The sequence below is a fragment of the Microbacterium sp. JC 701 genome (assembly GCF_021026215.1).
Lineage (GTDB): Bacteria > Actinomycetota > Actinomycetes > Actinomycetales > Microbacteriaceae > Microbacterium > Microbacterium algihabitans.
The window spans coordinates 230,393-588,809 of record NZ_JAJNCV010000002.1 but is presented as its reverse complement, the minus strand read 5'-3'; the positions used below and the strand labels follow the sequence as shown (position 1 = coordinate 588,809).

337 protein-coding genes, 16 tRNA genes, 2 other RNA genes and 2 pseudogenes (1 of these 357 only partly in view) are annotated in these 358,417 nt (G+C 70.4%); 233 read left to right on the top strand and 124 right to left on the bottom strand.

From position 1 onward, the window contains the following. Window positions 1–206 precede the first annotated feature (206 nt). Window positions 207–1,064, top strand: coding sequence for a Ku protein (locus LPW41_RS10785; protein WP_230704788.1), 858 nt, complete (start codon window positions 207–209; stop codon window positions 1,062–1,064). Here LPW41_RS10785 and LPW41_RS10780 read toward each other — a convergent pair. Together LPW41_RS10780 and LPW41_RS10775 are read right to left on the bottom strand one after the other, a co-directional pair. Next, window positions 1,061–1,810, bottom strand: a complete 750-nt coding sequence (locus LPW41_RS10780; protein WP_144834768.1) for a DedA family protein — start codon at window positions 1,808–1,810, stop codon at window positions 1,061–1,063. The genes LPW41_RS10785 and LPW41_RS10780 overlap by 4 nt on opposite strands. Window positions 1,811–1,855: 45 nt before the next feature. Then, window positions 1,856–1,937: transfer RNA gene (locus tag LPW41_RS10775), tRNA-Leu, on the bottom strand. A 127-nt stretch (window positions 1,938–2,064) separates the two neighbouring features. Between LPW41_RS10775 and LPW41_RS10770 the strand changes: the two genes are divergently transcribed. After that, a complete protein-coding gene (locus tag LPW41_RS10770) occupies window positions 2,065–3,084 on the top strand; it encodes an NADPH:quinone reductase (protein ID WP_230704939.1) in 1,020 nt (339 codons plus the stop codon). Window positions 3,085–3,145: 61 nt separating this feature from the next. On the opposite strand, the gene LPW41_RS10765 is transcribed toward LPW41_RS10770, so the two are convergent. Both LPW41_RS10765 and LPW41_RS10760 read right to left on the bottom strand, forming a co-directional pair. Further along, a complete protein-coding gene (locus LPW41_RS10765; RefSeq protein WP_230704787.1) occupies window positions 3,146–4,951 on the bottom strand; it encodes a M20/M25/M40 family metallo-hydrolase in 1,806 nt (601 codons plus the stop codon). Between the two features lie 263 nt (window positions 4,952–5,214). Next, complete coding sequence (locus tag LPW41_RS10760) at window positions 5,215–6,453, bottom strand: MFS transporter (protein WP_187358417.1); 1,239 nt, start codon at window positions 6,451–6,453, stop codon at window positions 5,215–5,217. Window positions 6,454–6,524: 71 nt separating this feature from the next. Between LPW41_RS10760 and prfB the strand changes: the two genes are divergently transcribed. The 4 genes from prfB to smpB all read left to right on the top strand — a co-directional run bounded on the left by prfB (window position 6,525) and on the right by smpB (window position 10,309). Then, window positions 6,525–7,637: a peptide chain release factor 2 gene (gene prfB / locus LPW41_RS10755; protein ID WP_144834772.1), complete on the top strand. Its 1,113-nt coding sequence runs from the start codon at window positions 6,525–6,527 to the stop codon at window positions 7,635–7,637. A gap of 128 nt (window positions 7,638–7,765) precedes the next feature. After that, window positions 7,766–8,842 carry a cell division ATP-binding protein FtsE gene (gene ftsE / locus LPW41_RS10750; protein WP_230704786.1) on the top strand — a complete coding sequence of 359 codons (1,077 nt, stop codon included), beginning with the start codon at window positions 7,766–7,768 and terminating at the stop codon, window positions 8,840–8,842. Continuing rightward, a complete protein-coding gene (gene ftsX / locus LPW41_RS10745) occupies window positions 8,839–9,756 on the top strand; it encodes a permease-like cell division protein FtsX (RefSeq protein WP_154096439.1) in 918 nt (305 codons plus the stop codon). The genes ftsE and ftsX overlap by 4 nt, the downstream gene beginning before the upstream one ends. 76 nt (window positions 9,757–9,832) lie before the next feature. Then, complete coding sequence (smpB, locus tag LPW41_RS10740) at window positions 9,833–10,309, top strand: SsrA-binding protein SmpB (protein ID WP_144834778.1); 477 nt, start codon at window positions 9,833–9,835, stop codon at window positions 10,307–10,309. Between the two features lie 19 nt (window positions 10,310–10,328). Here smpB and LPW41_RS10735 read toward each other — a convergent pair whose 3' ends face one another. Then, complete coding sequence (locus LPW41_RS10735) at window positions 10,329–10,985, bottom strand: SIMPL domain-containing protein (RefSeq protein ID WP_230704785.1); 657 nt, start codon at window positions 10,983–10,985, stop codon at window positions 10,329–10,331. A 513-nt stretch (window positions 10,986–11,498) separates the two neighbouring features. Between LPW41_RS10735 and ssrA the strand changes: the two genes are divergently transcribed. After that, window positions 11,499–11,868: a transfer-messenger RNA gene (gene ssrA, locus LPW41_RS10730) on the top strand. Window positions 11,869–11,938: 70 nt separating this feature from the next. Here the strand turns inward: ssrA and LPW41_RS10725 are convergent. Continuing rightward, window positions 11,939–12,478: a YaeQ family protein gene (locus LPW41_RS10725; RefSeq protein WP_230704784.1), complete on the bottom strand. Its 540-nt coding sequence runs from the start codon at window positions 12,476–12,478 to the stop codon at window positions 11,939–11,941. A gap of 63 nt (window positions 12,479–12,541) precedes the next feature. Between LPW41_RS10725 and LPW41_RS10720 the strand changes: the two genes are divergently transcribed. Beyond that, window positions 12,542–12,808: a hypothetical protein gene (locus LPW41_RS10720; RefSeq protein WP_144834784.1), complete on the top strand. Its 267-nt coding sequence runs from the start codon at window positions 12,542–12,544 to the stop codon at window positions 12,806–12,808. Window positions 12,809–12,872: 64 nt separating this feature from the next. On the opposite strand, the gene LPW41_RS10715 is transcribed toward LPW41_RS10720, so the two are convergent. Continuing rightward, complete coding sequence (locus LPW41_RS10715; RefSeq protein WP_230704783.1) at window positions 12,873–13,463, bottom strand: hypothetical protein; 591 nt, start codon at window positions 13,461–13,463, stop codon at window positions 12,873–12,875. Next, window positions 13,460–14,227, bottom strand: a complete 768-nt coding sequence (locus tag LPW41_RS10710; RefSeq protein ID WP_230704938.1) for an inositol monophosphatase family protein — start codon at window positions 14,225–14,227, stop codon at window positions 13,460–13,462. The genes LPW41_RS10715 and LPW41_RS10710 overlap by 4 nt, the downstream gene beginning before the upstream one ends. Before the next feature lie 178 nt (window positions 14,228–14,405). Between LPW41_RS10710 and LPW41_RS10705 the strand changes: the two genes are divergently transcribed. After that, window positions 14,406–14,481 (top strand) — tRNA-Lys (locus LPW41_RS10705). 788 nt (window positions 14,482–15,269) lie between these two features. On the opposite strand, the gene LPW41_RS10700 is transcribed toward LPW41_RS10705, so the two are convergent. After that, window positions 15,270–15,704: a hypothetical protein gene (locus LPW41_RS10700; protein WP_230704782.1), complete on the bottom strand. Its 435-nt coding sequence runs from the start codon at window positions 15,702–15,704 to the stop codon at window positions 15,270–15,272. Between the two features lie 113 nt (window positions 15,705–15,817). Here LPW41_RS10700 and LPW41_RS10695 point away from each other — a divergent pair, with 113 nt between their 5' ends. Together LPW41_RS10695 and LPW41_RS10690 are read left to right on the top strand one after the other, a co-directional pair. Continuing rightward, window positions 15,818–16,120, top strand: a complete 303-nt coding sequence (locus LPW41_RS10695; RefSeq protein ID WP_144834792.1) for a hypothetical protein — start codon at window positions 15,818–15,820, stop codon at window positions 16,118–16,120. A 229-nt stretch (window positions 16,121–16,349) separates the two neighbouring features. After that, window positions 16,350–16,760: an Lrp/AsnC family transcriptional regulator gene (locus LPW41_RS10690; protein WP_186325576.1), complete on the top strand. Its 411-nt coding sequence runs from the start codon at window positions 16,350–16,352 to the stop codon at window positions 16,758–16,760. A gap of 54 nt (window positions 16,761–16,814) precedes the next feature. Here the strand turns inward: LPW41_RS10690 and LPW41_RS10685 are convergent, their stop codons facing one another. Then, entirely contained in the window at window positions 16,815–17,006 is a 192-nt protein-coding gene (locus tag LPW41_RS10685; RefSeq protein ID WP_186325577.1) for an LPXTG cell wall anchor domain-containing protein, read from the bottom strand. On the opposite strand from LPW41_RS10685, the gene LPW41_RS10680 reads away from it, so the two are divergent. Both LPW41_RS10680 and LPW41_RS10675 read left to right on the top strand, forming a co-directional pair. Further along, entirely contained in the window at window positions 17,005–17,541 is a 537-nt protein-coding gene (locus LPW41_RS10680) for an NUDIX domain-containing protein (protein WP_230704781.1), read from the top strand. The two genes, LPW41_RS10685 and LPW41_RS10680, sit on opposite strands and share 2 nt — an antisense overlap. Before the next feature lie 52 nt (window positions 17,542–17,593). After that, entirely contained in the window at window positions 17,594–18,484 is an 891-nt protein-coding gene (locus LPW41_RS10675; RefSeq protein WP_230704780.1) for an alpha/beta fold hydrolase, read from the top strand. Between the two features lie 5 nt (window positions 18,485–18,489). Here the strand turns inward: LPW41_RS10675 and LPW41_RS10670 are convergent, their stop codons facing one another. The 3 genes from LPW41_RS10670 to LPW41_RS10660 all read right to left on the bottom strand — a co-directional run bounded on the left by LPW41_RS10670 (window position 18,490) and on the right by LPW41_RS10660 (window position 21,140). Then, entirely contained in the window at window positions 18,490–19,737 is a 1,248-nt protein-coding gene (locus LPW41_RS10670) for an MFS transporter (RefSeq protein WP_230704779.1), read from the bottom strand. Further along, entirely contained in the window at window positions 19,734–20,252 is a 519-nt protein-coding gene (locus LPW41_RS10665; protein ID WP_144834804.1) for a MarR family winged helix-turn-helix transcriptional regulator, read from the bottom strand. The genes LPW41_RS10670 and LPW41_RS10665 overlap by 4 nt, the downstream gene beginning before the upstream one ends. An 81-nt stretch (window positions 20,253–20,333) precedes the next feature. Then, a complete protein-coding gene (locus LPW41_RS10660; RefSeq protein ID WP_230704937.1) occupies window positions 20,334–21,140 on the bottom strand; it encodes an IclR family transcriptional regulator in 807 nt (268 codons plus the stop codon). Window positions 21,141–21,285: 145 nt separating this feature from the next. On the opposite strand from LPW41_RS10660, the gene LPW41_RS10655 reads away from it, so the two are divergent. From LPW41_RS10655 to LPW41_RS10645, 3 genes are all read left to right on the top strand, one after another. Then, window positions 21,286–22,059 carry a CoA transferase subunit A gene (locus LPW41_RS10655; protein WP_230704778.1) on the top strand — a complete coding sequence of 258 codons (774 nt, stop codon included), beginning with the start codon at window positions 21,286–21,288 and terminating at the stop codon, window positions 22,057–22,059. Window positions 22,060–22,245: 186 nt separating this feature from the next. Continuing rightward, window positions 22,246–22,899, top strand: a complete 654-nt coding sequence (locus LPW41_RS10650) for a CoA transferase subunit B (protein WP_187358391.1) — start codon at window positions 22,246–22,248, stop codon at window positions 22,897–22,899. Then, window positions 22,896–24,101, top strand: coding sequence for an acetyl-CoA C-acetyltransferase (locus LPW41_RS10645; protein WP_230704777.1), 1,206 nt, complete (start codon window positions 22,896–22,898; stop codon window positions 24,099–24,101). Before LPW41_RS10650 ends, LPW41_RS10645 begins: the two co-directional genes overlap by 4 nt. A gap of 70 nt (window positions 24,102–24,171) precedes the next feature. On the opposite strand, the gene LPW41_RS10640 is transcribed toward LPW41_RS10645, so the two are convergent. Further along, window positions 24,172–24,426 (bottom strand): protein BatD, encoded by a 255-nt coding sequence (locus LPW41_RS10640; RefSeq protein ID WP_144834812.1) that lies wholly within the window; start codon window positions 24,424–24,426, stop codon window positions 24,172–24,174. Between the two features lie 147 nt (window positions 24,427–24,573). Between LPW41_RS10640 and otsA the strand changes: the two genes are divergently transcribed. The 9 genes from otsA to serA all read left to right on the top strand — a co-directional run bounded on the left by otsA (window position 24,574) and on the right by serA (window position 35,357). Continuing rightward, window positions 24,574–26,061: an alpha,alpha-trehalose-phosphate synthase (UDP-forming) gene (gene otsA / locus LPW41_RS10635; protein ID WP_230704776.1), complete on the top strand. Its 1,488-nt coding sequence runs from the start codon at window positions 24,574–24,576 to the stop codon at window positions 26,059–26,061. Between the two features lie 49 nt (window positions 26,062–26,110). Further along, complete coding sequence (otsB, locus tag LPW41_RS10630; protein WP_230704775.1) at window positions 26,111–26,890, top strand: trehalose-phosphatase; 780 nt, start codon at window positions 26,111–26,113, stop codon at window positions 26,888–26,890. A gap of 93 nt (window positions 26,891–26,983) precedes the next feature. Next, window positions 26,984–28,702 (top strand): dihydroxy-acid dehydratase, encoded by a 1,719-nt coding sequence (gene ilvD / locus LPW41_RS10625; protein WP_144834816.1) that lies wholly within the window; start codon window positions 26,984–26,986, stop codon window positions 28,700–28,702. 46 nt (window positions 28,703–28,748) lie between these two features. Further along, window positions 28,749–30,557: an acetolactate synthase large subunit gene (locus tag LPW41_RS10620; protein WP_154096454.1), complete on the top strand. Its 1,809-nt coding sequence runs from the start codon at window positions 28,749–28,751 to the stop codon at window positions 30,555–30,557. A 1-nt stretch (window position 30,558) separates the two neighbouring features. Beyond that, complete coding sequence (ilvN, locus tag LPW41_RS10615) at window positions 30,559–31,068, top strand: acetolactate synthase small subunit (RefSeq protein ID WP_144834820.1); 510 nt, start codon at window positions 30,559–30,561, stop codon at window positions 31,066–31,068. Window positions 31,069–31,307: 239 nt separating this feature from the next. Beyond that, complete coding sequence (gene ilvC, locus LPW41_RS10610) at window positions 31,308–32,333, top strand: ketol-acid reductoisomerase (protein WP_144834822.1); 1,026 nt, start codon at window positions 31,308–31,310, stop codon at window positions 32,331–32,333. 143 nt (window positions 32,334–32,476) lie between these two features. After that, window positions 32,477–33,064 (top strand): DNA polymerase III subunit gamma/tau, encoded by a 588-nt coding sequence (locus LPW41_RS10605; protein ID WP_187358392.1) that lies wholly within the window; start codon window positions 32,477–32,479, stop codon window positions 33,062–33,064. Beyond that, window positions 33,061–33,399 (top strand): bacitracin resistance protein, encoded by a 339-nt coding sequence (locus tag LPW41_RS10600; protein ID WP_154096456.1) that lies wholly within the window; start codon window positions 33,061–33,063, stop codon window positions 33,397–33,399. Before LPW41_RS10605 ends, LPW41_RS10600 begins: the two co-directional genes overlap by 4 nt. Window positions 33,400–33,752: 353 nt before the next feature. Continuing rightward, window positions 33,753–35,357, top strand: a complete 1,605-nt coding sequence (serA, locus tag LPW41_RS10595; protein ID WP_144834828.1) for a phosphoglycerate dehydrogenase — start codon at window positions 33,753–33,755, stop codon at window positions 35,355–35,357. Between the two features lie 119 nt (window positions 35,358–35,476). Here the strand turns inward: serA and LPW41_RS10590 are convergent, their stop codons facing one another. Next, window positions 35,477–36,019 carry a TetR/AcrR family transcriptional regulator gene (locus LPW41_RS10590; RefSeq protein ID WP_144834830.1) on the bottom strand — a complete coding sequence of 181 codons (543 nt, stop codon included), beginning with the start codon at window positions 36,017–36,019 and terminating at the stop codon, window positions 35,477–35,479. Between the two features lie 81 nt (window positions 36,020–36,100). Between LPW41_RS10590 and LPW41_RS10585 the strand changes: the two genes are divergently transcribed. The 5 genes from LPW41_RS10585 (at window position 36,101) to LPW41_RS10565 (ending at window position 42,174) form a co-directional block, all read left to right on the top strand. Beyond that, on the top strand, window positions 36,101–37,639 hold the full coding sequence (locus LPW41_RS10585; RefSeq protein WP_144834833.1) for an MFS transporter: 1,539 nt from the start codon (window positions 36,101–36,103) through the stop codon (window positions 37,637–37,639). Window positions 37,640–37,663: 24 nt separating this feature from the next. Next, window positions 37,664–38,713 carry a 3-isopropylmalate dehydrogenase gene (locus LPW41_RS10580; protein ID WP_230704774.1) on the top strand — a complete coding sequence of 350 codons (1,050 nt, stop codon included), beginning with the start codon at window positions 37,664–37,666 and terminating at the stop codon, window positions 38,711–38,713. Window positions 38,714–38,767: 54 nt separating this feature from the next. Further along, window positions 38,768–39,874 carry a branched-chain amino acid aminotransferase gene (locus LPW41_RS10575; protein ID WP_230704773.1) on the top strand — a complete coding sequence of 369 codons (1,107 nt, stop codon included), beginning with the start codon at window positions 38,768–38,770 and terminating at the stop codon, window positions 39,872–39,874. 283 nt (window positions 39,875–40,157) lie between these two features. Then, window positions 40,158–40,925 carry a fumarylacetoacetate hydrolase family protein gene (locus LPW41_RS10570; RefSeq protein WP_230704772.1) on the top strand — a complete coding sequence of 256 codons (768 nt, stop codon included), beginning with the start codon at window positions 40,158–40,160 and terminating at the stop codon, window positions 40,923–40,925. Beyond that, window positions 40,918–42,174: an MFS transporter gene (locus LPW41_RS10565; RefSeq protein WP_230704771.1), complete on the top strand. Its 1,257-nt coding sequence runs from the start codon at window positions 40,918–40,920 to the stop codon at window positions 42,172–42,174. Before LPW41_RS10570 ends, LPW41_RS10565 begins: the two co-directional genes overlap by 8 nt. Before the next feature lie 20 nt (window positions 42,175–42,194). On the opposite strand, the gene LPW41_RS10560 is transcribed toward LPW41_RS10565, so the two are convergent. Continuing rightward, window positions 42,195–43,283, bottom strand: a complete 1,089-nt coding sequence (locus tag LPW41_RS10560) for an aminotransferase class V-fold PLP-dependent enzyme (RefSeq protein ID WP_144834843.1) — start codon at window positions 43,281–43,283, stop codon at window positions 42,195–42,197. A gap of 80 nt (window positions 43,284–43,363) precedes the next feature. On the opposite strand from LPW41_RS10560, the gene LPW41_RS10555 reads away from it, so the two are divergent. The 5 genes from LPW41_RS10555 (at window position 43,364) to LPW41_RS10535 (ending at window position 46,911) form a co-directional block, all read left to right on the top strand. Beyond that, window positions 43,364–44,326 (top strand): LysR family transcriptional regulator, encoded by a 963-nt coding sequence (locus LPW41_RS10555; protein WP_230704770.1) that lies wholly within the window; start codon window positions 43,364–43,366, stop codon window positions 44,324–44,326. 10 nt (window positions 44,327–44,336) lie between these two features. Beyond that, window positions 44,337–45,851 carry a glutamate--tRNA ligase gene (gltX, locus tag LPW41_RS10550; protein WP_230704769.1) on the top strand — a complete coding sequence of 505 codons (1,515 nt, stop codon included), beginning with the start codon at window positions 44,337–44,339 and terminating at the stop codon, window positions 45,849–45,851. 238 nt (window positions 45,852–46,089) lie between these two features. Continuing rightward, window positions 46,090–46,161: transfer RNA gene (locus LPW41_RS10545), tRNA-Gln, on the top strand. A gap of 133 nt (window positions 46,162–46,294) precedes the next feature. After that, window positions 46,295–46,489 (top strand): hypothetical protein, encoded by a 195-nt coding sequence (locus tag LPW41_RS10540; protein WP_186325579.1) that lies wholly within the window; start codon window positions 46,295–46,297, stop codon window positions 46,487–46,489. After that, a complete protein-coding gene (locus LPW41_RS10535) occupies window positions 46,486–46,911 on the top strand; it encodes a hypothetical protein (protein WP_144834851.1) in 426 nt (141 codons plus the stop codon). Before LPW41_RS10540 ends, LPW41_RS10535 begins: the two co-directional genes overlap by 4 nt. 13 nt (window positions 46,912–46,924) lie before the next feature. Here LPW41_RS10535 and LPW41_RS10530 read toward each other — a convergent pair whose 3' ends face one another. Then, on the bottom strand, window positions 46,925–47,626 hold the full coding sequence (locus LPW41_RS10530) for a GntR family transcriptional regulator (protein ID WP_230704768.1): 702 nt from the start codon (window positions 47,624–47,626) through the stop codon (window positions 46,925–46,927). Window positions 47,627–47,756: 130 nt separating this feature from the next. Between LPW41_RS10530 and LPW41_RS10525 the strand changes: the two genes are divergently transcribed. The 7 genes from LPW41_RS10525 (at window position 47,757) to LPW41_RS10495 (ending at window position 54,955) form a co-directional block, all read left to right on the top strand. Then, complete coding sequence (locus LPW41_RS10525) at window positions 47,757–48,845, top strand: DUF1989 domain-containing protein (protein ID WP_230704767.1); 1,089 nt, start codon at window positions 47,757–47,759, stop codon at window positions 48,843–48,845. Beyond that, on the top strand, window positions 48,838–49,485 hold the full coding sequence (locus LPW41_RS10520) for a flavin reductase family protein (RefSeq protein ID WP_144834857.1): 648 nt from the start codon (window positions 48,838–48,840) through the stop codon (window positions 49,483–49,485). The genes LPW41_RS10525 and LPW41_RS10520 overlap by 8 nt, the downstream gene beginning before the upstream one ends. Before the next feature lie 28 nt (window positions 49,486–49,513). Continuing rightward, window positions 49,514–50,689: an ABC transporter substrate-binding protein gene (locus tag LPW41_RS10515; protein ID WP_230704766.1), complete on the top strand. Its 1,176-nt coding sequence runs from the start codon at window positions 49,514–49,516 to the stop codon at window positions 50,687–50,689. A 126-nt stretch (window positions 50,690–50,815) separates the two neighbouring features. After that, entirely contained in the window at window positions 50,816–51,601 is a 786-nt protein-coding gene (locus tag LPW41_RS10510; RefSeq protein ID WP_186325580.1) for a DeoR/GlpR family DNA-binding transcription regulator, read from the top strand. After that, complete coding sequence (locus LPW41_RS10505; protein ID WP_154096488.1) at window positions 51,598–52,563, top strand: 1-phosphofructokinase family hexose kinase; 966 nt, start codon at window positions 51,598–51,600, stop codon at window positions 52,561–52,563. The genes LPW41_RS10510 and LPW41_RS10505 overlap by 4 nt, the downstream gene beginning before the upstream one ends. A gap of 17 nt (window positions 52,564–52,580) precedes the next feature. Further along, a complete protein-coding gene (locus LPW41_RS10500) occupies window positions 52,581–54,656 on the top strand; it encodes a fructose-specific PTS transporter subunit EIIC (protein ID WP_154096489.1) in 2,076 nt (691 codons plus the stop codon). A 29-nt stretch (window positions 54,657–54,685) separates the two neighbouring features. Beyond that, a complete protein-coding gene (locus tag LPW41_RS10495; protein WP_144834863.1) occupies window positions 54,686–54,955 on the top strand; it encodes an HPr family phosphocarrier protein in 270 nt (89 codons plus the stop codon). Window positions 54,956–55,037: 82 nt separating this feature from the next. On the opposite strand, the gene LPW41_RS10490 is transcribed toward LPW41_RS10495, so the two are convergent. After that, window positions 55,038–55,676: an MBL fold metallo-hydrolase gene (locus LPW41_RS10490; protein ID WP_230704765.1), complete on the bottom strand. Its 639-nt coding sequence runs from the start codon at window positions 55,674–55,676 to the stop codon at window positions 55,038–55,040. A gap of 186 nt (window positions 55,677–55,862) precedes the next feature. Here LPW41_RS10490 and LPW41_RS10485 point away from each other — a divergent pair. Then, a tRNA-Glu gene (locus LPW41_RS10485) sits at window positions 55,863–55,938 on the top strand. A gap of 111 nt (window positions 55,939–56,049) precedes the next feature. On the opposite strand, the gene LPW41_RS10480 is transcribed toward LPW41_RS10485, so the two are convergent. Together LPW41_RS10480 and LPW41_RS10475 are read right to left on the bottom strand one after the other, a co-directional pair. Beyond that, window positions 56,050–57,141: a DUF4349 domain-containing protein gene (locus tag LPW41_RS10480; RefSeq protein WP_230704764.1), complete on the bottom strand. Its 1,092-nt coding sequence runs from the start codon at window positions 57,139–57,141 to the stop codon at window positions 56,050–56,052. Continuing rightward, window positions 57,138–57,692: an RNA polymerase sigma factor gene (locus LPW41_RS10475; protein ID WP_230704763.1), complete on the bottom strand. Its 555-nt coding sequence runs from the start codon at window positions 57,690–57,692 to the stop codon at window positions 57,138–57,140. The genes LPW41_RS10480 and LPW41_RS10475 overlap by 4 nt, the downstream gene beginning before the upstream one ends. A gap of 178 nt (window positions 57,693–57,870) precedes the next feature. Between LPW41_RS10475 and LPW41_RS10470 the strand changes: the two genes are divergently transcribed. Then, complete coding sequence (locus LPW41_RS10470) at window positions 57,871–58,935, top strand: TerC family protein (RefSeq protein ID WP_144834871.1); 1,065 nt, start codon at window positions 57,871–57,873, stop codon at window positions 58,933–58,935. Window positions 58,936–59,139: 204 nt separating this feature from the next. Here LPW41_RS10470 and LPW41_RS10465 read toward each other — a convergent pair whose 3' ends face one another. Next, window positions 59,140–60,453 (bottom strand): LLM class flavin-dependent oxidoreductase, encoded by a 1,314-nt coding sequence (locus tag LPW41_RS10465; protein ID WP_230704762.1) that lies wholly within the window; start codon window positions 60,451–60,453, stop codon window positions 59,140–59,142. Beyond that, on the bottom strand, window positions 60,450–61,760 hold the full coding sequence (locus tag LPW41_RS10460; protein ID WP_230704761.1) for an O-acetylhomoserine aminocarboxypropyltransferase/cysteine synthase family protein: 1,311 nt from the start codon (window positions 61,758–61,760) through the stop codon (window positions 60,450–60,452). The genes LPW41_RS10465 and LPW41_RS10460 overlap by 4 nt, the downstream gene beginning before the upstream one ends. Before the next feature lie 260 nt (window positions 61,761–62,020). Between LPW41_RS10460 and leuC the strand changes: the two genes are divergently transcribed. The 6 genes from leuC (at window position 62,021) to LPW41_RS10430 (ending at window position 68,376) form a co-directional block, all read left to right on the top strand. After that, on the top strand, window positions 62,021–63,481 hold the full coding sequence (gene leuC, locus LPW41_RS10455) for a 3-isopropylmalate dehydratase large subunit (RefSeq protein ID WP_230704760.1): 1,461 nt from the start codon (window positions 62,021–62,023) through the stop codon (window positions 63,479–63,481). Window position 63,482: 1 nt separating this feature from the next. Continuing rightward, window positions 63,483–64,079, top strand: a complete 597-nt coding sequence (gene leuD / locus LPW41_RS10450) for a 3-isopropylmalate dehydratase small subunit (protein ID WP_230704759.1) — start codon at window positions 63,483–63,485, stop codon at window positions 64,077–64,079. Between the two features lie 62 nt (window positions 64,080–64,141). Continuing rightward, window positions 64,142–65,515, top strand: coding sequence for a UDP-N-acetylglucosamine 1-carboxyvinyltransferase (gene murA, locus LPW41_RS10445; RefSeq protein ID WP_144834880.1), 1,374 nt, complete (start codon window positions 64,142–64,144; stop codon window positions 65,513–65,515). A gap of 3 nt (window positions 65,516–65,518) precedes the next feature. Continuing rightward, window positions 65,519–66,259 (top strand): 1-acyl-sn-glycerol-3-phosphate acyltransferase, encoded by a 741-nt coding sequence (locus LPW41_RS10440; protein ID WP_230704758.1) that lies wholly within the window; start codon window positions 65,519–65,521, stop codon window positions 66,257–66,259. Further along, on the top strand, window positions 66,249–67,391 hold the full coding sequence (locus LPW41_RS10435) for an NAD(P)H-dependent glycerol-3-phosphate dehydrogenase (protein ID WP_144834884.1): 1,143 nt from the start codon (window positions 66,249–66,251) through the stop codon (window positions 67,389–67,391). Before LPW41_RS10440 ends, LPW41_RS10435 begins: the two co-directional genes overlap by 11 nt. Then, the gene (locus LPW41_RS10430) at window positions 67,291–68,376 is read left to right on the top strand and encodes a D-alanine--D-alanine ligase family protein (RefSeq protein WP_230704757.1); all 1,086 of its coding nucleotides are present in this window, start codon (window positions 67,291–67,293) and stop codon (window positions 68,374–68,376) included. Before LPW41_RS10435 ends, LPW41_RS10430 begins: the two co-directional genes overlap by 101 nt. 9 nt (window positions 68,377–68,385) lie before the next feature. Here LPW41_RS10430 and LPW41_RS10425 read toward each other — a convergent pair whose 3' ends face one another. After that, the gene (locus LPW41_RS10425) at window positions 68,386–68,889 is read right to left on the bottom strand and encodes a DUF3515 family protein (RefSeq protein WP_144834888.1); all 504 of its coding nucleotides are present in this window, start codon (window positions 68,887–68,889) and stop codon (window positions 68,386–68,388) included. 52 nt (window positions 68,890–68,941) lie between these two features. Between LPW41_RS10425 and thiL the strand changes: the two genes are divergently transcribed. Further along, window positions 68,942–69,910, top strand: coding sequence for a thiamine-phosphate kinase (gene thiL, locus LPW41_RS10420; protein ID WP_230704936.1), 969 nt, complete (start codon window positions 68,942–68,944; stop codon window positions 69,908–69,910). 1 nt (window position 69,911) lies between these two features. Here thiL and rsmD read toward each other — a convergent pair whose 3' ends face one another. Further along, on the bottom strand, window positions 69,912–70,472 hold the full coding sequence (rsmD, locus tag LPW41_RS10415; RefSeq protein ID WP_230704756.1) for a 16S rRNA (guanine(966)-N(2))-methyltransferase RsmD: 561 nt from the start codon (window positions 70,470–70,472) through the stop codon (window positions 69,912–69,914). 77 nt (window positions 70,473–70,549) lie between these two features. On the opposite strand from rsmD, the gene LPW41_RS10410 reads away from it, so the two are divergent. From LPW41_RS10410 to LPW41_RS10375, 8 genes are all read left to right on the top strand, one after another. Beyond that, entirely contained in the window at window positions 70,550–72,733 is a 2,184-nt protein-coding gene (locus LPW41_RS10410) for an ATP-dependent DNA helicase RecG (protein ID WP_154096498.1), read from the top strand. Window positions 72,734–72,774: 41 nt separating this feature from the next. After that, a complete protein-coding gene (coaD, locus tag LPW41_RS10405; RefSeq protein ID WP_144834894.1) occupies window positions 72,775–73,272 on the top strand; it encodes a pantetheine-phosphate adenylyltransferase in 498 nt (165 codons plus the stop codon). Window positions 73,273–73,429: 157 nt separating this feature from the next. Then, window positions 73,430–73,924 (top strand): DUF177 domain-containing protein, encoded by a 495-nt coding sequence (locus LPW41_RS10400; RefSeq protein WP_144835045.1) that lies wholly within the window; start codon window positions 73,430–73,432, stop codon window positions 73,922–73,924. Window positions 73,925–73,926: 2 nt separating this feature from the next. After that, entirely contained in the window at window positions 73,927–74,136 is a 210-nt protein-coding gene (gene rpmF, locus LPW41_RS10395) for a 50S ribosomal protein L32 (RefSeq protein ID WP_013586329.1), read from the top strand. Window positions 74,137–74,146: 10 nt separating this feature from the next. Further along, on the top strand, window positions 74,147–74,839 hold the full coding sequence (rnc, locus tag LPW41_RS10390) for a ribonuclease III (RefSeq protein WP_230704755.1): 693 nt from the start codon (window positions 74,147–74,149) through the stop codon (window positions 74,837–74,839). Beyond that, entirely contained in the window at window positions 74,832–75,722 is an 891-nt protein-coding gene (mutM, locus tag LPW41_RS10385; protein WP_230704754.1) for a bifunctional DNA-formamidopyrimidine glycosylase/DNA-(apurinic or apyrimidinic site) lyase, read from the top strand. The genes rnc and mutM overlap by 8 nt, the downstream gene beginning before the upstream one ends. Before the next feature lie 44 nt (window positions 75,723–75,766). Then, window positions 75,767–76,210: a MerR family transcriptional regulator gene (locus LPW41_RS10380; RefSeq protein ID WP_230704753.1), complete on the top strand. Its 444-nt coding sequence runs from the start codon at window positions 75,767–75,769 to the stop codon at window positions 76,208–76,210. 33 nt (window positions 76,211–76,243) lie between these two features. After that, window positions 76,244–77,239 carry an NAD-dependent epimerase/dehydratase family protein gene (locus LPW41_RS10375; protein ID WP_230704752.1) on the top strand — a complete coding sequence of 332 codons (996 nt, stop codon included), beginning with the start codon at window positions 76,244–76,246 and terminating at the stop codon, window positions 77,237–77,239. Between the two features lie 48 nt (window positions 77,240–77,287). Here LPW41_RS10375 and LPW41_RS10370 read toward each other — a convergent pair whose 3' ends face one another. Together LPW41_RS10370 and LPW41_RS10365 are read right to left on the bottom strand one after the other, a co-directional pair. Further along, window positions 77,288–78,181, bottom strand: a complete 894-nt coding sequence (locus LPW41_RS10370; protein WP_367575757.1) for a GNAT family N-acetyltransferase — start codon at window positions 78,179–78,181, stop codon at window positions 77,288–77,290. A gap of 257 nt (window positions 78,182–78,438) precedes the next feature. Further along, window positions 78,439–78,726 carry a hypothetical protein gene (locus LPW41_RS10365; protein WP_144834906.1) on the bottom strand — a complete coding sequence of 96 codons (288 nt, stop codon included), beginning with the start codon at window positions 78,724–78,726 and terminating at the stop codon, window positions 78,439–78,441. A 432-nt stretch (window positions 78,727–79,158) separates the two neighbouring features. Between LPW41_RS10365 and smc the strand changes: the two genes are divergently transcribed. From smc to LPW41_RS10345, 4 genes are all read left to right on the top strand, one after another. Beyond that, a complete protein-coding gene (smc, locus tag LPW41_RS10360; protein WP_230704751.1) occupies window positions 79,159–82,665 on the top strand; it encodes a chromosome segregation protein SMC in 3,507 nt (1,168 codons plus the stop codon). A gap of 4 nt (window positions 82,666–82,669) precedes the next feature. Further along, a complete protein-coding gene (gene ftsY / locus LPW41_RS10355) occupies window positions 82,670–83,542 on the top strand; it encodes a signal recognition particle-docking protein FtsY (protein ID WP_154096502.1) in 873 nt (290 codons plus the stop codon). 84 nt (window positions 83,543–83,626) lie between these two features. Further along, entirely contained in the window at window positions 83,627–84,127 is a 501-nt protein-coding gene (locus LPW41_RS10350; RefSeq protein WP_144834913.1) for a DUF2004 domain-containing protein, read from the top strand. Window positions 84,128–84,131: 4 nt separating this feature from the next. Beyond that, on the top strand, window positions 84,132–84,560 hold the full coding sequence (locus tag LPW41_RS10345) for an MSMEG_6728 family protein (RefSeq protein WP_144834915.1): 429 nt from the start codon (window positions 84,132–84,134) through the stop codon (window positions 84,558–84,560). 7 nt (window positions 84,561–84,567) lie between these two features. Here LPW41_RS10345 and lipA read toward each other — a convergent pair whose 3' ends face one another. Together lipA and lipB are read right to left on the bottom strand one after the other, a co-directional pair. Next, entirely contained in the window at window positions 84,568–85,602 is a 1,035-nt protein-coding gene (gene lipA, locus LPW41_RS10340) for a lipoyl synthase (protein WP_230704750.1), read from the bottom strand. Then, on the bottom strand, window positions 85,599–86,279 hold the full coding sequence (gene lipB, locus LPW41_RS10335; RefSeq protein WP_269074278.1) for a lipoyl(octanoyl) transferase LipB: 681 nt from the start codon (window positions 86,277–86,279) through the stop codon (window positions 85,599–85,601). The genes lipA and lipB overlap by 4 nt, the downstream gene beginning before the upstream one ends. A gap of 25 nt (window positions 86,280–86,304) precedes the next feature. Between lipB and LPW41_RS10330 the strand changes: the two genes are divergently transcribed. Both LPW41_RS10330 and ffh read left to right on the top strand, forming a co-directional pair. Further along, the gene (locus LPW41_RS10330; protein WP_230704748.1) at window positions 86,305–86,853 is read left to right on the top strand and encodes a TetR/AcrR family transcriptional regulator; all 549 of its coding nucleotides are present in this window, start codon (window positions 86,305–86,307) and stop codon (window positions 86,851–86,853) included. A gap of 50 nt (window positions 86,854–86,903) precedes the next feature. Continuing rightward, window positions 86,904–88,448, top strand: coding sequence for a signal recognition particle protein (ffh, locus tag LPW41_RS10325; protein WP_230704747.1), 1,545 nt, complete (start codon window positions 86,904–86,906; stop codon window positions 88,446–88,448). Between the two features lie 12 nt (window positions 88,449–88,460). On the opposite strand, the gene LPW41_RS10320 is transcribed toward ffh, so the two are convergent. Next, window positions 88,461–89,192 carry an SGNH/GDSL hydrolase family protein gene (locus tag LPW41_RS10320; protein ID WP_144834923.1) on the bottom strand — a complete coding sequence of 244 codons (732 nt, stop codon included), beginning with the start codon at window positions 89,190–89,192 and terminating at the stop codon, window positions 88,461–88,463. A 48-nt stretch (window positions 89,193–89,240) separates the two neighbouring features. Then, entirely contained in the window at window positions 89,241–90,404 is a 1,164-nt protein-coding gene (locus LPW41_RS10315) for a glutamate--cysteine ligase (protein WP_230704746.1), read from the bottom strand. A gap of 233 nt (window positions 90,405–90,637) precedes the next feature. Between LPW41_RS10315 and rpsP the strand changes: the two genes are divergently transcribed. From rpsP to trmD, 4 genes are read left to right on the top strand one after another with little or no spacing between them, the layout of a single operon-like run. Next, window positions 90,638–91,051 carry a 30S ribosomal protein S16 gene (rpsP, locus tag LPW41_RS10310; protein ID WP_144834926.1) on the top strand — a complete coding sequence of 138 codons (414 nt, stop codon included), beginning with the start codon at window positions 90,638–90,640 and terminating at the stop codon, window positions 91,049–91,051. A 5-nt stretch (window positions 91,052–91,056) separates the two neighbouring features. Continuing rightward, window positions 91,057–91,287, top strand: a complete 231-nt coding sequence (locus tag LPW41_RS10305) for an RNA-binding protein (protein ID WP_144834927.1) — start codon at window positions 91,057–91,059, stop codon at window positions 91,285–91,287. Beyond that, the gene (rimM, locus tag LPW41_RS10300; RefSeq protein WP_144834929.1) at window positions 91,287–91,931 is read left to right on the top strand and encodes a ribosome maturation factor RimM; all 645 of its coding nucleotides are present in this window, start codon (window positions 91,287–91,289) and stop codon (window positions 91,929–91,931) included. Before LPW41_RS10305 ends, rimM begins: the two co-directional genes overlap by 1 nt. A gap of 1 nt (window position 91,932) precedes the next feature. Continuing rightward, window positions 91,933–92,622, top strand: a complete 690-nt coding sequence (trmD, locus tag LPW41_RS10295) for a tRNA (guanosine(37)-N1)-methyltransferase TrmD (RefSeq protein WP_144834931.1) — start codon at window positions 91,933–91,935, stop codon at window positions 92,620–92,622. A gap of 173 nt (window positions 92,623–92,795) precedes the next feature. Here the strand turns inward: trmD and map are convergent, their stop codons facing one another. After that, entirely contained in the window at window positions 92,796–93,578 is a 783-nt protein-coding gene (map, locus tag LPW41_RS10290) for a type I methionyl aminopeptidase (protein ID WP_144834933.1), read from the bottom strand. A 112-nt stretch (window positions 93,579–93,690) separates the two neighbouring features. On the opposite strand from map, the gene LPW41_RS10285 reads away from it, so the two are divergent. From LPW41_RS10285 to LPW41_RS10240, 10 genes are all read left to right on the top strand, one after another. After that, window positions 93,691–94,182, top strand: a complete 492-nt coding sequence (locus LPW41_RS10285; RefSeq protein ID WP_230704745.1) for an MFS transporter permease — start codon at window positions 93,691–93,693, stop codon at window positions 94,180–94,182. 161 nt (window positions 94,183–94,343) lie between these two features. Next, window positions 94,344–94,691: a 50S ribosomal protein L19 gene (rplS, locus tag LPW41_RS10280; protein ID WP_144835051.1), complete on the top strand. Its 348-nt coding sequence runs from the start codon at window positions 94,344–94,346 to the stop codon at window positions 94,689–94,691. Between the two features lie 142 nt (window positions 94,692–94,833). Then, window positions 94,834–95,583, top strand: coding sequence for a signal peptidase I (lepB, locus tag LPW41_RS10275; protein ID WP_144834935.1), 750 nt, complete (start codon window positions 94,834–94,836; stop codon window positions 95,581–95,583). After that, window positions 95,580–96,233, top strand: a complete 654-nt coding sequence (locus LPW41_RS10270) for a ribonuclease HII (protein WP_154096506.1) — start codon at window positions 95,580–95,582, stop codon at window positions 96,231–96,233. Before lepB ends, LPW41_RS10270 begins: the two co-directional genes overlap by 4 nt. Before the next feature lie 89 nt (window positions 96,234–96,322). Continuing rightward, a complete protein-coding gene (locus tag LPW41_RS10265) occupies window positions 96,323–96,646 on the top strand; it encodes a DUF2469 family protein (RefSeq protein ID WP_055836674.1) in 324 nt (107 codons plus the stop codon). Window positions 96,647–96,739: 93 nt separating this feature from the next. Beyond that, window positions 96,740–97,102 carry a YraN family protein gene (locus LPW41_RS10260; RefSeq protein ID WP_230704744.1) on the top strand — a complete coding sequence of 121 codons (363 nt, stop codon included), beginning with the start codon at window positions 96,740–96,742 and terminating at the stop codon, window positions 97,100–97,102. Continuing rightward, window positions 97,099–98,622 carry a YifB family Mg chelatase-like AAA ATPase gene (locus LPW41_RS10255; RefSeq protein ID WP_154096507.1) on the top strand — a complete coding sequence of 508 codons (1,524 nt, stop codon included), beginning with the start codon at window positions 97,099–97,101 and terminating at the stop codon, window positions 98,620–98,622. Before LPW41_RS10260 ends, LPW41_RS10255 begins: the two co-directional genes overlap by 4 nt. Next, the gene (dprA, locus tag LPW41_RS10250; protein WP_230704743.1) at window positions 98,619–99,776 is read left to right on the top strand and encodes a DNA-processing protein DprA; all 1,158 of its coding nucleotides are present in this window, start codon (window positions 98,619–98,621) and stop codon (window positions 99,774–99,776) included. The genes LPW41_RS10255 and dprA overlap by 4 nt, the downstream gene beginning before the upstream one ends. 75 nt (window positions 99,777–99,851) lie before the next feature. Continuing rightward, the gene (locus LPW41_RS10245; protein ID WP_230704742.1) at window positions 99,852–100,808 is read left to right on the top strand and encodes a tyrosine recombinase XerC; all 957 of its coding nucleotides are present in this window, start codon (window positions 99,852–99,854) and stop codon (window positions 100,806–100,808) included. 55 nt (window positions 100,809–100,863) lie between these two features. Next, a complete protein-coding gene (locus LPW41_RS10240; RefSeq protein WP_230704741.1) occupies window positions 100,864–101,493 on the top strand; it encodes a hypothetical protein in 630 nt (209 codons plus the stop codon). 23 nt (window positions 101,494–101,516) lie between these two features. Here the strand turns inward: LPW41_RS10240 and LPW41_RS10235 are convergent, their stop codons facing one another. Beyond that, a complete protein-coding gene (locus LPW41_RS10235) occupies window positions 101,517–102,014 on the bottom strand; it encodes a murein hydrolase activator EnvC (protein ID WP_230704740.1) in 498 nt (165 codons plus the stop codon). A gap of 314 nt (window positions 102,015–102,328) precedes the next feature. Between LPW41_RS10235 and rpsB the strand changes: the two genes are divergently transcribed. From rpsB to LPW41_RS10190, 9 genes are all read left to right on the top strand, one after another. Then, a complete protein-coding gene (rpsB, locus tag LPW41_RS10230) occupies window positions 102,329–103,219 on the top strand; it encodes a 30S ribosomal protein S2 (RefSeq protein WP_230704739.1) in 891 nt (296 codons plus the stop codon). A 153-nt stretch (window positions 103,220–103,372) separates the two neighbouring features. After that, the gene (gene tsf / locus LPW41_RS10225; RefSeq protein ID WP_144834952.1) at window positions 103,373–104,200 is read left to right on the top strand and encodes a translation elongation factor Ts; all 828 of its coding nucleotides are present in this window, start codon (window positions 103,373–103,375) and stop codon (window positions 104,198–104,200) included. Window positions 104,201–104,348: 148 nt separating this feature from the next. Then, a complete protein-coding gene (gene pyrH / locus LPW41_RS10220; RefSeq protein WP_186325582.1) occupies window positions 104,349–105,065 on the top strand; it encodes a UMP kinase in 717 nt (238 codons plus the stop codon). 77 nt (window positions 105,066–105,142) lie between these two features. After that, complete coding sequence (gene frr / locus LPW41_RS10215; protein WP_144834956.1) at window positions 105,143–105,697, top strand: ribosome recycling factor; 555 nt, start codon at window positions 105,143–105,145, stop codon at window positions 105,695–105,697. A 5-nt stretch (window positions 105,698–105,702) separates the two neighbouring features. Beyond that, on the top strand, window positions 105,703–106,752 hold the full coding sequence (locus LPW41_RS10210; RefSeq protein ID WP_144834958.1) for a phosphatidate cytidylyltransferase: 1,050 nt from the start codon (window positions 105,703–105,705) through the stop codon (window positions 106,750–106,752). Then, window positions 106,749–107,324: a DivIVA domain-containing protein gene (locus tag LPW41_RS10205; protein ID WP_144834960.1), complete on the top strand. Its 576-nt coding sequence runs from the start codon at window positions 106,749–106,751 to the stop codon at window positions 107,322–107,324. The genes LPW41_RS10210 and LPW41_RS10205 overlap by 4 nt, the downstream gene beginning before the upstream one ends. 49 nt (window positions 107,325–107,373) lie before the next feature. Continuing rightward, window positions 107,374–108,090, top strand: coding sequence for a transglycosylase SLT domain-containing protein (locus tag LPW41_RS10200; protein ID WP_308071713.1), 717 nt, complete (start codon window positions 107,374–107,376; stop codon window positions 108,088–108,090). Between the two features lie 9 nt (window positions 108,091–108,099). Continuing rightward, a complete protein-coding gene (locus LPW41_RS10195; protein WP_230704738.1) occupies window positions 108,100–108,387 on the top strand; it encodes a hypothetical protein in 288 nt (95 codons plus the stop codon). After that, a complete protein-coding gene (locus tag LPW41_RS10190; protein ID WP_230704737.1) occupies window positions 108,387–109,109 on the top strand; it encodes an alpha/beta hydrolase in 723 nt (240 codons plus the stop codon). The genes LPW41_RS10195 and LPW41_RS10190 overlap by 1 nt, the downstream gene beginning before the upstream one ends. Before the next feature lie 9 nt (window positions 109,110–109,118). Here the strand turns inward: LPW41_RS10190 and LPW41_RS10185 are convergent, their stop codons facing one another. Next, entirely contained in the window at window positions 109,119–110,192 is a 1,074-nt protein-coding gene (locus LPW41_RS10185) for an AI-2E family transporter (protein ID WP_144834966.1), read from the bottom strand. 171 nt (window positions 110,193–110,363) lie between these two features. Between LPW41_RS10185 and LPW41_RS10180 the strand changes: the two genes are divergently transcribed. Further along, window positions 110,364–112,142 (top strand): glycosyl transferase, encoded by a 1,779-nt coding sequence (locus LPW41_RS10180; protein ID WP_230704736.1) that lies wholly within the window; start codon window positions 110,364–110,366, stop codon window positions 112,140–112,142. Further along, window positions 112,139–113,086 carry a tetratricopeptide repeat protein gene (locus tag LPW41_RS10175; protein WP_154096524.1) on the top strand — a complete coding sequence of 316 codons (948 nt, stop codon included), beginning with the start codon at window positions 112,139–112,141 and terminating at the stop codon, window positions 113,084–113,086. The genes LPW41_RS10180 and LPW41_RS10175 overlap by 4 nt, the downstream gene beginning before the upstream one ends. A 121-nt stretch (window positions 113,087–113,207) precedes the next feature. On the opposite strand, the gene glgB is transcribed toward LPW41_RS10175, so the two are convergent. From glgB to glgX, 3 genes are all read right to left on the bottom strand, one after another. After that, a complete protein-coding gene (gene glgB / locus LPW41_RS10170) occupies window positions 113,208–115,346 on the bottom strand; it encodes a 1,4-alpha-glucan branching protein GlgB (RefSeq protein ID WP_230704735.1) in 2,139 nt (712 codons plus the stop codon). Continuing rightward, window positions 115,343–117,310: an alpha-1,4-glucan--maltose-1-phosphate maltosyltransferase gene (locus LPW41_RS10165; protein WP_230704934.1), complete on the bottom strand. Its 1,968-nt coding sequence runs from the start codon at window positions 117,308–117,310 to the stop codon at window positions 115,343–115,345. The genes glgB and LPW41_RS10165 overlap by 4 nt, the downstream gene beginning before the upstream one ends. A gap of 185 nt (window positions 117,311–117,495) precedes the next feature. Next, window positions 117,496–119,586: a glycogen debranching protein GlgX gene (glgX, locus tag LPW41_RS10160; RefSeq protein ID WP_230704734.1), complete on the bottom strand. Its 2,091-nt coding sequence runs from the start codon at window positions 119,584–119,586 to the stop codon at window positions 117,496–117,498. A gap of 46 nt (window positions 119,587–119,632) precedes the next feature. On the opposite strand from glgX, the gene LPW41_RS10155 reads away from it, so the two are divergent. The 3 genes from LPW41_RS10155 (at window position 119,633) to ligA (ending at window position 124,563) form a co-directional block, all read left to right on the top strand. Then, window positions 119,633–120,829, top strand: a complete 1,197-nt coding sequence (locus LPW41_RS10155; RefSeq protein WP_154096527.1) for a cysteine desulfurase family protein — start codon at window positions 119,633–119,635, stop codon at window positions 120,827–120,829. A gap of 9 nt (window positions 120,830–120,838) precedes the next feature. Next, the gene (gene mnmA / locus LPW41_RS10150) at window positions 120,839–121,936 is read left to right on the top strand and encodes a tRNA 2-thiouridine(34) synthase MnmA (RefSeq protein WP_230704733.1); all 1,098 of its coding nucleotides are present in this window, start codon (window positions 120,839–120,841) and stop codon (window positions 121,934–121,936) included. Window positions 121,937–122,106: 170 nt separating this feature from the next. After that, complete coding sequence (gene ligA, locus LPW41_RS10145; protein ID WP_230704732.1) at window positions 122,107–124,563, top strand: NAD-dependent DNA ligase LigA; 2,457 nt, start codon at window positions 122,107–122,109, stop codon at window positions 124,561–124,563. Window positions 124,564–124,681: 118 nt separating this feature from the next. On the opposite strand, the gene LPW41_RS10140 is transcribed toward ligA, so the two are convergent. Further along, window positions 124,682–125,179, bottom strand: a complete 498-nt coding sequence (locus LPW41_RS10140) for a hypothetical protein (protein ID WP_230704731.1) — start codon at window positions 125,177–125,179, stop codon at window positions 124,682–124,684. Between the two features lie 131 nt (window positions 125,180–125,310). Beyond that, complete coding sequence (locus LPW41_RS10135; protein ID WP_230704730.1) at window positions 125,311–126,990, bottom strand: long-chain-fatty-acid--CoA ligase; 1,680 nt, start codon at window positions 126,988–126,990, stop codon at window positions 125,311–125,313. A gap of 83 nt (window positions 126,991–127,073) precedes the next feature. Here LPW41_RS10135 and gatC point away from each other — a divergent pair, with 83 nt between their 5' ends. The 6 genes from gatC to LPW41_RS10105 all read left to right on the top strand — a co-directional run bounded on the left by gatC (window position 127,074) and on the right by LPW41_RS10105 (window position 132,824). Beyond that, the gene (gene gatC / locus LPW41_RS10130) at window positions 127,074–127,373 is read left to right on the top strand and encodes an Asp-tRNA(Asn)/Glu-tRNA(Gln) amidotransferase subunit GatC (RefSeq protein ID WP_058231460.1); all 300 of its coding nucleotides are present in this window, start codon (window positions 127,074–127,076) and stop codon (window positions 127,371–127,373) included. After that, on the top strand, window positions 127,370–128,902 hold the full coding sequence (gene gatA / locus LPW41_RS10125) for an Asp-tRNA(Asn)/Glu-tRNA(Gln) amidotransferase subunit GatA (RefSeq protein WP_144834982.1): 1,533 nt from the start codon (window positions 127,370–127,372) through the stop codon (window positions 128,900–128,902). Before gatC ends, gatA begins: the two co-directional genes overlap by 4 nt. Then, the gene (gene gatB, locus LPW41_RS10120) at window positions 128,902–130,419 is read left to right on the top strand and encodes an Asp-tRNA(Asn)/Glu-tRNA(Gln) amidotransferase subunit GatB (protein ID WP_154096532.1); all 1,518 of its coding nucleotides are present in this window, start codon (window positions 128,902–128,904) and stop codon (window positions 130,417–130,419) included. Before gatA ends, gatB begins: the two co-directional genes overlap by 1 nt. A 196-nt stretch (window positions 130,420–130,615) precedes the next feature. After that, window positions 130,616–131,872 carry a DNA polymerase IV gene (locus tag LPW41_RS10115; RefSeq protein ID WP_144834986.1) on the top strand — a complete coding sequence of 419 codons (1,257 nt, stop codon included), beginning with the start codon at window positions 130,616–130,618 and terminating at the stop codon, window positions 131,870–131,872. 63 nt (window positions 131,873–131,935) lie between these two features. Then, the gene (locus LPW41_RS10110) at window positions 131,936–132,256 is read left to right on the top strand and encodes a hypothetical protein (RefSeq protein ID WP_076675934.1); all 321 of its coding nucleotides are present in this window, start codon (window positions 131,936–131,938) and stop codon (window positions 132,254–132,256) included. Continuing rightward, on the top strand, window positions 132,231–132,824 hold the full coding sequence (locus tag LPW41_RS10105) for a hypothetical protein (RefSeq protein WP_230704729.1): 594 nt from the start codon (window positions 132,231–132,233) through the stop codon (window positions 132,822–132,824). The genes LPW41_RS10110 and LPW41_RS10105 overlap by 26 nt, the downstream gene beginning before the upstream one ends. Window positions 132,825–132,843: 19 nt before the next feature. Here LPW41_RS10105 and LPW41_RS10100 read toward each other — a convergent pair whose 3' ends face one another. From LPW41_RS10100 to LPW41_RS10090, 3 genes are read right to left on the bottom strand one after another with little or no spacing between them, the layout of a single operon-like run. Then, window positions 132,844–133,326, bottom strand: a complete 483-nt coding sequence (locus LPW41_RS10100; RefSeq protein ID WP_230704728.1) for a DUF2017 family protein — start codon at window positions 133,324–133,326, stop codon at window positions 132,844–132,846. Continuing rightward, entirely contained in the window at window positions 133,323–133,631 is a 309-nt protein-coding gene (clpS, locus tag LPW41_RS10095) for an ATP-dependent Clp protease adapter ClpS (RefSeq protein WP_230704727.1), read from the bottom strand. Before clpS ends, LPW41_RS10100 begins: the two co-directional genes overlap by 4 nt. Next, window positions 133,622–133,969: a metallopeptidase family protein gene (locus LPW41_RS10090; protein ID WP_154096764.1), complete on the bottom strand. Its 348-nt coding sequence runs from the start codon at window positions 133,967–133,969 to the stop codon at window positions 133,622–133,624. Before LPW41_RS10090 ends, clpS begins: the two co-directional genes overlap by 10 nt. A 197-nt stretch (window positions 133,970–134,166) precedes the next feature. Between LPW41_RS10090 and LPW41_RS10085 the strand changes: the two genes are divergently transcribed. Continuing rightward, entirely contained in the window at window positions 134,167–134,613 is a 447-nt protein-coding gene (locus LPW41_RS10085) for a helix-turn-helix domain-containing protein (protein ID WP_144834994.1), read from the top strand. Here the strand turns inward: LPW41_RS10085 and LPW41_RS10080 are convergent. The 3 genes from LPW41_RS10080 to orn all read right to left on the bottom strand — a co-directional run bounded on the left by LPW41_RS10080 (window position 134,594) and on the right by orn (window position 136,216). Then, window positions 134,594–135,283 (bottom strand): SDR family oxidoreductase, encoded by a 690-nt coding sequence (locus LPW41_RS10080; RefSeq protein ID WP_154096536.1) that lies wholly within the window; start codon window positions 135,281–135,283, stop codon window positions 134,594–134,596. The genes LPW41_RS10085 and LPW41_RS10080 overlap by 20 nt on opposite strands. A gap of 194 nt (window positions 135,284–135,477) precedes the next feature. Next, window positions 135,478–135,553 (bottom strand) — tRNA-His (locus LPW41_RS10075). Between the two features lie 36 nt (window positions 135,554–135,589). Next, window positions 135,590–136,216: an oligoribonuclease gene (orn, locus tag LPW41_RS10070; protein WP_144834997.1), complete on the bottom strand. Its 627-nt coding sequence runs from the start codon at window positions 136,214–136,216 to the stop codon at window positions 135,590–135,592. A gap of 61 nt (window positions 136,217–136,277) precedes the next feature. On the opposite strand from orn, the gene LPW41_RS10065 reads away from it, so the two are divergent. Next, entirely contained in the window at window positions 136,278–136,541 is a 264-nt protein-coding gene (locus tag LPW41_RS10065; protein WP_230704726.1) for a hypothetical protein, read from the top strand. A 335-nt stretch (window positions 136,542–136,876) separates the two neighbouring features. Here LPW41_RS10065 and LPW41_RS10060 read toward each other — a convergent pair whose 3' ends face one another. Next, complete coding sequence (locus tag LPW41_RS10060; RefSeq protein ID WP_230704725.1) at window positions 136,877–137,092, bottom strand: hypothetical protein; 216 nt, start codon at window positions 137,090–137,092, stop codon at window positions 136,877–136,879. Window positions 137,093–137,128: 36 nt separating this feature from the next. Beyond that, window positions 137,129–137,201, bottom strand: a tRNA-Arg gene (locus tag LPW41_RS10055). Window positions 137,202–137,305: 104 nt separating this feature from the next. On the opposite strand from LPW41_RS10055, the gene LPW41_RS10050 reads away from it, so the two are divergent. After that, window positions 137,306–137,515 (top strand): methyltransferase, encoded by a 210-nt coding sequence (locus LPW41_RS10050; protein WP_144835001.1) that lies wholly within the window; start codon window positions 137,306–137,308, stop codon window positions 137,513–137,515. A 120-nt stretch (window positions 137,516–137,635) separates the two neighbouring features. Here LPW41_RS10050 and LPW41_RS10045 read toward each other — a convergent pair whose 3' ends face one another. Next, window positions 137,636–138,244, bottom strand: coding sequence for a YitT family protein (locus tag LPW41_RS10045; protein ID WP_144835003.1), 609 nt, complete (start codon window positions 138,242–138,244; stop codon window positions 137,636–137,638). Window positions 138,245–138,305: 61 nt separating this feature from the next. Between LPW41_RS10045 and LPW41_RS10040 the strand changes: the two genes are divergently transcribed. Next, window positions 138,306–139,724, top strand: a complete 1,419-nt coding sequence (locus LPW41_RS10040; RefSeq protein ID WP_230704724.1) for a PLP-dependent aminotransferase family protein — start codon at window positions 138,306–138,308, stop codon at window positions 139,722–139,724. Window positions 139,725–139,729: 5 nt separating this feature from the next. Here LPW41_RS10040 and LPW41_RS10035 read toward each other — a convergent pair whose 3' ends face one another. Further along, window positions 139,730–139,987: a hypothetical protein gene (locus LPW41_RS10035; RefSeq protein ID WP_186325583.1), complete on the bottom strand. Its 258-nt coding sequence runs from the start codon at window positions 139,985–139,987 to the stop codon at window positions 139,730–139,732. Between the two features lie 205 nt (window positions 139,988–140,192). Between LPW41_RS10035 and LPW41_RS10030 the strand changes: the two genes are divergently transcribed. The 4 genes from LPW41_RS10030 to LPW41_RS10015 all read left to right on the top strand — a co-directional run bounded on the left by LPW41_RS10030 (window position 140,193) and on the right by LPW41_RS10015 (window position 143,577). Further along, on the top strand, window positions 140,193–140,711 hold the full coding sequence (locus LPW41_RS10030) for a single-stranded DNA-binding protein (RefSeq protein WP_186325584.1): 519 nt from the start codon (window positions 140,193–140,195) through the stop codon (window positions 140,709–140,711). 91 nt (window positions 140,712–140,802) lie between these two features. Further along, window positions 140,803–141,309: a hypothetical protein gene (locus tag LPW41_RS10025; protein ID WP_230704723.1), complete on the top strand. Its 507-nt coding sequence runs from the start codon at window positions 140,803–140,805 to the stop codon at window positions 141,307–141,309. A 59-nt stretch (window positions 141,310–141,368) separates the two neighbouring features. Beyond that, complete coding sequence (ettA, locus tag LPW41_RS10020) at window positions 141,369–143,048, top strand: energy-dependent translational throttle protein EttA (protein WP_144835008.1); 1,680 nt, start codon at window positions 141,369–141,371, stop codon at window positions 143,046–143,048. Continuing rightward, complete coding sequence (locus LPW41_RS10015) at window positions 143,041–143,577, top strand: thioesterase family protein (RefSeq protein ID WP_144835010.1); 537 nt, start codon at window positions 143,041–143,043, stop codon at window positions 143,575–143,577. The genes ettA and LPW41_RS10015 overlap by 8 nt, the downstream gene beginning before the upstream one ends. 117 nt (window positions 143,578–143,694) lie before the next feature. Here the strand turns inward: LPW41_RS10015 and LPW41_RS10010 are convergent, their stop codons facing one another. Then, window positions 143,695–144,564, bottom strand: coding sequence for an acyl-CoA thioesterase II (locus LPW41_RS10010; RefSeq protein ID WP_230704722.1), 870 nt, complete (start codon window positions 144,562–144,564; stop codon window positions 143,695–143,697). Between the two features lie 54 nt (window positions 144,565–144,618). On the opposite strand from LPW41_RS10010, the gene LPW41_RS10005 reads away from it, so the two are divergent. Continuing rightward, a complete protein-coding gene (locus tag LPW41_RS10005; protein WP_144835013.1) occupies window positions 144,619–145,287 on the top strand; it encodes a hypothetical protein in 669 nt (222 codons plus the stop codon). 191 nt (window positions 145,288–145,478) lie between these two features. Beyond that, entirely contained in the window at window positions 145,479–146,306 is an 828-nt protein-coding gene (locus tag LPW41_RS10000; RefSeq protein WP_230704721.1) for a DUF3106 domain-containing protein, read from the top strand. Here LPW41_RS10000 and LPW41_RS09995 read toward each other — a convergent pair whose 3' ends face one another. The 5 genes from LPW41_RS09995 to pepN all read right to left on the bottom strand — a co-directional run bounded on the left by LPW41_RS09995 (window position 146,307) and on the right by pepN (window position 152,462). Continuing rightward, complete coding sequence (locus LPW41_RS09995) at window positions 146,307–146,756, bottom strand: globin (RefSeq protein ID WP_144835017.1); 450 nt, start codon at window positions 146,754–146,756, stop codon at window positions 146,307–146,309. It abuts the gene before it with no gap. Further along, complete coding sequence (locus LPW41_RS09990) at window positions 146,753–147,994, bottom strand: mechanosensitive ion channel family protein (RefSeq protein WP_144835019.1); 1,242 nt, start codon at window positions 147,992–147,994, stop codon at window positions 146,753–146,755. The genes LPW41_RS09995 and LPW41_RS09990 overlap by 4 nt, the downstream gene beginning before the upstream one ends. A gap of 63 nt (window positions 147,995–148,057) precedes the next feature. Continuing rightward, window positions 148,058–148,855 carry an ABC transporter permease subunit gene (locus LPW41_RS09985; protein ID WP_144835021.1) on the bottom strand — a complete coding sequence of 266 codons (798 nt, stop codon included), beginning with the start codon at window positions 148,853–148,855 and terminating at the stop codon, window positions 148,058–148,060. Beyond that, window positions 148,852–149,763, bottom strand: a complete 912-nt coding sequence (locus tag LPW41_RS09980; protein ID WP_144835023.1) for an ABC transporter ATP-binding protein — start codon at window positions 149,761–149,763, stop codon at window positions 148,852–148,854. Before LPW41_RS09980 ends, LPW41_RS09985 begins: the two co-directional genes overlap by 4 nt. Window positions 149,764–149,894: 131 nt before the next feature. After that, window positions 149,895–152,462: an aminopeptidase N gene (pepN, locus tag LPW41_RS09975; protein WP_230704720.1), complete on the bottom strand. Its 2,568-nt coding sequence runs from the start codon at window positions 152,460–152,462 to the stop codon at window positions 149,895–149,897. A gap of 147 nt (window positions 152,463–152,609) precedes the next feature. On the opposite strand from pepN, the gene LPW41_RS09970 reads away from it, so the two are divergent. The 5 genes from LPW41_RS09970 to LPW41_RS09950 all read left to right on the top strand — a co-directional run bounded on the left by LPW41_RS09970 (window position 152,610) and on the right by LPW41_RS09950 (window position 158,547). After that, complete coding sequence (locus LPW41_RS09970; protein WP_144835027.1) at window positions 152,610–153,797, top strand: ferrochelatase; 1,188 nt, start codon at window positions 152,610–152,612, stop codon at window positions 153,795–153,797. A gap of 89 nt (window positions 153,798–153,886) precedes the next feature. Continuing rightward, entirely contained in the window at window positions 153,887–154,429 is a 543-nt protein-coding gene (locus LPW41_RS09965) for a ribose-5-phosphate isomerase (RefSeq protein ID WP_144835029.1), read from the top strand. Further along, window positions 154,429–155,421 (top strand): Fpg/Nei family DNA glycosylase, encoded by a 993-nt coding sequence (locus LPW41_RS09960; RefSeq protein WP_144835031.1) that lies wholly within the window; start codon window positions 154,429–154,431, stop codon window positions 155,419–155,421. The genes LPW41_RS09965 and LPW41_RS09960 overlap by 1 nt, the downstream gene beginning before the upstream one ends. A gap of 1,000 nt (window positions 155,422–156,421) precedes the next feature. Further along, complete coding sequence (locus LPW41_RS09955; protein WP_187358403.1) at window positions 156,422–157,054, top strand: FMN-binding negative transcriptional regulator; 633 nt, start codon at window positions 156,422–156,424, stop codon at window positions 157,052–157,054. Beyond that, complete coding sequence (locus tag LPW41_RS09950; RefSeq protein WP_230704719.1) at window positions 157,051–158,547, top strand: amidohydrolase; 1,497 nt, start codon at window positions 157,051–157,053, stop codon at window positions 158,545–158,547. Before LPW41_RS09955 ends, LPW41_RS09950 begins: the two co-directional genes overlap by 4 nt. Before the next feature lie 96 nt (window positions 158,548–158,643). Here the strand turns inward: LPW41_RS09950 and LPW41_RS09945 are convergent, their stop codons facing one another. Continuing rightward, window positions 158,644–159,456, bottom strand: a complete 813-nt coding sequence (locus LPW41_RS09945) for a helix-turn-helix transcriptional regulator (protein ID WP_230704718.1) — start codon at window positions 159,454–159,456, stop codon at window positions 158,644–158,646. Between the two features lie 183 nt (window positions 159,457–159,639). Between LPW41_RS09945 and LPW41_RS09940 the strand changes: the two genes are divergently transcribed. After that, window positions 159,640–161,307, top strand: coding sequence for a hypothetical protein (locus tag LPW41_RS09940; RefSeq protein WP_230704717.1), 1,668 nt, complete (start codon window positions 159,640–159,642; stop codon window positions 161,305–161,307). Between the two features lie 141 nt (window positions 161,308–161,448). On the opposite strand, the gene LPW41_RS09935 is transcribed toward LPW41_RS09940, so the two are convergent. The 5 genes from LPW41_RS09935 to LPW41_RS09915 form a co-directional block, all read right to left on the bottom strand. Beyond that, entirely contained in the window at window positions 161,449–161,934 is a 486-nt protein-coding gene (locus LPW41_RS09935) for a Dps family protein (protein ID WP_154096551.1), read from the bottom strand. Between the two features lie 109 nt (window positions 161,935–162,043). Further along, window positions 162,044–163,252, bottom strand: a complete 1,209-nt coding sequence (locus LPW41_RS09930; protein WP_230704716.1) for a signal peptidase I — start codon at window positions 163,250–163,252, stop codon at window positions 162,044–162,046. After that, on the bottom strand, window positions 163,249–163,758 hold the full coding sequence (locus LPW41_RS09925) for a hypothetical protein (protein WP_186325605.1): 510 nt from the start codon (window positions 163,756–163,758) through the stop codon (window positions 163,249–163,251). The genes LPW41_RS09930 and LPW41_RS09925 overlap by 4 nt, the downstream gene beginning before the upstream one ends. After that, on the bottom strand, window positions 163,755–164,267 hold the full coding sequence (locus tag LPW41_RS09920) for a hypothetical protein (RefSeq protein ID WP_144835377.1): 513 nt from the start codon (window positions 164,265–164,267) through the stop codon (window positions 163,755–163,757). The genes LPW41_RS09925 and LPW41_RS09920 overlap by 4 nt, the downstream gene beginning before the upstream one ends. Before the next feature lie 12 nt (window positions 164,268–164,279). Further along, on the bottom strand, window positions 164,280–164,876 hold the full coding sequence (locus LPW41_RS09915) for an alternate-type signal peptide domain-containing protein (protein ID WP_144835375.1): 597 nt from the start codon (window positions 164,874–164,876) through the stop codon (window positions 164,280–164,282). Window positions 164,877–165,042: 166 nt separating this feature from the next. On the opposite strand from LPW41_RS09915, the gene LPW41_RS09910 reads away from it, so the two are divergent. Together LPW41_RS09910 and LPW41_RS09905 are read left to right on the top strand one after the other, a co-directional pair. Continuing rightward, window positions 165,043–165,621 carry a gamma carbonic anhydrase family protein gene (locus LPW41_RS09910; protein ID WP_144835373.1) on the top strand — a complete coding sequence of 193 codons (579 nt, stop codon included), beginning with the start codon at window positions 165,043–165,045 and terminating at the stop codon, window positions 165,619–165,621. A 10-nt stretch (window positions 165,622–165,631) separates the two neighbouring features. Then, complete coding sequence (locus tag LPW41_RS09905) at window positions 165,632–166,000, top strand: hypothetical protein (protein WP_144835371.1); 369 nt, start codon at window positions 165,632–165,634, stop codon at window positions 165,998–166,000. Between the two features lie 7 nt (window positions 166,001–166,007). On the opposite strand, the gene LPW41_RS09900 is transcribed toward LPW41_RS09905, so the two are convergent. Continuing rightward, a tRNA-Gly gene (locus tag LPW41_RS09900) sits at window positions 166,008–166,081 on the bottom strand. A 194-nt stretch (window positions 166,082–166,275) separates the two neighbouring features. Here LPW41_RS09900 and LPW41_RS09895 point away from each other — a divergent pair. From LPW41_RS09895 to LPW41_RS09860, 8 genes are all read left to right on the top strand, one after another. Beyond that, window positions 166,276–166,349, top strand: a tRNA-Pro gene (locus LPW41_RS09895). Between the two features lie 72 nt (window positions 166,350–166,421). After that, window positions 166,422–167,948, top strand: a complete 1,527-nt coding sequence (tig, locus tag LPW41_RS09890) for a trigger factor (RefSeq protein WP_144835369.1) — start codon at window positions 166,422–166,424, stop codon at window positions 167,946–167,948. Window positions 167,949–168,175: 227 nt separating this feature from the next. Next, window positions 168,176–168,664 (top strand): tetratricopeptide repeat protein, encoded by a 489-nt coding sequence (locus LPW41_RS09885; RefSeq protein WP_144835367.1) that lies wholly within the window; start codon window positions 168,176–168,178, stop codon window positions 168,662–168,664. Window positions 168,665–168,741: 77 nt separating this feature from the next. Further along, entirely contained in the window at window positions 168,742–169,329 is a 588-nt protein-coding gene (locus LPW41_RS09880; protein ID WP_174799692.1) for an ATP-dependent Clp protease proteolytic subunit, read from the top strand. A 23-nt stretch (window positions 169,330–169,352) separates the two neighbouring features. Next, window positions 169,353–170,015, top strand: a complete 663-nt coding sequence (locus LPW41_RS09875) for an ATP-dependent Clp protease proteolytic subunit (RefSeq protein WP_056231073.1) — start codon at window positions 169,353–169,355, stop codon at window positions 170,013–170,015. 505 nt (window positions 170,016–170,520) lie between these two features. Further along, window positions 170,521–171,789 (top strand): ATP-dependent Clp protease ATP-binding subunit ClpX, encoded by a 1,269-nt coding sequence (clpX, locus tag LPW41_RS09870; protein ID WP_144835365.1) that lies wholly within the window; start codon window positions 170,521–170,523, stop codon window positions 171,787–171,789. Between the two features lie 41 nt (window positions 171,790–171,830). After that, entirely contained in the window at window positions 171,831–172,364 is a 534-nt protein-coding gene (locus LPW41_RS09865) for a hypothetical protein (RefSeq protein ID WP_230704715.1), read from the top strand. A gap of 79 nt (window positions 172,365–172,443) precedes the next feature. Next, window positions 172,444–172,956 (top strand): GNAT family N-acetyltransferase, encoded by a 513-nt coding sequence (locus tag LPW41_RS09860; RefSeq protein ID WP_230704714.1) that lies wholly within the window; start codon window positions 172,444–172,446, stop codon window positions 172,954–172,956. Window positions 172,957–173,007: 51 nt separating this feature from the next. Here the strand turns inward: LPW41_RS09860 and LPW41_RS09855 are convergent, their stop codons facing one another. Further along, window positions 173,008–175,080: a M3 family metallopeptidase gene (locus LPW41_RS09855; RefSeq protein ID WP_230704713.1), complete on the bottom strand. Its 2,073-nt coding sequence runs from the start codon at window positions 175,078–175,080 to the stop codon at window positions 173,008–173,010. Between the two features lie 80 nt (window positions 175,081–175,160). Between LPW41_RS09855 and LPW41_RS09850 the strand changes: the two genes are divergently transcribed. Both LPW41_RS09850 and LPW41_RS09845 read left to right on the top strand, forming a co-directional pair. Continuing rightward, the gene (locus LPW41_RS09850; RefSeq protein WP_144785255.1) at window positions 175,161–175,757 is read left to right on the top strand and encodes a helix-turn-helix domain-containing protein; all 597 of its coding nucleotides are present in this window, start codon (window positions 175,161–175,163) and stop codon (window positions 175,755–175,757) included. After that, window positions 175,754–175,966, top strand: a complete 213-nt coding sequence (locus LPW41_RS09845) for a hypothetical protein (RefSeq protein ID WP_144835359.1) — start codon at window positions 175,754–175,756, stop codon at window positions 175,964–175,966. Before LPW41_RS09850 ends, LPW41_RS09845 begins: the two co-directional genes overlap by 4 nt. Window positions 175,967–176,587: 621 nt before the next feature. On the opposite strand, the gene LPW41_RS09840 is transcribed toward LPW41_RS09845, so the two are convergent. Together LPW41_RS09840 and valS are read right to left on the bottom strand one after the other, a co-directional pair. Continuing rightward, on the bottom strand, window positions 176,588–176,836 hold the full coding sequence (locus LPW41_RS09840) for a hypothetical protein (protein WP_056231099.1): 249 nt from the start codon (window positions 176,834–176,836) through the stop codon (window positions 176,588–176,590). Continuing rightward, entirely contained in the window at window positions 176,836–179,403 is a 2,568-nt protein-coding gene (valS, locus tag LPW41_RS09835) for a valine--tRNA ligase (RefSeq protein WP_230704712.1), read from the bottom strand. Before valS ends, LPW41_RS09840 begins: the two co-directional genes overlap by 1 nt. 805 nt (window positions 179,404–180,208) lie before the next feature. Here valS and LPW41_RS09830 point away from each other — a divergent pair. From LPW41_RS09830 to ndk, 9 genes are all read left to right on the top strand, one after another. Then, complete coding sequence (locus tag LPW41_RS09830; RefSeq protein ID WP_230704711.1) at window positions 180,209–180,727, top strand: endonuclease domain-containing protein; 519 nt, start codon at window positions 180,209–180,211, stop codon at window positions 180,725–180,727. A 533-nt stretch (window positions 180,728–181,260) separates the two neighbouring features. Beyond that, window positions 181,261–182,874, top strand: a complete 1,614-nt coding sequence (locus LPW41_RS09825; RefSeq protein WP_230704710.1) for an ABC transporter substrate-binding protein — start codon at window positions 181,261–181,263, stop codon at window positions 182,872–182,874. A gap of 28 nt (window positions 182,875–182,902) precedes the next feature. Continuing rightward, window positions 182,903–183,880 (top strand): ABC transporter permease, encoded by a 978-nt coding sequence (locus tag LPW41_RS09820; protein WP_154096560.1) that lies wholly within the window; start codon window positions 182,903–182,905, stop codon window positions 183,878–183,880. After that, window positions 183,877–184,719, top strand: a complete 843-nt coding sequence (locus tag LPW41_RS09815) for an ABC transporter permease (RefSeq protein WP_230704709.1) — start codon at window positions 183,877–183,879, stop codon at window positions 184,717–184,719. The genes LPW41_RS09820 and LPW41_RS09815 overlap by 4 nt, the downstream gene beginning before the upstream one ends. Further along, window positions 184,716–186,263, top strand: a complete 1,548-nt coding sequence (locus LPW41_RS09810) for an ABC transporter ATP-binding protein (protein WP_144835397.1) — start codon at window positions 184,716–184,718, stop codon at window positions 186,261–186,263. Before LPW41_RS09815 ends, LPW41_RS09810 begins: the two co-directional genes overlap by 4 nt. A gap of 360 nt (window positions 186,264–186,623) precedes the next feature. Continuing rightward, window positions 186,624–190,082 carry an isoleucine--tRNA ligase gene (ileS, locus tag LPW41_RS09805; RefSeq protein ID WP_230704708.1) on the top strand — a complete coding sequence of 1,153 codons (3,459 nt, stop codon included), beginning with the start codon at window positions 186,624–186,626 and terminating at the stop codon, window positions 190,080–190,082. Beyond that, complete coding sequence (locus LPW41_RS09800) at window positions 190,079–191,431, top strand: folylpolyglutamate synthase/dihydrofolate synthase family protein (RefSeq protein WP_230704707.1); 1,353 nt, start codon at window positions 190,079–190,081, stop codon at window positions 191,429–191,431. Before ileS ends, LPW41_RS09800 begins: the two co-directional genes overlap by 4 nt. Then, on the top strand, window positions 191,419–191,841 hold the full coding sequence (locus LPW41_RS09795; protein WP_144835403.1) for a DUF4233 domain-containing protein: 423 nt from the start codon (window positions 191,419–191,421) through the stop codon (window positions 191,839–191,841). The genes LPW41_RS09800 and LPW41_RS09795 overlap by 13 nt, the downstream gene beginning before the upstream one ends. Before the next feature lie 3 nt (window positions 191,842–191,844). Continuing rightward, window positions 191,845–192,261, top strand: coding sequence for a nucleoside-diphosphate kinase (gene ndk / locus LPW41_RS09790; protein ID WP_144785245.1), 417 nt, complete (start codon window positions 191,845–191,847; stop codon window positions 192,259–192,261). Window positions 192,262–192,848: 587 nt separating this feature from the next. Here the strand turns inward: ndk and LPW41_RS09785 are convergent. Continuing rightward, window positions 192,849–193,445: a vitamin K epoxide reductase family protein gene (locus LPW41_RS09785; RefSeq protein ID WP_230704706.1), complete on the bottom strand. Its 597-nt coding sequence runs from the start codon at window positions 193,443–193,445 to the stop codon at window positions 192,849–192,851. A gap of 307 nt (window positions 193,446–193,752) precedes the next feature. Here LPW41_RS09785 and LPW41_RS09780 point away from each other — a divergent pair, with 307 nt between their 5' ends. Then, window positions 193,753–196,407, top strand: a complete 2,655-nt coding sequence (locus tag LPW41_RS09780) for an Rne/Rng family ribonuclease (protein ID WP_230704705.1) — start codon at window positions 193,753–193,755, stop codon at window positions 196,405–196,407. A gap of 136 nt (window positions 196,408–196,543) precedes the next feature. Here LPW41_RS09780 and LPW41_RS09775 read toward each other — a convergent pair whose 3' ends face one another. Next, window positions 196,544–196,819, bottom strand: coding sequence for a DUF4031 domain-containing protein (locus LPW41_RS09775; RefSeq protein ID WP_144833747.1), 276 nt, complete (start codon window positions 196,817–196,819; stop codon window positions 196,544–196,546). A gap of 212 nt (window positions 196,820–197,031) precedes the next feature. On the opposite strand from LPW41_RS09775, the gene rplU reads away from it, so the two are divergent. The 9 genes from rplU (at window position 197,032) to rsfS (ending at window position 203,827) form a co-directional block, all read left to right on the top strand. Then, window positions 197,032–197,340, top strand: coding sequence for a 50S ribosomal protein L21 (gene rplU / locus LPW41_RS09770; protein WP_138172328.1), 309 nt, complete (start codon window positions 197,032–197,034; stop codon window positions 197,338–197,340). Between the two features lie 18 nt (window positions 197,341–197,358). Next, window positions 197,359–197,619 carry a 50S ribosomal protein L27 gene (gene rpmA / locus LPW41_RS09765; RefSeq protein WP_055836932.1) on the top strand — a complete coding sequence of 87 codons (261 nt, stop codon included), beginning with the start codon at window positions 197,359–197,361 and terminating at the stop codon, window positions 197,617–197,619. A gap of 99 nt (window positions 197,620–197,718) precedes the next feature. Next, the gene (obgE, locus tag LPW41_RS09760) at window positions 197,719–199,278 is read left to right on the top strand and encodes a GTPase ObgE (RefSeq protein ID WP_230704704.1); all 1,560 of its coding nucleotides are present in this window, start codon (window positions 197,719–197,721) and stop codon (window positions 199,276–199,278) included. Next, complete coding sequence (gene proB, locus LPW41_RS09755) at window positions 199,275–200,111, top strand: glutamate 5-kinase (protein ID WP_144833743.1); 837 nt, start codon at window positions 199,275–199,277, stop codon at window positions 200,109–200,111. The genes obgE and proB overlap by 4 nt, the downstream gene beginning before the upstream one ends. A 4-nt stretch (window positions 200,112–200,115) precedes the next feature. Further along, window positions 200,116–201,375 carry a glutamate-5-semialdehyde dehydrogenase gene (locus LPW41_RS09750; RefSeq protein WP_230704703.1) on the top strand — a complete coding sequence of 420 codons (1,260 nt, stop codon included), beginning with the start codon at window positions 200,116–200,118 and terminating at the stop codon, window positions 201,373–201,375. A gap of 50 nt (window positions 201,376–201,425) precedes the next feature. Beyond that, window positions 201,426–201,653 (top strand): hypothetical protein, encoded by a 228-nt coding sequence (locus tag LPW41_RS09745; RefSeq protein ID WP_144833739.1) that lies wholly within the window; start codon window positions 201,426–201,428, stop codon window positions 201,651–201,653. A 10-nt stretch (window positions 201,654–201,663) separates the two neighbouring features. Further along, window positions 201,664–202,260 (top strand): nicotinate-nucleotide adenylyltransferase, encoded by a 597-nt coding sequence (gene nadD / locus LPW41_RS09740; protein WP_144833737.1) that lies wholly within the window; start codon window positions 201,664–201,666, stop codon window positions 202,258–202,260. Continuing rightward, entirely contained in the window at window positions 202,257–203,450 is a 1,194-nt protein-coding gene (locus LPW41_RS09735; protein WP_230704702.1) for a hypothetical protein, read from the top strand. The genes nadD and LPW41_RS09735 overlap by 4 nt, the downstream gene beginning before the upstream one ends. After that, the gene (gene rsfS / locus LPW41_RS09730; protein ID WP_144833735.1) at window positions 203,447–203,827 is read left to right on the top strand and encodes a ribosome silencing factor; all 381 of its coding nucleotides are present in this window, start codon (window positions 203,447–203,449) and stop codon (window positions 203,825–203,827) included. Before LPW41_RS09735 ends, rsfS begins: the two co-directional genes overlap by 4 nt. Window positions 203,828–203,888: 61 nt before the next feature. Here the strand turns inward: rsfS and LPW41_RS09725 are convergent, their stop codons facing one another. Genes LPW41_RS09725 through LPW41_RS09715 form a run of 3 tightly spaced genes read right to left on the bottom strand, consistent with a single transcriptional unit; the run spans window position 203,889 to window position 206,865 of the window. Beyond that, window positions 203,889–204,827, bottom strand: a complete 939-nt coding sequence (locus LPW41_RS09725) for a TAXI family TRAP transporter solute-binding subunit (RefSeq protein WP_230704701.1) — start codon at window positions 204,825–204,827, stop codon at window positions 203,889–203,891. Then, complete coding sequence (locus LPW41_RS17070) at window positions 204,824–206,212, bottom strand: HAMP domain-containing sensor histidine kinase (protein ID WP_230704700.1); 1,389 nt, start codon at window positions 206,210–206,212, stop codon at window positions 204,824–204,826. Before LPW41_RS17070 ends, LPW41_RS09725 begins: the two co-directional genes overlap by 4 nt. Beyond that, window positions 206,209–206,865 carry a response regulator transcription factor gene (locus LPW41_RS09715; RefSeq protein ID WP_144833729.1) on the bottom strand — a complete coding sequence of 219 codons (657 nt, stop codon included), beginning with the start codon at window positions 206,863–206,865 and terminating at the stop codon, window positions 206,209–206,211. Before LPW41_RS09715 ends, LPW41_RS17070 begins: the two co-directional genes overlap by 4 nt. Window positions 206,866–207,052: 187 nt before the next feature. Here LPW41_RS09715 and LPW41_RS09710 point away from each other — a divergent pair, with 187 nt between their 5' ends. Continuing rightward, window positions 207,053–208,417: an MFS transporter gene (locus LPW41_RS09710; protein ID WP_230704699.1), complete on the top strand. Its 1,365-nt coding sequence runs from the start codon at window positions 207,053–207,055 to the stop codon at window positions 208,415–208,417. Window positions 208,418–208,923: 506 nt separating this feature from the next. On the opposite strand, the gene LPW41_RS09705 is transcribed toward LPW41_RS09710, so the two are convergent. The 5 genes from LPW41_RS09705 to LPW41_RS09685 all read right to left on the bottom strand — a co-directional run bounded on the left by LPW41_RS09705 (window position 208,924) and on the right by LPW41_RS09685 (window position 212,767). Then, window positions 208,924–208,996, bottom strand: a tRNA-Ala gene (locus tag LPW41_RS09705). 42 nt (window positions 208,997–209,038) lie between these two features. Then, window positions 209,039–209,947, bottom strand: coding sequence for a 3-methyladenine DNA glycosylase (locus tag LPW41_RS09700; protein WP_230704698.1), 909 nt, complete (start codon window positions 209,945–209,947; stop codon window positions 209,039–209,041). Further along, window positions 209,944–210,654 carry an SOS response-associated peptidase gene (locus tag LPW41_RS09695; protein ID WP_144833725.1) on the bottom strand — a complete coding sequence of 237 codons (711 nt, stop codon included), beginning with the start codon at window positions 210,652–210,654 and terminating at the stop codon, window positions 209,944–209,946. Before LPW41_RS09695 ends, LPW41_RS09700 begins: the two co-directional genes overlap by 4 nt. A 395-nt stretch (window positions 210,655–211,049) precedes the next feature. Continuing rightward, entirely contained in the window at window positions 211,050–212,081 is a 1,032-nt protein-coding gene (locus tag LPW41_RS09690; protein ID WP_230704697.1) for an App1 family protein, read from the bottom strand. A 5-nt stretch (window positions 212,082–212,086) separates the two neighbouring features. Further along, complete coding sequence (locus LPW41_RS09685) at window positions 212,087–212,767, bottom strand: DedA family protein (RefSeq protein ID WP_144833721.1); 681 nt, start codon at window positions 212,765–212,767, stop codon at window positions 212,087–212,089. Window positions 212,768–212,809: 42 nt separating this feature from the next. Between LPW41_RS09685 and LPW41_RS09680 the strand changes: the two genes are divergently transcribed. From LPW41_RS09680 to holA, 5 genes and pseudogenes are all read left to right on the top strand, one after another. After that, on the top strand, window positions 212,810–214,048 hold the full coding sequence (locus tag LPW41_RS09680) for an anthranilate synthase component I family protein (RefSeq protein WP_230704696.1): 1,239 nt from the start codon (window positions 212,810–212,812) through the stop codon (window positions 214,046–214,048). Between the two features lie 66 nt (window positions 214,049–214,114). Next, complete coding sequence (gene leuS / locus LPW41_RS09675; RefSeq protein WP_144833719.1) at window positions 214,115–216,688, top strand: leucine--tRNA ligase; 2,574 nt, start codon at window positions 214,115–214,117, stop codon at window positions 216,686–216,688. 167 nt (window positions 216,689–216,855) lie between these two features. Next, a complete protein-coding gene (locus tag LPW41_RS09670) occupies window positions 216,856–217,473 on the top strand; it encodes a helix-hairpin-helix domain-containing protein (protein ID WP_230704695.1) in 618 nt (205 codons plus the stop codon). Next, window positions 217,470–219,290, top strand: a pseudogene (locus tag LPW41_RS09665) (ComEC/Rec2 family competence protein); the annotation flags it as partial. The gene LPW41_RS09670 and the pseudogene LPW41_RS09665, both read left to right, overlap by 4 nt. A gap of 601 nt (window positions 219,291–219,891) precedes the next feature. Then, entirely contained in the window at window positions 219,892–220,929 is a 1,038-nt protein-coding gene (gene holA / locus LPW41_RS09660) for a DNA polymerase III subunit delta (RefSeq protein WP_144833717.1), read from the top strand. 167 nt (window positions 220,930–221,096) lie between these two features. Here the strand turns inward: holA and rpsT are convergent, their stop codons facing one another. Both rpsT and LPW41_RS09650 read right to left on the bottom strand, forming a co-directional pair. Continuing rightward, on the bottom strand, window positions 221,097–221,357 hold the full coding sequence (gene rpsT, locus LPW41_RS09655; protein WP_144833715.1) for a 30S ribosomal protein S20: 261 nt from the start codon (window positions 221,355–221,357) through the stop codon (window positions 221,097–221,099). A 115-nt stretch (window positions 221,358–221,472) separates the two neighbouring features. Then, window positions 221,473–222,198 (bottom strand): alpha/beta fold hydrolase, encoded by a 726-nt coding sequence (locus LPW41_RS09650; RefSeq protein WP_230704694.1) that lies wholly within the window; start codon window positions 222,196–222,198, stop codon window positions 221,473–221,475. Between the two features lie 87 nt (window positions 222,199–222,285). Here LPW41_RS09650 and lepA point away from each other — a divergent pair, with 87 nt between their 5' ends. The 16 genes and pseudogenes from lepA to LPW41_RS09570 all read left to right on the top strand — a co-directional run bounded on the left by lepA (window position 222,286) and on the right by LPW41_RS09570 (window position 238,644). Further along, window positions 222,286–224,163, top strand: coding sequence for a translation elongation factor 4 (gene lepA / locus LPW41_RS09645; protein ID WP_154096574.1), 1,878 nt, complete (start codon window positions 222,286–222,288; stop codon window positions 224,161–224,163). Window positions 224,164–224,188: 25 nt separating this feature from the next. Then, entirely contained in the window at window positions 224,189–224,833 is a 645-nt protein-coding gene (locus tag LPW41_RS09640) for a DUF1990 family protein (protein ID WP_144833709.1), read from the top strand. Continuing rightward, window positions 224,833–226,050, top strand: coding sequence for a radical SAM family heme chaperone HemW (gene hemW, locus LPW41_RS09635; RefSeq protein ID WP_230704693.1), 1,218 nt, complete (start codon window positions 224,833–224,835; stop codon window positions 226,048–226,050). The genes LPW41_RS09640 and hemW overlap by 1 nt, the downstream gene beginning before the upstream one ends. A 114-nt stretch (window positions 226,051–226,164) precedes the next feature. Continuing rightward, window positions 226,165–227,205 (top strand): heat-inducible transcriptional repressor HrcA, encoded by a 1,041-nt coding sequence (hrcA, locus tag LPW41_RS09630; protein ID WP_230704692.1) that lies wholly within the window; start codon window positions 226,165–226,167, stop codon window positions 227,203–227,205. Between the two features lie 61 nt (window positions 227,206–227,266). Beyond that, window positions 227,267–228,391 (top strand): molecular chaperone DnaJ, encoded by a 1,125-nt coding sequence (gene dnaJ, locus LPW41_RS09625; protein ID WP_144833702.1) that lies wholly within the window; start codon window positions 227,267–227,269, stop codon window positions 228,389–228,391. Between the two features lie 2 nt (window positions 228,392–228,393). Further along, window positions 228,394–229,128, top strand: coding sequence for a 16S rRNA (uracil(1498)-N(3))-methyltransferase (locus LPW41_RS09620; protein WP_230704691.1), 735 nt, complete (start codon window positions 228,394–228,396; stop codon window positions 229,126–229,128). Between the two features lie 292 nt (window positions 229,129–229,420). Further along, a complete protein-coding gene (locus tag LPW41_RS09615; RefSeq protein WP_230704690.1) occupies window positions 229,421–229,768 on the top strand; it encodes an HIT domain-containing protein in 348 nt (115 codons plus the stop codon). A 49-nt stretch (window positions 229,769–229,817) separates the two neighbouring features. Further along, window positions 229,818–230,843 (top strand): PhoH family protein, encoded by a 1,026-nt coding sequence (locus LPW41_RS09610; protein ID WP_230704932.1) that lies wholly within the window; start codon window positions 229,818–229,820, stop codon window positions 230,841–230,843. Beyond that, window positions 230,840–231,307, top strand: a complete 468-nt coding sequence (gene ybeY, locus LPW41_RS09605; protein WP_144833696.1) for an rRNA maturation RNase YbeY — start codon at window positions 230,840–230,842, stop codon at window positions 231,305–231,307. The genes LPW41_RS09610 and ybeY overlap by 4 nt, the downstream gene beginning before the upstream one ends. Continuing rightward, complete coding sequence (locus tag LPW41_RS09600; protein WP_144833694.1) at window positions 231,304–232,614, top strand: hemolysin family protein; 1,311 nt, start codon at window positions 231,304–231,306, stop codon at window positions 232,612–232,614. The genes ybeY and LPW41_RS09600 overlap by 4 nt, the downstream gene beginning before the upstream one ends. A 2-nt stretch (window positions 232,615–232,616) precedes the next feature. After that, window positions 232,617–233,504 (top strand): annotated as a pseudogene (gene era, locus LPW41_RS09595) (GTPase Era); the annotation flags it as partial. A 70-nt stretch (window positions 233,505–233,574) separates the two neighbouring features. Continuing rightward, the gene (locus LPW41_RS09590; RefSeq protein ID WP_230704689.1) at window positions 233,575–234,522 is read left to right on the top strand and encodes an NADP-dependent oxidoreductase; all 948 of its coding nucleotides are present in this window, start codon (window positions 233,575–233,577) and stop codon (window positions 234,520–234,522) included. Beyond that, complete coding sequence (locus tag LPW41_RS09585; protein WP_222121701.1) at window positions 234,519–235,118, top strand: GNAT family N-acetyltransferase; 600 nt, start codon at window positions 234,519–234,521, stop codon at window positions 235,116–235,118. Before LPW41_RS09590 ends, LPW41_RS09585 begins: the two co-directional genes overlap by 4 nt. Before the next feature lie 138 nt (window positions 235,119–235,256). Next, window positions 235,257–237,017, top strand: coding sequence for a 2-isopropylmalate synthase (leuA, locus tag LPW41_RS09580; protein WP_154096583.1), 1,761 nt, complete (start codon window positions 235,257–235,259; stop codon window positions 237,015–237,017). A gap of 23 nt (window positions 237,018–237,040) precedes the next feature. Continuing rightward, complete coding sequence (locus tag LPW41_RS09575; protein WP_154096584.1) at window positions 237,041–237,829, top strand: methyltransferase domain-containing protein; 789 nt, start codon at window positions 237,041–237,043, stop codon at window positions 237,827–237,829. Between the two features lie 32 nt (window positions 237,830–237,861). Next, window positions 237,862–238,644, top strand: coding sequence for an MOSC domain-containing protein (locus LPW41_RS09570; protein WP_154096585.1), 783 nt, complete (start codon window positions 237,862–237,864; stop codon window positions 238,642–238,644). Window positions 238,645–238,668: 24 nt separating this feature from the next. Here LPW41_RS09570 and LPW41_RS09565 read toward each other — a convergent pair whose 3' ends face one another. Then, window positions 238,669–239,367: a trimeric intracellular cation channel family protein gene (locus tag LPW41_RS09565; RefSeq protein WP_144833682.1), complete on the bottom strand. Its 699-nt coding sequence runs from the start codon at window positions 239,365–239,367 to the stop codon at window positions 238,669–238,671. 244 nt (window positions 239,368–239,611) lie between these two features. Between LPW41_RS09565 and LPW41_RS09560 the strand changes: the two genes are divergently transcribed. From LPW41_RS09560 to LPW41_RS09550, 3 genes are all read left to right on the top strand, one after another. Next, on the top strand, window positions 239,612–240,187 hold the full coding sequence (locus tag LPW41_RS09560) for a hypothetical protein (RefSeq protein WP_154096586.1): 576 nt from the start codon (window positions 239,612–239,614) through the stop codon (window positions 240,185–240,187). Between the two features lie 62 nt (window positions 240,188–240,249). Next, complete coding sequence (gene recO / locus LPW41_RS09555; RefSeq protein ID WP_144833678.1) at window positions 240,250–240,978, top strand: DNA repair protein RecO; 729 nt, start codon at window positions 240,250–240,252, stop codon at window positions 240,976–240,978. Continuing rightward, window positions 240,975–241,778, top strand: a complete 804-nt coding sequence (locus LPW41_RS09550) for an isoprenyl transferase (RefSeq protein ID WP_144785182.1) — start codon at window positions 240,975–240,977, stop codon at window positions 241,776–241,778. Before recO ends, LPW41_RS09550 begins: the two co-directional genes overlap by 4 nt. A gap of 4 nt (window positions 241,779–241,782) precedes the next feature. On the opposite strand, the gene LPW41_RS09545 is transcribed toward LPW41_RS09550, so the two are convergent. From LPW41_RS09545 to LPW41_RS09535, 3 genes are read right to left on the bottom strand one after another with little or no spacing between them, the layout of a single operon-like run. Next, a complete protein-coding gene (locus tag LPW41_RS09545; protein WP_222123933.1) occupies window positions 241,783–242,706 on the bottom strand; it encodes a hydroxyacid dehydrogenase in 924 nt (307 codons plus the stop codon). Further along, on the bottom strand, window positions 242,699–243,298 hold the full coding sequence (locus LPW41_RS09540; protein ID WP_144833677.1) for an RraA family protein: 600 nt from the start codon (window positions 243,296–243,298) through the stop codon (window positions 242,699–242,701). Before LPW41_RS09540 ends, LPW41_RS09545 begins: the two co-directional genes overlap by 8 nt. Window positions 243,299–243,327: 29 nt before the next feature. Beyond that, complete coding sequence (locus LPW41_RS09535; protein WP_222123932.1) at window positions 243,328–244,125, bottom strand: IclR family transcriptional regulator; 798 nt, start codon at window positions 244,123–244,125, stop codon at window positions 243,328–243,330. Window positions 244,126–244,246: 121 nt separating this feature from the next. On the opposite strand from LPW41_RS09535, the gene LPW41_RS09530 reads away from it, so the two are divergent. From LPW41_RS09530 to dnaG, 9 genes are all read left to right on the top strand, one after another. Then, a complete protein-coding gene (locus tag LPW41_RS09530; RefSeq protein ID WP_230704688.1) occupies window positions 244,247–245,233 on the top strand; it encodes a tripartite tricarboxylate transporter substrate binding protein in 987 nt (328 codons plus the stop codon). Then, entirely contained in the window at window positions 245,230–245,841 is a 612-nt protein-coding gene (locus LPW41_RS09525) for a tripartite tricarboxylate transporter TctB family protein (protein WP_230704687.1), read from the top strand. Before LPW41_RS09530 ends, LPW41_RS09525 begins: the two co-directional genes overlap by 4 nt. Beyond that, window positions 245,841–247,352, top strand: a complete 1,512-nt coding sequence (locus LPW41_RS09520; protein WP_144833671.1) for a tripartite tricarboxylate transporter permease — start codon at window positions 245,841–245,843, stop codon at window positions 247,350–247,352. The genes LPW41_RS09525 and LPW41_RS09520 overlap by 1 nt, the downstream gene beginning before the upstream one ends. Beyond that, window positions 247,349–248,566 carry a CaiB/BaiF CoA-transferase family protein gene (locus LPW41_RS09515; protein ID WP_230704686.1) on the top strand — a complete coding sequence of 406 codons (1,218 nt, stop codon included), beginning with the start codon at window positions 247,349–247,351 and terminating at the stop codon, window positions 248,564–248,566. The genes LPW41_RS09520 and LPW41_RS09515 overlap by 4 nt, the downstream gene beginning before the upstream one ends. Next, window positions 248,563–249,363 (top strand): citryl-CoA lyase, encoded by an 801-nt coding sequence (locus LPW41_RS09510; RefSeq protein WP_144833667.1) that lies wholly within the window; start codon window positions 248,563–248,565, stop codon window positions 249,361–249,363. Before LPW41_RS09515 ends, LPW41_RS09510 begins: the two co-directional genes overlap by 4 nt. A 90-nt stretch (window positions 249,364–249,453) precedes the next feature. Beyond that, window positions 249,454–250,137, top strand: coding sequence for a DsbA family protein (locus LPW41_RS09505; protein WP_230704685.1), 684 nt, complete (start codon window positions 249,454–249,456; stop codon window positions 250,135–250,137). Window positions 250,138–250,219: 82 nt separating this feature from the next. Continuing rightward, complete coding sequence (gene dusB, locus LPW41_RS09500) at window positions 250,220–251,386, top strand: tRNA dihydrouridine synthase DusB (RefSeq protein ID WP_144833663.1); 1,167 nt, start codon at window positions 250,220–250,222, stop codon at window positions 251,384–251,386. Next, window positions 251,376–252,710, top strand: coding sequence for a deoxyguanosinetriphosphate triphosphohydrolase (locus tag LPW41_RS09495; RefSeq protein WP_144833661.1), 1,335 nt, complete (start codon window positions 251,376–251,378; stop codon window positions 252,708–252,710). The genes dusB and LPW41_RS09495 overlap by 11 nt, the downstream gene beginning before the upstream one ends. Beyond that, window positions 252,710–254,551, top strand: a complete 1,842-nt coding sequence (gene dnaG / locus LPW41_RS09490; RefSeq protein ID WP_230704684.1) for a DNA primase — start codon at window positions 252,710–252,712, stop codon at window positions 254,549–254,551. Before LPW41_RS09495 ends, dnaG begins: the two co-directional genes overlap by 1 nt. A gap of 67 nt (window positions 254,552–254,618) precedes the next feature. On the opposite strand, the gene LPW41_RS09485 is transcribed toward dnaG, so the two are convergent. Then, the gene (locus LPW41_RS09485) at window positions 254,619–255,212 is read right to left on the bottom strand and encodes a hypothetical protein (RefSeq protein ID WP_230704683.1); all 594 of its coding nucleotides are present in this window, start codon (window positions 255,210–255,212) and stop codon (window positions 254,619–254,621) included. Between the two features lie 218 nt (window positions 255,213–255,430). On the opposite strand from LPW41_RS09485, the gene LPW41_RS09480 reads away from it, so the two are divergent. Both LPW41_RS09480 and LPW41_RS09475 read left to right on the top strand, forming a co-directional pair. Beyond that, complete coding sequence (locus LPW41_RS09480) at window positions 255,431–256,204, top strand: ATP-binding cassette domain-containing protein (RefSeq protein WP_230704682.1); 774 nt, start codon at window positions 255,431–255,433, stop codon at window positions 256,202–256,204. Between the two features lie 62 nt (window positions 256,205–256,266). After that, window positions 256,267–256,342: transfer RNA gene (locus LPW41_RS09475), tRNA-Asn, on the top strand. A gap of 66 nt (window positions 256,343–256,408) precedes the next feature. Here LPW41_RS09475 and LPW41_RS09470 read toward each other — a convergent pair. From LPW41_RS09470 to LPW41_RS09455, 4 genes are all read right to left on the bottom strand, one after another. Further along, window positions 256,409–256,582: a hypothetical protein gene (locus tag LPW41_RS09470; RefSeq protein WP_187358405.1), complete on the bottom strand. Its 174-nt coding sequence runs from the start codon at window positions 256,580–256,582 to the stop codon at window positions 256,409–256,411. A 99-nt stretch (window positions 256,583–256,681) separates the two neighbouring features. Then, window positions 256,682–257,731 carry a hypothetical protein gene (locus LPW41_RS09465; protein ID WP_230704681.1) on the bottom strand — a complete coding sequence of 350 codons (1,050 nt, stop codon included), beginning with the start codon at window positions 257,729–257,731 and terminating at the stop codon, window positions 256,682–256,684. 10 nt (window positions 257,732–257,741) lie between these two features. Beyond that, entirely contained in the window at window positions 257,742–259,403 is a 1,662-nt protein-coding gene (locus tag LPW41_RS09460) for a serine/threonine-protein kinase (protein ID WP_230704680.1), read from the bottom strand. A 161-nt stretch (window positions 259,404–259,564) separates the two neighbouring features. Further along, window positions 259,565–260,062: a DUF2231 domain-containing protein gene (locus LPW41_RS09455; protein WP_230704679.1), complete on the bottom strand. Its 498-nt coding sequence runs from the start codon at window positions 260,060–260,062 to the stop codon at window positions 259,565–259,567. A 140-nt stretch (window positions 260,063–260,202) separates the two neighbouring features. Between LPW41_RS09455 and LPW41_RS09450 the strand changes: the two genes are divergently transcribed. The 4 genes from LPW41_RS09450 to LPW41_RS09435 all read left to right on the top strand — a co-directional run bounded on the left by LPW41_RS09450 (window position 260,203) and on the right by LPW41_RS09435 (window position 265,361). Beyond that, a complete protein-coding gene (locus tag LPW41_RS09450) occupies window positions 260,203–262,602 on the top strand; it encodes an acyltransferase (RefSeq protein ID WP_230704678.1) in 2,400 nt (799 codons plus the stop codon). Between the two features lie 44 nt (window positions 262,603–262,646). Then, window positions 262,647–263,576 (top strand): glutaminase A, encoded by a 930-nt coding sequence (gene glsA, locus LPW41_RS09445; protein WP_230704677.1) that lies wholly within the window; start codon window positions 262,647–262,649, stop codon window positions 263,574–263,576. Window positions 263,577–263,682: 106 nt separating this feature from the next. Beyond that, the gene (locus LPW41_RS09440; RefSeq protein WP_144833646.1) at window positions 263,683–264,057 is read left to right on the top strand and encodes a tRNA-dihydrouridine synthase; all 375 of its coding nucleotides are present in this window, start codon (window positions 263,683–263,685) and stop codon (window positions 264,055–264,057) included. Next, window positions 264,057–265,361, top strand: coding sequence for a glutathionylspermidine synthase family protein (locus LPW41_RS09435; RefSeq protein WP_230704676.1), 1,305 nt, complete (start codon window positions 264,057–264,059; stop codon window positions 265,359–265,361). The genes LPW41_RS09440 and LPW41_RS09435 overlap by 1 nt, the downstream gene beginning before the upstream one ends. Before the next feature lie 50 nt (window positions 265,362–265,411). On the opposite strand, the gene def is transcribed toward LPW41_RS09435, so the two are convergent. Then, entirely contained in the window at window positions 265,412–265,978 is a 567-nt protein-coding gene (gene def / locus LPW41_RS09430; RefSeq protein WP_154096596.1) for a peptide deformylase, read from the bottom strand. Between the two features lie 41 nt (window positions 265,979–266,019). Here def and LPW41_RS09425 point away from each other — a divergent pair, with 41 nt between their 5' ends. The 4 genes from LPW41_RS09425 (at window position 266,020) to LPW41_RS09410 (ending at window position 269,037) form a co-directional block, all read left to right on the top strand. Beyond that, the gene (locus LPW41_RS09425) at window positions 266,020–266,985 is read left to right on the top strand and encodes a DMT family transporter (protein WP_230704675.1); all 966 of its coding nucleotides are present in this window, start codon (window positions 266,020–266,022) and stop codon (window positions 266,983–266,985) included. Window positions 266,986–266,996: 11 nt separating this feature from the next. Further along, window positions 266,997–267,932, top strand: coding sequence for an isoprenylcysteine carboxylmethyltransferase family protein (locus LPW41_RS09420; protein ID WP_230704674.1), 936 nt, complete (start codon window positions 266,997–266,999; stop codon window positions 267,930–267,932). Window positions 267,933–267,987: 55 nt separating this feature from the next. Next, a tRNA-Ile gene (locus LPW41_RS09415) sits at window positions 267,988–268,061 on the top strand. Between the two features lie 109 nt (window positions 268,062–268,170). After that, window positions 268,171–269,037 carry a zinc-ribbon domain-containing protein gene (locus LPW41_RS09410; protein ID WP_230704673.1) on the top strand — a complete coding sequence of 289 codons (867 nt, stop codon included), beginning with the start codon at window positions 268,171–268,173 and terminating at the stop codon, window positions 269,035–269,037. Here the strand turns inward: LPW41_RS09410 and LPW41_RS09405 are convergent. Together LPW41_RS09405 and LPW41_RS09400 are read right to left on the bottom strand one after the other, a co-directional pair. Further along, window positions 269,008–269,223 (bottom strand): hypothetical protein, encoded by a 216-nt coding sequence (locus tag LPW41_RS09405; RefSeq protein ID WP_154096598.1) that lies wholly within the window; start codon window positions 269,221–269,223, stop codon window positions 269,008–269,010. The two genes, LPW41_RS09410 and LPW41_RS09405, sit on opposite strands and share 30 nt — an antisense overlap. 302 nt (window positions 269,224–269,525) lie before the next feature. Next, entirely contained in the window at window positions 269,526–270,614 is a 1,089-nt protein-coding gene (locus LPW41_RS09400) for a substrate-binding domain-containing protein (RefSeq protein ID WP_230704672.1), read from the bottom strand. A gap of 222 nt (window positions 270,615–270,836) precedes the next feature. Here LPW41_RS09400 and LPW41_RS09395 point away from each other — a divergent pair, with 222 nt between their 5' ends. After that, window positions 270,837–276,227 (top strand): fibronectin type III domain-containing protein, encoded by a 5,391-nt coding sequence (locus LPW41_RS09395; protein ID WP_230704671.1) that lies wholly within the window; start codon window positions 270,837–270,839, stop codon window positions 276,225–276,227. Window positions 276,228–276,321: 94 nt separating this feature from the next. Here the strand turns inward: LPW41_RS09395 and LPW41_RS09390 are convergent, their stop codons facing one another. The 3 genes from LPW41_RS09390 to LPW41_RS09380 form a co-directional block, all read right to left on the bottom strand. After that, window positions 276,322–277,140 (bottom strand): SDR family oxidoreductase, encoded by an 819-nt coding sequence (locus LPW41_RS09390; protein ID WP_230704670.1) that lies wholly within the window; start codon window positions 277,138–277,140, stop codon window positions 276,322–276,324. 186 nt (window positions 277,141–277,326) lie between these two features. Beyond that, window positions 277,327–278,352 (bottom strand): CNNM domain-containing protein, encoded by a 1,026-nt coding sequence (locus LPW41_RS09385; protein WP_230704669.1) that lies wholly within the window; start codon window positions 278,350–278,352, stop codon window positions 277,327–277,329. Then, window positions 278,349–279,743 (bottom strand): hemolysin family protein, encoded by a 1,395-nt coding sequence (locus LPW41_RS09380; protein WP_230704668.1) that lies wholly within the window; start codon window positions 279,741–279,743, stop codon window positions 278,349–278,351. The genes LPW41_RS09385 and LPW41_RS09380 overlap by 4 nt, the downstream gene beginning before the upstream one ends. A gap of 290 nt (window positions 279,744–280,033) precedes the next feature. Between LPW41_RS09380 and LPW41_RS09375 the strand changes: the two genes are divergently transcribed. Continuing rightward, window positions 280,034–280,372: an ATP-dependent DNA ligase gene (locus tag LPW41_RS09375; protein WP_144833625.1), complete on the top strand. Its 339-nt coding sequence runs from the start codon at window positions 280,034–280,036 to the stop codon at window positions 280,370–280,372. 3 nt (window positions 280,373–280,375) lie between these two features. Here LPW41_RS09375 and LPW41_RS09370 read toward each other — a convergent pair whose 3' ends face one another. Together LPW41_RS09370 and LPW41_RS09365 are read right to left on the bottom strand one after the other, a co-directional pair. Continuing rightward, the gene (locus LPW41_RS09370) at window positions 280,376–281,815 is read right to left on the bottom strand and encodes a HAMP domain-containing sensor histidine kinase (protein WP_230704667.1); all 1,440 of its coding nucleotides are present in this window, start codon (window positions 281,813–281,815) and stop codon (window positions 280,376–280,378) included. Then, a complete protein-coding gene (locus tag LPW41_RS09365; protein WP_144833623.1) occupies window positions 281,812–282,483 on the bottom strand; it encodes a response regulator transcription factor in 672 nt (223 codons plus the stop codon). The genes LPW41_RS09370 and LPW41_RS09365 overlap by 4 nt, the downstream gene beginning before the upstream one ends. A 146-nt stretch (window positions 282,484–282,629) precedes the next feature. Between LPW41_RS09365 and LPW41_RS09360 the strand changes: the two genes are divergently transcribed. The 3 genes from LPW41_RS09360 (at window position 282,630) to LPW41_RS09350 (ending at window position 285,251) form a co-directional block, all read left to right on the top strand. After that, complete coding sequence (locus tag LPW41_RS09360) at window positions 282,630–283,217, top strand: hypothetical protein (RefSeq protein WP_144833622.1); 588 nt, start codon at window positions 282,630–282,632, stop codon at window positions 283,215–283,217. Window positions 283,218–283,291: 74 nt separating this feature from the next. Further along, window positions 283,292–284,206, top strand: a complete 915-nt coding sequence (locus LPW41_RS09355) for a hypothetical protein (protein WP_230704666.1) — start codon at window positions 283,292–283,294, stop codon at window positions 284,204–284,206. Window positions 284,207–284,747: 541 nt separating this feature from the next. After that, entirely contained in the window at window positions 284,748–285,251 is a 504-nt protein-coding gene (locus LPW41_RS09350) for a DUF3145 domain-containing protein (protein WP_144833619.1), read from the top strand. A 156-nt stretch (window positions 285,252–285,407) separates the two neighbouring features. On the opposite strand, the gene LPW41_RS09345 is transcribed toward LPW41_RS09350, so the two are convergent. From LPW41_RS09345 to aceE, 6 genes are all read right to left on the bottom strand, one after another. Continuing rightward, a complete protein-coding gene (locus tag LPW41_RS09345) occupies window positions 285,408–286,646 on the bottom strand; it encodes a beta-ketoacyl synthase (protein WP_144833617.1) in 1,239 nt (412 codons plus the stop codon). Between the two features lie 68 nt (window positions 286,647–286,714). Then, window positions 286,715–286,963: an acyl carrier protein gene (locus LPW41_RS09340; protein ID WP_022880558.1), complete on the bottom strand. Its 249-nt coding sequence runs from the start codon at window positions 286,961–286,963 to the stop codon at window positions 286,715–286,717. Window positions 286,964–287,030: 67 nt separating this feature from the next. Further along, window positions 287,031–288,035: a beta-ketoacyl-ACP synthase III gene (locus LPW41_RS09335; protein WP_230704665.1), complete on the bottom strand. Its 1,005-nt coding sequence runs from the start codon at window positions 288,033–288,035 to the stop codon at window positions 287,031–287,033. Further along, window positions 288,032–288,952, bottom strand: a complete 921-nt coding sequence (locus tag LPW41_RS09330; protein ID WP_154096609.1) for an ACP S-malonyltransferase — start codon at window positions 288,950–288,952, stop codon at window positions 288,032–288,034. Before LPW41_RS09330 ends, LPW41_RS09335 begins: the two co-directional genes overlap by 4 nt. 174 nt (window positions 288,953–289,126) lie before the next feature. After that, a complete protein-coding gene (locus LPW41_RS09325; RefSeq protein WP_230704931.1) occupies window positions 289,127–290,350 on the bottom strand; it encodes a CdaR family transcriptional regulator in 1,224 nt (407 codons plus the stop codon). Between the two features lie 76 nt (window positions 290,351–290,426). Continuing rightward, the gene (aceE, locus tag LPW41_RS09320) at window positions 290,427–293,153 is read right to left on the bottom strand and encodes a pyruvate dehydrogenase (acetyl-transferring), homodimeric type (protein ID WP_144785112.1); all 2,727 of its coding nucleotides are present in this window, start codon (window positions 293,151–293,153) and stop codon (window positions 290,427–290,429) included. A 264-nt stretch (window positions 293,154–293,417) separates the two neighbouring features. Here aceE and LPW41_RS09315 point away from each other — a divergent pair, with 264 nt between their 5' ends. Next, on the top strand, window positions 293,418–294,107 hold the full coding sequence (locus LPW41_RS09315) for a DUF1345 domain-containing protein (RefSeq protein ID WP_230704664.1): 690 nt from the start codon (window positions 293,418–293,420) through the stop codon (window positions 294,105–294,107). On the opposite strand, the gene catA is transcribed toward LPW41_RS09315, so the two are convergent. After that, entirely contained in the window at window positions 294,104–294,766 is a 663-nt protein-coding gene (gene catA / locus LPW41_RS09310) for a type A chloramphenicol O-acetyltransferase (protein ID WP_230704663.1), read from the bottom strand. The genes LPW41_RS09315 and catA overlap by 4 nt on opposite strands. A 46-nt stretch (window positions 294,767–294,812) precedes the next feature. After that, window positions 294,813–294,885: transfer RNA gene (locus LPW41_RS09305), tRNA-Val, on the bottom strand. A gap of 146 nt (window positions 294,886–295,031) precedes the next feature. Here LPW41_RS09305 and LPW41_RS09300 point away from each other — a divergent pair. From LPW41_RS09300 to rnpB, 3 genes are all read left to right on the top strand, one after another. Next, complete coding sequence (locus tag LPW41_RS09300; RefSeq protein ID WP_230704662.1) at window positions 295,032–295,760, top strand: zinc ribbon domain-containing protein; 729 nt, start codon at window positions 295,032–295,034, stop codon at window positions 295,758–295,760. A gap of 12 nt (window positions 295,761–295,772) precedes the next feature. Further along, on the top strand, window positions 295,773–297,473 hold the full coding sequence (locus LPW41_RS09295) for a bifunctional 3'-5' exonuclease/DNA polymerase (RefSeq protein ID WP_230704661.1): 1,701 nt from the start codon (window positions 295,773–295,775) through the stop codon (window positions 297,471–297,473). Window positions 297,474–297,504: 31 nt separating this feature from the next. Further along, window positions 297,505–297,900, top strand: an RNA gene (rnpB, locus tag LPW41_RS09290) — RNase P RNA component class A. A gap of 68 nt (window positions 297,901–297,968) precedes the next feature. Here rnpB and LPW41_RS09285 read toward each other — a convergent pair. Continuing rightward, complete coding sequence (locus LPW41_RS09285) at window positions 297,969–298,202, bottom strand: hypothetical protein (RefSeq protein ID WP_144833603.1); 234 nt, start codon at window positions 298,200–298,202, stop codon at window positions 297,969–297,971. A 181-nt stretch (window positions 298,203–298,383) separates the two neighbouring features. Here LPW41_RS09285 and LPW41_RS09280 point away from each other — a divergent pair, with 181 nt between their 5' ends. Then, window positions 298,384–298,674, top strand: a complete 291-nt coding sequence (locus tag LPW41_RS09280) for a hypothetical protein (RefSeq protein ID WP_144785099.1) — start codon at window positions 298,384–298,386, stop codon at window positions 298,672–298,674. 23 nt (window positions 298,675–298,697) lie between these two features. On the opposite strand, the gene ppgK is transcribed toward LPW41_RS09280, so the two are convergent. After that, window positions 298,698–299,501 (bottom strand): polyphosphate--glucose phosphotransferase, encoded by an 804-nt coding sequence (ppgK, locus tag LPW41_RS09275; protein ID WP_144785097.1) that lies wholly within the window; start codon window positions 299,499–299,501, stop codon window positions 298,698–298,700. A 96-nt stretch (window positions 299,502–299,597) separates the two neighbouring features. On the opposite strand from ppgK, the gene LPW41_RS09270 reads away from it, so the two are divergent. From LPW41_RS09270 to LPW41_RS09260, 3 genes are read left to right on the top strand one after another with little or no spacing between them, the layout of a single operon-like run. Then, window positions 299,598–299,801, top strand: coding sequence for an SPOR domain-containing protein (locus LPW41_RS09270; protein ID WP_186325528.1), 204 nt, complete (start codon window positions 299,598–299,600; stop codon window positions 299,799–299,801). 25 nt (window positions 299,802–299,826) lie between these two features. Next, a complete protein-coding gene (gene glnA / locus LPW41_RS09265; RefSeq protein ID WP_144833792.1) occupies window positions 299,827–301,167 on the top strand; it encodes a type I glutamate--ammonia ligase in 1,341 nt (446 codons plus the stop codon). 10 nt (window positions 301,168–301,177) lie between these two features. Beyond that, entirely contained in the window at window positions 301,178–304,168 is a 2,991-nt protein-coding gene (locus LPW41_RS09260; RefSeq protein ID WP_230704660.1) for a bifunctional [glutamine synthetase] adenylyltransferase/[glutamine synthetase]-adenylyl-L-tyrosine phosphorylase, read from the top strand. A gap of 42 nt (window positions 304,169–304,210) precedes the next feature. Here LPW41_RS09260 and LPW41_RS09255 read toward each other — a convergent pair whose 3' ends face one another. After that, complete coding sequence (locus tag LPW41_RS09255; RefSeq protein WP_154096618.1) at window positions 304,211–305,905, bottom strand: long-chain-fatty-acid--CoA ligase; 1,695 nt, start codon at window positions 305,903–305,905, stop codon at window positions 304,211–304,213. Window positions 305,906–306,034: 129 nt separating this feature from the next. Here LPW41_RS09255 and LPW41_RS09250 point away from each other — a divergent pair, with 129 nt between their 5' ends. Continuing rightward, complete coding sequence (locus tag LPW41_RS09250; RefSeq protein WP_144833593.1) at window positions 306,035–306,346, top strand: DUF2277 domain-containing protein; 312 nt, start codon at window positions 306,035–306,037, stop codon at window positions 306,344–306,346. A gap of 68 nt (window positions 306,347–306,414) precedes the next feature. Here the strand turns inward: LPW41_RS09250 and phoA are convergent, their stop codons facing one another. Then, complete coding sequence (gene phoA, locus LPW41_RS09245; RefSeq protein ID WP_222123931.1) at window positions 306,415–308,340, bottom strand: alkaline phosphatase; 1,926 nt, start codon at window positions 308,338–308,340, stop codon at window positions 306,415–306,417. Between the two features lie 161 nt (window positions 308,341–308,501). Here phoA and LPW41_RS09240 point away from each other — a divergent pair, with 161 nt between their 5' ends. After that, window positions 308,502–308,897: a hypothetical protein gene (locus tag LPW41_RS09240; RefSeq protein ID WP_144833591.1), complete on the top strand. Its 396-nt coding sequence runs from the start codon at window positions 308,502–308,504 to the stop codon at window positions 308,895–308,897. 83 nt (window positions 308,898–308,980) lie between these two features. Continuing rightward, window positions 308,981–309,946: a hypothetical protein gene (locus tag LPW41_RS09235; protein WP_230704659.1), complete on the top strand. Its 966-nt coding sequence runs from the start codon at window positions 308,981–308,983 to the stop codon at window positions 309,944–309,946. Window positions 309,947–310,130: 184 nt separating this feature from the next. On the opposite strand, the gene glnA (LPW41_RS09230) is transcribed toward LPW41_RS09235, so the two are convergent. Further along, entirely contained in the window at window positions 310,131–311,555 is a 1,425-nt protein-coding gene (gene glnA, locus LPW41_RS09230; protein ID WP_144833586.1) for a type I glutamate--ammonia ligase, read from the bottom strand. A gap of 133 nt (window positions 311,556–311,688) precedes the next feature. On the opposite strand from glnA (LPW41_RS09230), the gene LPW41_RS09225 reads away from it, so the two are divergent. After that, window positions 311,689–312,117, top strand: a complete 429-nt coding sequence (locus LPW41_RS09225) for an RDD family protein (RefSeq protein WP_230704658.1) — start codon at window positions 311,689–311,691, stop codon at window positions 312,115–312,117. A gap of 45 nt (window positions 312,118–312,162) precedes the next feature. On the opposite strand, the gene LPW41_RS09220 is transcribed toward LPW41_RS09225, so the two are convergent. After that, window positions 312,163–312,873 carry a DUF4191 domain-containing protein gene (locus tag LPW41_RS09220; protein ID WP_230704657.1) on the bottom strand — a complete coding sequence of 237 codons (711 nt, stop codon included), beginning with the start codon at window positions 312,871–312,873 and terminating at the stop codon, window positions 312,163–312,165. Window positions 312,874–312,991: 118 nt separating this feature from the next. On the opposite strand from LPW41_RS09220, the gene LPW41_RS09215 reads away from it, so the two are divergent. Next, complete coding sequence (locus LPW41_RS09215) at window positions 312,992–314,011, top strand: hypothetical protein (protein WP_230704656.1); 1,020 nt, start codon at window positions 312,992–312,994, stop codon at window positions 314,009–314,011. A gap of 17 nt (window positions 314,012–314,028) precedes the next feature. On the opposite strand, the gene sucB is transcribed toward LPW41_RS09215, so the two are convergent. From sucB to LPW41_RS09200, 3 genes are read right to left on the bottom strand one after another with little or no spacing between them, the layout of a single operon-like run. Then, window positions 314,029–315,777 carry a 2-oxoglutarate dehydrogenase, E2 component, dihydrolipoamide succinyltransferase gene (sucB, locus tag LPW41_RS09210; RefSeq protein ID WP_230704655.1) on the bottom strand — a complete coding sequence of 583 codons (1,749 nt, stop codon included), beginning with the start codon at window positions 315,775–315,777 and terminating at the stop codon, window positions 314,029–314,031. A 54-nt stretch (window positions 315,778–315,831) separates the two neighbouring features. Continuing rightward, the gene (gene lpdA / locus LPW41_RS09205; RefSeq protein WP_230704654.1) at window positions 315,832–317,205 is read right to left on the bottom strand and encodes a dihydrolipoyl dehydrogenase; all 1,374 of its coding nucleotides are present in this window, start codon (window positions 317,203–317,205) and stop codon (window positions 315,832–315,834) included. Further along, window positions 317,202–318,668: a leucyl aminopeptidase gene (locus LPW41_RS09200; protein ID WP_230704653.1), complete on the bottom strand. Its 1,467-nt coding sequence runs from the start codon at window positions 318,666–318,668 to the stop codon at window positions 317,202–317,204. The genes lpdA and LPW41_RS09200 overlap by 4 nt, the downstream gene beginning before the upstream one ends. Before the next feature lie 85 nt (window positions 318,669–318,753). Here LPW41_RS09200 and LPW41_RS09195 point away from each other — a divergent pair, with 85 nt between their 5' ends. The 3 genes from LPW41_RS09195 to LPW41_RS09185 all read left to right on the top strand — a co-directional run bounded on the left by LPW41_RS09195 (window position 318,754) and on the right by LPW41_RS09185 (window position 322,011). After that, window positions 318,754–319,680: a proteasome assembly chaperone family protein gene (locus LPW41_RS09195; RefSeq protein ID WP_144833574.1), complete on the top strand. Its 927-nt coding sequence runs from the start codon at window positions 318,754–318,756 to the stop codon at window positions 319,678–319,680. A gap of 307 nt (window positions 319,681–319,987) precedes the next feature. Then, window positions 319,988–321,316 (top strand): RNA polymerase sigma factor, encoded by a 1,329-nt coding sequence (locus LPW41_RS09190; protein WP_230704652.1) that lies wholly within the window; start codon window positions 319,988–319,990, stop codon window positions 321,314–321,316. Then, window positions 321,313–322,011: a coenzyme F420-0:L-glutamate ligase gene (locus LPW41_RS09185; protein WP_144833570.1), complete on the top strand. Its 699-nt coding sequence runs from the start codon at window positions 321,313–321,315 to the stop codon at window positions 322,009–322,011. Before LPW41_RS09190 ends, LPW41_RS09185 begins: the two co-directional genes overlap by 4 nt. A 789-nt stretch (window positions 322,012–322,800) precedes the next feature. On the opposite strand, the gene LPW41_RS09180 is transcribed toward LPW41_RS09185, so the two are convergent. Continuing rightward, complete coding sequence (locus LPW41_RS09180; protein WP_154096624.1) at window positions 322,801–323,823, bottom strand: sugar-transfer associated ATP-grasp domain-containing protein; 1,023 nt, start codon at window positions 323,821–323,823, stop codon at window positions 322,801–322,803. A 44-nt stretch (window positions 323,824–323,867) separates the two neighbouring features. Here LPW41_RS09180 and LPW41_RS09175 point away from each other — a divergent pair, with 44 nt between their 5' ends. Both LPW41_RS09175 and LPW41_RS09170 read left to right on the top strand, forming a co-directional pair. Then, the gene (locus LPW41_RS09175) at window positions 323,868–324,518 is read left to right on the top strand and encodes an alanine racemase C-terminal domain-containing protein (RefSeq protein ID WP_230704651.1); all 651 of its coding nucleotides are present in this window, start codon (window positions 323,868–323,870) and stop codon (window positions 324,516–324,518) included. Further along, window positions 324,515–325,558, top strand: coding sequence for an alanine racemase (locus LPW41_RS09170; RefSeq protein WP_154096626.1), 1,044 nt, complete (start codon window positions 324,515–324,517; stop codon window positions 325,556–325,558). The genes LPW41_RS09175 and LPW41_RS09170 overlap by 4 nt, the downstream gene beginning before the upstream one ends. 62 nt (window positions 325,559–325,620) lie before the next feature. On the opposite strand, the gene LPW41_RS09165 is transcribed toward LPW41_RS09170, so the two are convergent. Next, window positions 325,621–325,842, bottom strand: coding sequence for a hypothetical protein (locus LPW41_RS09165; protein WP_144833563.1), 222 nt, complete (start codon window positions 325,840–325,842; stop codon window positions 325,621–325,623). A gap of 162 nt (window positions 325,843–326,004) precedes the next feature. Between LPW41_RS09165 and LPW41_RS09160 the strand changes: the two genes are divergently transcribed. Continuing rightward, window positions 326,005–328,077, top strand: a complete 2,073-nt coding sequence (locus LPW41_RS09160) for a type IIA DNA topoisomerase subunit B (RefSeq protein ID WP_230704930.1) — start codon at window positions 326,005–326,007, stop codon at window positions 328,075–328,077. Window positions 328,078–328,445: 368 nt separating this feature from the next. On the opposite strand, the gene LPW41_RS09155 is transcribed toward LPW41_RS09160, so the two are convergent. Further along, complete coding sequence (locus LPW41_RS09155; RefSeq protein WP_230704650.1) at window positions 328,446–330,914, bottom strand: DNA topoisomerase (ATP-hydrolyzing) subunit A; 2,469 nt, start codon at window positions 330,912–330,914, stop codon at window positions 328,446–328,448. Window positions 330,915–330,985: 71 nt separating this feature from the next. On the opposite strand from LPW41_RS09155, the gene LPW41_RS09150 reads away from it, so the two are divergent. After that, on the top strand, window positions 330,986–332,113 hold the full coding sequence (locus LPW41_RS09150) for an alkaline phosphatase family protein (RefSeq protein ID WP_230704649.1): 1,128 nt from the start codon (window positions 330,986–330,988) through the stop codon (window positions 332,111–332,113). A gap of 116 nt (window positions 332,114–332,229) precedes the next feature. Here LPW41_RS09150 and sepH read toward each other — a convergent pair whose 3' ends face one another. Then, entirely contained in the window at window positions 332,230–333,255 is a 1,026-nt protein-coding gene (sepH, locus tag LPW41_RS09145) for a septation protein SepH (protein WP_154096629.1), read from the bottom strand. Window positions 333,256–333,477: 222 nt separating this feature from the next. Here sepH and LPW41_RS09140 point away from each other — a divergent pair, with 222 nt between their 5' ends. Continuing rightward, on the top strand, window positions 333,478–333,771 hold the full coding sequence (locus tag LPW41_RS09140; protein WP_056231545.1) for a DUF4193 domain-containing protein: 294 nt from the start codon (window positions 333,478–333,480) through the stop codon (window positions 333,769–333,771). Here the strand turns inward: LPW41_RS09140 and LPW41_RS09135 are convergent. Further along, the gene (locus LPW41_RS09135; protein WP_230704648.1) at window positions 333,746–334,237 is read right to left on the bottom strand and encodes a DUF3093 domain-containing protein; all 492 of its coding nucleotides are present in this window, start codon (window positions 334,235–334,237) and stop codon (window positions 333,746–333,748) included. The genes LPW41_RS09140 and LPW41_RS09135 overlap by 26 nt on opposite strands. 12 nt (window positions 334,238–334,249) lie before the next feature. On the opposite strand from LPW41_RS09135, the gene dut reads away from it, so the two are divergent. The 5 genes from dut (at window position 334,250) to dxs (ending at window position 341,195) form a co-directional block, all read left to right on the top strand. Further along, window positions 334,250–334,705 (top strand): dUTP diphosphatase, encoded by a 456-nt coding sequence (dut, locus tag LPW41_RS09130; RefSeq protein WP_186325527.1) that lies wholly within the window; start codon window positions 334,250–334,252, stop codon window positions 334,703–334,705. Beyond that, complete coding sequence (locus LPW41_RS09125; RefSeq protein ID WP_144833555.1) at window positions 334,702–335,334, top strand: DUF3710 domain-containing protein; 633 nt, start codon at window positions 334,702–334,704, stop codon at window positions 335,332–335,334. The genes dut and LPW41_RS09125 overlap by 4 nt, the downstream gene beginning before the upstream one ends. Continuing rightward, the gene (locus LPW41_RS09120; protein WP_230704647.1) at window positions 335,331–336,086 is read left to right on the top strand and encodes a DUF3159 domain-containing protein; all 756 of its coding nucleotides are present in this window, start codon (window positions 335,331–335,333) and stop codon (window positions 336,084–336,086) included. Before LPW41_RS09125 ends, LPW41_RS09120 begins: the two co-directional genes overlap by 4 nt. Window positions 336,087–336,220: 134 nt before the next feature. Beyond that, window positions 336,221–339,079, top strand: coding sequence for an aconitate hydratase AcnA (gene acnA / locus LPW41_RS09115; protein WP_308071712.1), 2,859 nt, complete (start codon window positions 336,221–336,223; stop codon window positions 339,077–339,079). A 166-nt stretch (window positions 339,080–339,245) separates the two neighbouring features. Beyond that, the gene (dxs, locus tag LPW41_RS09110) at window positions 339,246–341,195 is read left to right on the top strand and encodes a 1-deoxy-D-xylulose-5-phosphate synthase (protein WP_230704646.1); all 1,950 of its coding nucleotides are present in this window, start codon (window positions 339,246–339,248) and stop codon (window positions 341,193–341,195) included. A 226-nt stretch (window positions 341,196–341,421) separates the two neighbouring features. On the opposite strand, the gene LPW41_RS09105 is transcribed toward dxs, so the two are convergent. The 4 genes from LPW41_RS09105 to LPW41_RS09090 form a co-directional block, all read right to left on the bottom strand. Beyond that, entirely contained in the window at window positions 341,422–343,560 is a 2,139-nt protein-coding gene (locus LPW41_RS09105) for a 3-hydroxyacyl-CoA dehydrogenase NAD-binding domain-containing protein (RefSeq protein WP_230704645.1), read from the bottom strand. Next, window positions 343,557–344,765 (bottom strand): thiolase family protein, encoded by a 1,209-nt coding sequence (locus tag LPW41_RS09100; protein ID WP_230704644.1) that lies wholly within the window; start codon window positions 344,763–344,765, stop codon window positions 343,557–343,559. Before LPW41_RS09100 ends, LPW41_RS09105 begins: the two co-directional genes overlap by 4 nt. A 71-nt stretch (window positions 344,766–344,836) precedes the next feature. Then, window positions 344,837–346,033: a ribonuclease D gene (locus LPW41_RS09095; protein ID WP_230704643.1), complete on the bottom strand. Its 1,197-nt coding sequence runs from the start codon at window positions 346,031–346,033 to the stop codon at window positions 344,837–344,839. Continuing rightward, complete coding sequence (locus tag LPW41_RS09090; RefSeq protein WP_230704642.1) at window positions 346,026–346,616, bottom strand: DUF3000 domain-containing protein; 591 nt, start codon at window positions 346,614–346,616, stop codon at window positions 346,026–346,028. The genes LPW41_RS09095 and LPW41_RS09090 overlap by 8 nt, the downstream gene beginning before the upstream one ends. 25 nt (window positions 346,617–346,641) lie before the next feature. Between LPW41_RS09090 and LPW41_RS09085 the strand changes: the two genes are divergently transcribed. Continuing rightward, on the top strand, window positions 346,642–347,847 hold the full coding sequence (locus LPW41_RS09085) for a S9 family peptidase (protein ID WP_230704641.1): 1,206 nt from the start codon (window positions 346,642–346,644) through the stop codon (window positions 347,845–347,847). A gap of 24 nt (window positions 347,848–347,871) precedes the next feature. On the opposite strand, the gene LPW41_RS09080 is transcribed toward LPW41_RS09085, so the two are convergent. Both LPW41_RS09080 and LPW41_RS09075 read right to left on the bottom strand, forming a co-directional pair. After that, the gene (locus LPW41_RS09080) at window positions 347,872–348,312 is read right to left on the bottom strand and encodes a SufE family protein (RefSeq protein WP_186325526.1); all 441 of its coding nucleotides are present in this window, start codon (window positions 348,310–348,312) and stop codon (window positions 347,872–347,874) included. A gap of 34 nt (window positions 348,313–348,346) precedes the next feature. After that, window positions 348,347–349,249 carry a sulfurtransferase gene (locus tag LPW41_RS09075; RefSeq protein WP_230704640.1) on the bottom strand — a complete coding sequence of 301 codons (903 nt, stop codon included), beginning with the start codon at window positions 349,247–349,249 and terminating at the stop codon, window positions 348,347–348,349. A 119-nt stretch (window positions 349,250–349,368) separates the two neighbouring features. Here LPW41_RS09075 and zapE point away from each other — a divergent pair, with 119 nt between their 5' ends. From zapE to LPW41_RS09055, 4 genes are all read left to right on the top strand, one after another. Then, window positions 349,369–350,406 carry a cell division protein ZapE gene (gene zapE / locus LPW41_RS09070; RefSeq protein ID WP_230704639.1) on the top strand — a complete coding sequence of 346 codons (1,038 nt, stop codon included), beginning with the start codon at window positions 349,369–349,371 and terminating at the stop codon, window positions 350,404–350,406. A gap of 166 nt (window positions 350,407–350,572) precedes the next feature. Continuing rightward, window positions 350,573–351,847, top strand: a complete 1,275-nt coding sequence (locus LPW41_RS09065; protein ID WP_144833536.1) for an ammonium transporter — start codon at window positions 350,573–350,575, stop codon at window positions 351,845–351,847. A gap of 74 nt (window positions 351,848–351,921) precedes the next feature. After that, a complete protein-coding gene (locus LPW41_RS09060) occupies window positions 351,922–352,458 on the top strand; it encodes a type II toxin-antitoxin system PemK/MazF family toxin (protein ID WP_230704638.1) in 537 nt (178 codons plus the stop codon). Window positions 352,459–352,517: 59 nt separating this feature from the next. Continuing rightward, window positions 352,518–353,486 carry a hypothetical protein gene (locus tag LPW41_RS09055; protein ID WP_230704637.1) on the top strand — a complete coding sequence of 323 codons (969 nt, stop codon included), beginning with the start codon at window positions 352,518–352,520 and terminating at the stop codon, window positions 353,484–353,486. A 55-nt stretch (window positions 353,487–353,541) separates the two neighbouring features. Here LPW41_RS09055 and LPW41_RS09050 read toward each other — a convergent pair. Then, window positions 353,542–353,614 (bottom strand) — tRNA-Val (locus LPW41_RS09050). A 163-nt stretch (window positions 353,615–353,777) separates the two neighbouring features. Here LPW41_RS09050 and LPW41_RS09045 point away from each other — a divergent pair. From LPW41_RS09045 to LPW41_RS09035, 3 genes are all read left to right on the top strand, one after another. Then, window positions 353,778–353,850, top strand: a tRNA-Gly gene (locus LPW41_RS09045). 66 nt (window positions 353,851–353,916) lie between these two features. Then, window positions 353,917–353,987, top strand: a tRNA-Cys gene (locus LPW41_RS09040). A gap of 27 nt (window positions 353,988–354,014) precedes the next feature. After that, window positions 354,015–354,089: transfer RNA gene (locus LPW41_RS09035), tRNA-Val, on the top strand. Window positions 354,090–354,683: 594 nt separating this feature from the next. Here LPW41_RS09035 and LPW41_RS09030 read toward each other — a convergent pair. Beyond that, window positions 354,684–354,866 (bottom strand): hypothetical protein, encoded by a 183-nt coding sequence (locus tag LPW41_RS09030; protein ID WP_154096638.1) that lies wholly within the window; start codon window positions 354,864–354,866, stop codon window positions 354,684–354,686. A gap of 139 nt (window positions 354,867–355,005) precedes the next feature. Here LPW41_RS09030 and LPW41_RS09025 point away from each other — a divergent pair, with 139 nt between their 5' ends. The 3 genes from LPW41_RS09025 (at window position 355,006) to LPW41_RS09015 (ending at window position 356,392) form a co-directional block, all read left to right on the top strand. Next, a complete protein-coding gene (locus LPW41_RS09025; RefSeq protein ID WP_230704636.1) occupies window positions 355,006–355,419 on the top strand; it encodes a PPOX class F420-dependent oxidoreductase in 414 nt (137 codons plus the stop codon). 158 nt (window positions 355,420–355,577) lie between these two features. Beyond that, a complete protein-coding gene (locus LPW41_RS09020) occupies window positions 355,578–355,961 on the top strand; it encodes an ATP-dependent DNA ligase (protein ID WP_144833526.1) in 384 nt (127 codons plus the stop codon). 38 nt (window positions 355,962–355,999) lie between these two features. Then, window positions 356,000–356,392 carry a TIGR03618 family F420-dependent PPOX class oxidoreductase gene (locus LPW41_RS09015; RefSeq protein WP_154096640.1) on the top strand — a complete coding sequence of 131 codons (393 nt, stop codon included), beginning with the start codon at window positions 356,000–356,002 and terminating at the stop codon, window positions 356,390–356,392. 3 nt (window positions 356,393–356,395) lie between these two features. On the opposite strand, the gene LPW41_RS09010 is transcribed toward LPW41_RS09015, so the two are convergent. Next, window positions 356,396–357,547 (bottom strand): SLC13 family permease, encoded by a 1,152-nt coding sequence (locus LPW41_RS09010; RefSeq protein WP_144833522.1) that lies wholly within the window; start codon window positions 357,545–357,547, stop codon window positions 356,396–356,398. A gap of 82 nt (window positions 357,548–357,629) precedes the next feature. Between LPW41_RS09010 and thrS the strand changes: the two genes are divergently transcribed. After that, window positions 357,630–358,417: the beginning of a threonine--tRNA ligase gene (gene thrS, locus LPW41_RS09005; RefSeq protein WP_144833520.1), read on the top strand. It continues 1,198 nt past the right edge of the window; 788 of the gene's 1,986 nt are visible here — the first part of the coding sequence; the start codon lies at window positions 357,630–357,632; its stop codon lies off the right edge, out of view.

The window sequence follows — 358,417 nt, the reverse complement described above, 5'->3', positions numbered from 1 at the left end:
CCACCTCGGTTGGGGGTTCGCGGGGGTCCGGTGGCTTCGACAGGCTCAGCCACCTCGGTTGGGGGTTCGCGGGGGTCCGGTGGCTTCGACAGGCTCAGCCACCTCGGTTGGGGGTTCGCGGGGGTCCGGTGGCTTCGACAGGCTCAGCCACCTGGCGGGGCGCAAGGGGCTCGGCATCCGGAACCTTTTCGGTGTTCACTGGGGGCATGCGATCGATCTGGAAAGGCGCCCTGACCTTCGGCCTCGTCAACGTGCCCGTCAAGGTGTACTCCGCGACCGAAGACCACGACGTCTCTCTGCACCAGGTGCACAACAAAGACGGCGGGCGCATCCGGTACCAGCGCATCTGCGAGATCGACGGTGAGGTCGTTCCCTACCAGGACATCGACAAGGCCTACGACGACGGCGAGCAGACGGTCGTGCTCACCAAAGACGACCTCTCGTCGCTGCCGAGCGAGCGCAGCCGCGAGATCGAGGTCGTCGAGTTCGTGCCCAGCGACCAGGTCGACCTGCTGACGCTCGACAAGGCGTACTACCTCGAGCCCGACTCGTCGTCGCCCAAGGCCTACGTGCTGCTGCGCAAGACGCTCGAGCAGACCGAACGCACCGCGATCGTGCGCTTCTCGCTGCGGCAGAAGACACGGCTCGCGGCTCTGCGCGTGCGCGGCGACGTGCTCGTGCTGCAGACGCTGCTGTGGGCCGACGAGGTGCGTGAAGCGGCATTCCCGGCGCTGGATGAGAGCGTGCGGATCTCGGCGAAGGAGCTCGAGATGTCGGCCTCGCTCGTCGACAGCTTCTCGAAGGACTTCGACGCCGAGGAGTTCACCGACGAGTACCAGGCCGAGCTGCGCACTCTCATCGACGCGAAGCTCGAGCAGGGCGACGCCCTCGACACCGACGCGACCTTCGGCAAGCAGGAGGAAGAGGACGGCGGCGAGGTCATCGACCTGATGGAGGCGCTGCGCGCGAGCGTCGAGCGCAGCCGGGCCGCGCGCGGCGAGAAGACCGAGGACGCGCCGAAGAAGAAGGCCCCCGCGAAGAAGAAGACGTCGAAGGCGTCTTAGCGCGCGGGCTGATCTCCGTCTTCGAGCGTCTTCGGGTCGAGCGTCAGCGACTCGGCCTCAGCGTGCGAGACGGCACCCTCGCGCTTGGCGGCGGCGCGCTCGCGGAAGTAGTGGATCGCGATGAAGATCGCGGTGCCGGCGACCGCGGCGAGCAGGATCACGTCGATGTACTCGGTGACGATGTCGCGGATGAACGGGATGTACCCGACCGCGTACCCGAGCATCGTGAGGCCGATGCCCCAGAGGATCGCGCCGATGAGGTTGTAGAGCGAGTACTTCTTCCACGGCATGTGGCCGACGCCCGCCGCGATCGGGGCGAAGGTGCGGACGACCGGCACGAAGCGCGCGAGAATCACGGTCAGGCCGCCGAAGCGCTCGAAGAACGCGTTCGTGCGCTCGACGTTCTTCTTGCTGAAGATGCCCGACTCTTTGCGCTCGAAAATCGAGGGACCGGCCTTGTGGCCGATGAAATACCCGACCTCACCGCCGATGAACGCCGCGACGCCGATGGCCAGGGCGACCCACCACGCGTTGAGGCCGAAGACGCCGTTGGGGGCGGCCGGGGTGGAGTGCGACAGCAGCCCCGCCATGATCAGCAGCGTGTCACCGGGGAGCAGGAAGCCGATCAGCAGGCCCGTCTCGGCGAAGATGATGAAGCACACCACGAGCAGGGCCCAGGGCTGCGAGTTGGTGATGATGGCCGCAGGGTCGAGCCACGGGAGCAGCGCGCTGGTGGTGTGGATCACATCGGTCCCGTCGGGTCGAGAAGGCAGTGCGGAAAGGGCGAAACGTGCGGAAGGGGGGACTTGAACCCCCACGCCCGAAGGCACAGGAACCTAAATCCTGCGTGTCTACCGATTTCACCACTCCCGCGAGTGTGCTCATTCTAAGCAGGCGGGGCGCTCTCACGATGTGAAGGAGCCGTCAAGCCCACGCCCGTTTCCCCGCCGCGACACGCCGCGGGGGAATGCTGGACGCCATGGCATCCGTTCACTCCTCCATGAAGGCGATCACGTACTCCCAGCCCGGTGACTCCTCCGTCCTCTCGCTGGCCGAGAAGCCCCTGCCCGAACCCGGACCCGGCGAGGTGCGCGTTCGCGTCGTCGTGTCGGGCGTGAACCCGACCGACTGGAAGGCGCGCGCGACGACCGGCCGCCCCCTGCCGTTCGACGAGGTGACGCCCAACCAGGACGGTTCGGGAGTGGTGGATGCCGTCGGCGACGGCGTGACCGATCTGACGGTGGGCCAGCGGGTGTGGATCTACCTCGCGGCGCACCAGCGTCCGTTCGGCACGGCGGCCGAGTACACGATCCTGCCCGCCGCGCGTGCCGTGCCGCTGGCCGACGACGCCTCGTTCGAGCTCGGCGCGAGCCTCGGCGTGCCCGCGATGACCGCGCATCGCGCGCTCACCGTGCACGAGGACGGCCCCTCGCGCCTGGCCCCCGGCGCCCTCGCCGGACGCACGGTGCTCGTGCAGGGTGGTGCGGGTGCGGTGGGTCACGCCGCCATCCAGCTCGCGGTCTGGGCCGGCGCGACGGTCATCGCCACGGTCAGCAGCGACGAGAAGGAAGCCCTCGCGCGCTCGGCCGGCGCCCACCACGTGCTGCAGTATCCGAGCGATTCGCTGGCAGACGGCATCCGCGAACTCGCCCCGAACGGCGTCGAGCACATCGTCGAGGTCGCGATCGCCGACAACGCCGCCCTCGACGTCGAGGTGATCGCCAACCACGGCACCGTCGGCTACTACGCCGACAACGGGGGAGACGACTTCACCGCCCCCGTGCGCGTGAGCTTCGCGAAGAACGTGCGCTGGCAGGGCCTGCTGCTCTACACGGTGGGGGAGCGCGCTCTTCTCGCCGCCGCCGAAGACGTTGCGGCGGCTGTCGCCGACGGTGCGCTGCCGGTGGGCGAGGGCGCAGGCCTGCCGCTGAGCTTCTTCGACTTGGGCGACACCGCCGCTGCGCACGACGCCGTCGAGCAGGGAGCGACCGGCAAGGTGCTCATCCGCGTCAGCGAGTAAGCCGAAACGACGACAGCGCCGGGGTCTCCGAAGACCCCGGCGCTGTCGCGTTTCTACGACGTCACTCGTGTGCGCGTCGACGCACGATTGCGGTACCGGCGGCGACGATCACGCCGATCGCCAGCATGCCGAGGCCGATCGCGGGGAGCGGGGATCCTTCGACGTCGGATCCCGTGGCGGCCAGATCACCGCGATCGGGTCCGTTCGCGCCGGGACCGGTCGTGACCGAGGGCGACGGGCTCGGAACCGCGGCCGGCTCCTCGGACGGAACCGGCGACGGCTCGCTCGTCGGCTCGGTGGTGGGCTCGGGCGAGGGCTCGCCGGGCGTGGGCTCGGGCGAGGGCTCCACCGGCGGCTCTTCGACGGCGGCCCACGCGAGGTCGGCCGCGGCGTGACCGATCGCGGGGGCGAAGATGTCGATCGCGTCGGTGTTCACGTTCGCCAGGGTGTCGTTGACCGTGTGATAGTTGCGGTCCATGAAGACGCCCGCGGTGCCGCCGAACTGCTGCACCTGCTCCGCGGTCTTCGTGTCGTCGGCGCCCGAGAACAGGCCACCGGCGGGCACGCCGTTGTCGATGAACGCCTGGTAGTCGCTGCGACCGGAGTACTCGGTGTCGATCCACGGCTGCTCGATCGCATCGAAGTAGTCGGTGTACACCTGCTCGATCGCGGCGGACCCCTCGGGGATCGTGACGCCCTCGGCGGGGTAGGTCGACCGGTTCGCGTCGTACACGCCGACCGTGAAGTTCTCGGAGCCGATCATGTCGTAGTTGAGGTACGCCGAGATGCGCTCCCACTCGGCCGGGTCGTTCTCGACCAGGTCGGCGACGTAGGCGGTCGAACCCAGCAGACCGACTTCTTCGGCACTCCACAGGGCGAGGCGGATGCGCTTGTCGTTGGGGACGTCGGATGCCGCGATCTTCTCGGCCAGCGCCAGCACGGCGGCCGAGCCCGAGGCGTTGTCGTTCACGCCCGGTCCCTCGGCCACACCGTCGAGGTGCGCGCCGATGACGACGGTGTCGTCGGGGTCGCCCGCGATGGAGTCGGCGATGACGTTGAAGGTCTTCGTGGTGAGGAATTGCTTCTCGATCACCGCGGTGCCCTCGACGGGGGCGTCGGCCGGAGCCGCCTCGATCAGCGCGGCGAGGGTGTCGCCGCTCGACTGCGGAAGGGTGGCGGCGGGGGAGTCGTCGGGGTTGCGCGCACCCGAGGTGACGTTGGTCAGCTGGTCGTCGGGAGAGGCTTCTTCCTCGGGCGGACGCTCGTTGTTGTAGATGAAGACGGCCCCGGCGTCAGCGGCGGTGGCGTTGTCGATCTTCTGCTCGAACGAGCAGACACCGCGCTGCACGAGCACGATCGCCCCGGCCGCGATGTCGGCGAAGTCGGTCGGCTCGCACCCGAGGCGGCCGCCGTCTGCGGAGAGGGGAAGGGCGAGGGCGCCCGTGTAGGGGGCGTCGATGCCCTCGCTGTTGTCGAAGTGCGAGCCCTCGTAGGTGGTGCCGTCGACGGTGAGCGAGGCTTCACCGAACTCGGGGGTGTCGACCTCGAACACCTGCCGCGAGACCGTGAAGGCGCCGGTGTCTTCGAGCACCTTCTCGGCGTACTGCGCGGCGGCCTCGTAGCCGGGGCCGTTCCAGACGCGGTAGCCGTCGTCGGCGAACGACTCGCTGATGCGCGCCAGCTCGGTCAGGTGGGTCATGACGTCGGCGCCGGTGAGGCCGAGGTCTTCGGGGGAGTCGCCCGGTGCGGCGGCAGCGAACGCGGCCGGCGCCGACAGCAGGGCGCCGCCGACGAGGGCACCCGCGGCGAGCACCGCGGAGGCGCGACGAGCGCGAGAGGGAGGGGAATGCAGGGTGTATCGGGGCACGTCAAAGGCACCTCTCTGCGGGCGTCGACGCCCGCATCATCCAGGGGGAATGACACGCTGCTTCAGAGGGAAGCGAACGTTCGACGATTCTCATAGGGAATCGACAGATCCGGCAAGAGTCGCCGGAATGTTTACGGCGACGTAACACGGGCGGGGCTCCGCGAAGGGTCGTCCGGGGCGCGCGTGAGGGGTCACTTTTCGTCGCCTGAACGGGTCCGGAAGCGACCGAAAGGGACCCCTCTCGCGATCAGAGGGAAGGCGGGTCAGCGGGTGCGCGGGACGTAGCGCGGGACCCAGCGGATGAAGCCCGCCGCGCCGAGCACGGCGATGACACCCATCGCGCCCACGCCCACCGACAGCGAGACCGCGGCCGTCAGGGCCGACACGATCAGCGGGGCGATGGCGCCGCCGGCATCCGTCAACGTGCGCCACGAGCCGAGGAACGCGGCGGGCTCGGTGGGCGGCGCGATGTCGGCGCCGAGGGTGAGCAGAATGCCGCTCGACAGGCCGTTGCCGACCCCCAGCACCGCCGCGAACATGGCGTACCACATGGCCGCCGAGCCCAGCTCGTGCGTGAACGACAAGGCGAGGAAGCCCGCACCCATCAGCACCATCGCGGGCAGGGCCGCCCACAGGCGCCCGAAGCGGTCCATTACCTGGCCGCTGGCGTAGAACAGGGCGAAGTCGATCGCGCCCGAGACGCCGACGACTACGGCGATCGTGCCGGCGTCGAGTCCGAGCGACACGCCCCACAGCGGCAGCACCACCTGGCGGGCCGAGCGCACGGCCGACAGAGACGCCGCCGCGAGGCCCAGCCGCGCGAGCACGCCGCGAAAACGCCACATCGTGCGGAACACCCCCTCGCGCTCGACGGTCGGGATCGCGCCGGTGACGGGTTCGCCGGTGTCTTCGGCGTCGCGGGAGTCGCCGGTGCCGCGGCGGGTGGGGGAGCCCGCGCCCACCGGCACGGCCTTCTCGGGATCGGGGCCGAAGAACACCAGCAGGATCGTGGCGACCTGGCAGACGGCGAAGAAGACGATGGATGCCGTCTCGTCGCCGAAGATCGCCAGCAGGCCTGCCGAGATGAACGGGCCGACGAACATGCCGAGGCGGAACGTGCCGCCCAGCAACGACAGCGCACGGGCGCGGAAGGTCAGCGGCACGCGCGTGGTCATGAACGAGTGACGGGCCAGGGCGAACGACGCCGCGCAGAAGCCGATGAGGAACACCGCCGCGGTGAAGAACGCCAGCGACTGCGCGAATACGATGCCGGTCAGGCCGGCCAACACGACGATGCCGGCCACGCCCATCGTGATGCGCTCGCCGAAGCGGGCGACCGCCCACCCGGCGGGGATGTTGCCGCAGAGCTGGCCGACGACCAGGGCTGCGGCCACGAGGGCGGCGAGGGCGACGTCGGCGCCGAGGCGGTTCGCGATCACCGGGATGAGCGGGATCACCGCGCCCTCGCCGAGGGCGAACAGCAGGGTGGGGCCGTAGATCATCGGTGCGAAGCGCACCAGCACATTCCGGGGAGAGTCGGCTGTCACCGTCTCCACGATAGGCTTGATGTCAAATGCTCGAACTCGATTTGACCGCCGACATCCAGGCGCTGCGCTCGACCTTCGCCGATATCCAGGCCGTGGTCGACGTCGACGCACTCAAAGCCGACATCGATCGCCTCAGTGAAGAGGCCGGTGCCCCCGACCTCTGGGACGACGTCGACAAGGCCCAGAAAGTCACCAGCAGCCTGAGCCACAAGCAGGCCGAGCTCAAGCGCGTCTCGGAGATCGAGCAGCGCCTCGACGACCTCGAGGTGCTCGTCGAGCTCGCCATCGAGATGGAAGACGACGAGTCGGCCGACGAAGCGCGCCGTGAGCTCGCCTCGCTGAAAGACGTGATCGGCCAGCTCGAGGTGCAGACCCTCCTCGACGGCGAGTACGACCCGCGCTCCGCGGTCGTCACGATCCGCTCCGGCGCGGGAGGCGACGACGCCACCGACTTCGCCGAGATGCTGTTGCGCATGTACCTGCGCTGGGCCGAGCGTCACAAGTACCCCGTCAAGGTCATGGACACCTCCTACGCCGAAGGCGCCGGCATCAAGTCGGCCACCTTCGAGGTCGACGTGCCCTATGCCTACGGCACGCTGTCGGTCGAGGCCGGCACGCACCGCCTCGCGCGCATCAGCCCCTTCGGCGGCGCCGACAAGCGACAGACGAGCTTCGCCGCCGTCGAGGTCATCCCCGTGATGGAAGAGGCCGTCGAGGTCGAGGTGCCCGAGGGCGACATCCGCGTCGACGTGTTCCGCTCGTCGGGCCCCGGTGGGCAGTCGGTCAACACGACCGACTCCGCCGTGCGCATCACGCACCTTCCGACGGGCCTGGTCGTCTCGATGCAGAACGAGAAGTCGCAGATCCAGAACCGCGCGGCCGCCATGCGTGTGCTGCAGACCCGCCTTCTGCTGCTCAAGCGCGAAGAAGAAGCGGCCAAGAAGAAGGAGCTCGCCGGCACGATCACCGCGAGCTGGGGCGACCAGATGCGTTCGTACTTCCTGTACGGCCAGCAGCTGGTGAAAGACCTCCGCACCGGGTACGAAGTCGGTAACCCGGCGGTCGTGTTCGACGGCGACCTCGACGGTCTGATCGCGGCCGGCATCCGGTGGCGCAAGCGCAAAGACGACGACGACTGAGCCGTCTTTCCGCCCGAGCCTGAGCCCTGCGGATGCCGATCACCTCGGCATCCATAGGGCTCTCTCGGTTTCACGACACGGCGCGTCCTGACGGCCTGCTCGAAGCCCGCGCTTAGGCTCGTCGAGCCATGATCCGGTTCGAGAACGTCACAAAGCGGTATCGCGGCACCGCGAAGCCCGCCCTCAACGCCGTCGACTTCGAGGTGCAGCGCGGGGAATTCGTCTTCCTCGTCGGAGCCTCGGGCTCGGGCAAGTCGTCGTGCCTGCAGCTCATCCTGCGCGCCGAGACCCCCAGCGAGGGGCGCGTCGTCGTGCTCGGTCGCGACCTGCGCCGCCTGTCGAACCGCAAGGTGCCGTACTTCCGGCGCCACATCGGTTCGGTCTTCCAGGACTTCCGTCTGCTGCCGAACAAGACCGTGCACCAGAACGTCGCCTTCACGCTGCAGGTGACCGGCGCCTCGCGCGGGTTCATCCAGCAGGCCGTGCCCGAGGTGCTGGCGCTCGTCGGCCTCGACGGCAAAGAGAAGCGTCTGCCGCACGAGCTTTCGGGTGGTGAGCAGCAGCGCGTGGCGATCGCTCGCGCGCTCGTCAACCGTCCGCAGGTGCTGCTGGCCGACGAGCCGACCGGAAACCTCGACCCCGGCACCTCGATCGACATCATGCGCCTGCTCGCGCGCATCAACGCCGGCGGCACGACCGTCGTCATGGCCACGCACGAGGCCGGCTTCGTCGACCAGATGCAGCGTCGCGTGATCGAGCTGCGTGGCGGCGAGATGGTGCGCGACGAGCGTCACGGCGGCTACGGCGACACGTCGAGCCTCCCGCGCCTCGCACCCGAGGTCGAGCGCGGAGCGGCGGCCGTCGCCGCCCTCACCGCGGTGCTCGAGGTGCAGCGCGAGGTGACCGGCCTCACCGGTCCGGTCGAGCCGCTTCGCGTTCCGGATGCCGAGCGGCCCGCCGCAGCGCAGGCTCCGGCCACCGCTGCGCCGACGTCGGCGGCACGCGAGAACGCCGAGCCGCGCGAAGAGGCCGCGTCCGCGGCATCCGCCCCCGCCGTCACGCAGCAGAACGCCGAGCGCGAGCCGGGCACCAATACACGTTCCATTCCGGTCACGCGCCCCGATGTCGACGCCCTCGGTCTCGCCGACCGGCTCGGACTCGGAGGATCGAAAGACCGCCACGACGAAGTAGGACCCACGTCATGAGGTTCGGTCTCATCCTCTCCGAGGCCTTCACGGGCCTGCGGCGCAACGCGTCGATGGTCATCTCGGTCATCCTCGTGACCTTCGTGTCGCTGACCTTTGTCGGCGCCGCGATGCTCATGCAGATGCAGATCGGCAAGATGCAGTCGTACTGGGCCGACCGCGCCCAGGTGGCGGTGTTCATGTGCGCGTCGGTGTCGGACGTGCCGACCTGCACCACCGGCCAGGCCGCCACGCAAGACCAGATCGACGCCGTCAAGGCGACGCTCGACGGCGAGGCGCTCGCGCCCCTCATCCGCGACTACACCTTCTCGACCAGCGAGGAGGTGTTCGACAGCGCCAAGAGCCAGCTGCCCGACAGCATCCTCGGCGTGGTGTCGGCCGACTCGTTCAACGCGACGTTCAACATCAACCTCGTCGACTCCAGCCAGTCCGACGTGATCTCCGAGGCGTTCAGCGGCCAGGCGGGCGTCGAGGAGGTGACCGATCAGATGCAGTACCTCGAGCCGCTGTTCCAGGCGTTGACGGTCGCGACCTACGTCGCCGTCGGCATCGCCGGTCTCATGCTCATCGCGGCGGTGCTGCTGATCGCGACGACCATCCGCCTCTCGGCGTTTGCGCGACGGCGGGAGCTCGGCATCATGCGCCTGGTCGGTGCCTCGAACCGCTTCATTCAGACGCCGTTCATCGTCGAGGGCGTGCTCGCCGCGCTCATCGGCTCGGCGCTCGCGAGCGTCGCGGTGTGGGCGATCGTCGGCGTCGGGGTCAACCAGTACCTGCGCGATCGGATCAGCTTCATCACCTCGTGGGTCACCCTGGGCGATGTCGCCTTCGTGATCCCGGCGATCGTGGTGATCGGCGTTCTGCTCGCCGCGTTGAGCGCGAGCTTCGCGATCCGCCGCTGGCTGCGCGCGTAGCACGCAGCCGTCTCGGCGTCTGCCGTGCGATAGACTGTAGGGCTCTGTGTGCCCTTGATCATGAGGAGGTGGCACCATGCCTCGTGAGCAAGGTGAAAAGCTCATCGCGTCGAACAAGAAGGCGCGTCACGACTACGCCATCGAGAAGACGTACGAAGCCGGTCTCGTGCTGACCGGCACCGAGGTGAAGTCGCTGCGCCAGGGGCGCGCGAACCTCACCGACGGGTACGCCTACATCGACGGTGGTCAGGCGTTCCTCGACGCCGTGCACATCCCCGAGTACTCGCAGGGTCACTGGACCAACCACTCGGCCAAGCGCACGCGCAAGCTTTTGCTGCACAAGGAAGAGATCGTGAAGCTCTCGCACGCCGTCTCGGCCGGCGGATACACGCTGGTGCCGCTGCGGCTGTACTTCCTCGACGGCAAGGCCAAGGTCGAGATCGCGGTCGCCAAGGGCAAGCGCGAGTTCGAGAAGCGCCAGACGATCCGCGAGCGCGAAGACAAGCGCGAGGCCGAGCGCGCGATGCGCACGAAGAACCGCCTGGGCGACTGAGCTCGATCGCGGCTCGCCGTCACTCCGCGCGGAAGCGCCCCTCGACGACCGAGGTCACGACGATCTCCGACGGCTGCAGGCTGAATGAAGGTCCGCCGGCGTGGTCGGCCGACATCATGCGCGCCGCCAGCGGGTGCTGTACCTCGGGCCGGGTCGCCAGCAATCCGGCATCCGCCACTTCCACCGGAGACACGGATGCCAAGCCCAGAGCGTCCGCGTACGCACTGGCGCGCTCGACGGCGACGCCGACCGCGGCCGCGGCCACCTCGCGTTCGACACGGGCGCGCGTGGTGGGGGAGAGGCGCCACTCGACAGCGGTGACCTGCACGTCGTCGGACTCGGCGACATCGCCGAGCCACCACGACAGGGCGCCCGCGTCGATGAAGGTCGCGGACAGCTCCACGCTGGCGTGATGCACGAGGGGGAGCTGCGCGCCGTCGTGGTTCCACGGACGGTCGGACCACACCGACACGCGCGCGCTCGACCACTCCGACACCTCGCCCGAACGCAGGTGCGCGACCAGGCCGTCTTGCACGACGGCGGCGCGTTCCTGCGCCCGCTCGACGACCGGCCCGCGGGCGGGGCCGTCGGTGGTGACGGTGACGCGGACGGCGGCCTCTTCGGCGCGCACGCGCGCCTCGCTCTCGCCTCGGACGGTGATGACGACGGCAGTCATGGCGCGAGCATACGGGACCGGCCCAGGTCGCTGAGCGTGTCGAAGGTCCCTGAGTTTGTCGAAGGGCCCGGTACCCGCGATGTCGCGGTGGCTTCGACAGGCTCAGCCACCTCCCCGAGGTACCCGCGGTGTTCCGGTGGCTTCGACAGGCTCAGCCACCTCCCGCCCCAGGTCCCTGAGCTTGTCGAAGGGACCGGTACCCGCGATGTCGCGGTGGCTTCGACAGGCTCAGCCACCTTTCCGAGGTACCCGCGACGTCCAGGTGGCTTCGACAGGCTCAGCCACCTTTCCGAGGTACCTGCGACGTCCCGGTGGCTTCGACAGGCTCAGCCACCTTTCGGAGGTACCCGCGGCGTCGCGGTGGCTTCGACGGGCTCAGCCACCTCCCCGAGGTACAGGGCCTACGGGAATCACGGGGCCGCGGGATCCGTTATAGACTGGGACGCTCGGGTGCTTCGGCCCTGAGGTGGTAACTCAACAGCGTGACGATGGTCGCTCCTTCACGGAGTTCCCGGGGCTGATCGGTTTCGACAGCGCCTGCGAACCCGCGAGAAGCGGGCCGAGGATGTGGGGTTATCTCGTAAACGCTCCCTGCAAAACAATAAGTGCCAATGCTAAGCGCACTGACTTCGCCCTCGCTGCGTAAGCGAGCCCGATAGTCCGTCAGGCCGTGTGCGACCCCGCCACGGAATCTGGCGTCATTTAGGGGTCTTGCTGTGTGACGGCGTCTGGACGTCACGCGGGACTTTTCCCAGGCTGGGCTTGTCGACTTAGGTGTCTGTGACAAAGGTCGGAGCCGAGTAGAACGTCTGCACAGACTGCGCCCGGAGAAAACGCGGAGACCCAGCGTTGGACGGGGGTTCGATTCCCCCCAGCTCCACGAACCACCGTCACGTGAGAAAGCCCCCATCTTCGCCCGTTTCGGCGAGGGTGGGGGCTTTCTTGGTTTGTGATCAGGCCGCGGACCGCGTGAAGACGTCGGTCTCGCCCGAGACGCCGTTGAGCTCGAGGTAGATACGCTCCTCGGTGCGGGTGAGGGTGGCGGTGTTACGGCGATCGATGGCATCCGCGAGTTTCTCGACGAACCCGGGCTCGAAGCTGTGCAGCAGCACCTCGTCGGCGCGGTGGATGCGCTTGCCCGCCCACGGGGCGGCGACCTTCTCGGGATCGCGGTGCGTGTAGATCGCGACGCGATCGGCTTTCATGCTGCCGGTGTGCAGGCGCGCGGCATCCGGAGCCCCGACCTCGACCCACGCCACCAGGGCGCCGGTCAGGTCGCGCACCATCACGGCGGGCTCGTCGGTCGCGGCAACGCCCTCACTGAAGCCGATGCCCTCCTCGTATTCGAGGCAGTACGCGAGCACGCGCGTGAGCATGTACGGAGCGGTCTCGGACGGATGCCGAGCCACGCGCAGCTGCAGTTCGTCGTAGACACCGCGGTCGACGTCGGAGAGGTGCACCGTGAAGGTGTGAATGGTCGAGCCGATAGCCACGATCCTCGAGCCTACGCGAGCGGGTCGTGGCGCGACGCCGCGCGGTGCGTCTAGCGTCGAGGGATGCCTGATCCTCGCGCGCTGCGCATCGACGTCGGTCCGTTCCACCTGCTGCCGACGCCGGATGCCGAGACGTGGACGGCGACGGCACGGAGCGCCTCCGACGCGGAGCCGCCCGAGATCACCGCGCAGTGGACCGCTTGGGTCGCCTTCGCGCAGCGCGTGCTGCAGGCCGACGCGCTCTGGCGCGACGTCGAGGCGCGCGGCGACGCGTGGGACGAGGGATTCGCGGCAGCGCGCGACGCCGGGGCGACGAACCCGTACCGCTGAGGCCGGAGCCTCGCGTGACGTGAGGTCTCGGCATCCGGGATCTTCGTCTCCGGATGCCGGCGGCTCAGGACGCGCGCGGGCTGTCGACCAGCAGAAGGCTCTGGCGGGTGTCGGCGAATTTCACGAAGCCGTCGCCGAAGAGGTAGGTGAGGCCGTAGCCGTCGACGCCGCGTCCGTTCAGCCAGTCGGGGTTCTCGGTGACGTACGTGCCGTCGGAGTCCTTCTCGACCTTCCAGCCCGCCGCGGTGAGGTCGCTCACGGCCTGGGCGGCGGTCGAATCGTCGATGGGTGCCCAGCCGAAGATCTGCACGCGGTCGGACGCAATACTCTGGTCGCCCCACTTGCACTGGATGCCGCCGTCGAGCGGCGTCGCGCCGACGCGGAACTGATCCTCCTGCGATGTCCACCCGACGCTCGTGAAGTTGTCGACCAGGGTCTTGGGGATGATGTTCTCGCACGTCGGGGCGATCGAGGGTTCGTCTTCGGGCTCCGGCGAGTCGGTGGGCGCGCTGCCGTCGACCGCCGGTCCGCTCGCGGTCGCGGCGACGCTGGGCGCGGTTTCGGGGGCGCCGGATGCCGAGCACCCCGCCAGAGCGAGGGCGGTGACGACGGCCAGGGCGGTGATCGCCGCGGCGTGCGGTGCGCGGCGGGTCATCGGGCGTCGTCCTCGTGCAGCAGGTCGAGGAAGGCGTCGTGCAGCACACCGTTGGTCGCCAGCGACGACTCGGCGTCGAGGCGGTCGGACCCGTCGAACGCGCTGAAGCTCCCGCCGGCCTCGCGCACGATCGGGGCGATCGCGGCGATGTCGTACTCCTTGACGCCGAACTCCGCGACGAGCTCGAGACGCCCCTCGGCGAGCCACATGTAGGGGAGGGCGTCGCCGTACCCGCGATCACGCCACACCGCGCGCGAGAGCTTCTCGAGGGTGGGGAGGAGGTCGACGTCGTCCCACTGCTCGATGCTCTGGAAGCTGATGCTCGAGGCCGAGACGTCGTCGATCGCCGAGACGTGGATGCGGCGGGTCTCGCCGGTCGGGGTCGTGGTCCAGGCGCCGTGACCGGTGGCGGCCCACCAGCGTCGGCCGAGCGCCGGCTGGCTGACGACGCCGACCTGCGGCACACCGTCGACCGTGAGGGCGATGAGGGTCGCCCAGACGGGGATTCCGCGCATGTAGTTGTGCGTGCCGTCGATCGGGTCGATCACCCAGCGGCGCGCGGTATCGCCCGAGGTGCCGTACTCCTCGCCGAGGACGGAGTCGGCGGGGCGCTCGCTGTCGAGGATCTGGCGGATCGCGCGCTCGGTCGCGAGGTCGGCCTCGGTCACGTGCGTGCGGTCGGGCTTGGTGTCGATGCGCAGGTCGGACGCGTCGAATCGCTGCATCGCCACCGCATCGGCGGCGTCGGCGAGGCGGAGGGCCAGGGCGAGGTCGTCGGCGAAAGCTTCGGTGGGGGTGCTGTCGGGGGAGGACGCGGCGGGCTGATCAGAGCGGGACACGGCCCCAGGATAACCGGCGATGCTGAGCCGATTTGGTGTGCTCGCGTCACGCCTGGTAACGTCATTCCTCGGCGCGGGGAGCGAAACTCCGGCCGAAAGATACGCACCTCTAGCTCAATCGGCAGAGCAACTGACTCTTAATCAGTGGGTTCTGGGTTCAAGTCCCAGGGGGTGCACCACCTGGATCCCCGGTTTCTCCGAGCACTCGGAGGGCCGGGGATCTTCTCGTTTCACGGCGTGGGTGGGCACGACAGCGCAACCCCTCCCACCTCGCCTTCTGCGCTGGTAGCTTCGGCGACCGGGGGGGCAGAGAAGAGGCACGTTGTGCACGAATCCGAGCCCATTAGCTGGAGCAGCATCTCAGGACTGACGGACCGCGAGCGACAGCTCGGCCGGTTCATGTTCGGCGATGTCGACCTGCGCGGCATCGCGTTGGTCGGTGTCACGGTCAATGGGGAGCACCTCCCCGACATCGTTCATGGCCAGGTCCGGCGGTCTGAGCGCCGCGCCAGCTAGCACGTCGAACGCCCCCGGCGTCCCTTCCCCAGGGGCGCCGGGGTCGTTTCGTCTTTCCAGGGCGGTAAATGGCCTCCTCTCAGCACAATGGCTCGCGGGGCCTTTCTCGCCTCGAATGGCGAGGGTGCAAGGGGGGCCACATGTGGGGAATGCCGAAACCGCCACCTCAGGCGACGTGGAAGAAAGTCGAAGACGACTTCGTCCTCGGCGCGTGCACCTATCGATTGTTCGGTTTCATGTCGCGCGGGGCGGACGGTATTTGGACCGCCTGACGACGATCCGAACCCCTCGGATCGTTCGCCGATCAGCGTGACGGAATGGCCGTGCTCTGGGCTCACCACGAACCCGTGCATCTCGCAGCGTGTGCCGCGGTCAGAGCGCCGAACTGGCGAGCGCCGCAGCTGAGAAAGCGCGCCGGCGAAGTGCTCCCCACGAACGCCCCGCTCGAGTCCTAGCCCATCGCCGGCTTCCGCGTCGTGGCGTGGTTGGTCCGCGAACCGCCCTCGGTCGCCCGGCGCTGACCACTCCGACGATCCCAATCGAGGGACTTGTACTGGAGGAAGGTGCATAGGTTGCTCGCGATGACGAGCTCCGCGGCCAGGCTCGCGATGTCGTGTACGGACAGCGTGAGATCGGTCGGCTGCTCGGTGACCGTCAGCTCCCAGGTCGGATCGTCGTACCCCCGCGGCCTCATGTAGATGGACGGTGACGCGTTTCGCAGGTTCAGGATGACCAGACCGGTGTCGTCTACGCCGTTGTCCTCTTGCGGTGGGATGGTGATCTTCCCGGCGATGCAGTGTTCCTGCTCCTCGAACTCACGGACCCACGCTTCGAGCTGAGCTCGCGAGCGTCGTGGCGGGGACTCTTCGATAGATGCATCGGTCACGCTGCGAGCATACGGCTGACCGGTTCGTCGGCGTCGGCCACGTAGTGTCCCTCGTGCGGTGTCCCCGAACAACCCCGGCCCCATCCGCAGCGTCGCCCCCTAGCGTTCATGGCATGGCGCACTCTATACAGCGAGTACACGTCACCGTCGACGGGGTGACGCACGCGCTTGCGCCGCTCGAGAACGCTGACGATCTGCGACGCCAGATCCTCTCGGCGGTTCACGCGCAGGGTGGGTTCCTCACCGTCACCGCAGATGACGGACGGAAGATGAGCATCCTCGTCACCCCCGCGACGTCGGCGACGATCGCGGTGGAGACCGTGCATCTGAGCTCCGCCTCTGCGGAGCCGCAACGCGTCGACCGGCCGACGCCGCGGACGCACGACGAAGACGACATGCCCTTCGACCTGATCTGAGGATGAACCCTCGTCGAGGACCGGCCACCGTCGTGATCGGGTGACTCCGTCGACGGACCGCCTGCGTCGTCCTCGACCGTGCGGTCGCGGGTTTTCACCCGCTCTCCCGGGGCCGTCGCACGGACGGGCCCACGTGCCTGAGCGTGGTCGAATGTCGCGCATCGCCGCGGCGGCTCGGACGAATCGTTCACCGCGCCGCGGCATCCGGATATCCGTGGAGAGGACCACCGTGGACGATCTCATCCTCGCGGCGTTGCGCGACAACTCCCGGGCGAGCGCCGCCGCCATCGCCCGACAGCTCGGCCTCGCCCCCTCGACCGTCAAGCGTCGCATCGAGGCGCTGAACTCCGAGGGGACGATCACGCGATTCACGATCGAGACCGCCACGCGGCCTCTCGACGCGCGGGCGATCGTGGAGGTGTATTGCCGGGGGAATGCGAGCGTCTCCGAACTGAGGGAGATCGTCGCCGAGCTCCCGCACGTCTCCCTCGCCGTCACCGTGGCGGGGGCCGCCGACGCGGTGATCGTGGTCGAAGGGGCGACGAGCGCGCAGGTCTCGTCGACGATCGAGACGCTCCGCATGTCACCCCGCATCGAGCGCACGCGCACCTCGATGGTGTTCCAAGACCTGCTGACATGACGAGGAGGCGATGCGCCCGGGGACCAGTACCCGGACGCACCGCCTCCGCTCACCTCACGCGCGCTGTCGCGCCCGTCGGCGGACCAGCAGCATCAGACCGCCGCCGACCAGGACGGCGACCGCGGCCCCGACGACCGCGGCGATCGGCGTCACCTGAGCGCCCGTGTGCGCCAGGCTCTGACCGCTGCCCGTTGCGCCCGGCGTGGCCGGTGCGCTCGCGGCGTGCGCGCGGAAGGATGGGGCCATGGCCGACGACGAGATGTGGGACGTGACCGACATTCAGGGCACGCCCACGGGCACCCTCCACCGACGCGGTGACGGCCCGGTGCCGGCCGGGTCGTTCCACATCGTGGCATCCGTCTGCCTGGTGTCGTCCACCGGCCGGGTGCTGATGAGTCGACGGGCCGAGAGCAAGGACTACCCGCTCGCGTGGGAGTTCCCGGCCGGGAGCGCCCTGCGCGGAGAGACGAGCCGGACCGGCGCGGTGCGCGAGCTCGCCGAAGAGACCGGGATGCAGGTCGCCCGCGACGACCTCGTGCTGGTCGGGCGGGTGATCGAGGAGCGGGCGCTTTTCGACCTGTGGGTCGCGCGCGTCGACGGGGAGCCCGTGCCGGTGCCGGATCCGGAAGAAGTGCTGGAGTCGGAGTGGGTCACTCTCGACGTCGTGCGGCATCGGTGGGAGAACGGCGGGTTCGCGACACCGTGGAACGCGCGCTTCGAACAGCTCTGGGAGACGCTGCAGGAGCGGGTGGCCGACATGGGCAAACGCACCGCCCGCTGAACCGAGAGCACGGGCGGAGCCCGATTCCGGACCCCCGTGCCACCATGTCGCCATGCCGATCGAGAGCGCCTCGCCCGCCACGTACGTCACCCATGACCTCGCGGTCGAAGAGGGGGCCCTGCGCGTCGGGGAATGGCATCCGGATGCCGAGGGCACCCCGTGGCTGCTCGTGCACGGCGTCACCGCGTCGCACCTGGCGTGGGCATGGGTCGCGCAACAGACCTCGGCACGGTTGATCGCCCCCGATCTGCGCGGGCGGGGCCGCAGCGCAGCCTCGACGCGACGGACCGGGCTGGCGCAGCACGCCGACGACCTGGCCGCGGTGCTCGACGCCCTCGGGGTCGAGAAGGTGGTCGTCGTGGGGCACTCGATGGGGGCATTCATCTCGGCGGTGTTCGGCGACCGACACCCCGACCGGGTGGAGCGGATCGTGCTCGTCGACGGCGGCCTGCCTCTGGCGTTGCCGCCCGGAATGGACCCGCGCGCGGCCGTGCGCCACGTGCTCGGCCCGACGGCGGCGCGGCTCGACATGCGGTTCGACAGCGTGGGCGCGTACCGCGACTTCTGGCGCGCGCACCCGGCGTTCGTCGGGCGCGAAGACCCGCTGCTCGACGCCTACTTCGCCTACGACCTGGTCGGGGAGCCACCCGCGCTCCGCCCGGCGACGACGTTCGCCACGGTCGAAGCCGACTCCATCGATCAGAACGCCGGCGAGGCGATCGCCGGAGCCCTTGAACGACTGCGCCGCCCGACCCGGCTGATCGCGGCCGAGCGGGGACTGTCCGGCGAGGTGCCCCCGCTGTATCCCGACCCCGACGGCATCCGCGCGCGATTCCCGCAACTCGCAGCGACGCGCCGAGTGCCGGATGTCGATCACTACTCGATCGTCATGTCGGCACCCGGCGCGCGGGCCGTGGTGCGAGAGGTGCTCGCGGGGGAGTGATGTCGTTACGCGGCGTCTCCGACCAGCACGGCGGCACCCTCGTCGGCGGCGTCGGGGTGCGAGCCGTCGACGTGGGCCAGCAGGCGGCGGCCGAACAGGATGCAGGCGGCGGCGATGAACACCGATGCCGCGGCCATGAAGTACGGCACGTCGGCGCCGTACGCGTGCCACAGCCACGCCGCGAGCGGCGGAGCGACGGCGCCGCCGAGGAAGCGGACGGCGGAGTAGGCCGACGACGCGACCGAGCGCGGCAGGTCGGTGGCCTCCATGACGGCCTCGGTGAGGGCGGTGTTGACCACACCCAGCACCAGACCACCCACGATGATGCAGACGACGAGAGCCGTCGCGGAGGCCACCGTGAACGCGGCGACCACGAGGTCGATCGCGAGCAGGGGGAGGGCGATCAGCAGCACGGTGGTCAGCCGCAGCCGACGCAGCAGCAGGGGCGCCACCCACACGCTCGTGATCGCCAGGCCCACACCCCAGCCGAAGAAGGTGAGGCCGATGCCCATGGCTCCGAAACCGAGGGGGAACGGCGAGAACGCCAGCAGGGTGAAGAAGCCGATGTTGTAGAACAGCGCGGTCGCCGCGAGGATCGCGAGGGCCGGACGACCCAGCGCACGGAAGGGGGCGCTGAAGGGCAGGGGCGTGCGCTCGGGCTTGGGTCCGCGCAGCAGCACCGCCACCGCGATGAACGCGATCGCCATGAGCACGACGACGCCGAAGAACGGCCCGCGCCAGCTGACCTCACCGAGAACGCCGCCGAGCAGCGGACCCACGGCGATGCCGAGGCCCAGCGCGGCCTCGTACAGGATGATGGCCGACGACGTGCCGCCCGAGGCTGCTCCGACGATGGTCGCGAGAGCCGTCGAGATGAACAGGGCGTTGCCCAGACCCCACCCGGCGCGGAAGCCGATGACGGCGTCGACGCTGCCGCTCAGCGCGCAGAACAGCGCGAAGACGACGATCAGGCCGAGGCCGACCAGCAGGGTGGCCTTCGCGCCGATGCGGCTCGAGATCCAGCTGGTGATGAGCATCGCGAGGCCGGTCACGACGAGGTAACTCGTGAAGAGCAGTTCGGTCTGCACCGGGCTCGCCTGCAGCGAGTCAGCGATCGCGGGGAGGATCGGATCGACGAGCCCGATGCCCATGAACGCCACGACCGACGCGAAGGCGACCGCCCAGACTTGTGCGGGCTGTTTCCAGACGCTGGGGGCCTTCTCGGCCGGGTTAGCTGCGGTACCGGCGCTCACCGGACCACCTCCCTTTCTTCTTCGGAACGACGTGCGGCGCCGCGCGAGGCGGGCGCATCGTCGTTCGGGTTCTCGGTGAAATCGTTCGACCCGACGGGCACCATTCCGACCTGGCGCGACAGGGCCGAGGCCGACGTGCGCACGGCCTCCCACTCCGCGTCGGACAGGTCGGCCACGTGCGGCGCGAGAGCGGAACGGAAGAGCTCGTACCACCGCTCGAGGGCGTCGAGACCGTCCTCCGTCGCCGCCACCACGCTGACGCGGGAGTCGGCCGGATGACTGCGGCGCGAGACGAGCCCCGCGGCATCCATCTGCCGGATCAATCGGGTCATGCCCGGCTGCGTGACACGGCTGAGCGTCGCGAGGTCGCCCAGGCGCTGCGGGCCGTGGTCGCGCAGCAGGGTCAGCGTGCGCCACTGCGCCGCCGGCGCATCGGAGTTCGTGTCGAGAGCGGCCACACGCGTGAGCGCGTGCACCGCGAGCAGCAGGCGCTGGAGGTCGTCGTCACGGGTCATATCCAGAAGTATACCCCCGTTATATACCGTGGGTATCTAAATGGGGGATGCCGCGTGCGGCGGCGGTCTCGCGCGCCGCGGCTACCGCGCGGCGATCCGCGTCGACAGCTGGTGGGCGTGCGCCAGAAGGATCCGCCCGAGTTCGGCGAGTCGCTCACCGCCGAAGCGGAACTCGACCCCGGTCAGGCTCAGTGCCCACTGCGGGTCGCCGGTGCGCGTGAAGACGGCGGCGCCCACGCCCCAGCTGCCCTCGACGATCAGGCCGGGGTTCACCGCGTAGCCCCGGGCCTGCGTGTCGGCGATGCGCGTGCGCAGTCGAGCGGGGGAGTGGGAGGCTCCCCACCGCTCGACGAGTTCCGGGTGGCGCTCGAGGTAGGCATCCACATCCTGAGGTGGGAGGAACGCGAGGATCGCCAGCCCCGCCGATGCGACGCCGAGGGGGAACCTCACGCCCTCAGAAAGCACGAACGAGCGAATGGGGAAGCTGCCGTCCTCGCGCACGAGGCAGACGGTCTCGTCGCCGCGCCGCACCGAGAGGAAGGCGCTCTCCTCGGTGCGCACGGCGAGCGAGCGCACGATGTCGCGCGCGGTCGCCGTGATGTCGAAGCGGGATGCCGCGACGCTGCCCATCAGGTAGAGCTCGGGCCCCGGGAGCCAGTGCCCGGTCGCATCGTCGCGGTCGACGAGACCTTCGACGCGGAGGGCGCTGAGCAGGCGATGAGCGGTCGGGCGGGTCAGGTCGGCGTCGTGGGCGAGGTCTGCGACCGAGGCGCCGGTGTCACCGGCCGCCGTCACCAGGCGCAGCAGGTGCGCCGCGCGCGCGATGGCCTGCGCTCCGGGAACGGGGGTCCCCGCCCTCCGCGCAGATCCGTGCGCGGCGTGGGGGATGCCCGTCGCGCTGACGTCGACTTCTTGCCTCGGTGTGTCCACGATGTGGACGCTACGCCTCGCGGCATCCACATGACAAGAAGCGACTCGCGACCGCATCCGGTCGCACCGCAAGGTGGAGGGACGCCGCTACGAAGGAGTTCGCGTGATCGACAAGACCGTCGCCTCAGCCGCCGAGGCCGTCGCCGACATCCCCGACGGGGCGTCTCTCGCCGTCGGCGGGTTCGGCCTCTCGGGCAACCCCATCGCCTTGATCGAGGCGCTGCTCGCCCAGGGGACCCGCGACCTCTCGGTCGTGTCGAACAACTGCGGCGTCGACGACTGGGGGCTCGGCATTCTGCTCGGGGCCGGTCGCATCCGCAAGATGACCTCGTCGTACGTCGGCGAGAACAAGGAGTTCGAGCGGCAGTTCCTCTCCGGCGAACTCGAACTCGAGCTCACCCCTCAGGGCACCCTCGCCGAGAAGCTGCGGGCCGGCGGGTCGGGCATCGCAGCCTTCTACACGCAGACCGGTGTGGGCACGCAGGTCGCCGAGGGCGGCCTGCCGCGTCGCTACGACGGCGCCGGCGGCATCGCCGTGGCATCCCCGGTCAAAGACGTGCGCACCTTCGACGTGAACGGCGAGCAACGCGAGTTCGTGCTCGAAGAAGCCATCACCACCGACTTCTCGCTCGTGCACGCCTACACGGGCGACCGCCACGGCAACCTCGTCTTCCGCAAGGCCGCGCGCGCCTTCAACCCCCTCGCCGCGATGGCCGGACGCACCTGCATCGTGCAGGTGGAGCACCTCGTCGAACCCGGAGAGCTCGACCCGGATGCCGTGCACCTGCCCGGCGTCTACGTGCACCGCATCGTCGAGGTCGGGCCCGACATCCCGAAGCGCATCGAGAAGCGCACTGTTCGGGAGGGGGAGCAGTGATCACGCGGAGCTGCGGGCCCCGGTCCCTTCGACAGGCTCAGGGACCTCGCTCGCGTGGCGCCCGGTCCCTTCGACAGGCTCAGGGACCTCGCTCGCGTGGCGCCCGGTCCCTTCGACAGGCTCAGGGACCTCGCGATCAGGGACCCGGCATCGCACCGCGCACGACCGTCACGGAGGAGAACTGACATGCCCCTGTCCCGCACCGAGATGGCCGCCCGCGCCGCTCGCGAGCTCGCCGACGGCGCCTACGTCAACCTCGGCATCGGCCTGCCCACCCTCGTGCCGAACTACGTTCCCGACGGGGTGACGGTCGTGCTGCAGTCCGAGAACGGCATCCTCGGCGTCGGTCCCTATCCGACCGAAGACGCGGTGGATGCCGACCTCATCAACGCCGGCAAAGAGACCGTGACCACCCTCCCGGGGTCGGCGTTCTTCGACTCGGCCCTGAGCTTCGGGATGATCCGCGGTGGCAAGATCGACGCTGCCATCCTCGGGGCGATGCAGGTGTCGGCATCCGGAGACCTGGCCAACTGGATGATCCCCGGAAAGATGGTGAAGGGCCCCGGCGGGGCGATGGATCTCGTCCACGGCGCCGCCCGCGTGATCGTGCTGATGGAGCACGTCGCCCGAGACGGCTCGCCGAAGATCGTCGACGAGTGCTCGCTGCCGCTCACCGGCCGCGGCGTCGTCGACCGCATCATCACCGACCTCGCCGTCATCGATGTGACGGAGGATGGCCTTGTGCTCGTCGAGCTCGCCCCCGGGGTGAGCGTCGATGAGGTGCGGGCCGCAACCGAACCCGCCTTGACCGTCCGACTCGCTGAGGAGCAGCACGCATGAGCGCACAGAACGACGTCGTCATCGTCGCCGCCGCCCGCACCCCGCAGGGCCGCCTGAAGGGGCAGCTCGCCCCGCTCTCCGCCGTGCAGCTGGGCGCTGCCGCCATCCGCGGGGCGCTCGAGCGCGGCGGTATTCCGGCCGATGCCGTCGACGCCGTGCTCGTGGGGCAGGTGCTGCAGGCCGGAGCGGGGCAGAACGCCGCGCGCCAGGCCGCGATCGAAGCGGGCATCGGCTGGGACGTGCACAGCGCCACCATCAACAAGGTCTGCCTGTCGGGCCTCACCGCGATCATCGACGCCGCGCGCATGCTGCGCCTCGGCGATGCGACGGTGGTCGTCGCCGCGGGCATGGAGTCGATGACCCGCGCCCCGCACCTGTTGATGAACTCGCGCGACGGCTACGCCTACGGTTCCGTCGAGGTGCTCGACCACATGGCGTACGACGGCCTCACCGACGCCTACGACCGCGAGAGCATGGGCGCCTCGACCGAGCGCGCGAACGCTCGATACGAGGTCACCCGCGAAGCCCAGGACACCGTGGCCGCACGCTCCCACCAGCGTGCCGCCGCAGCGCAAGCCGAGGGCGTCTTCGACGCCGAGATCGTGCCGGTGTCGATCCCGCAGCGAAAGGGCGCCCTTCGACAGGCTCAGGGACCGGTCGTCGTCACCGCCGATGAGGGCATCCGCGCCGACACGACGGTCGAGACGCTCGCCAAGCTGCGTCCCGCCTTCGCGGAGGGCGGCTCGATCACCGCGGGCAACGCCTCGCAGATCTCCGACGGCGCCTCGGCGGTGGTCGTCACCACCCGTGCGATCGCCGACGAGCGCGGCTGGGACGTGCTCGCCGTGGTCGGAGCGTCCGGTCAGGTCGCCGGCCCCGACAACTCCCTGCACGCCCAGCCCGCCCGCGCGATCGCGAAGGCGCTCGAGAAGCAGGGCATCGCGGCGTCCGACCTCGACCTCATCGAGATCAACGAGGCCTTCGGGGCCGTGGTCGCGCGGTCGCAGGCCGAGCTCGGCGTCTCCGACGAGGTCGTCAACCCGCACGGTGGCGGCATCGCGATCGGTCACCCCATCGGCGCCTCGGGCAACCGGCTCGTCGTCCACGCGGTGCACGAGCTGGTGCGTCGCGGCGGCGGCACGGCCGCGGTGGCGCTGTGTGGAGGCGGCGGTCAGGGCGACGCGCTGATCCTCACCCGCTAGGGCCAGGCCGAAACGAACGGATGCCGCGACCTCGAGGCCGCGGCATCCGGAAACCGATGGTGGTGAGCGCTCAGCGCGCGAGGCGCTTCTTCAGCAGCTTGGCCTGCTTCTTCTGGACGGGGGAGTCGCCGGCGATCGTGCGGCCACGGCGTGCGCGACGGGTGTCGACCACCGCGCCGACGGCGAGGGCGAGGGTGATTCCCCAGCTGAGCCACGCCAGCGCAGTGCGCCACGTGAACGGCTCGTCGTTCTTGAGGCCGCGCAAGAGCGTGACGCCGCCGGTGATGGCGCTGAGGAGACCGGTTCCGAAGATGTACTGCCGCATGCGCCCAACCTATCGAGCAGGTCGATCCGCTGCCGCACCTTGACAGGACGAGCATCGGCCGATGGAACGGACATATCGCATCCCGTCCACCCCCGTGCGCGGATCGGGCCCGCTGTTAGCCTGAGGACGATCCCCCGAGGAGGACCTGTGACCCAGGCCGATTTCGTCGTCGTCGCCAACCGTCTGCCCGTCGATCGCACCCCCGACGGCGAGGGGTGGAGACGCTCACCGGGCGGTCTCGTCACCGCTCTCGAACCCGTCATGCGCAGCGCCGAGGGCGCGTGGGTGGGGTGGGCCGGGCAGGCCGACGTCACCGTCGAGCCCTTCGACTTCGACGGCACCCATCTCGTTCCGGTGACCCTGTCGGCCTCCGACGTGCAGTTGTACTACGAGGGCTTCTCGAACGACACGATCTGGCCGCTGTACCACGACGTGATCGCCGAGCCCACGTACAAGCGCGCCTGGTGGGACGCCTACGTCAAGGTCAACCAGCGCTTCGCCCAGGCCGCCGCCGACGTGACCGCCGACAGCGGCATCGTGTGGGTGCAGGACTACCAGCTGCAGCTGGTGCCGAAGATGCTCCGCGAGATGCGCCCCGACCTCACGATCGGCTACTTCCACCACATCCCGTTCCCCGCGTACGGGCTGTACGCGCAGCTCCCGTGGCGCAAGCAGGTGCTCGAGGGGCTGCTCGGCGCCGACGTGATCGGTTTCCAGCGGGTGGCGGATGCCGGCAACTTCGCCCGCGCGGTGCGCCGCCAGCTGCGCTACGAGACCAAGGCCAGCGGCATCCTCGTTCCGGATGCCGAGGGCGGCACCCGCGTCGCGCTGGCGAAGGCGTTCCCGATCTCGATCGACGCCGAGTCGTACATCGAGCTCGCGCAGAAGCCCGAGATCCAGCAGCGCGCGAAGGAGATCCGCGAGGGACTCGGAAACCCGCGCAAGATCCTGCTCGGCGTCGACCGCCTCGACTACACCAAGGGCATCCGCCACCGCCTGAAGGCCTGGGGCGAGCTGCTCGAGGACGGACGAGCGAGCGTCGAAGACGCGACCCTCGTGCAGGTCGCCAGCCCCAGCCGCGAACGCGTCGAAGCGTACGTGCAGCTGCGCGACGAGATCGAGATGACCGTCGGTCGCATCAACGGCGACTACGACACGACCACGCACACCGCGATTCGCTACCTGCACCAGTCGTATCCGCGCGAAGAGATGGTCGCCCTCTTCCTCGCCGCCGACGTCATGCTGGTCACCGCCCTGCGCGACGGCATGAACCTCGTGGCGAAGGAGTACGTGGCCAGTCGCATCGACAACCGCGGCGTGCTCGTGCTGAGCGAGTTCGCCGGTGCCGCCGACGAGATGGGCAGTGCGCTGCTCATCAACCCGCACGACATCGACGGTCTGAAAGACCAGATCATGCGGGCGATCGACATGCCCGCCGCCGAGCAGGGGCGTCGCATGCGGGCGCTGCGCAAGCGCGTGCGCGACCACGATGTCGAGGACTGGTCGCAGGACTTCCTCGAGGCGCTCTCGGTGTTCCACGAGAAGTCGTCGCGCGCCGCCGCCGAACAGATCACCCGCGACGACGACGGGTCGACGCCCGAGCGCGAGCCCATCGACGAGACGGACGCCGGATGACCGCCGCACTCGCGAGCGCCCCGAGTGCAAGCAGGGGGGTGGATGCCGCGTGACCGCCGCCGACGCCACGATCGAGGCGGTCGCCACGACCGACACCCTGCTGATCGCGCTCGACTTCGACGGCACCCTCTCGCCGCTGGTCGACGAGCCGATGTCGGCGCGGATGACTCCGGGTGCCCGTGCGGCGCTCGATTCCCTGGCCGCCCTGCCGCGCACCACTGTCGCGCTCGTGTCGGGCCGCACGCTCGCCGACCTGCGCGAGATCGCCGAGCACGACGACTCGTCGCCGTGGTGGCTCATGGGATCGCACGGCGCGGAGTCGTGGGAGCCCGGCACGGGCGCGGGGGAGTCGAGCGACGACTCCGACGATCTCGCCCTGCGCGACAGGCTGACCGCCGAGATCCGTGACGCCGTCGCCGACCTGGCGGGGGTGCGCGTGGAGCCGAAGCAGTTCGGTCTCGGCATCCACACCCGCACCGCGGATGCCGCGGCCTCGACCGCCGCGCAGCAGCGGGCCGACGAGCTGCTCGCCGCCGAGGCGCCCTCGTGGCGGCGTCGCACCGGGCACGACATCCTCGAGTTCTCGTTCCGCCACGAGGGCAAGGACTCCGCCGTCGCGCACCTGCGCGAACGCGTCGCCGCGACCTCGGTGCTCTTCGCGGGCGACGACGTCACCGACGAAGACGCCCTCGGCTCGCTCGGCCCGGGCGACCTCGGCGTGCGCATCGGCGGGGGAGAGACCGCCGCGACACTGCGGGTGCCCGACATCGACGCGTTCGTCGAGGTGCTCGAGAACGTGGCACGCCTGCGCCGAGCCCACATCTCGTAGACCGATGGTCCGCGCACCCGCGGACGCCGATTAATCGAGCGTTCACGGGTCTGCGGAGCATCGGGTGTCGTACCCGCGCAATAGACTTCGAGAATGCCCGCACCGCAGAATCCGAACACCGGCGAATTCGACATCAAGCCCCGCAGTCGCGTCGTCACCGATGGCATCGAAGCCACCACGTCGCGCGGAATGCTCCGCGCCGTCGGCATGGGTGACGAGGACTGGGACAAGCCCCAGATCGGCATCGCGTCGAGCTGGAACGAGATCACCCCCTGCAACCTCAGCCTCGACCGCCTCGCGCAGGGCGCGAAAGAGGGCGTGCACGCCGGCGGCGGCTACCCGCTGCAGTTCGGCACCATCTCCGTCTCCGACGGCATCTCGATGGGCCACGAGGGCATGCACTTCTCGCTCGTGTCGCGCGAGGTCATCGCCGACAGCGTCGAGACCGTCATGATGGCCGAGCGCCTCGACGGCTCCGTGCTGCTCGCGGGCTGCGACAAGTCGATCCCCGGCATGCTCATGGCATCCGCCCGCCTCGATCTCTCGAGCGTCTTCCTCTACGCCGGCTCCATCGCCCCGGGCTGGGTCAAGCTCAGCGACGGCACCGAGAAAGACGTCACGATCATCGACTCGTTCGAGGCCGTGGGCGCGTGCCTCGCGGGCAAGATGAGCGAGGCCGACCTCAAGCGCATCGAGTGCGCGATCGCCCCCGGTGAGGGCGCGTGCGGTGGTATGTACACCGCCAACACCATGGCATCCGTCGCCGAGGCCCTCGGCCTCAGCCTCCCCGGCTCCGCCGCCCCGCCCTCGGCCGACCGCCGCCGCGACTACTTCGCGCACCGCTCGGGCGAGGCCGTGGTCAACCTGCTGCGTCAGGGCATCACCACGCGCGACATCCTCACCAAAGAGGCGTTCGAGAACGCCATCGCCCTCGCCATGGCGCTCGGCGGCTCGACCAACGTCGTGCTGCACCTGCTCGCCATCGCGAACGAGGCCGAGGTCGAGCTGAACCTGCACGACTTCAACCGCATCGGCGACAAGACGCCGCACGTGGCCGACATGAAGCCCTTCGGCCAGTACGTGATGAACGACGTCGACCGCCACGGCGGCATCCCGGTGATCATGAAGGCCATGCTCGACGAGGGCCTGCTGCACGGTGACGCGCTCACCGTCACGGGCAAGACCCTCGCCGAGAACCTCGCCGACCTGAACCCCGACCCGGTCGACGGCAAGGTCATCCACTCGTTCAACGACCCGATCCACGCCACGGGCGGCATCACGATCCTGCACGGATCGATGGCCCCCGAGGGGGCCGTCGTCAAGTCGGCCGGCTTCGACGGAAACGTCTTCGAGGGTCCGGCCCGCGTGTTCGAGCGCGAGCGCGGGGCGATGGACGCCCTCGAGGCGGGCGAGATCGCTGCCGGCGACGTCGTGGTCATCCGCTACGAGGGCCCCAAGGGCGGCCCCGGCATGCGCGAGATGCTCGCGATCACCGCGGCCATCAAGGGCGCGGGCCTCGGAAAAGATGTACTACTGTTGACGGACGGACGATTCTCAGGCGGCACAACCGGCCTGTGCATCGGCCACATAGCTCCCGAAGCGGTGGACGCAGGTCCCATCGCCTTCGTGCGCGATGGTGATCTGATACGGGTCGATATCGCCGCTCGCACTCTCGACTTGATCGTCGATGACGCCGAGCTGAGTTCCCGCCGTGAAGGCTGGGAACCGCTTCCCCCGCGCTATACCCGTGGCGTTCTGGCCAAGTACTCCAAGCTCGTGCACTCCGCCGCCGAGGGCGCTGTCACGGGCTGACGGCCGTCCCCCTTCTCACCTTTCTCCCGGTTCTCGAGGTACTCCCATGTCCATCGATTCCTCCACGGCAGCCATTCCCCGGCCGCCCGCCCGCGCCGCTGCCGCGCCCGTGATGACGGGTGCGCAGGCGGTCGTCCGCTCGCTCGACCTGCTCGGCGTCACCGACGTGTTCGGTCTGCCGGGCGGGGCGATCATGCCCGTCTACGACCCGCTCATGGACGACGAGCACGTGCGCCACATCCTCGTGCGTCACGAGCAGGGCGCCGGCCACGCGGCCGAGGGCTACGCCGCCGCCTCGGGCAAGGTCGGCGTCGCCATCGCGACGTCGGGCCCCGGTGCGACCAACCTCGTCACCGCGATCGCCGACGCCTACATGGACTCGGTGCCGCTGGTCTGCATCACCGGCCAGGTGTTCTCCACCCTCATGGGAACGGACGCCTTCCAGGAGGCCGACATCGTCGGCATCACCATGCCGATCACCAAGCACTCGTTCCTGGTGAAGTCGGCCGACGAGATCCCCGGCGCGATCGCGGCGGCCTTCGAGATCGCCTCGACCGGGCGCCCCGGCCCCGTGCTCGTCGACATCACGAAGGACGCCCAGCAGGCCGAAGCGCCGTTCGTGTGGCCGCCCAAGATCGAGCTGCCCGGCTACCGGCCGGTCACCAAGGCGCACGGCAAGCAGATCCAGGCCGCGGCCCAGCTGCTCGCCACCGCGAAGAAGCCCGTGCTGTACGTGGGCGGCGGCACGATCCGCGCCAACGCCGCGGCCGAGCTGAAGGTGCTGGCCGAGGCGACCGGTGCCCCGGTGGTCACGACGCTCATGGCGCGCGGGGCGTTCCCCGACTCGCACGAGCAGCACCTCGGCATGCCGGGCATGCACGGCACCGTGCCTGCGGTGCTCGCCCTGCAGGAGAGCGACCTGCTCGTCTCGCTCGGTGCCCGTTTCGACGACCGCGTGACCGGCAAGGCGGCGCTGTTCGCCCCGAACGCGCAGGTGGTGCACGTCGACATCGACCCCGCCGAGATCTCGAAGATCCGCACGGCCGACGTGCCGATCGTGGGCGACCTGAAGGACGTGCTCGTCGACCTCGACGCCGCCTTCCGCGCCGCCGACGCCGAGAACCCGCACGACTACACCGAGTGGTGGACCTACCTGAACGGCCTCCGCGAGGAGTTCCCGCTCGGGTACACGCCGACCACCGACGGGCTGCTCTCGCCGCAGTACGTGATCCAGCGCATCGGCGAAATGACCGGTCCCGAGGGCGTCTACGCCTCGGGCGTGGGTCAGCACCAGATGTGGGCGGCGCAGTTCATCAAGTACGAGCGCCCGAACGCGTGGCTCAACTCCGGCGGCGCCGGCACCATGGGCTACGCCGTTCCGGCGGCCATGGGCGCCAAGGTGGCCCAGCCCGAGCGCGCCGTCTGGGCGATTGACGGCGACGGCTGCTTCCAGATGACCAATCAGGAGCTCGCGACCTGCGTCATCAACGACATCCCGATCAAGGTCGCGATCATCAACAACTCCTCGCTGGGCATGGTGCGCCAGTGGCAGACGCTGTTCTTCGACGGCCGCCACTCCAACACCGACCTGAACACGGGACACGGCACGCGTCGCATCCCCGACTTCGTGAAGCTCGCCGAGGCCTACGGATGCCTGGCGATCCGCGTCGAGAAGGAAGACGAAATCGACGCGGCGATTCAGCTCGCCCTCGACACGAACGATCGCCCGGTCGTGATCGACTTCGTCGTGAGCGCCGACGCGATGGTGTGGCCGATGGTGCCGCAGGGCGTCAGCAATAGCTACGTCCAGTACGCGCGCGACCACTCGCCCGCCTTCAACGAGCAGGAGGACTGAGATGTCTCGTCACGTTCTGAGCCTCCTCGTCGAGGACAAGCCGGGTCTGCTGACCCGCGTCGCGGGCCTGTTCGCCCGTCGCGGCTTCAACATCGAGTCGCTCGCCGTGGGCGTCACCGAGGTGCCGGGCCTGTCGCGCATCACGGTCGTCGTCGACGTCGAAGGTCTGCCGCTCGAGCAGGTGACCAAGCAGCTGAACAAGCTCATCAACGTCATCAAGATCGTCGAGCTCGACGCCGCCAGCTCCGTGCAGCGCGAGCACGTGCTCGTGAAGGTGCGCGCCGACAACGCGAGCCGCTCCAACGTGCTCGAGGTCGTCAACCTCTTCCGCGCGTCGGTCGTCGACTACGCCCCCGACGCCATCGTGATCGAGATCACCGGCGACTCGGGCAAGGTCGCCGCCTTCCTGAAGGCGATCGAGCCGTTCGGCGTGAAGGAGCTCGCGCAGTCGGGCCTGCTCGCCGTCGGCCGCGGCGGCAAGAGCATCACCGAGCGCGTCCTGCGCGGCTGAACCCGTCGGTCCCTGAGCCTGTCGAAGGGCCCGACACCCCGAACGCGTCGGTCCCTGAGCCTGTCGAAGGGCCCGACACCCCGAACCCGTCGGTCCCTGAGCCTGTCGAAGGGCCCGACACCCCGAACCCGTCGGTCCCTGAGCCTGTCGAAGGGCCCGACACCCCGAACTTCACACGTCCCACAAACCCCCGGTCCCTTCGACAAGCTCGGGGACCTCACACAAGGAGAAACATCCTCATGGCAGAGATCTTCTACGACGACGACGCCGACCTCTCGATCATCCAGGGCAAGAAGGTCGCGATCGTCGGCTACGGCTCGCAGGGTCACGCCCACGCGCAGAACCTGCGCGACTCGGGTGTCCAGGTCGTCATCGCGCTCAAGGACGGCTCCAAGTCGGCCGCCAAGGCGCAGGAAGACGGCTTCGAGGTCAAGAACGTCGCGGATGCCGCGGAGTGGGCCGACCTCATCATGATCCTGGCGCCCGACCAGCACCAGCGCTCGATCTTCGCCGACTCGATCAAGGACAAGCTCACCGAGGGCAAGACGCTCGCCTTCGCGCACGGCTTCAACATCCGCTTCGGCTACATCGACGCCCCCGAGGGTGTCGACGTGATCCTCGTCGCCCCCAAGGCCCCCGGTCACACCGTGCGTCGCGAGTACGTCGCGGGACGCGGCATCCCCGACATCATCGCCGTCGAGAGCGACGCCTCGGGCTCGGCCTGGGACACCGCTCTCTCGTACGCGAAGGCCATCGGCGGCACCCGCGCCGGTGTCATCAAGACGACCTTCACCGAAGAGACCGAGACCGACCTGTTCGGCGAGCAGGCCGTGCTCTGCGGTGGCATGAGCCACCTCGTGCAGGCCGGCTTCGAGACCCTCGTCGAGGCGGGCTACCAGCCGCAGATCGCCTACTTCGAGGTGCTGCACGAGCTCAAGCTCATCGTCGACCTCATGTGGGAGGGCGGCATCGCCAAGCAGCGCTGGTCGATCTCCGACACGGCCGAGTACGGCGACTACGTCTCGGGCCCGCGCGTGATCTCGTCCGACGTCAAGGCCAGCATGAAGGCCGTGCTCAGCGACATCCAGTCGGGTGCCTTCGCCGAGCGCTTCATCGCCGATCAGGACAAGGGCGCCCCCGAGTTCCTCGAGCTCCGCGAGAAGGAGCAGGGTCACCCCATCGAGGCGACCGGCAAGGAGCTGCGCGGCCTCTTCGCGTGGAAGCAGCAGGACACCGACTACGTCGAGGGCTCCGCAGCGCGCTGAGTCTCGTCGTCTCGAATGCCCCGGGTGCCTCTGGCCCCGGGGCATTCGGCGTCTCCGCGGCGTCTCGAGGTTCCGGATGCCGCGCCCTCCGGCGACCGGCGGGGCGCGACGAAGCGGCGGGGGAGCCGCGCTAGCGTGGTCGCGTGAGCACTCCGCGCGATGACGACGCCCTCTCGTGGGGCGGTGACGACGACCCGACTCTCGACGTCGGCGAGAAGCACATGCCCGGCCGGGGGAGCGCAGCCCGTCCCGCAGCGTCCGGAGACTCAGCGCCTGAGGCGCTGCAGCCCGAGCCGCTCGAGCCCGAGCCGCTGCAGCCCGACCCCGAGCCCGAGCCGCTGCAACCGGCAGCCGCGCAGACCACGCCGGCCGTTCGGCATCCGGAAAGCCTCGTCGAACCCGCACCCGACGCCGAAGAGGCGCACGCGGGGCCCTCGGCTCCCCTCGGCAACGTCGGTCTCGTGGGCATCGGCATGATCGCGATGGCCTTCATCCTGTTCGCCGTGGGTTGGCTGCTCGCCGGGTTCCGCCTCGTCGACCTCGGACTCCCTGTTCCCCAGGTCACGATCGTCGCGCTGACCATCGGCGCCGGTCTCGCCCCTCTCGTGTGGTTCGTCACGGTCCTCGTGCTGACGCGCAGCTGGCGCACGTGGCAGCGGTTCCTGCTGCTGCTGCTCGGCATCATCCTGCTCATCCCGTGGCCGTTCCTGTCGTTGGGAGCCTTCCTGTGAGCACCGCCGCCCGCACCCGTGTCCTTCCGTCGTGGCTGCTCGTCACGATCGCCGGCTTCTTCGGCCTGTTCTACGCCTACGTGGTGTGGAGCTCGGTCGCGCTGCTGATCCAGCAGGTGAACGGTCCGCTCGGACTCAACGGTCTCGGGTGGTTCGTCTACATCCTCCCGATCGTCTTCCCCCTCGCCGCCTTCGGCGTCTCGTTCGCGATCGGGCAACGACGCAAGGCCGGAGAGCTCGCGATCGTGCTGCTCGCAGGTCTGACGCTGTCGGCCGCGTTCTGGCTTGCGATCGTCGGGTACGGTACGACCTCGTACGGCCTCTACGGCGGCTGAACTCCGGGGGTCCCGGCATCCGGGATCGCGTTCTTCTCGCGCGGAGGTTTTCGTCACGCGAGACCGCATCTCGCTGACATCTGCGTGTCAGGCTGACGCGGGTTCGTCAGCGAGATGCAGTCTCGCGGTGTTGGCACGCCCGGCGGATGTCGGCGCGAGGTCTGCGCGGCTCCGCGCTGATCGGGCGACTCGCGGTGAGCGCCCGACCACCGTCGTGCGGCGTCACACGGTCAGGGCGCCACACGGCTCCGCGCTAGGCTGACAGACGGCCCGCACGGGTCGCGCGCCCGGTTCGCGCCGGCGGTGTGCGACGGTGCGCGTCAGTCCCCAGCACCGTTTCGAAGGACGTATCCGTGACGAAGCCCGTCGTGCTCATCGCCGAAGAACTCTCTCCCGCCACGATCGACGCGCTCGGCCCCGACTTCGACGTGCGCAACGTCGACGGGACCGATCGCCCCGCGCTGCTGTCGGCCCTCGCCGACGCCCACGCGGTGCTCGTGCGCTCGGCCACCCAGATCGACGCCGAGGCCCTCGCCGCGGCGCCGTCGCTCAAGGTCGTCGCCCGCGCCGGTGTCGGCCTCGACAACGTCGACATCAAGGCGGCCACCTCGGCCGGCGTCATGGTCGTCAACGCCCCGACCTCGAACATCATCTCGGCCGCCGAGCTCACCGTCGGTCACGTGCTGAGCCTGGCGCGCCGCATCCCCGCCGCGCACGCCTCGCTCGCGCAGGGCCTGTGGAAGCGCAGCTCGTTCACCGGTACCGAGCTGTTCGAGAAGACGATCGGCATCATCGGCCTCGGACGCATCGGCGCCCTCATCGCCGCGCGCCTGCAGGGCTTCGACATGCGCGTGATCGCGTACGACCCCTACGTCACCGCCGCCCGCGCGCAGCAGCTCGGCGTGCAGCTGGTGTCGCTCGACGAGCTGCTCGAGCAGAGCGACTTCGTCACGATCCACATGCCGAAGACGCCCGAGACCACCGGCATGATCGGCGCCGAGCAGCTGCGCCGCATGAAGAAGACCGCCTACGTCATCAACGTCGCCCGCGGCGGTCTCATCGACGAGGATGCGCTGTTCGACGCCCTCACCACCGGTGAGATCGCCGGCGCCGGCCTCGACGTGTTCTCGACCGAGCCCCCCGCCGAGGGCGGCCCCGCCCGCAAGCTCCTCGACCTGCCGAACGTCGTCGTCACCCCGCACCTCGGCGCCAGCACCGAAGAGGCGCAGGAGAAGGCGGGCGTCTCGGTCGCGCGCAGCGTCAAGCTCGCCCTCGAGGGCGATCTCGTTCCGGATGCCGTGAACGTCGCCGGCGGTGCGATCGACCCGTTCGTGCGCCCCGGTATCGCGCTGGTCGAGATGCTCGGTCAGTTCTTCAGCGGCCTCGCCGACAGCGCCCTGACCAGCCTCGAGATCGAGGTGCGCGGCGAGCTCGCGCAGTACGACGTCAGCGTCTACCGCCTCGCAGCGCTCAAGGGATACTTCAGCCGCATCGTCAGCGAGAGCGTCTCGTACGTCAACGCCCCGCTCTTCGCCGAGCAGCGCGGCGTCGAGGCCCGCCTGGTCGTCGAGGCCGAGAGCCCCCTCTACCGCAACATCACGATCCTGCGCGGCACGCTGGCCGACGGCTCGACCCTCGAGGTCGCGGGCACGCTCGCCGGCACGCGCATGGTGCCCAAGGTCGTCTCGATCAACGGCTACGAGATCGAGGTGCCCATCGAGCAGCACCACGTCGTCATGCGGTATGCCGACCGTCCCGGCATCGTGGCGATCTACGGCCAGAAGCTGGGTGAAGCCGGCATCAACATCGCGGGTCTGCAGGTGGCGGCTCCGGATGCCACCGGCCGTGCCCTCTCGGTGCTCACGGTCGACTCGCCCGTGCCCGACGAGATCCTCGTCGCCATGCGCGAGGCCGTCGGCGCCGACCTGTTCCGCCAGATCGACATCGTCGAGGGCTGATGCCCTGAGCTGTACCGGGGGAGGGGGTCGCGAGAGCGGCCCCCTTCGTCGTTCGTTGGGCGGGTTCTGGCTCTGCGCGGCCGGAATCGGCAGGATCGCGGTTGTGGCCCGCGGCGGTCTCAGGTGGTGGCGGCGACCACGGCGTCGATGAGCTTGTCGAGGTCGGCGCCCTCGATCGTCGGGCCGGGCACGGCGTTGAGGTCGAGCACCGCGTTGAAGTAGAGCCCGTCGCTGACCAGCAGCACCATCTGCAGCGCCGTCTCGTCGCGGGTGTGCGCGCGGAGGCTCTCCTCCCACAGCTCGCGCACGCGGCGCAGGCACGCGGATGCCGCGTCGCTGCCGTTCTGCGCGAGGCGAGAGACCGCGAGGATCGTGACGTCGAGCGGCGAGCCGGTGTTCTGCGACGACCTCAGGTGCGCGGCGACCACGCCCTCGTCGGAGTTCTCGATCTCGGCGACGTCGTCGCGGGCGAGCTGCTCGAGGCGGGCGACGAGGGCCTCTTCGAGGGCGCTCTTCGAACCGAAGTGGTAGAGCAGTCCGCCCTTCGACACGCCCGCGGCGCGGGCCGTGGCGTCCATCGTCGCCGCCCGTTCGCCCTCGTCGACGAGGATGCGGGTGAACGCGTCGAGGACGGCGTCGCGGGCGAGAGGGGGACGACTCATGGTTCCTCGATCGTACTGGCGGGCATCGGTTCTCCTCTGATACTATACCGGCTAGACGGTTTAGAAACGGAACTCGGAATCATGCTCACCTCGTCGTTGCCCACCCATGAGATCACCGTGACCCGCGCCGGGTGGCGCGGATGGTTCGCGCTGGCCGTGCTCATGCTGCCCGTGCTGCTCGTCTCCGTCGACAACACGGTGCTCAGCTTCGCGCTGCCCGAGATCTCGCTGGCGCTGCAGCCCTCGAGCATCGAGCAACTGTGGATCATCGACGTCTACCCCCTCGTGCTCGCCGGTCTCCTCGTGACGATGGGTGTTCTGGGCGACCGCTTCGGGCGCCGTCGCATGCTGCTCATCGGCGCCACCGGGTTCGCCGTGGTGTCGGCGCTGTCCGCCTTCGCACCGACGGCGGCTCTGCTCATCACCGGTCGCGCCCTCATGGGCGTGTTCGGCGCGATGCTCATGCCGTCGACGCTGTCGCTCCTGCGCAGCATCTTCCGCGACCGTGACCAGCGCCGGTTCGCGATCGCGGTGTGGGCCTCGGGCTTCTCCGCCGGTGCGGCCCTCGGTCCGATCGTCGGCGGATTCCTGCTCGAGCACTTCTCGTGGGGCTCGGTCTTCCTCATGGCGGTGCCGGTGCTCGTGCCGCTGCTGATCCTCGCGCCGTTCTTCGTGCCCGAAAGCCGCGACCCCGCGCCGGGTCGCTTCGACCCGACCAGTGTGGTGCTCTCGCTCGCGACGATGGTCCCGATCGTCTACGGCATCAAGAAGCTCGCGGTCGATGGTCCGATGTCGCTGGCTCCGGTGCTGTTCGTCGTGGGCATCGTGTTCGGCTGGCTGTTCGTCCGCCGCCAGCGCGCCCTCACCTCGCCGATGCTCGACATGTCGCTGTTCCGGCGCGGCACCTTCTCGGGTGCGATCCTGGTCAACCTGTTGAGCGTGGTCGGGCTCGTGGGGTTCCTGTACTTCGTCGCCCAGCACCTGCAGTTGGTGGTCGGCCTGTCGCCGATGGTCGCCGGTCTCGCGCTGCTGCCCGGGCTCGTGCTCATGATCATCGCCGGTCTCGCCGTCGTCCCCGTTGCCAAGCGCTTCGCTCCGCGGGTCGTCGTGCCCACGGCGCTGGCGTTCTCGGTCGTCGCCTACGTGATGGTGGCGTTCTCGACCGCCGACCTCGTCCTGCTGATCGTGGCGTTCGGGCTGCTCGGCATCGGCATCGGCGCGGCCGAGACGGTGTCGAACGAGTTGATCCTCTCGAGCGCGCCGTCGGCGAAGGCCGGGGCCGCGAGCGCCGTGTCCGAGACCGCCTACGAGGTGGGCGCCGTGCTCGGAACGGCGGTGCTCGGCGGCATCCTGGCCGCGTTCTACCGGGCGCAGCTGGTGCTGCCCGCCGGCCTGCCGGATGCCGCGGCCCAGGCCGCGCGCGAGACCCTCGCGGGCGCCGTCGCCGTGTCGAACACGCTCGACGATCCGACGCTGGCCGAGGCCCTCCGCACCGCCGCCGCGCACGCCTTTGACTCCGGTGTGGTCGTCACCGCCCTCATCGGTGCCGGGCTCATCGTCGTGGCCGGCGTGATCGCTGCCACTACCCTGGGAGGATCCCGCAGCACGTCGAAGCAATGACGTGCCCGAGCTCTGAGGAGAGCGATGTCGCGTGTCGTGAAACTGGCCGTCATCCCCGGTGACGGAATCGGTCCCGAGGTCGTTGCAGAGGCCGTCAAGGTACTCGATGCGGTCACCGCCGCGTCCGACGTCACGTTCGAGAAGACGCCCTTCTCGCTCGGTGCCGGTCGCTACCTCGAGACCGGCGACACGCTCACCGACGACGACCTCTCAGCGATCGCCGGCCACGACGCGATCCTGCTGGGCGCCGTCGGCGGAGTGCCCGGCGACCCGCGCCTGAAAGACGCGAACATCGAACGCGGCCTGCTGCTCAAGCTCCGCTTCGAGCTCGACCACTACGTCAACCTGCGCCCCTCCAAGCTGTACCCCGGCGCCGCGGGGCCGTTGGCAGAGCCCGGCGACATCGACTTCGTCGTCGTGCGCGAAGGCACCGAAGGCCCGTACGTCGGCAACGGCGGTTCGATCCGCCGCGGCACCGCGCACGAGGTCGCCAACGAGACCTCGGTCAACACCGCCTACGGCGTCGAGCGCGTCGTCCGCTACGCCTTCGCCCTCGCGGAGCGCCGTCGCCACAAGCTGACGCTCGTGCACAAGACGAACGTGCTCGTCCACGCGGGCGGCATGTGGAAGCGCATCGTCGATGCCGTGGCCCAGGAGTTCCCCGGGGTCGACGTAGACTACCTGCACGTCGACGCGGCAACCATCTTCCTGGTCACGAACCCGAGCCGCTTCGACGTGATCGTCACCGACAACCTCTTCGGCGACATCCTGACCGACCTGGCCGGCGCCGTCACCGGAGGCATCGGCCTCGCCGCATCGGGCAGCATCAACCCCGACGGCGCTTTCCCCTCGATGTTCGAGCCCGTGCACGGATCGGCGCCCGACATCGCGGGAACCCAGAAGGCCGACCCCGCGGCCGCGATCCTCTCCGTCGCCCTCCTGCTCGACCACCTCGGGCTGACCGACGAATCCGCCCGCGTCACCCGCGCGGTCGAAGACGACATCGCGAGCCGCGACGGGGTCCGCACCACCGCTCAGATCGGCGACGCCATCGCCGAACGCGTCCAGGCGTAACCTGGACCGATCGGCGAGCATCGCCTCCGGCACTCGAGAAGCTTTGGAAAACGAATGACCACCATCGACACCGATCCCGACACCGGACTCGACCCGCTCGAGTTCTCCGTCACGCGCAACCTCGCGGCCAAGAGCACGACCGACCGCGACGCGATCCTCGCCAACCCCGGCTTCGGGCAGAGCTTCACCGACCACATGGTCGACATCTGCTGGTCGGTGCGCGGCGGCTGGCACCGCCCGCGCGTCTCGCCCTACGGCCCCATCTCGCTCGACCCGGCGGCAGCGGTGCTGCACTACGGCCAGGAGATCTTCGAGGGCATCAAGGCCTACCGTCACGCCGACCGCTCGGTCCACACCTTCCGCCCCGACCAGAACGGCCGCCGCCTTCAGCGCTCCGCCCGTCGCCTGGCGCTCCCGGAGCTGCCGGTTCCGTACTTCCTGCAGTCGCTGCGCGAGCTCATCGCGGTCGACGGCGCGTGGGTGCCGTCGGGTGACGACCAGAGCCTGTACCTGCGCCCGTTCATGTTCGCGAAAGAGGCGTTCCTCGGCGTCCGCCCCGCGCACAAGGTCGCCTACTACCTGATCGCCAGCCCCGCCGGCGCCTACTTCAAGGGCGGCGTGCAGCCGGTGTCGATCTGGCTCAGCGAGGACTACTCCCGCGCCGGCAAGGGCGGTACGGGTGCGGCCAAGACCGGCGGCAACTACGCCGCGAGCCTGCTGCCGCAGTCCGAGGCGTACGAGAACGAGTGCGACCAGGTCGTCTTCCTCGACCAGGACCGCAACGTCGAAGAGCTCGGCGGCATGAACGTCGTGTTCGTCTACAAAGACGGCACGATCGTCACCCCGCAGTCCGACTCGATCCTCGAGGGCATCACCCGCGACTCGCTCCTGCAGCTCGCCCGCGACCGTGGCCACCACGTCGAAGGACGCAACGTCTCGCTCGACGAGTGGCGCCAGGGCGTGGCATCCGGAGATATCGTCGAGGTGTTCGCGTGCGGCACCGCCGCGGTCGTCACCCCGATCGGCGTGCTCAAAGGCCGCGACTTCATCGACGAGCAGCCCTCGGGCACCCTCGCCCTCGAACTGCGCGAAGAGCTCACGAACATCCAGTACGGTCGCGCCGAAGACAAGCACGGCTGGCTGTACCGACTCGACGCCTGACGCGCGTCGTCTCACGGAGGGGTTCCCGGATGCCGGGGGCCCCTCCGTCGTTCGTGCGGGGGCTTCGACGGGCTCAGCCACCCCTACCGCCGCGGGGCCGGGGGAAGGCGAGGTCCCCGAGCCTGTCGAAGGGGGTCCCTGAGCCTGTCGAAGGGGTCCCTGAGCCTGTCGGAGGGGTCCCTGAGCCCGTCGAAGGGGGTCCTGAGCCTGTCGAAGGGGGTCCCTGAGCCTGTCGAAGGGCCGGACCCTCACTGGTGTCGGAGGCCGCGGATAGGCTGGTTCCGTGAAGATCGCTCGTTTCAGCCACCAGGACGCCCTCCGCTACGGCATCGTCGACGACGACCACCTCGTCGTGCTCGAAGGCGACCCCATGTTCGCCGGCTTCGGCACCACGGGGGAGCGCATCCCCCTGTCCGAGGTCGCCCTGCTCGCGCCGGTCATCCCGCGCTCGAAGGTCGTCTGCATCGGCAAGAACTACCACGACCACGCCGCCGAGATGGGCGGAAAGGCTCCCGCCGAGCCGCTGATGTTCCTCAAGCCCAACACCTCGGTCATCGGTCCGAACGACCAGATCGTGCGCCCGACGAAGCTCAGCTCGCGCACCGACTACGAGGGCGAGCTGGCCGTCGTCATCGGTCGCATCGCCAAGAACGTCCCCGCCGAGCGCGCGGGTGAGTACATCTTCGGTTACACCGTCGCCAACGACGTCACCGCTCGCGACCTGCAGGCCACCGACGGCCAGTGGTCGCGTGCGAAGGGCTTCGACACGTTCTGCCCCGTCGGCCCGGTGATCGAGACCGACCTCGATCTGAAGACCGCGTCCATCACGACGCGCGTCAACGGCGAGGTGCGTCAGCAGGGTCCCGTGTCCGACATGATCCACGACATCCCGGCGCTCATCGAGTACGCCAGCGCCGTGTTCACCCTCCTCCCGGGCGATCTGATCCTCACCGGAACGCCGGCGGGCATCGGCTCGTTCGACGCCGGCGACGTCGTCGAGGTCGAGATCGACGGCATCGGGGTGCTGCGCAACACCGCGCGCGATGCCTGACACCGCCGCACCCGCGGGCATCGACCTCGCCGCCGCCCAGCGCCGCACGGTGCGGGTGCTCGCGGCGGGGCAGGTACTCACGGGTGTCGCGTTCGGGGCGACACTGTCGCTCGGAGCCCTGCTCGCGGCCGACCTGTCGGGGCAGGAGGCGCTCTCGGGCTTCGCCACGGCATCCGTCACCCTCGGCGCGGCGCTCACCGCGATCCCGCTCGCGCGACTTGCGGGCCGTCGCGGACGCCGCCTGGCGCTGACGACGGGCAACGTCGCGGCTCTCATCGGCATCACCGTGGTGATCGCCGCGGCAGCGCTGCGCCTCTTCCCGTTGCTGCTCGTGGGCATCGCCCTCATCGGCGCGGGCAACGCGGCGACCCTGCAGTCGCGGTTCGCCGCCACCGATCTGTCCACGAGCACGCGCCGCGGGCGCGATCTGGCGACCGTGGTCTGGGCCACGACCGTGGGCGGGGTGGTCGGGCCGCTGCTGCTGGCTCCCGGCGAGCTCATCGGCGCAAGCGTCGGCATGCCGCCGCTCACCGGGGCGTACCTGTTCTCGTTCGCCGCGCAGGTCTGCGCGTTCGCGCTGTACGTGCTCGTGCTGCGCCCCGACCCGCTCCTGCTCGCCCAACGCCTCGACCGCGAGCGGACGGCATCCGCCCTCGCTCCCACCCCCGAAATCGATCGCCCGCGCACCGCGCGCTTCGCGATGCTCGCGGTGGCTGCCTCGCACGTGACGATGGCCTCGGTGATGGCGATGACTCCGGTGCACCTCTCGCACATCGTCGCCCCGGATGCCGTGACCCTCGCTGTCGGCGTCACCATCGCCCTGCACGTGTTCGGCATGTACGGTCTGTCCCCGGTCTTCGGCGTGCTCGCCGACCGGTGGGGACGCATCGCCGTGATCGTGCTGGGACAGGTGCTGCTGGCCGCCTCCCTCGCCGTCGCATCGGCCTTCTCCGAGAGTCAGGCGGGCGTGCTCGTCGCTCTCGCGCTGCTCGGGCTGGGGTGGAGCGCCGCGACAGTAGCGGGTTCCGCGCTGCTGACCGAGGCGACGCCGCTCGCCCTGCGTCCTCGACGTCAGGGGCGCAGCGACACCCTCATGACCGCCTGCGCGGCGGTCGGCTCGGTGGTGGCCGGAGTCATCCTCGGCCTCGTCGGGTACGGCGGGCTCGCGCTGTGGGCGTTCGTGCCCGTCGCGCTCGTGTGCGTCGGTGCCGTGGTCGTCGGAGCCCGGCGGTCCTCACCCGCCACGTGAGTCGCTACGAAACGCGCGGCTCAGATCGCGTAGACCAGGCCGTCGAAGGCCGACAGGTCTGAGGCCCCGCGCACGCCGAGGGCGTGCAGGGCGCGGTCGACGTCGAGCTCGTCGTTGAAGACGTGGAACGCCACGCGAGCACGGCCCGCGCGCCCCGACGCCGTGATGCCGTGCGCCGTCAGCTGCGCGAGCGCCTCGCCGGTGGCATCCGGCCACGTGACGATCGCCGACGGGCGCTCGGGCTGCGCGAGCCCCAGGCCGTCACGGAAGCGCGCCGCCAGACCCGTCGTGTGCACGTACGCGGCAGTGATGTCGGCATCGGCGAACAGCGCCAGCGCGGGCGCCGCGCCCACGAACGCCTGCCACGCGGGCGAGACGTCGAAGCGGCGGGCATCGGGAGCCAGCACGTCCCCCGTTCCGTAGCACGACGACCACGGGTCGTCGCCGGAGTACCAGCCGGCCTGCACGGGGCGGATCTCGCTCGCGAACGCGGGGGAGAGGGTGAGGAACGCCACTCCGCGCGGGCAGCACAACCACTTGTAGGCGTGGCAGACGGTCGCGTCGAACATGGTCGCGTCGACGGGGAGCCAGCCGGCCGCCTGCGTGAGGTCGCAGAGGGTGCGCGCGCCGGCACGGGCGGCAGCGGCGGCGATGCCCGCGGCATCTGCAACCTCTCCCGTCGCCGACTGCACGAGCGAGAACGCCACGAGCCACGTGTCGGGCGAGACGGCGTCGGCCAGTCGGTCGAGGGGAGCCGTGCGCAGACGCACTCCGCGGCCCGCGTGGGCGAAGGGCGCGACGAGCGAGGCGAAGTCGCCCTCGGCGCACAGCACCTCGGCGCCGTCGGGCACCGAGGCGGCGATCAGCGAGACCAGCACCGAAGTCTGCGAGCCGATCGCGACGTCTCGCACGGGGGTGCAGACCAGGCGGGCGTACGCGGCCCGGGCGTCTTCGACGGCGAGCGAGGCACCGACGACGTCGGGGCGACCGGATGCCGCGGACTCGAGGTCGGCGCGCACGGCCGACACCGTGGCGCGCGTCGGCAGACCGAGGGTGCAGGCTGCGAGGTAGTCGCGGCCGCCAGCGAAGTGCGAGGCGAGGCTGCTCATGGATCCAGGATCCCGTCGCGCCTGACATTGCACTAGAGCAGGTGTTGCATGGGACCCATGCAGTCTGCTTATGTATCCGCATGGCCGACATCGACGACCCGCTCGACGCCCACGGACTGAGGGTCGTCAAGGCGATCGCCGACACCGGCTCGATCACGGCCGCCGCGCGCGCCCTCGGGTACAGCCAACCCGCCGTCAGCCAGCAGCTGCGCCGTCTCGAGCGCCGCGCCGGTCTGCCCATCGTCGAGCGCGTGGGCCGGGGCGTTCGTCTCACGGAGGCCGGCCAGGTGCTCGCCCGACACGCGGCGACGGTCACCACCGCCCTCGACGCCGCCGCCGGCGACCTCGCCGAACTACGGGGACTGCGCGCGGGACGCGTGCGCATCGCCGCGTTCCCTTCCGCGTCGTCGATCGTCGTGCCCCGCGTGATCGCGGCGGTCACCGCGCGTCGCCCGGGTGTCTCGATCAGCTTCGTCGAGGCGGAGCCGCCCGAGGCGATCGCCGCCGTGCGCGAAGACCGCGCCGACATCGCCCTCACCTACAGCTACCCCGGGGATCGACGCGAACACCTCGAGTCCGCGGCATCCGGTCTCTCGTCCCGGGTCATCGGCGACGACGACACGGTCGTGGTCGTCCCCACGGGGCACCCCGCGGCCGCTCACGACCCGATCGATCTGTCGCAGCTGGCGGGGGAGCGGTGGATCGCCGGGTGTCCCCAGTGCCGCGGGCACCTGCTCGAGGCGTGCGGTCGTGCCGGATTCACGCCCGACATCGCGTTCGAGACCGACAACTTCATCGCCGTGGAGAACCTCGTCGCACAGGGGGTGGGCATGGCGATCCTTCCGCGCATGGCCGTCGTCTCGCTGCCGATGCTCTCGGGCATCGCGGCGCCGCGCCTGCCGAGTGCGGAGGCCCGAACGCTCCACGTCGTCACTGCTCGCGGCGCTGAGCACGTGCCCGCGGTGGGGGCGGCTCTCGAGGTCGTCGGCGAGGTGCTGGCCCGCCATCTCGACTCCACGGGCATGGGTACCGCCCGCCGGTAGGATCGAGGGGATGTCTGCCACGCCCGATCCCCGCACCACGACCGCCACCGGCGCCGACGTTCGCGTTCGGTTCTGCCCCTCACCCACGGGGCTGCCGCACGTCGGTCTCATCCGCACCGTCCTGTTCAACTGGGCCTACGCCCGGCACAACGGCGGCAAGCTCGTCTTCCGCATCGAAGACACCGACGCCGCGCGCGACAGCGAGGAGAGCTACCAGCAGCTCCTCGAGGCGCTGCGGTGGATGAACATCGACTGGGACGAGGGTGTCGAGGTCGGAGGCCCGCACGCCCCCTACCGCCAGTCGCAGCGCCACGAGATCTACCGCGAGGTGCTCGACAAGCTCATCGCCGCGGGTGCCGTGTACGAGAGCTACTCGACCGCCGAAGAGATCGACGCGCGCAACGAGGCGAACGGCCGGGCGAAGCAGCTCGGCTACGACAACTTCGACCGCGACCTCACCGACGAGCAGAAGGCCGCCTTCCGCGCCGAGGGGCGCGAGCCCGCGTGGCGCGTGCGCGTGCCCGACGAAGACCTCACCTTCGTCGACCTCATCCGCGGCGAGGTCACTTTCCCGGCCGGGTCGTTCCCCGACTTCGTGATCGTTCGTGCCGGCGGCATCCCGCTGTACACCTTCGTGAACCCCGTCGACGACGCGCTCATGGGCATTACCCACGTCATCCGCGGCGAAGACCTCATGCCCTCCACCGCTCGTCAGCTCGCGCTGTACCGGGCGCTGCTCGACGCCGGGGTCACCGACTTCCTGCCGCGCTTCGGCCACATGCCGCTCGTGCTGGGCGAGACCGGCAACAAGAAGCTCTCCAAGCGCGACCCGCAGGCCGACCTCTTCTTGCAGCGCGAGAAGGGCTTCATCCACGAGGGTCTGCTCAACTACCTCTCGCTGCTCGGCTGGTCGCTCGCGAGCGACCGCGACGTGTTCTCGCTCGACGAGATGATCGCCGCCTTCGACATCGCCGATGTGAACCCCAACCCGGCGCGCTTCGACCAGAAGAAGGCCGAGGCCATCAACGGCGACCACATCCGCATGCTGATTGCCGATGACTTCGCCGCCCGCATCGTGCCCTACCTCGCGGGGGCGGGCTTCATCGCGGAGCAGCCCAGCGAGGAGCACCGCGCGATCATCGCTCAGGCGGCGCCGCTCGTGCAGGAGCGCGTGCAGCTGCTGGGCGAGGTCCCCGGCATGCTCGGGTTCCTCTTCGTGTCGGAGGTCGACTACGCCGACGACGCGATGAAGGGGCTCCCCGCCAACGCGGGTGAGGTGCTCGTGGCATCCGTCGGCGCTCTCGAGCTCGTGCCCGACGGCGAGTTCACCGCTGCAGCCGTGCAGGAGGCCCTGTCGAAAGCCCTCGTGGAGGAGCTCGGCCTGAAGCCCCGCGTCGCGTACGGTCCGCCGCGCGTCGCCCTGACCGGTCGCCGCATCTCGCCGCCGCTGTTCGAGTCGATGGAACTGCTCGGCAAGACCGAGACGCTCCGCCGCCTCGGCGCCCTCGTGACGCACCTGGGCTGAGACGCTCCGACGATCCCCGCGACTCTCCGGTCGCGGGGATCGCGCGTTCCGGCGCAGGGGAGCGGAACGCGGGAATTGCGACGCGAATCGGGGATCCGCGCGCGATTCTGCGATAGTGGCGTCCGGGCGACGCGCCGCCCAGGACGCGCCCGGGACGCGCGGGGCGGGGCCCCGGTTTGGTGCATCGCTCCGCGTCACGTAAGCTTGATCCTCGGCACGAGTTACGGCTCGAAGCCATTGGGGTATGGTGTAATTGGCAACACGGCGGTTTCTGGTTCCGTTGTTCTTGGTTCGAGTCCAGGTACCCCAGCTTCACGAAAAGGCCCGGTGATCGCAGAGATCCCGGGCCTTTCGCGTATCCGCCGACGGCGCTCAGCCGTGAACCCGCTATGACGCTGCCGGTCGGTCATGGTCGTCGACGGAGACAGGGGCACAATGTCGGCATGGGACTGTTCGTACAGCGACCGGAAGAACCCGGCGAGTGGGCCGGCCTGCCCGGCGAGCCCGCCCGCCCGAAGACGCGAGCCGAGATGTTGCCCGACGACGAGCAGCCCGAGGCGTCGCCCGGCGGTCTGCTGGGCCTGGTCGACGCTCCCGTGACCTCGATCGAGATCCCGCTCGGCGGCGATCCGTCGTGATCCGTCGCACCGTCACGCACGCGAGCCTGATCCTGGTGTCCGCGGCCGTCGTGGCTCTCCTCGCGGGGTGCACGCAGGAGACTCCGGATGCCGTGACCCCGACCGCCGTGGTGCCGAGCCCCGCGGCATCCGCTGATCAGGCCCTGGCCCCTTCGGTGGTCACTCCCGGCGATCTCGACGGTACGGACGTCTCCGTCGTCATCGCGACCTCTCTCGTGCTGGCCGTGCCCGACGGCACGGAGGCGGAGTGGACGGGGACCACCGACGACGTCTCGATTGCCGAGTTCTCGGGCGGAGGCCCCTCGGAAGGAGCGGTCTTCCGTCCCGGCTTCACCGCCCGCGCCCTCGGGACCACGGCCGCGACCCTCACCGGACCCGACGGGAAGACGGAGTCGTTCCGCATCTCGGTCGTCGCGCCGTAGCGCGGGGGCGGGCTCAGTAGCGGGAGAGCACCGCGAGCAGCTCCTCGCCGGAGTCCGTCTCTCGCCCGAGGCTCTTGCGCTGTACGTCGGCGAGGTGATGCTCGACCAGGGCGCACGCGGCGTCGGCGTCGCCCGCCTCCAGCATCTCGAGCAGCTGCTCGTGCTCGGCGATCGAGACCTCTTGGTCGATGTCGCGTCCGTAGATCGACAGGATCAGGGCCGTCCGCGACACGACTTCCGACATGTAGCGCACGAGCAGGGTGTTCTCGCTCTCGCGCGCGATCAGCAGGTGGAACTCGCCGCCGAGCCGCGCCGACACGGTCGGGCGCCGGGACTCCCAGGCCTCGCGCTCCGCCCGCACGTGAGTGCGCAGCCGTGCGAGGGCGGCCGGGTCTCGGCGTTCGGCGACCAGGCGCACGCCCTCGCGCTCGAGGGCGGCCCGCACGGTGAACGCGTCGCGCGCCTCGTCGATGGTCGGTCGGGCGACGGCGGCCGATCGACCCGGAGGTGAGTCGACCACGCCGTCTCCGACGAGGCGTTGCAGGACCGTCCGCACGAGCGTGCGGCTCACGCCGTAGTGCGCGGCGAGGGCTTCTTCGCCGAGCTTCGTGCCGGGCGTGAGCGCTCCCTCGATGATCGCGGCACGCAGAGCCTCGTACGCGCGTTCCGCGCGCTCCGACGGGCGGGGGTCGTCTGCGGGCGTCGATCGTGGCATGGCTCGACTGTATACGGAGAGAGACCCTCTCTCACGGTTCCAGAGGGCCGAAACCTGTTGGACGCATGGGTGAAACCCGCGCAGTCTGTATACGAGATAGGAATGCACCTGTATACAGAAAGGACGCCACGTGTACGTCACCCTCACCGCTCAGCAGCGCGAACTCTTCGACCGCTCCCTCTCCGCCGGCGAAGCACTCGATCTCGACGACCTCGCACGCACGGCTCTCACCGAAACGGCATCCGGGATCCGTCGCCGCCCCCTCCCGGGCGTGCAGCCCACGGAGTGGACGTGGCGCGACGACGTCGCCTTCACACCGTCGACCCAGCGCGTCGTGCGGGAAGAACACCGCCTCGAGCCCGGCACCGGTAAGGCGTTCGAGGTGCGGGCCGGCCAGATTCTGCGGGTGTCGCAGGTGTCGGGCGACCAGTGCGCCGACCTGAACGTCTTCAACCTGCACGACTACCGCGAGGCGATGCACGTCGGCCGCACGCGCACCCTGCACGGCATCCATCCGGACCAGGGATCGTTCCTGTGGTCGGCCCCGCCGCGCGAGCGGGCGATGATGTACCTGCTCACCGACGACGCCGGGCTCAACGACACCCTGTTCCCGCGGTGCAGCGCCGCGATGTACGAGTCGATGTTCGGCTTCGACGAGCACACGAACTGCGCCGACATGCAGGCAGAGGCGCAGCGCGAATACGGGCTGACCCCCGACGACGTGCACGACTCGTTCAACCTGTTCATGGGAACGCGGGTGAACCCCGACGGCTCCTGTGAGGTCGTGCACCAGCACACCCCGGCCGACGCGTTCGTCGAGCTGATCGCGCTCATGGACGTGCTGGCCGTGCCGAACGTCTGCGGCAACGACATCTTCCGCACGAGCAACTACGCGCTGCGCCCACTCGATGTCACGGTGATGGATGCCGCGGAGGCCGACCTCGCCGCGGTCCCGGGGTTGCGCGCGCACCGCTCCCAGCGCACGCCCGCCGCGTTCACGCAGCCCCTCATCCGTACCGAGCGATCGCTGCGACGCGACCCCGAGTACTCGCCGACGTTCGCGCGCACGCCCGTCACCACCGAGCGGGTCGAAGTATCGCTCGACGAGACGGGGGCAGCGCTCCTCGATGCACACGCGCGCCGTGACCTGTACGGCGACGACGACGAGGCGGCCCTGCGCGACCTGCTGATCAGCTGGTGGGTGGCCAGCCATGCCTGAGCCCACCACCCCGCACGAGGTCGACGACTTCGACACCCTGCCGCCCTATGAGCGCTACAAACTGCTCGCCGGTCTCATCGTCCCGCGTCCCATCGCGTGGATCACGACGGTCGACGCCGACGGGGTGGTCAACGCCGCGCCCTTCTCGATGTTCGCGATGGTGGGGGAGGACCCGCCCCTGCTGATGGTGAGCATCGACCGCCCCGCCGACGGTGGTCGCAAGGACACGGCGGCCAACATCGACGCGACGGGGGAGTTCGTCGTGCACCTGGTCGACCGTCCGCTCGCTGAGCAGATGGATGCCACGAGCACTCGGCATCCGTCCCACGTCGACGAACTCGCCCTCGTCGGCGTCGACACGGTGCCCGCGCAGACGGTGCGCCCGCCGGTCATCGCCGCCGCCCCCGTCGCCCTGGAGTGCGAACTCTGGCAGCGGCTCGAGATCCCCAGCCGCGAGATCTTCTTCGGCCGGATCCGGCGACTGCGCACGCGGTCCGGGCTCATCGACCGCGAGCTCATGCGCGTGCGCCTCGCCGACTACGCCCCGATCGGGCGGTTCGGCGCGAGCTTCTACACGACGACGATCGACCGTTTCACCCTCGCCGGCCAGCCGGCATCCACCTCCCTCGACACCCTCTGAGCACCACCCGAACCCGCAAGGAGCACCCATGTCCCCGTATCGCCGCGGCCCCGCCGCCGTCGCCACCCTCGCCGTCGCCGCCTTCGCCCTCAGCGCCTGTGCGGGCGCGGGAAGCGCGGCCGGCCCCGCTGCCCCGCCGTCGTCGGGCGCCGAGATCGGCTCCGTCGACCTCTCGAGCGTCTGCCCCTCGACGGTCGTCATCCAGACCGACTGGAACCCCCAGGCCGAACAGGGCGGGCTCTTCAACCTGCTCGGAGCGGATGCCGAGATCGACGCCTCACGCAAGAGCGTGTCGGGCCCGCTGATGTCGAAGGGCGAGTGGACCGGCGTGAACGTCGAGATCCGCGCCGGCGGCCCCGCGATCGGATTCCAGGGTGTGCCCTCGCAGATGTACACCGACCCCGACATCCTGCTCGGGTGGGTCAACACCGACGACGCGATCTCCGCCTCGGACGCCCTGCCGACGACGGCCGTCATGTCGACGTTCGAGAAGGCGCCGTGGGCGATCATGTGGGACCCGCAGACCTACCCCGACGTGCGCACGATCGCCGACATCGGCCGCACCTCGACGACCGTCCGCTACTTCGACGGCACGACGTACATGGACTACCTGGTCGGGTCGGGACAGCTCCGCGCCGACCAGCTCGACGGCTCGTACGACGGCACGCCCGCCGGCTTCGTCGCGGCCGACGGAAAGGATGCGCAGCAGGGCTTCGCGACCGTCGAGCCGTGGGTGTACGAGAACGCGATCGCCGAGTGGGGTCGCCCCCTGTCGTACCAGCTGGTCGCCGACACGGGGTACCCGATCTACGCGGTGGCGCTGTCGGTGCGGACGGAGGACGTGACGGCGAAGAAAGACTGTCTCGAGAAGCTCGTGCCCGTCGTGCAGCAGGCGAGCGTGGACTACTTCGCGGATCCCGCCGCGGCCAACGATCTGCTCGTGCGCGCGGTCGAGGCCTACGACAACGGGTGGGTGTACCCCGCGGCCGAGGCCGAGAACTCCACCACACAGCAGCGGGAGCTCGACCTGGTCGCGAACGGGGCCGACGGCGTCTTCGGGTCGTTCGACGCAGACCGGGTGGCGAAGGTGCAGCAGATCGTCTCGCCGATCCTCGCCGAAAGGGGCGTCGAGGTGGAGCAGGGTCTGACGCCCGAAGACCTGGCGACGAACGAGTTCCTGGATGCCGGGATCTCGCTGCCCTGACGAGCGCAACGACTGCGGGGCCGGGGCGCATGACGCCGCGGCCCCGCCGTCGTCTGCGGATTCGCTTTTCTGTTGCTCTGTGTTGTTTCGTGTTGTATCGTGTGGGAATCCTCGAAGGAGAACCCCGTGTACGCAATGGAGCGCCAGCAGCTCATCGAGCGCGAACTGCGCGACGTCGGACGTGTCAGCGTCGTCGACCTCGCCCGTCGCTTCGACGTCACGACCGAGACCGTGCGTCGTGATCTCGACCGTCTCGAGGGTCTCGGAACCCTCCGCCGCGTGCACGGCGGCGCCGTCGACGTCGCACGGGGGAGCACCGCGGAATCGCCCCTGACCGAGCGCCGCGAGCGTCACCGCGACGCCAAGCGCGCGATCGCGGCCGCCGCCGCCTCGCTGCTCACCCCCGACTTCCGCGGCTCGATCTTCATCGACGCCGGAACCACCCCCGCCGCCGTCGCCGGCCTGCTGCCGGAGGCCCTCGGGGCGGGAATCGACGACGTCGAGATCGTTACGCACTCGCTCGAGGCCGCGCACCTGCTCGCCGGGGAGGAGCGCCTGTCGCTCACCACCATCGGCGGGCGCGTTCGCGGGGTCACCGGCGCCGCCGTCGGCGCGCACACCGTTCGCGCGATCGGCGAGCTGCGCCCCGACATCGCGTTCGTGGGGACCAACGGACTGAGCGCCGGGTTCGGCCTCAGCACGCCCGACCCCGAAGAGGCCGCGGTCAAGGCCGCCATCATCCAGTCGGCGCGACGCATCGTGCTCGTGGCCGACGCCGCCAAGTTCGGCGAGGAGCTGCTCGTGCGCTTCGCGCGCCTCGACGAGCTCGACGTGCTCGTCACCGACGCGGCCCCGCCCGCTCCGCTCGCCGAGGCCCTCGCCGACGCCGACATCGAGGTGCGCATCGCATGATCGTCACACTGACCGCCAACCCCTCGGCCGACCGCGCCGTCGTGCTCTCCGACGCCCTCGCGCCCGGTGAGGTGCAGCGCGCGCTGTCGTCGCGCGAAGACGCCGGCGGCAAGGGCGTCAACGTGGCGCGCGTCGTCGCCGCCGCCGGCGCCCCCGCCCGCGCCGTCGTCCCCGTGGGCGCGCACGATCCCTACCGGGTGCTGCTCGAAGACACCGGCATCGCCCTCGACCTCGTCGACGTCGCCGGTCGCGCCCGGGCCAACCTCACCATCACCGACCCGGCGGGCGAGACCACCAAGCTGAACCTGCCGGGCGCCGAGCTCTCGCCGGCCGAGGCGCAGGCCGTGACCGACGGTGTCGTGGCCGCGGCCGAGGGCGCGACCTGGCTCGTGCTCGCGGGGTCGCTCCCGCCGGGTGTCCCGGCGTCGTTCTACGCCGACCTCGTCGCGGCCGTCCGCGAACGCTGGGCAGCCGACGCCCCCCGCATCGCCGTCGACGCCTCCGGCGCAGCCCTCGCCGAAGTCGTCGCCACCGCGCGGCCCGACCTCATCAAGCCCAACCACGAGGAGCTCGCCGAACTGGTCGGCGAAGACGCCGCGGGGGACCTCGACGTGATCGCCGAAGCGACCCGCCGCGCGCACCAGCTCGTGCCCGAGCACGTGGCATCCGCCCTCGTCACCCTCGGCGCCGACGGAGCGCTGCTCTTCACGGCCGAGGGAGCCTGGCGCGGATACGCCCCCAAGATCCAGGTCGCGAGCACGGTCGGCGCGGGCGACAGCTCGCTGGCCGGCTACCTGCTCGCCGACCTCGAGGGGGCCTCCGCCCCCGACCGCCTCGCCCGCAGCATCGCCTACGGCGCCGCCGCTGCGACCCTGCCGGGCACGCAGCCCCCGACCCCGGCCGATCTGCCCGCGGGCCCGATCGCCGTTTCCGTTTTCTCCACCCCCACCGCCACATCCTGACCACGGAGGTCACGACAATGTCCGACATCATCACTCCGGAGCTCGTCAGCCTCGACGCGCCCCTGGGCGCCGACAAGCAGTCGGTGATCCGTGCCCTCGCCGAGCGCGTCGTCGCGCAGGGCCGCGCGACCAGCGCGCAAGAGCTCTTCGACGACGCGTGGGCCCGCGAGCAGAAAGACGAGACGGGCCTGCCCGGCGGCATCGGCATCCCGCACGCGCGCAGCGCCTCGGTCACCGAGCCCACCCTCGCCTTCGCCCGCCTGACGCCCGGCGTCGACTTCGGCGCCCCCGACGGCCCGGCCGACATCGTGTTCCTCATCGCCGCGCCCGCCGGTGCCGACGAGGCGCACCTCTCTGTGCTGTCGCAGCTCGCCCGCAGCCTGATGAACAACGACTTCATGTCGGGCCTGCGCGCGGCGCAGACGCCCACCGACGCCGTGAAGATCATCACGGATGCCATCACCCCGGCCGCCGCGCCCGCCGCAGCCGCCGCGCCCGCAGCCGCACCCGCACCCGCCGCGACCCGCGCCGAGTCGCGCGGCGCCACGACCACCACGACGAAGAAGATCGTCGCGGTCACCGCGTGCGCCACCGGCATCGCCCACACCTTCATGGCCGCCGACGCGCTCACCGCCGCCGGCGCCGAGGCGGAGGGCGTCGAGCTGATCGTCGAACCGCAGGGCTCCAGCGGCTACAAGGCCCTTCCGCAGAGCGTGATCGACGACGCCGACGCCGTGATCTTCGCGGTCGACGTCGACGTGCGCGAGCCGCAGCGCTTCGCGGGCAAGCCCGTCGTCCGCGCGGGCGTCAAGCGCGGCATCGAGCAGCCGAAGCAGCTCATCGCCGAGGCCCTCGCCGCCAGCGAGAACCCGAACGCCGCTCGCGTGCCGGGCGCCGGCGCCGCGGCATCCGCCTCGGAGGTCCCCGTCGCGCAGCAGTCGGTGGGTCGCCGCATCCAGCGCTGGCTGCTCACCGGTGTCAGCTACATGATCCCGTTCGTCGCCGGTGGCGGTCTGCTGATCGCCCTCGGCTTCCTGCTCGGCGGCTACAAGGTCACCGAGAACGCGGCCAACATCATCATCCAGAACTCGCTGTGGGACCTGCCCACCGAGAACCTGACCTCGTCGTTCGGCCCGCTGGGGCAGTACCTCGGCTCCGTCGCGTTCATGATCGGCGCCACCTCCATGGGCTTCCTGGTCGCCGTGCTCGCCGGGTTCATCGCCTATGCGATCGCCGACCGCCCGGGCATCGCGCCCGGCTTCGTCGCCGGTGCCGTGGCCGTGCTCATGAACGCCGGCTTCATCGGCGGCATCATCGGCGGTCTGCTGGCCGGTTTCATCGCCTGGTGGCTCGGACGCTTCGACGCGCCGCGGTGGCTGCGCGGCCTGATGCCCGTCGTGATCGTGCCGTTCCTCGGGTCGATCTTCGCGTCGGGTCTGATGATCCTCTTCCTCGGTCGTCCGATCGCCGCCCTCATGACGGCGCTGACCGACGGCCTCACCTCGCTCGCCGCGAGCGGTGCCGGCGCCATCCTGCTGGGCGTGATCCTCGGCCTGATGATGTGCTTCGACCTCGGCGGACCGGTCAACAAGGTCGCCTACGTCTTCGCCACGACCGGCCTCGCCGCGGCCACGCAGACCAACACCGCGCCGTACCTCATCATGGCCGCGGTCATGGCCGCCGGCATGGTGCCCCCGCTCGCGATGGCGCTGGCCTCGACGATCCTCGCCCGGGGCAAGTTCACCCCCGTCGAGCGCGAGAACGGCGCGGCCGCGTGGCTGCTCGGCGCCTCGTTCATCTCCGAGGGCGCGATCCCGTTCGCCGCGGCCGACCCGCTGCGCGTCATCCCCGCGTCGATGGTCGGCGGTGCGATCACCGGTGGTCTGAGCATGCTCATCGGTGTGCAGTCGTACGCCCCGCACGGCGGCTTCTTCGTGCTCTTCGCGATCAACCCCGTGTGGGGTTTCCCGCTGGCGATCATCGCGGGTACCGTCGTGACGGCGCTCATCGTCGTCGCTCTCAAGGGCATCGGCCGCAGCACCAAGGACGCCGCCGTCACCGAGGCTGCGCCCGCAGCCACGGTCGCCGCGTAAACACCCCCGTCGAATCGGAAGGATTCACCATGGCAGAACGTCAGGCAACCATCGCCAGCAGCTCCGGACTCCACGCCCGCCCCGCGAAGCTCTTCGTGCAGGCCGTGCAGGAGAAGAAGGTGCCCGTCACCATCTCGGCCGACGGCGGAGCCGACCTCAACGCCGGCAGCATCCTCTCGCTCATGGGTCTGGGCGCCGGTCACGGCACGGTCGTGACGCTCAAGGCCGAGGGCGAGGGTGCCGAGCAGGCGCTCGACGAGCTCGTCGCTCTGCTCGAAACGGATCTCGACGCGCAGTAAGCACCTCGCATCAGAACACCGGATGCCGCGGGCCCCAGGGCTCGCGGCATCCGGTGTTCTCGTGTGTCGGGACGGAGGCCCGTCAGATCTCCGTCGAGTCGCCCGGCTTGAGGTCGACGAACGACCCGCCGTGCTGCTCGACGGCCCAGGTGAGGCGTGCATCGCCCATCTGCTTGCCCGCGACCGACAGAGTCATGTCGTGCGTGGCGAACACGCGCTCGGGCTTGACGTCGAGCACGTAGTCGATGGCGTCTCCGATCTTCAGCCACGGGGCTCCGACGGGGGCTGCGAGCAGCGCGACCTTCTTGTGCTTGGGAACGGCGTACGAGTCACCGGGGTAGTAGAGGGACTCGTTGACGAGGACGCCGACGTTGTCGACCACCGGGATCGACGAGTGGATGACCTCGTGCTTCCCGCCGAAGAACTCCAAGTGGAACGGACCCAGGTCCAGCGTGTCGCCGGGGTTCACCACCGACACGTCGAAGCCGGCGGCGGCCTCGCGCACGCCCTCCGGACCGAAGACCGGCACGCCGGGGTGGGCCTTCTGCAGACGTGTGAGGTGCTCAGGGGTCCAGTGGTCGGCGTGCTCGTGCGTGATGACGATGCCGACGAGCCCGTCGAGGTCGTCGAGCGGCGAGGTGAAGCTGCCCGGATCGATGACCAGGCTGTGTCCGGCTTCAGAGACGACGAGAGCGGCGTGTTCGTGCTTGGTGAGACGCATGAGTCGAGTCAACTCCCGGCGGCGGGGGCACGGCAAGCGCTGGCGCAGCGGGTGAACAGCGTCTAATGCCTCTTCCGTCGCGCGTGCTGGCGCGGTACGGTGGCCGGACACGCCCGGGAATTCGGTGGCTCGGCCCCGATTTTGCGTGCGCGTCAATCGTGATGCATACTTGAACGGTTGCGACGCGGCCCCATCGTATAGCGGCCTAGTACGCCGCCCTCTCACGGCGGTAACGCGGGTTCGAATCCCGCTGGGGTCACCAACACGACGAAGAGCCTCGACCGGATGGTCGGGGCTCTTCGTCGTTGTCGGCGACGGTGGCCGGACGAGGAGCCGCGTGCGCGGATTGGGCCCCACCGCCGTCGCCCGCCGCTCAGCCCTCGCGCGCCGCGCGGCGACGCCGGATCGCGCGCCGCACGCCCCACACGATCGCCCAGGCCGCGCCGGCGACGACGATCCAGGGCAGGAGGAATCCGAGGCCGATCACGAGTCCGTTGAGGGTCGCGACGAGGCCGTTCCACCCGGCGACCAGGCCGTCGCCGAAGCCCGCGGGATCCGCGGTGACCGTGGCCGTGCGCGCGTTCAGCTGAACGCTGAGCGACGACAGGGCGACCTGCGACTCGATGCTCTGCAGCACCTGGCGGTCGCTGTCGAGCTGCGCCTGCCGATCGGCGAGCGCGGACTCGGCGGTGACGAGGTCGGACACCGACGCGGCCTGAGCGAGCAGTTCGGTGAGACGGGCGACCGAGGCTTCGCCGGCGGCGACGCGGGCGCGCAGGTCGACGCTCTGCTCGGTCACGTCGGAGCGTGTCACGCTCGTCGCCGTGACGTCGCCGACGGAGCCGAGGCCCTCCATCACCTGCGTCAGGGTGTCGGCGGGCACGCGCACGGTGATCCAGCCCGAGTCCGTGGTCGGCGTCGTCGACGCGGCGCCGTCGATGGGTACGAGCACCTGCCCACCGCCGACCTGCGACGACTCGACGTAGCCTCCGACTCCGGTCGCCGTCGCGCTGATGGCGGCGATCGCCGCGGCGACGTCGTCGACCTCGACGGTGCTCGATCCGGTGGCCACGATGTCGCGCCCCGCGGTGGCGGTTCCGGATGCCGCGGACCCCTGTTCCGTCGAGCTCGCACCGGCAGAACCCGAGGTGCCGGCATCCGGACCCGGGGCGACCGGCGCGGTGTCGGCGACCGAACCGCCCGCGGACTGATCGCGCGATCCGGACTCCGGGGCGCTTCCGGCCTCGATCGCGGTGCTTGAAGCGCCGGTGCCCTGCGTGACGCCGAGCGAGGGCCCGACGATCGCGGCGACCACGACGACGGCCGCGGCCGCGGCGACACCGGTCCAGACGCCGCGGCGTCGCCGACGCCGCCGGTCGCGCTCATCGGCGATGCGACCGAACACGGCGGCTTCGATGGCCTCCACGCGGTCGTGGGACAGAGGGGGAAGGGTCGGGGTGGTCATGGGGTCTCGGTCTCCATCGCGGTGGCGCGCACCCGGGAACGGATGCGGGAGAGGCGATTGCGCACCGTGCCGTGCGAGACGCCGAGCGACGCGGCGGCCGCCTCGTAGCCGTAACCCTCGGCGGCGCACAGGCGGAAGATCTCGCGATCCAGCTCGCTCAGACGGTCCACGGCGGCGAGGATCGCGGCGACCGTCTGCGCCTGCACGACCTGCGCCTCGACGTCGACGGCCGAGGGGATCTCGTCGTCGAGCGCCGCGTGCGAACCGTGGCGGCGTCGAGCCCGCAGCTTGTTCTGCGCCTGCAGCCGGCACACCGTCACGAGCCACGGCAGGAGCGAGGCGCCCTCGAGACGCAGCGACGGGATCTTCCGCCACGCGACGACGAAGGTCTCCTGCGCGACGTCCTCGGCATCGGCCGTCACGCCGAGCAGCCCGAACGCGACCCAGTACACCGGCCGCACGTACGCGCGGTACAGCGTGCGGAAGGCCGCCTCGGAGCCGGCCGCGGCGCGCGCGACGAGCGCCCCGTCGTCGATCACGTCGTCGGTCATCGGCATCCACTTCCCGATCGGGCCGAGGCTCTGCGAGCACTCTCTCACTACAGAAGTGTCCGGTCCGAGCGGATCGTCTCACGGATGTACGCACGTTATGAGCACTACTTGCATAAGGCGGTGGCCGACGTGGAGCACCGGATAAACTCGAGCGTTTCCCCCGACGAAAGGCCCCGCGATGGAGCTGCAGCTCGACCCGCTCTTCCAGACGATCACGCTGGTGGTGCTGGTCGTCATCCTCATCGCCGACCTGCTCATCATCCTCAAGCGCCCGCACATCCCGGCGCCGAAGGAGTCGACGCTGTGGGTCGTCTTCTACGTCACGCTCGCGCTGATCTTCGCCGGGGTGCTGTGGATCGTCGCCGGGGGAGAGGTCGCGGGTCAGTTCGTCGCGGGCTGGCTCACCGAGTACAGCCTGTCGATCGACAACCTGTTCGTTTTCGTGCTGATCATGGGCCAGTTCTCGGTGCCGCGCCGGTACCAGCAGGAGGTGCTGATGGTCGGCATCATCATCGCGCTCATCCTGCGTGGCGCGTTCATCCTGGTCGGCGCGACGATCATTGAGAACTTCAGCCCGATCTTCTACCTCTTCGGCGCCTTCCTCATCTACACCGCGATCCGCCAGGCGTTCCCCGGCGACGACCACGACGACGACTCGCAGAAAGAGAACCTCATCGTGCGGACGCTGCGTCGCGTGCTGCCGATGAGCGACGAGTACGACGGCAAGAAGGTCATCACGCGCATCAAGGGCAAGAAGGTCTTCACGCCCATGATCATCGTGTTCGTCGCGATCGGCGTGACCGATCTGCTGTTCGCGATCGACTCGATCCCCGCGATCTTCGGCATCACGCAGAGCCCGTTCATCGTCTTCACCGCGAACCTCTTCGCGCTGATGGGTCTGCGCCAGCTGTACTTCCTGCTGGGCGACCTGCTCGACCGCCTGAAGTACCTGCACTACGGCATCGCGTTCATCCTCGCGTTCATCGGCGTGAAGCTGATCCTGCACGCGATGCACGTCAACGAGCTGTCGTTCCTCAACGGCGGGGAGCCCATCGAGTGGGCGCCCGAGATCTCGACGTGGGTCTCGCTCGCGGTGATCGTGCTGTCGATGGCGGTCGCGACCCTCGCGAGCCTCGCATCGTCGCGCAAGGAGTCGTCGGCGAACGACCGTCACGAGGCAGCGGCGGAGGTCGCAGACGAGAAGGGCACCCCCGCGACCGTGGAGCAGCCCGAGCGCGACTGAGCGCCTGAGGGCTGGTCGTCGAGGACCCTGAGCTTGTCGAAGGGTCCGGGCCCAGCAGGGTCCGGTGGCTTCGACAGGCTCAGCCACCGGGGTGAGGGCCCGCGGGGTCCGGTGGCTTCGACGGGCTCAGCCACCTGGGGCGGGGCCGGCGGGTTCCGGTGGCTTCGACAGGCTCAGCCACCTGGGGTCACGGCATCCGACCCGCTAGAACGCGCGCAGATTCGCCTGCAGGCCGCCGTCGACGTACTCCTCGCGGAGGATGCCGCGCCGGCGCAGGATCGGCACGAGGTCGTCGAGCACACGGTGCACGGTGACCGGGTGCAGGTCGCCCCACAGCAGCACGCCGTCGTTGCCCCAGTCGCCGAGCTCCTCGATGCGGTCGGCGAACTCGTCGGCGGTCCCCACGAAGCCGGAGCCGTCGTTCAACCGGCCCAGGCGCGCGTGCGCGGCGAGGATCGTGCGCAGGGGAGCGTCGTCGTCGTGTTTTCCGACGAGGCGGCGGATGCTGCCCTCCGACACGTGCTCGCCGAAGATCGAGCGGTCGAGCGGCTTGTCGAGGTCGAGCCCGGTGAGATCGGTCTCGAGATCGCTGGACTGCTTGCGCGCGATGGCGACCAGCGCCTCGTCGGTCGGATCGGCGGATGCCGCGACCAGACGATCGGCTTCCTCCGGCGACGAGACGAGCACGGGCTGGATCGCGAAGAGGATCTTGATGTCGGACGCCGTGCGCCCCGCTGCTTCGGCGGCCGCGTGGATGCGACCGCGATACGCGCGGATGCTCTGCTCGTCGAGGGGCGCGAGCGCGAGCTGCACGTCGGAGTTGTGCCCCGCGAACGACAGGCCACGGCCCGATCCGCCGGGGGAGACGATCGCCGGCGCGCCGTCGGTGAAGGGGACGGCGTTGAGCGGCCCGTCGAAGCCGAAGTGCTCGCCTCGGTGCTGCACCGCCTCGAGCTTCGTGCCGTCGGCGTAGACACCCGTCTCCTCATCGGCGACCAGAGCGCCCTCACCCCAGCTGTTCCAGAGCTTCCGGATGCCGTCGAGCCACTCTTCGGCACGGTCGTAGGCCGCGTCGTGCCCGAGCTGCGGCGCGGGGGAGAAGTGTCGCGCGCTGCCGGTGTCGGTGACCACGTTCAGGCCGAGACGGTGGCCGCTCAGGTGCTGGAGCGTCGCGAACTGCCGGGCGGCGGTGTACGGCAGGTACGCGGCCGGATTGACCGTCGGCACCACGCCCAGGTGCCGCGTCGCCGCGAACAGATAGGGCGCGAGCAGCAGCGGGTCGTGCTTGGGCCCGCCGAAGGCGTGCCGCACGCGCAGGTCGATCGTGTCGGCGCTGCCGAGAGAGGGCGCGTCTTCGATGATCAGCAGGTCGAAACCGGCCTGCTCGAGCGTGCGGGCGGAGTCCTGGTAGAGGCCGGGCTCGGTCCAGCGGTGGTTCCAGCGCAGGGAGGGGTGGCCCCACCCGTGCGGGCCGAAGCCGCGCGCGAGAAACCAGCCGAAGTGCTGCAGCCGGCTCACAGCACGACCGTCTCGCGCTCGAGGACGGGGACGCCGACGAGCGCCTGGTCGAGGTCGGCGAGCAGATCGTCGATGTCTTCGATGCCGATCGACAGGCGGATCGTGCCGGGGAAGACCCCCGCGCGCTCGCGCTCCTCGACGGTGCGGGCGGCGTGCGAGGTGCTCTGCGGGTGCAGCACGAGCGAGCGCACGTCGCCGAGGTGGGTCATGTGCGTGATGACCTCGACCGACTGCACGACGTGTCGCGCGGCCTCGAGCCCGCCGCGCAGGGTAACGGTGAAGACCGAGCCGAAGCCGCGCGTGAGATACCGCTCACCGAGGTCGTGGTGGGGGTGCGAGTCGAGACCGATGTAGTCGACGCGCTCCACCTCGGGGCGCTGTCCGAGCCAGCGGGCGACGGCGAGGGCGTTCTGCGACTGCCGTTCGACGCGCAGGCTCAGCGTCTCGATGCCCTGGCCGATGAGGAAGGCGTTCAGCGGCGAGGGCGAGGGCCCGAACCGCGGTGCCACGCTCTCGCGGATGTACTGTCCGCGCGCGCGGGCGCCGTACTTCTCGGCGTAGCTGGCGCCGCCCAGGCGGTCGGTCTGCACGAGGTGGGGGAAGCGGTGACCGGATGCCGCGGCGTCGAAGCGACCGTCGTCGACGATGACCCCGCCGAGCACGGCGCCTTGACCGGCGAGGAACTTGCTCGCCGAGTGCACGACGACGGCGGCCCCGTGCTCGATCGGGCGGAGCAGGTACGGAGTGGTGAACGTGCTGTCGACGACGAGCGGGATGCCGTGCTCGGCGCCGATCGCGGCCACCGCGGCCACGTCGAGCACGTCGTTGCGGGCGTTCGAGAGCGTCTCGGCGAAGAGGGCCCGCGTGCGGGGCGTGATCGCGGCGCGCCAGGCATCGAGGTCATCGGTGTCGACGAAGGTCGTCTCGACCCCCAGGCGCGCGAGGTTGTCGAGCAGGAGACCGCGGGTGCCCTCGTAGATGTGCTCCGACACGACGACGTGGTCGCCGGCTCCCGCGAGGGCGAGGAGCGCGACGGTGACCGCCGCCTGACCGCTCGACACGAGCACGGCCTGGTCGCCGCCCTCGAGCGAGGCGAGGCGCTCCTCGACGGCGTGCACGGTGGGGTTGCCGGTGCGGCTGTATCCGAAGCCCGTGCCCTCGCCGAAGTGCGCGGCCGACTCGTCGAGGTCGCTGAACGTGAAACCCGCCGTGAGGTAGATCGGCGTCGCGCGCGGGCTCGCCTGCGCGGTCGCCGATCCTGCGTGGACCTGGCGAGTGGAGAAACCGGTGTCGGCGCCTGCGGCCATGGCGCACTCCTTCCTTCGGGTCGGCCCAGATTCGCACGCGCGGGCGCCGGGCGACGAAACGTGCGTCGCTCTGTGACACCGCCGGCGCGGCATCCGGTGCCTCTTCGTGACGGCAGGGGTGTCGGATGCCGGTGGTATCGTGACGACGTGCGGATCGCTCGCCTCCTCCTTAGCGGCCGCGACGAGACCTTGTCCTAGGCCTCTCTCGTCGCGGAGTTCGTCGCGGGCCTCACACCCCCTTCCGAGGAGAAACGCAAGACATGAGCACGATTCCCGAGAACCCTCGCACCCTGGCCGAGAAGGTCTGGGACGACCACCTCGTCGTCAAGGGCGAGAACGGTCAGCCCGACCTCATCTACATCGACCTGCACCTCGTGCACGAGGTCACCAGCCCCCAGGCCTTCGACGGCCTGCGCGCCGAGGGGCGCCCCGTGCGGCGGCTCGATCTGACGATCGCGACCGAAGACCACAACACCCCGACGCTCGACATCGACAAGCCGATCGTCGACCTCACCAGCCGCACGCAGATCGACACGCTGCGCCGCAACGCCGACGAGTTCGGCGTCCGCATCCACTCGCTGGGCGACAAGGAGCAGGGCATCGTCCACGTGGTCGGCCCGCAGCTCGGCCTCACCATGCCGGGCATCACCGTCGTGTGCGGCGACTCGCACACCTCGACCCACGGTGCGTTCGGCGCGATGGCGTTCGGCATCGGCACGAGCGAGGTCGAGCACGTGCTCGCCACGCAGACGCTGCCGCTCAAGCCCTTCAAGACGATGGCGATCACCGTCGAGGGCGAGCTGAAGCCCGGCGTCACCGCGAAAGACATCATCCTCGCGATCATCGCCAAGATCGGCGCCAACGGCGGGCAGGGCTACGTGCTCGAGTTCCGCGGCAGCGCGATCCGCTTCCTCTCGATGGAGGGGCGCATGACGATGTGCAACATGTCGATCGAGGCCGGCGCCCGCGCGGGCATGATCGCCCCCGACGAGACGACCTTCGCCTACGTCAAGGACAAGCCCCACGCGCCGCAGGGCCAGGACTGGGACGACGCGGTCGCCTACTGGCGCACACTGCCAAGCGATGAGGGCGCGGTCTACGACGCCGAGGTGTTCCTCGACGCCGCCGAGCTCGAACCCTTCGTCACCTGGGGCACGAACCCCGGTCAGGGCGTCTCGCTGAGCGACGTCGTCCCCACCCCGGCCGACATCGCCGACGCCAACGAGCGCGCCGCGGCCGAGCGGGCGCTCGAGTACATGGACCTGCAGGCCGGCACCCCCATGAAGGACATCCCGGTGGATGCCGTGTTCATGGGCTCCTGCACGAACAGCCGCATCGAAGACCTGCGCGCCTTCGCCTCGGTCATCGAGGGGCGCACCAAGGCGGAGAACGTCCGCGTCATGGTCGTGCCGGGATCGGCGCGCGTGCGCCTCGAAGCCGAGGCCGAGGGCCTCGACAAGGTCTTCACCGACTTCGGCGCCGAGTGGCGCTTCGCCGGGTGCTCGATGTGCCTGGGCATGAACCCCGACCAGCTGGCCCCGGGGGAGCGCTGCGCGTCGACCTCGAACCGCAACTTCGAAGGACGCCAGGGCAAGGGCGGCCGCACGCACCTCGTGTCGCCGCTCGTCGCCGCGGCGACGGCCGTGCGCGGAACGCTGTCGAGCCCAGCCGATCTGGACCCCGTTCCCACCGAGACCGTTTCGACCGGGGCGGAGGCCTGACATGGAGAAGTTCACCACGCACACCGGAATCGCGGCCCCGCTGAAGCGGTCGGCCGTCGACACCGACCAGATCATCCCCGCCGTGTTCCTCAAGCGCGTCACCAAGACGGGCTTCGAAGACGCCCTGTTCTCGAACTGGCGCCAAGACCCCGGGTTCGTTCTCAATCAGGACGCCTACCGCTCGGCATCCGTTCTCGTCGCCGGCCCCGACTTCGGAACGGGATCCAGCCGCGAGCACGCCGTGTGGGCGCTGCGCGACTACGGGTTCCGCGTCGTGCTGAGTCCGAAGTTCGCCGACATCTTCCGCGGCAACTCGGGCAAGCAAGGCCTGGTCACGGGGGTGATCACCGAAGACGAGGTCGAGCAGATCTGGGCCGTCCTCGAGGCGCACCCCGGCATCGAGATGACCGTCGACCTGCAGGCGAAGACCGCCACGGTCGGCCGCCTCACGGTCCCTTTCGAGATCGACGATTACACTAGGTGGCGGCTTCTCGAAGGGCTCGACGACATCGGGCTCACGCTGCGTGACGAAGACAAGATCACGCAGTTCGAGGCGCGCCGCGAGGCATGGCGGCCGCAGACCCTTCCGGTCCGCTGAGCCCGATCGACCCGATCGGGTCGATCTGCCGCCCCTCGTCCACGAAGTGAGGTCCACCCCCCATGAGCACACTCGTCACCGATTCCGGAGACCAGAACCCCGGACAGCCCGACTGGGAGGCGGCCGAGACCCTCGCGATCCGCGGCGGCCGGCCCCTGCGCGGAACCGTCGAGGTCAAGGGCGCGAAGAACCTGGTGACGAAGGCCATGGTGGCCGCGCTCCTGGGCGAGACCACGAGCACGCTGCGCGACGTGCCGATGATCAGCGACGTCAAGGTCGTCCGCTCGCTCCTCGAGGTGCACGGCGTCACGGTGACCGAGGGTGACGAGGAGGGCACGCTCCACCTCGACCCCTCGGGCGCCGTCGCCGCGCACTTCGAAGAGATCGACGCCCACGCGGGCGCGTCGCGCATCCCGATCCTCTTCTGCGGCCCGCTGCTGCACCTCCTGGGTGAGGCGCTCATCCCCGACCTCGGCGGATGCCGCATCGGCGATCGCCCCATCAACTTCCACATGGACGCCCTGCGCGCCTTCGGCGCCGTCGTCGACAAGAGCTACGAGGGCATCCGCATCACGGCGCCCAACGGTCTGCACGGCGCCTCGATCGAGCTGCCGTACCCCAGCGTGGGCGCGACCGAGCAGGTGCTGCTCACCGCCGTCCGTGCGAAGGGCGTGACGGAGCTGCGCAACGCCGCGATCGAGCCCGAGATCATGGATCTCATCGCCGTGCTGCAGAAGATGGGCGCGATCATCTCGTACGAGCCCAACCGCGTCATCTTCATCGAAGGCGTCGACAAGCTCGTCGGCTACGACCACCGCGCGATCTTCGACCGCAACGAGGCCGCGTCGTGGGCCTGCGCCGCGCTCGCGACCGACGGCGAGATCTTCGCCAAGGGTGCGCGCCAGCAGGACATGCTGACCTTCCTCAACGTCTTCCGCAAGGCCGGCGGATGGTTCGACGTGCGCGAAGACGGCATCCTCTTCCGCCGCGGCGACGCCCTCAAGCCCGTCATGGTCGAGACCGATGTGCACCCCGGCTTCATGACCGACTGGCAGCAGCCGCTCATCGTGGCCCTCACGCAGGCGTCCGGCACCTCGACGGTGCACGAGACGGTGTACGAGAACCGTCTCGGCTTCACCGAGGCCCTCAACAAAATGGGCGCCGACATCACCGTGCACCCGAAGGGCATCTCGAGCCCCGACCGCCGCGTTCCGCGTCGTTCGCTCGAGCAGGCCGCCGTCATCAACGGCCCGACGCCCCTGCATGGCGCCGACGTCGAGGTACCAGACCTGCGCGGCGGCTACAGCTACGTCATCGCGGCCCTGGCCGCCGAGGGCGAGTCGACGGTGCGCAACATCGGCATCATCCGCCGTGGCTACGAGAAGTTCCTCGAGAAGCTGACCGCTCTCGACGCCGACTTCGACGTCGTGGGCTGACCCGTGGCCGCCTCGCCCGAGAAGACGAAGCCGAGCGCCTTCTGGCCGCTCGCGGCGATCATCGTGCCCATCACGGGCCTGTTCGCCCGCATCGAGATCCGCGGGGCCGAGAACCTCCCGCGGGAGGGCGCGTACGTCATCGCTCCGAACCACAACTCGGAGTTCGATCCGGTGATCGTCGCCGTCGCGGTGTGGCGTCTCGGGCGCGCACCGCGGTTCATGGCGAAAGAGAGCCTGTTCAAGGTCCCCGTTCTCGGGGCCGCCCTGAAGGCGACCGGAATGGTGCCCGTGCCGCGCACCTCGACGAGCGCGAACCAGTCGATGAAGGCCGCGCAGCAGATCGCGAGCGACGGCCGCGGCGTCATCGTCTACGCCGAGGGAACCCTCACGCGCGATCCCGAGCTGTGGCCCATGCGCGGCAAGACCGGCGCGGTGCGCCTCGCCCTCGCCGCCGACCTGCCGCTGATCCCGATGGCGCAGTGGGGCGTGCAGCAGATCCTCCCGCGCTACGGCAAGCTGAAGTTCCCGCGTCGCTCGCACGTGATCGTCGAGATCGGACCCGCGATGGACCTCAGCGAGTACACCGCGACCGCGACTCAGCCCGCCACGCTCGCCAAGGCCACCGACGCGATGATGAACCGCATCACCGAGATGCTCGCCGGCATCCGGGGCCTTCCCGCTCCGACCGAGCGCTGGAACCCGTCGCAGCACGGGCAGAACGAGACGGGCCGCCTTGACGCGTAAGGCGGTCGTGCCCACCACCGGGCCCAAGGTCGCCGTCGTCGGCGCGGGCAGCTGGGGCACGACGTTCGGCAAGATCCTCGCCGACGGCGGGGCCTCGGTCGTCATGTGGGCGCGCCGCCCCGAACTGGCCGCCGAGATCACCGAGTCCAAGCGCAACAGTCGTTACCTCTCGGGCATCAACCTGCCGCGGACCATGACCGCGACGACCGATCTGGCCGAGGCGCTGAACGGCGCCGAGCAGATCTTCCTGTCGGTGCCGAGCCAGTCACTGCGCGAGAACCTCGCGGCCATCCGTCCGCTCGTCGAACACACCGACGTACCGCTCGTCTCGCTCATGAAGGGCGTCGAGAAGTCGACCGGCCTGCGCATGAGCCAGGTCATCGAACAGGTGCTCGAGTGCGACCCGGCGCGCATCGCCGTGGCATCCGGTCCCAACCTCGCCCTCGAGATCGCCCGCGAGCAGCCGACTGCGGCGGTCATCAGCTCGTTGAGCCCCGAGACCGCCGAGGCCGTGGCCCGTCGCGCGCGCAACAGGTACTTCCGCTCGTTCGTGAACACCGACGTGATCGGCACGGAGTTCGGCGGCGTGCTGAAGAACCTCATCGCCGTCGCGATCGGCATCGTCGACGGCGTCGGCTACGGCGAGAACACGAAGGCCTCGATCATCACGCGCGGTCTGGTCGAGATGACCGACTTCGCCGTCGCGCAAGGCGCCCAGCCCGAGACGCTGCAGGGCCTCGCCGGCCTCGGCGACCTCATCGCGACGTGCCAGTCGCCGCTCAGCCGCAACAACACCGCCGGGCGCCTGCTCGGCCAGGGCTACGGCTACAAAGAGGTCGTGGCCCAGATGCAGCAGACCGCGGAGGGCCTGGCATCCGTCGCCCCCGTCCTGCAGCTCGCGAAGCAGGTCGGCGTCGACATGCCCATCGTGCAGCAGGTCAAGATGGTGCTCGACGGGACCATGGACCCGCGCGACATCGCACCGCACCTGACGACAGACGACGACCAGCCGCAGGGCGAGAGGACGCAGAATGACCAAACCGGTGGTGGTGGTGCTCTTCGGCGGGCGCTCCAGCGAGCATTCGATCAGTTCCGCCACGGCGGGCGGGGTGCTGCGGGCGATCGACCGTGACCGCTTCCGGGTCATCCCGGTCGGCATCACGCGCGACGGCGCCTTCGTGCTCGAAGACGACGATCCCGACAAGTTCGCGCTGATCCCCGACGCGCTGCCCGAGGTGCGCGACAACGGCACGCGCGTGCGCCTGCCCGACTCGACGCTCTCGCGCGAGTGGACGGTGACGGATGCCGCGGGCACCCGCTCCCTCGGAGACGTCGACGTCGTGCTGCCGATCCTGCACGGCCGCTTCGGTGAGGACGGCACCGTGCAGGGGCTGCTCGAGCTGCTCGGCATCCCGTACGCCGGCGGGGGAGTGCTCATGTCGGCGATCGGCATGAACAAGCACGTCACCAAGCAGGTGCTTCGCGCGGCGAACGTGCCCGTCGTGCCGTGGGTCGCGGTGACCCGCGCCGACCTCGCCCGAGACCGCGCTCTGTGGGAGCGCCGCATCCGCGCGCTCGACCTGCCGGTGTTCGTGAAGCCGAACGAGGCCGGCTCGAGCGTCGGCGTGACGAAGGTGTCGCAGTGGGACGACCTCGACGCCGCGCTCGACACCGCCTTCGCCGAAGACGGCCTGGTGCTGATCGAGAAGGCGATCGTCGGCCGCGAGGTGGAGTGCGGCGTGCTCCCCGGACGTGACGGCGGACCGGTGCGCGTCAGCGTCGCCGGCGAGATCGTCGTGACCGGTCGGGAGTTCTACGACTTCGAGGCGAAGTACCTCGGGGCGGCGGGCGTCGAGCTCGTGTGCCCCGCCGACCTGCGCGACGGTGAGCTCGCCGAGATGCAGCGGATCGCCGCCCAGGCGTTCGAGGCGATCGGTGGCCAGGGTCTCGCGCGCGTCGACTTCTTCTACACCGGCACCGAGTTCTACGTGAACGAGGTCAACACCATGCCCGGGTTCACGCCGATCTCGATGTTCCCGACCTGCTGGATCGCCTCGGGCCTGTCGTACCCCGACCTCATCAGCGACCTGCTCGACGCGGCTCTCGCGAAGGCCTGACGCGCGGGATCAGGGGGTCGGCGTCGGAGACGGGGTCGTGTCGGAGGCCGAGGTGCATACGGCACCCGTCGACGGCAGGTACTGACTGATCAGTGGGCCGAGGGCCTGGGCCACGTCGGCGCTGCTCGCCTCTTCGTAGTCAAGGTAGACCTGGATCGCGGGACTGCGCCCGAAGGTCGTGAGCGTGTAGCGGTTCTGGTCGGCCTGCGACTCGTCGACGAGCCAGTCGACTCCGTCGAACGGACGGCACGGAAGCGTCGACGGACCGGGGGTCTCGAGGCCGCACGTCATGAGGATCGCGGCGGGGTCGCCCCACGCGCCGGTCGACTGCGCGTCGGTCCACCGGCGCTGCTGGCCCGAGATCTGGTCGGGCAGGCGCGAGATGACGTCGGCGCAGGCGGGGTCGTTCGCCTGCTTCGCCGGTTCCATCGCGACCGTCGTGCTGCACGCCGCGAGTCCCGGGAGAAGGACGAGGGCGGCGACGAGCGCGAGGGAGCGGGAGGAGCGGGGCACCCCTCCAGGCTAATAGCGTGGGGAGGTGACCGACGCCGAGACCACCCGTGCAATGACTGTGGGGGAGCTGTCCGAGGGGCAGATCCTGCGCGGCATCCTCGACCGCCTTCCTCCCTCGACCGCGCCGGTGGGGCCGGGCGACGATGCCGCGGTGCTGGCGGTGCCCGACGGGCGGGTGGTCGCAACCACCGACACGCTCGTGCACGGACCCGATTTCCGCCTGGCGTGGTCGCAGCCCTTCGACCTCGGGTTCAAGGCGGCGGCGGTGAACCTCTCCGACGTCGCGGCGATGGGGGCGCGACCGATCGCCCTGCTCGTGGCCCTCGCGATGCCGGATGCCACCCCCGTGTCGTTCGTGCGCAGTTTCGCCGACGGCCTCGCCGCCGCCTGCGCGGAGCTTGCTCCCGGCTGCGCGGTCGAGGGCGGCGACCTCACCGTGTCGGACACCCTCACGATCGCGGTCACGGCGCTCGGCAGCCTCGACGGCCGCGAACCGGTGCGCCGCTCGGGCGCGCGCGCCGGCGACGGCGTCTACGTGATCGGCGAGCTGGGTGAGGCCGCGCGCGGGCTCGAGGTGCTGTTCCGACGATTCACGGATGCCGAGGGGGCCCCGGTCCCGGTCGATCCGGCGCTGCTCGACTCGGCCGAGGCCCGCGCTCTGTCGCGCCAGCTCCGGCCGCGCCCACCCATCGCCGAGGCGCTGGAGGCCGCGGCATCCGGAGCCACCGCCATGATGGACGTCTCCGACGGCCTCGTGCTCGACGCGACGCGCCTGGCCGATGCCTCCGACGTCACGATCGCGTTCGACAGCGCGACGCTGGGAGACGACCCGGGCCTCGCGCTCGACGGAGGAGAGGACCACGGCTTCCTCGTGACCTTCCCCGCAGACGCCGTCCCTCTCGGTCGCCGCGTCGGCACGGTCGAACCGCGCGGTGCGGAGGCGGTCACGGTCGACGGGCGCGCCTGGACCGGTCGCGGCGGCTGGGACCCCTACCGCGATTGGGACGCCGGGCGCGGCTGAGTCAGGCGGGGCGCCCCCACCACATCGTCGTGTCGCCGTAGGCGCGGTCGCGGTCGGCTTCGAGGTCGGCGGCGGCCCAGTCGGGCGTGGGGGAACGCTTCGCACGTTCGACGATCACCGTGGCATCCGGACTCAACCGCGGAGCGAGGGCGACCAGGGCGCGCGTGAGCTCGTCGTCGCCGACGTCGTAGGGCGGGTCGAGGAACACGAGGTCGAATTCGGCGACGGATGCCGAGAGCCAGGTCGTGACGTTCGCCCGGTGCACGCGCGCGGGGGCGTTCACGCCCGCGGTGCGCAGACGGTCGGCGTTCTTGCGGATGAGCGTCGCGGCGGGGGCCGACAGCTCGACGAGGTCGGCGGACGCCGCGCCGCGGCTCAGGCTCTCGAGCCCCAGGGCCCCGGATCCGGCGTACAGGTCGGCCACGCGCGCGTCGTCGAGGAGCCCGGCCGATTCGAGCGCGCCGAACAGCGACTCGCGGACGCGGTCGCTGGTGGGCCGCGTGCCCTTCGGGGGGACGTCGAGAACGGTGCCGCCGGCGCGGCCGGAGATGATGCGCGTCACCGTCCCAGCCTAGGGTCCGGGCGTGGTCGCCGCCGGGCGGGCCGTCGGTGTCGGAGGCCCTGCCTAGACTCGGAGGCATGCCCGGATTCTCGCTCGCGTCGCGCCTCGACGGCGCCATCGGCGGCAAGACGGCGACGGCGTTCGACAAGGCGTTCGGCGTGAAGACCGTGGGTGAGCTGCTCGAGCACTATCCGCGGCGGTACGCGCGACGCGGCGAGCTCACGCCCATCGCCTCTCTGCCGCTGGGCGAACCCGTCACGATCGTGGCCGAGGTGGTCAGCGCGAGCGAGCGCCGCATGCAGAACCGGCGCGGATCCCTGCTCGAGGTCGTCATCAGCGACGGCGACGGGCGCATGTCGCTGACGTACTTCAACCAGCCGTGGCGGCTGAAAGACCTCACTCCCGGGCGACGGGGCATCTTCTCGGGCAAGGTCGGCGAGTACCGCCGCCAGACGCAGCTGACCAACCCCGACTACGAGCTGTTCGACGACCTCGCCGAAGCCCGCGCCGAGGCCGAGGTCACGGCGAAGCGGCCGATCCCGATCTATCCGGCGACGAGCTCGGTGCCCAGCACCCTCGTGCAGAAGACCATCTCGCTCGTGCTCGACGGGCTCGACGACATCGACGACCCGCTGCCCGAGAGTCTCCGCGCCCGGCGTGGACTGCTCCCGGCGCGGGCGGCGCTCGAGAGCATCCACCGCCCGCAGCACGACGACGACATCCCTCCCGCGGTGCAGACGCTGCGCATGCAAGAGGCGTTCGTGCTGCAGACCGCCCTGCTGCAGCAGCGGCAGTTCGTGCGCGCGCTGTCGGCGACCAAGAGACCGGCCGCCGCGGGCGGACTCCTCGATCGGTTCGACGCGATCCTGCCGTTCGAGCTGACGCCCGACCAGCAGACCGTCGGTGCGCAACTGCAGGCCGACCTCGTGGCCGATTGGCCGATGAACCGTCTGGTGCAGGGCGAGGTCGGTTCGGGCAAGACGCTGGTGGCGCTGCGCGCGATGCTGCAGGTCGCCGAGTCGGGCGGGCAGTCCGCGCTCATCGCGCCTACCGAGGTGTTGGCGGGTCAGCACCTGCGGTCGATCGCGCGGATGCTGGGTCCCGAGCTCGCGCCCGAGCTCATGCCGACGCTGCTGACGGGGCAGATGCCCGCGGCCGAGCGCCGCAAGGCGGCTCTGCGCGTCGCGTCGGGTCAGGCGCGCATCGTCGTCGGGACCCACGCCCTGCTGAGCGCGACGACGACCTTCGCCGATCTCGGTTTCGTGGTGGTCGACGAGCAGCACCGCTTCGGCGTCGATCAGCGCGAGGCCCTGCGCTCCAAGGGCGACTCCCCGCACACGCTGGTGCTGACCGCGACGCCCATTCCGCGCACGGTGGCCATGACGGTGTTCGGCGACCTCGACGTCTCGACCATCCGCACCATGCCGGCCGGTCGCGCGGGCATCCAGTCGTTCGTCGCCCCTCTTGCCGAGAAGCCCGGCTGGTTCGCCCGGGTGTGGGATCGCGTGACCGAGGAGGTCGCGCTCGGCCGACAGGCGTTCGTGGTCTGCCCCGCCATCGACGCCGATCAGGTGGCCGACGGAAAGAGCGACGAACCCGCCGATGCGCCCGATGCACCCGCTCCGACCGCCGCCGAGGGAGCGCGCACGCGCTGGGGCGTGGTGCAGGTCGAAGCCCTGCTGTCGCAGCTGCCCGCGTTCCGCGGCATCCACACCCAGATCCTGCACGGCAAGATGTCGGCCGACGAGAAGGACGCCGTCATGCAGGCCTTCGCCCGCGGCGACATCGACGTGCTCGTCGCCACGACCGTCATCGAAGTCGGCGTCGACGTGCCCAACGCCTCCACGATGGTGATCCTCGAGGCCGACCGCTTCGGCGTGTCGCAGCTGCACCAGTTGCGCGGCCGCGTCGGGCGAGGAGGCCTGCCGGGGCTCTGCCTGCTCGTGACCGAGGCCGCGCCCGGAACCTCGGCGCGCTCGCGGGTCGAAGCGGTCGCCGCGACCCTCGATGGCTTCGCGCTGGCCGAGGTCGACCTCGAACTGCGCGGAGAGGGCGATGTGCTCGGTGGTGCCCAGTCGGGGGCACGCTCCTCGCTCAAGCTGCTGCGCGTCATCACCGACTCCGAGCTCATCGTCGAGGCACGCGCCGAGGGCGAGAGGCTTCTCGCCGACGACCCGGCTCTGCAGCGGCATCCGGCCCTCGCCGCCGCCCTCGAACGCCGAGTCGGGGTGGAGGAGCGCGCCGCGCTGGCGAAGTCCTGAGCACCCGCCGCCTCGGCCGGAGCGGTCGGTAGGCTGGCCGCATGGATCCCCGGATCGCCGTCGTGCCCGGCTCGTTCGACCCGCCCACGCTCGGTCACCTCGACGTCATCCGTCGCGCCGCCGGTCTGTTCGACCAGCTGCACGTGCTCGTCGTGCACAACCCCGGCAAAGAGGCGATGCTGCCCATCGCCCAGCGTCAGCAGCTGCTCGAGCAGTCGATCTCGGAGGCAGGCGTCGAGGGCGACGTGATTGTCGCCGCGTGGAGCATGGGGCTGCTCGTCGACTACGCCACCGAAGTGGGCGCGAAGGTGCTCGTGAAGGGCATCCGCTCGCAGGTCGACGTCGCCTACGAGACGCCCATGGCGATCGTCAACCGCGACCTCGCGCACGTCGAGACGGTGTTCCTGCTGCCCGACCCCGCCCACGCCCTCGTCTCGAGCTCGCTCGTGCGCCAGGTCGCGGGACTCGGCGGAGACGTGTCGCCCTACGTGCCGCCGGCCGTCGCCCGCTTCCTCGACACCGGCGCCCGCGGCATCTGAGGCGCCGCTACGGGCCGAGCAAACCGCCCGGCGTTCGCCCCCGCGTGCCGCCCGGCCCCCGTTCAGGCGCCCGCCGGTAGCATTGACGACCGTGAGAACCCACCGACCCGGACCTTTCCAGCTCCCCGTGCGCGACATCGAGCGCCACCCGGGCGAGATGCGCGAGCACAGCCTCGACCTCGCCACCCCCGAGAAGTGGGGCGAGGGGCTGCTCTCCATCCCGGAGGGCGAAACGCTCGAACTCGACGTGCGTCTCGAGTCGGTGCACGAGGGCATCCTCGTCTCGGGCACCGTCGACACCACCGCCACGGGCGTGTGCGGACGCTGCCTGATCGACATCACCGAGCCTGTCGAAGTCGAGTTCCAGGAACTTTTCGCGTATCCTGGGGATGAAGCGAGCGACTATGACGTTCAAGACGACCACGTGGATCTTGAAAATCTGGTCCGGGATGCCATTGTCCTGTCGCTTCCGTTCCAGCCGGTGTGTCAGCCGGACTGCCCCGGGCTCGACCCGAACACGGGCGAGAGGCTGACGGAAAGCCCCGGCAACACGGAGCAGACGCCTGCCGATCCCCGGTGGGCAGCGCTCCAGCAGTACACCCCAGACGACGGCGATGCGCTCCGCGCCGCCCCCAAGACAGAGAAGAGCTAGTCATGGCAGGTAACCCCCCGAAGCGGAAGGTCTCCCGCTCCAACACCCGCTCGCGTCGTGCGCAGTGGAAGGCTGAAGCCCCCGCGCTGGTCAAGACCATCGAGAACGGCAAGGTCGTCTACAGCCGCCCCCACCAGGCGAAGGTCGTCACCGACTCGCAGGGCACCGAGCTCTTCCTCGAGTACAAGGGCCGCAAGGTCGCCGACGTCTGATCGGCGATTCGTGACGCGTAACAACGTCGAGCGCGCAGCGCTCACCGAGAAGCTCGGGGTCGACATCGACCCCGAGCTTCTTTCACTCGCTCTGACGCATCGCTCGTTCGCCTACGAGAACGGCGGCGTCCCGCACAACGAGCGCCTCGAATTCCTCGGCGACTCCGTTCTGGGCCAAGCCGTCACGGTGCGCCTGTTCACCCGGCATCCGGATCTCGATGAAGGAAGCCTGGCCAAGAGGCGCGCGAGCGTCGTGTCGACGGTCGCCCTCGCCGAGATCGCGCGGACGATCGACCTCGGCGCGCACATCCGGCTCGGCCGCGGTGAGATCCTCACCGGCGGTCGCGACAAGGATTCGATCCTCGCCGACACCATGGAAGCGCTGATCGGCGCGACCTTCCTGTCGGCGGGTCCGGATGCCGCGTCCGCCATGGTCCTGCGTCTGGTCGAGCCCCTCATGGCCGACCCCGAACGCTATGGCGCGGCGATGGACCCGAAGACGAGCCTGCAGGAGATCGCCGCACGGCTCGGTCTGTCTGCGCCCGTCTACGGCGTCGAGGCGACGGGTCCCGACCACGACCGCCGCTTCACGGCGACCGTCACGGTGGGCGACGTCTCGACCACCGGCGAGGGGTCGAGCAAGAAGCAGGCCGAGATGGCCGCCGCCCTCACGGCGTGGCGCGAGCTCGACGCGCGTGCCTGAGCTTCCCGAGGTCGAGGTGGTGCGCGCGGGTCTCGAACCCGCCGTCACCGGCGCCCTCATCTCGTCGGTCGACGTGCGCGACGAGCGCGCCCTGACTCGGCACACCGGGGGAGCGGCCCACTTCGAGGCCGAGCTGACCGGCCGGCGCATCGCATCCGCCGTGCGGCGCGGCAAGTTCTTGTGGATGCCGGTCGGCGACGACGAGGCGATCGTCACGCACCTCGGCATGAGCGGGCAGATGCTGCTGCGCCTGCCCGGGGCACCCGAGGAACGGCACGAGCGCATCCGCATCGAGCTCGAACACCCGGAGCACGGCGCACTCTCGGTCGTCTTCGCCGATCAGCGCACCTTCGGCTCGCTCGCGATCGACCGTCTCGTCGACACCCCCGACGGGGCGGCGGGCGGCCGGGGATCCGCGCTCGCGCGGGTTCCCACGCAAGTCGCGCACATCGGTCGCGACCCCCTCGATCCCGCATTCAGCGCGACGCGCTTCCGCGCGCGTCTCGCACGCACGGCATCCGGCATCAAACGGGTGCTGCTGGATCAGACGGCGGCCAGCGGAATCGGCAACATCTACGCCGACGAGTCGCTGTGGGCGGCGCGCATCCACCCCGAGACCTCGGCGCGCGATCTGCCGACCCGGGCGGTCAACCGCCTTCTCGGCGAGGTGCAGGCGGTGCTCGAGAAGGCCCTCGCCGAGGGCGGCACGAGTTTCGACGCGCAGTACGTCAACGTCAACGGTCAGGCGGGCTACTTCGCGCACTCCCTCAACGCCTACGGCCGCACGGGTCAGCCGTGTCCGCGATGCGGGCGGCCGATCGTGCGGGTGTCGTTCATGAACCGCTCGAGTCACTTCTGCCCGCACTGCCAGAAGCTGCGCTGATGCGACGTTGACCTCAAGCGCTTGAGGTGTGCTGTGCTGGTGGCATGTCGATGGTCACCATCCAGCAGGCCGCGCGACGTTCGGGGCTGAGCGAACCCACCCTCCGGTACTACGAGGAGGTCGGGCTCATCGGTCCGATCTCGCGCGATCCGAGCAGCGGACACCGACGGTATCGAGAGCGCGACCTCGACGACCTCCAGGTGCTCGGGTGCTTGCGCGCGATGGGGGTCGGCATCGAGGACATGCGCACCTATCAGGCGAATCGGGCGCGGGGGCACGAGGCGGCGGGGGAGCAGCGGGATCTGTTGCTGCGCCATGCCGAGCGGGTCGAGCTCGAGATCGCGGCCCTCCACGTGCACCGCGACTACCTGGAGCGCAAAGCCGCGCTGTGGGATGCCCGCGAGCGCGGCGACGTCGCCGCCGAGTCCGAGGCGCAGGCGCGCGTGGCGGAGATCACCCCGCGGCTCGAAGCGATGATCCACGCTTGACTTCACGCGCTTGAGGTCTGTTCGACTCTGACCATGAACACTTCTCACCGCACCATCCTCGTCACGGGAGCCACGGGATACCTCGGCTCTCGCCTCGTCGCCGACCTTCTCCAGCGCGGCACTTCCGTGCGCGCGACCCTCCGCTCCCTCGAGGCCGAGCCCGCGCTCCGGGCGGCGGTCCGCCGCGCGGGTGCCGATGACGCCGACCTCGAGGTCGCCGTCGCCTCGCTGACCGAAGACGCCGGGTGGGATGCCGCGGTGGCCGGGGTCGCCGGCGTGCACCACGTCGCCTCTCCGATGACGCACGCCACCGAAGACGCCGATCTTGTCGTCACTCCCGCGCGCGACGGTGCGTTGCGCGCACTGCGCGCGGCCCGTGATGCCGGGGTGAAGCGGGTCGTGCTGACCTCGTCGTTCGCCGCGGTCGGGTACTCCGCCAAGCCGCTGAACGCGCAGGGCGTGCGCGAGTTCGACGAGGGGGACTGGACCGACCCCGGCACCGCGGGACTGCCGGCGTACCCGCGGTCGAAGGCCGTCGCCGAGCGCGCTGCCTGGGACTTCGTCGAGCGCGAGGGCGCCGCCCTCGAACTCGTCGTGCTCAACCCGACCTGGATCGCGGGGCCGTCGCTGACGGCAGACCCCCGGTCATCGTTGCAGGCGTTCCTCGCCATCCTCGGCGGGCAGATGGCGCTCGCCCCGCGTCAGCGTTTCGGCGTGGTGGACGTTCGCGATGTCGCCACGGCGCATCTCGCGGCGATGGATGCTCCGGATGCCGCGGGCAGGAGGTATCTGCTGCTCGCCGACGGACCGACGACGTCGTGGCTCGGTGTCGCCTCGGTGCTGAGGGAGCACCTCGGCGAACTGGCATCGAAGGCACCCGTCGAGGAGGTGCCCGGCGACGACCTCCCGCCGCTGGTGATCCACAATGAGCGGGCGAAGGCCGAGCTCGGTTTCGCGCCCCGCCCGGCCGAGACCACGCTCATCGACACCGTCGACGACCTCCGCGCGCGCGGACTGATCGGCGCCTGAGACCGCGCGGAACGGGGGCGTCGGTGATGCAGCCGACGCCCCCGCCCGTCAGTCGAGGACCTTCTTCCATACGCCCTCGTACGAGATGGCACGGAAGCCGATCTCCTCGTTGATCGAGAGCATCGGCCGGTTCTCCTCGGCGTTGTAGGTGATCACGCGGGGCGAGCTCGGCGCCACCTCGTGCCAGGCGAGCAGCCCCGCGCACTTCACGAGCATGCCGAGGCGGTGGCCGCGGTGGCTCGCGACGACCAGGGTGTCTTCCTGGTGCGTGGCGGCCGCGCGGTCTTTGCCGATGACGAGCTCGTTGAAGGCGGCGAGCTCGCCCGTGTCGACGTGCTGCGCCGCGGTGACGAGAAGGTGCCGACCGGCGTCGAGGTAGTCGCGCTCGTAGCGACGCAGGCGCGCGGCATCCCACACCTCTTCGTCGAACTCGAGTCCGGCCGAGGGGGCGTCGGTGACCATGCGCGACTTCATCCATGCGAACGCGTCGACGAACTCGTCGGGTGTGGGCAGCGTCCACTGGACCACGCGGTACCCGGTCGCGGCCGCCTCGGCCGCAGCGAGAAGGTTCTCGAGGTGCGGTCGGGAGCCCTCGAGGTCGAGGGCGCTCACCCGCACGATCTGCTCGAGGGTGTTTCCGGATGCCAGGAAGAAGCGGGCCGCGTGATCCTCGGGGATCGCGCCGAACCCCGTCGGCGCCGCGACCTGCGGTCCCTCGGCGGCGGGGTGCTCCGCCCACGACTGCAGGACCGTGCGTCCCTCGTCGCGGGCGACGCTCTCGATGAGGGCGAACGCGGTGCGGCCGATGCCGTGGCCCCACGCGGAACGCCGGAGGTCGATGTGCCAGAAGCCGGTGCGGGCGCCCTCCTCCTGCGGGAACTCGAGGCCGACGCGGCCGACGACCTCCCCGTGGAACACGACGATCCACGCATAGCGCTTCATGTCGGGCTTGGGCTGGTACATCGGCAGCAGTTCGTCGGCGGGCATCGACCCGTCGTCGTGGCCGGAGATCTCGGCGTAGATGAGGTTGCGCAGGCGCACCATGTCGCGGAAGTCCGCGGCATCCGGTGCATCGATCGAGGTGGGGACGTGCAGGGGGCGCAGCTCGAGGCCGGCCGTGAGGGTGGTCATGTCGTGACTTCCGTGTCGCAGGAGGAGAGGGAGGGGTGGGGTCGACGGAGTGGTCGACCCCACCGGGATCAGAACGGCGGGCGGCTGAACGCGGCGGCGCTCTGCCAGGCGCGTTCGCGGCGGTCGCGCTCGGCGGCCGCGTCGCGCGCCCGCAGGGCTTCGACGGCCCGGTGGTCGAGGGCCCGTGCGCGGTCGGCGTGCCGCGTCAGCAGCCAGAGGCCGAGACGCAACGAGAGCCGATCGAACAGGCCCAGCGGCCGGTAGGCCGTGGTGTCGAAGGTGATCGTGGACGGGGTGGGAGTGGTGGTGGGCGCGGCCGTCGTGTGCTGCGGCGCGCGCGTGAACAAGGCGTTCATGCGGAGGCTCCGTGAAGAAGAGGACGAGTGGAAAGGCGCGCGAGGCGCGGGCGGGATCGTGAAGATCCAGCGGGAGCAGCGTCGGAAGACGGCTCACGGGAAGCGGAGACGCGGGGCGTCTCGACGCGACGGGTCAACCCAGACGAGAGGGCATGCCGACGGCGGTGGTCACTCCGGTGACGGGTGCGGAGAGCACGGGGACGGCGATGAAGCCGGTGGCGGTGAAGCCGGTGTTGGTGCGAATCATGGGAGGACCTCCTTTCGACGTCGGTTGCGACCCCCGACGCTAGCGAAGGCTCTCAGCCGATGTCAAGCTCTCGTCCAGAAATGGCTAGTCCCCGGGCGCGTCGCCAGGCACTGACCGGCCCGGCGCCGCGGAATTCCGCGCCTTTCGGTTAGCGTGAGACGCCGGGTCGATCGAGGGAGGGTGACGTGCATCTGAAGAGCCTGACCCTCCGCGGCTTCAAGTCGTTCGCCCAGTCGACGACCTTCGCCCTCGAACCCGGGGTCACGTGCATCGTCGGTCCCAACGGCTCGGGCAAGTCCAACGTGGTCGACGCGCTCGCGTGGGTGATGGGCGAGCAGGGGGCGAAGACCCTGCGCGGCGGCAAGATGGAAGACGTCATCTTCGCCGGCACCTCGACCCGCGGCCCCCTCGGCCGGGCCGAGGTGCAGCTCACGATCGACAACGCCGACGGCGCCCTGCCGATCGACTACAGCGAAGTCACCATCAGCCGCACGCTCTTCCGCACCGGCGCGAGCGAGTACGCGATCAACGGTCAGACGTGCCGCCTGCTCGACGTGCAGGAGCTGCTCAGCGATTCCGGCCTCGGCCGCGAGATGCACGTCATCATCGGGCAGGGCCGTCTCGACACGGTGCTGCAGGCGACGGCCGAGGACCGACGGGGGTTCATCGAAGAGGCCGCCGGCATCCTGAAGCATCGCCGCCGCAAAGAGAAGACCGTGCGCAAGCTCGAGGCGATGGAGACGAACCTCACCCGTCTCAGCGATCTCGCCGGAGAGCTGCGGCGCCAGCTCAAGCCCCTCGGCAAGCAGGCCGAGATCGCGCGCGAGGCGGCGACCATCGCCGCCGTCGTGCGTGACGCGAAGGCGCGACTCTACGCCGACGAGCTCGTGCTGCTGCGCACCCAGCTCGCCGACGCGGCGCGGGCCGAGAGCGAGCGGCACACCGAGCGACTCGGCCTGCAGGAGCAGGCCGAAGGGCTCCGCGGCCGGGTGGAGCGCCTCGAGAACGACCAGCGTTCCGAGGCCGTCGACCGTGCCCGCAGCGTGGCCTTCGCCCTCGAGCAGGTGCAGGAGCGCGTGCGCGGGCTGTACACGCTCGCCGGTCAGCGTCTCGCGCTGCTCACCGACGACGGTGACGGCGGAGGAGGGTTCGCGCCCACCGTCACGCAGTCGATGATCGACGACGTCCGGGCCGAGATCGACGACATCGCCGCGGGCCTGGGCGATGCTCAGGATGCCGCGTCGCAGGCCGCCCGCGGAGTCGCGCGAGCGCGCGCCGAGCTCGACGCGCTCGACGTCGACATCGCCGCCCAGAGCGCCCTCGTGTCGGAGCACGACATGCGCCTGACGAGCCTGCGCGGTGCGGCGGATGCCGCGAACTCGGCCCTCACCGCCGTGCGCGCGGGCGTCGATCGACAGCAGCGGGCCCTCGACGCCGCGCTGCTCCGTCGTGCCGAGGCCGAGGAGGCGCGCGCGGGGCTCGATCCCGACATCGCCCCCGAGGCGGCCAGCGCCGAACACGCTGCGGCCTACGAGCGTGCGCAGCGCGAGGCGAACGACGTCGAGACGCGCGTGGCGGGGCTGCGCGAGCGCCTGCACGCCGCCGAACGCGAACGCGATGCCCTCGAGGCGCAGACGACGGCTCTCGGCCGCGCCCTCGACGTGCGCAATGCGGCCGCGGACCTCATCGCCGCCGGGGGTCGCGGCATCCGGGGTCTCGTCGGAGACGACGTGAAGGTCACCGCGGGCTACGAGGCGGCGATCGCCGCGGCGCTCGGCGGCCTCGCCGAGGGTCTGCTGGTCGACGACGCCGCGGCGGCCTTCGCGGCGGCGCAGACCGCGAGCGAGGCGGATCTGGGCGTCGTCGACATCGCGATCGCGGATGCCGCGGAGGCGCAGCCCGCGCGCGTCGCCGGGGGGACGCCGGCCGTCGACGTCGTCACCGCGTCGTCGGGCGTGCGCGGGATCCTCTCGCGCGTGGTGATCGTCGACGACCTCGAGGCCGCGCGCGCGGCGCAGTCGTCTCTCGAGCCCGGAGTGACGCTGGTCACCCGGGCGGGGGAGCTGCTCACCGCGCACACCGTGCGCGCCGGCTCGGGTGCGGGCCGATCGCGGCTGGAACTCGCCGCCGAGCGCGATGGCGCCGCCGAGCGTCTGGCCGAGATCGTCGTCGTGGCCGATTCGCTGCGAGAGGCCCTCGCCGACGAGCAGCGCGTGCTGACCGAGGCGCGCCAGAAGACGAAGGATGCGCTTGCCCACCTGCGCGAGCACGACGCCGCGCTGGCGGCTCACGCCGAGGAGGTCAACCGCGTGACGGTGCGTCACGAAGCCGCCGTCGCGGAGTGCGAACGACTGGCCGCGGGGCTGGCGCAGACCGAGACGGCCGTCGCCGAGGCCGAGGACGCCGCCCGCCGAGCCGACGAGGCCCTCGCCCGGGCGCTCGAGGCGCCGCGCCCTCTGCTCGATGCGTCGGCGCGCGAGGGGATGGCCGCCGCCGTCGACGCGGCTCGCGAGGGCGAGATGCGGGCGCGCCTCGACATCGAGACGCTCAAGGAACGCGTGCGGGCCGGTGAGGCGCGCATCGTGCAGCTCGAGCAGCAGCGGGAGCGGGAGCGGTCGGCGGCCGAAGAGGCCGCTCGCCGGGCGGTGATCCGCCGTGCTCAGCGCGAGGTCGCCGCCGAGGTCGCGGGGCAGCTGCCGGCGCTGCTCGACGCGATCGACCGGTCGGTGAGTCAGGCGCGCGTCGAGCTCGCCGCGGCCGAGGCGGCGCGCACCGCGGTCACCGCCGAGTTGTCCCGCGCGCGGGCCGACGAGACGGTGGTGCGCGAGCGACTCGCGCGACTGACCGAGAGCGTGCACGGCCTCGAGCTGCAGATGCACGAGAAGAAGCTCCACGTGACGAGCCTGCTCGAGCGCGCGCAGTCGGAACTCGCGCTCGACGAGCACATTCTCGTTTCGGAATACGGCCCTGACCAGCTCATCCCCACCGAGACGGAGGGCCAGAGCGTCCCGTTCGAGCGGGCGGCGCAGAAACGTCGACTGCAGGATGCCGAGCGCAAGCTGTCGCAGTTGGGCCGGGTGAATCCGCTGGCCCTGGAGGAGTTCGCCGCCCTCGAGCAGCGCCACGCCTTCCTCACCGAGCAGCTCGCCGACCTGCAGCAGACCCGCGCCGACCTGCAGACGATCATCGCCGAGCTCGACGAACGCATGCAGACGATCTTCGTCGCAGCGTTCGAGGACACGCGCGCGGCGTTCACCGAGATCTTCCCGATCCTCTTCCCGGGCGGAACCGGCAGCATCGCCCTGACCGACCCCGAGAATCCGCTGACGACCGGCATCGAGGTGTCGGTGCGACCGGTGGGCAAGAAGATCGAGCGTCTGTCGCTGCTGTCGGGCGGCGAGCGCTCGCTGGCGGCGGTGGCCTTCCTGACCTCGATCTTCACGGCGCGCCCGAGCCCCTTCTACATCCTCGACGAGGTCGAGGCGGCGCTCGACGACGCCAACCTCGGGCGCCTGCTGGGCGTGTTCGAGAAGCTCCGCGCGAGCAGCCAGCTCATCGTCATCACCCACCAGAAGCGCACGATGGAGATCGCCGACGCGCTGTACGGGGTGTCGATGCGGCAGGACGGCGTCTCGGCCGTCGTGGGCCAGCGCGTGGGCGACCGCGCCGCCCGACCCGCGCCCGTAAGCTGAAGCAATGGCTGAGAACTCCTGGTCGTTGGGCCGCGCGCTGCGCGGGCTGTTCGTCAAACCCACCATCGACGAGACGACGTGGGAAGACCTCGAGACGGCCCTGCTGACCGCCGACTTCGGCCCCGACGTCACGGAGCGGCTCGTCGACGAGCTGCGCGAGAAGGTCGAGCGCTACCGCACCACGGATCCGCGCGACCTGCAGCGCATGCTGAAGGAGACGCTCGAAGAGCATTTCGCCAAGTTCGACACGACGCTGCGGCTCACCGAGCGTCCCGCCGTCGTGCTCGTGGTCGGCGTCAACGGCGTGGGCAAGACCACCACGATCGGCAAGTTCGCCAAGTTCCTGCAGCGTTACGGCCGCACCGTCGTCGTCGGCGCCGCCGACACTTTCCGCGCGGCGGCCGTCGACCAGCTCGCCACCTGGGCCGAGCGCGGGGGAGCGACCATCGTCCGGCCCCAGCACGAGGGCCAGGATCCGGCATCCGTCGCCTTCCAGACCGTGGCGCACGCCAAAGAGACCGGTACCGAGATCGTGCTCGTCGACACCGCCGGTCGCCTGCACACCAAGGGCGGCCTCATGGACGAGCTCGGCAAGATCAAGCGCGTCATCGAGAAGCAGGCCCCCATCAGCGAGGTCCTTCTCGTGCTCGACGCGACGACCGGCCAGAACGGTCTCATGCAGGCCCAGGCCTTCCTCGACAGCGCCGGCGTCACCGGTCTCGTGCTCACCAAGCTCGACGGCTCGGCCAAGGGCGGGTTCGTGCTCGCGGTACAGGAGCTCACCGGCATCCCCGTCAAGCTCCTGGGCCAGGGCGAGGGCATCAACGACCTCACGGGTTTCACCCCGCACGTGTTCGCCTCGTCGCTCGTTGACTGACGGCGGAGCCGCCGTGCCCTATCGCATGCGCGGGTGCGGGCGGGTCGTCTTCCCGAAGAGGGGACGGACTGCTTACATGGAGTCATGGCCATCGAGCACGACTTCTTCGGACTCCTCGAGTCGGGCCCCGACGGGTCGATCTTCTGGAGTGAGAACGTCGAGTTCGGCGATCAGAGTGTCACGGTCGACCTGACCGCTCCCGACCAGGACGACGTCTCGGTCGAGGCACTCGACGTCGCGGCATCCATGGTCTCGTCCCTCGAGGCGATCGACCTCGCCGCACGCAACGCCATGGTCAACGAGCTCGACGACCGCACCAGCGAGGTGACGGAGTACATCCTCCAGCAGCAGGCGACCTTCGGCGAAGAGATCGAAGACCTGCTCACCGACGTCACGGGCGACACGCATATCGACGTGATCAAGGCCCTGCAGCTGATGAGCATGACGATCCTCGCCGACGAGCACGGCGGGGCCGACCCCTTCGCGGTCCTCGAGTACGCGCTCGATCCCGACGCCACCGACGACGTGCTGCTGGTGAACCTCGCCTCCGACGGGCGGGTGCAGTCGGTCACCAGCGCCGACTGACGGCGTGCAGACCTTTCTGCCGTACCCCTCGTTCACGGCATCCGCGGCCGTTCTCGATCTCAAGCGGCTGGGCAAGCAGCGCGTCGAGACGTTCCAGCTGTTGCGCGCGTTGACGGTGCCCGACCACGGCTGGCGCCACCACCCCGCCGCGAAGATGTGGGACGGCCACCTGCCGGCGCTCGTCTCGTACGGCCTCGTCATGACGGACGAGTGGATCGCCCAGGGCCGCGCCGACACCGTGCGCGCCAAGATCCGCGTGTTCGCGCCCGAGGTCGACGGCCTGGCGCAGAACGAACTCGACCTCCCGCCGTGGGTCGGCGACGAGGCGTTCCACCTCGCGCACCGCTCGAATCTCGTCCGCAAGGACCCGGAGTTCTACGTCCCTCGGTTCGGCGACGTCCCCGACGATCTGCCCTACGTCTGGCCGGTCTGAGGCGCACTCACACCGCCTGGGCGAACCCCGCGTCGGCGGAGGCGATGTCCTTCGCGAGGTGCGCGAGGTGAGGCGGGATCTCGCGGCCCTTCGACACCATCGACTGCGCCCACAGGCGCCCGGCGCGGTACGACGAGCGCACCAAGGGGCCGGCGAGCACGCCGAGGAAGCCGATGCGTTCGGCCTTCTCCTTGAACTCCACGAACTCGGCCGGCTTCACCCAGCGCTGCACGGGGAGGTGCCGCGGGGTCGGGCGCAGATACTGCGTGATCGTGATGATGTCGGTGCCCGCCGCGTGCAGGTCTTCGAGCGCCTGGACGACCTCTTCGGGCTCCTCGCCCATGCCGAGGATGAGGTTCGACTTGGTGATGAGTCCGGCCTCGCGCGCCGCGGTCAGCACTCCGAGGGAGCGCTCGTAGCGGAAGGCGGGACGGATGCGCTTGAAGATGCGGGGCACGGTCTCGACGTTGTGCGCGAAGACCTCGGGCCGCGAGGAGAAGACCTCTTCGAGGTGCGCCGGGTTGCCCGAGAAGTCGGTCGCGAGGATCTCGACGCCGGTGCCCGGGTTGTCGGCGTGGATGCGGCGCACCGTCTCGGCGTGCAGCCACGCCCCCTCATCCGGCAGGTCGTCGCGGGCGACGCCGGTGACGGTGGCGTAGCGCAGCTGCATCCGGGTGACGCTCTCGGCGACGCGACGGGGCTCGTCGCGGTCGTAGTCGGCGGGCTTACCGGTGTCGATCTGGCAGAAGTCGCAGCGGCGCGTGCACTGCGAGCCGCCGATGAGGAAGGTCGCCTCGCGGTCCTCCCAGCACTCGAAGATGTTGGGGCAGCCGGCCTCCTGGCACACGGTGTGCAGATCCTCGCTCTTCACGAGCTTCTGCAGGGCGGTGTACTCCGGCCCCATCTTCGCCTTGGTCTTGATCCACTCGGGTTTGCGCTCGATCGGCGTCTCGGCGTTGCGCACCTCGAGGCGCAACAGCTTGCGTCCGTTGGGGGCGGTGGATGCCGGCGCTCCGGCGTGACCGGTTCCGCAGGCGCTCATGCGGCCACCGCCGCGTACTCGGCACGGAACACGCGTTCGATCGCGTCGACGAGGTCGGCGGGGGAGACGTCGGCCCCGACGACCTCGCTGACCGTGGTCACCCCGGCATCCGAGATCCCACACGGCACGATGTGCCGGAAACCCGCGAGGGTGTTGTCGCAGTTGACGGCGAAGCCGTGCATGGTGACTTCTTTTTCGACGCGGACTCCGATCGCCGCGACCTTGTCGACGCCGAGGGGGCGTCGGACCCAGACGCCGCTGCGCCCCTCGACGCGGAAGCCATCGACGCCGTGAACGGAGAGAGCGTCGATCAGCAGGCCCTCCAAGCGGCGCACGTGCGCGACGACGTCGATCGGTTCGGGGAGGCGCACGATCGGGTAGCCGACGAGCTGGCCCGGACCGTGCCAGGTGATCTTGCCCCCGCGGTCGACGTCGACCACCGGGGTGCCGTCGTCGGGTCGCTCGTGCGCTTCGGTGCGCTTGCCGGCGGTGTACACGGCCTCGTGCTCGAGGAGCAGAAGGGTGTCGCCTCGCTCGTGCGCGACGACGTCGGCGTGCACGCGGCGTTGGTGCGCCCAGCCGTCGAGATAGGGCACGTAGTGCGGGGCGAGGCCCGCCCGCTGGATGTCGATCATCGACGACTCCCGCCTTGTTGGATTGCGTCTAACAATACACATCGACCCGACGCCTAGGCTGGCTGGCGTGACCACCGAACCTCGCAGCGGACGCCCCCGCGCCTCCTCGCGCGAGGTGCTGGCGGAGGCCGCGTGCGAGCTGTTCCTCGAGCAGGGCTACGACGCCACAAGCGTGTCCGACATCACGCGTCGGGCCGGGGTGAGCCGCTCGAGCTTCTTCAACTATTTCTCGGCGAAGAGCGACGTGCTGTGGTCGGGTTTCGACAAGCAGGCGGATGCAGGGATCGCGCTGCTGCGCGAGGGGGCACCCGTCGCCGACGCCCTGTCGGCGATCGGCCGGGGGCTCGCCCCCGATGCGCTCGCCCTCGCGATCACGAACGCCGACGCGATGGGCATCGCCGCCGAGCTCGACCGCGACCGCGCCGTGCGGCAGTTCCGACTGCAGCGCGAGGTCGCCTCGCGCCTGGCGCACGACGGCGCGGCCCCGCTCGCCGCCCAGGTGCGCGCCGGTGCGCTCTCGGCCGCCGTGCTCGCGGCGGTGTGGGCCTGGGCCGACCGCACCGCGGCCGGTCGGTCCCTCGCCGACACCCTCGCCGAGGCGCTCTCCGCGGCCTGAGCGCGAGGCGGGCGACGGCTGCGGCCCGGCCCGCGTAAACTTGTCTCATCATGGCGACTTTCGGCACCCTCTCCGACCGGCTCACAGAGACCTTCCGCACTCTCCGGAAGAAGGGCCAGCTCACGCCCGCCGACGTCGACGGGACGGTGCGCGAGATCCGCCGTGCCCTCCTCGACGCCGACGTCGCGCTGCCCGTGGTCAAGGAGTTCACCGCCGCGGTGCGCGAGCGCGCCCTGGGCGACGAGGTCAACCGCGCGCTCAACCCCGCGCAGCAGGTCGTGCAGATCGTCAACGACGAGCTCATCGGCATCCTGGGCGGTCAGCAGCGTCGCCTGCAGTTCGCCAAGAACCCGCCCACGGTCATCATGCTCGCCGGGCTCCAGGGCTCGGGTAAGACCACCTTCGCGGGCAAGCTCGCGAAGATGCTCGAGAAAGACGGCCACACCCCGCTTCTCGTGGCGTGCGACCTCCAGCGCCCGAACGCCGTCAACCAGCTGCAGGTCGTCGCCGAGCGCGCCGGCGCCGCGATCTTCGCGCCCGAGCCCGGCAACGGGGTCGGCGACCCGGTGAAGGTCGCCCGCGACGGCGTCGCCTACGCCACGCGTCAGCAGCACGACATCGTCATCATCGACACCGCCGGTCGCCTGGGCGTCGACGCCGAGCTCATGAAGCAGGCGTCCGACATCCGCAAGGCCACCGAGCCCGACGAGGTGCTGTTCGTCATCGACGCGATGATCGGTCAAGACGCGGTCAACACCGCCAAAGCGTTCCAGGACGGCGTCGACTTCACTGGTGTCGTGCTGTCGAAGCTCGACGGTGACGCCCGCGGTGGAGCCGCCCTCTCGGTCGCCTCGGTCACCGGCCGCCCCATCATCTTCGCGTCGACCGGTGAGGGCCTCGACGACGTCGAGCCCTTCCACCCCGATCGCATGGCATCCCGCATCCTCGACCTCGGTGACATCCTCACCCTGATCGAGCAGGCGCAGTCGGCCTTCGACGAGGCCGAGGCGATGAAGGTCGCCGAGAAGCTCGCGACCGAGACCTTCACCCTCGAGGACTTCCTCGAGCAGATGCAGCAGATGAAGAAGATGGGCTCCATGAAGAAGATGCTCGGGATGCTCCCGGGCATGGGAAACATGAAGCAACAGCTCGAAGACTTCGACGAGCGCGAGATCGACCGCACCGAGGCGATCATCCGATCGATGACCCTCGTCGAGCGTCGCAACCCCAAGATCCTCAACGGCTCCCGCCGCCTGCGCATCGCGCGCGGTTCGGGCATGACCGTCACCGACGTCAACCAGCTCGTGCAGCGCTTCGACCAGGCCGCCAAGATGATGAAGACCGTCGCGCGCGGCGGTGTGCCCAACATCCCCGGCATGGGCCCCGTCGGCGGCAAGCCCGGCGCCTCGTCCAAGCGCGGCAAGCAGCAGAAGGCCAAGGGCTCGCGTTCGGGCAACCCGGCCAAGCGCGCCGCAGAGAACGCCGGCATCGCGGCATCCGCCCCCGCCACCGGCTCGGGCTTCGGCCTGGGCGGGCAGAAGGCGCCGAGCGAGGCCGATCTCGCCGAGCTGCAGAAGATGCTCGGCCGCGGCTGAGCCCCGGCTCTTCTACGGCAGCACGTCGGCGTCCTGCAACGCCGACATGACCGTCTGCTCGATCGCCCGCTGACCGCGGGCGGTCGGGTGCACGTCGTCGTCCTGCATCCACTCGGGGTGGCCCACAAGCGGCTGACCGACGTCGACGAACGTTCCCCCGACCTCGTCGACGGCGTCGCGCAGGGCGTCGGAGGTGACGGCGGTGTCGTCGGGCACGTCGGGGTCGTCGTTCCAGATCGTGCTCAACCCGACGATGCGCGCGTCGGGGGCGGCGTCGTGGATCTGCGACACGGTGTCGGAGGTGTCGCTGCGGATCTCGTCGCCGTCCTCCCAGAAATCGTTGCTCGAGGACTCCACGATCACCAACTGGGGCTGCAGAGCCGCCACCGCGGGCACGAATCCGGCGTAGGTCGTTCCGCACCCGCCCTGCACGACGAAGCCCATGCCGGGGCAGGCGAGGTTGGTCAGCGCGAGATGCGCGCGATCGCCGAGCAGCACCGGCCATGCCTCTTCGGGCGGCAGGTTGTATCCGGACATGAGCGAATCGCCGATCGTGACGACCCGCAGCGGCCGCGTCGAGTCAGGAGACGGCGCCGGGCTCGCCGACGCCTCCAGCTCGGGAGCCGCGAAGGTCGGAGAGGGGGCGGATGCCGTGGGCTCGGGCGCGCACGCGCTGAGGGCCAGCACGAGGCCCACCGCGACGACGACCAGCGACGGCGTCGACCGGGGGCGCGCGGAGACCATGGGGCGATCCTAGGAGCGCGCGCCTATGAACCAGCGCGGAGTCGCTTCTCAGACACGCAAGGCCGCGAGGTGTTCGCGCAGCGTGGGACCGCCACGGAACTCGCGGATCAGGTGCTGAACGACCTCGCGCAGATCGCCGTCGGCGGCCTCGGCCACCGCGATCTGACGCGCCGAGCTGCCGCCCGTGGCGAGGATGGTCTCGAGGCTCGCGAACTCCTTCGCGCAGTGCAGCTCCAGGGCCACGCCGGCCAGCTCCTCCATGGTCTCGCGGAGGTGCTCCACCACCGGACGCTGCGTGCCTTCGCGGTCGACGATCACGCGCGCATCGAGGCCGTAGCGCGCCGCGCGCCACTTGTTCTCGCGGGCGTACCAGGCCGGAATCCCCGGCAGCGGCTTGCCGTCGTCGATCAAGCGCGAGAAGTGCTCCACGAGCGTCTGCGCGAGGGCGGCCACCGCGGCCAGTTCCGGCAGGGTCGACATGCCGTCGCACGCGCGGATCTCGACGGTGCCCCACTTGGGCGCCGGACGGATGTCCCACCGCACCTCGCTGGCATCCGCCATCACCCCGGTGCGGACCATGTCGTCGAGGTAGTCCTCGAAGTCGCCCCAGGTCTCGAGCTGCCAGGGGAGACCCGCGGTCGGCAGCTGCTGGAACACCAGAGCGCGGTTCGAGGCGTACCCCGTGCGCTCACCCGCCCAGAACGGGCTCGACGCCGACAGTGCCTGCAGGTGGGGGAGGAAGACGGTGAGCGCGTTGACGATCGGCACGACCTTCTCGACGTCGTCGACGCCGATGTGCACGTGGATGCCCCAGATCATCATGTTGCGCCCCCACCACTGGGTGCGCTCGATGAGCGTGTGGTAGCGCGTCTTGTCGGTGACCTGCTGGTCGTACCACTGCGCGAACGGGTGACTGCCGGCGCAGAGCAGTTCGACGCCGCGCGGCTCGGTCTCTTCGCGCAGCGCGCCGATGGCGTCGGCGATGTCGTCGACGGCCTCCGCGACGGTGTGTCCGACGCCGCTGGTCACCTCGACGGTGTTGGTCAGCAGCTCTCCGGTGACGGTGAAGCGCTCGAGGGCCGTGCGCTCTTCGAGCTCTTCGAGGATCTCGGGGGCCCGGGGTGCGAGGTCGCCCGTGCCACGGTCGGCGAGCATGAGCTCCCACTCCAGCCCCACGGACGAGCGCGTCGATGCAGCGAACGGCAGCCTCATGCGGTCAGTCTGACACGGGGCCCGCGGGGTGGGCTGCTCCGCTACCCTGCGCGACGGCGCGTGTCGTTTCGCGTCGCCTGTCACGCGGCGGCCCGGGGATCTGGCAGAATAGAGGGCTGGACCCGCTACTCGACCCTCTATCCAGTATCGGTCCACCCTTTTGAGCTTCCGCCGGGTGTGCACCCCACTCTCCAGGCGACCGGTTCGTTCGTTTTTCATCATCAGGAGTCATCGTGGCTGTCAAGATCCGTCTCAAGCGCCTCGGAAAGATCCGCGCGCCCTACTACCGCATCGTCGTCGCCGACTCGCGCACCAAGCGCGATGGTCGTGTCATCGAGGAGATCGGCAAGTACCACCCGACCGAGGAGCCCTCGTTCATCGAGGTCGACTCGGAGCGCGCGCAGTACTGGCTGTCGGTCGGCGCCCAGCCCACCGAGCAGGTCGCCGCCATCCTCAAGCTCACGGGCGACTGGGGCACGTTCAAGGGCGACAAGAACGCCGTCTCGACCGTCAAGGTCCGCGAGCCCAAGGCTCCGTTCGAGGCCGACGCCTCGAAGAAGTCGGTCGTCAAGCCCAAGGCCGAGAAGAAGGCCGACGCTCCCGCGGAGGCGCCCGCTGACGCCGCCGCCGAGACCTCGGCCGAGTAATTCCCGTGCTGTCCGCCGCGCTCGAACACGTCGTCAAGGGGATCGTCGATCACCCCGACGCCGTGACCATCCGCTCCAGCTCGTCCCCGCGTGGCGACGTGCTGGAGGTTCGCGTGCACCCCGATGACCGGGGTCGCGTGATCGGGCGCGGCGGTCGCACCGCCAAAGCACTGCGTACGGTCGTGGCCGCTCTGGCCGACGGCCGTCGCGTGCGCGTCGACGTCGCCGACGACTGATGTCGACCGGCGACACCGCGGGCGAGCAGCCCGCCAAGACCCAGCTCCGCGTCGGACGCCTCGTCAAGGCCCACGGCCTCAAGGGCGCCTTCAAGATCGAGCTGTACACCGACGATCCCGACGGGCGTTTCACCCCCGGGAGCACGTTCACCCTGCAGGTTCCGGAGTCCTCGCCGTGGCACGGCCGCGAGCTGACGGTCCGCGAGTTCCGCTGGATGAACTCCCACCCCGTGGTCTTCTTCCAGGGGGTCGACGACCGCAACGCCGCCGAAGAGCTGGTCAAGGCGATCCTCTGGATCGACCAGGACACCGAGGCCGCCTCCACCGAAGACGACGCCTGGTACGACCACCAGCTCGTCGGTCTCGACGTGGTGCGCGACGGCGCAGTCATCGGCCGCGTCGTGCGGGTCGACCATTTCCCCGCTCAAGACCTGCTGATCGTCAAGCCCTCCGGCGACGAGCGCGAGGTGCTCGTGCCCTTCGTGAGCGCGATCGTCCCCGAGGTCGACATCGCCGGCGGCCGCGTCGTCATCACCCCGCCGACCGGTCTGTTCGAAGACCTCCCGGCCGACGTCGACGACGAGCCGGAGCCCGCGGATGCCGCGGTCGAGGCCGACGAGAACCCCGACTCCCGCGAGGACTGACGTGCGCATCGACGTCGTCTCGATCTTCCCGACGATCTTCGACGCTCTCGAGGTGTCGCTGTTGGGCAAGGCCCGGCAGAGCGGACTTCTCGACGTGCGCGTGCACGATCTGCGCGACTACACGCACGATCGACACCGAACCGTCGACGACACCCCGTACGGCGGCGGAGCCGGCATGGTCATGAAGCCGGAGCCGTGGGGCCTCGCGCTCGACGACATCGCCGGCGGCGTCGACCCGCGACCGGTCATCGTCTTCCCCTCTCCTGCCGGGGAGCGCTTCACCCAGGCCACAGCTCGCGAGCTGTCTCAGGCCCCGCACCTCGTCTTCGGGTGTGGGCGCTACGAGGGCATCGACGAGCGCGTGTTCGACTACGCGTCCGAGCTCGGCGAGGTGCGCCTGATCAGCCTCGGCGACTACGTGCTGAACGGCGGTGAAGTCGCCGTGATGGCGATGATCGAGGCCATCGGGCGTCTCGTGCCCGGCGTGGTCGGCAACCCCGAGAGCCTCGTCGAGGAGTCGCACGAAGACGGCCTCCTCGAGTACCCGTCGTTCACCAAGCCCGCCGTGTGGCGCGAGCGCGAGGTGCCGCCGGTGCTCCTGAGCGGCAACCACGGCGCCGTGGCCTCGTGGCGCCGCGAGCAGCAGATCGAGCGCACGCGCGAGCGTCGGCCCGACCTCCTCGCCGACTGAGCGTCACCGCCTTCGCGTGCGACTCCGGATGCCGCGGCATCCGGTCGTCCGACAGCGCTCGAGCGGTCGTTCGGCGCCGCGGGTGCAGCGTCTCCGCGCCTCGCGGACGACACCGGCAGGGCCGGACATGACGGATGCCGCGACCCCGAGGCCGCGGCATCCGGAAACAATCGTCAGTCGACGCCGAGGAACGAGCGATCGGTCAGCACGATCGGGCCCGCGGTGGTGATGGCGACGGTGTGCTCGGAGTGCGCTCCGCGCGAGCCGTCGACGCTGCGCAGCGTCCACCCGTCGGGGTCGGTGACCAGCTCGTCGGTGGTCTGCAGGAACCACGGCTCGAGCGCCAGCACGAGGCCGTCGCGCAGCGGGTAGCCGCGCCCGGCCTTGCCGTCGTTGGCGACGTGCGGGTCGCCGTGCATCGTGCGCCCGACGCCGTGTCCGCCGAAGTCGGTGTTGATGCTGAGGCCCTCGGCGTGCGCGACGGCGGCGATCGCGGCGGAAATGTCGCCGATCTTGTGGCCCACCGTCGCGGCCTCGATCGCCGCGGCCAGCGCGCGCTGCGAGGTGTCGATGAGGGCGAGGTCCTCGTCGCGAGCGGTGCCCACTACGAACGAGACCGCCGAGTCGGCGACCCAGCCGTCGACCGAGGCCGCGAAGTCGAGCGAGACGAGGTCGCCGTCGCGCAGCGCGTAGTCGTGGGGGAGGCCGTGCAGCACCGCGTCGTTGATCGAGGTGCACAGCACCTTGCCGAAGGGGCTCGCGCCGAACGAGGGGTGGTAGTCGATGTAGCAGGACTCGGCTCCCGCGGCGCGGATCATGTCGTGAGCGCGACGGTCGAGCTGCAGCAGGTTGGTGCCGACCTTCGTCTCGTCGCGCAGGGTCGCCAGCACTTCGGCGACGAATCGCCCGGCCGGACGCATCGCGTCGATCTCAGCCGGGGTGCGCAGTTCGATCATGGGGGTCTTCCTTCCGTCGAACTCCCATTGTCCCCGATGCGGGGCGCGTACCCGCTCCGGAGACAGAGGCATCTCAAAGCCACCGCACATGGATCGGCCATAGCATCGGTTCATGGTGCTGCGCCGAATCTTCTTCCGCTGGCTGTTCCCCGCGGCCTTCGTGCTGCCGCTGTGGTTGTTCATCGGGTGGATCGTGTTCTCGGGCGGAAGCGGCTGGGCTCTGCTCTGGCTGTTCATGGCCGCCCCCGCGGTCTTCGTATCGCAGCTGATCCTGACCCTGGTCGTGCGGGCGCGCGCCTCCGTGCGCGAGTCGCGCGCCGTGTCGTGGCGTGATGCGGCCGGCATCGGCGTGTGGCACGTCGCGATCGTGGCGCTCGGGCTCTTCGACTCGCGGATCTTCTTCCCGCTGCTCGTGCTCTCGGTGCTCGGCGCTCTGCTGCTGTTCTGGTCGTCGCTCGCCCAGCTGTGGAACGAGGCGCGCGGAGTGGCGACCGTCATGCACACCAGCGACGGAACCGCCTACATCCCGCCCGTGCGCGAGCGTCCGGCGGCGCCGGTCGACGGCGAGGTCATCGTCGTGTCCGAGACGCGGCGGCCCGACTGAGGCCGGTTTGGCCGGGTGGTCGCGGCGTGGCAGAATAGACGATCGTGCCCTGACAGACTCTGCCTCAGGGGAGTCCGCCGCATCCCGCGGCCTCGGGCACGCCTCACCTTTTCCCCTTTAATCGTGCGATCGACCTGTGGCGGTCGCAGGAAGTGATGATCATGCAGATCCTCGACTCCGTCGACGCGGCTTCGCTGCGCTCCGACATCCCCGTCTTCGCCCCCGGCGACACCGTCAAGGTGCACGTCAACATCACCGAAGGCACCCGCTCGCGTATCCAGGTGTTCCAGGGCGTCGTCATCGGCCGCTCCGGCGACGGCGTGCGCGAGACCTTCTGCGTCCGCAAGGTCAGCTTCCAGGTCGGCGTCGAGCGCACCTTCCCGGTCCACAGCCCCGTGATCGACCACATCGAGGTCGTCACGCGCGGTGACGTGCGTCGCGCCAAGCTGTACTACCTGCGCAGCCTGCGTGGCAAGAAGGCCAAGATCAAGGAGAAGCGCGACCGCTGAGTCCGCTCTCTCGAACGCCCCGTGGGTCCGCCCACGGGGCGTTCGGCGTTTTCGCGGGTGAGCCGGTCACGGGCGGCGGCTCGGATATGCGAACCTGGTCTGTGCGGTTCCCCGACGGGCGGTGGACCCGGTGAAGGATCACATGAGCGACCAGACCGCCTCGACCTCGGATGCCGTGGCATCCCGTTCCGCCGCACCCCGGCGCCGTGGATGGGGTGCGTTCTTCCGCGACCTGCTGGTCATCGTCGTGATCGCCCTGCTCGTGTCGTTCCTGGTGAAGACCTTCGTCGTGCGCTCGTTCTACATCCCGTCGGCCTCGATGGAAAACACCTTGATGATCAAGGACCGCATCCTCGTCGACGAGCTGACCCCCCGCTTCGGGGAGTACTCGCGCGGCGACGTCGTCGTCTTCCGCGATCCCGGCGGCTGGCTCGATCAGACCCCGGCACCGGCGCGATCGCCGTTCGTCGAGGGCGTGGACTGGGTCCTCTCGCTCTTCGGCCTGTCTGCTCCCGACAGCGACGACCACCTCATCAAGCGCGTGATCGGCGTCGCCGGCGACCACGTGGTGTGCTGCAACGCGCTCGGCCAGACCGAGGTCAACGGCGTGCCGATCGACGAGCCCTACGTGCGCCTCGCGCCCGGGGCGACCGCCCCCACGCCCGTCCCGTACGACGTCACCGTCCCGGACGGTTCGCTGTGGGTGCTCGGCGACAACCGCAACAGCTCCCGCGACTCCCGCTTCAACCAGGATCAGCCCGGTCGCGGCTTCGTTCCGGTCGACAACGTCGTCGGACGCGCGTTCCTCATCACGTGGCCGTTCGACCGGTTCGGGCTGATCGACTTCCACCACGAGGTGTTCGCGGGGGTTCCCGCACCGGGAGCGCAGTGATCGAGCCCACCCTCACCCTCGAGCGGCGCCTGCTGAAAGAGCACGCGCTGATCATCGCGTGCGACGAGGTCGGGCGCGGTGCCCTGGCCGGCCCGGTGGCCGTCGGGGCGGCCGTGATCGACCCCGCGCGTTCGCGCAAGCGCGTGCCGGCGGGTCTGCGCGACTCGAAGCTCGTGCCCGAGGCGCGGCGCCCCGAGGTCGCGGCGCGTGCGGCCGCCTTCGTGCAGCACAGCGCCGTGGGGTGGGCGAGCTCGGTCGAGGTCGACGAGATCGGCATCATCCGCGCCCTGGGCCTCGCCGCGGTGCGCGCGATCGCCGATCTGCGCGCGCACGGGGTCGTGCCCGAAGACGCGCTCGTCATCCTCGACGGCAACCACGACTACATCACGCCGGCGGGGGAGTCCGGGCTGCGCGTGCAGCCCATCGTGAAGGCCGACCGCGACTGCGCGAGCGCCGCCGCGGCATCCGTCATCGCCAAGGTCGCCCGCGACACCCTCATGACCGGCCTGCACGACGACCTGCCCGCGTACGGCTGGGCGCGCAACAAGGGCTACGCCAGCCTCGACCACCGCGACGCGATCGCCGCCCACGGCATGAGCGTGCACCACCGTCACTCGTGGGCGATCGCGGCCGCGCCGACCCTGTTCTGACCGGGCGCTGCGCCCACGCCGTTCGGACGCGCCCGGGGCGCCGTCACCGTGCGGCCGTGGCGGCGGGGCGCGCCTAGGATGGAGTCACCATGGATGACGACGTCTTCGAGGACTACGACCGCGAACTCGAACTGGCCCTGTACCGCGAGTACCGCGATGTCGTGCGCCAATTCACCTACGTGATCGAGACCGAGCGTCGGTTCTACCTCGCCAACGACGTCAACGTCGTGCGTCGCGACACCGAGCACGACTTCTACTTCGAGATCTCGATGACCGACGTCTGGGTGTGGGACATCTACCGCGCCGACCGCTTCGTCAAGTCGGTGCGCGTGCTGACCTTCAAAGACGTCAACGTCGAAGAGCTTTCGCGGCACGACTTCCAGCTGCCCGACGAGCTCTCGCTCGACAACTGACGCCTCCTCCCCAGCGGGCCGTCTGCGGGGCTTGTCCACGGATGGCGCCGTCCTCCCCGCGCGAGGGATGATCCGGATGCCACGCTCTCGGGCATGGCAGCGAAAGACGACCTCGGCCGAGCCGGAGAAGAGCGCGCCGTCGCCTTCCTGAGCGACGACGGCTACCGCATCATCGACCGCAATTGGCGGTGCCCGCAGGGCGAGATCGACATCGTCGCCGAGCGCGACGACACCCTCGTGGTGATCGAGGTGAAGACGCGCCGCAGCGAGGCGTTCGGTCACCCGTTCGAGGCGATCGACCGCCGCAAGGCCGAGCGGCTGTGGCGACTGGCCATGGCGTGGCTCGCCGTGCACCCCGACGAAGCCCGCGGGCGCGCCCTGCGCATCGACGCGATCGGACTCATCGGCGAAGACCCCGCGACGGCACGCCTCGAGCACCTCGAAGACGCGCTGTGACCGTCGCGCGCACCTGGGCCATCGCCCTCTCGGGCCTGCGGGGCGACCTCGTCGAGGTCGAGGCCGACGTATCGCCGCAGATGCCGGAGTTCGCCATCATCGGGCTGGCCGACAAGGCGCTCGGCGAAGCCGGCCGACGCGTGCGCAACGCCTGCGCCAACCGCGGCCTCGACCTTCCCAAACGCCGTGTGACGGTGAACCTCTCACCGGCGAGCCTGCCCAAGCGCGGCTCGGGGTTCGACGTGGCGATCGCCGTGGCCGCCCTCGCCACGAGCGTGCGGATGGATGCCGATCACGTCGCGCAAACGGTGCACCTCGGCGAACTCGGTCTCGACGGGCGGCTGCGTCCCGTTCCGGGCGTGCTGCCGGCGGTGGTCGCCGCGCACCGCGGGGGAGTGCGGCGGGTCGTCGTGCCCGTCGCCAACGCCGCGGAGGCGCGGCTGGTCGAGGGCATCGAGGTCTTCGCCGCGGTGTGCCTCGCGGAGGTGGTGCGCTGGCACGGCGGATCCTGCGATGCGCCCGATCTCGCCCCCGTCGATGCTCCCACCGCCGCGGCCGCCGACGATGCGCCGCTCGAGCTCGCCGACGTGGTCGGGCAGTCCGAGGCGGTCGATGCGCTCGTGGTGGCGGCAGCGGGCGGGCACCACATCCTCATGAGCGGTCCGCCCGGTGCGGGCAAGACGATGCTCGCCCGACGTTTGCCCGGCATCCTGCCTCCGCTCGACGACGAGGCGGCGCTGTCGGTCGCTTCGGTGCGATCGCTCGCGGGCGAGACGGTGACGCGGCTCTCTCGGACGCCTCCCTTCGAGAGCCCGCACCACGGAGCGACCGCCGCGGCCTTGATCGGGGGCGGATCGGGCATCGTGCGTCCGGGTGCCATCGCGCGTGCAAGCGAAGGCGTGCTTTTCCTCGATGAAGGAGGAGAATTCTCCGCCGCCGTGCTCGACGCCCTGCGGCAACCGCTCGAGAGCGGCGTCATCCAGGTGCACCGGTCGGGGGTGTCCGCCACCTATCCGGCCCGGTTCCAGCTCGTCATCGCGACGAACCCGTGTCCGTGCGGCCAGTACGGGGTCGCGGGCGGATCCTGCGAGTGCGCGCCGCAGGCGATCCGCCGGTACACCCGTCGACTGTCGGGTCCCCTTCTCGACCGCATCGACATCGATCTGCGCCTGCAGCGGGTGTCGTCGGCGCGACAGGCCAGCGATGTGCAGCCCACCAGCACCGCCCAGGCGCGCGAGGTCGTGGCATCCGCCCGCGCCCGCGCGGCGCACCGGTGGGCGCAGACCCCCTGGCGGCGCAACGCCGACGTGCCCGGCACCTGGCTCCGCGGACCCGCAGCGCCCGCGGCCGACGTGCTGCGCCCGCTCGACACGGCCCTGCGCCGCGGCGCCCTCACCCTGCGCGGCTACGACCGTCTGGTCCGGGTCGCGTGGACGGTGGCCGACCTCGCCGGGCACGACGACCTGCGTGCCGACGACGTCGGCCGAGCGCTCTTCCTTCGGCAGGGATCCCGCACGTGACCGCCCTCGATCCCTCGCCGCGCGCCGCCGCGGACCTGGCGGCGGTGCGGCCCGGTGACTCCACCGACCCGAGCGACGTCTACGCCCGCGTCGTGTGGAACGTGCTGGTCGAACCCGGAGACGGGGTGGCGGGCGCGCTCATCCGCACCTATGGCGCGCGGGAGGCGCTGCGCATCGCGACGAGTGACGAGGCGCCAGAGCTGGCCCCGGCACGCGCGCGGTGGATGCCGCGTCTGCAGCCCACGGCGATCGAGGCGGCTCTCGCATCGGCCCGACGTGCGGAGGCGCGGTTCGTCGTCCCCGGCGATCCCGCATGGCCGACGCGGCTCGACGACCTCGATGACCATGCCCCGCTCGCGCTCTGGCGTCGCGGCGGACACGAGACGGCCGCCGCCCCGACGATCGCCCTCGTCGGAGCGCGTGCGGCGACAGCGTACGGCGAGGGGGTCGCCGCCGACCTCGCGGGGGATCTCGCCGCCGCGGGAGCCGCCGTCGTGTCGGGAGCCGCGTACGGGGTCGACGGAGCGTGCCATCGCGCCGCTCTGGCCGCCGGGGGAGCGACCATCGCCGTGCTGGCCGGAGGGGTCGACCGCCCGTACCCCCGCGGACACGAGGCCCTGCTGGGGCAGATCGCCGCCCGAGGCGCGGTGTGGAGCGAGACCCCGTGCGGAGCGGCGCCGACCAAGTGGAGGTTTTTGGCGCGCAACAGACTCATCGCCGCGATGGCCGACGCGGTGGTGGTCGTCGAGGCGGGGTGGCGCAGTGGCTCGCTCAACACCGCGGCGCACGCGGCGAGCCTCGGTCGGCCGCTCGGGGCGGTGCCCGGTCCGGTCACCAGCGCCGCCTCGGCCGGGTGCCATCGGGTTCTGCGCGAATACGGCTGCGTTTGCATCACCTCGGCGTCGGATGTCTGGGACATGTTGGGCGCGAGAGGTGAGCCATCGGTCGCCGACGACCGCCCCGCTCCCGAGGTCGTGCGCCTCTTCGATGCGCTGTCGGCACGCTCGCCCCGGTCGACCACCGAAGTGGCTCGGCGCAGCGGTCTGGCCCCCGACGAGGCGGGCGTGTTGCTGGGGTTCGCCGAGCTCGAGGGCCGCGTCGCGCGCGACGACGCCGGGCTGTGGCGCGCGACGAGCGCTGGGGAGGGGCGATGAGCAGGGGCGTGCCGTGCTTCCCCGCTCTGCGCGTGGCGTGCACACGGGTTTCGCGGGCACGGGCAGGCTGAAGCCATGCGTCTGTCCGAAGCCGTCGAGGGGTATCTGACCCACCTCGCCGAGGTGCGGCGGCTGTCGCCCGCGACGGTCCGTGCCTACCGATCGGATCTGACCGATCTCGTCGGCGCGGTGGGCGACGGTGCCATCGAGTCGTTGAGCGTCGACGACCTGCGGGAGTGGCAGTGGCGGGCCACCAAGGCGGGGCAGTCGAAGGCGACGTCTGCGCGGCGCACCTCGAGCGTGCGCGGCCTGTTCTCGTGGGCGGTGGAGGAGGAGATCATCGCGCTCGACCCGTCGCAGCGTCTGGTGACGCCCAAGCGGGGCCGCACCTTGCCGACCGTGGCGACGGCGGAGGCGCTGGACGGCGTTCTCGAGGCCGCCCGCGTGCGCGCCGCGGACGGTGACCCTCTCGCTCTGCGCGACCACGCCGTGCTCGAGGTGCTCTACGGCTCCGGCGCCCGCGTGTCGGAGATCTGCGGGCTCGACCTCGACGACGCGGACCACGAGCGTCGCACCCTCCGCGTGCGCGGGAAGGGCGACAAAGAGCGGGTCGTCCCGTTCGGCCTGCCCGCCGAACAGGCTCTGCAGGCCTATCTCGTGCGCGGTCGACCCGTGCTCCTGACGCGTGCCTCGGCTGCGGCTGCCGATGCCTCCGAGCCGGCCGTCTCGCGCGGCCGTGTCGTCGAGCGAGCGCCGCGCGCCGTGTTCCTCGGTGCGAAGGGCGGCCGTCTCGGCCCGCGCGCGGTGCACGCGCTCGTCTCCGCCACCGTCGCCTCGAGCGTCGGAGCCGAGGTGCTGGGCCCGCACGCCCTCCGGCACTCCGCGGCCACCCACCTGCTCGACGGTGGCGCGGACCTCCGCTCGGTGCAGGAGATCCTGGGACACGCGAGCCTCGGGACGACGCAGATCTACACCCACGTCTCGGCCGAACGGCTGCGCGAGGCCTACCGGCTCGCGCACCCCCGAGCCTGACCCGGCTCCGCGCGCCGCGGTGGCGCCACGCACGCCCGGGTCCTAGCGTGGGGGAGTGCGAAGAGCCCGAACACCCGCCCTGCTGACAGGTGTCCTCGCGTTGGCGGCCGCTCTCGCGGCGTGCGCACCGGTCCCGCAGCCCGTCGAGACGCGCCTCCCGCCCGGCATGTCGGCATCCGCCCCCGCCCCGACCGTGTCGGTGCCCTCGCCCTCGGTCGTCACCCTCTCGCCGGCACCGTCGACGAGCGTCGCGCCTGGCCCCACGACCGCGCCCTCGGCACCCAGCGACGACCCCGGTGCCCTCTCGTGCGGTGACGGCGGCTCGCAGAGCGTGTCGGGCGCCGAACAGACAGTGCGGATCGTCGGCACCTGCTCCGAGCTGGACGTCTCGGGCTCGGCGCTCACCGTCGACGCGTCGGGCGCCACGGTGCAGACCCTGCGCATCTCGGGCGATCGCGCGCGGGTGACCGTCGCATCCGTCGACTCGCTCGTGGTGCAGGGGAACGACGGTTCCGTCACCTCCGCCGGAGCGATCGGCAGCGCCGACCTCAGCGGCGACCGGACGACCGTGCAGTCGGGCGGGACGATCTCGTCGGTCACGGTGCGCGGTCAGGACAACGTCGTCCGCGCAGACGGCGGAGTCGGCTCCACCACGGTCGAGGGGCGCGGCAACCAGGTCGGGTGACGGCATCCGCCCGCCCTCCGCGGTCAACAGCAGGGCAGGAGGACCGCACGCGGCACTCCTCCGAGCAGGCGCAGCGGATTGACGTAGACGCCGTCGAGGCGCACGCCGAAATGCACCTCGCCGCGGCTCGTGTGCCCGCCCGTCGACACGACCCCCACGGGGGCTCCCCGCGCGACGGCATCGCCCACCGCGAGCTCCGTCGCGACCGGTTCGAGCGTCGTCACCAGCCCGTCGCCGTGGTCGATCGTGACCACCGCGCGCCCGGCGACCTCGCCCGCGAACGCGATCCGGCCGTCAGCGGGGGAGCGCACGCTACCCGACGCCGTCAGGTCGAGGCCGCGATGACCCGGGCCGTACGCGTGCGCGGGAGCCTCGAAGGGGCGGACGACCTGTACCGGGTCGGTCGGCCAGGCCCATCCCTTCGTCGCGAGGGCATCCCGCGGACCGGCCGCCCCGCAGACCAGGACGATCGCGGCGAGCACGACCAGAGCGCGGGCGAGACGGAGCCGAACGGGAGACATGCCGGCAGTCTCACCGCCTTCGTGAGGCCGCGCGGGCTCCATCGCCGCCTCGGTGCACGCGCGCGGCGGAAGGCGCTGTGGGGAGGAGGCGTCCTGTATGCTGGGGCGTGCATCTCGCATGTCGGGATGACTCCGCGTGCCCACAGCGCATCGCGTCGCCCTCACGGGTAGCGCACCGCGCGGCATCCACACCCCATGGTCCACCGCTTCGGCGGTCGGCGGGTGTGCGCCGGGCACCAGGCTCGTCAGACGGACCGTCTGACGCGAACAACCACAACCACGGCGCGAAAGCGCCCAGAAACAGGAGTACGACCATGGCCGTCGTCACCATCCGCCAGCTGCTCGACAGCGGCGTTCACTTCGGACACCAGACCCGCCGGTGGAACCCGAAGGTCAAGCGCTTCATCCTCACCGAGCGCAGCGGCATCCACATCATCGACCTGCAGCAGTCGCTCGGGTACATCGACAAGGCGTACGAGTTCGTCAAGGAGACCGTCGCGCACGGCGGCACCATCCTCTTCGTCGGCACCAAGAAGCAGGCGCAGGAAGTCCTCGCCGAGCAGGCGACCCGCGTGGGCCAGCCCTACGTCAACCAGCGCTGGCTCGGTGGCCTCCTCACCAACTTCCAGACGGTGTCGAAGCGCCTCGCCCGCATGAAGGAGCTCGAGGAGCTCGACTACGAGAACCCGGCTGAGAGCGGCTTCACCAAGAAGGAGCTCCTGCTCAAGAAGCGCGAGCTCGACAAGCTGCACAAGTCGCTCGGTGGTATCCGCAACCTGCAGAAGACCCCCTCGGCCATCTGGGTCGTCGACGCCAAGCGCGAGCACCTCGCGGTCGACGAGGCCAAGAAGCTCGGTATCCCCGTCATCGGCATCCTCGACACGAACGCCGACCCCGACGAGTTCCAGTACCCGATCCCGGGCAACGACGACGCGATCCGCTCGGTGAGCCTGCTCACGCGCATCATCGCCGACGCCGCCGCCGAGGGCCTCATCCAGCGTCACCAGCCCGCCGGCGAAGAAGAGGCCGCTGAGCCCCTCGCCGAGTGGGAGCGCGAGCTGCTCGAGACCCCCGCCGAGTCGACCGAGGCGCCCGCCGCCGAGTCGACCGACGAGGCTCCTGCCGCTGAGGCGACCGACGAGGCCCCCGCCGCCGAGTCGACCGAGGTTCCGGCCGCCGACGCCGAGGCCACCGACGGCAAGTAAGCCGCGAGGCACTCCGTTCGCCTCCGCGTGAACGGTGCGCCACCCGCACAGGCTACGATCCGGCGGGGTCGTGACAGCCCCCTCTTCGGAGGGCGGCGACACGGCCCCGCCGGGCTCACATACAGAACGCAAACGACAAGGAGACGCCACACCATGGCAAACTTCACGATCGCCGACATCAAGGCGCTGCGCGAGCAGCTCGGCACGGGCATGGTCGACACCAAGAAGGCGCTCGAAGAGGCTGACGGCGACGTCGAGAAGGCCGTCGAGATCCTGCGCCTCAAGGGTGCCAAGGGCAACGCCAAGCGTGCCGACCGTTCGACCAGCGAGGGCCTCGTCGCCGCGCGCGAGAACAACGGCTCGGTCACCCTGCTCGAGCTCGCCTGCGAGACCGACTTCGTCGCCAAGAACGAGCGCTTCATCGCTCTGGCCGACAAGGTCGTCGACGCGGCCGCCGCCGTCGGTGCCGACTCTGTCGAGGCCGCCCTGGCCGCCGACGTCGACGGCAAGACCGTCGAGCAGCTCATCTCGGACGAGGCCGCGATCATCGGCGAGAAGGTCGAGCTCCGTCGCGTGCGCACCATCTCGGGCGACAAGTTCGAGGTCTACCTGCACAAGACCAGCAAGGACCTGCCCCCGCAGGTCGGCGTGGTGCTCGCCTACACCGGTGACGACGCCGAGACCGCTCGCTCGATCGCGCAGCACATCTCGTTCGCGAACCCCTCGTACCTCACCCGCGACGCCGTGCCCGAGGCCGACGTCGACAAGGAGCGCGAGATCGTCACCGAGATCTCCCGCAACGAGGGCAAGCCCGAGGCCGCCCTGCCGAAGATCGTCGAAGGCCGCGTCAACGCGTTCTTCAAGCAGGTCGCCCTGCTCGACCAGGACTACGCGAAGGACAACAAGCTGTCCGTCGCCAAGGTCGCGTCCGACGCCGGTCTCACGCTGACCGACTTCGCGCGCTTCAAGGTCGGCGCGTAACCCCGAGACAGGCTCACGGCCCGTCAGAAGGCCCGGGATGCCACGGCATCCCGGGCCTTTTCCCTGCCCGCGCTCCGTCGGTGACCCGCCGTATCGGTCGCGACGGGCAGGGGGATAGTTTGTTCAAGACGAGAGGACACATCACGTGATGGATGCAGCCACCAAGCGCCGCCGAGTACTGCTGAAGCTGTCGGGGGAGGCGTTCGGCGGAGGCCAGTTGGGCGTGAACCCCGACGTCGTCAGCCAGATCGCCCGAGAGATCGCCGAGGCGACGGATCGCGTCGAGATCGCGATCGTCGTGGGCGGAGGCAACTTCTTCCGCGGAGCCGAGCTCAGCCAGCGCGGCATGGACCGCGGGCGCGCCGACTACATGGGAATGCTGGGCACGGTCATGAACGCCCTCGCCCTGCAGGACTTCCTCGAGCAGGCCGGCGCCGCCACGCGCGTGCAGTCGGCCATCTCGATGACCCAGGTCGCCGAGCCCTACATTCCGCGCCGCGCGATGCGCCACCTCGAGAAGGGCCGCGTCGTGATCTTCGGCGCCGGCGCGGGTCTGCCCTACTTCTCCACCGACACCGTGGCCGCCCAGCGCGCGCTCGAGATCGGCGCGACCGAGGTGCTCGTGGCGAAGAACGGTGTGGACGGCGTCTACACCGCCGACCCGCGCACCGACCCCTCGGCCACCAAGCTCGACCACGTGACCTACGGAGACGCCCTGCAGAAGGGCCTCAAGGTCGTCGACTCGACCGCGTTCAGCCTCTGCATGGACAACGGAATGGACATGCGGGTGTTCGGCATGGAGCCGGCCGGTAACGTCACCCAGGCGCTGCTCGGCGAGACGATGGGCACCCTCGTCACCGCGTGACGCGCCGCGCGCGGGCCCGGGGAGCCGGGCCCGCGCGCGACTAGACTGAGAAGCCAGTTCCAACGAATGGAGTCACCGTGATCGCCGATGTCCTCGCCGAAGCCGGAGCGCGCATGGATCGCGCCGTCGAGGCCGCCAAGGAGGACTTCGCGACCGTCCGCACCGGACGCGCGAACCCCCAGATGTTCCAGAAGGTCTTGGTCGACTACTACGGCTCGCCGACCCCGCTGGCGCAGCTCGCGTCGCTGAACAACCCCGAGGCTCGCACCCTCGTCATCAACCCCTACGACAAGTCCGCGTTGAAGGCCATCGAACAGGCCATCCGCGACATGCCGAACCTCGGGGTGAACCCCACGAACGACGGCACCATCGTGCGCGTCACCATGCCCGAGCTCACCCAGGACCGCCGCAAGGAGTACGTCAAGATCGTGCGAGGCAAGGGCGAAGACGCCAAGGTGCAGGTGCGCAACCTCCGCCGCAAGGCCAAGGACGACCTCGACGCCCTCAAGAGCGACGTCGGCGAAGACGAACTCGTCCGCGCCGAGAAGGAGCTCGACACCGTCACGCGCACCCACGTCGACCAGATCGACGAGGCTCTCAAGCGCAAAGAGGCCGAGCTGCTCGAGGTCTGACCCCCATGCCCGACGCCCCTGAGATTGGCGACACCGGACCCCTCGACAAGCGCGGGACCCGTCGTGCCGAGTCGGCTCGGCGTGCGCCGGTCACGGGCGAGAACGCCACCGCCATCGAAGCGCAGCTGCGCGCGATGCGCACCGACGCGGAGCGCAACATCGCCCACGCCCGTGCGGAGTTCGATCAGGCCAACGAGCGTCTGAAGCAGCGCACCGGCCGCGACCTCATCGTCGCGACGCTCATCGGTGTCGCGATCGGCGTGATCGTCGTCGCTTCGCTGATCTTCGTGAAGTGGCTGTTCGTGCTGTTCGCGGCGACCGCGATGGTGTTGGGCGTGCTGGAGTTCTCCCGCGCCCTGCAGGTCGCCGGACGCAAGGTCGACGTCGTCCCGCAGCTCGCGATGGGTTTCCTGCTGCTGCTCAGCGGGTTCTTCCTCGGGCCGTGGGTGCACTGGATCGCCCTGCTGGTGGCCATCGCGGTCGTCATCGTCTGGCGTCTCACCGCCCAGATGTTCGCCGACGACGGGCGCGCGCACATCGAGGTCATCGGCGACGTGCTCGTCGCGTCGTTCGTGCAGCTCTACGTGCCGTTCCTCACCTCGCTCGCGACGATCCTGCTCGCGCAGCCGCGCGGAGAATGGTGGGTGCTGGCGTTCCTCATCCTCGCAGTGGCCGCCGACACCGGCGCCTACGTCTCGGGCCTGACGTTCGGCCGGGGCGGACGGCATCCGATGGCCCCTCGCATCAGCCCGAAGAAGACCTGGGAAGGCTTCGCGGGCGCGTGTGCTGCGGCTCTCATCGCCGGTGCGCTGCTCGCGGTGTTCATGTTGCAGGTGCCGTGGTGGGCCGGGTTGATCTTCGGCGCCGTGGTTCTCGCGACAGCGACGGTGGGCGATCTCGGGGAGTCGATGGTCAAGCGCGACCTCGGCATCAAAGACATGAGCTCGTGGCTGCCCGGCCACGGCGGGGTGCTCGACCGTCTCGACTCGATCCTGCCGTCGGCCACGGCCGCCTTGGCCCTGTACTACCTGCTCGCCCCGTTGGGAGTGTCATGAGCGATACCCCGATCCACGACCGTGCGGCCGCGACGCCCTTCCCCACCGTGACCGGGCGGGCGCAGGGCTACGAGAAGCGCGCCGTCGACGCCTTCCTCGCCAAGGCCCGCGAGGCCTTCGAGCAGGACGAGACCGGAACTCTCCGCTCCTCCGAGATCCGCGCCGTCGCCTTCCCCCTCGTGAAGGGCGGGTACGCCGTGCACGCCGTCGATGCGGCCCTCGGTCGCGTCGAAGACGCCTTCGCCGCGCGGGAGCGGGAGCACGCGTTGTCGCGCTTGGGCGCGCGCGCCTGGGTCGCCGAGACCCGCGACACGGCGCAGGTGGTGCTCGACAGGTTGCAGCGCCCGCGCGGTGAACGCTTCGAGCGCGTCGGCTGGATGCACTTCGGGTACCGCGTCGACGAGGTCGACGTCGTCGCCGATCGCGTGGCCCGCTATCTTGCCGCGGGTGATCCCGTGACGGCGGAGCAGGTGCGCGCCGTCGCGTTCCGTCTGCAGCGCGGGGGATACCGCGAGACCCAGGTCGACGCCGTGCTCGACGCCGTCGTCGAAGTCATGCTCGCTGTCGGATGAGCCGCGCGGATGGCAGCCGCCGCAATGCGTCGGTAGAATCGGCGTCACTGTGACTTCTGGTTCGGAACTCTCGCGCGCATCGTCTCGCCGCGTCGCCCGTCGGGGCGGCTCGGCCGGTGACGTCGTGCCGCCGGCCCTCCCGCGGCGCACCGCCCCGCGGTGGTCGCGTCGTCGCGGCGTCGTCGGTGTGTTCGGCGCCTGCGCCGCGGTGCTGTTCGCCGCTGCGTACGTCGGCCCGATGGGCGCCGCTCTGCAGCCCGCCCAGGCCGAGGGACCCAAGACGGTCACTCTGTACGCCCAGGGTCTCGACGACGTGCAGTCGGTGTCGACCACGGGCGAGAAGCAAGCCCCGTCTCTCGAGCGCTCCAGCTACAACGTGTACGTGAAGCCGAAGCCGACGCCGACCCCCACACCGACGTCGTCGGGCTCGAAGAAGTCGGGTTCCGGCTCGTCCTCGGGCGGGGGCGGCCCGGTGAAGTACAGCGGCGGCGGCGCTCCCGCCGACTGGATGGCCGCGGCCGGCATCTCCGAGGCCGACATGGGCTACGTCGACTACATCGTGAGCCGCGAGAGCGGGTGGAACCCCAACGCGACCAACCGTTCCTCGGGCGCATGCGGTCTCGTGCAGGCGCTGCCCTGCAGCAAGGTGCCAGGGAACGGCTACGACCCGGTCGACAACCTCCGCTGGGGCACGGGCTACGCCGTGGGCCGCTACGGCAGCTGGGCGAAAGCGTACGCCTTCTGGACCAGCAACCACTGGTGGTGAGCGGCGCCCATGCCCCGCTCCCGTAAGCGGCGTCCCGATCCGGGCCGCGGCGACGAGTCGCTCGATCGCCTCATCGCCGGCTGGAAGCGCACCGAGGTCAAGCGTGGCGTCGAGTGGACCGTCCAACCGATCTCGGCCCCGCAGGCGCAGAAGGAGTACCTCTGCCCCGGGTGCGGACGCACCGTGACCGTCGGAACGGCTCACCTCGTCGTCTGGCGTGCCGACGGTGTGCTCGGCGACGCCGCCGACCTCGCCGCACGCAGACATTGGCACACGCACTGTTGGAGGATCGCCTGATGGAGATTCGCGGACCCGTCCTTCTCCCCGCTCGACGCGAGGACATCGAACTGCGCACGGTCGACGAGCTCACCCTCGTCGGTGAACTCACCCTGCCCGCGGACCGCGACCCGGTCGCGACGCTGGTGACCCTGCATCCGCTCCCCACGGCCGGCGGCTTCATGGACTCGCACATCCTGCGCAAGGCGGCGGGCCGTCTGCCGGCCCTGGCCGATCTGGCGGTCCTGCGGTTCAACACCCGCGGCACGACCTCGCCGCGCGGGACGAGCGAGGGCTCGTTCGACGGAGGCGCGGCCGAGTGCTTCGACGTGGCCGCCGCGGTCGACTTCGCGCGCGAGCGAGGGCTCCCGCGACCCTGGCTCGTCGGCTGGTCGTTCGGCACCGAGCTCGCGCTGAAGTACGGCCGCGATCACGACATCGAGGGCGTCATCCTGCTCTCGCCGCCCCTGCACCGCACCACGGCCGACGAGGTGGCGGCGTGGGCGGGCGATGCGCGGCGCATGGTCGTGCTCGTTCCGGAGTTCGACGACTACCTGCGGCCGGACGAGGCCCGCGAGCGCTTCGCATCGGTTCCGGATGCCACGCTCATCGCGGTCGAGGGCGGAAAGCACCTGTGGGTCGGTGAGACCCAGACGCGACGCGTCCTCACCGAGATCGTCGCCGCGGTGAACCCCGACGCGCTCCCTCTGCCGGTCGAGTGGGACGGCCCGCTCGCCGACTGAGACGGCGGCTCAGCGCTCGTTCTGCCGCGGGATGATGACCTCGCGGTAGATGATCAGCACGCTCGCGGCGACCGGGATCGCGATGAGCGCGCCGAGAAGGTTGAGCAGCGCGCCACCGGCGAGGGCGGCGATGACGACGACCGAACCGGGCACCGAGACCGCACGGTTCATGATGCGCGGCGAGATCACGTACGCCTCGATCTGCATGTAGATGAGGTAGTAGATCAGCGCGATCAGCGCCAGACTCGGCGACCCGAGCCCCGGCAGCAGACACGTCAGCACGATGATCGTCGAGCCGGTCAGGGTGCCCACCAGCGGGATGAGCGAGAAGAAGAACGCCACCACGGCCAGCACCGCGGGGAAGGGGGCTCCGATGATCGACAGGAAGATCGCACTGAGCACGCCGTTGATCACACCGAGGCTGACCTGCCCCATGACGTAGTAGCCCACGGAGTCGGTGATCTTCTCGGCCAGTTCGATGAACCGAGCGCGCTTCGACGCGGGGACGAGCTGGTAGACGGCCGACTTCAGCGAGGGGGTGGATGCCGTGAAGTAGATCGTGAGGATGAGCACGATGAACGCGCCGCCCAGGCCCGCGGCGACCGCGCCGGCGCCCGTGAGCAGGCTGTTTCCGACGATTGTGGAGATCGATCCGACATCGAGGGTCGAGAGCCACTGCTGCACGCTGGCCCAGACGTCGTCGATCTTGAGCCAGGGGAGGGTCTGCGACACCCACGTCTGCACGTTCAGAACGATCTCGTTCCACGCCCCGGGCTGCAGCAACTGTTCGATCTGCCCGACGAGCTGAGCGATCTGGCCGACGATGATCGGCACGACCATGAAGACGATCCCGGTGAAGACGCCGAGCACCCCGAGGATCGTCACCAGGACGGCGGCCCAGCGGGGGAGTCCGCGGCGCTCGAGGAACGACACCAGCGGATCGAGTCCGAGCGAGAGGAACAGGGCCGTGCCGACGTAGAGCAGGATCGTCGACAGGCTCTGCACACTGCCGATGACGAGCAGGCCGACGCCGACGCCGAGCGTCGCGAGCAACGCGACCCGGAACGGGTTGTGGATCTTCATGGGAACGGCTCCCGCCTCAGCCGGGCGGTCGTGCCCGTGTGGTCAGGATACTGAGCACGGCGCCTTCGGAGCGTACGACGGGCCTCGCCGAGAACTTTCAGACGCCCTCGGATAGTCTGAAACGTCGATTCTTCGGTGGCGTCCGAGCCACCGGTGGGGATGGTGTGAAGCGTGAGATTCGTCTGGGCCGTGGTGGCGTTCGTCATCGCCGCCGCCATGATCGGTGCGGGCATCGCCCAGCGCACGGTTTTCCAGGGTCCGTCGGAGGCGTCGGCGAACGTGCAGACCGACGGGAGCGAGGCCTACACGCTCATCGACGGCTCGGTTCTGACGAGCGTCCCCGGCGCGCAGACCCTGCGTGTCGAGGGCGACGGCGAGGTCTTCGCCTCGTACGGCCGCACCGCCGACATGAAGGCGTGGCTGGCCGATGTGCCGTACACCGCGGTGACCGTCGACGGTGAGGGCACGGTGCAGACCGCGACGGTCGAGCCGACGGTGACGCCCGCGTCCGACGCCGCCGCCGGACGCAGTCCCGTCGACTCCGACCTGTGGCTCGACGAGTACGAGCAGACCGGGTCGCTCTCCACGACGCTGCAGCTGCCCTCCGACATGAGCGTGCTCGTGGCATCCGACGGCACCGCTCCCGCCCCTTCGAACATCAGCGTGACCTGGCCCATCGACAACTCGACCCCGTGGGCCGGCCCCCTCATCGTCGGCGGCGGCGTCGTGCTGTTCATCGGCGTCGTGCTGTACGTGCTCGGCATTCTGCACGTCCGCCGTCGTCGTCGCCCGCGCCGCAAGGGTCTGCCGCTGCCGGTCACCGAGCCCATCTCGACCGTCGACGCGGATGCCGAGGCCAAGGGCGTGGTCAGCCGATCGCGCCGCGGCGGCGCCCGCCGTGCCCTGATCGCCGTGCCCGCGCTCGGAGTCTCGGTGGCGCTGATGGCGGGGTGCTCGGCCGACGCCTGGCCCCAGCTGGCCGCAACGGAGACGCCGAGCCCGTCGCCCACGGTGATCGTTCCCGAGGGGCAGTTCCCGCCGGCCGTGACCGAGGCGCAGGCTCAGCGCATCGTCTCGCGCGTGTCGAGCACGGTCGCCGAAGCCGACGCCGCCCTCGATGCGAACGCGGCGAGCCAGCGCCTGGCCGGTCCCGCTCTCGCCGAGCGTCAGACCAACTACACGCTGCGCGCCGCGCTGAGCGATCGCCCCGCCCTTCCGGCGATCCCGGCGGAGCCCGTGCAGATCGTGCTGCCGCAGACCACTGCCGCCTGGCCGCGCACCGTGATGACGGTGGTGGAGTCGGCGGATGCCGCGACGCCCACCACGACCATCATGATGCTGACGCAGGACTCGCCCTGGGACGAGTACAAGGCGTCGTACGTCGGCAACCTCGAAGCCTCGACCAACCTCCCCGAGCTCGCCGCCCCGTACGTGGGCGCGACCCAGGTGCCGCCGGACTCGTCGTTCCTCGTGCTCGCTCCGGACAAGGTCGCCGCGGCCTACGCCGACATCATCAACAACGGTGACAAGAGCGCGTCGTACACCACGTTCGACACCGCCAACGACCTGCTGCTCAGCGCGATCCAGGCGAACAAGACGCAGCGCACCGACGAGCTCAATCAGACCGGTGCCGGCACCGCGCAGATCAGCTTCTCGGCCTCCGCGGGTCCGGCGACGCCGATCGCCCTCGCCACGCTCGACACCGGTGCGATCGTCGCCGTCAACGTGTACGAGAGCGACACGGCCAAGCCCACCAACCCCGACGCCGTGATCAAGCTCGACAACAACCCCGCGGTCAAGGCTCTGACCGGCGTCGACCAGTCGGCGACCGGCTTCACCACGACCTACTCCGATCAGGTGTTCTTCTACGTGCCCAGCCAGGGCTCCGATGATCAGATCCGCCTGCTCGGTTACCGTTCCAGCCTCCTCGAAGCGAAGGTGTCCCCGTGAGCACTCCCGCCCCCGGTTCCGTCATGCGCGGTGCCGTCGACCTCTCGTCGCTGCGCAACCGCCCGCAGCCTCCCGCTGCGCCCGCCGCCGGAGCCCCGGCCGCACCGGCGCCCGCGGGGGGAGCGAGCCCGCTCGTGTTCGACGTCACCGACGCGTCGTTCGGTGAGGTGCTCGAGCTCTCGCGCACCGTGCCGGTCGTCATCGACCTCTGGGCCGAGTGGTGCGGTCCCTGCAAGCAGCTGAGCCCCGTGCTCGAGAAGGTCGTCATCGAACTCGGCGGCCGCCTGGTGCTCGCCAAGGTCGACGTCGACGCCAACCCGCAGTTGGCGCAGGGCTTCCGTGCGCAGTCGATTCCGATGGTGCTGGCCCTCGTCGCCGGTCAGCCCGTTCCGCTGTTCACCGGTGCGGTACCCGAGCAGCAGGTGCGCGACGTGTTCGCCCAACTGCTGCAGCTGGCCGCGCAGCACGGCGTGACCGGAACGGTGCCCGTCGACGGCGTCACCGACGACGTCGCGCCCGAGGAGCCGCCGCTGCCCCCGCTGCACGCCGAGGCCTTCGCCGCGATCGAGGAGGGCGACTACGCCCGCGCGATCACCGCGTACGAGAAGGCCCTCGCCGAGAACCCGCGCGACGCCGACGCCCGCGCCGGCCTCGGCCAGGTGCGCCTGCTCGATCGGGTGCAGGGCGCTGACCTGCAGGCCGCGCGCGACGCGGCGGCCGCGGAGCCGACCGGTCTCGACGCGCAGTTCCTCGTGGCCGACCTCGATGTGGTCGGCGGTCATGTCGACGACGCGTTCGGTCGTCTGCTCGACCTCTTCCAGGCGCTGCCGGCCGACGACCGCGCTCCGGTGCGCGAGCGCCTGCTCGAGCTGTTCGGTCTCGTCGGTGACGACGACGCGCGCGTCATCCGGGCCCGCGCCCGTCTGGCGTCGCTGCTGTTCTGATCGCGAGACGCCGTCGGCCCCGTCCCTCCTTCGAGGGGCGGGGCCGTTTGCTTCGGCCGCCTGCGGGCATGCGAAGGCCCCGACCCGCAGAAGCGGATCGGGGCCTTCACGCGATGGGTTATCAGCTGCCGGCGCGGTGGTGCAACCAGAGCACACCCAGCGGCGGGATGGTCAGCGTGGCGCTGCCCCGCGCGTCGGTCACGACAGCGCCCAGGTTGCCCTGACCCGAACCGCCGAAGGCCTCCGCGTCGCTGTTGAGCACCTCGGTCCAGGTTCCGGCCTCGGGCAGGTCGAGCGGGAAGTCGCCGAGCGGCACTCCCGAGAAGTTACACACGACCGCGACCGTGTTGCCGTGGTGGTCGCGGCGCGCGAACGCGAGCACGTTGGGGTTCCACGCGGGCGCGCCCAGACGGGAGAACGCTGCTCCGTCGTGGTCGCGCGACCACAGCGGAGCCTGGTCCTTGTACACGCGGTTGAGCTCGGCGACGAAGTCGTGCAGCTGCGCGTGCGAGGGCTGGTCGAGCATCCACCAGTCGATGCTGCGCGACTCCGACCACTCGGACATCTGGCCGAACTCCTGGCCCATGAACAGCAGCTGCTTGCCAGGGTGGCCCCACATGTAGGCGAGGAAGGCCCGCATGTTGGCGAGCTTCTGCCAGTGGTCACCGGGCATGCGGCCGAAGAGACTGCCCTTGCCGTGTACGACCTCGTCGTGGCTGATCGGCAGGATGAAGTTCTCGCTGAAGGCGTAGACGAACGAGAACGACAGCTCACCCTCGTGGTGCGAGCGATACATCGGATCGCGCCCGATGTACTGCAGCGAGTCGTTCATCCAGCCCATGTTCCACTTGAAGCCGAAGCCGAGGCCCGCGGCGGAGGTGGGGGCGGTGACGCCGGGGAAGCTGGTCGATTCTTCGGCGATCAGCGCGATGCCGGGGTAGCGCTTGTACGAGGTGGCGTTGACCTCCTGCAGGAAGCGGATCGCCTCGAGGTTCTCGCGGCCGCCGAACTGGTTGGGCGCCCACTCGCCGTCGTTGCGGGAGTAATCGAGGTAGAGCATGGAGGCCACGGCATCCACGCGCAGACCGTCGACGTGGAACTCCTCGAACCAGTACAGCGCGTTCGCGACGAGGAAGTTGCGCACCTCGTTGCGGCCGTAGTCGAAGATGAGCGTGCCCCAGTCCTTGTGCTCGCCTCGGCGGGGGTCGGGGTGCTCGTAGAGGGGCTCGCCGTCGAAACGAGCGAGGGCGAAGTCGTCCTTCGGGAAGTGGCCGGGAACCCAGTCCATGATCACGCCGATGCCGGCCTGGTGGAGCCGGTCGATCAGGTAGCGCAGGTCGTCGGGGTCGCCGAAGCGGCTCGTGGGGGCGTAGTAGCCCGACACCTGATAGCCCCACGATCCGCCGAACGGGTGCTCGGACAAGGGCAGGAACTCGACGTGGGTGAACCCCTGCGCGCCGACGTAGTCGATGATCTCGTCGGCCGCGTCGCGGTACGACAGGCCCTGCTTCCACGACCCGAGGTGCAGCTCGTAGATCGACATCGGTCGGTCGATCGGCGCGGTGCGCGAGCGCTCCTCGATCCATTCGTCGTCCGCCCAGGCGTACGTCGAATCGGTCACGACGGATGCCGTGGCGGGAGGAACCTCCGCCAGACGCGCCATCGGGTCGGCCTTCTCGATCCACTGTCCGCCGCGCGTGAGGATCTCGAACTTGTACCGGGTGCCGACGCCGACACCCGGGACGAACAGCTCCCAGACGCCGCTGCCGCCCATCGAGCGCATCGCGTGGCCGGTGCCGTCCCAGCCGTTGAAGTCGCCGATCACGCGGAGGGCCCGTGCGTCGGGCGCCCAGACGGTGAACGCGGTGCCGCTCGAGCCGTCGAGTGCGCGCGGGTGGGCGCCGAGCACGCGCCACAGCTCCTCGTGTCGCCCCTCGGTGATCAGGTGCAGGTCGAGTTCGCCGATCGAGGGGGCGTGACGATAGCCGTCGTCGGCGACGTGCTCGCTTCCGTCGTACGACGCGCGCACCGTGTAGGCGCCGGGATGGGCGTCGACGGTGGCCTCCCAGACGCCGCCGCGCACATGCGCGAGCGGCACGGTCGAGCCGTCGGCGAGGACCGCGTCGACGTCGTGCGCCAGCGGGCGGCGGGAGCGGATGACCCACCCGTCGCTGCTCTCGTGCACGCCCAGCACGCTGTGCGGGTCGTGGTGCGCGCCGTGGGCCACGGCGTCGAGGATCTCGGGGGGAAGGGTGCTCATCGGTTCTCCTTGACGTGCAGGATGTGCACGGGCTCGGCGAAGGCGTCGAGACGCACGAAGTTGTGGTCGGCCCAGGTCCAGACCTGGCCGGTCACGAGGTCTTCGACGTCGTACGACGTTCCGGGCTCGATCCCGAACACGGTGGTGTCGAGGTGCACCGTCGTCTCGCGCGCGGAGTGCGGGTCGACGTTGGCCACGACGATGATCGTGTCGGTCTCACCCGTGGGGGAGAGGGCGGCATCGAGGTGCTTGGAGTAGACGAGGATGGCCTCGTCGTCACTCCAGTGGATGTCGAGGTTGCGCAGTTGACGCAGCGCCGGGTGCGCGCGTCGGGCGGCGTTGAGCATGCGCAGGTAGGGGGCGAGCGAGTCGCCCGCGGCCTCGGCCGCCTCCCAGTCGCGGAACTTGTACTCGTACTTCTCGTTGTCGATGTTCTCTTCCGACCCCGGTCGGGCGACGTTCTCGAACAGCTCGTAGCCCGCGTACACGCCGTAGGTGGGCGCGGCCGTCGCCGCGATCGCGGCGCGGATCTTGTAGCCGGGGCGCCCGCCGAACTGCAGGTACTCGGTGAGGATGTCGGGCGTATTGACGAACAGGTTCGGACGCAGGAAGTCGGCGGTGTCGTGCGCGAGACCGCCCAGGAACTCCTCGAGTTCTTCCTTCGTGTTGCGCCACGTGAAGTAGGTGTAGCTCTGCTGGAACCCGGCCATCGCGAGACCCTGCAGGGGAGCGGGGCGCGTGAAGGCCTCGGCGAGGAAGACCGCGCCGGGCTCTTCGGCGCTGACGGTGGCGATGAGCCACTCCCAGAACTGCAGGGGCTTGGTGTGAGGGTTGTCGACGCGGAAGATCGTGACGCCCTGCGCGATCCAGTGCCGCACGACCCGCAGGACCTCGGCGCGGATGCCCTCGGGGTCGTTGTCGAAGTTGACCGGGTAGATGTCCTGGTACTTCTTCGGCGGGTTCTCGGCGAACGCGATCGAGCCGTCGGGAAGGGTCGTGAACCACTCCGGGTGCTCGGCGACCCAGGGGTGGTCGGGTGAGGCCTGCAGCGCCAGGTCGAGCGCGACCTCGATGCCGTTGTCGCGCGCGGCGGCGACGAACGCACGGAAGTCGTCGAGCGTGCCGAGATCGGGGTGCACGGTGTCGTGTCCGCCCGCTGCGCCGCCGATGGCCCACGGCGAACCGGGGTCTCCGGGCTCGGTGACCAGGGTGTTGTTGGGGCCCTTGCGGTTGGTCTGGCCGATCGGGTGGATCGGGGGCAGGTACAGCACGTCGAAGCCCATGCCGGCGACCCCGGGCAGGCGTTCGGCCGCGGTGCGGAACGTGCCGCTGATGACGCTGCCGTCGTCGGCGCGGCGTGCCCCCTCGGAGCGGGGGAAGAACTCGTACCAGGCGCCGACTCCGGCGCGCTCGCGCTCGACGAGGAGCTCGGCGTCTTTGCCCACCGAGACGAGGCCCATCATCGGGCGCGCGTCGAACAGCGCGGCGATGGCGGGGTCGCGCACGATCTGCAGCGCGGTGTCGTCGTGCACGTCGGGGTCGCGCAGCGAGCGCGCCGCGTCGTACAGCAGGTCTTTGTCGCTGCCGGGTCGCTTCTTCTCGCCGCGCGCGCGGTCGAAGAGCTGGGCGCCCATCTCGCGCATGAGCGCGGAGTCGACACCCGCGGCGATCTTGAGATCGGCGGCGTGCTCCCACGTGGCGAAGTCGTCGGCGAACGACTCGAAGCGGAAGCGCCAGACGCCCTGTTCGAGGGGCGCGACGAGGGTCGACCACCGGTCGAATCCGTCGTTGAGCGGGCTCAGCCGGTGCAGCGACTCGTCGCCGGACGGCGAGAACAGCCGCACCTGCACGCCGATGCGGTCGTGGCCTTCGCGGAAGGCGGTGACGGTGAAGGGCACCGCCTCGCCGACGTAGGAGGAGGGGCGGAAACGCCCCCCGGGAACGCTGGGGTGCGGCAGCGCCATCGGGATGCGCGGTGTGACCACGCTGCGCGTGGTCGGCGTCGGCTTGACCGGACGCACCGGGATCGAGGCGGCGCTGCGCCAGGGCAGCTCGGGCGAAGGCATCGTCGTGGTGGCCACGGTCCGAACCTATCGCGGGCCGCCGACATCGCCGTACGGTTTGCTCCGGCCTTGACAGCGGGCCCGGTTCAGTCGACGCGGAACAGCAGCATCGATGCCCCCGTCACGGGGACCACGTCGCCGGGGGCGTAGCGCTCCGCGGTCTCGACCGGCGTCTCATCGGCGCTCGACCACAGCGGGACGTACACCGCGCCGTCGATGTCGGGGAGCGTGATCTCGGTATCGGCCTCGATGCCGTGCACGACGAGCAGCACCCGGTTGGGCTCCTCGTCTTGGGGGGTCGAGGTGGCGAGATACTGCAGAGTGCGGTGCGCCGGGTCGTTCCAGCGCTCGCTCGACATCGTCTCGCCCCGCTCGTCGAACCACGCCATCACCGACGCCGAGGGGATCACTTCGCCGAGGCGCGCGAACCGCTGGGGGCGCAGCGCCGGGTTGTCGCGGCGCAGGCGCAGCAGCCGTTGGGTGTGCGCGAACAGGTGCTCCTGCCACGGAGCGAGGTTCCACGACAGCCAGGTGAGGGCGGAGTCGTGGCAGTAGGCGTTGTTGTTGCCGCGCTGCGTGCGGCCCATCTCGTCGCCCGCCGTGATCATTGGGACCCCCGCCGACAGCAGCAGCGTGCCGAGCAGGTTGCGCATGGCCTTGCGGCGGGTGGCGAGCACGCGTTCGTCGGTGGTGCTCCCCTCGGCGCCGTGGTTGAACGAGCGGTTGGTGTCGGCGCCATCGCGGTTCTGCTCGCCGTTGCCGAGGTTGTGCTTGACGTCGTACGACACGAGGTCGCGCAGGGTGAACCCGTCGTGCGCGGTGACGAAGTTGACGCTCGCGAGTGGCCCGCGCTCTTCGCTGAACGTGTTCGACGACCCCGCCAGGCGCGTGGCGAAGCCGCCCACGCCGACGGGGGCGGTGTCGGCGCGGCGCGCGTAGTCGATGTCGCTGAGCCAGAAGTTGCGCACGCGGTCGCGGTAGCGGTCGTTCCACTCCAGCCAGCCTTCGCCGAAGTTGCCGGTCTGCCAGCCGCCCATGCCGACGTCCCACGGCTCGGCGATGAGCTTCGCGTCCGCCAGCGACGGATCGTCGCGGATCGCGGTCAGAAGCGGATGTGCCGGATCGAACGAGTGGCGGGCGTCGCGCCCCAGCGTGACGGCGAGGTCGAAGCGGAACCCGTCGACCTGCACCTCGTCGCTCCAGTACCGCAACGAGTCCAGAACGAGGCGCGCAGCGGCATCCGTCGACGTGTTCACCGCGTTGCCGCATCCGGTCTCGTCGATGTAGACGCCCTCGTCGGTCTGGCGGTAGTACGCGCGGTTGTCGATGCCGCGCAGGCTCGTGCGCGGGCCGCCGATGCCCTCCTCGGCGGTGTGGTTGTAGACGACGTCGAGCAGCACCTCGAGCCCGGCCTCGTGCAGGAGCTTCACCATGCCCTTGAACTCGCGCAGCACCGCCTCGGGCCCCTCGGCGCGGCTCGCGGCGGTCGCGTACGGCGCGTGCGGGGTGAAGAAGTTGAGCGAGTTGTAACCCCAGTAGTTCGCGAGTCCCAGCTGCAGCAGGCGCGGCTCGGTCGCGAACGCGTGCACCGGCAGCAGCTCGACGCTGGTGACGCCGAGCGAGAGCAGGTGGTCGATCATCGCGGGGTGCGCGAGGCCGGCGTAGGTGCCGTGCAGGGCCGGGGGGATGAACGGATGCCGCTTGGTCAGGCCTTTGACGTGGCCCTCGTAGATGACCGTGCGGTCGAGGGGGATCCGCGGCTTCTGCGACGAGCCCCAGTCGAACGAGCCGTCGAGGACCACCGAGCGCCAGTCGCCGTAGCTGCCCGAGACGAGACCGCGCGAGTAGGGCTCGACGAGCAGCGACTGCGGGTTGAAGGTGTGCCCGGGCCCGTGCGGGCCGCCCACGCGGATGGCGTACCGCGCGCCGGGACGCAGGAGGGCGGAGGACGCCTCGAACACGCCCGCGCCGACGGGGGTCATGGTGATGGTCTCGGTCGCCCAGTCGAGGTCGACCTCGTCGAAGATCAGCAGCTGCATGGCATCCGCCGCTCCCGACCAGACGCGGAGCGTGCCGCCGTCGGGACCCAGGCGCACGCCCAGGTCGTCGAGGGTCGGGCTCAGCAGCCCGGGGCGGGCGGAGGCGCGGGCGGGCAGGGCAGTCTCGGGTCGGACCATGCGTCATAGGCTAGTCACCGCGGCAGGCGAAACCGGGAGGGCGTGGATGCGGGTATACCTCGATCACGCGGCGACGACCCCGCTGCGGCCGGAGGCGCGCGATGCGTGGCTCGCGGCGCACGAGGTGCTCGGCAATCCGTCGTCGATCCACGGCGCGGGGCAGCAGGCCCGCCGCCTGCTCGAGGACGCCCGCGAGAGCCTGGCCGGGGTGCTCGGTTGCCAGCCGATCGAGGTCGTCTTCACCTCGGGCGGGACCGAGGCCGCCAACCTCGCGCTGAAGGGGCTGTGGTGGTCGCGGGCCGAGGGTCAAGACGCGGTGGTGCTGCCCGACGGAGAGCATCACGCGACCCTCGACGTGGTGCAGTGGCTCGCGTCAGCCGAGGGAGCGACGGTTCGACCCGTCTCGCTCGACGACGGTGGGCGGATCAGGCCCGAGGTTTTCGCAGAAGCCCTTCCCGGAGCGGCGCTGGCGACGGCGCTCGTGGCCAACAACGAGGTCGGAACGATCCAGGATGCCGCGGGCCTGGCCTCGGCGGCCGCTGCGGCGGGAGTCCCGCTGCACCTCGACGCGGTGTCGGCCCTCGGCCAGATCCCCGTGGACTTCGCGGCGTGGCGCGGCGCCGGGTCCGCGGCATCCGGACTCGTGACCATGTCGGTGTCGGCCCACAAGGTCGGCGGACCCGTGGGCGTCGGTGCGGCCGTGGTGTCGCGACACGCCCGCCTCACTCCTCTCGTCCACGGCGGCGGACAGCAGCGGAGCCTGCGCGCGGGGACCCAGGACGTCGCGGGGGCGGCCGCCTTCGCCGCGGCGGCCACCGTCGCCGAGATCGAGCGCGAGGCCGAATCCGAGCGTCTGCGCGGGCTGCGCGATCGCCTGATCGCCGGAATCCGCGCGGGCGTCCCGGCAGCACGGCTGCTCGGCGACCCGACGGATCGCCTGCCCGGCAACGCGCACGTGCTGTTCCCGGATGCCGCGGGCGAAACCCTGCTGTTCCTGCTCGACATGCACGGCTTCGCCGTCTCCACCGGGTCGGCGTGCCAGGCCGGGGTCGCCGAGCCGTCGCACGTCGTGCTCGCGCTCGGTCTCGACGAGCGCGCGGCGCGGTCGGTGCTGCGTTTCACCCTCGGGCGCACCTCGACCGCCGAAGATGTCGACGCTCTCCTCGCCCGCCTGCCCGAGGTGTACGCCCGGGCCGTGGCATCCGGAGCCCCATCCGGCGCCCGTTCAGACCGGGCTTCGTAGACTGGCTGCATGCGAGTTCTTGCGGCGATGAGCGGTGGAGTCGACTCCGCGGTGGCTGCGGCCCGCGCGGTCGAGGCGGGTCACGACGTGGTCGGCGTGCATCTGGCGCTCTCGCGCGCCGGAGGCACGCTCCGGGCCGGCAGCCGCGGCTGCTGCACGATCGAAGACGCGATGGACGCCCGCCGCGCCGCCGACAAGCTCGGCATGCCCTTCTACGTGTGGGACTTCTCGGAGCGCTTCCGCGACGACGTGATCGACGACTTCGTGTCGGAATACCGCGCCGGTCGCACACCCAACCCCTGCATGCGCTGCAACGAGAAGATCAAGTTCGCCGCCCTCCTCGAGCGCGCCGTCGAGCTCGGCTTCGACGCCGTGTGCACGGGCCACTACGCCACGCTCGTCGACACGCCCGAGGGACGCGAGCTGCACCGCGCCTCCGACAACGCCAAAGATCAGTCGTACGTGCTGGGAGTGCTCACCGCCGAGCAGCTCGCGCACACGTACTTCCCGCTCGGCTCCACCCCCTCGAAGGCGCTCGTGCGCGCCGAGGCGGAGGAGCGCGGACTCTCGGTCGCGCAGAAGCCCGACAGCCACGACATCTGCTTCATCCCCGACGGCGACACGCGCGGCTGGCTCGCCGACAAGGTGGGCGCGGAGCGCGGCGAGATCCTCGACCGCACCGGAGCCGTGGTGGGCACGCACGAGGGTGCGCACGCCTTCACCGTGGGGCAGCGCCGCGGCCTGCAGCTCGGCGTGCCCGCCGCCGACGGCAAGCCCCGCTTCGTGCTCGAGGTGCGCCCGATCAACAACACCGTCGTGGTCGGGCCGAAGGAGGCGCTCGCGTGCGCCGAGATCGCGGGGGAGCGCTTCACCTGGGCAGGTCGGGTTCCGGATGCCGACTCCTTCGCGTGCGACGTGCAGATCCGCGCCCACGCCGACCCGGTGCCGGCGTTCGCATCGATGTCCGACGGTCTGCTGACGGTGCGTCCCGCAACGCCGTTCGACGGTGTCGCGCCCGGACAGACCGCCGTGCTCTACGACGGGACGCGCGTGATGGGTCAGTTCACGATCGACCGCACGGTGTCGGCGGTTCCGGTCGAGGTCTGAGTCGGCCGCAGCCGGGGCGACGAGAGGAGTCTCGGGGAAAGTCGGGCGCTGACGCGTTCTGTGCCCTTCTCTTCCCCGAATCGCCTCCGCTCAGCCGCACCTCGTGATCGTCGTGCGACGCGGCGGGCAAGGCCCGGGGCGATGTCGTACCCCCTCCCTAAGCTGGAGACGTGACCGAGCACGATCAGCTTCCCGACCTGACCCTCGACCAGGCACGCGCCGAGGCGGGCGATCTGTCGCAGCGCATCCTGGGCGCCCGCGACGCCTATTACGGGCGCGACGCCGAGCTGGTCGACGACGCCACCTACGACGGGTGGATGCACCGCCTCGAGGCGATCGAGCGGCTGTATCCCGAGCTGCAGGGGCAAGACAGCCCGACCCAGTCGGTGGGTGCCGCCGAGGCGACCGAGCTGGCGACGATCGAGCACGCCGAGCGCATGCTGAGCCTCGACAACGTCTTCTCGCCCGATGAACTGCGCGACTGGGCGGTCAAGGCCGAGGCCTCCGCGGGTCGACCCGTGCACTGGCTCAGCGAGCTGAAGATCGACGGGTTGGCCATCAACCTGCGGTACGAGAACGGGGTGCTGACCTCGGCCGCCACCCGCGGCGACGGGCGGGTCGGCGAGATCGTGACCGACAACGCGCTGCGGGTCGCGGGCATCCCGCGCGAGCTGACCGGAGAGGGCCACCCCGCTCTGGTCGAGGTGCGCGGCGAGGTCTTCATCCCGGTCGCGAAGTTCGAGAACCTCAACCGGCTCCAAGGCGAGTTCCGCGAGCGTGCGGTCGCCGAGGCGCGCGAGCGGGCGTCGAGCCGTCGCGGCGGCCGGGTCTTCGACGAGGAGAAGGCCGAGATCGCCGCCGCCCGTCGGTTCCCGGCCTTCGCCAACCCCCGCAACGCCGCAAGCGGAGGCCTTCGTCAGCAGATCGACAAGAAGTCGGGCCTCGAGCTCGAGGCCGGACTCGCGCGCATCGACTCGCTCGCGCTCTACGTCCACGGCATCGGTGCCTGGCCCGATCCTCCCGTGGCCGCCCAGAGCGAGATCTACGCCTTGCTGGCGTCGTGGGGGCTGCCCACCTCGCCGTACTTCCGCGTCGAAGACTCGATCGACGGCGTGCTGTCGTTCGTCGCCCACCACGGCGAGCACCGCCACGACGTCGAGCACGAGATCGACGGAGTCGTGGTCAAGATCGACGAACTCGCCCTGCACGACGAACTCGGCGCGACCAGCCGCGCTCCGCGGTGGGCGATCGCCTACAAGTACCCGCCCGAGCAGGTCAACACGAAGCTGCTCGACATCGTCGTCTCGGTCGGGCGCACGGGCCGCGCCACGCCGTTCGCCGTGATGGAGCCCGCGCGCGTGGCCGGGAGCGTCGTGCGCCAGGCAACCCTGCACAACCAAGACGTCGTGAAGGTCAAGGGCGTGCTGATCGGCGACACCGTCGTACTCCGCAAGGCGGGCGACGTCATTCCCGAGGTGCTCGGGCCCGTCGTCGAGCTGCGCGACGGCAGTGAACGCGCCTTCGTCATGCCCACGGACTGCCCCGAGTGCGGCACGCCGCTGCGACCGGCGAAAGAAGGCGACATCGACCTGCGCTGCCCCAACGCCCGGTCGTGCCCCGCGCAGGTGCGCGGTCGGGTCGAGCACATCGGCTCGCGCGGCGCGCTCGACATCGAGGCCCTCGGCGAGGTGACGGCAGCGGCGCTGACGCAGCCCGAGGTTCCCGAACGTCCCCCGCTCGACACCGAGGCGGGGCTGTTCGACCTCACGGTCGACGAGCTCGTGCCCATCGAGGTCGTGGTGCGTGACTCCGAGACCGGAGAACGCAAGGTCGATCCCGACTCGGGCGAACCGGTGCGCCGCGCCCCCTTCCAGAAGCTCGGCGCCGCGACCTACCCCCCGGGCAGCGAAGACCTCGACCCGGCGGAGCGGCGCCGACGCGGCATCCGCAAATCCCACCGCGAGGTGCTGCCGTCGGAGCAGGCGATCAAGCTCGTCGCCGAGCTCGAGAAGGCCAAGACCAAAGACCTGTGGCGCCTGCTCGTCTCGTTGAATATCCGCCACGTCGGTCCGGTGGCCGCGCGGGCGCTCGCGCAGTGGTTCGGCTCGCTCGACGCGATCCGGGCGGCCTCGCGCGAAGAGCTCGCCGCAGTCGAGGGCGTGGGCGGCATCATCGCAGACGCCGTCATCGACTGGTTCGAGGTCGACTGGCACCGCGACATCGTCGAGCGATGGACCGCGGCGGGCGTGCGGTTCTCCATCCCCGGTCACCCCGGGCCCGGGGCGGCGGCAGCGGCCGGGGGAGTCCTCGCCGGACTCACCGTGGTGGCGACCGGATCGCTCGACGGCTACACCCGCGAGGGAGCGCAGGAGGCCATCATCTCCGCCGGCGGCAAGGCGGCCTCGAGCGTGTCGAAGAAGACCGACTTCGTCGCGGCGGGTCCGGGTGCCGGCTCGAAGCTCGCGAAGGCTGAGGAGCTGGGTCTGCGCATCCTCGACGCCGCGCAGTTCCGCATCCTGGTGGAGCAGGGGCCGGCGGCGCTCGACGGTGGTGCGCCAGGTTCCGACGCCGGAGCGGCCGACCACGCAACGGAAACCGACGGGACCGCGACGGCCGACGCGCCGTGACGACCGACGGCGGCGGGGCCACCGACGAACCGGCCCGCGGCGACTCACAGCCCGGAACAGAGAACGAGGGCGGGACAGGAGATCGCTCTCCTGCCTCGCCCTCGGTGTCGTCAGCTGGTCAGCCGGCGCACACCGTCGCCGCGTCGGTGAAGCTCTCCTGCAGAGCGGTCACCTGGTCGCTGAGGCCGCTCGCCGTGTTGGGATCGGCGATGAGGCCGTCGAGGAACGTGGCGTACTCGTTGAGCGCGCCGCTCGCCTTCTGGGCCGCCGGGGCGACCTCTTCGTTGGTGATCCCGCCGAACTCGGTGTCGACCTGCGTCGCGAGCTCGCGGAACTGCGTCAGCGTGGCCTGCGGGTCGGACGTGTCGATCGAGCTTCCGGCCTGGCTGACCGCCTGGAACTGCTCCTGCACGATCTGGCAGGCATCGGCCTTCGACTGGTCGCCGGCGGGAGCGGGAGCGCTCGACGCCTGTGCCGACGAGCTGGCCTCGCTCGTTCCGGCGGTGTCGTTGGTGTCGGCCTCGTTGGCGTTCGAGTCGCCGCCACCCGAGCACCCGGTCAGCAGCAGCAACGCCGATGCGGCGACGAGCGCGAAAGACGTACGCGTTTTGATCATGTGATTCCCCCAAGGTCACTTCCGGGCGCGAGTCAGTCCGGAATGGCCCCACCGTAGTGACATCCGTCGGCCCCCCGCCATTCGACCCCTGCCCCTTGCGTCAGGGGAGGGATTCGGTGCAGGGCGTCGGCTCAGTCGCTCAGCAGCTGATCGCGCACCTGCCGCCGGAGGACCTTCCCGATCAACGAGCGCGGCAATTCGTCGACCACGATGACACGCTTCGGCACCTTGTAGGGCGTCAGGATGCCGCGGGCGAATGCCCGCACGGCCTCGGCGTCGAACTCGCCCGGCGTCGTCGGCACGACCGCGGCCACGACCTCTTCGCCCGAGTGCTCATCCGGGAGGCCGACCACGGCCACCTCGGCGACCGAGGGATGCTGGCGCAGCACGTTCTCGACCTCGGTCGGCGCGACGTTGAAGCCGCCCGTGATGATCAGCTCTTTGATGCGGTCCACGATGCGCACGAAACCGGCGTCGTCGATCGTGACGATGTCTCCGGTGCGGAACCAGCCGTCGACGAACACCGACGCGGTTTCTTCGGGCTTGCCGTAGTACCCCGAGAACACCTGCGGCCCGCGCACCACCAGTTCGCCGCGTTCCACATCGGTCGTGGGATCGTCGGGGTCGACCACGCGGCACTCGGTCCCCGGCAGGGGCAGGCCCACGGTTCCCGCGACGCGGTTGTCGGCGACGGGGTTGGCCATGAGCACGGGGGAGCACTCGCTCAGCCCGTAGCCCTCGACCAGGTAGCCGCCGGTGGCCTCCTCGAAGGGCACGACGAGATCGTGCGGCAGGGCCATCGCACCCGAGATGGCGACGTCGGTGCCCGCGAGCGACACGCCCTGCGCCGTGGCCGCCGCCAACAGGCGTTCGGCGATGGGCGGCACGAGCGGGAGGAACGTCGCCGGGTGCTTCTTGGTGACCGCCAGCACGAGGTCGGGGTCGAACTTGGGGAAGAGCACGAGACGCGCGCCCATCGACATCGCGAACGTCAGGCACAGGGTCAGCCCGTACGCGTGGAACATCGGCAGCACGGCGTAGACGACGCAGCCCTCGCCGCGCACGATCGAAGGCACCCAGGCGCGCGCCTGCGCCGCGTTCGCCAGCAGGTTGGCATGCGTGAGCATCGCACCCTTGGGTGTGCCGGTCGTGCCGCTCGTGTACTGGATGATCGCGAGGTCATCGGCGGCCGGGCGGGGGTGGCTCTCGGGCAGGGGAGCGTGGCGCACCAGGTCGGACCACTCGACGGCGTTCTTCGTCTTCTCGGTCAGCGCTGCGCGCGCCTCGCGGGCCTTCGCCACCGGCAGGCGCAGGGCGAGACGCGTGCGCAGAGGCATGGCCGTGGTCACGTCGACTGAGACGAGCGTGTCGACGCGCAGATCGGCGGGGAACTCCTGCACGGTGGCGACGACCTTGCTCCACACGATCGCGTGCTTCGCGCCGTGGTCCTCGAACTGCTTGCGCAGCTCCCGCGGGGTGTAGAGCGGGTTGTGCTCGACGACCACGGCGCCCAAACGCAGCACCGCGTAGAAGGCCACGATGTGCTGCGGGCAGTTGGGCAGCACGATGGCCACCGGGTCGCCCGCCTCCACGCCGCGTTCCTTCAGCGCGGCCGCGACGCGCACGATGTCGGCCGACATCTCGGCATACGTCGTCTCACGGCCGAAGAACTGCAGGGCGGGGGCGTCGGGGTAGTCGCGCACCGACGCGTCGACGATGTCGACGAGCGATCCGCTCTGGGGTTCCAGGTCTTCGGGGACTCCCGGTGCATAACTCGAGGTCCAGGGCCGCGGGGGATCGAAGCTCGTCACCCCGTCAGCCTAAGACGCCCGGACCGCTCATCGAGGGTGGGTGCGCGACGGGAGCGGGTGACGGCGCGAACTAGACTCGGGGGGTGTCTGAAATCACTCCTGATCTCGTGCGCCATCTCGGTGTGCTCGCCCGGATCCAGTTGAGCGACGAGGAGGTCCAGAGCCTCACCGGCCAGCTGGATGCCATCGTCGACAACATCGCGAAGGTGTCCGAGGTGGCCACGCCCGACGTCGTCGCCACGAGCCACCCGATCCCGCTCGAGAACGTCTTCCGCCCCGACGTCGTGCAGCAGCAGCTCACGCGCGAGCAGGTGCTGCAGAACGCCCCTGACCAGGCCGACGGCCGATTCCGCGTGACCGCGATCCTGGGAGAAGAGCAGTGACCGACCTCACCCGCCTGACAGCGGCGGATCTCGCCGCCAAGCTCGCCTCGTCCGAGGTCTCGAGCGTCGAGGCCACGCAGGCCCACCTCGACCGCATCGCCGCCGTCGACGGCGACGTGCACGCGTTCCTGCACGTGAGCGACCATGCCCTCGAGGTCGCGGCCGACATCGACCGCCGCCGCGCGGCGGGAGAGCAGCTGCACGAGCTCGCCGGCGTTCCGCTCGCGGTCAAGGACGTGCTCGTCACCACCGATATGCCCTCCACCAGCGGGTCAAAGATCCTCGAGGGCTACATGTCGCCCTACGACGCCACGGTCGTCGCGCGCTCGCGCGCCGCGGGCCTCGTGCCGCTGGGCAAGACCAACATGGACGAGTTCGCGATGGGCTCCTCCACCGAGTTCTCCGCCTACGGCCCCACCCGCAACCCGTGGGCCCTCGACCGCATCCCCGGCGGCTCCGGTGGTGGATCGGCCGCGGCCGTCGCCGCGTTCGAGGCGCCGCTCGCCCTCGGCTCCGACACGGGTGGCTCGATCCGTCAGCCCGCGCACGTCACCGGCACGGTCGGCGTCAAGCCCACGTACGGCGGCGTGAGCCGTTATGGCGCGATCGCCTTGGCATCCAGCCTCGATCAGGTCGGCCCGGTCACGCGCACCGTGCTCGACGCGGGTCTTCTTCACGACGTCATCGGCGGTCACGACGCGAACGACTCGACCTCGCTGTCCGACGCGTGGCCCTCGTTCGCCGCCGCCGCCCGCGAGGGCGCGACCGGCGAGGTCCTCAAGGGACTCAAGGTCGGCGTCATCCGCGAGCTCGACGACCGCGGCTTCCAGAAGGGCGTGTCGGACTCGTTCCGCGCATCGCTGGCAGCCATGGAGGCGCAGGGCGCCGAGATCATCGAGATCAGCGCCCCGCACTTCGAGTACGGCGTCGCCGCGTACTACCTGATCCTTCCCGCCGAGGCCTCGAGCAACCTGGCGAAGTTCGACTCGGTGCGCTTCGGCATGCGCGTGAACCCGCAGGGGGCCGCGACCGTCGAGAACGTCATGGCCGCGACGCGCGACGCGGGCTTCGGTCCCGAGGTCAAGCGCCGCATCATCCTCGGCACCTACGCCCTGTCGGCGGGATACTACGACGCCTACTACGGCAGCGCGCAGAAGGTCCGCACGCTCATCCAGCACGACTTCGACGCCGCGTTCTCGCAGGTCGACGTCATCGCGACGCCCTCGGCGCCGACCACGGCCTTCCGCCTCGGCGAGAAGATCGACGACCCGCTGCAGATGTACCTCAACGACGTGACCACGATCCCCGCGAACCTCGCGGGCGTGCCCGGCATCTCGGTGCCGAGCGGTCTCGCCGAGGAAGACGGCCTGCCCGTCGGCATCCAATTCCTCGCCCCCGCCCGCGAGGACGCCCGCCTCTACCGCGTCGGCGCAGCCCTCGAAGCGCTGCTCGTCGACCAGTGGGGCGGCCCGCTGCTCGACAAGGCTCCCTCCCTTCGACAGGCTCAGGGACCGGAAGGAACGCTCTGATGGCGAAAGACGCACTCATGGACTTCGACGAGGCACTCGAGATGTTCGAGCCCGTCCTCGGCTTCGAGGTGCACGTCGAGCTCAACACCGCGACCAAGATGTTCTCGGCGGCGCCCAACCCGGCGAACGAGGCCCACCACGGTGCCGAGCCGAACACGCTCGTCGCTCCCGTCGACATGGGTCTTCCCGGTGCCCTGCCCGTAGTGAACGCCGAGGCGATCCGCTCGTCGATCAGCCTGGGCCTCGCCCTTGGTTGCTCGATCGCGCCGTCGAGCCGCTTCGCGCGGAAGAACTACTTCTATCCCGACCTCGGCAAGAACTACCAGATCTCGCAGTACGACGAGCCGATCGCCTTCGAGGGCTCGGTCGAGGTCGAGCTCGAAGACGGCACCCTCGTGACCGTGCCGATCGAGCGCGCGCACATGGAAGAAGACGCCGGCAAGCTCACCCACATGGGCGGGGCGACCGGTCGCATCCAGGGCGCGGAGTACTCGCTGGTCGACTACAACCGCGCAGGCGTGCCGCTCGTCGAGATCGTCACGAAGCCCATCTTCGGTGCGGAGCACTCCGCCCCCGCACTGGCGAAGGCGTACGTCGCGACCATCCGCGACATCGTGCGCGGCCTCGGCATCTCGGAGGCCAAGCTCGAGCGCGGAAACCTCCGCTGCGACGCGAACGTGTCGCTGCGCCCCCGCGGCCAGGAGAAGCTCGGCACCCGCACCGAGACCAAGAACGTGAACTCCATGCGTTCGGTCGAGCGCGCGGTGCGCTACGAGATCCAGCGTCAGGCCGCGATCCTCGCCAAGGGCGGGACGATCACGCAAGAGACCCGTCACTGGCACGAGGACACCGGTCGCACCTCTCCGGGGCGTCCGAAGTCGGATGCCGACGATTACCGCTACTTCCCCGAGCCCGACCTGCTGCCGGTCGTGCCCGCACCCGAGCTGATCGAGGAGCTGCGCGCCGCGCTCCCCGAGCCGCCCGCTGCGCGCCGTCGCCGTCTGAAGGGCGAGTGGGGCTTCACCGACCTCGAGTTCCAGGACGTCGCCAACGGCGGCCTGCTCGACGCGGTGGCCGACACGATCGCCGCGGGAGCCGCTCCGGCCTCGGCCCGCAAGTGGTGGACGGGTGAGATCACCCGCGTCGCCAACGCGCAGGAGCGCGACGCCGCCGACCTCGTGTCGCCCGAGAACGTCGCCGCTCTGCAGAAGCTGATCGACGCCGGCACCCTCACCGACAAGCTCGCGCGCCAGGTGCTCGAGGGCGTCATCGCCGGAGAGGGCACCCCCCAAGAGGTCGTCGACGCCCGCGGTCTGGCCGTGGTCTCCGACGACGGGGCGCTCATCGCGGCGATCGACGAAGCCCTCGTCGCCCAGCCCGACGTGCTCGCGAAGATCCGCGACGGCAAGGTGCAGGCCGCCGGTGCCGTGATCGGCGCGGTCATGAAGGCCATGAAGGGCCAGGCCGACGCCGCGCGCGTGCGCGAACTCGTGCTGGAGCGCGCCGCCGCTCTGTAATCGACACCGGATGCCACGGCACCGCGCCCCGCGAGGGGTGGGGCCGTGGCATCCGTCGTTTCCGGTCCGAGGTGGGTCACAACCTCGGTGATCCGCGCACGCTCAGTCGGTTTCGCGCGACGCGGGCTGAGCTCGTGCGGATCGCTGAGCTCGCGCCGCGGGGCCGATGTCGGAGGTCCGGGGGAGAATGGATGCCATGGGACGAGGTGACGGAACGGGGCGCATCGTCTCGCGCCCCGACGCCGATGACACGGGCACCGGCATCCTGCACGTCGACATGGACGCGTTCTTCGCCTCGGTCGCCGTGCTCGACGATCCGTCGCTCGCCGGCAAGCCGCTCATCATCGGCGGGTCGGAGGGGCGTGGTGTCGTCTCGAGCGCCTCGTACGAGGCCCGCCGTTACGGCGTGAAGTCGGCCATGCCGGTGGCGATCGCGCTGCGCATGTGTCCCACCGCCATCGTCGTCAACCCGCCGTACCACCGCTACACCGAGATGTCTCGGCAGGTCATGGCGATCTTCCACGACGTCACCCCGCTGGTCGAACCGCTCTCGATCGACGAGGCCTTCCTCGACGTCCGCGGTGCGCGGCGGCTGTGGGGGAGCCCGGGGACCATCGCCCGCGACCTGCGCGCCCGGGTGAAGGCCGAGACGGGGCTGACCTGCAGCATCGGCGTCGCGGCGACCAAGCACGTCGCCAAGATGGCCTCCACGATCTCCAAACCCGACGGGCTGCTCGTGGTGGCCGAGGCCGACACCGAGGCGTTCCTGCGCCCACGTTCGGTGCGCGCGCTGTGGGGGGTGGGGCCCAAGGCCGCCGAGGCGCTGGAGTCCCGCGGCATCCGGCTCATCTCCGACATCCTCGACACCCCGCGTCCCGCGCTCGATCGGGTTCTCGGTCCCGCGATGGGCGAGCGCATCTGGCACCTCTCGCGCGGTATCGACGCCCGCGAGGTGCACACGGGGCGCTCCGAGAAGAGCGTCGGCCACGAAGAGACGTTCCACACCGACATCTCCGACACCCGCACGCTGCACGTCGAACTCCGCCGGCTCGCCGATCGCGTGGGCGCGCGCCTGCGCACGCAGCAGTACGAGGCGGCGACGATCTCGATCAAGGTGCGCTTCTCCGACTTCACCACCCTGAGCCGCTCACGCACGCTGCCCGAACCCACCTCGGTCGGCCAGCGCATCGGCGACGCCGCCATCGAGTTGTTCGACGCGATCGACCGACGCCAGGCCGTGCGCCTGGTCGGTGTGCGCGGAGAGAAGCTCAAGCCGGCGGCGATGGCCGCCACCCTGTGGGACGACGACGCCGAGTGGCGCCGCGTCGAGGGGGCACTCGACGACGCCACGACGCGCTTCGGCCGGGGCGCCGTCACTCGCGGTTCGCTGCTCGGGCCGTCGCGCGGCGGGGGAGCCCTCCCCACCAACCCCCGGCCCTCGTACGACCACTGACACGCGGACCGCGGTCGCGCAACGCCCCTCGGCGCTCCGACGCCGGGCCGCTACGGTGGAGCCATGCCCAACATCGCTTTGGAACTCGGCAAGCAGGCCACCAGCTTCGGCGTCACCTCCGCCTACGGCGAGCAGCAGGACGTCGACGGCGTTCGCATCGTCCCCGTCGCCCTCACCTGGGCCGGGTACGGCGGCGGCTCCGACGAGCAGGGCAACGGTGGCGGCGGGGGCGGCGGATACACGCTTCCGCTCGGCGCCTACATCCGTCGCGGAGACGACCTGCGGTTCGACCCGAACCTCGTGTCGCTGCTCGCCGTCGGCATCCCGTTCGTGTGGGTGGCCGGTCGCGCCCTCAGCCGTGTCATCCGCGCCCTCAAGAAGTAACGCGGACCCCCTCGACGACGCTCTCACCGCGGCCGTGGCCGCGATGTCGGCGCGCGTCGTCGAGATCGGCGCGTCGAACCCTGTCGTCGTCATCGACGGTCGCAGCGGAGCCGGCAAGAGTTCGCTCGCCCGTCGCCTCGTGGCCGCGTGGCCGGGGCGCGGGCGCGTGCAGATGGTCGCCCTCGACGACGTGTATCCCGGGTGGGACGGCCTCGCCGCGGGCGCTGACTACGCTCGCGAGACGATCCTGCTCCCGCACGCGCGTGGACTGCTCGGCGTGTGGGAGCGATGGGATTGGGAGCTCGACGAGCGTGCCGAGGCATACGCCATCGACCCGTCCCTCCCACTGGTCGTTGAGGGGTCGGGCCTCTTGACTCCCGAGGTCGCCCGGTTGGCCGACCTCACCGTGTGGGTCGAGGCCCCGACCGACTCCCGGCGTACGCGGGCACTCGCACGTGATGGCGAGACCTACCGCCCGCATTGGGATCGGTGGGCTGCGCAAGAAGACGCGCACCTCGCCGCGCACGACCCCGCGGCCCGCGCCGGGCTCCGGGTGCGCCTGCCGTGATGCCCCGCCGGGGAGCGTCTCAGCGTCGGTCGAGCGCCGTCATCAGCCCGTCGAGGCGATAGCCGATCCAGTCGTACACCCCGAAGCGCGGGTCGTCGGGGTGATGGTCGTCTTCGGTCCGGATGCCGAGGCGCGTGGCCAGCACGAGGCGCAGCGCCGACAGCGTCCGCATCCAGGCGAGGGCCTCGGTCTCGCCGAGCGCGATGGTGATCGTCGCGTCGGGATCGTCTTCGGCTGAGCGATCGCCGCCGTCGAGGCCGAGCGTCTGCAGGAGCACCGCGGCATCCTGAGCCCGCCTCTCGAGCAGGTCGCCTCCCGTCAGCCGGCGGAACTCGCGACTCGCGGCCTCGTCGTCGGGGTAGGCGTCGGGGAACAGCCGCGCGACGGCGGGGTCGTCGTCAGCCCGCGAGTCGGCCAGCAGGTCGCGGAACTGGCCCACGATCCCGGCGAGGTGGAGGGCTTCGAGACCGCTGATCTCGAGCACGACGATCCGCTCGCTCACGAGGGGTCCTTCCTGACGGTGGCCCAGAGGCCGAAGTCGTGCATGGCTTGCACGTGAGCCTCCATGACCTCGCGCGGACCGCGTGCGACGACGGCATGACCGTCGTGGTGCACAGCGAGCATGAGGCGGTGGGCGGTCGGAGTGTCGAACCCGAAGTAGGTGCGGAAGACGTGGCTCACGTAGCTCATGAGGTTCACCGGGTCGTTCCAGACGACGGTCTGCCACGACGACGGCGGCTCCGGGGTCGTCTGCCGATCGCGCTCGATGTCGAGATCGGGCGTCGCGAGCGGAGCCATCACGCCCACCCCAATTGGTGCAATCGGTCGTCGTCGATTCCGTAGAAGTGTGCGATCTCGTGGACGAGGGTCGTGTGGATCTCGTCGCGCAGCGCGGTCTCGTCGTCGCACACCGCGAGATGCGGTTCGCGGTACAGGATGATGCGGTCGGGGAGCTCGCCGACGCCGTAACGATCCCGTTCGGTGAGGGCCCAGCCGTCATATAGCCCGAGCAGATCGAGCGATCCGTCTTCCGGGCGGTCCTCGACGACGAACACGACGTTGTCGAGGCCGTCGACCATGTCGTCGGGAAGCCGATCGAGCTCGTCGACGACCAGCGCCTCGAATGCGTCAGCATCGAGCTGCAGAGTCGCGGGCGCGTCGACGTCGTCGTGCACGGCGGGCCTCCCGGGGTCTTCGGCCGTTCCAGCGGATGCCGCGGGCGCGAGCCATGGCATCCGGCTTCGATTCTACGGGCGCGGGAGGCCGATGCGCCGGAGATCGGCCGCCTTACGCACCGATCGTGCGGTTAGGCTCGTGAGGGACGACGACGGAGGGGGTCGCCATGGCGGCGAAGCGGGCGATCAGCGGAATCTGCCGTGATTGGCCCGCCGAGAGCGGGTTCATCCGCGAGGTGTTGGACCGCATCGGCGACAAGTGGACGATGCTCGTGGTCAGCACGCTCGGCGAGCAGTCGCTGCGCTATTCCGACCTGCACGCGAGCATTCCGGGCATCTCGCAACGCATGCTCACCGTGACGCTGAAGGCCCTCGAGCGCGACGGCCTGCTCACCCGAACGGCGTACGCCGAGGTACCGCCGCGCGTGGAGTACGAACTCACCGACCTCGGACGCTCGCTGGGTGCCGCCGTCCGGGCGATGGCCGTGTGGGCTGCGACGAATCACGAGGCCGTCGCGGCCAGTCGTGCAGCCCACGCTGAGGGCGGCGTCGGCCGAGAGGGCGCTCGGCGTGCGCGCTCCCGGCCGGGGCCTGTCATCGCTCCGGCGTCGTGACGATCAGCTCGTTCGTCGAACGGTCGACGTAGAGCTCCCAGTAGCGCTCCGCGATGTCGCGCGCGGGGAGGAAGGGGCCTCCGAACGACGGCTGCTCGTCGGCGATCATGAGCGCGATCGCCACGTGGGCGACGAAGACGCCCGAGTCCGCCAGCGAGGTGCCCACGTTGAGCGCCCAGTTGCGGAGGGCCGCCCCGCCGACCGTCACGTTTCCGTACCGCGGCACCGGGTAGACCGAACCTGCTCCCGTGGTGAAGAACAGTGCGCCCGCGCCCGTCGCCAGCATCTCGGGGAGCACTTCGTCGGTCGCCGTCATCGCGCCGTAGAGGTAGTACTCGATCTGCGGCTGCACGTTCTGCGCGGTGGTCGCGCGGATGTCGACCGGGGCGAGGGGGCCGGCCGAGGCGTCGGCGGGGGAGTACTCGAGCACGTCGATGGCGCCGAACCGGTCGCGCGCCGCGGCGAGGGCCGACCGCAGGGCCGGGCGGTCGAGGACATCGGCGGCGAACCCCGCCGCGGTGACGCCCTCGGCCGCGAGCTGCGCGACGAGACCGTCGAGCTTGGCGGCGTTGCGGGCGATGAGGGCGACGTCGAACCCTTCGGCTCCGAATCGTCTCGCGAGGGCGAGCCCGAGTCCGGGTCCGGCGCCGATGATCGCGATGGTGGGCATGCGTGTTCTCCCGTTCGTGGATGGCGCCGCGCAGCGGCGCCGGAGGTGTCGGGAGCCAGTGTGCGCGGGTGCGTAGACGGGTACAAAAGGCACATCGAGGTACCTGAGACGCCCGGATCACCGTCGGGGGGAGAAGCCGATGGGCGGGGAACGACAAAGGCCCGGGAGCGATGCTCTCCGGGCCTTCGTGAGGTTGGGGTGGCTAACGGGACTTGAACCCGCGGCCCCCGCGACCACAACGCGGTGCTCTACCAACTGAGCTATAGCCACCATGTGTCTGCCGCAGCAGACAACTGAACGATTATGTCATACGTCCAGTGCGAACGACGACACGGCCGAGGCCGAGACGGCCTTCGCTTCGTCGCTCGTGGGGCCCGGCTGCGGCACGAAGACCGCGGCGCGGTAGTAGGCGAGCTCGCGGATCGACTCGAGGATGTCGGCCAGGGCGCGGTGCCCGCCGTTCTTCTTCGGAGCCTGGAAGTAGGCGCGCGGGTACCAGCGGCGCGACAGTTCTTTGATGCTCGAGACGTCGACGTTGCGGTAGTGCAGCCAGCGGTCGACGCGCGGCATGTACTTCGCGAGGAACATGCGGTCGGTGCCGATCGTGTTGCCGGCCAGCGGCGCCTTGCCCTCGGTCGGAGCGAAGCGCTGAATGTACTCGAGCACCTGGAACTCGGCGTCTGCGAGGCTCACGCCGTGGGGGATCTCGTCGAGCAGGCCCGACGAACGGTGCATCTCGGTGACGAACTCGCCCATGTTGGCGAGGGCCGAGGCGTCGGGCTTGATGACGATCTGGAACCCGGGGTCGAGCACGTTCAGCTCGAAATCGGTGATGACGACGGCGATCTCGACCAGTTCGTCGACGGCCAGGTCGAGGCCTGTCATCTCGCAGTCGATCCAGACGAGCCGGTCGTTCTCGGAGGCGTTTACCATCCCCACATCCTACTGACGGGGTACGACATCGGATCTGGTCCCCCAGACACGATTCGAACGTGTGACCGGCGTCGCGACCTATGCCGCGATGGTGCGCGATATCACCCAGCAGGTGGAGCCCAAAAGGCGACGACGGTCTCTGGTTCTGTCGGCGGTTTTCCACGGCCTCGCATTCACGATCATGACGGCGCTCCTCATCTTCCGGATTGCGGCGGGAAATGCAGTCACCCCGGTCGTTTTCGTGGGTGGCTTCCTGGTCATCATGGAGCTCGTCCTGTTCGTCTGGGCGCTGCAACAGATTGGCCGGCGGACTCAGCCCCGGTGACCGGATGGTTGACGTCCGGGCGATCGCGCCGGGACGGCGGCTCGACCACGAGGTCGACAGGCGTGAACAGTAGTCTCGGCCCATGGACAAGGCGTCGCCGCTCTTCACCGCCGGTGTGATCCCCTTGGGAGCGGCCACTATCGCCTTCGCTGGCGCAGGTTGGTGGCTGGCTGCTCTGTGCGCCGGAGCTGCCGCCGGGCTGTGCTTTTCCTGTCGCGCCGTGCTGCTGCGGAGCGAGGCATGCCGCACGACGATGGCGCGGATGACCAGGGGCTCTAGCTTCTGATGCACCGCGTGGTGTCAGAGCTCACCGCCTGACCCCATCTGAGAAGCGCTCAGCCACCACGGGCGCTGGATTGCTCCTCGCGCGGTACGACCGGCGGGTTGTAGAAGCATGTCGCGAAAACCACAGCGAGGCCGGCGATGTGGAGCGCGAATCCGACCGTGCGCCACGCCCCTTCGGACAGATAGCCGAGGACCATGCCACCGACCCATGCGACGATGCCGCAGGTGACCAACAGGCGCTTGATGAGAGTGCGACGATTGTTCACCGCGCGGAGCCTCCTCAGGCTCGATGGGGGACAACGTCCCCCAGACACGATTCGAACGTGTGACCGGCGGATTAGAAGGCCGCTGCTCTATCCACTGAGCTACTGGGGGTCGGCGACCAGGATATCGCCCGGCGCTCCGGCGCGTGCGCCAGCCCCTGGCGGACACCGCCGCGGCGGGCGTACCCTCCCGGCAACGAGAGCAAAGGAGCACTCATGTCAGACACCGTGACCAAGCGCCTCTGGGTGGCCTACGGCCCGGCGGGCGTCGTCGGGAAGATCCAACGGGATGCCGAGGGCTTCAGCGTCCACATGGCGGGCAAGAACGAGCGGCTGGGCGTCTACCCCACGATGGAGATCGCCAAGAGCGCCCTTCACTCGCACCTCAAGCCCGGCAGCGACCGGCCGGAGTTCCGGGAGCACTGAGAGACGGGCGCCCCGTCCGTGCCGTTGTCGCCGGGCGGGGCGTCCCCCTGCCTGCGACAGGCGCGGCAGGTGTCGCCGCCTGCCCGCGTGGGGTGCGGACGGTGTCGCCTCGTGCGCGCGTTAGATTCGCGCCGCGCGGGTCGCCCGGGGCGCGGGCTTCGGGGCGGCGAGCAAGGGCATCGCGATGTGCACGAGGGGGCCGATCCCGAGCGCGAAGACGACGGTGCCGATGCCCACGGTGCCGCCCAGGAGCCATCCGAGCACGAGGACGGAGCCCTCGACCGACAGGCGGCACGCCCAGATCGGCCAGCCGAAGCGCGCGTGCATGCCGGTCATCAGTCCGTCTCGCGGCCCGGGGCCGAAGTGGGCTCCGATGTACAGACCGGATGCGAAGGCCACGATCACGACGCCGGCGACGAGCATGAGCACCTGCAGCCACAGCACGTCGGGGTGGGGGAGGACCCCCAGGGCGAGCTGGATGCTCGTGCCCACCAACAGAATGTTGGCCACCGTGCCGACCCCGGGCTTCTGACGCAGCGGGATCCAGAGCAGCAGGACGCACAGTCCGATGATGTTGGTCACCCATCCGATGCCGATTCCCGTCACGCGGGAGACACCCTCGGCGAACACGGTCCACGGGTCGACCCCGAGGCCGGCGGCGATGGTGAAGGCGCAGCCGACGCCGTAGAGGACCAGGCCGACGAAGAGACGGGTGATGCGGGATGCCATGAAGAGATCCAATCACGCGATTGGAATCAAGCCATAAGGCCAATTGCGATAATCTGGCCGCATGGACTCGCGCATCTCGGCTCGTACCCTCGCATCCGCCCTCGGGGGGTGGCGGGGAAGTGGTCCTGCGTACGAGGCGCTGGCAGACGGCATCCGCCTGCTCTGCCTCGACAACAGGCTCGCTCCCTCGACGGCGCTGCCCGCCGAACGCGAGCTCGCCGCCGCCCTGCACCTCAGCCGGACGACGGTCGCGGCCGCGTATCGCAGTCTGCGCGACTCCGGGCACATCGAGAGTCTGCGCGGGAGCGGGAGCGTGACCCTGCCCCTGCGGCGCACGGACCCCGGTCGGCACGACACCGACGACGTGGCCATCGGCCTGCAACAGGCCAGCCCTGCCGCGTGGCCCGGCCTTCCGGCGATCGTGCAGGAGGTGATGCAGGATGCGCCGGCGCTGGTCGCACGCATCGGATACGACGTCGTGGGTGACCTCGGTCTGCGACAGGCGATCGCCGACCACTACGCCCAACGAGGGCTCGCGACCACACCCGACCAGATCCTCGTGACGACGGGCGCGCAGAGCGCGATTCACCTGATCGCGTCGGTCCTTGTGGGCCGCGCCGACCGGGTCATGCTCGAGACGCCGACCTACCCGCACGCGGCCGACGCGTTCCGCCGCGTCGGCGCTCGCCTGATCGGTGTGCCGGTGGACCCTGCGTCGGGGTGGGATCTCGAGCGCGCCGAGCAGAGCTTTGCCCGCGCGCTGCCCACGCTCGCCTATCTCATGCCCGACTTCCAGAACCCGACGGGTCGGACGATGACCGCCTCGGAGTCGGACGCCTTTCTCGCGGGAGCGCAATCGGTGGGCACCGTGCTCGTGCTCGATGAGACCACCGCCCAGCTCGACATCGACCGCAGCTCGGGATCCGCGCCGTTCGGCGACGATGACCGGATCGTGCGGGTCGGATCCCTCGGCAAGACGGTGTGGGGAGGGCTGCGCGTGGGATGGGTGCGCGCGGCGCCCGAGATCGTGCGCCGACTGGCCAGCGGCAGACCCGTGCACGACTTGGGAACTCCCGAGATCGAACAGGCGATCGCGGCGCGCATCGTGCCGCGACTCGACGAGATCGCTCGCCAGCGGGGAGAACTGCTGCGCGCCGGACGCGACACCTTGGTGGCGGGGCTGCGGACACTGCTGCCGGAGTGGCAGGTGCCCGATGTCCGTGGCGGCGTCTCGCTGTGGGTCGGCCTCGGCGACCCGCTGAGCACCCCTCTCGTGATGAACGCCCGGGCCCGCGGGCTCGCACTGTCGGCGGGATCGCGGTTCGCTGTGGAGGGCGGCCACGATCGCCACCTGCGCGTGCCCTTCACCGCAGCCCCCGCCGCTCTCGAACAGGCCGCGCGCATTCTGCGCGACGCGTGGGACGACGTGCGCGGGGGACGGACGGCTGCTCCGCGCGAGGACTTCGCCACCGTCGTCTGACGCGGTCATCGCGCGTAGCGCAGGCATTCGACGGCGTCGCTCGACGACCAGAACTCGCCGAGTCTGCGGAAGCTGCCCGAGGCCGTGTGGAAGCGCTCGGCCGCGTACCGCCAGCCGCCGTCGGCCGCGATCGCGCGGATGTGGCCCACGACGATGCCGCGCGGATCGGCGATGCGCCACAGGCCCGCGGCGACGTGGGTCGCCGCGCCCCACCCGGCCGGGCGCGGTGCCGGGGCGAGGTCGTTCCAGAGTGCGGTGCTCATGGCCGTCACGGTAGACCGGACCTCCGACATCGCTCGTCGCGCGGTCGATGGACGCTTCTCCCCGCTGGACGGATCGTTCGGGTTATCCACAGATCGGCGGTTTCCCTCGGCGGCGCCCTCGTCGTTCCCGTCAGTCTTGCCGTGGCTCCGGCACCCGTCGGGCACACGGGTGCCGGAGCGCACACCACGACGAGAGGACACACGCATGAGCGATCACATCACCCTGGTGGGGAACATCACGGGCGAGTTGGACCAGCGGGCGACACGCGGGGGCGAGACCATCGCCGCATTCCGGCTGGCGGTGGGCGAGCGAAAGCTCGACCGGGAGCGCGGAGAGTGGGTGGACGGCCACACCAACTTCTACAACGTCTCGGTCTTCGGAGACCTGGGCGCGCACGCGCTCACCTCTCTGCGCAAGGGGCAGCGGGTGATCCTCACGGGGAGACTGCGGGTGCGCGAGTGGGAGAACGAGACCAAACGAGGGGTGAGCGCCGACGTCGTCGTCGACGCCATCGGCCACGACCTGCGCTGGGGGACCTCCCAGTTCACGCGCACGCCGCGCCCGCAGGCGGCGGTCGAACCGTCGGCGCACACGCCGACCGGCGCAACTGACGCCGACGGCTGGGCGGTTCCGGGCGCGGAGGTGGAGAGCACGCCGTCCGATGCCGGCGAATCGAGGCAGCCGGCGCTCGTGAGCGCGGAGGGGGGTGCGGGCCCGTTCTGAGGGCTGCGGCGGCGACGGGGACGGCGGCGAGGCGGCGGCGACGACGAAGGCACGGACGGGGTCGCTCGGGCGTATCCGTAGACTCGACCGCGTGGCTCGCCTTCTCGCTCGTCCTGTCGCCGTCCTCGCCCTCGCGGCCGCGCTGGGTCTCGCCGGCTGCACCGCGTCGCCCGCACCCGAGGCCGTGACCACGCCGGACGCCGCACCTCCGGTCGCCAGCGCCGCACCGACCGACGGGAGCACGTCCTCGTCGGCTCCTTCGGCCGATGCCTCGACGTCCGCGAGCGCTGCCGCCGCCGAGTTGCCGCTATTCACGCAGACCGTGCAGTCGGTCTGGTCGGGTCCCGATCAGGTCTCGGGTCGTGCCTACATCGACGCTTTGGTGGCTGCCGGCTTCGACAAGTCGGCGATGCAGGTCACCGCCGACGCGACGACGGTGGGCAACCCCGCCGAGAGCATCACCTTCTCGGTGCGCCTGGGCGACGAGTGCCTGGTAGGCCAGGTCGGACCGTCGATCGGCAACCCCGTCACCTCGGTGCTGCCCGCCCTGTCGTCGGGTGGATGCCTGATCGGACAGACGCGCGCCATCAACTGGTGAGCGGGGCGGCCCCCGCTCTCGTCGGTGCGCGGCGTCACCGCCCCTAGACTGGAACGGATATGGCCGAATACATCTACTCCATGGTCCGCGCCCGCAAGGCTGTGGGCGACAAGCTGATCCTCGACGACGTCACGATGTCGTTCCTGCCCGGTGCCAAGATCGGCATGGTCGGCCCGAACGGCGCCGGTAAGTCCACGATCCTCAAGATCATGGCCGGTCTCGACACCCCCTCCAACGGCGAGGCCCGCCTGAGCCCCGGCTTCACGGTCGGCATCCTCATGCAGGAGCCCGAGCTCGACGACAGCAAGACCGTGCTCGAGAACATCCAGGACGGCGTGGCGATCAAGCCCAAGCTCGATCGTTTCAACGAGATCTCCGCCCTCATGGCCGACCCCGACGCCGACTTCGACGCGCTGCTCGCCGAGATGGGCACGCTGCAGGAGGAGATCGACGCCGCCGACGGATGGGACCTCGACTCCCAGCTCGAGCAGGCCATGGCCGCCCTGCGCACGCCCCCGGGCGACGCCTCGGTCGTGCCGCTCTCGGGTGGTGAGCGCCGCCGCGTCGCACTCGCGAAGCTGCTGCTGCAGAAGCCCGACCTGCTACTCCTCGACGAGCCCACCAACCACCTTGACGCCGAGAGCGTGCTCTGGCTCGAGCAGCACCTGCAGGCCTACAAGGGTGCGGTGATCGCGATCACCCACGACCGGTACTTCCTCGACAACGTCGCGGAATGGATCGCCGAGGTCGACCGCGGCCACCTGTACCCCTACGAGGGCAACTACTCGACCTACCTCGAGAAGAAGGGCCAGCGGCTCGAAGTCCAGGGCAAGAAGGACGCCAAGCTCGCCAAGCGCCTCAAGGAAGAACTCGAGTGGGTGCGCTCCAACGCCAAGGGTCGACAGGTCAAGTCGAAGGCCCGCCTCGCCCGTTACGAGGAGATGGCCGCCGAGGCCGAGCGCACGCGCAAGTTGGACTTCGATGAGATCCAGATCCCCGCGGGTCCGCGTCTCGGCGGAATCGTGATCGACGCCAAGAAGCTCGAGAAGCGCTTCGGCGACCGCTCGCTCATCAGCAACCTGAGCTTCAACTTGCCGCCGAACGGCATCGTCGGTGTGATCGGCCCCAACGGTGTCGGTAAGACGACGCTGTTCAAGACGATCGTCGGCCTCGAGCCCCTTGACGGCGGATCGCTGAAGATCGGCGAGACCGTCAAGATCAGCTACGTCGACCAGTCGCGCGCGAACATCGACCCCGAGAAGACGCTGTGGGAGGTCGTGTCCGACGGGCTCGACATCATCACCGTCGGCAAGACCGAGATCCCTTCGCGCGCCTACGTCTCGAAGTTCGGTTTCAAGGGACCCGACCAGCAGAAGAAGGCCGGCGTGCTCTCGGGTGGTGAGCGCAACCGTCTGAACCTGGCGATGACGCTGAAAGAGGGCGGCAATCTCCTTCTGCTCGACGAGCCCACCAACGACCTCGACGTCGAGACCCTCAGCTCGCTCGAGAACGCGCTGCTCGAGTTCCCCGGTTGCGCCGTGGTCATCACGCACGACCGGTGGTTCCTCGACCGCATCGCGACGCACATCCTCGCCTACGAGGGCACCGAGGAGCACCCCGACCAGTGGCACTGGTTCGAGGGCAACTTCGAAGCCTACGAGGCGAACAAGGTCGAGCGTCTCGGCGCCGACGCGGCCAACCCGTCACGGTCCACCTACCGCAAGCTCACGCGTGACTGACGCGAGCACCACCAGCGAGGGTCCGGCTCCGGCCGGGCCCTCGCGGCTGCACGTTCCGATCCACCTCCGGTGGGGCGACCTCGATGCGCTCGGACACGTCAACAACACGTCGATGCTCAAGCTGCTCGAAGAAGCGCGCCTCCGCGCGTTCTGGCGCGGCGACGGCGAGGGCGAGGCGCTCCCCACGGCCGTGTTCGACATGAGCGTGCTCGAAAGCGGCGGTGAACGCGCGACGCTCATCGCCCGGCAGGAGATCGAATACCTCCGCCCGGTCCCGTACAGCCAGCGTCCCCTCGACGTGCGCATGTGGATCGGTGCGATGGGCGGCTCGAGCGCCGACATCTGCTTCGAGGTCTACAGCCCCGCCGGCGACGCAGCCCCCGTGCTCTATGCACGTGCGACCGCCGTCGTCGTGCTCGTCGACACCGCCAGCGGTCGTCCCATCCGCTGGAGCGAGACCGAACGTGCGGCGTGGGGCCCCTATGTCGGCGACCCGATCGAGTACCGCCGGCGCTCCAGCAAGGGCTGACGGCGAGCGGCACAGCCCCCGCGAGACGCTGACCCGAGCGAGTCGGGGCGTCGACGTCACCGCCGCGATCGCCGAAAGATCCCGGATGCCGTGAGGCCGCGGCATCCGGAAGCTCGATCACTCGCGCGGGACGCGCACCATGACCTCCTGGGCGACGCTCGCGACGAGGACGCCCTCGCGCGTGTAGATGCGTCCGGTCGACAGACCTCGGCCGCCGCGGGCGTTGGGCGACTCCTGCACGTAGAGCAGCCAGTCGTCGACGCGGGCCGGGCGATGCCACCACATCGCGTGGTCGAGACTTGCGACGCGGAGACCCGGCGCACTCCACGCGACGCCGTGCGCGCGCAGGATGGTCTCTTGAATGGTCAGGTCGCTGAGGTAGGCGAGGGCCGCGCGGTGCACGGCCGGGTCGTCGCCGACGGTACGACGCAGCTTCATCCACACGGCCTGCCGGGGAACGTGCGGTCCTTCGACCGTGGCGTACACGGATGACCCGACGTGACGCACGTCGACCGGGCTCGCCGACAGGATGCGGCGGCTGATCGGGTGCAGGCTCTCGGCGTCGACCGGCGCGGTGTCTTCGGGTTGCGGGATGCCCTCGGGCATAGGCTCGAAGTGCTCGAGGCCGGGGTCTTCGTCTTGGAACGACGCGATCATCGAGAAGATCGGCACGCCGGCCTGGAACGCCTGAGTGCGACGCGTCGAGAACGAGCGCCCGTCGTGGATGCGATCGACCGAGAACGTGATGCCGTCGGCGGGGTCACCGGGCCGCAGGAAATAGCCGTGCATCGAGTGCACCGTGCGCTCGGGCGGCAGGGTGCGAGAGGCCGCCACGATCGTCTGGGCGAGCACCTGCCCGCCGTAGACGCGGCCCGTGGGCATGGCCTGCGACACGCCCGTGAAGATGTCTTCGGTGGTCCGGGCGCCGGCGTCGCGGAGGTCGAGCACCGCGAGCAGAGACGCCACGGGATCGATGGCGTCGGTCACGCTGACTCCCGTTCCGGCGCGGCGAGGTGCGCACCACTTGCTAGTTTAGAGCGGGTGTCCGCCCGCCTGTTGTTCCCCGACCCGCAGGCGGCAGCCGACCTGCTCACCTTCGCCAGTCGCACGATCCGTCTCGGTGACGGAACGGTGCGTCTGCGTGCACGCGGCGGTGTGCTCGTGACGACCGCTGCGCCGCTCGCTCCCCGTGGACTGATGGACAGCACGCCCACCGTTCTCGGGTTGCGCGTGTCGGCCATCGACCCCGAGCTCGAGTGCGATGTCGTCGTGGACGCGTCGGCGCTGCTGCCCGCGGCCGACGATGCGAACGCCGTCGTGCTGCCCGAGACCGCCACGTCGCCGGCGTGGGCGGGCATCTCTCCGCCGCAGGGCGGGTGGGAGCAGACGGATGCCATCGACGCCGCCGTGCTCGCCGCGCGTGCCCAGTACGGGGTCGCCGCCGTCGCCGACGCCCTCCCCGCCGACGCGGGTGAGGACGTGGTGCGGGTCATCCGCGCGCAGGTGTGGGGACAGGCCGACGAGGCATTGGCCGGGTTGCCGCTGGGAGTGGCCTTCGCGGCCTTCGCGCTGGGCTTCATCGCCGGCGGCGAAGAGGCGCCCGTGCGCCGCAGCGGCGCGTGGACGCGCGTGAGCCTCGCCCGCGGGCACGTGCTTGTGCGTGGACCGGTGCGCTCGGGGCTGACCGCGGTGCGCGCCACCGGCAGCTGACCCGCACTCCCGGGCGTTCGTCCAGGAAGCGCAAAGGTGGCCGCCTTACGGTGGAGGACAGCAAGGGGAGTACTCCCGACACGGCGTATCCGTCATCACGAGTCCACGGTTGGATTCCGGGTAGGTCGGTCCGAAAGGGCGGAGGAGACCTTGACGTCGCGGCAGCATGCCGCCCGTCGAGAGGTATCCCCGTGGTCTCGTTCTCCCGTCTGTTCGACATCGCCTCCAAGGCCGCCGGCAAGGCCTCGGCCGCGAAGAGCAGCCCTTCCGCCTCGGGAAGCCGCGATTGGCGCGACATGGTCCGCTCGGCCGCCGACGCCGTGACCGGCGACGCGCGCACGCGGACCCCCGGCGCACCTCCCGCCGACGCCGCGGATCGGTACGCCCCGCCCGCGATGGGCCGCCGCACGGCATCCGGAACCGCCCTTTCAGCCGACGACCGCGCCGCCATCGCGCGCTACGACTACCTGCTGCGCACGGCCGACCCCGACCGCGTCGAGCAGATGCACCGCGAGGCCTTCGCCCGGCTCACCCCGGCGCAGCGCGCGCACGTGCGGGAGCGGATGGATGCCGAGCTCTCACCTCACGAGCGGCCCCGGTCCGACGCGCCCGACGACCTCGCGCGCACCGCGGCCCGGGCCGAGGCGGCGCGGCCGGGGCGCATGTCGTCCTTGCTCGCGAAGGCCGGGGAGGGTGGTCTGATCGGCGCCGGTGTCGTCGGCGCGGGCGGCCTGTTCGCCGCGGTGGCGGGAGGCGCGATCGTCAGCGCGGTCGCCGCGCCCCTGCTCGCCCAGGCGATGCAGTCCGGGGTCGACTTCACGGGGCTCGCGGAGGGCGTCGACCTGGAGGCCATGGCATCCGGAGTCGATCTGGCCTCGCTCGCCGAGGGAACGGGCATCGGCGAATGGGCCGGAGGGGCGCAGGACGCCGTGTCGGGAGCGGGCGACCAGATCAGCGGGTTCGGCGAGAGCCTGTCGAACTTCGACATCCCCGGCTTCGGAGACTTCCTCGGTCGGTGATCAGTCGCTCGCGCGGACGGGCAGCCCCGTATCGGGGCGCCCGTCCTGCTGCGGGCCGATACCGCGCGGCTCGAACGTGTTGACCATCGCGTAGGCGGCGCGCTCGAGGTAGTCCCACAGCGGCGCCTCGAACGCCGGCGGCAGCGCGATCTCGTCGACAGCGACGCGCATGTGCTGGAGCCAGCGGTCGCGCGCGTCGGGATCGACGTGGAACGGCATGTGGCGCATGCGCAGGCGCGGGTGTCCGCGCGTCTCGCCGTAGGTCGTGGGGCCGCCCCAGTACTGCGCGAGGAAGAGCGTGAGCCGTTCGGCGGCGGGACCGAGGTCTTCCTCGGGGTACATGGGCTTCAGCACCTCGTCGGAGGCGACGCCGCGGTAGAACGCGTCGACGAGTCGGCGGAAGGTGTCCATCCCACCGACCTGCTCGTAGAAGCTGACGGGCTCGGTCACGAGGTGCCTTCCTCATCGGCCCGCGTCGCCGGGGGCGTCGGCTTGGGCGCGTCGGTGCCGGGAGCGGTCTTTCCGGGGAGATCGAGGGTGGTCGTCGGGGCGGCGTCGTGCACCGGTGCCTTCGTGACTTTCGACTCGCCCGCCGCGTCGGCCTGCTCGTCGGTCACGTCGTGCTTGTTGCGGCGCGGGCGCCACACCGGGCGACTGGCGGCGGGGGAGACCGGGGTCTCCTTCGTCTTCGGCGGGTGGGCCCCGCGCACGCTCTGCGCGCCCTCGGCCCCGGTGAGCACGATCGAGTTCAGCTGGGGGAGCGCGATGCCCATCGCGTCGATCGCCCGCTTCAGCCGCGCACGCAGCTCACGGGCCACGTCGTCCTTCGCGCTCGAGCGGGTCTTCATGACGAGGCGGATGACGAGAGCGTCGCCGCTGATCGACTCCAGGCCCCAGATCTCGGGCTGCTCGATGATGCGCGAGCGCCACTTCGTCTCTTTGGCCATCGTCTTGGCGGCGGACAGCATCGCTTTCTCGACGTCGTCGATGTCGGCATCCACCGGCACGGCCAGGTCGATGATGACCCGCGACCAGCCCTGCGACATGTTGCCGATGCGCGTGATCTCGCCGTTGCGCACGTACCAGAGCGTGCCGTTGACGTCGCGGACGTGCGTGATGCGCACGCTGACGAACTCGACGATGCCGGTCGCGAGTCCCAGGTCGACGACGTCGCCGATGCCGATCTGGTCTTCGGCGACGATGAAGATGCCGTTCAGCACGTCTTTGACGATGTTCTGCGCGCCGAAGCCGAGGCCCGCGCCGATCGCCGCGGTGAGCAGCGTGAGCGAGGCGAGGGCGTTCGGGGCGACGATGCCGGCGATCCAGACGAGCGCCACGATCACGAGGATGACGTTGACGATGTTCTGCAGAATCGTGCCGAGCGTGCGCGTGCGCTGCACCAACCGCACGGCGCTGAGCGGGGAGCGGTCGAGGGCCTGCGTGTCGTCGACGCGGGCCTTGCTCTTCGCCCCGTTGACGATGCGGTCGACCACGCGGCGGATGATCACGCGCAGGATCCAGGCGGCGACGGCGATCCCGATGATGATCCCGAGGATCCGCAGCAGCACTCCGCCGAAGCCCAGCAGCTGATCGCCGATCCAGGCCCAGGTGTCGAGATTGGTCAGGTCGCTGGGGGAGGTGATCGTGGGCGACGGGGACGGTTCGAGGTTTTCGGCGAGTACGAACATCGGATCCAGACTAACGACGGATGCCTCGGCGCCACCTGAGCGCCGAGGCATCCGCCGGGGGTGTCACGCGTCGCGCGAGCGCAGCGCCACCCAGCCGAGCAGCAGCGGGCCGACGACCCACCCGGCCATCGTGAGAGCAGGTTCGAGCAGGTTCTCGGCCCCGGGGGAGGTCAGCTCGGCTGCCGCGTTGACGGGCAGGTACTTCGCCGACTCGAGCACCCACATCCAGTCGGGACCCGCGATCGAGAACAGGCTCAGCATGATCGGCAGCACGAACAGCACGCCCACGGTCGCCGCGATCGCGCCGGCGCCGCTGCGGATGAGGAAGCCGAAGCCGACACCCAGCAGGCTGAAAGACGCCATCGAGACCACACCCAGTGCGAGCGGCACGAGGGAGTCGGCCGGGCTCGCCCAGTCGATGCCCGTGCTCGTGAAGGGCGCGGTGACGACGATCGCGACGGCGTAGGTGACCACGGTGGTGGCCGCCATCGTGAGCGCCACGACGCAGGCTTTGGCCAGCAGCACGGCGCCGCGACGCGGCTCGGCGGTCAGGGTCGAGCGGATCATGCCGGTCGAGTACTCGCCGGTCACCACGATCGCGCCGAGAATGCCGGCGACCAGCATCGTGAATTGCGTGGGCGCGAGGATCACGTTCGTCGGCGCCATGCCGCCGCCCATGCCGCTGGTCGCGACGGCGATCAGCAGCGAGATGCCGACCGACAGCGCGGCCGTCACCCCGAGCGACCACCAGGTCGAGCGGAGGGTGAGGATCTTGATCGCCTCGCTGCGCAACAGGTGCGCGAAGCTCAGGCGGTGGGCGGATGCCGCGCGGCGAACCGGCGCGGAGGCGAGGGCGGTCATGCCAGCTCCTTGGTCTTGTACTCGACGGAGTCGTCGGTGAGGGCGAGGTAGGCGTCTTCGAGCGAGCCGACGCGAGGCGTCAGTTCGTGCAGCGGGATGCCGTGGGCGGCGGCGATGTCGCCGACCGTCTGCGGGGTGATGCCGGTGATCTGGACCGCGCCCGGCTCGACCGCCGAGATCGTGGCATCCGGCATCTTCAACGCCGCCACCAGGTCGTCGAGGCGGGGCGAACGCACGAGCAGCGTGGTCGTCGTCCAGGTGCGCACGAGCTCCTGCAGCGGAGCGTCAGCGAGCACGCGGCCGCGGCCCAGCACGATGACGTGGTCGGCGGTCTGCGACATCTCGCTCATGAGGTGGCTCGACAGCAGCACGGTGCGACCCTCTGCGGCGAGGTGCCGCACGAACTGGCGCACCCAGCGCACGCCCTCGGGGTCGAGGCCGTTGACGGGCTCGTCGAGGATCAGCGTGTGCGGGTCGCCGAGCAGGGCGGCCGCGATGCCGAGGCGCTGGCCCATGCCGAGCGAGAAGCCGCCCGCACGCTTGCCGGCGACCGAGGCGATGCCCGTGAGCTCGATGACCTCGTCGACCCGCTCACGGCCGATGCCGTGCGTGGCGGCCATGGCGCGCAGGTGGTTGCGGGCCGAGCGGCCCGTGTGGATCGCCTTGGCGTCGAGGAGGACACCGACTTCGGTCAGCGGGGAGCGCAGGCTGCGGTAGTCCTGGCCCGCGACCGTGACGCGTCCCGACGTGGGGCGGTCGAGGCCGACGATCATGCGCATCGTCGTCGACTTGCCCGCGCCGTTCGGACCGAGGAAGCCGGTGACCCGCCCCGGAGGCACCGTGAACGAGACGCCGTCGACGGCGGTCTTGTCGCCGTAACGCTTGGTGAGGTTGTCTGCAACGATCATGGTTCCACGTTAGGAACGACCACCCCGTCGCCGCGTCCGCCGTGGGGATGACCCTGCGCGACGAGAGGATGACCCGCAGACGACGGATGCCCCTCCCGAGGGGGAGGGGGCATCCGATCAGGCGTGGCGCATTACTGCGCGTCGCGCTCCTGCACGGCCAGCGCACGCTCGACACCGGCGAGGTTCTCGCCGACGAGGCGACGCAGCGCGGGGGCGGCGTCGGCGTTCTGCGACAGCCACTGACGCGTCGCGTCGCGCAGCGCCTTGTTCGCCAGGGCGGCGGGGTACAGGCCCACGATCAGGTACTGCGCGATCTGGTAGCTGCGCGACTCCCAGATGGGCAGCAGCATCGCGAAGTACGGCTCGACGAAGTCGGCCAGCACACCGACGGTGGTGGGGTTGGTGAACCCGGCGGCCGTCGATCGCACGATCGTGTTCGGCGCGTCGGCGCTGTCGATCAGCGACGACCAGGCCTCCTGCTTCGCCTCGTGCGAGGGCAGCGACGCCTTGGCCATGGCCGCGAACTCCCCGCCCTTGGCGGTGTTGTCCGCTGCGCGCGCCTCGTCGATGTCGGCGGCGGTGACCACGCCCGCCGAAGCGAGCGAGACGAACAGCTGCCACGACAGGTCGGTGTCGATCTCGAGGCCGTCGAGCGAGGTCGACCCGTCGCGCAGGGCCTTGACCGTCTCGGCGTGGGCCGGGGTGGAGGCCGCCGACGCGAACGCGGTGACGAACTGCAGCTGGCTGTCGCTGCCGGCCTCGGCCTTCTGCGCGAGCTCCCACAGGCCGTCGGCGACGCGCTCGCGCGCGGCGTCGCGGGTCGCGGGGGCCACGTACGAGTTCGCGGCGAGCTGCAGCTGGCCCAGCGTCGTGCGCACCGTGGTCGACTCGGTCTCGGAACCGATGTTCTGCAGCACCAGGTCGAGGTAGTCGGTGGCCGAGGCCTCGGCATCCCGCGTCTGGTCCCACGCCGCACCCCACACCAGCGAACGCGCGAGCGGGTCGGAGATGTCCTTCAGGTGCGCGATGGCGGTGGCCAGCGAGCGCTCGTCGAGACGGATCTTCGCGTAGGCGAGGTCGTCGTCGTTGAGCAGCACGAGGTCGGGACGACGGATGCCGCGGAGCTCGGCGACCTCGGTGCGATCGCCGTCGACGTCGAGCTCGACGCGGTGCACGCGCTCGAGGGCTCCCGCATCGTTCAGCGAGTAGAAGCCGACGCCGAGGCGGTGCGGACGGATCGTCGGGTAGTCGCTGGGCGCGGTCTGCACGATCGCGAACCTCGTAATGACGGTTCCTGAGCCTGTCGAAGGGTCGCCGGACTCTTCGATGAGCGGGGTGAGGGTGTTGACGCCCGCGGTCTCGAGCCACTTCTTGGCCCAGTCGCCCAGGTCGCGACCGCTCGTGGTCTCGAGCTCGGTGAGCAGGTCGCCCACCTCGGTGTTCGACCACTGGTGCTTCTGGAAGTACGCCGCGACGCCCGCGAAGAACTGCTCGATGCCCACCCAGGCGGCGAGCTGCTTGAGCACCGACCCGCCCTTGGCGTAGGTGATGCCGTCGAAGTTCACCTGCACGTCTTCGAGGTCGTTGATCTCGGCGACGACGGGGTGGGTCGAGGGGAGCTGATCCTGGCGATACGCCCAGGTCTTCTCCATCGCGTTGAAGGTCGTCCAGGCGGCCTCCCATTCGGTGGCCTCGGCGGTGGCGATCGTGGACGCCCACTCGGCGAACGACTCGTTCAGCCAGAGGTCGTTCCACCACTTCATGGTGACCAGGTCGCCGAACCACATGTGCGCGAGCTCGTGCAGGATCGTCACGACGCGACGTTCCTTCACGGCATCCGTCACCTTGCTGCGGAAGACGTAGGTCTCGGTGAAGGTGACGGCACCCGCGTTCTCCATGGCGCCGGCGTTGAACTCCGGCACGAAGAGCTGGTCGTACTTGGCGAACGGGTAGGGGAAGCCGAACTTCTCCTCGAAGTACGCGAAGCCCTGACGGGTCTTGTCGAAGACGTAGTCGGCGTCGAGGTACTGCCACAGGCTCTTGCGGGCGAACACGCCGAGGGGGATGACGCGGCCGTCGGCGCTCGTGAGCTCGCTGTAGGTGGCCTCGTAGGGACCGGCGACGAGAGCGGTGATGTACGACGAGATGCGCGGGGTGGCGGGGAAGTCCCAGCGGGCGGTGTCGTCGGAGACGGCGACCGGCTCGGGGGTGGGGGAGTTGGAGACGACCTTCCAGCGCGCGGGCGCGGTCACCGAGAAGGTGAAGGCGGCCTTGAGGTCGGGCTGCTCGAACACCGTGTACATGCGGCGCGAGTCGGGCACCTCGAACTGCGAGTAGAGGTACACCTCGCCGTCGACCGGGTCGACGAAGCGGTGCAGGCCCTCGCCGGTGTTGGTGTACTCGCAGTCGGCCTGGACGATCAGCTCGTTCTCGGCGGCGAGGCCCTCGAGCGCGATGCGCGAGTCGGCGAACACCTCGGACGGCTCGAGCGAGCGGCCGTTGAGCGTCACCGAGTGCACGGTACGGGCGATCAGGTCGATGAAGGTCGACGCGCCCTCGGTGGCGGCGAAGGTCACGACGGTGCGCGAGGAGAAGATCTCGTCGCCACGCGTGAGGTCGAGCTGCACGTGGTACTCGTGCGTGTCGACGATCGCGCGGCGCTCCTGCGCTTCGATGCGGGTCAGGTTCTCTCCTGGCACTGGCGTTCTCCCGGGGATCTGGGTGGATTGCGGACGACGCCATGGGCGTCACGACCGTCGACGCTGTTGGCGCCGACGACAACCGTATAAGCCTAGTAGCGAGATACCTCGCGTCCGGGCTCTTCATGCAGGTGCGAGGATGTGATCGTGAGCACGACCGACACGGACACCACCCCCGAGACCGTCCTCTATGCGTCTCCCGCCGCGGCATCCGGACCCAAGTGGGTCGAGACGCCCGTGGCGTACGACGGCATCCTCCTCGCCGGCTTCGGCGGGCCCGAGGGCCAAGACGACGTCATCCCCTTTCTGCGCAACGTCACCCGCGGACGCGGCATCCCCGATGAGCGCCTCGAAGAGGTCGCCCACCACTACCGCCACTTCGACGGCATCAGCCCGATCAACGCGCAGAACCGCGCGCTGAAGGCGGCGCTCGAAGCCGAGATCGAGAGGCGCGGACTGGGTCTTCCGGTCTACTGGGGCAACCGCAACTGGGGCCCCTACCTCGAAGAGGCCGTCACCGAGGCCGCCGGGTCCGGGCACACCACTCTGCTGGCCATCGCCACGAGCGCCTACAGCTCGTTCTCGAGCTGCCGCCAGTACCGCGAGGACTACGCCCGCGTGCTCGAGTCGACGGGCCTCGGCGAGACCGTGACCATCGACAAGGTGCGCCAGTTCTTCGACCACCCCGGCTTCGTCGACACGTTCGTCCGCGGAGTGAAAGACGCCGTGTCCGGCTTCGTCGCCGAGGGCATCGCGCCCGATAATATCCGCGTGCTCTTCTCCACGCACTCGATCCCGATGGCGGATGCCGAGCGCTCGGGCCCCCGTGATGGTGGGTTCGGCGAGGGCGGTGCCTACGAGGCGCAGCACAAGGCCGTCGCCGAGGTCGTCATGGCCGAGGTGGCGGATGCCGTGGCCACCGTCGAATGGGAGCTCGTCTACCAGTCGCGTTCGGGCCCGCCCACCCAGCCGTGGCTCGAGCCCGACGTCAACGACGTCATCGCCGAGCTGCCCGGCCGCGGCGTCGAAGCCGTCGCGATCGTGCCCCTCGGTTTCGTCAGCGACCACATGGAGGTGCTCTGGGACCTCGATACCGAGGCCATGGAGGCCGCGGAAGAGGCCGGCATCAAGGCCGTGCGCACCCCGACCCCCGGTGTCGACCCCGCGTACGTCTCGGGTCTGATCGACCTCGTCGAGGAGCGCCTCAAGGGCACCCCGAGGGCTGAGCGCCCGCACGTCACCGACCTCGGTCCCTGGTACGACGTGTGCCGCCCCGGCTGCTGCGAGAACATCCGCGCCGGGTTCAAGCCCGTGGCCGCGGGCATCCGCCCCTGACCACGCTCGACGCCGCCCGTCCCTTCCGAGGGGCGGGCGGCGTCGTCATGTCCGCCCTCGCTGTCCGCGGCTCTCAATAGGATTGGCCCATGCGCATCCACATCGGCACCGATCACGCCGGTCTCGAGTTCTCCACCCAGATCCAGCACCACCTCGCCTCGCAGGGGCACGAGGTCGTCGACCACGGGCCGATCGAGTACGACGCCCTCGACGACTACCCGGCCTTCTGCATCCGCGCGGCCCAGGCGGTCGTGCGCGACCAGGCGGCCGGCGTCGACGCCCTGGGCGTGGTGTTCGGCGGATCGGGCAACGGCGAGCAGATCGCCGCGAACAAGGTGCTCGGCGTGCGCGCTGCGCTCGTGTGGAACATCTCCACGGCCGAGCTCGCCCGCGAGCACAACGACGCCAACGTCATCTCGATCGGTGCGCGTCAGCACACGTTCGACGAGGCCGCGTCGTTCATCGACCGCTTCATCGCGACCCCCTTCTCAGGCGAGGAGCGTCACGCCCGTCGCATCGGCCAGCTGGCGGCGTTCGAGCAGGACGGGGTGCTGCTGCCCGACCCGCGCGCCGGCGAGAAGCCGAACACGATGACCGACGCCAGCGACTCGTTCGACCCCGAGGCAGGCTGATGCCCGAAGGGCATTCCGTCCACCGCATCGCGCGGCAGTTCGACCGCAACATCGTTGGGCGCACGGTCGCGGCATCCAGCCCCCAGGGGCGCTTCGCCGAAGGCGCGTCGGTCATCGACGGCCGCGAGGCGGTCGAGGTGCGTGCCGTGGCGAAGCAGATGTTCCTCCGTTTCGACGGCGACGTCTGGTTGCGGGTGCACCTCGGCATGTACGGCGCGTGGGACTTCTCGGGCGACGTGGTCGTCGATGCGACCATCGCCTCGGCCAATGGCCGCATGGGGCAGACGAACCAGCGCGGCACCGTGCTCGATGACGAGCCGATCCTGGATGCCGCGGGCGAGAACTCCCTGACCTCGATCGGCGCCCCGCGGCGCGCCCGCGTGCGCATGTCGGAGCAGACGACGGGGCTCGAGGAGCAGAACGAGTGGCCTCCGCCGGTGGTCGGGCAGGTGCGCCTGCGTCTGCTCACCGACACCACCTGTGCCGACCTGCGCGGGCCTACGGCGTGCGTGCTGCAGACCCCCGACGAGGTGCAGGCGACCATCGCCAAGCTCGGGCCCGACCCCCTCGTCGACGACCTCGCCGAGGGTGAGGAACGCTTCACCGCGACGGTGCGCAAGAAGCCCACGCCGATTGGCCTGCTGCTCATGGATCAGGCCGTCGTGAGCGGGATCGGCAACGTGTACCGCGCTGAACTGCTGTTCCGCGCGCGGCAGAACCCGCACACCCCGGGGCGCGACGTGCCCGAGGAGGTCGTACGCGGCATCTGGCGCGACTGGGCGACACTGCTGCCGATCGGCGTCGAGACCGGTCAGATGATGACGATGGACGGGCTCGACCCCGCCGCCTACCGGCGCGCGATGGCGCGCCGCGCCGACCGGCACTGGGTCTACCACCGCGAGGGGCTGCCCTGCCGCGTGTGCGGAACGGCGATCGTGATGGAGGAGGCAGCCGGGCGCAAGCTCTACTGGTGCCCGAAGTGCCAGGCGTGATGAGCGGTCGGGCGGGTGGCTGAGCCTGTCGAAGCCACCGGCGTCGCGTGGGTTGTGGTCGGGTAGGTGGCCGAGCCTGTCGAAGCCACCGGCGTCGCGTGGGTTGTGGTCGGGTAGGTGGCTGAGCCTGTCGAAGCCATCGGGCGTCGCGTGGGTTGTGGTCGGGCAGGTGGCTGAGCCTGTCGAAGCCACCGGCGTCGCGTGGGTTGTGGTCGGGTAGGTGGCTGAGCCTGTCGAAGCCATCGGGCGTCGCGGGGGTTGTGGTCGGGTAGGTGGCTGAGCCTGTCGAAGCCACCGGGCGTCTCATGGGTTGCGGTCCCTTCGGCAGGCTCAGGGACCTGGGTGCGTGCGCGGGTTCCGGTCCCTTCGACAAGCTCAGGGACCTGGGTGCGTGCGCGGGTTGCGGTCCCTTCGACAAGCTCAGGGACCTGGGTGCGTGCGCGGGTTGCGGTCCCTTCGACAAGCTCAGGGACCTGGGTGCGTGCGCGGGTTCCGGTCCCTTCGACAGGCTCAGGGACCTGGGTGGGCGACTGGGCGTGAGGTGGCTGAGCCTGTCGAAGCCGCCGGCGTCTCATGGGTTGCGGTCCCTTCGACAGGCTCAGGGACCTGGGTGCGTGCGCGGGTTGCGGTCCCTTCGGCAGGCTCAGGGACCTGGGTGCGTGCGCGGGTTCCGGTCCCTTCGACAAGCTCAGGGACCTGGATGCGTGCGCGGGTTCCGGTCCCTTCGACAAGCTCAGGGACCTGGGTGCGTGCGCGGGTTGCGGTCCCTTCGACAAGCTCAGGGACCTGGGTGCGTGCGCGGGTTGCGGTCCCTTCGACAAGCTCAGGGACCTGGGTGCGTGCGCGGGTTCCGGTCCCTTCGACAAGCTCAGGGACCTGGGTGCGTGCGCGGGTTCCGGTCCCTTCGACAAGCTCAGGGACCTGGGTGCGTGCGCGGGTTGCGGTCCCTTCGACAGGCTCAGGGACCTGCGGGCCGGTCGCTGGGTTCTAGGCTGATCCGGTGCGTCAGAACCCGAGCTTCGCGATGACCGACGTCGGAGAGATCCGTCGTCTGATCGACCTCAACCCGTGGGTGACCCTCGTCAGCCAGACCGACGACGGCCTCGTCGCCTCGCACTACGCGGTCATGCTCGACGACACCCGCGACGACCTCACGATCGTCGGGCACGTCGGCAAGCCCGATGACGCGATCCTCGGCCTCGGCGAGCGGGAGCTGCTCGTCGTCGTGCAGGGCCCGCACGGGTACATCACGCCCCGCTGGTACGGCGACGTGCCCGCCGTGCCGACCTGGAACTTCGTGTCGGCGCACCTCTCCGGCATCCCGGAACTGCTCTCGCCCGACGAGAATCTCCGCGTGCTCGAACGGCTCGTCGACCGCTTCGAAGGCGACGGCGACGACGCCCGGGGTCTGTACCGCCTGCCGAACGACGCAGCCTTCGTGGAGCGTCTCGAGCGGGGGACCGTCGGGTTCCGCCTCACCCCGACCCGCGTGACGGCGAAGCGCAAGCTCAGCCAGAACAGGACGGCCGAGGTGGTCGAGACGATCATCGCGGGCCTCGCCGACGAAGGGCCGGAACGGGCTCCGCTCGTCACCGAGATGCGCCGCGCCGCCGACGCCCGGGTGCGCCCGTGATCGGCGAGCAGGTCGGATTCGTCCGCGCGGTTCGCGTGGCGGGACCCGGCCGGGAGTTCCTCCCGACGCCCGAGCCCGTCGACCTCGTGCTCGCCGGCGGACTCATCGTCGACATCGCGCCGACGGGCAACCTGCGCCCCACCGGCGTGGTGCTCGACGGCGAGGGCGGCTGGCTGCTGCCCGGGCTGTGGGATCACCACGTGCACGCGCTGCAGTGGGCTCTCGTCGCCGACCGCGTGCCCCTCGGCGAGGTGTCGACCGCCCGCGAGGCGGCCGCGATCATGGCGCTCGCCCCCACCGACGACGAGGGCCGCCGGATCGGGGCGGGCTTTCGTGACGGTCTGTGGCCCGACGCACCCTCCCTCGATCTGCTCGACGGGGTGACGGGAGAGGTGCCGACCTACCTCATCAACGCCGACGTGCACAGCGTGTGGATGAACAGCGCGGCCTTCCGTCGCGAGGGCTTCGAGCCCGCGGCATCCGGAGTCGTCGTCGAAGAGGACGCGTTCGAGATCTCGCGCCGAGTGAACGCCGGAGCACCGGATGCCGCCGACCGGGCCGTCGAGCGCATGGCACGCGCCGCGGCTGCCCGGGGGATCGTCGGTCTCGTCGACCTCGACATGACGTGGAACGACGAACCGTGGCAGCGCCGCGTCGTCCGCGGATTCGACACGGTGCGCGTGTCGTACGGCACCTACCCGCAAGACCTCGACCGCGCGATCGCCGAGGGGCTGCGCACGGGAGACCCCGTGCGCGGAGCCACGAACGACCTCGTGCGCGTCGGGCCGCTCAAGGCGATCACCGACGGCTCGCTCGGCACTCGCACCGCCGCGTGCGCCCACCACTATCCGGGAGAGGTCGGCAACCACGGCCTGCTGACGGTGCCGCCCGAGCAGCTCGTCGAACTCATGACGCGCGCGACCGCGGCGGGACTCGAGTGCGCGATCCACGCCATCGGCGACCTCGCGAACGCCCACGCCCTCGACGCCTACGCCCGCACCGGAGCGGTGGGCACGATCGAGCACGCCCAGCTCGTGGCGCACGCCGACATCCCGCGCTTCGCCCGTCTGGGCGTCGCCGCGAGCGTGCAGCCCGAGCACGCGCTCGATGATCGGGACATGACGGATGCCATCTGGGCCGAGCAATCCGCCCAGCCCTACCCGCTGCGCGCCCTGGCCGACAGCGGGGCGAATCTGCGGTTCGGCTCCGACGCGCCGGTCGCACCGCTCGATCCCTGGGCAGCCATGGCATCCGCCGTCTTCCGCACCCGCGACGGACGCGAGGCGTGGCAGCCGCACCAGCGGGTCGACATCGACACGGCCATCGCGGCGTCGACCGCGGGCGGATCGACCGCTCCCGCGGAGATTTCACCCGGAGCGCTCGCCGATCTCGTCATCGTGGGCGCCGACCCGCGAACGGCGGACGAGCGGGGCCTGCGAGCGATGCCGGTGCGCGCGACCCTGGTGGCCGGCCGCGTCACGCACGGCGCCTGAGGCCGTCGCCTTCGTCTGACGGGTCGTGAGCCGTCGGCAGGCCCTGCGCACGGCGACGAGACCCGGCCTCTCGGAACGGAAGAGCCGGGCGGGCGATCAGATGCATTGGGGTGGACCGAGTTCGACCCGCACCCCGTCCTTCGTCATGCTCGCGAGTCCGCACACGCGTGCCTCGACGTCGGGCTCGATCATCAGCGGGGTGTACAGCGACTGCAGATCGAATGCCGAGCGCTCTTGTGCGCGCGACGATTCGACGTCGATCGCCGGGTAGATGCGCATCTCGAGTTCTTCCCCGTTGGCGTCGCCGTCGTACCGGGTCACACGGCCCCAGACCGCCATGCAGGTCTTGGAGTACATCATCTGCACCTGCACGGCGCCATCGAGCCGCTGATCGCTCGCGGCGATGACGGCGTCTTCTCGGCACACCGTCTGCATCGGGTCGACTCCGTCGGCGTAGGGAAGGTAGCCCGGTGTGCTCGGGCTCGGCGCTGCTTCCACGGTGATCAGAGGAAGGACGGCGGCGCCCCAGGCGGCGCTGGTCAGCGACACGCAGAGGATCCCGGTGGCGACGACCGCGAGCATCATCCGTCTCCTCGAGACCACCCGCGTCCCGCCGGAGGGGTCGGCGGTCGGCGCGGACGTCGGCGGCGCGGATGCGAGCAACGTTCGCCGACTCACCCACGGAGCAGGATCCTCGCCGAGCGCTTCGGCGAGAAGCGTGGTCGTCTTCTCGGTGGGGAGTCGCCTGCCGGCCATCGCATCCGACAGCACGCTCTTGGAGATACCCGTCAACGTCGCGAGGGCGACGAGGGTCGGGTTACCCGCGCGCAGGCGTACGGAACGGAGGTCGGCTGCGAAGGTCGCGACGGAGTCGACGGGGGAAGGGGAATCGGGTACGGGGATCTCCATGATCGTCCTTCTGTGATGCGGGGAAGGGGCGACGCGAGCGACGACGGATCGTGGGGGGCCGTTCCGGAGAACATCATGACGCGTCGACCACGCTCCTGATCCGCCGCTCGACGAGTGTGACGGCGGGCTATTCCGACTTCTCCGGATGCGGATCCGGAACGGCCCGGAAAGCCACAGCGACCGGTGGCGTTCCCGACTCCGGGCACCGCGCCGCACCAGCCAACGCGCAGGTGTTCGACCTCGTCCGGAATAGCCGACCGCCGCTCGGGCACCGGAATCCTTCGCCCCGGCCATCCTGGACTCAGCGTCCGCTGGCCTGCGTCACGGCGTACTTACAGCACGGTTGCTTCGAGCAAGGAGACACATATGGAACGACGACCTCGATGGGGGTGGAGTGTCGCGCTCGCGACCTTCGCCATCGGCACCCTTCTCACCGCCCCTGCCGCGCACGCGGACGACGAACAAGTCCCGCCAGAACCTGCGCCGGTCGCGAGCGCACCCGCATCGGCGACGGGCGGCGAACTCGCCGAGACGACATCAGGGGCCGCCCTCGACATCTACACACCGACCGTCGCCGCCGGTTCCCTCGCGCTGTTCGGCGTGACCGGCGCCGAACCGGGACGCGGGCTCACGGCCATCATCGCCACGCAGCCGCAAGGCAACTGCGATTGCCCGTTCGTCGATCACATCTGGCGCGCTGATGCGACCGTTGGAGCAGGCGGCACGGCCGAGTTCAGCGCATCCGTCCCCGCCGACGCGGCGCCGGGCGCCTACTTCGTCTCCGTCGTGAACACAGCGGCCGGTACACTCAGCGCCCCGCTGCAGATCGTCTCCGCGGTGCAACAGAGCACGATGACCGTATCGCCGGACGCGGTGGAGCCGGGCGGCAGCGTCGCTCTGACCATCCGGGATTTTCCGGGAACGCAGGTGCGTCTGGGGCTAACTGCTCCCGGCGGGGAACCGTGGTGGGAACTCCCGACCGTCGAGCTCGGAAACGGCGCCTACGACGGAACCGTAGTGATCCCGAGCGATGTGCCGGCGGGTGACTGGCAGATTTGGGCGATGATCCCCGACTCGCTCAGCGTGCCCGCGGTCGCGGACCTCACCGTGATCGCCAGTAGCGCTCCAGAGTTGTCCGTCGCGCCCTCGACCGCCGCGCCGGGAGATCTCGTGCGGGTCGCGCTGCGCCACTTCAGCGAGATGGAGCGCATCCGTCTCGTCCTGACCGTCAGCGGCGGGGCACCCTGGTGGTGGGAGCTCGGAACCGTCGAGCTCAAGGACGGCTCCTACGACGGAACGGTCGCAGTGCCTGCCGACGTGCCGCCCGGCGATTTTCAGATGTGGGCAATGGTGCCGGACACCGTCGGCGTTCCGGACATCGCCGACATCACCATCGTCGCGGTTTCGACCCCCACTGTTGCGACTGATTCCTCTCAGGTGCGACCCGGTGGGGGTCTATCGGTCACGGCCACCGGCTTCGCGCCGGGCGAGCAGGTGCGTATCGAACTGCACTCGACGCCGGTCGTTCTCGGCTCGGCGCGAGCGGATGCCACCGGGTCTCTACACGCGACGGTTTCGATCCCGGGCGATGTCGTGGGCGACACGCACGAACTCGTGCTCATCGGGGAGACGTCGGGCCGCTCCGCGCGGACAGCCCTCACGATCGACCGTGCCGGCGCGTCTGCGGTGGAGCGCGCCTCGATGGCCGGCGGCACTGCTCAGCTGGCGGCGACCGGCGCGAGCGACGCCTCGCTGGCGGGTCTGACGGCGTCTGCATTCGTTCTGCTGGCGGGGGGCGTCATCGTCCGTCGGCGACGCTTCGACGAGGCGCTGGCAGACCCCACGGAGTGACGCCGCCCGGATGCTAAGGGGTGAGACGACGTCTGCGCCTCTGCCCCCAGGCGTCTGCGGCGAGACACTGTTCATGTCTGCGCCGCGCGCCCGCACGACGGAGGGGGCGATGCCGAAGCACCGCCCCCTCCGAAATCCGTCTTATGCGGCGAGGTGCGCGAAGAGGAACCAGCGATCCTTGTCGAGGCCGCGCTTGATCTCGATGGCGACGTCCTGGCTCGACATGTCGATCTCGTCGAGGCCCTCGATGGCGGCCTCGATGTCGACCAGTACCGCGTCGATGTCGGCGATCACGGCGCGGATCACGACGTCGGACTGCGCGAAGCCGGCGGGCACCTCGGTGGCCTTGGCCTTGGCGGCGACCGTCGACAGGCGCGAGTCGATGGGAAGACCCAGGGCGACGATGCGCTCGGCGGCCAGGTCGGCCCAGTCCTGCGCGTGCGCCACGACGGTGTCGAGCAGCTCGTGCACGCCGATGAAGTTGGAGCCGCGCACGTGCCAGTGCGCCTGCTTGCCGTTGACGACGAGGGCCTCGAGGCCGATGACGACGGGGGAGAGGAACTGGGCGGTGCCGGAAGCCATCGTCGGGTCGACGGTGGTGGCGGCGGGGGTCTGAACGGTGCTCATATCTGCTCCTTGTCGCAGTGAACGAAGTCTGTGAATGCAACGCTACTCACGCGGGAGCATTCCGCAAGCAAGAGAAGGCTCGGCTAAATCCCTGGTGAAAAGGCAATCCTTACCTTCTCTGCGGGCGTCGTGACTGCACTGTCACCCCGATGCCGATCGCAAGCGTGGCACCGCAGACGAGGAGTGCGAGCGGCGCACCGATTCCCGTCCAGGGCAGCACCCCCGACGGCGGATGGGCGACCGGTGCCTCGGGGGCGGCGACGGCCTGCGTAAGGGTGACCATGGGGAGCACGGTGGCCGAGGCGGAGCGCGAAGCGTTGCCCGCAGCGGCATCCATCCTCAATCCGACGTCGAGGCGGATCGTCTGTCCGGTGGGGATGATCTCGCTGACCCACGACGCCCCCTCGGGCACGGGCGAGGCGGCGACCACGAGCTGGAGCGCAGAGGCCAGCGCCTCATCGGGCACGGTGGCGGAGGCCGGAGCGGCGTCGACGCGCAACGAAACACGGGCCGGATCGGCGCCGGCGTTGCGCACCCAGAGCGTCGCGTCCGCCGTCTGACCGGGAACGAGCTCGCCGACCCCGCCGAACAGCGCGACCGAGCCGTCGGGCACGAACTGCTCTCCGTCGACGCTCACGAGCAGTCGGTCGGGCGCCGCGGCATCCGTCCCCTCCACCGCCGAGGCGGGGCTCGGTGAGAAGAACGGGGCGCAGACGAGGACCACGATCAACGCGCCGGCAGCCGGACCGGCCGCCGTGGTGCGACGAGCGCGGAGGGCGTCGAAGGCCAGCAAGGCCAAGCCGTATCCGACGACGGCGACACCGATGGCAGCGACGACCGCGCCTCGTTGCTGCCCGCCGAAGACGGCGCCCGGATAGCCGAGGTAGGGCATCGCGAGCACGACCGTGCCCCGCAGCTGTTCCGACTGCACCGGGGGATCGTCGGTGTCGTTGGCGTCGCCGCGCGTGACCAGCAGACGTTCGCCTCCGGTGCTGCTGGTCGTGCCGACGACGCGATGGGTCACCACCGCGGGATCGCCGGAGCGGATCTGATAGGTCACCACGTCGCCGACCCGCACCGCGTCGAGGGGAACCGAGCGCACCGCGATGAGGGTTCCGGGCGGCATGCCGGGCTGCATGCTCCCGGTCAGCACGGTGTACGTCTGCGCGCCGAGGATCAGGGGCAGCGCGACCGTGAGCAGGGCGAAGAGCGACACCACGGCGAGCACGACGGTGCCGACGATCGCGCGGGCGCGGGCCCAGCCGCGGTGCGACGGAGCGTCGGGCGGGGTGGTGCGGTGGTCGCGACGGAGGTTCACGGCTGACACTTCACACCGCCGAGCAATCCGATCTGGAGCAGGCCGGTCACGGCGATCGGGGCGCCGTTGCTCGGCACCGACACCCACGCGCCGTCGGTGAGGGCTTGGACGGTGACGATGGAAGGCGTCGATCCGAGAAGGGTCGTCAGCAGCCCGCCGAGGACGCTCTCGAGCAGACCGGTGTCGACCCTCAGCGAGGTCGCCGTCTGCCTGTCGACGAGGACCGTCGTGGCCCCGGTCGGTGGGTAGGTGAGCGTGACGCGGTACCCCGTGGCTCGGGCGACCGTGTTCCACGACAGGGTGGCGGTGGGTGCGAGGACCGTGCCGCCGGTGGCGCAGCCGATGACGGGCGCCGCGAGGACACCTGCCGTGAGAGCCGGAGCCGCAGCCGTCGCCTCCGTCTCCCAGGCCGCCGACGCGGGGCTGACAGCGGGCGCGGCGAAGACGAGCACCGCCGCAGCCGCTCCGATCCCGAGGCGATGTTGCAGACGATTCCGCGCGATCATTGCGTCACCTGAATGGCCTTCACCGAGACGGACGGGGTCAGCGCGGTGCCTTGGATGTTCGAGGGCGCGTCCGCTTTCAGAGTGACGCGCAGGCACAGGTCGACCGATTGCCCCGGGGCGAATCCGCCGGGCGGGGCGTAGGACGCGCCGGCGGCGATGAGGGTGGAGCTCCCGCACCCTCCCACGTAGAGCTGGGTCGTCAGGCTCGACGACGCGGTCACGGTCGGAGCCAGGCGCCAGCGCAGGGTGGTGCCGGCGGCCCCCGTCTCGGTCACCGTCAAGACGGGCGAGTCCCGCGTCTCACCCGGGAAGAGGGGAACGGCACTCGACCATGCTCCCTGCCACACCGCGGAGATCGCGAAGGCTCCGGATGCCACGGTGCCCGACAACGGCTTCTGCGCCTGCCAGTACGCCTGTGCTGCGGCGGTCCCGGTTCCCAGAACCAGGACCGCTGCGAGCAGCCCCGCCCACCGCAGCCGTCGCGTGACGCCCTCGTCGCGCTTCGACATGGCGGGCGCCGCTCAGCTGGAGGCCTGCGTGAGCGCGAACGAGATGTCGTTGAGGTTGACGCTCGTGGCGACCGCCGTCTGACCAGCCGTGGCCGGCTTGAATGTGATGGTCACCGTCGCGGTCGTCGTGCCGGAGTTCGCCTGCGTGAGACGGAAGGTGTTGTTGCCCGTCGAGGTGCCGTAGTTCGTCGGCATGGTCAGCGCGACGGTGAGGTTCTGCCCCAGGGTGCTGCCGCTCAGGGTCGCGCCGACCTTGGCCTGCAGGTCGGCGACCAGCGTGTCACCCGTCAGGGTCACGGTCAGCGGCTGGGTGAGGGTCAGCACGTCGCCGGGGACGATGCGGACGTTGGCGAGGTTGGTCACGGGCGTGACGCCTCCCAGAACACCCTTCAGCGACCAGGTGCCCGCTCCGAGGCCGAGGTCGAGGTTTCCGGAGTTGATCGGCGTTGCCGTGAGGGCCTGCTCGGTCGACCAGTAGGCGTAGGTGCCGCCGCCCCCGAGAAGCAGGGCGGTGCCGGCGGCGATCGCGAGGATCGCTTTGGCCTTCCGGTCGCGACGCACGGGTCGCTGTTCGGTCGTGGCGAGGATGGGTTCGGTGATCTGCGACATGACGACTCCTGTGTCGGGTGCGGCTTGTGCCACCGAAGCTAGGAGTTCGGTGTGAGTTCCCTGCTACTGATCCGCGGCAATGCGGTATCCGCCACCCCGGGCCTGCGTAGTCCGCTCCCGCGGTGCGTAGCCCCTCAGTAGGCAGTTCGCGGGCTAGCCTCGGCGCATGCCGATCGATCCGCTCGCCTCCGTCCTCGCCCTCCCCGGCGCCGCCCCGGTCATCGACGAGACCGCGTTCGTGGCATCCGGAGCCCGTGTCGTGGGCGAGGTATACCTCGCCGCGGGAGCGAGCGTCTGGTACAACGCCGTGCTCCGCGGCGACAGCGCCGCCATCACGATCGGTGCGCGCAGCAACCTGCAGGACAACGTGTCGGTGCACGTCGATGCCGGGCGTCCGGTCACCATCGGCGCCGACGTCTCGGTGGGGCACAACGCCGTCGTGCACGGCTGCACGATCGGCGACGGCTCGCTCATCGGCATGGGCAGCGTCGTGCTGTCGGGTGCCGACATCGGCCCCGGATGCCTCATCGCCGGGGGAGCGGTCGTGCTCGAGGGCACCGTCGTGCCCGAGGGCTCGCTGGTCGCCGGCGTCCCCGCGAAGGTGCGCCGCGCGCTCACGCCCGACGAGCGGGCGAAGATCCTCCGCAACGCGCAGACCTACCTCGCGCACGTCGAGCGTCACCGTTCGGCGGAGCAGATCCCGGATGCCGCAACCCCGGCTGACGGCGAGACATCGGGCGCGTAACCTCGCGCGCATGCACATCACCTCTCTCTCTCCGAACGAGGTCTTCGTCTTCGGCTCGAACGCTTCGGGCGCGCACGGCGGGGGAGCGGCGCGCTTCGCGATGGACCGCTTCGGTGCGATCTGGGGTCAGAGCGAAGGCCTGCAGGGGCAGTCGTACGGGATCGACACGATGTCGGGGCTCGGTGTCTTCGAGGAGCAGGCGCGGCGCTTCATCGGCTTCGCCGCCGCGCACGACGAGCTGCGCTTCCTCGTGACGGAGGTGGGCTGCGGCATCGCCGGGTACCGGCCGAAGCAGGTCGCGGGCTTCTTCGCGAGAGCGGGCGAGAACGTCGTGCTGCCGGAATCGTTCACGCGCGAGCTCGAAAGCGATGGCGCCTGAGAAGAGGTGGAGGGGCTGACGAGAATCGAACTCGCATCATCTGTTTGGAAGACAGAGGCTTTACCACTAAGCTACAGCCCCGGATTTCCGCGGTTTTCTGACGAACCGGGAAGACGGACGACATCTACTCTACGACACGCTGAGGCCCCTCGCGAACGCCGGAGAGTCGGCATCCGGCAGGCGTGTCGCGCAAGGGGACCGGCGAAATGGGCGCAGCCAGGCCGATCGACTAGACTTTCAGCGGTCGTTTCGTCGGCGCGTGCCGCGCGCCGCCCCGGGGCGTAGCTCAGCTTGGTAGAGCGCCCGCTTTGGGAGCGGGAGGCCGCAGGTTCAAATCCTGTCGCCCCGACGAACGGCCCCACAGACCACAGGCCCAACCGGCCCCCGCGTGCGCGCGGGCCACACGAGGAGAACGAACCGCATGGTCAACAGCACCGTCGAGAAGCTCAGCCCCACCCGGGTCAAGCTGCACATCACGGTCTCGCCCGACGAGCTCAAGCCGAGCATCGCGCACGCCTACGAGCACATCGCGCGCGACGTGCAGATCCCCGGCTTCCGCAAGGGCAAGGTCCCCGCGCCCATCATCGATCAGCGCATGGGCCGCGGCGCCGTCATCGAGCACGCCGTCAACGAGGGGCTCGACGGGTTCTACCGCGAGGCCGTCGAGGCCAATGACCTCCGCGTCATCGGTCGCCCGAACGCCGAGATCGTCGAGCTCCCCGAGCTCAAGGACTTCTCCGGCGACCTGATCGTCGACGTCGAGGTCGACGTGCGCCCCGAGTTCGACCTGCCGGCCTACGACACCATCACGGTGACCGTCGACGCCGCCGAGGCCGACGAGGCCGGAATCGACGCCGAGCTCGACCGCCTGCGCGCGCGCTTCGGCACGCTCGTCACGGTCGACCGCCCCGCCAAGACGGGTGACTTCGTCGAGCTCGACCTGGTCGCCACGATCGACGGCAACGAGATCGACCGCGCCGAGGGCGTGTCGTACGAGATCGGCTCTGGCGAACTGCTTGAGGGCATCGACGAGGCGATCGAGTCGCTCACCGCCGATGAGGAGACCACCTTCCGCTCGAAGCTCGTCGGTGGCGAGCACGCGGGCGAAGAGGCCGAGGTGGCCGTCAAGATCACCGCCGTCAAGGAGCGCGAGCTGCCCGACGCCGACGACGACTTCGCCCAGATGGCGTCGGAGTTCGACACGATCGCCGAGCTGCGCGAGTCGCTCAGCGAGCGCGTGTCGCAGCAGGCCGTCTTCACGCAGGGTTCCGCCGCGCGCGACAAGTTCATCGACGCCCTCCTCGAGGCCGTCGAGATCCCCGTGCCGCCGCAGCTCATCGAAGACGAGGTGCACACCCACCTCGAGGGCGAGAACCGCCTCGAAGACGACGTGCACCGCGCCGAGGTCACCGAGGCGAGCGAGAAGCAGTTCCGCACGCAGATGGTGCTCGACAAGATCGCCGAAGACGCCAACGTGCAGGTGTCGCAGGACGAGCTGACCCAGTACCTCATCCAGTCGGCCGCGCAGTACAACATGGCGCCGCAGGACTTCGTCAACGCGCTGCAGCAGGGCAACCAGCTGCCCGCACTCGTCGGTGAGGTCGCCCGCAACAAGGCCCTCGCCATCGCGCTCGGCAAGGTCACCGTCGTCGACACCGACGGCAAGCCCGTCGACCTGACCGGCTTCGTGGCCGTCGAGGGCGAAGAGCCCGCCGAGGGTGACGACGCCGCCGACGAGGCTCCCGCCGACGAGGCTCCCGCCGACGAGGCCGCCGCTGAGGAGGCTCCCGCGAAGGCTCCCGCCAAGAAGCGCGCCCCCGCGAAGAAGAAGGCGGCTGCCGACGAGGCTCCCGCCGACGAGGCCGCGGCTGACGAGGCTCCCGCGAAGGCTCCCGCCACGAAGCGCGCCCCGGCCAAGAAGAAGGCCGACGCCGCTGACAGCGAGTAAGTCATGACGGAGGGGGGCGGATGCCACGGCATCCGCCCCTTCTTCGTTCCCGGATGCCGTCGAGCGGCCTCGGCGCGCCGTTCGGCGCATCGCTCGCGCGGTGTGTCTCGGGCGCGCGGCGTGCCGGACATCAACCCCCGTTGAGTATCCAGGACACGCCGCACGGCCCGACGGTCAGCGGCGTGTCCTGGGCATTCGACACGCCTGACGACAAATGGATGCGACACATGAACGACTGGCAGAACAGAGTGGATGCCGTCTGGGCAGACGAGGCGCTGAGCCCTGACGACGTGGTGACCCGGATCGACGAGCTCGCCGCCGAGCGACCGGCCGATGACGCCGTGGCGCTGTTCGAACGCGCCGGAGCGCGCGACTCGGCCGGGATCGAGGGAGAGGCCGAGGTGCTGTACCGCCGCGCTCTCGAGATCGGCCTCGACGACGAGCGCCGCACGCGCGCCACGATCCAGCTGGCGAGCACGATCCGCAACCTCGGCAAGACCGAGGAGTCGCTCGCGATGCTGCAGGCCGAATACGAGCGCGAACCCCGCGGTCCGTTGCACGACGCGGCCGCCGCCTTCTACGCCCTGGCGCTGGTGTCGAGCGGAGCGCCCGAGCGGGCGGCATCCATCGCCCTTCAGGCCCTCGCACCGCACCTGCCCCGCTATACCCGGTCGGTAACCGGATACGCGCGAGAAATCGCCGGAACACCGCGCTGATCCGCCCGCGGCGAACACGGCATCCGGTGTCGGAGGCCCCCGGTAGATTCATTGCAGATCACGGAAGAGGAGCACACATGCCCGAACCCCTTATGGCAACGAGCGTCTTCGACAGACTGCTCAAGGACCGCATCATCTGGCTCGGTTCCGAGGTGCGCGACGACAACGCCAACGAGATCTGCGCCAAGATCCTGCTGCTTGCCGCAGAAGACCCGCAGAAGGACATCTACCTCTACATCAACTCGCCCGGTGGCTCAATCACGGCCGGCATGGCGATCTACGACACGATGCAGTTCGTGCCGAACGACATCGTCACCGTCGGTATCGGCATGGCGGCGTCGATGGGCCAGCTGCTGCTGACCAGCGGCACCAAGGGCAAGCGCTACATCACGCCCAACGCCCGCGTGCTTCTGCACCAGCCGCACGGTGGCTTCGGCGGAACCTCGAGCGACATCCAGACGCAGGCGCAGCTCATCCTCGACATGAAGCGTCGTCTGGCCGAGATCACCGCGGCCCAGACCGGGAAGAGCGTCGAGCAGATCAACGCCGACGGTGACCGCGACCGCTGGTTCACCGCTCAGGAAGCCCTCGAGTACGGCTTCGTCGACCACATGCGCGAGCACGCCACCGACGTCACCGGCGGCGGCGGAACCGCAGCGGTCTGAGGCGAGAGGAAAAGGACACCCACATGAACATCCCCACCTTCGGCGGCGCAGCGTCTCACATGCCGTCCAGTCGCTACGTCCTTCCTCAGTTCGAGGAGCGCACGGCGTACGGCTACAAGCGCCAGGACCCCTACAACAAGCTGTTCGAAGACCGCGTGATCTTCCTCGGCGTGCAGGTCGACGACGCGTCGGCCGACGACGTCATGGCCCAGCTGCTCGTTCTCGAGTCGCAGGACCCCGACCGCGACATCATCATGTACATCAACTCGCCCGGTGGCTCGTTCACGGCCATGACGGCGATCTACGACACGATGCAGTACGTCTCGCCGCAGATCCAGACGGTCGTGCTCGGTCAGGCCGCCTCGGCGGCCTCCGTGCTGCTGGCCGCCGGCGCCCCCGGCAAGCGTCTCGCCCTGCCGAACGCCCGCATCCTGATCCACCAGCCCGCGATGGGCGAGGCCGGTCACGGTCAGGCGTCCGACATCGAGATCCAGGCGCAGGAGATCCTCCGCATGCGCACCTGGCTCGAAGAGACCATGGCGCGCCACACCGGTCAGGACGTCGCGAAGGTCAATAAGGACATCGACCGCGACAAGATCCTCTCCGCCGCCGAGGCGATGGAGTACGGCATCGTCGACCAGGTGCTCACGACCCGCAAGCGCACCCCGGCGGCCCTCACCGCCTGACGCGCTCGCGACACGATGAAGCCCCGCAGACCCGTTTCGGTCTGCGGGGCTTCGTCGTGCGCGGGGAGCGGTGCCGCGCGGGACCAGTGCTGCGCGGGGCTTGGTGCCGCGCGGGGCTTGGTGCCGCGCGGGGCTTGGTGCCGCGCGGGGCCGGTGCTGCGCGGGGCCAGTGCTGCGCGGGGCTCCGCCGCGGCTTGCGCGCTCTTGCGGTGCGGCGCGTGCGGCGGTCCCCACCCATCGCGAGACTGCATCTCGCTGACGAACCGGCGTCAGGCTGCAGCGGAGATGTCAGCGAGATGCAGTCTCGGCGTCGCCGGGCACCACCGCGGCGGGGTGACCATCCCCGCGGGTCGACGTTCGCGATGATCCGGCGGGCGAACGGATGCCGTGTGTCCGCCGTCGGCGATCATGACGCCGCCGCGCGCGCGAATGCCCTCGGTTCGCCCGGGCTCGGGTTAGGCTCGGGTAACACACCGGCGCAGGCCGGGTGACGGGAGGATCCGCGATGGCACGTATCGGTGAGAGCGCCGACCTGTTCAAGTGTTCCTTCTGCGGCAAGAGCCAGAAGCAGGTGCAGCAGCTGATCGCCGGTCCGGGCGTCTACATCTGCGACGAGTGCGTCGAGCTCTGCAACGAGATCATCGAAGAGCGCATGGCCGAGTCGTCGGCCGGCGAGGTCGCCGAGTTCGATCTGCCGAAGCCGCGCGAGATCTTCTCGTTCCTCGAGGAGTACGTCGTCGGGCAAGAGCCCGCCAAGCGCGCTCTGGCCGTCGCCGTCTACAACCACTACAAGCGCGTGCGCTCGCACGGCACCCTTCAGCCCGCGGAGCAGCGCGCCGAAGAGATCGACATCGCCAAGAGCAACATCCTGCTGCTCGGGCCCACCGGTTGCGGCAAGACCTACCTCGCTCAGACGCTCGCGAAGCGCCTCAACGTGCCGTTCGCCGTCGCCGACGCCACGGCCCTCACCGAGGCCGGCTACGTCGGTGAAGACGTCGAGAACATCCTGCTCAAGCTGCTGCAGGCCGCCGACTTCGACGTCAAGCGCGCCGAAACCGGCATCATCTACATCGATGAGGTCGACAAGATCGCCCGCAAGGCCGAGAACCCCTCGATCACCCGCGACGTGTCGGGCGAGGGCGTGCAGCAGGCGCTGCTGAAGATCCTCGAGGGAACGGTCGCCTCGGTTCCGCCGCAGGGCGGCCGCAAGCACCCGCACCAGGAGTTCATCCAGATCGACACGACGAACGTGCTGTTCATCGTGGCGGGCGCCTTCGCCGGGCTCGAGGAGATCATCTCCGCTCGCGTCGGCAAGCACGGCGTCGGCTTCGGAGCGCCCCTCCAGCGCAAGGAAGACGCGCCCGATCTCTTCAGCGAGGCGCTGCCCGAAGACCTGCACAAGTTCGGTCTGATCCCCGAGTTCATCGGTCGCCTGCCCGTCGTGGCATCCGTCTCGCCCCTCGACCAGGACGCGCTGACCGAGATCCTCACGACGCCGCGCAACGCGCTGATCAAGCAGTACCAGCGCATGTTCGAGCTCGACGGGGTTCAGCTCGAGTTCGACGACGACGCCCTGCGCGCGATCGCCGACCTCGCCGTCAAGCGCAAGACCGGCGCTCGTGGGCTCCGCGCGATCCTCGAAGACGTGCTCGGCCCGATCATGTTCGACGTGCCCTCGGCCGACGACATCGCCAAGGTCGTCATCACCCGCGCGGCCGTCGAAGACGGGGCGCAGCCGACGATCGTGCTGGCGCAGAAGCGCCGCAGCGCCTGACCGCGCTCCCCGTGTTCCACGGGCGCGGCGAGCAGCTGCGGGTGAGTCCCCTCACCGTCGGGGGTATGACCCGCGGCGCCCGGCTGATCGTGCGTGATCGTCCGGACGCCGCGCTGACGACGCTCGTCGAGGCCCTGCGCGCCGAGCGATTCGACGTCGGCGACGACCGGATGTCGAAGGCGTTGTCGGCACGCGGCTCGGAATGGATCGCGCAAGACCTGCGCATCGGAGCCCCCGCCCCGACGTGGTCGTCGGGCATCGTGGATGCCGCCGTGCAGCACACCCCGCTCGCCTTCGTGCCCGGTCTCCGCCGCCGGGCGACCCCGACGGTCGTCATCGCGAGCGCCCGCGCGCACGACGAGGGTGCGGAGCTCGTGGTGTTCTCGCACCCGACGCTGGTGGGCTGGACCACGGCGAACGACGCCGCGCACCTCGTCAGCGCCGCGCTCGACCGCGTCGAGGCGCAGTACGCGCCGGCGGGGCTGCTGGTCTCGCGGGAGGCGCTGCGCGGGATACCGAATGACGGGGCTCCCGCCTCGCAGGCCTTCGTGCGCGACGTGCTCGGCTGGCGCTGACGGATCGCGGGAGGGCGCCGTGCAGCAGGTGCCCAGGCCGGGGGCCGACACGAGGTTCTGCGGCGGGCAGGATGGAGGGATGCTCTCGGATCTCTCCATCCTGCCCGTCGCCCTCTCGAGCCGAGCAGGGGAGGTGCAGCTGCGTCGAGCCGTTCCCGGCGACCTGCCCGGATTGATGGCGCTTCTGTCGGACGACCCGATCAGTGCGGCCCGCGGTGATCGTGGCGACGACTCCGACGAGGAGGCCTACGCCGCGGCGCTGCGAAGCGTCTTGAACGCTCCGCTGAACGACCTCCTCGTGGTCGACGACGCGGCCGGCCGTCTGGTCGGCACCCTGCAGCTCACCGTCATCCCCGGCATGGCTCGGCGCGGTGCCACCCGCCTGCTCGTCGAGGCCGTGCGCGTGTCGTCGACCGAGCGATCGTCGGGCATCGGCACCGCCGTCATGCAGTGGGTGATGCACGTGGCCGCCCCGGCGACCGGCGCGACCCTCGTGCAGCTGACCTCCGACGCCGCGCGCGTGGACGCCCACCGGTTCTACACGCGACTCGGCTTCGTCGACTCGCACGTCGGCTTCAAGTACGCGGTCTGACGACGTCGGGCCCAGCCGCACGACGCGACCGGGCCCGACATTCGGCCGACCTCAGCCGGCGAGACCGCGTCGTTCGAGGAGCGGCTGGATCTCGGCATCCCGACCCCGGAAATCGCGGTACGCGGCGAGAGGATCGCCGGAACCGCCGACCCCCAGGAGCCTCTGGCGGAAGCGGTCGCCGTTCTCGCGCGTGAGGCCGCCGTTCTCGCGCGTGAGGCCGCCGTTCTCGCGGAACCACTCCACGGTGTCGGCGTCGAGCACCTCGCTCCAGATGTAGGAGTAGTAGCCGGCGCTGTAGCCGCCCGAGAACACGTGGGCGAAGTACGTCGAGGCGTAGCGGGTCGGAACGGTGGGGTTGTCGAGGCCGATGCCGGCAAGGGCGCGCGCCTCGAAGGCCGCGACGTCGATGTCGGCCGACGCCTCATCGACGGACAAGCCGTGCCACGCCTGATCGATCCATGATGCGGCGAGGTACTCGCTCGTCGCGAAGCCCTGGTTGAACGCCTCGGAGGCGTGCAGGCGCTCGACGACGTCGGCCGGGAGCGGCTCGTCGGTGTCGATGTGACGGGCGTAGTTCGTGAGGACCTCGGGCCAGAGGATCCACATCTCGTTCACCTGGCTGGGGAACTCGACGAAGTCGCGGTAGACGGCCGTTCCGCCGAAGTGCGGGTAGGTCACGGTGGCGAAGAGCCCGTGCAGGGCGTGGCCGAACTCGTGGAAGAGGGTGGTGACCTCATCCAGCGTGAGAAGCGTCGGGGTCCCGGGCGCCGGCTTGTTCACGTTGAGGTTGTTGACCACGATCGGGGCCGTGCCGCGCAGGGCCGACTGCGTCACGATCGAGTTCATCCACGCGCCGCCGCGCTTGCTGTCGCGCGTGTACAGGTCGAGCAGGAACAGGCCGAGCTCGCTGCCGTCAGCGTTGTGCACCTCGAACACGCGGACGTCGGGGTGGTAGCCCTGAAGATCGTGACGTTCGGTCATGCGGATGCCGTAGAGCTTCTCGGCCGCGAAGAACACGCCGTCGCGCAGCACGCGCTCGGCCTCGAACCACGGACGCAGGGCAGCGCGGTCGAGGTCGTAGCGCTCGGCGCGGACCTTCTCGGTGTAGAACGCCCAGTCGTGGGCTTCGATCCGGATGCCATCGACATCGGCGATCTTCTGCAGGGCCTCTTGCTCGGCGCGGGCGTTGGCGGCAGCGGGGGTGGCGAGTCGACGGAGCAGGTCGCGCGCGGCATCCGGAGACCCCGCCGTCTGATCGGCGAGGACGGCGGCGGCGTGCGAGGGGTAGCCGAGCACCTCGGCGCGCTCGGCGCGAAGGCACACGATCTCGCGGAGCACCGCGCGGTTGTCGTTGTCGTTGCCGCGGGTGGCGCGCGAGCGCGAGGCCTCGAGCAGGCGGCGGCGGCTCTCGCGGTTCGTGAGCGAGGCGAGCAGGGGGTGGCCGGTGTACAGCGTGAGGTTCACGACGTAGCGTCCGTCGAGGCCGCGGCTCGTGGCCGCCTGCGCCGCGGCCGAGAGCTCGCCGTCGCTCAGGCCGTCGAGTTCGTCGGCGGTGTCGAACACCACCGCGAGCTCGTTGGTGTCGGCGAGCAGGTTCTTCTCGAACGTGGTCGTCAGCACCGACAGTCGCTGGTTGAGCTCGGTGAGCTTCTGCTTCTGCGCGTCGTCGAGACCGGCACCGGCCAGCGACATCTCGCGGTGGTACCGCTCGACGAGGTAGCGGCTCTCGGCATCGAGGTCGAGGCCGTCGAGCTGCGCGTGCACAGCGGCGATCCGCGCGAACAGGTCGGCGTCGAGCTGGATCGCGTCGCGGTGCGCCGACATGAGGGGAGCGAGCTCTTCTTCGACGGCCTGGATCGCGAGGGTGCCGTCGGCGGATGCCACGGTGTAGAAGGTGCGCGCGACCCGGTCGAGCACCTGCCCGCTGCGCTCCAGCGCGACGAGGGTGTTCGCGAACGTGGGCTCGTCGCTTTGCGCGGTGATCGCGTCGACCTCCGCCCGCTGCGCGGCGAAACCGGCGCGGAACGCGGGGAGGTAGTGCTCGACGTCGATGCTGCCGTAGGGCGGCAGGTCGTAGGGGAGCGAGGGCGGCGCGAGGAGGGGATTGTTCACGGCATCCGTCATCGGTCCAGCCTAGGCGCAGTCTGCCGTGCGATGCAGAGAACATGTTGCAAAGAAGCGCTTGCAAAGGTAACTTTGCAGTCATGGTCGAGCAGCCGAAGCCCCGCGAAGAGCGTGTTCTGGATGCCGGGGCACTCCGCGCCCTGGCGCACCCGCTGCGCGTGCGGCTCTATGACATCCTCAGCCAGTACGGCCCGCAGACCGCGAGCAGCCTCGCGGAGCTGACGGGGGAGTCGACCGGAGCGACGAGCTACCACCTGCGAGCGTTGGCCCGTCACGACCTCATCCGCGAGGTCGCCGACCGCGGCACCGCGCGCGAACGCTGGTGGGAGCGCCCCGCCGGCAGCGTCACGCTGACGAACCCCGAGCTCGAGCACACGCCGTCGGGACGCGCCGTGATGGAGGCTGTGCACTCCGAGACCCTGACGCTGCGCCACCAGCAGCTCATGCACTTCGCCACCCACGGGTGGGACGAAGACGAAGAGTGGCGCGAGGCATCGGTGATCTCGACCGCGACCGCGCGCCTGACCGCCGAGCAGTCGCGCGACCTCGTGCAGCGCATCGGCGCCCTCATCGACGAGACCGTCCAGCGCTACCGCGACCAGACGGGCGAGGGCGTGCGCCCCGTCACGATCCGCAACGACGTCTTCCCCCTGCCGACCGAGAGGGGCTCCGCATGACCGCCGTCACCCGCACCATCGTTCTGCCGGTGCGCCCCACCCCCGTCGAGGCGGCACTGCTCGCGTTGTCGCGGGCGATGACTCGTGTCGCCGAGGAGCGGATGCGCCGTCGCGCGTGGGCCGTCGAGGCGGAGCCGGCACGGCGAGCCGGCCGTGCCGCATCGCAGGCGATGTCGGCGGATGCCCCGCGGTACCTGTTGCCGCGGTGACGCCGGCGGTTCCTGAGCTTGTCGAAGGGCCAGCGACCCGCGTGCAACCCAGGTCCCTGAGGTTGTCGAAGGGACCGGAACCCGCGTGCAACCCAGGTCCCTGAGCCTGTCGAAGGGACCGGAATCCGCGCGCAACCCAGGTCCCTGAGCTTGTCGAAGGGACCGGGACCCGCGCGCCCCCGGTGGCTTCGACAGGCTCAGCCACCTCGCCCAGCGACTCGCGCGCCCCCGGTGGCTTCGACAGGCTCAGCCACCTCGCCTCAGGCCCGACAACCTCGCAACCCAGGTCCCTGAGCCTGTCGAAGGGACCGCGACCCGCGTGCCCCCGGTGGCTTCGACAAGCTCAGCCACCTCGCCCAGCAACCCGCGCGCCCCCGGTGGCTTCGACAGGCTCAGCCACCTCGCTTCAGGCCCGGCAACCTCGCAACCCAGGTCCCTGAGCCTGTCGAAGGGACCGCGACCCGCGCGCCCCCGGTGGCTTCGACAAGCTCAGCCACCTCGCCCAGCAACCCGCGCGCCCCCGGTGGCTTCGACAAGCTCAGCCACCTCCCCGCCCCGGAACGCAAAGAGCCCGCCGACGCACGAAGGCGTCGACGGGCTCAGCAGCGCGAACCCGGAGGCTCAGGCGAACTCGGCGTCGTCGTCGTAACGCACGACGACCTCGCCCGCGGCATCCTGGCTCACGATGACCCCGGTGTCGAGCTCGGCGACGGGGCGCCCCTCGAGGAAGGTCAGCGTCCACTTCGGAGCGGGCGCGCTGAGCCCGTCGGGGTTCAGCGCGGCTTCGACGGCGGCGATCTGGGCGTGAAGGACCTCGGGAACAGCCTTGGGCGGCTGTTCGCGGGCGGTCCAGCGGGTTCCGAGTTGCATCAGGCCTCCTGGGGTGCGAACACGATGTCGGTCACGGTGGTGGTGTCGGCCTCGGCGAACGAGATCGTCTCGATACGTCCCACGGCGCGCAGATCGCCCTCGGCGAGGCGCAGGGCCTCGACGTTCGGCCCCGACACGGTGAGCGAGGTCACCTGCGTCTTCTGCGAGGCCTTGGCCTCGGTCTTGGCGCGACGGATGCCGATGAGCGCGGCGCTCACCGCGGTGAGAACGGCCGGGTCGCCCTCGATGCCGAGCGGCTCGGGCCAGGCCGCGGTGTGCACCGAGCCCTCTTCGAACCACGACCACACCTCTTCGGACGCGAACGACAGCACGGGCGCGAACAGACGGACGAGCGTCGACAGCGCCGTGCGCAGCGCGAGGGCGGCCGAGGCCTGGCCCACGTCGGACTGGTCGTACGCGCGCTCCTTCACGAGCTCGAGGTAGTCGTCGCAGAACGTCCAGAAGAACGACTCGGTGATCTCGAGCGCCCGCGCGTGGTCGTACGCCTCGAAGGCGGCGGTGGCGTCGCGCACCACGGCATCGAGGGTCGCGAGCATCGACGCGTCGAGCGCGTGCGTCACCGCGGCGCCCTCGGGCACGGGGAACGACAGCACGAACTTCGCCGCGTTGAGGAGCTTGATCGCGAGGCGGCGACCGATCTTCACCTGCGTCGGGTTCTGCGGGTCGAACGCCGCGTCGGTACCCAGGCGGCTCGACGCCGACCAGTAGCGCACCGCGTCGGAACCGTGCTGCTTGAGGATGTCGGCGGGAGTGACGACGTTGCCCTTCGACTTCGACATCTTCTTGCGGTCGGGGTCGACGATGAAGCCCGAGATCGCGGCATCCGTCCACGGGCTGCGGTCGTCTTCGAGGGCGCTGCGCAGCATGGTCGAGAAGAGCCACGTGCGGATGATGTCCTGCCCCTGGGGGCGCAGGTCGAACGGGGCCACGAGGTTCCACAGCTCCTCGTCGCGCTGCCAGCCACCGGCCAGCTGCGGGGTGAGCGACGAGGTCGCCCACGTGTCGAGGATGTCGCGCTCGGCGTCGAAGCCGCCCGCCGCGCCCCGCTGGTCTTCGGTGTAGCCCGGGGGCACGTCCACCGTCGGGTCGACGGGCAGCGAGGCGAGATCGGGGGTCAGCACGCGCGAGTAGTCGCGCTCACCACTGTCGTCGAGGCCGTACCAGACCGGGATCGGCACGCCGAAGAACCGCTGACGCGACACGAGCCAGTCGCCCGTGAGGCCGCTGGTCCAGTTCTCGAAGCGCACGCGCATGAAGTCGGGATGCCACGACATCTCGCGACCGAGCGAGATGAGGCGCTCGCGCAGCTCGGCGTCGCGCGCGCCGTTGCGGATGTACCACTGGCGCGTCGACACGATCTCGAGCGGGCGGTCGCCCTTCTCGAAGAACTTCACGGGGTGCGTGAAGGGCTTGGGGGCGCCCTCCATGGCGCCGGACTCCTGCAGGAGCTCGACGATGCGCTTCTTGGCGCTGAACACGGTCTTGCCCGCGAGCTCGTCGTAGGCCGCCTTCGCGGCATCCGTCACGATCACATCGGGGGCCTCGGCCACGATGCGGCCGTCCTTGCCGATGATGGTGCGGTTCGGCAGGTCGAGCTCGCGCCACCAGATGATGTCGGTCACGTCGCCGAAGGTGCAGATCATGGCGATGCCCGATCCCTTGTCCTTCTGCGCGAGGGGGTGCGCGAGCACCGGCACCTCGACGTCGAACAGAGGCGTGCGCACGGTCGTGCCGAACAGCGGCTGGTACCGCTCGTCGTCGGGGTTGGCCACCAGCGCCACGCAGGCCGGCAGCAGCTCCGGGCGGGTGGTCTCGATGAACACATCGCCCGAGCCGTCGGTCTTGGCGAAGCCCACCCGGTGGTACGCGGCGGGCTGGTCGCGGTCTTCGAGCTCGGCCTGGGCGATCGCGGAGCGGAAGTCCACGTCCCACAGCGTCGGGGCCATCGACTGGTACGCCTCGCCGCGCTCGATGTTGCGCAGGAACGCCAGCTGGCTCGTGCGGATCGAGTCGTCGGAGATCGTGCGGTAGGTCTGCGTCCAGTCGACGCTGAGGCCCAGCTCGCGGAAGAGCTCCTCGAACTGCTTCTCGTCTTCGATCGTCAGCTGCTCGCACAGCTCGATGAAGTTGCGGCGGCTGATGGGCACCTGGTCGGCGGCCTTGCTGCTCTTGTTGTCGCCGCCCGCGAACGGAGGGGTGAAGTCGGCGTCGTAGGGGAGCGAGGGGTCGCAGCGCACGCCGTAGTAGTTCTGCACGCGGCGCTCGGTCGGCAGGCCGTTGTCGTCCCAGCCCATGGGGTAGAACACGGTCTTGCCGCGCATGCGCTCGAAGCGCACCTTCACGTCGGTGTGCGTGAACGAGAACACGTGGCCGATGTGGAGGCTTCCGGATGCCGTCGGCGGCGGGGTGTCGACGGAGTACACGCCCTGGCGGCCGAGCTCGGCGGCGCGCAGGCGGTCGAAGACGTAGGTGCCGCGTTCACGCCAGGCGGCGTCCCATTTCTGCTCGAGGCCTTCCAGGGCGGGCTTGTCGGGAATGGTGGCCATAGGGGTACTCCTCGAGCGATATGGGCGGCACTGTGTGAGCGTGCCTGATGGGTTCTGCGTCCACGATACCGGGGGTCTCGCGCGAGCGCGCGTCGTGGCGCGCAAGCTCAGCGATTCGCGCAGATTCAGCCCGGCGGGGCGAATGCGGGCTGAGCTTGTGGGGATTGCTGAGGTTGCGTGGACATGCGTCACGTGCCGCGCGGTGTGAGGGAATCGCGCATCCTCAGCTTGCGAGGGTGGATGCCGACTGAGATTGCGGGGATCGCGGAGGTTGCGCGGACGAGCACGCAATCGGCGCCCGCACAGGGTCAGGGATTCGCGCACCTTCAGCTTCCGGAGGCGGATGCCGACTGAGATTGCGGGGATCGCTGAGATTGCTCCATCTGCAGCGATTGCGTGTTGGCATTCCTCCCCAGCGGGATGTTCATCCACAGGGGTCGCCGCGGTGCGTTTTTGCTGCTCCAGGCGGGCGACGATGGCGCACATGGATGACGCCCTCGCCCGTGCCGTCGCAACGCGAACCGCTGAACTCGGAGGCGTTGTCCGCCCGACCCGTCTCATCCGCGAGGGGCACAGCCGACACCGGATCTCCCAAGCGCTCCAACGTGGATTCGTTCTGAGGGTCAGGCGGGACTGGATCGCGCTTCCGACGGCCGACGCACACGTGGTCTCCGCCGCGCGAACGGGCGTCGTGCTGTCGTGCGTCACCGCCGCCGACAGGCGTGGGCTGTGGGTCGCCGAACGGCCGGACAAGCCACACGTCGCGTATCCCGGCCGGGGAAGGGTCGCAGGTCCTGCCGCCGTCGTGCACTGGCAGCGGGCTATCGTCCCTCGGCATCCGGATCTGCTCGAAGACGAGATCGAGAACATCCTGCTCACTGTCGCCTCGTGTCAGCCGTACGAGGCGGCTCGCGCGATCTGGGACTCCGCGCTGAACAAGAAGCTGGTCGATCTGGCGCACCTACGCCGTCTGCCCTGGACCGGTGCCGCACGCCGGCTCGTTCGAGAGGCGTCGCCCTGGGCCGACTCCGGGCTCGAGACGTTCGTGATCGTCCGACTGCGGTGGATGGGTCTCCCCATCCGATCGCAGATCTGGATCCACGGTCATCGCGTCGACTTCCTCATCGGAGAGCGGCTCGTCCTTCAGGTGGACGGCGGACACCACGTCGGGGCGCAGCGCACGGAAGACATCCGCCACGACGCGGAACTGATGCTGCTGGGCTACCACGTCATCCGCGTGGGATACGAGCAGGTCATGAACCGCTGGCCCGAGGTGCAGGAGCAGATCATGCACGCCGTGGCGCAGGGGCTGCACAAGGCGTGAGCGGTCGCGCACACTCAGCGATTCGCAGATCTTCAGCAAGATGGGGCGGATGCCGACGGAGGTTCTGCGAATCTCGGAGGTGAGGCGGGTTGCGAGCAAGACGCCGGCCTCGCAGCTCAGCAATCCGCACGGAGTCGCCCATCCGCGCGACCTCGGTGCCGAAAGACGGATGCCGACGGAGACTGGGCGTACCACTGAGGTGGTGAGTTCCTGTGGGTACACGGTGCCGCTCTCGCAAACTCAGCGATTCGCACATCCTCGGCCCGCCGGGGCGGATGCCGACGGAAGTTCTGCGAATCGCTGAGCTTGTGAAAGCCCGTGAATGCGGTGCTGCTTTCGCAAACTCGGCGATTCGCACGTCCTCGGCCCTGAGGGGCGGATGCCGACTGAGGTTGTGAGAATCGCTGACTTTCTGCGGCGGGGCACCCGCCCGCGTTCGCTGTGAGCGCGCGCGGCGCCGCGGACTTTCCGCACCCGGTCCAGGAACCCCGGTAAGCTGAAAGCCTTCCCACCAGAGATTCCGAGGTTTCTCCATGCCTTCTTCGCTTTCGCGCCGCGTGCTGTCGGCTGTCGCCGTCGCGGCCGTCGCCGCCCTCTCGCTCTCGGCCTGCGCCGGGTCGGACCCCGCCGCGCAGGGCGACGGCGAGGTCGTCTGGGCGATCGAGGGAGCGAACCTCTCGGCCGGGCACATGGATCCGCAGACCAGCCAGCTCGACGTGTCGGCGATGGTGCAGCGCGCGGTGCTCGACTCGCTCGTGTTCCAGGAGGCCGACGGTACGTTCTCGCCGTGGCTCGCCGAGTCGTGGGACGTCGAGGACGGCGGCGCGAGCTACCTCTTCCGCCTGCGCACCGACGTGACCTTCCACGACGGCACCCCTTTCGACGCGGCCGCGGTCAAGGCGAACTTCGACCGCATCGTGAACCCCGACACCGCTTCGGCGCAGGCGGCCAGCATGCTCGGCGGTGACCTGTACGCGGGCACCGATGTCGTCGACGAGCACACCGTGCGGGTGCGCTTCACGCAGCCCTACGCTCCGTTCCTGCAGGCCGCCAGCACCGCCCTGCTCGGCTTTTACTCGCCCAAGGTGCTCGAGACCAAGGCCGACCAGCTGAAGGCCGGCGGTCCCGACGTGACCGTCGGCACCGGCCCGTTCGAGCTCACCGAATACACGCCCGACCAGGACATCGTGTACACCCGCAACGACGACTACACGTGGGGTCCCGACGGCGGTGGCAAGCCGAGCTTCAAGACGCTGCGCGTCGACATCCTCCCCGAGGCGTCGGTGCGCGTCGGTGCGCTCTCGAGCGGACAGGCCGACGTGGTGACCAACCTGCCGCCGAACCTCGTGCAGCAGGTTCCCGCCGACGACACCGTGAAGTCGATCGCCTACCCGGGCCTGCCGTACTCGCTGTTCCTCAACGAGAAGTACGGCGTCTTCGCCGACCAGAAGGTGCGTCAGGCGTTCACCCGCGCGATCGACGTCGACACCGCGGTGAACGAGATCTTCTTCGGTCAGTACCCCCGCGCCTGGAGCGTCCTCGGCGCGACGACCCCCGGCTACGACGCGAGCCTCGAGAACTCCTGGCCCTTCGACCAGGCTCAGGCCAACGCCCTTCTCGACGAGGCCGGATGGACGGGTCGGGATGCCGACGGCATCCGGACCAAAGACGGTCAGCGTCTCACCGCCCGGTGGATTGCCTGGACCCCGGTTCCCGACGACCGCGCCGCACTCGCCAACGCCGTGCAGAGCGACCTGAAGGCCGTGGGCTTCGACCTGCAGCGCGAGGTGCTCGAGCCGGGTGCCTACAACGAGCAGTACGGCCCCAAGACCTACGACGTCACCGACTGGGGCTTCTCGGGCGTCGACGCCGACCTGCTGCGCAGCCACCTCGCCACCGACGGGTTCCAGAACGCCTCGCAGGTGAGCGACCCCGCCCTCGACGCGCTGCTCGAGCAGGGCGCCTCGACGACCGACCCCGCCGCCCGCAATGCGATCCACGCCCAGGTGCAGCAATGGAACGCCGACCAGGCCACCATCGTGCCGCTGTACAGCCCGGCCCTGATCAGCGCCGTGACCCCGAAGGTCTCGGGTCTGACGTTCGACCTGTACGGCCGTCCGCTCTTCGCGACCGCTACGGTCGGCTGAGCCGTCGGGTCTCAGACACACTATTCGGATGCCACGCTCTCGCTCGCACGTACTGCTGACGCGCCTCGGCGGGATCGTGGCATCCGTCGTCCTGGTGCTCTGGGGAGCGGCGACGCTGGCGTTCATGGCGTTCCGGATCATCCCGGGCGACCCGGTCGACGTGCTGCTCGGACCGCAGGCGCAGGTGAGCGAGGCGGTCAAGGCCGGCATCCGCAGCGACCTGGGTCTCGACCGACCCGTGCTCGAGCAGTACGCGACCTTCCTCGGCAGGCTCGTGCGCGGCGACCTCGGTGAGTCGTACCAGCTGCGCCAACCGGTCGTCGAGGTCATCGGGCGCCAGCTCGCCCCGACTCTGCAGCTCTCCGCGCTCGCGCTGGTGATCGCCGTGGTGCTGGCCCTCGCCTCGTCGCTGCTCGTGCGCGGGCGGACCGGTCGGGCCGTGGCATCCGGGATCGAACTCGTCGTGCTGTCGTCGCCGGTGTTCTGGACGGGGCTGCTGCTGCTGAGCGTCTTCTCGTTCCAGCTCGGGTGGTTCCCAGTGTCGGGGGCGCGGGATGCCGCCGCGATCGTGCTGCCCGCGGTGACCCTGGCCCTGCCGATCGCGGCGCTGCTGTCGCAGGTGCTGCGCGACGGCGTCGAAGCGGCCGAGCGCGAGCCGTTCCTCACCACCGTCCGCGCGCGCGGGGCGACGCCCCTGCGCGAGAGCGTGCACCACACGCTGCGCCACGCGAGCGTCGGGGGAGTGACGCTCGCGGCCTATCTCGTCGGGTCGCTGCTCGGCGGCGCGGTGCTGGTCGAGACCGTGTTCGCCCGACCCGGCATCGGCCGCGTGACGCTGACGGCGATCACCGACCGCGACCTGCCGGTGATCACGGGCGTGATCCTGCTGAGCGCCCTCGTCTTCGTCGTCGTGAACACCGTCGTCGACCTCGTCGTGCCCCTGATCGACCCGCGCCTGCGCACCGCCGCGCCGGCGGTGGCCGCCCGAGCGGCGGTGCCGTCGTGAGCGCCCCCGTCACGCTGCGGCAGCGCACCCTCCGCGGTCAGGCCGCCGCGCTGTGGATCGCCGGCGCCGTGCTCGCCCTCATCGCCCTGGCCGCCGTCGCCCCCGGGCTGCTCGCGACCCACGACCCGCTGCTGACCGACGTGCGCGCTACCCTGCAGCCGCCCAGCGCCGCGCACTGGTTCGGCACCGACCAGAGCGGACGCGACGTGTACTCGCGCGTGATCTACGGGGCCGGACGCTCGGTCGGCATCGGCCTGCTCGCCACCGGCCTCGCCCTGGTCGTCGGGGTGATCGCCGGTTCGCTCTCGGCCGTCGCGCCGCGATGGGCGGATGCCGCGGCCATGCGCATCGTCGACGTGCTGCTCGCGTTTCCGGAGTTCCTCGTCGCCCTGCTGGTCGTCGCGGTGCTCGGTCCCGGCCCGGTCAACGTCGCGGTCGCCGTGACCATCGCCGCGGTGCCCGTGTACATCCGCCTGGCGCGGGCGCAGACGCGCACCCTCGCCGCAACCGAACACGTCGAGGCCGCACGGATCATCGGGGTGCCGACCGCCGTCGTGCACGTGCGGCACGTGCTGCCCGGCGTGCTGGGCGCGGTGAGCGTGCTGGCCACGATCGGCATCGGTACCTCCATCCTCGCCGCCGCCGGGCTGAGCTTCCTCGGGCTCGGCCCCACCGAACCCACCGCCGAATGGGGCCTCATGCTCTCCGCCGGACGCAACCTGCTGCTGCAGGCGCCGTGGGTAGCCGTCTTCCCCGGGCTCGCGATCACCGCGACCGTCGTGAGCGTCAGCGTGATCGGCCGCATCCTGCGCGCCCGCGCCGAGGAGCGCGACGCATGAGCGGGCTGCGGGTGCGTGGACTCCGCATCGACGGACCGACCGGCGCGATCGTGCGCGGGCTCGACCTCGACGTCGCCCCGGGCGAATGCGTCGCGATCGTGGGGGAGTCGGGCACCGGCAAGTCGGTGAGCGCCCGCGCCCTGCTCGGCCTCCTGCCCGCGGGCCTCACGGCTCGCACCGACGAGCTCGAGGTCGACGGCGTCGACGCCCGATCGTTCGGCGAGCGGCAGTGGCGCGGGCTGCGCGGCGACCGGATCGCCCTCGTGTCGCAGGACGCCCTCGTCTCGCTCGACCCGCTGCGACGCATCGGTGCCGAGGTGGCCGAGCCCGTCCGCATCCATGAGCCCGACGTGCGGGGAACGGCCTTGGCCGTACGCGTGCGCGAGAGCCTCGAGCGCGTGTCGCTGCCCGAGCCAGACACGCGAGCACGTCAGTACCCCCACGAGCTGTCGGGAGGTCTGCGCCAGCGCGCGCTGATCGCCTCCGCTCTCGCCGCGAACCCCACCGTGCTGGTCGCCGACGAGCCCACGACGGCGTTGGATGCCACCGTGCAGGCGCGCGTGCTCGACCTGCTGCGCCGCATCGCCGACGACGGCGTGGCCGTGGTCTTCATCAGTCACGACCTCGGGGCGGTCGCCCGCGTGGCGGATCGCGTCGTCGTGATGCACGAGGGGCGCGTCGTCGAGACCGGGTCGACCGCCGAGGTGCTCGCTTCTCCGCGCGACCCGCACACGCGCGCGCTCGTCGAGGCGGTGTCGCACGAGCCGCTCCGCCGGGCACCGCGCACCGACGCCCCGATCTTCACCGCCGACGCGCTGATCAAACGCTTCGGCGACCGGGCCGCGGTCGACGACGTGTCGATCGAGGTGCGCCGCGGTCGGACCCTCGCGGTCGTGGGGGAGTCGGGGTCGGGCAAGACGACCCTCGCGCGCCTGATCGTCGGAGTGACGGATCCGGATGCCGGGACCATGACGTTCGCGGGCCGCCCCTGGTCGTCGCGGGTCGCCCGCGGCGCCGCGCGGACCCGCGTGCAGCTCGTGCAGCAGAACCCGTGGGGCGCCCTCGACCCCCGCTGGACGGTCGGCCGCACGCTCACCGAGGCCGTGGCCGCCGGGGGAGTCGCGCGTTCCGAACGTCGCTCCGCCGTCGCCGCGCTGCTCGAAGAGGTGGGCCTGTCTCCCGCGTTCGTCCGGCACCGGCCCGCGCAGCTGTCGGGCGGGCAGCGCCAACGCGTCGCGATCGCCCGCGCCCTCGCCGTGACGCCCGACCTCCTCGTGCTCGACGAGCCGGTGTCGGCGCTCGACGCGTCGGTGCGCGCGCGGATCCTCGACCGCCTGCGCGCCCTGCAGACCGAGCGCGACCTCGCGATGGTGTTCGTCACGCACGACCTCGACGTGGTGGCCGGCATCGCCGATGACGTGATCGTCATGAAGGACGGGCGCGTCGTCGACTCGGGCACCGTGTCGTGCGTCTTCGCGGCTCCGCGGCATCCGTTCACCCGAGAGCTGCTGGCCGCGGCGGGTCTGGGCGCGCCCGGGGTGTGAGCCGGGGGTCGTGTCCGGCCCTTCTGCCTCCTCCGTTGAGTGTCCATAACACCCGGACGAGACCGCCCCCGCGTCCGGGTTTCTTGGACGCTCGACCGCCGCGCACACCCCGCAGCGCGCCGCGCGCGGCTCGCGTAGACTGGACGCACACGCACCGATCCGGCCATCACCGGGGAGCACGCGGAAGAACGTCCGGCCCTTCGACTCGCTCAGGGACCGGATCAGTAGAACCGCGCGGGGCAGGCCCGTCACAGCCGCAGTGAGAGTGGCACCGGTCCCGAACGGGGGCGGCGCAACGCGGGGTGGTACCGCGGTCCGCACGGATCGTCCCCGCAGGTGGATCCCAACCTGCGGAGAGACATGACCTACCCACGCCCCTCATCCTTCGGCCCGGCCGCTGACGCGCAGAGCGTCGCCGCCACGGCATCCGTCGTTCCGAGCCCCCGCTTCCCGTCGATCGAGAACGACACGCTCGACTTCTGGGCGCACGACGACACCTTCCGTGCCTCGATCGCCAACCGCGAGGGCGCCGAGGAGTGGGTCTTCTACGACGGCCCGCCCTTCGCCAACGGCCTTCCGCACTACGGCCACCTGCTCACCGGCTACGCGAAGGACGTCTTCCCGCGTTTCCAGACGATGCGCGGCAAGAAGGTCGACCGCGTCTTCGGGTGGGACACGCACGGTCTTCCCGCCGAGCTCGAGGCCATGAAGCAGCTCGGCATCACCGAGAAGGACGAGATCGAGGCAATGGGCGTGGCGACCTTCAACGCCAAGGCCCGTGAGTCGGTGCTCGAGTACACGCGCGACTGGCAGGACTACGTCACGCGTCAGGCCCGCTGGGTCGACTTCGAGCGCGGCTACAAGACGCTCGACACGACCTACATGGAGAGCGTGCTGTGGGCGTTCAAGACGCTCCACGACAAGGGTCTCGCCTACGAGGGCTATCGCGTGCTGCCGTACTGCTGGCGCGACGAGACGCCCCTGTCGACGCACGAGCTGCGCATGGACGACGACGTCTACAAGATGCGTCAGGACCCCTCGGTCACCGTGACTTTCCCGCTCGTCGGGGCCAAGGCCGAGGCGCTGGGTCTCACGGGCGTCCGCGCGCTGGCGTGGACGACGACGCCGTGGACGCTCCCGACGAACCTCGCGCTGGCCGTGGGTCCCGGCATCCGCTACGCCGTGATCGAGGGCGGGCCGAACGGTGCCGCCGACGTGCACCGCGCTCCCGACGGCACGCCCGACGAGGCGTTCGAGGCCGTCGCCCACCGCTACCTGCTGGCCGAAGACCTGCTTCCGGGCTACGCCAAGGACCTCGGATACGAGAGCGCGGATGCCGCCCGCGAGGCCGTGCAGTCCACGATCTTGGGCTCCGAGCTCGAGGGCGTGTCGTACGACCGCCTCTTCGACTACTACGCCGATGCCTCGGTGTGGGGCACGCAGGACGCCTGGAAGATCCTCGTCGACGACTACGTCACCGTCAGCGACGGCACGGGCATCGTGCACCAGGCTCCGGCCTACGGTGAGGACGACAAGCGGTTGGCGGATGCCGCGGGCCTGCCGACGATCATCTCGCTCGACGACAGCGGCCGCTTCCTGCCCGCCGTCGCCGACGTCGCCGGCGAGCTGTGGATGGAGGCCAACCGCCCTCTGATCCGCCTGCTCAAGCAGGACGGGCGCCTGCTGCGCGAAGCCTCGTACGAGCACTCGTACCCGCACTGCTGGCGCTGCCGGAACCCCCTGATCTACAAGGCCGTGTCAAGCTGGTTCGTGCGCGTGACCGACATCAAGGACGACCTGCTGGCCAACAACCAGCAGATCACCTGGGTGCCCGAGAACGTCAAGGAGGGCCAGTTCGGCAAGTGGCTCGAGGGCGCGCGCGACTGGTCGATCAGCCGCAACCGCTACTGGGGCTCGCCGATCCCGGTGTGGAAGAGCGACGACCCGAACTACCCGCGCGTCGACGTCTACGGCTCGCTCGCCGACATGGAGGCCGACTTCGGCCGCCTGCCGGTGAACGCCGACGGCGAGGTCGACCTGCACCGTCCCTACATCGACGACCTCACGCGTCCGAACCCCGACGACCCGACGGGGAAGTCGACGATGCGCCGCATCGAAGACGTGCTCGACGTGTGGTTCGACTCGGGCTCGATGCCGTTCGCGCAGGTGCACTACCCGTTCGAGAACCACGAGTGGTTCGACGAGCACGCCCCCGCCGACTTCATCGTCGAGTACATCGGGCAGACGCGCGGCTGGTTCTACGTGATGCACGTGCTCTCGACCGCGCTGTTCGACCGTCCGGCGTTCACCGGCGTCTCGTGCCACGGCATCGTGCTGGGCAACGACGGGCAGAAGATGTCGAAGTCGCTGCGCAACTACCCCGACGTGCGCGAGGTGTTCGATCGCGACGGGTCGGATGCCATGCGGTGGTTCCTGATGTCGAGCTCGGTGCTGCGCGGGGGCAACCTCGTCGTGACCGAGGAGGGCATCCGCTCGGGCGTGCGCGAGTTCCTGCTGCCGCTGTGGAACGCGTGGTATTTCTTCGCGACGTACGCCAATGCTTCGGCGGCGCCGGTGGCTGAGCCTGTCGAAGCCTCCGGCCCCGGGGCCGCGGGGGTACCGGCGGCGACCGGCGGATACGACGCCGAGTGGCGCACCGACTCCACCGACGTGCTCGACCGCTACATCCTGGCGCTCACCGGCGACCTGGTGACGAACGTCGCCGCCGACCTCGAGGGTCTCGACTCCACGACGGCCGCCGAGCGCCTGCGCGACTTCGCCGAGGTGCTGACCAACTGGTACATCCGCCGCTCGCGCGACCGCTTCTGGGTGGGCGTGACCGACGACCCGCGCAGTCGCGAGGCCTTCGACACGCTCTACACCGTGCTCGAGACGCTGACCCGCGTCGCGGCCCCCCTGCTGCCGCTGGTCACCGAGCGCGTGTGGCAGGGCCTGACGGGCGGGCGCAGCGTCCACCTGACCGACTGGCCCGACGCCGCGGCGTTCCCCGCCGCCGAAGATATCCGCACCGCGATGGACACCGTGCGCGAGGTCTCGAGCGTCGCCAACGCGCTGCGCAAGCGCGAAGGCAAGCGTGTGCGCCTGCCGCTGCCGCGTCTCACGGTGGTGACTCCGGATGCCGCGGGCCTGGCCCAGTTCGACGACATCCTCCGCGAGGAGCTCAACGTGAAGAGCGTCGAGCAGGTCGCCCTGCAAGACGGGACGGCCGCCGAGTACGGCATCACGCACCGCCTGTCGGTCAACGCACGCGCCGCCGGACCCCGCCTGGGTAAGCAGGTGCAGCAGGCGATCAAGGCCGCCCGCGAGGGCGACTGGAGCGAGGTCGACGGACGGGTCGTCGCGGGCGGCATCGCCCTCGAGCCCACCGAGTACGACCTGGTGGTCGAGACGGCGGGTCGCCCCGAGGGCGAGGCGTTGGCCGTGCTCGCGCGCGGCGGTTTCGTGCTGCTCGACACCGTGACCACTCCCGAGCTCGAGGCCGAGGGACTGGCCCGCGACATGATCCGCGGCATCCAGGACACCCGCAAGGCCGCCGGCTTCGACGTGAGCGACCGCATCTTCCTCTCGCTCACCTTCGTCGAAGACGCCGACGCGCAGGCCGTGGCCCAGGCGTTCGACGTCGCGGGCGTGGCATCCGAGACCCTCGCCGAAGCCGTCGTGCTCGCCGGTCCCGAGGGTCGCCTGATCGAGCGCGGCGAACTCGCGCCGGCCGAGTACGAGACCGTCATCGACGCCAAGACCTACGCGAACGTCGGCGCCGTCACGGTGGCCGTCGCGCGGATCGGAGCCCCCGCATGAGCGATCGCACCAGGGCGGACGCCGTCTACTCGGCGCTGCTCGAACGCCAGGGCGAGCAGTGGGTGCAGCCGCGCGTCGAGCGCACGCGCCGCGTGCTCGAACTGTTGGCCGACCCGCAGCGGACGTACCGCGTCATCCACGTGACGGGCACGAACGGCAAGACCTCGACCAGCCGCATGATCGAGAGCCTGCTGCGTGCGATGGGGCTTCGCACGGGCCTGTTCACCAGCCCGCACCTCGAGCGCTTCACCGAGCGGATCCTCATCGGCGGAGAACCCGTGGCCGACGCCGCGATCGCCGATGCGTGGGACGAGATCCAGCCGTTCGTGGGCATGGTCGACGGCGAGCTCGAAGCCGCCGGAGACGCCCCGCTGACGTTCTTCGAGCTGCTCACGGTGCTCGCGTTCGTCGTCGCGGCCGACGCGCCGATCGACGTGCTCGTGCTCGAGGTCGGCATGGGCGGGGAGTGGGACTCCACGAACACCGCCGACGGCGACGTCGCGGTCTTCACCCCGATCGACATCGATCACGTCGACCGTCTGGGCTCGACGATCGCCGAGATCGCCACGGTGAAGGCCGGCATCATCAAGCCGGGTGCCGCTGTCGTCGCGGCCGCGCAGCCCGACGAGGCCCTGCGCGCGATCCGCGCTCGCGCCGAGAAGGAGGGCGCCACGGTCGCGGTGGCCGGAGACGGCTTCGCCCTCGAGGGCCAAACCCTCGCGGTCGGCGGGCAGCAGCTCGACATCCGCGGGGTCGCGGGTGCGTACCGCGAGGTCTACCTGCCGATGTACGGCGCGCACCAGGGCGCCAACGCGGCCCTCGCCGTCGCCGCAGTCGAGTCGCTCATCGGGGGAGGCACCCAGCCCCTCGCCGCCGACGTGGTGGCCGACGGCATCGGCAACGCCACCTCGCCCGGCCGCCTGCAGCTCGTCGGCACCGCACCGACCGTGCTGGTCGACGCCGCTCACAACCCTCACGGCGCCCGCGCGTTGGTCGCCGCCCTCGACGAGGCCTTCGACATCGACGAGTGGGGCGCCGTGGTCGGCATCCTCGACGGGAAGGACGCGGTCGGCATCATGTCGGCCCTCGTCCCCGCCGTCGCGCGCGTGTTCGCCACGGCTCCCGACAGCGACCGCGCGACCGACCCCGACGTGATCGCCGATGTGGCCGAGGCCGCCGACCTTCCGGTCACCGTGCACCCGACCCTCGAAGACGCCGCCGACGCGGCGCGCGCGTGGGCCACGGAGTCCGACCGCCGGGCCGTCGTCATCGCCGGATCCGTCGTGCTCGCCGGAGAAGCCCTGCGCCTGTCGGAGCTCGAGGACTGGAAGTCGGGGTGGCAGGCGTGAGCCCGCGTGAGCCCCGCGCTCCGCGCCCCCGGCGCCAGCGCGGCGCGCAGGAGTCGCTCGGCTCCGTCGTGCTCGGCTTCGAGTCGATCATCGTCTTCCTCGGCGGTCTCGTCGTCTACGGCCTCAAGGTGCTCCCCGCGGGCATCGAGCCGTGGTGGGGGATCGTCGGCGGTGTCGTCATGGCGATCGCGATGGTCGCCGTCTCGGGCCTGCTGCGTCACCGCTGGGCGCTCTTCGCCGGGTGGGGCCTGCAGGTCGTGCTGCTGCTCGCCGGTTTCCTGGTTCCGGCCCTCGCCGTGGTCGCCGTCATTTTCGGCGGCATGTGGGCGTATGCGACGATCAAGGGAGCGGCGCTCGACCGACGCAACGCCCGGCTCGCCGCTGACCCCGACCTCTCGAACGGAGAATGACCCATGGCTACCGAAGAGACCCTCGTCCTGGTCAAGCCCGACGGCGTCGCCCGCGGCCTGACCGGTGCGATCCTGGCCCGCATCGAGGCGAAGGGCTACGCGCTCGTCGACATCCGCCTCGTCGAGCCTGACCGCGAGACCCTCGCCCAGCACTACGCCGAGCACGAGGGCAAGCCGTTCTACGAGCCGCTGCTCGAGTTCATGATGTCGGGACCCTCCGTCGCGATCCGCCTCGCCGGCAACCGCGTCATCGAGGGCTTCCGCTCGCTCGCGGGCACGACCGACCCCACCACCGCCGCCCCTGGCACGATCCGCGGCGACTTCGGCCGCGACTGGGGCCTCAAGGTGCAGCAGAACCTCGTCCACGGATCCGACAGTGTCGAGTCCGCCGAGCGCGAGCTCGCGATCTGGTTCTCCTGATCCCGGATGCCGAGAAGGCCGCCGCCCCGCGAGGGGTGGCGGCCCTCGTCGTTCGGGGGAGAAGTGGCTGACCCCGTCGAAGCCACCGGGCCCTGCGTCAGGCTCGCGGCAGAGGTGGCTGAGCCTGTCGAAGCCACCGGGACCTGCGTCGGGCTCGCGGCAGAGGTGGCTGAACCTGTCGAAGCCACCGGGACCTGCGTCGGGCTCGCGGCAGAGGTGGCTGAGCCTGTCGAAGCCACCGGGACCCGCGTCGGTCGGGGGAGAGGTGGCTGAGCCTGTCGAAGCCACCGGGCCCTGCGTCGGGCTCGCGGCAGAGGTGGCTGAGCCTGTCGAAGCCACCGGGCCTGCAGTGGGTCCCGGTCCCTTCGACAGGCTCAGGGACCTCAGTTGCGCGGGCTCACGCGGGTCCCGGTCCCTTCGACAGGCTCAGGGACCTGCGCTGCGCGGGCTCACGCGGGTCCCGGTCCCTTCGACAGGCTCAGGGACCTGTGCTGCGCGGGTCCCGGTCCCTTCGACAAGCTCAGGGACCTGTGCTGCGCGGGTCCCGGTCCCTTCGACCAGCTCAGGGACCTGTGCACCCCGTGGGATCAGAGCTGGGCGAGCACGTTCAGCCGCAGCTGCGCGATCACCGCGACGACGGCGAACGCCACGATCGTCATGAGCGGCACCCACGCCATGAGGCGGTCGGCGACCTCGCGCACGCGCTCTCGCGGGATCACACCCTCGCGCAGCACGTGCAGCGTCACCACGAAGAACGACGGGATCACCACCGACCACGTCACCATGCACCACGGGCAGAGGGTCGCCAGCACGAACAGGCTCTGCGAGATCAGCCAGATGACGAAGCTGATCGCGAAGACGAAGCCCAGCCAGAACAGCACCCAGAACCACCGGGCGAAGCGGGCGCCGGCCAGCAGCGCCATGCCGACCACGATCGGAGCGATCCACGCGCCGAGACCGATGATCGGGTTGGGGAAGCCGAACACGCTGCCCTGGGCCGACTGCAGGTTGGCCGAGCACTGCACGAGCACGCTGAAGTCGCAGGATGCCGCGGTGCCGGGGTTCTGCAGTTGGGCGAAGCGTTCCATCGTGAGCGAGAAGGCCGCCCACCACCCGACGACGCCCGCGAAGATCAGCCAGATCGCGACGACGACCGGACGACGGGGAGTGACGGTTTCGCTCATGGGGGCGATTCTTGCACTGCCCCGCTATGCAGTCGCTTTGAACGCGCCTGGCCGTCGCGACGCGCCCGCGAGACCGGCAGAAGGCTTCTCGTGGGCGAACGCGGCGGTTCGTGCGATAATGAAGGCTGATGTGACCGCGGCCGCGCCGCAGGAACATCACCCAGAAGACTTCGGGCGATGACCGCCCTTCGCAGCACGAGCCGCAGGCCGGCTGCAGACCGAGTGAGTTCGCGGCCCCGCCGGGTGCGGCGCCGCATGAGATTTCGTCGGGCGACGCGCGGTGTCGCCCGCCAGGGAGTACCTCCGCATGGCTGATGTGACCGACGATCAGAACCCCACCGACGACACGCCCCCCACGTCCGCGTCCGACGTGACTGCCCCCGATCTCGCGGCCCCTGCAATCGACGAAGAAGAGGCCGCGGTTCAGGATGCCGAAGACGCGGCGTCGACCGACACCGAGGCCCCCGCGGTGCTCGACGAGGCCGCCGCGGCGTCCGAGGAGGACGCGAGCGCGCCCGCCGAGGCTCCCTCCGACGAGGTGCCCGCCGAGGCCCCTGTCGACGAGGCCCCCGCCGAGGCCCCGGCTGACGAGGCTTCCGCTGCCGACACTCCGGTCGAGGCCCCCGCCGAGGCAGCGGCCGACGAGGCGACTCCGGCTGCCACAACCGAGCACACGGCACCCGAGGCCGACGCGACGGCCGAGGCGCCGGCATCCGCCCCCGAGCCCGAGGCAACCTCCGAGCCCCAGGCGGCCCCCGAGCCCACGGCCCCCGCCGAGCCCGAGAAGCCCGCGCGCCCGACCGCCGTCTCGCTCGGACTGCTCCCCGAGAACTTCGTCTCCGCCGTCTCGACGGCCCTGCACTTCTACGCCCCCGAGCTGCCGCCGCTTCCCGTGCGCGACGACTCGTGGGACCGCGACGACCGCGACGACGACGCCCCCGCTGAGCGCGGCTCCGCCAACGCGCGTCGCCGCAACCGCCGCCGCGGGGGAGTGGGCACCGGTTCCGACGAGGTCGTCGAGACCCCGGCTCCGCCCGTGCGCCAGCGCGCGGTCGAGGTCATCACCGAGCCGCAGCGCATCAAGGGCTCCACGCGCCTCGAAGCCAAGAAGCAGCGTCGCCGCGACGGTCGCGAGGCCGGTCGCCGTCGCCCCGTCGTGACCGAGGCCGAGTTCCTCGCCCGCCGCGAGGCCGTCGACCGCGTCATGGTCGTGCGCTCCAAGGCCGGTCGCATCCAGATCGCCGTCCTCGAAGACAACGTGCTCGTCGAGCACTACGTCGCGCGCAACCAGGACGCTTCGCTCATCGGGAACGTGTACCTGGGCCGCGTGCAGAACGTGCTGCCGAGCATGGAGGCCGCGTTCGTCGACATCGGTCGCGGCCGCAACGCCGTGCTGTACTCCGGCGAGGTCGACTGGGACGGCGTCGAGACCAACAACCAGCCGCGTCGCATCGAGCTCGCCCTCAAGTCGGGCGACCGCGTGCTCGTGCAGGTGACCAAGGACCCGGTGGGCCACAAGGGCGCCCGCCTGACGAGCCAGATCTCGCTGCCCGGCCGCTACCTGGTCTACGTGCCCAACGGCACGATGAACGGCATCTCGCGCAAGCTCCCCGACACCGAGCGCGCGCGCCTGAAGAAGATCCTCAAGGAGGTGCTCCCCGAGTCGTCGGGCGTGATCGTGCGCACCGCCGCCGAGGGCGCCACCGAAGAGCAGCTGACCCTCGACGTCCAGCGCCTCACCGCGCAGTGGGAGCACGTCTCGAGCCAGATCAAGACCATCCAGGCCCCGGCCCTGCTGCACTCCGAGCCCGACCTGCTGGTCAAGATCGTGCGCGACGTCTTCAACGAGGACTTCACGCGCATGCTCATCCAGGGCGACGAGGCGCTGCAGACGATCTCGTCCTACCTTCAGGGCGTCGCCCCCGACTTGCTCGAGCGGGTCGAGAAGTACGAGGGCGAGCAGGACCCGTTCGACGCGTTCCGCGTGACCGAGCAGATCGAGAAGGCCCTCGACCGCAAGGTCTGGCTGCCCTCGGGCGGCTCGCTCGTGATCGACCGCACCGAGGCCATGACCGTCGTCGACGTCAACACCGGCAAGTTCGTCGGCTCGGGCGGAAACCTCGAAGAGACCGTCACCAAGAACAACCTCGAAGCGGCCGAAGAGATCGTGCGCCAGCTGCGCCTGCGCGACATCGGCGGAATCATCGTCGTCGACTTCATCGACATGGTGCTCGAGTCCAACCGCGACCTCGTGCTGCGCCGCCTCATCGAGTGCCTGAGCCGTGACCGCACGAAGCACCAGGTCGCCGAGGTCACCTCGCTCGGTCTGGTGCAGATGACCCGCAAGAAGCTCGGCCTCGGCCTTCTCGAGACCTTCAGCGAGGCGTGCGAGGTCTGCGCCGGTCGTGGCGTCGTCGTGCACCACGACCCCGTGGTCAAGCACCGTCCCGCGGGCTCGTCCTCCAACGGCGGCGGCAACGCCAACGGCGGTTCGTCGAACCGTCGCGGCCGCGGCGGCAACGGCCCCTCGAACGGCAACAACGGAAACGGCGGGGGCAACGCTCCGGCGCAGAACACCGGCGCAGCGGCGGCCCCGGCCGGCGGCACGCACACCATCACCGAGGGCGTGAAGTCGGCGCTGGCGCAGATCGCGGCATCCACGGTCAAGCCCACCCTCGACGACCCCGCCGTGGTCGAGGCGGCGGTCGTGGCATCCGTCGAAGCCGTGCTCGAGGCGAAGAGCGATACCGCCGCCGAGGCCCCGGCCCCGGCGCGCGAGAAGCGTCCGCGCAAGAAGCGCGAGCCCAAGGCTCCCCGCACCGAGAAGGACGCCCTGCTGGAGTCGGTGCTCGAGGCGCTTCCCGAGCCCAAGGCCCCCGGTCAGGGACGCTCGCGTCGTCGCGTGACCACGGCAGCGCTGACCGGTACGCCGGTCAACGCGCAGCCGACCACCGAGGCCTGAGCCCGCTTCTCCCGTGAGGGGTCGCTCTCCGTCGCCGAGCAACGCTCGGGCGAGGGCGAGCGGCCCCTCACGCGCAGGAGGAGAGGGACGGATGCCGAGGGGCCCGGCGGGCCGTCAGAACGCCGACAGTCGGCCGTCAGGCGCCGGGGCGGCGCTCTCGTGCCGTGATCCGCAGACCCGAGGCGCGCAGACGGCGCACGAGCTCCTTGCCGCCCACGTGCTCCGCGCCCGCGGCGACGAGGTCGGCGTGCCGCTCGTCGGGCACGTCGTAGTGGTCGAGGTCGAAGGCGCGGCGGGGAATGCCGGCGGCGGAGGCGAAGGCGTGCAGCTCGGCGAGATCGCTGTCGCTGACCAGGTGCGCCCACAGTCGACCGTGTGCGGGCCACTGCGGGTCGTCGATGAGGATCGCCATCCCGCGATCCTACGGTCGACACGCGGGCGGATGCTTTTGCCGGATGCCCTCCGGTGAGCTAAACTCGACCCTTGGTGCGTCGCGTCCGCTCTGTACGAGCGAGACCCCGCTGACTTTCGTCGGCCGGATCGCACCGAGACTTGGGTCATCAGACCCTCCCGACGTCATCAGACAACCGGAGCCCCGCGGCTCCCGAACGAAACAGGTGTGAAGTGGTTTACGCAGTTGTGCGCGCCGGCGGCCGCCAGGAGAAGGTCCAGGTCGGCACCATCGTCGTGCTCGACCGCCAGAAGGCGAAGATCGGCGAGAGCATTCAGCTGCCCGCCGTCCTGTTCGTCGACGGCGACGCGGTCACGACCGACGCCGACAAGCTCGCGAAGGTCTCGGTCACGGCCGAGGTGCTCGGCGAGGAGCGCGGTCCGAAGATCGTGATCCAGAAGTTCAAGAACAAGACCGGCTACAAGAAGCGCCAGGGCCACCGTCAGGACCTCACGCGCGTCAAGATCACCGGCATCAAGTAAGAGCCAGGAGACGCAGAGATGGCACACAAAAAGGGCGCAAGCTCCACCCGTAACGGTCGTGATTCCAACGCACAGCGCCTCGGCGTGAAGCGTTTCGGCGGCCAGGTCGTCCTCGCCGGCGAGATCATCGTCCGCCAGCGCGGCACGCACTTCCACCCCGGCGCCAACGTCGGCCGTGGTGGCGACGACACGCTGTTCGCTCTGGCCCCCGGTGCGGTCCAGTTCGGCGCGAAGGGCGGCCGCAAGGTCGTCAACATCGTCACCGCTGCAGCGGAGTAATCCACAGCGCTTCGGCGCTCCAGAGGGGGTGGGCTCAGCCCGCCCCCTCTTCTCGTTTTTCACGTCGGCATCGCCCGACCCTTCCCGGAAGGACCCGCCATGGTCACCTTCGTCGACCGCGTGACCCTGCACCTGCGTGCAGGAAAGGGCGGCAACGGCTGCGTCTCGGTGCGCCGTGAGAAGTTCAAGCCGCTGGCCGGTCCCGACGGAGGCAACGGCGGCAGCGGCGGCGACGTCGTTCTCGTCGCCGACCCGCAGACGACCACGCTGCTGTCGTACCACCACTCGCCGCACCGCTCCGCAGGCAACGGCGGATTCGGCATGGGCGATCACCGCTCGGGCGCCCTCGGTGAAGACCAGGAGCTGCCCGTTCCGCTGGGCACCGTCGTGAAAGACGTCGACGGCAACGTGCTCGTCGACATGATCACCCCGGGTATGCGTTTCGTCGCCGCCCCGGGCGGCCTCGGCGGGCTCGGCAACGCGGCCCTGTCCTCTCCCAAGCGCAAGGCTCCCGGCTTCGCGCTGCTGGGCACCCCCGGCTACGAGGGCGACGTCGTCCTCGAGCTCAAGACCGTCGCCGACGTGGCCCTGGTCGGGTTCCCCTCGGCCGGCAAGTCGAGCCTCATCGCCGCCGTGTCGGCGGCGCGGCCCAAGATCGCCGACTACCCGTTCACCACGCTGCACCCCAACCTCGGCGTCGTGCAGGCCGGCGACGCGCGCTTCACGATCGCCGACGTGCCCGGCCTCATCGAGGGCGCGAGCGAGGGCAAGGGCCTCGGGCTGGAGTTCCTCCGCCACGTCGAGCGCTGCACGGCCCTCGTGCACGTGCTCGACTGCGCCACCCTCGACCCCGGCCGCGACCCGCTGAGCGATCTCGACATCATCCTCGCCGAGCTCGCCGCGTACCCCGTGCCCGAGGGCCAGGTACCCCTGCTCGAGCGCCCGCAGATCATCGCCCTCAACAAGGTCGACGTTCCCGAGGCGCACGAGCTCGCCGACTTCGTGCGCCCCGATCTCGAGGCCCGCGGCTTCCGCGTGTTCGAGATCTCGACCGTCAGTCGCTCGGGCCTGCGCGAACTGACCTTTGCCCTGGGCGAGCTCGTCGAGCAGCACCGCCTGGCCACGATCGCCGAGGCTCCCGCCGAGCGTGTCGTCATCCGCCCGCGCGGCGCCCAGAAGGACTTCGAGATCAAGGTCGAGGGCGGCACGTACGGCCCGGTGTACCGGATCCTCGGCGACAAGCCGGTCAAGTGGGTGCAGCAGACCGACTTCCAGAACGAAGAGGCCGTCGGCTACCTCGCCGATCGTCTCGCGCGCCTCGGCGTCGAAGACGGACTGTTCCGCGCCGGCGCGGTCGCGGGTGCGACCGTCGTCATCGGCCCCGGAGACGGCATCGTCTTCGACTGGGAGCCCACGCTCACCTCGGCCGCCGAGCTGATGACCGCTCCCCGCGGCACCGACCCGCGTCTGGTGCAGAACCCGCGTCGCACCTCGTCGGAGCGTCGCGAGCAGTACCACGAGCGCATGGATGCCAAGGCCGACGCCCGCGCCGAGCTCGAGGCCGAGCGCCGCGCGGCGCGTGCCGTGGGCATCACGCCCGACGGCGACTCGGCGGAGCTGCAGGAAGCGGCATCCGGTACCGAGGACGACCAGCGGTGACCGCGTCGACGCGCGCCGACATCCCCGGCGCCGCCCGCGTCGTGGTGAAGGTCGGTTCGTCGTCGATCAGCGGCGACGGTGCGCACCGCATCGACACGATCGTCGAGGCCCTCTCGCGCGCGCATGCGGCGGGGACCGAGGTCGTGCTCGTGTCGTCGGGTGCCATCGCCACCGCTCTGCCGCTGCTCGATCTGGGCGGGCGTCCGAACGACCTCGCCACGCAGCAGGCCGCCGCGGCGGTGGGGCAGAACGTGCTCATGTGGCGCTATCAGACCTCGCTCGATCGCTTCGGGCTCCTCGCCGGTCAGGTGCTGCTGACCGCGGGCGACCTCGAGAACGCCACCCACCGCTCCAACGCCCGTCGGGCCATGGAGCGTCTGCTGGGCCTCGGCATCCTCCCGATCGTCAACGAGAACGACACCGTCGCGACGCACGAGATCCGCTTCGGCGACAACGACCGCCTCGCGGCCCTCGTCGCCCAGCTGATCGGCGCCGACGCCCTGGTTCTGCTCAGCGACATCGAGACGCTCTTCACGCGTCCGCCGAGCGAAGCGGGCGCGCGTCCGATCGTCGACGTGGCCTGGGGCGACGACCTGTCGGACTTCGAGTTCGGCGCAGGCGTCGTCAACGGCGTGGGCACCGGGGGAGCGGCCACCAAGGCCTCCGCGGCCAAGCTCGCCTCCACCGCCGGCGTCGGAGTGCTGGTCACCAGCGCCGACCTCGTCGCCTCGGCCCTCGCGGGCGAACAGGTGGGCACCTGGTTCGCCCCCAACCCCGACCCGGTGACCCTGGCAACGGGCCCCGTGGGCGCTGTGGGCGCGCCGGTACACTGAGCGCATGTCCGTGATCGCCGCCTCCGTCGACGAGCGCCTGCGTCTGGCCAAAGACGCCGCGCGCGAGATCGGGCTGCTCGACTCCGCACGCAAGTCCGCGGTGCTGCGCGCTGTCGCCGACGCCGTCGAGGCCGCGACCGACGAGATCGTCGCCGCGAACGCCGAAGACCTCGCGCGAGGGCGGGCGGATGCGATCGGCGAGGCCCTCCTCGACCGCCTGCGCCTCGACGCGGGGCGCGTAGCGGCCCTCGCCGCGGCGGTGCGCGACGTCGCCGACCTGCCCGACCCCGTCGGACGCGTGCTCGACACCCGCACCCTGCCCAACGGCCTCGCGCTGCAGAAGGTTGCGGTGCCGTTCGGCGTCGTCGGCTCGATCTACGAGGCGCGTCCCAACGTCACGGTCGACATCGCCTCCCTCGCCCTGCGCTCCGGCAACGCCGTCGTCTTGCGCGGCGGCTCGGCGGCCCAGGCCAGCAACGCCACCCTCGTGCGCGTCATGCGCGACGCGCTGAGCGCTCAGGGGGTCGACCCCGAGGCGATCCAGAGCGTCGACGACTTCGGCCGCGACGGCGCCCGCGCGCTGATGAACGCCCGCGGGCTCGTCGACGTGCTGGTGCCCCGCGGCAGCGCGGGTCTCATCGAGACCGTCGTGACCGAGTCGACCGTGCCGGTGATCGAGACCGGAGCCGGTGTCGTGCACATCGTCGTCGACGCCTCCGCGCGCGCCGACTGGGCGCGCGATATCGTGCTGAACGCCAAGACGCAGCGCCCGAGCGTGTGCAACGCCGTCGAGACGGTGCTCGTGCACCGCGACGCGGCCGACCGTCTGCTGCCCGAGCTCTTGGCATCCGTGATCGACGCCGGCGTCACCGTGCACGGCGACGAGACCACTCGCGCGACCGACTCGCGCGTCGTGCCGGCCAGCGACGACGACTGGGCGCGCGAATACGGAACCCTCGACCTCGCCGTGCGCGTCGTCGACGACCTCGACGAGGCCCTCGCCCACATCCGCCGCTACTCGACCCAGCACACCGAGTCGATCATCACCGACGACCAGAGCGCCGCCGATCGCTTCCTCGCCGAGGTCGACTCGGCCGTCGTGCTGGTGAACGCCTCGACGCGTTTCACCGACGGCGGGGAGTTCGGCTTCGGCGCCGAGGTCGGCATCTCGACCCAGAAACTCCATGCCCGCGGCCCCATGGGACTCGCCGAACTGACGAGCACCAAGTGGCTCGGGCGCGGCGGCGGCCAGGTCCGCGCCTGACCGCCTAAAATGACAATGCGCTCTGCGCAGACACTTCGAACGGAGCACTGATGACTTTCGTGTCACTTCTCGCCCAGGTCGCCGAACAGGCCGGACACCACGAGGGCGGCAACGTGCAGGCCACGACCTTCTGGTACGGCGCCCTGGCCTTCGTGGTCTTCGTCTGCCTGAGCCTGGTCACCCTGTCGTACCGCAACGTGTCGAACCGTCACGCCCACAAGGCCGAGGCGTACACGAAGAAGCACGGCACGCCCACCCCCGAGGCGCACGGCCACTGAGGCCCGCTGTATGTCGGTGACGCGCGCCCCTCGGATCGGGGTCATGGGTGGGACGTTCGATCCCATCCATCACGGTCACCTGGTCGCCGCCAGCGAGGTCGCCCAGTCGTTCGATCTCGATGAAGTCGTCTTCGTTCCCACGGGTCGCCCGTGGCAGAAAGACGACGTCACCGAGAGCGAGCACCGCTACCTCATGACGGTGATCGCGACGGCATCCAACCCGCAGTTCACCGTGAGCCGCGTCGACATCGACCGCGCCGGCCCGACGTACACGATCGACACGCTGCGCGACCTGCAAGACCAGCGGCCCGGTGCCGAGTTGTTCTTCATCACCGGCGCCGACGCGGTGGCCCAGATCCTGAGCTGGCGCAACCACCAGGAGCTGTGGGACCTCGCGCACTTCGTCGCCGTCTCGCGCCCCGGTCACGTACTGACCACCGAGGGCCTTCCGTCGCAGAATGTGAGCCAGCTGGAGATTCCGGCGCTGTCGATCTCGTCCACCGACTGCCGCGCCCGTGTGCGCCGAGGACACCCCGTGTGGTACCTCGTGCCCGACGGCGTCGTGCAGTACATCGCGAAGCACCACCTCTACCGGAGCAAGCCATGAGCACGTCCGAGAACCCCGAGACTCCGCCCCTGACCCGTCGTCAGCTGCGTGAGCTCCGCCAGACCGGCGCGACGCCCATCATCGTCCCGCAGCCCGAGGGCGAGACCCCGGATGCCGCGGCCGTCGAGCCCGCGACCCCGACGACCCCCATCGACGAGGCGTCGAAGCCGCACGAGGTCATCGACGCCGTGCCCGAGGGTGAGCAGCCGGCCGAGCCCGCTTCCGCGGAGGAGGCGCCCGTCGAGGAAGCCCTGTCCGACGAGGCTCCGGCCGAGGAAGCACCCTCCGACGAGGCTCCGGCCGAGGACGCCCCGGTCGACGAGGCTCCGGCCGACCAGGCTCCGGCCGAGGAGGCCCCGGCCGACACCGCCGACGAGCCCGCGCCCGCCGTGGCCGCCCTCGACGAGCGTCCGGCCGCTGCGGCCTTCCCCCCGGCCTTCGGCTCGCCCTTCTCCGACGACGGCGCCGAGTTCGGCGTCTCGGGTCTCACCCGCCGCCAGGTGCGCGAGCAGGAGAAGATCCGTACGGCCGCCGTACCGATCATCAGCTCCGATCTCGAGCGGTCGCAGCCCGCGGCTCCGGCCCCGGCTCCCCGCGCCGACGATGCGCCGGTGCTCCCCGCGATCTTCCGCCCCTCCGCCCCCGAGACCGACGAGACGGCCGTCTCCGAGCCGCAGGGCGCCGCCTCCGTCGTCAATCCGGCGCTGGGCTCCGACCTGCTCGAGGGTGTGACGCCCGACGTCACCCTGCCCGCCTCGTTCGATCAGCTGATCACGCGCGGACCGGGCGGCACGGGCGCCGTCTCGACGCCCAATGCGCTGATCCTCTCGCAGACCCCGACCGGCGTGCCGCTGGTCGGCCCGATGACCGGCACCGGCGAGATCATGATCACCGGTTCGTTCGACCTTCCGGCGGGCCTCGGCTCGGTCGGGCACGCCCCCGGCACGACCGACGGCCATGACGCCGACGCCGTGCTTCTCGACGGCGAGCTTCCGCCCGCCTCGTCGCCCACGCCGATCGCCGCGAGTGCGGCCATCAGCACCGTCAAGCAACCCGGCGAGATCATTCGCCCCCCGGCGCCCGAGAAGGGGAGCAAGCTCCTCCTCGTGCTCGTCATCACGACGGGCATCCTCGCGCTGGGAGTGGTCGTGGCCCTCGGCCTCGCCATCACGACAGGAGTCTTCCGATGACAGCCACCGACAACGGCCGCGAGATGGCGCAGATCGCCGCCATCGCCGCCGACGCGAAGGGCGGCGACGACATCGTCGCGCTCGACGTGTCGGAGCCTCTTCCCCTCGTCGACATCTTCCTTCTCATCACCGGTCGCAACGAGCGCAACGTCGCCGCGATCGCCGACGAGATCGAAGAAAAGCTCCTCGAATCGGGCCACAAGCGCCTGCGCCGCGAGGGCCGACAGGAGTCCCGCTGGGTGCTTCTCGACTTCGGCGACCTCGTCGTGCACGTCTTCCACGAGGAGGAGCGCGTGTACTACGGCCTCGAGCGCCTCTGGAAGGACTGCCCGGTCGTTCCGATCGAGCTGCCCACGCCGGCCAACGCCGCCGACTGAGCTGCGCGCCTTCGACGCCCTCTGCCCGCTCGGGCAGGGGGCGTTCTGGCGTGTGCCCGGGTCAGCCGTACCGTTCGCGATAGCGCCGCTCCGCCGCCGGGTGCAGCGCGAGGGGCGCGGTGTCGATCAGGCTCGCCGGCGTCAGGTATTGGATGCCGAGGGCGTCGGCGGGCACGAGCGCCGGGGCGTCGTCGATGAGCGCGTCGACGAGCGCGCGCACGAGGTCGTCGGCGAGGTCGCTGCGCGCGAGCAGCAGGTTGGCGACGCCGATCGTGGGGACAGCGCGCTTGGCGTCGTAGACACCCGCCGGAATCGTCGTCGCCGCGTACACCTCGGGGTACGCGCGGGCGAGACCGTCGAGGGCGGGGGTGGTGTCGATCACGGTGATCGGCACCCGGCTCGCGAGGTCGGCGATCTGCGGGGTGGGAACACCGCCCGACCAGAACAGCGCGTCGATCGTGCCGGCCGCGAGGTCGTCTACCGCTTCGCGGAACGTGCGCTCGACGACGCGGGGCGGCGTGGCCGAACCGGCCAGCCCCGACACCTCGAGCACACGACGCGCGGTGGCCGCCGCCCCCGATCCCGGTGCCCCGAGAGACACCGTCCGCCCCGCGAGGTCGTCGAGGTTCCGGATGCCGCCGTCGGCACGCACCACGCACTGCAGGTAGTTCTGGTAGACGCGCCCGATGGCCACGACGTCGGCGGCGGGATCCGCGGCCGCCGCGGAATCCACCAGCGACAGCGCGAGGTCGACGTGTCGCGCGGCGAGCAGAGCGAGGTTGTCGACGCTGCCCTCGGTGGGCAACGGTGAGATGCGCAGGCGGGTCGACGAGCTCGTGGCATCCGCCAGCAACTCTCCGAACTGCAGGTAGCTTCCGCCCGCTTCGCCGCAGCCCAGCACCAGGGGAGGGGCGGCGGTGGGGACGCACCCGGAGAGCACGGCCGTCGATCCGGCGAGCAGAGCCCACGCGAGCGCCTCACGGCGCGTCAGGGCCGTCATCGGTGCTCCCAGACGAGACGCGCCGCGAGACCGCCCGCAGCCGCCCGTGAGAGGTCGAGCCGGCCGCCCGCGGCGCGCATGAGCTGCGCCACGATCGCCAGACCCAGGCCGGTGCCCGGGCGCGAGGGCTGCGCGGTGCTCCTCCAGAAGCGCGTGCCCATGCGCTCGAGGTCGGCATCGGTCAGGCGCGTGCCCGAATCCTCCACGACGAGCTCGACCCCCGCGGCATCCGGAACGAAGTGCACACACACCTCGGCACCGGCCCCGGCGTACTTCGCGGCGTTGTCGAGCAGCACGTCGACCATCTCCTCGAGATCCGCCTGCCCGCACGGGACGGTCACGAGCGCGTCGTCGTCCGCGTGAAGGGTCAGCCCCGCGTCGGTGAGGCGCCGGCGGTGCCGGTCGGCGAGGCTCGCGGCCGACACCGTGCACTCGCGCACGACGCCGTCGTCGCGTGCGGCGTCGAATCCGTGGCTGCGCGCTGAGGCGCGGTGCTCGGCGTTCGCGAGGGTCAGCATACGCTCGACCGTGTGCTCGAGGCGGTCGAGGTCGTCGTCGACCGCGGAGAGGTCATCGGCGGCGTCGCCCTCGCGCGGAAGACCGTCGACGCGCAAACGGATCGCGGCGAGCGGCGTGCGCAGCTGGTGCGAGGCGTCGGCGACGAATCCGCGCTGTTGTTCAAGGCTGCTCTCGACCTCGGCCGTCATGGCGTCGAACGCCCGGCTCAGCCGGCGCAGCTCGGGCGGACCCATCGGGGGCAGGGGAGTGGGGTCGCGGTGGGCGGTGAGCGCGGCGACGGCGGAATCCAGCGCGCGCACGGGACGCAGGACCCATCGGGTCCACAGCAGCGAGGCGCCCATGAGCGCGGCCAGCAGTAGCAGGCCGACCACTCCGACGACCACCCACGCCCATGTCACCTCGGCCTTGGCGGCGGTCAGGTCGACCTCGAGCACGACCACGCCCGTCGACAGGTCGCCCGCCGCGATCACCGGCACGGCAACGAGCGCCGTAGAGGGCGCCCACGGGGTGACCCGCGGCAGGTCGAGCTGGGGGATCGCGCGCGCGGCGGCGCCGACGATGCCCGAGACGCGGTCGTCGGGCACGAGGGTCCCTGCCGCCGCGACCGGCACGCCGCGGTCGTCGAGCACCATCACCGACTCGCCGTACACCGCGTGGAAGCGATCCAGGTAGGTCTGCAGCGACGCGGCCTGGTTCTGCACGAGCGCCGTGCGCGCCCGCTGCACGACCTGGTCGAGCGCGGCGCTGCGTTGCAGCGACACCTGCTGCGTACGCGAGTCGGCGATGGACTGCGCCACCGGGATGAGCACCGCGATCACGGCGATGAGGCCGAACACCAGCAGCGGCAGGAGCACGCGAAGTCTCACGCGGCGTCCTCGAGGCGGTAGCCGAAGCCGCGGATGGTCGTGATCGTGACCTCGGGCACCTTCTGCCGCACCTGACCCAGATGCACGTCGAACGAGCGCGACGACGCCGCGTAGGCATCGCCCCAGACCTCGTCGAGGATGAGGCGGCGGCTCACCGCCTGTCCTGCCCGACGGGCGAGGGCGAGCAGGATGCCGAACTCGTTGGGCGTCAGCGCCACCTCGCGCCCACCGACCTGCACGCGGTGCGCATCCACGTCGATGTCGACGGGACCTGCCTGCACGCGCGTGGGCTCGTCGGGAGGGCTGTAGCGCCGCGTGACGGCGATGAGACGGGCGAGGAGCTCGTGCAGGCGAACGGGTTTGACGAGGTAGTCGTCGGCGCCGAGCGACAGCGCCCGCACCGTCGAGCGCTCATCGCCGCGGGCCGTCACCACGATCACGGGGATGGCGGTCACCTCGCGCAGCTGGCGCAGCGCGTCGAGGCCGTCCATGTCTTCGAGCCCGAGGTCGAGCAGCACGACGTGGGCGTCGCGGTGGCGCAGCAGCACGTCGCTGCCACGGGAGACGCGGGTGCACGTGTGACCCGCGCGCGTGAGCGCCGAGACCAGCGCTGCGGCGACGGAGCCGTCGTCCTCGGCTACGAGTACGTGCATCGCACCATCGTAGGCAGACGCACCCTCGGGCTGCGGTCGGGCGGGCCGGGTGGAATGTAAGGCGGATGTAAGGATTCCGGATGCCGCGTCGCCGGTCGACCACGATGGCGGAGACACCCCGCGACGCCGCCGGGATCGCGAGTCGGCGACGCAGGGTTCCAGAACCCTTCGACAGATCGGAACCACGATGTCAACGACGACAACGATCCCCACGAGCATGCGGCGGTCGATCTCGAACACGCTCAAAGGCTCCGCGGGCAACCTCGTGGAGTGGTACGACGTCTACGTCTACTCCGTGTTCGCGGTCTACTTCGAGTCGCAGTTCTTCAGCGCCGACGACAAGAACTCGACCATCTACGTGTGGGCGATCTTCGCCGTCACCTTCCTCATGCGACCGATCGGGTCGTGGTTCTTCGGACGCTTCGCCGACCGGCACGGACGCCGCCTGTCGCTGACGGTGTCGGTGTCGCTGATGGCCTTCTGCTCGCTCGTGATCGCCCTCGCACCGACGGCCCAGGCGATCGGCGCCGGCGCCGTCGTCATCCTCGTATTCGCGCGTCTCGTTCAGGGCTTCGCCACCGGCGGTGAGTACGGCACGAGCGCGACCTACATGTCGGAGGCCGCGATGCCCGGTCGCCGCGGCTTCCTCTCGTCGTTCCACTACGTCACCCTCGTGGGCGGTCACGTGCTCGCCCAGACGACGCTGCTCGTGATGGTGCTGACCCTCGACGATCAGGCCATCACCGAGTGGGGCTGGCGCGTCGCCTTCGCGATCGGCGGCGTCGCCGCCGTGGCCGTCTTCTGGATGCGACGCACCATGGACGAGTCGCTCGAGAAGAGCGTCATCGCCGACACCAAGGCAGGCAAGACGCGGCAGTCGGGCTCGATGCGCGACCTGTTCGTCAACAACTGGCGTCCGCTGCTGCTGTGCTTCGCCGTGACCGCCGGTGGCACCGTCGCGTTCTACACGTACTCGGTGACCGGGCCGAACATCGTCAAGACGGCCTTCTCGGGCGGCGACGTCGTGACCGGAACCGTGATCAACCTGATCGCGCTGACGGCCCTCATGCTCATGCAGCCCCTCGGCGGGTGGCTGTCCGACAAGGTCGGACGCAAGAGCCTGCTGGTGTTCTTCGGCGTCGGCGGCGTGATCTACACGTGGTTCCTCATCACGATGCTGCCGCAGCAGACGAACGAGTTCGCGGCGTTCGCGATCCTGCTCGGCGGGTTCGTCATCCTCACCGGGTACACCTCGATCAACGCGCTCGTGAAGGCGCAGCTGTTCCCGACCCACGTGCGGGCGCTGGGCGTGGGCCTCGGCTACGCGCTGGCCAACTCGCTCTTCGGCGGCACCGCCCCGCTGCTGTACGCCGGAGCGCAGAGCACCTCTCAGGTGCCGCTGTTCATCGTCTACGTCACGGCGATCATCGCCGCCTCGCTGCTGGTGTACATCTTCGCCCTGCGCAACAAGGCGCCGAACTGGCTCGACGACGAATTGCTCATGCGCGAGACGCACGCAGTGAAGTCCCGCGAGACGGTGTCGTCCCGCTGACACGTCCCCGAGGGGCGCCTTCTCCGTCGAGGGGAGGCGCCCCTCGCCGTGCGCGTGCCCGGCGAGGCGGTTGTCCGGGATGCCGCGGTGCGCAGCGCACTGCGCAACCTCAGCGATCCGCACAATGTCGGTGGCATCCGGCGCCCTCGGGCTGAGGTTGTGCTGATTGCCGAGGTTGTGAGGAAAGGGAGGGATGCCGCGGTATGCCCGGCGCGCGCGGCGCAAACTCAGCGATTCGCGCTTTGTCGGTGGCATCCGGTGCCCTCGGGCTGAGGTCGTGCGAATCACCGAAGTTGTGCGGCCTCGGACGGATGCCGCGGTGCCCCGTGCACGGCGTAACCTCAGCGATCCGCGCAATGTCGGTGGCATCCGGCGCCCTCAGGCTGAGGATGTGCGAATCGCCGAGGTCGTGCGGAAGGGGAGGGATGCCGTGACCTCGGCCGACCGGGAACGCACCGTGCGGGAACGAAGAAAGCCCCCGCCGAAGCGGGGGCTTTCTCTCTGGGTGGACCTGAGGGGACTCGAACCCCTGACCCCCTGCATGCCATGCAGGTGCGCTACCAGCTGCGCCACAGGCCCGTATTTTTTGTTTTCCGCCCCGTTTGAGGCAACTCCATGAGCTTACAACAGAGTTCGCGACGGCAGGAAATCCGCGCCGCCGGGCGTGTCGTCGACCCCCGTGACGGCCGTCAGGATGCGGCCGCGTAGGCGCTGTCCGCGCTCGCTCAGAGCACGCTGTCGCGAGACATACTGCGCCTTGCCCTCGGGCGTCTCGATCGCGACGGGCTCGTAGCCCCAGGCGGTCAGGTCGTAGGGCGAGGCCTCCATGTCGAGGGTGCGGATATCGCGGGCCAGCTCGAACGCATCGAGCAGCGCATCGCCGGGAACCAGCGGTCCGAGCTTGACCGCCCACTTGTAGAGGTCCATGCCGGCGTGCAGGCACCCGGGCTGCTCGCGCTGCGGTTGATCGTCGCGCGTGAGGGGCGATCGGTTCAACGGCACGGCCTCGGGCGTGAAGAACCGGAAGGCATCGAAGTGCGTGCAGCGCAGATCGTGCGCCTCCACCACGGCGTCGGTGCCCGCGCGGCCCAGGCGCAGGGGCACCGCGTGCCGCACCTCGTCGGCGCGATAGGCCATCGCCCATTCGTGCAGGCCGAAGCAGCCGAACTGGCCCGGGCGCTCGCGCGTGGCGCATAGCAGGTTGACGATGCCGCGGTACATCGCCCCCTTCTCGTCGCGGAAGCGAGCGGCATCCACCCGCACGTCCGCGCCCTCGGCGCGGTACCAGCGCCACTCGGCGCGCTCGGGCGCCCGCTCGAGCGCGACGTCGGCGCCCGGATGCCAGCGCCGCAGGATTGCGGGCTTGTACGAGTAGTACGTGAAGAGGAAGTCCTCGACGGGGTGCTTCTCGGCACGGCTCGCGCGGGCGCGGTGCTCGGCGGTGAGAAGGTCGGCGCGCTCGGCGTGCGCGGTCGCGGCGGCGGTCCACTCCACCCGCGAGAGCGCCGGAGCCTCGAGCAGCAGCGTCACTCCACCGGCTCGATCAGCTCGGGGGAGTCGTTGCGCACGTTGCCGACCGCGGCCGACACGACGTGGTCGTCGAGTGTCTCGGCAACGTCGGGAGCGGCGTCGATCGCGGCGTCGAGGATGTCGCCCACGTTCTCGGTCGTCGGATCGAGCCAGAAGTCGGCGAAGTCGGGGTCCATGAACAGCGGCATGCGGTCGTGGATCGACCCGAGGCGCCCGATCGCGTCGCGCGTGAGGATCGTGCAGCTGAGCACCCAGCGGGCGGGGTCGTCGTCGGCGCGCGCGGGGTCTTTCCACCACTCGTACAGGCCGGCGAAGAACATCGGCGACCCGTCGGCGGGGTGGATGTAGTGCGGCGTCTTGCCGGCCTCGGTCGTCTTCCACTCGTAGTACCCGGATGCCGGGATGATCGCCCGTCGCTTGATCAGCGCGTTGCGGAACATGGGCTTGTCTTCGACCTCTTCGCTGCGCGCGTTGAACGCGCGAGCGCCGATCTTGACGTCTTTGGCCCACCCGGGGACGAGGCCCCAGCGCGCGACCTCGAGGCGCCGCACCGGGGGCTCGCTCTTGATCGAGTCGAGCACGATGCCGACCTGCGAGGTCGGGGCGATGTTGTAGGAGGGCTGGGGCAGCTCATCGGCCTCGACGTCGACGCGGAGCACCCCCACGAGCTCGCTGGCCACATTGGCTACGACGAATCGACCGCACATGCCTCCACCGTACGCGCCACCTCCGACATCGGGCCGCCCGCGCACGTCGGGCGGCCGCGCAGCCTCAGCGATCCGCACATCCTCAGCCGGAAGGCACCGAATGCCGCCGACATCGTGCGAATCGCTGAAGATACGCGGCGCGCCGGGGCCGCGGCATCCGGGATCACGCGTCGCGCAGCCTCAGCGATCCGCGCACCCTCAGCCGGAAGGCACCGGATGCCACCGACATTGCGCGAATCGCTGAAGATACGCGGCGCGCCGGGGTCGCGACATCCGGGATCACGCGTCGCGCAGCCTCAGCGATCCGCGCACCCTCAGCCGAAAGGCGCCGGATGCCACCGACATTGCGCGAATCGCTGAAAATACGCGAAGCGCCGGGGCCGCGGCATCCGACATCAGGCGTCGCGCGAGATGACGCCCGTGTTCTGCAGGCGGTCCAGCAGGCCCGCGCCGTCGGACTCGCTCACCCACGGCACCTCGGCCGCAGAGTGGTCGTCGACGACGGTGCGGCCACCGGCCAGCACGGCCTCGGCGGGCAGCAGCTTGCGGATCGCGACGGCCGCGACGTTGTCGGGGTGCTCGATCGCGAAGCCGGTGTAGATGGCGTCGTCGTGCTGACCGTCGTCGCCGACCAGCAGCCACTTCACCTGTGGGAACTCCGCGGCGAGGCGGCGCAGGTTCTGCTCCTTGTGGTCGCGTCCGCTGCGGAACCACCGGTCGTGCGTGGGGCCCCAGTCGGTCAGCAGGAACGATCCGGCCGGGAACAGGTGACGGCGCATGAAGCGCGTGAGGGTCGGGGCGACGTTCCACGCACCGGTGGAGAGGTAGATGATCGGGGTCCCGGGATGCTCCCGGGTCAGTCGCTCGAGCATCACGGCCATGCCGGGAACGGGCTGGCGCGCGTGCTCGTCGACCACGAAGGAGTTCCACGCCGCGAGCAGCGGGCGGGGGAGCAGGGTGACCATGACGGTGTCGTCGATGTCGCTGACCACGCCGAAGCGCACGTCGGAGCCGACGATGAACACGCGGGTCTCGGTGGGCTCGCTCCCCTCGACCGACATGGTGATGCTCTGCCACCCGGGCTTCAGCGTCGCGGGGAGCTTGGCGTCGATGACCCCGCCGCGGTCGGCGGGCACGTTGTGCTCGACGCCGTCGATCGTCACGGTCACGTGGGCGAAGCCGACCGGAACGGCGGCGAAGCTGCGCCATCCGCGCAGGCTCTCGACGTCGCCGGTCGAGGTGCGGCGGGCCGGCGGGGCGATCAGCACGCGGCCGAGCACGCGCACCCATTCCTCGGTGCCGTACCCGGGGAAGCCCGTCACGCCGGGGCGCAGGCCCCGCGCGCGGGCGCGACGTTCGCGCCACCGGTGGAACCGGCGCTCGAGTCGGGCGAACCAGAGCACTTTGGCGCGAGGAGAGCGAGGCATCGGCCTCAGTCTTTCACGTCACCGTCCGCAGGTTCGAGGGTGGCGCTCTCGTCGGCGAGGTGTCGGCGCTCGACGCGCTCCAGGATCTTCTTGCCCACGAACACCAGCACGAGGAACGCCGCGAGGATCCCCACGAAGATGTAGCCGGCGTAGTGGATCTGATCGCTCAGCTCGCGGTAGGTGCCGGCGGCGGTCGCCGCGATCGTGACGTAGAGCCCGGCCCAGACGATGCAGGCGGGGGTGGTCCAGGCGAGGAAGCGGCGGTAGCGGTAGCCGCTCATGCCGACCGTCAGCGGCACCAGCGAGTGCAGCACGGGCAGGAAGCGCGAGAGGAAGATGGCCGGACCGCCGCGACGGCGGAGGTAGCGGTCGGCGCGCTCCCAGTTGCGTTCGCCGAGCTTCTGACCGAGCTTCGACGCCCGAATGCGCGGGCCGAAGTAGCGGCCGAGCCAGAACCCGAGGCTCTCACCGGCCAGGGCGCCGATGACGATCGCGGCGGCCAGCACCACGCCTTCGACGGGTGAGGCGACGGCGGTGCCGGCGACGATGACCATGGTGTCGCCGGGGACGATCAGCCCGACGAGCACGCTCGTCTCGAGCATGACCGCGACACCGGCGAGGATCGTGCGCAGCACGGGATCGACGTTCTGGACGACGTCGAGGAGCCACGTGAGGATCTCGTTCACCTCCGTCAGCCTAGGGCCGCGGGCTCGCCCTAGCCTGGGAGCGTGCCAGAATCCGCCTGCTCGTTCGCCTTGCGCGACTGGGTCGATCCCGAAGCGGTGTTCCTGCACCTGTTCTCCACGGCTCCGCACGCGTTCTGGCTCGACGCCGGGGTCGACGCGAGCGCGGGCTGGAGCTGGATGGGCACGGGCGTTCCCGACGCGGCGGAGCAGCCCTTGAGGGCGGATGCCGCGGCATCCGGAACCGTCTCGCACGAAGCGGGGGCCTTCCGCGGCGGATGGGTCGGGTGGCGCTCGTACGAGGGCGACGACGCCTGGATGCGCGTGGATCGCCTGCTCGCGTTCGACCACGAGAACCGGCGCGTGTTCGCGATCGGCGACGAGACCCTGGCCGCGCGGGCCGCCGAGGCCCCACCGGCGGGTGCGGTGCCGACGGCGTCGGCTCGGGGCGCGGCATCCGCCCGCGTGACACCCGAGGGCTACGCCGAACGGATCGAGGCGTGCCGCGAGCGGATCCGCCTCGGTGACGCGTACCAGCTCTGCCTCACCACGCGCTTCACCGTTCCCGGGCGCTTCTCAGCGCTCGAGGTGTTCCGCCGGCTGCGCCGCGCCTCGACCTCGCACCACGCGGGCTTCGTGCGCCGCGGCGCCACAGCGCTCGTGAGCGCCTCGCCCGAGCGGTTCGTCGAGGTGCGCGAGGGGCGCGTGCACACGCATCCGATCAAGGGCACGCGTCCGCGCTCCGCCGACGCCGCCGTCGACGCGGCCCTCGCGGAGGAATTGCGGGCGGATGCCAAGGAGCAGGCCGAGAACGTCATGATCGTCGACCTGATGCGCAACGACCTGTCGCGGGTGTGCGCCCCCTCGAGCGTGGGGGTCGACCGCCTGCTCGAGGTGGAGACGTACCCGCACGTGCACCAGCTCGTGAGCGAGGTGTCGGGTGAACTGCTGCCGGGAACGACCGTGGGTGGCCTGCTCGACGCGGTCTTCCCGGCCGGCAGCATGACCGGCGCCCCCAAGCAGTCGGCGATGCAGATCCTCGCCGGCCTCGAAGCGGCCCCGCGCGGGGTCTACTCCGGCGCGTTCGGCTGGATCGGCGACGACGGGTCCGCGGATCTCGCGATGGTCATCCGCAGCGTCGTGGTCGAACCGGATGCCGCCTGGGTCGGCGCCGGAGGCGGCATCACGTGGCGCTCGGTCGCGGCATCCGAAGTCGCCGAGGTGGGCATCAAGGCCCGAGCCCCGCTGGCGGCCCTGGGAGCCGAGGTTCCGCCGGGGTGGTGACCCGCGGGTCCGATAGCCTGGAGGTTGGCCCCCGCGGCCTCCCGACCTTCACGATTGGCTTCACCCGTGTCTCAGAACACCGCACCAGACCCCCGCGAGGGGGGCTTCGACACCCACGCCATCCAGGCGAAGTGGCAGCAGGCTTGGGCCGAGAAAGACCCGTTCCGCGCCGGCGGCGACGACGACAAGCGCCCCCGCAAGTACGTGCTCGCGATGTTCCCCTACCCCTCGGGCGACCTGCACATGGGGCACGCCGAGAACTACCTCTACTCCGACATCGTGGCCCGCTTCTGGCGTCACCGCGGCTACAACGTGCTCAACCCCATCGGGTGGGACTCGTTCGGCCTGCCCGCCGAGAACGCCGCCATCAAGCGCGGCGCCGACCCGGTCGAGTGGACCTACGCGAACATCGCCCAGCAGAAGGAGAGCCTGAAGGACTACGGCGTCTCGTTCGACTGGAGCCGCGTGCTGCACACGAGCGACCCCGAGTACTACCGCTGGAACCAGTGGCTGTTCCAGAAGCTGTACGAGAAGGGCCTGGCCTACCGCAAGGACGCCCTCGTCAACTGGGACCCGGTCGATCAGACCGTGCTCGCGAACGAGCAGGTGCTGCCCGACGGCACGAGCGAGCGCAGCGGCGCGGTCGTGGTCAAGAAGAAGCTGACGCAGTGGTTCCTGCGCATCACCGACTACGCCGACCGCCTGCTCGACGACCTCAACCAGCTCGAGGGTTTCTGGCCGAGCAAGGTCATCCAGATGCAGCGCAACTGGATCGGCCGCTCCGTCGGCGCCGACATCGAGTTCGAGATCGAGGGCCGCGACGAGAAGATCACGGTCTTCTCCACGCGCCCCGACACCCTGCACGGCGCCACGTTCTTCGTCGTGGCCCCGGAGTCCGACCTGGCCGCCGAGCTCGCGGCATCCGCCGATCAGGGCGTGCGCGAGAGCTTCGAGGCCTACCTCGCCCAGGTGCAGCGCGCGACCGACATCGAGCGTCAGGCGACTGACCGCCCGAAGACCGGCGTGTTCCTCGGTCACTACGCGATCAACCCGGTCAACGGCGAGAAGCTGCCCATCTGGGCCGCCGACTACGTGCTGGCCGACTACGGTCACGGCGCGGTCATGGCCGTGCCCGCGCACGACCAGCGCGACCTCGACTTCGCCCGCGCGTTCGACCTGCCCGTCAAGGTCGTCGTCGACACCAACGCGCCCGTCACCGGCGCGATCCCGGTGATCGAGCTCGACGCCGACGGCGTGCCGATCGATCCGCTCGGCGACCTCGACGAGCTCGACCCGGTCAAGACCGGCATCGCGCTGACCGGTGAGGGACGCCTGATCAACTCCGGCACGCTGAACGGCCTGAGCAAGCGCCACGCGATCACCCGCATGATCGAAGAGCTCGAGGCGAAGGGCGTCGGTCGCGCGGCCAAGACCTACCGCCTGCGCGACTGGCTCATCTCGCGCCAGCGCTACTGGGGCACGCCCATCCCCATGCTGCACGGGGAGGACGGCTCGATCACGCCGGTCCCCGCCGACCAGCTGCCGGTCACGCTGCCCTCGGTCGAGGGTCTCGACCTGAAGCCCAAGGGCACCTCGCCCCTGGGCGCCGCCACCGAGTGGGTGCAGGTCACCGACCCCGAGACGGGCCAGACGCTGCTGCGCGACCCCGACACGATGGACACCTTCGTCGACAGCTCGTGGTACTACCTGCGCTTCCTCTCGCCGAACAGCGAGACCGAGGCGTTCTCGGGCCGCGAGGCCTCGAAGTGGGGCCCGGTCGACTTCTACATCGGCGGCGTCGAGCACGCGATCCTGCACCTGCTGTACGCGCGCTTCATCACGAAGGCGCTGTTCGACATGGGCCTGGTGGAGTTCACCGAGCCCTTCTCGAGCCTGATCAACCAGGGCATGGTCATCCTCGACGGCACCAAGATGTCGAAGAGCAAGGGCAACCTCGTGCTGTTCCAGGAGGAGCTCGACGCCCACGGCGCCGACGCCCTGCGCGTGGCCCTGGCCTTCGCGGGTCCCGTGGAAGACGACAAGGACTGGAACGACGTCTCGACCACGGGTGCGGCGAAGTTCCTGGCCCGTGCGCTGCGCATCGCGCACGACGTCGACAGCGAGACCGACGTGGTCTGGGCCGAGGGCGACAAGACCCTCCGCCGCGTCACGCACCGCCTGCTGGCCGACGCCGCGAACCTCATCGAGCAGACGAAGTTCAACGTCGTCGTCGCGCGCCTGATGGAGCTGGTCAACGCCACCCGCAAGGCGATCGACGGCAAGCCCGGAGCGAGCGACCCCGCCGTGCGCGAGGCGGCCGAGGTCATCGCGATGACCCTCGACCTGTTCGCCCCGCACACCGCAGAGGAGATGTGGCAGACGCTCGGCTACACCGGCTTCGTGGGGCTCGCGACCTGGCGTCAGGCCGACCCGACGCTGCTGGTCGAAGACACCGTCACCGCCGTGGTGCAGATCGACGGAAAGGTGCGCGGCACGCTCGAGGTCTCGGCCAAGATCGGCGCCGACGAGCTCGAAGCGATGGCCCGCGCCGATGAGAAGGTGCTCCGCGCCCTCGGCGACCGCGAGATCGTGCGCGCTGTCGTGCGCCCGCCCAAGGTGGTCAGCTTCTCGACGAAGTAGGTTCTGATTCCGGATGCCACGTCCCCGACGCTCTGCGGAGTGCGGGGGACGTGGCATCCGGGGTTTTCGGGGGCGGGGCTCCTCCCCAGCGGCCGATCGCTCCGGGTTCTCCCCATCTGACCGAACTCGCCCCACGACGCCCTCCGGCCCCTCCCTACCGTGGCAGCGTGACGGACGAGACCGAGCCCGACGAGCGGTTGCGCGCGCGCACGCGCCTCGGGATCGGCGGGGTCATCGTGCTGGTATTGCTCGCATTCGCCGTGACCATCGCGATCGGCATGTTCCGTGGAGCGACCGGAGCCGAGGTGGTCGCTCCCCAGCCGTCGTCGTCGGCGGCGTCGCTGCTGCCCGCGGAGGCCGGACTGTACGTCCACGTCGCCGGCGCGGTGCGCAAGCCGGGGCTCTACCGCCTCGACGCGGGAGACCGCGTGGCCGACGCGATCGCCCGCGCGGGCGGCTTCTCCGACGAGGCCGCACGCGACGGGGTGAACCTCGCCCGCCCGGTCGCCGACGGCGAGCAGATCGTGGTGCCCGTGATCGGGGCCGAGACCGCCGCGCCGACGGCGGGTGGCTCGGGCGGGGGTGCGGCCGGAGGGGTACTCGACCTCAACACTGCCACCCGCGATCAACTCGACACCCTCCCGCGCGTGGGGCCGGCGATCGCGGATCGCATCATCGCGTGGCGCGAGCAGAACGGACGTTTCACCAGCGTCGACGACCTGCTGTCGGTGCCGGGAATCGGGCAGAAGATGCTCGACGGCATCCGCGATCTGGTGCGCGTATGAGCGTGCGGAGAGCGGTGCGGCGGCGGGCGCTCCGCTCGGTCTCGGTGGCCGCCCTGACCTGGGTCGCCGCCGGGGTGGCGGTGGGCGTTCCGGATGCCGCGGTGCTCGCCCTCGTGCTCGCCTCAGGCGCGCTCGTCGCCACAGGCGTCTTCGTGTGGCGGCGGCGGGCCGTCGTCGGCGTGGTGGCCGTGGCCCTCGCCTGCGCCGGGGCGGCGGCGGGAGCCGTGGCATCCGTCGCGCCCGTGCGCGATCACGTCGTGGCCCTGCAGACCGAGGGCGGGCGGCAGCTCGAGCTCGACGTCACCGTCGCGGGACGCATCGACGGCACTCCCGACGGGGGAGCGTGGTTCGATGCGATCGCGGCAGAGATGCGCGCGGGGCCGGTCTCGCTGAGCGGAGGCGTGCCCGTGCGCGTGATGGTCGACGCCGAGGGACGCGCAGCGCTCGCGGGCACGGGCATGGGGGGAGAGGTCGGCGTCGTCGGGCGCGGCATCGCGGCCGACCCCGCGGAACGGGCGGTGCTCGTGGTGCGCGCGAACGAGGTGCACGATGTGCGGCCTCCGGAAGGGCTGTGGGCGTTCTTCGAGGGGCTGCGAGACGGGCTGGTCGCCTCGACGCGCGGACTCCCGCAGCCCGGCGCAGGACTGGTACCGGGTCTGGCCGTCGGTGACACCTCCAGCCTCGATCCGTCGACGGAGGCGGCCATGAACGCGGCATCGCTGTCGCACCTGACGGCCGTCTCGGGCGCGAACTGCGCGATCGTGGTGGGCGCGGCGTTCGCGTTGCTCGCACTCTGCGGTGCCTCGCGTGGAGTGCGCGTGGTCGGTGCAACCGTCGTGCTGGTCGCCTTCGTGGCCCTGGTCACCCCCGAACCGAGCGTCGTGCGGGCCGCGGCGATGGCCGTCGTCGCGATGCTCGCTCTGGCCCTCGGGCGGCCCGCGGTCGGCATCGCGGTGCTCTCGGCGGCCGTGACGGCGTTGCTCGTCATCGATCCGTGGCTCGCGCGTTCGCTCGGCTTCGCCCTGTCGGCGGGCGCCACCGCTGCCCTCCTGGTGCTCGCGCGGCCCCTCGCGGGCGGGTTGGAGCGGTGGATGCCGCGTGCCTTGGCTCTCGGACTCGCCGTGCCCACGTCGGCCCAACTCGTCTGCGGCCCGCTGATCGTGCTGATCGATCCGCACGTGCCACTGCTGGGGATCGCCGCGAACCTCGTGGCCGATCCGGCGGCCGCTCCGGCCACCATCGCGGGAGCACTGGCGTGCATCGCGCCCTTCACCTGGCTGCGCGACGGACTCACCGCTCTCGCGTGGATCCCCGCCGCATGGATCGCCGCGGTCGCCCACACAACGACCGCCGTCTCAGCGCAGAACCTGCCGTGGCCCGACGGTCTGCTCGGTGCCGCCCTGCTCGCCGCCGTGGGTGCGGCGGTGAGCATCGCGATCCTGCGACCGCGACGACTCCCGCGCCTCACGGCGCTGTCGTCGGCGGCGATGGCCGTGGTGGTCGGCCTGGTGCTCGGGCAGACCACCGTGCGCACCGTCGGCGGCCCGCTCACGGTGCCCAGCGCATGGCAGGTCGCGATGTGCGACGTCGGCCAAGGCGATGCGACGCTCTGGAGATCCGGCGAGGCGGTCGCCCTCGTCGACACCGGTCCGGAGCCCGCCGCGATGGATCGCTGCCTCACCACCTTCGGCATCGACCGGGTCGATCTGCTCGTGCTCACGCACTTCGACCTCGACCACGTCGGCGGCTCCGGGGCGCTGATCGGTCGAGCTGCGGTCGTCCTGCACGGCCCTCCGGGCGAAGCGGCGGATCAGCGGCTGCTCGAACGCTTCGCCGCGGCTGGCTCCCGCCTGCAATCCGCGTCGATCGGTCTGACGGGCACCATCGGCTCGACCCGGTGGCAGGCGCTCGGCCCTCCGCCCCGCGCCGAACCCGGTAACGACGCCAGCGTCGCCCTCGACGTCGTCGGGCCGGGCTTCCCCCGCACCGCGCTGCTCGGCGACCTCGGCGAGCAGTCGCAGGCCGACCTCCGCCGGCGGCTCGCTGTGCCCCGCGTCGACGTGGTCAAGGTCTCGCACCACGGCAGCGCCGATCAGGATGCGGAGCTCTACCGCGAACTGCACCCCCGGGTCGGGCTCATCGGGGTGGGAGCGGACAACAGCTACGGACACCCGACCGCGAAGCTCCTCGGCATCCTGACCTCGATCGGAGCGACGGCGGGTCGGACGGATCAAGATGGCGCGCTGGCGGTGTGGCTCGACGCTGACGGGCGCCTGACGATGTGGCGGGAGAAGGCTCCGGCCGTCGTCCCTGCTGCGGCCATGCCGGTGCCCCGAGCGCGGGGTGGAGGCGCCCGGCGTCGGTCATCGTCGCCTCCGCCCGACGGCCGATGTCGGAGGCGGTCGGTAGGCTGGGAGGGTGACTCCGGCTCCCCGACGCTCCGCCCCCGCCAAGGCGAAGTCGGCCATTCCGCAGGTGTCGTGGCGCAGTCCGCAGCCCGCACCGATCGTGCTCGTCTCGGGTCCCGAAGAGGTGTGCGCCGAGCGCGCGACGGCCGGCATCCGCGCAATGCTCAAGAGCGAAGACCCCAGCCTTGAGGTCACCGACATCCGCGCCGACGACTACACCGCGGGCACCCTGCTCTCCGTCACCTCCCCGTCGCTGTTCGGCGAGCCGCGGCTCGTGCGCGTCACCGGCGTCGAGAAGTGCAGCGACACCTTCCTCAGCGAAGCCGTCTCGTATCTCTCGCAGACGCAAGAGGGCGCGACCGTCGTGCTGCGCCACACCGGGGCGAGCGTGCGCGGCAAGAAGCTGCTCGACGGCATCCGCGCGGGCCAGGGCGGCGGCATCGAGATCGCGTGCCCCGCCGTCAAGCGCGACTCCGACCGGTTCGACTTCGCCGTCGGCGAGTTCAAGACCGCGGGCAAGCGCATCGCGCCGGTCGCCCTGCGCTCGCTCGTCTCGGCCTTCGCCGACGACCTCACCGAACTCGCCGCGGCGTGCCAGCAGCTCATCGCCGACGTCCCGGGCGACATCGACGAACGCATCGTCGAGCGGTACTACGGCGGTCGCGTCGAGACCTCGGCGTTCACCGTCGCCGACACCGCCATCGCCGGCCACTACGGGCCCGCACTGCTCGCGCTGCGTCACGCCCTGGCATCCGGAGCCGACCCCGTGCCGCTCGTCGCCGCCGTCGCGATGAAGCTGCGCACGATGGCCCGCGTCGCCGGCAGCCGCGAGTCGTCGTCGATGCTCGCTCAGCGACTCGGCATGAAGGACTGGCAGGTCGACCGCGCGCGGCGCGACCTCGTCGGCTGGACCGGCAACACCCTCGGCATGGCGATCCACGCCACCGCCCGCGCCGACGCCGAGGTCAAGGGCGCCTCGCGCGACGCCGTGTTCGCGCTCGAACGCATGATCACGATCATCGCGACCCGCGCGCCCTTCGGCGACTGATCGCGACGGCGGCCCGGCCCCGCCTCAGACGGTCCACGCCGGTCGACTGCCGGCCAGCGTCGGCGTGTCGATGAAAAGTCCCGCCGTCGGGCACAGCCGCGACCACCCCGGAAACGACGAAGCCCGCCCCGCGCAGTGCGGGACGGGCTGTCGAGAAGAGCTGCGGCTCAGAGAGCGGCGACCTGCTTCGCGATGGCCGACTTGCGGTTCGCGGCCTGGTTCTGGTGGATGACACCCTTGCTCACGGCCTTGTCGAGCTTCTTGCCGGCGGTGACGAGCGCCTTCTCGGCGGCCGCCTTGTCTCCGGCCAGCACGGCCTCGCGGGTGCGACGCACGTGCGTGCGCAGCTCGCTCTTGACGGCCTTGTTGCGCTCGCGCGCCTTCTCGTTGGTCTTGTTGCGCTTGATCTGCGACTTGATATTCGCCACGTCGACGGTCTTTCGTTTGAGTGAGTGTTGGAAGTGCCGGGCGAGCGGTAGAGGGGCGCTGCACCGGCGATCGTGGAGGTCGGGAAAAACCCCACACGCAAGCCAAGAAGCGAGTCTAACAGGTCGAGGCTTCGACCGTTGTGAGCGCCACGTTCAGCACGGCGTTGAAGACGCGCGGCCGCATCGCCGTCACGAGGTGGGTCGTGCGCGGGACGACGATGAGCTCGGCATCCGGAGCGATCGTGGTGAACAGCTTCTCGTTCATGCGCAGCTGGTCCCACTGCCCGTTGACGAACCAGAGCGGCACGTCGATCCGGCGCAGCGCCGTCAGAAGATCGAGCACCGACAGCGACGCGAGAGCGGTGTCTTGCGCGTCGAACGCGTAGCCGCCGGCTCCGAAGTCCGGGCGCGTCTCGGCAGGGAGCGTGCGGTCGAGCACCCGATTGGTGAGGCCGAGGCCGCGGTCGGGCAGGCTGTCGAACCGTCGGGCGAGGAAACGGTAGGCGGCGAGTCCGATCCCGCGGGGGAGAGAGGTGCAGGATGCCGCGACGAAACCCGCGACCGGGGGAGCGTCCTCGCTCCCGGTGTAGGCGATCGACAGCAGACCGCCCATCGAGTGCCCGACGAGCAGCACGGGGCCGCGGGAGGCGGCATCCCGAACCGCCCGATCGATCGTCGCGAACGCCTCGCCGAGCGTGAACTCCTCGCCGCGGCGGGTTCCGTGCCCCGGCAGGTCGACGGCGGTGACGGGGGTGCCGCGTTCTTCCAGGTACGCGACCTGCGCGCGCCACATGGTCGCCGACGTGCGGATGCCGTGCACGAGCACGACCTGGACCGTCATGGCATCCACTGTAAGAGGCTCCGGATGCCGAGAGCCTGAGCGCTCGCGGACGGCGATGTCGGCGCACCACCGTAGAATCGACGGAACATGTCACCGCGCGCCCTGAAGCCCCTCGAGCCGTCTGCCACTCCGCCGGAGCAGATCCGCAACTTCTGCATCATCGCTCACATCGACCACGGCAAGTCGACGTTGGCCGACCGCATGCTGCAGATCACCGGCGTCGTCAGCGACCGCGATATGCGCGCGCAGTACCTCGACCGCATGGACATCGAGCGCGAACGCGGCATCACGATCAAGTCGCAGGCGGTGCGGATGCCGTGGTCGACTCGCGCGGTCCCTGAGCTCGTCGAAGGGCAGGGACCCGAGCAGACGTTCGCCCTGAACATGATCGACACGCCCGGTCACGTCGACTTCACCTACGAGGTCAGCCGATCGCTCGCGGCGTGCGAGGGAGCGATCCTGCTCGTCGACGCCGCTCAGGGCATCGAGGCGCAGACGCTCGCCAACCTCTACCTCGCGCTCGAGAACGATCTGACGATCATCCCGGTGCTGAACAAGATCGACCTGCCCGCGGCCGACCCCGACAAGTACGCCGCCGAGCTCGCCGGCCTCATCGGCGGCGACCCGGCCGACGTTCTGCGCGTCAGCGGCAAGACCGGCATGGGCGTCGAAGCGCTGCTCGACCTGATCGTCGAGAAGATCCCCGCCCCGGTCGGCAAGGCCGACGCTCCGGCGCGCGCGATGATCTTCGACTCCGTCTACGACGCCTACCGCGGCGTCGTCACCTACGTCCGCATGATCGACGGGTCGTTGCAGCCGCGCGAGCGCCTGCAGATGATGTCGACGGGGGCGACGCACGAGGCCCTCGAGATCGGCGTCTCGAGCCCCGAGCCGGTTCCGACCAAGGGTCTCGGCGTGGGCGAGGTCGGCTACCTCATCACGGGCGTGAAAGACGTACGCCAGTCGAAGGTCGGCGACACGATCACCACGCACCGCAAGCCCGCGACCGAAGCGCTGCCCGGGTACACCGACCCCAAGCCCATGGTCTTCTCGGGCATCTATCCGATCGACGGCAGCGACTACGCCGAGCTGCGCGAAGCGCTCGACAAGCTCAAGCTCTCCGACGCGTCGCTGCAGTACGAGCCCGAGACCTCGGTCGCCCTGGGCTTCGGTTTCCGCTGCGGCTTCCTCGGTCTGCTGCACCTCGAGATCATCACCGAGCGCCTGTCGCGCGAGTTCGACCTCGACCTCATCACCACCGCTCCCTCGGTGACCTACGAGGTCACCACCGACACCGGCGAGACGGTCTCGGTCACCAACCCCAGCGAATACCCCGACGGTCGCGTCGCCTCGGTGTCGGAGCCGATCGTCAAGGTCGGCATCCTGCTGCCCAAGGACTACGTCGGTACCGTCATGGAGCTCTGCCAGACGCGTCGCGGCACCCTGCTGGGCATGGAGTACCTCAGCGAAGACCGCGTGGAGCTCCGCTACCACATGCCCCTCGGCGAGATCGTGTTCGACTTCTTCGACCACCTCAAGAGCCGCACGCAGGGCTACGCGAGCCTCGATTACGAACCCGCCGGCCAGCAGACCGCCGACCTGGTCAAGGTCGACATCCTGCTGCAGGGCGACAAGGTCGACGCGTTCAGCTCGATCGTGCACCGCGAGAAGGCCTACGCCTACGGCACGCTCATGGCCGAGCGTCTGCGCAAGCTCATCCCGCGCCAGCAGTTCGAAGTGCCCATCCAGGCCGCGATCGGCGCGCGCATCATCGCGCGCGAGACGATCCGCGCGATCCGCAAGGACGTCCTCGCCAAGTGCTACGGCGGTGACATCACCCGAAAGCGCAAGCTCCTCGAAAAGCAGAAAGAGGGCAAGAAGCGCATGAAGATGGTGGGCCGTGTCGAGGTGCCGCAGGAGGCGTTCATCGCCGCCCTGTCGGGCGACGTCGAGACCAAGAAGTAACGCACCACACCGAGAGGGGTGAGCCATGCGCAGGCAGAGTTTCACCGATGACACGGTCGACTACGCAGCCGTCGGCGCCACCCAGGCGCACGACCTCATGCAGTACCCGCCCGAGCACTCCGTGCCGGCCGAGGACTCGTGGCGCATCGGCAGCGGCGAAGAGCGCTTCGCCGCCGCCGGCGAGCTGCTGCTGTCGTGGGCGCCGCTGCGCACCGGAGAACTGAGTATCACCGACGTGCGCCCCGCGGCCAACGCGGGGTACTCGGGGGTGGGTTTCGACGCTGACGGTGCCCCCGTGGCCCCCTCGAGCCTCGAGGCCGAGCAGCGCTTCGCCGCCGACGGCACGCCGTTCGTCAGCCCCGGCGCCGGAGTCCGTCTGCACGGCAAGGTCGACGGCCACCGCGCCGATGCCGAGCTGCGCGTGATCTCGGTCTTCGAAGAGCCCCGTCGTGTCGGCTTCATCCTCGGCACCGTCGGACACTCGATCGTCAGCGGCGAGGAGCTGTTCGCGGTCGAGTGGCGCGACAACGACGAGGTGTGGTTCGTCGTGCGCGCCTTCGACCGGCCCACGGCCCCGTCGTACCGCCTGTTCACGAGCCGCGTGCGCCGTCGGCGCAAGGCGCTGTTCGCTCGCTACCTGCGCGCGATCTCGCCGCTGTACTCGTCCTGATGGGCGGTCCGCTCCCGCTCGGAGACCCGGCCCCCGCCGACGGACGCCTGCCCGCCGACCTCGAGATCGACCCCACCGCCGACTTCGGTGTCTATCTGCACGTGCCGTTCTGCCGCGTGCGGTGCGGGTACTGCGACTTCAACACCTACACCGCCAGTGAGTTGCGCGGCGCCCGGCAAGACGACTTCGCCGACACGCTGAACGCCGAGGTGCGTCTGGCGGGGGCAGTGATGGATGCCGCGGGCGGTCGCCGCTCGGCATCCACCGTCTTCTTCGGGGGAGGCACGCCCACCCTGCTGCCGCCGGGGGATCTGGCGCGCATGCTCGACGCGGTGCGCGGGGAGTTCGGCATCCGCGACGACGCCGAGGTCACGGTCGAGGCCAACCCCGACACGGTCAACGACGCCATGGCGCGCACCCTCGCCGACGCCGGCGTGAACCGCCTGTCGATCGGCATGCAGTCGGCTCGGCCGCACGTGCTCGCCGCCCTCGACCGCACGCACGATCCCGCCAACGTGGCCACGGCCGTCGCCGCGGCCCGACGCGCGGGTCTCGACGTCTCGCTCGACCTCATCTACGGCGCGCCGGGGGAGTCGCTCGACGACTGGCGCGCCTCTCTCGAGGCGGCCACGGCCCTCGAACCCGACCACATCTCGGCCTACGCGCTGATCGTCGAAGACGGCACCAAGCTCGCTCGCCAGATCCGCTCCGGCGTGGTCGCTGAGCCCTCCGACGACCTGCAGGCCGATATGTACGAGCTCGCCGACGACCTGCTCGCCGCCGCCGGCTACGACTGGTACGAGGTGTCGAACTGGTCGCGCGGCGTCGAGCACCGCTCGCGCCACAACCTCGCGTACTGGCGGGGGACCGACTGGTGGGGCTTCGGGCCGGGCGCGCACAGCCACGTCGCGGGGCTGCGCTGGTGGAACGTCAAGCACCCCGCCGCCTACGCCCAACGCCTCGCCGCCGTCGAGTCGCCCGCGGCCGCGCGGGAGCGCCCCGACGAGACCGCGCGTCGGCTGGAGTCGGTGCTGCTGCGCAGCCGCATCCGCGAGGGTCTGGCGGTGTCGGAGATCCTCGGCGAGGGCCGCAAGAATGTCGCCGCGCTCATCGCCGACGGGTTGATCGAGGGGGCGGATGCCGTGCGCGGGCGCATCGTGCTGACCCGGCGCGGACGCCTGCTCGCCGACGCCGTGGTGCGGGCGCTCACGGTCTGAGCGCCGCGCGGGCGTCACCCGCGGCGGCCTCCGCGAGCCGCCCGGCGCAGTGTCGGGGCTATCCCGTAGAATTGGCACTCAAGAGACGCGAGTGCCAGACGGGAGGAGCATCGCATGGTGTCGGAACGTGGCCTTCAGGTGCTCCGCGCGATCGTGCAGGACTACGTCGACACGCGTGAGCCGGTCGGCAGCAAAGCCATCGTCGAGCGCCACGCCTTCGGGGTGTCGGCCGCGACGATCCGCAACGACATGGCCCTGCTCGAAGACGAAGACCTCATCGTCGCCCCGCACACCTCGTCGGGGCGCGTGCCCACCGACAAGGGCTACCGCGTGTTCGTCGACCATCTCGCCGAGCTCCGCCCGCTCTCGGGTGCACAGCGCAGCGCCATCACGTCGTTCCTCGACGAGGCCGGCGACCTCGACGACCTCCTCGCCCGTACGGTGCGCGCACTCACCCAGCTGACCGGTCAGGTCGCGATCGTGCAGTACCCCTCGTTCGCGCGGGCCAACGTCTCGCACGTCGAGCTCGTCGCCCTCGGCGGCCCCCGCGTGCTGGTGATCCTCGTGACCGACACCGGCCGGGTCTCGCAGCGCATCTCGTTCGTGCCCGTCGAGCCGAGCGAGGCCGACGTCACCCAGCTGCGGGCCCGCGTGAGCGGTCTGCTGGTGGGCCGCAGCGTCGCCGACAGCTCCCAGCGGGTGGCCGCGGCCCTGGCCGACGGCCCCCGCCCCGGGGTCATCGTCGACGCCCTCGCCGACGCCGTGCTGCGCGTGGTCGGCGAAGAACTCGAGGAGTTCCGGCAGGACCGCCTCGTCATGGCCGGTGCCGCGACGCTCGCCAAGCGCGAGCAGGACTTCCGCGGCAGCATCTACCCGCTGCTCGAGGCCATCGAAGAGCAGGTGACGCTGCTGCGCCTCATGAGCGAGATGGTCGCCGACGAGCAGGGCCTGTCGGCCAGCATCGGGCGGGAGAACGAGCCGTTCGGCCTCGTCGAGGCCTCGGTGCTCGCCAGCCGCTACGACGGCTCCAGCGGAGGCGCGCGCGTCGGACTCCTGGGTCCCATGCGCATGGACTACTCCTCGAACCTCGCGGCGGTCCGTGCCGTCGCGCACTATCTGACCCGGATGCTCGAAGACGACGACAGCTCTCGTTGACTTTCGAGAGATCGAGCACCCCAAAGAGAACAACCCCGCGTGAGCGGGCAGGAAGGCGATTGTGGCTGACCACTACGAGGTCCTGGGTGTCGAACGCGACGCCAGCCCCGAAGACATCAAGAAGGCGTACCGCCGTCTGGCGCGCCAGTTGCACCCCGACGTCAACCCGGGAGAAGACGCCTCCGAGCGCTTCAAGCTCGTCACGCACGCCTACGACGTGCTGAGCGACCCCGAGCAGCGCCGCCGCTACGACATGGGCGGCGACCAGAGCCCGTTCGGTGGCGGGGGAGCAGCCGGCTTCGGCGGCTTCAGCGACATCTTCGAGACGTTCTTCGGCGGCGCGCAAGCGGGCGGCGGCGGTCGCGGTCCCCGTCCGCGCTCGCGCCGGGAGCGCGGACAGGACGCCCTCGTGCGCGTCACGCTGCAGCTCGGCGACGTCGTCTTCGGCGCCCACCGCGACCTCGAGGTCGACACGGCGGTGCTGTGCGAGACCTGCAAGGGCGCGTGCACGCAGCCCGGCACGAGCGAGGTCACCTGCGACATCTGCCACGGCTCGGGTCACGTGCAGCGCACCGTGCGCAGCCTGCTCGGCAACGTCGTCACCAGCGCCCCCTGCACCGTGTGCCAGGGCCACGGCACGACGATCCCGTACCCCTGCGGAACGTGCCAGGGCCAGGGCCGCGTGCGCGCGCGCCGCACGGTCTCAGTCGACATCCCCGCCGGCGTCGAGTCGGGCCTGCGCCTGCAGCTGCCCGGTTCGGGTGAGGTCGGCCCCGCGGGCGGACCCAACGGCGACCTCTACCTCGAGATCACCGTCGAGGCTCACGAGGCGTTCAGCCGCGAGGGCGACGACCTCGTCGCAACCCTCGAGGTGTCGATGCCGGATGCCATCCTCGGAGCAAACGCGACGATCGAGTCCCTCGACGGAAGCGTCGACCTCGAAGTGCGCCCCGGCGTGCAGTCGGGCGACGTGCTGACCATCAAGGGCCGCGGAATCACCCCGCTGCGCGGCACCCAGCGCGGCGACCTCAAGGTCGGCGTGCACGTGGTGACGCCCACGCGCCTCGACAACCGCGACCGCGCCCTCATCGAGGAGTTCGCCAAGCGCACCAAGGCTCCCAAGCCGCGCCTGGCCGAGCACCAGCAGGGCATGTTCAGCAAGTTCCGCGACCGCTTCCGGCACTGACCGTGGCGCTGCACTTCGTCACCGACGAGGCGGGTGGCGCCCAGCCTGGCGACACCGTCGAGCTCACCGGATCCGAGGCGCACCACGCCGCCGCCGTGCGTCGCGTGCGCGTCGATGAGGCGGTGACGCTCGGCGACGGCCGCGGAGCCTGGCTGTCGGGCGTCGTCACCGCGGCGTCGCCGAAGCAGGTCGAGGTGCGGGTGACCGGCCGCGAGATCGTGCCCGCACCGTCGCCGCGCTTCGTTCTCGTGCAGGCGCTGGCCAAGGGCGACCGCGACGAGCTCGCCGTGCAGGCGGCGACCGAGCTCGGCGTCGACGCGATCGTGCCGTGGCAGGCGTCGCGCAGCGTCTCGCGGTGGGATGCGAAGGCCGACAAGGGCCTCGCCCGCTGGCGCACGATCGTTCGCGAGGCGGCCAAGCAGGCGCACCGGGCGTGGATCCCCGAGGTCGAGACGGTGGCCCGCACGGCCGACCTCGTGCGTCTCGCCGAGACCTCGCTCGTGCTGGTGCTGGAGCCCTCGGCATCCGACCGTCTCACGTCCGTCGCGGCGGAAGCCTCCGACGGGCGCGACGTCGTGCTCGTGGTCGGCCCCGAGGGGGGCATCGCACCCGAGGAGCTTTCGGCATTGGCCGACGCCGGCGCTCGACTCGTGCGCCTGGGCGACACGGTGCTGCGCACCTCGACCGCGGGTGCCGCGGCGATCTCGGTGCTCTCGGCGGCGCACGGGCGCTGGTGACCCGACCCTCCGCTCGCGATCTCGGCGGTTCGCGGTCCTCTCTCCGGTTCAGGGCGGATTCCGCAAGTCGGGGCGTGAATTGTGCGCCCCGCAAAACAGATCCCGCCCCGAACCAGCGGTGTCGGCGCCCGGCTCTCTCATCTCCCGGTTTGGGGCGGATTCCGCATATCGGGGCGTGAATTCTGCGCCCCGAACGACGGAATCCGCCCCGAACCCCGAGAGAGTGTCGCGCGCCGCGCATCGGCGGAACGGCCGAGCCCCGGTGTCGGAGGCCCTCACTAGACTGGATGCCATGAGCGAACCGTCGATCTTCACGCGCATCCTGCAGGGCGAGATCCCCGCCGAGATCGTCGCCGAGACCGAGAACGCCTTCGCGATCCGCGACATCGCGCCGCAGGCGCCGGTGCACCTGCTGGTGATCCCCAAGACGCAGCAGTACCGCAACATCGTCGAACTCGCCGCGGGAGAGCCCGACCTGCTCACCGAGGTCATCGGCCTCGCGAACTCCGTCGCCGCGGAGCACTCCGACGGCGACTTCCGTCTGATCTTCAACACCGGCGAGGGCGCCGGTCAGACCGTCTTCCATGTGCACGCCCACGTCCTCGCGGGTGGCCTGAACGAAAAGAGCCTGGGTGGCTGATTCCCCCGAAGAAACCGTCTCCGACCGCATCGAGGTCGACGGCGTGGCCATGGTGCAACTGCTCGGCCCGCAGGACCGCCTGCTGCGCGTGGTCGAGAAGGAGCACCCCGACGTCGACGTGCACGTGCGCGGCAACGAGATCACGCTCTCGGGCACGCCCGACGCGGTACGCGCCGCCCGCGGCCTCGTCGACGAGCTGCTCAGCATGACCCGCTCGGGTCACGGCCTCGACCCGGCCGACGTGACCAGCTCGAACCGGATGCTGCGCTCCGACGGCGGACCCCGTCCGTCCGAGGTCATGGGCGAGGCGATCCTGTCGTCGCGCGGAAAGACCATCCGGCCCAAGACCGCGGGCCAGAAGGAGTACGTCGACGCGATCGACGAGAACACGATCGTGTTCGGCATCGGCCCCGCTGGTACCGGCAAGACCTATCTCGCGATGGCCAAGGCCGTGCAGGCGCTGCAGCGCAAAGAGGTCACGCGCATCATCCTCACGCGTCCCGCCGTCGAGGCGGGGGAGCGGCTCGGGTTCCTCCCCGGCACGCTCACCGACAAGATCGACCCCTACCTGCGGCCGCTCTACGACGCGCTGAACGAGATGATGGACCCCGAGATCGTCCCCAAGCTCATGGCGACGGGCACGATCGAGGTCGCACCGCTGGCCTACATGCGCGGGCGCACGCTGAACGACTCGTTCGTCGTGCTCGACGAGGCGCAGAACACCACGCCCGAGCAGATGAAGATGTTCCTCACGCGCCTCGGCTTCGGCACCCGCATGGTCGTCACCGGCGACATCACCCAGGTCGACCTGCCGCAGGGCGCGTCCGGTCTTCGTCTGGTGACGCGTGTGCTCGACGACATCGACGACATCCACTTCTCGCGCCTCACCAGCGACGACGTCGTGCGCCACAACCTCGTCGGGCGCATCGTCGACGCGTACAGCGAATACGACGAGAAGCGTCTGGCCGCTCGACGCGAGCGCGACGAGGCCTCCGAATTCGCCACCCGTGCGGAGCGACGCGGCCCCGGTGCCGCCGGTCCCCGCGATCACCTCCCGAGACGAAACCGCTCATGACGATCGAGATCAACAACGAATCCGACCACCAGGTCGACGAACAGGTGCTGCTGCGCCTCATGGAGTACAACCTTCAGGAGCTGCACGTCAGCCCCGACGCCGACGTGGCCATCGTGCTCGTCGACGAGGGCGCCATGGAGTCCCTCCACGTGCAGTGGATGGACGAGCCCGGCCCCACCGACGTGCTGAGCTTCCCGATGGACGAGCTGCGTCCGGGATCCGAAGACGCTCCGACCCCCGCGGGTCTGCTCGGCGACATCGTGCTGTGCCCGGCGGTGGCCGAGACGCAGGCCGTCGCCGCCAAGCACTCCACGCTCGACGAGCTGATCCTGCTCACCACGCACGGGCTGCTCCACCTGCTCGGATTCGACCACGCCGAGCCCGACGAAGAACGCGAGATGTTCGGCCTGCAGCGCGAACTGATCACCGGCTTCCAGGCCGTCGAGCGTCAACGCCGCGCATGACCGAAGCACTGCTGCTCGTCGCGGCACTGCTGCTGGTGGCCTTCGGCGGTCTCATGGCGGCCTCCGAGGCGGCGCTGGGCGTGACCTCGCGCACCGACCTGCTCGAGCTCGGCTCTTCGGGGCGCAACGCGCGCTCGCTGCGCCGCATCGCCGATGACCCCAGCGCGCACGTGACGGCGGTGGTCTTCATCCGCGTTCTCGCCGAGACGACGGCCGCGGTGCTCGTCACGGCCGCCTTCATGCTCATCTTCGACAACATCTGGCTCGCGGTGATCACCGCGGCCGTTCTCATGACGGGCATGTCGTTCGTCGCGGTCGGAGCGAGCCCCCGGTCGGTGGGTCGCCAGCACGCGCGCGGCCTGCTGCGCGGGGCGTCTCCGGTGATCCGCGGCATGCGCATTCTGCTCGGCCCGCTCGCCCACGGCCTCGTGGCGGTGGGCAACCGGGTGACCCCGGGCGTTCCGCACTCGACCTCGTTCGCGTCGGAGGAGCAGCTGCTCAGCATCATCGACGAGGCCACCGAGAACGAGCTCATCGAAGAAGACGATCGCGAGCTCATCCACTCGGTGTTCGACTTCACCGACACGTACGTGCGTGAGGTGATGGTGCCGCGCATCGACATGGTGAGCGTGGATGCCGCGGCCTCGTCCCGCGAGGCACTCGCACTGTTCCTCGAGAAGGGCGTGTCGCGCGTGCCCCTCACCGACGACGAGGCCGACGACGTCGTGGGCGTGCTGTACCTGAAAGACCTGGTGCAGTTCGGTTTCCGCGACGAGGCGGGGTGGCGCGACGCGCCGATCCGCCGCATCGCACGCCCCGCCGTGTTCGTGCCCGAGTCGATGAAGGCAGAGACCCTGCTGCAGCAGATGAAGAAAGACGCGGTGCACGTGTGCCTCGTCGTCGACGAATACGGCGGCGTCGCGGGCCTCGTGACCCTCGAAGACCTCATCGAAGAGCTCGTGGGCGAGATCGCCGACGAATACGACGCCCCCTCGACCGAGGTCGTGGAACTGCCCGACGGCCGCTATCGCGTGAATGCGCGTCTGGGCCTCGACGAGGTCGGCGACCTGTTCGGCCTCGAGCTCGACGACGAGGAGGTCGACTCGATCGGCGGTCTGCTGGGCAAGGCCCTCGGCCGCATCCCGCAGCCCGGAGCCACCGCCGAGCACGACGGCCTCATCATGACCGGTGGAGCCTCGCGCGGCCGCAACCGCGGAATCGCGACGGTGATCGTGGAGCGGGCTGAGACGATGGACGATGAAGACGCCGAGGCCGACGCCTCGTCGCGTGAGAGGAACGACAGATGACCGACACCCGATCCGGTTTCGTGACCTTCGTGGGCCGGCCGAACGTCGGCAAGTCCACGCTGACCAACGCCCTCGTGGGCGAGAAGGTCGCCATCACCAGCGAGAAGCCGCAGACGACCCGCCGCGCCATCCGCGGCATCGTCAACCGTCCGGGAGGCCAGCTCGTGGTGGTCGACACCCCCGGCATCCACCGTCCCCGCACCCTGCTGGGGCAGCGACTCAACGACCTCGTCGAGCAGGTGCTCGGCGACGTCGACGTGATCGCGTTCTGCGCCCCGGCGACCGAGAAGGTCGGCCCCGGCGATCGCCGCATCGCCGAGTCGCTCTCGGGCTACCCGCGTGCGAAGAAGGTCGCCCTGGTGACGAAGACCGATGCCGCGACGCGTGATCAGATCACCGAGCGCCTCGTCGAGGTCGACGCATTGCGCGAGGACTGGGCGGCGGTCATCCCGCTCTCGGCCGTGACGAACGATCAGCTCGACGTGTTGAGCGACGAGCTCCTCGCGCTCATGCCCGTGGGCCCCGCCCTCTACGCCGACGACGTCACGACCGACGAAACGCTCGAAGACCGCATCGCCGAGATGATCCGCGAAGCCGCCCTGCACGGCGTGCGCGACGAGCTGCCGCACTCGATCGCGGTGACCGTCGACGACGTGGCCGAGCGCGAAGACAGCGACCTCACCGACGTGTGGGCCAACATCGTCGTCGAGCGCGACAGCCAGAAGGCGATCATCATCGGCAAGAAGGGCTCGCGCCTCGCCGATGTCGGAGCCCGCGCACGCGCCGGCATCGAGCCGCTCGTCGGCGGCCGCGTCTACCTCTCGCTCCACGTCCGCGTGGCCAAGGAGTGGCAGCGCGATCCGAAGCAGCTGGGGCGCCTCGGCTTCTGAGCGCTTCCGCAGGACATCCGACGCCGGGGGCTACGCTCAGCGGCGACGACCCGAAACGAAAGGCGTGACCATGGCGAAGAGGTGGACGGCTCCGGCTCCCGGGCCCATCGATCAGTGGAGCTTCGACGAGGTCGAGGTCGCGGCCCCCGGCTCGGGCGAGGTCACGATCCGCGTCCACGCGGCGGGCGTCAACCCGGCCGACGCGAAGCACGTCGCCTCGGCGCGTCCCGGCGCCGAGTTCCCCGTGCCGATCGGCTACGAGCTCTCGGGCGAGGTCACGGCCGTCGGCCCCGATACCCTCGGCGGCTCCGGTGAGCTGACGGTCGGCGATGAGGTGGTCGCTTTCCGCGTGCAGGGCGCCTACGCGACCGACATCACGGTTCCGGCCCGCGACGTGTTCGCCAAGCCCGCGGCCCTCTCTCACCCCGAGGCGGCGAACCTCCTGCTCGCGGGCACCACCGCGGCCGAGATGATCCAGGTCACCCGCGTCACCGAGGGCGAGACGGTGCTGTTGCACGCCGCCTCCGGCGCGGTGGGTGTGAGCCTCCTGCAGCAGGCGCGCGAGCTCGGCGTCCGCGTGATCGGCACGGTGGGTCCGGATGCCGAGGACTCGGCCGAACGCGTCCGTCGCTACGGCGGCATCCCGGTGGCCTACGGTGACGGCCTGCGCGAGCGCGTCGAAGAGGCGGCCGAGGGCGCTCCGATCGCCGCCGCGTGGGACGCCGTGGGCACCGACGAGGCCATCGACGTCTCGCTCGCCCTCGTGGCGGAGCGCGACCGCATCGTGACGATCGTCGATCCCGAGCGCGCGAAGGCCGACGGGTTCCTCTGGATCGCCGGAGCACGGCCCGAGAGCGCCCGCTTTCGCGACATCGCGCGTGCGCGGGTGCTGGAGCTCGCGGCATCCGGAGCCCTCGAGGTGCCCGTCGCGCGCACCTACCCGCTCGACGAGGCCGTCGAGGCCGTGCGGTTCGTCATGGACGGCCACCCGGGCGGCAAGGTCGCCCTGCAGCCGTGAGCGCGTCGCCGTTCGTCCTCCCTCCGGCGCCCGAGACCCTCGAGGTGACCCGCGAGCGGGTGCGCCTGCGCCCGTTCGAAGAGCGCGACCTCGACGCCATGGCGACGTACCGCGGTGACGCCGAGGTGTGCCGCTACCTCCCGTTCCAGCCGCAGACCCCCGACGACATCCGGCACCGCAACGGCCATCTGATGGGCGGGACGAGTCTCGAGGGCGAGCGTGGCGGCGTGATGCTCGTGATCGAGCGCGTCGACGATGGCGCGGTGATCGGCGACCTCGTGCTCTTCCACCTCGACGCCGAGGCCGGGTCGGCCGAGGTGGGCTGGGTCGTCAGCCCCGCGGCATCCGGTCAGGGTCTGGCGACCGAAGCGGTGCGCGCGCTCATCGACACGGCCTTCGAGGTGTACGGCCTGCGCCGGCTCGTCGCACAGATCGACGCCGACAACCTCCGCTCCACGGCCCTCGCCGAGCGCCTCGGCATGCGACGCGAAGCGCACTTCGTCGAGAAGGAGTGGTTCAAGGGCCGCTGGAGCGACCTGCTCGTGTACGCCGTGCTCGACCACGAGTGGGCGGCCGCCCGACGGAGCGCCTCGTGAGGGACTGCTACGATCGCTGCATGCGCTTCGGTGGCCAGCTTCTTCTTAGTTGCCGCGACGAGTCCTCGATCTAAGGGCCTTCCTCGTCGCGGAGATCGTCGTCGGCCCCACCGAACGAATCTAAAGAAGCGACACATCATGAAGAACACCCAGAAGCCCACGTCCGCTCCGGTGCACAAGTACCGTCCCTTCCACGAGCAGATCCGGGTCGACCTGCCCGATCGCACGTGGCCGTCCAAGCGCATCGAGGTCGCACCCCGCTGGTGCGCCGTCGACCTGCGCGACGGCAACCAGGCGCTGATCGACCCGATGAGCCCCGAGCGTAAGCGGGTCATGTTCGACCTGCTGGTCAAGATGGGCTACAAGGAGATCGAGGTCGGGTTCCCGAGCGCGAGCCAGACCGACTTCGACTTCGTCCGTCAGCTCATCGACGAGAACCTGATCCCCGACGACGTCACCATCCAGGTGCTGACGCAGGCGCGCGAGCACCTGATCGCCCGCACCTATGAGGCGATCGCCGGCGCCAAGCAGGCCATCGTGCACCTGTACAACTCCACGAGCGTGCTGCAGCGCGAGGTCGTCTTCCGCACCGACGAGCAGGGCATCGTCGACATCGCGCTCGAGGGCGCGCGCCTGTGCAAGAAGTACGAGGCGACGATTCCCCAGACCGAGGTCTACTACGAGTACTCGCCCGAGAGCTACACGGGAACCGAGCTCGAGTTCGCCCTGCGCATCTGCAACGAGGTGCTCGAGGTCTTCGAGCCGACCCCCGAGCGCAAGGTCATCCTGAACCTGCCCGCCACGGTCGAGATGGCCACTCCCAACGTCTACGCCGACTCGATCGAGTGGATGTCGCGTCACCTGAACCACCGCGAGAACGTCATCCTGTCGCTGCACCCGCACAACGATCGCGGCACCGCCGTGGCCGCCGCGGAGCTGGGCTACATGGCCGGGGCCGACCGCATCGAGGGCTGCCTGTTCGGCAACGGTGAGCGCACGGGCAACGTCGACCTGGTCGCCCTGGGCGTCAACCTGCTGACGCAGGGCATCGACCCGCAGATCGACTTCAGCGACATCGATCAGGTCAAGCGCACCGTCGAGTACTGCAACCAGCTGCCGGTTCCCGAGCGCAGCCCCTGGGCCGGCGACCTCGTTTTCACCGCGTTCAGCGGGTCGCACCAGGACGCCATCAAGAAGGGCTTCGAGGCGATGGAAGCCCGCGCGGCCGCCGAGGGCAAGACCGTCGACGAGATCGAGTGGGCGGTTCCGTACCTGCCGATCGACCCGAAAGACCTGGGCCGGTCGTACGAGGCCGTCATCCGCGTCAACTCGCAGTCGGGCAAGGGCGGCGTCGCCTACCTGCTGAAGGCCGACCACGCGATCGACCTGCCCCGCAAGCTCCAGATCGAGTTCTCGGGCGTGGTGCAGGCCCGCACCGACGCCGAGGGCGGCGAGGTCTCGAGCGCGCAGATCTGGGACATCTTCAACGACGAGTACCTGCCGTCGACGGTCGACGACCAGCGTTGGGGCCGCTTCGAGCTGCTGTCGACGCGCTCGTCGAGCGACATGTCGGGCGACGTGCACCTCGACGTGTCGCTGCGCGACGGCGACACCACGCACCCGGCTTCGGCCGTTGGCAACGGTCCCGTCGCAGCCTTCCTCGAGATCGTGCGCGCGCAGGGGTTCGATGTGACTCTGTACGACTACGTCGAGCACGCTCTCAGCTCGGGCGGCGACGCGCAGGCCGCGGCCTACGTCGAGCTGCAGGTCGACGACCAGCGCCTGTGGGGCGTCGGCATCGACGGTGACATCTCGACCGCGTCTCTCAAGGCGATCGTGTCGGGCGTCAACCGCGCGATCCGCACCCGTCAGGACTCGGGCGCCCTGGCCGGCGTCTGACCCGCACCGAAAAGAAGACGACCGTGGCCTACGCCCACGGACACCACGAGAGCGTGCTGCGTTCCCACGCGGTACGCACCGTCGCCGACTCGGCGGCCTACCTGGTGTCTTCGTTGTCCGCCGGCACCCGCATCCTCGATGTGGGTGCCGGCCCCGGCTCCATCACCGTCGACCTCGCCGACCGGGTCTTCCCGGGAGAGGTCGTCGGGGTGGATGCCGCGTCCGACGTCGTCGAGGTGGCCCGCGCCGCCGCGGGGGAGCGCACGAACGTGACCTTCCGCACCGGCGACGCCTACGCCCTCGACGTGCCCGACGCCTCGTTCGACGTCGTGCACGCCCACCAGGTGCTGCAGCACCTCGATCGGCCGGTCGACGCGCTGCGGGAGTTCCGCCGCGTCGCCGGGCCGGACGGCCTCGTCGCGGTGCGCGACGTCGACTACGGCGGGGTGATCTGGCATCCGCTCATCCCCGCCCTCGACGACTGGCTCGAGATCTATCACGGCGTGCACCGCGGATCGTCGGGCGAGCCCGATGCGGGTCGGCGTCTCAAGGCGTGGGCGCGCGAGGCGGGCTTCTCCCGCATCGAGGCGAGCGCGAGCGTGTGGGTGTTCGACACGCCCGAAAAGCGCGCGTGGTGGGGCGGCATGTGGGCCGACCGCGTACTCGCCTCGGCGTTCGCCGGGCATGCGAAGCGGCTCGGTCTCGCCGACGACGCGCAGCTGCAGCGCATCTCGGACGCGTGGCGCGAGTGGGCCGCGCACCCCGACGGGTGGATCCTGCTGCCGCACGGCGAGGTTCTCGCCCGCTGGTGATCGCGAGGGGGCGTCGATGCGAGGATGAAACCGTGATCCGCGTCGACGCCCTCTACCGCTATCCCGTGAAGGGCTTCACGCCCGAGAAGCGCGACAGCCTCGTCATCCAGGACGACGGCCGCGTGCAGGGCGACCGCTCGCTCGTCTTCCGCTTCGCCGATGCCCTCGAGCCGGCGGATGCCACGTTCCCCAAGAGCCGCGGACTCGCGCTCATGACCTTCCCGACGCTGGCGCGCGTCGACCTCACCCTCGACGACGAGGCGCTGACGCTGCGGCTGCAGGTCGACGACATCGACGTCACCGCCGATCTCAGCGACGAGGGCCGTGCCCGACTCAGCGCGGCGATCACCGCCTACCTGCGCACGACGAGCGATGCGAAGCTGCTCGAGGCCGACGGCATCCTGCCCCTCGGTCTTCTCGGCGACGGCCGCACCGCACGCTTCCAGGACCGACCGCGCGGATTCATCTCGCTGCACGGCGCGGCCTCGGTCGAGGAGGTGGATGCCGCGGTGCCGGCGCCCGTCGACGACCGCCGCTTCCGCTCGAACATCGTCCTCGGCGGCACCGCGCCGTGGGCCGAGCTCGAGTGGCACGGCCGCGTGCGGATCGGCGAGGTGGAGTTCGAGGTGCAGAAGCCGATCGAGCGCTGCGCTGCGATCACCGCGAACCCCGACACAGGTGTGCGCGACGCCCGGCTGCTGCGGGTGCTGACGACGGAGTTCGGTCAGTCGGAGCCGACGCTGGGGATCCTGTTGCTGCCGGTCGTTGATGGAGGCACGATCCGGGTCGGCGACGAGGTCACGCCGCTCGGCTGACGCGCGCGGGGGTCAGAGCCCGGCTCACTCCGGCTCATCCATGCGGATGATCGGGATGCCGGTGGTCTCGACCGCGACCTTGCGGCGGTAGAGCTTGCGCTGCTCGGGCAGTGACAGGTCGAACAGCACGGCGAGCACGCGGATGACCGTCGTGACCGCCACGCCGATCACGGCGGCGACCGGCAGCGGCACGCCGAACGCCGCGACGGTCGCCAGCACCGCGCATCCGCCGCCGGCCGCCACGGCGTAGAGCGAGCCGACGTGCATGATGGCGACCGGCAGGCCCATGAGCACGTCGCGCAGCACGCTGCCCCCGGCCGCGGCGAGCACGCCGACGAACACCGCGGGCACGGCCGGCATGCCGAGGGCGAGCGCCTTCGAGGTGCCGAACGCGCCGAACAGCCCGATCACCACCGCGTCGAGCATGACGATCGCGCGGTTCAGGCGTTGGAAGATCCCCGACAGCAGCATGCCGACGATCGAGGCGAGCGTCGCGGTGATGAGGTACCAGTTGCTCTGCAGGGTCGCGGGGGTGAGCCCCAGCAGCAGGTCGCGGATGAGACCACCGCCCATTCCGAGCAGGATTCCGATGATCGCCACCCCGAGCAGGTCGAGGCGCCGCTGGCCCTGGAAGCCGGAGGCGAACAGCGCACCCTGCACACCGCCCAGGGCGACGGCGGTGAGATCCGCCCACAGCGGGATGACGAAGACGGACTCGTTCACGGTATCCATTCTCCGGGACGCGCGCGATCGGCGTGCGGAGGCGCGTGCGCGGCGATGGAGATACGCGGGTCACCGTGGTGCCCGCGGTGTGTAGCACCCGGGCCGGGTCGCCGTCCAGCGAGAGCGCGAGCAGCTGGGATGCGTTTTCATCGAGGGCAGGGGGCCGATTCGGTGCGCCCGGAACGTCGATGCGACCACGAGTCGCCGGGGGAGACTGCCGATGCACTGGGGGGCGAATTCGAGCGTGGCGGTGGCCATGCTCATCGCGGGGGCCATCACCGCGATCGTGACGGCGATCATCCGACGTTCACCGTCGGCGGCGACGGCGCGGGCGACACGAGAGGGCGTGCTGTTCGTCGTGTCGACCCGGAAGTGGCAGCGCGTCCTGATCCGCACGGTCGGCGTCGCGGTCATCGTGCTCGGCAGCATCCTGCTCCTGGCCGCGGCGGGGGTGAAGGACCCCGAGACGAGCATGGTCATCGCCGGGGCGGCGATGTTCGTCGGCGGCATCCTCTTCGTGTTCCTGGCGCGGGGGATGAAACGCATGCGACTGGAGGTCGCCCCCGACCTGGTGTGGTCGTTCGGTCTGGTGCGCGGACCGAACGCGGTGCCGGTGGCTGAGATCACGCGGTTGGAGCCCAACCCCGGCGACCGGTTCGGCGGCATCCTCGCGAAGACGGAGGACACGACCCGATTCGGCGCGACCCGACTCATGCTGGGCTACCCTCAGCTGATCGACTTCCTGCAGCACACCCGCCCCGACCTGCCGATTCCCGACGGGTCGTGGCCCCTGCAGCAGAGAGCGGCGACCCCCCGCTGATCCAAGCGGCGTGCCACGGCGCTGCGCAGGCCGCTCACGGGTGGGCGGGCCGATAATGGACTGTGCCCACCTACCGCGACGAGGTCGTGGTCCTGCGTACCCACAAGCTCGGGGAGGCGGACCGCATCCTCACCCTGCTCAGTCGCCGCAACGGCAAGATCCGTGCGGTCGCGAAGGGCGTGCGCCGCACCTCGTCGAAGTTCGGGTCGCGCCTCGAGCCGTTCATGGTCGCCGACGTGCAGCTGTTCAAGGGACGCAACCTCGACATCGTGCAGCAGGCCGAGTCGCTGGGTTCGTACGGGGCCGAGATCGTGGCCGACTACGACGTGTACACGACCGCCAGCGCCATGGTCGAGACCGCCGATCGCCTGAACGAGGCCGAGGCGACGCCCCAGCAGTACCTGCTGCTGGTCGGTGGGCTGCGGTCACTGGCCCGCGGCGAGCACTCCGAGCGCAGCGTGCTCGACTCGTACCTGTTGCGCGCCATGGCCCTGTCGGGCTGGGCTCCCGGGCTCACCGAGTGCGCGCGCTGCGGCACCGTCGGCGACCACGACTACTTCCTCCCGCAGCTCGGCGGCGTCGTCTGCTCGACCTGCGCCCCGGCGGGCTCGCCGCGCGTCGCGCGCGACACGGTCGACATGCTCCGCGCCCTCATGGCGGGGGAATGGGACACCATCGACGCCGCCCCCGGACGCACGACGGCGGCGGCCTCGGGCCTCGTGGCCGCCTACGCGCAGTTCCACCTGGAGCGCGGCATCCGTTCCCTCTCGCACCTGGAGTCGCATCGATGACACCCAAGCCGTTCACGCACCGCGACGCCGTGCCGTACCGCCCCCTCGACTGGACGGGCGAGTACCCGCCGGCCTTTCCGAAGGGCGCGGTTCCCGAGCACGTCGCGATCGTGATGGACGGCAACGGTCGCTGGGCCAACCGCCAGGGACTCACCCGCGTCGAGGGCCACCGTGCGGGCGAGGCGGCTCTGCTCGACGTCGTCGCCGGCGCGATCCAGGCGGGCGTGAAGCACCTGTCGGTCTACGCCTTCTCCACCGAGAACTGGTCGCGCTCACCCGACGAGGTGCGCTTCCTCATGGGGTTCAACCGCGAGGTGCTGCACCGCCGCCGCGATCAGCTCAACGAGTGGGGTGTGCGCATCCGCTGGTCGGGCCGCAAGCCGCGCCTGTGGGGCTCGGTCATCAAGGAGCTTCAGCACGCCGAGCGCCTCACCGAGGGCAACTCGACGCTGACGCTGACGATGTGCGTCAACTACGGCGGTCGGGTCGAGATCGTGGATGCCGTGCGCCGCATCGGCGACGACATCGCGTCGGGCAAGCTCAAGCCGTCGGCCGTGACCGAGAAGCTCATCCGCAAGAACCTGTACCAGCCCGACATGCCCGACGTCGACCTGTTCGTGCGCTCGAGCGGCGAGCAGCGCACCTCGAACTTCCTGCTGTGGGAGTCGGCGTACGCCGAGATGGTGTTCCTCGACACCCTCTGGCCCGATTTCCGCCGCACGCATCTGTGGGAAGCCATCGGGCACTACCAGTCGCGCGACCGCCGCTTCGGCGGGGCGGTCGACAAGCCGACGGCGTGACGCACTAGGGGGCGAGTTCCGCGCGCAGCGAGACTGCCGCCTCCATCGCGACCCGACGCATGGCCTCTCGCGTCTGCCCCCCGATGTGCGGGGTCACGACGACGTCGGCGCGACTGCGGAGCGGATGATCGGCGGGCATCGGCTCGACCTCCGAGACGTCGAGACCCGCACCGGCGACCTCGCCCGTCTCGAGCGCCGCCAACAGCGCACACTCGTCGACGACTCCACCGCGCGAGGTGTTGAGCACGACGGCGTGCGACCGCATCCGCCGGAACTGCGCGGTGGAGAGCAGGCCGCGCGTCGCCGGGACGAGCGGCACGTGCACGCTCACCGCATCGGACTGCTCCAGCAGCTCGTCGAGCGACCGCGGCTCGGCGCCTGCCGTCCGCACCTCTTCGTCGCTGAGACCCGGGTCGTACGCGAGAACGCGCATTGCGAACCCGCCCTGTCCGATCCGCGCCACGTGCCGCGCGATGCGTCCGAAGCCGATGAGACCCAGCGTCGACCCGCTGAGCTCACCCCCGATCAAATCGGCGCGATCTCCCCGACCGCTCACGGCGGCGCCGATGCCCCGCCGCACAGCCAGGAGCAAGGCGATGGCGTGCTCGGCGACCGAGAGCACGTTCGCCTCGGGGGTCGTCGTGATCCGGATGCCGTGTTCTCGAGCGAACGCCGTGTCCACGGTGTCGGTGCCGACGCCGTGGCGCGCCACGATGCGCAATCGCGGCATGCGGCTCAGCTGCGGCGCATCGAGGCGGGCCGTGCGCAGCAGAACCCCCTGCACGAGGGGAGCGACCGCGTCTTCGTCCGCGGGCTCAGCGCCCCAGCCGCGGCGCACGTCGGCCCACGTCTCGAGGTCGGCTACCGCGTCGGCGTGCACCTCGCGGGGGATCCACACGACCGGCCGGCCGGCACTGGTCTCAGCCACGGGGCGTCAGAGCGCGATTCGCGGCTCGGCGTTCGGCTTCGCCGCGCACGAGCTCGTCGGCGGCGGCGGTGACCTCGGCGATGCGCTCGCGCGGGACGACCGCGACTCCGTCGGCGTCGCCGACGACCCAGTCGCCCGGCGCCACGGGCACGCCGCCGAGCGCGACCGTCTCGCCCAGCCGGTAGGGACCGGTCTTCCAGGGCCCGGCGGGGGTCACGGACCGCGCGAACACGGGAACGCCCACCTCCCGCAGTTCGACGGCATCGCGGGCGGCGCCGTCGAGCACGATGCCGGCCACCCCGAGCGCCTTCGCCTTCTCGGCGACGAGCTCTCCGATCAGGGCCCGCGTGTCGTCGGAGCCACCGTCGACCACGAGGATCTCACCGGCGCGGATGACCTCGAACGCCGCGTGCACTCCCTTGTTGTCACCGGGTCGGGTGAGGACGGTGGCCGCGGGGCCCGAGACGACCGCACCCGCCCACAGCGGCGAGATGCCGCGCGCGATCCCGAAGCGCTCCATCGCATCGCCGATCGTGGCGGCAGCGTAGGCGCCGGGCGGGGGATACTCCGCGGTTTCGGAAAGAGTGCTCATCGTCGGGCGGTCCTCTCGTCGGGGTGGATTCAGTCGAGTGCGGGTGGCAGACCGGTGTGCTGCAGATCGGATGCCGCGGCCTCGAGCGCCTCGAGGAACACGCTCACGCGCTCCTCGGTGAAGCGCGCCGTGGGTCCGCCGAGACCCAGCACCACCGCGGGTCGACGGTCGTCGCCGTCGCGCACGATCACGGCGACGCCGCTGTTGCCGGGTTCGCGCGCCCCGTGCGAGACGGCGTGACGGTCGCGGGCGGCCTCGGTCACGGCCTTACGGAACGCCGCGGCCTCGACACCGGAGAGCTGGTCGACCGGGGCGGATGCGAGCACCTGCTCCGCGGCATCCGGACCGCTCGCGGCGACCAGCAGAGTCGACGAGGCGCCGACCAGGAGAGGCATCTCGTCGCCGACCTGCACGACGTGGCGGAGCGAGTAGGGGCTCGGCGACTGCGCGACGGCGACGCGGCGCATGCCGCTGCGCACGTAGAGACTCGCGGTCTCACCGGTCTCCTGCGCGAGGCGCGTCATGCGCTCCGCGGTCTCTTCGGGAACGGCCCACGCCGCCTCGGCGAACGCAGCGAGACGGATCAGGCGTGCGCCGACGGTGATGCGGCCGTCGGCCGCGTGTCGCAGCATGCGCTCCCCGACGAGGGTGTCGATCATCCGCAGCACGGTGGTGCGGGGGAGGGCGCTGTCGCGCACGATCTCGGCGACCGAGAGCATCGGTCGATCGGCGGTGAAGCTCTGCAGCACCTGGAACGCCCGGGTCACGGCGCGGACGCCGCCACCCTCGGCGACGGACGTCTCGCCGCTCTCGTTGCTCGCCGACATCGTCATCCCTCTCGCGTCGCACCGGTTGCGCCCGCTCTGAGATCGAGTGTACCGTCAGGTGGACATCGGAGTCCACTAGATGGACACCCCAGTCTCCACCAGATCACGAAGGAGTGACGACGTGAGAACCAGACGCGTCCTATGGAACGCGCTCGGGATCGCTGCCACCGCCGCCCTCGTCGGCGTGGCCGCGGTGAACGCCAGCGGCTCGACCGCGGGTGCCGATCCACGGACCAAACTGACCATCATGGCCCCGGCTGCGCCCGGCGGCGGGTGGGATCTCGCTTCTCGCGAATCGCAGCAGGTCCTGCGCTCGACCTCGGTCGTCAACAACGTGCAGGTGGTGAACGTGCCCGGAGCCGGCGGCACGATCGGCCTCGGCCAGTTCGTGCAGCTCGGCGCCGATCCGACGAACCTCATGATGACCGGCACCGTCATGGAGGGCGCGATCACCGCGAACGGTTCGGCCGCCAGCCTCGCCGACACAACCCCGATCGCGCGGCTCGCGGAGGACTACATCGTCTTCATCGTCCCCGCGGATTCGCCCTTCCAGACGCTCGACGACTTCGTGCGGGCCTGGCGCGAGAACCCCCACGGTCAGGCCGTCGGCGGCGGTGGCATCGGCGGCACCGACCACCTGCTCACCGGCCTCACGGCGAAGGCCGCGGGCATCGACCCGGCCGAGCTCAACTACGTCTCGTACGCCGGTGGCGGCGAGGTGCTCACCGCCCTCCTGTCGAACACGGTCGCGGTCGGCGTGAGCGGATACAACGACTTCAGCGACCAGATCGAAGCGGGCCGCCTGCGTGCGCTGGCCGTCTCGGCCGCGGAGCCGGTGCCGGGCATCGACATCCCGACCTTCATCGAGCAGGGCGTCGACGTCAACCTGCCGAACTGGCGCGGGCTGGTCGCCCCTCCCGGCATCACCGACGACCAACGCGACGAACTCGTCGCCATCGTCGAGCAGATGGCCTCGACTCCCGAATGGGAAGAGGTGCTGGAGCGCAATCGCTGGCGCGACGCGCTTCTGACCGGCACCGAGTTCGCGACCTTCATCGAAGAAGACCAAGCGCGCGTCGACGCCATCATCGAGGAGCTGGGCCTGTGAGCGGCGTCATCCCCACCGTCCCGCGCACGCATCGCGCCCGCGCCTCCGACGGGTTCTGGCGCCGTCGCACCGGACTCGTCGTCCCCGCGATCATGCTGCTGGTGGGCATCGGCCTCGTCGTCGGCACGCTCACCATGACCGTGCCGGCGAACACGGCTCCTCCGGGTCCGCAGCTGTTCCCCGCCATCGTCGCCGCCGCGGTGATCGTGCTGGCCGTGCTCCTCGCCCTCGACGTGATCCGCCGGCCCGAGCCGGTCGAGGTCGCCGACGCCGCAGCGCAGGAGAACGACGTCGACATCGACGACGAGGCGCTCATCGCAGCCGTGGAGGGGCGTGAGCCGGAGGCGCCCACGGTGCGTCCGCGCAGCAACCTGTGGGCTCTGGTCGGCGCCGTCGGCACCGTCATCGTGTTCATCGCGGCCCTCACCCCGCTCGGATGGCTGCTCTCGGGCGCCTTCCTGTTCTGGGGCATCGCCCGATCGCTCGGCAGCCGCCGCCCGGTCTTCGACATCTTCCTCTCCCTGGCGATCTCCGCCATCGTGCAGATCGCCTTCTCGGGTGGTCTCGGACTCAACCTGCCGCCTGGAATCCTGGAGGGCCTCTTCTGATGGATGCGCTGGTCAACCTGGGGGAGGGCTTCGCCGTCGTCCTCACCCCCATCAACATGCTGTGGGTGCTCATCGGCGCCGTCCTCGGCACAGCGGTCGGCGTCCTGCCGGGCCTCGGCTCGGCGATGGCGGTCGCGCTGCTGCTGCCCGTCACGTTCTCGCTCGACCCGATCGGCGCGTTCATCATGTTCGCCGGAGTGCTGTTCGGTGGGCTCTTCGGAGACTCCATCGCCGGCATCCTGATGAACACCCCCGGCAACAGCACCGCGATCGCGGGCTCCATCGAGGGTCATCGCATGGCCAAGAGCGGACGCGCCGCGCAGGCCCTCGCGACCTCTGCGATCGGTGCCTTCATCGGCGGCATCATCGCCTCGATCCTCGTGGTGTTCTTCGCCCCGCGTCTCGCCGAGCTGGCAACGCTCTTCGGCCCCGCCGAGTACCTCGCCCTCGCCGTCTTCGCCTTCGTGGCGATCTCGGCCGTCGTCACTGACTCAGTGGTGCGGGGCCTCGCGGCCCTGGCGATCGGCCTCGCGATCTCGGTCGTGGGCATCGACGGAGCGTCGGGCGCATCACGCTTCACGTTCGGCCTTCCGGAGCTGTTCGACGGCATCGACATCGTGGTGATCACGGTCGGCCTCCTCGCTCTCGGCGAGGTCTTCAGCGTCGCCGGACGCCGCGGCACCCCCGACGACACGAAGCTGCTCGCCTCGAGCGGGCGCCTGTGGTTGTCGTTCCGCGAGCTCCGCCAGGCGCTGCCCGCGTGGCTGCGCGGCACGGCGATCGGCGTGCCCTTCGGCATCATCCCCGTCGGCGGCTCCGAGGTGCCGACCTTCCTGGCCTACGGCACGGAGCGCAAGCTCGACGCTCGCCGCAAGAAGCCCATGTTCGGCCGCGGAGCCATCCAGGGCGTCGCCGGCCCCGAGGCCGCCGGAAACGCCACGGCCGGTACCGCCATGGGCGCCCTCCTCGCCCTCGGCCTGCCCACCTCGGCGACGGCCGCCATCCTCCTGGCGGCGTTCCGTCAGTACGGTCTGCAGCCGGGACCGCTGCTGTTCGAGCGGGCGCCCGATCTGGTCTGGGCGCTGCTGGCGAGCTTCTTCGTCGGCATGGTCGTGCTGCTCATCCTGAACCTGCCGTTCGCACCCCTGTGGGCGAAGCTGCTGAAGGTGCCCAAGCACTACCTCTACGCCGGGATCACGGTGTTCGCGATGCTGGGCGTGTACGCCACGAGCAGCAAGATCCTCGACCTCGTGCTCGTCCTCGTCGTGGGTCTGCTCGGTTTCCTGATGCGCCGCTACGGTCTGCCGGTCGCCCCGATGCTCATCGCGATCATCCTCGGGCCGCTGGCCGAGACCGAGTACCGCCGCGCCATGGCGGTCAGCGAGGGCGACGCCGGCATCCTGGTGTCGAGTCCCATCTCGATCACGCTGTACGCGGTGCTCGCCCTGGCCATCGTGGGGGTCGTCTTCACGAGGGTGCGCGCGGCGCGGAAGCAGAGGGTCGCCGCATGACGGATGCCACGGCGTCGGGGCCCCTGGCGGGAGTGACCGTCCTCGACCTGACGAACGTGCTGGCGGGCCCCTACGCGGCCTACCAGTTGGCGCTGATGGGCGCCGACGTCATCAAGGTGGAGACCCCCGACGGCGGCGACCTGGCCCGCCGCCTCGGGACGTCGGCCGAGCTGAACGCCCAGCTGCTGGGCATCTCGTTCCTGGCGCAGAACGCGCAGAAGCGATCGATCACGCTCGACCTGAAGACGCCCGGCGGCGCCCAAGCCCTCCGTCGGTTGGTGGCGACGGCCGACGTGCTCGTCGAGAACTTCCGTCCCGGCGTGCTCGAGCGGCTGGGGTTCGGGTGGGATGCCCTGCGCGCACTGAACTCCCGCCTCATCCTGTGCCAGGTGTCGGGATTCGGCCAGACCGGCCCCATGCGTACGAAGCCGGCGTACGACCAGATCATCCAGGGGTACTCGGGGATGATGAGCGTGACCGGCACCGACGAGACGGGGCCGTTGCGCGCGGGCTTCCCGCTCGCCGACACGATCGGCGGGCTCGCGGCGGCGTTCGCGATCTCGAGCGCGCTCGCCGGGCGCGCCCGTACCGGAGTGGGCGCGGTGATCGATGTCTCGATGCTCGAAACCGCGGTCACCGCGATGGGCTGGGTGGTGTCGAACCTGCTCGTCGACGGTCACGAGCCGCGCCCGCTGGGCAACGACAACGGAACGGCCGCCCCCTCGGGGGCCTTCGCGACCGGTGACGGCATGCTCAACATCGCCGCCAACAAGCAGGAGCAGTTCGAGGTGCTGTGCACCCTTGTCGATCGGCCCGACCTCGTCGCCGACGAGCGCTTCGCCGAACGCGAGAGCCGCAAGGCGCACCGGGCAGCACTGACCGCCGAGCTCGAAGCGGCGCTGGCGGCACGGTCTGCCACGGAGTGGGAAGACGTGCTGAGCTCGGCGGGGGTGCCCGCAGCGGCCGTCCTCCGCGTCGACGAGATGCTCCGCAGTCCCCAGATCCGCGAGCGCGGACTCGTTCACGAGCTGCCCTTCCCGGGCGGCGGCGACGAACCGCTGCGCGTTCTGGGCAACGGCATCCGGATCGACGGGGTTCCTTCCGCGCCCGTCACCGCCCCGCCTCTGCTCGGCGAGCACACCGACGAGATCCTGGCTGCCCTCGGCTACACCGCCGACGAGGTCGCCGCCCTGCACGAGGAAGGCGCCGTATGAGCGACGATCAGCTGGCCCCCGTCACCGCGTGGTGGGCGACCGCCATCACCCGCATCCAGCCGGGGGAGATCGCCTTCCGCGGTCGACCCGTGCAGGATCTCATCCGCACAGCGGGGTTCGTCGAGACCATCTGGTTGATGGTCACCGGCGAGGATCTCGACCCGAAGCGCGGACGCCTGCTCGAGGCGACGCTCGTGGCCAGCGTCGATCATGGGCCCCAGGCGCCGTCGATCGCGAGCGCACGGATGGCAGCCACCTGCGGCGTCGGCATCAACTCGGCCATGGCGAACGGCATCAACGTGCTCGGCGACACCCACGGCGGTGCCGGTCAGCAGTGCGTCGCGATGCTCAACCGCATGGTCCGGGCGCACGTCGACGAGGGGCGCCGCCTCGACGACCTCGCCGCCGAAGAGCTCGCGCAGCACCGCGCGCGAAAAGCGTTCGTCCCCGGGTTCGGGCATCGCTTCCATCCGGTCGATCCGCGCCGCGATCCGCTCCTCGCCCTCGTGGAGGACGCCGTGGCATCCGGGGCCGTCTCCGGCGACCACCTGCGCGCGGGTCTCGCGATCGAGAAGGCGCTGTCGTCGCGCCGTGTGCCGATGAACATCGACGGCATCTCGGCGATCGTGTACGGCGAGCTCGGCGTCGAGCCCGAGCTCGCGCGAGGACTCTTCGTGCTGGCGCGATCCGTCGGCATCCTCGCCCACGCGTGGGAGGAGACCGGGTCGGGCCGACGCATCAAAGGCCCCCTGCCTCCTCCGCTGCTCGCCGACTACACCGGTCCCGCGGTGCCGTAGCGTCTCGGCATCCGGAGCGCGAGAATATTCGGAGGCACCGATGGATGCCGTTGACGGAATAGATCAATGATCCGAGAGGTTGCACGCGATATGACGGATGCCATCAAGATCGACGTGTGGAGTGACATCGCCTGCCCCTGGTGCTACATCGGCAAGCGGAACCTCGAGAACGGCCTGGCCGCCACGGCCGCCGACGACGACGCTCCGGTCGTCGAGATCGAGTACCACTCGTACGAGCTCTCGCCTGACACCCCCGAGGACTTCGACGGGGGAGAGGTCGACTACCTCTCGCAGCACAAGGGCATCTCGCCCGAGTCCGCGCGCGAGATGCTCGACCGCGTCACCGGCGTCGCCGCCGATGCCGGGCTCGCGTACCGCTTCGACATCCTCAAGCACACCAACACCGTGAAGGCGCACGAATTGCTGCACTTCGCGAAGGAGAACGGCAAGCAGCTCGAGTTCGCCGAGGTGCTCATGTCGGCGTACTTCCTCGAGGGCAAGCACGTGGGTCGCGACGACGACCTCATTGCCCTCGCCGTCGAGGTCGGTCTCGACGAGGCCGAGGCCCGCGAAGCCCTCTCGTCGCAGCGCTTCCGCGCCGCCGTGCGCGCCGACCAGGAGCAGGCCCGCCAGTTCGGAATCACCGGCGTCCCCTTCTTCGTCATCGACGGAAAGTACGGCGTGAGCGGCGCGCAGCCGGTCGAGGCCTTCAGCCAGATCGCCCGCCAGGTGTGGAGCGAGCGTCGCGAGGTCGCCGAGACCGCCGACGCGTGACCCCTTCTGCACAACCGGTGCCCGTTCCCGATCCGTTCGGGGGCGGGCACCCGTGCGTGCGACCGTCTGGGAGAATGGAACTGTGAATACGGCATTGGCTCCGGCGCGGACGCTCCGCATCGGCAACATCGAACTCGACGCTCCCGTCGTGCTCGCTCCCATGGCCGGCATCACGAACACGGCGTTCCGACGCCTGTGTCGCGAATACGGTGCCGGTCTGTACGTGAGCGAGATGATCACGACGCGCGCGCTCGTCGAACGCAACGACACCACGATGCGGCTCATCCGCCACCACGAGTCCGAGACCCCGCGCTCGATCCAGCTCTACGGCGTCGACCCGGCCACCGTCGAGGCGGCCGTGCAGATGATCGTGGCCGAAGACCACGCCGACCACATCGACCTCAACTTCGGCTGCCCCGTACCCAAGGTCACGCGTCGCGGCGGGGGAGCGGCCCTGCCGTGGAAGACCTCGCTGTTCCGCGAGATCGTCGAGCGCGCGGTGAAGGCGGCGGGCGACAAGCCGCTGACCATCAAGATGCGCAAGGGCATCGATGCCGACCACCTCACCTACCTCGAGGCCGGGCGCATCGCCGAGGGCGCGGGGGTCTCCTCCATCGCGCTGCACGCCCGCACGGCATCCGAGTTCTACTCCGGCCAGGCCGACTGGGCGGCGATCACGAAGCTGAAAGAGACGGTCACGAGCGTTCCCGTGCTGGGCAACGGCGACATCTGGTCGGCCGACGACGCCGTGCGCATGATGGACGAGACCGGCTGCGACGGTGTCGTCGTCGGTCGCGGCTGCCTCGGTCGTCCGTGGCTCTTCGGCGACCTGGCGCGCGCGCTGGGTGGCCCGGGAGCCGCCCACGGCGAGCCCGTCGACGCCACGCTCGGTTTCGTCGCGAAGGCCTTCCGCCGCCACGCCGAGCTGCTCGTGGAGTTCTTCGAAGACGAGGGGCGCGGATGCCGTGACATCCGCAAGCACGTCGCGTGGTACTTCAAGGGCTACCCCGTCGGCGGCGAGCTGCGCGCGAGCCTCGCGACCGCGTCGACCCTCGACGAGATCGACGAGCTGCTGGCCACGATGGAGCTCGACGCCCCGTACCCGGGCGCCGCGGCCGAGGGGCAGCGCGGTCGCGCCGGCACGCCCAAGCGCCCGGCCCTGCCCGACGGCTGGCTCGACTCCCGCGAGATCGGCCACGATGCCGGTCGCGCCCTCGCCGACGCGGAGTTGCACCACAGTGGCGGTTGAGGCGTCGCCGACGGTCGCCCGACCGCTCGGCTACGACGACGTCGACGCGGCGCGCTTCCACGTCGAGAACCACCGCTCCCAGCGCGACGACTTCGCGCGAGACCGCGCCCGCGTGCTGCACTCCGCGGCGCTGCGGCGCCTCGCCGCGAAGACCCAGGTGCTGAGCCCCGCGAGCCCCGCCGACTTCGCCCGCAACCGCCTCACGCACTCGCTCGAGGTCGCGCAGGTGGGTCGCGAGCTCGCGACGGCGCTGCAGCTGTCGCCCGACGTCGTCGACACGGCGTGCCTGAGCCACGACCTGGGTCACCCGCCCTTCGGCCACAACGGCGAACGCGCGCTCAACGAGTGGGCCGAGAACATCGGCGGCTTCGAGGGCAACGCGCAGACCCTGCGCATCCTCACGCGCCTCGAGCCGAAGTCGTTCGGCGCCGACGGCGAGCCGTACGGCCTCAACCTCACGCGCGCGAGCCTCGACGCCACGTGCAAGTACCCCTGGACGGTCGACGAGCCCGTGCCCGACCCGGGCGGTCGCCTGAAGTTCGGCGTGTACCCCGACGACGAGCCGGTGTTCCACTGGATGCGCGGCGGCGCCCCCGCCCGCCAGCGCTGCATCGAGGCAGAGGTCATGGACCTCTCCGACGACATCGCCTATTCGGTGCACGACTTCGAAGACGCGATGGTCAACCGCTACGTCGACCCCGCCCGCCTCGCGTCGCGCGTCGGTCGCGAGGGGCTGCTCGACGCGATCCAGCGCTGGGTCGGCTACGACTTCGTGCGCGACGACCTCGCCGCGGGCCTCGAGCGCCTCATGGCCATGCCCGAGTGGATCACGTCGTTCGACGGCACGCGCCCCGCCCTCGCGCGGCTGAAGAACCTCACCTCCGACCTCATCGGCCGCTTCGCCCGCGCCGCCACCGCGGCCACGCGCGAGGCCTACCCCGCCGACGAGCTCACCCGCTACCGCGCCCACGTCATCGTCCCGGCCGAGGTCGAGGTCGAGATGGCGGTGCTCAAGGGCATCATCGGTGCGACCGTCGTCTCGATCGACGGCCGCAAGGTGCTGTACCGCGAGCAGCGCCACGTGCTCAAGCGCCTGGCATCCGCCCTGTGGGAGAACCCCGGCGCGCTCGACGCCCTGCACGCCCCCGACTTCGCCGCGGCCACCGACGACGCCGCGCGCCGGCGGGTCGTGGTCGACCAGGTCGCGAGCCTCACCGACCAGCTCGCGATCGCGTGGCACGGCCGACTCGTCGGAGAAGTGGATGCCGCCGAGCTCGGCGTCTGGGCTCCCGGCGCCCGCGCGGCCCGAGGAGCGGATGCCTGATGCCCCGCATCCGCCAGTCCGACGTCGACGAGGTCAAGGCGCGGGTCAACATCGCCGACGTCGTCGGTGAGCGCGTCGCGCTGAAGTCGGCCGGCGTCGGGTCGATGAAGGGCCTGTGCCCCTTCCACGACGAGCGGAGCCCGAGCTTCCACGTGCGCCCGCAGGTCGGGTACTACCACTGCTTCGGCTGCGGCGAATCGGGCGACGTCTACTCGTTCCTGCGGGCGATGGACCATGTCTCGTTCACCGAGGCCGTCGAGCGCATGGCCGCGCGCGTCGGTTTCACGCTGCACTACGAAGACGGCGGGCCCGCGCCCGAGACGACCGGCCGCTCGCGCCTGTACGCCGCGAACGCCGCAGCGGCGGAGTACTTCCGCGCCCAGCTCATGACGCCCGAGGCCGACACGGGCCGCCGCTTCCTCGGCGATCGCGGCTTCGACGCCGGTGCCGCCGCCCACTTCGGTGTGGGCTACGCCCCCAAGGGCTGGTCGCACCTCATGGATCACCTACTGGCCGAGAAGTTCACCCGCGACGAGCTGCTGCAGGCGGGGCTCGTGTCCCAGGGGCAGCGCGGCGTCTACGACCGCTTCCGCGGGCGCCTCGTCTGGCCCATCCGCGACATCACCGGACAGGTCATCGGCTTCGGGGCGCGCAAGCTGTACGACGACGACCAGGGCCCGAAGTACCTCAACACCCCCGAGACGCCGATCTACAAGAAGGCGCAGGTGCTCTACGGCCTCGACCTGGCCAAGCGCGACATCTCGCGCTCGCACCGGGTCGTCGTGGTCGAGGGTTACACCGACGTCATGGCGTGCCACCTCGCGGGCATCACCACGGCGATCGCCTCGTGCGGCACCGCCTTCGGCAGCGACCACATCACCGTGCTCCGGCGGGTGATGGGCGATGACAGCTCGTCGGGCGAGGTCGTCTTCACCTTCGATCCGGATGCCGCGGGGCAGAAGGCGGCGCTGCGCGCCTTCGCCGACGAGAAGCGGTTCGCCGCGCAGACGTACGTCGCCGTCGCCCCCGAGGGCCTCGACCCGTGCGACCTGCGCCTGCAGCGCGGTGACGGAGCCGTGCGCGCGCTGATGGACAACAAGGCGCCGATGTTCGAGTTCGTCATCGATCAGCGCCTCAAGGACTTCGACCTCTCCAGCGTCGAGGGTCGGGCCGGCGCCCTGCGCGCGGCGGCGCCGATCGTGGCCGACATCCGCGACCCCGCGCTCCGCCCGGGCTACGTGCGCGTGCTCGCCCGCCGCCTCGGTCTCGACATGCCCGAGGTGCAGTCGGCCGTCGAGCGCGCGGCCCGGGGCGCCGACCGTGCCGAGAAGCGCGACGCGCAGCGGGGCGGAGAGACCGCCGCCCCTGTCGCGGTGTCGGTGACCATGGCCTCGTTGCCCAACACGCGTGACGTCGCGCTCGAGCGGGGTGCCATGATGGCCTTCCTGCAGTACGGGCACCGCATCGAGACCGACCTGTTCCTCCGCGCCCTACAGACGCCGTTCGGGCACCCGGCTCTCGAGGCCGTGCGCGCAGCGCTGGCATCCACCGACCTCTCCCAACCCGGCTGGGCGGTCACCGCGGTCGAGGCCGTGCGCGAGCCGTTCCGCACGCTCGCCGTCGAGCTGCTCACGGCCGCGTTCCCCGCGCGCACCGAAGAGGGTGCGGTCGTGGCGGCCAACGACCTCGCGCGGGGCGTGCTGCTGCGCGAGATCGAGCGGCAGAAGGCCGAGCTGGTGCGCGGAATCCAGCGCGTCGCGCCGGGTTCCGAAGAGGGACGCAACCTCGGCCTGCAGCTGCGGGAGCTCGACGCCGACCGGCAGCGCCTGATCGCGTCCTGACGCGCTGGCGGGCGGGCGTCCGGAGCACCCGCCCGACGCCGGGAGATGTGTCGGCGCCTGACGCGATTCAGCCGTAGATCTCAACCTCGGCGGGATCTCGCAGCTCGATCTGCGCGACGCCTTCGTAGAGCGAGATCTCGCCCTCCGTGCACAAGGTCGCACCACCGTCTATCGGCTCGAGGCTGCCGACGTCCCAGATGACGATCTGGAATCGGTCGGGATCCGGGTCGTCGCGGCCGAGGTTCAGAAAGACGTCATCGTCGGAATTGCCACCGCCGGCCAGCGGTCCGCACACTCGCTGGACGGAGCCGGCAAAGCCCACAGCGTCTTGCCAGGAGATTCCTCCGCCTGGGTGATCTTCCCGAGCGCGATCGGGAGCAGAGAAAGGAACCGGAGCGGAGGAGTCGGATTCCGGTCGGAATTCCCAGACCCCCTCACGCACTTCGACACAGCCGTATCCGGGTGCTTTCTGCTGCGCCAGACCCTGCGGCATCGCGATGAGCATCTCGCACTGCTTCACGGGATCGACGGGCACCGCCTCGAGGGAAACCTCGTCTTCCGGCGGCTTCTGCGGAAACCCTGTGCAGCCGCTTGCCATCGCGGTGAGCGATCCGAGGGCGACCGCGAAATCGAGAAACGCGACGCGACGCGAGTGGATCACGCCGTCAGACTATTGCAGCGCAAGCGTCGTCATTGCACCCAGGAATGCAGAGCTTCACCGTCGACACCCGCCCGGGCGGAAGCGTCCGGGAGATGCGAACCGTCGCATCGTCTATCGAGTCGTCCGAACCGAATCGGTCACCACCGGCAACCGCGACCCCGAACGACCCGCGGGCGCAACGGCTGGCATCCGCCCCCTCCGTGGGCAAGGATGAAGGAATGCCCCGGCACCTCGACACCGACGTCGCCCTCCGCGCCGACGACCTCTCCCTCGCGCGAAGCGGGGTGCGCGTGATCGACGGGATCACCTTCACCCTCCCCGCCGCCGAGACCCTGATCGTGCAGGGGGCCACGGGTTCGGGCAAGACCTCGCTGGTCTCGCTGCTGGCCGGTCACCCCGACGACGGACTGACCGTGGTCGGGGGCGACGCGCGCGTGCACGGCATCTCCGCACGGCGTCCCGGTCGGGCGCGACGCGAGTGGATCTTTCACACCGGCTACCTGCCGCAGGGCGCCGGCGCAGCGCTCCCCTCGAGACTGACCGTGCAAGACGTCATCGCCGAGCCGATCACCAGCCGCGACCGCAAGGTCAACACGCGTGCCCTCGCGGTGCGCGTGGCGACGCTGCTCGACGAGATGGAGCTTCCGCTGGGCACGGCACCGAAGTATCCGTACGAGCTCAGCGCGGGCATGCGCCAGCGCGTGGCGCTCGCTCGCGCCCTGGTGCTCGAGCCGCGCCTGTTCGTCGCCGACGACCTGTACGCCAACCTCGACCTCGAGGTGCGCGCAGCCGCCCGCGCCTCGATCACGCGCCGCCGTGACGAGCGCGGGATGGCCTCGCTGATCGTCACGAACGACGCCGATGCGCCGAAGGATCTGGATGCCGATGTGCTCGTGCTGCACGCCGGTCACGCCATCGGCCTAGGCCATGGCGACGAAGCGCTGCAGTGGACTCCCGACGGCACGCCCGAGCGACGGATTTCGGCGGGCTGATTTTTCCGTCACCCTCGCGTGCTGTTAGTATCGTGGGGTTGCCCGCCGCGAGGTGAGCATGATCCTCGGTAGCTCAATTGGCAGAGCAATCGGCTGTTAACCGATAGGTTCTTGGTTCGAGTCCAAGCCGGGGAGCCACGAACGAAAGCCCGACGCACACGCGTCGGGCTTTCGTATTCTCTGCATACCGCGCGCAGCGCGGGATCAGATGCTCGGGTCGCGGTCCTCGGGATCGGCGCGGCTTTCGTCGAGGTCGTCCGTGCGTCGGGCTTCCGCCTCGACGGGATCGGCCTCCATATCGGGCACGATCGACGTGTCGTGTCGGTCGGTGTGCTGGGCGGCGGGGTCGGGAACGGGGAGTCGGTCAGGATCGCTCATGCCGCCATCCCACCCCTCCCGGCACGCTTCGTCATCACGGTTGACAGACAGCGGTCGAGTCGCACTTCCGCGGCGGCCCCACGAACGCGTGGCTACCCGTCAGACCCCCGTCACCGGCAGATCCTGGTCGCTGCGCGGCGGGTGCGCGACGAGCTCGCGCGCCTGGGCGGCGTCGACGTGCTGGGGGAAGAGCGACCGCGAGAACTTGCCCTTCGGGTCTTCCGGGGCGCGGGGGAGGGCGATCTGAGCGCCGTCGAGGGCGGCGAGGGTCGCGCGGCGCTGCTCGTCGCTCATCGCGAGGTCGCCGCGGCGGCGCAGAAGCAGGGGCGCGCGGAGCTTCTCGGGCCCCTCGAGCACGAGGAACAGCGACCGTGGGCCGCCGATGAACGTCGACGATGCCTGCAGACGGGCGGCGGTGAAGCTCGACCAGGGCGCCTCGCGCGAGCCCGTGCGCACGAGTCCGGCGCCGACGTCAACCGAGACCTCGGGCAGCAGCCGCGCGACCCACATGCCCGCGCCGATCACGGCCGCGACGAGAGCGAGCACCACGATCACGAGACCGAGGGTGCTGGCGCGCGCGATCAACAGCAGGATCGACGTCATCTGCCACACCGCCACGACCGACAGGGCGAGGCCGGGGAGCGCGAACAGCAGGATCGTGCCCCGGTCGCGGGGCGTCACGAGCACCCACCCGGTGGGCGCGGCATCCGGCTGCGTGTCGGGGGCATCGTCTTCGACCCGCGCCGCCACGCGTCGCGAAGAGAACAGGCCGATCACCCCCAGCACCAGCACGAGCACCCCGATGACCGATGCGCGGAGCGTTCCGTCGTCGGTGGGGAACACCACGGCGACGGCGATCAGGCCGACGCCGAGAACGAGACAAATGATCCCCTGCAGGCGCGTCATGCGGCGCAGACGTTCGCGGTCGCGCGTGCGGTCGACGGGGGTCCATCCCGGGGCGGGCTCGGGCTCCCACGATCGGCGTCCGAGCCAGACGGCTGCGAGGGCGACGGCGGCGACGCACAGCGCGAGGCCGAGCGCGCTCACGACGCTGATCACGCCGCCGGCGGGGAGGAAGACGACGGATGCCACACCCCCGGCCAGAGCGAGAACGAGAAGGACCGCTCCCGAGACGCGTGGCGACGGCATCGGCCGAGGGTCAGTTCTTGCCGGCGCCGGTCGCGCCCTTGCCGTTAGCGCCCTTGCCGTTAGCGCCCTTGCCGTTCGCGCCCTTGCCGTTCGACGAGCCCGGTCCGGTGCCGTTCTCCGACCCGTTGGCCTTCTCGCCGGGCGTGCCCTTGCCGTTCGACGACCCGTTGCCGTTGGACGAGCCGGGGCCCGTGCCGTTCGGCGAGGCGTTCTTCGCCGGCGGATCGGTCTGCTTCGCGGGCGTCTCGGGTTCGGCGATCTGCAGGGGAGTGTCGTCGGCGGGAGCCGGGGGCACGACCGCGGTCTCGTTCGGCGAGGTCTGGACGCTGCGAGACGACCCGCCACTGCTCTCTTCGGGTACGTTCACCGCGGGCTGCACGGCCGTGGTCCCCGCGGGCGCGGGGTCGACGGCCGGCGCGACCGACTCGCTCACCGTCGGCACGGGTGCGGGCGGGCCCACGGTGGTCGTGTCGCCCGCCGCCTGCAGAGACAACCCGAGCAGCGGGAGTCCGATCACGACGACGACTCCGGCCGCGGCGCCGACCCACATCCAGCGGCGACGCAATGCGTCGTGGGAAGCGGCGGCAGAGGCGGGCATGAGTCGCGCGCGACGCCGACGCCCCACGGCATCCGTCGTGCTCGAGGCTGCGACCGGCACGGCCCACGGTGCCGTCTCGTCGAGCGAGTCCGAAGCCGGGTCGGACGCGGGTCGCGCGGCCGTAGTGGCGCGGGCCGCGACCGGCACGGCCCAGGGGGCGGTCTCGGCCAGCGCCGGATCCAGAGCAGCCGCGCCGGTGGACGCCAGAGGCGCGGATGCCGTCGGGGGAGAGCTCATGAGGGTGGCGGCGCGCTCGGCCACGGTGCGCGCATCGGGTCGCTCCGCGGCATCCGGTGCCGTCATCGCGGCCAGCAGCGACCGCCACTCGTAGCCGAGGTGGCCGGGGATGGTGGGCTGTCGAGCCAGACGAGCGAGGAGGGTCTCCTGCAGCGATCCGCCGCCGAACGGGTGCAGACGCGTGAGTGCCTCGATCGTCAGGAGACCGAGGGCGTAGATGTCGGAGGCCGGCTGCGGCGTTTCGCCGCGCACCTGCTCGGGGGCGAGGTACGCGGCGGTGCCGATGATCGTTCCGGGGGTGGTGAGGCGGGTCGCGTCGAGCAGGTGAGCGACGCCGAAATCGGCGAGCACGGCCTCGTGGGATCGCGGACCCTGGTGCATCGGACGCAGGAGGACGTTGGAGGGCTTCACGTCGCGGTGCACGATGCCGGCGTGGTGCACGGCACCGAGGGCTGTGGCGAGATCGTGCAGGTAGCCGGCGACCTCGGCCGGCGGGATCTCGGCCTCTTCAAGGCGCCGCTGCAGGGAAGGGCCGGTGATGAGCTCCATGACGAGGTACACCTGGTCGTCGCCCGACAGGCGCGCGTCGTAGAGGGTGACCAGCGAGGGGTGGTCGAGAGCCGCGAGCACGCGGGCCTCCGACATGCGGCGCAGCGGGTCGGGCTCGGCGCTGGGATCGGTGAAGAAGACCTTGATCGCCACGTCGCGGCGCAGCACCTCGTCGCGCGCGCGGAACACGCGACCCATGCCACCCGCTCCGATGCGTTCGGTCAGCACGTACCGCGCCGCCAAGACGTCGCCCACGTGGAGCATCGAGGAATCGGGGGCGTGGCTCATCGGGTCCTTCACGGGCAGCGTGCCGCCGGGTGGGCGAGAACGGGAATCGAGTTTCCCGTCGATCCGGACATTACGGGTGCCGCGGCTTCGGCGATCGGGGGTGGAGATTATTCGCGACGCGAACCATAATTGTGGCCCCTCGTCGTCGCCCCAGTCGGTTCCTACGACCCCGACTCCGACGACCACGTGGCGCGAGCCCCACTGTCGCCCACCTGCACGACGTTGACGGTGGTCGCGACGGCGACGACGATCGCCACGACGGCGATCACGACGGTGATGACGCGCGTGCGGGTCGAGCGCGCGTCGGTCGAGCGGGAGTCGGAGGCCCGGCGGCGGTTGCGGAAGAAGAACCACGCCCACTGGCCCGCCGCCACGACGAACAGACCGACAGCCCACGGCAGCAGCTGGTCGCCGAGTTCGGTGTGCTGCTGAAGGGCGGCCGACGACTCGACCTGCCGTTCGAGCGCCTCGCCGGCCTCCTTCGCCAGTGGGACGAACGCGAGGGCGACGGCCGCGACGATCGGGGTCAGAATGCCGAGCTTGCGACGAGCAGCGGGCCACACGCTGCCGATGACGACCATGAGCGCCGCGAGGGGGATGAGGACCACCACGGCGTGAACCAACAGGGGATGGGCGGGAAGGCCCGCGATCTGCCACATCGCCACATCGAACCACCGTTGCGGATCGCGGCCGGGGGCTTGCGCGAAAGCGGGGTTTCGTGGTGCCCGATCTGGCTGACGTGGGAGCGGTTCCACTAAGCTTTCTCCGGCCGCGGGACGCCGGCTCGAAAGGACCCGACGTGACCGCCACCGCTTCGCCCGTGCGCCGCGATCTGCAGGGACTGCGCGCCGTCGCGGTCCTCGCCGTGGTGGCCGCGCACCTGACGGGGTGGCCGCGCGGCGGTTTCGTCGGCGTCGACGTGTTCTTCGTGCTCTCGGGCTTCTTCCTCACCGGGATCCTGTTGCGCGACCTCGCGCGCGACGGCGTCGTGCGGCTGGGGGCCTTCTTCGCGCGGCGGATCGCCCGCCTTCTGCCGGCCGCCCTCCTCGTGCTGGCCGCGGTCTGCGGGGCGTCGGCGCTCGTGTTCTCGCCGTCGCGGACCGAGAGCGTCTTCGGTGACGCGCTCGCGGCTCTGGGTCTCTCGTCGAACTGGCGCTTCGGGCTCGAGGGGCGCGACTACTTCGCCACGGTCGACGTATCGCCCCTCCAGCACTTCTGGTCGCTGTCGGTCGAGGAGCAGTTCTCGCTGGGGTGGCCGCTGCTGGTGATGGTCGCCGTCGTCGCGCTCCCGGTGGCCGCCCGTCGCGCCGCGGGCGGCCGGATCGCCGTCGGAGTGCTGTCGCTCGCCGTGGTGGCCGGGTCGGCGGCCGTGGCGATCGCGCAGACCCCGGCCGACGCGAGCCTGGCCTACTTCTCGACTCTCACGCGCGCCGGCGAACTCGCGGTGGGTGCGGCGCTGGCCGCGGCGGTCCCGCTCCTCGCCCGGGTGCCGCGCGCGGTGGGGGGCTTCGCGGGATGGGTCGGGCTCGGCGTCATCGCGTGCTCGTTCGTCGTGATCGACCCCGACTCGTCGTTCCCGGCGCCGTGGGCGGCGCTCCCGGTGGCGGGCGCGGCGCTCGTCATCGCCGGAGGGATCGGCGGCGACGCGCGGCAGCGTCACCTCTTCGTGCTCTCCAACCCTGTCGCGGTCGCGATCGGCGACGTGTCGTACTCGCTCTACCTCTGGCACCTGCCGCTGATCGTGTTCGCCGGAGTCCTCCTCGCGCCGGGCCCCGCCGCCACGGCCATCACCGCGTTGGCGATCGTCGTCATGAGCGTCGCCACCTTCCTCGGCGTCGAGCAGCCGCTGCATCGCGCGCCGTGGCGTCGCGCGCCGCAGGGCCCGGCGGTGGTGGAGACGATTCCGGATGCCGCGCCCCCGGTCATCCCCGAGCCCGCGGCCGCGCCGCGTCGGTCCGCCCTCGCGTCCCGGCCGGCGGGCTGGGTCCCGGGTCAGCGCTACTACCCCGGCTCCCGGGGGTCGGCGATCGCGAGCGTCGACGAGGCCGTGCCCGCGGCGGTCGTGGCGGATGCCGTGCCGAACTCGACGGCATCCGCCCCCGCCTCGTCACCGGCGGAGGTCGCCGAGCGTGTCGCGCAGCCCGCTCCCGCGCGGGACTGGGCGTCATGGCGCGCGCGCTTCGCCCCGCGGGTCGCCCTCGCCGGCGCCACCCTCGCGATCGGCGCGGGAGCGACCGTGCTCGCGGTCTTCGTCGCCTACGGCGCCCCGACCCTGCCGGGCCTTCCCGGCCTCCCGGGCATCGGCGTGGTCGCGGCGCCGACCGCAGGAGACCCCGCCGACACCGCGACCGAGGCGAGCGATGCCCTGGCGTCGCTGCAGGCCGAGCTCGCGTCGGCCGCGACCGCGACGACGTGGCCCGACCTGCATCCCTCGCTCGACGAGGCGATGCGCGCGTCGTCGAGCGACAACCGCGCCCACGACTGCTTCACCCCCGACGGCGTCCCCACTGCCGACCGCTGCACGTGGGGGAGTGCCGACGCTCCGCACCACCTCTACCTCGTGGGCGACTCGAGCGCGATGGCCTACGCCCCGGCCTTCGCCAAGCTGGCCGAGGATTCGGGGGGCACGTGGCGCGTGACGGCGGCGGGGCTCTACGGATGCCGCTTCACCGACGTGCTCGTCGAGAGCCGCGACCCTGCGGTGATGGCCGTGTGCGCGCAGCGCAAGGCCGACGTCGCGGCGATGATCGCGGCCGCCCCCGCCGACCTGCTGGTCGTCTCGAACGCCTTCACCCTGGGGCGGACGGTCGACGGACGCGATCTGGGCGCCGATGCGCTGGCATCCGCCGTCTCGAACGAGGTCAGCGGATGGGCCCCGCCCGGTCGCACCGTGTACCTCGCGCCCCCGCCGCACGGGCTCGATCTCGGGCGCTGCTATTCGCCGTTGTCGGGCCCCTTCACCTGCCTGTCGGCCGTCGACGACGTGTGGACGCAGATGGAGAACGCCACCGAGTCCCGCGCCGCCGCGACCGGCGACGCGGCGATCAGCGCCCTGCCCTTCACCTGCTCCGGCGGCGTGTGCCCGGCCTTCGCGGGGGACACTCCGGTGCGGTACGACGACACGCACATCACCCCCGCCTTCGCCGAGCGGCTCACGCCGATCCTGCGCGGCGAGCTGCTCGCGCGCGGCCTGTACTGACGGGCCGCGGCCCGGCCGAAGCGATTCGCTGCGAGGGTGGGGGAGTGACCTCTTCCCCAGATCCCCGCACGTACGACCTCGACGCCCTGCGCGAGCGGGTGGTCGACGACCGTCGCGGCGAGGTCGACGACAGCATTCCGCAGCTCGCCGAAGCCGACCCCGCGCTCTGTGCGATCGCGCTCGCCCTGCCCGACGGTGACGTGCGGTCCACCGCGCAGGCGCGCGAAGCGTTCAGCGTGCAATCGGCGGTCAAGCCGTTCCTGTTCGCCCTGGCCCTGCTTGACACCGACGGTGCGGCGCTCGAGCGCGTCGGCATCGAGCCGACGGGGGAGTCGTTCGACGCGATCACGCTCGAGAGCGGCACCGGTCGACCGCCGAACCCGATGGTCAACGCCGGCGCCCTGCTCACCGCGTCTCTCGTCGACGGCGACGACCCCGAGGCGCGCAGCGCGCGGATCGCCCGGGGCCTCGCCGCCTTCGCCGGACGCGACCTCGAGGTCGACGACGACGTCGCGCACGCCGAACACCTGCTCGGCGACCGCAATCACGCGCTCGCACACCTCATGCGCGCCGAGGGGACGCTCGACGCCACCGCCGACGACGCCGTGGCCGTGTACGCCCGTGCGTGCGCGACGCTGGTCGACGCCGAGACCCTCGCCGTCATGGGCGCGACGCTCGCGTTCGGGGGAGTCAACCCGCGCACGGGCCAACGCGTCGTACCCGAGGGGGTCGCGCGCGACGTCGTGTCGGTCATGGCGACGTGCGGCGTCTACGACGGCTCGGGGCGGTGGATGCGCGCGGTCGGGATCCCGGCCAAATCGAGCGTGTCCGGCGCGATCGTGCTCTCCGCCCCCGGCCGGCTGGGCGCCGCCGTGGTCAGCCCGCCGCTCGACGCCCAGGGCACGAGCGTGCGCGGCCGTCTGGTGAGCGAAGCACTCAGCGATGACCTCGCCCTGCACGCCTTCGCGTCGTGAGCCCGGGCCCGCGACGGGCCGACGCACGAAGACGACGCCACCCACCCCGCGCGTGTGAGAACATCGGCGATGGCGTGCCGCACCGGCATCCGCGAAGGAGATCTTCATGCACACGGCCGCTCGTCGCCGCGCCTCGCGCACCGTGACCATCGGAGTGGTGGCCGCTCTGGCCGCGAGCCTCACCGGGTGCGGACAGGGCTCCAACGTGTCGGAGGACTACGCGCAGATCTGCCGCGACAACTCCACCGAGAAGCGCCTACCCGACGACGACTGCAACAACCACGGCGGCAGCGCCGGTTGGTACTACTACGCGCTCGGCTCGAGCAACCGGACGGTTCCCGCGGTGGGTCAGACCGCGACGGGTGGTACCGACACCCTGCCTTCCGGCAAGACCGCGGCCCGCGGCATCTCGAGCGAGGGCGCGAGCGTGTCGCGCGGCGGGTTCGGCGGCTCGGGCTCCGACGGAAGCCACGGCGGCTGATGCGTCGCATCGAGCTCGACCCGCGCCCCGACTGGCAGCGCACGATCAAGCAGTCCGGCCTCATCTACTCGCGCTCCGTGCGCGACGACGGCTCCGCGGTCGAGTACTGGAACGACGGCGCCGCCTACGTCTTCACCCTGCCCGAGGTCGAGCAGCTCGAGCGCGAGACCGAAGAGCTGCACCGCATGAGTCGCGAGGCCGCGCGCTACCTCGCGACGGGAGCCCTCGGACACCTCGGTCTCACCCCGCAGGCGTTCGAGTTCGCCCAGTGGTCGCTCGGACAGGACGAACCCGACGTCTACGCCCGCTTCGACCTCGCCTACACCGGCGACGGCAGCCCCGCGAAGATGCTCGAGTACAACGCCGACACCCCCACCGGACTCATCGAGGCCTCGGTCACGCAGTGGTTCTGGCTGCAGGACCGCCTGCGCACCGGAGCCCTGCCCGTCGACACCGACCAGTGGAACGGCCTGCACGAGGCCCTCGTCGAACGCTGGCGCACCCTGCTGCACCGCTCGCTCAGCGAGGGCGAGGGCGGGCGCCTGTTCGTGGCCCACTCCGACGCCGACATCTACGGCGAAGACTGGGACACCGTCGCCTACATGCGCGACCTCGCCGGCGAGGCCGGGTGGGAGCACACCGGCATCGAGATGAAGGACATCGGCTGGCACCACGGCGCCCGCCAGTTCGTCGGCGTGCCCGAGCCCTGGGGTTCCTCGCGCAGCATCCAGGCTCTCCCCGGAGACGAACCGGGCACGCAGTACCCCGTGATCCGCAACCTCTTCAAGCTCTACCCGTGGGAAGACGTCGTCTCGGGCGACGACCGCGTCGTGGGCGATCAGGAGTTCGGTGCGCTGCTCATCGCCGGGCGCGGGCTGTTCGGCCGGTGGTACGAGCCCGCGTGGAAGATGTTCCTCTCGAACAAGCTCCTGCTCGTCGCCCTCTGGCGGCTCTACCCCGACCACCCGAACCTGCTGCCCGCCTACGCCGACGGCCCGAACGGTCTGACCGACTTCGTCGTCAAACCCGTCTTCGGGCGCGAGGGAGACGGCATCCGGGTCCATCGCGCCGACGGCAGCGTTACCTCGAACGGGCAGGAGTACCGCCGCGAAGGCCTCGGCCGCGAACGCGTGTGGCAGCAGTACCACGAGCTCCCCGACTTCCCGGGCGCGAACGGCAGCAACCACCCCGTGCTCGGATCGTGGGTGGTGAACAACGAGAGCTACGGCGTCGGCATCCGCGAATCCGACGGGCCGATCACCGACTACTTCTGCCGCTTCGTGCCCAACGTGATCGAAGGCTGACGGGCGAGGTTCCGGATGCCGGCTCCCGGCCCGTCACCGCGCGCGAGCGCTCACGCCTCGATGTCGTCGACGCCCGGGGTCCACGACGCGCCGGGCTTGCCCCACTTGCGCTTCTTGGCGATCTTGGCCACCACCCGCGCGTCGTCGTCGTCGAGACGGTCGACGTACAGGATGCCGTCGAGGTGGTCGAACTCGTGCTGCAGGATGCGCGCACGCCACCCCGACACCTCGACGCGCACCGCGTTGCCCTCGAGATCGGTGCCCGTCATGAGCGCCGCCTCCGAGCGGCGCAGCGGGAAGCGCTCGCCGGGGAACGACAGGCACCCCTCGCTCTCGTCGTCGGGGTCGGGGTAACCGGGCTCGAGCGGGCGGATCCACAGTTCGGGGTTGATCACCACTCCGCGCCACGGCTGCCCCTCGTCGTCTTCGTACGTATACGTGAAGATGCGCAGGCCCACCCCCACCTGAGGGGCGGCGAGACCGACGCCGGGAGCGGCGTCCATCGTCTCGAACATGTCGGCGACGAGTTGACGCACCTCATCGGTGATCGCGTCGACGCGGGAAGCGGGAGCGTGCAGCACGGGATCGCCCATGATGCGGATCGGGAGTACGGCCACGTCACCAGCCTATCCAGCGGGCGTGCGGCTATCGTCGAAGGGTGACTCCGCTCGATGCAACTCTCAGCGACGGAATCGACCAACTCGTCGGCGTCTTCCGCGACCCGCGCATCCTCCTGGGAATCCCGCTGGCGCTGCTCGGCGCGGTCTTCATGTCGTTCGGCGCCCAGTACCAGCACCGCGGCGTGCAGAAGGTCGAGCGCCTCTCGGGCGGCAAGACCACCGGCGGCCTGTCGCGCGCACAGCTCACCTCGCTGCTAACCCGCCCGTCGTGGATGGCGGGAACGGTCATGCTCGGCCTGGCGATCATCTGCCAGCTGTCCGCCCTGTCGGTCGCCCCGCTGATCCTCGTGCAGCCGCTCGGGGCCATCGCGCTCGTCATCACCACGGTGCTGAACGCCCGCGTCTCGCACCACAAGCCGACCAGGCAGTCGCTCATCGCGATCGCGCTCTGCGTCGGCGGCATCCTCGTCTTCGTCACGATTGCGGCGTTCTTCGCCACCGAGCACGTCGTCACCGAGCGCGAACTGCTGATCATCCTCGGCATCCTGGCCGTGGTCGTCGTGGTGTTCGGCATCTTCTGGGTGCTCGTGCGCCGCCGCGCCCAGGCGCTGTTCTACATCATGGCCGCGGGCGTCATCTACGGCTTCGTGGCCACGCTCGCCAAGGTCGTCATCAGCCGCGCCCAGGCCGGCAACTTCGAGTGGCTCACGCTGCTGTGCCTCGTCGCGCTGCTGGCCGCCGTCGCCGTCGGCGCCTACTTCGTGCAGACCGCCTACTCGGTCGGGCCGCCCGACCTCGTGATCGCCGGCCTCACGGTGATCGACCCGATCGTCGCGGTTCTCATCGGCCTGCTCGTGCTGGGCGAGGCCTCGTCGGCTCCCGCGTGGGCGCTCATCGGCTTCGTCATCGCCGGCGCGATCGCCACGTGGGGCGTCATCCAGCTCACCAAGCACCACCCGCAGATTACCTCCGACGGCAAGCCCGCCACCCCCCGCGTGCACTGACGGGTCGTCACGTGCCCGGGCGTGAGGGTCGTCGCCCCGCAGCCCTCGCGCGCGGGTACTTCGCGCTGCAGGCCGCGGGAGGCGCCGCCTGGTGGGTCGCCGTGTTCACCGTGCCGTTCGTGCGCGAGGCGACTCTGGGCGACCTCGACCCGGTGATCGTGGCCGCCCTCGACATCCCGCTCTTCGTCGTGGCATCCGCCCTCGTCGTCGTGCTGTCCGCCCGCGCCGCGCGGGGGGCCGCCGGCGTGACGACCCTGTGGACGCTGCTGGTGACGGTCTCGCTCGCGCTGTACGCGACGGTCACGACCCTGGCCGGGTGGGGCGTGATCATCATGATCGCCGCGAGCGCCGGTTCGGTGTGCGCCTGGATGCTGCTCGCTCTCGGGCGCATCCCGACCGAGGGGCTGCTCATCGGGCCGTTCGCGTTCCGCCGCGCTCCCTCCCGCCGTTCGCCGGTGGTGCACATCGTGAAAACCGTCGGGCAGATCGTTGTCTTCTGGGGACTGTTCCTCGTGGTCTTCCCGCTGATCATCACGACGCTCGAGCAGCGCTGGATGCTGGCCCTGCCCGCGCCCGGGGGCGTGAGGGTCGTCGGCGTCGTGCTCGTGGTCGCCGCGAGCGTCGTGGGGCTGTGGTCGGCCGCATCCCTCACGACGAAGGGCGACGGAACGCCCCTGCCTTCGGCCGCCACCAACCGCCTGGTGATCGCGGGACCGTACCTGCTCGTGCGAAATCCCATGGCGGTCGCGGGCATCGCGCAGGGCGTCGGCGTGGGCCTGATCCTCGGCTCGTGGATGGTCGTCGTGTACGCCCTGGCCGGCTCGCTCGTGTGGAACTACGCGATCCGCCCGCACGAAGAGGCCGATTTGATCGCGACCTTCGGCGACGACTACGTCGCGTACCAGCGGGCGGTGCGGTGCTGGGTGCCGCGATTCACCACCCGCTGAACGCGTCGCGTCGTTCGATGGCGCCCGACGGATGCCGGTAGGCTCGACGGCGCTGGGGGCGGTGGCCAAGCTGGTCAAGGCAGCGGGCTCATAACCCGACGATCGTGGGTTCAAGTCCCACCCGCCCTACCGACGCCCTCCCTCAGGTCCTCCTGAGCGGAGGGCTCTCCCTTTCCCGCCGGGCTTCGCGTCGGCGGGCTGCAGCCGGATGTCGGAGGTCGTCGCTACCTTCATCCGCGTGGCGGAACGAGTGCAGGCCTGGTGGGCGCGACGGCAGTGGTCGAAGGGGGTCGACGTGCCCTACGCGGTGGGGTCATACCGCGAGTCGTGGGCGGCGTTCCCCGCGCTGATGCGGCAGTACCACCCCGACCTCAACGCCGGCATCGCGCTCAGCCAGGTGCCGCCCGCCGCCGACGTGCTGTTGCTGTGGCAGTGCGACGCGGGGCACCGGTTCGCCGCGACCCCCAGCGAGCAGCGCCTGCGGCCCGGCCTCGAGCGGCGGCGCAGCGCGTGGTGCCCCGAGTGCAGCGAGCAGGCGAATCCGACGCGCACCGCGGCGCTGCCCATGCGCGACTCCGTCACTGCGCCCGCCGTCACCGCGAACGCCGTGTTGCGCCCGCGCCGTGCCCGGCAGGCACCGCCCGTGTGCGACAAGACGCCGTCCCTTCCCGTCGGCGAGGCCTTCGTCTCCCCGTGTGCGCCGAAGCCCGCGTCGGCCGTCGAAGACCGACTCCGCGCCGACCTGTACGAGCGGCTCGCCCTCACCCCGGGTCTCAACGCCGTGCGGGTGGCGCGACCGTTCTTCCAGCACCTCGAGGTGTGGCCCGACCTGGTGTTCCCCGAGCTGCGCATCGCGGTCGAATACGACTCGATCGGCCGGCACGGCCTCGAACACGTCGGAAAGCGCGAGCAGGCCGACCGCCGCAAAGACCGAGCCCTGCGATCCGCGGGGTGGGAGGTCGTGCGGTTGCGCACCGGCAAGCTTGAACCGCTCGGCCCCCACGACCTGCAGCTCGCGACCTGGAACCGCGGGGCGCTCGATCGGCTGGTCGAGGCGTTCCGCGGCATCCGGGGATCACTCCTCGTCGACGCCTACGTGCGATGAGGTGCGGTGACGGCCGGAGCCGCGATCCCACTCCAGCGAGCGGAACTGCAGGTAGGTGCAGAGGCGAGCGGCGTCGAGCACCACCGAGGCCAGCCCGCCGAGCTCGAGCGCGCTCATGGTCACGTCGTAGTCGCGCGAGGGGATCGTCAGCTCCCACAGCGGATCGTCGAAGCCGCGCGGCTGCATGTAGACCGACAGGGCCGAGCCCTTCGGTCGCGGGACGCAGACTGCACGGATCGCGCCCGGAGGGTCCGTGCGACCGGGGGAGCGGGTGCCCTCCCGGCCCCGCTTCGGGTCCGGGGCTAGGAGGGGCGGACGAATCGTCGTCCGCATCGCCAGGTTAGGGGCCGGATCGGCCGTCTTGAGCGACCGGGGCGAATCTTCGGCTCACCTTGCGGGGGCCGACGCCCGGTCGGCCGGGGAGCGCAGGCCGTTGCGGAGATCTTGAGGGTCCTGTGCGCGCCGCGTCCCGAGCGATTCCCCTCCGATCAGGTCGATTCGCGCGTGTGCAGCACCGGCAGCACGTACGTGCGCTGCACCGGCCGGCTCGCCCCCTCGGTCAAGCGCCCGACAATCGTCTCGACCGCCAGACGCCCGACGTGCTGCTTCGAGGGTCGCAGGGCCGTGATCGGCGGTTCGGCGCTCTCGGCGACCTCGTCGTCGTAGGCGAGGATCGCGAGGTCCTCCGGAACGTGCCAGCCGTGATCGCGCGCGTATTGCTGCACGAGCACCGCCTGCGGGTCGGAGTGCACGAGCAGCGCCGTGGTCCCGGTCGCGCGGCACTGCGCGAGCAGGTCGGCCACGACCTCCTCGCGGGCGGTGCCGTCGAGCGCGTCGAGCGAAGCGTCGACGTCGACCGGGCACTCGAGTCCGAGTTCGGCTATCGAGCGCTCCCACCCGCGGCGCAGCTGCGACGAGGTGGGCGATCCCGCCGAGGTGAGGATTCCGACGCGGGTGTGTCGCCGCGCCGCGAGGTGGTCGGCCGCGAGCGACCCGCCGAAGACGTGATCGGTCGTGACCCATTCGAGCTTGGTGAGGGCGAGGGCGGATGCCGCTCGGCGTTCGGCGAGCACGACGGGTAGCGGAAGCGACTCGAGCCAGTGCAGGAACGCCCTCCCGTCGGCGCCGGTGGTCTCGGGCGCGACGATGAGGCCGTGGAGGCTCCCCGAGTCGACGAGCGAGGCGATCTGCCGTCGCTGGTCGGCGACCGAGTAGCTCGCGCCGCGGAGCACGAGCTGCACGCCGAGCTCTGTGGCGGCGGCGCGGGCACCGACGATGATGTGCGGCCAGTAGTAGGTGAGCGAGGGGGTGACCATGCCGACCCGGAAGCGGATGGGCGCCGACGTCCGCGCGTCGACGGGAACGCTGGTGTCGAGCCGGCTCCGCAGCGTCGCCCCGCCGTGCACGCGCGTCAGGAGCCCGCGGTCGGCGAGGTGGCCGATGTCGCGTCGGATCGTCAGCTCGGCGACGCCGAGGTCGCGGGCGAGGTCGGCGACCCGAACCGATCCGGTGCGCCGCAGCTCGTCGAGGATGCGTTCGCGGCGCGACAGCCCGAAGGGCGGAGAACCTGCGCTCATGATCGGACAGCGTAGGGCGATGTACGTATCGATTCAAGAATGATCGATCGTGTTCGTTTCGCTTCCGTTCGACGCCGAGGGTAACCGACGATGTGGGCGGGCACACGGGCGTGCCCCCGCGGCGATCGGAACGGACCGACGCCGCGCCCCCGTCGAAGGAGACTCCCCATGGTCACGGCACCGATCCCCCCGGTTCGACCTCATCCCCGTCGTACAGGCCGCGTGGCGGCGGCGGCGCTCGTCACGGCGACGATGGTCGGCGCGCTTCTCGTTCCGACCGCGGCGCAGGCGGCGGGGGCCGATCCGGTCACCGTGACGGTGCGCGGCACCGACGTGGCCGCGGCCGCGAAGAACGTCAACGGCCTGACCTTCAAGGGCTTCGGCGTGCTCAGCGCGAACTCCACGAGCGCCCTGCTGCTGGACTACAAGTCGCAGCATCCCGAGAAGTACTGGGAGCTCATCGAGACGCTGTTCGGCGGGGACTTCCCGATCATGAACACGATCAAGATCGAGATGGGCAACGACCGCAACACCTCGACCGGGCCGAACGCCTCGACGATGCGTTCGCGCGACGAGTACCCCAACGTGCTCCGCGAGCCCGGATTCCAGCTCGCCGCGGATGCCAAGACCGTCGCGCACGGCCCGGTGCACGTCAGCATTCTCCGCTGGAACCGCCCGACGTGGGTGACCAATCACCAGGACCAATACGTCTGGTTCAAGAACACCACCCTGGCCGCGTACCGGCAGTTCGGCTACATGATCGACTCGATCAACCCCGACGCGAACGAGACCTCCAACCCCGACCTGCAGCTGTACAAGGACTTCTCGGGGTGGCTGCGCAACGACACGAAGGGCTACGAGGGCGCCACCGCGGACGACCCGAACAACGGCTTCGCCTCGGCGACCGAGCGCGACCTCTACACCTCGATCCGCACGATCGCCGGCGACACCGTCGGCACTCCGCCGGTCGCCCTGGGCGACGGGATGACCGGCAGCGACTCTTCTCTGCGTGACGCCGTCGACATCGTCGGGTTCCACTACAGCAGCGCCGACGATCGCAACGGCAACATGAAGAAGATCGCCGAGCAGCTCGACCGCGAGGTGTGGAACTCCGAGGGCCAGTCGACGTTCTCGAACTCCGCCGACCGCCCGAACAACACCAACAGCAACGAGCAGGGCGGGGTGGGCACCTCGATGGGCGGCCCCGGCAGCGCGCTCGAGATGGGCAACTGGGTCACCACGGGCTTCTCGGCGTCGCGCCGCACGCTCAACATCTTCCAACCCGCGATCGGGTCGTTCTACGACGGCTTCCAGTACTCCTCGAAAGAGCTCGTGAACGCGCGCGAGCCGTGGTCGGGCTGGATCTCGTACGACGGTGGACTCGCGGTGCTCGAGCAGTTCACGCAGTTCGCGAAGCTCGGGTGGGAGAACTCCGACAACGCCGCCGGCATCTGGCGGGCGATCCCGCAGGCCTCGGGCAGCGAGCTCGGCACGGGCAACCCGCCCAGCGGCGCCCGGTCGGGTGGGGCGTCGTACACGACCCTCGCCGCCCCCGACGGTGCGGACTTCTCCACCGTCATCGTGAACGACAGCTCGTTCACCAAGACCTACCGCGTCGCCGTCGACGGGATGCCGCTGGGTGACGACAAGACGCTCGAGGTGTGGGAGACGCGCGCGGCCGACGCGGGGCAGGCGGCGGATGCCAACTACGTCCGTCCCCTCGCCGAGATGGCGCCCGCCGCCGACGGAAGCTACACGGTCACCGTGAAGCCGTGGTCGACGGTGACGGCCACCACGCTCGATCACGCGCAGACGCGTGCCGGGGTGGTCTCGCCGCGAGAGGGCTTTGGACGCACCGCCCCCGCGACGACGGAGTACACCGCACCCGACGGCGGCCGCGACGTGCTCGACACCGATTCCACCGGCGACGTCAACGGCGTGACCGACGACGGCTACCTGTACGCCGACGACTTCGATTACCGCGGCACAGGCGACATCCAGGGCTACGACCCCGACACGCGCACCCTCGTCGACAGCGGCGAGGGCTATCTCTCCAGCAGGGGAGCGGCCGACAAGCCGTCTGGCACCCCGAGCGTGCAGGCCGAGGATCAGGGCGCGACCCCGCGCTACACCAACGACACGAACGGCGCGTTCGAATCGGTCGCGACTTCCGACGCCGCGCACGGGCGCGTGCTGCGCCAGCAGATCGGTTCGGGCATGGCCGGCGGCGCCTGGAACGGCGGCGACCCCAAGACGACCATCGGCGACGCCCGCTGGGCGAACTACGTGGTCGGCGCCGACGTGATGTTCGAGGCCGACGGGGCGCAGTACGCCACCATCGGCGCGCGCGAGCAGGGCGGCACCGCGAACGGTCAGGCCGTCTCGGCCGCCGAACTGCGCGTCGAGCCCACCGGGGCGTGGTCTCTCCGGCGCTACGGCACGGTGCTCTCCACCGGCAACGCCTCGACGACGGCGGGTGTCGACTTCCGCACCGGCGCCGGCGTGTGGAACCGCATCGCCGTGAAGGTCGCGGGCGATGTGTACACCGCGCAGATCAACGGGGTCGACGTGGCTTCGTACACGGATGCCGCGCCCCAAGCGACCGGACGCATCCAGCTCGGGTCGAGCTTCACCTTCGTGCGCTTCGACAACCTCACCGTCGAGACGGTGCCCGGCTACACGCCGTATCACACCCAGATCATCGACGGCATGCACCAGACCAGCTGGAGCGACACCTCGGCATCCGTCCTGCGCTTCGACGACGGGTGGAGCCACGTCAACGGCCAGGGCATGTTCGAGTGGCAGCGCACCGCCTCGAAGAGCACCCGGCAGGGCGCCACGATGGCCTACACGTTCGAGGGAACCGGGCTCGACATCATCGGCACCAACTCGGGTGCTCCGACCCTCGACGTGATCGTCGACGGCGAGCAGCTCGTGGCCGCGGCGCCGACGCTGGCCGCGGGCAGCGAACGCACTGCGTACATGCTGCGGGGGCTGCGCAACGGCACCCACACGGTCGAGGTGCGCACCGCCACTGCCGACGCGCTGAACGTCGACGCGGTGGGAGTCGTCACGGTCAACGCCGACGCGAGCACGGTCGACACCACGGCCCTGGCGGCTCGTGTGGACACGGCATCCGCCCTCGACGAAGCCGAGTACAGCGTCGACTCGTGGGCGCGACTGCAGTCAACGCGCGACGCCGCGCGCGACGCGGTCGCCGATCCGGGCGCGTACGGGCTCGACGCCGAGGGCGCCCGCGCTCTGGAGGCGCGTTTGGCGACAGCCGTGGATCAGCTCACCCCGCGCGACGTCAGCGACGACGTGAAAGACGTCGGAACCGTCTCGATGACCCTGCCGGGTCGGACCCTCCCCACGACGGTCTCGCTCGAGGGCGCGGATGCCGCTGTCACCTGGACCGCGGGTTCGGTGACCGCGGCGGGCGCCGCTGCCGAGCTGAGCTCGTTCACGGCGACGGGACGCACCACCGAGAAGACCTCGGCGGGCGTGTACCAGCGCCTCACCGCGACGGTGCTGACCCTCCCGGCCGATCTGACGTACTTCATCGATTCCGGTTCGTCGGGTGCGGCCGCCGGCTCGGCGTTCGCCACCGCGAAGGCGGCGTTCCCCGACCTGCGCAACGACAGCGCCGACCAGAAGTGGGACGGCAGCAGCACGGCCGCGACCTGGGGCTACGCGACCTCCGCGACGACCGTCGCGGCCGGTTCACCCACCGATTGGGGCACCTCGTACGTCGGCGCCGACTTCACCAAGCCGATCGTCTACAGCCTCACCCTGCCCGCCGGCTCGTACAACATCGTCGCCGTGCAGGCTCCGCGGACCGGTCTGACGACCAACGTCTACAGCAAGGTGCGGGCACCCGGGGCCGCCGAGACCACGCAGTCCGCGGTCTCGAACGGCTCCGCGACCCCGGTCGCGCAGCGGGTGAACGTGTCGGCCGACGGAGTGGTGCGTCTGGAGTTCGGCACCACGGGTACCTCGGGCTACAACGCCCGTCTCGCCCTCGTCTACGTGCAGGCGCTTCCCCGCGATCTGGGCGTGGTCGGCACGCTGAAGGCCGACGACGAGCTGCCCGCGACGGTCTCGGTCGACGGCGTCGACACGGCCGTGACCTGGGACGCCGACTCGGCCGCCCAGAAGCGCACCGAGCTGCGCAAGCTCGTGCTCACCGGTCGCTTCACCGAGGGCGGTCAGAAGGTCGTCGCCGCCTACGAGGTGATCCCCGCGGGGCTCGTGTACTACATCGACTCCGGAACCGGCTCGACCCCCTCGCCGCAGTTCACCGCGGTCCAGAAGGCCGTACCGACGCTGCGCAACGACGAGGTCGATCAGGTCTCGACCTCCGCCGATCAGTGGGGATACGTCGCCGACGGCATGAAGGTGAAGGGCTCGACCGACATCACCGACAAGTTCTCGACCGGCCTCTATCAGGACACCACGCGGCTCACCTACCGTCTGCCGCTGCCCGCGGGGCAGTACACGCTGACCGGCGGGTTCACCGAGTGGTGGGGTCTGAACCGCACGATGAACCACACCGTGTCGGTGGGCGGAACCGAGCTCGCCAAGGGCAACGTGCCGCTGACCGGGGTGAGCGGACCGCTCACCGGCGACCTCACCTTCACCCTGACCGAGGCGGCGACCGTCGACTACGTCATCACCAACGAGGGCGCGGGCAGCGAGAAGCCCGTCATCTCATGGCTCGCCGTGAAGGACACGACCCGGGCGACGGCGCCGCAGAACGTCTCCGCGGCCGCGGCATCCGACACGTCGATCACCGTCTCGTGGGAGGCCCCGGCACAGACGGGTGCCGAGCTGTCGGGCTACCGGGTCTACGAGGCCGGCGGCACCGAGCCCGTGTGCGAGGTCGCCGAGACCACCTGCACGCTGTCCGACCTCGCGCCGGGGTCGACCCACGCCTTCGAGGTGGCGGCCGCCAACGCCGTCGGCGAGGGCGACCGCTCGGCCGCGACGCAGACGATCACCCTGCCCGAGGTCCCCTCGAACGACGGGGCCACCGCCGCCCCCGGCACGGGCGTGCTCTCGTCGAACGACGGCTGGGACACGGGCCTGAAAGACGGCACGTTCCAGCTGACGATGAACCTGTGGTGGGGCTCGAACGGCTCGCTGTTCACGCTGTACCGCGACGGCGAGCTCGTCGCGACCATGCCCCTGTCGGCGGCGACGCCCAACGCGCAGAAGAGCGTCGTCGAGATCGCCGGGCTCGGCAACGGCACCTACCAGTTCACGGGTGAGCTGGTGAACTCGAAGGGGACGACGGCGACCAAGCCGCTCACGGTGAAGGTGACGGATGCCGCTCCGGGCAAGCCCGTGCTCTCGTCCGACAACAGCGACCGCGACGGGGCGTACTCCCTGACGGCGAACCTGTGGTGGGGCACGAACGCCACCTCGTACCGCCTGCTCGAGAACGACGTCGAGATCGCGTCGGGGGCGCTCGCCGCGGCGACGCCCGCCGCGCAGAAGGTGGTCGTGCCCGTCTCCGGCCGCGCGATCGGCACGTACACCTACACGGTCGAGTTCGTGAACGCCGGGGGAGCGACCACGAGCTCTCCGCTGAAGGTGGTCGTCGCGAAGTAGCGCGACGCGAGATCGCCCCGCGGGTGCCTGCTGAGGCTCCCGCGGGGCGATCTGCGCGTATAGGGGTGCGTCCTGTGACGCCCTAGACGCAGGGTTACGAGCCGTGCGCCTCCTCCGACACCGGCTGCCACTCGCGCCACGTCTTCAGGCGCGACTCGTAGTCGCGCTCGGCGATGCCGAGGGGCGCCTTGCCGAAGAAGATGCGCAGCGGCGGGTTCTCGGCATCCACCACCTTCAGAATGGCGGCACGCGTGGCCTCGGGCTTTCCGGGGTCGGCCGCCGACGGACGCTTCGCCGCCTGCTCGCGCACCGCCGCGTACGCCTCGATCTCGTCGCTGCGCTTGGCCGACGGACCCGACCAGTCGGTGGAGTATCCGCCGGGCTCGATCAGGGTGACGTGGATGCCGAAGTCGGCGACCTCCTGCGAGAGCGACTGCGACAGTCCCTCGAGGGCCCACTTCGACGCGTGGTACGCGCCGACGGTCGGGAACGCGCTGATCCCGCCGATGCTCGACACCTGGATGATGTGGCCCGAGCCCTGCGCGCGCATGATCGGCAGAGCGGCCTGGGTGACCCACAGGGCGCCGAAGAAGTTCGTCTCGAGCTGCGCGCGCACCTCGTCTTCGGTGAGCTCCTCGACCATGCCGAAGTGGCCGAACCCGGCGTTGTTGACGACCACGTCGAGCGCACCGAACTTCTCGTGCGCCTTCCGGATCGCGTCGATGTCGGCCGCGCGGTCGGTGACGTCGAGCTGCAGCGCGAGGAACGCGTCGGGGTAGGCGTCGACGAGCTCCTGCACGTCGTCGAGGTTGCGGGCCGTTCCCGCGACGTTGTCGCCGCGCTCCAGGGCCGCCTCGGCCCATTCGCGGCCGAAGCCCTTGGATGCGCCGGTGATGAACCAGGTCTTGCTCATGAGTGTCCTCCAAAGAGATGAGGGGGGGTGAACGCGAGCGACGCTACGCCGCGTTCTGCAGCCCTCGTGACGGCTTGACACTCCGCCGCGGGCGGTCGCGCTCCCGCTCTCGACGGCTCGGGGCGGAATCCTCACCTCGGGGCGTGAAAATCACGCCCCGAACGGAGGATTCCGCCCCGAAACCCGCTATCGCGTGGCCACCGCCGCGACCTCGCCCGGCCCGGGCAGGATCTCGCGCAGCAGGTCGTCGACCGTCACCACGCCGAGCAGACGCTCGTCGTCGACGACCGTGGCCAGCTGCACGCGACCGCGGCGCATGCGCGCGAGGGCGTCGTACGCGGATGCCGTGGGGTCGAGCACCAGCGGTTCGCGGGCGATCTCGAGGGCCGGGGTCGACGGGTCGACGGCCAGGGTGTCGCGCACGTGCGCGACGCGCGAGCTCGCGCCCGCCCCGACCAGAATGCGCAGGTGCGTCGACGAGGCGGCGACGGCCTGGATGTCAGCCGCCGTGGCATCCGCCGAGACGGCCGTGGGGGAGCGGTCGGTGCGCACGATGTCGCCGACGGTGAGCGTGCCCAGGGCGATCGCCTGCGCGATCGGCTCGGAGTACTGCTTCTCGAGCGTTCCGGCCTGTCGCGAGTGCGCGACGAGCTCGCGGATCGTGTCGGCGTCTTGTCCACCGGCGGCGGCCTTGTCGACCGGCTCGACACCCGAGGCCTTCACGAGCCGGTTCGCGATGTGGTTGATCCACAGCAGGAACGGGCGCAGCGGCCAGGTGAGGGCACGGGCCAGGATGCCGGTGGCCTTCGCCGCCGTCTCGGGGTGGGCGATCGCCCACGACTTCGGCGCCATCTCGCCGATGACGAGGTGAAGGAAGGTGACCACGATCAGCGCGAGCATGAACGCGATGATGTCGGCCAGCACGTAGGGCAGGCCCCGCGCCTCGAACACGGGCGCGAGTGCGTAGTCGATGGCCGGCTTGGTGATGGCACCGAGCAGGAAGGTACAGGCCGTGATGCCGAGCTGCGCGAACGCGAGCATGACGGTCAGCTCGTTCACTCCGCGCAGGGCGGCGCGGGCCGAGGCGCTGGTCGCGGCTTCCTCTTCGAGGCGGTGGCGACGGGCGGCGAGCAGGGCGAACTCGACGATGACGAAGAAGGCGCTCGCGATGATGAGCGCGGTGGTGATGAGGGCCACGGTCCAACCGTTCATCGGGTCACCTCCTCATCGCGGGTCGGCTCTTCGACCGCGTCACGATCCACCTCGTGCAGCTGCACCCGCAGTTGCGAGGGCACGTGCCGGTCGACGGCGACCACCTCGACGGCGAGCCAGCGGTCGATGTCGAGGCCCTGGATGGTCTCGCCGGCCCGCTCGGGCAGGTCGATGCGCACGACGCTGCCCACGGCGGGGAGGTCGCCGTGCGCGTCGATCACGAGCCCGGCCACGGTCTCGATGTCGCTCTCGGCGAGGTCGTGCCCGATGAGGCGCTCGAGCTCGTCGAGGTGCAGGTCGCCCGGAACGCTCCAGGCGTCGTCGCCGACGGACGAGACCTCGCTCACCTCGGCGTCGTGCTCGTCGGAGAGCTCGCCGATGACCTCCTCGGTCAGGTCTTCGATGGTCAGAATGCCGTCGAAGTTGCCGTACTCGTCGACCACGCACGCGAGTTCGTTGCGCGCGCGTCGCATGCGGTCGAGGGCCACCGGCAGCTGCATCGAGGTGGGGATGACGACGGCGGTGCGCATGACGGATGCCACGGGGACGTCGTCGGCGGGCTGCTCACGCAACAGGTCGATGAGCTCGACCACGCCGACGGGGGAGTCCTCGTCGCCGATCACGGGGTAGCGGGTGTGGCCCGTGGCCATCAGCGCGCGCACCTCGCCGACGGTCGTGTCGGGGGTGACCGAGTCGACCTGGGAGCGCGGCACCATGGCGTGCTCGACGTCGCGCTGGGGGAAGTCGAGAATGCGGTCGATGATCATCGACAGGTCGTCGGGCAGGTCGCCGCTCTGGCGCGACTCCTCGATGATCGCCTCGAGGTCGCGCGCGGTGGCGCTCTCGTCGACGTCTTCGAGCGGCTCGATGCGCAGCAGGCGCAGCAGCGCGTTGGCCGCCAGATCGAACACCGTGATCAACCAGCCGAACATCAGCAGGTAGATGCGGGTGGGCACCGCAAGGGCCCGGGCCAGGGGCTCGGGGTTCGCGATGGCGAGGTTCTTGGGGTACAGCTCGCCGAAGATCATCGTCACCACCGTCGCCAGTAGCAGCGCACCGACGGTGCCGATGAGCACCGAGACGGTCGGGTCGACGCCCACCCCGCCCAGCAGCGTGCCGATCGACTGACCGATGAGGGGTTCGGCGACGTATCCGATCAACAGGCCGGTCACGGTGATTCCCAATTGGGCGCCCGAGAGCATGAACGACGTGCGCTTGGTGATCGCCAGAACGCGCTTCGCCTGCGCGTCGCCCTTTTCCGCTCTCGCGGTCAGACGCGAGCGGTCGACGGACATGTAGGCGAATTCCTGCGCGACGAAGAATCCGCAGGCGACGATGATCGCCAAGGTCACGATGATCCCCAACAGAAGCGTCAGGGCCGCAGCCAGCATCAGATCTCACCCCCTCTCCGGAAGAGGGGGCTCGAAGATCGGCCCTCCTGGTCGGTGGAGGTGCGGTGAGGGCTCACGGGGTTGTCTCTCTCGTGGGTCGGTGATCGCTGATCTCTTCGACTTTATCGAGCGACGCGAAGCCGATTCTGAGGATTCACCTCGATGATGGAGAAAGGGATACACCGTAAGTCCAGATTGGTGCCACAATGATGAGGCCCCCATTGCTGCGCTTCCCGGCGCGGTCCCCCCGCAACACAGGTGCGATTCGTCGCGCCGGAAAAGGACCAGTAATGGGACGCCTCATCTACCGCGACCGTGCCGCGTTCGACATCGACGACCGCATCCTCGCCCACCTCCGCATCGTCGTGATGAACAAGCTGCGACGCAACGAGGGATTCATGCTCCAGCTGCCCGTCAATGAGGGCGTGCGGCAGGCGAGTCTGTGGATCCACGCCTCGAACGCCCTCGTCATGCAGTTCTACGGCGGTCGCGAGCCCGTGATCGATCGCGCTCTCGTCGACCAGATGATGCACGACGCCAGCGGCGCCGACGGCCTCACGCTCACCGCGGCGGGCATCGCCCCGCAGACCGCACCCGTGCGTCAGCCCGTGGGTCGAACGGCGCGCTGACGCTCAGGCGAGCGGGAGCACGACCTCGAATCGGGCTCCCGTCGCCGCCGGTACGCATCTGACGTCGCCGCCGTGTGCGCGGGCGATTCCGCGCGCGATCGGCAGCCCGAGTCCGACTCCGGCCGCCGACGTGCGCGAGGAGTCGAGCCGCACCATGCGGTCGAAGATGCGATCGCGCTGATCCGCGGGCACCCCGGGTCCGTCGTCGCTCACGGCGACCACGGCGACGCGATCCCGGATGCCGAGCTCCAGCGTCAGCGCACCGGCGCCGCCCGTCGCCCGTGCGGCGTTCTCGACGAGGTTCGACAGCACCTGCGTGAGGCGGTCCACGTCGACATGGGCGGGGACAGCGGCATCCGGGATCCGCAGGTCCACCCGCAGCGAGGGATGCACGAGCGGGATCCGTTCGGCTTCGGTGCGCACGACCTGACGAAGGTCGACGTCGACCCGTTCGAGTTCGAGCCCGCGGTCGACGCGGGCCATCGTGAGCAGGTCGTCGACCAGGCGCGACGCGCGCGCGGCCTCGCGCGCCACCTGCGTCGCGAGCACCTCGCGCTCGGGCCCGTCGAGGTCGGCGCGCACGAGCGTGTCGGCCGCGGCCCGGATGCCGGCGACCGGCGTGCGCAGCTCGTGCGCCGCGTCGGAGAGGAAGGCGCGCAGCCGCGCCTCGGCCTCGCGTGCGGTCTGCTCGGCACCCACGACGTCGTCGAGCATGTCGTCGAGCGCGGTCGCCACGCGCCCGATCTCGGTCTCGGGGCGCGTCGGCCGCAGACGCCGCTCGCGCTCACCCGCTCCGATCGCCCGCGCGACGTCGGACACCCGGTCGAGAGGTCGCAGACTCCGGCGCACCACGATCGTGACGGCGCCCGCGGCGATCACGAGCACGCCCACCGAGGCGATCGCGAGGATCCAGCGCACCTGCGCGAGCGTGTCGCCGACGCCGACCGCCGACGCCGTGAGCGTGAGGGTCGAGCCGTCGCTCAAGGTCGACTGCAGCGTCACCAACTGGTCGTCGCCCGAGAGGGCGGAGGCGGTGACGGTCACGTCGCTCGAGGCGCTCGGCTGCGGCTGCGACCGCTCGCCGGTACTCCCGCCGGGGCCCCCGCCCGGGCCCGGAGGACCGTCGCGCAACTGCTCGGGGCTCGGTCCCGCCACGACCGAGTCTCCGCCGGCGCTGTCGATACGCACCGCGAGTCCTTGGTCCGACAACCGCTCGGCGAGGTCGGTGTCGTCGACGACCCCCACGAGAGAAGCGGCCGCGGCAGCCCGGTCGCGCAAACGGTCTTCGATCTGGCCGCGCAGGCGCGCCCCGAGGGCGACGTCGACGACCACCGCGAGCACCACCAGCAGCACCGCGACCAGCGCGAGCACCGCGACGATCGTGCGGCGCCGCAGCGATCCGGTGCGCAGGGGAGAGCCCTCGCGGCCGACGGCGGCGCTCACGCGGCACTCAGTCGGTAGCCGAGGCCGCGAACGGTGTGGATCAGGCGCGGACCGTGCTGCTCCATCTTACGACGCAGAGCGCTCAGGTGCACCTCGACGAGATTGGGGTCGTAGTCGTCGAATCCCCACACCTGCGTGAGGATCTGCGCCTTCGACAGCGTGCGACCGCGACTGTCGGCGAACAGGTGCAGCAGGCGGAACTCCGTGGCCGTCAGATCGAGCAACGATCCCGCTCGATGGGCCGTCGCGGCATCCGGATCCACGACGAGATCGCCCACCGCGATCGTCTGGGGCAGCCGCCCGCGACGGCGCAGCACCGCCCCCGTCCGCGCGACCAGCTCGGCCATGGTGAACGGCTTGACGACGTAGTCGTCCACTCCCTCGGCGAATCCGCGCAGGCGGTCGTCGACCTCGTCGCGCGCCGTCAGCATGATGACGGCGGTATCACCCGCGGTGTGGATGACGGGCAGCAACCGGATGCCGCTGGGCCCCGGCATCATCCAGTCGAGCACCACGAGGTCGGGGCGAAAGGCGGCCAACCGCTCCGAGAGATCGAGGCCGTCGGGCGCGGCGTCGACGACGTAGCCGTCGGCGCGGAGGGCGACCGTGACGGCGGTGCGGATCGTCTCGTCGTCGTCGAGGACGAGCACGCGGGCAGGAGCGGACATCCGCCCGACGCTACGGCCCGGCGCTGAACGAGCGTTATGGCTTGCGTATGCGATGCCCCGACCCTCACCGACTTCAGGTTCGCTTCAGTCCCGCCGCGAAATGTGGAACTCGAGCCGGTGAACGCCACCGGCGGAGAGCGAGAACCATGAACGACGACAACCCCACCCAGCCGTTGCCGCGGTTCGACGAGGCCCCCGAGCCCCGCCGCCGCTCGTGGCGTCGCCCCGCGCTGATCGCGGGAGCGGTCATCGTCGCCGCGGGTCTGACGGGCGGTTCAGCCGCCCTCGCCGCGCAGACGAACACCCCGCTGACGCTGGCGACCTCGGCACCGAGCGCCGACGGCGGATCCACCGGACCCGGCGCTGCGACCCCGGGCACGGGCACCCCCACGCCCGGCTCGAGCGCCACCCCCGGCGCCACACCCAGCGACGCGCCCACCGGAGCCCCCGCCGACGGCACGGCCCCGGCCGCCCCGACCGCCCCCGCCGACGGGTCCGGCCCGGGCGAGTGCGGCCCCGGCGGCCCCGCGGGTCCCGGCCACGGCCCCGGTGCCCCCGGCGCCGAGAAGCCGACCCCGCCGGCCGACGGCACTGCTCCGACCCCGCCCGCCGACGGCGAGAAGCCCACGCCTCCCGCCCCGCCGGCAGACGGCTCGGCTCCCACCCCGCCCGCGGACGGCTCGGCACCCACGCCTCCGGCCGACGGCACCGCCCCCGCCCAGCCCGGCAGCTGAGCGCCACCGCGCTGGCCGACGCGCCGCACCTTCATGTGCAGCGCGCGGTCAGCGCGGTGCGGCACGATCGGAGGGTGGCGAACACTCGTACGCGGCCGAGCCGACCTCGTCGTCCGCCCGTCCGGCGGCGTCGCCCCACCGCTCGTGCCCGGCAGCTCCGTCGCCGTCGCATCGCCTTCGGCATCGTCGCGGCCGCTTTGGTCTCTCTCGTCGTGCTGGCCGTCATTCCGCTGGTCTCCCTCACCAGCGCGTGGACGACGGCGTGGAACACCGAGCAGCGTCGTCAGGCGATCGACTTGTCGAGCTTCGACCCGGGCACTCTGATCAGCGACGAGGCCTTCTACGACGGCGATGCCATGACCGCCGACGAGATCCAAAGCTTCCTCGACGACCAGGTGGGGGAGTGCGGCAACGATTCGTGCCTGTCGGTGTTGCACACGGATCTCCCCGCTCGAGGTCCGGTCGTGTCGGATGCCACGGGCCAGACCGTCTGCGACGGCTACGACGGCGGCTCGCTCACGGCGGCCGAGATCATCGACCGCATCCAGCGCGCGTGCGGGATCTCGGCGAAGGTGATCCTCGTCACGTTGCAGAAGGAGCAGAGTCTCGTCGCCGGACGCGTTGCGCGCTCACCTTCGGCCGAGCAGCTCGGCGCGGCCATGGGCGCCCGCTGCCCCGACGACGCGGCGTGCGACCCGGGCATCGCGGGCTTCGCCCAGCAAGTCGCGCAGGGCACCACCGACCTCAAGTCGTACAGCGCCTCGGACTTCATGCGTCAGCCCGGCACCCATTACCTCGCCTATTCGCCCGATCCCGCGTGCGGGGGCTCCGACGTCGCGATCGCCAACGAGGCCACCGCGGCGCTGTACAACTACACGCCCTACCAGCCGAATCTCGCTGCCCTCGCGGCACGCTGGGGCACCGGAGACGAGTGCTCGTCGTATGGCAACCGCAACTTCGCGCTGTACTGGGCGCTCTGGTTCGGCTGAGCACCCAATCCCGTCGAACCCAGGTCCCTGAGCCTGTCGAAGGGCCCGGAAGTCGCGCGAGGCCTCCCCGCTCAGAACCCAGGTCCCTGAGCCTGCCGAAGGGCCCGGAAGCCGCGCGGGGCCTCCCCACGCCGCACCCAGGTCCCTGAGCCTGTCGAAGAGACCGGAAGCCGCGCGGTCCCTCCCCGCTCAGAACCCAGCTCCCTGAGCCTGTCGAAGGGCCCGGAAGCCGCGCGCCACCTCCCCACGCCGCACCCAGGTCCCTGAGCCTGTCGAAGGGACCGGAAGCCGCGCGGTCCCTCCCCGCGCCGAACCCAGGTCCCTGAGCCTGTCGAAGGGACCGGATACCGCGCGGTCCCTCCCCGCGCCGAACCCAGGTCCCCGAGCCCGTCGAACGTCCCGAACCCCCCGCGCCCGACGCACATCGGAATCACAGTGTTGTGATTTCGTTATGAGCGGGCGATAATGGCCGGGACAATCGAACAATCGCCACACTCCATCACAGGTCGTAGGGGAAGACGTACCTGACGAAGGAGAGACCATGGCGATCACGTCTTCGCGCGGAGTGATCCTGATCCACTCCGCGCCCCGCGCGTTGTGCCCCCACCTCGAGTGGGCGGTAGGACGCGCCCTCGGCCGTGCCGTCAACTTCGACTGGGCCGAACAGCCCGTGCTGACGGGCAGCCGCCGCGCGGAGTTCTATTGGGAGGGCCCGGTGGGATCCGGTGCGGCTCTCGCCAGCGCCATCCGCGGCTGGGAGCACCTGCGTTTCGAGGTGAGTGAAGATCCCACGCCCCGCAGCGACGGTGGCCGCTGGATGCACACGCCGGGTCTCGGCATCCACTTCGCTCAGACCGATGCGGCCGGCAACGTCGTCATCGGCGAAGACCGGGTGCGCTACGCCATGGAGGTCGCCGCGGGCGATGCGTTCGAGCTGCAGCGCGAGCTCGACGTCGCGCTCGGTTCGGCCTGGGACGAAGAACTCGAACCTTTCCGGCACGCCGGTGACGACCAGCAGATCGTCTGGCTCCACAAAGTGGGCTGAACGCGTCTGCCTCGTGCGTCGGACGGGGGAGGCGCCACTACCGGAGGCCGGTGTTCACACCCGGCACCGGGACCGCGTATCCCTCGCCTGACATGCAGAACGCCCCTGGCATCCCCGATCGCAGTCGGGGGGATGCCAGGGGGCGTTCTTACGCGGTCAGACCGAGGCGATCGCGACGACGGCGTTGTGACCGCCGAAGCCGAACGAGTTGCTGATGGCCAGCTGGTCGCCGGCACCGAGCTCCACGGGCGAGCCCGAGAGCGCGAAGGGAACGTCCGGGTCCTGCTCGGTCAGGTTGATGGTGGGGGGCGCGACGCGGTTCTGCAGGGCGAGCACCGTGAAGATGGCCTCGAGAGCGCCCGTGCCACCCAGCAGGTGGCCGGTCGACGCCTTGGTCGCCGAGACGGGGATCTCGTCGACGCGGTCGCCGAACACCGCGCGCAGGGCCTTGTACTCGTTCGGGTCACCGACGGGGGTCGAGGTGGCGTGGGCGTTGATGTGGGTGACGTCGTCGACCGACGCGCCCGCCATCTCGAGCGCCAGGTGGACGGCGCGCGCGGCGCCGTGCCCCTCGGGGTCGTTCGCGGTGATGTGGTACGAGTCGGCGGTGACGCCACCCCCCACGATCGAGGCGTAGATCTTGGCACCGCGGGCCTTGGCGTGCTCCTCGGTCTCGAGGATCAGCACGCCCGCGCCTTCGCCCATGACGAAGCCGTCACGGTCGACGCTGGCGGGCCGCGACGCGGTCTCGGGCGAGTCGTTGCGCTTCGAGAGGGCCTGCATCGAGGCGAACGACGCGATGGTGATCGGGTGGATGGCCGATTCGGTACCGCCGGCGATGACCACGTCGGCGAGGCCGTCGCGGATGTGCTGCACGGCGTTGACGATCGACTCGGTGCTCGAGGCGCACGCCGACGCCACGGTGCGCGCGAAGGCGCGGGCGTTGAAGTGCAGCGAGAGGTTTCCGGCCGCCGCATTCGGCATGAGCATGGGCACCGTCATCGGCATCACGCGACGCGGGCCCTTCTCGCGCAGAGTGTCCCACGCGTCGAGCAGCGTCCAGACGCCGCCGATACCGGTGGCGAAGTCGACGCCGAGGCGGTCGGGGTCGATGTCGGGGGAGCCGGCGTCTTCCCAGGCTTCTTTGGCCGCGACCATGGCGAGCTGCGACGAGGGATCGAGCCGCTTGGCGACGGGTCGCTCGAGCACGGTCTCGGGACGCACGAGCGCCTCGGCGGCGAAGGTGACGGGCAGGTTGTACTGCTCGACCCACTCGTGCTCGAGGGAACGGGCGCCGGAGGTTCCGGCGAGCAGGGCGGACCAGCTCTCGGGTGCCGTTCCGCCGATGGGCGAGGTGGCTCCGATGCCGGTGACGACGATGCGGGGTGTGCTCATGAGCGATGAATCCTTGGTGCGGCCGACAGGTCGTGACCGGTGGGGGCCGGAGCCCCCACCGGGAGGTGTCAGGACTGGTTCGACGTGATGAAGGTCACGGCGTCGCCGACGGTCTTGAGGTTCTTGACCTCGTCGTCGGGAATGGTGACGCCGAACTTCTCCTCGGCGTTGACGACGATCGTCATCATCGAGATGGAGTCGATGTCGAGGTCGTCGGTGAACGACTTCTCGAGGGCGACCTCGTCGGCCGAGATGCCGGTCTCGTCGGTGATGAGCTCGGCAAGGCCCGCGAGAACCTCGTCGTTGGTGAATGCCATGATGTCTCCTGTTTCTTGGGGGCGGGCCTGTCAGGCCCCGATCAGTCTAGGGTTCGACGCCGACGCGTCAGGGGAGGACGACGACCTGCGCGCCGAACACGAGTCCGGCGCCGAAGCCGATCTGCAGCGCGAGGCCGCCGCTGAGCTCGGGGTGCTCCTCGAGCAAGCGGTGGGTGGCGAGCGGGATGGATGCCGCCGAGGTGTTGCCCGTGGTCTCGATGTCGCGACCGATCACGACGGTTTCGGGCAGGCCCAGCTGCTTAGCGAACTCGTCGATGATGCGCATGTTCGCCTGGTGCGGCACGAAGGCGGCGAGGTCGCCGGGTTCGATGCCGGCGGCCTCGATCGCCTGACGCGCGACCTTGACCATCTCCCAGACGGCCCAGCGGAAGACCGTGGGGCCCTCCTGGCGCAGGGTCGGCCACGGGGCGAGGCCGTCGCGGAAGTCGGTGAGCGTGGCGTTCATGCCCACGGCATCCGCCTTCGATCCGTCGGAGCCCCAGATGGTGGGACCGATGCCGGGCGTCTCGCTCGGACCGACCACGACCGCACCCGCGCCGTCGCCGAGGAGGAACGAGATGCTGCGGTCGGTGGGGTCGACGACGTCGCTGAGCTTCTCGGCGCCGACGACCACGACGTGCTTCGCCAGGCCGGCCCGCACGAGGGCGTCGGCCTGGCCCACGCCGTAGGCGAAGCCCGCGCACGCGGCGTTGAGGTCGTAGGCCGCGGCCGGGTTCGCCCCGATGCGGTCGGCGACGATCGCCGAGGCCGACGGCGTCTGCTTGGGGTTGCTGATGGTCGCCACGATCACGGCGTCGATGTCCTCGGGCGCGACGCCCGACTTCTCGACGGCTTCGCGCGCGGCCTCGGTCGCGAGGTCGATGGCATCCGTGTCTCTGTTCGCGCGCACGCGCGTGACGATGCCGGTGCGCTGGCGGATCCACTCGTCGCTGGAGTCGATGGGCCCCACGAGGTCGTCGTTGGGCACGAAGTTCTCTCCGCGCGCGGCGCCGTAGGCGTAGATGCGCGTGTGGGCGGCTCCCTGCAGCTGACGGAGGGTGGGGGTGCTCATGCCTGGTCTTCTTTCAGGAGTGAGACGGCCGCGTCGAGGTCGTCGGGGGACTTGACTGCCACGGTGGGGGTGCCGCGCAGTGCTCGCTTCGCGAGGCCCGTCAGGGCGCCGGCGGGCGAGAGTTCGATGATGCCGGTCACGCCCTGCTCGGCGAACGAGGCCATGCAGCGGTCCCAGCGCACCGGAGACGAGACCTGGGCGACCACGAGGTCGAGCGCGCGACGGCCCTCGGTCACGACGGAGCCGTCGGAGTTGGTCCACAGCGTCGTTGCGGGGTCGGACACCTGCACGTCGGCGGCGGCGGCGCGCAGCGTCTCGACGGCGGGCTCCATGAAGCGGGTGTGGAAGGCGCCAGCGACCTGCAGGGGGATCACACGGGTTCCGCGCGGCGCCTCGGCAGCGAGCTCGGCGAGGGCGGGCAACTCGCCCGCGGCCACGATCTGTCCGCCACCGTTGTAGTTGGCGGGGGTGAGTCCGAGCGCGTCGAGGCGCTCGAGTACGGCGGTCTCGTCTCCGCCGACCACCGCGCTCATGCCGGTCTCGACGGCGGCGGCGGCCTCGGCCATCGCACGGCCGCGGAGTCCGACCAGGCGCAGCGCGTCCTCGTCGGAGAGCACTCCGGATGCCGCCAGCGCGGCGATCTCGCCGACCGAGTGCCCCGCGACGCCGGCGACGGCGGCCGTGGAGCGGTCGTTCAGCGCAGACCACGACAGCAGGCTCGCCGCGACGATCAGCGGCTGGGCGACGGCGGTGTCGCGGATCTGATCGGCATCCCACTCGGTACCGGCGGCGACGAGGTCGACGCCCGCCTGCTCCGAGAAGGCCTCGAGGCGCTCGCGCGCTCCATCGAGTTCGAGCCACGGGGTCAGGAAGCCGGGGGTCTGCGAGCCCTGTCCCGGGAAGACGGCGATGATCACGTTTCCATCCTGCCAACGATCGGGCCCGCGCTTATGGAGATATCGACACAGATATGCGGCGTGTCTTTGTGCGCGCCGTGCATCAGCGGGCGCATTCCGCGTTCGGTGTCCAGGACATGCCGGGCGTCGCCGACCGGAAACGGCGCGTCGTGGACACTCGACGGATGCCACGCCTCAGCGCGAAGCGGACGGTCGCCGACTGGCGAGCCCGCGACGCCGCGTGGCGTCGGTGCCGATCGAGCCGAGGATCAGCGCGGTCTGCAGGATGAGCGCTTCGCGCGGCCCCGTGGCATCCCACCCGATGACCTCCGACACGCGCTTGAGGCGGTACCGCACCGTGTTCGGGTGCACGTACAGCTCGCGCGCGGTCGCCTCGAGCGAGCGCCCGTTGTCGAGGTAGCTCCACAGCGTCGCCACGAGATCGGCGCTGTGCGCCTGCAGCGGCCGATACACGCGGTCGACGAGGGTCTGCTTGGCGACGGCGTCGCCGGCGAGGGCGCGCTCGGGCAGCAGATCGTCGGCTTCGACCGGGCGCGGGGCGTGTCTCCAGGCGCGGGCCACGGCGAATCCGGCGAGGGCCGCGCGGGCGCTCTGGCCCGCGTCGACGAGGGCCGGAACCGGGGGGCCCAGCACCAGATGACCCGACCCGAAACCGGGTTCGAGGCGCTTGGCGATCTCGGGGAAGGGGAGTTCGACGCCGTCCTCGCCACTGCTGCGGGCGGGCAGATCGGCGCGGCCGACCACGAGCACGAGACGCGAGCCCTGCACCCCGATGAGCACGTCGACGCCGAGCTTGCGCGCGGTGCGGCGCACCTGGTCGACGTCGAGTTGGGGGGGAGTGGTGCCCACCAGCACCGCGACTTCGCCGTGCCCATGCCAGCCGAGCGCGGCGATGCGGCTGGGGAGCTCGTCGTCGGCCTCGCCGGTGAGGATCGAGTCGACCACCAGCGCTTCGAGCCGGGCGTCCCACAGACCGCGGGCCTCGGCGGCGCGCGCGTACACGTCGGCGGCGGCGAAGGCGACCTCGCGCGAGTACGCCAGCATCGCCTCGCGCACCTTCTCGCTGCGGCCGGCGACGCGCTCCTCCATCACCTCGACGGTGACGCGCACGAGCTGCAGGGTCTGGGTGAGGCTGACGCTGCGCAGCAGCTCACGAGGAGCCGCGGCGAAGATGTCGGCGGCGATGGCCGGAGTGGATGCCGGCTCCTCGAACCACTGCAGAAACGAGGTGATGCCCGCCTGGGCGACGAGCCCGACCGCCGAACGCCGGGCGGGAGGCATCTCGGCGTACCAGGGCAGCGTCTCTTCGAGGCGCTGGATCGTCGCCGTCGCGAGGTCGCCCGAGATGCGGCGGAGCCAGGTGAGGGTGTCGGCCTTCTCCTGTGCGGCGGCCGCGATCGCGCCCGCAGACCGGTCGGGCCCGGCCCCGCCCGTGGAGGCGGAACCGGACCCGTCGGTGGTGCTCGTCACGCGCTCAGGCCTCGCCACCCGCGTTGCCGCTGGTGCCGGCGTTGACGTCGTGCAGGCGGTACTTCTCGATGGCCTGACCCACGACCGCGCGGTCGACCTTGCCCTCTTCGGCCAGCGCCTGCAGGGCGCGGACGGCGAGCGAGGGGCCGTCGATCTTGAAGAAGCGACGGGCCGCGGCACGGGTGTCCGAGAAGCCGAAGCCGTCGGCGCCGAGGGTCCAGTAGTTCTGCGGAACCCACTGGCGGATCTGATCCTGCACCGCGTGCATCCAGTCGCTGACGGCGACGACGGGGCCGTCGGCTTCCTTCAGCTTGTCGGTGAGGTAGGCCACGCGGGGCTCTTCCTCGGGGTGCAGGAAGTTGTGCTCGTCGGCGGCGAGACCGTCGCGGCGCAGCTCGCTCCACGAGGTGACCGACCAGACGTCGGCCGTCACTCCCCAGTCGTCCTTCAGCAGGCGCTGGGCCTCGAACGCCCACGGCACACCGACGCCCGAGGCGAGCAGCTGCGTGCGGGGGCCATCGCCCTCACCGGAGGAGATGTGGTGGATGCCGCGGACGATGCCGTCGACGTCGACCCCTTCGGGCTCGGCCGGCTGCACGTACGGCTCGTTGTAGACCGTCATGTAGTACATGACGTTGGGGTCGGGGTGGTTCCCGCCGTACATGCGCTCGATGCCCGAGCGGACGATGTGCGAGATCTCGTAGCCGTAGGCCGGGTCGTACGACACCGTCGCCGGGTTCGTCGAAGCGAGCAGCTGCGAGTGACCGTCGGCGTGCTGCAGGCCCTCACCGGTCAGGGTGGTGCGACCGGCCGTGGCGCCGATGATGAAGCCGCGTGCCATCTGGTCGCCGGCCGCCCATTGGGCGTCGCCCGTGCGCTGGAAGCCGAACATCGAGTAGAAGACGTAGACCGGGATCAGCGGCTCGCCGTGGGTCGAGTACGCCGTGCCCGCCGCGGTGAACGCCGCGAGGGCGCCCGCCTCGTTGATGCCGACGTGGATGATCTGGCCCTGCGGGCTCTCCTTGTACGCCAGCAGCAGCTCGCGGTCGACGGAGGTGTAGTGCTGGCCCTTGGGGTTGTAGATCTTCGCCGTCGGGAAGTACGCGTCCATACCGAACGTGCGCGCCTCGTCGGGGATGATCGGCACGATGCGGTGACCGAAGTCCTTCACCCGCAGCAGGTCTTTCAGCAGTCGCACGAACGCCATGGTGGTGGCGATCTCCTGCGTGCCGGAGCCCTTCTTCGGCAGCGCGTAGGCGGCGTCGCCCGGCAGCTCGAGGCCGACGTGCGTGGTGCGACGCTCGGGCAGGAACCCGCCGAGCGAGCGACGACGCTCGAGCATGTACTTGATCGTCTCGTCCTGCTCACCGGGGTTGTAGTACGGCGGCTGGTACGGGTTCTCGTCGAGCTGCGCGTCGGTGACGGGGATGTCCATCGCGTCGCGGAAGGCCTTGAGGTCGTCGAGCGTCAGCTTCTTCATCTGGTGGGTCGCGTTGCGGCCCTCGAAGTGCGGTCCGAGGCCGTAGCCCTTGATCGTCTTCGCCAGGATGACGGTGGGCTGGCCCTTGTGCTCCTTGGCCGCCTTGAACGCCGCGAACACCTTGCGGTAGTCGTGGCCACCGCGCTTGAGGCCCCAGACCTGCTCGTCGGTGTAGTCCTTGACGAGCTCGAGGGCGCGGGGGTCGCGACCGAAGAAGTTCTCGCGGACGTACGCGCCGTTCTCGGCCTTGTAGGTCTGGTAGTCGCCGTCGGGAGTGCTGTTCATGAGGTTGAGCAGCGCGCCCTCGGTGTCGCGGGCGAGCAGGTCGTCCCACTCGCGGCCCCAGACGACCTTGATGACGTTCCAGCCGGCACCGCGGAAGAAGCTCTCGAGCTCCTGGATGATCTTGCCGTTACCGCGGACCGGGCCGTCGAGGCGCTGGAGGTTGCAGTTGACGATGAAGGTCAGGTTGTCGAGGCCTTCGTTCGCCGCGACCTGCAGCTGTCCGCGGCTTTCGACCTCGTCCATCTCGCCGTCGCCGAGGTAGGCCCAGACGTGCGAGTCGCTGACGTCCTTGATGCCGCGGTTCGACAGGTACTTGTTCGACATCGCCTGGTAGATCGCGTTGATCGGACCGAGGCCCATCGACACGGTCGGGAACTGCCAGAACTCCGGCATGAGGCGCGGGTGCGGGTACGACGGGATGCCGTGGGGCGCCTGCGACTTCTCCTGACGGAAACCGTCGAGCTGCGCCTCGGTGAGGCGACCCTCGAGGTAGGCGCGGGCGTAGGCGCCGGGGGAGGCGTGGCCCTGGATGAAGATCTGGTCTCCGCCCGACGGGTCGTCGAGGCCGCGGAAGAAGTGGTTGAAGCCCACTTCGTACAGCGCTGCCGACGAGGCGTAGGTGGAGATGTGGCCGCCGACACCGATGCCGGGGCGCTGGGCGCGGTGCACGGTGACCGCGGCGTTCCAGCGGATCCACTTGCGGTAGCGGCGCTCGAGCTCCTCGTCACCGGGGAACTCGGGCTCGTTCTTCTGCGAGATCGTGTTGATGTAGTCGGTGGTCGGAACCATCGGCACGTTCAGGTGCAGTTCTTTCGAGCCCTTCAGCAGGCTCAGCATGATCTCGCGAGCGCGAGCCGGACCCTTCGCCTGGACCAGCTGGCGCAGGGATTCCTGCCACTCCCCGGTCTCTTCCGGGTCGCTGTCCTGCGGCCCCTGCGAATACGGATCCTGGTCGTGAACAGTCACGGAAGACCTTTCGTCGTCTGGCAGGTCATGCCAGAGAATCGCCATACGAGTGCGGCAACCCTTGTTCGCTCCGCACAATCAACCAGCGTCCAGCCTAGCGAGTCGCGACGACATCGGCTGCGCGCGGCGCTGGCGGGCCCGCCTCGGGTCACCGTGACGGTTCGACGTCGAGACGACGCGCCCTGTGCCAAGACATAGAGCGGCGGATGCCGTGTGTCGACGCGCCCGCCCGGTGCGGACGGTCGACCGGTCTAGCCTGAGCGCGTGAGCACGCACGAAGGGTTCCGCACGAGGCCTGAACACCGCTGGCCGGTCTTGATCGCCCTCGGCGTGGGCACGGGGCTCTACGCCGTGCTGCCGAGCGAGGCCAGCGGCATCCTGCGCTATGTCGTGGTGGTCGTCGGCATCCTATGCGCGATTCCGATGGTCGTGACCAACCCTTCGCGTCTGACCCGCGACTCGCGCATCGGCCGCGTGTTCGCGATCGCGTTCACGGTGATCCTGCTGGTCGCCAACCAGATTGCGTTCTTCCTGCTGGTGAACCAGCTGCTGCAGGGGCAGGGGAGCGGCGCGTCGACGCTGCTCGGGGCGGCGCAGGTGTGGGCGATCAACGTCATCGGCTACGCCGTCGTCTACTGGGAGATGGACCGCGGCGGTCCCATCGCCCGCCGCCGCGACGCGCGCGACGAGCTCCCGCCCGCCGACTTCCAGTTCCCCCAGGACTCCGACCGCGAGGCGGTGAGCGAGGTGGCGCGCCGCTCGTCCGACACCGAGGACTGGGCGCCCGGCTACGTCGACTACCTGTACTTCTCGGCATCCAACGCCATGGCCTTCAGCCCCACCGACGTCATGCCGCTGTCGAGCAGGGCGAAGCTGTTCATGATGGTGCAGGCGGTGTCGGGCTTCATCCTGCTGGCGCTGGTCATCGCGCGCAGCGTGAACATCCTGAACTAGCGCGACGCCGTCAGCCAGGCTCCGTCTGACAGCAACTCCTGTAACTCGTTGACGAGGCGCGCTGCGTGGAAGCCGTCGGCCACGGCGTGGTGCACCTGCAAGGCGAGCGGCATCAGCACGCGGTCGCCGCGCTCGACGTATTTGCCGAGAGTGAAGATCGGCGCCAGGTGCGACGACCCGTTCTCGATGTTCAGAGTGAAGCCGGTGAAGCTCGTCCACGGGACGCTCGAGACGTCGAAGGTGTTGAGGGGCGGCTCACCCTGCGGGAAGAAGTCGAGGCTGTCGGCGTATTCGGCGATCGTCTGCTCCGCGCTCCCGTGGAATGCAGCGAAATCGGAAAGATACGGAACCCACAGACACGCGAAGGTCTCCCGGGCGGGGTGGAAGACGGTGAAGGCGGGGTGCACGCGATCCCAGACGGCGGGCGCGCCGGCTCCGTCCAGCCGCATGCGGAACTCGTCCCGCCGGTTCACGATCGACGCGATCGCCCAGATCTGCGCGATGTAGGTGCGACGGCCCGACGCGCGCACGGCCGCCACGAAGTCGGTGACGTCGATCTCGACGGTCAGCGCGTAGGTGCACGGCGACGTCCGCAGGTAGTGCTCGAAGTGCTGACGCCGGGGCCACGTCTCGAAGTCGATCGGGATGAGCTGGTCCATCCGCCCATGATTCCAGGATGGGAACGGAGGGCGCGGCTCGAAGGGGTGGGCCCTGCCGGGATCGAACCGACGACATCCACGGTGTAAACGTGGCGCTCTACCAGCTGAGCTAAAGGCCCTGGTGCCTCGAGTCTAGCCCGGTAGACGCCGCACTCCTGGGGCGTGGTGTCCGGATGCCGTGACCCCACCGACCCCGCCGCGGAGCGATGCGGGCGTCGGCACGCGCGTACCGCGGATGTCGGAGGCCCGGGGTAGCGTGGGGGACGTGAATGCCGATCCCGCCGACCAGCGCAAACTGCTCGACCTCGCCGACCTCGACGCGCGTATCCACCGTGACGAGAAGGTCGCCGGCAACCCGCCTCAGGCCGTGCGCGTGCGCGAGCTCATCGCGCAGCGGGCGAGCCTCACCCAAGAGCTGACGACGCGTGCCAACGCCCGCGACGACATCAACGCCGAGCTGAAGCGCCTCGAGTCCGACGTCGCCGTGGTCGATGCCCGCATCGCGCGCGACACCGAGCGTCTCGCCGCGTCGTCGAACCCCAAGCAGGCTCAGGGCTTCGAGAGCGAGCTGACCTCGCTCAAGCGCCGCAAGGGCGACCTCGAAGACATGGAGATCGCGCTCATGGAGCGCCTCGAGGCAGCGGATGCCGCTGTCGCCGAGCAAGAGGCAGTGATCGCCGACACCAACGCGCAGGGCGCTCAGCTCAGCGCCGAGGCGAAGACCACCGTCACTGACGCGAGCACACGCCTCGACGGCGCGCGCCGTGACCGTGACGCCGTGGCCGCCTCGATCCCCGCCGACCTGCTCGGGCTCTACGAGCGTCTCGCGTCGCGCGGTAACGGCGCCGGCCTCCTGCGCGGCGGCGCGTGCGAAGCGTGCCGCATGGTGCTCCCGCCGAGCGATCTCGCCGTCGTCCGCCGCGCGCAGACCGACGAGGTCGTGTTCTGCCCCGAGTGCGGCGCGATCCTCGTCCGCACCGAAGAGTCTCGATGACCCGAGACGGCCGTGGCCTCTGACACGGTCGTCGTCGCCCGCGCGGCATCCGGGTCACCCGTCCTGATCGACCTCGACGCCGACGCGACCCCGGTCCGCTCCGTCGAAGTCGACGACCTCGTGGCGGCCGTCCACGAGCGCGAGCACGCGGGCGACGTCCGCTGGGTCTGGCCCGACACCGCGTCCGCCTACCCCCCGTTGCTCGAGGCCGGCGTGCGCGTCGCGCGCGCATGGGACCTCCGACTAGTCCACGCGATCCTGCGCGACGCCGTCGCGGTCACCGACGACGCCGGACTCCGCCGCGCGACCGCCTGGGACGCGGCCTCCAGCGAACCCGACGCGGGCGACGCCCTCTTCGACCTGGGGGAGTCGGCATCCGGGGTCCCCGAATCCGCCGACGAGGCCGTCGCCGAATACCGACGTCAGCACTCCGCCCTCGCCGCCTCAGCGACCCCCGGCGCGCTGCGGCTGCTGGCCGCCGCCGAGTCCGCCGGTGCGCTCATCGCCGTCGAACTGCACACCGCGGGCGTGCCGTGGAGCATCGAGGCGCACGAACGCCTGCTCGAGGCCGAGCTCGGTCCGCGGCGCGGCGGCGGGCTCCCGGAACGCATCGAGCAGACGGCCGCCGTGGTCCGCGACGCCCTGGGCGACCCGCGGGCGTCCCTCGACTCGCAGCCGCGTCTGCTGCGCTCCCTGCACCGCGCCGGCCTGCTCGTGCAGTCGACGAGCCGGTGGGAGCTGTCGGAGCACGATCACCCGGCCGTCGCCCCGCTCATCGCCTACAAGAAGCAGATGCGCCTGTACACGGCGAACGGCTGGGCATGGCTGGCCGAATGGGTGCGCGACGGTCGCTTCCGCCCCGTCTACGTGCCGGCCGGCGTCATCACCGGGCGGTGGGCGTCCTCGGGCGGGGGAGCGCTGCAGATCCCGCGCGCGCTGCGCACCGCGGTGCGCGCCGACCCCGGCTGGACGCTCGTGACCGCCGACGTGGCCCAGCTCGAACCCCGCGTGCTCGCCGCGATGGCGCGCGACACGGCCCTGGCCGAGGCTGCAGCCGGGCGCGACCTGTACGCCGGCATCGTCGACCGCGGAGCAGTGGCGAGCCGCGCCGAGGCGAAGCTCGCGATGCTCGGGGCGATGTACGGCGCCACCACCGGCGAAAGCGGTCGACTTCTCCCGCGGCTGCGCCGCACCTTCCCGCGCGCGATGCAACTCGTCGACGACGCCGCGCGCACCGGAGAAGAGGGTGGCGTCGTGCACACGTGGCTCGGCCGCACCTCGCCCACGGCGGGGGAGTCGTGGCGCGCCCTGCAATCGCTGGCGAGCGAGTCGGCGGCATCCGGGATCGACGAGAACCGGGCACGCCGCTCCGCGCGCGATCGCGGACGCTTCACCCGCAACTTCGTCGTGCAGGGCACCGCCGCCGAGTGGGCGCTCGCGTGGCTGGCCGACCTGCGGGGGCGCCTGGCGGCGTTCCCCGAGACGGATGCCGATGCCCCGGCCGCGGCATCCGGTGCGGTGTTCGCTCGACGACCGCACCTGGCGTTCTTCCTGCACGACGAGATCGTCGTGCACACCCCGATCGAGCACGCGGATGCCGTCGCCGAGGCGGTGCGCGAAGCCGCAGCCGCCGCCGGGCGTCTGCTGTTCGGCACGTTCCCCATCGACTTCCCGCTCGACCTGCGCATCGGCGCGACCGCGGAGAAGGGCTGAGGCCGCCCACCGGTAGACTGGCCGATGCGAATGGGTCGGCTGGACGGTCGCGTCACGGGTTCGCCCGTGCCGAGGAACGTCCGGGCTCCACAGGGCAGGACGGTGGGTAACGCCCACCCGGAGCAATCCGCGAGACAGTGCCACAGAGAGCAGACCGCCCCACGGTCCCTGAGCTTGTCGAAGGGCCGCGGGGTAAGGGTGAAAGGGTGGTGTAAGAGACCACCGGGGTCGTGGTGACACGACCCGCGAGGTAAACCTCGTCCGGAGCAAGGCCAGACAGGGGATGACGACGCGGCTCGCCGAGTCCCCGGGTAGGCCGCTGGAGCGGCACGGCGACGTGTCGCCGAGAGAGATGACCGTCCACGGGGTTCCTGAGCTTGTCGAAGGAACCCCCGGACAGAACCCGGCGTACAGGCCGGCCCATTCGCCCCCGCACACGACGACGGCCCCGCCCGCTCCCTCGAGCGATGCGGGGCCGTCGTGGCGATCGGCGGGTTACGCCCCCGGACCCGAGTTGTATCCGCCTGCCGGCGGCGCCATGCCCCCACCCGGAATGCCGCGACGCGCGCGCTCTTCGTCGGCGCGCAGGATGCCGTTCTTCACCGCGGTCCGCATGATCAGGTACGAGACCCAGATCGCGAGCGCGAGGATCGCGATGTAGACGATGAACCCGATGATCAGAACCCCGATGCCGAGTCCTGCGGCCGCGCCGCTGTAGTCGTTGCTCACGATGATTCCCCCTCTGTGTCGTGTGCGTGGATGACGCTGACACTAAGGGGCGGCAGGGGAGGGGCGCATCAGGTTTGACCCGCGCAGCGCGGTTCGGTACGGATGCGCGCAGCGTCCACCACCCATCGAGTGTCGGACATATGTTCTACACTCGAACTCGGCCGGGGAAGGGGTCCGGTGCATGGGATCGACGAGGGTCAGCGATGAAATGGTCGCTCGGGTACTGGCATCCATCGCCCCCTGCACGCTGCAGCCCGAGACCTGGGGCGCGCGCCCCATCGAGTGGTACGCCGACAAGCGCCCGGTGTGGGCGTGGGTCACGTGGCCGAACCGCGCCGCCACCCGCGAACCCGCGTGGGCGACGGGCGGCAACGACCGCGTCGTGATGCTCGAGGTGCCGTGCGAGGGCGGGCACTGGGCGCCGGTCGTCTGGCGCAATGCCGTCAGCGTGCGTCAGGTCGCCGCCGCCTGAAGACGGTTCCGGATGCCGTGTCCTCAGCTCGGGTCGGCCTTCGGTGCCACCGCCGGCAGCGCCTCGGGCACCGGCACGGCGAGCGACGCGGCGCCGATGATGCCCGCATTGTTGCGGTGCTTCGCCGGCAGGATCGGGGCGCGCAGCTTGAGCAGGGGCAGGAAGTGCTCCGAGTGCTTCGACACGCCGCCGCCGACGACGATGAGGTCGGGGCTGAAGAGGAACTCGACGTAGTCGTAGTACCACTGCAGGCGCTTCGCCCACTTCTCCCACGACAGCTCTTCGCGCTCCAGCGCGGAGTACGCGGCGAAGTGCTCGGCGTCTCTCTTGTGGCCGGCGCGCTGCAGGTGACCGAGCTCGCTGTTGGGCACGAGCACGCCGTCGTAGATCATGGCCGAGCCGATGCCCGTGCCGAGGGTCGTGAGGATCACGAGGCCGTCCACGCCCTTGGCCGCGCCGTAGCGCACCTCGGCGATACCGGCGACGTCGGCGTCGTTGGCGAAGTGGATGTCACGCGAGAGGCCGTGCTCGAAGAACTTCTCGGCCTCGAAGCCGATCCACGACTTCGACACGTTCGCGGCCGAGAGCGTCTGGCCGTTCTTCACGATCGCGGGGAACGCCACGCCCAGGGGCAGGTCGTCGGGGGCCTCGAGGGTCTCGAGCACCTGCTTCACCGCGGCCAGCACGTCGGCCGGCTCCGCACCCTCCGGCGTCGCGACCTTCACCCGGTCGCTGACGAGCTCCCCGGCATCCAGATCCACGATTCCGGCCTTGATGCCGGTTCCGCCGATGTCCACTCCGACCGCGCGAGATGCATTCGTTGCCATACCCCTCAGCCTAGCCAGCCGGACGGTCGGGATCAGTAGGATCGGGGGAGCACCGGCGGTTCGCGCCGAGGGGCGCGACCCATGTGAGGAGCCATCGTGAGCGACGAGAACAAGCAGTACTGGTACAACCTCGAGACCGGCGAGGTCGAGCAGGGGTTCGAGTCTCCGGCGGTCGATCGTGCCGGCCCCTTCGCCACCGCCGAAGAGGCCGCTCAGGCTCCGGAGCTGCTGAAGAAGCGTTCGCAGCAGTGGGCCGAAGAAGAGGCCCGCGACGACTGGGGCTCCGGCTCCGCCCGCTGAACGCCCACCGAAACGAGGGATGACGATGGACAAGCAGCGCGATTTCGTCTTGCGCACGATCGAAGAGCGCGGCGTCAAGTTCGTGCGCCTGTGGTTCACCGACGTGGTCGGCACGCTCAAGTCGGTGGCGATCGCCCCGGCCGAGGTCGAGGGTGCCTTCACCGAGGGACTGGGCTTCGACGGCTCGGCGATCGAGGGGCTGACGCGGTCGTACGAGTCCGACCTGCTCGCGCACCCCGACCCCACGACCTTCCAGATCCTGCCGTGGCGCGGTGAGATCGACCCGACCGCGCGCATGTTCTGCGACATCACGACGCCCGACGGGCAGCCGGCGGTCGCCGATCCGCGGCACGTGCTCAAGCGCACGCTCGCCAAGGCCGCCGATGCCGGGTTCACGTTCTACACGCACCCCGAGATCGAGTTCTACCTGCTGAAGTCGTCGCAGCTGGGTCCCGACGGACGCCCGCAGCCCGTCGACTCGGCCGGCTACTTCGACAACGTCCCCGGCGGAACGGCGCACGACTTCCGTCGCCGGTCGGTGCGCATGCTCGAAGACCTCGGCATCTCGGTCGAGTTCAGCCACCACGAGGGCGGCCCGGGCCAGAACGAAATCGACCTGCGGTACGCCGACGCGCTGACCACGGCCGACAACATCATGACCTTCCGCACCGTCGTGAAGGAGGTCGCGATCGAGCAGGGCGTCTACGCGACGTTCATGCCGAAGCCGATCAGCGGCCAGCCCGGCAGCGGCATGCACACGCATCTGTCGCTGTTCGAGGGCGACATGAACGCCTTCTACGAGGAGGGCGGCCAGTACCAGCTGTCGAAGGTCGGGCGTCACTTCATCGCGGGCCTGCTGCGTCACGCCAACGAGATCTCGGCCGTGACCAACCAGTTCGTGAACTCCTACAAGCGACTGTGGGGCGGCGACGAGGCTCCGAGCTTCATCTGCTGGGGCCACAACAACCGCTCGGCTCTCGTGCGCGTGCCGCTGTACAAGCCCAACAAGGGGCAGTCGACGCGGGTCGAGTACCGCGCGCTCGACTCCGCCGCCAACCCCTACCTGTCGTACGCGCTCATGCTCGCGGCCGGCCTCAAGGGCATCGAAGAGGAGTACGAGCTCCCCGCCGAGGCCGAAGACAACGTGTGGTCGCTGAGCGACTCGGAGCGCCGCGCCCTCGGCTACGCGCCCCTTCCGGCGAGCCTCGACCACGCCCTCGAGTACCTCGAGGAGTCGGAGCTGGTCGCCGAGACGCTCGGCGAGACGGTCTTCAAGTACGTGCTGCTGAACAAGCGTCGCGAGTGGCAGCAGTACCGCGCTCAGGTGACGCCGTTCGAGCTGGCCAGCAACCTCGAGGCGCTCTGACGGAGGGTCCATGACCTCGGGCGATCGGTCGACCGCGCTCACCGCGCTCGCCCGCACCGGCTTCTCGCGGCTCGCCGAAGCAGATTCCCTGCTCGGCGAGCTCGAGGAGCAGCTCGGTGTGGAGCGGGCGGATGCCATGGCGCTCGCGCAGCGCGTGGCCGACCCCGATCGGGCGGTGCTGGCGATCCTGCAGGTCGCCCGGCGCGACAGGGAGGCCGTTCGCGCGGTCTCAACTGACGCCGGCGCGTGGCGTGCCCTCTGGGATCTGGTGGGCGCGTCCGACGGGTTCGCGGAGTTCTACCTGCGTCATCCCGACGAGCTGGTGCACCTCTCGGGTGCCGGGCTCACCGTGCCCGACGAGAAGACGATGCGCGCCGAGCTTCTGGCATCCGTGCACGATGTCGACGGGTTCGCGGAAGACGCGACGGATGCCGCGTGGGTGGCGCTACGCGTGCGCTATCGGCGCTTGCTGGCCCGCATCGCGGCGTACGACCTCGGCCAAGACGACCCGGCCGGCGCGATCAGCGTCGTGTCGTCGGCCCTCGCCGACCTCGCGGGGGCGGCCCTGGAGGCGTCGCTCAGTGTCGCGCGTGCGCGGGTGAGCGGCGCGGGGCCCGGCGCGTTCCCGCGCGAGCAGGTCGAAGCAACGCGCTTCGCGATCATCGCGATGGGTAAGACCGGCGCGCGCGAGCTCAACTACGTCAGCGACGTCGACGTGATCTTCGTCGGCGGTTCGGCCGACGAAGAGGTGGTGTCCGAAGCCCGTGCCATCGATATCGGTACACGCCTCGCCGTGCAGACGATGCGCGGCATCTCCGGCGCCGAGATCGAGCCTCCGCTCTGGGAGGTCGACGCGAACCTGCGCCCCGAGGGCAAGCAGGGCGCCCTGGTGCGCAGCCTCGCCTCGCACGAGCAGTACTACGCGCGCTGGGCGAAGAGCTGGGAGTTCCAGGCACTGCTGAAGGCCCGGGCGATCGCGGGCGATGCGACGCTCGGCGCTGAGTACGTCTCCGCGATGCAGCCCCTGGTGTGGCACAGCGCGGAGCGCGAGAACTTCGTCGAGGGCGTCCAGCGCATGCGCGAGCGCGTCACCGACAACATTCCCGCGGCCGAGGTCAACCGTCAGTTGAAGCTCGGGCCCGGCGGCATCCGCGACGTCGAGTTCACCGTGCAGCTGCTGCAGCTCGTGCACGGCCTGACCGATGAACGCATCCGACAACGCGGCACGCTCGAAGCCCTCGACGCGCTGGTCGCCGAGGGGTACATCGGCCGCACCGAGGCCGAGGCCTTCGGCCGCGACTACCGCCTGCTCCGCCTGCTCGAGCACCGTCTGCAGCTGCGCGGCCTGCGCCGCACGGCGCTGCTGCCTGAAAAAGACGACGACCTGCGGGTGCTCGCGCGTGCGTCGCGGCTGGCCGACTCGGCATCCGGAGTGCAGGCCGTGTGGGAGGGCATCAAGCGCGAGGTGCGCGACATCCACGTGCGCCTGTTCTACCGCCCGCTGCTGTCGGCGGTGGCCGCCCTTCCCGAGGGCGAGCGCACGTTGTCGACCGCGCAGGCCCGCGATCGCCTCGCCGCGATCGGCTTCCGCGACCCGGCCGGCGCTCTGCGCCACATCGCCGCCCTCACCAGCGGACTGAGCCGCAAGTCGACCATCCAGCGGCACCTCATGCCGATCATGATCCGGTGGTTCGCCGACGGGGTCGATCCCGACTACGGGTTGCTGGTCTTCCGTCGCATCAGCGAGCGCCTCGGCAACACCCCGTGGTTCCTGCGGATGCTGCGCGACTCCGCCGGCGCGGCCGAGAGCCTCACGCGGGTGCTCTCGGGCTCGCGCTACATCGGCGAGCTGATGGAGTGGATCCCCGAGTCGGTCGCGTGGCTCGACGACGACGCGCTGTTGCGCCCGCGCTCGGGCAAAGCGCTCGAAGAAGAGGCGCGCGCGATCCAGACGCGCTGGCAGAACATCGACGACGCGATGCGGTCGGTACGTGCGCTGCGACGTCGCGAGATGCTCCGCGTCGCGATGGCGGCGGTGCTGGGCACGGTGTCGCTCGAAGAGCTGTCGGATGCGCTCAGCACGATCACCGAGGTCACGATCCAGGCGACCCTGCGGGCCGTCCGGCGCGTAGTGGTGCCCCCGGAAGACGACGACCTCGACTTCGCGATCATCGCGATGGGGCGCTTCGGCGGTCGCGAGCTCGGCTTCGGGTCGGATGCCGACGTGATGTACGTCTACCGGGCGAACGGCGTCGACCCGCAGCGCGCGAGCCAGTTGGCCCTCAAGATCGTCGCGGGCGTGCGCGAGCAGTCGGAAGACCACCGTCTGCCGCTCGATCTCGATGCCGAGCTCCGACCCGAGGGTCGCAGCGGCCCCCTGGCGCGCTCGCTCGACGCATACGCCGAGTACTACCGGCGCTGGTCGCTGTCGTGGGAGGCCCAGGCACTGCTGCGGGCGCGCGGTGTCGCCGGAAGCGTGAAGCTGATCACCGCGTTCATGGAGCTGGCCGACGAGGTGCGCTACCCGGTCACCGCCGACCAGAACGGGCTGCGCGAGATCCGCCGCATCAAGGCCCGGGTCGAGAACGAACGACTGCCGCAGGGCGCCGACCCCGCGCGTCACCTCAAGCTCGGCCCGGGGTCGCTGAGCGACGTCGAGTGGCTCGTGCAGTTGTTGCAGCTGCAGCACGCGCGCGCGGTTCCGGGCATGCGCACGACCTCGACGCTCGACGCGCTGAGCGCGGCGGCCGACGCGGGCATCATCGAGCACGACGCCGCCGACAAGCTCGCCGCGGCCTGGCACCTGGCCAGTCGCCTGCGCTCGGCGAACACCCTTCTTTCGGGCCAGACGAGCGACGTGCTGCCGGTCGACCGCGGGAAGCTCGACGGCATCGGCCGCATTCTGGAGTACGCGCCGCGCTCGGCGACGCAGGTCGAAGAGGACTACCTCGGCGCCACCCGCCGGGCACGCCGCGTGTTCGACAAGCTCTTCTACGGGTGAGTTCGGCCGATGCCGCATGCGTGGCATCCGCCGACCTCGACCTCACTTCATCAGACGCTCGCGCACCTCGCGCCGCAGGACCTTGCCGATCAACGAGCGGGGCAGGTCGTCGACCACGATGACCCGCCGCGGCACCTTGTAGGCGGCCAGGCGCGTCTTGCAGAAGTCGCGAATCGCTTCGGGCTCGAGCTGCACGCCGTCGCGCAGCACGATGGCGGCTGCGACGTCTTCTCCGCCCTGCGACTTCGGCAGCGCGACCACAGCGGCACCGGCGATGTCGGGGTGCGAGGTGAGCACGTCTTCGACCTCGCTCGGCGAGACGTTGAAGCCACCCGTGATGATGATCTCTTTCAAGCGGTCCACGATGGTGACGAAGCCGTCGGTCGAGACGGTCGCGATGTCGCCCGTGCGCAGCCATCCGCCCCGCAACAGGGTCTCGGCGGTGTCGCCCGGTCGGTTCCAGTACCCCTGGAAGACCTGGGGTCCGCGCAGAAGCAACTCACCAGCCTCACCGAGCGGTCGGTCGACGGACGGGTCGTCGGGGTCGACCACACGGATGTCGGTGCTCGGGAACGGCACGCCCACGGTGCCTGGACGACGTGACGGCCCGATGGGGTTGCCCAGCGCCACCGGAGACGACTCGGTCATGCCGTATCCCTCGACGAGCAGGCCACCGGTCGCGGCCTCCCACCGGTCGACGGTCGCGACCGGAAGACTCATGGCCCCCGAGATGGCGAAGCGCACGCTGGTGAGGTCGATCGTGCCGCGGGCGGCGGCGCGGGCGAGCTGGTCGTAGATCGGCGGAACGGCCGGCAGGAACGTCGGCGGGCTCTTCTTCGCCGCGGCGGCCACCAGCTCGAGGTCGTACTTCGGGAACAGCACGAGCTTCGCGCCGATGCTCATCGCGAAGGTCAGGCACAGGGTGAGCCCGTAGGCGTGGAACAGCGGCAGCACGCCGTAGAACGTCTCTTCGCCGTCATGCAGCCCCGGAACCCAGGCGCGCCCCTGCATCGCGTTCGCGCGCAGGTTGGCGTGGGTGAGCACGGCACCCTTCGGCGTGCCCGTCGTGCCGCTGGTGTACTGCAGCAGGGCGATGTCTTCGAGCTGCGGACCCCGATGCTTACGCGAGAGCGTGCCCCGCGTGAGCAGCTTCGCCCACGCCGTCGGGCGCTTCGAGGTGGGCGCGGCCGTGAGCTGCGCACGCGCGGCGCGCGCCTTGGCGACCGGCAGGCGCAGGGCGAGGCGTTTTCCGAGCGGAAGGGCGGCGGTGATGTCGACGCTGACGATGTGCTCGAGCGCGAGGTCGGAGGGGAACTCCGCGACGGTGTCGGCGATCTTGTCCCACACGATCGCGAACCGCGCGCCGTGGTCTTCGAACTGGTGACGCAGCTCGCGCTGCGTGTAGAGCGGGTTGTGCTCGATCACGATCGCGCCGAGCCGCAGCGCCGCGTAGAACGCCACGACGTGCTGCGGGCTGTTCGGCAGGATGAGCGCGACGCGATCGCCCGCGCGCACGCCGAGCCGACGCAGCCCCTCGGCCGCACGCGACACCTGGTCACCTAGTTCGCGGTAGGTCGTCGTCGCGCCGAAGAACTCGAGCGCGGTCTTCTTGCCGTACGCGGCAACGCTCGCGGCAAGCATCTCGGGCAGCGTCTGCGACGGCGCGTCGATGTCGAGCGGCACCCCCTCGGCGTAGGAGGTCGACCACGGACGCGAGGCGTAGGGGGAGTCCTGCATGCTCCCATCCTTGCGCGGACCTCCGACATCGCGGCGGAGGGGCGCCTGTGCGGATGCCGGGAACCCGGCCGGTCTGCATCGGGCCGGCGACACTGGCCATCAGGCGCGGACGGGCCTACCCTGGCGGGCATGTGCCGCAACATCGTCCCCCTGCACAACTTCGAGCCTCCGGCGACGGATGCCGAGTGCCACGACGCCGCGCTCCAGTTCGTGCGCAAGATCGTAGGCACGACGAAACCGTCACGGGCCAATCAAGAGGTCTTCGATCGCGCCGTCGCCGAGATCTCGGCATCCGTCCGGCATCTGCTCGACGACCTCGTCACCGCTGCCGCTCCGAAGGTGCGTGAGGAGGAGGCCGCCAAACGGCAGGCCCGGTCGGCGGAGCGCTACGAGGCGATCCGGGTGTTCCAGGAGCAGAAGCGTGCGGCTCGGGCCGGCTGAGAGCTGACACGACGACGCGACGCCCGCCCTCACCGCGAAAGCGAGGACGGGCGTCGAGCAGGAAAAGCTCAGACGAACTCGGTGTGGCGACGACGACGCGAACGCAGGTACGCGCCGACCGCGAGCAGACCCGCCGCGAGCACCGCGGCACCGATCGGCAGGGCCGCACCCGTCGTGGCGAGGGGCGATCCGTTGCCGCCCTGACCGGCGCCCGTGCCGGCACCGGCACCGGCGCCCGCCGACTGCGAGGGCTCAGGCGTGGGGGCCGTCGTGGGAGCCGTGGTCGGGGCCGGAGCCGCGGCCGCCGACACCGTGACCGAGGTGGTCTTGGTCGTGCCGGTCTGCGTTCCGCGGACCGAGACCTCGTAGGTGCCCTCGGCGTCAGGTGCCGTCGCCTCGAACCGGGACGATCCCCGCAGCGCGTCACGCTGGCCGAGGTCCGCGGCATCCGTCACCGCACCCGTGAGCTGCCAGTCGGCCGCGAAACCGTCGGCCGCCACGATGAAGGTGTCGCCGGGGCGCACCTCCGACGGAACCGACACGGTCGCCTCGGCGCTCAGCGCGGCGAGGTTCTGCTCGAGCGCGAGACCGTTCGCGGCGGTGAAGAACAGGTCGGTCTGATCGGTCAGGCCCACCACGTTGGCCGCGCCCGGACCGTAGCCCGCGATGCGCACCTGCGCTCCGGTGTGCTGCTGCGAGCCACCCTCGGGCGAGGTGCCGTAGGCGACGATCATCGGCTGGCCGTCGGCGGTCAACAGGTGCGTGTTCAGACCGGGGATGGCCGAACCGACGATCTGGCTGGTGTGGGCGTGGTCGGCGGTCACGACGACGAGGGTGTCGCCCTGGGTGCGCGCGAAGTCCATCGCGACCTGCACGGCCTCGTCGAGGTCGACGGTCTCACCGATCTGGCCGCACGCGTTGGCGGCGTGATCCTGCTTGTCGATGCTCGCGCCCTCGACCTGCAGGAAGAAGCCCTCGTCACCGTCGAGCAGGTCGATCGCCTTCGAGGTCAGGGATGCCAGCGACAGTCCGCTCGCGAGACGCTCGGGGTTCTCGGTGCACGACACGGCCTCGGGCAGGTCGCCGCCCGCGGTGAGGTCGGTGGCCTCGGGCCCGTTCCACCGCACCGGGAAGTTGCCCTCGCTGAACAGGCCGAGCAGCGGCTGGTCGGCGTCGGCCCCGGTGACCGCGTCGAGGCCGGCGGCGTCATCGACGAGGGTGTAGCCGCGGTCCTCGGCCTGGGCGAACAGCGTCTCGCCCTTCCAGGCGCCGGCCGCGGCGGTCTGCGTGAAGCTCGCCGCGCCGCCACCCAGGGTGACGTCGGGGCGCACGTTCAGCAGCTGCTCGCTGATCGAGCCGAGGCCGCCGTTCTCGAGAGCCTCCGACGAGCACTTCTCAGTGGTCTGCTCGGGGCCGTAGCAGCCGCGCGCCGAGATGTGCGCGATCTCCGCGCCGGGGGTCGCGTCCTGGATCTCGGCGGTCGAGACGTTGCCCGTCTTCAATCCGTTCGCTTTCGCGATCTCGAGCAGGGTGGACTGCGGCTTGTTCTGGAAGTCGACGCTGAGGCGACCGTTGACGGTCTTGGTGCCGGTCGACCAGGCGCTGGCCGTCGAGGCCGACTCCGAGGCGTAGTTGGGCTGACCCTGCTCGTTCACCGAGTAGGTCGTGTACTGACCCGTCAGCGGCAGCGCGTCGATACCGGCGAAGCGCCCGCCCGCACCCTCGGCGTAGTTGCGGGCGACCGTGATCTCGGAGTCGCCCATGCCATCGCCGATGAGCAGGATGACGTTCTTGGCGGGGCCGTCGACGATCGACTCGCGCAGCGCGTCGGTCATGTCGCCGTCGTTGCGCGTGGCGCCGCCGTGCTCGGCCACGTCGCCGGGGGTCGCCGCGAGGGCGGGGGCGGCGAGCATCGCCACCGAGGTCGAGGCGGTCAGCGCCACCGCGACCGCGGCGGCGGCCGTTCTGAGGCGTCGAGAAGTGCGTGAGTCCATGGGGGAGTCCTTCGTCCTGTCGAGGCGGTCGTCGACCGCTGTTCCAGACCATCGACGTGAGGGCACCTCAGCCCCGCGCACAGGTGAAGATCAGGTGTCCGATCGGTTGCCACTCGTCCACTTCGGCTCGGTGCGGGGGAGCCGTCCGTAGGCTCGCAGCGATGACCCCCGCCGCCTCGCCTCCCCCCGGCCGGCGCGCCGTCGAGCGCGCGGTGCGGCTGCTGCTCGCGCTGTTCCTGCTGTGCAGCGCGTGGGCGACCACGCACGTGGATGTCGATGCCGGCGATCACGAAGGCACGGCCCACGCGGCCGTCACCGTGGGGTCGTTGGCGCACGCCGACTCGGACGGCGCACCGGCGGTCGATCTCGTCCCTCCCGTCGAGGCGGATGCCGTGCACAGCTCGACCGCTGACGGCACCACGGTCCTCGTGCTCGCTCTGGCCGCCGCGGTCGCCGTGGTGCCGTTCGTCACCCGGCGCGGACCGCGTTCGGTCGACGTCCCCGACGCGCCCCCGCCGCGGCATCCCCTCTCCCTCTCCTCCGTCTCCCGTACCTGATCCGACACGCAGCCGCCCCTCCGCGGCTCGACGGTCGTCACCCGATGGCCGGTTCCCTGTCGATTCAGCTTCGGGAGACCCCCATGTCCGCTGTTCCCGCGATACCTCGTGCCGTCCGTTCCTCGCCGCGCGGTCGCCGACAAGTGCGCCTGGCCGCCGACGACCTCGCCGAGATCATCGAGCTCGCTCTCGCGAGCCCCGGGCCCTCGACGGTCGCCACTCTCGAGCAGATCGCCGGTCACGACAGCGACGGCGCGAGCGAGGTGATCGCGCGGATCCTCGCCCGCACCCGCCCCACCCCGCGTCGCGCTGCCGCCGGTCGTGGCCCGCGCCGCGGCATCCGGATCGAGGGGGTCGTGCCCGCGGGCCTCAGACCCCTCGGCGGAGCCGACGCGCCCGCGCGAGCCGACGGGACCATCAGCGTGGTCGGCGACCCCGGAACCGGCAAGTCCACCCTGATCCGCTGGACGGCGCACCGTCGCGCCCGCCCGCTCGCGACAGTCGACCTCGACGGCGACGAGGCGGTCGATCAGCTCGTCGACGGGGTACGGCACGAGGTGGGTCCCGGCATGACCGTCGCACTGCTGAACGCCCACGGGCGCGAGCCCTCCGCCGTGGCGAGTCTTCTGGCCGCCATCCCGCGGGGATGCCTGACCCTGGTCGAGACAACGGTTCCGGATGCCGTGCCCCCGACCGACCACATCATCACCGTCGAGCTTCCCTCGGTCGACGCGATCGCCGAACTCCTGCACACCGAGGTCGACGGACTCGACCCGCGCGAAGCCCGGATTCTCGCCGCGCTCAGCCTCGGTGAAACGCCCCGCGCGCTCGTGCGCGGGATCGAACGCGCGCGCCGCTTCGCCGCGACGACCACCGTGCCCGGGGCCCGGGCGCTGCGCACGGTCACGCAGGAGAGGTTCGCGGCCCTGCCGCCCGCACGACGTCGCGCGGCCGCCGAGGCGCTGCTGCGCGACGGTCAGCTGAGCCAGCGGGCGGTCAGCGAGCTGACCGGTGTCAGTCGCGACACCCTGCGGCGCTGCGCGGTCTGAACCGGGCGGCGTGCGGCGTCACCGTCGAGTGCGCGCGGAACGGCATCCGGAATCGAGTGCCGAGCAACCGGCGTGTGCGAGGGGAGCGTCCGGTGACGCGCGTGTGAAGACACCCCCGCCGAACGCGGCGACGCCCGCCCCCGCGAAACGGCGGGGACGGGCGTCGACGTGGATGATCGGGCGATCAGACCCCGAAGTACAGCTCGTACTCGAAGGGGTGCGGGCGCTGGGCGATCGGCTGGATCTCGTTCTCGATCTTGTACTCGATCCAGGTGTCGATGAGCTCCTGCGTGAAGACGCCACCGGCGAGCAGGAACTCGTGGTCGGCGCGCAGAGCCTCGAGCGAGTCGAGCAGCGAGTTCGGAACCTGCGGGATGTTCCTGGCCTCTTCGGCGGGGAGCTCGTAGAGGTCCTTGTCGACGGGCTCGTGCGGCTCGATGCGGTTCTTGATGCCGTCGATGCCGGCCATGAGCTGCGCCGCGAACGCGAGGTACGGGTTGCCCGAGGCGTCGGGAGCGCGGAACTCGATGCGCTTGGCCTTGGGGTTGGTACCCGTGATCGGGATGCGGATGGCCGCGGAGCGGTTACCGGCCGAGTACACCAGGTTGACCGGCGCCTCGAAGCCCTTCACCAGACGGTGGTAGCTGTTGAGGGTCGGGTTGGTGAAGGCGAGGACGGCGGGCGCGTGCGCCAGCAGACCACCGATGTACCAGCGGGCGACGTCGGAGAGTCCGCCGTAGCCGGTCTCGTCGTAGAACAGCGGCTTGCCGTCGTTCCACAGCGACTGGTGCGTGTGCATGCCGGAGCCGTTGTCACCGAAGAGCGGCTTGGGCATGAAGGTCGCGACCTTGCCCCACTGCTCGCAGGTGTTCTTGACGATGTACTTGAACTTCAGGATGTCGTCGGCCGCGTGCAGCATCGTGTCGAAGCGGTAGTTGATCTCCTGCTGACCACCGGTACCGACCTCGTGGTGCGAACGCTCGAGCGCGAAGCCCGCCTCGATCAGCTTGAGGGTGATGTCGTCGCGCAGGTCGGCGGTCTTGTCGACCGGCGAGACGGGGAAGTAGCCGCCCTTGTAGGGGGTCTTGTTGGCGAGGTTTCCGCCTTCTTCTTCGCGACCGGTGTTCCAGGCGCCTTCTTCGGAGTCGACAGAGTAGAAGCTCGAGTTCTGCTTCACCTCGTAGCGGACGTCGTCGAAGATGTAGAACTCGGCCTCGGGGGCGAAGAACGCGGTGTCGGCGATGCCGGTGGAGGCGAGGTACTTCTCGGCCTTCTTGGCGACCTGACGCGGGTCCTTGCCGTAGATCTCACCGTTGCGGGGGTTGTAGATGTCGAAGATCATGACGAGGGTCTTGGCCTCGCGGAACTGATCGACGTACGCGGTCGTCACGTCGGGGATCAGCTGCATGTCCGACTCGTGGATGTTCGCGAACCCGCGGATCGACGAGCCATCGAACAGCTGTCCGACGGTGAAGAACTCCTCGTCGACGGTCGAGGCGGGGATGTTGAAGTGCTGCTGCACACCAGGAAGATCCGTGAAACGGATGTCGAGGAACTTGACGTCCTCGTCCTGGATGAACTTGAGCACCTCGGACGAATCTTTGAACATGAAGACTCCAGAGGTAGAACATTCGGGATCATGCCGGCCTCGGCCAGCCTCCTCGACCCTACCCAGAACCGGTGTCCCGGTCATATCTCGCGTGTTTCCGGGATGTTACGTCGGCCCGATTACGCTGGATGCCGTGACCCTCCCCGCAGAGAACGACTATCCGGGCCAACGGCTCGGCCTTCCCCGCGAAGGACGCGGCTCGATCGCGCGCCCGGGCCGGAGGATCGCCGCCCTCCTGATCGACGTGGCGAGCGCGGGACTCATCGGGTTCGCCTTCTTCTCCGCCCCCGACCCGGTCACGGGAGTGCCGTTCGCGAACCCCGTCGCGACCAACCTGATCTTCTTCGCCGTGCAGATCCTGTTCATCCCGCTCATCGGCGGAAGCCCCGGGCACCGGATCATGGGGATGCGCCTCGAGCTGGCATCCGGAGGCTGGGTCGGCCTGTGGCGCCCGATCGTCCGCACGATCCTTCTGGCCCTGATCATCCCCGCGGTCGTCTTCGACTCCGACCAGCGCGGCCTCCACGACAAGGCGGTCGGAACGATCCTCGTCCGCAGCTGACACGAAACGGCCCCCGCCTGAGCGGGGGCCGTCATCGTATGGGGGTCAGCGCGGGCGCGGAGCGCGCATCTTGGTGGGGTCGACGCCCTTGGGGATCGGCAGCGACGACAGGCCCTGCGACACCGACGACACGCGCTTGATGACGGCGGCCATCGTGGAGCGGTCGACCTTCTTGGGCAGCGCCTTGATGGTCGAGGCGAGCTTGGCGATCGGCACCTCGTCGTCGCCGTGACCGACGTAGAGCACCGTGACCGGCACACCGGCGGCCACGCGCAGCACGCGCGAGCGCTCTTCGCCGACCAGGCGGGTCAGGCGGCTGCGGTTGCCCTCGCCGATCAGCACGACGCCACCGCGGCCGATGGCGCGGTACAGCGCCTCCTGCGTGCGCGGGTTGACGCCGACGGGCGCCTCGGAGGCCTGCCAGTTGCGGCCGAGCGACGACGACAGCACGTGACCGGTCGCGCCGGGCATGCCGTCGATCTTCTTGTACATGGCCGTCGTCGACAGGCGGGTCATCGTGATCATGCCGGCCAGGATGCCGGCGAGCAGACCGGTGACGGCCCACAGGATGACGCTCCACACGGCCAGCGGCGGGATCAGGAAGCCGACGAGAACGCCGAGGGCGATGCCCACCAGCACGATGCCGGCGAGCAGGAAGGGCAGCCACTTGTACTCCTTCTGCGTGAAGGCGTACAGGGTTTTCAGCTGCGAGAAGAAGCCCGGACGCTTCTCGGGCGTGGTGGTGCGAGCGGCCATGGTGACGATTCTATCTTCGACGCGGACTCCTCCTCCCCAGTGCGCGAATCGGCCCGATCGTCCACGGATCGAGGGGGCGGCTCCGCGCGGCCGAGGGGAGGTCGGCGACCATCGGCGCATGAGCACCGCCACGGCATCCGTCCTCGTCGAATCCTTCGACGCCTACCTTCGGCGGCGCGCCCTCAGCGCCGTCGCACTCGTCCCCGGCGAGGCCGTGACCGCCGCCGTCGGGCTGCTGCGCGGCTGCCGCGCCGTCGTCGGAAGGATCGCGGGCACCACGTGGTGGCTCACGGCGGAGGGGCGCCCCGTGGCCATCCCCGACGAAGCCGGAGGCGATCCCATCGAAGAGACGGCGTCGTGTCTGGAGCGATTGACGGATGCCGCCGGAGACGACGACACGCGAGGCCTCTTGGTCCGCGCGCACGAGACGGTGCTCACGAGACCTCCGCGGGAGTGGGACGCCCTCGAACGGCGGCTGTTCGCGCACGCGACGCCCGAGCCGCTCGTGCTGGGGCCGCTGACCCCCGCGCACGTCGCTCCGCCGTCTCCAGGCGTTCGCTTGGACGAGGGCGAATCGCCGCTGACGCTGCGGCTCGTCGACGCTGATCTGGCCGAAGCCGTCCGTGAAAGTCTCGCCGAGCTGCGCACGCGGTGGCGGTCTTCGCCACGGATGCGTATGGCGCTGATCGGTACGGCGACGGCGGCCGTCCTCACCGTCACCCTGGCAGTTCTGCTCCCGACGGGCGAGCAGCAGCCCGCGTCGGCGACCGCCACGTCAGTCGTGGCGGATTCGCCGACGCCCACCCCGACCGTCGTGCTGTCGACGGCCGAGCCCACCGACGAACGCCTTCCTCTCATCGACGACGTGATCGAGGGCGCTCGCGCGCTGTTCGGCGAGATCGACGCCTGCCAGGACGAACCGGCCTGCGTAGCGGCTCACGAGGAGGACTCGTCGTTCCCGCGCGAACCCCTGCTGCCGATGGCCGCGGCGGGGCAGATCTCATTGATCGACGACTTCGGGGGAGTGGCCGTCGTCTCGCTCGAGAGCGCCGACGTCACGCAATACGTCACGCTCGTGCGCCAGAAAGACCGATGGCTGGTCCGCGCCGTCAGAACGGTCGCGGACCAGCCATCATGAGCTGGTGCTCGGTGGGATCAGATCCCGAGGTCGCCCTCGAACTGCGCCGCCTCGAGACGGGCCTTGACCGTGCCCAGGAAGCGGGCGGCGTCGGCACCGTCGATGATGCGGTGGTCGTACGACAGGGCCAGGTAGACGTACGAACGGACCGAGATCGCGTCCTTACCGTCGACCGAGACCACACCGGGCTTCTTCACGACGGCACCGAGGCCGAGGATCGCCGACTGCGGCAGGAACACGATGGGCGTGTCGAACAGCGCGCCGCGCGAACCGGTGTTGGTCAGCGTGAAGGTGCCGCCGGCGAGCTCGTCGGGCTTCAGCTTGTTGTCGCGCGTGCGGGCGGCGAGATCGGCGATCTCGCGAGCCAGTTGGGCGATGTTCTTGTCGCCGGCGTCCTTGACGACCGGGGTCAGCAGGCCGCGCTCGGTGTCGACGGCGATCGACACGTTCTCGTGGGCCGGGTAGACGATCTCGTCGCCCTCGACCGTCGAGTTGATGATCGGGTAGGCCTTGAGGCCCTCGATCGCGGCGATGGCGAAGAACGGCAGGAACGAGAGCTTGTCACCCGTCTTCTGCTGGAACTCGCCCTTCATGCGGTCGCGCAGCGCCGACAGCTTGGTCACGTCGACCTCGACGACGGTCGTCAGCTGGGCCGTGGCCTGCATCGACGCGACGGCGCGCTCGGCGATGACCTTGCGCAGACGCGACATCTTCTGCGTCGTGCCGCGCAGGGGCGAGACCTCCTCGGGAGCGGGGGCGGCCGGGGCCGACGCGGCGGGAGCCGCAGCGGCGGGAGCCGACTTGGCGGCCTCGGCGGCCTTGAGCACGTCTTCCTTGCGGATGCGTCCACCGACGCCGCTGCCCTTGACCGAAGCCAGGTCGACGCCCTGCTGCTGAGCGAGCCGACGCACGAGCGGGGTGACGTAGGTCACGTCGTCGTTGGACGACGCGGCCGGAGCGGCGGCAGCCGGAGCCGCGGCGGGCGCGGGCTGTTCGGCGGGCTTCTGCTCGGCGGGCTTCGCCTCGGCGGCGGGGGCGGGCTGCTCGGCCGGCTTCTCCTCCGCGGCGGGCGCGGGCTGCTCGGCCGGCTTCTCCTCGGCGGCCGGGGCGGCGGGCGCCTCGGGCTGCGCGGCCGGAGCGGCACCGCTGCCGATGCGGGCCAGAGCGGCGCCGACGTTCACGGTCTCGTCTTCCTGGACGAGGATCTCCTGCAGCGTGCCGGCGACCGGCGACGGGATCTCGGTGTCGACCTTGTCGGTCGAGATCTCGAGCAGCGGCTCATCGACGGCGACGTCGTCGCCGACGGCCTTCAGCCAGCGGGTGACGGTGCCCTCGGTCACGCTCTCGCCGAGCTCGGGGAGCTTGACCTCGGTCGAGTCGCCGCTCGCGGCGGGCGCCGACTCGGCCGCGGGCTGCTCGGCGGCGGGCTGCTCGGGAGCGGCCTCTGCGGGGGCCGCCTCTGCGGCGGGAGCAGACTGCTCCTCGGCCGGGGCCTCCTGCGGGGCGTCGTCGGACGAGGCGGCGCCGGAGCCGTCACCGATCTTCGCCAGGACGGCGCCGACCTCGACGGTCTCGTCTTCCTGCACGAGGATCTCTTCGATCACGCCCGAGACGGGCGAGGGGATCTCGGTGTCGACCTTGTCGGTCGAGATCTCCAGCAGACCCTCGTCCTCCTGGACGGTGTCACCGACCTGCTTGAGCCAGCGGGTGACCGTTCCCTCGGTGACGCTCTCCCCGAGAGCGGGGAGGACGACGGAAGTGCTCATGAATATGTCTCCTTCGTACCGGATGCGGTATCTAGCTTAGTGACCGGTTTGTGGTCAGAGTGCGTGCAGCGGCTTGCCCGCGAGTGCCAGGAAGGCCTCGCCGAGCGCCTCGCTCTGCGTGGGGTGTGCGTGGATGAACGGGGCGATGTCTTCCGGATGCGCTTCCCAGCCCACGGCGAGCTGGGCCTCCGAGATGAGCTCGCCTACGCGGTCGCCCACGAGATGGGCGCCCACGACGGGGCCATCGACGCGGCGGACGATCTTGACGATGCCCGAGGTGCCGATGATCTCGCTGCGGCCGTTGCCCGCGAGGTTGTACTCGTACGCCTTCACGGCCTCGGATCCGTAACGATCCTGAGCCTGCGCCTCGGTGAGGCCGACGGAGGCCACCTCGGGGTGCGAATAGGCGACGCGCGGAACGTCGACGTCGGAGACCAGCACGGGGGAGAGCCCCGCGATCTCTTCCGCGACGAAGATGCCCTGCTGGAACCCGCGGTGGGCCAGCTGGAGTCCGGGGACGATGTCGCCGACGGCCCAGACGTGCGGGGCGGCGGTGCGCAGGCGCTCGTCGGTCTGCACGAAGCCGCGGTCGAGCACGACGCCGGCCTCCTCGTAACCGAGACCGGCGGTGACCGGACCGCGACCGACCGCGACGAGCACATAGTCGGCGACGAGTTCGCTGCCGTCGTCGAGCGTCACCGTCACGGCGTCGGCCGTCTGGGTGAGCGTGTCGTAACGGCGACCGAGCTGGAACGCGATGCCGCGCTTGCGGAACGCGCGCTCGAGGGCCTTGCTCGACGAGACGTCCTCGGCCGGCAGCAGGTGCGGCAGGGCTTCGACGATCGTGACGTCGACGCCGAACGAACGCCAGACGCTCGCGAACTCCACGCCGATCACGCCGCCGCCGAGCACCACGACGCGGTCGGGGATGACGTCGAGGTCGAGGGCCTGCTCGCTGGTGAGCACGCGTCCGCCGATCTCCAGGCCGGGAAGGCTGCGGCTGTACGAGCCCGTCGCGAGGATCACGTCGGTGCCGCGGTACACGTCGTCGCCGACACGGACGGCGGGTCCAACCTCGAGCGAGCCCTCTCCCGACACGACACGGATGCCGCGGGCCGAGATCAGTCCCTCGAGGCCCTTGAACTTCTTCGCGACGATCCCTTCGCGGTACGACCGCACGCGCGCGGGGTCGATACCGCCGAAGGTGGCGTCGACGCCGATCTCCGCCGCGCCGCGGGCGGCGTCGGCCACCTCGCCGGCGTGCAGGAGCGCCTTGGTCGGGATGCATCCCCGGTGCAGGCACGTGCCGCCGAGCTTGTCCTTCTCGACCAGCACGACGTCTTTGCCGAGTTCGGCGAGACGCAGGGCCGCCGCGTAGCCGCCGCTGCCGCCGCCCAGGATGACGACGTCGGCGGTGTGGTCGGTCATCGCGCGCCGCCCGCGGAGATCATCTCCACCAGCGAACGCACGGTGGCGCCCGTGACGCCCTTGTCGGTGTACCCGAAGGGCGCCGCCTTGTTCATGCCGACGCCGGCGATGTCGAGGTGCACCCAGGGGATGCGAGGCGCGTCGGCCGCATCGGACACGCGACCGACGAAGTGGCGGAGGAAGAGCCCCGCGAACAGCGATCCACCGGCGGGGTCGCCGATCTTCGCGTTCTGCAGGTCGGCGATGGGGGAGTCGAGGTCGTCGACCATGTGGTCGGGCAGCGGCAACTGCCACGCGAGCTCGGCGGTGCGCGCCGACGCCGCGAGGTACTCGGCCACGGCCGCTTCCTCGCCCATGACGCCGGTGTGGCGGTTGCCGAGGGCGACGGTGATGGCGCCCGTGAGGGTCGCCACGTCGACGATGAGGTCGGGGTTCTCGCGGCTGGCCGCGGCGAGACCGTCGGCGAGCACGAGGCGCCCCTCGGCGTCGGTGTTGAGCACCTCGACGGTGGTGCCGTCGAGGGTGCGCAAAACGTCACCCGGGCGCGTCGCGCGACCCGACGGCATGTTGTCGGCGATGCACAGCCAGGCGCTGACCTTGACCGGCAGCTCCATCTCGGCGGCGGCCTTCAGCACGGCGAGGACCGTGGCGGCTCCGCACATGTCGTACTTCATCCCGACCATGGATGCCGGCGGCTTCAGTGACAGCCCACCGGTGTCGAACGTGATGCCCTTGCCGACGAGGGCGACGTGACGCTCGGCGCCGGCCGGCGCGTAGTCGAGGCGCACCATGCGCGGCGGGCGGTCGGATCCCTGCCCGACGCCGAGGATGCCGCCGTAGCCGCCCTCGCGGAGAGCGTTCTCGTCGAGCACCTCGACCTCGACCGGCAGGCCCTTCACGGCCTCGACGGCCGCGTCGGCGAAGTCGGCGGGTCCGAGCCACTCGGCGGGGGTCGTCACGAGGTCCTTCACCAGGGCCACGGCGCCCGAGACGGCGGCAACGGCCGCGATGTCTGCGTCGGACGGGGCGTCGGTGCCCGTGACCGTCACCTGGGTGGCGCGGGGCTTGGCGGACTTCTTCTTGTAGTCGGCGAACCGGTAGCCGCCCAGAGCGGCTCCTTCGGCGAGCGACTTCCAGGCCGAGGCGACCAGCGACTGCACGGCGACGTGCGCGAAACCGGTGAGCTGTCGCAGCCCCGTGCCCGCGGCATCGCGCAGGGCGGCCTCGCTCGGGTCGGTGCCGGCGCCCGCGACGGCGACCGGGGTCGACACACCCGGAACGTGCACGCGCTGGAACGAGCCGGCCGCCCCCGTGAACCCCACCGCCGACAGTGCGGCGAACAGTCCGGACCAGCCGTCCGGATCGGGCGCTCCTTCCGAAACAGTCGGGACGATCAGGAGGATCGCGTCGGCATCGGATTCGAGGGAGGGGGCGGAGGTGTACGCCACGGAGGGGAACGGCATGGGATCCATCCTAGGTTCGCCCGTGTTCGCTAGCAGCGGGACGCACCGCCGCCGACGCATTCGCGACCGCTCGTAGAGTGGAAGCATGCCCTCATCCGTCCCGCTGTACGACCGCGCCCCCGCGGCGCCGCCCGTGCCGTCGGGCCTGCCGCTCGTGATCGCTCTCACCGGGTTCACCGACGCAGGCGGGGCCGTGTCTCGTCTGGTGGAGTACTTCCGAGACGACCTTCAGCCGAACCCCGTGTTCGTCTTCGACAACGACGCCCTCCTCGACTACCGGGCGCGTCGGCCGGTCATCACCTTCGTCGAAGACCACCTGACCGACTACCGCCCCGCGCGCCTCGAGCTGTCACTCGCGCACGACTCGCTGGGGCACCCGTTCCTGCTGCTCGCCGGCTACGAGCCGGACTTCCTCTGGGAGGCCTTCGCCGAGACGGTCCTCGAACTGTCGGCGGGTCTGCAGGTGTCGTCGGTCAGCTGGGTGCACGCGATCCCCATGCCCGTCCCGCACACGCGCCCCATCGGCACCACCGTGAGCGGCACGCGCCCCGACCTCGCCGAGGCCCACTCCGTCTGGCGTCCGCACACGCAGGTGCCCTCCACCGCCGGACACCTGCTCGAATACCGCTTCGCCGAGGCGGGCGCCAAGGTCGCCGGCTTCGCTCTGCTCGTTCCGCACTACCTCGGTGACACCGAGTACCCCGCCGCCGCCTTGGCCGGGCTCGACAGCCTCACTGTGGCGACCGGCCTCGTCTTCTCCGGCGAGGTGCTGCGCGAAGAGAACCGCGAGTTCATCGCCAAGGTGACCGAGCAGGTCGAGGGCAGCGACGAGCTGACCCGCATGCTCGAGGGACTCGAGGAGCGCTACGACGCCTACATGGCCGGCTCCACCTCGGCCACCCCGATCATCCACACGGGCGACCTGCCCAGCGCGGACGAACTCGCCGCGGAGCTCGAGCGCTTCCTCGCCTCGCGCCCCGGCGACGACGACCGCCGCGGCAAGCTCGGCTGAACCCGGCGGCGAACATCCCGGATGCCGGGGGACTCGGCATCCGTCACGCTCTTCTCCCGCAGCGGCAGGCGGTGCTCTCGACCTGACCTGACCGACGGGAATGCGCGGGGGCGCGCAGACGTTGTCTACGCATAGATCCCCGGTCCACGTCAAGTCCCGGTCTGGGGATGTGAGACAATGAAGAACCTGACCCGTTGTCACCCGGTCCAGGAGCCCCGCTCCTCGGCTCGGGACTTGACAAGGGTCTTACTAGTGTCCGAGAACGACCGGCGGCCGTGCAACGTACGTTCCCGGTGAAAGGCGAAACGTGGCAGGCACGACAACCAAGACCCGCTCCCGGAGTGCGAAGGACACCGAGCTCGAGAACTCCGAGGAGACCGTGACGGCGTCGACGACGACGACCGCGAAGAAGGCTCCCGCGAAGAAGGCCCCCGCCAAGGCCAAGGCTGCGCCCGCGAAGGCGAAGACGAAGGCCAAGAAGGACGACGGCCTCGAAGACGAAGAGGACGCCGAAGTCGAAGCCGACGTCGACCTCGAAGTCGACGACACCACCGACGCCGACGATTCCGACGACGCGGCCAAGCCCGACGCGAAGAAGACCGACGACGACGATGACGACGAGACCCCGGCGGCGCCCGCCGAGGCTCTTCCCACCGGCGCGATCGTCATCTCGTCGAGCGACGAAGACGACGTCCCCGTTTACTCCGCGCAGATCACCGGCGCCACCGCCGACCCGGTCAAGGACTACCTGAAGCAGATCGGCAAGGTCCCGCTCCTGAACGCGGCCGAAGAGGTCGAGCTCGCGATGCGCATCGAGGCCGGTCTGTTCGCCGAAGAGAAGCTGTCGAACATGTCGGCGGCCGAGAAGACGGGCCAGCTCGGGCTCGACCTGCAGTGGGTCGCCCGTGACGGTCAGCGCGCCAAGAGCCACCTGCTCGGCGCCAACCTCCGCCTCGTGGTCTCGCTCGCCAAGCGCTACACCGGTCGCGGCATGCAGTTCCTCGACCTCATCCAGGAGGGCAACCTGGGCTTGATCCGTGCGGTCGAGAAGTTCGACTACACCAAGGGCTTCAAGTTCTCGACCTACGCCACCTGGTGGATCCGTCAGGCGATCACCCGCGCCATGGCCGACCAGGCCCGCACCATCCGCATCCCGGTGCACATGGTCGAGGTCATCAACAAGCTCGCGCGCGTCCAGCGTCAGATGCTGCAGGACCTCGGTCGCGAACCCACGCCCGAAGAACTGAGCCGCGAGCTCGACATGACCCCCGAGAAGGTCATCGAGGTGCAGAAGTACGGCCGCGAGCCCATCTCGCTGCACACGCCCCTCGGTGAAGACGGAGACAGCGAGTTCGGTGACCTCATCGAGGACACCGAGGCCGTCGTCCCCGCCGACGCGGTGGGCTTCACCATGCTGCAGCGCCAGCTCGAGTCGCTCCTCGACTCGCTCAGCGAGCGCGAAGCGGGCGTGATCCGCATGCGCTTCGGCCTCGGCGACGGTCAGCCCAAGACCCTCGACCAGATCGGCGACACGTTCGGCGTCACGCGCGAGCGCATCCGCCAGATCGAGTCGAAGACCATGGCGAAGCTGCGTCACCCCAGCCGCTCGCAGTCGCTGCGGGACTACCTCGAATGAGCGCGGAGGCCAACGCCGGCAAGGCGCTCACCGTCACCGTCGAGGGCACCTCGTACGCCCGCATTCCGATCCGCACGCGGGTCGTCATGCCGGGCGACGACCTCGACGCGTTCATCCTCGAGTACGCGAAGGATGCCGTGCAGCCGGGCGACCTGCTGTTCGTCACCGAGAAGATCGTCGCTATCACGCAGGGGCGATCGTTCAAGCTCGACACGATCAAGCCCCGCAAGCTCGCGCTCTTCCTGTCGAAGTACGTCACCCGCACGCCCTACGGCATCGGCCTGGGCATGCCCGAGACGATGGAGATGGCGCTGCGCGAGTGCGGAACGCCCCGCATCCTGTTCGCCGCGGCCGTCTCGGCCGTGACCAAGGCGTTCGGGCGCAAGGGTGACTTCTACCGCATCGCGGGCGACAAGGCGCGCGCGATCGACGGTCCGACCAAGGGCACGATCCCGCCGTACAACCAGGCCGTCGTGCTCGGACCCGAGCGCCCCCGCGAGGTGGCCGCCCGCCTCAAGTCGCTGCTCGGCGGCGACCTGCAGGTGGCCGTGGTCGACATCAACGACCTGGGTGGCAACATCCTCGGCTCCACGATGGACAAGGCCGGCGAGAAGCGCCTCGTCGCGATCCTCAAGGACAACCCGCTCGGTCAGGGCCACGAGTCGACCCCGCTCGGCATCGTGCGCCACACCTGAGACACCTCGTCGGAAGGCCCGTCCCGTTCGCGGGGCGGGCCTTTCGCGTTCCCGGATGCCGTCACCTCGACAACCGAGGTGGCTGGGCCTGTCGAAGCCAGGGACCTCCCAACCGAGGTGGCTGAGCCTGTCGCACCCCCCGGACCCTTCGACAAGCTCAGGGACCTCCCAACCCAGGTGGCTGAGGCTGTCGAAGCCACCGGACCCGACGCCAGCCCCGGACCCTTCGACAAACTCAGGGACCTCCCAACCCAGGTGGCTGAGCCTGTCGAAGCCACCGGACCCCACGCCCTCCCCGAACCCAGGTGGCTGAGCCTGTCGAAGCCACCGGACCCCACGCCCTCCCCGAACCCAGGTGGCTGAGCCTGTCGAAGCCACCGGACCCACGCCGGCCCCGGGCCCTTCGACAAGCTCAGGGACCTCCCCAACCCAGGTGGCTGAGCCTGTCGAAGCCAGGGACCTCCCAACCGAGGTGGCTGAGCCTGTCGCAGCCCCCGGACCCTTCGACAAGCTCAGGGACCTCCCAACCCAGGTGGCTGAGCCTGTCGAAGCCACCGGACCCGACGCCAGCCCCGGACCCTTCGACAAACTCAGGGACCTCCCAACCGAGGTGGCTGAGCCTGTCGAAGCCACCGGACCCCACGCCCTCCCCGAACCCAGGTGGCTGAGCCTGTCGAAGCCACCGGAGCCCAACGCCGGCCCCGGACCCTTCGACAAGCTCAGGGACCTCCCGCACCGAGCAGAAGAGGCCCGGCCCCACGCGGGGGACGGGCCTCTCGGCATCCGGGATCAGAACCCGATGGCGGCCTGGTAGCGCGGCTTGTGTCCGGTGCGGATGCCGGTCACGCTCGGCTTGTTCTCGTACACGCCGGCGCCCCAGTTGCCCTCGACGAGCACAGGGCCGTCGGGGCCGACGACGATGTCCCAGCCGACGTACTGCACCTGCGGAACGACGCGCGCGACCTCGTCGACGAACGCCTTGACCTCGTCGATCATCGGCAGCTGGAAGTCGGCGATGCGCGCGCCCGAGTCGGGATGCAGCTCGTGCACGTGACCGTGCGAGTCGTAGCCGGCGCCCAGGGCGTGGCCGTTCTCGTCGAGCATCGTGTAGAAGCCGCCGAAGGTCATCTGGTCGCTGACCGCGCCGCGGCCGAACTTCTGCGCCATGGCGAGGATGTGGGTCTTCTGTCCGTCGAAGAACGCGGTGACCCGGGTGGTGTTGACGGTGCCGGGGCAGACGGCCGCGAGGTCGTCGTGCTGGCGGATGACTTCTTCGACGAGGATTTCGCCGCGCTCGAGCAGTCCGCGGTGGAAAGCGCTCCAGTCGTCGACCTCGGCCGCGTGGTAGCGGTGCACGCCGGTGCCGGCCTGACCGACCGGCTCCTTCGTGACGATGGTGCCGAGGCGCTCGGTGAAGGCGCGCAGGTCGTCGGCGTTGCCGGCATCCACCACCATCCACTCGCGGCGCAGGAACTCGCTGAACTTCCGGTCGAACTCGACCTTGTCCTGGAACAGGCCGCGGTAGTCGGGGTGGTCGTACTTCTGCGAGATCTGGTTCGACACCGGGTGCGTCATGTACGTCGAGCGCTCGGCGGGGGTGAGGATCGCGAAGTCGTAGTCGATGTAGTCCTGGAAGCCGACGTTCTTCACACCGGCCTGGTAAAGCATGTCGGCGACGACGAGCGGCAGGGCCTTGCCGTGCTGGCTCGAGGCCTCTTTGGCTCGTTCGACGACCGAGCCGACATCGATGCGGCGGGCGCGTCCGGCGAGGTAGCGGAGGCGCGTGACGGGGGAGAAACCCTTGTGAGGCATGAGGCTCCGGGGTCGGGGATCACGGACCTCGTTAGTCTAGAGGGGTGACCTCCACGCTCCCTGCCCGCTTGCCCGAGGCCGGGGGAGTGGCACCCGTGGCCCTCGTCTCCGAGTCCGCCCTGCGCCGCAACGCGCCCCTCGCCCTCGCCGCCGGCATCGCGACCGGCGGCGACGACGTGCTCGCCGCCGACGCGTGGGGGCACGGTGCCGAGTGGGTGCGTTCGGTGCTGGAGGATCTCGGAATGGATGCCGCCCCTCTCGATGCCGCGGTCCTGTTCGGCATGCCCGGCTCGCACGCGCAGCCCGTTCTGTCGCTGCGCGGGCGCGCGCTGGGCATTAAGCCGCTGCTGCGCGGGGAGGGCGTCTCGTACGGTTACACGCATCGCGCGCCCCACGACACCACCGTGGCCCTCGTCACCGGTGGCTACGCCCAGGGGGTGGTGCGCTCTCTCGGCAATGCCGCCACCGTCGCGATCGGCGGACGTCGGCATCGCATCGTCGGGCGCGTCGCGATGGACGTCTGCGTGGTCGACGTCGAGGACGCGACCGTCGAGCGCGGGGCCGAGGTCGTCTTCTTCGGCGACCCGGCCGAGGGGCAACCCTCGCTCGAGGAGTGGACGGATGCCACGGACCTCGGCGCCGCGGAGATCGTCGCCCTCGTCGGCGTCCGTGCCGATCGGCGGGTGAGCGCATGAGCGCCGTCTACCGCGTCGACCTCGACGCCTTCGCGCGCAACCTTCGTCGCGTGCGCGAGGCGGTGGCTCCCGCGGCCCACATGCTCGTCGTCAAGGACGACGCCTACGCGCACGGGCTGGAGCCGATCGTGACGCGCGCCGTCGCCGAGGGCGTCCGCTGGATCGGCGCCTTCGACGTGGTCACGGGGGCCGCTGTCCGGCGCATCGCCGGGCCCGACGTGCGGATCTTCGTGTGGCTCATCGGCGGAGCCGACGATCTGGTAGCGGGCATCGCGGCCGACCTCGATCTTGGCATCGGCGACGAAGCACTCCTCGACGACCTCTCCCGGCTCGAGGCCGATCGGCCCGCCCGCGTACACCTCAAGATCGACACGGGCCTGCACCGCAACGGCATCCGTCCGGAACGGTGGGAGGCCGCTCTCGCGCAGACCGCAACGCTGGTCGCGGCGGGGCGCGTGGCGTTCGAAGGAATCTGGTCGCACATCTCCGAGGCCTCGGATGCCGATGACGACGACGCCCGAGCGCTGTTCCTCGCCGCGCGCGAGACGGCCCGCGCAGCGGGACTCGACCCGCGTTTCTCGCACCTGGCCGCCAGCGCGGCCGGTTTCGCGAGGGGCGAGTTCCGCGAAGACCTCGTGCGGGTCGGCGCGTTCTCGTACGGCATCCGTCCCTCCGGAGGCCCGGGGGAGCAGGAGCTCGGCATCGAGCCGATCGCGACGCTGTGGGCCACCGTGACGACCGTGGACGCCGCGGGCGTGCACCTCGACGTGGGGAGCCTGCACGGGCTGCCCAGCGCTCTGGGCGCACGCTTCGACGTGCTCGCCCCCGAGGGACCGCGACGGGTCGAGGCGATCGCGCCGACCGAGACGGTGCTCGCGCCGTGGGCCGGCGCCGCGCCGGGGGATGAGATCGCCCTCTTCGGTCCCGGCGCCCTCTCCAGCGCGACCGATCTCGCCGAACTCATCGACACCATCGGTGAGGAGATCGCGCTCCGCGTCTCACCGACCGTCGCACGCACCTACGTCTCGACCGCCCCCTGAAACGCGGAACGGGCCCCGTCGCACTCGAAGGAGTGCGCGGGGCCCGTTCCGACGTGATGGTCTCAGTCGGCGGCGTTGAGTCGCGCCGTCTCGTCGTGCCACGAGGTGGCGATGCTACGGAGCTTCTCTTCGTACTTGCGGCCATGGTGTGCGCAGAACAGCAACTCGCTGCCGTTCACCTCGGCGGCGATGTAGGCCTGCGCGCCGCAGGAGTCGCAGCGATCCGCCGCCGTCAGGCGGTGATCGAGGACGGCTGACGCTTCGGGTGCAGTCGTGGTGGTCATGTCGGGTGCCCTCCTCAGGTGGTCGTGGGCGAGTCTCCATATACAACCACGCGGATGTTTCCCTTATGCCGCGGCTTGATCACATTTCGCTGTGCGCGTACGGTGACCCGACCTCGCTGTGTGTCTGGCAGGCGATGTCGGTACCCCCGATTACGCTGGGAAATCGTGACGTCCGAGTACTCCGCCCATCATCTGCAGGTCCTCGAGGGCCTCGAAGCCGTGCGCAAGCGCCCGGGCATGTACATCGGGTCCACCGACTCGCGTGGTCTCATGCACTGCCTCTGGGAGATCATCGACAACTCCGTCGACGAAGCCCTCGGCGGCCACGGGTCGCGCATCGACATCGTGTTGCACGCCGACGGCAGTGTCGAGGTGCGCGACCGCGCCCGCGGCATCCCGGTCGACGTCGAGCCCCGCACCGGCCTCACGGGTGTCGAGGTCGTCTTCACCAAGCTGCACGCCGGCGGCAAGTTCGGCGGCGGCTCGTACGCGGCATCCGGGGGTCTGCACGGCGTCGGCGCCTCGGTCGTCAACGCGCTCTCGGAGCGCCTCGACGTCGAGGTCGACCGTGGCGGCAAGACCTACGCGATGTCGTTCCACCGCGGCGAGCCCGGGCAGTTCGCGGGCGACACCCCCGACTCGACCTTCACGCCCTTCGAGCGCAGCAGCGAACTGCGCGTGGTGGGCAAGGCGCCGCGCGGAGTCACCGGCACGCGCATCCGCTACTGGGCCGACCGGCAGATCTTCACGAAAGACGCCGCGTTCGGTCTCGACGAGCTCGTGCAGCGCGTGCGCCAGACGGCGTTCCTCGTGCCGGGCCTCGAGATCGTCGTGCAAGACGAACGGGGCGAGGAGCGCGTCGAGACGAGCTACCGCTTCGACGGCGGCATCTCGGAGTTCGCCGAGTTCCTTGCGCCCGACGCCGCCGTCACCGACACCTGGCGGCTCACCGGTACCGGCACGTTCACTGAGACCGTGCCGGTGCTGCAGCCCGGCGGTTCGATGATCCCCACCGAGGTCGAGCGCGAGTGCGAGGTCGACATCGCGGTGCGATGGGGCACCGGCTACGACACCACGACCCGCTCGTTCGTGAACATCATCGCCACCCCCAAGGGCGGCACGCACCAGCAGGGCTTCGAGCAGGGGCTCATGAAGGTGCTGCGCGCGCAGGTCGAGCAGAACGCCCGCAAGCTCAAGGTCGGCAATGACAAGATCGAGAAAGACGACCTGATGGCCGGCCTTACGGCCGTCATGACCGTACGCCTGCCCGAGCCGCAGTTCGAGGGCCAGACCAAAGAGATCCTCGGCACGCCCGCAGTGCGTCAGATCGTGGCATCCGTCGTGCAGAAGGAGCTCGCGGCGCGCTTCGCCTCGCCCAAGCGCGACGACAAGGCGCAGACCGCACAGCTGCTCGAGAAGATCGTCTCCGAGATGAAGGCGCGCATCTCGGCGCGCACCCACAAAGAGACGCAGCGGCGCAAGAACGCCCTCGAGTCGTCGTCGCTGCCGGCGAAGCTCGTCGACTGCCGCTCCAACGACGTGAACGACTCCGAGCTGTTCATCGTCGAGGGCGACTCCGCCCTCGGAACGGCCAAGCTCGCGCGCAACAGCGAGTACCAGGCGCTGCTGCCCATCCGCGGCAAGATCCTCAACACGCAGAAGGCCTCGATCAGCGACATGCTGTCGAACGCCGAGTGCGCCTCGATCATCCAGGTGATCGGCGCCGGCTCCGGCCGCTCGTTCGATCTCGACGCCGCGCGCTACGGCAAGATCATTCTGATGAGCGACGCCGACGTCGACGGCGCGCACATCCGCACGCTGCTGCTGACGCTGTTCTTCCGGTACATGCGACCCCTGGTCGAAGAAGGCCGCGTGTTCGCCGCCGTGCCGCCCCTGCACCGCGTGATCGTCATGAATCCGGGCTCCAAGCCCAACGAGACGATCTACACCTACAGCGAGCAGGAGCTGCACGCCCTGCTCGCCAAGCTCAAGCGCGGCAACAAGCGCTGGCAGGAGCCGATCCAGCGGTACAAGGGTCTGGGCGAGATGGATGCCGACCAGCTCGCGACCACGACCATGGACCGCGCCGGCCGTATGCTGCGCCGCGTGCGCGTGCAGGACATGGAGGCCGCGGCATCCGTCTTCGACCTGCTCATGGGCAGCGACGTCGCCCCGCGCCGCGAGTTCATCATCGACTCCAGCGACCGCCTGGCGCGCGAGCGCATCGACGTCTGAGCCTGCCGGGGTCCGTCGTCGAGCGGGCTCGCCGTCCTGCGGACGAGAACCCCGACACGCCGTCCCGCCGACGGCCGGACCGGCGTGTCGGCACCCGCGTCCGCACGACGGTCGAGCACACGGCCTCCGCCGCCGTCCTGCGGATTCCGCCCCCGACACGCCGCCGCTTCGGCCGGTCGGACCGGCATGTCGCCGACGGCGTCCGCACGAGGGTCGCACACGGCCCGCGACCGCTCTGCCGCCGCCCCGCCGCCGTCCTGCGGACGAGAACCCCGACACGCCGTCCCGCCGACGGCCGGACCGGCGTGTCGGCACCCGCGTCCGCACGACGGCAGCCGCGACCGACCCGGCTCCACCGGGCCGCGGGCTCAACGGACGACGGTGCCGATCGCGCCGACGACGGCGTCGAGGGGCTGACCTGAGGCGTCGCGCTTGGCGCCGGCATCCGGCAGCGCACGCACCGAGCCGTCGGGGCCCACCGCGCGGGGATCGGTGCCGACCCACGCGAGCACGAGGGCGTCTTCGCCGCGCAGGAGGCGCTGAGTGCGCACTCCGCCGGTGGCGCGCCCCTTGGCGGGGAACTCCGTGAAGGCCGAGACCTTGGCGCTCCCGGCATCGGTGCCCGGCAGCGCGGCCGACGATCCGGCCACGGTCACCACCACCGCGTCGAAGGCCGAGGCCCCGACGACGGCGAAGTCGATCACCCGTGCGCCGTCGGAGAGGCGGATGCCGGCCATGCCGCCCGCCGATCGTCCTTGGGGTCGCACGGAGGAGGCCTCGAAGCGCAGCAGCTGCGCATCGCTCGCGATGAACACGAGCTCGGCGTTGTCGCCGGCGGGAGCGGCGCCCACGACCCGGTCGCCGTCGCGCAGCGAGATGATCTCGATCTCGTCCTTCGTGCCGAGCTCGGTCGCGGCGACCCGCTTGACGACGCCCTGCTCGGTGCCGAGCGCGATGGTGGGGGAGTCGACGAGAGGCACCAGGGCCACGACCTTCTCGCCCTTCGCGAGCGCCAGGTACTGCTCGACCTTCGTGCCCGCGGCGACCTGCACCGAGTTGGCGGGGACGGACGGCAGGTCCACCGGCGAGAAGCGCACGAGACGCCCGGCGGAGGTCACCGCGCCGATGTCGCCGCGCGTGGTCGTGTCGACCGACGAACGGATCGCGTCGTGCTTCGACCGGCGCGCAGGCGGCACCACACCGCCGGCGGGGGCGTCGGCGACGAGCTCGGCGCGCACCATGCGTCCGGTGGCCGACAGGTACACGCGGCACGGGGCGTCGGCGATCTGCAGGTCGACGGCGGCGGCCGCGGCCCTCGCCGAACGGGGCTGTACAGGTCCGCCGTTGAGCAGCATCGTGCGGCGCGGGGTGCCGTAAGCGTCGGCCGCGGCATCCAGTTCTCTCGCCACCTGCTGGCGCAGCAGCGTCTCGCTGCCCAGCAACTCGACCAGCTGCGCGATCTCGGCGTTCAACTGGTCGCGCTCGGCCTCGAGCTCGATGCGCGAGAACTTCGTGAGGCGACGCAGCCGCAGCTCGAGGATGTACTCGGCCTGCGGGTGCGAGAGGTCGAAGACCTCCTGCAGGCGCGTGCGCGCTTCTTCGCTGTCATCGGACGAGCGGATGACCTGGATGACCTCGTCGATGTCGAGGATCGCGATGAGAAGACCCTCGACCAGGTGCAGGCGCTCGCGCTTGCGCGCCAGGCGGAACTCGCTGCGCCGCGTGACGACGCGGATGCGGTGATCGATGTACACCCGCAGCATCTCGCGCAGGCCCAGGGTCTGCGGCTGGCCGTCGACGAGGGCGACGTTGTTGATGCCGAAGGAGTCCTCGAGGGGCGTGAGGCGGTAGAGCTGCTCGAGCACGGCCTTGGGGTCGAAGCCGGTCTTGATGCCGATCACCAGGCGCAGGCCGTTGTTGCGGTCGGTGAGGTCGGTGACGTCGGCGATGCCCGTCAGCTTCTTCGCCTGCACGGCGTCTTTGATCTTCTCGATCACGCGCTCGGGACCGACGAAGTAGGGCAGTTCGGTGATGACGATGCCGGTGCGGCGCGGACCGAGCGACTCGATCGACGCCTTCGCGCGAGTGCGGAACGTGCCGCGGCCGTTCGTGTACGCGTCTTTGATGCCGTCGAGACCCACGATGATGCCGCCCGAGGGCAGGTCGGGGCCGGGCACGAACTCCATGAGCTCTTCGACGGTGGCATCCGGATGCTGCAGCAGGTGGATCGCGGCGGCGACGACCTCGATGAGGTTGTGCGGCGCCATGTTCGTCGCCATGCCGACCGCGATGCCCGTCGCGCCGTTGACCAGCAGGTTGGGGAAGGCGGCCGGGAGCACTTCGGGCTGCTGGAACTGACCGTCGTAGTTCGGGATGAAGTCGACGACGTCCTCGTCGAGGTTCTCGGTCAGCGCCATCGCCGGGGGAGCGAGGCGCGCCTCGGTGTACCGGGGCGCGGCGGGACCGTCGTCGAGCGAGCCGAAGTTGCCGTGGCCGTCGACCAGGGGCACCCGCAGCGAGAAGTACTGGGCCAGGCGCACGAGGGCGTCGTAGATGGGGGCGTCGCCGTGGGGGTGGAGCTTTCCCATCACCTCGCCGACGACGCGGGCGCTCTTGACGTGCCCGCGGTCGGGCCGCAGCCCCATCTCGGCCATCTGGTACAGGATGCGGCGCTGCACCGGCTTGAGTCCGTCGCGGGCGTCGGGGAGGGCCCGCGAGTAGATGACCGAGTAGGCGTACTCGAGGAACGACCCCTGCATCTCGGTCGAGACATCGACGTCTTCGATGCGCTCGACGACGGGTGACGTCGCGGATGAGGAGGAACGGGAATCGGGCATAGGTGCGGCCTCGGGTCGGGCGGGCGTCGCGTCAGGACGGGGATCGGGAGTCGTGTGGAAGACTTGCCGAGATGTCACTCAGCCTACCGGCGGACCCGCCGCGCTCCCGGAGCCTCACCGGTGTGGTGGAGCAGTCGATCGCCGCCCTGACCGGCGAATCCGAGTGGTTCGCTCCCGCGCGCAGTGCCATCGTGTTCCTCATCGACGGCCTCGGCTCGCACAACCTCGCCGCCCGTCGCGGCCACGCGCGCTTCCTCGGCTCGGTCGGGGGCCGGCGCGACGTGGCGCGCACCGTCTTCCCCTCGACCACCGCGGCGGCTCTTTCGAGCCTGCTGACGGGCACCGATCCGGGCGTGCACGGCATCGTCGGCTACCGCGCCCGCATCCCCGGCACCGATCTGGCGCCCAACCAGCTGCACGGGTGGGAGACCGACGGCCTCGACCCGCACACCTGGCAGCGCAGCGAGCCACTGTTCGCCCGCCACGCCGCCGCGGGACGACCGAGCTTCGTCGTTTCCCGCCCCTCGTACACCGGCACCGGCTTCACCGAGGCGACGCTGCGCGGGGCGGAGTTCTTCCCCTCCGACGACCTCGACGAGCGCGTGCATCTCGCGGCCGACCTGGCTGCGCGGCATCCGGGATCGATCACGTATCTGTACGCCCCCGAACTCGACACCGCTGGTCATCGTGACGGGTGGGAGTCCGACCGCTGGACCGACACTCTCGAGCGGGTGGATGCCGCGGCTCGACGCCTCGCCGAGGGTATCGACGCGCACACGGGCGTGCTGGTCACGGCCGATCACGGCATGGTCGACGTGCCGACGCACAAGCACGTGCTGCTGCGCGAGGGCGACGCACTGCTCGACGGCGTCGACATCGTCGGCGGCGAGCCGCGCATGATCCACCTGTACACGGCCGAGGGGCGGGCGGATGCCGTGGCCGCGGTCTGGCGCGAGAGCGAGGCCGCGCGAGCCTGGGTCATGACCCGCGACGAGGCGATCGACGCGGGGCTCTTCGGCCGGGTCGACGACGAGGTGCGCCCCCGCATCGGAGACGTGCTCGTGGCCGCGCGCGGCCGATTCGCCTACTACGACGACCGCGAGGCCGACAAACGACCACAGCGCATGGTCGGCCAGCACGGATCGCTCACCGACGAGGAGCGCACGGTGCCGCTCCTGCGCCTCGGCGCCTTCGCCTGACGCGAGGCCGAGACGCGGCATCCGGATGCCGTCGTGCGGATCTCACGCGCGACGCGCCGTCGTCAGGCACGACTCGTCCCGCGGGTCGGATGTCCGATCCGCAGGACGGCGGGGTGTCAGCTCTCGTCGGAGCGGGCGCCGAACACGATCTCGTCCCACGACGGCATCGACGGACGACCCTTCGTGCGTCGCGCGCCATCCGCCTGCGGACGCTCGGGCTCCGACGTCTTCTCGTCGGCGTCGTCGACGCAGCCCGACTCCGCGGCGTCGAACAGCGCCACCGGCGGGGCCGAAGGACGCGGCTCGGGCTCGACCTCGGTCACGCCCGGAAGCGGCTCGCGCTGTCCGCGGCGCCGACGCAGGGCCTCGAGCAGATCGGCCGTCTCGGATGAGGCGACCGGGGCGTCGGGGGAGCGCTTGATGGCCGCGGCCTGCACGGCCGGGGCGACGGGACCGGTGGCCTCGACGCCCGGCTCGTCGTCGATGTCGAGACGACGCGGCCCGAAGGCTCCGCTGTCGAAGCGCGAGTCGTCTTTGGTCATGCTGTCGAGCGCACGCAGTCGAGGGATGAGTCCCTCGGGCAGCGAGCCCTGGCGGGACAGCTGGATCGCATCGGCGTTCTGCGGCGACAGGCTGCTGCGGCGCGGGTCGAAGCTCCAGCGGGCGTCGTGATCGATGCCGTTCGCGGTGAACTCGAGCTTGACCATCCAGCCCGTGCTCTCCTTCCAGCTCGTCCAGCGCTCGGCCGACGCTCCGGCCTCGGCGAGCTTCGCGCGCACGGCGGCGCCGAACGTGACGGGGGCGTCGTGCTCGAGCGTGCCGCCCAGCAGCACGGGCACGGCGAGGGCCTGAGCGACGACGTGCTCGCGCTCGGCCAGCACCGGGCCCTCGAAACGCTCGACGTCTTCGACGCGGGCGTTCAGCAGAGTCGCGACCTCGCGCGCCGACATCCCGGAGCGGATGTGCGCCTGGATCTCGCGGGGGCTCGGCCGGGGGGCACGATCGTCGTCGGCGCGGTCGCGGCGTGCGCGGCGCGCCTCGGCGCGCAGCACATCGTCGATGGCGAGGGCGAATCGCTCGCCCGCCTGCGTCGCCACGACGAGGACGTCATCTTCGGTTCCGATGACTTTGAGCTGCTCCATACGAAACACCCCTCCGATCTGCGGTCAGGGCCCATGCTGACATGCGCGCCCCGTGCTTTCGGGAATATCGCGGGCGCGCCGCGAGTTTCCCGTCTCGCCAGGACACGCACGCCCACCGGCGAGCATTTGCTTATCGGGATCGGGTCATGCAAACTATGGCCGCCCGATCGGGCACCCGATAGGGCACAGCACCACGAAATCCGGAAGTAGAGACCTGCACGCATGGCAACCGATTACGACGCACCGCGCAAGACCGAGGACGACAGCGAGTCGATCGAGGCCCTCAAGGAGCGCGTGCCCGACAAGGCGTCGGGGTCGATCGACAACGAGGATGCCGACAACCCCTCGGGCTTCGAACTGCCCGGCGCCGACCTTTCCGACATCGAGCTCGATGTCGTCGTCCTTCCCCCTCAGGAAGACGAGTTCACCTGCATGAACTGCTTCCTCGTGAAGCACCGTTCGCAGATCGCCGAAGAGAGCGGCCCCGGCTTCATCTGCCTGGAGTGCGCAGCCTGACCTGAGCGCGCTGGATCGCCGCCACCAGGCGGTCCGGCGTGCGGGTGGACACCACCCACATCGGGGTCGGATCGTCGGGGTCGGTCACGGGAACCGTGACGATGCCGTCGATCCCGCCCCGGATCACATGCCACGCCCGGTGGTCGAGACCACTCCCACGGGCGGTGCGGGCCTCTTCCGCGACGACGCCGGCGGGAACTCCCAGCAGATCGACGGGAATGTGCGCGCGACCGGCTCGCAACTCCCCGTCGCGCACCTCCACCACGGGCGAGAACGCCAGCAGGGCGACGACGATCGCGACCGACACCACCAGCCCGATGAACAGGGCGAGGGTCGTGTCGAGCGGCGAGAAGACGACGGCTGCCATCGGGCCGCAGACGGCGGCTGCCACCAGCGCCCACAACGACGGACTCAGGCGTTCGCGGTACTCGACTGCGGTGCGGATGCCGCACCTCCTCTTCTGCATTACCCTCGGGGGGTGACCGAAACGGTGGACGTCCCAATTGTCGCATCCGAGCCCCCGGTCTTCGCCCACCCCGGCGACGCCGGAGCCGACCTGACGGCCGCCGAGGCCGTCCGCCTTGAGCCCGGCCGGCGCGCGCTCGTGTCGACCGGCGTGCGCATCGCGCTGCCCGAGGGATACGCCGCGTTCGTGGTTCCGCGCAGCGGCCTGGCCGCCAAGCACGGCATCACCATCGTGAACTCCCCCGGCACCATCGACGCGGGATACCGCGGCGAGATCAAGGTCGCCCTGCTGAACACCGACCTCGACGAGGCCTATGACATCGCGGTCGGAGACCGCATCGCCCAGCTCATCGTGATGCCCGTCCCGCCCGTGCGCTTCGTCCCCGTCGACGAACTTCCCGACAGCGTGCGCGGCGACGGCGGTTTCGGATCGAGCGGATACCAGAGCTTGCAAGGGAGCACCCGATGACCGACGACGAGTCGCAGACCACCACCACCGCCGCAGACGAGGCGGGCACCGATCTGGCCCCCGCGACCAAGAGCGCGCCCCTCGACCGCGAGAACGCGGGCCCGTTCGACGAGTCCGAGGCCAACCCCGTGCGCCCCTACATCGACCTGGGCGGCATCAAGATCCTGCCGCGAGAGGGCCTCAACCTGCGTCTCGAGGTCGAGGAGCAGACCAAGCGCATCGTCGCCGTCGGTCTCGACTACGCCGAGTCCACCCTGCAGGTGCAACCGTTCGCCGCGCCGCGCACGAGCGGCCTCTGGGAGGAGACGCGCGAGCAGATCCGCCAGCAGGTGAAGCAGCAGGGCGGCCGTGTCGAAGAGCGTGAGGGCCCGCTCGGGCCGGAGCTACTCGCCGAGGTCCCCGTGGCCGGAGCCGACGGCGCGGGCAAGCGCCTCGCGCGCTTCGTCGGTGTGGACGGACCGCGCTGGTTCCTCCGCGGCGTCATCGGGGGAGCGGCGACCAGCGACGTCGAGGCCGCGGCCGCCGTCGAAGACCTCTTCCGCTCGATCGTGGTGGTGCGCGGCTCGTCGCCCATGCCCCCGCGCGATCTCATTCCTCTCCGGATGCCGTCGACCCCCGGCACGGCATGAGCGACGACTCCGTCCGTCCCGGGCGCGAGGACGACCGCGTCCCCCTCGACCCGCCGTCGGCGGCCGACAGCGTGAGCGCCGCACTCGGCAACGCCGCGCGCCGTGCGGGCCTCGACCCCGCCAAGCACTCCAGCACCGGCGCGGCCGTCTGGGCGGCGATGGGCGGGGTGCGCGGCATCCTGGAATCCGTCCTGCCGTCACTGGCGTTCGTCGTGCTCTTCACGGTCACCATCGACCCCGAGACGCGCCAGGGCAACCTGTGGCTCAGCTTGGGCGTCTCGGTGGGTCTCGCGGTGGTCTTTACCCTCGCGCGTCTCATCGCGAAGTCGCCGCCCAGCGCCGCGATCGGCGGTCTGCTGGCCACGGTCGGCGCCGCCGTGCTCTCGCTGGTGACCGGCCGCGGGCAGGACAACTTCGTGCTCGGCTTCTTCACCAACGGCGCGTACGGCACGGCCTTCCTCGTGTCGGCGCTGGTGGGCTGGCCGCTGATCGGTCTCGCCGCGGGGTACCTGCTGGGCGAGGGCACGCGGTGGCGCGCCGACAAGCGCAAGCGCCGCGCCTACACGTGGCTGTCGATCGCCTGGGCCGCGCTCTTCGCGGCGCGCCTGGCCGTTCAGCTCCCGCTGTATTTCGCGGGAGACGTGACCGCGCTCGGCACTCTGAAGATCGTCATGGGCCTGCCGTTGTTCGCGCCGATGCTCGCCGTGACGTGGCTCGTGGCGCGTGCTCTGCACCCCAGGCGCGAGTCCTGATAATATCTTGACATCAAGATAAATCCGACGCCCTGCGCGGTTAGGTCGACCTTCCTGGTTTCGACCGAGCGGCACGGGGAAGATGGAGAAATGCGGGCCTGAAGCCTGCGCATTCGCCGACGAAGGAGACGATCGTGTCCACGGTTGACAGCTTCGGTGCAAAGAGCACCCTGACGGTCGGCAGCACCGACTACGAGATCTTCCGGGTCGACACGGTCGCCGGTTACGAGAAGCTCCCCTTCAGCCTGAAGGTGCTGCTCGAGAACTTGCTCCGCACCGAAGACGGTGCCAACGTCACCAAGGAGCAGATCCAGGCGCTCGGCTCGTGGGACCCCACGGCCGAGCCCGACACCGAGATCCAGTTCACGCCCGCCCGCGTGGTCATGCAGGACTTCACCGGTGTGCCCTGCATCGTCGACCTCGCCACCATGCGCGAGGCCGTCACCGCCCTCGGCGGCGACCCGAACAAGATCAACCCGCTCTCGCCCGCCGAGATGGTCATCGACCACTCGGTCATCGCCGACCTGTTCGGCAGCGAGAACGCCCTCGAGCGCAACGTCGAGATCGAGTACGAGCGCAACGGCGAGCGGTACCAGTTCCTGCGCTGGGGCCAGACGGCGTTCGACGACTTCAAGGTCGTTCCCCCGGGAACCGGCATCGTGCACCAGGTCAACATCGAGCACCTGGCCAAGGTCGTCTACGACCGTGCTTCGACAAGCTCAGCAACCGGTGAAGAGGTCCTCCGCGCGTACCCCGACACCTGCGTCGGCACCGACTCGCACACCACGATGGTCAACGGCCTGGGCGTGCTCGGTTGGGGCGTCGGCGGCATCGAGGCCGAGGCGGCCATGCTCGGCCAGCCCGTGTCGATGCTCATCCCGCGCGTCGTCGGCTTCAAGCTCAGCGGCGAGATCCCCGCCGGTGTGACCGCGACCGACGTCGTGCTCACCATCACCGACATGCTCCGCAAGCACGGCGTGGTCGGCAAGTTCGTCGAGTTCTACGGCGAGGGCGTCGCCTCGGTGCCGCTGGCCAACCGCGCCACCATCGGCAACATGAGCCCCGAGTTCGGTTCGACCGCCGCGATGTTCCCCATCGACGACGTCACGATTGACTACCTGCGCCTGACCGGCCGCGACGAGCAGACCATCGCGCTCGTCGAGGCGTACGCCAAGGAGCAGAAGCTCTGGCACGACCCCGACCGCGAGCTGGCCTTCAGCGAATTCATGGAGCTCGACCTGTCGACGGTCGTCCCCTCGATCGCCGGCCCGAAGCGCCCCCAGGACCGCATCCTGCTGTCCGAGGCCAAGTCGCAGTTCGAGAAGGACATCCTCAACTACGCCGACACCTCGATCTCCGACTCGATCGTCGATCTCGAGGTCGACGGCACGTTCCCGGCATCCGACCCGGGTTCGGTCCCGGGCGAAGAGCACGAAGACGTCACCGACAGCGACGTGCTCATCTCGTCGGGCCACCCCGTCAACGCCTCGAAGCCCGTCAAGGTCACCACGCCCGACGGACAGTCGTACCTGCTCGACAACGGTGCTGTCACGCTCGCGGCGATCACCTCGTGCACGAACACCTCGAACCCCTCGGTCATGATCGCGGCGGGCCTGCTCGCCAAGAACGCCGTCGACAAGGGCCTCAAGCGCAAGCCGTGGGTCAAGACGACGCTCGGACCGGGCTCGAAGGTCGTCACCGACTACTACGAGAAGTCCGGCCTCGACAAGGCGCTCGAGGGCCTCGACTTCTACACCGTCGGCTACGGCTGCACGATCTGCATCGGCAACTCGGGACCCCTCATCGAAGAGGTCTCCGAGGCCGTCAACGAGAACGACCTCGCCGTCACGGCCGTCCTCTCAGGCAACCGCAACTTCGAGGGCCGCATCAGCCCCGACGTGAAGATGAACTACCTGGCCTCGCCGCCCCTCGTGGTCGCGTACGCCCTCGCCGGCTCGATGAACTTCGACTTCGAGACCGACGCCCTGGGCAAGGACCAGAACGGCGACGACGTCTTCCTGAAGGACATCTGGCCCGCTCCCGACCAGGTGCAGACGATCATCGACGCGTCGATCTCGCGCGAGCAGTTCATCCAGCAGTACGCCACGGTCTTCGAGGGCGACGAGCGCTGGAAGAACCTGCCCACCCCGACCGGCCCGATCTTCGAGTGGGATGCCGACTCCACGTACGTCCGCAAGGCTCCGTACTTCGAGGGCATGACCATGCAGCCCGACCCGGTGCGCGACATCACCGGCGCGCGCGTCATGGCGACCCTGGGCGACTCGGTCACCACCGACCACATCAGCCCGGCCGGCAACATCAAGGCGAGCACCCCCGCCGCGCAGTACCTGATGGAGCACGGCGTCGCGCAGAAGGACTTCAACTCCTACGGCTCGCGTCGTGGAAACCACGAAGTCATGATCCGCGGCACCTTCGCCAACATCCGCCTGAAGAACGAGATGGTCGCCGCCGTCAACGACGGTCAGGTCATCGAGGGCAGCTGGACCCGCGACTTCACGCAGGAGGGCGGCCCGCAGACGTACATCTACGACGCGAGCCAGAACTACCAGGCGCAGGAGACCCCGCTGGTCATCTTCGGCGGCAAGGAGTACGGCTCCGGCTCGTCGCGCGACTGGGCGGCCAAGGGCACCAAGCTCCTCGGCGTGAAGGCGGTCATCACCGAGAGCTTCGAGCGCATCCACCGCTCGAACCTCATCGGCATGGGCGTCGTCCCGCTGCAGTTCCCCGCCGGCGAGAGCTGGAAGTCGCTGGGCCTCGACGGCACCGAGATCATCTCGATCGAGGGGCTCGAGCAGCTCAACGAGGGCGTCACCCCGAAGACCGTGAAGGTCACCGCCGAGCCGAGCGAGTTCTCGCCCGAGGGCAAGCAGACCATCACGTTCGACGCCGTGGTCCGCATCGACACCCCCGGTGAGGCCGACTACTACCGCAACGGCGGCATCCTGCAGTACGTGCTGCGTTCGCTGGTCTGATCCACGAACGACGGTGCCCCGGGAGCCTCGGGCTCCCGGGGCACCGTCGTTCGCGCAGAGAGTACACGGCGGCCGAACGCAAGCCGATTGCCGGGCCCGCAGCACCCCCGGAGACTAGAATCGACCCGTACGCGCGCCCCCGCGCGCACCGCACGAGAGGAGTCGTATGGCTCTCCTACCCGGTATCCATGGACCGCGCGACCTCGACGCGCTGAACCCCGACCAGCTGCGTCAGCTGGCCGCCGAGGTCCGGTCCTTCCTCGTCGAGAACGTCGCCCGCACCGGCGGGCACCTCGGTCCGAACCTGGGCGTCGTCGAGCTGACGATCGCCTTGCACAAGGTCTTCGACTCGCCCTCCGACCCGATCATCTTCGACACGGGACACCAGTCGTACGTGCACAAGATGCTCACCGGTCGCCAGGACTTCTCGCTGCTGCGCTCGCGCGGCGGCCTCGCCGGCTACCCGCAGCGCTCCGAGAGCGAGCACGACGTCGTGGAGTCGTCGCACGCCTCCAGCTCCCTCAGCTGGGCCGACGGCGTCTCGCGGGCCTTCAGCCGCACCGGTCGCCGCGATCGTCATGTCGTCGCCGTCGTCGGTGACGGCGCCCTCACGGGCGGCATGACCTGGGAAGCGCTGAACAACATCAGCGACGACAACGATCGCAACCTCGTCATCGTCGTCAACGACAACGGTCGCTCCTACGCCCCGACGATCGGCGGCATGGCGCGCTACCTCAACCGCGTGCGCACCAACGAGGCCTACCGCACCTTGCACCGCGGGTCGGACACCCTGTTCCGCCGCCTCGGGCCCGCCGCCCGCGCCGTGTACCGCGGTGTCCGCGGCGGCACGCACGGCTTCCTGTCGCGCTTCACGAACAACGAGGCGCTCTACAGCAACCTCGACATCAAGTACCTCGGACCCATCGACGGCCACGACTTCGAATCGCTCATCGAGACGCTGGAGCTGGCCAAGTCGTACGGCGCTCCGGTCATCGTGCACGCCATCACCGATAAGGGCAGCGGTTACGCCCCGGCGATGAGCGACGAGGCCGACCAGTTCCACGCGGTGGGCAAGATCGACCCGATCACGGGTGAGGCCCTGGGCTCGGGCGGCGGTCTGCAGTGGACCGACGTCTTCGCCGAAGAGCTGGTGAAGGTCGGCTCCGAGCGCAAGGAGATCATCGCGATGACCGCGGCGATGCTCCGCCCCACCGGTCTGCAGCAGTTCGCCGAGCGCTTCCCCGAGCGCGTGTACGACGTGGGCATCGCCGAGCAGCACGCCGTGGCATCCGCCGCCGGTCTCGCCTTCGGCGGCCTGCACCCCGTCGTGGCGATCTACGCGACCTTCATGAACCGCGCGTTCGACCAGGTCATGATGGACGTCGCCCTGCACAAGGCCGGCGTCACGTTCGTGCTCGACCGCGCCGGGGTCACCGGCCCCGACGGTCCGAGCCACCACGGCATCTGGGATCTCGCGATGCTGCAGCTGGTCCCCGGCATCCGCATCGCCGCCCCGCGCGACGCCGCGCGCCTGCGAGAAGTATTCCGTGAGGCGACCGCGGTCGAAGACGCGCCCACCGTGGTGCGCTATCCCAAGGGCAAGGTCAACGACGACGTCGAGGCGATCGAGCGACTTCACGACGGCGTCGATGTGCTGAGCCGCGGCTCGAGCGAAGACGTGCTGCTGGTCGGCATCGGTCCGATGGTGCACCTCGCCCTCGAGGTCGCGGAGCGTCTCAAGGCGCAGGGCATCGGCGCGACGGTCATCGACCCGCGCTGGGCGATCCCGGTGCAGCCCTCGATCGTCGAGCTGGCGCGCGAGCACCGTCTCGTGATCACGATCGAAGACGGCATCCGCGTCGGCGGCGTCGGCACCCGCGTGCGGCAGGTGCTGCGCGAGGCGGGCGTCGACACGGCCGTCGACGAGCTCGGCATCCCCGACGAATTCATCGACCACGCGACGCGCGAGCAGATCCTCGACGACGCCGGCCTGACGGCGGCGAAGATCGCGCACGACGTGGTCGCCCAGGTGCTCGGCACGCGCATCCCCATGGCGCGGCAGACGCCGACCGGCTCGATCCCCACGATCGAGCAGTGGGAGAAGTCGCGCCCGTAAGCGCTCGATCGACGCGGAACAGGCCGGGATGCCATCATCCCGGCCTGTTTCACGTCTCGGCCCCACATCACGGCGTCACGAGAACAGGGCGATGCACAGAGAACAGGACGAAACGGCCGCAAACGCCCTGTTCTCGTCGCGCCGCCTGTTCTGGTGACGGCGCACCGCCCGCACGACCGACAGCGGCGCCGCCCCATCGGGGACGGCGCCGCTGTCGTCTCCGGGGTCAGGCCCCGATGCCGCGGATGGGCGGGTGGTGGAACGTGTCGCCGAAGGCGCGCTCCGACGCCCCCTCGCGGTCGAGGTAGGGCGAGGCCCCACCGTCGATGAAGGGCCAGCCGGCGCCGAGGATGAGGCACAGGTCGATGTCCTGCACCTCGGGGACAACGCCCTCGTCCAGCATGATCTTGATCTCCTGGGCGAGGCCGTCCTGCACGCGGGCGAGGATCGTCTCGGGCGCGACGGGCGTCTTGCCGGTCACGAGCACCTTCTGCGCGGCCTTGGTCCAGCCGGTCACCCGACCACCTTTGTCCTTCTCGACGACCTCGGGCAGGGCCGCGAGCTCGTGGAAGTTCTCCGACGAGAAGAACCGGTCGGGGAATGCGTGCGCCATCGTGTCCTGCACGTGGGCGGCGACCTTCCAGCCGACCAGGTCGATGAGCTGGAACGGCCCCATCGGCAGACCGAGGGGCGCGAACGCCTTCTCCACCACCGTGATCGGTGTTCCCTCGTAGACCGCGCGAGCGGCCTCTCCCATGACCTTGGCGAGCAGGCGGTTCACGACGAACCCGGGCGCGTCCGCCGTGAGCACGGCGTTCTTCCCGAGTCCCTTCGCCACGACGAACGCGGTCGAGAGAGCGGCGTCGGATGTGGCATCCGTCTTCACGACCTCGATGAGCGGCATGACCGCGACCGGGTTGAAGAAGTGGAAGCCGACCAGGCGCTCCGGGTTCTGCAGCACCGAGCCGATCTCGGCGACCGAGAGCGAGGAGGTGTTCGTGGCGAGGATCGCGTCGTCGGCGACGATCTTCTCGATGGCCGAGAAGACCTCCTGCTTGACACCCACCTCTTCGAAGACGGCCTCGATGACGAAGTCGCAGTCGGCGAACTCCGACCGGTCGGTCGTGCCGTGCACGAGGGCGCGCAGCTGGTTGGCCGTGTCGCCGTCCAGGCGGCCCTTGGCCTCGAGCTTGCCGATCTCGTCTCGAATGGATGCCACGCCCTTGTCGACCCGCCCCTGATCGAGGTCGGTGATGATCACGGGCACCCGCAGCTTGCGCACGAACAGCAGCGCGAACTGCGAGGCCATGAGGCCGGCGCCGATGACGCCGACCTTGGTGACCTTCTTGGCGAGCGGCTTGTCGGGGGCTCCGACGGGACGCTTGGCGCGCTTCTGGACGAGATCGAAGGCGTACATGGATGCCGCGAACTGGTCGCCCGTGATGAGCTCGGCCAGCGCCTCGTCTTCGCGCGCGAAACCCTCGGCCTTGGTGCCGCTCTTCGCCTTGTCGAGCAGGTCGAGCGCGACGTAGGGGGAGCGGGGCACGGTGCCGATCTTCGACTCGAGCATGCCGCGGGCCATCTTGATCGCGATGGGCCACTTCGTCAGGCGCTCGAGCTTGCCGGGCTCGTTCTTGCGCTCCACCCGGACTCGCCCGGTGAGCACGCCGTCGGCCCACCGCAGCGAGTCCTCGAGGTAGGAGGCCGCCGGGAAGATGGCATCCATGATCCCGAGATCGAACGCCTGCTGGGGCTTGAGCATGCGGTTCTGCTTGAGCGGGTTCGAGATGACGACCTCGAGCGCGTTCTCGATGCCGATGAGGTTCGGCAGCAGGTAGGCGCCGCCCCAGCCGGGGATGATGCCGAGGAACACCTCGGGCAGCGCGACCGCCGCGGCCGACGAGTCGACCGTGCGGTAGGTCGAGTTCAATGCGATCTCGAGACCGCCGCCGAGGGCGAGGCCGTTGACGAACGCGAACGAGGGCACGCCGAGCTCCGACAGCGAGCCGATCACCTGGTGACCGCGCTGCGCGATGAGACGGGCGACGTCTTTCGAGGGCAGCTTCGCCACGTCGGACAGGTCAGCGCCCGCCGCGAGGATGTACTGCTTGCCCGTGATCGCGACCGCGTGGATCTCGCCCTTCGCGGCACGCTCCTTCAGCGTCTCGAGCGTCTGCCCGAGCTCGGCGAGGGTCGCGGGTCCCAGCGTGTTGGGCCGGGTGTGGTCGCGACCGTTGTCGAGCGTGATCAGCGCCAGCACGTTGCCCGAGGGGAGCCGCACGTCGCGGACGGGGGAGTGGGTCACCACCTCGTCGCCGGTGAGGGCGTCGAGGGGCGTGAAGTCGATCGAGGTGTAGTCGGTCACTTGCGCTTCTTCTTTCCGTCGAAGAACGGGTTCTCCCAGATGACCGAGCCGCCCTGTCCCAGGCCCACGCACATGGCGGTGAGGCCGTAGCGCACGTCGGGACGCTCGGCGAACTGCGCGGCCAGCTGGATCATGAGACGCACTCCGGATGCCGCGAGCGGGTGGCCCAGGGCGATGGCACCGCCCCACGGGTTCACGCGCGGGTCGTCGTCGGCGATGCCGAAGTGATCGAGCAGCGAGATCACCTGGATGGCGAAGGCCTCGTTGAGCTCGAACAGGCCGATGTCGTCGATCGTGAGCCCGGCCTTCTCGAGGGCCTTCTCGGTCGAGGGGATCGGTCCGATGCCCATGATCTCGGGCTCGACGCCCGCGAACGCGAACGAGACCATGCGCATCTTGGGCGCGAGGCCGAACTCCTTCACGGCGCCGGCGCCCGCGAGCAGGCTGATGGTCGCGCCGTCGGTGAGCGGCGACGACGTACCTGCTGTGACCCGCCCGTGCGGGCGGAACGGCGTCTTCAGCGTCGCGAGGCCCTCGACGGTGGTCTCGGGTCGACGACCCTCGTCCTCCGTGGCGAGGCCCCAGGCGCCCTCGGCGTCCTTGACGGCGACCGAGACCAGGTCGGGCTGGATCTTGCCCGCCTCGTAGGCGGCCTGCACCTTGTGCTGGCTGGCGGCGCCGAAGCGGTCGGCGCGCTCCTTCGTGAGGTGCGGGAAGCGGTCGTGGATGCGCTCGGCGGTGACGCCCATGTTCAGCGCACCCGGGTCTACGAGCTTCTCGGCCACGAAGCGCGGGTTCGGGTCGACGTTGCCGCCGATGGGGTGGCGGCCCATGTGCTCGACGCCGCCGGCGAGGGCGAGGTCGTACATGCCGACGCCGATCGAGGCGCCCATCGTGGTGACGCTCGTCATGGCGCCGGCGCACATGCGCTCGATCGCCAGGCCCGGCACGGTCATCGGCAGACCCGCGAGGATCGCCGCCGTGCGTCCGAGGGTCAGTCCCTGGTCACCGGTCTGCGAGGTCGCGGCGATCGCCACGTCGTCGATCCGGTCCTTGGGAACGTCGCCGTTGCGCTCCATCAACCCGATGATCGCCTTGACCACGAGGTCGTCGGCGCGGGTGTTCCAGTACATGCCTTTTTCGCCGGCGCGCCCGAAGGGGGTGCGCATTCCGTCGACGAAGAAGACGTCCGTCATCTCGGCCACTCTGCCTCCATAGTTTGGGATGACCCCAGCCTAGGAAGACCGATCAGGGGAGAGGAATCGGTTGTCCGAACCTACGAATCCGTGCCGGACGGCTCGACGACCTCGTTGACGGAATCTACAAAGCTATCGACGATCACCTGTGCGGTCTGCTCAATCTGCCACGGGCGGGCACCGAGCTCGGCGAGGGCCGCGCCGACGGCCTCGACCGTCATCTCCGCGGGCGGCGCCCACGCCACGCGGCGCAGCGTCTCGGGGGTGAGCAGGTTCTCAGTCGGCATCCGGAGCTCTTCCGCCCGCGCCTCCACCGCCGGTCGCGCCGCCTTCAACCGCTGATCGGCGTCGGGGTTGCGATCGACCCACGCGCGGGGCGGGGGGAGCGTGTCGCTGGGCACGCGGTCGGGCGGCAGATCGGTGGCCTCGCGACCGGCGACGATGGCGTTCCACCACCGGTCCAGCTGCGTGCGGCTCGCACGGCCGTTGAATTCCTTGACGCCGGCGAGGGCCTGCTTGGTGGCGGGGTCGGCCATCACGGCGGCGACCAGAGCGCGGTCGGGCACGAGGCGTCCGGGGGCGACGTCCTGCTCACGGGCGTAGTCCTCGCGCGCCTGCCAGAGCGAACGGGCGACGGCGAGCGACCGGCGACCGCGCACGCTGTGCAGACCGCTGAGGCGGCGCCACGGGTCGTCGCGCGGCGGCTTGGGCTCGCGATCGAGCACGGCCTGGAACTCCTGGCGCGCGATCTCGGTCTTGCCCTGCTCGATGAGTTCGGCGTCGAGCACGTCGCGCACGTCGATCAGGTGCTCGACGTCGAGGGCGGCGTATTCGAGCCACGATGCCGGCAGGGGGCGCGTCGACCAGTCCGCGGCCGAGTGGGCCTTGGCCAGGGTGATGCCCAGCGTCTGCTCGACGACGGCCCCGAGGCCCACGCGCTCGTGACCGAGCAGGCGCGCGCCGAGCTCGGTGTCGAAGATGCGCGGCGGCTCCAGACCCCGCTCGCGCAGCGACGGGAGGTCTTGGCTCGCCGCGTGGAACACCCACTCGACGTCGCCGATGGCGTTCTGCAGGGGCGAGAAGTCCTCGATCGTCGACGGATCGAAGAGGAAGACGCCCGCCTCGCGGCGGAAGACCTGGATCAGGTAGGCCCGCTGCGAATAGCGGAACCCCGAGGCGCGCTCGACGTCGACGGCGACCGGGCCGGTGCCACCCGCCAGGGTCTCGCAGGCGGCGAGGAAGCGCTCGGCGTCCTCGATGACGATGTACTCAACCACGCGTGGGCCTCCGGGCTCCGAACACGGCAACGCCCTCCGACCCCGGGGGGAGGCCGGCGAGCGTGCACACGAGCTCCGCCCACGCCTCGAGGTGCGGGCGGAAGGGACCGCGCGGCGACCATGACGCGCGAAGTTCGATCTGCGATCCCTCACCCTGGGCGGCCAGCGCCCCGAAGCCGGTGGAGAGCGTCTTGGTGGCGGTGCCCGACTCGGAGTGCCGGTCGGCACCGCGGGAGTCGAGGGCGTCGATCAGCCACGACCAGGCGACCTCGGCCAGCAGCGGGTCGATCCCGATCTCGGGCTCGAGAGGAGCCTGAGCGAAGCAGACGATGCGCCACGCCCCACCCCACGGCTCGGGCTCGTCGGGGTCGTGCAGCAGGATGAACCGGCCCGTGCCGAACGGCGAGTCGGTGGCGTGCTCCTCGGGCCGAACGTCGCCGGCGAGGGCGAGCGAGAACGGGGCCAGACCCGTCGGGGAGGGGATCTCTCGGACCACGAGATCGTCGCGGAACGAGGTGTCGCGTACCTCCGCTGCAGCTCGCGCGAAGGGGCTGTCGGCCTCCGCCGGGCGCTGGTCACTCACGGCAGCAGACTAGAGTGAGGCCACGATGAACGCTCCCAGGCGCGCCGCGGGTTCCCGCGCATCGCGGCGCACGACCACCGGCCTCGGCATCGCCCTCTCGGCTCTGAGCGTCACTCTGGCGGCCTCGGCCGCCGCTCTCGGCGCCGTGTCCCTCCGCGTCGCGCGCACGGTTGTGCGCCCCGCCGGACGCCGCCCCGACACCCGCATCGTGCGCCTCGACGCCGCCGCCCAGACGATCACGCTCGCGCGCACCCCCGACACCTCTCTGCCCGGCCGCTACGGCCTGTTCACCGTGGGCTCGGCCGACTACCTGCGCCTGGGCTCGATCGTCGGCAGCGACGAATCCACCGTCACGCGCAAGCTCCTCACCCACGTGCCCGCCGACGGCGACCTCGCGGCCGAGGCGGCGTTCAGCGGCTGGTACTTCGACAAGCCCGAGCAGCTGCACCTCCCCGTCGAAGAGGTCGACATCGACACCCCGGTCGGCGCGTGCCCCGCGTGGCTGTTCCCCGCGGCATCCGCCACCGACGTCTGGGTCGTGCAGGTGCACGGTCGCGGCACCACCCGCGCCGAGGCCCTGCGGGCGGTGCCGGTGTTCCACGACCTCGGGATCACCTCGCTCGTGGTGTCGTACCGCAACGACGGCGACGCCCCGCGCAGCGCGTCGGGCACCTACGCGCTCGGAGCGACCGAGTGGCGCGACCTCGACGCGGCGATCGGCTACGCCCGCCGCCACGGCGCGAAGCGCGTCATCCTCATGGGGTGGTCGATGGGTGGCGCGCTCTCGCTCCAGGCGGCGCTGGAGTCCCCGCACGCCGAGGTGATCGCGGGTCTCGTGCTGGAGTCGCCCGTCGTCGACTGGCGCACGGTGCTCAGCTTCCAGGGCCGCATGATGCGCCTGCCGCTGCCCGTGATCACGCTGGCGCAGTCGACGATCGCCTCGAACTGGGGTGCCGCGGTGCTGCGCAGCGGCGAACCGATCCCGCTCGATCGCCTCGACGGCGTCGCACGGGCCGCGGAGCTGCGGCATCCGACGCTCATCCTGCACAGCGACGACGACGGCTTCGTGCCCTCCGACGCCTCGCACGCCCTCGCGGCGGCTCGCCCCGACCTCGTGACGATGGAGACGTTCACCGTCGCCCGCCACACGAAACTGTGGAACTACGACGAGATGCGCTGGACCGCGGCGATCCGCGACTGGGTGCGCGCGCAGGATCTCACCCGCGACTGAGCGCGGAACGACGGATGCCGGGTCTCAGGCCTCGCGCTTGGCGCGCACCTGGCGCTTGACGCGCATGAGCATGCCGGTCATCCCGGCGATGCGGAGGGGGCTCACCGCGCGGGTGAGTCCGATGCTCTGCGGGAAGTCGTCGGGCACCGCGAGCACCTCGTCGGCCGACAGTCCCGTGAGCCCTTGCGACAGAATGCTCGCGAACCCGCGGGTCGTGGGCGCCTCGGCCGGAGCCGTGGCGTGCATCGCCACCCGCTCGTCGCCGTCGACGGTCACGATGATGTAGACCGGCGACTGGCACTCGACGACGCGCTCGCGCATCTCGGGGTGGTCGGCGTACTCGGCCGGCACCTCGGGGAGCTCGTGCGAGAACTCCAACAGCAGCTCGAGGCGGTCGGGCTCCTCGAGTTCGAGGAAGTCGTCGCGGATCTCGGCCAGGCGGGCGGGGAGGGCGGTATCGGACATCTCCGTCATCCTCCCACGCCCGCGGCATCCCGGATCAGCGGGAGGGGACCTCGCCGGGCTCGGACCCGGCGACGATCGGCACGCGCACCGCGCTGCCCCACTCGGTCCACGACCCGTCGTAGTTGCGCACGTCGTCGAAGCCGAGCAGGTGCTTCAGCACGAACCACGTGTGGCTCGACCGCTCGCCGATGCGGCAGTAGGCCACGACCTTGTCTCCGTCGGCCAGCCCCGCGCCGTCGCGGTAGATGGCGTCGAGCTCGGCACGCGACTTGAACGTGCCGTCCTCGGCGACGGCCTTGCCCCACGGCACGCTCTGCGCGCTCGGGATGTGACCCGCACGCAGAGCGCCTTCTTCGGGGTAGGCGGGGGCGGTGGTGCGCTCACCGGAGTACTCCTCGGGCGAGCGCACGTCGATGAGCGGGTTGCCGAGGTGGGCGAGCACGTCGTCCTTGTAGGCGCGCAGCGCCGAGTCGTCGCGCTCGACGACGGGGTAGTCGGTGGGCTCGACGACCGTCTTGTCGGTCGTGATCGGGCGACCTTCGGCGATCCAACGGTCGCGGCCGCCGTCGAGCAGGCGCACGTCTTCGTGGCCGAACAGCGAGAACACCCACAGGGCGTAGGCGGCCCACCAGTTGTTCTTGTCGCCGTAGATCACCACGGTGTCGTCGCGCGAGATGCCCTTGCGGTTCAGCAGCTTCGCGAAGCCCTCGCCGTCGACGTAGTCGCGCACGACGGGGTCGTTCAGCTCGGTGTGCCAGTCGACCTTGACCGAGCCGGGGATGTGACCCGTCTCGTACAGCAGCACGTCTTCGTCGGACTCGACGACGACCAGGCCGGGCTGACCGAGGCGCTCCTGCAGCCAGTCGCCCGTCACGAGCCGGCCGGGCTCGGAGTAGTCGGCGAATTTGGGGGACGTGGTGTCGAACTCGACGGTCACGGAGAACTCCTCGGTCAAGGCGGCGGATGCGGCGGCATAGGGTGGACACCGCACCTTCGACCCTAGATCCGCGGCGTCGGGGCATGCACCCCCTCGTAAGACTGCGACACAGGACGGCCATGACCTCTACGCCCGCGACGACCGGCCTCATCCACCTCACCGATCGAGAGCCCGCGGTGTCGGGAGCCGAGATGGTGAACGCGCTGGTTCCGCCCCCGCAGTTCGACGGCGCGACCTTCGAGTCGTATCGGGCGGATGCCGCGTACCCGTCGCAGCAGGAGGCGAAGGAACTGCTGCAGACCTTCGCCGGCGCGCAGTCGGCTCCGGCGAAGAAGGGCGGCTTCTTCCGCCGCGCCGAGAAGACACCGCCCGTGAAGCCGGGGGTCTACCTCGACGGCGGCTTCGGTGTCGGAAAGACCCACCTGCTCGCCGCGATCTACCACGCGATGCCGGCCCGCCGGAAGTACTTCGGCTCCTTCATCGAGTACACCGCGCTCGTGGGCGTGCTCGGCTACGCCAAGGCGGTCGAACTGTTCCGCGGTTCCGACCTGCTCTGCATCGACGAGTTCGAGCTCGACGACCCGGGCGACACGATGGTCATGACGCGCCTGCTGGGCGAGCTCGTGGCATCCGGAACCCGCCTCGCGGCGACCTCGAACACCCCGCCCAACGCCTTGGGCGAGGGCCGGTTCGCCGCGCAGGACTTCCTGCGCGAGATCCAGTCGATGTCCGACAGCTTCCGCACCATCCGCATCGACGGCACCGACTTCCGCCAGCGCGCCGTCGACGGAGAGGCCCAGACGCTCTCCGACGAGGCGTACCGCGAGGCGCTCGACGCCGCGGCTGCGGGGGGAGTGGCATCCGACGACTCCTTCACCGATCTGGTGACCCACCTCGCGCGCGTGCACCCGTCGCGCTTCATCCGGCTCATCGACGGAGTGGACGTCATCGGCCTGCGCGACGTGAAGGTGCTGCACGATCAGTCGGCGGCCCTGCGTCTGGTCGCGTTCGTCGACCGCGCCTACGACGCGCAGATTCCGATCCGCGCGACCGGAGAACCCCTCAGCAGCGTCTTCAGCGAAGAGATGCTGGGCGGCGGATACCGCAAGAAGTACCTGCGCGCGGTGTCGCGTCTGGTCGCGCTCACGCATTCGTAAAGCGCGTCCATCAGCGGCTCGCGGCCACGCGAAACGCGATGTTTACCGGAGCGGCCGGGCTGTAACGCCCCCGAAACACGACTCGAACGCCCGCGGAAACCGGGGCTGACGAAACTGTGGGGACCCGACGCTACACCTGCGTCCCCGCAGAGAGGTTTCCTCCGAGATGGATCAAGGCAACACCGCATTCATCCTGATAGCAGCGGCACTCGTGCTGCTCATGACGCCAGGACTCGCGTTCTTCTACGGCGGCCTCGTCAAGGCCAAGAGCGTCATCAGCATGATGATGATGAGCTTCGGCGCGATGGGCCTCATGGGCGTCCTCTGGGTGCTCTACGGCTACTCGATCGCGTTCCCGACCACCGCTGAGGGCACGACCCAGTTCCCGTGGGCGATCGACCCGACCAACTTCAGCCTCGCCGGCGTGCTCGAGACGCCCGAGGGTGCGGCCTACCCGCCGCTCGCCTTCGTCGCCTTCCAGGCCACGTTCGCCATCATCACCGTCGCGCTCGTCTCGGGCGCCATCGCCGACCGCGCCAAGTTCGGTGCGTGGATGATCTTCGCCGGTATCTGGGCCACGGTCGTTTACTTCCCGGTCGCCAGCTGGGTCTTCAACTTCGGCCTCGCCGACGACGCCTCCTTCGCCTACGGCGGCTGGATCACGCACGGCATGCAGGACGTCTTCGGCGTCGGCGCGATCGACTTCGCCGGTGGTACCGCGGTGCACATCAACGCCGGTGCGGCGGCCCTCGCCCTCGCCCTGGTGCTCGGCAAGCGCGTCGGGTTCCAGAAGGGCGCTCACGTTCCCCACAACCCGCCGTTCGTGCTCCTCGGCGCGGGCCTGCTGTGGTTCGGCTGGTTCGGCTTCAACGCCGGTTCGGAGCTCGCCGCCGACGGCACCGCGGCCCTCGCGTTCGTGAACACGATCGCCGCCCCCGCCGCCGCTCTGCTCGCGTGGCTGATCGTCGAGAAGATCAAGGACGGCAAGCCCACCTCGGTCGGCGCTGCCTCGGGTGCCGTCGCCGGTCTCGTCGCGATCACCCCGGCCTGCGCCGCGCTGACTCCCTTCTGGGCGATCGTGCTCGGCCTGCTCGCCGGTGCCGTCTGCGCCCTGGCCATCGAGCTGAAGTTCAAGCTCGGCTTCGACGACTCGCTCGATGTGGTCGGCATCCACCTCGTCGGTGGTCTGCTCGGAACGCTGTACCTGGGCATCTTCGCCAACACCAGCGGCCTGATCTACAGCGGCTCGTTCAACCAGCTGATCGTCCAGGCGATCGCGGCCATCGCCGTTCTGGTCTACTCCTTCGTGCTCGCGTTCGTCATCGGTTTCGCAATCGAGAAGACGATCGGCTTCCGCGTGAAGAACGAAGACGAGATCGCCGGAATCGACACCGTCGTGCACGGCGAAGAGGGCTACGTACTCTCGGACGCTCGCGCCTGACCCGCATCACCCCCTGAACGGGGCGTCGCCGATTCGTCGGTGGCGCCCCGTTCCGCGTGTCTAGGGTGGGCGGTATGTCAACCACGTCTCGTCTGCTGTCGGCCATTCTGGGCTTGTTCTCGTCGTCGAAGCCGACGCGTACGGCCGCTCCAGAGCGACCGTCGGCGCCGTCACGACGCCCGAGCGCCCCGGCAACGGCCCCAGAGGGGGCCCAGACGGTCGAGATCGACCCGCCGCGGCGTCTCACCCTCACCTACGCCCCCGAGCGCGACAACGCGCCCGACGGCGGCGAGATCGTCTGGACGTGGGTGCCGTACGAGGAGCGCGACGGTCGCGGCAAGGACCGCCCCGTGCTGGTCATCGGGCGGGCGGATGCCACCCGCTCGTACGCCGTGCGACTGACGAGCAAGCCGCACGACGGCGACCGGCAGTACCTCTCGCTCGGCACGGGGGAGTGGGACCCGCAGCGGCGGCCGTCGTGGGTGGACATCGAGCAGGTGTACCTCGTGCACGATTCGGGAATGCGGCGCGAGGCGGCCGCTCTCGACCGTAAGCGGTTCGACATCGTCGCGGCAGCGCTGAGGGCACGCTACGGATGGACCCGCGGGTGAACGAACCGCTGCTCGAGGGACCTCGGGGGAGGCGGCTCTGCCTCGACTATGCGTGTCGCGTGCGCGACGTCAGCGAACTCGTCGGCTTCTACGCCTTGCATCACGTCGATGAGCGCTCGACGGTCATCGCCATCGGCCACGGGGAGCACGCGTCGATCCCCGACCCCAGCGTGGGCGACATCGCGCAGGCGCTCGCCTCGGCATCCGGAACCCCCGTCGACGCCGGCGCCCTCGCCGCCGCGCTGCGCGTCACGGTCGACGTCGCGCGCTACTGGCAGGAGCCCGACACGCTCGACCGGCTCGCCGCCGAACCGCAGATCATCGAGGCCCTCCGACCACTCGCGCGCGACCTGCTCGCCCACGCCGGACCGTCGTGGCGTCTCGAACGGTCCGACCAGCAGTGGGCGGTGCAGTGGCATCTTCGCGACGTCGCCGGCCCTGTGGCCCCCGATGCGGCCGACACCCTCGAGACCTGGGACGCCGGCCTGCGCGCGGCTGAGGAGCGCGCACGACGGGGGTGGCCGACCGATCCGACAGCGCGTTTCTCGGGCGAGTGGTGGTCGGTGCCCGTCTGGATGCTGTCGACCCGGGGGAGTATCCCCGCCGCGCTCGACCTCGTCGAAGACGCCTTCGGTGACGAGGTCGCGACGGTCATCCCGGTCGCCGGTGAAGGGCGGACGCTCGAGATCCACGGACCTGCCGACTGGGCCGACCTGTGCCGGCGGTATCCGCTCGAGGTGACGGCCTCGCATCGGCACGACTGGTATCGCACGACGGGACGAGACGGGCGCTGGCTTCAGCCCGACTGGCGGCGTATCGCCCGCGAGTGGGACGCCGTGCACCTGACCACCCTCGGCTACCTCACCGGCGCGACGCGAACGATCGAGGTCGACGACGAGTACGCGAGCGTCATCGCCGGCTGGGCGCCCGATTCCACCGTCTGGCTGACCGACGCGGCGACCGAGAACGGTCCGCGCCAGGAGTGGCGACGAGAGCATCCGGATGCCGCGTGGACGAGGGTCGAGTGAGCCTCGAGGCCCTCGCAAACGACGAAGGCCCCCGGAGAACCGGGGGCCTTTTCGGTGGGCGATACCAGACTCGAACTGATGACCTCTTCCGTGTGAAGGAAGCGCGCTACCAACTGCGCCAATCGCCCGCATCCCGAACGGGACTCATCGATCGTACCGGATGCCGAGAGGTGCTTTCGACCACGATGCCCGCCGCCGCAGATGACACGCGCGGGGCGCGTCTCGTTTTGCGCAGCCGCCCAGATCGGGTAATGTCTTACGAGTGCTCGGGGCAAGCCCCGGGAACGAAATGCGGATGTAGCGCAGTTGGTAGCGCACAACCTTGCCAAGGTTGGGGTCGCGAGTTCGAGTCTCGTCATCCGCTCGAGTGGAGGGATCTCCGTCTGGGAAACCGACGGAGAATCACGACACGTGGGTCGAACCACATCACGGTGGCGTGGCCGAGCGGCTAGGCACCGGCCTGCAAAGCCGTTTACACGGGTTCGAATCCCGTCGCCACCTCAACTCACAACAGAACAGCCTGTATAGGCGCGATTGGCGCAGCGGTAGCGCGCTTCCCTGACACGGAAGAGGTCACTGGTTCGATCCCAGTATCGCGCACCACCGAAAACCCCCGGTTCGCCGGGGGTTTTTTCGTGCGTGCGCGGCAGCGTGGCGTGCGGCCCGCCGCATGAAGTAGCCCGTACCCCCACAGGCTCCCCCGGGATGCGGCCCGCCACGTGACGCAGCCCGTACCACCACAGACGCCCTGGCGACGCCGAGACTGCATCTCGCTGACAACCGCGCGTCAGGCTGCAGCTGAAGTGTCAGCGAGATGCAGTCTCGCGGGCAAGCAAGCCCTGCGAGCAACCGCCGACGGGCACGACCACGTCGCGATGGGTCGCGGCACCAGAAAGCGCAAGCGGGGCGTCGCCACGCTGAGACTGCATCTCGCTGACGAACCTGCGTCAGGTTGCAGCCGGCTCGTCAGCGGGATGCAGTCTCGCGGGCGTGGGCGTCCACATCGACGGCCACTGACACGGAGCGGGAAGAGGCCGTTCCCGCCGCCAGTAAGGGGGGCTGCGGAGTGCCTGGCGGCGGGAACAACACGACGCTAAAGCATGTCCACCGAATGGGGGACACCTATTCGTGTGAATTGAGCCGACGTTGTGGGTTCCTTGCGCTGGCCTTGAGGTTCGCGGGGTCCGTGCCGTCGGCTCAGAGCACCCCGATGCTCTCCAGATACTGCGCGACCCGTTCGTGCTCGATCGGACTCACCGACCGCCCCTCGGGGGTGTGCACCGAGGTCAGCAACATCATCGTCTCGTTCGACAGGCCGAACCGGAGCGTTTGAAACGACACCACCACTGCCCCCACCATCGGCACGTCATAGTTCCCCACGATCGCCACCGTAGGCTGAGACAACCTTTTCATGGAAGCGTTCCCACACAGTCTGCGCGCATCGGCCAGCGGCCCGTGCATCCCCTCCGTCGTCGTGCAAGCCCCGCCGACGACACGACGGGATCGCTAGCGTGACACCATGACCGTTCCCGACACCCTCTGGCGCGAGATCGCGGCATCCGACTTCGTCACCTTCGGCACGTACCGCCGCAACGGCGAGCTCGTCGCTGTTCCCGTTTGGATCGCTCGCGACGGCGACGAGCTCGTCGTCACCAGCGAGCGCACGACCGGCAAGGTCAAGCGCCTGCGCAACGACGCCCGCGTCGTGCTGCGTCCGTGCAGCCGCATGGGCAAGGTCGAGCCGGATGCCATCACGGTCGAGGCGCACGCGCGCATCGCGGGACCGGCGCAAGACGACCGCCGCGCCGACTCCGCCCTGAAGCGCAAGTACGGCTGGCAGTACCGCGCGATCATCGGCTTCGAGGCGATCGTGCGGAAGGTGCAGCGCAAGCCCGGCGACCGCGTCATCCTGCGCGTCAGCCGCACCGCCTGAGCGATCGCGCCGATATCCCGAGGGCGCGGCGCTCGCAAGGGGCTGGACCGCCTTCGTGGTCGCGCGAGAGGCTGAGCCCACGGGTCGTCAGCCGGCCGTCGCGTTCGAGTTCTCGCCGGAGACGCGCGCGGACCGGGCAGACCAGTCTGGGGGCCAGCATGGGCAAGTTCATCTACGACGGCAACATCAAGGTCGATTTCGAAGACCGGCTTCTCGCTCACCTGCAGGCCGTGATCATGGCGAAGGTGCGGCGCGGAGAGAGCTTTCCGTTCTCGTGGAAAGACGACATCAGCACGGGTGGCGGGCGCACGACCGTGTACATCCACCCCAACGTGTCGCTCGTCTTCAAGTACCACGGCAGCCGTTCTCCCCAGCTGAGCCCGGCGTGGCTGCACGCACTGACCTACAACGCCAACTCCGGTCGGGGTCTGTACGTCGTGCCCGAGCCCGACGAATCCGCGCCCCGCGAGAGCGTCCGGCGCGAGGAGATGGTGTTCCGCGAGGTTCCGAACGAACAGATGCCGGAGCCGGCTCGCGCCTGAGCGGAATGACCGACGGCGGTCGGCACGTTGCAGAAGGAATGACCAACTGGACCACCGTCACGCCGTACTTCGAGACCGACGTCGTCGCCCACCTCGCGACACTGATGAAGGACGGATCGCCGCACTCCATCCCGCTGTGGGTCGCCGTCGAGGGGGAGCGGCTCGTCCTCTTCACCGAGGTCGACACGCTGAAGGACCGCAACCTGCGCCGTGACCCGCGCGTCGCGATCTCGGTGGTGGCCGCCGACAACCCGTACTCGATGGCGTTCGTCCGCGGCACGGCGGTGGAGCGCATTGACGGTGACGACGCCCTCGCGTACGTCGACCGCATCTCGCGGCTCTACACCGGAGAGCCGTACGGCATGCGGGAAGGGCTCGCGGTGTGGTTCATCGAGCCGACGAAGGCCTGGGCCCGCGCCTACGAAGACTGACGCTCACCGCACTAGCGGCAGCACGCCCAGCAGCAGGATGAGCGGGGCGATCACGGCGCCGAGCAGCACGAAGCGGCTCCAGCGCACCTCGACGCCCGCTGCGACGAGCCGGTCGTGCCACAACAGCGTCGCCAGCGACGCCCACGGGGTCACGATCGGTCCCGCGTTCACGCCGATCAGAAGGGCCGCGAGGCGCACGGGGGAACCCGCGACCGACTCGAGCGCGAGGTAGGCCGGCAGGTTGTTGATGCCGTTCGCCACGAGCGCCCCCACCCCGGCGAGCTGCCAGAGCGAGACGAGGTCGTCACCGGTGCCGGCCAGCACCGTGGTGACCTGGCCGATGCCGAGCGCCTCGAGCGCGCCGACCGCCAGGAACAGGCCACCGGCGAACACCAGCAGAGACCAGGGCACGAGGCGGATGCCGAGAGCCCGCGGCGCGCGCCAGGCGAAGGCCGCGATGAGCACGACCGCGGCCCCCACCGCGGGGATCCACGGTTCGAGCCCCACCACCAGCAGGGGGAGGAGAGCCAGGGTGACGACGCCGGAGACGCGCAAGAGGAGCGTGTCGGATACGCGGGGGGAGTCGGCATCCGGATACGTCTTCGGCAGACGCCGCAGGAACACCACCGTGAGCACGACGACCGACACCGCGATCGCGATGAGAGCCGACGGACCCAGCAGGGCGAGGAACGCGACAGGATCGTGGCCGCCGCCGAGCGCCTCGGACGCCAACAGGTTGGTGAGGTTCGACACCGGCAGCACGAGAGAAGCGGTGTTGGCGAGCACCACGGTGACGAACGCGAACGGCAGGGGATCGAGCTTGCGGGCGACCGCCATCGACACGACGACCGGCGTCAGCAGCACCGCCGTGGTGTCGAGCGAGAGGAACGCGGTCGCCACCGTCGCGAGGGCCACCACCAGCACCCACAGCAGCGCCGTGCGGCCGCGGGCGAGCTTCGCCAGACGCGCGGCCACCACGTCGAACAGTCCCGCCTTCGACGCCAGTTCGGCCACGATCGTCACCGCGACGACGAAGAGCAGGATCGGCCACACGCGGTCGGCGACGGCGATCGCGTCGTCGGCGGGGAGGGCGCCGGTGAGCAGCGCGATGATCCCGAGGATCCACAGCACGCCGCCGATGATGGCCAGAGTCACCGCTCCACTATGAGGCACGTCCGGTGCCGTCGAGACCACGCCCGCCCGGTAGCCTGGAAACGACCCCTTCAGGAGATGTTCTGTGACTGATTTCCCCGCCGATGGCTTCGCCCTCTTCCCCGACCGTTCGGTCGTCGCTCTGCGCGTGAACGGGGAGTTGAAAGACCTGGCCACGACCGTGACGGCCGACGACCAGGTGGAGCCGGTCACGATCGACAGCGCCGACGGCCTCTCGATCCTGCGCCACTCGACCGCGCATGTGCTCGCGCAGGCCGTGCAGCGTGTCAAGCCCCAGGCCAACCTCGGTATCGGCCCGCCCGTCACCGACGGCTTCTACTACGACTTCCAAGTCGACGAGCCCTTCACTCCCGAAGACCTCAAGGTCATCAAGAAGGAGATGGAGCGCATCGTCCGCGAGAACCAGCGCTTCGTGCGTCGCGTCGTCACCGACGACGAGGCCCGCGCCGAGCTCGCCGACGAGCCGTTCAAGCTCGAGCTCATCGGACTCAAGGGCGGGTCGGCCGAAGCCGCCGAGGGTGCCAGCGTCGAGGTCGGGGCCGGCGAGCTGACGATCTACGACAACGTCACCCGCGACGGCGAGACCGCGTGGAAAGACCTCTGCCGCGGACCCCACGTGCCCGGCACGCGCCTCATCGGCAACGGATGGGACCTCACCCGCATCGCCGGCGCCTACTGGCGCGGTAGCGAGAAGAACCCCCAGCTGCAGCGCATCTACGGCACCGCGTGGCCCACGAAAGACGAGCTGCGCGCCTACCAGCACCGGCTCGAAGAGGCGGCGAAGCGCGACCACCGCAAGCTCGGCAAGGAACTCGACCTGTTCTCGTTCCCCGACGAGATCGGCCCGGGGCT

Excerpts from the sequence above, each read along its gene's own strand:
- LPW41_RS10620 (WP_154096454.1), top strand. The coding sequence starts at position 28,749 with ATGTCCATCGATTCCTCCACGGCAGCCATTCCCCGGCCGCCCGCCCGC.
- LPW41_RS10370 (WP_367575757.1), bottom strand. The coding sequence starts at position 78,181 with ATGAAGCGCTATGCGTGGATCGTCGTGTTCCACGGGGAGGTCGTCGGC.
- glgB (WP_230704735.1), bottom strand. The coding sequence starts at position 115,346 with ATGAGCACCCTTCCCCCCGAGATCCTCGACGCCGTGGCCCACGGCGCG.
- LPW41_RS09690 (WP_230704697.1), bottom strand. The coding sequence starts at position 212,081 with ATGCCTCGCTCTCCTCGCGCCAAAGTGCTCTGGTTCGCCCGACTCGAG.
- LPW41_RS10205 (WP_144834960.1), top strand. The coding sequence starts at position 106,749 with ATGAGCGATACCCCGATCCACGACCGTGCGGCCGCGACGCCCTTCCCC.
- ilvC (WP_144834822.1), top strand. The coding sequence starts at position 31,308 with ATGGCAGAGATCTTCTACGACGACGACGCCGACCTCTCGATCATCCAG.
- LPW41_RS09640 (WP_144833709.1), top strand. The coding sequence starts at position 224,189 with ATGCGCAGGCAGAGTTTCACCGATGACACGGTCGACTACGCAGCCGTC.
- LPW41_RS09550 (WP_144785182.1), top strand. The coding sequence starts at position 240,975 with ATGACACCCAAGCCGTTCACGCACCGCGACGCCGTGCCGTACCGCCCC.
- LPW41_RS09390 (WP_230704670.1), bottom strand. The coding sequence starts at position 277,140 with ATGAGCAAGACCTGGTTCATCACCGGCGCATCCAAGGGCTTCGGCCGC.
- sucB (WP_230704655.1), bottom strand. The coding sequence starts at position 315,777 with ATGAGCACTTCCGTCGTCCTCCCCGCTCTCGGGGAGAGCGTCACCGAG.
- rpmA (WP_055836932.1), top strand. The coding sequence starts at position 197,359 with ATGGCACACAAAAAGGGCGCAAGCTCCACCCGTAACGGTCGTGATTCC.
- LPW41_RS10475 (WP_230704763.1), bottom strand. The coding sequence starts at position 57,692 with ATGACCGACGACGTGATCGACGACGGGGCGCTCGTCGCGCGCGCCGCG.
- LPW41_RS09725 (WP_230704701.1), bottom strand. The coding sequence starts at position 204,827 with ATGACGGCCCTGACGCGCCGTGAGGCGCTCGCGTGGGCTCTGCTCGCC.
- phoA (WP_222123931.1), bottom strand. The coding sequence starts at position 308,340 with ATGGACTCACGCACTTCTCGACGCCTCAGAACGGCCGCCGCCGCGGTC.
- LPW41_RS09845 (WP_144835359.1), top strand. The coding sequence starts at position 175,754 with ATGACCGCCGTCACCCGCACCATCGTTCTGCCGGTGCGCCCCACCCCC.
- ftsX (WP_154096439.1), top strand. The coding sequence starts at position 8,839 with ATGAGGTTCGGTCTCATCCTCTCCGAGGCCTTCACGGGCCTGCGGCGC.
- LPW41_RS09345 (WP_144833617.1), bottom strand. The coding sequence starts at position 286,646 with ATGAGCACACCCCGCATCGTCGTCACCGGCATCGGAGCCACCTCGCCC.
- LPW41_RS09240 (WP_144833591.1), top strand. The coding sequence starts at position 308,502 with ATGACCCCCGCCGCCTCGCCTCCCCCCGGCCGGCGCGCCGTCGAGCGC.
- LPW41_RS09180 (WP_154096624.1), bottom strand. The coding sequence starts at position 323,823 with ATGCCTCACAAGGGTTTCTCCCCCGTCACGCGCCTCCGCTACCTCGCC.
- LPW41_RS09505 (WP_230704685.1), top strand. The coding sequence starts at position 249,454 with ATGACGGATGCCATCAAGATCGACGTGTGGAGTGACATCGCCTGCCCC.
- LPW41_RS10640 (WP_144834812.1), bottom strand. The coding sequence starts at position 24,426 with ATGCGGCAGTACATCTTCGGAACCGGTCTCCTCAGCGCCATCACCGGC.
- LPW41_RS10400 (WP_144835045.1), top strand. The coding sequence starts at position 73,430 with ATGCGCGAGCACAGCCTCGACCTCGCCACCCCCGAGAAGTGGGGCGAG.
- LPW41_RS09455 (WP_230704679.1), bottom strand. The coding sequence starts at position 260,062 with ATGTGGCAGATCGCGGGCCTTCCCGCCCATCCCCTGTTGGTTCACGCC.
- leuC (WP_230704760.1), top strand. The coding sequence starts at position 62,021 with ATGAGCACGATTCCCGAGAACCCTCGCACCCTGGCCGAGAAGGTCTGG.
- LPW41_RS10185 (WP_144834966.1), bottom strand. The coding sequence starts at position 110,192 with ATGAAGATCCACAACCCGTTCCGGGTCGCGTTGCTCGCGACGCTCGGC.
- LPW41_RS10715 (WP_230704783.1), bottom strand. The coding sequence starts at position 13,463 with ATGACCCGCCGCGCACCGCACGCCGCGGCGATCACCGCCCTGGCCGTC.
- LPW41_RS09195 (WP_144833574.1), top strand. The coding sequence starts at position 318,754 with ATGCCCTCATCCGTCCCGCTGTACGACCGCGCCCCCGCGGCGCCGCCC.
- LPW41_RS09435 (WP_230704676.1), top strand. The coding sequence starts at position 264,057 with ATGCGTCGCATCGAGCTCGACCCGCGCCCCGACTGGCAGCGCACGATC.
- ileS (WP_230704708.1), top strand. The coding sequence starts at position 186,624 with ATGACCTACCCACGCCCCTCATCCTTCGGCCCGGCCGCTGACGCGCAG.
- LPW41_RS09220 (WP_230704657.1), bottom strand. The coding sequence starts at position 312,873 with ATGGCCGCTCGCACCACCACGCCCGAGAAGCGTCCGGGCTTCTTCTCG.
- LPW41_RS09465 (WP_230704681.1), bottom strand. The coding sequence starts at position 257,731 with ATGCCGTCGCCACGCGTCTCGGGAGCGGTCCTTCTCGTTCTCGCTCTG.
- LPW41_RS10665 (WP_144834804.1), bottom strand. The coding sequence starts at position 20,252 with ATGACCCGTGACGACGACCTCCAGCGCCTGCTGCTCGCGGTGCACGCG.
- LPW41_RS10430 (WP_230704757.1), top strand. The coding sequence starts at position 67,291 with ATGACCAAACCGGTGGTGGTGGTGCTCTTCGGCGGGCGCTCCAGCGAG.
- LPW41_RS09880 (WP_174799692.1), top strand. The coding sequence starts at position 168,742 with ATGCCCGAACCCCTTATGGCAACGAGCGTCTTCGACAGACTGCTCAAG.
- LPW41_RS10585 (WP_144834833.1), top strand. The coding sequence starts at position 36,101 with ATGCTCACCTCGTCGTTGCCCACCCATGAGATCACCGTGACCCGCGCC.
- LPW41_RS09535 (WP_222123932.1), bottom strand. The coding sequence starts at position 244,125 with ATGTCGGCGAGCAACGAGAGCGGCGAGACGTCCGTCGCCGAGGGTGGC.
- obgE (WP_230704704.1), top strand. The coding sequence starts at position 197,719 with ATGGTCACCTTCGTCGACCGCGTGACCCTGCACCTGCGTGCAGGAAAG.
- LPW41_RS09470 (WP_187358405.1), bottom strand. The coding sequence starts at position 256,582 with ATGAGCGATCCTGACCGACTCCCCGTTCCCGACCCCGCCGCCCAGCAC.
- LPW41_RS10680 (WP_230704781.1), top strand. The coding sequence starts at position 17,005 with ATGGCCGACGACGAGATGTGGGACGTGACCGACATTCAGGGCACGCCC.
- LPW41_RS10470 (WP_144834871.1), top strand. The coding sequence starts at position 57,871 with ATGGAGCTGCAGCTCGACCCGCTCTTCCAGACGATCACGCTGGTGGTG.
- LPW41_RS09965 (WP_144835029.1), top strand. The coding sequence starts at position 153,887 with ATGCGCATCCACATCGGCACCGATCACGCCGGTCTCGAGTTCTCCACC.
- sepH (WP_154096629.1), bottom strand. The coding sequence starts at position 333,255 with ATGGAGCAGCTCAAAGTCATCGGAACCGAAGATGACGTCCTCGTCGTG.
- coaD (WP_144834894.1), top strand. The coding sequence starts at position 72,775 with ATGGATCCCCGGATCGCCGTCGTGCCCGGCTCGTTCGACCCGCCCACG.
- LPW41_RS10555 (WP_230704770.1), top strand. The coding sequence starts at position 43,364 with ATGGCCGACATCGACGACCCGCTCGACGCCCACGGACTGAGGGTCGTC.
- rplS (WP_144835051.1), top strand. The coding sequence starts at position 94,344 with ATGCAGATCCTCGACTCCGTCGACGCGGCTTCGCTGCGCTCCGACATC.
- LPW41_RS09540 (WP_144833677.1), bottom strand. The coding sequence starts at position 243,298 with ATGAGCACTCTTTCCGAAACCGCGGAGTATCCCCCGCCCGGCGCCTAC.
- LPW41_RS10140 (WP_230704731.1), bottom strand. The coding sequence starts at position 125,179 with ATGATCAAAACGCGTACGTCTTTCGCGCTCGTCGCCGCATCGGCGTTG.
- LPW41_RS09600 (WP_144833694.1), top strand. The coding sequence starts at position 231,304 with ATGACCGAAGCACTGCTGCTCGTCGCGGCACTGCTGCTGGTGGCCTTC.
- glgX (WP_230704734.1), bottom strand. The coding sequence starts at position 119,586 with ATGGTCCGACCCGAGACTGCCCTGCCCGCCCGCGCCTCCGCCCGCCCC.
- LPW41_RS09915 (WP_144835375.1), bottom strand. The coding sequence starts at position 164,876 with ATGTCGCAGATCACCGAACCCATCCTCGCCACGACCGAACAGCGACCC.
- LPW41_RS09750 (WP_230704703.1), top strand. The coding sequence starts at position 200,116 with ATGTCCGTGATCGCCGCCTCCGTCGACGAGCGCCTGCGTCTGGCCAAA.
- LPW41_RS10085 (WP_144834994.1), top strand. The coding sequence starts at position 134,167 with ATGGCGGCGAAGCGGGCGATCAGCGGAATCTGCCGTGATTGGCCCGCC.
- LPW41_RS09135 (WP_230704648.1), bottom strand. The coding sequence starts at position 334,237 with ATGCAGAAGAGGAGGTGCGGCATCCGCACCGCAGTCGAGTACCGCGAA.
- LPW41_RS10495 (WP_144834863.1), top strand. The coding sequence starts at position 54,686 with ATGGCAGAACGTCAGGCAACCATCGCCAGCAGCTCCGGACTCCACGCC.
- tsf (WP_144834952.1), top strand. The coding sequence starts at position 103,373 with ATGGCAAACTTCACGATCGCCGACATCAAGGCGCTGCGCGAGCAGCTC.
- LPW41_RS09860 (WP_230704714.1), top strand. The coding sequence starts at position 172,444 with ATGCTCTCGGATCTCTCCATCCTGCCCGTCGCCCTCTCGAGCCGAGCA.
- lepB (WP_144834935.1), top strand. The coding sequence starts at position 94,834 with ATGAGCGACCAGACCGCCTCGACCTCGGATGCCGTGGCATCCCGTTCC.
- murA (WP_144834880.1), top strand. The coding sequence starts at position 64,142 with ATGAGCACACTCGTCACCGATTCCGGAGACCAGAACCCCGGACAGCCC.
- LPW41_RS10500 (WP_154096489.1), top strand. The coding sequence starts at position 52,581 with ATGTCCGACATCATCACTCCGGAGCTCGTCAGCCTCGACGCGCCCCTG.
- LPW41_RS10165 (WP_230704934.1), bottom strand. The coding sequence starts at position 117,310 with ATGGCGCTGCCGCACCCCAGCGTTCCCGGGGGGCGTTTCCGCCCCTCC.
- LPW41_RS09715 (WP_144833729.1), bottom strand. The coding sequence starts at position 206,865 with ATGCACGTACTCGTAGCCGAGGACGACGGCTCCGTCGCCGCAGCGCTG.
- LPW41_RS10155 (WP_154096527.1), top strand. The coding sequence starts at position 119,633 with ATGCGGGTATACCTCGATCACGCGGCGACGACCCCGCTGCGGCCGGAG.
- lpdA (WP_230704654.1), bottom strand. The coding sequence starts at position 317,205 with ATGACCGACCACACCGCCGACGTCGTCATCCTGGGCGGCGGCAGCGGC.
- LPW41_RS09825 (WP_230704710.1), top strand. The coding sequence starts at position 181,261 with ATGCCTTCTTCGCTTTCGCGCCGCGTGCTGTCGGCTGTCGCCGTCGCG.
- smpB (WP_144834778.1), top strand. The coding sequence starts at position 9,833 with ATGCCTCGTGAGCAAGGTGAAAAGCTCATCGCGTCGAACAAGAAGGCG.
- LPW41_RS10080 (WP_154096536.1), bottom strand. The coding sequence starts at position 135,283 with ATGCCCACCATCGCGATCATCGGCGCCGGACCCGGACTCGGGCTCGCC.
- LPW41_RS10505 (WP_154096488.1), top strand. The coding sequence starts at position 51,598 with ATGATCGTCACACTGACCGCCAACCCCTCGGCCGACCGCGCCGTCGTG.
- tig (WP_144835369.1), top strand. The coding sequence starts at position 166,422 with ATGGTCAACAGCACCGTCGAGAAGCTCAGCCCCACCCGGGTCAAGCTG.
- LPW41_RS10040 (WP_230704724.1), top strand. The coding sequence starts at position 138,306 with ATGGACTCGCGCATCTCGGCTCGTACCCTCGCATCCGCCCTCGGGGGG.
- LPW41_RS09855 (WP_230704713.1), bottom strand. The coding sequence starts at position 175,080 with ATGACGGATGCCGTGAACAATCCCCTCCTCGCGCCGCCCTCGCTCCCC.
- LPW41_RS10540 (WP_186325579.1), top strand. The coding sequence starts at position 46,295 with ATGGGACTGTTCGTACAGCGACCGGAAGAACCCGGCGAGTGGGCCGGC.
- LPW41_RS09945 (WP_230704718.1), bottom strand. The coding sequence starts at position 159,456 with ATGGAGATCCCCGTACCCGATTCCCCTTCCCCCGTCGACTCCGTCGCG.
- dnaG (WP_230704684.1), top strand. The coding sequence starts at position 252,710 with ATGCCCCGCATCCGCCAGTCCGACGTCGACGAGGTCAAGGCGCGGGTC.
- LPW41_RS09065 (WP_144833536.1), top strand. The coding sequence starts at position 350,573 with ATGGATCAAGGCAACACCGCATTCATCCTGATAGCAGCGGCACTCGTG.
- LPW41_RS10580 (WP_230704774.1), top strand. The coding sequence starts at position 37,664 with ATGTCGCGTGTCGTGAAACTGGCCGTCATCCCCGGTGACGGAATCGGT.
- ybeY (WP_144833696.1), top strand. The coding sequence starts at position 230,840 with ATGACGATCGAGATCAACAACGAATCCGACCACCAGGTCGACGAACAG.
- LPW41_RS09745 (WP_144833739.1), top strand. The coding sequence starts at position 201,426 with ATGACTTTCGTGTCACTTCTCGCCCAGGTCGCCGAACAGGCCGGACAC.
- LPW41_RS09335 (WP_230704665.1), bottom strand. The coding sequence starts at position 288,035 with ATGAGCACCCCCACCCTCCGTCAGCTGCAGGGAGCCGCCCACACGCGC.
- LPW41_RS09085 (WP_230704641.1), top strand. The coding sequence starts at position 346,642 with ATGAACGCTCCCAGGCGCGCCGCGGGTTCCCGCGCATCGCGGCGCACG.
- LPW41_RS10235 (WP_230704740.1), bottom strand. The coding sequence starts at position 102,014 with ATGTCTCCCGTTCGGCTCCGTCTCGCCCGCGCTCTGGTCGTGCTCGCC.
- LPW41_RS09255 (WP_154096618.1), bottom strand. The coding sequence starts at position 305,905 with ATGCAGGACTCCCCCTACGCCTCGCGTCCGTGGTCGACCTCCTACGCC.
- LPW41_RS09960 (WP_144835031.1), top strand. The coding sequence starts at position 154,429 with ATGCCCGAAGGGCATTCCGTCCACCGCATCGCGCGGCAGTTCGACCGC.
- LPW41_RS09020 (WP_144833526.1), top strand. The coding sequence starts at position 355,578 with ATGGGCAAGTTCATCTACGACGGCAACATCAAGGTCGATTTCGAAGAC.
- hrcA (WP_230704692.1), top strand. The coding sequence starts at position 226,165 with ATGGTGTCGGAACGTGGCCTTCAGGTGCTCCGCGCGATCGTGCAGGAC.
- zapE (WP_230704639.1), top strand. The coding sequence starts at position 349,369 with ATGACCTCTACGCCCGCGACGACCGGCCTCATCCACCTCACCGATCGA.
- LPW41_RS10190 (WP_230704737.1), top strand. The coding sequence starts at position 108,387 with ATGGAGATTCGCGGACCCGTCCTTCTCCCCGCTCGACGCGAGGACATC.
- ndk (WP_144785245.1), top strand. The coding sequence starts at position 191,845 with ATGGCTACCGAAGAGACCCTCGTCCTGGTCAAGCCCGACGGCGTCGCC.
- LPW41_RS09910 (WP_144835373.1), top strand. The coding sequence starts at position 165,043 with ATGCCGATCGATCCGCTCGCCTCCGTCCTCGCCCTCCCCGGCGCCGCC.
- LPW41_RS09480 (WP_230704682.1), top strand. The coding sequence starts at position 255,431 with ATGCCCCGGCACCTCGACACCGACGTCGCCCTCCGCGCCGACGACCTC.
- LPW41_RS09400 (WP_230704672.1), bottom strand. The coding sequence starts at position 270,614 with ATGAGCGCAGGTTCTCCGCCCTTCGGGCTGTCGCGCCGCGAACGCATC.
- LPW41_RS10050 (WP_144835001.1), top strand. The coding sequence starts at position 137,306 with ATGTCAGACACCGTGACCAAGCGCCTCTGGGTGGCCTACGGCCCGGCG.
- LPW41_RS09235 (WP_230704659.1), top strand. The coding sequence starts at position 308,981 with ATGTCCGCTGTTCCCGCGATACCTCGTGCCGTCCGTTCCTCGCCGCGC.
- LPW41_RS09695 (WP_144833725.1), bottom strand. The coding sequence starts at position 210,654 with ATGTGCGGTCGATTCGTCGTAGCCAATGTGGCCAGCGAGCTCGTGGGG.
- LPW41_RS10785 (WP_230704788.1), top strand. The coding sequence starts at position 207 with ATGCGATCGATCTGGAAAGGCGCCCTGACCTTCGGCCTCGTCAACGTG.
- LPW41_RS10560 (WP_144834843.1), bottom strand. The coding sequence starts at position 43,283 with ATGAGCAGCCTCGCCTCGCACTTCGCTGGCGGCCGCGACTACCTCGCA.
- LPW41_RS09375 (WP_144833625.1), top strand. The coding sequence starts at position 280,034 with ATGGGACGCCTCATCTACCGCGACCGTGCCGCGTTCGACATCGACGAC.
- LPW41_RS09840 (WP_056231099.1), bottom strand. The coding sequence starts at position 176,836 with ATGCAACTCGGAACCCGCTGGACCGCCCGCGAACAGCCGCCCAAGGCT.
- ilvD (WP_144834816.1), top strand. The coding sequence starts at position 26,984 with ATGCCCGCACCGCAGAATCCGAACACCGGCGAATTCGACATCAAGCCC.
- LPW41_RS10685 (WP_186325577.1), bottom strand. The coding sequence starts at position 17,006 with ATGGCCCCATCCTTCCGCGCGCACGCCGCGAGCGCACCGGCCACGCCG.
- LPW41_RS09710 (WP_230704699.1), top strand. The coding sequence starts at position 207,053 with ATGTCAACGACGACAACGATCCCCACGAGCATGCGGCGGTCGATCTCG.
- LPW41_RS10460 (WP_230704761.1), bottom strand. The coding sequence starts at position 61,760 with ATGGCCGCAGGCGCCGACACCGGTTTCTCCACTCGCCAGGTCCACGCA.
- map (WP_144834933.1), bottom strand. The coding sequence starts at position 93,578 with ATGATCGAACTGCGCACCCCGGCTGAGATCGACGCGATGCGTCCGGCC.
- gatB (WP_154096532.1), top strand. The coding sequence starts at position 128,902 with ATGGCGAAAGACGCACTCATGGACTTCGACGAGGCACTCGAGATGTTC.
- nadD (WP_144833737.1), top strand. The coding sequence starts at position 201,664 with ATGTCGGTGACGCGCGCCCCTCGGATCGGGGTCATGGGTGGGACGTTC.
- LPW41_RS09935 (WP_154096551.1), bottom strand. The coding sequence starts at position 161,934 with ATGAGCACCGTTCAGACCCCCGCCGCCACCACCGTCGACCCGACGATG.
- LPW41_RS09385 (WP_230704669.1), bottom strand. The coding sequence starts at position 278,352 with ATGAACGGTTGGACCGTGGCCCTCATCACCACCGCGCTCATCATCGCG.
- LPW41_RS09125 (WP_144833555.1), top strand. The coding sequence starts at position 334,702 with ATGACCGACGACGAGTCGCAGACCACCACCACCGCCGCAGACGAGGCG.
- LPW41_RS09080 (WP_186325526.1), bottom strand. The coding sequence starts at position 348,312 with ATGTCCGATACCGCCCTCCCCGCCCGCCTGGCCGAGATCCGCGACGAC.
- LPW41_RS09905 (WP_144835371.1), top strand. The coding sequence starts at position 165,632 with ATGCACATCACCTCTCTCTCTCCGAACGAGGTCTTCGTCTTCGGCTCG.
- LPW41_RS10515 (WP_230704766.1), top strand. The coding sequence starts at position 49,514 with ATGTCCCCGTATCGCCGCGGCCCCGCCGCCGTCGCCACCCTCGCCGTC.
- LPW41_RS09875 (WP_056231073.1), top strand. The coding sequence starts at position 169,353 with ATGAACATCCCCACCTTCGGCGGCGCAGCGTCTCACATGCCGTCCAGT.
- pyrH (WP_186325582.1), top strand. The coding sequence starts at position 104,349 with ATGGATGCAGCCACCAAGCGCCGCCGAGTACTGCTGAAGCTGTCGGGG.
- LPW41_RS09590 (WP_230704689.1), top strand. The coding sequence starts at position 233,575 with ATGGCGAAGAGGTGGACGGCTCCGGCTCCCGGGCCCATCGATCAGTGG.
- LPW41_RS10760 (WP_187358417.1), bottom strand. The coding sequence starts at position 6,453 with ATGATCTACGGCCCCACCCTGCTGTTCGCCCTCGGCGAGGGCGCGGTG.
- LPW41_RS09365 (WP_144833623.1), bottom strand. The coding sequence starts at position 282,483 with ATGTCCGCTCCTGCCCGCGTGCTCGTCCTCGACGACGACGAGACGATC.
- lepA (WP_154096574.1), top strand. The coding sequence starts at position 222,286 with ATGTCACCGCGCGCCCTGAAGCCCCTCGAGCCGTCTGCCACTCCGCCG.
- LPW41_RS10245 (WP_230704742.1), top strand. The coding sequence starts at position 99,852 with ATGCGTCTGTCCGAAGCCGTCGAGGGGTATCTGACCCACCTCGCCGAG.
- LPW41_RS10530 (WP_230704768.1), bottom strand. The coding sequence starts at position 47,626 with ATGCCACGATCGACGCCCGCAGACGACCCCCGCCCGTCGGAGCGCGCG.
- ftsY (WP_154096502.1), top strand. The coding sequence starts at position 82,670 with ATGGCTGAGAACTCCTGGTCGTTGGGCCGCGCGCTGCGCGGGCTGTTC.
- LPW41_RS10260 (WP_230704744.1), top strand. The coding sequence starts at position 96,740 with ATGGCAGCGAAAGACGACCTCGGCCGAGCCGGAGAAGAGCGCGCCGTC.
- LPW41_RS09735 (WP_230704702.1), top strand. The coding sequence starts at position 202,257 with ATGAGCACGTCCGAGAACCCCGAGACTCCGCCCCTGACCCGTCGTCAG.
- LPW41_RS09380 (WP_230704668.1), bottom strand. The coding sequence starts at position 279,743 with ATGCTGGCTGCGGCCCTGACGCTTCTGTTGGGGATCATCGTGACCTTG.
- LPW41_RS09820 (WP_154096560.1), top strand. The coding sequence starts at position 182,903 with ATGCCACGCTCTCGCTCGCACGTACTGCTGACGCGCCTCGGCGGGATC.
- LPW41_RS10645 (WP_230704777.1), top strand. The coding sequence starts at position 22,896 with ATGAGCGCACAGAACGACGTCGTCATCGTCGCCGCCGCCCGCACCCCG.
- ffh (WP_230704747.1), top strand. The coding sequence starts at position 86,904 with ATGGCGACTTTCGGCACCCTCTCCGACCGGCTCACAGAGACCTTCCGC.
- leuA (WP_154096583.1), top strand. The coding sequence starts at position 235,257 with ATGAAGAACACCCAGAAGCCCACGTCCGCTCCGGTGCACAAGTACCGT.
- LPW41_RS09510 (WP_144833667.1), top strand. The coding sequence starts at position 248,563 with ATGAGCGACGATCAGCTGGCCCCCGTCACCGCGTGGTGGGCGACCGCC.
- LPW41_RS09200 (WP_230704653.1), bottom strand. The coding sequence starts at position 318,668 with ATGCCGTTCCCCTCCGTGGCGTACACCTCCGCCCCCTCCCTCGAATCC.
- lipB (WP_269074278.1), bottom strand. The coding sequence starts at position 86,279 with ATGTGTATTGTTAGACGCAATCCAACAAGGCGGGAGTCGTCGATGATC.
- LPW41_RS10115 (WP_144834986.1), top strand. The coding sequence starts at position 130,616 with ATGGGACGAGGTGACGGAACGGGGCGCATCGTCTCGCGCCCCGACGCC.
- lipA (WP_230704750.1), bottom strand. The coding sequence starts at position 85,602 with ATGAGCGCCTGCGGAACCGGTCACGCCGGAGCGCCGGCATCCACCGCC.
- LPW41_RS09515 (WP_230704686.1), top strand. The coding sequence starts at position 247,349 with ATGACGGATGCCACGGCGTCGGGGCCCCTGGCGGGAGTGACCGTCCTC.
- ppgK (WP_144785097.1), bottom strand. The coding sequence starts at position 299,501 with ATGGCAACGAATGCATCTCGCGCGGTCGGAGTGGACATCGGCGGAACC.
- LPW41_RS10315 (WP_230704746.1), bottom strand. The coding sequence starts at position 90,404 with ATGAGGCTGCCGTTCGCTGCATCGACGCGCTCGTCCGTGGGGCTGGAG.
- LPW41_RS10045 (WP_144835003.1), bottom strand. The coding sequence starts at position 138,244 with ATGGCATCCCGCATCACCCGTCTCTTCGTCGGCCTGGTCCTCTACGGC.
- LPW41_RS09280 (WP_144785099.1), top strand. The coding sequence starts at position 298,384 with ATGGGATCGACGAGGGTCAGCGATGAAATGGTCGCTCGGGTACTGGCA.
- LPW41_RS09165 (WP_144833563.1), bottom strand. The coding sequence starts at position 325,842 with ATGACCACCACGACTGCACCCGAAGCGTCAGCCGTCCTCGATCACCGC.
- LPW41_RS09925 (WP_186325605.1), bottom strand. The coding sequence starts at position 163,758 with ATGATCGCGCGGAATCGTCTGCAACATCGCCTCGGGATCGGAGCGGCT.
- LPW41_RS10195 (WP_230704738.1), top strand. The coding sequence starts at position 108,100 with ATGCCCCGCTCCCGTAAGCGGCGTCCCGATCCGGGCCGCGGCGACGAG.
- LPW41_RS10320 (WP_144834923.1), bottom strand. The coding sequence starts at position 89,192 with ATGGTCTCCGCGCGCCCCCGGTCGACGCCGTCGCTGGTCGTCGTCGCG.
- LPW41_RS09170 (WP_154096626.1), top strand. The coding sequence starts at position 324,515 with ATGAGCGCCGTCTACCGCGTCGACCTCGACGCCTTCGCGCGCAACCTT.
- LPW41_RS09920 (WP_144835377.1), bottom strand. The coding sequence starts at position 164,267 with ATGTCGAAGCGCGACGAGGGCGTCACGCGACGGCTGCGGTGGGCGGGG.
- LPW41_RS09985 (WP_144835021.1), bottom strand. The coding sequence starts at position 148,855 with ATGACCGCCCTCGCCTCCGCGCCGGTTCGCCGCGCGGCATCCGCCCAC.
- orn (WP_144834997.1), bottom strand. The coding sequence starts at position 136,216 with ATGGTAAACGCCTCCGAGAACGACCGGCTCGTCTGGATCGACTGCGAG.
- mnmA (WP_230704733.1), top strand. The coding sequence starts at position 120,839 with ATGCGAGTTCTTGCGGCGATGAGCGGTGGAGTCGACTCCGCGGTGGCT.
- LPW41_RS10520 (WP_144834857.1), top strand. The coding sequence starts at position 48,838 with ATGCCTGAGCCCACCACCCCGCACGAGGTCGACGACTTCGACACCCTG.
- LPW41_RS09810 (WP_144835397.1), top strand. The coding sequence starts at position 184,716 with ATGAGCGGGCTGCGGGTGCGTGGACTCCGCATCGACGGACCGACCGGC.
- clpX (WP_144835365.1), top strand. The coding sequence starts at position 170,521 with ATGGCACGTATCGGTGAGAGCGCCGACCTGTTCAAGTGTTCCTTCTGC.
- thiL (WP_230704936.1), top strand. The coding sequence starts at position 68,942 with ATGACTGTGGGGGAGCTGTCCGAGGGGCAGATCCTGCGCGGCATCCTC.
- LPW41_RS10265 (WP_055836674.1), top strand. The coding sequence starts at position 96,323 with ATGGATGACGACGTCTTCGAGGACTACGACCGCGAACTCGAACTGGCC.
- LPW41_RS10695 (WP_144834792.1), top strand. The coding sequence starts at position 15,818 with ATGGCGCACTCTATACAGCGAGTACACGTCACCGTCGACGGGGTGACG.
- LPW41_RS10490 (WP_230704765.1), bottom strand. The coding sequence starts at position 55,676 with ATGCGTCTCACCAAGCACGAACACGCCGCTCTCGTCGTCTCTGAAGCC.
- LPW41_RS09350 (WP_144833619.1), top strand. The coding sequence starts at position 284,748 with ATGGCGATCACGTCTTCGCGCGGAGTGATCCTGATCCACTCCGCGCCC.
- LPW41_RS10675 (WP_230704780.1), top strand. The coding sequence starts at position 17,594 with ATGCCGATCGAGAGCGCCTCGCCCGCCACGTACGTCACCCATGACCTC.
- LPW41_RS09850 (WP_144785255.1), top strand. The coding sequence starts at position 175,161 with ATGGTCGAGCAGCCGAAGCCCCGCGAAGAGCGTGTTCTGGATGCCGGG.
- LPW41_RS09215 (WP_230704656.1), top strand. The coding sequence starts at position 312,992 with ATGAGCACCGCCACGGCATCCGTCCTCGTCGAATCCTTCGACGCCTAC.
- LPW41_RS09250 (WP_144833593.1), top strand. The coding sequence starts at position 306,035 with ATGTGCCGCAACATCGTCCCCCTGCACAACTTCGAGCCTCCGGCGACG.
- ettA (WP_144835008.1), top strand. The coding sequence starts at position 141,369 with ATGGCCGAATACATCTACTCCATGGTCCGCGCCCGCAAGGCTGTGGGC.
- LPW41_RS10650 (WP_187358391.1), top strand. The coding sequence starts at position 22,246 with ATGCCCCTGTCCCGCACCGAGATGGCCGCCCGCGCCGCTCGCGAGCTC.
- LPW41_RS09615 (WP_230704690.1), top strand. The coding sequence starts at position 229,421 with ATGAGCGAACCGTCGATCTTCACGCGCATCCTGCAGGGCGAGATCCCC.
- rsfS (WP_144833735.1), top strand. The coding sequence starts at position 203,447 with ATGACAGCCACCGACAACGGCCGCGAGATGGCGCAGATCGCCGCCATC.
- rpsB (WP_230704739.1), top strand. The coding sequence starts at position 102,329 with ATGGCCGTCGTCACCATCCGCCAGCTGCTCGACAGCGGCGTTCACTTC.
- LPW41_RS09610 (WP_230704932.1), top strand. The coding sequence starts at position 229,818 with ATGGTGCAACTGCTCGGCCCGCAGGACCGCCTGCTGCGCGTGGTCGAG.
- LPW41_RS10035 (WP_186325583.1), bottom strand. The coding sequence starts at position 139,987 with ATGAGCACCGCACTCTGGAACGACCTCGCCCCGGCACCGCGCCCGGCC.
- LPW41_RS10590 (WP_144834830.1), bottom strand. The coding sequence starts at position 36,019 with ATGAGTCGTCCCCCTCTCGCCCGCGACGCCGTCCTCGACGCGTTCACC.
- LPW41_RS09150 (WP_230704649.1), top strand. The coding sequence starts at position 330,986 with ATGTCACTCAGCCTACCGGCGGACCCGCCGCGCTCCCGGAGCCTCACC.
- LPW41_RS10380 (WP_230704753.1), top strand. The coding sequence starts at position 75,767 with ATGTCGATGGTCACCATCCAGCAGGCCGCGCGACGTTCGGGGCTGAGC.
- LPW41_RS09060 (WP_230704638.1), top strand. The coding sequence starts at position 351,922 with ATGTCAACCACGTCTCGTCTGCTGTCGGCCATTCTGGGCTTGTTCTCG.
- ftsE (WP_230704786.1), top strand. The coding sequence starts at position 7,766 with ATGATCCGGTTCGAGAACGTCACAAAGCGGTATCGCGGCACCGCGAAG.
- hemW (WP_230704693.1), top strand. The coding sequence starts at position 224,833 with ATGGGCGGTCCGCTCCCGCTCGGAGACCCGGCCCCCGCCGACGGACGC.
- LPW41_RS09340 (WP_022880558.1), bottom strand. The coding sequence starts at position 286,963 with ATGGCATTCACCAACGACGAGGTTCTCGCGGGCCTTGCCGAGCTCATC.
- LPW41_RS09520 (WP_144833671.1), top strand. The coding sequence starts at position 245,841 with ATGGATGCGCTGGTCAACCTGGGGGAGGGCTTCGCCGTCGTCCTCACC.
- LPW41_RS09775 (WP_144833747.1), bottom strand. The coding sequence starts at position 196,819 with ATGGCGATCCTCATCGACGACCCGCAGTGGCCCGCACACGGTCGACTG.
- LPW41_RS10350 (WP_144834913.1), top strand. The coding sequence starts at position 83,627 with ATGGCCATCGAGCACGACTTCTTCGGACTCCTCGAGTCGGGCCCCGAC.
- LPW41_RS09460 (WP_230704680.1), bottom strand. The coding sequence starts at position 259,403 with ATGAGCCACGCCCCCGATTCCTCGATGCTCCACGTGGGCGACGTCTTG.
- LPW41_RS09990 (WP_144835019.1), bottom strand. The coding sequence starts at position 147,994 with ATGTTCGTACTCGCCGAAAACCTCGAACCGTCCCCGTCGCCCACGATC.
- rimM (WP_144834929.1), top strand. The coding sequence starts at position 91,287 with ATGTCGACCGGCGACACCGCGGGCGAGCAGCCCGCCAAGACCCAGCTC.
- LPW41_RS09260 (WP_230704660.1), top strand. The coding sequence starts at position 301,178 with ATGACCTCGGGCGATCGGTCGACCGCGCTCACCGCGCTCGCCCGCACC.
- dxs (WP_230704646.1), top strand. The coding sequence starts at position 339,246 with ATGGCTCTCCTACCCGGTATCCATGGACCGCGCGACCTCGACGCGCTG.
- LPW41_RS10365 (WP_144834906.1), bottom strand. The coding sequence starts at position 78,726 with ATGAACGCCTTGTTCACGCGCGCGCCGCAGCACACGACGGCCGCGCCC.
- LPW41_RS09650 (WP_230704694.1), bottom strand. The coding sequence starts at position 222,198 with ATGACGGTCCAGGTCGTGCTCGTGCACGGCATCCGCACGTCGGCGACC.
- LPW41_RS09120 (WP_230704647.1), top strand. The coding sequence starts at position 335,331 with ATGAGCGACGACTCCGTCCGTCCCGGGCGCGAGGACGACCGCGTCCCC.
- LPW41_RS10480 (WP_230704764.1), bottom strand. The coding sequence starts at position 57,141 with ATGACCACCCCGACCCTTCCCCCTCTGTCCCACGACCGCGTGGAGGCC.
- gltX (WP_230704769.1), top strand. The coding sequence starts at position 44,337 with ATGTCTGCCACGCCCGATCCCCGCACCACGACCGCCACCGGCGCCGAC.
- LPW41_RS09015 (WP_154096640.1), top strand. The coding sequence starts at position 356,000 with ATGACCAACTGGACCACCGTCACGCCGTACTTCGAGACCGACGTCGTC.
- LPW41_RS09785 (WP_230704706.1), bottom strand. The coding sequence starts at position 193,445 with ATGAGCGAAACCGTCACTCCCCGTCGTCCGGTCGTCGTCGCGATCTGG.
- LPW41_RS09360 (WP_144833622.1), top strand. The coding sequence starts at position 282,630 with ATGAACGACGACAACCCCACCCAGCCGTTGCCGCGGTTCGACGAGGCC.
- LPW41_RS10110 (WP_076675934.1), top strand. The coding sequence starts at position 131,936 with ATGCCCAACATCGCTTTGGAACTCGGCAAGCAGGCCACCAGCTTCGGC.
- glnA (WP_144833586.1), bottom strand. The coding sequence starts at position 311,555 with ATGTTCAAAGATTCGTCCGAGGTGCTCAAGTTCATCCAGGACGAGGAC.
- prfB (WP_144834772.1), top strand. The coding sequence starts at position 6,525 with ATGCTCGAACTCGATTTGACCGCCGACATCCAGGCGCTGCGCTCGACC.
- LPW41_RS09440 (WP_144833646.1), top strand. The coding sequence starts at position 263,683 with ATGCACACGGCCGCTCGTCGCCGCGCCTCGCGCACCGTGACCATCGGA.
- LPW41_RS09025 (WP_230704636.1), top strand. The coding sequence starts at position 355,006 with ATGACCGTTCCCGACACCCTCTGGCGCGAGATCGCGGCATCCGACTTC.
- LPW41_RS09800 (WP_230704707.1), top strand. The coding sequence starts at position 190,079 with ATGAGCGATCGCACCAGGGCGGACGCCGTCTACTCGGCGCTGCTCGAA.
- LPW41_RS09885 (WP_144835367.1), top strand. The coding sequence starts at position 168,176 with ATGAACGACTGGCAGAACAGAGTGGATGCCGTCTGGGCAGACGAGGCG.
- LPW41_RS09155 (WP_230704650.1), bottom strand. The coding sequence starts at position 330,914 with ATGCCCGATTCCCGTTCCTCCTCATCCGCGACGTCACCCGTCGTCGAG.
- rpmF (WP_013586329.1), top strand. The coding sequence starts at position 73,927 with ATGGCAGGTAACCCCCCGAAGCGGAAGGTCTCCCGCTCCAACACCCGC.
- LPW41_RS09780 (WP_230704705.1), top strand. The coding sequence starts at position 193,753 with ATGGCTGATGTGACCGACGATCAGAACCCCACCGACGACACGCCCCCC.
- valS (WP_230704712.1), bottom strand. The coding sequence starts at position 179,403 with ATGGCCACCATTCCCGACAAGCCCGCCCTGGAAGGCCTCGAGCAGAAA.
- LPW41_RS10210 (WP_144834958.1), top strand. The coding sequence starts at position 105,703 with ATGCCCGACGCCCCTGAGATTGGCGACACCGGACCCCTCGACAAGCGC.
- ilvN (WP_144834820.1), top strand. The coding sequence starts at position 30,559 with ATGTCTCGTCACGTTCTGAGCCTCCTCGTCGAGGACAAGCCGGGTCTG.
- LPW41_RS09405 (WP_154096598.1), bottom strand. The coding sequence starts at position 269,223 with ATGCAGCCGCGCGGCTTCGACGATCCGCTGTGGGAGCTGACGATCCCC.
- LPW41_RS09980 (WP_144835023.1), bottom strand. The coding sequence starts at position 149,763 with ATGATCGTTGCAGACAACCTCACCAAGCGTTACGGCGACAAGACCGCC.
- LPW41_RS10575 (WP_230704773.1), top strand. The coding sequence starts at position 38,768 with ATGACCACCATCGACACCGATCCCGACACCGGACTCGACCCGCTCGAG.
- catA (WP_230704663.1), bottom strand. The coding sequence starts at position 294,766 with ATGGACCAGCTCATCCCGATCGACTTCGAGACGTGGCCCCGGCGTCAG.
- LPW41_RS10375 (WP_230704752.1), top strand. The coding sequence starts at position 76,244 with ATGAACACTTCTCACCGCACCATCCTCGTCACGGGAGCCACGGGATAC.
- LPW41_RS10565 (WP_230704771.1), top strand. The coding sequence starts at position 40,918 with ATGCCTGACACCGCCGCACCCGCGGGCATCGACCTCGCCGCCGCCCAG.
- glnA (WP_144833792.1), top strand. The coding sequence starts at position 299,827 with ATGGACAAGCAGCGCGATTTCGTCTTGCGCACGATCGAAGAGCGCGGC.
- LPW41_RS10770 (WP_230704939.1), top strand. The coding sequence starts at position 2,065 with ATGAAGGCGATCACGTACTCCCAGCCCGGTGACTCCTCCGTCCTCTCG.
- LPW41_RS10410 (WP_154096498.1), top strand. The coding sequence starts at position 70,550 with ATGCCCGGATTCTCGCTCGCGTCGCGCCTCGACGGCGCCATCGGCGGC.
- LPW41_RS09140 (WP_056231545.1), top strand. The coding sequence starts at position 333,478 with ATGGCAACCGATTACGACGCACCGCGCAAGACCGAGGACGACAGCGAG.
- LPW41_RS10720 (WP_144834784.1), top strand. The coding sequence starts at position 12,542 with ATGCCTGATCCTCGCGCGCTGCGCATCGACGTCGGTCCGTTCCACCTG.
- LPW41_RS09185 (WP_144833570.1), top strand. The coding sequence starts at position 321,313 with ATGAGCGCGGAGGCCAACGCCGGCAAGGCGCTCACCGTCACCGTCGAG.
- LPW41_RS10735 (WP_230704785.1), bottom strand. The coding sequence starts at position 10,985 with ATGACTGCCGTCGTCATCACCGTCCGAGGCGAGAGCGAGGCGCGCGTG.
- LPW41_RS10030 (WP_186325584.1), top strand. The coding sequence starts at position 140,193 with ATGAGCGATCACATCACCCTGGTGGGGAACATCACGGGCGAGTTGGAC.
- LPW41_RS10285 (WP_230704745.1), top strand. The coding sequence starts at position 93,691 with ATGGTGCTGCGCCGAATCTTCTTCCGCTGGCTGTTCCCCGCGGCCTTC.
- leuD (WP_230704759.1), top strand. The coding sequence starts at position 63,483 with ATGGAGAAGTTCACCACGCACACCGGAATCGCGGCCCCGCTGAAGCGG.